Annotated in this window: 411 protein-coding genes, 3 tRNA genes and 2 pseudogenes; 169 read left to right on the top strand and 247 right to left on the bottom strand. The window is 59.3% G+C overall.

The annotated features are described in order from the left end of the window. The first annotated feature begins 381 nt into the window (after window positions 1-381). On the top strand, window positions 382-582 hold the full coding sequence (locus KVG88_RS07615) for a hypothetical protein (RefSeq protein WP_150704536.1): 201 nt from the start codon (window positions 382-384) through the stop codon (window positions 580-582). Window positions 583-960: 378 nt separating this feature from the next. Further along, window positions 961-2,436 carry an inorganic phosphate transporter gene (locus tag KVG88_RS07620; RefSeq protein WP_150704535.1) on the top strand — a complete coding sequence of 492 codons (1,476 nt, stop codon included), beginning with the start codon at window positions 961-963 and terminating at the stop codon, window positions 2,434-2,436. Window positions 2,437-2,664: 228 nt separating this feature from the next. On the opposite strand, the gene ccoM is transcribed toward KVG88_RS07620, so the two are convergent. From ccoM to KVG88_RS07630, 3 genes are all read right to left on the bottom strand, one after another. Next, complete coding sequence (gene ccoM / locus KVG88_RS31235; protein ID WP_056856105.1) at window positions 2,665-2,781, bottom strand: cytochrome c oxidase subunit CcoM; 117 nt, start codon at window positions 2,779-2,781, stop codon at window positions 2,665-2,667. A 143-nt stretch (window positions 2,782-2,924) separates the two neighbouring features. Next, window positions 2,925-3,086 carry a hypothetical protein gene (locus KVG88_RS07625; protein ID WP_008016476.1) on the bottom strand — a complete coding sequence of 54 codons (162 nt, stop codon included), beginning with the start codon at window positions 3,084-3,086 and terminating at the stop codon, window positions 2,925-2,927. A 99-nt stretch (window positions 3,087-3,185) separates the two neighbouring features. Further along, window positions 3,186-3,527, bottom strand: coding sequence for an aspartate-semialdehyde dehydrogenase (locus tag KVG88_RS07630; RefSeq protein ID WP_217871000.1), 342 nt, complete (start codon window positions 3,525-3,527; stop codon window positions 3,186-3,188). Window positions 3,528-3,758: 231 nt separating this feature from the next. On the opposite strand from KVG88_RS07630, the gene rapA reads away from it, so the two are divergent. Continuing rightward, a complete protein-coding gene (rapA, locus tag KVG88_RS07635) occupies window positions 3,759-6,605 on the top strand; it encodes an RNA polymerase-associated protein RapA (RefSeq protein ID WP_217871001.1) in 2,847 nt (948 codons plus the stop codon). Between the two features lie 151 nt (window positions 6,606-6,756). On the opposite strand, the gene KVG88_RS07640 is transcribed toward rapA, so the two are convergent. Beyond that, on the bottom strand, window positions 6,757-8,106 hold the full coding sequence (locus KVG88_RS07640) for a spinster family MFS transporter (RefSeq protein ID WP_150704532.1): 1,350 nt from the start codon (window positions 8,104-8,106) through the stop codon (window positions 6,757-6,759). 292 nt (window positions 8,107-8,398) lie between these two features. Here KVG88_RS07640 and KVG88_RS07645 point away from each other — a divergent pair, with 292 nt between their 5' ends. Continuing rightward, the gene (locus KVG88_RS07645; protein ID WP_217871002.1) at window positions 8,399-10,615 is read left to right on the top strand and encodes a putative bifunctional diguanylate cyclase/phosphodiesterase; all 2,217 of its coding nucleotides are present in this window, start codon (window positions 8,399-8,401) and stop codon (window positions 10,613-10,615) included. Here KVG88_RS07645 and KVG88_RS07650 read toward each other — a convergent pair. Further along, complete coding sequence (locus KVG88_RS07650; RefSeq protein WP_217871003.1) at window positions 10,572-11,468, bottom strand: NAD(P)-dependent oxidoreductase; 897 nt, start codon at window positions 11,466-11,468, stop codon at window positions 10,572-10,574. The two genes, KVG88_RS07645 and KVG88_RS07650, sit on opposite strands and share 44 nt — an antisense overlap. Window positions 11,469-11,666: 198 nt before the next feature. Here KVG88_RS07650 and KVG88_RS07655 point away from each other — a divergent pair, with 198 nt between their 5' ends. Then, window positions 11,667-13,868: a hypothetical protein gene (locus tag KVG88_RS07655; RefSeq protein WP_217871004.1), complete on the top strand. Its 2,202-nt coding sequence runs from the start codon at window positions 11,667-11,669 to the stop codon at window positions 13,866-13,868. 271 nt (window positions 13,869-14,139) lie between these two features. Here the strand turns inward: KVG88_RS07655 and KVG88_RS07660 are convergent, their stop codons facing one another. Next, a complete protein-coding gene (locus KVG88_RS07660) occupies window positions 14,140-14,445 on the bottom strand; it encodes a DUF2288 domain-containing protein (protein ID WP_150704528.1) in 306 nt (101 codons plus the stop codon). A gap of 350 nt (window positions 14,446-14,795) precedes the next feature. Here KVG88_RS07660 and KVG88_RS07665 point away from each other — a divergent pair, with 350 nt between their 5' ends. The 5 genes from KVG88_RS07665 to KVG88_RS07685 all read left to right on the top strand — a co-directional run bounded on the left by KVG88_RS07665 (window position 14,796) and on the right by KVG88_RS07685 (window position 19,799). Continuing rightward, window positions 14,796-15,923, top strand: coding sequence for a branched-chain amino acid ABC transporter substrate-binding protein (locus tag KVG88_RS07665; protein ID WP_150704527.1), 1,128 nt, complete (start codon window positions 14,796-14,798; stop codon window positions 15,921-15,923). A gap of 233 nt (window positions 15,924-16,156) precedes the next feature. After that, window positions 16,157-17,080 (top strand): high-affinity branched-chain amino acid ABC transporter permease LivH, encoded by a 924-nt coding sequence (gene livH / locus KVG88_RS07670; protein WP_150704526.1) that lies wholly within the window; start codon window positions 16,157-16,159, stop codon window positions 17,078-17,080. Then, entirely contained in the window at window positions 17,077-18,333 is a 1,257-nt protein-coding gene (locus KVG88_RS07675) for a high-affinity branched-chain amino acid ABC transporter permease LivM (RefSeq protein WP_150704525.1), read from the top strand. The genes livH and KVG88_RS07675 overlap by 4 nt, the downstream gene beginning before the upstream one ends. After that, window positions 18,330-19,097, top strand: coding sequence for a high-affinity branched-chain amino acid ABC transporter ATP-binding protein LivG (gene livG / locus KVG88_RS07680; protein WP_150704524.1), 768 nt, complete (start codon window positions 18,330-18,332; stop codon window positions 19,095-19,097). Before KVG88_RS07675 ends, livG begins: the two co-directional genes overlap by 4 nt. After that, a complete protein-coding gene (locus KVG88_RS07685) occupies window positions 19,098-19,799 on the top strand; it encodes an ABC transporter ATP-binding protein (RefSeq protein ID WP_075946837.1) in 702 nt (233 codons plus the stop codon). Between the two features lie 178 nt (window positions 19,800-19,977). Here the strand turns inward: KVG88_RS07685 and KVG88_RS07690 are convergent, their stop codons facing one another. Then, complete coding sequence (locus KVG88_RS07690; RefSeq protein WP_150704523.1) at window positions 19,978-20,886, bottom strand: LysR family transcriptional regulator; 909 nt, start codon at window positions 20,884-20,886, stop codon at window positions 19,978-19,980. Between the two features lie 106 nt (window positions 20,887-20,992). Here KVG88_RS07690 and KVG88_RS07695 point away from each other — a divergent pair, with 106 nt between their 5' ends. The 3 genes from KVG88_RS07695 (at window position 20,993) to KVG88_RS07705 (ending at window position 24,580) form a co-directional block, all read left to right on the top strand. Further along, complete coding sequence (locus KVG88_RS07695) at window positions 20,993-21,589, top strand: short chain dehydrogenase (RefSeq protein ID WP_217871005.1); 597 nt, start codon at window positions 20,993-20,995, stop codon at window positions 21,587-21,589. Between the two features lie 616 nt (window positions 21,590-22,205). Then, complete coding sequence (locus KVG88_RS07700; protein ID WP_150704521.1) at window positions 22,206-22,871, top strand: COG3650 family protein; 666 nt, start codon at window positions 22,206-22,208, stop codon at window positions 22,869-22,871. A gap of 95 nt (window positions 22,872-22,966) precedes the next feature. After that, on the top strand, window positions 22,967-24,580 hold the full coding sequence (locus tag KVG88_RS07705; RefSeq protein ID WP_217871006.1) for an NAD(P)/FAD-dependent oxidoreductase: 1,614 nt from the start codon (window positions 22,967-22,969) through the stop codon (window positions 24,578-24,580). A 97-nt stretch (window positions 24,581-24,677) separates the two neighbouring features. Here the strand turns inward: KVG88_RS07705 and KVG88_RS07710 are convergent, their stop codons facing one another. Beyond that, window positions 24,678-25,775, bottom strand: a complete 1,098-nt coding sequence (locus tag KVG88_RS07710) for a PLP-dependent cysteine synthase family protein (RefSeq protein WP_217871311.1) — start codon at window positions 25,773-25,775, stop codon at window positions 24,678-24,680. Window positions 25,776-26,022: 247 nt separating this feature from the next. Here KVG88_RS07710 and nhaA point away from each other — a divergent pair, with 247 nt between their 5' ends. Continuing rightward, window positions 26,023-27,210, top strand: coding sequence for a Na+/H+ antiporter NhaA (nhaA, locus tag KVG88_RS07715; RefSeq protein WP_217871007.1), 1,188 nt, complete (start codon window positions 26,023-26,025; stop codon window positions 27,208-27,210). 118 nt (window positions 27,211-27,328) lie between these two features. Here the strand turns inward: nhaA and KVG88_RS07720 are convergent, their stop codons facing one another. Continuing rightward, on the bottom strand, window positions 27,329-27,793 hold the full coding sequence (locus KVG88_RS07720; RefSeq protein ID WP_075946830.1) for an outer membrane lipoprotein: 465 nt from the start codon (window positions 27,791-27,793) through the stop codon (window positions 27,329-27,331). 168 nt (window positions 27,794-27,961) lie between these two features. Here KVG88_RS07720 and KVG88_RS07725 point away from each other — a divergent pair, with 168 nt between their 5' ends. Next, the gene (locus KVG88_RS07725; protein WP_217871008.1) at window positions 27,962-28,198 is read left to right on the top strand and encodes a hypothetical protein; all 237 of its coding nucleotides are present in this window, start codon (window positions 27,962-27,964) and stop codon (window positions 28,196-28,198) included. 5 nt (window positions 28,199-28,203) lie between these two features. Here KVG88_RS07725 and pdxH read toward each other — a convergent pair whose 3' ends face one another. From pdxH to dinG, 5 genes are all read right to left on the bottom strand, one after another. Further along, window positions 28,204-28,851, bottom strand: a complete 648-nt coding sequence (gene pdxH, locus KVG88_RS07730) for a pyridoxamine 5'-phosphate oxidase (protein WP_217871009.1) — start codon at window positions 28,849-28,851, stop codon at window positions 28,204-28,206. Window positions 28,852-28,875: 24 nt separating this feature from the next. After that, window positions 28,876-29,967 carry an OmpA family protein gene (locus tag KVG88_RS07735; protein ID WP_150704515.1) on the bottom strand — a complete coding sequence of 364 codons (1,092 nt, stop codon included), beginning with the start codon at window positions 29,965-29,967 and terminating at the stop codon, window positions 28,876-28,878. Window positions 29,968-30,082: 115 nt separating this feature from the next. Continuing rightward, window positions 30,083-31,228: a serine hydrolase domain-containing protein gene (locus KVG88_RS07740; RefSeq protein ID WP_150704548.1), complete on the bottom strand. Its 1,146-nt coding sequence runs from the start codon at window positions 31,226-31,228 to the stop codon at window positions 30,083-30,085. Window positions 31,229-31,423: 195 nt separating this feature from the next. Next, on the bottom strand, window positions 31,424-33,925 hold the full coding sequence (locus KVG88_RS07745) for a beta-galactosidase (protein WP_217871010.1): 2,502 nt from the start codon (window positions 33,923-33,925) through the stop codon (window positions 31,424-31,426). A 96-nt stretch (window positions 33,926-34,021) separates the two neighbouring features. Then, the gene (gene dinG / locus KVG88_RS07750; RefSeq protein ID WP_150704513.1) at window positions 34,022-36,166 is read right to left on the bottom strand and encodes an ATP-dependent DNA helicase DinG; all 2,145 of its coding nucleotides are present in this window, start codon (window positions 36,164-36,166) and stop codon (window positions 34,022-34,024) included. Between the two features lie 99 nt (window positions 36,167-36,265). On the opposite strand from dinG, the gene KVG88_RS07755 reads away from it, so the two are divergent. After that, the gene (locus KVG88_RS07755) at window positions 36,266-36,730 is read left to right on the top strand and encodes a CopD family protein (protein WP_217871011.1); all 465 of its coding nucleotides are present in this window, start codon (window positions 36,266-36,268) and stop codon (window positions 36,728-36,730) included. Between the two features lie 114 nt (window positions 36,731-36,844). On the opposite strand, the gene KVG88_RS07760 is transcribed toward KVG88_RS07755, so the two are convergent. From KVG88_RS07760 to KVG88_RS07775, 4 genes are all read right to left on the bottom strand, one after another. After that, window positions 36,845-37,603, bottom strand: a complete 759-nt coding sequence (locus KVG88_RS07760) for a collagen-like triple helix repeat-containing protein (protein WP_150704511.1) — start codon at window positions 37,601-37,603, stop codon at window positions 36,845-36,847. Continuing rightward, window positions 37,596-37,874: a DUF1145 domain-containing protein gene (locus tag KVG88_RS07765; RefSeq protein WP_150704510.1), complete on the bottom strand. Its 279-nt coding sequence runs from the start codon at window positions 37,872-37,874 to the stop codon at window positions 37,596-37,598. The genes KVG88_RS07760 and KVG88_RS07765 overlap by 8 nt, the downstream gene beginning before the upstream one ends. Before the next feature lie 147 nt (window positions 37,875-38,021). Next, a complete protein-coding gene (locus KVG88_RS07770) occupies window positions 38,022-38,735 on the bottom strand; it encodes a PA1041 family peptidoglycan-binding anchor lipoprotein (protein WP_217871012.1) in 714 nt (237 codons plus the stop codon). An 89-nt stretch (window positions 38,736-38,824) separates the two neighbouring features. Then, window positions 38,825-39,520: a PA1041 family peptidoglycan-binding anchor lipoprotein gene (locus tag KVG88_RS07775; RefSeq protein ID WP_217871013.1), complete on the bottom strand. Its 696-nt coding sequence runs from the start codon at window positions 39,518-39,520 to the stop codon at window positions 38,825-38,827. A gap of 190 nt (window positions 39,521-39,710) precedes the next feature. Here KVG88_RS07775 and KVG88_RS07780 point away from each other — a divergent pair, with 190 nt between their 5' ends. From KVG88_RS07780 to KVG88_RS07795, 4 genes are all read left to right on the top strand, one after another. Further along, window positions 39,711-40,208, top strand: coding sequence for a DUF6231 family protein (locus KVG88_RS07780; RefSeq protein ID WP_150704507.1), 498 nt, complete (start codon window positions 39,711-39,713; stop codon window positions 40,206-40,208). A gap of 4 nt (window positions 40,209-40,212) precedes the next feature. Next, on the top strand, window positions 40,213-40,689 hold the full coding sequence (locus KVG88_RS07785) for a YchJ family protein (protein ID WP_150704506.1): 477 nt from the start codon (window positions 40,213-40,215) through the stop codon (window positions 40,687-40,689). 164 nt (window positions 40,690-40,853) lie between these two features. Further along, window positions 40,854-41,339, top strand: a complete 486-nt coding sequence (locus tag KVG88_RS07790) for an LEA/WHy family protein (protein WP_217871014.1) — start codon at window positions 40,854-40,856, stop codon at window positions 41,337-41,339. A gap of 5 nt (window positions 41,340-41,344) precedes the next feature. Next, the gene (locus tag KVG88_RS07795) at window positions 41,345-41,545 is read left to right on the top strand and encodes an SEC-C metal-binding domain-containing protein (RefSeq protein WP_034146774.1); all 201 of its coding nucleotides are present in this window, start codon (window positions 41,345-41,347) and stop codon (window positions 41,543-41,545) included. Between the two features lie 101 nt (window positions 41,546-41,646). Here the strand turns inward: KVG88_RS07795 and KVG88_RS07800 are convergent, their stop codons facing one another. After that, window positions 41,647-42,204, bottom strand: a complete 558-nt coding sequence (locus KVG88_RS07800; protein ID WP_217871015.1) for a cysteine hydrolase family protein — start codon at window positions 42,202-42,204, stop codon at window positions 41,647-41,649. A gap of 174 nt (window positions 42,205-42,378) precedes the next feature. Between KVG88_RS07800 and KVG88_RS07805 the strand changes: the two genes are divergently transcribed. From KVG88_RS07805 to pdeM, 10 genes are all read left to right on the top strand, one after another. After that, on the top strand, window positions 42,379-44,829 hold the full coding sequence (locus KVG88_RS07805; RefSeq protein ID WP_217871016.1) for a penicillin acylase family protein: 2,451 nt from the start codon (window positions 42,379-42,381) through the stop codon (window positions 44,827-44,829). Between the two features lie 141 nt (window positions 44,830-44,970). Then, entirely contained in the window at window positions 44,971-46,005 is a 1,035-nt protein-coding gene (locus KVG88_RS07810; RefSeq protein ID WP_217871017.1) for a ligase-associated DNA damage response exonuclease, read from the top strand. Next, window positions 46,002-47,690 (top strand): ATP-dependent DNA ligase, encoded by a 1,689-nt coding sequence (locus KVG88_RS07815; RefSeq protein ID WP_217871018.1) that lies wholly within the window; start codon window positions 46,002-46,004, stop codon window positions 47,688-47,690. The genes KVG88_RS07810 and KVG88_RS07815 overlap by 4 nt, the downstream gene beginning before the upstream one ends. A gap of 205 nt (window positions 47,691-47,895) precedes the next feature. Next, window positions 47,896-48,678, top strand: coding sequence for a transporter substrate-binding domain-containing protein (locus KVG88_RS07820; RefSeq protein WP_217871019.1), 783 nt, complete (start codon window positions 47,896-47,898; stop codon window positions 48,676-48,678). 56 nt (window positions 48,679-48,734) lie between these two features. Continuing rightward, window positions 48,735-49,463, top strand: coding sequence for an ABC transporter permease (locus KVG88_RS07825; RefSeq protein ID WP_150704500.1), 729 nt, complete (start codon window positions 48,735-48,737; stop codon window positions 49,461-49,463). Further along, window positions 49,460-50,170, top strand: coding sequence for an ABC transporter permease (locus tag KVG88_RS07830; RefSeq protein ID WP_150704499.1), 711 nt, complete (start codon window positions 49,460-49,462; stop codon window positions 50,168-50,170). Before KVG88_RS07825 ends, KVG88_RS07830 begins: the two co-directional genes overlap by 4 nt. An 11-nt stretch (window positions 50,171-50,181) precedes the next feature. Continuing rightward, complete coding sequence (locus KVG88_RS07835) at window positions 50,182-51,300, top strand: succinylglutamate desuccinylase/aspartoacylase family protein (protein WP_150704498.1); 1,119 nt, start codon at window positions 50,182-50,184, stop codon at window positions 51,298-51,300. Window positions 51,301-51,313: 13 nt separating this feature from the next. Further along, a complete protein-coding gene (locus tag KVG88_RS07840) occupies window positions 51,314-52,078 on the top strand; it encodes an ABC transporter ATP-binding protein (protein WP_056856146.1) in 765 nt (254 codons plus the stop codon). 175 nt (window positions 52,079-52,253) lie between these two features. Next, window positions 52,254-54,740, top strand: a complete 2,487-nt coding sequence (locus tag KVG88_RS07845; protein WP_150704497.1) for a ligase-associated DNA damage response DEXH box helicase — start codon at window positions 52,254-52,256, stop codon at window positions 54,738-54,740. Continuing rightward, on the top strand, window positions 54,740-55,399 hold the full coding sequence (gene pdeM, locus KVG88_RS07850) for a ligase-associated DNA damage response endonuclease PdeM (protein ID WP_217871020.1): 660 nt from the start codon (window positions 54,740-54,742) through the stop codon (window positions 55,397-55,399). The genes KVG88_RS07845 and pdeM overlap by 1 nt, the downstream gene beginning before the upstream one ends. A 29-nt stretch (window positions 55,400-55,428) precedes the next feature. On the opposite strand, the gene KVG88_RS07855 is transcribed toward pdeM, so the two are convergent. After that, window positions 55,429-55,638, bottom strand: a complete 210-nt coding sequence (locus KVG88_RS07855) for a hypothetical protein (protein ID WP_217871021.1) — start codon at window positions 55,636-55,638, stop codon at window positions 55,429-55,431. A 107-nt stretch (window positions 55,639-55,745) separates the two neighbouring features. Beyond that, window positions 55,746-56,312, bottom strand: a complete 567-nt coding sequence (dcd, locus tag KVG88_RS07860; protein WP_007940589.1) for a dCTP deaminase — start codon at window positions 56,310-56,312, stop codon at window positions 55,746-55,748. 353 nt (window positions 56,313-56,665) lie between these two features. On the opposite strand from dcd, the gene KVG88_RS07865 reads away from it, so the two are divergent. After that, window positions 56,666-56,875 (top strand): cold-shock protein, encoded by a 210-nt coding sequence (locus tag KVG88_RS07865; RefSeq protein ID WP_002554837.1) that lies wholly within the window; start codon window positions 56,666-56,668, stop codon window positions 56,873-56,875. Between the two features lie 165 nt (window positions 56,876-57,040). Here the strand turns inward: KVG88_RS07865 and KVG88_RS07870 are convergent, their stop codons facing one another. Beyond that, window positions 57,041-58,048, bottom strand: coding sequence for a DUF481 domain-containing protein (locus KVG88_RS07870; RefSeq protein ID WP_150704494.1), 1,008 nt, complete (start codon window positions 58,046-58,048; stop codon window positions 57,041-57,043). Between the two features lie 176 nt (window positions 58,049-58,224). Here KVG88_RS07870 and KVG88_RS07875 point away from each other — a divergent pair, with 176 nt between their 5' ends. From KVG88_RS07875 to KVG88_RS07890, 4 genes are all read left to right on the top strand, one after another. Then, window positions 58,225-58,578, top strand: a complete 354-nt coding sequence (locus tag KVG88_RS07875) for an MGMT family protein (protein WP_150704493.1) — start codon at window positions 58,225-58,227, stop codon at window positions 58,576-58,578. Between the two features lie 44 nt (window positions 58,579-58,622). Next, a complete protein-coding gene (locus tag KVG88_RS07880) occupies window positions 58,623-60,182 on the top strand; it encodes an AmpG family muropeptide MFS transporter (protein ID WP_150704492.1) in 1,560 nt (519 codons plus the stop codon). A 142-nt stretch (window positions 60,183-60,324) separates the two neighbouring features. Then, window positions 60,325-62,040 carry a proline--tRNA ligase gene (locus KVG88_RS07885; protein WP_217871022.1) on the top strand — a complete coding sequence of 572 codons (1,716 nt, stop codon included), beginning with the start codon at window positions 60,325-60,327 and terminating at the stop codon, window positions 62,038-62,040. A 17-nt stretch (window positions 62,041-62,057) separates the two neighbouring features. Beyond that, complete coding sequence (locus KVG88_RS07890) at window positions 62,058-63,011, top strand: hypothetical protein (protein WP_150704490.1); 954 nt, start codon at window positions 62,058-62,060, stop codon at window positions 63,009-63,011. A 106-nt stretch (window positions 63,012-63,117) separates the two neighbouring features. Here KVG88_RS07890 and dinB read toward each other — a convergent pair whose 3' ends face one another. Beyond that, window positions 63,118-64,179, bottom strand: coding sequence for a DNA polymerase IV (gene dinB, locus KVG88_RS07895; protein WP_217871023.1), 1,062 nt, complete (start codon window positions 64,177-64,179; stop codon window positions 63,118-63,120). 301 nt (window positions 64,180-64,480) lie between these two features. On the opposite strand from dinB, the gene KVG88_RS07900 reads away from it, so the two are divergent. The 4 genes from KVG88_RS07900 to KVG88_RS07915 all read left to right on the top strand — a co-directional run bounded on the left by KVG88_RS07900 (window position 64,481) and on the right by KVG88_RS07915 (window position 69,086). Then, a tRNA-Met gene (locus KVG88_RS07900) sits at window positions 64,481-64,557 on the top strand. Between the two features lie 233 nt (window positions 64,558-64,790). After that, window positions 64,791-64,867, top strand: a tRNA-Met gene (locus tag KVG88_RS07905). A gap of 278 nt (window positions 64,868-65,145) precedes the next feature. Next, on the top strand, window positions 65,146-67,788 hold the full coding sequence (gene mprF / locus KVG88_RS07910) for a bifunctional lysylphosphatidylglycerol flippase/synthetase MprF (RefSeq protein WP_217871024.1): 2,643 nt from the start codon (window positions 65,146-65,148) through the stop codon (window positions 67,786-67,788). Further along, a complete protein-coding gene (locus tag KVG88_RS07915; protein ID WP_217871025.1) occupies window positions 67,788-69,086 on the top strand; it encodes a virulence factor family protein in 1,299 nt (432 codons plus the stop codon). Before mprF ends, KVG88_RS07915 begins: the two co-directional genes overlap by 1 nt. A 58-nt stretch (window positions 69,087-69,144) precedes the next feature. Here the strand turns inward: KVG88_RS07915 and KVG88_RS07920 are convergent, their stop codons facing one another. The 3 genes from KVG88_RS07920 to KVG88_RS07930 form a co-directional block, all read right to left on the bottom strand. Further along, window positions 69,145-69,432 (bottom strand): type II toxin-antitoxin system RelE family toxin, encoded by a 288-nt coding sequence (locus KVG88_RS07920; RefSeq protein WP_217871026.1) that lies wholly within the window; start codon window positions 69,430-69,432, stop codon window positions 69,145-69,147. 11 nt (window positions 69,433-69,443) lie between these two features. Beyond that, entirely contained in the window at window positions 69,444-69,734 is a 291-nt protein-coding gene (locus tag KVG88_RS07925) for a type II toxin-antitoxin system Phd/YefM family antitoxin (RefSeq protein ID WP_217871027.1), read from the bottom strand. Window positions 69,735-69,903: 169 nt separating this feature from the next. Then, window positions 69,904-71,805 (bottom strand): potassium transporter Kup, encoded by a 1,902-nt coding sequence (locus tag KVG88_RS07930; RefSeq protein ID WP_150704289.1) that lies wholly within the window; start codon window positions 71,803-71,805, stop codon window positions 69,904-69,906. Between the two features lie 292 nt (window positions 71,806-72,097). On the opposite strand from KVG88_RS07930, the gene rimO reads away from it, so the two are divergent. The 6 genes from rimO to tsaA all read left to right on the top strand — a co-directional run bounded on the left by rimO (window position 72,098) and on the right by tsaA (window position 77,328). Then, complete coding sequence (gene rimO / locus KVG88_RS07935; protein ID WP_008052161.1) at window positions 72,098-73,435, top strand: 30S ribosomal protein S12 methylthiotransferase RimO; 1,338 nt, start codon at window positions 72,098-72,100, stop codon at window positions 73,433-73,435. 216 nt (window positions 73,436-73,651) lie between these two features. Next, the gene (locus tag KVG88_RS07940; RefSeq protein ID WP_217871028.1) at window positions 73,652-74,125 is read left to right on the top strand and encodes an acetyltransferase; all 474 of its coding nucleotides are present in this window, start codon (window positions 73,652-73,654) and stop codon (window positions 74,123-74,125) included. Between the two features lie 189 nt (window positions 74,126-74,314). After that, the gene (locus KVG88_RS07945; RefSeq protein WP_150704287.1) at window positions 74,315-75,025 is read left to right on the top strand and encodes an rRNA pseudouridine synthase; all 711 of its coding nucleotides are present in this window, start codon (window positions 74,315-74,317) and stop codon (window positions 75,023-75,025) included. 75 nt (window positions 75,026-75,100) lie between these two features. Beyond that, the gene (locus tag KVG88_RS07950) at window positions 75,101-75,571 is read left to right on the top strand and encodes a YehS family protein (protein ID WP_150704286.1); all 471 of its coding nucleotides are present in this window, start codon (window positions 75,101-75,103) and stop codon (window positions 75,569-75,571) included. A gap of 156 nt (window positions 75,572-75,727) precedes the next feature. Beyond that, on the top strand, window positions 75,728-76,498 hold the full coding sequence (locus tag KVG88_RS07955; protein WP_217871029.1) for an SDR family oxidoreductase: 771 nt from the start codon (window positions 75,728-75,730) through the stop codon (window positions 76,496-76,498). Window positions 76,499-76,626: 128 nt separating this feature from the next. Beyond that, window positions 76,627-77,328, top strand: a complete 702-nt coding sequence (gene tsaA / locus KVG88_RS07960) for a tRNA (N6-threonylcarbamoyladenosine(37)-N6)-methyltransferase TrmO (RefSeq protein ID WP_150704284.1) — start codon at window positions 76,627-76,629, stop codon at window positions 77,326-77,328. Between the two features lie 60 nt (window positions 77,329-77,388). Here the strand turns inward: tsaA and fpr are convergent, their stop codons facing one another. Further along, a complete protein-coding gene (gene fpr / locus KVG88_RS07965) occupies window positions 77,389-78,168 on the bottom strand; it encodes a ferredoxin-NADP reductase (RefSeq protein ID WP_008054100.1) in 780 nt (259 codons plus the stop codon). Window positions 78,169-78,307: 139 nt separating this feature from the next. Here fpr and KVG88_RS07970 point away from each other — a divergent pair, with 139 nt between their 5' ends. After that, window positions 78,308-79,234 carry a LysR family transcriptional regulator gene (locus tag KVG88_RS07970; protein WP_075946790.1) on the top strand — a complete coding sequence of 309 codons (927 nt, stop codon included), beginning with the start codon at window positions 78,308-78,310 and terminating at the stop codon, window positions 79,232-79,234. Here KVG88_RS07970 and KVG88_RS07975 read toward each other — a convergent pair. The 3 genes from KVG88_RS07975 to KVG88_RS07985 all read right to left on the bottom strand — a co-directional run bounded on the left by KVG88_RS07975 (window position 79,231) and on the right by KVG88_RS07985 (window position 81,282). Beyond that, entirely contained in the window at window positions 79,231-79,593 is a 363-nt protein-coding gene (locus KVG88_RS07975) for a diacylglycerol kinase (RefSeq protein ID WP_008060649.1), read from the bottom strand. The two genes, KVG88_RS07970 and KVG88_RS07975, sit on opposite strands and share 4 nt — an antisense overlap. Window positions 79,594-79,668: 75 nt before the next feature. Beyond that, window positions 79,669-80,319: a response regulator transcription factor ErdR gene (erdR, locus tag KVG88_RS07980; protein WP_034149864.1), complete on the bottom strand. Its 651-nt coding sequence runs from the start codon at window positions 80,317-80,319 to the stop codon at window positions 79,669-79,671. Between the two features lie 219 nt (window positions 80,320-80,538). Continuing rightward, complete coding sequence (locus KVG88_RS07985; RefSeq protein WP_217871030.1) at window positions 80,539-81,282, bottom strand: tRNA-uridine aminocarboxypropyltransferase; 744 nt, start codon at window positions 81,280-81,282, stop codon at window positions 80,539-80,541. Between the two features lie 189 nt (window positions 81,283-81,471). On the opposite strand from KVG88_RS07985, the gene KVG88_RS07990 reads away from it, so the two are divergent. After that, window positions 81,472-81,894: a PA3611 family quorum-sensing-regulated virulence factor gene (locus KVG88_RS07990; protein WP_150704282.1), complete on the top strand. Its 423-nt coding sequence runs from the start codon at window positions 81,472-81,474 to the stop codon at window positions 81,892-81,894. A gap of 1 nt (window position 81,895) precedes the next feature. Here KVG88_RS07990 and KVG88_RS07995 read toward each other — a convergent pair whose 3' ends face one another. Then, on the bottom strand, window positions 81,896-82,090 hold the full coding sequence (locus KVG88_RS07995) for a hypothetical protein (RefSeq protein WP_217871031.1): 195 nt from the start codon (window positions 82,088-82,090) through the stop codon (window positions 81,896-81,898). Window positions 82,091-82,573: 483 nt separating this feature from the next. Between KVG88_RS07995 and KVG88_RS08000 the strand changes: the two genes are divergently transcribed. Continuing rightward, window positions 82,574-83,692 (top strand): LOG family protein, encoded by a 1,119-nt coding sequence (locus tag KVG88_RS08000; protein WP_217871032.1) that lies wholly within the window; start codon window positions 82,574-82,576, stop codon window positions 83,690-83,692. A 44-nt stretch (window positions 83,693-83,736) separates the two neighbouring features. Here the strand turns inward: KVG88_RS08000 and recX are convergent, their stop codons facing one another. The 5 genes from recX to KVG88_RS08025 all read right to left on the bottom strand — a co-directional run bounded on the left by recX (window position 83,737) and on the right by KVG88_RS08025 (window position 87,221). Continuing rightward, window positions 83,737-84,204 carry a recombination regulator RecX gene (recX, locus tag KVG88_RS08005; RefSeq protein ID WP_217871033.1) on the bottom strand — a complete coding sequence of 156 codons (468 nt, stop codon included), beginning with the start codon at window positions 84,202-84,204 and terminating at the stop codon, window positions 83,737-83,739. Window positions 84,205-84,212: 8 nt separating this feature from the next. Next, window positions 84,213-85,271: a recombinase RecA gene (gene recA / locus KVG88_RS08010; protein WP_060541059.1), complete on the bottom strand. Its 1,059-nt coding sequence runs from the start codon at window positions 85,269-85,271 to the stop codon at window positions 84,213-84,215. A gap of 83 nt (window positions 85,272-85,354) precedes the next feature. Continuing rightward, complete coding sequence (locus KVG88_RS08015; RefSeq protein ID WP_150704279.1) at window positions 85,355-85,855, bottom strand: CinA family protein; 501 nt, start codon at window positions 85,853-85,855, stop codon at window positions 85,355-85,357. A gap of 118 nt (window positions 85,856-85,973) precedes the next feature. Continuing rightward, window positions 85,974-86,315 (bottom strand): phage holin family protein, encoded by a 342-nt coding sequence (locus KVG88_RS08020; RefSeq protein WP_217871034.1) that lies wholly within the window; start codon window positions 86,313-86,315, stop codon window positions 85,974-85,976. A gap of 171 nt (window positions 86,316-86,486) precedes the next feature. Beyond that, a complete protein-coding gene (locus tag KVG88_RS08025; RefSeq protein WP_217871312.1) occupies window positions 86,487-87,221 on the bottom strand; it encodes a LexA family transcriptional regulator in 735 nt (244 codons plus the stop codon). Window positions 87,222-87,430: 209 nt separating this feature from the next. Here KVG88_RS08025 and mutS point away from each other — a divergent pair, with 209 nt between their 5' ends. Continuing rightward, complete coding sequence (gene mutS / locus KVG88_RS08030; protein ID WP_217871035.1) at window positions 87,431-90,010, top strand: DNA mismatch repair protein MutS; 2,580 nt, start codon at window positions 87,431-87,433, stop codon at window positions 90,008-90,010. Window positions 90,011-90,151: 141 nt separating this feature from the next. Continuing rightward, a complete protein-coding gene (fdxA, locus tag KVG88_RS08035) occupies window positions 90,152-90,475 on the top strand; it encodes a ferredoxin FdxA (protein ID WP_150704259.1) in 324 nt (107 codons plus the stop codon). Window positions 90,476-90,959: 484 nt separating this feature from the next. Here the strand turns inward: fdxA and rpoS are convergent, their stop codons facing one another. The 8 genes from rpoS to KVG88_RS08075 form a co-directional block, all read right to left on the bottom strand. Next, complete coding sequence (gene rpoS / locus KVG88_RS08040; protein ID WP_056856224.1) at window positions 90,960-91,967, bottom strand: RNA polymerase sigma factor RpoS; 1,008 nt, start codon at window positions 91,965-91,967, stop codon at window positions 90,960-90,962. A gap of 104 nt (window positions 91,968-92,071) precedes the next feature. Further along, window positions 92,072-92,929: a peptidoglycan DD-metalloendopeptidase family protein gene (locus KVG88_RS08045; RefSeq protein WP_217871036.1), complete on the bottom strand. Its 858-nt coding sequence runs from the start codon at window positions 92,927-92,929 to the stop codon at window positions 92,072-92,074. A 211-nt stretch (window positions 92,930-93,140) separates the two neighbouring features. Further along, a complete protein-coding gene (locus tag KVG88_RS08050; protein ID WP_177336601.1) occupies window positions 93,141-93,776 on the bottom strand; it encodes a protein-L-isoaspartate(D-aspartate) O-methyltransferase in 636 nt (211 codons plus the stop codon). A gap of 41 nt (window positions 93,777-93,817) precedes the next feature. Next, the gene (gene surE, locus KVG88_RS08055) at window positions 93,818-94,567 is read right to left on the bottom strand and encodes a 5'/3'-nucleotidase SurE (protein ID WP_217871037.1); all 750 of its coding nucleotides are present in this window, start codon (window positions 94,565-94,567) and stop codon (window positions 93,818-93,820) included. Beyond that, a complete protein-coding gene (gene truD / locus KVG88_RS08060) occupies window positions 94,555-95,613 on the bottom strand; it encodes a tRNA pseudouridine(13) synthase TruD (RefSeq protein ID WP_150704256.1) in 1,059 nt (352 codons plus the stop codon). The genes surE and truD overlap by 13 nt, the downstream gene beginning before the upstream one ends. Continuing rightward, window positions 95,610-96,083 carry a 2-C-methyl-D-erythritol 2,4-cyclodiphosphate synthase gene (gene ispF / locus KVG88_RS08065; protein ID WP_007924033.1) on the bottom strand — a complete coding sequence of 158 codons (474 nt, stop codon included), beginning with the start codon at window positions 96,081-96,083 and terminating at the stop codon, window positions 95,610-95,612. The genes truD and ispF overlap by 4 nt, the downstream gene beginning before the upstream one ends. Before the next feature lie 41 nt (window positions 96,084-96,124). Continuing rightward, window positions 96,125-96,973, bottom strand: a complete 849-nt coding sequence (gene fghA, locus KVG88_RS08070; protein WP_150704254.1) for an S-formylglutathione hydrolase — start codon at window positions 96,971-96,973, stop codon at window positions 96,125-96,127. A gap of 8 nt (window positions 96,974-96,981) precedes the next feature. Then, window positions 96,982-98,094: an S-(hydroxymethyl)glutathione dehydrogenase/class III alcohol dehydrogenase gene (locus KVG88_RS08075; RefSeq protein WP_150704253.1), complete on the bottom strand. Its 1,113-nt coding sequence runs from the start codon at window positions 98,092-98,094 to the stop codon at window positions 96,982-96,984. 107 nt (window positions 98,095-98,201) lie between these two features. Here KVG88_RS08075 and KVG88_RS08080 point away from each other — a divergent pair, with 107 nt between their 5' ends. Then, window positions 98,202-99,098 (top strand): LysR family transcriptional regulator, encoded by an 897-nt coding sequence (locus KVG88_RS08080; RefSeq protein ID WP_150704252.1) that lies wholly within the window; start codon window positions 98,202-98,204, stop codon window positions 99,096-99,098. Between the two features lie 94 nt (window positions 99,099-99,192). Here the strand turns inward: KVG88_RS08080 and ispD are convergent, their stop codons facing one another. The 23 genes from ispD to rpsB form a co-directional block, all read right to left on the bottom strand. Further along, on the bottom strand, window positions 99,193-99,900 hold the full coding sequence (gene ispD / locus KVG88_RS08085) for a 2-C-methyl-D-erythritol 4-phosphate cytidylyltransferase (RefSeq protein WP_217871038.1): 708 nt from the start codon (window positions 99,898-99,900) through the stop codon (window positions 99,193-99,195). Beyond that, the gene (gene ftsB, locus KVG88_RS08090; RefSeq protein WP_056856233.1) at window positions 99,897-100,175 is read right to left on the bottom strand and encodes a cell division protein FtsB; all 279 of its coding nucleotides are present in this window, start codon (window positions 100,173-100,175) and stop codon (window positions 99,897-99,899) included. The genes ispD and ftsB overlap by 4 nt, the downstream gene beginning before the upstream one ends. Before the next feature lie 171 nt (window positions 100,176-100,346). Further along, a complete protein-coding gene (eno, locus tag KVG88_RS08095) occupies window positions 100,347-101,636 on the bottom strand; it encodes a phosphopyruvate hydratase (protein WP_150704250.1) in 1,290 nt (429 codons plus the stop codon). Window positions 101,637-101,792: 156 nt separating this feature from the next. Continuing rightward, window positions 101,793-102,638, bottom strand: a complete 846-nt coding sequence (gene kdsA, locus KVG88_RS08100) for a 3-deoxy-8-phosphooctulonate synthase (protein ID WP_150704249.1) — start codon at window positions 102,636-102,638, stop codon at window positions 101,793-101,795. A 5-nt stretch (window positions 102,639-102,643) separates the two neighbouring features. Next, window positions 102,644-104,275, bottom strand: a complete 1,632-nt coding sequence (pyrG, locus tag KVG88_RS08105) for a CTP synthase (RefSeq protein ID WP_150704248.1) — start codon at window positions 104,273-104,275, stop codon at window positions 102,644-102,646. A 274-nt stretch (window positions 104,276-104,549) separates the two neighbouring features. Then, window positions 104,550-105,878 (bottom strand): tRNA lysidine(34) synthetase TilS, encoded by a 1,329-nt coding sequence (tilS, locus tag KVG88_RS08110; protein WP_217871039.1) that lies wholly within the window; start codon window positions 105,876-105,878, stop codon window positions 104,550-104,552. Between the two features lie 131 nt (window positions 105,879-106,009). Then, window positions 106,010-106,957: an acetyl-CoA carboxylase carboxyltransferase subunit alpha gene (locus KVG88_RS08115; protein WP_150704246.1), complete on the bottom strand. Its 948-nt coding sequence runs from the start codon at window positions 106,955-106,957 to the stop codon at window positions 106,010-106,012. Between the two features lie 139 nt (window positions 106,958-107,096). Next, the gene (gene dnaE / locus KVG88_RS08120; protein ID WP_150704245.1) at window positions 107,097-110,618 is read right to left on the bottom strand and encodes a DNA polymerase III subunit alpha; all 3,522 of its coding nucleotides are present in this window, start codon (window positions 110,616-110,618) and stop codon (window positions 107,097-107,099) included. 76 nt (window positions 110,619-110,694) lie between these two features. Then, entirely contained in the window at window positions 110,695-111,321 is a 627-nt protein-coding gene (gene rnhB, locus KVG88_RS08125) for a ribonuclease HII (protein WP_150704292.1), read from the bottom strand. Window positions 111,322-111,332: 11 nt separating this feature from the next. Beyond that, window positions 111,333-112,463, bottom strand: a complete 1,131-nt coding sequence (gene lpxB / locus KVG88_RS08130; RefSeq protein WP_217871040.1) for a lipid-A-disaccharide synthase — start codon at window positions 112,461-112,463, stop codon at window positions 111,333-111,335. A gap of 2 nt (window positions 112,464-112,465) precedes the next feature. Then, window positions 112,466-113,242 carry an acyl-ACP--UDP-N-acetylglucosamine O-acyltransferase gene (gene lpxA / locus KVG88_RS08135; protein WP_150704243.1) on the bottom strand — a complete coding sequence of 259 codons (777 nt, stop codon included), beginning with the start codon at window positions 113,240-113,242 and terminating at the stop codon, window positions 112,466-112,468. Further along, window positions 113,239-113,679: a 3-hydroxyacyl-ACP dehydratase FabZ gene (gene fabZ, locus KVG88_RS08140; RefSeq protein ID WP_007907157.1), complete on the bottom strand. Its 441-nt coding sequence runs from the start codon at window positions 113,677-113,679 to the stop codon at window positions 113,239-113,241. Before fabZ ends, lpxA begins: the two co-directional genes overlap by 4 nt. A gap of 108 nt (window positions 113,680-113,787) precedes the next feature. Next, a complete protein-coding gene (gene lpxD / locus KVG88_RS08145; RefSeq protein ID WP_217871041.1) occupies window positions 113,788-114,843 on the bottom strand; it encodes a UDP-3-O-(3-hydroxymyristoyl)glucosamine N-acyltransferase in 1,056 nt (351 codons plus the stop codon). A gap of 3 nt (window positions 114,844-114,846) precedes the next feature. Next, window positions 114,847-115,350: an OmpH/Skp family outer membrane protein gene (locus tag KVG88_RS08150; RefSeq protein WP_007990260.1), complete on the bottom strand. Its 504-nt coding sequence runs from the start codon at window positions 115,348-115,350 to the stop codon at window positions 114,847-114,849. Window positions 115,351-115,395: 45 nt separating this feature from the next. Continuing rightward, window positions 115,396-117,771, bottom strand: a complete 2,376-nt coding sequence (gene bamA / locus KVG88_RS08155) for an outer membrane protein assembly factor BamA (protein WP_150704241.1) — start codon at window positions 117,769-117,771, stop codon at window positions 115,396-115,398. Between the two features lie 74 nt (window positions 117,772-117,845). Then, entirely contained in the window at window positions 117,846-119,198 is a 1,353-nt protein-coding gene (gene rseP, locus KVG88_RS08160; protein ID WP_217871042.1) for a sigma E protease regulator RseP, read from the bottom strand. Window positions 119,199-119,250: 52 nt separating this feature from the next. Beyond that, a complete protein-coding gene (ispC, locus tag KVG88_RS08165) occupies window positions 119,251-120,441 on the bottom strand; it encodes a 1-deoxy-D-xylulose-5-phosphate reductoisomerase (RefSeq protein ID WP_150704239.1) in 1,191 nt (396 codons plus the stop codon). After that, on the bottom strand, window positions 120,438-121,244 hold the full coding sequence (locus tag KVG88_RS08170) for a phosphatidate cytidylyltransferase (protein ID WP_217871043.1): 807 nt from the start codon (window positions 121,242-121,244) through the stop codon (window positions 120,438-120,440). The genes ispC and KVG88_RS08170 overlap by 4 nt, the downstream gene beginning before the upstream one ends. After that, window positions 121,244-121,999, bottom strand: coding sequence for a polyprenyl diphosphate synthase (uppS, locus tag KVG88_RS08175; RefSeq protein ID WP_075946743.1), 756 nt, complete (start codon window positions 121,997-121,999; stop codon window positions 121,244-121,246). The genes KVG88_RS08170 and uppS overlap by 1 nt, the downstream gene beginning before the upstream one ends. Before the next feature lie 13 nt (window positions 122,000-122,012). Beyond that, window positions 122,013-122,570, bottom strand: a complete 558-nt coding sequence (frr, locus tag KVG88_RS08180; protein ID WP_007907979.1) for a ribosome recycling factor — start codon at window positions 122,568-122,570, stop codon at window positions 122,013-122,015. Further along, window positions 122,567-123,310 carry a UMP kinase gene (pyrH, locus tag KVG88_RS08185; protein ID WP_003198235.1) on the bottom strand — a complete coding sequence of 248 codons (744 nt, stop codon included), beginning with the start codon at window positions 123,308-123,310 and terminating at the stop codon, window positions 122,567-122,569. The genes frr and pyrH overlap by 4 nt, the downstream gene beginning before the upstream one ends. A gap of 212 nt (window positions 123,311-123,522) precedes the next feature. Continuing rightward, window positions 123,523-124,386 (bottom strand): translation elongation factor Ts, encoded by an 864-nt coding sequence (gene tsf / locus KVG88_RS08190; RefSeq protein ID WP_150704236.1) that lies wholly within the window; start codon window positions 124,384-124,386, stop codon window positions 123,523-123,525. A gap of 192 nt (window positions 124,387-124,578) precedes the next feature. After that, window positions 124,579-125,316, bottom strand: a complete 738-nt coding sequence (rpsB, locus tag KVG88_RS08195) for a 30S ribosomal protein S2 (protein WP_150704235.1) — start codon at window positions 125,314-125,316, stop codon at window positions 124,579-124,581. A 371-nt stretch (window positions 125,317-125,687) separates the two neighbouring features. Here rpsB and map point away from each other — a divergent pair, with 371 nt between their 5' ends. From map to KVG88_RS08225, 6 genes are all read left to right on the top strand, one after another. Further along, complete coding sequence (gene map / locus KVG88_RS08200; protein ID WP_150704234.1) at window positions 125,688-126,470, top strand: type I methionyl aminopeptidase; 783 nt, start codon at window positions 125,688-125,690, stop codon at window positions 126,468-126,470. Between the two features lie 40 nt (window positions 126,471-126,510). Further along, a complete protein-coding gene (locus tag KVG88_RS08205; RefSeq protein ID WP_217871044.1) occupies window positions 126,511-129,213 on the top strand; it encodes a [protein-PII] uridylyltransferase in 2,703 nt (900 codons plus the stop codon). Between the two features lie 137 nt (window positions 129,214-129,350). After that, window positions 129,351-130,553 carry a succinyldiaminopimelate transaminase gene (gene dapC, locus KVG88_RS08210; protein WP_217871045.1) on the top strand — a complete coding sequence of 401 codons (1,203 nt, stop codon included), beginning with the start codon at window positions 129,351-129,353 and terminating at the stop codon, window positions 130,551-130,553. A gap of 164 nt (window positions 130,554-130,717) precedes the next feature. Further along, a complete protein-coding gene (locus KVG88_RS08215; protein WP_217871046.1) occupies window positions 130,718-131,470 on the top strand; it encodes a zinc metalloprotease in 753 nt (250 codons plus the stop codon). A 101-nt stretch (window positions 131,471-131,571) separates the two neighbouring features. Beyond that, complete coding sequence (locus tag KVG88_RS08220; RefSeq protein ID WP_217871047.1) at window positions 131,572-132,312, top strand: M12 family metallopeptidase; 741 nt, start codon at window positions 131,572-131,574, stop codon at window positions 132,310-132,312. 35 nt (window positions 132,313-132,347) lie between these two features. Further along, window positions 132,348-133,148: a zinc metalloprotease gene (locus tag KVG88_RS08225; protein ID WP_217871048.1), complete on the top strand. Its 801-nt coding sequence runs from the start codon at window positions 132,348-132,350 to the stop codon at window positions 133,146-133,148. A 57-nt stretch (window positions 133,149-133,205) separates the two neighbouring features. Here the strand turns inward: KVG88_RS08225 and KVG88_RS08230 are convergent, their stop codons facing one another. After that, window positions 133,206-134,837, bottom strand: a complete 1,632-nt coding sequence (locus tag KVG88_RS08230) for a Na+/H+ antiporter (RefSeq protein ID WP_217871049.1) — start codon at window positions 134,835-134,837, stop codon at window positions 133,206-133,208. A 220-nt stretch (window positions 134,838-135,057) separates the two neighbouring features. Between KVG88_RS08230 and KVG88_RS08235 the strand changes: the two genes are divergently transcribed. The 4 genes from KVG88_RS08235 to KVG88_RS08250 all read left to right on the top strand — a co-directional run bounded on the left by KVG88_RS08235 (window position 135,058) and on the right by KVG88_RS08250 (window position 138,228). Further along, a complete protein-coding gene (locus tag KVG88_RS08235) occupies window positions 135,058-135,420 on the top strand; it encodes an ArsC family reductase (protein ID WP_046816507.1) in 363 nt (120 codons plus the stop codon). 32 nt (window positions 135,421-135,452) lie between these two features. Beyond that, complete coding sequence (dapD, locus tag KVG88_RS08240) at window positions 135,453-136,487, top strand: 2,3,4,5-tetrahydropyridine-2,6-dicarboxylate N-succinyltransferase (protein WP_217871050.1); 1,035 nt, start codon at window positions 135,453-135,455, stop codon at window positions 136,485-136,487. A 131-nt stretch (window positions 136,488-136,618) separates the two neighbouring features. After that, complete coding sequence (locus KVG88_RS08245; protein ID WP_150704226.1) at window positions 136,619-137,824, top strand: aminotransferase class V-fold PLP-dependent enzyme; 1,206 nt, start codon at window positions 136,619-136,621, stop codon at window positions 137,822-137,824. Further along, window positions 137,821-138,228, top strand: coding sequence for a SufE family protein (locus KVG88_RS08250; RefSeq protein ID WP_150704225.1), 408 nt, complete (start codon window positions 137,821-137,823; stop codon window positions 138,226-138,228). The genes KVG88_RS08245 and KVG88_RS08250 overlap by 4 nt, the downstream gene beginning before the upstream one ends. 81 nt (window positions 138,229-138,309) lie before the next feature. On the opposite strand, the gene tcdA is transcribed toward KVG88_RS08250, so the two are convergent. Next, window positions 138,310-139,122 carry a tRNA cyclic N6-threonylcarbamoyladenosine(37) synthase TcdA gene (gene tcdA, locus KVG88_RS08255; RefSeq protein WP_150704224.1) on the bottom strand — a complete coding sequence of 271 codons (813 nt, stop codon included), beginning with the start codon at window positions 139,120-139,122 and terminating at the stop codon, window positions 138,310-138,312. A 264-nt stretch (window positions 139,123-139,386) separates the two neighbouring features. Between tcdA and KVG88_RS08260 the strand changes: the two genes are divergently transcribed. From KVG88_RS08260 to KVG88_RS08275, 4 genes are all read left to right on the top strand, one after another. Continuing rightward, on the top strand, window positions 139,387-141,975 hold the full coding sequence (locus KVG88_RS08260; RefSeq protein ID WP_217871051.1) for a glycosyltransferase: 2,589 nt from the start codon (window positions 139,387-139,389) through the stop codon (window positions 141,973-141,975). A gap of 203 nt (window positions 141,976-142,178) precedes the next feature. Continuing rightward, the gene (gene dapE / locus KVG88_RS08265) at window positions 142,179-143,330 is read left to right on the top strand and encodes a succinyl-diaminopimelate desuccinylase (RefSeq protein WP_150704222.1); all 1,152 of its coding nucleotides are present in this window, start codon (window positions 142,179-142,181) and stop codon (window positions 143,328-143,330) included. Further along, window positions 143,330-144,139 carry a putative RNA methyltransferase gene (locus tag KVG88_RS08270; RefSeq protein WP_217871052.1) on the top strand — a complete coding sequence of 270 codons (810 nt, stop codon included), beginning with the start codon at window positions 143,330-143,332 and terminating at the stop codon, window positions 144,137-144,139. The genes dapE and KVG88_RS08270 overlap by 1 nt, the downstream gene beginning before the upstream one ends. A 75-nt stretch (window positions 144,140-144,214) precedes the next feature. After that, window positions 144,215-144,592, top strand: a complete 378-nt coding sequence (locus KVG88_RS08275; RefSeq protein WP_046041100.1) for a hypothetical protein — start codon at window positions 144,215-144,217, stop codon at window positions 144,590-144,592. 92 nt (window positions 144,593-144,684) lie between these two features. Here KVG88_RS08275 and KVG88_RS08280 read toward each other — a convergent pair whose 3' ends face one another. Next, window positions 144,685-144,894: a cold shock domain-containing protein gene (locus tag KVG88_RS08280; RefSeq protein WP_007954750.1), complete on the bottom strand. Its 210-nt coding sequence runs from the start codon at window positions 144,892-144,894 to the stop codon at window positions 144,685-144,687. A 235-nt stretch (window positions 144,895-145,129) separates the two neighbouring features. Here KVG88_RS08280 and plsB point away from each other — a divergent pair, with 235 nt between their 5' ends. The 3 genes from plsB to KVG88_RS08295 are packed head-to-tail and all read left to right on the top strand — an operon-like array spanning window position 145,130 to window position 148,803. After that, the gene (gene plsB, locus KVG88_RS08285; protein WP_217871053.1) at window positions 145,130-147,634 is read left to right on the top strand and encodes a glycerol-3-phosphate 1-O-acyltransferase PlsB; all 2,505 of its coding nucleotides are present in this window, start codon (window positions 145,130-145,132) and stop codon (window positions 147,632-147,634) included. A gap of 53 nt (window positions 147,635-147,687) precedes the next feature. Beyond that, window positions 147,688-148,086: a YbaY family lipoprotein gene (locus tag KVG88_RS08290; RefSeq protein WP_217871054.1), complete on the top strand. Its 399-nt coding sequence runs from the start codon at window positions 147,688-147,690 to the stop codon at window positions 148,084-148,086. A 27-nt stretch (window positions 148,087-148,113) separates the two neighbouring features. After that, window positions 148,114-148,803, top strand: coding sequence for a DUF4197 domain-containing protein (locus KVG88_RS08295; protein ID WP_150702056.1), 690 nt, complete (start codon window positions 148,114-148,116; stop codon window positions 148,801-148,803). Window positions 148,804-148,913: 110 nt separating this feature from the next. Here the strand turns inward: KVG88_RS08295 and KVG88_RS08300 are convergent, their stop codons facing one another. The 3 genes from KVG88_RS08300 to KVG88_RS08310 all read right to left on the bottom strand — a co-directional run bounded on the left by KVG88_RS08300 (window position 148,914) and on the right by KVG88_RS08310 (window position 155,120). After that, a complete protein-coding gene (locus tag KVG88_RS08300) occupies window positions 148,914-150,260 on the bottom strand; it encodes a Fic family protein (protein ID WP_217871313.1) in 1,347 nt (448 codons plus the stop codon). A gap of 687 nt (window positions 150,261-150,947) precedes the next feature. Beyond that, the gene (locus KVG88_RS08305) at window positions 150,948-154,013 is read right to left on the bottom strand and encodes an efflux RND transporter permease subunit (RefSeq protein ID WP_217871055.1); all 3,066 of its coding nucleotides are present in this window, start codon (window positions 154,011-154,013) and stop codon (window positions 150,948-150,950) included. Window positions 154,014-154,019: 6 nt separating this feature from the next. After that, window positions 154,020-155,120, bottom strand: coding sequence for an efflux RND transporter periplasmic adaptor subunit (locus KVG88_RS08310; protein ID WP_217871056.1), 1,101 nt, complete (start codon window positions 155,118-155,120; stop codon window positions 154,020-154,022). A gap of 93 nt (window positions 155,121-155,213) precedes the next feature. On the opposite strand from KVG88_RS08310, the gene KVG88_RS08315 reads away from it, so the two are divergent. Then, window positions 155,214-155,852 (top strand): TetR/AcrR family transcriptional regulator, encoded by a 639-nt coding sequence (locus tag KVG88_RS08315; protein ID WP_150702053.1) that lies wholly within the window; start codon window positions 155,214-155,216, stop codon window positions 155,850-155,852. Between the two features lie 137 nt (window positions 155,853-155,989). Here KVG88_RS08315 and KVG88_RS08320 read toward each other — a convergent pair whose 3' ends face one another. Then, a complete protein-coding gene (locus KVG88_RS08320; RefSeq protein ID WP_217871057.1) occupies window positions 155,990-156,772 on the bottom strand; it encodes a class I SAM-dependent methyltransferase in 783 nt (260 codons plus the stop codon). A gap of 93 nt (window positions 156,773-156,865) precedes the next feature. On the opposite strand from KVG88_RS08320, the gene KVG88_RS08325 reads away from it, so the two are divergent. After that, a complete protein-coding gene (locus tag KVG88_RS08325) occupies window positions 156,866-157,486 on the top strand; it encodes an energy transducer TonB (RefSeq protein WP_150702051.1) in 621 nt (206 codons plus the stop codon). Window positions 157,487-157,501: 15 nt separating this feature from the next. Here KVG88_RS08325 and KVG88_RS08330 read toward each other — a convergent pair whose 3' ends face one another. The 7 genes from KVG88_RS08330 to ppc all read right to left on the bottom strand — a co-directional run bounded on the left by KVG88_RS08330 (window position 157,502) and on the right by ppc (window position 164,747). Further along, entirely contained in the window at window positions 157,502-158,197 is a 696-nt protein-coding gene (locus KVG88_RS08330) for an extensin-like domain-containing protein (RefSeq protein ID WP_217871058.1), read from the bottom strand. A gap of 2 nt (window positions 158,198-158,199) precedes the next feature. After that, window positions 158,200-159,021 carry an isocitrate lyase/PEP mutase family protein gene (locus tag KVG88_RS08335; protein WP_217871059.1) on the bottom strand — a complete coding sequence of 274 codons (822 nt, stop codon included), beginning with the start codon at window positions 159,019-159,021 and terminating at the stop codon, window positions 158,200-158,202. 35 nt (window positions 159,022-159,056) lie between these two features. Next, window positions 159,057-159,917 carry a DUF72 domain-containing protein gene (locus KVG88_RS08340; protein ID WP_217871060.1) on the bottom strand — a complete coding sequence of 287 codons (861 nt, stop codon included), beginning with the start codon at window positions 159,915-159,917 and terminating at the stop codon, window positions 159,057-159,059. Further along, the gene (locus tag KVG88_RS08345; RefSeq protein ID WP_150702047.1) at window positions 159,917-160,222 is read right to left on the bottom strand and encodes a hypothetical protein; all 306 of its coding nucleotides are present in this window, start codon (window positions 160,220-160,222) and stop codon (window positions 159,917-159,919) included. Before KVG88_RS08345 ends, KVG88_RS08340 begins: the two co-directional genes overlap by 1 nt. A 188-nt stretch (window positions 160,223-160,410) precedes the next feature. Continuing rightward, window positions 160,411-161,085: a tRNA (adenosine(37)-N6)-threonylcarbamoyltransferase complex dimerization subunit type 1 TsaB gene (gene tsaB / locus KVG88_RS08350; protein ID WP_217871061.1), complete on the bottom strand. Its 675-nt coding sequence runs from the start codon at window positions 161,083-161,085 to the stop codon at window positions 160,411-160,413. A gap of 95 nt (window positions 161,086-161,180) precedes the next feature. Further along, complete coding sequence (gene adk / locus KVG88_RS08355; RefSeq protein WP_150702045.1) at window positions 161,181-161,828, bottom strand: adenylate kinase; 648 nt, start codon at window positions 161,826-161,828, stop codon at window positions 161,181-161,183. Between the two features lie 288 nt (window positions 161,829-162,116). Further along, the gene (ppc, locus tag KVG88_RS08360) at window positions 162,117-164,747 is read right to left on the bottom strand and encodes a phosphoenolpyruvate carboxylase (protein ID WP_217871062.1); all 2,631 of its coding nucleotides are present in this window, start codon (window positions 164,745-164,747) and stop codon (window positions 162,117-162,119) included. Window positions 164,748-164,949: 202 nt separating this feature from the next. On the opposite strand from ppc, the gene KVG88_RS08365 reads away from it, so the two are divergent. The 3 genes from KVG88_RS08365 to lptF (KVG88_RS08375) all read left to right on the top strand — a co-directional run bounded on the left by KVG88_RS08365 (window position 164,950) and on the right by lptF (KVG88_RS08375) (window position 166,924). Next, window positions 164,950-165,294, top strand: coding sequence for a hypothetical protein (locus KVG88_RS08365; protein ID WP_056856277.1), 345 nt, complete (start codon window positions 164,950-164,952; stop codon window positions 165,292-165,294). Window positions 165,295-165,667: 373 nt separating this feature from the next. Then, window positions 165,668-166,081 (top strand): DUF4398 domain-containing protein, encoded by a 414-nt coding sequence (locus KVG88_RS08370; protein ID WP_217871063.1) that lies wholly within the window; start codon window positions 165,668-165,670, stop codon window positions 166,079-166,081. 45 nt (window positions 166,082-166,126) lie between these two features. Continuing rightward, on the top strand, window positions 166,127-166,924 hold the full coding sequence (gene lptF, locus KVG88_RS08375; protein WP_150702042.1) for a lipotoxin F family OmpA-related lipoprotein LptF: 798 nt from the start codon (window positions 166,127-166,129) through the stop codon (window positions 166,922-166,924). A 139-nt stretch (window positions 166,925-167,063) separates the two neighbouring features. Here the strand turns inward: lptF (KVG88_RS08375) and KVG88_RS08380 are convergent, their stop codons facing one another. From KVG88_RS08380 to KVG88_RS08450, 15 genes are all read right to left on the bottom strand, one after another. Continuing rightward, window positions 167,064-167,393, bottom strand: a complete 330-nt coding sequence (locus KVG88_RS08380) for a PA3694 family proteiin (protein ID WP_150702041.1) — start codon at window positions 167,391-167,393, stop codon at window positions 167,064-167,066. After that, the gene (locus KVG88_RS08385; RefSeq protein WP_217871064.1) at window positions 167,390-168,304 is read right to left on the bottom strand and encodes an alpha/beta hydrolase; all 915 of its coding nucleotides are present in this window, start codon (window positions 168,302-168,304) and stop codon (window positions 167,390-167,392) included. Before KVG88_RS08385 ends, KVG88_RS08380 begins: the two co-directional genes overlap by 4 nt. Before the next feature lie 147 nt (window positions 168,305-168,451). Next, window positions 168,452-169,729, bottom strand: a complete 1,278-nt coding sequence (locus KVG88_RS08390) for a flavohemoglobin expression-modulating QEGLA motif protein (protein WP_075946708.1) — start codon at window positions 169,727-169,729, stop codon at window positions 168,452-168,454. Window positions 169,730-169,762: 33 nt separating this feature from the next. Next, a complete protein-coding gene (locus KVG88_RS08395) occupies window positions 169,763-170,317 on the bottom strand; it encodes a hypothetical protein (RefSeq protein WP_217871065.1) in 555 nt (184 codons plus the stop codon). Window positions 170,318-170,451: 134 nt separating this feature from the next. After that, on the bottom strand, window positions 170,452-171,168 hold the full coding sequence (locus KVG88_RS08400; RefSeq protein WP_191630468.1) for a TetR/AcrR family transcriptional regulator: 717 nt from the start codon (window positions 171,166-171,168) through the stop codon (window positions 170,452-170,454). Between the two features lie 102 nt (window positions 171,169-171,270). After that, window positions 171,271-172,773, bottom strand: coding sequence for a lysine--tRNA ligase (gene lysS / locus KVG88_RS08405; protein ID WP_033047908.1), 1,503 nt, complete (start codon window positions 172,771-172,773; stop codon window positions 171,271-171,273). Window positions 172,774-172,862: 89 nt separating this feature from the next. After that, window positions 172,863-173,958 (bottom strand): peptide chain release factor 2 gene (gene prfB / locus KVG88_RS08410; RefSeq protein ID WP_150702038.1). Its coding sequence is split into 2 segments (ribosomal slippage): window positions 172,863-173,885 and window positions 173,887-173,958, totalling 1,095 coding nucleotides; the frame shifts between segments, so codons are not numbered across the junction. Window positions 173,959-174,182: 224 nt separating this feature from the next. Continuing rightward, the gene (locus tag KVG88_RS08415) at window positions 174,183-175,184 is read right to left on the bottom strand and encodes a response regulator (protein WP_150702034.1); all 1,002 of its coding nucleotides are present in this window, start codon (window positions 175,182-175,184) and stop codon (window positions 174,183-174,185) included. A 48-nt stretch (window positions 175,185-175,232) separates the two neighbouring features. Then, window positions 175,233-176,243 (bottom strand): chemotaxis response regulator protein-glutamate methylesterase, encoded by a 1,011-nt coding sequence (locus KVG88_RS08420; RefSeq protein WP_150702033.1) that lies wholly within the window; start codon window positions 176,241-176,243, stop codon window positions 175,233-175,235. Then, a complete protein-coding gene (locus tag KVG88_RS08425; RefSeq protein ID WP_217871066.1) occupies window positions 176,240-178,525 on the bottom strand; it encodes a hybrid sensor histidine kinase/response regulator in 2,286 nt (761 codons plus the stop codon). The genes KVG88_RS08420 and KVG88_RS08425 overlap by 4 nt, the downstream gene beginning before the upstream one ends. Then, a complete protein-coding gene (locus KVG88_RS08430; protein WP_217871067.1) occupies window positions 178,522-179,205 on the bottom strand; it encodes a chemotaxis protein CheW in 684 nt (227 codons plus the stop codon). Before KVG88_RS08430 ends, KVG88_RS08425 begins: the two co-directional genes overlap by 4 nt. Continuing rightward, window positions 179,202-180,473 carry a CheR family methyltransferase gene (locus KVG88_RS08435; protein WP_217871068.1) on the bottom strand — a complete coding sequence of 424 codons (1,272 nt, stop codon included), beginning with the start codon at window positions 180,471-180,473 and terminating at the stop codon, window positions 179,202-179,204. The genes KVG88_RS08430 and KVG88_RS08435 overlap by 4 nt, the downstream gene beginning before the upstream one ends. After that, window positions 180,470-181,006 (bottom strand): chemotaxis protein CheW, encoded by a 537-nt coding sequence (locus tag KVG88_RS08440; protein WP_217871069.1) that lies wholly within the window; start codon window positions 181,004-181,006, stop codon window positions 180,470-180,472. The genes KVG88_RS08435 and KVG88_RS08440 overlap by 4 nt, the downstream gene beginning before the upstream one ends. Next, the gene (locus KVG88_RS08445) at window positions 181,006-182,628 is read right to left on the bottom strand and encodes a methyl-accepting chemotaxis protein (protein ID WP_217871070.1); all 1,623 of its coding nucleotides are present in this window, start codon (window positions 182,626-182,628) and stop codon (window positions 181,006-181,008) included. Before KVG88_RS08445 ends, KVG88_RS08440 begins: the two co-directional genes overlap by 1 nt. Before the next feature lie 300 nt (window positions 182,629-182,928). Next, entirely contained in the window at window positions 182,929-183,651 is a 723-nt protein-coding gene (locus KVG88_RS08450) for a tellurite resistance TerB family protein (RefSeq protein ID WP_217871071.1), read from the bottom strand. 176 nt (window positions 183,652-183,827) lie between these two features. Between KVG88_RS08450 and KVG88_RS08455 the strand changes: the two genes are divergently transcribed. From KVG88_RS08455 to KVG88_RS08495, 9 genes are all read left to right on the top strand, one after another. Continuing rightward, the gene (locus tag KVG88_RS08455) at window positions 183,828-184,742 is read left to right on the top strand and encodes a LysR family transcriptional regulator (protein WP_150702026.1); all 915 of its coding nucleotides are present in this window, start codon (window positions 183,828-183,830) and stop codon (window positions 184,740-184,742) included. 131 nt (window positions 184,743-184,873) lie between these two features. Beyond that, complete coding sequence (locus KVG88_RS08460; protein WP_217871314.1) at window positions 184,874-186,331, top strand: gamma-aminobutyraldehyde dehydrogenase; 1,458 nt, start codon at window positions 184,874-184,876, stop codon at window positions 186,329-186,331. Between the two features lie 83 nt (window positions 186,332-186,414). After that, window positions 186,415-187,566 carry a putative ABC transporter substrate-binding protein YdcS gene (gene ydcS / locus KVG88_RS08465; protein ID WP_217871072.1) on the top strand — a complete coding sequence of 384 codons (1,152 nt, stop codon included), beginning with the start codon at window positions 186,415-186,417 and terminating at the stop codon, window positions 187,564-187,566. A gap of 195 nt (window positions 187,567-187,761) precedes the next feature. Then, the gene (locus KVG88_RS08470; RefSeq protein WP_217871073.1) at window positions 187,762-188,799 is read left to right on the top strand and encodes an ABC transporter ATP-binding protein; all 1,038 of its coding nucleotides are present in this window, start codon (window positions 187,762-187,764) and stop codon (window positions 188,797-188,799) included. A 1-nt stretch (window position 188,800) separates the two neighbouring features. Then, on the top strand, window positions 188,801-189,748 hold the full coding sequence (locus tag KVG88_RS08475) for an ABC transporter permease (RefSeq protein WP_217871074.1): 948 nt from the start codon (window positions 188,801-188,803) through the stop codon (window positions 189,746-189,748). Then, entirely contained in the window at window positions 189,738-190,547 is an 810-nt protein-coding gene (locus KVG88_RS08480) for an ABC transporter permease (protein WP_150702022.1), read from the top strand. Before KVG88_RS08475 ends, KVG88_RS08480 begins: the two co-directional genes overlap by 11 nt. Window positions 190,548-190,703: 156 nt before the next feature. Continuing rightward, complete coding sequence (locus KVG88_RS08485; protein ID WP_217871075.1) at window positions 190,704-192,128, top strand: gamma-aminobutyraldehyde dehydrogenase; 1,425 nt, start codon at window positions 190,704-190,706, stop codon at window positions 192,126-192,128. A 229-nt stretch (window positions 192,129-192,357) separates the two neighbouring features. Continuing rightward, window positions 192,358-193,842, top strand: coding sequence for an APC family permease (locus KVG88_RS08490; RefSeq protein WP_217871076.1), 1,485 nt, complete (start codon window positions 192,358-192,360; stop codon window positions 193,840-193,842). Window positions 193,843-193,948: 106 nt separating this feature from the next. Next, a complete protein-coding gene (locus tag KVG88_RS08495; RefSeq protein WP_367616831.1) occupies window positions 193,949-194,266 on the top strand; it encodes a type II toxin-antitoxin system RelE/ParE family toxin in 318 nt (105 codons plus the stop codon). A gap of 48 nt (window positions 194,267-194,314) precedes the next feature. Here the strand turns inward: KVG88_RS08495 and KVG88_RS08500 are convergent, their stop codons facing one another. After that, window positions 194,315-194,500: a hypothetical protein gene (locus KVG88_RS08500; protein ID WP_150702018.1), complete on the bottom strand. Its 186-nt coding sequence runs from the start codon at window positions 194,498-194,500 to the stop codon at window positions 194,315-194,317. Window positions 194,501-194,915: 415 nt separating this feature from the next. Here KVG88_RS08500 and KVG88_RS08505 point away from each other — a divergent pair, with 415 nt between their 5' ends. The 7 genes from KVG88_RS08505 (at window position 194,916) to aauR (ending at window position 203,444) form a co-directional block, all read left to right on the top strand. Then, complete coding sequence (locus tag KVG88_RS08505) at window positions 194,916-196,541, top strand: glucan biosynthesis protein D (protein ID WP_150702017.1); 1,626 nt, start codon at window positions 194,916-194,918, stop codon at window positions 196,539-196,541. A gap of 277 nt (window positions 196,542-196,818) precedes the next feature. Further along, on the top strand, window positions 196,819-197,733 hold the full coding sequence (locus KVG88_RS08510) for a glutamate/aspartate ABC transporter substrate-binding protein (protein ID WP_150702016.1): 915 nt from the start codon (window positions 196,819-196,821) through the stop codon (window positions 197,731-197,733). 193 nt (window positions 197,734-197,926) lie between these two features. Next, a complete protein-coding gene (locus KVG88_RS08515; RefSeq protein WP_150702015.1) occupies window positions 197,927-198,673 on the top strand; it encodes an amino acid ABC transporter permease in 747 nt (248 codons plus the stop codon). Beyond that, complete coding sequence (locus KVG88_RS08520) at window positions 198,673-199,344, top strand: amino acid ABC transporter permease (RefSeq protein WP_150702014.1); 672 nt, start codon at window positions 198,673-198,675, stop codon at window positions 199,342-199,344. The genes KVG88_RS08515 and KVG88_RS08520 overlap by 1 nt, the downstream gene beginning before the upstream one ends. Continuing rightward, entirely contained in the window at window positions 199,341-200,075 is a 735-nt protein-coding gene (locus KVG88_RS08525) for an amino acid ABC transporter ATP-binding protein (RefSeq protein ID WP_007975082.1), read from the top strand. The genes KVG88_RS08520 and KVG88_RS08525 overlap by 4 nt, the downstream gene beginning before the upstream one ends. 148 nt (window positions 200,076-200,223) lie before the next feature. Further along, on the top strand, window positions 200,224-202,119 hold the full coding sequence (aauS, locus tag KVG88_RS08530; RefSeq protein ID WP_217871077.1) for a two-component sensor histidine kinase AauS: 1,896 nt from the start codon (window positions 200,224-200,226) through the stop codon (window positions 202,117-202,119). Beyond that, the gene (gene aauR, locus KVG88_RS08535; RefSeq protein WP_217871078.1) at window positions 202,116-203,444 is read left to right on the top strand and encodes a two-component response regulator AauR; all 1,329 of its coding nucleotides are present in this window, start codon (window positions 202,116-202,118) and stop codon (window positions 203,442-203,444) included. The genes aauS and aauR overlap by 4 nt, the downstream gene beginning before the upstream one ends. A gap of 33 nt (window positions 203,445-203,477) precedes the next feature. Here aauR and KVG88_RS08540 read toward each other — a convergent pair whose 3' ends face one another. The 5 genes from KVG88_RS08540 to metE form a co-directional block, all read right to left on the bottom strand. Further along, complete coding sequence (locus tag KVG88_RS08540; RefSeq protein ID WP_217871079.1) at window positions 203,478-204,386, bottom strand: hypothetical protein; 909 nt, start codon at window positions 204,384-204,386, stop codon at window positions 203,478-203,480. Next, window positions 204,383-205,078 (bottom strand): hypothetical protein, encoded by a 696-nt coding sequence (locus tag KVG88_RS08545; RefSeq protein ID WP_217871080.1) that lies wholly within the window; start codon window positions 205,076-205,078, stop codon window positions 204,383-204,385. Before KVG88_RS08545 ends, KVG88_RS08540 begins: the two co-directional genes overlap by 4 nt. A 98-nt stretch (window positions 205,079-205,176) precedes the next feature. Beyond that, window positions 205,177-205,842: a DsbA family oxidoreductase gene (locus KVG88_RS08550; RefSeq protein ID WP_217871081.1), complete on the bottom strand. Its 666-nt coding sequence runs from the start codon at window positions 205,840-205,842 to the stop codon at window positions 205,177-205,179. A gap of 160 nt (window positions 205,843-206,002) precedes the next feature. Beyond that, on the bottom strand, window positions 206,003-207,037 hold the full coding sequence (locus KVG88_RS08555; RefSeq protein ID WP_217871082.1) for an alpha/beta fold hydrolase: 1,035 nt from the start codon (window positions 207,035-207,037) through the stop codon (window positions 206,003-206,005). A gap of 203 nt (window positions 207,038-207,240) precedes the next feature. Next, window positions 207,241-209,565, bottom strand: a complete 2,325-nt coding sequence (gene metE, locus KVG88_RS08560) for a 5-methyltetrahydropteroyltriglutamate--homocysteine S-methyltransferase (protein ID WP_217871083.1) — start codon at window positions 209,563-209,565, stop codon at window positions 207,241-207,243. Window positions 209,566-209,675: 110 nt separating this feature from the next. Between metE and metR the strand changes: the two genes are divergently transcribed. Then, a complete protein-coding gene (gene metR / locus KVG88_RS08565; RefSeq protein WP_150702006.1) occupies window positions 209,676-210,593 on the top strand; it encodes a transcriptional regulator MetR in 918 nt (305 codons plus the stop codon). Window positions 210,594-210,708: 115 nt separating this feature from the next. Here the strand turns inward: metR and KVG88_RS08570 are convergent, their stop codons facing one another. From KVG88_RS08570 to KVG88_RS08590, 5 genes are all read right to left on the bottom strand, one after another. Further along, on the bottom strand, window positions 210,709-211,206 hold the full coding sequence (locus KVG88_RS08570; RefSeq protein ID WP_150702005.1) for a GNAT family N-acetyltransferase: 498 nt from the start codon (window positions 211,204-211,206) through the stop codon (window positions 210,709-210,711). A gap of 2 nt (window positions 211,207-211,208) precedes the next feature. Further along, window positions 211,209-211,847, bottom strand: a complete 639-nt coding sequence (locus KVG88_RS08575) for a LysE family translocator (protein ID WP_217871084.1) — start codon at window positions 211,845-211,847, stop codon at window positions 211,209-211,211. Window positions 211,848-211,869: 22 nt separating this feature from the next. After that, complete coding sequence (locus tag KVG88_RS08580; protein ID WP_150702003.1) at window positions 211,870-212,283, bottom strand: NUDIX hydrolase; 414 nt, start codon at window positions 212,281-212,283, stop codon at window positions 211,870-211,872. Between the two features lie 141 nt (window positions 212,284-212,424). Further along, window positions 212,425-213,750 carry an APC family permease gene (locus KVG88_RS08585; protein WP_217871085.1) on the bottom strand — a complete coding sequence of 442 codons (1,326 nt, stop codon included), beginning with the start codon at window positions 213,748-213,750 and terminating at the stop codon, window positions 212,425-212,427. 168 nt (window positions 213,751-213,918) lie between these two features. Next, on the bottom strand, window positions 213,919-214,740 hold the full coding sequence (locus KVG88_RS08590) for a carbon-nitrogen hydrolase family protein (RefSeq protein WP_217871086.1): 822 nt from the start codon (window positions 214,738-214,740) through the stop codon (window positions 213,919-213,921). 126 nt (window positions 214,741-214,866) lie between these two features. On the opposite strand from KVG88_RS08590, the gene KVG88_RS08595 reads away from it, so the two are divergent. Next, the gene (locus KVG88_RS08595) at window positions 214,867-215,667 is read left to right on the top strand and encodes a helix-turn-helix transcriptional regulator (protein ID WP_150702000.1); all 801 of its coding nucleotides are present in this window, start codon (window positions 214,867-214,869) and stop codon (window positions 215,665-215,667) included. A gap of 103 nt (window positions 215,668-215,770) precedes the next feature. Beyond that, a complete protein-coding gene (locus KVG88_RS08600) occupies window positions 215,771-217,390 on the top strand; it encodes an FMN-binding glutamate synthase family protein (RefSeq protein ID WP_150701999.1) in 1,620 nt (539 codons plus the stop codon). A 33-nt stretch (window positions 217,391-217,423) separates the two neighbouring features. On the opposite strand, the gene KVG88_RS08605 is transcribed toward KVG88_RS08600, so the two are convergent. From KVG88_RS08605 to KVG88_RS08615, 3 genes are read right to left on the bottom strand one after another with little or no spacing between them, the layout of a single operon-like run. Beyond that, window positions 217,424-218,941, bottom strand: coding sequence for a glycosyltransferase family 39 protein (locus tag KVG88_RS08605; protein ID WP_225933934.1), 1,518 nt, complete (start codon window positions 218,939-218,941; stop codon window positions 217,424-217,426). A 23-nt stretch (window positions 218,942-218,964) separates the two neighbouring features. Then, window positions 218,965-219,927 carry a glycosyltransferase family 2 protein gene (locus KVG88_RS08610; protein ID WP_150701997.1) on the bottom strand — a complete coding sequence of 321 codons (963 nt, stop codon included), beginning with the start codon at window positions 219,925-219,927 and terminating at the stop codon, window positions 218,965-218,967. Next, window positions 219,924-220,298: a GtrA family protein gene (locus KVG88_RS08615; protein WP_217871087.1), complete on the bottom strand. Its 375-nt coding sequence runs from the start codon at window positions 220,296-220,298 to the stop codon at window positions 219,924-219,926. The genes KVG88_RS08610 and KVG88_RS08615 overlap by 4 nt, the downstream gene beginning before the upstream one ends. 255 nt (window positions 220,299-220,553) lie before the next feature. Here KVG88_RS08615 and KVG88_RS08620 point away from each other — a divergent pair, with 255 nt between their 5' ends. Continuing rightward, window positions 220,554-221,714: an OpgC family protein gene (locus tag KVG88_RS08620; RefSeq protein WP_217871088.1), complete on the top strand. Its 1,161-nt coding sequence runs from the start codon at window positions 220,554-220,556 to the stop codon at window positions 221,712-221,714. A gap of 88 nt (window positions 221,715-221,802) precedes the next feature. Here KVG88_RS08620 and KVG88_RS08625 read toward each other — a convergent pair whose 3' ends face one another. Next, window positions 221,803-223,224 carry an amino acid permease gene (locus KVG88_RS08625; protein WP_217871089.1) on the bottom strand — a complete coding sequence of 474 codons (1,422 nt, stop codon included), beginning with the start codon at window positions 223,222-223,224 and terminating at the stop codon, window positions 221,803-221,805. 615 nt (window positions 223,225-223,839) lie between these two features. Here KVG88_RS08625 and KVG88_RS08630 point away from each other — a divergent pair. Both KVG88_RS08630 and KVG88_RS08635 read left to right on the top strand, forming a co-directional pair. Then, window positions 223,840-226,959, top strand: a complete 3,120-nt coding sequence (locus tag KVG88_RS08630; protein ID WP_217871090.1) for a transglycosylase domain-containing protein — start codon at window positions 223,840-223,842, stop codon at window positions 226,957-226,959. A 171-nt stretch (window positions 226,960-227,130) separates the two neighbouring features. Next, window positions 227,131-231,780, top strand: a complete 4,650-nt coding sequence (locus KVG88_RS08635) for a dermonecrotic toxin domain-containing protein (RefSeq protein ID WP_217871091.1) — start codon at window positions 227,131-227,133, stop codon at window positions 231,778-231,780. 49 nt (window positions 231,781-231,829) lie between these two features. Here the strand turns inward: KVG88_RS08635 and KVG88_RS08640 are convergent, their stop codons facing one another. The 11 genes from KVG88_RS08640 to KVG88_RS08690 all read right to left on the bottom strand — a co-directional run bounded on the left by KVG88_RS08640 (window position 231,830) and on the right by KVG88_RS08690 (window position 245,164). Continuing rightward, complete coding sequence (locus KVG88_RS08640) at window positions 231,830-232,324, bottom strand: CS1 type fimbrial major subunit (protein WP_217871092.1); 495 nt, start codon at window positions 232,322-232,324, stop codon at window positions 231,830-231,832. Window positions 232,325-232,387: 63 nt separating this feature from the next. Further along, window positions 232,388-233,131, bottom strand: coding sequence for a molecular chaperone (locus KVG88_RS08645; protein WP_217871093.1), 744 nt, complete (start codon window positions 233,129-233,131; stop codon window positions 232,388-232,390). Between the two features lie 60 nt (window positions 233,132-233,191). After that, the gene (locus KVG88_RS08650) at window positions 233,192-234,457 is read right to left on the bottom strand and encodes a hypothetical protein (protein ID WP_225933908.1); all 1,266 of its coding nucleotides are present in this window, start codon (window positions 234,455-234,457) and stop codon (window positions 233,192-233,194) included. 34 nt (window positions 234,458-234,491) lie between these two features. Then, complete coding sequence (locus KVG88_RS08655; protein WP_217871094.1) at window positions 234,492-237,014, bottom strand: CS1-pili formation C-terminal domain-containing protein; 2,523 nt, start codon at window positions 237,012-237,014, stop codon at window positions 234,492-234,494. Window positions 237,015-237,124: 110 nt separating this feature from the next. Next, window positions 237,125-237,607: a CS1 type fimbrial major subunit gene (locus tag KVG88_RS08660; RefSeq protein WP_217871095.1), complete on the bottom strand. Its 483-nt coding sequence runs from the start codon at window positions 237,605-237,607 to the stop codon at window positions 237,125-237,127. 463 nt (window positions 237,608-238,070) lie between these two features. Then, complete coding sequence (locus KVG88_RS08665; protein ID WP_217871096.1) at window positions 238,071-239,315, bottom strand: hypothetical protein; 1,245 nt, start codon at window positions 239,313-239,315, stop codon at window positions 238,071-238,073. A 63-nt stretch (window positions 239,316-239,378) separates the two neighbouring features. Beyond that, entirely contained in the window at window positions 239,379-239,867 is a 489-nt protein-coding gene (locus tag KVG88_RS08670) for a CS1 type fimbrial major subunit (protein WP_217871097.1), read from the bottom strand. A 76-nt stretch (window positions 239,868-239,943) separates the two neighbouring features. Further along, window positions 239,944-240,684: a molecular chaperone gene (locus KVG88_RS08675; protein WP_217871098.1), complete on the bottom strand. Its 741-nt coding sequence runs from the start codon at window positions 240,682-240,684 to the stop codon at window positions 239,944-239,946. A 53-nt stretch (window positions 240,685-240,737) separates the two neighbouring features. After that, on the bottom strand, window positions 240,738-241,970 hold the full coding sequence (locus tag KVG88_RS08680) for a hypothetical protein (protein ID WP_217871318.1): 1,233 nt from the start codon (window positions 241,968-241,970) through the stop codon (window positions 240,738-240,740). Between the two features lie 71 nt (window positions 241,971-242,041). Continuing rightward, window positions 242,042-244,564: a CS1-pili formation C-terminal domain-containing protein gene (locus KVG88_RS08685; protein ID WP_217871099.1), complete on the bottom strand. Its 2,523-nt coding sequence runs from the start codon at window positions 244,562-244,564 to the stop codon at window positions 242,042-242,044. Between the two features lie 120 nt (window positions 244,565-244,684). Beyond that, on the bottom strand, window positions 244,685-245,164 hold the full coding sequence (locus tag KVG88_RS08690; protein WP_217871100.1) for a CS1 type fimbrial major subunit: 480 nt from the start codon (window positions 245,162-245,164) through the stop codon (window positions 244,685-244,687). A gap of 418 nt (window positions 245,165-245,582) precedes the next feature. On the opposite strand from KVG88_RS08690, the gene KVG88_RS08695 reads away from it, so the two are divergent. Beyond that, window positions 245,583-246,161, top strand: coding sequence for a PadR family transcriptional regulator (locus tag KVG88_RS08695; RefSeq protein ID WP_217871101.1), 579 nt, complete (start codon window positions 245,583-245,585; stop codon window positions 246,159-246,161). Then, a complete protein-coding gene (locus KVG88_RS08700) occupies window positions 246,154-246,939 on the top strand; it encodes a siderophore-interacting protein (RefSeq protein WP_217871102.1) in 786 nt (261 codons plus the stop codon). The genes KVG88_RS08695 and KVG88_RS08700 overlap by 8 nt, the downstream gene beginning before the upstream one ends. A gap of 159 nt (window positions 246,940-247,098) precedes the next feature. Here the strand turns inward: KVG88_RS08700 and KVG88_RS08705 are convergent, their stop codons facing one another. Continuing rightward, the gene (locus KVG88_RS08705) at window positions 247,099-247,743 is read right to left on the bottom strand and encodes a Pr6Pr family membrane protein (RefSeq protein WP_217871103.1); all 645 of its coding nucleotides are present in this window, start codon (window positions 247,741-247,743) and stop codon (window positions 247,099-247,101) included. Further along, the gene (locus KVG88_RS08710; RefSeq protein WP_056855216.1) at window positions 247,744-247,974 is read right to left on the bottom strand and encodes a VF530 family protein; all 231 of its coding nucleotides are present in this window, start codon (window positions 247,972-247,974) and stop codon (window positions 247,744-247,746) included. A gap of 254 nt (window positions 247,975-248,228) precedes the next feature. Here KVG88_RS08710 and KVG88_RS08715 point away from each other — a divergent pair, with 254 nt between their 5' ends. Continuing rightward, complete coding sequence (locus tag KVG88_RS08715) at window positions 248,229-249,611, top strand: carbohydrate porin (protein ID WP_217871104.1); 1,383 nt, start codon at window positions 248,229-248,231, stop codon at window positions 249,609-249,611. Window positions 249,612-249,753: 142 nt separating this feature from the next. Next, on the top strand, window positions 249,754-252,162 hold the full coding sequence (locus KVG88_RS08720; protein WP_150701985.1) for a glucose/quinate/shikimate family membrane-bound PQQ-dependent dehydrogenase: 2,409 nt from the start codon (window positions 249,754-249,756) through the stop codon (window positions 252,160-252,162). A gap of 83 nt (window positions 252,163-252,245) precedes the next feature. On the opposite strand, the gene KVG88_RS08725 is transcribed toward KVG88_RS08720, so the two are convergent. Then, entirely contained in the window at window positions 252,246-253,127 is an 882-nt protein-coding gene (locus KVG88_RS08725; protein ID WP_217871105.1) for an RHS repeat-associated core domain-containing protein, read from the bottom strand. Between the two features lie 272 nt (window positions 253,128-253,399). On the opposite strand from KVG88_RS08725, the gene lon reads away from it, so the two are divergent. From lon to cmoB, 5 genes are all read left to right on the top strand, one after another. Continuing rightward, window positions 253,400-255,817, top strand: a complete 2,418-nt coding sequence (gene lon / locus KVG88_RS08730) for an endopeptidase La (protein WP_225933909.1) — start codon at window positions 253,400-253,402, stop codon at window positions 255,815-255,817. 198 nt (window positions 255,818-256,015) lie between these two features. Next, a complete protein-coding gene (locus KVG88_RS08735; protein ID WP_150701983.1) occupies window positions 256,016-256,408 on the top strand; it encodes a protease inhibitor I42 family protein in 393 nt (130 codons plus the stop codon). 2 nt (window positions 256,409-256,410) lie between these two features. Then, the gene (locus KVG88_RS08740) at window positions 256,411-257,055 is read left to right on the top strand and encodes a lysoplasmalogenase (protein ID WP_217871106.1); all 645 of its coding nucleotides are present in this window, start codon (window positions 256,411-256,413) and stop codon (window positions 257,053-257,055) included. A gap of 126 nt (window positions 257,056-257,181) precedes the next feature. Next, window positions 257,182-257,961, top strand: a complete 780-nt coding sequence (gene cmoA, locus KVG88_RS08745; RefSeq protein ID WP_217871320.1) for a carboxy-S-adenosyl-L-methionine synthase CmoA — start codon at window positions 257,182-257,184, stop codon at window positions 257,959-257,961. Next, window positions 257,958-258,914, top strand: coding sequence for a tRNA 5-methoxyuridine(34)/uridine 5-oxyacetic acid(34) synthase CmoB (cmoB, locus tag KVG88_RS08750; protein ID WP_217871107.1), 957 nt, complete (start codon window positions 257,958-257,960; stop codon window positions 258,912-258,914). The genes cmoA and cmoB overlap by 4 nt, the downstream gene beginning before the upstream one ends. Before the next feature lie 84 nt (window positions 258,915-258,998). On the opposite strand, the gene tadA is transcribed toward cmoB, so the two are convergent. Together tadA and KVG88_RS08760 are read right to left on the bottom strand one after the other, a co-directional pair. Then, window positions 258,999-259,493, bottom strand: coding sequence for a tRNA adenosine(34) deaminase TadA (tadA, locus tag KVG88_RS08755; RefSeq protein WP_150701980.1), 495 nt, complete (start codon window positions 259,491-259,493; stop codon window positions 258,999-259,001). Further along, window positions 259,493-260,899, bottom strand: coding sequence for a multicopper oxidase family protein (locus KVG88_RS08760; RefSeq protein WP_217871108.1), 1,407 nt, complete (start codon window positions 260,897-260,899; stop codon window positions 259,493-259,495). Before KVG88_RS08760 ends, tadA begins: the two co-directional genes overlap by 1 nt. A 227-nt stretch (window positions 260,900-261,126) precedes the next feature. Here KVG88_RS08760 and KVG88_RS08765 point away from each other — a divergent pair, with 227 nt between their 5' ends. After that, the gene (locus KVG88_RS08765; RefSeq protein WP_217871109.1) at window positions 261,127-265,821 is read left to right on the top strand and encodes a membrane-targeted effector domain-containing toxin; all 4,695 of its coding nucleotides are present in this window, start codon (window positions 261,127-261,129) and stop codon (window positions 265,819-265,821) included. Window positions 265,822-265,935: 114 nt separating this feature from the next. On the opposite strand, the gene guaA is transcribed toward KVG88_RS08765, so the two are convergent. From guaA to KVG88_RS08805, 8 genes are all read right to left on the bottom strand, one after another. Continuing rightward, window positions 265,936-267,513: a glutamine-hydrolyzing GMP synthase gene (gene guaA, locus KVG88_RS08770; RefSeq protein WP_150701977.1), complete on the bottom strand. Its 1,578-nt coding sequence runs from the start codon at window positions 267,511-267,513 to the stop codon at window positions 265,936-265,938. Window positions 267,514-267,612: 99 nt separating this feature from the next. Beyond that, the gene (guaB, locus tag KVG88_RS08775; protein WP_150701976.1) at window positions 267,613-269,082 is read right to left on the bottom strand and encodes an IMP dehydrogenase; all 1,470 of its coding nucleotides are present in this window, start codon (window positions 269,080-269,082) and stop codon (window positions 267,613-267,615) included. 218 nt (window positions 269,083-269,300) lie between these two features. Beyond that, window positions 269,301-269,849, bottom strand: coding sequence for a sugar ABC transporter ATPase (locus KVG88_RS08780; protein WP_150701975.1), 549 nt, complete (start codon window positions 269,847-269,849; stop codon window positions 269,301-269,303). A gap of 188 nt (window positions 269,850-270,037) precedes the next feature. Then, window positions 270,038-271,219 (bottom strand): formate-dependent phosphoribosylglycinamide formyltransferase, encoded by a 1,182-nt coding sequence (purT, locus tag KVG88_RS08785; protein ID WP_150701974.1) that lies wholly within the window; start codon window positions 271,217-271,219, stop codon window positions 270,038-270,040. A 77-nt stretch (window positions 271,220-271,296) separates the two neighbouring features. Next, complete coding sequence (locus KVG88_RS08790; protein ID WP_075946642.1) at window positions 271,297-271,764, bottom strand: preQ0 transporter; 468 nt, start codon at window positions 271,762-271,764, stop codon at window positions 271,297-271,299. Window positions 271,765-271,887: 123 nt separating this feature from the next. After that, complete coding sequence (locus KVG88_RS08795; protein ID WP_150701972.1) at window positions 271,888-272,103, bottom strand: DUF1289 domain-containing protein; 216 nt, start codon at window positions 272,101-272,103, stop codon at window positions 271,888-271,890. Continuing rightward, window positions 272,100-272,624, bottom strand: coding sequence for a gamma carbonic anhydrase family protein (locus tag KVG88_RS08800; protein WP_007944857.1), 525 nt, complete (start codon window positions 272,622-272,624; stop codon window positions 272,100-272,102). Before KVG88_RS08800 ends, KVG88_RS08795 begins: the two co-directional genes overlap by 4 nt. A 55-nt stretch (window positions 272,625-272,679) precedes the next feature. Further along, window positions 272,680-273,279: a CoA pyrophosphatase gene (locus KVG88_RS08805; RefSeq protein ID WP_217871110.1), complete on the bottom strand. Its 600-nt coding sequence runs from the start codon at window positions 273,277-273,279 to the stop codon at window positions 272,680-272,682. Window positions 273,280-273,426: 147 nt separating this feature from the next. Between KVG88_RS08805 and KVG88_RS08810 the strand changes: the two genes are divergently transcribed. From KVG88_RS08810 to nagE, 7 genes are all read left to right on the top strand, one after another. Beyond that, window positions 273,427-273,978, top strand: coding sequence for an NUDIX hydrolase (locus tag KVG88_RS08810; RefSeq protein WP_150701969.1), 552 nt, complete (start codon window positions 273,427-273,429; stop codon window positions 273,976-273,978). A gap of 108 nt (window positions 273,979-274,086) precedes the next feature. Continuing rightward, complete coding sequence (locus KVG88_RS08815; protein WP_150701968.1) at window positions 274,087-274,590, top strand: L,D-transpeptidase family protein; 504 nt, start codon at window positions 274,087-274,089, stop codon at window positions 274,588-274,590. 295 nt (window positions 274,591-274,885) lie between these two features. After that, window positions 274,886-275,617, top strand: coding sequence for a GntR family transcriptional regulator (locus tag KVG88_RS08820; RefSeq protein ID WP_217871111.1), 732 nt, complete (start codon window positions 274,886-274,888; stop codon window positions 275,615-275,617). 30 nt (window positions 275,618-275,647) lie between these two features. Continuing rightward, window positions 275,648-276,754: an N-acetylglucosamine-6-phosphate deacetylase gene (gene nagA / locus KVG88_RS08825; protein ID WP_217871112.1), complete on the top strand. Its 1,107-nt coding sequence runs from the start codon at window positions 275,648-275,650 to the stop codon at window positions 276,752-276,754. Continuing rightward, a complete protein-coding gene (locus KVG88_RS08830) occupies window positions 276,735-277,757 on the top strand; it encodes an SIS domain-containing protein (RefSeq protein ID WP_150701965.1) in 1,023 nt (340 codons plus the stop codon). Before nagA ends, KVG88_RS08830 begins: the two co-directional genes overlap by 20 nt. A 137-nt stretch (window positions 277,758-277,894) precedes the next feature. Further along, window positions 277,895-280,411: a phosphoenolpyruvate--protein phosphotransferase gene (ptsP, locus tag KVG88_RS08835; protein ID WP_217871113.1), complete on the top strand. Its 2,517-nt coding sequence runs from the start codon at window positions 277,895-277,897 to the stop codon at window positions 280,409-280,411. A gap of 40 nt (window positions 280,412-280,451) precedes the next feature. Continuing rightward, window positions 280,452-282,167 (top strand): N-acetylglucosamine-specific PTS transporter subunit IIBC, encoded by a 1,716-nt coding sequence (gene nagE / locus KVG88_RS08840; RefSeq protein WP_217871114.1) that lies wholly within the window; start codon window positions 280,452-280,454, stop codon window positions 282,165-282,167. A 93-nt stretch (window positions 282,168-282,260) separates the two neighbouring features. On the opposite strand, the gene KVG88_RS08845 is transcribed toward nagE, so the two are convergent. Together KVG88_RS08845 and purL are read right to left on the bottom strand one after the other, a co-directional pair. Then, on the bottom strand, window positions 282,261-282,572 hold the full coding sequence (locus tag KVG88_RS08845; RefSeq protein ID WP_217871115.1) for a YqfO family protein: 312 nt from the start codon (window positions 282,570-282,572) through the stop codon (window positions 282,261-282,263). 20 nt (window positions 282,573-282,592) lie between these two features. Beyond that, window positions 282,593-286,489, bottom strand: coding sequence for a phosphoribosylformylglycinamidine synthase (gene purL, locus KVG88_RS08850; RefSeq protein ID WP_217871116.1), 3,897 nt, complete (start codon window positions 286,487-286,489; stop codon window positions 282,593-282,595). A 285-nt stretch (window positions 286,490-286,774) separates the two neighbouring features. On the opposite strand from purL, the gene mltF reads away from it, so the two are divergent. Then, entirely contained in the window at window positions 286,775-288,235 is a 1,461-nt protein-coding gene (mltF, locus tag KVG88_RS08855; protein ID WP_217871117.1) for a membrane-bound lytic murein transglycosylase MltF, read from the top strand. Between the two features lie 83 nt (window positions 288,236-288,318). Here the strand turns inward: mltF and pdxJ are convergent, their stop codons facing one another. The 8 genes from pdxJ to lptF (KVG88_RS08895) form a co-directional block, all read right to left on the bottom strand. Continuing rightward, the gene (pdxJ, locus tag KVG88_RS08860) at window positions 288,319-289,065 is read right to left on the bottom strand and encodes a pyridoxine 5'-phosphate synthase (RefSeq protein ID WP_217871118.1); all 747 of its coding nucleotides are present in this window, start codon (window positions 289,063-289,065) and stop codon (window positions 288,319-288,321) included. Between the two features lie 52 nt (window positions 289,066-289,117). Next, window positions 289,118-289,807, bottom strand: coding sequence for a DNA repair protein RecO (recO, locus tag KVG88_RS08865; protein ID WP_150701958.1), 690 nt, complete (start codon window positions 289,805-289,807; stop codon window positions 289,118-289,120). Between the two features lie 121 nt (window positions 289,808-289,928). Beyond that, complete coding sequence (era, locus tag KVG88_RS08870) at window positions 289,929-290,831, bottom strand: GTPase Era (RefSeq protein ID WP_008056597.1); 903 nt, start codon at window positions 290,829-290,831, stop codon at window positions 289,929-289,931. Continuing rightward, entirely contained in the window at window positions 290,824-291,513 is a 690-nt protein-coding gene (gene rnc / locus KVG88_RS08875) for a ribonuclease III (protein WP_018927089.1), read from the bottom strand. The genes era and rnc overlap by 8 nt, the downstream gene beginning before the upstream one ends. A 185-nt stretch (window positions 291,514-291,698) precedes the next feature. Then, entirely contained in the window at window positions 291,699-292,553 is an 855-nt protein-coding gene (lepB, locus tag KVG88_RS08880) for a signal peptidase I (protein WP_150701957.1), read from the bottom strand. Window positions 292,554-292,558: 5 nt separating this feature from the next. Then, window positions 292,559-294,358 carry a translation elongation factor 4 gene (gene lepA, locus KVG88_RS08885; RefSeq protein WP_150701956.1) on the bottom strand — a complete coding sequence of 600 codons (1,800 nt, stop codon included), beginning with the start codon at window positions 294,356-294,358 and terminating at the stop codon, window positions 292,559-292,561. A gap of 170 nt (window positions 294,359-294,528) precedes the next feature. Next, window positions 294,529-295,590 (bottom strand): LPS export ABC transporter permease LptG, encoded by a 1,062-nt coding sequence (gene lptG, locus KVG88_RS08890; protein ID WP_150701955.1) that lies wholly within the window; start codon window positions 295,588-295,590, stop codon window positions 294,529-294,531. After that, window positions 295,583-296,701, bottom strand: a complete 1,119-nt coding sequence (gene lptF, locus KVG88_RS08895; RefSeq protein ID WP_150701954.1) for an LPS export ABC transporter permease LptF — start codon at window positions 296,699-296,701, stop codon at window positions 295,583-295,585. Before lptF (KVG88_RS08895) ends, lptG begins: the two co-directional genes overlap by 8 nt. A 310-nt stretch (window positions 296,702-297,011) precedes the next feature. On the opposite strand from lptF (KVG88_RS08895), the gene KVG88_RS08900 reads away from it, so the two are divergent. The 3 genes from KVG88_RS08900 to KVG88_RS08910 are packed head-to-tail and all read left to right on the top strand — an operon-like array spanning window position 297,012 to window position 299,391. Further along, window positions 297,012-298,502, top strand: a complete 1,491-nt coding sequence (locus tag KVG88_RS08900; protein WP_150701953.1) for a leucyl aminopeptidase — start codon at window positions 297,012-297,014, stop codon at window positions 298,500-298,502. A 59-nt stretch (window positions 298,503-298,561) separates the two neighbouring features. Beyond that, a complete protein-coding gene (locus KVG88_RS08905) occupies window positions 298,562-298,990 on the top strand; it encodes a DNA polymerase III subunit chi (protein WP_150701952.1) in 429 nt (142 codons plus the stop codon). Window positions 298,991-298,998: 8 nt separating this feature from the next. Continuing rightward, window positions 298,999-299,391 (top strand): DNA polymerase III subunit chi, encoded by a 393-nt coding sequence (locus KVG88_RS08910; protein ID WP_217871119.1) that lies wholly within the window; start codon window positions 298,999-299,001, stop codon window positions 299,389-299,391. 3 nt (window positions 299,392-299,394) lie between these two features. Here the strand turns inward: KVG88_RS08910 and KVG88_RS08915 are convergent, their stop codons facing one another. After that, window positions 299,395-300,159: a sulfite exporter TauE/SafE family protein gene (locus KVG88_RS08915; protein ID WP_217871120.1), complete on the bottom strand. Its 765-nt coding sequence runs from the start codon at window positions 300,157-300,159 to the stop codon at window positions 299,395-299,397. A 136-nt stretch (window positions 300,160-300,295) separates the two neighbouring features. Here KVG88_RS08915 and xseA point away from each other — a divergent pair, with 136 nt between their 5' ends. Further along, window positions 300,296-301,675 (top strand): exodeoxyribonuclease VII large subunit, encoded by a 1,380-nt coding sequence (gene xseA, locus KVG88_RS08920; RefSeq protein WP_150701949.1) that lies wholly within the window; start codon window positions 300,296-300,298, stop codon window positions 301,673-301,675. 3 nt (window positions 301,676-301,678) lie between these two features. Further along, window positions 301,679-302,500 (top strand): peptidoglycan DD-metalloendopeptidase family protein, encoded by an 822-nt coding sequence (locus KVG88_RS08925; RefSeq protein WP_217871121.1) that lies wholly within the window; start codon window positions 301,679-301,681, stop codon window positions 302,498-302,500. A gap of 172 nt (window positions 302,501-302,672) precedes the next feature. Here the strand turns inward: KVG88_RS08925 and KVG88_RS08930 are convergent, their stop codons facing one another. Next, window positions 302,673-302,867 carry a hypothetical protein gene (locus tag KVG88_RS08930; RefSeq protein WP_217871122.1) on the bottom strand — a complete coding sequence of 65 codons (195 nt, stop codon included), beginning with the start codon at window positions 302,865-302,867 and terminating at the stop codon, window positions 302,673-302,675. 165 nt (window positions 302,868-303,032) lie between these two features. On the opposite strand from KVG88_RS08930, the gene leuA reads away from it, so the two are divergent. Then, window positions 303,033-304,712, top strand: coding sequence for a 2-isopropylmalate synthase (gene leuA, locus KVG88_RS08935; RefSeq protein ID WP_217871123.1), 1,680 nt, complete (start codon window positions 303,033-303,035; stop codon window positions 304,710-304,712). 164 nt (window positions 304,713-304,876) lie between these two features. Here leuA and KVG88_RS08940 read toward each other — a convergent pair whose 3' ends face one another. From KVG88_RS08940 to trmJ, 21 genes are all read right to left on the bottom strand, one after another. Then, window positions 304,877-305,668, bottom strand: a complete 792-nt coding sequence (locus tag KVG88_RS08940; protein WP_217871124.1) for an amidohydrolase — start codon at window positions 305,666-305,668, stop codon at window positions 304,877-304,879. Then, the gene (locus KVG88_RS08945) at window positions 305,656-306,804 is read right to left on the bottom strand and encodes a pyridoxal phosphate-dependent aminotransferase (RefSeq protein WP_217871125.1); all 1,149 of its coding nucleotides are present in this window, start codon (window positions 306,802-306,804) and stop codon (window positions 305,656-305,658) included. Before KVG88_RS08945 ends, KVG88_RS08940 begins: the two co-directional genes overlap by 13 nt. Window positions 306,805-307,026: 222 nt before the next feature. Further along, complete coding sequence (gene der, locus KVG88_RS08950; protein ID WP_150701943.1) at window positions 307,027-308,496, bottom strand: ribosome biogenesis GTPase Der; 1,470 nt, start codon at window positions 308,494-308,496, stop codon at window positions 307,027-307,029. 139 nt (window positions 308,497-308,635) lie between these two features. Next, on the bottom strand, window positions 308,636-309,787 hold the full coding sequence (gene bamB / locus KVG88_RS08955; protein ID WP_150701942.1) for an outer membrane protein assembly factor BamB: 1,152 nt from the start codon (window positions 309,785-309,787) through the stop codon (window positions 308,636-308,638). Then, on the bottom strand, window positions 309,780-310,421 hold the full coding sequence (locus KVG88_RS08960; protein ID WP_217871126.1) for a tetratricopeptide repeat protein: 642 nt from the start codon (window positions 310,419-310,421) through the stop codon (window positions 309,780-309,782). The genes bamB and KVG88_RS08960 overlap by 8 nt, the downstream gene beginning before the upstream one ends. Before the next feature lie 42 nt (window positions 310,422-310,463). Continuing rightward, window positions 310,464-311,753: a histidine--tRNA ligase gene (hisS, locus tag KVG88_RS08965; protein WP_008057744.1), complete on the bottom strand. Its 1,290-nt coding sequence runs from the start codon at window positions 311,751-311,753 to the stop codon at window positions 310,464-310,466. Between the two features lie 22 nt (window positions 311,754-311,775). Then, window positions 311,776-312,885 carry a flavodoxin-dependent (E)-4-hydroxy-3-methylbut-2-enyl-diphosphate synthase gene (gene ispG, locus KVG88_RS08970; protein ID WP_003185136.1) on the bottom strand — a complete coding sequence of 370 codons (1,110 nt, stop codon included), beginning with the start codon at window positions 312,883-312,885 and terminating at the stop codon, window positions 311,776-311,778. A 3-nt stretch (window positions 312,886-312,888) separates the two neighbouring features. Beyond that, window positions 312,889-313,923 carry a RodZ domain-containing protein gene (locus tag KVG88_RS08975; RefSeq protein WP_217871127.1) on the bottom strand — a complete coding sequence of 345 codons (1,035 nt, stop codon included), beginning with the start codon at window positions 313,921-313,923 and terminating at the stop codon, window positions 312,889-312,891. Continuing rightward, window positions 313,923-314,681: a type IV pilus biogenesis/stability protein PilW gene (pilW, locus tag KVG88_RS08980; protein ID WP_150701939.1), complete on the bottom strand. Its 759-nt coding sequence runs from the start codon at window positions 314,679-314,681 to the stop codon at window positions 313,923-313,925. Before pilW ends, KVG88_RS08975 begins: the two co-directional genes overlap by 1 nt. Before the next feature lie 16 nt (window positions 314,682-314,697). Next, entirely contained in the window at window positions 314,698-315,840 is a 1,143-nt protein-coding gene (gene rlmN, locus KVG88_RS08985; RefSeq protein WP_150701938.1) for a dual-specificity RNA methyltransferase RlmN, read from the bottom strand. Between the two features lie 28 nt (window positions 315,841-315,868). After that, window positions 315,869-316,294: a nucleoside-diphosphate kinase gene (gene ndk, locus KVG88_RS08990; RefSeq protein ID WP_007916882.1), complete on the bottom strand. Its 426-nt coding sequence runs from the start codon at window positions 316,292-316,294 to the stop codon at window positions 315,869-315,871. Between the two features lie 88 nt (window positions 316,295-316,382). Continuing rightward, window positions 316,383-316,583 carry a Fe-S cluster assembly protein IscX gene (iscX, locus tag KVG88_RS08995; RefSeq protein WP_008084655.1) on the bottom strand — a complete coding sequence of 67 codons (201 nt, stop codon included), beginning with the start codon at window positions 316,581-316,583 and terminating at the stop codon, window positions 316,383-316,385. Between the two features lie 14 nt (window positions 316,584-316,597). Further along, window positions 316,598-316,939, bottom strand: a complete 342-nt coding sequence (fdx, locus tag KVG88_RS09000) for an ISC system 2Fe-2S type ferredoxin (protein ID WP_110660899.1) — start codon at window positions 316,937-316,939, stop codon at window positions 316,598-316,600. A gap of 2 nt (window positions 316,940-316,941) precedes the next feature. Beyond that, window positions 316,942-318,804, bottom strand: coding sequence for a Fe-S protein assembly chaperone HscA (gene hscA, locus KVG88_RS09005; protein WP_150701937.1), 1,863 nt, complete (start codon window positions 318,802-318,804; stop codon window positions 316,942-316,944). Between the two features lie 51 nt (window positions 318,805-318,855). Then, window positions 318,856-319,377 (bottom strand): co-chaperone HscB, encoded by a 522-nt coding sequence (hscB, locus tag KVG88_RS09010; protein WP_110660597.1) that lies wholly within the window; start codon window positions 319,375-319,377, stop codon window positions 318,856-318,858. 8 nt (window positions 319,378-319,385) lie between these two features. Next, the gene (gene iscA / locus KVG88_RS09015) at window positions 319,386-319,709 is read right to left on the bottom strand and encodes an iron-sulfur cluster assembly protein IscA (RefSeq protein WP_003227904.1); all 324 of its coding nucleotides are present in this window, start codon (window positions 319,707-319,709) and stop codon (window positions 319,386-319,388) included. 34 nt (window positions 319,710-319,743) lie between these two features. Continuing rightward, complete coding sequence (gene iscU / locus KVG88_RS09020; RefSeq protein WP_007974006.1) at window positions 319,744-320,130, bottom strand: Fe-S cluster assembly scaffold IscU; 387 nt, start codon at window positions 320,128-320,130, stop codon at window positions 319,744-319,746. A 101-nt stretch (window positions 320,131-320,231) separates the two neighbouring features. Further along, the gene (locus KVG88_RS09025) at window positions 320,232-321,446 is read right to left on the bottom strand and encodes an IscS subfamily cysteine desulfurase (RefSeq protein WP_034150842.1); all 1,215 of its coding nucleotides are present in this window, start codon (window positions 321,444-321,446) and stop codon (window positions 320,232-320,234) included. A 50-nt stretch (window positions 321,447-321,496) separates the two neighbouring features. Next, a complete protein-coding gene (gene iscR, locus KVG88_RS09030) occupies window positions 321,497-321,988 on the bottom strand; it encodes a Fe-S cluster assembly transcriptional regulator IscR (protein WP_003227911.1) in 492 nt (163 codons plus the stop codon). Between the two features lie 263 nt (window positions 321,989-322,251). Continuing rightward, window positions 322,252-323,025, bottom strand: coding sequence for a serine O-acetyltransferase (cysE, locus tag KVG88_RS09035; protein WP_217871128.1), 774 nt, complete (start codon window positions 323,023-323,025; stop codon window positions 322,252-322,254). Between the two features lie 2 nt (window positions 323,026-323,027). Then, window positions 323,028-323,798, bottom strand: coding sequence for a tRNA (cytosine(32)/uridine(32)-2'-O)-methyltransferase TrmJ (trmJ, locus tag KVG88_RS09040; protein ID WP_034150844.1), 771 nt, complete (start codon window positions 323,796-323,798; stop codon window positions 323,028-323,030). A 146-nt stretch (window positions 323,799-323,944) separates the two neighbouring features. Between trmJ and suhB the strand changes: the two genes are divergently transcribed. Then, on the top strand, window positions 323,945-324,763 hold the full coding sequence (gene suhB / locus KVG88_RS09045) for a type III secretion system regulator SuhB (RefSeq protein WP_016984379.1): 819 nt from the start codon (window positions 323,945-323,947) through the stop codon (window positions 324,761-324,763). Window positions 324,764-324,988: 225 nt separating this feature from the next. On the opposite strand, the gene KVG88_RS09050 is transcribed toward suhB, so the two are convergent. The 6 genes from KVG88_RS09050 to queA all read right to left on the bottom strand — a co-directional run bounded on the left by KVG88_RS09050 (window position 324,989) and on the right by queA (window position 331,094). Beyond that, window positions 324,989-325,540: a glycine zipper 2TM domain-containing protein gene (locus KVG88_RS09050; protein WP_034150846.1), complete on the bottom strand. Its 552-nt coding sequence runs from the start codon at window positions 325,538-325,540 to the stop codon at window positions 324,989-324,991. A 120-nt stretch (window positions 325,541-325,660) separates the two neighbouring features. Then, window positions 325,661-326,575, bottom strand: coding sequence for a protein translocase subunit SecF (gene secF, locus KVG88_RS09055; RefSeq protein WP_150701935.1), 915 nt, complete (start codon window positions 326,573-326,575; stop codon window positions 325,661-325,663). 9 nt (window positions 326,576-326,584) lie between these two features. Then, complete coding sequence (secD, locus tag KVG88_RS09060; protein WP_150701934.1) at window positions 326,585-328,453, bottom strand: protein translocase subunit SecD; 1,869 nt, start codon at window positions 328,451-328,453, stop codon at window positions 326,585-326,587. 64 nt (window positions 328,454-328,517) lie between these two features. After that, the gene (gene yajC, locus KVG88_RS09065; protein WP_016773317.1) at window positions 328,518-328,856 is read right to left on the bottom strand and encodes a preprotein translocase subunit YajC; all 339 of its coding nucleotides are present in this window, start codon (window positions 328,854-328,856) and stop codon (window positions 328,518-328,520) included. Between the two features lie 43 nt (window positions 328,857-328,899). Beyond that, a complete protein-coding gene (gene tgt / locus KVG88_RS09070) occupies window positions 328,900-330,015 on the bottom strand; it encodes a tRNA guanosine(34) transglycosylase Tgt (RefSeq protein ID WP_160387208.1) in 1,116 nt (371 codons plus the stop codon). Window positions 330,016-330,029: 14 nt separating this feature from the next. After that, window positions 330,030-331,094 carry a tRNA preQ1(34) S-adenosylmethionine ribosyltransferase-isomerase QueA gene (gene queA, locus KVG88_RS09075; RefSeq protein WP_056721282.1) on the bottom strand — a complete coding sequence of 355 codons (1,065 nt, stop codon included), beginning with the start codon at window positions 331,092-331,094 and terminating at the stop codon, window positions 330,030-330,032. A 105-nt stretch (window positions 331,095-331,199) separates the two neighbouring features. Here queA and KVG88_RS09080 point away from each other — a divergent pair. After that, window positions 331,200-331,284 (top strand) — tRNA-Leu (locus KVG88_RS09080). Between the two features lie 161 nt (window positions 331,285-331,445). Continuing rightward, entirely contained in the window at window positions 331,446-331,775 is a 330-nt protein-coding gene (locus KVG88_RS09085) for a hypothetical protein (RefSeq protein WP_217871129.1), read from the top strand. Window positions 331,776-332,072: 297 nt separating this feature from the next. Here the strand turns inward: KVG88_RS09085 and KVG88_RS09090 are convergent, their stop codons facing one another. Then, window positions 332,073-333,554 carry an ATP-dependent nuclease gene (locus KVG88_RS09090; RefSeq protein WP_217871130.1) on the bottom strand — a complete coding sequence of 494 codons (1,482 nt, stop codon included), beginning with the start codon at window positions 333,552-333,554 and terminating at the stop codon, window positions 332,073-332,075. Window positions 333,555-333,558: 4 nt separating this feature from the next. Continuing rightward, window positions 333,559-334,512, bottom strand: coding sequence for a reverse transcriptase domain-containing protein (locus KVG88_RS09095; RefSeq protein WP_217871131.1), 954 nt, complete (start codon window positions 334,510-334,512; stop codon window positions 333,559-333,561). Window positions 334,513-335,838: 1,326 nt separating this feature from the next. On the opposite strand from KVG88_RS09095, the gene KVG88_RS09100 reads away from it, so the two are divergent. Together KVG88_RS09100 and KVG88_RS09105 are read left to right on the top strand one after the other, a co-directional pair. After that, complete coding sequence (locus KVG88_RS09100; protein WP_217871132.1) at window positions 335,839-336,150, top strand: DUF3077 domain-containing protein; 312 nt, start codon at window positions 335,839-335,841, stop codon at window positions 336,148-336,150. A gap of 474 nt (window positions 336,151-336,624) precedes the next feature. Then, the gene (locus tag KVG88_RS09105; protein ID WP_225933910.1) at window positions 336,625-337,011 is read left to right on the top strand and encodes a DUF3916 domain-containing protein; all 387 of its coding nucleotides are present in this window, start codon (window positions 336,625-336,627) and stop codon (window positions 337,009-337,011) included. A 229-nt stretch (window positions 337,012-337,240) separates the two neighbouring features. On the opposite strand, the gene KVG88_RS09110 is transcribed toward KVG88_RS09105, so the two are convergent. Together KVG88_RS09110 and KVG88_RS09115 are read right to left on the bottom strand one after the other, a co-directional pair. Continuing rightward, a complete protein-coding gene (locus KVG88_RS09110; RefSeq protein WP_217871134.1) occupies window positions 337,241-337,609 on the bottom strand; it encodes a PH domain-containing protein in 369 nt (122 codons plus the stop codon). Window positions 337,610-337,791: 182 nt separating this feature from the next. After that, window positions 337,792-338,613 carry an outer membrane protein OmpK gene (locus KVG88_RS09115; protein ID WP_217871135.1) on the bottom strand — a complete coding sequence of 274 codons (822 nt, stop codon included), beginning with the start codon at window positions 338,611-338,613 and terminating at the stop codon, window positions 337,792-337,794. Between the two features lie 669 nt (window positions 338,614-339,282). Between KVG88_RS09115 and KVG88_RS09120 the strand changes: the two genes are divergently transcribed. From KVG88_RS09120 to KVG88_RS09145, 6 genes are all read left to right on the top strand, one after another. Continuing rightward, the gene (locus KVG88_RS09120; protein WP_217871136.1) at window positions 339,283-340,305 is read left to right on the top strand and encodes an ABC transporter substrate-binding protein; all 1,023 of its coding nucleotides are present in this window, start codon (window positions 339,283-339,285) and stop codon (window positions 340,303-340,305) included. A 75-nt stretch (window positions 340,306-340,380) separates the two neighbouring features. Beyond that, window positions 340,381-341,406, top strand: a complete 1,026-nt coding sequence (locus KVG88_RS09125; RefSeq protein WP_016774747.1) for an aromatic ring-hydroxylating dioxygenase subunit alpha — start codon at window positions 340,381-340,383, stop codon at window positions 341,404-341,406. Window positions 341,407-341,466: 60 nt separating this feature from the next. Next, complete coding sequence (locus KVG88_RS09130) at window positions 341,467-342,309, top strand: ABC transporter ATP-binding protein (protein WP_217871137.1); 843 nt, start codon at window positions 341,467-341,469, stop codon at window positions 342,307-342,309. Window positions 342,310-342,404: 95 nt separating this feature from the next. Beyond that, window positions 342,405-343,133 carry an ABC transporter permease subunit gene (locus KVG88_RS09135; RefSeq protein ID WP_172681856.1) on the top strand — a complete coding sequence of 243 codons (729 nt, stop codon included), beginning with the start codon at window positions 342,405-342,407 and terminating at the stop codon, window positions 343,131-343,133. 40 nt (window positions 343,134-343,173) lie between these two features. Then, on the top strand, window positions 343,174-344,604 hold the full coding sequence (locus KVG88_RS09140; RefSeq protein ID WP_217871138.1) for an amidohydrolase family protein: 1,431 nt from the start codon (window positions 343,174-343,176) through the stop codon (window positions 344,602-344,604). Continuing rightward, window positions 344,601-345,545 (top strand): PDR/VanB family oxidoreductase, encoded by a 945-nt coding sequence (locus KVG88_RS09145; RefSeq protein WP_217871139.1) that lies wholly within the window; start codon window positions 344,601-344,603, stop codon window positions 345,543-345,545. The genes KVG88_RS09140 and KVG88_RS09145 overlap by 4 nt, the downstream gene beginning before the upstream one ends. Window positions 345,546-345,627: 82 nt before the next feature. Here KVG88_RS09145 and KVG88_RS09150 read toward each other — a convergent pair whose 3' ends face one another. The 5 genes from KVG88_RS09150 to KVG88_RS09170 form a co-directional block, all read right to left on the bottom strand. Next, window positions 345,628-346,374 (bottom strand): hypothetical protein, encoded by a 747-nt coding sequence (locus KVG88_RS09150; RefSeq protein ID WP_217871140.1) that lies wholly within the window; start codon window positions 346,372-346,374, stop codon window positions 345,628-345,630. A 132-nt stretch (window positions 346,375-346,506) separates the two neighbouring features. Beyond that, on the bottom strand, window positions 346,507-346,992 hold the full coding sequence (locus KVG88_RS09155) for a hypothetical protein (RefSeq protein ID WP_217871141.1): 486 nt from the start codon (window positions 346,990-346,992) through the stop codon (window positions 346,507-346,509). Window positions 346,993-347,972: 980 nt separating this feature from the next. After that, the gene (locus KVG88_RS09160; RefSeq protein ID WP_217871142.1) at window positions 347,973-348,347 is read right to left on the bottom strand and encodes a hypothetical protein; all 375 of its coding nucleotides are present in this window, start codon (window positions 348,345-348,347) and stop codon (window positions 347,973-347,975) included. Further along, the gene (locus KVG88_RS09165) at window positions 348,344-349,321 is read right to left on the bottom strand and encodes a hypothetical protein (protein ID WP_217871143.1); all 978 of its coding nucleotides are present in this window, start codon (window positions 349,319-349,321) and stop codon (window positions 348,344-348,346) included. The genes KVG88_RS09160 and KVG88_RS09165 overlap by 4 nt, the downstream gene beginning before the upstream one ends. Before the next feature lie 7 nt (window positions 349,322-349,328). Continuing rightward, window positions 349,329-349,817 carry an Hcp family type VI secretion system effector gene (locus KVG88_RS09170; protein ID WP_217871144.1) on the bottom strand — a complete coding sequence of 163 codons (489 nt, stop codon included), beginning with the start codon at window positions 349,815-349,817 and terminating at the stop codon, window positions 349,329-349,331. A gap of 635 nt (window positions 349,818-350,452) precedes the next feature. Between KVG88_RS09170 and KVG88_RS09175 the strand changes: the two genes are divergently transcribed. From KVG88_RS09175 to KVG88_RS09190, 4 genes are read left to right on the top strand one after another with little or no spacing between them, the layout of a single operon-like run. Continuing rightward, entirely contained in the window at window positions 350,453-350,929 is a 477-nt protein-coding gene (locus tag KVG88_RS09175) for a formate dehydrogenase subunit gamma (protein ID WP_217871145.1), read from the top strand. After that, window positions 350,929-352,488: a formate dehydrogenase beta subunit gene (locus KVG88_RS09180; RefSeq protein WP_217871146.1), complete on the top strand. Its 1,560-nt coding sequence runs from the start codon at window positions 350,929-350,931 to the stop codon at window positions 352,486-352,488. Before KVG88_RS09175 ends, KVG88_RS09180 begins: the two co-directional genes overlap by 1 nt. Further along, window positions 352,485-355,361, top strand: a complete 2,877-nt coding sequence (gene fdhF, locus KVG88_RS09185; RefSeq protein WP_217871147.1) for a formate dehydrogenase subunit alpha — start codon at window positions 352,485-352,487, stop codon at window positions 355,359-355,361. The genes KVG88_RS09180 and fdhF overlap by 4 nt, the downstream gene beginning before the upstream one ends. Then, entirely contained in the window at window positions 355,358-355,579 is a 222-nt protein-coding gene (locus KVG88_RS09190; RefSeq protein WP_150701924.1) for a formate dehydrogenase subunit delta, read from the top strand. Before fdhF ends, KVG88_RS09190 begins: the two co-directional genes overlap by 4 nt. Before the next feature lie 156 nt (window positions 355,580-355,735). On the opposite strand, the pseudogene KVG88_RS09195 reads toward KVG88_RS09190, so the two are convergent. Together KVG88_RS09195 and KVG88_RS09200 are read right to left on the bottom strand one after the other, a co-directional pair. After that, a pseudogene (locus KVG88_RS09195) lies at window positions 355,736-355,867 on the bottom strand (PH domain-containing protein); the annotation flags it as partial. A gap of 37 nt (window positions 355,868-355,904) precedes the next feature. Then, window positions 355,905-356,246 carry a potassium channel family protein gene (locus KVG88_RS09200; RefSeq protein ID WP_217871148.1) on the bottom strand — a complete coding sequence of 114 codons (342 nt, stop codon included), beginning with the start codon at window positions 356,244-356,246 and terminating at the stop codon, window positions 355,905-355,907. 103 nt (window positions 356,247-356,349) lie between these two features. Here KVG88_RS09200 and KVG88_RS09205 point away from each other — a divergent pair, with 103 nt between their 5' ends. Then, window positions 356,350-356,574 (top strand): hypothetical protein, encoded by a 225-nt coding sequence (locus tag KVG88_RS09205; RefSeq protein WP_217871149.1) that lies wholly within the window; start codon window positions 356,350-356,352, stop codon window positions 356,572-356,574. 3 nt (window positions 356,575-356,577) lie between these two features. Here KVG88_RS09205 and KVG88_RS09210 read toward each other — a convergent pair whose 3' ends face one another. The 7 genes from KVG88_RS09210 to KVG88_RS09240 form a co-directional block, all read right to left on the bottom strand. Next, window positions 356,578-358,221 (bottom strand): fatty acid--CoA ligase, encoded by a 1,644-nt coding sequence (locus tag KVG88_RS09210; RefSeq protein WP_217871150.1) that lies wholly within the window; start codon window positions 358,219-358,221, stop codon window positions 356,578-356,580. Window positions 358,222-358,240: 19 nt separating this feature from the next. Further along, window positions 358,241-360,019: an acyl-CoA dehydrogenase C-terminal domain-containing protein gene (locus tag KVG88_RS09215; protein ID WP_217871151.1), complete on the bottom strand. Its 1,779-nt coding sequence runs from the start codon at window positions 360,017-360,019 to the stop codon at window positions 358,241-358,243. A 7-nt stretch (window positions 360,020-360,026) separates the two neighbouring features. Next, window positions 360,027-362,546 (bottom strand): efflux RND transporter permease subunit, encoded by a 2,520-nt coding sequence (locus tag KVG88_RS09220; protein WP_217871152.1) that lies wholly within the window; start codon window positions 362,544-362,546, stop codon window positions 360,027-360,029. A gap of 16 nt (window positions 362,547-362,562) precedes the next feature. Then, a complete protein-coding gene (locus KVG88_RS09225) occupies window positions 362,563-363,639 on the bottom strand; it encodes a WD40/YVTN/BNR-like repeat-containing protein (protein WP_217871153.1) in 1,077 nt (358 codons plus the stop codon). 175 nt (window positions 363,640-363,814) lie between these two features. After that, window positions 363,815-365,173: a DUF1329 domain-containing protein gene (locus tag KVG88_RS09230; protein ID WP_217871154.1), complete on the bottom strand. Its 1,359-nt coding sequence runs from the start codon at window positions 365,171-365,173 to the stop codon at window positions 363,815-363,817. A 41-nt stretch (window positions 365,174-365,214) separates the two neighbouring features. After that, window positions 365,215-367,218: a DUF1302 domain-containing protein gene (locus tag KVG88_RS09235; RefSeq protein WP_217871155.1), complete on the bottom strand. Its 2,004-nt coding sequence runs from the start codon at window positions 367,216-367,218 to the stop codon at window positions 365,215-365,217. A 123-nt stretch (window positions 367,219-367,341) separates the two neighbouring features. After that, window positions 367,342-367,908 (bottom strand): RBBP9/YdeN family alpha/beta hydrolase, encoded by a 567-nt coding sequence (locus tag KVG88_RS09240; protein WP_150701916.1) that lies wholly within the window; start codon window positions 367,906-367,908, stop codon window positions 367,342-367,344. Window positions 367,909-368,264: 356 nt separating this feature from the next. Here KVG88_RS09240 and KVG88_RS09245 point away from each other — a divergent pair, with 356 nt between their 5' ends. After that, entirely contained in the window at window positions 368,265-369,272 is a 1,008-nt protein-coding gene (locus tag KVG88_RS09245; protein WP_217871156.1) for an AraC family transcriptional regulator, read from the top strand. 571 nt (window positions 369,273-369,843) lie between these two features. Here KVG88_RS09245 and KVG88_RS09250 read toward each other — a convergent pair. The 9 genes from KVG88_RS09250 to KVG88_RS09290 all read right to left on the bottom strand — a co-directional run bounded on the left by KVG88_RS09250 (window position 369,844) and on the right by KVG88_RS09290 (window position 377,196). Then, window positions 369,844-370,854, bottom strand: coding sequence for a YeiH family protein (locus tag KVG88_RS09250; RefSeq protein WP_217871157.1), 1,011 nt, complete (start codon window positions 370,852-370,854; stop codon window positions 369,844-369,846). Continuing rightward, entirely contained in the window at window positions 370,851-371,177 is a 327-nt protein-coding gene (locus KVG88_RS09255) for a Rieske (2Fe-2S) protein (RefSeq protein WP_217871158.1), read from the bottom strand. Before KVG88_RS09255 ends, KVG88_RS09250 begins: the two co-directional genes overlap by 4 nt. Further along, window positions 371,174-371,836 carry a DsbA family oxidoreductase gene (locus tag KVG88_RS09260; RefSeq protein ID WP_217871159.1) on the bottom strand — a complete coding sequence of 221 codons (663 nt, stop codon included), beginning with the start codon at window positions 371,834-371,836 and terminating at the stop codon, window positions 371,174-371,176. The genes KVG88_RS09255 and KVG88_RS09260 overlap by 4 nt, the downstream gene beginning before the upstream one ends. Further along, window positions 371,833-373,161, bottom strand: a complete 1,329-nt coding sequence (locus tag KVG88_RS09265; RefSeq protein ID WP_217871160.1) for an MFS transporter — start codon at window positions 373,159-373,161, stop codon at window positions 371,833-371,835. Before KVG88_RS09265 ends, KVG88_RS09260 begins: the two co-directional genes overlap by 4 nt. Before the next feature lie 91 nt (window positions 373,162-373,252). Continuing rightward, window positions 373,253-374,305 carry a beta-keto acid cleavage family enzyme gene (locus tag KVG88_RS09270; protein WP_150701909.1) on the bottom strand — a complete coding sequence of 351 codons (1,053 nt, stop codon included), beginning with the start codon at window positions 374,303-374,305 and terminating at the stop codon, window positions 373,253-373,255. An 87-nt stretch (window positions 374,306-374,392) separates the two neighbouring features. Further along, the gene (locus KVG88_RS09275) at window positions 374,393-375,241 is read right to left on the bottom strand and encodes a TauD/TfdA dioxygenase family protein (protein ID WP_150701908.1); all 849 of its coding nucleotides are present in this window, start codon (window positions 375,239-375,241) and stop codon (window positions 374,393-374,395) included. A gap of 13 nt (window positions 375,242-375,254) precedes the next feature. Beyond that, entirely contained in the window at window positions 375,255-376,235 is a 981-nt protein-coding gene (locus KVG88_RS09280; RefSeq protein WP_150701907.1) for a quinone oxidoreductase family protein, read from the bottom strand. Between the two features lie 107 nt (window positions 376,236-376,342). Then, window positions 376,343-376,606, bottom strand: a complete 264-nt coding sequence (locus tag KVG88_RS09285) for a hypothetical protein (protein ID WP_217871161.1) — start codon at window positions 376,604-376,606, stop codon at window positions 376,343-376,345. A gap of 110 nt (window positions 376,607-376,716) precedes the next feature. Next, on the bottom strand, window positions 376,717-377,196 hold the full coding sequence (locus KVG88_RS09290) for a hypothetical protein (RefSeq protein ID WP_217871162.1): 480 nt from the start codon (window positions 377,194-377,196) through the stop codon (window positions 376,717-376,719). 226 nt (window positions 377,197-377,422) lie between these two features. Here KVG88_RS09290 and KVG88_RS09295 point away from each other — a divergent pair, with 226 nt between their 5' ends. Both KVG88_RS09295 and KVG88_RS09300 read left to right on the top strand, forming a co-directional pair. Beyond that, window positions 377,423-379,339, top strand: coding sequence for an alkaline phosphatase D family protein (locus KVG88_RS09295; RefSeq protein WP_217871163.1), 1,917 nt, complete (start codon window positions 377,423-377,425; stop codon window positions 379,337-379,339). Between the two features lie 4 nt (window positions 379,340-379,343). Then, window positions 379,344-379,826 carry a P-loop NTPase family protein gene (locus KVG88_RS09300; RefSeq protein ID WP_150702061.1) on the top strand — a complete coding sequence of 161 codons (483 nt, stop codon included), beginning with the start codon at window positions 379,344-379,346 and terminating at the stop codon, window positions 379,824-379,826. A gap of 97 nt (window positions 379,827-379,923) precedes the next feature. On the opposite strand, the gene KVG88_RS09305 is transcribed toward KVG88_RS09300, so the two are convergent. After that, window positions 379,924-381,099: an aspartate aminotransferase family protein gene (locus tag KVG88_RS09305; RefSeq protein ID WP_217871164.1), complete on the bottom strand. Its 1,176-nt coding sequence runs from the start codon at window positions 381,097-381,099 to the stop codon at window positions 379,924-379,926. A gap of 102 nt (window positions 381,100-381,201) precedes the next feature. Between KVG88_RS09305 and KVG88_RS09310 the strand changes: the two genes are divergently transcribed. Together KVG88_RS09310 and KVG88_RS09315 are read left to right on the top strand one after the other, a co-directional pair. After that, window positions 381,202-382,107: a LysR family transcriptional regulator gene (locus tag KVG88_RS09310; protein WP_150701902.1), complete on the top strand. Its 906-nt coding sequence runs from the start codon at window positions 381,202-381,204 to the stop codon at window positions 382,105-382,107. 74 nt (window positions 382,108-382,181) lie between these two features. Continuing rightward, window positions 382,182-383,195 carry a sensor domain-containing diguanylate cyclase gene (locus tag KVG88_RS09315; RefSeq protein WP_217871165.1) on the top strand — a complete coding sequence of 338 codons (1,014 nt, stop codon included), beginning with the start codon at window positions 382,182-382,184 and terminating at the stop codon, window positions 383,193-383,195. Between the two features lie 4 nt (window positions 383,196-383,199). Here KVG88_RS09315 and msrA read toward each other — a convergent pair whose 3' ends face one another. Together msrA and msrB are read right to left on the bottom strand one after the other, a co-directional pair. Continuing rightward, window positions 383,200-383,907 carry a peptide-methionine (S)-S-oxide reductase MsrA gene (gene msrA / locus KVG88_RS09320; RefSeq protein ID WP_217871166.1) on the bottom strand — a complete coding sequence of 236 codons (708 nt, stop codon included), beginning with the start codon at window positions 383,905-383,907 and terminating at the stop codon, window positions 383,200-383,202. 33 nt (window positions 383,908-383,940) lie between these two features. After that, window positions 383,941-384,459: a peptide-methionine (R)-S-oxide reductase MsrB gene (msrB, locus tag KVG88_RS09325; RefSeq protein WP_217871167.1), complete on the bottom strand. Its 519-nt coding sequence runs from the start codon at window positions 384,457-384,459 to the stop codon at window positions 383,941-383,943. 165 nt (window positions 384,460-384,624) lie between these two features. On the opposite strand from msrB, the gene KVG88_RS09330 reads away from it, so the two are divergent. From KVG88_RS09330 to KVG88_RS09345, 4 genes are all read left to right on the top strand, one after another. Further along, complete coding sequence (locus tag KVG88_RS09330) at window positions 384,625-385,344, top strand: response regulator transcription factor (RefSeq protein WP_217871168.1); 720 nt, start codon at window positions 384,625-384,627, stop codon at window positions 385,342-385,344. After that, entirely contained in the window at window positions 385,341-386,861 is a 1,521-nt protein-coding gene (locus KVG88_RS09335) for a sensor histidine kinase (RefSeq protein ID WP_217871169.1), read from the top strand. The genes KVG88_RS09330 and KVG88_RS09335 overlap by 4 nt, the downstream gene beginning before the upstream one ends. 284 nt (window positions 386,862-387,145) lie before the next feature. Continuing rightward, entirely contained in the window at window positions 387,146-387,850 is a 705-nt protein-coding gene (locus tag KVG88_RS09340) for a hypothetical protein (RefSeq protein ID WP_150701896.1), read from the top strand. A 224-nt stretch (window positions 387,851-388,074) separates the two neighbouring features. Then, a complete protein-coding gene (locus tag KVG88_RS09345) occupies window positions 388,075-389,505 on the top strand; it encodes an aminotransferase-like domain-containing protein (protein ID WP_217871170.1) in 1,431 nt (476 codons plus the stop codon). 89 nt (window positions 389,506-389,594) lie between these two features. Here KVG88_RS09345 and KVG88_RS09350 read toward each other — a convergent pair whose 3' ends face one another. From KVG88_RS09350 to KVG88_RS09395, 10 genes are all read right to left on the bottom strand, one after another. Beyond that, entirely contained in the window at window positions 389,595-390,395 is an 801-nt protein-coding gene (locus KVG88_RS09350; protein WP_217871171.1) for an N-acyl homoserine lactonase family protein, read from the bottom strand. A gap of 14 nt (window positions 390,396-390,409) precedes the next feature. Continuing rightward, complete coding sequence (locus KVG88_RS09355; protein WP_217871172.1) at window positions 390,410-391,369, bottom strand: diiron oxygenase; 960 nt, start codon at window positions 391,367-391,369, stop codon at window positions 390,410-390,412. 65 nt (window positions 391,370-391,434) lie between these two features. Continuing rightward, window positions 391,435-392,193, bottom strand: coding sequence for a TauD/TfdA family dioxygenase (locus KVG88_RS09360; protein WP_217871173.1), 759 nt, complete (start codon window positions 392,191-392,193; stop codon window positions 391,435-391,437). 22 nt (window positions 392,194-392,215) lie between these two features. Further along, on the bottom strand, window positions 392,216-393,088 hold the full coding sequence (locus tag KVG88_RS09365; protein WP_217871174.1) for a branched-chain amino acid aminotransferase: 873 nt from the start codon (window positions 393,086-393,088) through the stop codon (window positions 392,216-392,218). Window positions 393,089-393,111: 23 nt separating this feature from the next. After that, a complete protein-coding gene (locus tag KVG88_RS09370; protein WP_217871175.1) occupies window positions 393,112-394,452 on the bottom strand; it encodes a KamA family radical SAM protein in 1,341 nt (446 codons plus the stop codon). A 21-nt stretch (window positions 394,453-394,473) separates the two neighbouring features. Then, window positions 394,474-395,118, bottom strand: a complete 645-nt coding sequence (gene yfcF / locus KVG88_RS09375; protein ID WP_150701889.1) for a glutathione transferase — start codon at window positions 395,116-395,118, stop codon at window positions 394,474-394,476. 210 nt (window positions 395,119-395,328) lie between these two features. Next, window positions 395,329-395,814, bottom strand: coding sequence for a cupin domain-containing protein (locus tag KVG88_RS09380; protein WP_217871176.1), 486 nt, complete (start codon window positions 395,812-395,814; stop codon window positions 395,329-395,331). An 83-nt stretch (window positions 395,815-395,897) separates the two neighbouring features. Beyond that, a complete protein-coding gene (locus KVG88_RS09385) occupies window positions 395,898-396,392 on the bottom strand; it encodes a RidA family protein (protein ID WP_150701887.1) in 495 nt (164 codons plus the stop codon). Between the two features lie 61 nt (window positions 396,393-396,453). Next, a complete protein-coding gene (locus tag KVG88_RS09390) occupies window positions 396,454-397,734 on the bottom strand; it encodes an ATP-grasp domain-containing protein (protein WP_150701886.1) in 1,281 nt (426 codons plus the stop codon). Window positions 397,735-397,776: 42 nt separating this feature from the next. Then, window positions 397,777-398,877 carry an MFS transporter gene (locus KVG88_RS09395; protein ID WP_217871177.1) on the bottom strand — a complete coding sequence of 367 codons (1,101 nt, stop codon included), beginning with the start codon at window positions 398,875-398,877 and terminating at the stop codon, window positions 397,777-397,779. A gap of 151 nt (window positions 398,878-399,028) precedes the next feature. Between KVG88_RS09395 and KVG88_RS09400 the strand changes: the two genes are divergently transcribed. After that, window positions 399,029-400,447 carry an aminotransferase-like domain-containing protein gene (locus tag KVG88_RS09400; protein ID WP_150701884.1) on the top strand — a complete coding sequence of 473 codons (1,419 nt, stop codon included), beginning with the start codon at window positions 399,029-399,031 and terminating at the stop codon, window positions 400,445-400,447. Window positions 400,448-400,577: 130 nt separating this feature from the next. Here KVG88_RS09400 and cyoE read toward each other — a convergent pair whose 3' ends face one another. The 7 genes from cyoE to hmpA form a co-directional block, all read right to left on the bottom strand. Then, a complete protein-coding gene (gene cyoE, locus KVG88_RS09405) occupies window positions 400,578-401,465 on the bottom strand; it encodes a heme o synthase (RefSeq protein WP_150703705.1) in 888 nt (295 codons plus the stop codon). A 10-nt stretch (window positions 401,466-401,475) separates the two neighbouring features. Next, window positions 401,476-401,817: a cytochrome o ubiquinol oxidase subunit IV gene (gene cyoD, locus KVG88_RS09410; RefSeq protein ID WP_150703704.1), complete on the bottom strand. Its 342-nt coding sequence runs from the start codon at window positions 401,815-401,817 to the stop codon at window positions 401,476-401,478. Next, complete coding sequence (locus tag KVG88_RS09415) at window positions 401,818-402,441, bottom strand: cytochrome o ubiquinol oxidase subunit III (protein WP_008060550.1); 624 nt, start codon at window positions 402,439-402,441, stop codon at window positions 401,818-401,820. A gap of 3 nt (window positions 402,442-402,444) precedes the next feature. Beyond that, window positions 402,445-404,475 carry a cytochrome o ubiquinol oxidase subunit I gene (cyoB, locus tag KVG88_RS09420; RefSeq protein ID WP_150703703.1) on the bottom strand — a complete coding sequence of 677 codons (2,031 nt, stop codon included), beginning with the start codon at window positions 404,473-404,475 and terminating at the stop codon, window positions 402,445-402,447. A gap of 3 nt (window positions 404,476-404,478) precedes the next feature. After that, a complete protein-coding gene (cyoA, locus tag KVG88_RS09425) occupies window positions 404,479-405,414 on the bottom strand; it encodes a ubiquinol oxidase subunit II (RefSeq protein ID WP_150703702.1) in 936 nt (311 codons plus the stop codon). Between the two features lie 827 nt (window positions 405,415-406,241). After that, window positions 406,242-406,751 carry a disulfide bond formation protein B gene (locus KVG88_RS09430; protein ID WP_150703701.1) on the bottom strand — a complete coding sequence of 170 codons (510 nt, stop codon included), beginning with the start codon at window positions 406,749-406,751 and terminating at the stop codon, window positions 406,242-406,244. A gap of 202 nt (window positions 406,752-406,953) precedes the next feature. Continuing rightward, on the bottom strand, window positions 406,954-408,135 hold the full coding sequence (gene hmpA / locus KVG88_RS09435) for an NO-inducible flavohemoprotein (RefSeq protein ID WP_217871178.1): 1,182 nt from the start codon (window positions 408,133-408,135) through the stop codon (window positions 406,954-406,956). Window positions 408,136-408,291: 156 nt separating this feature from the next. On the opposite strand from hmpA, the gene norR reads away from it, so the two are divergent. The 5 genes from norR to KVG88_RS09460 all read left to right on the top strand — a co-directional run bounded on the left by norR (window position 408,292) and on the right by KVG88_RS09460 (window position 412,626). Next, window positions 408,292-409,842 (top strand): nitric oxide reductase transcriptional regulator NorR, encoded by a 1,551-nt coding sequence (gene norR, locus KVG88_RS09440; protein ID WP_217871179.1) that lies wholly within the window; start codon window positions 408,292-408,294, stop codon window positions 409,840-409,842. 190 nt (window positions 409,843-410,032) lie between these two features. After that, complete coding sequence (locus KVG88_RS09445; RefSeq protein ID WP_150703698.1) at window positions 410,033-410,935, top strand: chemotaxis protein CheV; 903 nt, start codon at window positions 410,033-410,035, stop codon at window positions 410,933-410,935. A 27-nt stretch (window positions 410,936-410,962) separates the two neighbouring features. After that, complete coding sequence (locus KVG88_RS09450; RefSeq protein ID WP_217871180.1) at window positions 410,963-411,421, top strand: GNAT family N-acetyltransferase; 459 nt, start codon at window positions 410,963-410,965, stop codon at window positions 411,419-411,421. Window positions 411,422-411,466: 45 nt separating this feature from the next. Next, window positions 411,467-411,793 (top strand): hypothetical protein, encoded by a 327-nt coding sequence (locus KVG88_RS09455; protein WP_217871181.1) that lies wholly within the window; start codon window positions 411,467-411,469, stop codon window positions 411,791-411,793. Window positions 411,794-411,876: 83 nt separating this feature from the next. Next, a complete protein-coding gene (locus KVG88_RS09460; RefSeq protein ID WP_217871182.1) occupies window positions 411,877-412,626 on the top strand; it encodes a YkgJ family cysteine cluster protein in 750 nt (249 codons plus the stop codon). Window positions 412,627-412,768: 142 nt separating this feature from the next. Here KVG88_RS09460 and KVG88_RS09465 read toward each other — a convergent pair whose 3' ends face one another. Further along, window positions 412,769-413,005: a hypothetical protein gene (locus KVG88_RS09465; protein ID WP_150703695.1), complete on the bottom strand. Its 237-nt coding sequence runs from the start codon at window positions 413,003-413,005 to the stop codon at window positions 412,769-412,771. Window positions 413,006-413,199: 194 nt separating this feature from the next. Here KVG88_RS09465 and KVG88_RS09470 point away from each other — a divergent pair, with 194 nt between their 5' ends. Further along, a complete protein-coding gene (locus tag KVG88_RS09470) occupies window positions 413,200-414,174 on the top strand; it encodes a 2-hydroxyacid dehydrogenase (RefSeq protein ID WP_217871183.1) in 975 nt (324 codons plus the stop codon). Window positions 414,175-414,222: 48 nt separating this feature from the next. On the opposite strand, the gene KVG88_RS09475 is transcribed toward KVG88_RS09470, so the two are convergent. Then, entirely contained in the window at window positions 414,223-415,125 is a 903-nt protein-coding gene (locus tag KVG88_RS09475; protein WP_150703693.1) for a DMT family transporter, read from the bottom strand. 138 nt (window positions 415,126-415,263) lie between these two features. Between KVG88_RS09475 and KVG88_RS09480 the strand changes: the two genes are divergently transcribed. Then, on the top strand, window positions 415,264-416,136 hold the full coding sequence (locus KVG88_RS09480) for an AraC family transcriptional regulator (RefSeq protein ID WP_217871184.1): 873 nt from the start codon (window positions 415,264-415,266) through the stop codon (window positions 416,134-416,136). Between the two features lie 95 nt (window positions 416,137-416,231). On the opposite strand, the gene KVG88_RS09485 is transcribed toward KVG88_RS09480, so the two are convergent. From KVG88_RS09485 to KVG88_RS09520, 8 genes are all read right to left on the bottom strand, one after another. Then, window positions 416,232-418,658, bottom strand: coding sequence for a TonB-dependent siderophore receptor (locus KVG88_RS09485; protein WP_217871185.1), 2,427 nt, complete (start codon window positions 418,656-418,658; stop codon window positions 416,232-416,234). Window positions 418,659-418,820: 162 nt separating this feature from the next. Further along, window positions 418,821-419,810 (bottom strand): FecR family protein, encoded by a 990-nt coding sequence (locus KVG88_RS09490; protein ID WP_217871186.1) that lies wholly within the window; start codon window positions 419,808-419,810, stop codon window positions 418,821-418,823. Further along, window positions 419,807-420,379 (bottom strand): RNA polymerase sigma factor, encoded by a 573-nt coding sequence (locus KVG88_RS09495; protein WP_150703689.1) that lies wholly within the window; start codon window positions 420,377-420,379, stop codon window positions 419,807-419,809. The genes KVG88_RS09490 and KVG88_RS09495 overlap by 4 nt, the downstream gene beginning before the upstream one ends. Before the next feature lie 4 nt (window positions 420,380-420,383). Continuing rightward, entirely contained in the window at window positions 420,384-420,710 is a 327-nt protein-coding gene (locus tag KVG88_RS09500) for a DUF3325 domain-containing protein (protein WP_217871187.1), read from the bottom strand. After that, window positions 420,711-422,288: a PepSY-associated TM helix domain-containing protein gene (locus KVG88_RS09505; protein WP_217871188.1), complete on the bottom strand. Its 1,578-nt coding sequence runs from the start codon at window positions 422,286-422,288 to the stop codon at window positions 420,711-420,713. After that, window positions 422,285-422,590 (bottom strand): DUF3649 domain-containing protein, encoded by a 306-nt coding sequence (locus KVG88_RS09510; protein ID WP_217871189.1) that lies wholly within the window; start codon window positions 422,588-422,590, stop codon window positions 422,285-422,287. Before KVG88_RS09510 ends, KVG88_RS09505 begins: the two co-directional genes overlap by 4 nt. Window positions 422,591-422,776: 186 nt before the next feature. Then, entirely contained in the window at window positions 422,777-423,187 is a 411-nt protein-coding gene (locus tag KVG88_RS09515; RefSeq protein WP_034147044.1) for an HPF/RaiA family ribosome-associated protein, read from the bottom strand. Window positions 423,188-423,401: 214 nt separating this feature from the next. Further along, complete coding sequence (locus tag KVG88_RS09520; protein ID WP_150703685.1) at window positions 423,402-424,349, bottom strand: LysR substrate-binding domain-containing protein; 948 nt, start codon at window positions 424,347-424,349, stop codon at window positions 423,402-423,404. A gap of 135 nt (window positions 424,350-424,484) precedes the next feature. On the opposite strand from KVG88_RS09520, the gene KVG88_RS09525 reads away from it, so the two are divergent. Together KVG88_RS09525 and KVG88_RS09530 are read left to right on the top strand one after the other, a co-directional pair. Beyond that, entirely contained in the window at window positions 424,485-425,861 is a 1,377-nt protein-coding gene (locus KVG88_RS09525; protein WP_217871190.1) for an L-serine ammonia-lyase, read from the top strand. A 244-nt stretch (window positions 425,862-426,105) separates the two neighbouring features. Continuing rightward, the gene (locus tag KVG88_RS09530; protein WP_150703683.1) at window positions 426,106-426,423 is read left to right on the top strand and encodes a DUF3509 domain-containing protein; all 318 of its coding nucleotides are present in this window, start codon (window positions 426,106-426,108) and stop codon (window positions 426,421-426,423) included. Here the strand turns inward: KVG88_RS09530 and KVG88_RS09535 are convergent. Next, a complete protein-coding gene (locus tag KVG88_RS09535) occupies window positions 426,420-426,920 on the bottom strand; it encodes a phosphate-starvation-inducible protein PsiE (RefSeq protein WP_150703682.1) in 501 nt (166 codons plus the stop codon). The two genes, KVG88_RS09530 and KVG88_RS09535, sit on opposite strands and share 4 nt — an antisense overlap. 276 nt (window positions 426,921-427,196) lie before the next feature. Here KVG88_RS09535 and KVG88_RS09540 point away from each other — a divergent pair. Beyond that, window positions 427,197-427,436 (top strand): annotated as a pseudogene (locus tag KVG88_RS09540) (YebG family protein); the annotation flags it as partial. Between the two features lie 244 nt (window positions 427,437-427,680). Here KVG88_RS09540 and KVG88_RS09545 read toward each other — a convergent pair. Then, window positions 427,681-428,700: a Glu/Leu/Phe/Val dehydrogenase family protein gene (locus KVG88_RS09545; protein ID WP_150703680.1), complete on the bottom strand. Its 1,020-nt coding sequence runs from the start codon at window positions 428,698-428,700 to the stop codon at window positions 427,681-427,683. A gap of 183 nt (window positions 428,701-428,883) precedes the next feature. On the opposite strand from KVG88_RS09545, the gene KVG88_RS09550 reads away from it, so the two are divergent. Then, complete coding sequence (locus KVG88_RS09550; protein WP_150703679.1) at window positions 428,884-429,687, top strand: SirB1 family protein; 804 nt, start codon at window positions 428,884-428,886, stop codon at window positions 429,685-429,687. 88 nt (window positions 429,688-429,775) lie between these two features. Here the strand turns inward: KVG88_RS09550 and maiA are convergent, their stop codons facing one another. The 3 genes from maiA to hmgA are packed head-to-tail and all read right to left on the bottom strand — an operon-like array spanning window position 429,776 to window position 433,036. Further along, window positions 429,776-430,411, bottom strand: a complete 636-nt coding sequence (maiA, locus tag KVG88_RS09555; RefSeq protein WP_217871191.1) for a maleylacetoacetate isomerase — start codon at window positions 430,409-430,411, stop codon at window positions 429,776-429,778. 12 nt (window positions 430,412-430,423) lie between these two features. After that, window positions 430,424-431,728: a fumarylacetoacetase gene (gene fahA / locus KVG88_RS09560; RefSeq protein ID WP_217871192.1), complete on the bottom strand. Its 1,305-nt coding sequence runs from the start codon at window positions 431,726-431,728 to the stop codon at window positions 430,424-430,426. 3 nt (window positions 431,729-431,731) lie between these two features. After that, window positions 431,732-433,036, bottom strand: a complete 1,305-nt coding sequence (hmgA, locus tag KVG88_RS09565) for a homogentisate 1,2-dioxygenase (protein WP_217871193.1) — start codon at window positions 433,034-433,036, stop codon at window positions 431,732-431,734. Window positions 433,037-433,200: 164 nt separating this feature from the next. On the opposite strand from hmgA, the gene KVG88_RS09570 reads away from it, so the two are divergent. Further along, a complete protein-coding gene (locus KVG88_RS09570; RefSeq protein ID WP_150703675.1) occupies window positions 433,201-434,001 on the top strand; it encodes an IclR family transcriptional regulator in 801 nt (266 codons plus the stop codon). 46 nt (window positions 434,002-434,047) lie between these two features. Here the strand turns inward: KVG88_RS09570 and KVG88_RS09575 are convergent, their stop codons facing one another. The 3 genes from KVG88_RS09575 to KVG88_RS09585 form a co-directional block, all read right to left on the bottom strand. Beyond that, a complete protein-coding gene (locus tag KVG88_RS09575; RefSeq protein ID WP_217871194.1) occupies window positions 434,048-436,597 on the bottom strand; it encodes a LuxR C-terminal-related transcriptional regulator in 2,550 nt (849 codons plus the stop codon). A 139-nt stretch (window positions 436,598-436,736) separates the two neighbouring features. Beyond that, the gene (locus KVG88_RS09580; protein ID WP_217871195.1) at window positions 436,737-438,107 is read right to left on the bottom strand and encodes a DUF1329 domain-containing protein; all 1,371 of its coding nucleotides are present in this window, start codon (window positions 438,105-438,107) and stop codon (window positions 436,737-436,739) included. 23 nt (window positions 438,108-438,130) lie between these two features. Beyond that, the gene (locus tag KVG88_RS09585) at window positions 438,131-439,924 is read right to left on the bottom strand and encodes a DUF1302 domain-containing protein (RefSeq protein WP_150703672.1); all 1,794 of its coding nucleotides are present in this window, start codon (window positions 439,922-439,924) and stop codon (window positions 438,131-438,133) included. Between the two features lie 869 nt (window positions 439,925-440,793). On the opposite strand from KVG88_RS09585, the gene KVG88_RS09590 reads away from it, so the two are divergent. Beyond that, window positions 440,794-441,270 carry an HNH endonuclease signature motif containing protein gene (locus KVG88_RS09590; RefSeq protein WP_217871196.1) on the top strand — a complete coding sequence of 159 codons (477 nt, stop codon included), beginning with the start codon at window positions 440,794-440,796 and terminating at the stop codon, window positions 441,268-441,270. Beyond that, the gene (locus KVG88_RS09595) at window positions 441,224-441,484 is read left to right on the top strand and encodes a bacteriocin immunity protein (protein ID WP_217871197.1); all 261 of its coding nucleotides are present in this window, start codon (window positions 441,224-441,226) and stop codon (window positions 441,482-441,484) included. The genes KVG88_RS09590 and KVG88_RS09595 overlap by 47 nt, the downstream gene beginning before the upstream one ends. Window positions 441,485-441,521: 37 nt before the next feature. Here KVG88_RS09595 and KVG88_RS09600 read toward each other — a convergent pair whose 3' ends face one another. From KVG88_RS09600 to KVG88_RS09615, 4 genes are all read right to left on the bottom strand, one after another. Next, window positions 441,522-442,433 (bottom strand): SDR family oxidoreductase, encoded by a 912-nt coding sequence (locus KVG88_RS09600; RefSeq protein ID WP_217871198.1) that lies wholly within the window; start codon window positions 442,431-442,433, stop codon window positions 441,522-441,524. 125 nt (window positions 442,434-442,558) lie between these two features. After that, window positions 442,559-443,461 carry an alpha/beta fold hydrolase gene (locus tag KVG88_RS09605; protein WP_217871199.1) on the bottom strand — a complete coding sequence of 301 codons (903 nt, stop codon included), beginning with the start codon at window positions 443,459-443,461 and terminating at the stop codon, window positions 442,559-442,561. Then, the gene (locus KVG88_RS09610) at window positions 443,461-444,243 is read right to left on the bottom strand and encodes a class II aldolase/adducin family protein (protein ID WP_217871200.1); all 783 of its coding nucleotides are present in this window, start codon (window positions 444,241-444,243) and stop codon (window positions 443,461-443,463) included. The genes KVG88_RS09605 and KVG88_RS09610 overlap by 1 nt, the downstream gene beginning before the upstream one ends. A 232-nt stretch (window positions 444,244-444,475) precedes the next feature. Continuing rightward, window positions 444,476-444,931, bottom strand: coding sequence for a flavodoxin (locus tag KVG88_RS09615; protein ID WP_217871201.1), 456 nt, complete (start codon window positions 444,929-444,931; stop codon window positions 444,476-444,478). A 101-nt stretch (window positions 444,932-445,032) separates the two neighbouring features. Between KVG88_RS09615 and KVG88_RS09620 the strand changes: the two genes are divergently transcribed. Beyond that, complete coding sequence (locus tag KVG88_RS09620) at window positions 445,033-445,509, top strand: PAS domain-containing protein (RefSeq protein ID WP_150703707.1); 477 nt, start codon at window positions 445,033-445,035, stop codon at window positions 445,507-445,509. Between the two features lie 54 nt (window positions 445,510-445,563). Then, entirely contained in the window at window positions 445,564-446,169 is a 606-nt protein-coding gene (locus KVG88_RS09625; protein ID WP_217871202.1) for a hypothetical protein, read from the top strand. A gap of 3 nt (window positions 446,170-446,172) precedes the next feature. Here KVG88_RS09625 and KVG88_RS09630 read toward each other — a convergent pair whose 3' ends face one another. Next, window positions 446,173-447,132, bottom strand: coding sequence for a MerR family transcriptional regulator (locus tag KVG88_RS09630; protein WP_150703665.1), 960 nt, complete (start codon window positions 447,130-447,132; stop codon window positions 446,173-446,175). Window positions 447,133-447,341: 209 nt separating this feature from the next. Here KVG88_RS09630 and KVG88_RS09635 point away from each other — a divergent pair, with 209 nt between their 5' ends. The 6 genes from KVG88_RS09635 to KVG88_RS09660 all read left to right on the top strand — a co-directional run bounded on the left by KVG88_RS09635 (window position 447,342) and on the right by KVG88_RS09660 (window position 451,608). After that, window positions 447,342-447,911 carry a putative antibiotic biosynthesis monooxygenase gene (locus KVG88_RS09635; protein ID WP_150703664.1) on the top strand — a complete coding sequence of 190 codons (570 nt, stop codon included), beginning with the start codon at window positions 447,342-447,344 and terminating at the stop codon, window positions 447,909-447,911. A 140-nt stretch (window positions 447,912-448,051) separates the two neighbouring features. After that, window positions 448,052-448,750: a dihydromonapterin reductase gene (folM, locus tag KVG88_RS09640; RefSeq protein WP_150703663.1), complete on the top strand. Its 699-nt coding sequence runs from the start codon at window positions 448,052-448,054 to the stop codon at window positions 448,748-448,750. Continuing rightward, window positions 448,743-449,489, top strand: coding sequence for a hypothetical protein (locus KVG88_RS09645; protein ID WP_217871203.1), 747 nt, complete (start codon window positions 448,743-448,745; stop codon window positions 449,487-449,489). The genes folM and KVG88_RS09645 overlap by 8 nt, the downstream gene beginning before the upstream one ends. 42 nt (window positions 449,490-449,531) lie before the next feature. Then, complete coding sequence (locus tag KVG88_RS09650) at window positions 449,532-449,828, top strand: DUF1244 domain-containing protein (protein WP_150703661.1); 297 nt, start codon at window positions 449,532-449,534, stop codon at window positions 449,826-449,828. Further along, a complete protein-coding gene (locus KVG88_RS09655; RefSeq protein ID WP_150703660.1) occupies window positions 449,821-450,159 on the top strand; it encodes a HopJ type III effector protein in 339 nt (112 codons plus the stop codon). The genes KVG88_RS09650 and KVG88_RS09655 overlap by 8 nt, the downstream gene beginning before the upstream one ends. Window positions 450,160-450,357: 198 nt before the next feature. Then, window positions 450,358-451,608: a 2-aminoadipate transaminase gene (locus KVG88_RS09660; RefSeq protein WP_217871204.1), complete on the top strand. Its 1,251-nt coding sequence runs from the start codon at window positions 450,358-450,360 to the stop codon at window positions 451,606-451,608. Between the two features lie 160 nt (window positions 451,609-451,768). Here the strand turns inward: KVG88_RS09660 and trxB are convergent, their stop codons facing one another. Further along, on the bottom strand, window positions 451,769-452,725 hold the full coding sequence (gene trxB, locus KVG88_RS09665) for a thioredoxin-disulfide reductase (RefSeq protein WP_217871205.1): 957 nt from the start codon (window positions 452,723-452,725) through the stop codon (window positions 451,769-451,771). A gap of 315 nt (window positions 452,726-453,040) precedes the next feature. On the opposite strand from trxB, the gene cysZ reads away from it, so the two are divergent. Next, entirely contained in the window at window positions 453,041-453,793 is a 753-nt protein-coding gene (gene cysZ, locus KVG88_RS09670) for a sulfate transporter CysZ (protein ID WP_217871206.1), read from the top strand. Window positions 453,794-453,857: 64 nt separating this feature from the next. Next, entirely contained in the window at window positions 453,858-455,033 is a 1,176-nt protein-coding gene (locus tag KVG88_RS09675; protein ID WP_217871207.1) for a glycosyltransferase family 4 protein, read from the top strand. 112 nt (window positions 455,034-455,145) lie between these two features. On the opposite strand, the gene KVG88_RS09680 is transcribed toward KVG88_RS09675, so the two are convergent. Next, window positions 455,146-456,249: an NADH:flavin oxidoreductase gene (locus tag KVG88_RS09680; protein WP_217871208.1), complete on the bottom strand. Its 1,104-nt coding sequence runs from the start codon at window positions 456,247-456,249 to the stop codon at window positions 455,146-455,148. Between the two features lie 195 nt (window positions 456,250-456,444). Further along, window positions 456,445-456,927, bottom strand: a complete 483-nt coding sequence (locus tag KVG88_RS09685; RefSeq protein ID WP_150703653.1) for a glutathione peroxidase — start codon at window positions 456,925-456,927, stop codon at window positions 456,445-456,447. Window positions 456,928-456,938: the final 11 nt, after the last annotated feature.

Here is a 456,938-nt window from a genome sequence, read left to right on the forward strand (position 1 = left end):
ACAAAACAATCACACATTACTAACCACTTTTAACTCTTTGGAGATAGAGTTCTGTGAATCGCTCGCTATAATGCAAATCAGTAGCCGGACGGTTTTCTATTGACCGACCCCGCTACCCGGTGGTGCGATGTTCCATCGTTACCGCCCCCGGCAAGCGCTCGACGCTGACTGCATTTGCATCGCCAATGCGCTCGCTGAAACAGGAAGCTGATGCTGCGTCAGCTGTTTATCTCTGGTGCGTGGCCGCCTGCAACATGGACGTATTGATTGCCCTGCCGTAAAACGATGCCTGCACAGGCCTGGTCTTTGCGACATGCAGGGTCAATACATTGAATGCAGCGCGTTTCACCAGAATTTATCTCAACTCAAACAGGTAGCACTGTGACGAAAGACGAACTGCGCGCGGAACTTGAGCGCCAGGAACAACGTTACAAGGAAGTTTACGGCGGGGAAGTCACCACCTACGCCGCCCAGCCCGAACCGGAACGCAAACCCTGGCGTAAACGCGCCACCGTTCAGGATCAGGTTTTCAAGCAAGAACTCGAAAAAATGGAAAAGGACCTCAAAGCCGAAGAGCCGTGATGGCCTCGGTTTGGGTCCTTTCGAGGGTCTGCGATTGCGCCCGTTAAAAGCGGGATGCATGGATGTCGCCTTTTGCGCCTGCTACAAGCGGGCAGCGACCACCTTGCTCATCTGACAGGGTAAAAGGCTCATATCTGACCCTCCTCTCAGAAATTTCACACAAGCGTTCCGCGCCTTCCGTCAGGTGAGCGAAACCCTTGCGCCATCGGCGTTTTCGAATAAATTCAACAACTTGCATACCCCCGAAAATCACCAGGGCGGTGGACCCCGACGCAAATTAATTCGTTGAAGAATGTTACCGACGAGCAGCTAGTGCATTGATTGGCACGCTTTTCTGGCATAATCCCGCCCCCCTTATGACCGGGTCAGAAAACCTTCATGATCGATTTATTCAGCGGACTGGATGCTTGGGTGCTAGTGAGCCTCCTGCTCGCCCTGACTTTTGTCCTCGCCTTCGAGTTCATCAATGGATTTCATGACACCGCTAACGCGGTAGCCACTGTTATCTACACCAAAGCGATGCCGCCCCACCTGGCAGTGTTCTTTTCCGGTGTGTTCAATTTCCTCGGCGTATTGCTGGGCGGCGTTGGCGTGGCGTATGCCATCGTTCACCTGCTGCCGGTGGAGCTGCTGATCAATGTGAACACCGGCCATGGTCTGGCGATGGTGTTCTCGTTGCTCGCCGCAGCCATCACCTGGAACCTGGGCACCTGGTACTTCGGTATCCCTGCTTCCAGTTCCCATACGTTGATCGGCTCGATCCTCGGCGTGGGCCTGGCGAACGCCTTGATTAACGAAATTCCGTTGGCCGATGGCGTGAACTGGCAGAAGGCGATCGACATCGCCATGTCGCTGGTGTTCTCGCCAATGGCTGGCTTCCTGATCGCTGCGCTGATCCTGATCGGTCTGAAATGGTGGCGTCCGCTGTCGAAGATGCACAAGACGCCGGAACAGCGTCGCAAGATCGACGACAAGAAGCACCCGCCATTCTGGAACCGCCTGGTACTGGTGATCTCGGCCATGGCCGTGAGCTTCGTGCACGGCTCCAACGATGGTCAGAAAGGTATCGGCCTGATCATGCTGGTACTGATCGGTATCGTGCCGGCGCAGTTCGTACTCGACCTGAACAGCACCACCTACCAGATCGAGCGTACCCGCGACGCCACCCTGCACCTGAGCCAGTTCTACCAGCGCAATGCCGAAACCCTGGGCGAGTTCCTGGCGTTGGGCAAAAGCGTGGAAGGTGACCTGCCGGAGAAATTCCGTTGCAACCCGCAACAGACCGAACCGACCATCACCGCGCTGCTGGGCACTCTCAAAGGCGTAGCCGACTACCACTCGCTGTCGGCGGAAAGCCGCATTGAAGTACGCCGCTACCTGCTTTGCCTGGATGACACGGCGAAGAAGGTCAGCAAGCTGCCAGGCCTCGCCCCTCGTGAGAAGGCTGACCTGGACAAGCTGCGCAAGGACCTGACCACCACCACCGAATACGCGCCGTTCTGGGTGATTCTGGCGGTTGCTCTGGCCCTGGGCCTGGGCACGATGGTGGGTTGGAAGCGTGTGGTACTGACCATCGGCGAGAAGATCGGCAAGCAGGGCATGACCTATTCCCAGGGCATGTCGGCGCAGATCACCACCGCCAGCCTGATCGGCATGGCCAACATCTTCAGCCTGCCGGTGTCCACCACCCACGTTCTGTCCTCGGGCGTGGCCGGCACCATGGTCGCCAACAAAAGCGGCCTGCAAGGCGGCACCGTCAAGACCATCCTGCTGGCCTGGGTGCTGACCCTGCCAGCCACGGTCGCCCTGTCGGCCGGGTTGTTCTGGCTGGCTTCGAAGGCACTCGGCAGCTGATCGGCAGCCGAACGAAAAAGGCGCGTTCCGCAAGGACCGCGCCTTTTTTATTACTGAATTTCCGCAACACCACAAATCACTGTAGGAGCTGCCGCAGGCTGCGATCTTTTGATCTTTTAAAAGGCAAGATCAAAAGATCGCAGCCTGCGGCAGCTAAATCATCAGGCAAAAAAAAGGGCAACCGAAGTTGCCCAAAATGCCTTGCGTGCTCATTGCATCCAGAAAGACCTACGGTTTTTTCCGCTTGTGCGAGTCCTTCCAGATAAAGAATCCGAAACCTGCAAAAAATACGAACATGAGGCTGACGGTCAGCACTCCGGCGATCACCACGTTGTCGAAAAACATGACGCGTCTCCTGCTCTTGCCCTGTTGCGATAGGGCTAAGTTACCCAAACGGGCAGGAGAAAATATTGACCGGGATCAATGTCGCCCGAGACTGAGCGCACAGGAGGGGAAAAACTGACCTGCATCAATCGATGCAGGGGGATTCAACGTTTTTTCGGCTTGTTCTTCGGCTTTTTCTTCGCCTTGCCCAAAGGCATGGCCTGCTCGAACGCCTGGCGCACTTCATTCAGGCGCTTGTCGTTGAGGTCATGGACACGCTTGGCGCGTTCGGCATTGAGGTCGATCAGTTTGTCGTCTTGGCTCATGGCGTTCAGTGCATCGCTTGAAATGAATTCAACTGCCGCATCGCTCGGCAGGTTTGCGCCAATAATGCGGTCTGGCGCCTGCGCTGACCAGCCACTCGCTCAAATCTCGATATCGACCCACAACCCCTGACGGGGCTGATCTTCCATCAAAGGCGCTACCGGCACGGTGTTGTCGGCATTGAGCTCGTGTCCAGGAACAGCCAGGTGCGCCTCGGGATCTTCGTCGGCTTCACGGCGACGCCGTTCCTGTTCTTGCTTGCGGCGCTGTTCTTCGCGCAGAAGCAAGGCGGCTTCTTCGGGGTCGCGCTTTTTCAGGTCGATGGTGCTGTCAGTGGAGCTTTCCTGCACGGGCACCACTGGAGCAATGTCCGGACGCGGGCGGACCGGGTCGTGCTGTGAAGTGATAGGCAGGGCACTCAGGGGGAGCATCGGTGGCAGCATATATTTTGGTCTCCTGTCAGCAGGCTGTCGGCCGCGCGGATGGCGACTTGAGCCATCGGTCGCAAACTGTGACTCAATCGACACTGCCATAACGGTCGCCAGCTACGATTTGTTCAGGCCCTGAAGATCAAAAGATCGCAGCCTACGGCAGCTCCAACACAGGTATTCCTTTGGTCTGGAGACCTGATTCCGTTAAGATAGCCCGCTTTTTCAAGGTGGGAGTCAGGCAGCATGGCGCAGCAGTATCAACCGGGGCAACGCTGGATCAGTGACAGCGAAGCCGAGCTGGGTTTAGGCACCGTTCTGGCACAGGACGGCCGCTTGTTGACCGTGCTCTATCCGGCCACTGGCGACACTCGCCAGTACGCGCTAAGGAATGCGCCCCTCACCCGTGTGCGGTTTTCGCCGGGCGACTCCATCACTCACTTCGAAGGCTGGAAACTGACCGTTCGCGAAGTCGACGACGTCGATGGCCTGCTGGTCTACCACGGCCTCAATGCGCAGAACGAAGTGGTCACCCTGCCGGAAACCCAACTGTCGAACTTCATCCAGTTCCGTCTCGCCAGCGACCGTCTGTTCGCCGGGCAGATCGACCCGCTGGCGTGGTTCGCCCTGCGTTATCACACCCTCGAACACACCAGCCGCCAGCTGCAGTCCTCGCTTTGGGGCCTGGGTGGCGTGCGTGCGCAACCGATCGCGCACCAGTTGCACATCGCCCGTGAAGTCGCTGACCGTATCGCACCACGGGTTCTGCTGGCCGACGAAGTAGGCCTGGGTAAAACCATCGAAGCCGGTCTGGTGATCCATCGCCAACTGCTTTCAGGCCGCGCCAATCGCGTGCTGATCCTGGTCCCGGAAAACCTTCAGCACCAGTGGCTGGTGGAAATGCGTCGCCGCTTCAACCTGCAGGTTGCGTTGTTCGACGAAGAACGCTTCATTGAAAGCGATGCCTCCAACCCGTTCGAAGACACCCAGCTCGCGCTGGTGGCCCTGGAATGGCTGGTAGATGACGAGAAAGCCCAGGACGCGCTGTTCGCCGCCGGCTGGGATTTGCTGGTGGTCGACGAAGCGCATCACCTGGTGTGGCACGAAGATCAGGCCAGCCCTGAATATACGCTGGTCGAGCAACTGGCAGAAACCATTCCCGGCGTGCTGTTGCTGACCGCGACCCCGGAACAACTCGGCCAGGACAGCCACTTCGCCCGTCTACGCCTGCTCGACCCGAACCGTTTCCATGACCTGGCCGCGTTCCGTGCCGAGAGCGAAAACTACCGCCCGGTGGCCGAAGCCGTTCAGGAGTTGCTGGAGAAGGGTCGCCTGTCGCCTGAAGCACACAAGACCATCCATGGTTTCCTCGGAAACGAAGGCGAGGCCCTGCTGACCGCGGTCAACGATGGCGACACCGAAGCCAGTGCCCGTCTGGTGCGTGAACTGTTGGACCGTCACGGCACCGGCCGCGTGCTGTTCCGTAATACCCGCGCCGCCGTGCAGGGTTTCCCGGAACGCAAACTGCACCCGTACCCGCTGCCGTGCCCGGACGAATACCTTGAACTGCCGCTGGGCGATCACGCCGAGTTGTATCCGGAAGTCAGCTTCCAGGCGCAGCCGGACGCCAATGAAGAAGACCGCTGGTGGAAATTCGACCCACGCGTTGAGTGGCTGATCGATCAGCTGAAGATGCTCAAGCGCACCAAAGTCCTGGTGATCTGCGCCCACGCCGAAACCGCCATGGACCTGGAAGACGCCTTGCGCGTGCGCTCCGGCATTCCGGCCACGGTGTTCCACGAAGGCATGAACATCCTCGAACGTGACCGCGCCGCCGCCTATTTCGCCGACGAAGAGTTTGGCGCGCAGGTGCTGATCTGCTCGGAAATCGGCAGTGAAGGTCGCAACTTCCAGTTCTCCCACCATTTGGTGCTGTTCGATCTGCCGTCCCACCCGGACTTGCTGGAACAGCGCATCGGTCGTCTGGACCGGATCGGCCAGAAGCACACCATCGAACTGCACGTGCCGTACCTGGAAACCAGCCCGCAAGAGCGCCTGTTCCAGTGGTATCACGAAGCACTGAACGCGTTCCTTAACACTTGCCCGACCGGCAACGCCTTGCAGCATCAGTTCGGCCCGCGCTTGCTGCCGTTGCTGGAAGAAGCTGACGATGGAGAGTGGCAAGCGCTGATCGACGAAGCCCGCACTGAGCGTGAGCGTCTGGAAGCAGAACTGCACACCGGCCGCGACCGTTTGCTGGAGCTCAACTCCGGTGGCGCTGGTGAAGGCGACGCGCTGGTTGAAGACATTCTTGAGCAAGACGATCAGTTCGCCCTGCCGATCTACATGGAAACCCTGTTCGACGCCTTCGGCATCGACAGCGAAGACCATTCGGAAAACGCACTGATCCTCAAGCCAAGCGAAAAAATGCTCGACGCCAGTTTCCCACTGGGCGACGACGAAGGCGTGACCATCACTTACGACCGTAACCAGGCGCTGTCCCGCGAAGACATGCAGTTCATCACCTGGGAACACCCGATGGTCCAGGGCGGCATGGACTTGGTGTTGTCTGGTTCCATGGGCAATACCGCCGTGGCGCTGATCAAGAACAAGGCGCTGAAACCCGGCACCGTGTTGCTGGAATTGCTCTACGTCAGCGAAGTGGTTGCCCCGCGTTCGCTGCAACTGGGCCGTTACTTGCCACCGGCGGCGCTGCGCTGCCTGCTTGATGCCAATGGCAATGACCTGTCGGCCCGGGTGTCGTTCGAGACCCTCAATGATCAACTCGAAAGCGTGCCGCGCGCCAGCGCCAACAAGTTCATCCAGGCCCAGCGCGATCAGCTGACGCCGCGGATCAATGCCGGCGAAGACAAGATCTTCCCGCGTCACGCCGAGCGTGTGGCTGAGGCGCAACGTCGCCTGGCCGCCGACACCGACGAAGAACTGGCACGCCTGACCGCTTTGCAAGCGGTCAACCCGACCGTGCGTGACAGCGAGCTGGTTGCCCTGCGCAAACAACGCGAACAAGGCCTGGCCATGCTCGACAAAGCTGCGCTGCGACTGGAAGCGATCCGGGTGTTGGTAGCGGGTTAAGCCCCTGCTCTACCCTGAAAATAAACAAGGCCCGCAGTGATGCGGGCCTTTTTATTCTTGAATCAAAATCAAAAGATCGCAGCCTTCGGCAGCTCCTACAGGGAGTACACGATCACCTGTAGGAGCTGCCGAAGGCTGCGATCTTTTGATCTTAAGCCGTCGCCACAGAACCCTCAGGCTCAACCACTGCCACCAACCCTTCCTTCATCCGCTTGGCATCACGCACGAAACAGCGCGAAGCCAGCACCAGAAACACCATGGTGAAAAACAGCGCCACCGGAATCAGGTACATCGCGTCGTGCAGCCCGACGGCCTTGAACGCTTCGGTCATCTGTTCGGCGCCCGCTGCAAGCATCGCCGTGTGGGCGAAGTGATCGGACAACGCACCGACCACCACCGGCCCCAATCCGCCACCCAGCAGATACAACCCGGCAAAGAACAGCGCCATGGCCGTGGCGCGCAAGCGTGGCTCGACCACGTCCTGAATCGCCGTGTACACGCAGGTGTAGAAGTTGTAGGCAAACAACCAGCCCACGCTGAATACCGCCACGAACACACCGATCTCGATCCGTCCCGAATGCAGCGCCCAAGCTGTGCAGACCGTGGAGATGATCAGACTGAACGCCGCAAACAGTAGACGTCCATTGGCAACCCGCTGATGAATCTTGTCGGCCACCCAGCCACCCAGCGTCAGGCCGAACAACCCGGTCACGCCGACGATCACCCCGGTCGCCACGGCCGCTTCCTGCAACGGCATCAGGAAGTAGCGCTGCAGCATCGGCACCAGGAACGAGTTGCAGGCGTAAGTAGCGAAGTTGAAGCACAGCCCGGCCATGACCAGCCAGAGGAAGGTCGGCACCGCCAGCACCCGACGAATCGGCCGGTCAACCTTCTCCTGCGAAACCTGCACGCTTTCAGCGGCGCCGCGCTTCGGCTCCTTGATGAAAAACATGAAGACCGCAAGGATCAGCCCCGGCACGGCGGCAATGAAAAACGGCGCGCGCCAGCTGTCGAAGGCCTTGACCATCGCGCCGATGGTGAAGAACGCCAGCAGCAGACCCAACGGCAGCCCCAGCATGAAAATGCCCATGGCCCGCGCCCGACGGTGAGCCGGGAACAAGTCGCCGATCAGCGAATTCGCGGCGGGCGCGTAACTGGCTTCGCCGATGCCGATGCCCATGCGCACAATCAGGAAACTCCAGAAACTGCCGACCATGCCGTTGACCGCGGTCAACCCGCTCCATGCCGCCAGGCCCCAGCCCATCAGCTTGGCACGCGAACCAGTGTCGGCCATCCGCCCCAGGGGCAGGCCGGCAATGGCGTAGACGATGGTGAATGCGGTGCCGATGATCCCCAGTTGAAAGTCGCTGAGGTGCCATTCCATGCGGATCGGTTCGATGATGATGGCCGGGATGGTGCGGTCGAAAAAGTTGAACAGGTTGGCCAGGAACAGCAGGAACAGAATGCGCCAGGCATTCGCCGCTTGGGTCGAGTTCTGCATGGGTCCGTCTCTTTTATTGTTATGGGGCTTCACTGCCAGTGCATCCGAGCCCGGAACCTGCAATCTAGTCAGGCGCCCCCGTGCTGTCTGTAATTATTCGTAAAGCTGATACCCGACCATCGGATCTGTCGCGGCTCATGCAACATTTTATTTCCAAATGATCTAGACCCCATTCCAAAAGGATTGCAGGACAATGTGCCACTATCGCTTGCGTTCCCCCGGTGCCTTCTATACTCCATGACATTCGCCGGCATTCATTGTGCCGGTCAGGAAGACAACGACGGGGCATGCTATGGAGTGGCTTGGTCTGCATTTCATTACCGAGCTGCCAGAGAGTGGGCAGGTCATACTCAACTGCATACATGACCCTTTTCTGGTGCTACTGGCTTATCTGGTTGCCTGCGCCGGCAGTTTTGCCACGCTGGACATGGCCGAGCGGGTGGCTCATGCCGAAAAGAAGGCTTCACAGCGACTCTGGCGCTGGGTCGGCGCCGGCTGCCTCGCGGGCGGCATCTGGGCCATGCACTTCATCGGCATGCTGGCGTTCCAGGCGCCGGTCACCATCCATTACCAGTTGCCCATCACCCTCATTTCCCTGCTGATCGCCCTGCTCGCTTCATGGCTGGCGATGCACACCCTGAGCCTTGCGCAACTGACCTTCTGGCAATGTTTCAGAGCCGCCATCGGCATTGGCCTGGGCATTGCCGCCATGCATTACGTGGGTATGTCCGCACTGCGTTCGCAGGCGCAGGCCTACTATCAACCGCTGTTGTTCGGCCTCTCGATCGTGATCGCCATCGGCGCCAGCCTGGCGGCGCTGCTGCTGTCGACTTACTTGCGTAGCGGCACTGGGATGTTTCATCAATTGCTCAAGTACGGCGCCAGCCTGGTGCTCGGGGCCGGCATCATCAGCATGCATTTCACCGGCATGGCCGCCTTCAATCTGGTGCTGCCCACTGGCAGCCTCCTGACCGCGCCCGGGGAAAACAACCACCTGCAACTGGGCCTGACCGTAGCCACCATGACGCTGCTGATTATCGGCAGCAGCATCAGCGCGGCGCTGGCGGACAAAAAACTGCAGCACAAGGAAAACGATCTGCAACGGGTCAATTCGCTGCTCAGTCAACTGGACCAGGCGCGCATGTCCCTGCAACAAGTGGCGCACTACGACCCCTTGACCAATCTGATCAACCGTCGCGGTTTCAATCAGCTCTTCGCCGAAAAACTCAGCCAGAAAACCAACGAGGGCGGCATGCTCGCGGTGCTGTTCCTCGACATCGACCACTTCAAGCGGATCAACGACAGCCTTGGCCACGATGCCGGTGACGAACTGCTCAAGGTGCTGGCCGGGCATATCCGCAGTTCGATTCGCAGCCACGAAGATGTCGTGGCGCGCTTCGGTGGCGATGAGTTCTGCATCCTCATCGACCTGCATGACCGCGAAGAAGCGCGGCACATGGCGCAGCGCATCATGCAAAAAATGAAAGAACCCATTGAGCTCGCCGGGCGGCGCATGGTGATGACCACCAGCATCGGCATCAGCGTGTTTCCCGAAGACGGCAAAACCTGTGAAGAGCTGCTGAAAAACGCCGACCTGGCGCTGTACCAGTCCAAGGGCAGCGGACGCAACGGCCTGAATTTTTTCAGTGCCAACCTCAAGGCCCGCGCCACACTGGAACTGCAACTGGAAGAAGAACTGCGCCACGCCCTGCGCGAAGACGCCGGCCTGATGCTCTACTACCAACCCATCTACGACCTGAAAACCGGCCAGGTCAGCAAGCTCGAAGCGCTGATTCGCTGGCAACACCCGACACACGGATTCCTCGCCCCGGACCGCTTCATTACCATTGCCGAAGCCAACGGCCTGATCACCGAACTGGACCACTGGGTACTGCGCAAGGCCTGCGAAGACCTTGGCGAACTGTCACGCCAAGGCTGCGAAGAGCTGAAGATTGCGGTGAATTGCTCGCCCCTGACGTTGGCCCGCGAAGAGCTGGCCACCGAGATCGAACAGGCGTTGCGCGACGCCGAGGTGGCGCCGCAACGGCTGGAACTGGAAGTGACCGAGAACGCACTGATGGGCAACATTGCCGATACGCTGGTGTTGCTGCAGCAGATTCGCGCTCTCGGCGTGTCACTGTCGATCGACGACTTCGGCACCGGTTATTCGTCGCTGGCCTACCTCAAGCGCCTGCCGCTCAACACGTTGAAGATCGACCGCTCGTTCATCCAGGACATCCCGAATTCGACCCAGGACATGGAGATTGTCCAGGCGATCATCGCCATGGCCCACACCCTGCACCTGGATGTGGTCACCGAGGGTGTCGAAACCTTCGAGCAGTACCAGTTTCTGGAAAGCCAGGGTTGCGACTACGTTCAGGGCTACCTGCTCAGCCGGCCGGTGCCGCTCGCCGAGTTGCACCCGGTGCTGAAAGAAATCAACCAGCGTAAAAACGCATACTCGGTCACGACGTTGAGTCTGGTTCACGGTACATCTGCACTAATGTAGACGGGTCTTTTTCCAGATACCCCTGAGCCCCATGCAACCGCATCAGTTGCGCGGCCAAGCCGCTGACCGGTGTTGCCGAGCCTTGCTCGCGGGAAAACTTCACCGCCGTGTCCAGATCCTTGAGCAACGTGCGCACGTGCCACTTCACCGGTTCAAAACGGCTGTCGGCCATTTGCGGCGCCAGGATCTGCAGCGGCTTTGAATCGGCAAAGCCACCGGCCAGCGCTTCGGCGATCAGGCTCGCATCCACGCCTGCGCGCTCTGCCAGGGCCACCACTTCGGCAATCACCAGCGCATTGCAGGCCACAATCATTTGGTTGCAGGCCTTGGTCACCTGCCCTGCTCCGACCGCGCCCATATGCGTGACCCGCTGGCCGAGGCTGAGCAACACCGGCTTGACCCGCTCAAGCGCCGCCGCTTCACCGCCAACCATGATCGCCAGACTGCCAGCCTCCGCGCCGACCACACCGCCAGACACCGGCGCATCGAGCCAGCCCATGCCGGTTTCGCTGACAAGCTCGGCGGCCATTTCGCGCGTTGCCGTCGGTTCCAGGCTGGAAAAGTCCACCAGCAGCTGGCTACTTTTCGCCCCTTCGATCACGCCAGCGGGGCCAAACACCACCTCGCGTACCACCGCCGTGTCTGCCAGACACAACATCACCACATCGGCGTACTGGCACAGTTCGGCCGGGCTCGCGACCTGCCGCGCACCGGCCTCGACCAGCGGCGCGCACTTGGCCGGATTGCGGTTCCACACCGTCAGCGGGTAACCCGCCGCGAGCAATCGCCGACACATCGGCAGCCCCATCAAGCCAATTCCGGCGAAACCCAGCGAAGGTAGCATTGACATCATTTTGCCTCCTTTTGATTAAAGATCGCCAAATCCTGGCCGATTTATCATGACTTAGGAAAGGATTCCCCCAAGAAACGTTCAGGCCACGGCACTGACACTTGGGACAAATACGCGCTGATAAAAGACGCGAGATCTTATTCCGTGACGGTTTGACGACAGCGTGTCGCCCGACCAACCAGCCCAGGTACATGGCGAACAATGACTTCTAAAAATAACCCGGCCACCGCGATTTCCGACCTGACGCAGAGCCCGGCGGCGAACAGCCCCGCACCGTCGAAGCCATTGACGCCATCGCGCCCGCTGGCGACCCAGCAATACCTGTACTTCACCGAAACCAACACCGACCGCATCCTCGATAACCTCGACGGCTTGCGCGACATGGTGTTCCCGCGCGCACCGCACCTGGAAGGTGACAGCGAGCAGCACAGCGACCAGGAATTCCCGTCGGTGTGCCTGATCGGCCTCGGCCGCTGCGGTTCGAACATTGCGCTGGATGTTGCGGAGCTGGTGTACAACGCCCGCAAGTTCTACCTCAACGAATTCAACAACGAAGATCGCCTGTCGCCGGACAAACGCTACGCCGAAAAAGGCTACAGCCCAGCCCAGTGGATTCGCAACAACCTGCGCCTGATGCCGAACAAGGCCACCAAACCGGTGTTCCTGGTCGAGCCGCTGGTGATGCTCGGCGACCTGGACAAAGACATCGCCGGGCGTATCCGCTTCTCGCGCAAGGGCGAAAAAAGCGGCTTCCTGCGCGACTACAGCAAAATGAAAATCATGGACTTGTCGGAAGTCCACGCCGGTGGCGCCGGTAACGCGCCGATCCTCGGCCAGTACCTGGCCAAGATCATCCTGAACAAGGACACCCAGCGTTTCTCCAGCCCTGACTGGAAGATGATTCACTCGTACCTGATCGACAGCTGTGGCATCAAGGCCAACCAGTCGCGCCTGTATTTCTCGATTTTCAGTGCCGGCGGCGGTACCGGTTCGGGCATGGCCTCGGAATTCGGCCTGGCCCAGCAACACTCGTACATGAACAAGACGTTCGACACCAAGCCCATGGATGAGCACGACGGCAAGAGCGGTCACTCGTTCGTCTTCGAGCCAATCTTCACCAGCGGCATCTGCGTGCTGCCGAACATTTCCGACCACCGCAGCGAAATGTCCGAAGCACTACACATCAACGCCGGTCGCCTGCTGTGCAAATACCTGTCGGAAGAATGGGACTTCTCCTACAACTTCGCCAATGAAGACAGCAGCGAAGCCAGCGTCATGGGCCGTATTCGCCCATGGAACGCGATGATGCTGATCTCCAACGACATCATGCGTTACGCCGAAGAAAACGATGACGGCAACATCCAGAACATTGATGTCAATGCCATGGAAAAGCACGCCAACCAATACATCTCGCAGCAGATCTTCAACATTCTGACGGCGCAGGCAGTAACGACTGACTACGACCAGAACTATTTCCGCCGCGCCGGCATCGACATCGGCGAAACCATTCGCCTGGACGCCAACGACCTGTTCATGAGCCTGGCCGGCCCGGTGGCGATTGCCTACGCCGAATCCGTGGTGCCGGAAACTCCGCCGCCGAGCAGCGACAAATTCAAGGTCTTCGAAAAAGAGCCGCAGCGTCTGAACATTGACGATTTGTTCTTCCGTTCGATCGACTTGCCGCACTTCAACAAGGTTACCCAGGCCATCGAAGGCATCAGCCTGCTGCCGATCGAGTCCAAGCGCTATCGCGCTTCGCTTGAGCAATACAAGAATTCGGGCTACGACGCAGCCGCGTTGCACGACCTGCACTTCTTCAAGAATTGCTCGTCGGTGGTGTCGATCGTTTCCTTGCCCAAGGACTACAAGCTGTCCTACATGGACCTGAACCGGTTGAAGACTCACCTCAACAGCCTGTTCCCCAACACCACGCTCAAGCGCTACGCGCTGGTGATCGGTGCCTCGGCCAACCTGTCGCTGACCACGTTGATCGCCAAGAGCCCGTGCCTGTCGGACGATTTCCTGACGCTGATCGTGGCGTTCATCAAGCGTTGCTTCGCGAAAAACCCGTACCGTTTCGACGAGACGCTGGATAACTCGATCCTCGACTTCATCATCAATGAACACTTTGACGAAGACCGGATCGACGACCTGCTCAACGAATTCGAGAACCCGGCGAAGATCCTTGATACCAACTGGTACGCGATCAAACCGATGTACGAGAAGAAGTACCGCGAACTGATCAATGACAAGGAAAAGTTCGTCTCGATCAACGACATCCGCCTGTCGCGCGATTGCGTGAAGAAATCGATCAAGTACCTGCGCGAGATCTATCGTCACCGCATCGGCAAGACCAAGGTTATTTCGCTGAATAACCATACGGGCAAGACGTTCTCGGTCTGAACTGAAAACGCGTCGTTCCAATCGCTAGCAGGCTAGCTCCCACAGGTAATCGCCGACCTGTGGGAGCTAGCCTGCTAGCGATGGCGCCCTCAAAAACACCGCAAAACAACATCCAGAAACAATTGAGCAGCCCTCAGGCTGCTCGCTCAACTGTTCCCGTTACGTTTACGTCACCGTGAGGCTGTGGCCTTTCTCTACGGCAACGTGCCATCACGCTACTCGGCTACACACTTTTACTCGATGCTGCCACGCACCAAGCCGGTGCGCACATTCAAGCCTTCGCTCTTTCCTGGATCATAATCCACGGCGAAACCACCACCGCCCATAGCTGCGGGTCACGTTCGAAAAGATCCAGCGCCCGCGTTTCAGACAGCTTCGCGACCTTGTCTTCGGCCAGCCAGGCAGCCACTTTCTCGCCCTCATCCGTCGCTACTGCCTCTGCCGCCGCGATCAAATCCAGGCTCGGGTCGACCCACAATAGGGCACCCTTGGCGAAGAACGGCTCCAGTTCCTTCCAGGTAATAGATGCGGTTTCACCAAGCAGCTTGGCATAGAGGGTGCTAGGTTCTTCAGTCATGGGTCCGGTCCGGAAAAGAAATCGACGCAATGATAACGTCGGTGGTCTGGCAGAAAAACCCAGTTGCACTTTGCGTCACTGATTGAAAAGAGCAGGAATGCCAAGGAATGCACGGAATCTGGCTATAAGCCCTTCAAAGCCCCGCCGCAATTCTGACTTTTTCTTTCAAAATAGCGACACCCCCAAGTTTTGCCCCCCGCCGCCAGCTTCCCAGGCTGACAATCGGCGCTCTACACTGTACCGGTACAGTTGCCGGGGGGCATTTCCGGGGGATGTCGTAGATATCTGACCCGGTTCTGCTGCCAACGGCGCCAGGACTATAAAAACTACAACAGTAAGAGTGGAGCACTATGACTAAGGCTACTAAGCAGATTTCCAAACTGTTTGCCGCTATGGTTCTGGCAGGGGTTGCCAGCCATTCGTTCGCAGCTGACACCATCAAGATCGGCATCGCCGGCCCTAAAACCGGCCCTGTAGCCCAATACGGCGACATGCAGTTCAGTGGCGCCAAAATGGCCATCGAACAGATCAACGCCAAAGGCGGCGTAGACGGCAAGAAACTCGAAGCCGTTGAATACGATGACGCCTGTGATCCAAAACAAGCCGTGGCTGTAGCGAACAAAGTCGTCAACGACGGCGTCAAGTTCGTAGTCGGTCACCTGTGCTCCAGCTCCACTCAACCGGCTTCGGACATCTACGAAGACGAAGGCGTGATCATGATCACCCCGGCTGCCACCAGCCCGGACATCACCGCCCGTGGTTACAAAATGGTGTTCCGCACCATCGGTCTGGACAGCGCCCAAGGCCCTGCCGCCGGTAACTACATCGCCGACTTCGTCAAACCGAAAATCGTTGCTGTCCTGCACGACAAACAGCAATACGGTGAAGGCATCGCCACCGCCGTTAAAACCACCCTCGAGAAGAAAGGCACCAAGGTTGCCGTGTTCGAAGGCATCAATGCCGGCGACAAAGACTTCTCCTCGATCATTGCCAAGCTCAAGCAAGCCAACGTCGACTTCGTCTACTACGGCGGCTACCACCCGGAGCTGGGTCTGATCCTGCGTCAATCCGCTGAAAAAGGCCTGAAAGCCAAGTTCATGGGTCCGGAAGGCGTGGGTAACGACTCCATTTCGCAGATCGCCAAAGACGCTTCCGAAGGCCTGCTGGTGACCCTGCCGAAATCCTTCGACCAGGATCCGGCCAACATCGCCCTGGCTGACGCGTTCAAAGCGAAGAAAGAAGATCCAAGCGGTCCGTTCGTGTTCCCGGCCTACTCGGCTGTGGAAGTGATCGCCGAAGGTATCAAGGCTGCCAAGTCCGAAGACTCCGCCAAAGTGGCAGAAGCCATCCACAAAGGCACCTTCAAGACCCCTACCGGCGACCTGAGCTTCGACGAGAAAGGCGACCTGAAAGACTTCAAATTCGTGGTTTACGAGTGGCACTTCGGCAAACCAAAAACTGAAGCCAAGCCTCAGTAAGGCGTTGCCTGACTGACTGCCAATAAAGCCCACGGCGTGCCGTGGGCTTTGTTTTACGAACGTATTTGGGCCGCGCTGGCGTGATCCGCCAGTCTCCCCACCTGAAAATCTCAAAACCGTCATCAGCGGTTCGCTGGCAAACCCCGAATTCGAAGTGGATGCAGATCCACGGGGCTCGGGCGGGAAAATGACTCCACCAGTGAAATGCGTATCAGGTTTTTAGGAGCGCTGTAATGCCTGACATCTATCACTTTTTCCAACAGCTGGTTAATGGCCTGACCATTGGCAGCACGTATGCCCTGATCGCCATCGGCTATACGATGGTTTACGGCATCATTGGAATGATCAACTTCGCCCACGGCGAGGTGTACATGATCGGTTCCTACGTGGCGTTCATCGCCATCGCCGGGCTGGCCATGATGGGACTCGACAGTGTTCCGCTGTTGATGACCGCCGCTTTCATCGCCACCATCGTGGTGACCAGTGCCTACGGTTACAGCATCGAACGGATCGCCTACCGCCCCTTGCGCGGCAGCAACCGTCTGATCCCGCTGATCTCCGCCATCGGTATGTCGATCTTCCTGCAGAACACCGTTCTGCTGGCGCAAGACTCCAAGGACAAATCCATCCCCAACCTGATTCCGGGCAACATTGCCTTTGGGCCAGGTGGCGCACATGAAGTGCTGATTTCCTACATGCAAATCGTGGTGTTCGTGGTGACCCTCGTCGCCATGCTCGGCCTGACCCTGTTCATCTCCCGCTCTCGCCTGGGCCGCGCCTGCCGCGCCTGTGCCGAAGACATCAAGATGGCCAACCTGCTGGGTATCAACACCAACAACATCATCGCTCTGACCTTCGTCATCGGTGCCGCGCTGGCGGCCATCGCCGCCGTGCTGCTGAGCATGCAATACGGTGTGATCAACCCGAACGCCGGTTTCCTCGTTGGCCTCAAGGCCTTCACCGCTGCGGTACTGGGCGGTATCGGCAGCATTCCGGGCGCCATGCTCGGCGGGCTCGTATTGGGTGTGGCGGAAGCCTTTGGTGCCGATATCTTCGGCGACCAGTACAAGGACGTCGTGGCGTTCGGCCTGCTGGTTCTGGTGCTGTTGTTCCGGCCAACCGGCCTGCTGGGCCGTCCGGAGGTTGAGAAGGTATGACTAGGAATCTTAAACAGGCGCTGTTCAGCGCCTTGCTGGTGTGGGCCGTGGCCTACCCGGTACTCGGTCTGAAGCTGACCATTGTCGGCATCAACCTCGAAGTTCACGGCACCAGCAACGCCACCCTGATCACCATCGCGGTGTGTTCGGTGTTGATGTTCCTGCGTGTGCTGTTCGACCAGCAGATCAGCTCGGCCTGGCGTTCTTCGCCAAACATGCCGCTGATTCCGGCCAAGGCCAGTAACTTCCTGACCCTGCCGACCACTCAGCGCTGGATCATCATTGCGCTGATCGCCGGCGCCTTGGTCTGGCCGTTCTTCGGCTCCCGCGGTGCGGTCGATATCGCCACGCTGGTGCTGATCTACGTGATGCTCGGCCTCGGCCTGAACATCGTGGTCGGCCTGGCAGGCCTGCTCGACCTCGGTTACGTCGGCTTCTACGCCGTCGGCGCCTACAGCTACGCGCTGCTGTCGCATTACTTCGGTCTGAGCTTCTGGATCTGCCTGCCCATCGCCGGCCTGATGGCGGCCACGTTCGGCTTCCTGCTGGGCTTCCCGGTACTGCGCCTGCGCGGTGACTACCTGGCGATCGTGACCCTGGGCTTCGGTGAAATCATCCGTCTGTTCCTGCGTAACCTGACCGACATCACCGGCGGTCCGAACGGCATCAGCAACATCGAGAAACCAACGTTCTTCGGCCTGACCTTCGAACGTAAAGCCGCGGAAGGCATGCAAACCTTCCACGAGTACTTCGGCCTGGAATACAACTCGATCAACAAGGTGATTTTCCTTTACCTGGTTGCGCTGTTCCTCGCACTGGCGGCGCTGTTCGTCATCAACCGTTTGCTGCGCATGCCTTTGGGCCGCGCCTGGGAAGCGTTGCGTGAAGACGAAATCGCCTGCCGCGCACTGGGCCTGAACCCGACCATCATCAAGCTGTCGGCCTTCACCCTCGGCGCGAGCTTCGCCGGTTTCGCCGGTAGCTTCTTCGCCGCGCGTCAGGGCCTGGTGACGCCGGAGTCCTTCACCTTCATCGAGTCGGCGATCATCCTCGCCATCGTGGTGCTGGGTGGCATGGGCTCGCAGCTGGGCGTGATCCTCGCTGCCGTGGTGATGATCCTGCTACCGGAAATGATGCGAGAGTTCAGTGAGTACCGCATGTTGATGTTCGGTGCCTTGATGGTACTGATGATGATCTGGCGCCCTCAGGGTCTGCTGCCCATGCAACGTCCTCACATGGAGCTGCGCAAATGAGCCGCGAGATCCTTAAAGTAGAAAACCTGAGCATGCGCTTCGGCGGCTTGCTGGCGGTCAACGGCGTGGCCTTGAGCGTCAAAGAGAAACAAGTGGTTGCGCTGATCGGCCCCAACGGCGCCGGCAAGACCACCGTGTTCAACTGCCTGACCGGCTTCTACAAGCCGAGCGGCGGCAGCATCCTGCTCGACGGCGAGCCGATCGAAGGCCTGCCCGGCCACAAGATCGCCCTCAAAGGCGTGGTGCGCACCTTCCAGAACGTACGGCTGTTCAAGGACATGACCGCGGTCGAGAACCTCTTGATCGCGCAACACCGTCACCTGAACACCAACTTCCTGTCCGGCCTGTTCAAGACCCCGGCGTTCCGCAAAAGCGAGCGCGAGGCCATGGACTTCGCCGAGTACTGGCTGGAAAAGGTCAACCTGAAAGAGTTCGCCAACCGTCCGGCCGGCACCCTGGCCTACGGTCAGCAGCGTCGTCTGGAAATCGCCCGCTGCATGATGACCCGTCCGCGGATCCTCATGCTCGACGAACCGGCCGCTGGCTTGAACCCCAAGGAAACCGAAGACCTCAAGGCGCTGATCAGCGTGCTGCGTGAAGAGCACAACGTCACCGTGCTGCTGATCGAACACGATATGAAACTGGTCATGAGCATTTCCGACCACATCGTCGTGATCAACCAGGGCACGCCCCTGGCCGATGGCACGCCGGAACAGATCCGCGACAATCCTGAAGTGATCAAAGCCTACCTGGGGGAAGCGTAAATGCTGCAGTTCGAAAACGTTTCCACCTTCTACGGCAAGATCCAGGCCCTGCACAGCGTCAACGTCGAAGTCCGCCAGGGCGAGATCGTGACCCTGATTGGCGCCAACGGTGCCGGCAAGTCCACGCTGCTGATGACGCTGTGCGGTTCGCCGCGCGCCCACAGCGGCAGCATCCGCTACATGGGTGAGGAACTGGTCGGCCAGGACTCTTCGCAGATCATGCGCAAGAGCATCGCCGTGGTGCCGGAAGGTCGTCGGGTGTTTTCCCGTCTGACCGTGGAAGAGAACCTGTCCATGGGCGGATTCTTCACCGCCAAGGGCGACTATCAGGAACAGATGGACAAGGTCCTCGGACTTTTCCCACGCCTGAAAGAACGCTTTAGTCAGCGTGGCGGCACCATGTCCGGCGGCGAACAGCAAATGCTCGCCATCGGCCGTGCGCTGATGAGCAAGCCCAAGTTGCTGCTGCTCGACGAGCCATCGCTGGGCCTGGCACCGATCATCATCCAGCAGATCTTCGACATCATCGAACAGCTGCGCAAGGACGGTGTAACGGTGTTCCTGGTTGAGCAGAACGCCAACCAGGCGCTGAAAATCGCCGACCGCGCCTACGTGCTCGAAAACGGTCGGGTAGTGATGCAAGGCACCGGTGAGTCCCTGCTGACCGACCCGAAAGTGCGCGAAGCGTACCTGGGTGGTTGAGCCATTGCGGTAAACAAAAAAACGGCCTTTGCGGGCCGTTTTTTTATGAAGGACATACTCCGTGTAGGAGCTGCCGAAGGCTGCGATCTTTTGATCTTGCTCCTGGCTCACCACCGTCCTGAAAGATCAAAGTCAAAAGATCGCAGCCTTCGGCAGCTCCTACAAGGTCCATAGGTGTTCAAAGCTTGTCCAGCACCTCCCCGCTACGCTTGAACCACCCAATCAAATAATCCGCCAGCACCTGCGTACGCTTGGGCAACCCGCCCTGATACGGGTGCACCAGGTACATCGGCATGCGACGCGTCTGATAATCGCGCAGGAGCCAGCGCAAACGCCCGTCAGCCAATTCCGCTTGCAGCAAGTAGGACGGCAGGCGCGCAATGCCAGCGCCCGCCAGTGCGGCTTTTTTGAGCAGGCTGTAATGGTTGCTGGCGAACGGACCCGACACACGCACCCGCAATAATTCGTGCTGCTGGTGATACAGCCATTCTTCACGGCCGCTGTAGTGGCTATTGAGCAAACAATGGTGCTCCGCCAGGGACTGCGGGGTCGACGGCTCGCCATGTCGCTCAAGGTATGCCGGACTGGCGCAGGTCAGTTCGTGCCAAGCCAACAGCGGTCGCGCAACCAGACGCTCGTCATTACCGACGTCGGAGCGAACCGCCAGATCAAAGCCATCGCGGGACAAGTCACGATAATTGTTACTGAGGTCGAGCTCGATCTGCACCTGCGGGTATTTGGCCGAGAACTCCAACAGCAGGCCGTCGAAGAAGGTTTCCCCCAGCGACACCGGAACGGTCATGCGCACCGGGCCGACCATGTCGTCCTTCAACCGCGCCAGCGCCTGACGCGCGCGCTCGACTTGAACCACCAGTGCCTGGGCCTGCGGCAGCAACGCCGCCCCCGCCGCCGTCAGGCTCAAACGGCGCGTGGTGCGCTGCAGCAGGACCACGGAAAACTGCGCTTCCAGCTGACTGATGCGTTTGGACAGTTGGCCCTTGCTGCAACCGAGTTGCTGCGCGGCCAAGGTGAAACTGCCCGCTTCGACCAGTACCGCGAACGCCGCCAGATCATCCATTTCGCTCATGGATTGTTTCCATTTGAAAACCAAAGGTTGCCCATTAGTGCGCTTATCCGCAGAAAAAACCACTCTAGACTGAACACTCATTCAAACCCCATGAGGATCCGTACCCATGAAAATTCTTTTGATCGGCGCAGGCGGCACCATTGGTTCGGCGGTCGACAAGGAGCTGTCCCAGCGCCACGAGATCATCCGCATCGGCCGCAACAGCGGTGATCTTCAGGTGGATATCAGTGACAGCGCTTCGATTCGCAAGCTGTTCGAGCAAACCGGCAAGTTCGATGCGCTGATCTGCGCCGCCGGCAATGTGACCTTCGCGCCGCTGGCAGAAATGAGCGAAGAGAGTTTTACCCTGGGCCTCAAAGACAAACTGATGGGTCAGGTCAACCTGCTGTTGATTGGCCGCGAATTCGCCAATGACGGTGCCTCGTTCACCTTCACCACCGGCGTGCTCAGCCACGACCCGATTTACAGCGGTGCCTCGGCCGCGCTGGTCAACGGCGCACTGGACAGCTTTGTCCGCGCCGCCGCCATCGAACTGCCGCGTGGCCTGCGCGTGAACTCGATCAGCCCGAACGTCCTCGTCGAAGCCATGGGTAAATACGCACCGTACTTCCGTGGCTTCAAACCGGTTCCTGCGGCGGATGTGGCGTTGGCCTACGCCAAAAGTGTCGAAGGTTTGCAAACAGGTCAGACCTTTCACATCTAAGAGCAAAAGATCGCAGGCTGCGCCAGCTCCTACAGAGGCATGCGTGTTTCTCGCAGGAGCTGCCGAAGGCTGCGATCTTTTGATCTTCAGCGTACTTGAAGCCGCCAAAAGATCGCAGCCTGCGCCAGCTCCTACAGAGGCATGCGTGTTTCTCGTAGGAGCTGCCGAAGGCTGCGATCTTTTGATCTTCAGCGTACTTGAAGCCGCCAAAAGATCGCAGCCTGCGCCAGCTCCTACAGAGGCATGCGTGTTTCTCGCAGGAGCTGCCGAAGGCTGCGATCTTTTGATCTTCAGCGTACTTGAAGCCGCCATAAGATCGCAGGCTGCGCCAGCTCCTACAGAGGCATGCGTGTTTCTCGCAGGAGCTGCCGAAGGCTGCGATCTTTTGATCTTCAGCGTACTTGAAGCCGCCATAAGATCGCAGGCTGCGCCAGCTCCTACAGAGGCATGCGTGTTTCTCGCAGGAGCTGCCGAAGGCTGCGATCTTTTGATCTTCAGCGTACTTGAAGCCGCCAAAAGATCGCAGCCTGCGGCAGCTCCTACAGAAGCCAGCTCAAAGGGTTGTGATGAACGGTCAGGCTGCGTAACGTGGCGGCACTTGTCAGGAGACCCCAAGATGCGTGTTGCCCGTTCCCTAGTCCTCGTTGCCCTGCTTCCGCTGTTCGCTGCCTGCCAGTTGCTGGATGGCCCGCGCGAGAATGCCTCCCACGTCGGCCAGACCCGCATGCAAGGCCAGTTGACGGCAGCGGATGGCAAGCTCTTGTTCCAGCCGTGCGGCGACCAGCGTCGTTATGTGGTCAACGACACGGGCGGCACCAGCGTGCTGCAACAGGCCGCGAGCCTGGCTGATAACCAGGGCAAGCTGTTCGCCGACGTGCGTGGGCGGATCGTTGCCGGCAACGGCGACGGCCAGCTCGATATGGAAACGCTGTACCGCGTCGAGCGCTCGGGCAATGCCTGCAACGATCCCGATTTCAAGTTGCTGATCCTGCGTGCAACCGGCCATGCGCCGGAGTGGAGCGTGCGCGTCAGCGGCAAAGGCATGGTCATCGACCGCGTCGGGCAGCCGCCGATGGCCGTGCCCTACGTCGAAGAACAACTGGGCGATGGCCGCTTCAACCTGAGCACCGAAGCCAACAATCAACACATTGAATTGTGGGTCGCACCGCAACGCTGCGTCGACAGCAGCACCGGTAGCATCCAGCACATGAGCGCCGAGCTGCGCATCGACGGCCAGGTGCAGCGCGGTTGCGGGTATTTCGGCGGTTCACGCGACGACTGATCGTTTAAGCCTCACGGAACAGGGCCTTTGGCGCTTATAATCGCCGGCTTCAAACGCCCTGGCGCAGTTGTGCGCCCCGCGAACCGGATCCCGCCATGTTACGAATCACTGAACTCAAGTTGCCGATCGACCATCCCGAAGAAGACCTGCGCCCTGCCATCGTGCAGCGCCTGGGTGTCGCCAGCGATGACTTGCTCGATTTCACCTTGTTCAAGCGCAGCTACGACGCGCGCAAAAAGTCCTCCGAACTGTGCTTCATCTACACCATCGACCTCAACGTTCGCGATGAGGCGGCGGTGCTGCACAAGTTCGCCGATGACCGTAACGTCAACGTGGCGCCGGATGTCAGCTACAAAGAAGTCGGCCAGGCACCGGCCGACCTGAGCGCTCGCCCGATCGTGGTCGGGTTCGGCCCATGCGGGATTTTTGCCGGCCTGCTGCTCGCGCAAATGGGCTTCAAGCCGATCATCCTCGAACGCGGCACCGAAGTACGCCAGCGCACCAAAGATACGTGGGGCCTGTGGCGTAAAAGCGTGCTCAACCCTGAATCCAACGTGCAGTTCGGCGAAGGCGGCGCGGGGACATTCTCCGACGGCAAGCTCTACAGCCAGATCAAGGACCCGAAATTCCTCGGCCGCAAAGTCCTGCATGAGTTCGTCAAGGCCGGTGCGCCGGAAGAAATTCTCTACGTCAGCAAACCGCACATCGGTACATTCCGCCTGACTGGCGTGGTGGAAAACATGCGTGAGCAGATTCGCGCCCTCGGCGGTGAAGTGCGCTTCCAGCAGCGCGTTACCGATGTGCTGATCGAAGACGGCCAATTGGTCGGCGTCGAGCTCCATGGCGGCGAGCAGATCCATTCGAAACACGTAATCCTGGCCCTCGGCCACAGCGCCCGCGATACCTTCCGCATGCTTCACGGCCGCGGTGTGTTCATGGAAGCCAAACCGTTCTCGGTGGGTTTCCGTATCGAGCACCCGCAGTCGCTGATCGACCGCGCGCGCCTGGGCAAATACGCCGGCCACCCGAAACTTGGTGCCGCCGACTACAAACTGGTGCACCACGCCAAGAACGGCCGTTCGGTCTACAGCTTCTGCATGTGCCCGGGCGGCACCGTGGTGGCGGCGACTTCCGAGCCGAACCGCGTGGTCACCAACGGCATGAGCCAGTACTCGCGTAACGAACGTAACGCCAACTCCGGGATCGTTGTCGGGATTACCCCGGAAGTCGATTACCCGGGCGGCCCGCTGGCCGGCATCGAGTTACAGGAACGCCTGGAATCCCATGCCTTTGTGCTGGGCGGCAGCAACTACGAAGCCCCGGCGCAACTGGTTGGCGACTTCATCGCCGGCAAGCCGTCCACCGCGCTGGGCACCGTTGAACCGTCCTACAAACCGGGCGTTGCCCTGGGCGATCTGGCCTTGGCTCTACCGGACTTCGCCATCGAAGCGATCCGCGAAGCACTGCCGGCATTCGAGAAGCAGATTCGTGGCTACTCGCTGCACGATGCCGTGTTGACCGGAATCGAGACCCGCACCTCATCGCCGCTGCGCATTACCCGCAACGAATCGATGCAGAGCCTGAACGTGAAGGGCTTGTTCCCGGCCGGTGAAGGCGCAGGTTATGCGGGCGGGATTCTGTCGGCGGGTGTTGACGGGATTCGGATTGCCGAGGCTGTGGCCCGCGACATCCTGGGCCTGGAAGCTTAAGGGTTAAAAACAAAAGATCGCAGCCTTCGGCAGCTCCTACAGGTTTTACACCATCCCCTGTAGGAGCTGCCGAAGGCTGCGATCTTTTCATTTTGTTTTAGATATTTGCGCGCAAAACCGAGTCTGGCAACGGCTCACCCCGCTCCACCGTCGCCCTCACCACCTCGATCAACCCACTCAACTCATACCCCTGCGCCTTGAGCCAGGCCCGATCGTAATAGGTCGTGGCATAGCGCTCGCCGCTGTCACACAGAATCGCCACCATCGACCCGGTCTCTCCCGCCGCCTTCATGTGCTGCGCCGCCATCAGCGCGCCGATCAGGTTGGTGCCGCTCGACCCGCCCACATGCCGCCCCAACCGCTCCGCCAGGTAATGCATCGCCGCCAGCGACAACGCGTCCGGGACTTTGACCATTGCGTCGATCACCTTGGGCAAAAACGACGCTTCGACCCGTGGTCGGCCAATGCCTTCAATGCGCGAACCATGGTCGAGACGCAGGCTGGCGTCGCCGGTCTGGTAGTAATCGAAAAACACCGAGCGCTCGGCATCGGCGCACAGCACGCGAGTGCTGTGTTGGCGATAACGCACGTAGCGGCCCAGCGTTGCGGTGGTGCCACCGGTGCCGGGGCTGGAAATCAGCCAGCTCGGTTCCGGATGTTGCTCGAAGCGCATTTGCTGAAAAATCGATTCGGCGATGTTGTTGTTCGCCCGCCAGTCGGTTGCGCGCTCGGCGTAGGTGAACTGATCGATGAAATGCCCGTCGTGTTCACGGGCCAGACGCTCGGATTCGGCATAGATCTGCGTCGGATCGTCTACCAGGTGGCTTTGGCCACCGTAGAAGGCGATCTGCGCGATCTTCTCTTTGGAAGTGGTCGCAGGCATTACCGCAATGAACGGCAAGCCCAGCATCCGCGCGAAGTAAGCCTCGGAAATCGCCGTCGAACCGCTGGACGCTTCGATCACCGGCGCACCGGGCTTGAGCCAGCCATTACACAGCGCGTACAGGAACAGCGACCGCGCCAGCCGGTGCTTGAGGCTGCCGGTGGGATGGCTGGATTCATCCTTGAAGTACAACTCGATGCCCGGAAAACCCGGGAGCGGCAACGGGATCAGGTGGGTGTCGGCGCTGCGCTGGAAGTCGGCTTCGATGATCCGGATCGCTTCGCGGGACCACTGTCGGTTGTCGCTCATGATGGTTTACTCGTTGAATCGGGCAGGAGTCGGCCTTTTAACAGGGCTCAACCAACAAGCTTAGGAAAAAACCTACATTGAGCACAGATACAGCTGAGCTCCAATACGTCTGACAACTGCTAGGCTCAGGTCCGTAGCCCCGAATCGCCCTGTAACGACATATAACAAAAAAGAATATAACTTTTGTTTTAACAACTAACAGGAATTGTTAGGGTGTAACACCTTTTGAATTCACAGATGGAGAGCGACCTTGCCTCTGCGTAGCACTTTCACGCGTTTCTTTCAGTTGGAAGCTGCCAGCGGTCTGTTACTGATCGCCGCTGCCGTTCTGGCTTTAATCATCAACAATTCGCCGCTGTCGTGGCTGTACAACGGCCTGCTGGAAACCCCGGTGGTCGCACAGGTCGGTGCACTGCAAATCGCCAAACCACTGCTGTTGTGGATCAACGACGGCCTGATGGCGATGTTCTTCCTGTTGATCGGCCTGGAGGTGAAGCGCGAAGTCCTCGACGGGCAGCTGTCCAAGCCATCACAGATCGTCCTGCCCGGCGCCGCAGCCATCGGCGGCATGGTCGTGCCAGCGCTGATCTATTGGTTCCTCAACCGTGACAACCCGGCGGCCCTGAGCGGCTGGGCGATCCCGACCGCCACCGACATCGCGTTTGCACTGGGTGTGCTGGCGCTGCTGGGCAAACGGGTTCCGGTGTCGCTGAAGCTGTTCCTGATGACCTTGGCGATCATCGACGACCTGGGCGCGATCATCATCATTGCGATCTTTTACTCGGGCGCGCTATCGACCCTGTCACTGGCGCTGGCAGCGGCGTGCATCGCGGCGCTGATCGGCATGAACCGGCTCGGGGTGGTCAAGCTCGGGCCGTACATGATCATTGGTTTGATCCTCTGGGTCTGCGTGCTCAAGAGCGGCGTGCATGCCACGTTGGCCGGCGTGACCCTGGCGTTCTGCATTCCGCTGCGCACCAAAAATGCCGAGACGTCGCCGCTGCTAACCCTTGAACACGCCCTGCATCCATGGGTGGCTTACGGCATTCTGCCGCTGTTCGCCTTCGCCAACGCGGGCCTGTCACTGAGCGGTGTCACCGCCGAAAGCTTCACCCACGACGTACCGATGGGCATCGCTATAGGCCTGTTGCTGGGCAAGACCGTCGGCGTGTTCGGCCTGACCTGGCTGGCAGTCAAAATCGGCATTGCCGCCCTTCCCCAAGGCGCCAACTGGGGCCAGATCCTCGGCGTCGCGATTCTCTGCGGCATCGGTTTCACCATGAGCCTTTTCGTCGGCTCACTGGCCTTCGAACCGGGTGTCAGCGACTACGCCGGGATGGACCGCATGGGGATCTTGACTGGCTCGATACTGGCCGCGTTGATCGGCTATGCAGTGACGGCGATGGCCAGTCGCAAGAGCACTACCCTGTCATCCTGAGAAACTTCAGCTCGCCGGGCATTTGAATGAGTGGATTGAAAAAACCATTTAACTGACCCTAAAAAGCAAAACCCCGACTAGCTACCTGATCGGGGTTTTCTTTTAAGCGTATTCGCGCTTAGTGCGAAACGCGGCTGGTGCCATCAACCGTGGCAATTCGCACGCGCTCGCCAACGCGGAACACTTCGTTTTCCTGAACCTGCTGCACGTAGGCGCGCATGCTGCCGTCGTCTTCGCGAACGGTGATTTCCACGCCCTGGGTACGGGTCAGGCCTTCCTCAGTGGCCGAGCCGATCAGGCCGCCAGCGACGGCGCCGATGACTGCCGCGACGATGCTGCCTTTACCGCCACCGATGGCGCTGCCGCCAACGCCGCCGACAGCTGCACCGGCGAGGCCGCCGATCGGGGTTTTGGTGCCTTCGATTTTCACTGGACGCAGCGCTTCGATGGTACCCATGCGAATCGTCTGCACGCGACGCGCTTCGTCACGGGAGTACGAGTCACCGGTCAGGCTCGATTGGCAACCAGTGAGCAACATCGCCATCGTGGAAAAGGAAGCAACCAGCAGGACAGACTTACGCATAGCATCAACTCCAAAGGACAGGTATTCATTAAACTCCGCAGCTTGACGCCTGTCACGGCATCGCCCGGATAAAAATGATTTCATTCAGTCCCCGTACAGGGCCCGTGCGCGAACTCACCACACAGTCGCGGCAATTTCGGCAATCTGCGCCGCTGGCCGAGGATTCTCATGGATTACTTTATCATTGTCGTCACTACCGTCGCTGCCCTGTACTTCCACGGGTGGCTGTACGTACGGATCAAACGCTGGATGGACCGCGATATGGCGTTAGCGCTGGCCGGGAATGACGAACGCAAAAAAGCGTTCATGCTCCAGCAACTGGCAACCGCTCAGGCGCAAAAGATCAAGCGTCGAGACCTGCCGCAATGGCTGGAGGCCGCTGCAGCAGGCTATCTCGAGCGGTAGACTGCTCAGGGTGCCAGACGTTCAAGAATCCAGCTGGCGCCCTGCAGACGATAGTTGAGGCGGTCATGAAGACGGCTCGAACGGCCCTGCCAGAACTCGATGCGTTCCGGCAGCAGACGGTAACCACCCCAGTGTTCAGGGCAGTGAGGCTGGGTGTCGCTGAAACGCTGCTCGGTATCCTTGAGCAAAGCCTCCAGCTCCCCACGGTCGGCGATCACCCGGCTTTGCGGTGATGCCCAGGCGCCGAGGCGGCTGCCCAACGGGCGAACCTGATAGTACGCATCGGACTCTTGCGGCGTGACCTTCACTACCCGTCCTTCAATCCGAACCTGACGTTCCAGGGTCGGCCAGAAAAACGTCATGGCCCCGAACGGGTTCGCGGCCAGTTGCTGGCCTTTGGCACTGTCGTAGTTGGTGAAGAAGGTGAAGCCCTTTTCGTCCAGGCCCTTGAGTAGCAGGATACGGCAATGCGGTCGACCGTCCGGGTCGACCGTGGCCAAGGTCATGGCGTTCGCTTCCACCGGTGCCTGTTCGGTTTTCACCGCGTCGGCGAACCACTGGTGGAACAGCGCAAACGGCTCGGCCGGGGCTTGCGCCTCGGTCAGGCCATCACGGGTGTAGTCGCGGCGCATATCAGCCAAGGCCTTGGTCATGGCGCATTCCTTTTGGTTAACGAATCACTTCTTTGTGGTGTCGGCGGCCGCGACTTTCTTGGTGTCGGTAGCGGCTTTGGCCGGTGCAGTCTTTTTCGCCGGCGTCGCGGTTTTAGCCGGGGTCTTCTTGGCGGCGGCTTTCTTGGCCGGCGCTTTTTTCGCGGCTGGAACGGCAGCTTTCTTGGCGGCTGGGGCCGGGGTCACTGGCTTGGCGACCGGTTTGATGTCTTGCGCAGCCACCAGGGTTACCGGCGCCGGAGCCGGCATGTTGTACTTGCTCAGCAAGGCAACCATGGTGTTTTGCGGGGTCACCAGCAGTTCTACTCGACGGTTCAAGGCACGGCCTTCAACGCTGTCGTTGGCTGCACGCGGCGCTTCACCCCCCATGCCGCGCAACATCAGACGATCACGCTGCAGACCGCTGAGACGGAAAATCGCGGCGACCGCTTGCGCACGTTCCTGGCTCAACTTGACGTTGGCAGGCGCTGCGCCCGAGGTATCGCTGTGGCCCAGAACCAACACGGCAGTCTTAGGATCGACTTCGAGGATTTTCGCGACACGGGTGAACGGGCCGAGGGTCACCGGCAGCAACATGGCCGGACGATCCGGGTTGAACGAGCCTTCGACCGGCGCGGTCACTACCAACACATTTTCACGTCGTTCGAGTTGCAGATTGCTGTCCTTGATCGCAGTACGCAAGCGCGGCTCGTAGTCGTCGAGCCAGGCTTGGGTGACTTTCGGATCAGGCATCGGCACGACTTTGGCGGTGCTCTGCTCTTTGCCGCCGAACGGCCACCACCATTTGCCGCCGGCATCGGCATCAGCCTTTGCGACTGCAGCGGGCTTGGCTTCAGGTTTCACTTCCGGTTTGGCAGCAGGCTTGTTCGCATCGTCATCGGAACCGAATGGCCAGTACCAATGGCTGGCGCTTTCGGTCTTGGCGACCGGGGCGCTCGCGGCGGGTTTCAGGGGTGCCGGTGCAGGTTCTTTCGAGGCGACTTTGTCGGAAGACCCGAACGGCCACCAACTGCCGCCATCCGCATCATTTTTAGGATTCTGTGCGCAACCAGTGATAGCGAAGCACAGTGCCAAAGCGAGGGTTGGTTTGGTTGACATTGGATATCCACAAAAATGAAGTAATAAAAAAATCAGGCCTGATTGGCCCGTATAAACAGACGCTTTGAAACTGAAAAGGCTTTCGGGTTCCAGCTCCGGGAACCCTTAGCGGGTTTTACAGACAAGTGGCCAGTACCCGCACAAGCTTTTGTGCGCGCGGATCCATCAAGACGTACGGCCCCAGTGTATTTGTCACAAAACCGAAAGCCACATCGTGCTCCGGGTCAGCAAAACCGATGGAGCCCCCGGCACCCGGATGTCCGAACGCTCGCGGGCCCAGGCCGAATGTCGCGTTGGGCACATCCGGTTGATCGAGCATGCAACCCAGGCCGAAACGGGTCCGGGTCAGCAGTGTCTTGTCTTCGCCGAGGCTGTGTTCACGGGTCAATTCGTCGAGCATTTCGCTTTCCAGCAGGCTGCCATCGAGCAAACCGGCGTAGAACCCGGCCAGACTGCGAGCATTGCCGTGGCCATTGGCCGCCGGCTGTTGCATGCGCCGCCATTCCGGTTTGTTGGTGCTGGTCAGCACCGACGGTGGATTGGTGAATGCGCGGGTGGTCATGGCCGTTGGCTCACGCATAGTCACTTGCAACAGGCGCTGGGCGGCGGCATCGCCAACGTTGCCCTTGCCGCGAGCGATGTGCGCCACGCGGTGAAACTCTTCATCGGCCAGACCGACGTGGAAATCCAGGCCCAACGGCTTGGCGACCCGCGCCACAATCGATTCACCCGGACCGCGCCCGTCAGCCCGGCGCAGCAATTCGCCAACCAGCCAACCGTAGGTGATGGCCGCATAACCGTGGCCGTCACCCGGTGTCCACCAAGGAGCCTCGGCGGCCAACGCGTCGACCATGGTTTGCCAATCGTAAAGGGCTTCGGGCGCCAGCAGCTCGCGCAGTGCCGGCAGGCCAGCCTGATGGCACAGCAGCTGACGCAGGGTCACGGCTTCTTTGCCCGCCGCGGCGAATTCCGGCCAGTAGCGGGCGACTGGTGTGTCCAGTTGCAGCTTGCCTTCGGCGACCAGTTGCAGCGCGGTCACGGCGGTAAACGTTTTGGTGCAGGAAAACAGGTTGGCGATGGTGTCGCTGTGCCAGGCCTCGGCGCCATCCTTATCGGCGGTGCCGGACCAGAGGTCGAGCACGGTTTCGCCACCGATCTTGATGCACAACGCCGCGCCACGTTCCTGGGGATCGTCGAACAGCGCCGCGAATGCCTCGCGCACTGCCTCGAACTTAAGCTCGTAATGACCCTGAATCTGCACCCGCAACTCCCCGGATAAACGCTCTACAAAGTGGCCCGCATTGTTCCAGCCCTTGAGGGTTTTGGGAACAGGGTCGGGCCGGGCGGTCAATTGAAGATCAAGATCAAAAGATTGCAGCCTGCGGCAGTTCCTAGCATGGCAATGCATTCATCCTGTAGGAGCTGCCGCAGGCTGCGATCTTGGCGGCCACAGCTTTTAGTGACCTTTACCGGAATGCCCACCCGCGCCCTTCCCCGGGCCTTTGCCGGCATTGGCTTCTCTGCCGCCTTCGGCGTCGTGGGTGGCCTTGTTCGCCTCGGCGGCGGCTTTCTCGGCTTCCTTGGCCAACTGATCGATGGCGGTCAGGTTGCTTTTGCGCACGCTGTCGACGAAGCCCTGGAATGGCAGATCGGTAATGCCCACCAGGCCAAAATGCCCGTTTTCACCGTCGAGCAAACGCCCGGTGACCGGTTGATCGAGGTACTGGAACCAGTGCACGCCGACCACCGACGGTTCGCTCAACGCCTGTTTGAGGAAGTTTGCATAGGCCGGGCCGCGGTCTTCTTCCTTATCCAGTTGCGTCACGCCGCCCCAGAACGGGCCGCGGTCCGTGGAGCCGAAGTTGAATTCGGTAATCAACACCGGTTTGTCCAAAGCACGCAGCTTGGCGAAGTCATAACCGTCCTGCGGTTGCAGGGTGTACATATTGAAGCTCAATACATCGCAATACTGGGCGCAGGACTGCACGGCTTCCGGTGTGCTGATGGCGAAACGGCCGCCGAGCAACAACTGGTTCGGCGCGTGCCATTTGAGCGAATCGGAAATGGTCTTGAAATAAGTGTCGGCGAACACTTTCTGGAAGTATTTGAAGTCGGCTTCGATTTCCGGGTGCTCGGCGCTCGGCAGCGGCGGAATGAACCCCGGGTCTTCCATCAATTCCCAAGCAGGCAGATCAATGCCCCAGGCTTTCGACAAGCCTGCCTGGTTGCGGTACTTGTCACGCAATTGCTTGAGGAACGCGCGCTTGGCCGGCACATCGGTGGTCATTTTCAAGGTGCCGTAGGCCAAGGCATAGCGGGCTTTCGGGTCATCGCCGGGACCGGCCCAGGCCAGCTCGTTGTCGGCGTAGTAACCGATCAGCCATGGATCGTCGCGGTGGTCCCGGGCGGCGATGGCCACGGCGCGTTCGGTGGCCATGGCGAAACGCGGGTCGAACGGGTCAGGCATGCCACCCCACCAGTCGCTACCGGTGCTGATGCTGGCGTAATCGCCGACGATCGACAGCGGCAAGGTGTATGGCACTCGGTCCGCGTTGGCCAATGTTGGCGCGCTCCAGTTACCCACAGTGTTGAAACCCCAGGCTTGCAAACGGTCGAGGGTGTGGTTGGTCCAGCGTTTTTCGTCGAACGCCACTTTGCAAGGTTCAGCAGGCGCAGGCTCGGCGGATTTGGCCGCCGTGGCGTCGCTGGCATCGGTTCTGGCCGCTTCGGCCACACCGGATTCAGCACTCGAAGGCGCTACCGGTTGTTCGGCGGCTTTTTCTGCCGTTGCCTCCACCGCGTCAGCCTTGGCGGCAGCGGCTACACCGGCCTTGGTTTCGCTGCCCAGTGCACAAGGGTCGCCGTACAGGCGCTGCAAGTTAGCCCCGTAAAAATCGTACCAGCGACCGAAGTTGAAGCCTCGTCCCTGATCGACACCGTTGCCGCCGCGGTTATCCCCTTCGCCAAAATGGCTGGCCAACGGTTCCTCAGCCTTGGGCAAGGATTCGAACATCCACTCGCGACCGGCGACGTACGTCGGGTTGACGTCTGCGGTGACGGTGTTGACGCCCAGCGAATAGAACGGATGCCCTTCAGGCGTCACCAGATACCAGCGACCGTCGCGTTTCTCGGTGCGGAAAAAGCCGCTGGCCTTGAACGCCGGGCCTTTGTTCCAGCCGCCGAACTTGTCCAGTGACGACTTTTCGCGCTCGGCCAGCCAGGTTTTCAGCTGTTGCTGTTCCTTGGCGGCGGCGCTTTTCAGCTGTTCATCGTTATTGACCTTCTCCGGCCATTTGGCCCGGGTCGATTGGCCATAAGCATCCACCAGCCCGCCATATACGGCCTTGGTTATGGACTCGCCATCCTGCACGCCAAAGCGTTCCAGCAAGATGCTTTGGGCGACTTTCGGTTGATCCATCGACACGCTCACCGATACCACTTGGCTGCGGTTGAGTTCACCGGTGCTGCTGGTCAGCAGGATGCGCTGACCGTCGATTGTCATTGGCATGGGTGGCCCGGCTTTCATGCCCTGGCCCAGCGGCGACGTTGGCTGCAACGGAACCAGCAGGGTTTGCGCCGGCCCGGCCGGCAGATCGACGCGGCTGACCAGGGTTTTGCCATCGTTGCTCTGGATGGTCACGTACAGGGTCACGGCCCAGTTCATGGCGCTCTGGATCCGCAGGCTCATCACGCCCGATTGCGACCAGTCCCAGGCCCCGGTCTGCGGGGTCAGGCGCAGGGTCGGCTTGGCCACCGGGTTGAACGTCACCCGGCGCAGCACCTCACCCTCGGCGGTTTGCTCGGCGTTGGATTGCGGCAGGCTGGCGTCCTGAGTCGCCACCTGGACCACGTCGGCGGGGCGTACAAAGTTGAACAGCGTCTGCTGTCCGGCAGGGGCGGCCAGCAAGGGCGTTGCGAACAACAGGGCAAAAACAGCAGGCAACGAACGGCGAATCATGAGAACGAAATTCTCCCTAACGACCTTCAATGGGCCAATGGAAAAGCGATGGCTGAAAGATAGACAACGCGGTGGGCAAAACTGCCCACCGGTGTTTCAGGAAATTTCACGTCGGAAAGGAGGCAACGCATTGAGGATCGCTTTGCCATAACGCTGGGTCACCAGACGCCGGTCGAGCAAAGTGATGGTGCCGCGGTCTTCTTCGGTACGCAGCAAGCGCCCGCAGGCCTGTACCAGTTTCAGCGAGGCATCCGGCACCGAGATCTCCATGAACGGATTGCCACCACGGGCTTCGATCCATTCGGCCAGTGCCGCTTCGACCGGATCATCCGGCACCGAGAACGGAATCTTGGCGATGACCACGTGCTCGCAATAGGCGCCGGGCAAGTCGACCCCTTCGGCAAAGCTTGCCAGGCCGAACAACACGCTGGAATCACCGCCATCGACCCGCGCCTTGTGCTTGTTCAGGGTTTCCTGTTTCGACAGGTTGCCTTGAATGAACACCTGCTTGCGCCAGTCCCGGTCGAGACCGTCGAACACGTCCTGCATTTGCTTGCGCGACGAGAACAGCACCAGCGTACCGCGCGAGCCTTCGACCAGGTCCGGCAGATCGCGGATGATCGCGGCGGTATGCGCTGCGGCATCCCGCGGATCGGCGTTGAGGTTCGGCACCCGCAGCACACCCGCATCAGCGTGATGGAACGGGCTCGGCACTACGGCGGTGACGGCTTTTTTCGGCAGACCGGCGCGCATGCGGAAACGGTCGAACGTGCCGAGGGCGGTCAGGGTCGCCGAGGTAACCAGGCAGCCATAAGCCACGTTCCAGAGGTTGCGCCGGAGCATTTCCGCCGCGAGGATCGGGCTGGCGTTGACCTCGATGTCGAACAGCGAACCGCTTTCGGCAAGCGTCAACCAACGGGCCATGGGCGGGTTGTCTTCCGGGTCTTCAGCGGTGAACGCGACCCACAACTCCCAGTTGCCCGAAGAACGCGACAAGAGGCTGCCGAACAGTGGATACCACTCTTCGGCCTGGTTGCTGGCGATGCCGATGTTGACCTCGCCATCCATGCCTTCCTTGAGCAATTCGGTCAGGCGCGTGAACAGGTCAGTCAGACGGGCAAAGCCTTTCTTCAATTCGGTGCCCATCTCGCGCATGTGCTCGGGAATCACCCCGCCGACGAACCGATGACGCGGGCGTTCGCGGCCTTCGACGTCTTCACCGGGTTTGAAATCGGCGGCTTGCTCGCAGGCGGTGAACATGAACTGCTGTTGGGTCTTGATCTCCCGCGCCAGCTCCGGCACCTGTTCGATCAACTTGCCCAAATCGCCAGGCAACGGGTGTTGCGCCAGCAATTTGGTGAGGTTCTTCGCGGTGGTTTCCAGCCAGTCGGCGGTGGAGCGCAGGCGTGTGTAATGAGCAAAGTGGCCGATGGCTTTGTCCGGCAGGTGGTGGCCTTCGTCGAACACATAGATGGTGTCACGGGGGTCCGGCAACACCGCGCCGCCGCCCAACGCCAGGTCGGCCAGCACCATGTCGTGGTTGGTGACGATCACGTCGACCTTGCCCATGCCTTCGCGAGCCTTGTAGAAGGCGCATTGGCCGAAGTTCGGGCAATGGCGATTGGTGCATTGGCTGTGATCGGTGGTCAGGCGCGCCCAGTCGGCGTCTTCGAGCGCGGTGGACCAACTGTCGCGGTCGCCGTCCCACTTATTACCGGCGAGCTTCTCGATCATGCTGGTGAACAGCTTCTGGCTGGCCTCATCGACCTCGATCTTGAAGCCTTCTTCTTCGAACAGCTGGGCTGTGGCGGTTTGCGCGTGGCCTTCTTGCAGCAACATGTCGAGCTTGGACAGGCACATGTAGCGCCCGCGGCCCTTGGCCAGGGCGAAGCTGAAGTTCAGCCCGCTGTTGCGCATCAGGTCGGGCAAATCCTTGTAGACGATTTGCTCTTGCAGGGCGACGGTCGCGGTGGCGATCACCAGGCGCTTGCCGGCAGCCTTCGCGGTCGGGATCGCGGCCAGGCTGTAGGCCACGGTCTTGCCGGTACCGGTGCCGGCTTCCACCGCGACAATCGCGGGGTCGCCACTGCGCCGACCTTCGTCGTCGGTGTCGATATCACCGAGGACTTTGGCAACTTCGGCGATCATCAGGCGTTGGCCGTAGCGCGGCTTGAGGCTCTTGGCTTCGAGAAAACGCGAATAGGCGCCCTGGATCGTTGTTTTGAGTTCGGTGCTGATCATTGATTGTCGGGCGCAAAAAACGCTGGATAAATTTTCAGTGGTTCGGTTCGGCGGCTATCATACCCCGCTAATGAATCCCGCGCAGAACGGAGTACCTGAATGACCGCTTTTAGCCTTGTTTATAGCCTGCATGTCCTCGCCGCGCTGGTGTGGGTTGGCGGCATGTTTTTCGCCTGGATGGTCTTGCGCCCCGCGGCGATTACGGCGCTGGAGGGCCCTGCCCGTTTGAAGCTGTGGGTAGAAGTGTTTCAAGGTTTTTTCCGCTGGGTCTGGGGCGCGGTGGTGCTGTTGCCCGTCAGCGGTGTGGTCATGCTGAATATGAATTTCAACGGTTTTGAACACGCGCCACGCTACGTGCAAGTGATGATGGGTTTGTTTGTGGTGATGACGGCGCTGTTCATCCGGATCCAGGCGTTGCTGCTGCCGGAGTTACGCACGGCCGTACAAGCGCAGGACTGGCCGACAGGGGCTACGGTGCTGGGGAGGATTCGTCGATTGGTGGGGATTAATTTGCTGGTGGGGTTGGTGGTCGTGACGATTGCTGCGGTGCGGCCAATGTTCTAGGCAATCACGTTGTAGGAGCTGCCGCAGGCTGCGATCTTTTGATGTTGCCTTTTCGGAGCAAGATCAAAAGATCGCAGCCTGCGGCAGCTCCTACAGTGCATCTTCAGGCGTTGCTTACAACCGCTGCACCGTCACCGAACCCGCGGCGCCAGCAGCTCCCGGTTGGCCATCAGCGCCCGGTTTGCCACTCTTGCCGCCATCGGCCTTGTAGACGAAACAGCCCTTCGCTTTACCGCCCGCCCCCGGTTTGCCACCAGGACCTGCCACGCCACCGGCACCGCCAGTGACCTGGACCTTGATCTGTTCTGCCGGGTAATCATGCGGCACCGCCAACTTCACCAGTGCTCCCGGTGCGCCTGGCTGACCATCACTGCCGTCGCTGCCATCGGCACCTCGGCCGGCCTGCCCCCAAGTGCAGCCCGGGGCCTGACCATTGGCCCCGTCAAGGCCGACAAACCCTGGCGCACCCGCACCGCCGCGCGCGTCGACGATCAATTGTGGAGCATTGAGTGTCTTGATCTGCAGATTCAGATTGCGCCCGGAGCGGGCCGCTTTCTGATAAGTGCCGGGGGCGCCACGCGCAGTAATCTGGCTGCCTTCGGCCAGCTCGGCGCGGCTGACTTTCAATTCCAGCGCCTGTTCACTCGGCACGATGGCGATCCGCGCATCACGCCCCAGGTGCAGTTCGCCAACGGTCACTTCGGTCACGTTCGACGGGATCAGCAACGTGCCGTAGTCCGCCACTTCCAGGCGTTCCAGCTGCAAGGTGCTGGTGGTGTTGGGCAAACGCATCAGCGAGTTGGTTTCGACGCTCACCACCTGGGCGCAGGCCAATGGGCTGATGAGTGCGGCGAGCAGACAGAGTTTACGCATGGGAAGCCTTAGATGCGGTGGGAGCGGGAATGGTTTGCAGGTGGAAAACGCCGAAAACGACAATCTTCAGGCGATCACGCCAAGGGTGGGCGCGGCCTTTGAGGCTGCGGTTGCAAAATAGCGCTTCAAGCAGATGGAGGATTGCCAGAACACCGCCGGACAGTTCGACCAGCAGGTGCAGCGGATGGACAAACGGGATGAGCTGATTGACCAGCACCACCAGCCAGAACAGCAGGGTCAACAGCTTCCCCAGCCCCCAGATCACCTTCATACGCCCCTCGATGAGAATTATTCTTTGCGCGCACAGTAACGGCTTCCACGCGGGATAAGCCAGAGGGTGAGCGAAAATTCTTCATGAAGATCGCCGAATGGCCGTCGAAACGCGGGTAATCCGCGCTCGACAGCTCTAATCCGCGGCTCAGCGATTGATGTGCAATTCCACGCGACGGTTTTTCGCGCGCCCTTCTTCGGTTTCGTTATCGGCCACTGGCTGGCTTTCACCCTTGCCCTCGCTGGTGAGTTTGTTCGGTGCTACACCCTGGGCCAACAGATACTCCGCAACGCTGCTGGCGCGACGCTCCGAAAGACGCTGGTTATAGCTGTCCGAACCGACGCTGTCGGTATGACCGATCACCTTGATGCTCACCACGTCGGCGTCCTCCAGTTTGCCCATGATCGCATCGAGTTCGCTTTTCGCGGTCGGGGTCAGGTCCGACTTATCGAAGCCAAAGAACACGTCGTTGCTCAAGGTGATGACTTCAGGCGCCACAGGTTCGGCCGGTTTCACGCTGGCCGGGTATTGCGGCAATGGGCAACCGTGATGTTCCACAGGGGTGTTGGCCGGGGTGTCGGGGCAGCGATCGCGGCGGTCAAACACGCCATCGTCGTCTTCGTCACCATCCTGGGCGTAACAGATCAAGCCACCGGTCAAAATACCGAGCGCCGCTCCACCGGCCGCCCAACCGCTACTTTCGATAGCGCCCAAGCCTCCGCCGACCAGTCCGCCAAGAAGGCTGCAGATCGGCCAGGTACGTTGATTGAGGGGGGCAGTGCCATCGCTGTGAGTAGCGCAACCGGTTAACAGGCTGCCCAGCAGCAGAACCGGTAAGACGGTCCGTGTGAGATTGCTCATTTTGAAAGCTCCTGTGTCACCGGCCGATGCCGGTTACACAGGAGTAAAGACCCGCATCCGCGACTGCACAAGCCGCGGATGCAAGGGACCTAGCGGTTGATCTTGATTTCTGTGCGACGGTTCATCGCGCGGCCGTCAGCGGTTTTGTTATCGGCAACCGGCTGGCTTTCACCGGCACCCTGAACCGACACGAAGCTGTTGCGTGGCACGCCTTCCTGGATGAGGTATTCAACCACCGAGTGGGCGCGTTTATCCGACAGTTTCTGGTTGTAGGCATCACTGCCGACACTGTCAGTATGACCGGTGACCGTCAGTTGAGCGTTTAGCGCCTCACCTTTCAGGCGAGTCGCAATCTTGTCGAGTACGGTCTTGTCGGCTGAGGTGAGTGTGGCTTTGTCGAACTGGAAGTGAACATCGCGGATGACGATGGTTTCTTCCTTGACCACAACGGCCTCTTCAACCACTGGAGCAGGTGCTGGAGGTGGGCAACCGTCGGCATCGACCTGCACGCCTTTAGGCGTGCCCGGGCATTTGTCGCGGCTATCCGGCACACCATCACCGTCTTCGTCACCATCACCGTGAACCCAGCAATAAGCTGCTGCCGTACCGCCGACAACCAGGGCGCCCCAGCCTGCCCACGACGAGCTCTCGGTCGCGCCGAGACCCGCACCTACGACACCACCGACGGCCGCACAGGTCGGCCAGTCGGTTTTCTGCAAACCTGCACAACCAGTCAACACACTGGTTAGCAGAACCAGGGGTAATGCTGTCCGAACTATGCTCATCTAGTTTTCTCCTTAAGGATCGGCTTAGAACCGATTCAGGGAGTAAAGACCCGACTTTAATTCTCCGCCAGCAATAGGCCATTGCAGTTTTGTCCCATGTTCACGGCAGATCGTCACTTTTCGAGTAAAGCCGCTCTAGGCTCGAACTTGCGGGCAGGCTAGTCTTGGCACATCTGATTGAGGAACTTCGATGATTGCAGCTATTTCTTCGCGCACGCCGCAACAGGCGCTGGCCGCTTTGCTGGATCGTTACGCTCCGGCGCGGCTGTTGCTGATTGGCGCCAGTGAGTTTCCGGCACTGGAAGCCTTCAAGCTCGCGCACCCAGACAGCTGCGTGGCGCACGCGGCGCCCGGGCCGTTGCCAACGGAGCTGGCGGCGCGCCGGTTTGATCTGGCGCTGGTGGTTGATTGCCTCGAACACTTGCCCAAGCGTGATGGTTTGAACCTGCTCGGTGGCATTCGCAACCTCAACGCCAGTCGCATCGCGGTGCTGGCCGACTTGCCGGCCAGCGGTTGGCAGGAAACCGATTTTTTCTCCCTGGCATTGCAAGCCAGTGAGCGCTTCCAGCGTGACGAGCAGGTGCTGACTCTGTTTACCTATGATCTGCTTGACTACAAACAAGTCCCCGACTGGCTCAATTCACGCTTCTGGGCCAATCCGGAAAACTTCGGGAAATATTGGTGGTAACGCAATGAGTACATCCATTTGTCCTTGCGGCAGCGGCACCCTGCTCGACGCCTGCTGCGGTCATTACCATGCCGGCCACCCGGCCCCGTGCGCCGAAGCCCTGATGCGCTCGCGCTACAGCGCCTATGTTCTGGGCCTGATCGATTATCTGGTGGCGACCACCCTGCCCGCCCAGCAAAACGGGCTCGATCGGCAGTCGATCAGTGACTGGAGTGCCCAAAGCACCTGGCTGGGCCTTGAGGTGGAAAGCTCGGAAGTGCTCGGCGGCCAGCCGGAACACGCGTTCGTGACCTTTACCGCACGCTGGCACGACGGCAGCGGCGAACACAGCCATCGCGAACGCTCGTCGTTCGTGCAGAACGCGGGCCGCTGGTATTTCATCGACCCCACCGTGCAACTCGACATCGGGCGCAACGACGCCTGCCCTTGCGCCAGCGGGCAGAAGTTCAAGAAGTGCTGTTCAGGCTATTTCGGCAGTTGAGGTGATCACCCGTAGCAGCTGCCGAAGGCTGCGTTCGAGTGCGAAGCGCTCGTCAAAGGTAGACCATTGTGTTTCAGGAAGAACGCGCAGGAAGGTTTCGCGACTGCTGCGCAGCCGGACGCAGCCTTCGGCAGCTGCTACAGGTTCAAGGGAGACAATCGACCATGATCACCCGGCGACTCGCACAATGTTTGCTCACGCTAACTTTTTGTCTGGCGTTCAGCGGTTGTGCGTCCTGGTTCAGCAGCGATGAACGGGATCCCGCAGTGCATCTGGTCAGGGTTGAGGTGGTGCGGGCGAAGCTGCTGGAACAACGTTTTATGCTGCACTTTCGCATCGACAACCCCAATGACAGCGACCTGACCGTGCGTGGCCTGGAATACCGCATTCATCTGGGGGACATCCTGCTAGCGGAAGGCGAGCACGAACACTGGATCACCGTGGGGCCCAATAGCAGCCGTTTTTACAAGGTTCCGATCCGCACCAACCTGTGGCCGAGGGTCAAAGACCTGGTCAAACAACTTAAAAGTCCCGAGCAAGCCATCCCGTATCGTCTCGAAGGTGAAATGGAAACCGGTTTATTCATCGCCCACTACGTGCACCTGGCGCGTAATGGCGTGATAATCCCCGCCGATCTAATTCCGGAGTAACCCCGATGACCCAGCAACCCCATGTCCATGGCCCTGACTGCAACCACGATCATGACCACCATGATCACGACCATGGCCATGTCCACGGCCCGAACTGCGGCCACGCCCACCAGGAACCGGTGCGCAATGCCTTGAAAGACGTTGGCCGCAACGACCCTTGCCCATGCGGCAATGGCAAGAAATTCAAGAAGTGCCACGGCGCTTGATGGGTTAACCCCATCCCCCTGTAGGAGCCGGCTTGCCGGCGATCAACGCAACGCGGTTTGCCAGACACACCGCTTCGCTGGCAAGCCAGCTCCCACAGGTTTCAATCAGTCGTGAGAATCTGCGCGGTATCGACCACCGTCGCATACTCTCCATGCAAATTTCCCAGCGACATGCCGTGCACTTCTTCTGCGGAACGGGCATGACTGAAAAAATCAGCCTTGTCGAAGGTAAAGCACGCGTCGTGCACCACCCAAGTGTCAAACCCCAGATTGCCTGCCGTGCGCGCCGTGGACTCCACCGAGTTGTGGGTCGCCACGCCGACGATGACCAACTGAGAGATCCCTGCCTCGCGCAACAGTACTTCGAGCCCCGTCGAACAAAAAGCATCAGGCACCTGTTTCTGAATCAGTTGCTCGCCGGGCAAGGGGCTGAAGCGTTCCTGAAACTCCACACCCGATTGCTGCGGCCAGAACACCGAGTCTTCGGAGCGGGACAAGTGTTGGACATGAATGATCGGCCGCGCGCTGCGGCGCCAATGCACCAATAATTCGAGCATGCGCTCCTCGGCCTGCGGATTGTTCCGACGCCCGAGCCTGGGGTGCAGGATGCCTTTTTGTTGGTCGATGATGATCAGTGCGGCGTTTTTCTCCAGATGCATACCGATTCTTTCCAACCATTGGATTTTAAGATCAAAAGATCGCAGCCTTCGGCAGCTCCTACAAGGCTGTGGTAGCAGACAAATCCTGAAATAACCTTGTAGCCCGCTTGCGCGCCCACCTCCCGCTCACTAACGTAGCGCCTTTACTGACGCTACCCCCGCAGGAGCTTTGCCATGGCCTCGCCAGCCCTTACACATTTTCTACCCCGGTTCGGCGTTGCCGCAGCAGTCGCGGGGGTTTTGAGCCTGACCGGGTGTCAGAGCTTCAATGCCCAGGACACCCTCGTACCGACCTCCGGCGTACAGCCGATCAAGGGGCTGGCGCAGAATGTTTCAGTGCGTCGCAACGCGATGGGCATGCCGTTGATCGAAAGCAGCACGTTCCACGACGCGCTGTTTACCCTCGGTTATGTGCACGCCAGCGACCGCATCACGCAAATGGTCACCCTGCGCTTGCTGGCTCAGGGCCGACTGGCGGAAATGCACGGTGCGGACTTGCTCGACGCCGACCGCTACATGCGCGCCGTCAATCTGAAGAAAAGCGCCGGTGAACTGTACAAAGCCTCTTCGCCGCGTCTTAAACGCTTCTTTGAAGTCTATGCCCGCGGGGTCAACGCCTACCTGTTCCGCTACCGCGACAAGCTGCCGGCCGACCTCGTTGCCAGCGGCTACAAGCCTGAATACTGGAAACCGGAAGATTCGGCGCTGATTTTCTGCCTGTTGAACTTCAGTCAGTCCGCCAACCTGCCGGAAGAAATTTCCACGCTGGTACTCGCGCAGACCGTCACCACCGACAAACTGCCGTGGCTGACGCCGTCCGCGCCCGATGAAAAACTGCCATTGGCGGAAAGCGACAAGCTGCAAGGCATCAAGCTCAGTGGGCAAGTACCGGGGCTGTCTGACATCAGCAAGGCCACCAGCCAACTCTCAGAGCTGAACCTGCTGGGCGCCACGTCCTCGAACAACTGGGCGATTGCCCCGCAACGCAGCCGCAGCGGCAAAAGCCTGCTGGCCAGCGACAGCCATGGCCCGATGGGCGTGCCGTCGCTCTATAGCTACGTGCAGATCCGCGCCCCGAAGTATCAGGCTTCGGGCGTGACCATCGCCGGGTTGCCCATGGTGCTCGGTGGTTTCAACGGCAAAGTGGCGTGGAGCACGACGACCGTCATGGGTGACAACCAGGACCTGTTCCTGGAAAAAATCCGCCGCCAGGGCAACGGGCTTGCCTACGAAACCAACGGCAAATGGCAGCCGGCGATCGTGCGCAACGAAACCTACTTCGTCAAAGGCCAGCGGCCGATTCGCGAAGCGGTGTACGAAACACGCCACGGTCCGCTGCTCAACAGCGCACAAGGCCTGGCGCAAGGCAACGGCTTCGGCCTGGCCTTGCAGACACCGAACTTCACTGACGACAAATCCCTGGACGCGTTTTTCGACCTGTCCCGCGCGCAGAGTGTCGAGAAAGCTTCCGACGCCAGCCGCGAGATCCGTGCCATCGCCTTGAACCTGGTGTTTGCCGATGCCAGCAACATTGGCTGGCAAGTCACCGGCCGTTACCCGAACCGCCGCGAAGGCGAAGGCCTGCTGCCCTCGCCGGGCTGGGAAGATCGCTACGATTGGGACGGTTACGCCGACCCGATGCTGCACCCTTACGACCAAGACCCGGCGCAAGGCTGGCTCGGCACCGCCAACCAACGGGTCATCCCCCATGGCTATGGCATGCAGTTGTCCAATTCCTGGTCGGCACCTGAACGTGGCGAGCGCCTGGCGGAGCTGGCCGGCGTGGGCAAACATGACACCCGCAGCCTGATCGCCATGCAGTACGACCAGACCACCACGTTCGCCGCCAAACTGAAGAAAATGTTCGAAGCGCCGGGCATGGCCCAGCCGCTCAAACAGGCCATCGAGACCCTGCCGGTGGCGGATCGCGGCAAGGCGCGCGAGGCGTTGACGCGGTTGATGGCGTTCGACGGCAAACTGGCCCCGACCTCCACCGACGCGGCAATCTACGAGCTGTTCCTGCAAGAGAGCATGAAGCAGATTTTCCTCGATGAACTGGGGCCGGAAAGCAGTCCGGCATGGAAAGCCTTCGTCGCCAACGGCAAATTGTCCTATGCCGCCCAGGCCGATCACTTGCTGGGCCGCGAAGACAGTCCGTTCTGGGATGACGCGCGCACCGCGCAGAAAGAAGACAAACCGGTGATTCTCGCTCGCAGTCTCGCCGCGGCGATCACCGCCGGTGACAGTCAGTTGGGTGGCGATCACAAAGCCTGGCAGTGGGGCAAATTGCACCGCTATGAATGGAAGAACGCCAGTGACCAGACCGTGCGTGGCCCGATGCCGGCGGGCGGCGACCACACCACGCTCAACACCGCGGCGTTTGCCTGGGGCCAGGACTTCAACACCACGCTGGCCCCGGCCATGCGCTTTATCGTCGACTTCGGCCAACCCGAACCGTTGATGGGCCAGAACGCCACCGGCCAATCCGGCAACCCCGCCAGCCCGAACTACCTGAACAGCGTCGATCCATGGCTCAAGGGTCAATACCAGAGCTTGCCGATGCAGCCGCAAAACTTTGACAAGGTGTACGGGACCAAGCGCTTGACCCTGACACCGGGCAAGTAAGATCAAAAGATCGCAGCCTGCGGCAGGGCGTAGGAGCTGCCGCAGGCTGCGATCTTTTGCATTTTGATTTCAGAAAATCGATAGAACTTCTCACCCCGCGCCAGCCTCATAGCTAACAAGTCCCCCCACCCCGGCCATGCCATGGATCTTGTCATCGCGCGTCCCGAAGGCTTGTACTGTCCCGCCGGCGATTTCTATATCGATCCGTGGCGGCCGGTCGAACGCGCGGTGATCACCCACGCCCATGGCGACCATGCGCGCACCGGCAACCAGCATTACCTGGCAGCGGCGCCCGGCGAAGGGATTCTGCGCACGCGTCTGGGGCAGGACATCAACCTGCAAACGCTGCCCTATGGCGAGCGCTTACTGCACCAAGGCGTTACGTTGAGTTTTCACCCCGCCGGCCATGTGCTCGGTTCGGCCCAAGTGCGTCTGGAATACGGCGGCGAAGTCTGGGTCGCTTCCGGTGATTACAAGATCGAACCCGACGGCACCTGCGCCCCGTTCGAACCAGTGCGTTGCGATACTTTTATCACTGAGTCGACGTTCGGCCTGCCGATCTACCGCTGGCAACCTCAAGCGCAAGTCTTCGCCGAAATCAATCAGTGGTGGCAAGCCAACGCGGCCGAAGACAAAACCAGCGTGTTGCTGTGCTACGCCTTCGGCAAAGCCCAGCGCATTCTCCACGGCATCGACGCCAGTCTCGGCCCGATCCTGACCCATGGCGCGGTTGAGCCGCTGAACCGGGTGTACCGGGAAGCTGGCGTTTATATACCGCCCACGATCTACGCCGGCGAGGTCGACAAAAACGATCCGTTGATGCGCAAAGCACTGGTCATCGCCCCGCCCTCAGCCGGTGGCAGCACCTGGATGCGCCGCTTTGGCGAGTACAGCGATGGTTTCGCCAGTGGCTGGATGCGCCTGCGCGGCACCCGTCGGCGGCGCGGAGTGGATCGCGGTTTCGTGCTCTCCGACCATGCGGACTGGCCCGGCCTGCTCTGGGCCATTGAACAGAGCGGCGCTGAACGGGTGATGGTCACCCACGGTTCAGTCGCCGTGCTGGTGCGCCACCTGCGCGAACAAGGCCTCGACGCCCAGGCCTTCGAGACCGAATACGGCGACGATGAAGAAGAGCCGCTGGCCGTCGAACCCGAACCCGTCGAGGCGCTGACATGAGGGCGTTTGCCGAGTTGTATGCCGAGCTCGATGCGACGACCTCCAGCAACGCCAAACTGGCGGCGATGCAACGCTACTTCGCCCAATCTGCACCGGAAGACGCCGCGTGGGCAGTGTATTTCCTGTCCGGTGGGCGGCCCCGGCAACTGGTGCCGGTGCGTCTGCTGCATGAACTGGCCGTGATCCATTCCGGCCTGGCGCCGTGGTTGTTCGAAGAAAGTTATCAATCCGTCGGCGATCTGGCGGAAACCATTTCGCTGATCCTGCCCGATGCGCCCCATGTTTCCACCGATGGGCTGGCCGCGTGGGTCGAAAACAACCTGCTGCCGTTACGCGGCGAATCCCCGGATGTGCTCGCCCAGCGCCTGCCTGAACTCTGGTCGCAACTGGACCGCACCAGCCTGATGCTCTGCATCAAATTGATTACCGGCAGCTTCCGCGTTGGCGTCTCCAAACTGCTGGTCACCCGCGCACTCGCCGCCATGGCCGATCTGGACAGCAAACGCGTGGCACAACGCCTGGTGGGCTACACCGACCTGTCCAATCGCCCGAGCGCCGCCAGCTACTTGAAGTTGATCGCCGCCGAATCGGCCGATGAACACGCCCAGCGTGGCGGTCAGCCCTATCCGTTTTTTCTCGCCCACGCACTGGCGCAACCGGTTGAACAATTTGAAGCGTTGCTTGGCCCGGCCAGCCGCTGGCAAGTGGAATGGAAGTGGGACGGCATCCGCGCCCAAGTAGTCAAGCGCGCCGGGCAGCTGTGGATCTGGTCGCGGGGTGAAGAGTTGGTGACCGAGCGTTTTCCAGAACTGGGCACACTGATTCACGGCCTGCCCGACGGCACGGTGATCGACGGTGAAATCGTAGTCTGGAAAAGTGCTCAACCCGACACCGAAGACGCCTTCAATCCACACTCGCCAACCGCACCCGCCGTGCAACCGTTCGCCCTGCTGCAACAGCGCATCGGCCGTAAAACCCTGAGCAAGAAAATCCTCAGCGATGTCCCCGTGGTCATCCTCGCGTACGACTTGCTGGAATGGGCTGGCGAGGACTGGCGCAATCACCCGCAGGCGCAGCGCCGTGCGCAACTGGAACAGGTCATTGCCCGTTGCAATCAGCCGGTGTTGCTGGCGTCGCCGCTGCTGACCGGCGATGACTGGTTCGACCTCGCCCGCCAGCGCGAAGCATCCCGCCGGCTCGGGGTCGAAGGCATGATGCTCAAGGCTCGCGACGCGCTCTACGGCGTGGGTCGGACCAAGGACATGGGCGTCTGGTGGAAATGGAAGGTCGACCCGTTCAGCGTCGACGCTGTGCTGATTTATGCGCAACGCGGCCATGGACGCCGGGCCAGTCTTTTCAGCGACTACACCTTTGCAGTCTGGGACGGTCCGGCCGACGCCAGCGAACGCACGCTGGTGCCCTTTGCCAAAGCCTATTCGGGCTTGACCGATGCAGAAATGCGCCAGGTCGACAGCATCGTGCGTAAAACCACCGTCGAAAAATTCGGCCCGGTGATCAGCGTTAAACCGAGCCTGGTGTTTGAGCTGGGCTTTGAAGGGATTGCCTTGTCCAAACGGCACAAAAGCGGGATTGCGGTGCGCTTTCCGCGAATGCTGCGCTGGCGGCAGGACAAGTCGGTGGAAGAGGCTGACCATCTGGGAACGCTGCAGGATTTGCTCGGCTGATCACCTTCCCCGAGAACCAAAAGGGTGCAGCCCTTCCACGGCGCCCGATTTCGTGCACTAATCCCATCCCGGCGATTTCCTGAATGCCTTTTAAACGCTTGTTCGGCACTCTGGTTCGGAAATTGCTACTTTCATTAGGTCTTACGCTTACCAGTAACAATAATTCTGCGCCACAAGCGCTCATATTGGTTTTAGGGAATAAATAATGAAAAAAGCATTGCTGACCCTTTCTGCACTGGCGTTGTGCATGGCCGCTGGCTCCGCCATGGCAAAGGAATACAAAGAATTGCGTTTTGGCGTTGACCCATCCTACGCACCGTTCGAGTCGAAAGCGGCCGACGGCAACCTGGTGGGCTTCGACATCGATCTGGGTAACGCAATCTGCGCCGAGCTGAAGGTCAAGTGCAAATGGGTCGAAAGCGATTTCGACGGGATGATTCCTGGCCTCAAGGCCAATAAATTCGACGGCGTGATCTCTTCGATGACCGTCACCCCGGCCCGCGAAAAAGTCATCGACTTCTCCAGCGAGCTGTTCTCCGGCCCAACCGCTTACGTGTCCAAGAAAGGCTCCGGCATCACCGCCGACGTCGCTTCGCTCAAAGGCAAAACCGTTGGCTACGAGCAAGGCACCATTCAGGAAGCCTACGCCAAAGCCGTTCTGGACAAGGCTGGCGTGAAAACCCAGGCCTATCAGAACCAGGACCAGGTTTACTCCGACCTGACTTCCGGCCGTCTCGACGCCGGTATCCAGGACATGCTGCAAGCTGAACTGGGCTTCCTGAAGTCGCCAAATGGCGCCGACTACGAAATCAGCAAGCCGGTTGACAGCGAACTGTTGCCAGCTAAAACAGCAGTCGGTATTAAGAAAGGTAACACCGAGCTGAAAGCACTTTTGGATAAAGGTATCAAAGCGTTACACGATGATGGCACCTACGCCACCATTCAGAAGAAACACTTTGGCGATCTGAACCTGTACAGCGGCAAATAATGCCCGGCGCCCATCTCGCGATGGGCGCTTTTTTCATCCGATCAGGTTGCTGATTTATGTTCGAAAACCTCCTACAAAATCTGGGGCTCTCAGCCTTCAGCCTCAAGGGCTTCGGTCCTTTGCTGATGGAAGGCACCTGGATGACCATCAAATTATCGGCGATGTCGCTGCTGGTGGCCGTGTTGCTCGGCCTGCTGGGCGCCAGTGCCAAACTGTCCAAAGTCAAACTGCTGCGCCTGGTTGCCCAGTGCTACACCACGCTGATTCGCGGGGTACCGGACCTGGTGCTGATGCTGCTGATCTTCTACAGCCTGCAAACCTGGCTGACGTCGCTCACCGACTACATGGAATGGGAATACATCGAGATCAACCCGTTCAGCGCCGGGGTACTGACCCTGGGCTTCATTTACGGCGCGTATTTCACCGAGACCTTCCGCGGCGCCATCCTTGCCGTGCCTCGTGGTCAGGTCGAAGCCGCCACCGCTTATGGCCTCAAGCGCGGCCAGCGTTTTCGTATCGTGGTGTTCCCGCAAATGATGCGCTATGCCCTGCCGGGTATCGGCAATAACTGGATGGTGATGCTCAAGGCGACGGCGCTGGTGTCGATCATCGGCCTCGCCGATCTGGTCAAGGCGGCCCAGGATGCCGGTAAAAGCAGCTATCAACTGTTTTACTTCCTGGTGCTCGCGGCCCTGATCTACCTGCTGATCACCAGTGCTTCCAACTTCATTCTGCGCTGGCTCGAACGCCGCTACGCCGCCGGTACCCGGGAGGCCGTACGATGATCGAACTCCTGCAGGAATACTGGAGACCCTTCCTCTACAGCGACGGCCAAAACATCACCGGTCTGGCGATGACCATGTGGTTGCTCAGCGCGTCGATCTTCATCGGTTTCATCGTCTCGATTCCGCTGTCGATCGCCCGGGTTTCGCCGCACCGCTACATTCGCTGGCCGGTGCAGTTCTACACCTACCTGTTCCGTGGCACGCCGTTGTATATCCAGTTGCTGATCTGCTACACCGGGATCTACAGCCTGGCCGCCGTGCGGGCGCAACCGGTGCTCGACAGTTTCTTCCGCGATGCGATGAACTGCACCATCCTCGCGTTCGCCCTGAACACCTGCGCCTACACCACGGAGATTTTCGCCGGGGCGATTCGCAGCATGGCCCATGGTGAAGTCGAAGCGGCCAAGGCCTACGGTCTGACAGGCTGGAAGCTGTATGCCTACGTGATCATGCCTTCGGCCCTGCGTCGCTCGTTGCCGTACTACAGCAACGAAGTGATCCTGATGCTGCACTCGACCACCGTGGCGTTCACCGCGACCATCCCGGACATTCTGAAAGTCGCCAGGGACGCCAACTCGGCGACCTTCCTGACCTTCCAGTCGTTCGGCATCGCCGCGCTGATCTACCTGACCGTCACCTTTGCGCTGGTCGGCCTGTTCCGTCTCGCCGAACGCCGATGGCTAGCCTTCCTTGGGCCGACCCACTAGGATTTTTCGCAATGCGCCACCAGATTCATGAACTGCTGGCCCCGCTGCCGGGGACAGCACGACAGATCCACAGTTTTCACTTCGGCCCTCAGCCGGCCAAAGGCAAAATCTACATCCAGTCGTCCCTGCACGCCGACGAAATGCCGGGCATGCTGGTCGCCTGGCACCTCAAGCAACGCCTGGCGGAGCTGGAAGCGGCCGGGCGCCTGCGCAGTGAAATCGTCCTGGTGCCAGTGGCCAACCCGGTTGGCCTGGAACAAGTGCTGATGGATGTGCCGCTGGGTCGCTACGAGCTCGAAAGCGGGCAGAACTTCAACCGCTGGTTCGTCGACTTGAGCGAAGAGGTCGGCAATGAAATCGAAGGCCAGCTCGGCGACGATCCTCAGCGCAACCTCGAACTGATCCGCAACAGCCTGCGCCAGGCACTGTCCCGGCAAACCGCTGGCACGCAACTGCAATCCCAACGCCTGACGTTGCAGCGGCTTGCCTGCGACGCCGACATGGTGCTGGACCTGCATTGCGATTTCGAAGCGGTCGCGCATCTGTACACCACGCCCGAAGCCTGGCCGCAGGTCGAGCCACTGGCGCGTTACATCGGTTCCGAAGCCAGCCTGCTGGCCACGGATTCCGGCGGCCAGTCGTTCGATGAATGCTTCACCCTGCTCTGGTGGCAGCTGAAAGAGCGCTTCGGCGAACAGTTCGACATTCCGCCGGGCAGTTTTTCGGTCACCGTCGAACTGCGCGGCCAGGGTGACGTCAATCACCCGCTGGCCAGCCTCGACAGCCAGGCGTTGATCGATTACCTGATTCACTTCGGTGCGATTGCCGGCGAACCGGCGCCTTTGCCTGACCTGCCCTACCCGGCCACGCCGCTGGCCGGCGTCGAACCGGTGGCGACGCCCGTTGGCGGCCTGCTGGTGTTCACCGCGCTGCCGGGGGAGTACCTGGAAGCCGGGCAACTGATCGCCGAAATCATTGACCCGATCACCGATCGCGTCACCCCTGTCCATTGCACTGCCGCCGGCTTGATGTACGCCCGCTCGCTGCGCCGCATGGCCACTGCCGGCATGGTGATCGCCCATGTCGCGGGCACCGAAGCCTATCGCAGCGGCTACCTACTTTCGCCTTGAGGATGCTTGTTCCATGTACAAACTGACCATCGAAGGCCTGCATAAAAGCTATGGCGATCACGAGGTGCTCAAAGGCGTTTCGCTCAAGGCCAACACCGGTGACGTGATCAGCCTGATCGGCGCCAGCGGCTCGGGCAAAAGTACCTTTCTGCGCTGCATCAACTTCCTCGAACAACCCAACGACGGCGCCATGAGCCTGGACGGCCAGGCGATCCGCATGGTCAAGGATCGCCACGGCATGCACGTCGCCGATCCCGACGAGCTGCAACGGATCCGCACTCGCCTGGCCATGGTGTTCCAGCACTTCAACCTGTGGAGCCACATGACCGTGCTGGAAAACATCACCATGGCCCCTCGCCGGGTGTTGGGTTGCAGCAAGCAGGAAGCCGAAGACCGTGCCCGTCGCTACCTCGACAAGGTCGGCCTGCCGGCGCGCGTGGCTGATCAATACCCGGCGTTCCTCTCGGGCGGCCAGCAACAACGCGTGGCGATTGCCCGGGCATTGGCGATGGAACCGGAGGTCATGCTGTTCGACGAACCGACCTCGGCACTCGACCCGGAACTGGTGGGTGAAGTGCTCAAGGTGATCCAGGGCCTGGCCGAAGAAGGCCGGACCATGATCATGGTCACCCACGAAATGAGCTTCGCCCGCAAAGTGTCGAGCCAGGTGCTGTTCCTGCACCAGGGCCTGGTAGAGGAAGAAGGCGCGCCGGAAGACGTGCTGGGCAACCCGAAGAGCGAGCGCTTGAAGCAGTTCCTCAGCGGTAACCTCAAGTAATCACCTCCCCCTTGCAGGAGCAAGCTTGCTCGCGATGTCGGTGTGTCAGGCGACGAGGATATCGGCCGAAAAACCGCTAACGCGAGCAAGCTTGCTCCTACAGATCATCGCAGTAAAACTTGTCCCATTGCCCCGCGGTCACTGAAAGAAGACTTTCAGAGCGCACACCGCCGACATGGGAACCTCCCCCGACTACGCAAAACGATGGTTCACCGTTCGCGGCTGGAAGCCGTTCGCCTTTCAGAAACAGGTGTGGGCTGCGGTCAAACAAGGGCAATCCGGATTGCTCCACGCCAGCACCGGCGCCGGTAAAACCTATGCTGTGTGGTTCGCTGCGCTCAATCGCTTTGCCCGTCCCGCCCCCACGGCTGAAACCCCACGCAAACGCAAACCGCCCGCCGAACCGCTGACGCTCCTGTGGATAACCCCCATGCGTGCGCTGGCTGCCGATACTGCCCGCGCCTTGCAAACTCCGCTGGCCGACTTGCAGATTGACTGGAGCGTCGGCCTGCGCACGGGCGACACCAGCAGCAGTGAACGGGCGCGCCAAAGTCGACGCCTGCCGACCACCCTCATCACCACACCGGAAAGCCTGACCCTGTTACTTGCGCGGGCCGACGCCCAGACCGCACTCGCGACCTTGCGGATGGTGGTGGTCGATGAGTGGCACGAGCTGCTGGGCAACAAGCGCGGCGTTCAGCTGCAACTGGCACTGGCGCGTTTACGCCGATGGCATCCGCAACTGATCGTGTGGGGCGTGTCCGCGACGCTGGGCAATCAATCCCACGCTCAAGAGGTATTGATCCCACAGGGTGGCGGTATCAGTGTTCAAGGGCAAATCAGCAAAACCCTACACGTCGACACGCTGTTGCCAGCGCACATCGAGCGTTTTCCCTGGGCCGGGCACATCGGCCTGAAAATGCTGCCGCAAGTCGTCGCCGAGATTGAGTCCTGCGCCAGCAGCCTGGTGTTCACCAACACCCGTGCCCAAGCGGAAATCTGGTATCAGGCCTTGCTCGACGCTCGCCCCGATTGGGCGGGCATTATCGCCCTGCACCACAGTTCGTTGTCCCGCGATACTCGCGACTGGGTCGAACAGGCGTTAAAGGACGGCTTGCTCAAAGCCGTGGTCTGCACGTCGAGCCTCGACCTTGGCGTGGACTTTCTGCCGGTGGAGCGGGTGCTGCAAATCGGTTCGGCGAAGGGCGTGGCGCGGTTGATGCAGCGTGCAGGCCGTTCGGGGCATGCCCCGGGTCGCGCGTCGCGGGTCACGTTGGTGCCCACCCACAGCCTGGAATTGATCGAAGCCGCCGCCGCACAGGATGCAGTCGCACAACGGCGGCTCGAACCTCGCCTATCCCCCGAGCGACCGCTTGATGTGCTGGTGCAGCACTTGGTCAGCATGGCGCTGGGGGGCGGTTTTTTGTCCGAGGATCTGTACGAAGAAGTCCGCGGGGCCTGGGCTTATCGTCACCTTAGCCTGGCCCAATGGGCGTGGGCACTGGCCTTCGTACGTCACGGCGGTCTCTCTCTGACGGCTTACCCCGATTACCGTCGGGCCGAACCCGATGACCAAGGCGTGTGGCGCGTACCCGATGCACGACTGGCCCGACGGCATCGCATGAGCATCGGCACCATCGTCAGCGATGCGTCCATCCAGTTGAAATTCTGGAGCAAGGGCGGCGGTGGCAAGCAATTGGGCAGTGTGGAAGAAGCGTTCATCGCCCGCCTCAAGCCCGGCGATGGCTTTCTATTTGCCGGTCGTTTGCTGGAGCTGGTGCGAGTGGAAAACATGACCGCGTACGTCAAGCGCAGCACAGCGAAGAAAGCAGCCATACCGCGCTGGAACGGCGGGCGCATGCCTTTGTCCAGCGAGTTGGCCCACGCGGTGATCATGCGTTTCAGCGCAGCCGCCCAAGGTGAGTTCAGCGGCCCGGAAATGCAGGCCTTGCGTCCATTGTTAAGCGTGCAACAACGCTGGTCCGGTTTGCCCACCGAACACAGCCTGCTGGCGGAAACACTGAAGTCTCGCGAGGGTTGGCATCTTTTTCTTTTCCCGTTCGCCGGACGCCAGGTGCATCAGGGATTGGCCAGCCTGCTGGCGTGGCGCGTCAGTCAACGCCAGCCGCTGACCTTCTCGATTTCGATCAATGACTACGGGCTGGAGTTACTGAGCGCTACCGAGGTTGACTGGTCTGTTCAGCTGAATCCTGCGTTGTTTGATTCCGCGCATTTACTGGCGGATGTGCTTGCCAGCCTGAATGCTGGCGAACTGGCGCTGCGCCGCTTTCGTGAGATTGCGCGGATTGCCGGACTGGTGTTCGCCGGCTACCCCGGCGCACCGAAAAGCACGCGCCAGGTCCAGGCGTCGAGTGGATTGTTTTTCGAGGTGTTCAAACAATATGACGCCGACAACCTGCTACTGGCCCAGGCAGGGGAAGAAGTCCTGAGGGAGGAACTGGATGTGAATCGTCTGGAGCAGACACTGGCCCGGATCCAGCGCTCGCGGATCGACCTGCACGCCGTCAAACGCCCTACGCCGTTGAGCTTCCCGTTGCTGGTGGAGCGCATGCGGGAAAGCATGAGTTCGGAAAAACTCGCTGACCGCATCCGTCGCATGGTCAGCGACCTGGAAAAAACCGCCGAAACCGGGAAGGCCTGATGAGCACGCCCTATCCGGTACAACTGGCAGGCGAAGAACTTTGGTTATTGCCGGAAAAAGCCATTTTCTGGCCGGCGCAGCAAGCGCTGTTGATCGCCGACGTGCATTTCGGAAAGGCGGCCGCCTATCGCAAACTGGGCCAACCGGTGCCACAAGGCACTACGTCGCAAAACACTGCAGTGCTCGATGCCATGCTGGGCGCCCTGCCCTGCCGGCAGTTGATTTTCCTCGGTGATTTTCTGCATGGTCGCGGCTCTCATGCGGTCGCGACGCTCAGTGCGCTGGCCGAATGGCGAGCCCGCCATCGCGACCTGGCCATGACCTTGATCCGTGGCAACCACGACCTGCGTGCCGGAGATCCGCCTGCTTCGCTGAATATTCATGTGGTGCCCGAACCGTTGTTGCTCGGGCCGTTCGCCTTGCAGCACGAGCCCGTCCCACATCCCGAACGCCATGTGCTCGCAGGTCATGTGCACCCGGTGTACTGGCTAAACGGTAAAGGTCGCCAGCGTCTTCGGTTGCCGTGCTTCAAGCTGGGCGAGGACGTGAGCCTTTTGCCGGCTTTCGGAGCGTTCACTGGCGGCTATCAAGTGCTACGGGATGACCACTGCCGGATCTTCGTCATCGGCGACAACGAAATTTGGCCAGTCAGCCTGTAGGAGCCAGCCGGCTCCTACAGGCTAACGTGTCAAGCCACGGGTGCGGGAGGTGGCTCATCCGGCAGCGTAGGCTCTCCGGGTTCGGTCGGTTGTTCATTGGGGGTATCGGGATCAGGCTGGCCGGGAATGCCCCCTGCCATGCTGATAGACGGATGTGCCAGCAAGGACCAGGCTAAAACGCCAACCTGATTGGGCTCAAGCCTTGCCAGTTCGGCACTTATTCGCGGGTCGATCTTCATAAAGCACTCCTGAGCGATGGCCCGGCCCGCCTTGCGCGGACCGGAGCAGTACACTCCATAGAGTGTATGCCCGCTCAGGAATTCCCACTGTCTGTCGGACGGCTGACTCAGGTCCGTGGCAAGGTCACGCCACGCTGGCCCTGGTATTTGCCACCGCGATCCTTGTAGGACACTTCACACTCTTCGTCAGACTCAAGGAACAACATCTGCGCCACGCCTTCGTTGGCGTAGATCTTCGCCGGCAGGTTGGTGGTGTTGGAGAATTCCAGGGTCACGTGGCCTTCCCACTCAGGTTCCAGCGGCGTGACGTTGACGATGATCCCGCAGCGCGCGTAGGTGCTTTTACCCAGGCAGATGGTCAATACATTGCGCGGAATGCGGAAGTATTCGACGGTGCTGGCCAGGGCGAAGGAGTTCGGCGGAATGATGCACACGTCGCTGTGGATATCGACGAAGCTGCCGGCATCGAAGTTTTTCGGGTCGACGATGGCCGAATTGATGTTGGTGAACACCTTGAAATGATTGGTGCAACGTACATCGTAGCCGTAGCTGGACACGCCGTAGGAGATCACACGGCTATCGTCGCTGCCACGCATCTGACGCTCTACGAACGGCTCGATCATGCCGTGCTCTTGCGCCATGCGGCGAATCCACTTGTCCGATTTGATGCTCATGGCGGTGTCCTGAATAGCGAGGTGGAAAAAATCTGTCCGGCATCTTACCGGGCGCGCCGCCGGGTTCAAAGTCCGCGCTGCAATTCTCGCCGAACAGGCTGGAATTCCCCCGCGCTGGCGACGAACCGTCACACCGTCGATCCTTAAAACAGAGAAACCTTCGCAAGAAGCATTGGCACGTTACGGAAAAAGGGTTAAGGTGGCGCCACTGTGCTGCTTGTGTCACTGAGAATCTCTACACGATATGTTGAATTTCGATCCAACCATCTACAAGAATTTTTCCTGCTCTTTGCACTCAGTCTCGGCCAGGGTTCTTCCTGAGTCGCAGTTATCTTTGTTCAAGGAGTTACACCATGTCTAATCGCCAAACCGGTACCGTTAAGTGGTTCAACGATGAAAAAGGCTTCGGCTTCATCACTCCACAATCCGGTGACGACCTGTTCGTTCACTTCAAAGCTATCCAATCCGACGGCTTCAAAAGCCTGAAAGAAGGCCAACAGGTTTCTTTCATCGCTACCCGCGGTCAGAAAGGCATGCAAGCTGAAGAAGTTCAAGTTATCTAACTTGTACTTGCTTTAGTAAAAGGCCCCGCCCTCAAAAGCGGGGCTTTTTTGTGCCCGTGTGTTTTTGCCCGCGCACAAAAAAAGATCGCAGCCTTCGGCAGCCCCTACAAGGTCATGTGTACACCTGTAGGAGCTGCCGAAGGCTGCGATCTTTTATTTTTCAGATTACCAGGTCACGCCAAAGCCTGCGGTATAGCGAGTCTTGTCCAGATCAGCATCATCCGTCCCCTCAATGATGTTGCGCTCCGCCTTGAGATTGAGCGAAGCCCAGTCTGTCACCTTGTAGCGCAGGCCGATTTCCGAATCCAGTGCGTACTCTGCCACGCCTGACAACGGCTTGCCCACCTCGCCATTGGTGAAGAACTCGACCTTCTTGCCTATCAGGTAGCGGTTGTAGTCCCACTTCATCGCCACGGAATAGAAGTTCTCTTTGCTGCCGTCGGTGAACTCGTAATCCGTGCGGTTGAGCAGCGAACCGAGGGAGAACGCCCCCAGCTCGTCATCCCAGAACTGGTAACCCGGACCAGTACCGACCGTGCGCTGACGGGACAGGTCTTCAACCTTGTCGCGCTTGTAGACCAGACGACCCTGCCAAAACCATTTATCGGTCAGGAAGCGGTCGAGAGAGTACTCGCCCCGCCAGTTGTCCGTGGTCACCACATCATCCTGGAATTCGCGGTTGTACTCGCCTTCCGCGGTGTGGCGCCAGCGACCATGGCGCGCGGTCGTCTTGAAATCGATGTCGTAATCGTCGGTGTCCTTGTCGGCGCGCTGATAATCCAGAGCGGCGTCAATGTTGCCCTTCCACACCAGATCCTCGACCACCGGCTTGGGCTTTAGCATCTGCTGGATGCTCGCCAACTCCACGGTCTTGGGTGCATCACCGTTGGCCAGGGTGACTTTGCCATCCTCAGCCGGTTGCAGCGACTTGGCCACCTCACCGGTGTAGGCATCCTGCTTGACCAACAGGTGTTGATCGCTCTCCAGGGTTTTCACCTTGCTCCATTCGATCGGAACGGCACCGGCGTACTCTGTCTGAACCAGCAGCTTGCCGCCATCGAACAGAATGATCTTGCCGCTCAACTTGTCACCGTTCTTCAACCAGACGGTGTCCGCGAGCAAGGGAGTGGAGGCACTGACGACGGCGAGGCACAACAGAGTTCTGGACAACATAAGCAAATACAGGCTCAGGTTCGCGAAAAAAAGTCGGCATTATCCGCAGGAATAAGGCCCTAGCAAGGACTGACCCGACTATTTCTATTGAGTTCATTTCTCAACTGGCGATCGAGGATTTACTCTACGGACGGTACTGCGAATTTATTCAGGAACTTGTTTCAGGATCACGGCACGTGAACGAACCCACAGCTGAACCCGAAAGCCCCGCACAAATCCGACGCACGGCGCTCTATCTGACCCTGGCCCAAGTGCCCGAAGGCAAAGTGGTGAGCTATGGTCAGTTGGCAGAGCTGGCCGGTTTGGGGCGGGCGGCGCGCTGGGTGGGACGAACCTTGAGCCAACTGCCCGGCGACAGCAAATTGCCTTGGCACCGCGTACTCGGCGCCGGCGGGCGAATCAGCCTTCCCGTTGGCAGCCCATCAGGGGACGAACAACGCGCGCGATTGCGCACGGAGGGCATCAGTATCCTGAATAATCGTGTTGATATTCAGCGTCATGGGTGGCGCCCGGTAGAGCACAGCGGTTAGAGTGCGCGCTTTGTTTCCGTATTTCTTGAGGCAGACTCCAGCCCATGCCCCGTAAAACCTGGCGCGCCGCGCTCGCTGCCTATGCCAGCCCTTCGACGCTTGTCCTGCTATTGCTGGGTTTCGCCGCCGGCTTGCCCTACATGCTGGTGTTCTCGACGCTTTCGGTCTGGCTGCGCGAAGCCGGTGTGGCGCGCGAGACCATCGGTTACGCCAGCCTGATCGGCCTGGCCTATGCCTTCAAATGGGTGTGGTCACCACTGCTCGACCAATGGCGCCTGCCATTGCTCGGCAAACTCGGCCGACGCCGTTCCTGGCTGGTGCTTTCCCAAGCATTGGTGATCCTCGGCTTGGTCGGCATGGGTTTCTGCGACCCGCAAAAACATTTGTCCTGGCTGATCGCTATCGCCGTGGTCGTCGCTTTCGCTTCGGCGACGCAAGATATCGCGGTAGACGCCTATCGCCTGGAAATCGCCGAAGACAATCGCCAGGCAGCTTTGGCCGCCAGCTATATGTCCGGCTATCGAATCGCTGCGCTGCTGGCCACGGCCGGCGCGCTGTTCTTCGCTGAAGGATTCGGCTCCACCGGCTTCAACTACAAACATTCGGCATGGGCCGGCACCTATCTGCTGTTCGGCGCCTTGATGGTTCCGGCGTTGCTGACCTCGCTGTTCATGCGCGAACCGCCAGTGCCACTGCGCACGCAATTGCAGGCCGGACGCTACAGTTTCGTGCATCAACTGGCCTCGGTGTTCGTGCTGATCGTATTGCTGGTGTCCGTGCCGGCCATGTTCACCCAGCTCTACAACACCGACTTCGCCAGCGTGCTGTTCGAAGGTGTCAGCCTGCTCGACCTGCTGCTCCAGGACCGCGCCTTCCTGCGCGCAATCCTCTACACCACGCTCACCGCCCTGTGCCTGTCAGCCATGGGCCGTCGCGGCCTGGCGCCGGTGCTGACCCCGATCAATGACTTCATTCTGCGGTATCGCTGGCAAGCGTTGCTGCTGCTCGGCCTGATCGCCACGTACCGGATGTCCGATACGGTGATGGGCGTGATGGCCAACGTGTTCTATATCGATCAGGGCTTCACAAAGGACCAGATTGCCAGCGTCAGCAAGATCTTCGGCCTGATCATGACCCTGGTGGGCGCCGGCATGGGTGGCCTGCTGATCGTGCGATTCGGCATCCTGCCGATCCTGTTCATCGGCGGCGTGGCTTCGGCGGCGACCAACATCCTGTTCCTGATGCTCGCGGACATGGGTCCCGACCTGAACATGCTGATCGTGACCATCTCGCTGGACAACTTCAGTTCCGGACTGGCGACCTCGGCATTCGTGGCTTACCTGTCGAGCCTGACCAACCTCAAGTTCTCTGCGACCCAATACGCCCTGCTCAGCTCGATCATGCTCTTGCTGCCTCGCCTGATCGGCGGTTACTCCGGGGTCATGGTGGAGAAATTCGGTTACCACAATTTCTTCCTGATCACCGCCCTGCTGGGTGTTCCGACGCTGGTGCTGATCGCGCTGCACTGGTTCCAGGAGAGCCGCCGCGAAGGTCCGACACCGACGCCGGAACCCGTGCCGACTCAAGTCGTGGAAGAATCGTAGGATGCATCTGTAAGAAACAAGGCCGAGGGCGCGGCGATTCCCGCCCTCCACCACACCGCCGACCGCACGCCTGTACGACAGCGGATCTCGCCCGTACAATGCTCCGTCATTTCTCGTCATCAGCAATCGATAACGGCCAACCATGCGCACCAGTCAATTTTTGCTCGCCACACAGAAAGAAACGCCTTCCGACGCGGTCGTGATCAGCCACCAGCTGATGCTGCGCGCCGGCATGATCCGCAAACTTGCCTCGGGCCTGTACACCTGGCTGCCGATGGGCTTGCGAGTCATGCGCAAGGTCGAAGCCGTCGTTCGTGAAGAAATGAACGCCGCCGGCTCGCTCGAAGTGTTGATGCCGAGCACTCAACCGGCTGAACTGTGGCAGGAATCCGGTCGCTGGGAAGAGTACGGCCCTGAGCTGCTGCGCTTCAAGGATCGCCACGGTCGCGATTTCTGCGCCGGCCCGACCCACGAAGAAGTCATCACTGATCTGATGCGCAACGAGTTGAGCAGCTACAAACAGCTGCCAATCAACCTCTACCAGATCCAGACCAAATTCCGTGATGAAATCCGCCCACGCTTCGGCCTGATGCGCGGTCGCGAATTCATCATGAAGGACGCCTATTCGTTCCACGCTGACCAGCCTTCGCTGCAGGTCACCTACGACCGCATGCACCAGGCGTACTGCAACGTGTTTACCCGTCTGGGCTTGAAGTTCCGCCCTGTAGAAGCCGACAACGGCTCCATCGGCGGCGCGGGCTCCCACGAGTTCCACGTACTGGCTGAATCCGGCGAAGACGACATCGTTTTCAGCAACGGTTCCGACTACGCGGCGAACATCGAGAAAGCCGAAGCCGTGCCACGCGAAACCTCGCGCCCTGCACCGAGCGAAGAACTGCGCCTGGTCGACACGCCGAACGCCAAGACCATTGCGCAACTGGTCGAAGGCTTCAACCTGCCGATCGAGAAAACCATCAAGACGCTGGTGGTTCACGCTGAAGAGCCAGGCAAATTGATTGCCTTGATCATCCGCGGCGATCACGAACTGAACGAAATCAAGGCCGCCAACCAGGCAGGCGTTGCCAGCCCGCTGGTCATGGCCTCTGAAAGCGAACTGCGCGACGCCATCGGCGCCGGTGCCGGTTCCCTCGGCCCGCTGAACCTGCCACTGCCGATCATCATCGATCGTTCCGTCGAGCTGATGAGCGACTTCGGCATCGGTGCCAACATCGACGACAAGCACTACTTTGGCGTGAACTGGGAGCGCGACTTGCCGGTTCCGACCGTTGCCGACCTGCGTAACGTGGTCAGCGGCGACCCAAGCCCGGATGGCAAGGGCACCCTGGAAATCAAGCGCGGCATCGAAGTCGGGCACATCTTCCAGCTGGGCAACAAGTACAGCAAGGCGATGAAGTGCGAAGTACTGGGCGAAAACGGCAAGCCGGTGACCTTGGAAATGGGCTGCTACGGCATTGGTGTTTCCCGCGTGGTGGCGGCTGCAATCGAACAGAACAACGACGACAAAGGCATCATCTGGAGCGACACCCTGGCGCCCTTCCAGATCGCCCTCGTGCCGTTGCGCTATGAAACCGACCTGGTTCGCGAAGCCACCGACAAGCTGTATGCAGAACTGACTGCTGCCGGCTTCGAAGTACTGCTGGACGACCGCGACAAGAAAACCAGCCCGGGCATCAAGTTCGCGGACATGGAGCTGATCGGCATTCCTCACCGGATCGTGGTCAGCGACCGCGGCCTCGCCGAAGGCAACCTGGAATACAAGAGCCGTACCGAGGCCGAGCCGCAAGCGCTGCCGGTCGCCGACGTGCTGCCATTCCTTCAGGCCCGTATCCGCCGCTGAAACCAGATAGAGACGTCATGTTCAAGCGAAACACCTTAGGCCTCGGTGGTGCCGCCCTGTGCGGCACCCTGCTGGTCAGCGGCTGTGCCAATCACATGTCACAACGCAGCGAGCACGAGGAACGTGTCGAGCGCAAATTGCTCGATCACAGCCTGCAGATCGATGTTGGTGAGCCCAAGGTGCTTGAGCTGCCGCAACGCCGGGTGAAAATCCACGAGCAAAAGACTTTCGAAATCACTGAGTTCGAAGTCACGCGCCATTACGATCGCTACACGCCGTACCAACCCTGGCGGGAGGTCTACGAGATCCCGCTGGGCGCGGTCGCCGTGGTCGGTGGCGTCGGTGCCAACGTGGTCAATGTTTTCGCCCTCGGCAACCTTCCTGATAGCGTGACCAAGGACTGGTTCAGTTACGGCTTTGCCGGGCTCAACCCGTTCATGAACGTGCAATCCAACGGTCGTGCGCAACAGAACCTGGCCGGCATCGATGAAGTCCAGCTCGACAAGCGCACGGAGTATTCGAGCCTGCCATGGAGCGAGCGTCCGGTGCAGGTCAAGGCCGGCAAGGAAACCTTCGAGCTGAGCACCGACAAAAACGGCGTATTGCGCCTGAACCTGTTGGACAGCCCGTTCGCCGAACATGACCTCAATCATCTGAGCAAGCTGCAGATCAATGTCGAGGACGCCAAGGACGACGTGCACACCGACTCGTCCCTCGCCCTCAGCAACACCTTGCGCGGCAAATTGCTCGAAGCCCACGGGCTGATTTACGACGACCTCGAAGACGACGAAGTGAGCCAGTGGGTGCACCGGGTCAAGCGCCTGTCGGAATTGGGTCTGGAAGAAGAAGCCAGCGAGCTGGAGCAAAGCCTGATCGAACTGACTCGCAACGATCCGGAATTGCAGACTGAGTTCCTCAAGTCCTTGACCAAGGATGCCGGGCGCTTGGTGGCGGATCCAGGGCCGAACTAAAGCTTAAAAGATCGCAGCCTTCGGCAGCGCCTACAAAGGAACGCATTCCCCTGTAGGAGCTGCCGAAGGCTCGGGCCGCGTTCGGACGATCTTTTGCTTTCAATCATCAACGTTCAAACAACTCCATCTGCTCAAACCCACCCCGCAAATCCTCCAGCCTGACTCCCACCCCCAACAACCGCACCGGTTTACCGCCGCGATTGAAAGCCTGGGTCAGCAACAACTGATAACTGCCCAAATCCCTCCCCGCCCCCGCCTGCTCCAGCGTGGTCTGCGTGAAGTCATGAAACTTCACTTTGACGAACGGCTTGCCAGGGCGATAGCTGCTGTCGATTCGTGCCATGCGGGTCTTGAGGGTTTCCAGCAACTCCGGGAGCTTGTCCAGGCAGCTGCGTAGATCCGGAAGGTCAACGTCGTAGGTGTTTTCCACACTGATGGACTGGCGACGGCTGTCGTTATGCACCTGGCGATCATCAATTCCACGCGCCAGGCTCCAGAGTCGCTCGCCAAAACTGCCGAATTCGCGCACCAACGACAACTTGTCCCATTCGCGCAAATGCGAGCAATCGACAATGCCGAGCTTGCCCAGCCGCTCGGCGGTGACTTTGCCGACCCCATGCAACTTGCTCACCGGCAAACCGCTGACAAATTCTTCGACCTGATCCGGCGTGATGACGAACAACCCGTTGGGTTTCTTCCAGTCACTGGCGATCTTGGCGAGAAACTTGTTCGGCGCCACACCCGCAGACACGGTTATGTGCAGCTGATTGGAAACACGACGGCGAATGTCCTGAGCGATTCGCGTGGCACTGCCGCCGAAATGAGCGCTGTCCGACACGTCGAGGTAAGCCTCATCCAGGGACAGCGGTTCGATGATGTCGGTGTAATCGCGAAAGATCGTATGAATTTCCTTCGAGGCTTCTCTATAGGCATCCATACGCGGCTTGACGATGGTCAGGTCGGGACACAGCTTCAAGGCATGCCCGGAAGACATGGCCGAGCGCACACCGTATGCCCGCGCCTCGTAGTTGCAGGTGGCGATCACCCCACGCCGATCCGCAGAGCCACCGACCGCCAAGGGTTTACCAGCCAGACACGGGTCATCACGCATCTCGATGGCGGCGTAGAAACAGTCACAATCGACGTGGATGATTTTTCGCTGGGTCATATCAACGCGGTGTTCATGGTGAAGAATTAGCGTCACGCGGTGTAGGACAGGCAGTATCTCACCGACAACTGTATATAGCACCAGTGGTGCTGAATGTTCTGGTACAGGTGTAGGAAAAACCGCTGATGAATTTAGTTTCTCAATCGAAATGGCTCACCCGATAGAGCGGAAAGCCTTGCCAGGCCTGCCTCTCAGCCCGATCACAGCCCTCACCCAATCGCTAAGCAGTTGAAGCAAAACGGATTTTATCGAAATGGACGGTTGACACCTCGGCGATACTCTATAGAATGCGCCACACAGACGCGGGATGGAGCAGTCTGGTAGCTCGTCGGGCTCATAACCCGAAGGTCGTCGGTTCAAATCCGGCTCCCGCAACCAAACATCAAAAAAGGCTACTCGAAAGAGTGGCCTTTTTTGTGCGTGCCTGTTTTTGTCAGGTCGGGCCTCAAGGTCGTGCTCAAGCCTGGACGGGCATTGAAATGAGAAATCGTTCCGATTCTGCAACTTAAGCTGTGCCTGCGACCGTTTGACGCTCTTTTACGTTTATTTGACCCTTCCCGGGATTAACGGTTGACACCCCGGCGATTCTCTATAGAATGCCGCCACACAGACGCGGGATGGAGCAGTCTGGTAGCTCGTCGGGCTCATAACCCGAAGGTCGTCGGTTCAAATCCGGCTCCCGCAACCAAACATCAAAAAAGGCTACTCGAAAGAGTGGCCTTTTTTGTATCTGTTGAAAAAGTCCTTTCGCAACAATGATCTGTCACTGTGTAGCAAGCCATTCGGGGTCCCCCATGCGCAGAGTTCAGACTATGCTCAATCGCAGGCTGAACCCTCTACGACTGATGACGCGCCGTCACCATCATCTGGTGCGAGGCGTTAATATTTGTGATTATTTTTTTCTACAGGGATTGGTAACTTGGCTGGATACCTCCATCCTGTCGCGCACAATCCAAGAGGTGATTGATGCGCGCCAACTCGTCTGATTCACAAGACACCGTCACAGCGACACAACCGATCAAGGCTGAGCGACTACGCCTGCTTGATCGTGTCAGCAAATACCGCCAGCCCATCGGTCTTGCGGTCACGCTTTTGTTGTTCGCGATCGCGCTGATTGCCTGTCGTCATCTGCTGAGCGAGCTTGACCTCGACGCCCTGCACGACTCGATCCTCGACGTGCCGAAACCGGCATTGCTCGGTGCATTGGGCGCCACCGTGGCCGGCTTCATCATATTGCTGGGCTACGAATGGTCGGCCAGTCGCTACGCCGGCGTGAACCTCGCACCGCGCACGCTGGCACTGGGCGGCTTCACCGCTTTCGCCATCGGCAATGCCATCGGGCTATCGATGCTGTCGGGCGGATCGGTCCGTTACCGTTTATATGCACGCCACGGCCTAGGGGCTTCTGAAGTCGCGCACATGACGCTGTTCGCCAGCCTCTCGCTCGGCTGCGCCCTGCCCCCGCTTGCGGCACTGGCGACGCTCAGCAACCTGCCCGCGGCCTCTGCGGCCCTGGGGCTCTCCGAAACCTTGCTCGGCCTAATCGCTGCCGCCGTGCTGCTGTTGTTCAGCGTGCTGGCCATCGGTATCTACCGCCGTCGCCTTCCGGAACAACCTTACGTCGATAACCTGCTGGTCCGGATCGGTCGTCGCACCTTGCGCCTGCCTGGGCGTCGCCTGACCTTCCTGCAACTGATCATCACCGCTCTGGACGTGGCCGCCGCCGCGACCGTGCTTTATCTGCTGCTGCCGGAAGCCCCACCTTTCGGCGCCTTCCTGCTTGTGTACCTGCTGGCGCTGGCCGCCGGCGTCCTCAGCCATGTACCGGGTGGCGTCGGGGTCTTTGAAGCAATCTTGCTGGCGGCGTTTTCCGACAAACTCGGCGCCGCGCCACTGGCCGCTGCCCTGCTTCTCTATCGCTTGATCTATGTGGTGCTGCCGATGCTGGTGGCGTGCCTGTTGCTGCTGATCAACGAAGGACAACGCCTGTTCCAGACCCGTCAGACGCTGCGTGCCGCTTCCGGTCTGGCCGCACCGATTCTTGCGGTGCTGGTGTTCCTGTCCGGCGTGGTGCTGTTGTTCTCCGGAGCAACACCGGAAATCGATACCCGCCTGGAACACATCGGCTTCCTGATTCCGCATCGACTGGTCGATGCCTCGCACTTCGGCGCCAGCCTGATCGGCGTACTGTGCCTGCTGCTCGCCCAAGGCCTGCGTCGCCGACTGTCGGCCGCGTGGATGCTGACCACCGTTCTGTTGCTGGTTGGCGCCCTGCTCTCCTTGCTTAAAGGCTTTGACTGGGAAGAAGCCAGCCTGATGGTGCTGACCGCGAGCCTGCTGGGGGTATTCCGGCGTTCGTTTTATCGTCCGAGCCGCTTGACCGAACTGCCGTTCTCGCCGCTGTATCTGGTGGCCAGCCTGTGCGTACTCGGTGCGTCGATGTGGCTGCTGCTGTTCGCCTATCAGGATGTTCCCTACAGCCATCAATTGTGGTGGCAGTTCACCCTCGACGCCGATGCGCCCCGCGGCTTGCGTTCGTTACTCGGTGCCGCGGTGTTGTTGGTGGTGGTATCGCTGACCTGGCTGCTGCGCACGGCCCGCCCGGTGATTCACCTGCCGACGCCCGATGAACTGGAGCGCGCGAGCAAGATCCTCATGGCTTCCGCACAACCGGACGGTGGCCTGGCCCTGACGGGTGACAAGGCGTTGCTGTTTCACCCTAACGACGAGGCGTTCCTGATGTACGCCCGCCGAGGCCGCAGCCTGGTGGCGCTGTATGACCCGATCGGCCCGGGCCAGCAACGTGCGGAAATGATCTGGCAATTCCGTGACCTGTGCGACATCCATCACGCCCGCCCTGTGTTCTATCAAGTGCGTGCGGAGAACCTGCCGTATTACATGGACATCGGCCTGACCGCGATCAAGCTCGGTGAAGAAGCCCGGGTCGATCTCAAGCGCTTTGATCTCGAAGCCAAGGGCAAAGAGATGAAGGACCTGCGCTACACCTGGAACCGCGGCACCCGCGACGGCTTGTCGCTGGAGATCCACGAGCCCGGCCAGGCGCCGATGGATGAGCTCAAGGTGATTTCCGATGCCTGGCTGACCGGCAAGAACGTGCGCGAGAAAGGCTTCTCGCTCGGCCGTTTCAGTGATGATTACCTCAAGCATTTCCGCATTGCGGTGATCCGTTTCGAAGGGCGCCCGGTGGCATTCGCCAACCTGCTCGAGACTTACGGCCATGACCTGGCCAGCCTCGACCTGATGCGTGCGCACCCGGACGCCCCCAAGCTGACCATGGAGTTCATGATGGTCGGCCTGATTCAACATTATAAAAATCATGGATACGCGCGTTTCAGCCTGGGCATGGTGCCGTTATCGGGGTTACAACCCCGTCGCGGCGCACCGTTGACCCAGCGCTTGGGCTCGATGGTTTTCCGCCGTGGTGAGCAGCTCTACAACTTCCAAGGCTTGCGCCGCTTCAAAGACAAGTTCCAGCCTGACTGGGAACCCCGTTATATGGCCGTGCCCGCCGGACTCGATCCGCTGGTTGCCCTGGCCGACACTGCTGCCCTGATCGCGGGCGGCTTGACTGGATTGGTGAAACGCTGATGATTCAACGCTCCCTGAAGTACATCCTGGCCGCACTGATTGTGCTGGCCGTGATTCTCGGCGGCGGTTTCTGGTACCTCAAACGCCCGGCACCAGAACCGACCCTCGAACAGCTCACACCGGCCGATGGCGCCGCCATGACCCGCGTCATCCCGGGCACAACACCCAAGGCCCAGGTGCTGGTGGCTGTCAACGACGACCAGAAACTCAATGACAAACAACTGAGCACCCTGAGCCGCAGCGCGTCGGCGCAAATCGTCCAGGTGATCCTGCCCAAGGATTGCCTGCTGCAAAGCCGCGCCCTGCAAGCCGGCCTGCGTGAATTGAAAGGCCCGGCCACGCTGGTCAGCGGCATCGGCCCGGGCGCCGTGCTGGCCTGGCGCTGGTTGGCGGAGCAGAAGAACGACAAGGCCCAGGCCGTGTCGGTGGACCTGGCGCTGGAAAAACCCGGTGGTTGCACGCACCTGTTGCCGAAAAGCGCCGCCCATGGCCACTGGCTGGTGGCGTGGAACGACAATCCGGATGACACCAGCGCCGGCTTCGTGCGCGACCAACCCAACGCCGAAACCAGCATCAGCGACTACGACATCAACCTGCCGCAAGTGCTGAACAACGAGCTGCGTAAAATCCTCGTCGGCGGCGACAAAGCTGCGGGCGGCTTGCAGATTCCAGTGGTTGAAGTGCCGGCCGGTCAGGCCAAGGATACCGTCACCCTGTTCCTCTCCGGTGACGGCGGTTGGCGTGACCTGGACCGAGATGTCGCCGGCGAAATGGCCAAGATCGGTTACCCGGTGGTCGGCATCGACACCCTGCGCTACTACTGGCAGCACAAGAGCCCGGAGCAAAGCGCGCTCGACCTGGCAGAGCTGATGCAGCACTACCGGCAGAAATGGGGCACCAAGCGCTTCATCCTGACCGGTTACTCATTCGGTGCCGACGTCCTGCCAGCGATCTACAACCGCCTGGCCGAATCGGAACAGAATCGCGTCGACGCAATCATCCTGCTGGCCTTCGCCCGCACCGGCAGCTTCGAAATCGAAGTCGAAGGCTGGCTCGGCAACGCCGGCAAGGAAGCCGCCACCGGCCCGGAAATGGCCAAGCTGCCTGCCGCCAAAGTGGTGTGCATCTACGGTGAAGAAGAAGTCGACGAAAGCGGCTGCACCGACAAGACCGCCGTGGGCGAAGTGATCAAACTGCCCGGCGGCCACCACTTCGATGAGAACTACCCGGCCTTGGCCCAGCGCTTGGTCGGTGTGATCGAGAAGCGCCAAGCGCAGGATACGCAAGCTCAGGAATAAGCCGAGCAAACCCCTGCAAAAAAGCCCCCGCAGCCTTTTGGATGCGGGGGCTTTTTAGTTAGAGGCGACGCTCCGCCGCAGCGTAGACATCTTCGTCCCGTCGAGCACCGACGGCAACGATCAACACTTGGATGGCTTTTCCATCGACTCGATAAACAATTCGCGTATCGCCGGTCCGAATCCGTCTGCAGCCTGCCAGACTCGCTCTCAAAGGCGTACCACTTTTGTCCGGCTCACCGCTGATAATTCGCTCCTCGATCACATCAAGAATACGATTCGCTGCCACAGCCCCCAACAGGTCCAGATCCTTCTGAGCCTCCGGATGATAGATCACGCCCCAAACCATCCACAGCTCCTTTAGTCTTTCCTGGCGTACCGTGCCCGCATATCGTCGTGGCTGATGGCCTTGGCCGGATCAAACCCGACGAGTCGCTCCCTTGCCGCGACTTCAATCCGAAGATCTTCGAGCTCGTCGAGCATTTCCTGATAGGCATCGACATTGATGATGACCGCTGCCGGCTGATTGTCTTTGAAAATCACCAGTCGCTCGGTAGCTCGGCTGGAGATCTCTTTGAGTCTCGCACTGAACCCCCTGACCATGGCAGTCACCGATATCGCTTGGTCAGCACGCTCTAATAACGCAGTCATACTCACCTCTCTAACGCTTAGCGCAAAATAGTACTCATATTGATACGTAGGGTATTGCGTCGAATTTGACATCCAGCAAGCTGTAAAACTCAGTATTACCAAGCGGCAAACAGCAAATACAAAAAAGCCCCCGCTGCCGCAACGGCAACGGGGGCTTTTTGTAGGTGGCTTACATCTCCACCTGCGTCCCCAGTTCAATTACCCGGTTCAGCGGCAGGTTGAAGAAGCGCAGGTTGCCGTTGGCGTTCTGCAACATGAAGGCGAACAGGGCCTCACGCCAGCGCGACATGCCTTCGAGTTTGGAGGCGATGACCGTTTCGCGGCTGAGGAAGTAAGTGGTTCGCATCGGACTGAAGTCCAACTCCTGGAGGTGGCACAGCTTCAGCGCTTTCGGGACGTCCGGCTCATCGGTGAAACCGAAGTGCAGGATGACTCGGAAGAAACCTTCGCCGTAGGCGTCCACTTCGAAGCGCCGTGAAGGAGGCACCCGCGGGATGTCTTCGTAGACCACCGTCAGCAATACCACTTGCTCGTGCAGCACCTGATTGTGCAGCAGGTTGTGCAACAGCGCATGGGGCACGGCATCCGGGCGCGCCGTCAGGAACACGGCGGTACCCTGGACACGGTGTGGCGGTTGTACGGCGATGCTGCTGATGAAGATCGGCAGCGGCAATCCACCCTCATCGATGCGATCAACCAACAACTGCTTGCCGCGCTTCCAGGTGGTCATCAGCACGAACAGTGCGAGACCGGCGATCACCGGGAATGCACCGCCCTGAACGATTTTCGGCACGTTGGCGGCGAAGTACAAACCGTCGACCAACAGGAAGCCCAGTAGCACGGGTACCACTAGGACCGGCGGCCATTTCCACAACAGCAGGATCACCGCCGACACCAGAATGCTGGTCATCAGCATGGTCCCGGTCACCGCCACGCCGTAGGCCGAAGCCAGGGCGCCAGAGGATTCAAAGCCCAGCACCAGCAAAACCACGCCGACCATCAACGCCCAGTTCACTGCACCGATATAGATCTGGCCTTGCTCGGCGCTTGAGGTGTGCTGGATGTGCATGCGCGGAATGTAACCGAGCTGGATCGCCTGACGGGTCAGGGAGAACGCACCGGAAATCACCGCTTGCGAAGCAATCACCGTCGCCAGGGTCGACAGACCCACCAGCGGGATCAACGCCCAGCTTGGCGCTAACAGGTAGAACGGGTTACGAGCCGCTTCCGGGTCACCGAGCAACAAAGCGCCCTGCCCGAAGTAGTTCAGCACCAACGCCGGCAGCACGAGGATGAACCATGCACGGGCAATCGGTTTACGGCCGAAGTGGCCCATGTCGGCATAAAGCGCTTCGGCACCGGTCAGCGCCAGCACCACGGCCCCGAGAATCGCCACGCCCATGCCTGGATGCACGATGAAGAAGCGCACCCCCCACACCGGGTTCATCGCTTGCAAGACTTCCGGGTGCTGAATGATGCCGTAGACACCGAGTGCACCCAGCACCAGGAACCAGGTCACCATGATCGGCCCGAACAGGATGCCGATCCGCGCCGTACCGTGACGCTGAATCAGGAAGAGCGCCACCAGCACGATCAACGACAGTGGTACGACCCAATGGTCGATGCCGTCGAACGCCAGCCCCAGGCCTTCAATCGCCGACAACACGGAAATCGCCGGGGTGATCATGCTGTCGCCATAGAACAGCGCCGCACCGATCAACCCGCAAACCACCAGAAAACCGCGCAGCTTGGCATGCCCTGCCGCCGCTCGCCGCGCCAGCGCGGTCAAGGCCATGATGCCGCCTTCGCCCTGGTTGTCGGCGCGCAGCACGAACATCATGTACTTGATCGAAACGACCCAGATCAGCGACCAGAAGATCAGCGCCAGAATGCCCAACACGCCATCGTGGTTGACCGGCACACCGTAACCGCCGGAGAACACTTCTTTGAGGGTGTACAACGGACTGGTGCCGATATCGCCATAAACCACCCCGACTGCCGCGACCAGCATGCCGATCGGCTTGGCCGCCGAATGACCGGCCCCCTCAGCCTGACTACTTGCCTGACCCATCCACCACTCCTACTTCCCAGACCTGGCTTCTTTGAAAGAAGCACTATGCTTTGTCACGCAGCATGCGCTGTTTTACTTCACGTTACAGACGTTTTGTTGACAGTAAAAAATCGGTAAAGCCCAACGGCGCGAAGCATAGCGCAGCACTCGTCGTATTTCCCTGCATAAAGCTGGTCAAGTGAACGTCTCATCGCTAGAATTGCGCACTTTTTGATCAGAGGCGCAGTTCAAGCGCCCGTCCGTCGGTTTTGCCCTGCCCGGCAAGCGGCGTCACAAAATACCGAGGTTAGACATGTCCACCACTCCTGCGCCGGCCAATCCAAAGGTTGGCTTCGTATCCCTGGGTTGCCCGAAAGCACTGGTCGACTCCGAGCGCATCCTTACCCAGCTGCGCATGGAAGGCTATGACGTCGTGTCCACCTATCAGGACGCCGATGTCGTGGTGGTCAACACCTGCGGCTTCATCGACTCGGCCAAGGCTGAATCCCTGGAAGTGATCGGCGAAGCCATCAAGGAAAATGGCAAGGTCATCGTGACCGGCTGCATGGGCGTCGAAGAGGGCAACATTCGCAACGTGCACCCGAGCGTGCTGGCTGTGACCGGTCCGCAACAGTACGAGCAAGTGGTCAACGCCGTGCACGAAGTCGTGCCACCGCGCCAGGACCACAACCCGCTGATCGACCTGGTGCCGCCGCAAGGGATCAAACTGACCCCGCGCCACTACGCGTACCTGAAGATTTCCGAAGGCTGCAACCACAGCTGCAGCTTCTGCATCATCCCGTCGATGCGCGGCAAACTGGTCAGCCGTCCGGTGGGTGATGTCCTCGACGAGGCCCAGCGCCTGGTCAAGTCCGGCGTCAAAGAGCTGCTGGTCATCTCCCAAGACACCAGCGCCTACGGTGTCGACGTGAAGTACCGCACCGGTTTCTGGAACGGCGCGCCGGTGAAAACCCGCATGACCGAACTCTGCGAAGCCTTGAGCACCCTGGGCGTCTGGGTTCGCTTGCACTACGTTTACCCGTACCCGCACGTTGACGAACTGATCCCGCTGATGGCCGCCGGCAAAATCCTGCCGTACCTGGACATCCCGTTCCAGCACGCCAGCCCGAAAGTGTTGAAGTCGATGAAACGCCCGGCGTTCGAAGACAAGACCCTGGCGCGTATCAAGAACTGGCGCGAAATCTGCCCGGACCTGATCATCCGTTCGACCTTCATCGTCGGCTTCCCGGGCGAAACCGAAGAAGACTTCCAGTACCTGCTGAACTGGCTGACCGAAGCCCAACTCGATCGCGTCGGCTGCTTCCAGTACTCGCCGGTAGAAGGTGCTCCGGCCAACGACCTGGACCTGGAAGTTGTCCCGGACGACGTCAAGCAGGATCGCTGGGAGCGCTTCATGGCGCACCAGCAGGCCATCAGCTCGGCACGCCTGCAAATGCGCATCGGCCGTGAAATCGAAGTACTGGTCGATGAAGTCGACGAGCAAGGCGCAGTTGGCCGTTGCTTCTTCGACGCCCCGGAAATCGACGGTAACGTCTTCATCGACAACGGCAGCAACCTGAAGCCGGGCGATAAAGTCTGGTGCAAGGTGACTGACGCCGACGAATACGACCTGTGGGCTGAACAGATCTGACCCGCAAGCTACTGTAGGAGCTGCCGAAGGCTGCGATCTTTTGATCCTGAAAAAAGATCGCCGCCTCGTTTCACTCGACAGCTCCTACAGGAATTGCGCTGAATACCAAAGCCCCGCTCTTTTTTACGAGATGCGGGGCTTTTTTACGGCTATCGTTTGGTGAAGAACGGAATCTCACCTTTCACAGCCGGTTGTCATAAAAAGGAGCAGGCGGGCATGCGCCAACACTCGGTCATCCACACGCCGAAACACAGCGATTACGAAGAACTGACCCAGGTCTGGGAAGCCTCGGTCCGCGCCACGCACGACTTTCTGCCGGAAAGCTACATCGACTTGCTGAAGAACCTGGTGCTGACCCGCTATCTCGATGCGGTGATGCTGATTTGCACCAAAGACGCGAACCAGCGCATCACCGGGTTCGCCGGGGTCGCGGCGGGCAAGATCGAAATGCTCTTCATCGACCCGGCACATCGCGGTCAGGGGCTGGGCAAGAAACTGCTGCGCTACGCCCTGGAAAACCTCAACGCCGATCAACTCGACGTCAATGAACAGAACCCGCAAGCCCTGGGGTTTTATTTCAAACAGGGTTTCGAAGTGATCGGCCGCTCGGAAGTCGATGGCATGGGCCAGCCGTATCCGTTGTTGCACATGCGGATGCGCCAGAACCAGACACTTTCACAGCACGGCTGACCTAACACTGAACCCTGTGGGAGATGGCTTGCCAGCGATGCAGACGCTGCGGTCAATCCTGATGCGCCAAGGTAATGCAATCGCTGGCAAGCCAGCTCCCACAGGAAATGCAAGCGCATTGAAATGGAACCGGGATTAACCGGCGCCCAGCAGGTACAATGCCCACCCCCTTTTTGTTACGGCCCTGACATGACTGACCCGATTCGTCTCTCCAAACGCCTCATCGAACTCGTCGGCTGTTCCCGTCGGGAGGCTGAGCTGTTCATCGAGGGCGGCTGGGTCACCGTCGACGGCGAAGTCATCGACGAGCCGCAGTTCAAGGTCGGCACGCAAAAAGTCGAGCTCGACCCTGAGGCCAAGGCCACTGCGCCAGAGCCGGTAACCATCCTGCTCAACGTGCCCGCCGGCATGGACGCAGAAACCGCCATGGCGACCATCAGCGCCGAAACCTTGAGCGAAGAACACCGCTACGGCAAACGGGCGCTCAAGGGCCACTTCCTGCGCCTGACCGCCAGCACCGACCTGCAGGCCAATGCCAGCGGTTTGCTGGTGTTCACCCAGGACTGGAAAATCCTGCGCAAACTGACCGCTGACTCGAACAAGATCGAGCAGGAGTACGTGGTCGAAGTCGAAGGCGAGATGGTGGCTCACGGCCTCAACCGTTTGAACCACGGCCTGACCTACAAGGGCAAGGAACTGCCGGCGGTCAAGGCCAGCTGGCAGAACGAGAACCGCCTGCGCTTCGCCATGAAAAATCCACAGCCGGGCATCATCGCCTTGTTCTGCCAGGCCGTTGGCCTGAAGGTCGTGGGCATCCGCCGCATCCGTATCGGCGGCGTGTCCATCGGCAAAGTGCCGTTGGGGCAATGGCGCTACCTGTCCGGCAAAGAGAAGTTCTAAGGCTTTTCACGCCGCCACACATTTCGGCGCCGCGCCTGGCCGCGACGCCCACAGTTGAATATCAGGACTGCCCACATGATTCATAACGACGTACTGCGCAGCGTGCGCTACATGCTCGACATCAGCGACAAGAAAGTCATCGAGATCATCAAGCTCGGCGGCATGGACGTGACCCTGCCCGACCTGCTGACCTATCTCGACAAGAAAGAGGAAGACGAAGAAGGCTTCGTGCGTTGCCCGGACGAAGTGATGGCGCATTTCCTCGATGGCCTGGTGATCTTCAAGCGCGGCAAGGACGACAGCCGTCCGCCACAGCCTATTGAAGTGCCAGTGACCAACAACATCATCCTGAAAAAACTGCGCGTGGCCTTCGAACTGAAGGAAGACGACATGCACGCGATCCTCAAGGCCGCCGAGTTCCCGGTGTCCAAGCCGGAGCTGAGCGCGCTGTTCCGCAAGTTCGGCCACACCAACTATCGCCCGTGCGGCGACCAGTTGCTGCGCAATTTCCTCAAGGGCCTGACCCTGCGCGTTCGCCCGCAATAAACTCAGGCATACCTTGACCTGTAGGAGCCGGCTTGCTGGCTCCTACAGTGTGGTTAAGTCCTGGCTGTATGCCCCTTCATTCCTCGCAAAAATAGTGGCTCCGCTTCCAGCGTCTGACGACTAGGGTGTAAAGACCCTCAGCTCTCAGGATTCGCCATGCACCCCTACTTTTCCCTGCAAGGCCGTAACGCTCTGGTGACCGGCGGCACCCGTGGTATCGGCAAAATGATTGCCAAGGCTTACGTCGAGGCCGGTGCGACCGTGTACGTCTGCGCCCGTGATGCCGAGGCCTGCCAGCAGACAGCTGATGAACTCGGCGCCCTTGGACGCTGCCACGCCGTGGCGGCCAACCTGGCCACCGAAGAAGGCGTGCAACAACTGGCCACGCGACTGGGTGAGCAGATTACCCATCTCGATATCCTGGTGAACAACGCCGGCACCACGTGGGGCGCACCGCTGGAGAGCTATCCGATCAAGGGCTGGGAAAAGGTCATGCAGCTTAACGTGACCTCGGTGTTCAACTGCATCCAGCAGTTCCTGCCACTGCTGCGCAAGGCCGGCTCCGAAGTGAATCCGGCGCGGATCATCAACATCGGCTCGGTGGCCGGGATTTCCTCCTTCGGCGAACAAGCCTACGCCTACGGCCCCAGCAAAGCGGCCCTGCACCAACTGTCGCGGATTCTGGCGCGGGAGCTGGTCGGCCAACACATCAACGTCAACGTAATCGCACCGGGACGCTTCCCGAGCAAGATGACCCAGCACATCGGTAACGATGAACAGGCATTGGCCCAGGACACGGCGTTGATTCCAATGAAACGTTGGGGACGCGAGGAGGAGATGGCGGCGCTGGCGATCAGCCTGGCAAGTACCGCTGGAGCGTACATGACGGGGAATATCATTCCGTTGGATGGTGGGTTCAGTCTTTGATTTAAAAGATCGCAGCCTTCGGCAGCTCCTACACGGGTTTCGCATTCCCCTGTTAGGAGTTGCCCAAGGCTGCGATCTTTTGATCTTTAAGGCATCATTCCCGTCCGCCCCCGCCTCGACTTCAAACCATGACCTACAGCGTTTCCCCCATCGGCTTCGTGCGCTCCTGCTTCAAGGAGAAGTTCGCCATCCCGCGCCAACCGCAACTGGCCCCGGCCGCGCGCGGCGTTCTGGAACTGGTGGCGCCTTTCGATCAGGGTGATGCCGTGCAGGGCCTGGAACAGGTCAGCCATGTCTGGTTGCTGTTTTTGTTCCATCAGGCTTTGGAAGAAAAGCCGCGCCTGAAGGTCCGCCCTCCACGTCTGGGCGGCAATAAATCCATGGGCGTGTTCGCCACCCGTGCAACCCATCGTCCCAACGGTATTGGCCAGTCAGTGGTGAAACTGGACAAGGTCGAAGCCGACCGCCTGTGGATATCCGGCATCGACTTGCTGGACGGCACGCCGATCCTCGACATCAAACCCTACGTGCCCTACGCCGATATCATCGACACGGCTTCCAACACCATCGCTAGCGCCGCGCCGCAGTTGGTTCCCGTGCAGTGGGCGGATGCAGCGCTACAGCAGGCTCACGGCCACGCTCAGCGCCTTGCCGAGCCTTTGGTCGAGCTGATCGAGCAATGCCTGGCACAAGATCCGCGCCCGGCTTACCAGACGCCTGCGCCGGAACGTGAATACGGTGCGCAGTTCTGGGATGTCGATGTGCGCTGGCATTACCCGACGCCGGAGTTGATTCGCGTATTAGAGGTTGTCCTCGTATCCGACGTGTAGGGGGAACAAAAAAGCCCGCGCTGCCTTAAGGCAACGCGGGCTTTTCAGTGTCGCGGCTTACTACTTCTCGACGAACGCACGCTCGATCAGGTAATCACCCGGCTCACGCATCCGTGGCGAGACTTTCAGGCCGAAGCTGTTCAATACTTCGCTGGTCTCGTCGAGCATGCTTGGGCTGCCGCACAGCATGGCGCGGTCGTCCTGCGGGTTGATCGGCGGCAGGCCGATGTCGCTGAACAGCTTGCCACTGCGCATCAGGTCGGTCAGGCGACCTTCATTCTCGAACGGCTCGCGGGTCACGGTCGGGTAGTAGATCAACTTGTCACGCAGCGCGTCACCGAAGAACTCGTTCTGCGGCAGGTGCTCAGTGATGAATTCGCGGTAAGCGACTTCGTTGACGTAACGTACGCCGTGGCACAGGATCACTTTTTCGAAACGCTCGTAGGTTTCCGGGTCTTGGATGACGCTCATGAACGGCGCCAGACCGGTACCGGTGCTGAGCAGGTACAAATGTTTTCCAGGCTTCAAGTCGTCCAGCACCAGCGTGCCCGTAGGCTTCTTGCTGATGATGATCTCGTCGCCTTCCTTCAGGTGCTGCAACTGGGAAGTCAGCGGACCATCGGGCACCTTGATGCTGAAGAACTCGAGATGCTCTTCCCAGTTCGGGCTGGCGATCGAGTAAGCGCGCATAAGCGGGCGGCCGTTGGGCTGTTGCAGGCCGATCATCACGAACTGACCGTTCTCGAAGCGCAGGCCCGGATCGCGGGTGCACTTGAAGCTGAACAGAGTGTCGTTCCAGTGATGAACACTGAGGACACGCTCGTGGTTCATGTTGCTCATGTACGTGGGACTCCTGGAGATTGGTCTGCGCTTGCTCTTGCATGAACAGAGCCGGGGTGCGCAATTGCATCGCATTCTAATAGCGACGACAATATCTGTTAACTGGATTATTAAGATAAGGGTTATCGGTTATATCGATATGCGATTTACTCTCCGTCAACTTCAAGTCTTCGTCGCCGTCGCCCAGCAGGAAAGCGTATCCCGTGCTGCCGGCCTGCTCAACCTTTCGCAATCGGCGGCGAGCACCTCGATCACCGAACTGGAGCGCCAGTGCAGCTGCCAGTTGTTTGACCGTGCCGGCAAACGACTGAGCCTCAACGCCTTGGGTAAACAGCTGTTGCCGCAAGCAGTGGCACTGCTGGACCAGGCCAAGGAAATCGAGGACCTGCTCAATGGCAAATCCGGTTTCGGCTCGCTGGCGGTGGGTGCGACCCTGACGATCGGCAATTACCTGGCCACCCTGCTTATCGGCAGCTTCATGCAGCGCCACCCGGAAAGCCAGGTGAAGCTGCACGTGCAGAACACGGCCAATATTGTGCAACAGGTGGCCCACTACGAAATTGACCTGGGTCTGATTGAAGGCGATTGCAGCCACCCGGACATCGAAGTCCAAAGCTGGGTCGAAGATGAGCTGGTGGTGTTCTGCGCACCGCAGCATCCATTGGCCAAGCGCGGCACCGCGACCATGGATGAGTTGAGCCACGAAGCCTGGATTTTGCGGGAACAAGGTTCGGGCACGCGCCTGACATTCGACCAGGCCATGCGTCATCACCGCAGCGCGCTGAACATTCGCCTGGAGCTCGAGCACACCGAAGCGATCAAGCGCGCGGTTGAATCGGGCCTGGGAATTGGCTGTATTTCGCGATTGGCACTACGGGACGCCTTCCGACGTGGCAGTCTGGTGGCGGTGGAAACACCGGATCTGGACCTCGCGCGGCAGTTCTACTTCATCTGGCACAAACAGAAGTACCAGACTTCGGCAATGCGCGAGTTCCTCGATCTGTGCCGCGCCTTCACCGCCGGGGTTCAGCGCAGCGACGAGATCGTGCTGCCAACGATCGCTTAAAGCAGGATCACCGCCCACACCAGCGCAATCATGGTCAATGCCACCAATTGTGCGGCACTGCCCATGTCCTTGGCGTTTTTCGACAGCGGGTGCAACTCAAGGGAAATGCGGTCGATGGCCGCTTCCACTGCCGAGTTGAGCAACTCCACGATCAGCGCCAGCAAGCAAACGGCAATCAACAAAGCCTGCTCGACACGACTGACGTTCAGGAAGAACGACAGCGGAATCAGGATCACATTAAGCAACACCAACTGCCGGAACGCGGCTTCCCCGGTGAAAGCTGCGCGCAGGCCGTCCAGCGAGTAGCCGGAGGCGTTGAGAATACGTTTCAGGCCGGTCTGGCCTTTGAAAGGTGACATAGAGTAGGCAACTGACCAAAAAGGAGTGGGAAAGCTAGATTAACCAAAGTCAAAAAAGCGTGAAGATGCCAACCCTTAGTGGCTCGAAATTGACTCAAGTTGTTGCAGGAGCAACGCCGCCTGAGTCCGGGTCCGCACATTCAGTTTACGGAAAATCGCCGTCACGTGCGCCTTGATGGTCGCCTCGGAAACACTCAGCTCATAGGCGATCTGTTTGTTCAGCAAACCTTCGCACACCATCGTCAACACGCGGAACTGCTGCGGCGTAAGGCTTGCAAGCCCTTCGCTGGCCGCCTTGGCCTCGTCGGAAACACTGACGGCTTCGAATGCCTGCGGTGGCCAGAACACATCACCGTCTAGCACCGCACGCACGGCTTTCTGGATCACGCTCAGGTCACTGGATTTTGGAATAAACCCGCTGGCGCCGAATTCACGGGACTTGACCATGATCGTAGCCTCTTCCTGAGCAGAAACCATGACCACCGGAATCTGCGGGTACTGTCCACGCAACAGCACCAGACCGGAAAAACCGTAGGCCCCCGGCATGTTCAGGTCCAGCAGCACCAGATCCCAGTCGGCTTTTTCGGTCAGGCGGGTTTCCAGTTCGGCAATGCTCGCCACTTCCACCAGACGCACATCCGGGCCAAGGCCCAGGGTCAACGCTTGGTGCAAGGCAGAACGGAAAAGTGGGTGGTCATCGGCAATCAGGATTTCGTATGTGGCCATTTTTCAAATGATCCTGTTCTTCTAACAACTCGAGGTACAGCCACGGAGCTGTACCTGGGGGCACGTTCAACGCCAATACGTGGCTGTTCACGTAGCTATTCAAAAAAGAATACGGCGTATCAAACTTCGGCCGCGCCCTGATCGGCGCCAAGCATGCCCAGCGAAACCGGGGTGGTCAAGCTACATGGCCACTACAGTCTTTTGCAGTATGGGCGACAATCAGCCCTTGCTTGGGGCGGCGTTTTGCACGAACGGCAACAATTCGGCGTGCGCCGGTGTTTCAACGTTCATATCAAGTTGCCGCTTGGCATCGAGGTAGTGCTGACTGAACACATCGAAATAAGCGTCCAGCGCCGATGCCGCCTGCTCGTCACCCGCCAGATCGAGGCACAGTGCCGCGACTTCGGCGGTGCACAAATGCTCGCTGCGCGTGGAGCGGCGCAATCGATATCGGGACAGTTTTTCGGGCAACAGGCTGAGAATCGGCAGCGAATCGAAGTAAGGGCTTTTGCGGAAAATCTTCCGGGCTTCGGTCCACGTGGCATCCAACAGGATAAACAGCGGCCGTTTACTGCTATCCACTGCCACGCTGTGGGTCACGCGCTCGGGTTCGACGTATTCCCCCGGAAACACCAGATAAGGCTGCCATTGCGGGTCAGACAACAACGCCAGCATCTTCGGGTCGACTTCGGTACGCGACCAGATGAATGCGTGGTTATCGCGGACTACGTCGGCGATCAGCCAACCGGTGTTGCTCGGTTTAAACACTTCCTTGCTGGTCATGATCAGGCACACCCCGGAACGGGTCTCGACCTGTGGCCGCCAGGCGCACAGGCAATGACTCTCGATCACGCGGCAGGCACGGCAACGGGTTGCGCGCCAGCCACGGGCCTGAATCGGCTTGATGCCTTCGTCTTCGCGCTGGTCGCGCAGGCGGGCTACGGCGTTGGGGGCATGGCTCATTGCAGGCATCGCCGGCAGGAAAGTGAAGTCGACACGAAAAGCACTCGGTAAGGCAAAAAGTGCCGGCAGTTTACCAGACAGACAGGGCCAAGCCTGTACCGTCCAGGCCTCCTCCCCTATAATTCGCCGCCACTGAACGCACAGTCACGTGACGGGTCAAACCACCCATCACTGCCCCAGGAGAGTTTCATGCTGCGCCTTATCGTTCCCACCGCTGCCATTCTGCTGGCTTCGACCTTCAACGCTCAGGCTGCATCCTTGAGCGAGCAGAATCTGAACAGAGAGCTGCGCAACGTCGCCGCACAAAGCAGCGTCGGTACGCCACGGGCGATCAACGAAGACATTCTCGATCAGGGCTACACCGTCGAAGGCAATGTCCTGATCAACCATCTGAGCGTGCAAAGCAGCCACGCCAACCAGATGCGTGCCGACCCTAAAGCCGTGTACTTCCAGTTGGGCGCCTCAGTGTGCAACAACCCGTCGTTCCGCAAATTGATGGCCAAAGGCGCGGTCATGCGTTACGACTTCACCGAAGTGAAGACCAACCGCTCAGTAGGTTCCGCCAGCTACCAGGAATCGGACTGCCCGAAAGCAACGCCGAAGAAGAAGTAAATCAGTGGGATTTGGCGCGCCGCTGTTCATCCTCGGCGCGCAATTCTGCCAGCAGTGCCTGCAAATAACGTGATTGCCGCTCCGCGCCCATAAGACGCCGGCAGCACTCCTCTTCGAGACTCAAATGATTGGTCTCGGCCGCTGACTTCAACAATCGATACAGCTGCGTATCGATCTCCAGAATGACTCTGGCCATGGTTCCCGCCTCCCTGCACCTCACTCGTGACGAGCGATAAAATCCTTTAACTGCTTGTACCGTGCGCCCTGCCGTTGACGCAAAGATGTCGTGTCGCACCTGTAATTTAGTAAATCAGAGTGCAGGACTCTTGGCTCGCGTTCAGACGAGCGGTGAAACCACCTTGCAAATCGTCAATAAGCGGTTGCCAGGAGAGACTTTGCGGCGCAATGATCAAGGCAGCGCAAATCACCGCGAGGGTCTAGATTCTACGTATCCACACTCACTTTTCAGGGCCGGAAAGGGGCCGCCCGTTACGCATTGTGTTGTGCGAACGTTTCTTTCATCCAAGGGAAAAACAGAGCCTGTATGGATGGCCCGATGTCTTGTCGGACCATGTGGATCGCCCAGGCATGGGCCGGGGCAGACAGCGACACATGAAGTGTCGTGGCGTCGACGAATGCGTTGTCGGCGCCAAGGGTTCTGTGCAGAAGGAGAAGTTGAATGCCTTACCAACCGAATGACCTCCTGAGCCGTCATTTTGAAGAAAGCGGCCACGACCTCATCAGCAAGGTCGAAGAGCAACTCAGCCTTGTTTCCCCCAACAGCCCGAACATCCCGATCTACCGCGACATGATCCTGACCGTGCTGCGCATGGCCCAGAATGACCACAACCGCTGGAATGCCAAGATCACCCTGCAAGCCCTGCGTGAACTGGAACAAGCCTTTCGGGTGCTGGAACAGTTCAAAGGCCGACGCAAAGTCACGGTGTTCGGTTCTGCCCGCACCCCCATCGAACATCCGCTGTATGGCATGGCCCGTGAACTCGGTGCCGCACTGGCCCGCTCGGACATGATGGTGATCACCGGCGCCGGGGGCGGCATCATGGCTGCCGCTCACGAAGGTGCCGGCCTGGAACATAGCCTGGGGTTCAACATCACCCTGCCCTTCGAGCAGCATGCCAACCCCACCGTCCAGGGCACGACCAACCTGCTGCCCTTCCACTTCTTCTTCACGCGCAAGCTGTTCTTCGTCAAGGAAGCCGACGCGCTCGTCCTCTGCCCGGGCGGTTTTGGCACGCTGGATGAAGCGCTGGAAGTACTGACACTGATCCAGACCGGCAAAAGCCCGTTGGTGCCCGTGGTACTTCTGGACGCACCTGGCGGCAAGTTCTGGCATGCCGCGCTGGAATTCATCCAGCAACAACTGGAGGAAAACCGCTACATCCTGCCTACCGACCTGAACCTGGTGAAACTGGTCTATACCGCCGAGGAGGCCGTGGATCATATCAACCAGTTCTACAGCAACTTCCACTCAAGCCGCTGGCTCAAGCATCAGTTCGTGATTCGTATGAACCACAAACTCAGTGACCACGCGCTCGAGCACATGCAAGAAGCCTTCGCCGACCTGTGCCTGAGCGATCACTTCCATCAGCATGCGTACAGTGGCGAGGAACACGACGAAGCGCAATTCAGCCACCTGGCTAGGCTGGCCTTCACCTTCAATGCCCGCGATCATGGTCGTTTGCGAGCGCTGGTGGACTACATCAACTTGCCGGAGAACTGGGCGCAGCCACAGTCTCAGGCAACACAGCGCACGCGAGCGCCATCCAGGGTTACGTAAGGCCAAAAAAAACGGCCCGCTATTTAAATAGCGGGCCGTTTCAGTCAATCGTCCATCCCTCGTCCGCTGAACAAGCGGCTGATCATCTCCATGGAGAATCCCCGATACGCCAGGAACCTGCCCTGTTTGGCACGTTCCCGGGCGTCGTTCGGTAAATGCCCAGAGAATTTGCGCCGCCAGGTGTCCGTGAGTTGCTCCTGCCAGTCGATGCCGCTCTCGCGCAAGGCCAGTTCGATGTCGCTGCGTTGCAGGCCACGTTGGCTCAACTCTTCACGAATGCGCAAAGGGCCATAACCGGTACGGGCACGGTAGGAAACAAAGCTTTCGAGGTAACGGGATTCGGACAACAAGCCCTCTTCCGTCAACCGGTCGAGCGCTGTTTCGATCATTTCAGGGAGGGCGCCGCGCTGACGCAGTTTACGCGTCAGCTCAACTCGACCGTGCTCGCGTCTTGCGAGCAGGTCCATTGCGGTTCGCCGCACCGCGACGGGTGTATCCAGTACGGCGGTCATCGATTCAATCAGATATCAGCGTCAGCCAGATCGTCTTCGGTCTCTTTGACCGCAGAGGCTTTGGCGTCCGCTACCGACGAAGGCGACAGCAACTTGTCACGCAGTTGCTTCTCGAGCTTTGCCGCGATTTCCGGATTGTCTGCCAGGAACTTGGCCGAGTTGGCCTTGCCCTGACCGATCTTGGTGCCTTCATAGGCATACCAGGCACCGGACTTCTCGACGAAACCGTGCAGCACGCCCAAGTCGATCATCTCACCGTTGAGGTAGATGCCCTTGCCGTAAAGAATCTGGAACTCGGCCTGACGGAACGGCGAGGCCACCTTGTTCTTCACAACCTTGACGCGGGTTTCGCTACCGACGACTTCATCACCTTCTTTCACCGCGCCAGTGCGACGGATGTCCAGACGAACCGAAGCGTAGAACTTCAGCGCGTTACCACCAGTGGTGGTTTCCGGGCTACCGAACATCACGCCGATTTTCATACGGATCTGGTTGATGAAGATCACCAGGCAGTTGGCGTTCTTGATGTTACCGGTGATTTTACGCAGCGCCTGGGACATCAGACGGGCTTGCAGGCCCACGTGCATGTCACCCATTTCGCCTTCGATTTCAGCCTTCGGTACCAGGGCGGCCACGGAGTCGACGATGATCACGTCAACCGCATTGGAACGCACCAGCATGTCGGTGATTTCCAAGGCCTGCTCCCCGGTGTCCGGCTGGGAAACCAGCAGGTCGTCGACGTTTACGCCCAGCTTGCCGGCGTATTCAGGGTCGAGGGCGTGTTCGGCGTCAACGAATGCGCAAGTCGCGCCGGCTTTTTGAGCCTGGGCGATCACGGACAAGGTCAGCGTGGTTTTACCGGAGGATTCAGGACCGTAGATTTCAACGATACGGCCTTTTGGCAGGCCGCCGATGCCGAGAGCAATGTCCAGACCCAGAGAGCCCGTAGAGATGGCCGGGATCGCCTGACGGTCCTGATCGCCCATACGCATTACGGCACCCTTGCCGAATTGACGTTCGATCTGACCCAGGGCCGCAGCCAAGGCTTTCTTCTTGTTGTCGTCCATTAAAGTCCTCACGTAATCAATAAGGCCTGACGGCCAACACCTGTATAAGTAGCCAGTATTATTCCACAGCGATCCCGGATCGCCTACCCCCGATTTGAGATTTCTTCCGCGGTGTAGCGCAGCAGCCCGTCTAGCGCGGCCTTAACCGTTTGTCGGCGGACCTCGTCGCGGTCACCGGCGAAGTGCTGCACCTCGCTGTACACCCGCTCACCGACGCCCCAGGCCAGCCAAACCGTGCCCACCGGCTTACTCGGTGAACCACCGTCCGGCCCGGCCACACCACTAACCGCCACGGAAAAAAACGCACGGCTTTTGTCCTGCGCGCCTTTGGCCATCGCCTCGACCACCTCGCGACTGACCGCCCCCACCGTGGTGAACAACTCCACCGGGACATTCAGTTGCAGGTTCTTCTGCAGGTTGGAGTAGGTGACATAACCGGCCTCGAACCACGCCGAGCTGCCGGGAATCCGGGTGATCGCCTCGGCAATCCCACCGCCGGTACAAGACTCGGCCGTGGATACGTGGGCGTTGAGAAGCTGCAATTGTCTGCCAAGGTCAGCGGCCAGCTGGGTGATTACTTTCACGGTCATCTCCTGATCGGGCGGTGTGAGGTAAACCGTACACGAGCAGACCGCACTTGCAAGCGACAGGACCGATCAAAATGTAAAGAAACAGAAGCTCTGGAAAAGGCCTATCAGGGAATCAATCTTCGACGTCACCGGACGGAAGATGTCCGATCCCCATACGCCTGGCCATCCAGCGCTCATACAACCCTAGAACCACGTCTGTACCGGCCATCGCCGCTAAACAACCACCCGCACAGGCCGCCCAGATGGAAACATTGGCGGCATGCAGCAGCATGATGACCGAGGCGCCGCAGATCATGCTGGAGCCAGACCGCAGGCCCAGGCGTCGGACAAGGGGCCAGCCACGAACGCCCTCTTTATCGGCACGCCACATTTCACCAGTAACGCCACCAAGCATTGGCAGACTGATGAGCAGCCACAGAGGCATGTCCAGCAATGCATATTGCTCAACGGTCATTTCATGCCTCCTTGAGTGAACGATCACTCCGCGTTCTTGATAGACAGGCAGTAGATTATGCATTAATGCATATTTGGTCAATGCATTACCGCATTGGAAATGATCTGATGTTTTCAGGCACGCGAAAAAAACCCGCTCCGGAAGCGGGTTTTTTATCTGAACGCAAGGGCGTTAGCGGGCGTACATACCCCACCAGAAGACATGGCCGAGGATAACAATCGGCTCCTCTTGGACTTCCTGAAAGGTGTAGTCCTCGTCCGGATGCTCGTCCCGGTTGAAGCTGCGCAAGCGAATCCCCGTCGGCAGGCGATACAGCTGCTTCACCCGCAATTGGCCGTTGTGGTTGATTGCATAAAGGTCGCCATCAATGATGTCGCCAATCCCGCATTTGCCGGCATTGACCCCGACCGTGGCACCGTCGCGCAGCACCGGCAACATGCTGTTGCCACGCACGGTCACGCATTTGGCCTGGTCGAACTGCACACCGTTATGGCGCAGGCTGCGCTTGCCGAAGCGCAGGCTAGAGCGCTCGCTCTCCTCGATAACGAACCTTCCTGATCCGGCTGCCAATTCAACTTCGCGAAGAAAGGGGACCGACACCTCGTCATCATCGACAGGGGTATCGTCGTCCCACAGACTTATATCCTTGAGTTCCGAATGCACTGGAGCGCGCCCGGCATTAACGGCGCAAGAGACGTCCGCGCGGCCACGCAACTGGTCGGTGCTCAAGGAGAAATACTCGGCGATCTTCGAAATATGTTTATCCGAAGGATCGACGATCTTCCCGCTGAGAATGCGCGAGAGCGTGGATTGAGGCACGCCGGTGCGACGGTGAAGCTCCGTGGGGGAGATCCCGTGCTGATCGAGCAATGCTCTTAATACGGTAGATACGTTGCGTTTTTGCATATCTCGCATAGTGCTTGCTCTTCGCGATGAAGACAATGCCGATTTGCATAATCGATACATAACACGTTTTTTGCATCGTAAAAGATGTCACCTGGCCGTGGTGCCTGCGTCGGGCAGACCGCCCATGGTAACCTTGCGCCCATCGCGGAAAAGCCCGGCCATTGCCCCGCTTTTGCCCCACCTCTTTCAACGAGCTTCCTGACAATCCGATGAATAAAGCCGTCTCCGACCTGTCCTCCCACACGCCGATGATGCAGCAATACTGGCGTTTGAAGAATCAGCACCCCGACCAGTTGATGTTCTACCGCATGGGTGACTTCTACGAGATCTTCTATGAAGACGCGAAGAAGGCCGCCAAGTTGCTGGACATCACCCTGACGGCCCGTGGGCAATCGGCCGGGCAAGCGATTCCGATGTGTGGGATTCCTTACCACGCCGCCGAAGGCTACCTGGCAAAACTGGTGAAGCTTGGCGAGTCGGTGGTGATTTGCGAACAGGTCGGCGACCCGGCCACCAGCAAAGGGCCGGTGGACCGCCAAGTGGTGCGGATCATCACGCCGGGAACGGTGAGTGACGAGGCGCTGCTGGATGAGCGCCGGGATAACCTGATCGCTGCCGTGCTGGGTGATGAACGTCTGTTCGGTCTATCGGTGCTGGACATCACCAGCGGTAATTTCAGCGTGCTGGAAATCAAGGGCTGGGAGAACCTGCTGGCCGAATTGGAGCGGGTCAATCCGGTAGAGCTGTTGATCCCGGACGATTGGCCAAAGGATCTGCCGGCGGAAAAACGCCGTGGGGTTCGTCGTCGTGCGCCGTGGGATTTCGAGCGCGACTCGGCGCTGAAAAGTCTTTGCCAGCAGTTTTCCACCCAGGACCTCAAAGGTTTCGGGTGCGAGAACCTGACTCTGGCCATTGGCGCCGCCGGTTGCCTGCTGGCCTATGCCAAAGAAACCCAGCGTACCGCCCTGCCGCACTTGCGCAGCCTGCGCCATGAACGCCTGGACGACACCGTGGTGCTCGATGGTGCGAGCCGTCGCAACCTGGAGCTGGACACCAACCTCGCTGGCGGTCGTGACAACACGCTGCAATCGGTGGTTGATCGTTGCCAGACCGCCATGGGCAGCCGCCTGCTGACTCGTTGGCTGAACCGTCCGCTGCGCGACCTGACCGTTCTGCTGGCACGCCAGACCTCGATCACCTGCCTGCTCGATGGCTACCGCTTCGAAAAGCTGCAACCACAGCTCAAGGAAATCGGCGACATCGAGCGAATTCTCGCCCGTATCGGCCTGCGTAATGCGCGCCCACGCGATCTCGCACGCCTGCGCGATGCCCTCGGTGCGCTGCCTGAACTGCAAGTGGCGATGACCGAGCTAGAAGCCCCGCACCTCCAGCAACTGGCGACGATCACCAGCACCTACCCGGAACTGGCCGCCCTGTTGGAAAAAGCCATTATCGATAACCCGCCTGCGGTGATCCGCGACGGCGGTGTGTTGAAGACCGGTTACGACAGCGAACTCGACGAACTGCAATCGCTCAGCGAAAACGCCGGGCAATTCCTGATCGACCTCGAAGCCCGTGAAAAAGCCCGTACCGGCCTGTCGCACCTCAAGGTCGGCTACAACCGCATCCACGGTTACTTCATCGAATTGCCAAGCAAGCAGGCTGAATCGGCACCGGCCGATTACATCCGGCGCCAGACCCTCAAGGGGGCCGAGCGCTTCATCACCCCGGAGCTCAAGGCGTTTGAAGACAAGGCCCTGTCGGCCAAGAGCCGTGCCTTGGCTCGCGAGAAAATGCTCTACGAAGCACTGCTCGAAGACCTGATCTCGCAATTGCCCCCCTTGCAGGACACCGCGGCTGCGCTGGCCGAACTGGACGTCTTGAGCAACCTGGCCGAGCGCGCACTGAACCTCGACCTGAACTGCCCGCGTTTCGTCAGCGAGCCGTGCATGCGCATCACCCAGGGTCGTCACCCTGTGGTCGAGCAAGTGTTGACCACGCCGTTCGTGGCCAACGACCTGAGCCTGGACGACAACACGCGCATGCTGGTGATCACCGGCCCGAACATGGGCGGTAAATCCACCTACATGCGCCAGACCGCGTTGATCGTATTGTTGGCGCACATCGGCAGCTTCGTACCCGCGGCCAGTTGCGAATTGTCGCTGGTCGACCGCATCTTCACCCGGATCGGCTCCAGCGATGACCTGGCCGGTGGCCGCTCGACCTTCATGGTCGAAATGAGCGAAACCGCCAACATCCTGCACAACGCCACCGAGCGCAGCCTGGTGCTGATGGACGAAGTCGGACGCGGCACCAGCACGTTCGACGGTTTATCCCTGGCTTGGGCCGCCGCCGAGCGCCTCGCGCATCTGCGGGCCTACACGCTGTTCGCCACTCACTACTTTGAGCTGACGGTGCTGCCGGAAGCCCAACCGCTGGTAGCCAACGTGCACCTCAACGCCACCGAGCACAACGAACGCATCGTGTTCCTCCACCATGTGTTGCCAGGGCCTGCGAGCCAGAGCTACGGCCTGGCCGTGGCGCAGTTGGCCGGCGTGCCCAGCGAAGTGATCGTGCGCGCCCGCGAGCATTTGAGCCGCCTGGAAGACACCGCCCTGCCCCATGAAGCGCCGAAACCTGTCAAAGGCAAACCGGCAGCGCCGCAGCAGAGCGACATGTTCGCCAGCCTGCCGCACCCGGTGCTGGATGAGCTGGCCAAACTCGATCTGGACGACATGACACCCCGTCATGCACTCGAAATGCTCTATACACTAAAGACACGGATCTAACGCATAGCCTTGCAAGCTGTTAGAATCTCGCGCGGTTTGGGATGCTGCAGGCTATAGCCTGGCCTGCAGACTATCGCTCCCGAACCATGCGACCCCCACGTGAAGGGGCGCAGCAAGCCGCGCCTGAGGAGAAAATTAGAAATGACCTTCGTCGTCACCGACAACTGCATCAAGTGCAAGTACACCGACTGCGTAGAAGTGTGTCCGGTGGACTGCTTTTACGAAGGCCCGAATTTCCTGGTGATTCACCCGGATGAGTGCATCGACTGCGCACTGTGCGAACCTGAATGCCCGGCTGTGGCCATTTTCTCTGAAGATGAAGTGCCTGCCGGTATGGAAAACTTCATTGCTTTGAACACGGAATTGGCTGAAATCTGGCCGAACATCACCGAACGCAAAGATCCGCTGCCGGATTCCGCTGATTGGGATGGCAAGCCAGGCAAGATCGAACACCTCGAACGCTGATTACCCCCGCGTTCCGAAAAAAGGCCCCACAAGGGCCTTTTTGCTTTTCTGCGGGCAAAAAAAAGGGGCGGTTTGACCCGCCCACATTTTTTCCCTATTCCCTGTGTTCCTTTTCATCGTCCTGATGAACCGCGTCCTGCGATGTCCATTCCCCTCATCCTTGAAGGGCGTGTCTGTCCGTCGACACAACCCCGATACTAGAGCGTTCCCCGCCAAGAGCAATCGCACTCCAGCGTCGGGATAGCTTGTCACACGTCGTTAATCAATTAAAAAACTGTTATTTTTCAATAGGATAAATTCCTACATGGGAAACCATGGCGGACTGCCACCGTGTAAAAATACTGAACACTTACGAAAGAGTAAGCAAAGACTTACAACGCGAGACTACAAACCTGCGCAGGAAGCCCCAGCGCCAAATCCTGGTGGCCCAGATAACAAAAAGCCCCGAAGACTCGGGGCTTTGAGTGGCCTGCTCAAGCGCCGCTTATTGAAACAGCGACTCGCTGGAAAGGCCGTTTTTCTCCAGGATCTCGCGCAGACGCTTCAGGCCTTCAACCTGAATCTGCCTGACCCGTTCCCGGGTCAGGCCGATTTCAAGGCCTACGTCTTCAAGCGTGCTGCTCTCGTGACCACGCAGACCGAAGCGGCGAACCACCACTTCACGCTGCTTGTCCGTGAGCTCGGAGAGCCATTGATCAATGCTCTGGGACAGGTCGTCATCCTGCAGCAGTTCGCACGGATCGGTTGGGCGGTCGTCGGTGAGGGTGTCCAGCAGGGTTTTATCCGAATCCGGACCCAGCGAGACGTCGACCGAAGAAACCCGCTCATTGAGGCCGAGCATGCGCTTGACCTCCGCTACCGGTTTTTCCAGCAGGTTGGCGATTTCTTCGGGTGAGGGTTCATGGTCGAGTTTTTGCGTCAGCTCCCGTGCAGCCCGCAGGTACACATTGAGCTCTTTGACCACATGGATCGGCAACCGGATGGTCCGGGTCTGATTCATGATCGCGCGCTCGATGGTCTGACGAATCCACCAGGTTGCGTAGGTCGAAAAGCGGAAGCCGCGTTCAGGGTCGAACTTCTCCACCGCCCGGATCAGACCGAGGTTGCCCTCTTCGATCAGGTCCAGAAGCGACAACCCACGATTGACGTAGCGCCGGGCGATTTTCACCACCAGTCGCAAGTTACTTTCAATCATGCGTTTGCGCCCGGCCGGATCGCCACTTTGCGAAAGACGCGCAAAATGAACTTCTTCTTCGGGGGACAGCAGGGGGGAAAAGCCGATTTCATTGAGGTACAGCTGCGTGGCATCAAGCGCACGCGTGTAGTCAATGTACTTGTGTTGTTTCAACGACGCGGAGTGTTTGGATTTGGCACGAACGGAAGGTGGAGCCGCCCCTTCATCATTCGACATCGAATCCGTACCGATGCCGGTCTCCATCAGGAGAACCTCATCGTCGATGTCAAACTCCGGCACTTCTTTACTGAGAGCCATTGTTATAGTCCTTTGGTGAGTTCGACCTCAAGCTCAAGCGGCGCCTTTATCCTTGGCAACGCTGGAGCCTGTCCCCTCTACGCGACGGAACAGGCTGGTAGCGATCAACGGCGTGGCAGGAATTGCAGCGGATCTACAGGTTTACCTTGGCGGCGAATCTCAAAATGCAGTTTCACCCGGTCTGTACCCGTGGACCCCATTTCGGCAATTGTCTGTCCGACTTTGACCTGCTGCCCCTCCCGAACCAACAGCCTGCGGTTATGTCCGTAGGCACTGACGTAGGTTTCGCTGTGTTTGATGATGACTAATTCGCCGTAGCCCCTTAAGCCACTCCCGGCGTATACCACCGTCCCATCAGACGCAGCTAAAACAGGCTGTCCCAAATCTCCGGCGATATCAATTCCTTTATTCAAACTACCGTTTGAAGAGAATTTTCCAATCAAAATGCCATTAGATGGCCATCCCCAGCCGGTCGGGGCTGGGCCGGCAAGCGGCAATGGAGCGGGTGCCGGCTTGTTGGCGACGGACGGTACAACCGTCGTTGTGGTCGTGGTGGAACCGTCCACCGGGCGCCGGATGACCGTGGTTTTACTCGAGGATGACGGCGACGAACTGGACGAACTGACCACCGCTGTCGGCGTTGAACCGGTACGGCCATCAAAGCGAATCGTCTGACCCGGGCGGATCGTGTATGGCGCCGGAATGTTGTTGCGCGCCGCCAGGGCCTTGTAGTCCCAGCCGTAGCGGAAGGCGATCGAGAACAGGGTGTCTTTCGGCCGAACCACGTATTGACCGGTTGTCACCGCCGGGCGCTGGGGCGCGGCAGTATTTCGATCGACAACCCGTACGTCGCTGGTTTTGGTGCTGGAACAACCCACCAGCAAGGTGCTCAAGACAAGGCCAGTCACCAGGCGCTGAAAGCTCGTTGTACCCATACGCTGCGCAATGACTGTGAGACTCACCCGCCGCTCCCTTTGTGGTGGCTGAAAATGTGATTTGCCGTGATCCGGCGTGCTGTGTCGCCAGTATAACGGCCCGTGCAGGCTTTACCCTTAATGAAGCGAAATGGCTTTGCGCACACGTTTGCTGTTCGACAAAACAATCCGTTTAACCATTCGACGCCGCTGTAAGACAGAGGCAATCGAAGAGAATTCAGCGCGTCGAAATAAATGCTCAGGCCAGTGGCCCGTTGAGCAAAGGAACGAAGCGCACGTTCCCCAGAACGCGCCTGGAAAAGCCCTGTTCTTCCCGAATGATCAGCAGCAATTGTTGAACTTCACCGGACCCGACCGGAATCACCAGGCGCCCCCCGGGTGCCAGTTGATCGAGCAAGGCCTGAGGGACATCGGTGGCCACCGCCGTCACGATGATGCCGTTGTACGGCGCCAACGCGGGCCAACCTTCCCAGCCATCGCCCCAGCGAAACACCACGTTGCGCAGGTTCAATTCGACCAGGCGTTCCTTGGCCCGGTCCTGCAGCACCTTGATGCGCTCGACCGAAAACACCCGCTCGACCAGTTGCGACAGCACTGCCGTCTGGTACCCGGAACCGGTGCCGATTTCCATCACCTTGTCCAACGGCCCGGCTTCCAGCAGCAACTCGCTCATGCGAGCCACCATGTAAGGCTGGGAGATGGTCTGGTTATGGCCGATCGGCAGCGCGGTGTCCTCGTAGGCCCGGTGCGCCAGTGCCTCGTCGACGAACAGGTGACGCGGTGTACGCCGGATGACTTCCAGCACCTTGGCGTTCGACACCCCCTCCTCATACAGTCGCTGGATAAGCCGCTCGCGGGTCCGTTGCGAGGTCATGCCAATGCCGCGGTGCAGCATGTCGTCTTGTCCACGAGTCATCAGCGCAGCCCCTCCAGCCAACCATCAAGACTTCTGAAGGCTTCATTGAAGGTGCGATCCAGTTGCAGCGGGGTGATCGAAACATAACCCTGCATCACCGCATGGAAATCGGTGCCCGGGCCACCGTCTTCGGCATCCCCGGCAGCCGCGATCCAGTAACCGGATTTGCCACGCGGGTCGACCACCTTCACAGGCGCAGCCGCACGGGCGCGATGCCCGAGACGGGTCAACTGAATGCCGCGAATGTGATCCAGCGGCAAGTTGGGAATGTTCACGTTGAGCACCGTGCGCGGTGGCAGGTCGAGATCGGCGTGGGCCTCGACCAGCTTGCGTGCAAAGTACGCCGCTGTAGGAAGGTTCTCGACCTGGCGTGAGGCCAGCGAGAAGGCGAACGCAGGAAGTTCCAGGAAACGCCCTTCCAAAGCTGCCGCTACCGTGCCGGAATACAGCACATCGTCACCCAGGTTCGCGCCCAGGTTGATCCCGGAAACCACCATGTCCGCTTCACGCTCCAGCAAGCCATTGAGGCCCAGGTGCACGCAATCGGTCGGTGTGCCGTTGACGCTAATGAAACCGTTGGCCAGCGTTTGCGCGTGCAACGGGCGGTCGAGCGTCAGCGAGCTGCTGGCGCCGCTTTTGTCCTGGTCCGGGGCGATAACCACGCATTCGGTGTAATCCGCCAGCGCAGCATAAAGCGCGGCGAGACCGGGTGCGGTTACCCCATCGTCGTTAGAAATCAGAATACGCATGGGCTGTCCGTCTGCCCCACCGGCACCAGATCAACGAGCTCGCGCACCAATACAGTGGCGAAGCATCCGGCCGGCAGGACGAATTCCAGTTGCAGAATGTCAGGCTCGGGATAATGCCACGTCAACCCACCAATGGGCAGCCGCAGGATGCGACGTTCGTGGCTCATACCGGCGTTAATCAACCAATCGCGAAGGTCTGCTTCGCGCGCGGCGATTGCCTGCTCCAGTTCATGGACAGCGCCCGTGGCCGGCGAGTCACCTTCGCCCCACTGTGGCCCTGTCGGGTGCAGGTCGAGAATCGCCAGCCGCGGGTCGCTGCACTCGGCCTCACCGGCCGGGAAAAAACTGCGGCTGTCGGTGAATGCCAGCAAGTCGCCCACCTGAGCACGCTGCCAGGTGCCGTCTGCAACACGCGCGGCCAATACCTGGTTGAACAGAAAACTGCGGGCCGTGGAGAGTAAACGTGAACGCACGTTGCGTTGTTCCGGCAAGGCCTTACGAGCCGCCCAGGCACGGGCATCCACCACGTTACCGCCGTCGTGGCCGAAACGCTGGGCACCGAAATAGTTGGGAATGCCCTGCTTGACGATCAGTTGCAGGCGTTCTTCGATGGCAACCTTGTCGCCGGCAAACTGGGTCAGACGCAAGGTGAAACCGTTGGCCGAGTGAGCACCGCGTTGCAGCTTGCGCTTGTGTCGGCTGGTCTTGAGGATTTTCAGCGTGTCGTTTTCAGCCGCCGACAGATCCGGATCGGCCTTGCCCGGCAGTTGCACGCTGAACCACTGACGCGTCAACGCCTGACGATCCTTGAGCCCGGCATAGCTGACGGTGCGCAAAGGAACGCCCGCCGCCTTGGCAATCCGCCGTGCGGCTTCTTCAGTATTGAGGCCGCGTTTTTCCACCCAGATCCACAGGTGCTCGCCGTCGCCACTCAAGGGAATATCAAGGACTTCATCGACCTGGAAATCTTCGGCGATGGCTTTCAGTACCGCAGTGCCGAGTGGTTCACCGTAGGCCCGCGGGCCGAGCAATTGCAGTTCGTTCATGCGCGCAGCAACAAGGCAACGGAATGCACGGCAATGCCTTCTTCGCGACCGACAAAGCCAAGCTTTTCGGTGGTGGTAGCTTTTACGTTCACTTGATCCAACTCAACTTGAAGATCCGCGGCAATCAGCGCACGCATCGTTTCGATATGCGGAGCCATTTTCGGCGCCTGGGCGACGATGGTGTTATCGACATTGCCGACCTTCCAGCCCTTGGCGTGGATCAGTGCGACGACATGACGCAACAGCGCACGGCTGTCGGCGCCCTTGAATTGCGGGTCGGTGTCCGGGAAATGCTTGCCGATGTCACCCAGCGCAGCAGCGCCGAGCAAGGCATCACTCAAGGCGTGCAGCAGGACGTCACCGTCGGAATGAGCGAGCAGCCCGAAGCTGTGTGCAATACGCACGCCGCCCAGAGTAATGAAATCGCCTTCAGCGAAACGGTGCACATCATAGCCGTGGCCAATACGCATAAAAAAACGCCCCGATTTTTGTCAGGGCGTGATTCTACCTGCTATTGAGTGCCTAGAGCATGCGCGTGATGCCGCAAGTGATCTTCGATGAAACTGGCGATGAAGAAATAGCTGTGGTCGTAGCCTGGTTGCAGGCGCAACGTTAGCGGATGACCGGCCAGCTTGGCCGCCTGTTGCAGGGCCTCAGGCTTGAGTTGGGTCGCGAGGAAATCGTCCCGATCACCTTGGTCGACCAACAGCGGCAGCTTCTCGTCGGCCTCGGCAATCAACGCACAGGCATCCCACTCGCGCCACTTCGAACGGTCCTCTCCCAGATAACGAGAGAAAGCCTTCTGCCCCCACGGGCAATCCATCGGATTGTTGATCGGCGAGAACGCCGACACCGACCGATAGCGCCCGGGATTGCGCAAGGCACAGACCAGCGCGCCGTGGCCACCCATGGAGTGACCGCTGATGCCGCGCTTGTCCGACGCCGGGAAATGGGCTTCGACCAATGTCGGCAATTCCTGCACGACATAGTCATGCATCCGATAGTGCCGCGACCAGGGTTCCTGCGTGGCATTCAGATAAAAGCCAGCACCGAGACCGAAGTCCCAGGCGCCATCCGGATCGCCCGGCACATCAGGACCGCGAGGGCTGGTGTCGGGCGCGACGATGATCAGCCCCAATTCAGCGGCCATGCGCATGGCGCCAGCCTTCTGCATGAAGTTTTCGTCGGTGCAGGTCAGGCCGGACAACCAGTACAACACCGGCAGCTTGCCGCCCTGCTCCGCCTGCGGCGGCAGGTACACGGCGAATACCATGTCGCAGCCAAGCACTTCGGAGCGATGACGATAGCGTTTGTGCCAGCCACCGAAGCTTTTCTGGCAGGAGATGTTTTCCAGGCTCATGGCAGACCTCAGAAATGGATGACGGAGCGGATGCTTTTTCCTTCATGCATCAGGTCAAACGCCTTGTTGATATCTTCCAGACCCATGGTGTGGGTGATGAAGGTATCCAGAGGGATTTCGCCGGTTTCAGCCATTTCCACGTAGCTTGGCAGCTCGGTACGGCCACGCACGCCACCGAACGCCGAACCGCGCCAGACGCGACCGGTCACCAACTGGAACGGACGGGTCGCGATTTCCTGGCCGGCACCGGCAACGCCGATGATCACCGACTCGCCCCAACCCTTGTGGCAGCACTCAAGTGCGGCACGCATCAGTTGCACATTGCCGATGCACTCGAACGAGAAATCGACGCCGCCGTCGGTCATGTCGACGATGACTTCCTGGATCGGACGATCGAAGTCTTTCGGGTTCACACAATCGGTTGCACCCAGCTGTTTGGCGATCTCGAATTTGGCCGGGTTGATGTCGATGGCAATGATCCGCGCAGCCTTGGCTTTCACGGCGCCGATGACGGCGGAAAGACCGATGCCGCCGAGACCGAAAATGGCCACGGTATCACCTGGTTTCACCTTGGCGGTGTTGAGCACTGCACCGATGCCGGTGGTGACGCCGCAACCCAGCAGGCAGACTTTTTCCAGTGGTGCTTCTTTGGCAATTTTCGCCACGGAAATTTCCGGCAGCACGGTGTATTCCGAGAACGTAGAAGTACCCATGTAGTGGAAAATCGGTTGACCCTTGTAGGAAAAACGCGAAGTACCGTCAGGCATCAGGCCTTTGCCCTGGGTCGCACGAATGGCCTGGCAGAGGTTGGTTTTGCCCGACAGGCAGAATTTGCACTGACGGCATTCCGGGGTGTACAGGGGAATTACATGATCGCCGACGGCGACGGAAGTTACGCCCTCGCCGATCGCTTCAACGATCGCCCCACCTTCGTGCCCGAGGATCGACGGAAAGATGCCTTCCGGATCAGCGCCCGACAAGGTGTAGGCATCGGTATGGCATACACCGGAAGCCACCACGCGCAGCAATACTTCGCCGGCCTTCGGCATGGCGACATCGACTTCAACGATCTCCAGAGGTTTCTTGGCCTCGAAGGCAACGGCGGCGCGCGACTTGATCATGGTGATGCTCCAGTGAATAAAAACGAGACAAGGAGTGTAATACATGGCTTTACGATGAATAATCTGGGCAAATGCAAAATATTATTGCTGCACAGGGATAATCATCGATGTCTGAAAATCGCTGGGAAGGGATCGACGAGTTTGTGGCCGTTGCCGAATGCAGCCAGTTCACCGCTGCGGCGGAACGCCTGGGCGTTTCTTCCTCGCACGTCAGTCGACAAATCGTACGCCTGGAAGAGCGCTTGCAGACTCGACTGCTCTACCGTAGTACCCGTCGCGTCACATTGACGGAGGCCGGGCAAACTTTTCTGCAACATTGCCAGCGCTTGCAGGACGGGCGCGAAGAAGCGCTGCGCGCGGTCGGCGACCTGACCAGTGAGCCCAAAGGCATGTTGCGCATGACCTGCGCCGTGGCGTATGGCGAACGTTTTATCGTGCCGCTGGTGACCCGCTTCATGGGCTTGTATCCGCAACTGCGGATCGACATCGAGTTGAGCAACCGCCAACTCGACCTCGTGCATGAAGGCCTTGACCTGGCCATTCGACTTGGCCGCTTGCAGGACTCGAGACTGGTCGCCACCCGCCTCGCACCACGGCGTATGTTTCTCTGCGCATCACCGTCCTACCTTGAACGGTACGGTCGCCCCCACAGCTTGTCGGAATTGAGTCGTCACAACTGCCTCATCGGCAGCTCGGATCTGTGGCAATTGGAGCAGAACGGGCGGGAGTTTTCGCAACGGGTGCAGGGAAACTGGCGGTGTAACAGTGGGCAAGCGGTGCTGGACGCGGCGTTACAAGGCGTGGGGTTATGTCAGTTGCCGGACTATTACGTGCTGGAGCATTTGAACAGTGGCGCGCTGATTTCGCTGCTGGAGGCGCATCAACCTCCGAACACGGCGGTTTGGGCGCTGTATCCGCAGCAACGGCATTTGTCGCCGAAGGTCCGCAAGTTGGTGGATTTCTTGAAGGAGGGGTTGGCGGAAAGACCGGAGTACAGGATTTAAAATCAAAAGATCGCAGCCTGCGGCAGCTCCTACAGGGGGCGCACAACCACTGGATGTATCGGCCCCTGTAGGAGCTGCCGAAGGCTGCGATCCTTTAGCGACGATTAGCCCAACGCTGACGAAGCCACTCGAGATCTTCGGGGCGCGTAACCTTGATGTTATCGGACCGTCCTTCGATCAGGCGCGGCGCCATGCCAGACCACTCCATGGCCGACGCTTCGTCAGTGATCACCGCATCAGCCACCAGACTGTCTGCCAAAGCTCGATGCAACGCACCGAGGCGAAACATCTGCGGCGTATAAGCCTGCCAGATCACACTGCGATCCACGGTTTCGACCACACGCCCGTGTTTGTCGACCCGCTTGAGCGTGTCCCGCGCCGGCACCGCCAGCAACCCGCCAACCGGGTCATCAGCCAGTTCAGCCAGCAACTTGTCGAGATCGTCACGACTGAGATTCGGCCGTGCGGCATCGTGAACCAGCACCCAATCTTCATCATCAGCACCCTGCGCATGCAGGTGCAGCAAGGCATTGAGCACCGACCCGGATCGCTCCGAGCCGCCCTCGACCCGGGCAATGCGCGCATCGCCGGCACACGCCAGATTCGGCCAATAAGGATCATCGACAGCAAGACTGACCACCAGGCCTTTGAGGCCAGGATGATCAAGGAAACAGCCGAGGCTGTGTTCGAGAATAGTGCGTCCGCCCAATTGCAAATACTGTTTGGGACGGTCTGCGGCCATACGGGCACCGACGCCCGCGGCAGGAATCACGGCCCAGAAGGCCGGTAACGAGTGGTTCATTGCGCCAACTGGTAAAGGGTTTCACCGTCCTTGACCATGCCCAACTCATGGCGAGCCCGCTCTTCAACGGTCTCCATGCCTTTTTTCAACTCACTGACTTCAGCGTCCATCACCCGATTACGCTCAAGCAACACCTGGTTCTCAGCTTGCTGATCCGCGATCTGCTGCTTCAGCTCGGCCACTTGCGCCAGACTGCCATTACCCACCCACAGGCGGTACTGCAGGCCAGCCAGCAACAGGAGCAAGACGAGGAACAACCAATTGGGACTGCGCATCGAATATCAGGTATCCAGTGAAAAAAGACAGCCACACCAAAACATGAAGCTACTGATAGCACGAAGCCTGGAAGAACCAGGCTTGTGCTTATAAGGCATCAGATTAGTGGCAAAAACGTCGCTGTAGCGATTTTTCCGACACAATCCGGTGTCTTTTTTACCACGTACTGCTTAACCGCGGAATTCGCTGCGGCCGTTGTACTTGGCTTTGCCGTTCAACTGCTCTTCGATACGCAGCAGTTGGTTGTACTTGGAGACGCGGTCGGAACGGCACAGGGAACCGGTCTTGATCTGGCCAGCCGAGGTGCCCACAGCCAGGTCGGCAATGGTCGAATCTTCGGTTTCACCGGAGCGGTGCGAGATTACGGCAGTGTAACCAGCAGCCTTGGCCATCTGGATGGCTTCCAGGGTTTCGGTCAGGGTGCCGATCTGGTTGAACTTGATCAAAATCGAGTTGGCGATCTTTTTATCGATGCCTTCTTTCAGGATCTTGGTGTTGGTCACGAACAGGTCGTCGCCTACCAGTTGGGTCTTCTCGCCGATCTTGTCGGTGAGGATTTTCCAGCCAGCCCAGTCGGACTCGTCCAGGCCATCTTCGATGGAGATGATCGGGTAACGCTCGGTCAGGCCTTTGAGGTAATCAGCGAAACCTTCAGCGGTGAACACCTGGCCTTCGCCGGACAGGTTGTACTTGCCGTCTTCGTAGAATTCGCTGGCCGCGCAGTCCAGAGCCAGGGTCACGTCGGTGCCGAGTTTGTAGCCAGCGTTGGCCACGGCTTCGGAGATCACTTTCAGTGCGTCTTCGTTGGACGCCAGGTTCGGTGCGAAACCACCTTCGTCACCGACGGCGGTGCTCAGGCCACGGGCCTTCAGCACAGCTTTGAGGTGATGGAAAATCTCGGTGCCCATGCGCAGACCTTCCGAGAAAGACTTGGCGCCAACCGGCTGAACCATGAATTCCTGGATGTCGACGTTGTTATCGGCGTGCTCGCCACCGTTGATGATGTTCATCATCGGAACCGGCATCGAGTAAACACCCGGGGTGCCGTTCAGGTTGGCGATGTGAGCGTACAGCGGAAGGTCCTGGTCCTGAGCTGCTGCCTTGGCCGCAGCCAGGGAAACGGCGAGGATCGCGTTGGCGCCCAGGGAACCTTTGTTTTCAGTACCGTCGAGCTTGATCATCGCCAGATCCAGCGCTTTCTGGTCGCTTGGATCAGAGCCTTTCAACAGGTCGCGGATCGGACCGTTGATGTTGGCTACAGCCTTGAGTACACCCTTGCCCAGGTAACGGCTCTTGTCGCCATCACGCAGCTCGAGCGCTTCACGCGAGCCAGTGGAAGCACCGGACGGCGCGCAGGCGCTGCCGATGATGCCGTTATCGAGAAGCACATCCGCTTCCACGGTGGGATTGCCACGGGAGTCGAGAACTTCACGACCTTTGATGTCGACGATTTTAGCCATTGTTGTAAACACTCCAAAGTTGACGAAAACGACGCAGCTGTAGGAAATCTTCAATCGTCGGCAAGTGAGGTGCAGCGGGCAGTCTTGCAGACGATAAGGCTCAGGCCCGAGGGCCTGAGCGATAAATCGTGCGGTACTTTACCGGAGAAATGAGGATTACGCGGTTTCTACCGTCGGAAAACTCTTCACCAGTTCGTCCAGAGCTTTGAGCTGGGCCAGGAATGGCTCCAGTTTGTCCAGACGCAAGGCGCAAGGGCCGTCGCATTTGGCGTTGTCCGGGTCCGGGTGGGCTTCCAGGAACAAGCCGGCCAGAGACTGGCTCATGCCGGCTTTTGCCAGGTCGAGAACCTGGGCGCGGCGACCACCGGCGGAGTCGGAGCGACCGCCTGGCATTTGCAGCGCGTGGGTCACGTCGAAGAACACCGGGTACTCGAACTGCTTCATGATGCCGAAGCCGAGCATGTCCACAACCAGGTTGTTGTAGCCGAAACTCGAACCGCGTTCGCAGAGGATCAACTGGTCGTTACCCGCTTCCACGCACTTGTTCAGGATGTGTTTCATTTCCTGAGGCGCGAGGAACTGGGCTTTCTTGATGTTGATCACGGCACCGGTCTTGGCCATCGCGACCACGAGGTCGGTCTGGCGCGACAGGAAGGCGGGCAACTGGATGATGTCGCAGACTTCAGCGACGACCGCGGCCTGCTCAGGCTCATGGACGTCGGTGATGATCGGCACGCCGAAGGCTTGCTTGATGTCCTGGAAAATCCGCATGCCCTCTTCCAGGCCGGGGCCACGGTAAGAGGTCACGGAGGAACGGTTGGCCTTGTCGAAGCTGGCCTTGAACACGTAAGGGATACCCAGTTTCTGGGTTACCTTCACGTACTCTTCGCAGACCTGCATCGCCATGTCGCGGCTTTCCAGCACGTTCATGCCACCGAACAGCACCATTGGCTTGTCGTTGGCAATCTCGATATCGCCTACGCGGATGATCTTCTGCGCCATCAGGTTTATGCCTTCTTCTGGTGTTGAGCCAAAGCTGCCTTGACGAAACCGCTGAACAACGGGTGACCGTCGCGAGGCGTCGAGGTGAACTCCGGGTGGAACTGGCAAGCGACGAACCATGGATGATCCGGTGCTTCAACCACTTCAACCAGCGCGCCATCACCGGAACGACCAGAGATTTTCAGACCGGCTTCCATGATTTGCGGCAGCAGGTTGTTGTTCACTTCGTAGCGGTGACGGTGACGCTCGACGATCACGTCCTTGCCGTAGCAATCGTGAACCAGGGAACCCGGCTCCAACAGGCAATCCTGTGCGCCGAGGCGCATGGTGCCGCCCAGGTCGGAGGTTTCGGTACGGGTTTCGACGGCGCCGGTGGCATCTTCCCACTCGGTGATCAGACCCACGACCGGGTGACCGCTTGCACGATCGAACTCGGTGGAGTTAGCGTCTTTCCAGCCCATGACGTTACGAGCGAACTCGATCACGGCCACTTGCATGCCCAGGCAGATGCCCAGGTATGGAACCTTGTTTTCGCGAGCGTATTGGACGGCGGTGATCTTGCCTTCCACGCCACGCAGACCGAAGCCGCCCGGCACCAGAATCGCATCGACGCCTTCGAGCAGCGCAGTGCCCTGGTTCTCGATGTCTTCGGAATCGATGTAGCGCAGGTTGACCTTGGTGCGGTTGCTGATGCCGGCGTGACTCATCGCTTCGATCAGCGACTTGTAGGCGTCCAGCAGCTCCATGTACTTGCCGACCATGGCGATGGTGACTTCGTGCTCAGGGTTGAGCTTGGCGTCGACCACGGCTTCCCACTCGGACAGATCGGCACCGCCGCATTGCAGGCCGAAACGCTCGACAACGAAATCGTCCAGGCCCTGGGAGTGCAGGATGCCCGGGATCTTGTAGATGGTGTCGGCGTCTTCCAGCGCGATCACCGCACGCTCTTCAACGTTGGTGAACTGCGCGATCTTGCGACGCGAAGACACATCGATCGGGTGATCGGAGCGGCAGACCAGCACGTCTGGCTGCAGGCCGATGGAACGCAGTTCCTTGACCGAGTGCTGGGTTGGCTTGGTTTTGGTTTCGCCGGCAGTGGCGATGTACGGCACCAGTGTCAGGTGCATCAGCATCGCGCGCTTGGCGCCAACTTCGAAACGCAACTGGCGGATGGCTTCGAGGAACGGTTGGGATTCGATGTCACCCACGGTGCCACCGATCTCGACCATGGCCACGTCGGCATCGCCTGCACCCTTGATGATGCGGCGCTTGATTTCGTCGGTGATGTGCGGAATCACCTGGATGGTTGCGCCCAGGTAATCACCACGGCGCTCTTTGCGCAGCACGTGCTCGTAGACACGGCCGGTGGTGAAGTTGTTGTTCTGGGTCATGGTCGTGCGGATGAACCGCTCGTAGTGACCCAGATCCAGGTCGGTCTCGGCGCCGTCGTGGGTGACGAACACTTCACCGTGCTGGAACGGGCTCATGGTGCCCGGGTCGACGTTGATGTACGGGTCCAGCTTCAGCATGGTGACCTTAAGTCCCCGCGCCTCCAGGATGGCCGCCAATGATGCCGATGCAATGCCTTTCCCCAATGAAGAAACAACACCGCCCGTGACGAATATGTAGCGCGTCATGAAAAACCCTAGAAGTCTGCGTTAAAGCGGTCCGAGCCGCCGGGGAAAGCGAAGGAAGGCCGAAGCCCCCGATCACCTGCATTAATCACAGTGCACCTTTCAAAAAAACCGCCGCGTTGGGACAGACCGGAAGATGAAACACCGGTACGTTGCTCGCTACACATTTTTTGGAATCGCCCAGCAAAGACTGCTTGGTAATCGGCAACTCCTGCAATTCAGGCGAATCCACAGAAGTTGTATCAAGAAGGGAGCGTAGTCTACCGGAAAGCCCCTTTCAGCTCAAACCTTGATCTTCGTTCAGTGGCTGCCAATGCAGATTCCAGTCACCCGCTACTCCGCCATCCAGGCCCTGAAGGTTCGGTACTGCCAGTAATTGCTCGCCTTTGAACAGCAGCGGCAATCTGCCGCGCACGAATTGCGGCACACCACGCTCGTTAAGCAAACGCTTCAAGTCGCGATGACCACGGCCCGGCAAATCCATGATTTCGCCTCCTTCACGATAGCGGATCTGAAGGGGGCCATCGGGGATTTGCCCGGATAGTGTGAGAACGCCATTATCAGGCAATGCCAGAGGCAGCGCGGGGTCCGGCCACTTGCCTGCGACGGCCAAGGGTTTCAACCAGCCACCAGACAACCACCAGATTCGCCCACCCGCCCGATGCAATTCGCCATCCGCCAATCGCCAGATCGGTCGCGCATCGCCAGTGGCATCGCGCAAATCGTGCCAACCCGACCAGTGGTCACTGTCGGGTAACCTTGTCCGCGGTTCAAGCCAGTGACTCAGTGCATTGCGTTGACGGGCAGCAGAGAGCTTTGCAAGCGCCGCCAGCTCCAGAGACGGTAAACCCAGCCACTCGAAATCACTGGGCGTGCGCGCCTGGTTCAAGTCGATTTTCGCAAGGTCGTCGAGCAAGGTCTGCGCCTCACTCAAATGCGCGGCGCTGCGAGCCATGGTCGCCATCGCCTGCGGCCAGCGTTCGGACAGCACTGGGAACACCTGATGTCGCAGGTAGTTGCGCGAAAACTGCCGGTCCTGGTTGGACGGATCTTCAATCCAGCTCAAATGGTGCTCGCTGGCATAGGCCTCCAGCTCAGCCCTCGTGATATCGAGCAAAGGCCTGATTAAATACCCGCTCCCCAGTGGACGCTGGCGCGGCATGCCCGACAAGCCTTTCACCCCGGCCCCACGCAACAGACGGAACAGCAACGTTTCCGCCTGATCGTCACGGTGCTGCGCGGTCAGCAGCACTTGATTGGTATGAGTCGCCTCGATGAACGCGCCGTAACGCGCGTCCCGCGCCGCGCGCTCAAGGCTGGCGCCGGGTTGCACCTGAACACGAACAACCTGCAGTGGCACACCGAGTGCGTCACAGACCGACCGACAATGTTCCGGCCACGCATCAGCCGCAGCCTGAAGACCATGATGGACATGAATGGCGCTCAGCGCCGGCAGGGATTGGGTTTTTGCGAGGTGAGCAAGAAGGTGCAGCAGGACGGTGGAGTCGAGGCCACCGGAGAAAGCTAGGTGCCAATGGGCAGCATTGCGCCAAGGCTCAAGCGTTAGCAAAAGCCGGGAAGGCAGATCACTCTTCGAAGAATCCATAGAGATTGATCGCTTCTCATAGATCCCTGCAGGAGCTGCCGAAGGCGGCGATCTTTTGACTTTGATTCTAAAAAAACAAGATCAAAAGATCGCCGTCTTCGGCAGCGCCTACAAGGGTGCCGCGAGGTCAGTTAGAGACCGTAGCTCATCAGACGCTCGTAACGACGGTCCAGCAGCGCCTTGTTGTCGAACTTCTTGAGCATCGCCAGTTGCGAGCTCAGTTCGGCACGGATCGAGGCAGCCGCAGCAGCCGGATCACGGTGGGCGCCACCCAATGGCTCGCCGATCACTTTGTCGACGATGCCCAGGCCCTTGAGACGTTCGGCAGTGATGCCCATCGCTTCAGCGGCATCCGGTGCTTTCTCGGCGGTTTTCCACAGGATCGACGCGCAACCTTCCGGCGAGATCACCGCGTAGGTCGAGTACTGCAGCATGTTCAGCTGGTCACAAACGCCGATGGCCAGTGCACCGCCGGAACCACCTTCACCGATCACGGTGGCGATGATTGGGGTTTTCAGGCGGGCCATGACACGCAGGTTCCAGGCGATCGCTTCGCTCTGGTTGCGCTCTTCGGCGTCGATGCCAGGGTAAGCGCCCGGGGTGTCGATGAAGGTCAGGATCGGCATCTTGAAACGCTCAGCCATTTCCATCAGGCGGCACGCTTTGCGATAGCCTTCCGGACGTGGCATACCGAAGTTGCGGCGAACCTTCTCGCGCACTTCACGGCCCTTCTGGTGACCGATGATCATCACCGGCTGATCGTCCAGACGGGCAATGCCGCCGACGATGGCCGCGTCATCGGAGAAGTGGCGGTCACCGTGCAATTCGTCGAACTCGGTGAAGATGTGTTCGATGTAATCCAGGGTGTACGGGCGTTTCGGGTGACGCGCCAGACGTGCGATCTGCCAGCTGGTCAGCTTGCCGAAGATGTCTTCGGTCAGCGTTTTGCTCTTGTCCTGCAGGCGGGAGATCTCATCGCCGATATTCAGCGAATTGTCATTACCGACCAAGCGCAACTCTTCGATCTTGGCTTGCAGGTCGGCGATCGGCTGTTCGAAATCTAGAAAATTCGGGTTCATAGGCGTCCGTCTTGGGTCGAGTCCCAAGTGATCTTGGGCCGGCCGGTTGTCTATTCGCGCCCTACCTTAAGGGAGAGGCGCGCTGAGGTCGAGATTAAAAATTCAGGTTGCGGGCAGGCATTCTGATACTACCTGCCGGTCAACGGTATTGGAGGAAGACGTTGTCTCGCCCGAACTGGTCACGCAAGGCTTGAATCAACGCATCCGCCGGATCGATTCGCCAGCCTTCGCCAAACTGCAGCAAGGCCTTCGCATCAGGGCTGGTGTAGTCCATGGTGATCGGACAGGCACCGCGGTGACGCTTCAACAACTCACCCAGCCAGCGTAGCTGATCGCCCTTGAGATCCTTGGCGTGCAGCTTCAAACGCAGGCTCTCGGCCAGGTTGGTGCGCGCATCTTCCATGCTCATCACCCGCTTGACCCGCAATTTCAGGCCTCCGGAGAAGTCATCGTTGCTGACCTCGCCTTCGACCACCACCATCGCGTCGGTCTGCAACAGCGACTGCGCAGCGTGGAATGCTTCGGAAAACAGCGAGGCCTCGATCCGTCCAGAGCGGTCGTCAAGGGTGATGAACCCCATCTTGTCGCCCTTTTTGTTCTTCATCACCCGCAAGGCGATGATCATACCGGCAACAGTCTGGGTATCGCGGGCCGGTTTCAGATCGATGATGCGCTGGCGGGCGAAACGACGAATTTCACCTTCGTATTCATCAATCGGGTGACCGGTCAGGTACAGGCCAAGGGTGTCTTTCTCCCCTTTCAGGCGTTCCTTGAGGGTCAGCTCCTTGGCTTTGCGGTGATTGGCGTAGACGTCGGCATCTTCTTCGACAAACAGACCGCCAAACAGGTCGGAGTGACCGCTGTCCTGGGTACGCGCCGTCTGCTCGGCGGCCTTGATCGCTTCTTCCATGGCGGTCAGCAGCACCGCGCGATTGCGGTCGATGTTGGCCTGATAGGCTTTTTGCTCATCGTGGAAATACGGGCCAAGACGATCCAGCGCCCCGCTGCGAATCAAGCCGTCGAGGGTCCGCTTGTTGATGCGTTTAAGGTCGACCCGGGCGCAGAAGTCGAACAGGTCCTTGAACGGACCGTTCTGACGCGCTTCGGTAATCGCCTCCACCGGGCCTTCACCCACACCCTTGATCGCACCGAGACCGTAGATGATCCGGCCTTCGTCGTTTACGGTGAATTTGAATTCGGACGTGTTCACATCCGGCGCATCGAGGCGCAACTTCATGGTCCGCACTTCTTCGATCAAGGTCACGACCTTGTCGGTGTTGTGCATATCCGCAGAAAGTACCGCCGCCATGAACGGCGCCGGGTAATGCGCTTTCAGCCACGCGGTCTGGTACGACACCAGGCCGTACGCCGCGGAGTGGGATTTGTTGAAGCCGTAACCGGCGAACTTCTCTACCAGGTCGAAAATGTTACCGGCGAGGTCGGCGTCGATGTTGTTGGTGGCGCAACCTTCAATGAAACCGCCACGCTGCTTGGCCATTTCCTCGGGCTTTTTCTTACCCATGGCTCGACGCAGCATGTCCGCGCCGCCGAGGGTGTAGCCCGCCATCACCTGGGCAATCTGCATCACCTGTTCCTGGTACAGGATGATGCCGTAAGTCGGGGCCAATACCGGCTTGAGGCCTTCGTACTGGTAGTCCGAGTGCGGATACGCCAGTTCGGCGCGACCGTGCTTACGGTTGATGAAGTCGTCCACCATGCCCGATTGCAGCGGGCCGGGACGGAACAGGGCCACCAGTGCGATCAAGTCTTCCAGGCAGTCGGGCTTGAGCTTTTTGATCAGCTCCTTCATGCCGCGCGACTCAAGCTGGAACACCGCCGTGGTTTCGGCTTTTTGCAGCAGTGTGTAAGTCGGTTTGTCGTCCAGCGGGATAAACGCGATATCCAGCGGTGGCTCGTTGACCTTGGCGCGGTCGCGGTTGATGGTTTTCAGCGCCCAGTCGATGATCGTCAGGGTCCGCAGACCGAGGAAGTCGAACTTCACCAGACCGGCGGCTTCAACGTCGTCCTTGTCGAACTGGGTTACCAGGCCATCACCGGCCTCGTCGCAATAGATCGGCGAGAAGTCAGTCAGCTTGGTCGGGGCGATAACCACACCACCTGCGTGCTTGCCGACGTTACGCACAACGCCCTCGAGCTTGCGGGCCATCTCCCAGATTTCCGCAGCCTCTTCATCGACCTTGATGAAGTCACGCAGGATCTCTTCCTGTTCGTAGGCTTTTTCCAGAGTCATGCCGACTTCGAACGGAATCATCTTCGACAGACGATCCGCCAGGCCATAAGACTTGCCCTGCACCCGCGCGACGTCGCGGACCACAGCCTTGGCGGCCATGGAACCGAAGGTGATGATCTGGCTTACCGCATTGCGGCCGTATTTCTCGGCCACGTAGTCGATCACCCGGTCACGACCGTCCATGCAGAAGTCGACGTCGAAGTCGGGCATCGATACCCGTTCCGGGTTAAGGAAACGTTCGAACAGCAGGTCGTATTCCAGTGGATCGAGATCGGTAATCTTCTGGACGTAAGCCACCAGCGATCCAGCACCCGACCCACGGCCAGGACCTACCGGCACGCCGTTGTTCTTGGCCCACTGGATAAAGTCCATAACGATGAGGAAGTAACCGGGAAACCCCATCTGAATGATGATATCCAGCTCGAAATTCAGCCGGTCGACGTAGACCTGACGCTTGGCCTCGTAGTCTTCGGTGGTGTCCTTGGGCAGCAGAACGCTAAGGCGCTCTTCCAGGCCGTCGAACGACACCTTGCGGAAGTACTCATCGATGGTCATGCCATCGGGGATCGGGAAGTTGGGCAGGAAGTGCGTGCCGAGCTTCACATCGATGTTGCAGCGCTTGGCAATCTCAACGGTGTTTTCCAGCGCCTCGGGAATGTCGCTGAACAGCTCGGCCATTTCCTCGGCGCTTTTGAGGTACTGCTGATCGCTGTAATTCTTCGAACGCCGCGGATCGTCAAGGGCGCGGCCCTCACCAATGCATACGCGGGTTTCGTGGGCGGCAAAGTCTTCCTGCTTGATGAACCGCACATCGTTGGTCGCCACCAGCGGCGCGCCGATTTTCTCGGCCAGGGCCACGGCACCGTGCAGTTGCTCTTCATCATTGGGACGATTGGTGCGCTGGATTTCCAGATAGAAACGGTCAGGGAATACCGCCATCCACTCACGCGCCAGGGTTTCGGCTTCGTCCGGATTACCACTGAGCATGGCCTGGCCGATCTCACCTTCCTTCGCCGCCGACAGCATGATCAGGCCTTCATTGGCCTCGGCTACCCACTCACGCTCAATGATGATCGAGCCATTGCGCTGGCCATCAATGAAGCCGCGGGAGATCAACTCGGTAAGGTTGCGATAGCCGACGGCGTTCATCACCAGCAGGCTGATCCGGCTCAACGCGTTGTCCGGATCCTTGTTAGACAGCCACAGGTCGGCGCCGCAGATCGGCTTGATACCGGCGCCCATGGCGTTTTTATAGAACTTGACCAGGGAACACATGTTGTTCTGGTCGGTGACCGCGACGGCAGGCATGTTCATGCCGACCAGGGTCTTGACCAGCGGTTTGATCCGCACCAGACCGTCGACCAGGGAGTATTCAGTGTGCAGGCGTAGATGAACGAATGAAGCCGGCATAGTGATCCTGCGTTAAGTCATGAAAACAACAAGGCCCGGATTGTACCGGGCCTTGGTAGAAAAAATCAGCTTGAGATTAACTCTCGATCAGGCTTTCCCGAGCTTCGTAAGCGAGGCGCACCGGAGCAAACGAACGCCGGTGAATCGGGGTCGGGCCGAGACGGGCGAGCGCTTCCAGATGAACGGGAGTCGGGTAGCCTTTATGGCCACCGATACCGTAACCCGGATAGATCAGTTCGAACGCAGCCATCTCACGATCGCGGCTGACTTTGGCCAGGATCGACGCCGCAGCGATGGCCGGAACCTTGCCGTCGCCCTGCACCACCGCTTCGGCGCGCATCGGCAGTTTCGGGCAGCGGTTGCCGTCGATCATTGCCAGCTTCGGCTGAATATGCAGACCGGCAATCGCTCGCTGCATGGCCAGCATCGTAGCGTGCAGTATGTTCAGTTCGTCGATTTCTTCGACTTCGGCGCGAGCGATGCACCAGCTCAGGGCTTTTTCGCAAATCTCGTCGTAGAGCTTTTCGCGACGGGCTTCCGTGAGTTTTTTCGAGTCGTTCAAGCCCAGGATCGGCCGATTCGGATCGAGAATCACCGCAGCCGTGACCACCGCGCCACAGAGCGGACCGCGGCCCACTTCATCGACACCGGCAACCAACTCTTCAACTTCGGCGACCAAGGTGAAATCCAGCCCCATCTGCATGCTTGTCTTACTCATTGTACTTGGCCGATCAGGTTAAGCACGGCATCCGCCGCCTGGTTGGAAGCATCCAGACGCAAGGTCCGGTGAATTTCATCGAAGCCACGGGTCTGCTCTTCGCCACCGTCGATCAGCGGCGACAAGGTCTGGGCCAGCGCCTCTACCGTCGCATCGTCCTGCAGCAACTCGGGCACCAGCAGACGCTGGGCCAACAGGTTCGGCAGGGAGACGTAGGGGCTTTTCACCATGCGCTTGAGAATCCAGAACGTCAGCGGCGCCAGGCGATAAGCCACCACCATCGGCCGCTTGTACAGCAAAGCTTCAAGCGTCGCCGTGCCAGATGCGATCAGCACGGCATCGCAGGCCGCGAGGGCCAGATGCGATTTGCCATCGAGCAAGGTCAGCGGCAGATCGCGCCCGGCGAGCATTTCTTCCAGCTGCGCGCGACGCTGCGGGTTGGCGCAAGGCACGACGAATCGCACGCCCGGACGCAGCGCCCTTAAGCGTTGGGCGGTATCGAGAAACAACGCACCGAGACGCCCCACTTCGCCGCCACGACTGCCCGGCATCAGCGCAACCAATGGCCCGTCAGGCAATCCAAGCTCGGCCCGAGCAGCAGCGCGGTCGGCTTCGAGCGGAATGGCATCCGCCAAGGTGTGCCCGACAAACCGCACCGGAACGCCCTTCTCTTCATAGAATTTGGCTTCGAACGGAAACAGCGTAAGCATCAGATCGCAGCCTTCGCGAATCTTCAGCACCCGCTTCTGCCGCCAGGCCCATACCGATGGGCTCACGTAATGCACGGTCTTGATCCCGGCCTGACGCAGCTTTAGTTCGATATTGAGGTTGAAGTCCGGGGCATCGATACCGATGAACACGTCCGGCTTCGCAGCGATCAGGTCGGCAACCAGCTTCTTGCGACGGGCCAACAACTCACGTAACCGGCCGAGCACTTCCACCAGGCCCATGACCGAAAGGCGTTCCATCGGGAAATACGGGTTCAGGCCTTCGGCCTGCATCAGCGGACCACCGACACCAATGAACTCGACCGCCGGGTGACGAGCCTTGAGCGCACGCATGAGACCCGCGCCAAGAATGTCGCCGGAAGCCTCACCCGCTACCAGCGCAATTCGCAGATTGGCCATGGTTAGCGAGTGATGCCGCGGGTCGAAGACTGGATGGAATCACGGAACAGCGCGACTTCCGGGAACTGCACCGAAGGCTCGGCCAGCTCGGTGAGCGCCTGCTCAACGGTCAAGCCTTGACGGTAAACCACCTTGTAGGCACGACGCAGCGCGTGGATCGCATCCTCGCTGAAACCGCGACGGCGCATGCCTTCGAAGTTCATGCTGCGAGCCTCGGCCGGATTGCCGAACACCGTTACATACGCAGGGACGTCCTTGCCAATGGCCGTGCCCATGCCGGAAAAGCTGTGGGCGCCGATATGGCAATACTGGTGAACAAGGGTGAAGCCGGACAGGATCGCCCAGTCTTCCACATGCACATGGCCAGCCAGCGCTGTGTTGTTGACCAGAATGCAATGGTTGCCGATAACACTGTCATGGCCGATGTGGGCATAAGCCATGATCAGGTTGTGATCGCCCAGGGTCGTTTCCGAACGATCCTGAATGGTCCCACGGTGAATCGTCACGCCTTCACGGATGACGTTGTGATCGCCGATCACCAGGCGGGTTTCTTCGCCTTTGTATTTCAGATCAGGCGTGTCCTCGCCTACCGAGGAAAACTGGTAGATGCGGTTGTGCTTACCAATGCGGGTCGGGCCTTTGAGAATCACGTGCGGCCCGATCACTGTCCCCTCGCCGATTTCCACACCTGCACCGATGATCGACCACGGGCCGACCTCGACGCCGTCGGCCAGTACAGCCGTCGGATCGATGATTGCACGAGGGTCAATCAAACTCATAGTTTGCGTTCCGCGCAGATGATTTCAGCAGAGCAGACTGGCTTGCCATCGACCGAAGCCTGGCATTCGAACTTCCAGATCTGACGCTTGCAGCTCAGGAACTTGGCTTCGAGGATCAACTGGTCACCCGGCAGCACAGGCTGGCGGAAACGCAGTTTGTCGGAACCGACGAAGTAGTAAAGCGTGCCATCGGCCGGCTTCACGTCGAGCATTTTGAAACCAAGGATCCCGGCAGCCTGAGCCATCGCTTCGATGATCAGTACGCCCGGCATGATTGGATGCGCAGGGAAGTGACCATTGAAGAAAGGTTCGTTGATGCTGACATTCTTGTAGGCGCGAATGCGCTTGCCTTCCACATCCAGATCCACGACCCGGTCCACCAGCAGGAACGGGTAACGGTGAGGCAGGTATTCGCGAATCTCGTTGATGTCCATCATTTCGGGGGGAAGCCTATGTAAAGATTGGGAGCGCGCGACTGACGCACACTCCTCTAGCAAATCAAGGACGCAGTCTAGCGGCTGTGCACGCTTGATATGGAAATGGTATCAGCCATCTGATGAAGCATTACCGCCAGGGGTCACTTCCCCTGTTTGCTTTTCCAGCTGTCGCAAACGCCGCGCGATGTCATCGAGCTGACGCAAACGTGCCGCGCTTTTGCGCCACTCGGCCGCTGGCTGCATCGCCGTACCGGATGAATAGGCGCCCGGCTCGGTGATCGAGTGGGTCACCATGGTCATCCCGGTGATGAACACGTTGTCGCAAATATCGATATGCCCCACCAGCCCTACGCCACCGGCCAGCATGCAGTGCTTGCCGATTTTGGTGCTGCCGGAGATCCCCACGCACGCGGCCATGGCGGTGTGATCACCGACCTGGACGTTGTGGGCAATCTGAATCTGGTTGTCGAGCTTCACACCGTTACCAATGATGGTATCGGCCAGCGCGCCGCGGTCGATGGCGGTATTCACGCCGATTTCCACGTCGTCGCCGATCAGAACGCCACCAATCTGGGCGATTTTCTGCCAGATGCCTTTCTCATTGGCAAAGCCGAAGCCTTCGCCACCAAGTACCGCACCGGACTGAATGACCACACGCTTGCCGACACGCACGTCGTGATACAAGGTCACGCGCGGCGCGAGCCAGCCGCCTTCGTCGATCACACTGCGGGCACCGATGAAACAGTGCGCGCCAACGGTCGTTCCGGCAGCAATATGCGCCCCGCTTTCGATGACTGCAAAAGCACCGATACTTGCCGTTGGGTCAACCACCGCATCCGCCGCGATCACCGCCGTTGGATGAACACCGGCGACCGCTTTCGGCTTTGGATCGAACAAGTGGGAAATACGCGCGTAGGCCGCATACGGGTCAGGCACCACAAGTGCATTACCGGAAAAACCTTCGGCATCGGCGGCTTTCAGCAACAGCGCTGCCGCCTGACTGCCTGCCAGGTATTTACGATACTGGGGGTTTGCGAGAAAGCTCAACTGAGCTGGGCCAGCCTCCTGCAAGGTGGCTAGCCCAGTGATTTCTTTCTCCGGGTCGCCACGCAGTGTGGCGCCGAGGAACTCGGCCAATTGGCCGAGCTTTATAGTCGCGGTCATGGATTACTTCAGCTGATTCATGCGCTCGATAACCTGGCGCGTGATGTCGTACTGAGGTTTGACATCAATCACTGCACCACGCTCGAAGACCAGGTCAAAAGCACCTTTCTTGATGACTTCTTCCACAGCGCTATCCAGTTTCGGCTTGAGCTGCTTCAGCATTTCACGGTCGGCAACAGCCTTGGCTTCGTTCAGTTCCTTGGACTGGAACTGGAAGTCACGAGCCTTTTGCTTGAATTCAAGCTCCAGACGCTCACGCTCGCCTTGCTGCATTTTGTCGCCACCGGCCATCAGGCGATCCTGAATACCCTTGGCGCTGCTTTCCAGAGTCTTGAGCTTGGTCAGTTGAGGACCGAACTTCTTCTCGGCATCCACAGCGTATTTCTTGGCTGCATCGGATTCCAGCAGGGCCATCTGATAGTTCAGGACGGCGATTTTCATGTCGGCAAATGCCGGACCTGCTACCAGTACGGAAGCCAGGAGAACCAATTGAGTCAACTTACGCACGATGCACTCCTACAAAATCCATTGTCGTTATCTTGGGTCAAACGCTTAGAACGTCTGACCGAGGGAGAATTGGAACACTTGAGTTTCAGCGTCATCCGGTTTCTTGACTGGCATGGCCAACGCGAAACTCAAAGGACCCAGTGCGGTGACCCAGGTCACACCTACACCCACAGAACTGGCCATGTTGCTCAGGCTGATGTCGTTGCACTTGGTGTTGGACTTCGTGCCATCAACGTTGGTGGTATCCGAGCAAGACGAGTCGAACACGTTACCCACATCCCAGAATACCGAAGTGCGCAGGGAACGTTGATCCTTGACGAACGGCAGCGGGAACAGAACTTCCACACCACCCTGGATCAGGACGTTACCACCGAACGGCAGCGGATCCTGGTCCGGATCGACCGCAGTGCCAGGGTTCTTGCCGGTACTTGGCGTACTGCGAGGACCCAAAGTGCTGTCCTTGAAGCCACGAACCGAGTTGAAACCACCAGCATAGTAGTTTTCATAGAAAGGCAAACCATCGGTCGAACCGTAACCATCGCCATAACCCAACTCGGTATGCAAGCGCATGGTGTAGTTGTCACTCAACGGCTGGAACAACTGGCCACGGTAGTCGAGCTTGAAGAACGACAGGTCGCTGCCCGGCGTCGTGGTTTCCAGCACGAGGCTCTGGGAATGACCACGCGTTGCGAGTACGCCTTTGTTCAGGGTGGACTCGGACCAACCGGCCGAAGCCTTGAAGTTCAGGTACTTGTCGCCTTCCTTGTCAACGAAGTCGAAGATCTCGTCAACGGTGTACACACCGGTCTTGATCTCGTCCTGCTGAGCCGTCAGACCGAAGGTCAGACGCGAAGTCTCGCTGATCGGGTAACCAACACTCACGCCAGCACCCAGGCTGTCTACGGAGTAGCTCGCTACGTCGACGTCGAGGTCATCGTAGTCGGTGGTGCGGTAGAACGCGTTGTAACCCAGGCTCACACCGTCAGCAGTCCAGTAGGGGTCGACATAACCGAAGTTATAGCGGCTCTGGTATTCACTGCGGGTCAGGCCGATGCTGACCTTGTTACCGGTACCGAGGAAGTTGTTCTGGGTGATCGAACCACCGAGGATCAGACCCGCGCTTTGGGCGAAACCGACGCTGGCGGTAATCGAACCGGACGCTTGCTCTTCCACGCTGTAGTTAACGTCAACCTGGTCATCGACACCCGGAACGGCCGGCGTTTCGACGTTGACTTCTTTAAAGAAGCCCAGACGCTCCAGACGGGTCTTGGACTGGTCGATCAGGTAAGTCGAAGCCCAGCCACCTTCCATCTGACGCATTTCACGACGCAGCACTTCGTCTTCGGACTTGGTGTTGCCGCGGAAGTTGATACGGTTCACGTAGGCACGTTTACCCGGATCGACCGCGAAGGTGATGTCTACGGTGTGATCGTCATCGTGAGGCTGTGGCACGCCGTTGACGTTGGCGAAGGTATAGCCTTCGTTACCCAGACGACGGGTGATCAGCTCGGAAGTGGTGGTCATCAGCTTGCGCGAGAACACCTGGCCTTTCTGCACCAGCAGCAGGGACTTGACCTGGTCTTCAGGGACTTTCAGGTCGCCGCTCAGCTTCACATCACGAACGGTGTATTTCTCGCCTTCGTTGATGTTGACGGTGATGTAGACGTGCTTCTTGTCCGGGGTAATGGACACCTGGGTCGAAGCGATATCCATGTTGATATAGCCACGGTCCAGGTAGTAGGAACGCAGGCGCTCCAGGTCACCGGACAGTTTTTCACGAGCGTACTTGTCATCGTTCTTGAAGAACGACAGCCAGTTGGTGGTCTTGAGTTCGAACAGGTCGATCAGGTCGTCATCCGGGAAAACCGTGTTACCCACCACGTTGATGTGCTGGATAGCGGCAACGGTGCCTTCGTTGATGTTGACCTTCAAGCCGACGCGGTTGCGCGGCTGCGGCACCACTTCGGTGTCGACGGTAGCGGAGTAGCGACCCTGGGCGACGTACTGGCGCTGCAGTTCGTTACGCACGCCTTCGAGGGTGGCACGCTGGAAGATTTCGCCTTCGGCCAGACCGGACTGTTTAAGGCCCTTCATCAGGTCTTCGGTAGAGATCGCCTTGTTACCTTCGATCTCGATACTGGCAACCGACGGACGCTCGACTACCGTGATGACAAGGACGTTGCCATCGCGGCCCAGCTGGATATCTTGAAAGAACCCGGTTTTGAACAGCGCACGAGTGGATTCCACCAGGCGACGATCATCCGCCTGTTCACCGACGTTCAACGGCAAAGCACCAAAGACGCTACCCGCGGAGACCCGCTGGAGGCCATTGACGCGAATATCAGAGATAGTGAAGGACTCGGCGTGAACTTCGGCGATCATCAATACGGTGAGAACCGCAGTTAGCAGCAGACGTTTCATGAAGTCCTTTCTTATTCCAACTGGCAATAAACAAACTGCCGCAAAATGCGGCAGATTCGCAATTCAGCGAAGTGTTACAGACGACCCAGATCATTGACCAGAGCGAGCAACATCACTCCGACCACCAAACTGATACCGATCTGTATCCCCCAACCTTGCACCCGATCCGACAAGGGACGACCACGCGCCCACTCGATCAGATAAAACAACAAATGCCCCCCATCCAGCACAGGAATGGGCAGCAAATTCAGAACTCCCAGGCTAATACTCAGATAAGCAAGGAAATTCAGGAAATCAGCAACACCCGACTGGGCCGAAGCGCCCGCCACTTTAGCAATGGTTATCGGTCCACTCAAGTTTTTTACCGAGAGCTCGCCGAACAACATTTTCTTCAGTGAATCGAGGGTCAGCACGCTCATGGTCCAGGTGCGTCGAGCCCCCTCTCCAATCGCGGCCAAAGGCCCGTAGCTGACCTCGCGAATCATCTCCGGTGGCCAGTCGACAGCTTTCACCCCTGCCCCCAGGTAACCGCTCGGTGCCTTGCTCTCGCCACGGGCAGCCAATGTGACCGGGACGTCGATTTGAGCACCATCGCGCTCAACCCGCAGCATGATTTTGGTATCAGGACGCATACGCACGGTATCGACCACTTGCTGCCAGTCATCGAGCGCTTTGCCATCCAGTGCCAGCAGACGGTCGCCCAGCTTCAGCCCGGCAGCCTGCGCCGGACCTTTCGGGTCAAGCTCAGCCAGGATCGGCGGCAGTGCCGGACGCCAAGGGCGAATACCCAGCGAACGGATCGGATCAGGCTCATCAGCACCCTTGAGCCACTTGTCCAGCGCCAGTTCACGGGGCGAATCCATGGAAGAGCCCTGATCGCGCACCAGCACCTGCAATGAACCACTCTCGCCGAGGCGACGAACCAATTGCAAATTGACCGCTGCCCAACCCGAGGTCGGCTCGCCGTCAATGGAAATGATTTCCTGACCCGCGCTCAAGCCGGCCTTGGCGGCGATGCTGCCGGACTCCACGGCACCGATGACCGGGCGTACCTGCTCGCTGCCGAGCATGGCCAACACCCAGAAAAACACCAACGCCAACAGAAAGTTGGCAATCGGCCCGGCCGCCACAATGGCGATGCGCTGGCGAACCGATTTGCGATTGAAGGATTGATCGACCTGGTCAGCCGGCACTTCGCCTTCACGCTCATCGAGCATTTTCACGTAACCGCCCAACGGGATCGCAGCCACCACGAACTCGGTGCCTTGCTTGTCGTGCCAGCGCAGCAGCGGCATGCCGAAGCCTACGGAGAAACGCAGCACTTTGACCCCACAGCGACGCGCGACCCAAAAGTGGCCGAACTCGTGGAAGGTAACCAGCACACCCAGAGCCACCAGGGTGCCGACAATCATATAGAGCGCGCTCATCTACTTTCTCCGCATTCCTGTCCGGTGCTGCATGGCCATCGCATTGCAGCACTTACCGCCCGTGACGACTCAACCATTGTTCGGCCAGCTGACGTGCTTTTGCATCCGCCGTGAACACTGCATCGAGATCATCGACTGCTACCACAGGCTCAAGATTCAATGTTTCCTCGATGATACTCGCGATTTCCGGGTAACGAACCCGTCCGTCGAGAAACGCTGCCACAGCCACTTCATTCGCAGCATTGAGCATGGCCGGAGCACTGTTGCCCGCCTCGGCCGCCTGACGCGCCAGACGCAGGCAAGGGAACCGCTGTTCGTCGGGCGCCTGGAAATCCAGACGCGCGATGGCAAACAGGTCCAGCGGTGGCACGCCCGAATCAATCCGCTCCGGCCAGGCCAAGGCGTTGGCGATGGGCGTACGCATATCCGGATTTCCCAATTGGGCCAGAACCGAGCCATCAATGTAGTCAACCAGCGAATGAATCACGCTTTGCGGGTGAATCACCACCTCGACCTGCGATGGCTTGGCGTCGAACAGCCAACAGGCTTCGATCAGCTCAAGACCCTTGTTCATCATGCTGGCCGAATCGACCGAAATCTTGCGTCCCATCGACCAGTTAGGGTGAGCGCATGCCTGATCAGGTGAAACATGCGCCAACTCCGCCAGGGGCGTCTGTCGGAACGGTCCTCCAGAGGCCGTCAGCAAAATCCGACGTACCCCGACCGAGCTGAGGCCGCGGGCAAAGTCCTGCGGCATGCACTGGAAAATTGCGTTGTGCTCACTGTCGATCGGCAGCAATACCGAGCCACTTTTGCGTACTGCCTGCATGAACAACGCACCGGACATGACCAGCGCTTCTTTGTTGGCGAGGAGGATTTTCTTGCCCGCCTCGACCGCCGCCAGCGTCGGCCGCAAACCCGCAGCTCCGACAATGGCCGCCATGACCGCATCCACTTCAGGGTCGGCAGCGACCTGACACAAGCCCTCCTCACCCACCAGCACGCGGGTCGACAGGCCTGCGGCACGCAAATCATCCTGCAAGGTGCGCGCAGCGCCGGCTTCTGGCACAACGGCAAAGCGCGGGGTGTGACGCACGCACAATGCCAGCAACTCACTCAATCGAGTGAACCCGCTCAATGCGAAAGCTTGATAGCGCTCAGGATGACGAGCGATGACATCAAGGGTGCTCAGACCGATCGAGCCGGTCGCCCCCAAAACGGTAATCTGCTGGGGACGACTCATGGTGCCGCCATCCACAACAGAACGGCGAACACAGGGATGGCTGCGGTCAGGCTATCGATGCGGTCCAGCACGCCACCATGCCCCGGCAGCAGGTTACTGCTGTCCTTGATCCCGGATTGGCGCTTGAACATACTTTCGGTCAGATCACCCACGACCGAAATAAACACGATCAGAGCAGCACCGATCAGGCCTTTAAACAGCTCGGCAACGGTCCAGTCACGAACAAAACCGACAATGACGGTGATGACCAGGCTCAGGACCAAGCCGCCGTACACGCCTTCCCAGCTCTTGCCGGGGCTGACCTGCGGCGCCAGCTTGCGCTTGCCGAAAGCCCGACCGGAGAAGTACGCGCCGATATCGGCACCCCAGACCAGCACCATCACGGCCATGATCAGCCAGTTACCCAACGGGTATTGCTTGATCTGCACCAGACCTTGCCAGGCCGGCAGCAGAATCAACAGGCCGATCACCAATTTGGTCGCCGCAGTGGACCAATGCTCGCTCGAACGCGGATAGGTCAGCACCAGATACGTCGCCACAGCCCACCACAGCACTGAAGCGCCCAACACCCACGGGGCGAGGCCGGGCAGGATGTACATGATAAACAGCATCAACGCGACCACGGCGGCGTAGGTCACACGCACAGACTGAGCGGTGAAGCCCGCCAGACGCGCCCACTCCCAGGCACCAAGGGTCACGACCAGCCCGATGAACAGCGCAAAACCGGAGCCTTCCAGCAGGAAAAACCCACCCAAGGCAATCGGCAGCAGGATCAGCGCGGTGATGATTCGTTGTTTAAGCATTAAACCCGGGCTCCAGCCTCGACCTGCTCGCTCGTTTTACCGAAGCGACGCTGGCGGGATGCGAAATCGGCCAGCGCATTGCGCATGGCATCGTGTTTGAAGTCCGGCCAGAACAGGTCGGAGAAGTACAACTCGGCGTAAGCCAGCTGCCACAGCAGGAAATTGCTGATGCGATGCTCGCCACCGGTACGGATGCACAAGTCCGGCAACGGCAGATCCCCTGTTGCCAGGCAGGTTTGCAGCAAATCCGGGGTGATGTCTTCCGGGCGAAGATGCCCGGCCTGAACTTCCCGCGCCAGGCGCTGAGCGGCCTGCGCGATATCCCACTGGCCACCGTAGTTGGCAGCGATCTGCAGGACGAAACGATTGGCGCCGGCAGTCATGTTCTCGGCTTCACGCATGGCTGCCTGAAGCTCCGGATGGAACCGCGAACGATCACCGATGATACGCAAGCTGATGTTGTTGTCGTTGAGGCGCTTGGCCTCACGACGCAATGCCTTGAAGAACAGATCCATCAGGGCACTGACTTCATCGGCCGGGCGCTGCCAGTTCTCACTGGAGAAGGCAAACAGGGTCAATACCTCGACCCCGGATTCCGCACACACCTCGATGACCGCACGAACGGCATCAACACCCGCTTTATGCCCGGCGACACCCGGCATAAAGCGTTTTTTCGCCCAGCGATTATTACCATCCATGATGATCGCGACATGGCGCGGCACCGCGGAGGGCGCAATCTGCTTGGTCTTTTCCATGAAAACTCGACCCTTATACGGCCATCAGGTCTTTTTCTTTCTGCGCCAAATTCGCATCGATTTCAGCGACGTATTTTTTGGTCAGGTCGTCAATCTCGCCAGTGGCGCGACGTTCTTCGTCTTCGCTGATTTCCTTTTCCTTGACCAGATCCTTGAGCTGGCTGTTTGCATCGCGACGGATGTTGCGCACGGCAACACGAGCGTCTTCTGCAACATCACGAGCCTGCTTGGTGAAGCCCTTGCGGGTTTCTTCAGTCAGGGCCGGCATGGAGATCAGCAGCAACTCACCCAGGTTGGTCGGGTTGAGGTTCAGACCGGCGCTACCGATGGCCTTGTCGACGGCACCCAGCATGTTGCGCTCGAAAGCTACGACTTGCAGGGTACGAGCATCTTTAACAGTGATGTTGGCGACTTGCTTGATCGGGGTGTCGGAACCGTAGTACGGAACCATCACGCCTTCCAGAATGCTTGGGTGCGCCTGGCCAGTACGGATACGGCCGAAGTTGTGCGCCAGCGATTCCACGGATTTCTTCATGCGCTCTTGAGCGTCTTTCTTGATTTCGTTGATCATTGTTGAACTTCCTCGATCAGGGTTCCTTCGGCGCCGCCATGCACGATGTTCAGCAGGGCGCCGGGTTTGTTCATGTTAAATACGCGCAGCGGCATCTTGTGATCGCGGCACAGGCAAATGGCCGTCAGATCCATCACACCCAGCTTGCGATCCAGCACTTCATCGTAGGTCAGATGATCGAACTTCTCGGCGTGCGGGTCTTTGAATGGATCAGCGGTGTAGACACCGTCAACCTTGGTTGCCTTGAGTACGACATCAGCATCGATTTCGATTGCGCGCAGACAGGCGGCCGAATCCGTGGTGAAGAACGGGTTGCCAGTACCGGCCGCGAAAATCACGACCTCCTTGGAGTTCAGGTGACGCATGGCTTTGCGGCGATCGTAGTGATCGGTCACACCCACCATGGAAATGGCCGACATCACGATGGCGGAGATATTGGCACGTTCCAGCGCGTCGCGCATGGCCAGAGCGTTCATCACAGTGGCCAGCATGCCCATGTGGTCGCCCGTGACCCGATCCATGCCGGCCGCGCTCAGCGCCGCACCGCGGAACAGGTTGCCGCCGCCGATCACCAGACCGACCTGGACACCGATGCCGACAAGTTGGCCGACTTCCAGCGCCATGCGATCCAGGACTTTCGGATCGATCCCGAACTCTTCCGAGCCCATCAGGGCCTCGCCGCTAAGTTTGAGTAGAATGCGTTTATAGCGAGCCTGATAACCACTGCCCTGCTGAGCCATTGCGAATCTCTCCTGCGGCGTATTTTAAAAAATTCTTTGCGAGCTGTTTTTCAGCTGGCGTTCACTCTAGCTTGGCGCTGCTTCAGCGCCATCGGAACATGGCTTTGTAAGCCAGTTCCAAATGGAAACCAATTAAAAATTGGTAACCCATCTGAAAAGAGGCTGCGCGCGTGAGCGGGCAGCCTCTTCAGGGCGACAGTTAAAAAACCGTCTTATTGCTTGGCAGCAGCCAGTTGGGCAGCAACTTCTTCAGCGAAGTTGTCCACTGGCTTCTCGATGCCTTCGCCTACTTTGAAGTAGGTGAAGGAAACGATTTCAGCGCCGGCTTTCTTGGCCAGAGCACCAACGGTGACTTCTGGGTTCATCACGAAAGCTTGCTCTACCAGGCTGGCTTCAGCCAGGAACTTGGTGATACGGCCAGCGATCATCTTCTCGACGATTTCAGCTGGCTTGCCTTTCATCTTGTCTTCGTTCAAAGACAGGAATACGGCTTTCTCACGCTCGATGGCTTCTGGCGAAACCTGCGATGGCACCAGGAACTCAGGGTTGCTTGCCGCCACGTGCATGGCGATCTCTTTGGCCAGCTGTACATCGCCGCCCTTGAGAACAACAGCAACACCGATCTTGTTACCGTGCAGGTAGGTACCTACCACGTCGCCTTCAACGCGAACCAGGCGACGGATGTTGACGTTTTCGCCAACTTTGGCCACCAGGGCTTCACGAGCCGATTCCTGAGCGGCGATCAGCGGAGCTGCGTCGGTCAGTTTTTCGGCGAACGCTTTTTCTACGCTGGAAGCAACGAAGTTTTTGAAGTCGTCTTGCAGGGCCAGGAAGTCGGTCTGCGAGTTAACTTCCAGCAGCACGGCTGCCTTGTCGTCAGCCTTGATGGCGATGGCGCCTTCAGCGGCAACGTTGCCGGCTTTCTTGGCAGCCTTGATTGCGCCCGAAGCACGCATGTCATCAATGGCTTTTTCGATGTCGCCGCCAGCCTTGGTCAAGGCCTTTTTGCAGTCCATCATGCCTTCGCCAGTACGCTCGCGCAGTTCTTTGACCAACGCTGCAGTAATCTCTGCCATTTCAAAATTCCTCTTGGATAGGTTATCAACCATTCCACCCGATCGAACGGGCGTTCAATTCTTCCCGAACCACCCTTGCAAGCTGCTGCACGTTACAAATGCTGTAGCTGCGCTGCCGACAAATGGTTTTCGAGGTGGCAAAAAGGGGGCCAAGCCCCCTTTTTGCTTACTGAGTCAACGCCAGGGCGTCAATTACTCAGCTGCAGCTGCCGGAGCTTCTTCAACGAAAACTTCGGTGCCGCCAGCAGTGTTGTTGCGACCACGGATAACAGCGTCAGCCATCGAACCCATGTACAGCTGGATAGCGCGGATTGCGTCATCGTTGCCTGGGATGATGTAGTCAACGCCTTCCGGGCTGCTGTTGGTATCGACTACGCCGATAACCGGGATGCCCAGCTTGTTGGCTTCGGTGATCGCGATGCGCTCGTGATCAACGTCGATAACGAACAGAGCGTCTGGCAGACCGCCCATGTCCTTGATACCACCCAGGGAACGATCCAGCTTTTCCAGGTCACGGGAGCGCATCAGCGCTTCTTTCTTGGTCAGCTTGGCGAAAGTACCGTCTTCGGCTTGAACTTCAAGGTCACGCAGACGCTTGATGGAAGCACGGATGGTTTTGAAGTTGGTCAGCATGCCGCCCAACCAGCGGTGATCGACGTACGGCGAACCGCAACGTGCTGCTTCTTCAGCAACGATCTTGCCAGCGGAACGCTTGGTGCCGACGAACAGAATCTTGTTTTTACCCTGGGCCAGACGCTCTACGAAAGTCAGAGCTTCGTTGAACATTGGCAGGGTTTTTTCAAGGTTGATGATGTGGATCTTGTTACGCGCGCCGAAAATGTATTTACCCATTTTCGGGTTCCAGTAACGGGTCTGGTGACCGAAGTGCACACCGGCCTTCAGCATATCGCGCATGTTGACTTGGGACATGATAGTTCCTTAATAAGTCGGGTTTGGCCTCCACGTATCCCAATGACCAACCAGCAGCATCAGCTGAAGGCACCCAGGTCATCGTGTCGACACGTGTGTGGATTTAGGCTTTTCGGGGCATCCCCGGAAAGCGGCGCATTTTATATCATAGGGCAGGGAAAAACGGAACCCGGATTCTGAAATCCTGGCGACCAAGGGACTGCCGCCCTTGGAATCCGCCCAGAATGCACCATTCTATAGAGAGAAGCGATGCACAGAGGCGCGGATTTGCGCTGATCGTCTGATAGAATCGCGTTTTTCAGGGCTGCGAAGATCGATTGCGCAACGCCCTTTTCGTTAAGAAAGCGCCATCGCGCGTAGAGAGAGCCTGTATGACCGTCACCCTCAAAACCCCCGAGGACATCGCAAAAATGCGCGTCGCCGGCAAACTGGCCGCCGATGTGCTGGAAATGATTGCCGAACATGTCAAACCGGGCGTGACCACCGAAGAACTCGACCGTATCTGCCATGACTACATCGTCAACGAGCAGAAGGCCATCCCTGCCCCGCTCAACTACAAGGGCTTCCCGAAATCCATCTGCACCTCGATCAACCACGTGGTCTGCCACGGGATTCCGAACGAGAAGCCACTGAAGGATGGCGACACCCTGAACATCGACGTGACCGTCATCAAGGACGGTTACCACGGTGATACCAGCCGCATGTTCCACGTCGGCAGCGTGCCGGTCTGGGCCGAGCGCCTGTCGCAAATCACCCAGGAGTGCATGTACAAGGCCATCGAACTGGTCAAACCCGGCTGCCGCCTGGGCGACATTGGTGAAGTGATCCAGAAGCATGCCGAAAAGAACGGTTTTTCGGTGGTTCGTGAATTCTGTGGCCACGGTATCGGCAAAGTCTTCCACGAAGAACCACAGATCCTGCACTACGGCCGCGCCGGCACCGGCATGGAACTGAAGGCCGGCATGACCTTCACCATCGAGCCGATGATCAACCAGGGCCGCGCCGACACCAAAGTGCTGGGTGACGGCTGGACCGCGATCACCAAGGACCGCAAGCTGTCGGCACAGTGGGAACACACCCTTCTGGTCACCGACACCGGTTACGAGATCTTCACCCTGCGCAGCGATGACACCATCCCCCGCGTCTCGGCCTGATCCCTTACCGAACCCAGCCTATAGAAAGGAAAGCCAATCGATGCCGCAGGTGGATCCCGAACTCTTCGACCGCGGCCAGTTCCAGGCTGAACTGGCCCTGAAGGCAAGCCCCATCGCTGCTTTCAAGAAGGCCATCCGCCAGGCCCGCGAAGTGCTCGATGCACGCTTTCGCAGCGGCCGGGATATCCGTCGGTTGATCGAGGATCGCGCCTGGTTCGTCGATAACATCCTGCAAAAGGCCTGGGAACAGTTCAACTGGAGTGAAGACGCCGACATCGCGCTGGTCGCGGTCGGCGGCTACGGTCGCGGTGAACTGCACCCGTATTCCGACATCGACCTGTTGATTCTGCTCGACAGCGCCGACCACGAAGTTTTCCGTGATTCCATCGAGCGTTTTCTGACGCTGTTGTGGGACATCGGCCTGGAAGTCGGCCAGAGCGTGCGCTCGGTCGACGAATGCGCCGTCGAGGCCCGTGCCGACCTCACAGTGGTGACCAACCTCATGGAAAGCCGGACCATTACCGGCCCCGAGCACCTGCGCCAGCGCATGCTGGATGTCACCAGCACCGCGCACATGTGGCCGAGCAAGGAGTTCTTCCTGGCCAAGCGTGCCGAGCAGAAGGCCCGCCACCACAAGTACAACGACACGGAATACAACCTGGAACCCAACGTCAAAGGCTCGCCTGGCGGATTGAGGGATATCCAGACGATTCTGTGGTTCGCGCGTCGCGAGTACGGCACCTTGAACCTGCGGGCTCTGGCCGGTGAAGGTTTCCTGGTCGAAAGCGAAAACGCCCTGCTCGCCTCTTCCCAGGAATTCCTGTGGAAAGTGCGCTACGCCCTGCACATGCTTGCCGGTCGCTCCGAAGACCGCCTGCTGTTCGACCACCAGCGGGCCATTGCCGGGCTACTGGGGTTTGAAGGTGACGACGCCAAGCAAGCCGTCGAAAACTTCATGCAGCAGTATTTCCGCGTCGTCATGAGCATTGCCCAACTCAGCGACCTGATCATCCAGCACTTCGAGGAAGTCATCCTCGCGCCGGAGGACGAAGCGCCGCCACAGCCGATCAACTCGCGATTCCAACTGCACGATGGCTACATCGAGGCGCGCAACGACAACGTGTTCCGGCGTACGCCGTTCGCCATGCTCGAAATCTTCGTGTTGATGGCCCAGCAGCCGGAAATCAAAGGCGTGCGCGCCGACACCATCCGCTTGCTGCGCGAGAATCGTCACCTGATCGACGACGATTTCCGCAATGACATCCGCAACACCAGCCTCTTCATCGAGCTGTTCAAATGCAAGATCGGCATCCATCGCAACCTGCGCCGGATGAACCGTTACGGCATCCTCGGGCGTTATCTGCCGGAGTTCGGCTTCATTGTCGGGCAGATGCAACACGACCTGTTTCACATCTATACGGTCGATGCCCATACGCTGAACCTGATCAAGCACCTGCGTAAGTTGCAGTACACCCAGGTATCGGAAAAATTCCCGCTGGCCAGCAAGCTCATGGGCAAGCTGCCCAAGCCTGAACTGATCTATCTGGCCGGCCTGTATCACGACATTGGCAAGGGCCGACATGGCGATCACTCGGAAATCGGCGCGGTGGACGCCGAGGCTTTCTGCCAGCGCCATCAATTGCCGCTTTGGGACAGCCGCCTGATCGTCTGGCTGGTACAAAACCATCTGGTGATGTCGACCACCGCCCAGCGCAAGGATTTGTCCGATCCGCAGGTGATCCACGACTTCGCTCAGGCCGTGGGCGATGAAACCCGCCTCGACTACCTCTACGTGCTGACTGTCGCCGACATCAACGCCACCAACCCGACGCTGTGGAACTCGTGGCGTGCCAGCCTGCTGCGCCAGCTCTACACCGAGACCAAGCGCGCACTGCGTCGTGGCCTGGAGAACCCGGTGGACCGCGAAGAGCAGATCCGCCAGACCCAGAGCGCTGCACTGGACATTCTGGTGCGTGGCGGGACCGATCCGGATGACGTCGAGCAGTTGTGGGCACAACTGGGCGATGATTATTTCCTGCGTCACACCGCCGGCGATGTTGCCTGGCACAGCGATGCGATCCTCCAGCAACCGGCAGACGGCGGGCCACTGGTGCTGATCAAGGAAACCACGCAACGGGAATTCGAGGGCGGTACGCAGATCTTCATCTATGCACCCGACCAGCATGACTTCTTCGCCGTGACCGTGGCCGCGATGGACCAGCTCAACCTGAACATTCACGACGCCCGCGTCATCACGTCCAGCAGCCAGTTCACCCTCGATACCTACATCGTGCTCGACACGGACGGAGACTCGATCGGTGACAACCCGGCGCGGGTCAAACAGATCCGCGACGGCCTGACCGAAGCCCTGCGCAACCCGGACGACTACCCGACCATCATTCAGCGTCGCGTACCGCGCCAGCTCAAACACTTCGCTTTTGCACCGCAGGTGACGATCCACAACGATGCCCAGCGTCCCGTGACCGTGCTGGAACTGACTGCACCTGACCGCCCAGGCTTGCTGGCGCGGATCGGCACGATTTTCCTGGAGTTCGACCTGTCGCTGCAAAACGCCAAGATCGCCACCCTCGGCGAGCGCGTGGAAGACGTGTTCTTCATTACCGATGCCAACAATCAGCCATTGTCCGACCCGCTGCTGTGCAGCCGGTTACAGGATGCAATCGTCGAGCAGTTGAGCGTCAACCAGGAACCCGATATCAAGCTGTCGCGCATCAGCATTTGAATTAATACCCCCTGTGTAGGAGCCGGTTTGCTGGCGATGGCATCACCCCGGTGTGTCAGGTTGCATCGCAGTGATGCGATCGACCAGCAAGCCGGCTCCTACAGAGTGCAGGTCCTCACATTGAACGAGACACATCGATGAACAACGCTCTGTCCCAGCTCCAGCCCTACCCGTTCGAAAAGCTCCGCGCCCTGCTCGGCAGCGTTACACCCAACCCGGACAAACGCCCGATCGCCCTGTCGATCGGTGAACCGAAGCACCGCTCGCCAAGCTTCGTCGCCGAAGCCCTGGCCAGCAATCTGGAAAAAATGGCGGTGTACCCGACCACCCTCGGCATTCCGGAGCTGCGTCAAGCCATCGCCGCCTGGTGCGAGCGGCGTTTCGGCGTGCCGACCGGCTGGATCGACCCGGCGCGCAACGTGCTGCCGGTCAACGGCACCCGCGAAGCGTTGTTCGCTTTCACCCAGACCGTGGTCAATCGTGGCGATGACGCTCTGGTCGTCAGCCCGAACCCGTTCTACCAGATCTACGAAGGCGCAGCCTTCCTCGCCGGGGCCAAGCCGCATTACCTGCCATGCCTCGACGAAAATGGCTTCAATCCGGACTTCGACGCGGTCTCACCGGACATCTGGAAGCGCTGCCAGATCCTGTTCCTGTGCTCGCCCGGCAACCCGACCGGTGCGTTGATCCCGGTCGACACGCTGAAGAAGCTGATCGCCCTGGCTGACGAATACGACTTCGTGATCGCCGCCGACGAGTGCTACAGCGAACTTTACTTTGACGAACAAACCCCGCCAGCCGGCCTGCTCAGCGCCTGCGTGGAACTGGGTCGCAAAGACTTCAAGCGTTGCGTGGTGTTCCACAGCCTGTCCAAGCGTTCAAACCTGCCGGGCTTGCGTTCGGGCTTTGTGGCCGGCGATGCCGACATCCTCAAGGGCTTCCTGCTGTATCGCACGTACCACGGCTGCGCGATGCCGGTACAAACGCAATTGGCCAGCGTTGCCGCGTGGAACGACGAAGTACACGTGCGCGCCAACCGTGCGCTGTATCGCGAAAAGTATGACGCCGTACTGGAAATCCTCAGCCCGGTGATGGACGTCCAGCGGCCGGATGGCGGCTTTTATCTGTGGCCAAATGTGGCCGGTGATGATGCGGCTTTCTGCCGTGATCTGTTCGAACAAGAACATGTCACCGTGGTGCCAGGCTCTTACCTGTCGCGGGATGTCGATGGCGTTAACCCGGGGGCCGGGCGTGTGCGGATGGCGCTGGTTGCGCCGCTGGCGGAGTGTGTAGAGGCTGCCGAGCGCATTCGCGAGTTTATAAAGAACAGAAGCAACTAATCGCCATAGTTACTTGCACCGCGCAATGCGGTGCAAGTTATTCGACAAACCCAACCGACAAAAACCATTAACTTCAGCAATAAATCGAAACCCCTCACAACTGGACAATTACCCACAACTTTCAATACTTTGACGACTCATTAACAACACAAAAAATACAAAAAATGACCAGTCAATACTATTGCAAAACCATCGCAACAACCGACCCTGTCGACTCTTACTATGCCGCCAAAAACGAACGCGCCGACAATATCCCTGAAGCCAACAGCACAAGAACAAAACGCGGCATTGGCGAGCACACTAAATACTGGGCCCCAGGAAAGACCTTGAAAGTCCTTGTGTGCACTTACGACGAACATTCTTTTCAAGCAGTAAAAAATGCTGCGAATAAATGGTTGCCGTACGTAAACCTGAAATTTGATTTCTTCGAAATGGAGGAAGAGGATATTTATCAATCAGAAGAATTTCTCGGTGACATTCGAGTTGACTTCAATCCGTTATACGACGGAAGTGGCAGCTCAAAATTAGGCACCGACTCACTTACGGGAAGCCCACATCAGGCATCGATGGTACTGGGGACCGACTTTTCTTCTGATAGATTTGAATTTAGAGGTGTTCATGAGTTTGGACACGCTCTGGGATTGCAACATGAACACCAACATCCTGACGCTGGCATCCCATTCGACCGAGAAAAAACATACACCTACTTTGGCCATTTAGGTTTCACCAGGACGGATGTCGAAACCAATGTCTTTGCATTCGAGCGAGTACCTGGCCGAACCTATGAGCCGTACGACAGCCAATCCGTGATGCATTACTCCATTCCTGACTCAATCACCATGGGCGACTGGAGTCATGCAGGAAACACGCAAATCAGCGCTGGCGATATTGCGTTCATGCGAAAAATCTATCCATAAGCTATCGATTGACTGCTGTCTCTTCGACGCAGAGACAGCAGATAACCTTAAAAGTATAAAGCCTGGACGATAACAACAATATTTCGACAAGGAGACAGTCGATGCCCCACCAACACCCCTGCAAAACGATTATTCCTATTGACGAACAGACGTCTTACGAGGCCGCCTTCGACGAAAATCCGGACAACAGACAGACTGTTCATTCTGGCGGCCGAAACAAGCGCGGTGTCGCCACTCATTCAAAATTCTGGGCAAGCCACCGAACATTAAAAGTCGCTTTTATTGATCCACCGTCCCAAGCGCACCGTGAGGCTGCAATCAACGCTATCAAATTGTGGCAGCCCTCCATCAACCTCAAGCTGGCATTTGTCAGCGGTACCGCAGGCGACATTCGAATCACCATGGTTGCCCCGCTCAATTATTCAGCCGTGGGTACGGATGCCACATTACGTGCGCCCCATGAAAACACCATGAATATCGGCACCGACCTGAAACACCCTGGATTTGAATCGGCTGTGCTGCATGAATTTGGCCATGCTTTAGGGCTGGAACATGAGCACCAGCACCCGAAAGCCGACATCCCGTGGGACAAACCGTTTGTCTACCACTACTACCTCACAAGATTTAACTGGTCAAAAGAGGAAGTTGATCACAACTTATTCAACACACTGGAAACGCTCAATACACGCACAACGCCCTACGACAAAACATCGATCATGCACTACCCCATCGCGAATGAATTGACTATTGGTGACTGGAGCGTGGAGAAGAACCACAGCATCAGCCAGAATGATCGCCGACTGATGCGAAAAATCTATCCAAAATCTTTACCATCCGCGTGATACGCATCAATGTATAAAAAGACATGGACGTCCCTATGAAAAATGGAATTTGCACGATAGCCAGAAGCACCGACCCATTTGCCTCATACGAAGCTGCAATCAATGAACGAAGTGACAATGTTAAAAAAAGCACTTCCGCACGCACCAAGCGAAGTGTCGCAGTGCATACAACTTTCTGGGAGCCAGGTCGCACTCTGAAAATAGCGATGTACGACGAAGACCAGAAAACCATCGACAGAGTCAAAAGCATCGCGGGCCAGTGGTTAGAACATGCCAATCTAAGGTTTGAATTCGTTTCAGGAGCAATGGGAGACATCCGTATAAAGATCGCGCCAAGCGAAAGTCGTGTCTCCATCTCTCAACTCGGCACGGATGCACTGGCGCACCCTCCTGAAGAACCCACTATGACAATAGGTTTATCTTTAGAGGATATTGATTTTGAGTTTCATGTACTACATGAGTTTGGTCATGTACTCGGCCTCGACCATGAACATCAGCATCCGGACGCAGACATTCCTTGGGATCTGGACAAGGTCTATGCATGGTACAAAGAGTTTTATAACGTTGAGCGAGAGAGAGTTGACTCAGACGTATTGCCACTACCTCGCTATCCAGATTTCAGCTATGGAGAATATGACCCGTTATCAATCATGCATTACAACATCGATAGCAGAGTCACCTTAAACAACTGGAGCCATCCGGGAAATTATATACTGAGCGAGGGAGACAAAGCAGCAGCGCGCAAGCACTACCCTTACAACACAACATACCTACCCGACATACTGCTTGACTTATTTAACACTCTTAAATCGCCATTCACTGGCCGCTCCCGTTAACCATGCTAAAAAATCCGTCACTCAAAGCCGAGGGAAACGCTTGAAGTACCGCCCTCCTTATTTCACCGCCCCAAGCTTGGCCTCACTCAAATCCAGCTCTCCCAACACCTCACGCAATACGTCATCACCAATCTGGTGATGACGACTGAGGCTATACAACTCCAGGCGCTGCGCCCGCAGCGCCTTCAAACGCAAACGCCTTTCCAGCAAGTCCATCTGAAACGCCAAGGCCTGCGCCTCGGCGGAGTCGTTGAAAACCTCGAGCTGATGTCGGTACTCAGACATGATTCGGGCCTTGAGCTCAGCGGCCAGTGCGGACTGGGCGGCGTCCTGGGGGTTGACCTCTTCTGTCTCCAGCGCATGAATCGCCGCCTCGGCGGTCTTGCGCCAGGCATCGCGCACTTCATTGCGTCGCTTGTCATCCGGACTGGCTTCGATGCCACGCAGCAAAAGTGGCAGCGCGATGCACGCCGCAATCAACGAAAGCAAAATCACCCCGGCCGCGATGAAGATCAGCAAATCACGCTCGGGAAATGCTTCTGACCCCATAAGCATCGGCACCGACATCACACCCGCCAGCGTCACCGCCCCGCGAACGCCGCCGACGGTCAGCAACCAACAGGATCGCGCAGTCGGTACGCGGGTCACTTCACCTTTGCCGCGTAAGCGCCGCAGCAACACCGACAATCGCCAAATGCTCTGCACCCAGACAAACCGCAAGACCAGCAACACCAGGAAAATCGCCACGACATCGAGGCAGCGATAGAGCAAAGTCGGCCACAAAGACGCTTCGTGGCTGACCACCGCTTTGATGATGTCCGGCAATTGCAAGCCCAGCAGCAGGAAGATCAAGCCGTTGAAGGCGAATTCCAGCAACGACCAGACGCTGCGATTGAGCAGGCGGGTGTTGGTCTGGCGCGGCAACAGATCGAGCCAACTCTGCATCATCCCCGCCGCCACCGCCGAGAGAATCCCGGAGGCTCCCACCCGCTCGGCCAGCACGTAAGCGGCGAACGGCAACAGCAACATGAACACCACATGCGTCGCGGGGTCGTCCCAGCCGCGCGCGATCATCCATGCACGCAGCCGCCCGACGAGCCAGCTCAATGCAACACCGATCGCCAAGCCACCGACCGCCACCAGCACGAAGGTGACACTGGCGTTGGCCAGCGAAAACACGCCGGTCACCGCCGCGACCAGGGCGAACTTGAACGTCACCAGACCCGAGGCATCGTTCATCAACGCCTCGCCCTGCAGGATGTGCATCAACGGTGTCGGCAGCCGATTGCGGGCAATCGCCGAAACCGCCACCGCATCCGTTGGCGACAGCACGGCTCCCAAGGCAAACGCCACCGGCAGCGGCACACCGGGTATTAGCCAGTGAATGAAATAACCCGCGCCGACCACGGTAAACAGTACCAACCCCACGGCCAGCGTCAGGATGGGCCCACGTAAATGCCAGAACTCACGCTTGGGCATGCGCCAGCCGTCGGAGAACAACAGCGGCGGCAAGAACAGAAACAGGAACAATTCGGGATCGAGGGCCACGTGCAGCCCCAGGGTCGGCCAGGCCAGCAAGGCCCCGGCGGCGATCTGGACCAGTGGCAACGGCAGCGGAACCACCCGTCCGATCAGGCGTGAGACGCCGACCAGCATTAACAGGATCAGGACGGTGTAGGCGGTTTGCATAAAGCCAAAATCTCAGACAATCGACAGCGTTGAACTGCCATATTAGCTGCTTAGGATGCATTCGACCGTTGTACCAATGTCGCAGCCCCGCTTGTGGGAGCCCGCCTGCTGGCCCCCACAGGTTTTGCACTGGGAAATCGACCTCAAGCGCCGCGAAACCGTCTGGTCATGGCATAATCCGACACCTTTTTTCTTCAGCACCTGTAAAGGGGGCAATTCCTTGACCGTTTCAAGCAAAACGTTGCACCTTTTCGGCATCAAAGCCTGCGACACCATGAAAAAGGCGCGCACCTGGCTCGATGAACACGCTGTCAGCTATGACTTCCATGATTACAAAGCGGTCGGAATCGACCGTGAACACCTGACCCAATGGTGCAACGAGCACGGCTGGGAAGTGGTGCTGAACCGTGCAGGCACGACCTTTCGCAAGCTCGACGACGAACGCAAAGCCGATCTCGACCAGCCGAAAGCCATCGAACTGATGCTCGCACAACCTTCGATGATCAAGCGCCCGGTGCTCGATCTCGGTGACCGAACCCTGATTGGCTTCAAGCCAGATATCTACGCGGCCGCACTCAAGTAAGCAGCCCGTTTCAATTTGTTAGAGGTATCAACATGTCCACTACCCTGTTCAGCCTGGCCTTTGGTGTCGGCACTCAAAACCGTCAAGGCGCATGGCTGGAAGTGTTTTACGCGCAGCCACTGCTCAAACCGTCGGCCGAACTGGTCGCTGCCGTTGCACCAATCCTCGGTTACAGCGAAGGCAACCAGGCCATCACTTTCACCACCGCCCAGGCTGCACAACTGGCTGAAGCCGTGAAAGGCATCGACGCCGAGCAAGGCAAGCTGCTGACTCGCCTGGCCGAAAGCCACAAGCCGTTGGTCGCGACCCTGTTGGCCGAAGACGCTCAACTGTCGTCCACCCCTGAGGCGTACCTCAAGCTGCATCTGTTGTCCCACCGTCTGGTCAAGCCGCACGGCGTGAGCCTGGCCGGCATCTTCCCGCTGCTGCCAAACGTGGCGTGGACCAGCCAAGGTGCTGCTGACCTGAGCGAACTGGCGGAAATGCAACTGGAAGCGCGCCTGCGTGGCGAGCTGCTGGAAGTGTTCTCTGTGGACAAGTTCCCGAAAATGACCGACTACGTGGTGCCGGCCGGCGTGCGTATCGCTGACGCTGCACGTCTGCGCCTGGGCGCTTATGTAGGCGAAGGCACCACCGTGATGCACGAAGGCTTCATCAACTTCAACGCCGGCACCGAAGGCCCAGGCATGATCGAAGGCCGCGTTTCCGCTGGCGTATTCGTCGGCAAGGGTTCGGACCTGGGCGGCGGTTGCTCGACCATGGGCACCCTGTCGGGCGGCGGCAACATCGTGATCAAGGTGGGTGAAGGCTGCCTGATCGGCGCCAACGCCGGTATCGGTATCCCGCTGGGCGACCGCAACACCGTGGAATCGGGTCTGTACGTGACCGCCGGTACCAAAGTGGCGCTGCTGGACGAGAACAACAACCTGGTCAAAGTGGTCAAGGCCCGTGAATTGGCTGGCCAGACTGACCTGCTGTTCCGTCGCAATTCGGAAACCGGTGCTGTGGAATGCAAAACCCACAAATCGGCGATCGAACTGAACGAAGCGCTGCACGCTCACAACTAAGTGCCGCAGGCACCTGTGGGAGCGAGCCTGCTCGCGATGCTTTTTGGCGGCCTTACGGACGCTATCGCGAGCAGGCTCGCTCCCACAAGGTGTCGTGTACACCCCGCCCATGTTCACCAGGGCTCGATAGCATGATGATTCCCTCTCCCTGGCGCGCCGATTTTCCGGCCATCGCCGCCCTGCAACGGCAAGACCAGACCTATCTGGACAACGCCGCCACTACGCAAAAACCTCAAGCCCTGCTGGATGCCCTGACGCATTACTACGCCAACGGCACAGCCAACGTGCATCGGGCGCAACATTTGCCTGGCGCGCATGCCACCCAGGCGTTCGAGGACAGTCGACGTAAAGCCGCACAATGGCTCAATGCGGGCGACTGCGGGCAGATCATCTTCACCCACGGCGCGACTTCCGCGCTGAACCTCCTGGCCTATGGCCTGGAACACCTTTTCAATCCGGGCGATGAAATTGTCATCAGCGCTCTGGAGCATCACGCCAACCTGCTGCCGTGGCAGCAATTGGCGCACCGTCGCGACCTGAAACTGGTGATCCTGCCGCTGGATACCGACGGCGTGATCGACCTTGAAGCAGCCGCAGGCATGATTGGCACGCGCACACGTCTGCTGGCCGTCAGCCAATTGTCCAACGTGATTGGCGCCTGGCAGCCGTTACCCGAACTGCTGGCGATGGCCAAGGCGCACAACGCCCTGACCGTGATCGACGGCGCCCAAGGTGTGGTCCATGGCCGCCATGACGTGCAGGCACTGGGTTGCGACTTCTATGTATTTTCCAGCCACAAGCTCTACGGTCCCGATGGCCTCGGCGTATTGTTCGGCCGCAATGCAGCGCTGCAACAACTGCGGCCGTGGCAGTTCGGCGGTGAAATGGTGCTGGATGCCAATTACCACGACGCACGGTTTCGCCCGGCGCCTCTGGGTTTCGAGGCCGGGACGCCGCCCATCGCCAGTGTGATTGGTCTTGGCGCGACCCTGGACTATCTGGCCGGGCTCGATCAGGACGCGGTGTGCGCCCATGAGGCCGCCTTGCATGCCTACCTGCTCAAAGGTCTTGAGGCCCGCAACGGCATCCGTTTGCTGGGCAAGCCGCAACTGGCGCTGGCCAGTTTTACCGTCGAGGGTGTGCATAACTCGGACCTGGCGCATTTGCTGACCGAACAAGGGATCGCCGTGCGTGCCGGTCATCACTGCGCCATGCCGCTGCTCAAACGCTATGAATTGGCCGGGGCGATTCGGGTGTCGTTGGCGCTGTACAACGATTCCGAAGACCTTGAGCGGTTTTTTGAGGCGCTGGATCAAGCGCTGGAGTTGTTGCGATGAACTTGCCTGCCGATGCCGTCACCGCGCTCGAAACCTTCGAAGCTGCCGCTGGCTGGGAACAACGCGCGCGCTTGCTGATGCAATGGGGCGAACGCCTGCCCGCATTGAGCGATGCGCAAATGAGCGAGGCCAACCGCGTGCATGGCTGCGAAAGTCAGGTGTGGCTGGTGGGCGAATTGCGCGATGGCCATTGGCAATTCAGTGCCAACAGCGATGCACGGTTGATTCGTGGATTGGTGGCGTTGTTGCTGGCACGGGTTAACGGATTGTCGGCTGTTGAGCTACAGCAGGTGGATTTAGCGGACTGGTTCAATCAGTTGGGATTGGGCCGGCAGTTGTCGCAATCGCGCAGTAATGGCCTCAATGCAGTGCTCCAGCGGATGCGGAGCCTAAGCGACGCGTAGGAGCTGCCGAAGGCAGCGATCTTTTGATCTTTAGCGTTCAACACTGGCACCGAATCAAAAGATCGCAGCCTTCGGCAGTTCCTACGGTTTAACCCGTTCTGCCGGCCGCCGCACACCCGCCACAATCTTATCCACAGCCTTGGTCGCCGCGACCATGCCGAACGTCGCCGTCACCATCATCACCGCGCCAAACCCACCGGCGCAGTCGAGCTTCACGCCATCACCGACAAAACTTTTCTGCAGGCAAATGCTGCCGTCCGGTTTTGGGTAGCGCAGTTGCTCGGTGGAAAACACGCAAGGCACGCTGTAATGACGGGTCACCGTGCGTGAAAAACCGTAGTCGCGACGCAACGTGGAGCGCACTTTCGAGGCCAAGGGATCGTTGAACGTGCGGTTCAGGTCGCAGACCTGGATCAGTGTCGGGTCGATCTGCCCGCCCGCGCCGCCCGTGGTGATGATCTGGATCTTGCGGCGCTTGCACCAGGCGATCAGCGCGGCTTTCGCATTCACGCTGTCGATGCAGTCGATCACGCAGTCGATGTTCGGCGTGATGTATTCGGCCATAGTGTCGCGGGTGACGAAGTCCGGCACTGCATGCACGTTGCAGTCCGGATTGATGCCGCGCAGGCGCTCGGCCATCACTTCGACCTTGGGTTTGCCGACGGTGCTGTCCAGTGCGTGCAACTGGCGGTTGGCGTTGCTGACACAAACGTCGTCGAGGTCGAACAACGAAATCTCGCCTACACCGCACCGGGCCATGGCTTCCGCCGCCCAGGAACCCACGCCACCGACGCCAACGATCGCCACGTGGGCAGCCTTCAAGCGCTCAAGGCCTTCGATGCCATACAAACGGGCGATGCCTGCAAACCGCGGATCTTCTGTACTCATGACCATTACCCTAAAAACCGGCGCGCATTATAGGGCCGTCGGCGGCCAAGAGCATCATTGCGCTATGAACGGGCATCTTCCACGAAAACGACATCGAACGAAGATTTGCCTGACGCGCTCTAACGAAAGAACTTAAACCGACTTGGGTTGCCCAACGTCCGGCATTTCCCTGTGCGCTGTACGTTCAGAGAACCGCCAGTGTAGGATGCGCGCCCCTTGGCGATCGCCAATGTTCTTACTGTTCCACAGCCTTTGGAACCCGAAATAACTATGTCATCGCGTAAATTTGGACTCAACCTGGTGGTGGTGCTCGCCATCGCTGCCTTGTTTACCGGCTTCTGGGCGCTGATCAATCGCCCGGTCACGGCTCCCAACTGGCCTGAGCAGATCTCCGGATTCTCGTATTCGCCGTTCCAGCAGGGCCAGTTCCCACAAAAAGAACAGTACCCGACCGACGATCAGATGCGTCGCGACCTTGAGATCATGAGCAAGTTGACGGACAACATCCGTACTTACTCGGTCGACGGCACATTGGAGAACATCCCCAAGCTGGCGGAAGAGTTCGGCCTGCGGGTAACGCTGGGGATCTGGATCAGCCCTGACCAGGAACGGAACGAGCGGGAAATCACCCGCGCCATCGAAATCGCCAACTCCTCGCGCAGTGTGGTTCGCGTGGTGGTCGGTAACGAGGCGATCTTCCGTAAGGAAATCACTGCCCAGGAACTGAGCGTCTTGCTGGACCGCGTTCGTGCCGCCGTGAAAGTGCCGGTGACCACCTCCGAACAATGGCACGTCTGGGAAGAACACCCGGAACTGGCCAAGCACGTCGACCTGATCGCCGCGCACGTTCTGCCCTACTGGGAATTCATTCCGGTGGACAAGGCCGGTCAGTTCGTCCTCGACCGTGCCCGAGACCTGAAAAAGATGTTCCCGAAAAAACCGCTGCTGCTGTCCGAGGTGGGCTGGCCAAGCAACGGTCGCATGCGCGGTGGTGCCGATGCATCGCCGGCCGATCAGGCGATTTACTTGCGCACTCTGGTCAACAAGCTCAACCGCCAAGGCTTCAACTACTTCGTGATCGAAGCGTTTGACCAGCCATGGAAAGCCAGCGACGAAGGTTCGGTGGGCGCCTATTGGGGCGTGTTCAACGCCGCGCGTCAGCAGAAATTCAACTTCGAAGGCCCGGTCGTGGCGATTCCGCAATGGCGCGTGCTGGCCATCGGTTCGGTGGTATTGGCGCTGCTGTCGCTGACCCTGCTGATGATCGACGGCTCGGCCCTGCGTCAGCGCGGCCGCACCTTCCTGACCTTCATCGCGTTCCTGTGCGGTTCGGTGCTGGTGTGGATCGGCTACGACTACAGCCAGCAATACAGCACCTGGTTCAGTCTGACGGTCGGATTCTTGCTCGCCCTCGGTGCGCTCGGGGTGTTCATCGTGTTGCTCACCGAAGCCCATGAACTGGCCGAAGCCGTGTGGGTGCACAAACGCCGTCGTGAATTCTTGCCGGTGGTGGGCGATTCCACGTACCGCCCGAAAGTCTCGATCCACGTGCCCTGCTACAACGAGCCGCCGGAGATGGTCAAACAGACCCTCAACGCCCTGGCCAACCTCGACTATCCGGACTTCGAAGTCCTGATCATCGACAACAACACCAAAGACCCGGCGGTCTGGGAACCGGTGCGCGACTACTGCAAAACCCTTGGCCCGCGCTTCAAGTTTTTCCATGTCGCGCCATTGGCAGGCTTCAAGGGCGGCGCGCTGAACTACCTTATTCCGCACACCGCCAAGGACGCCGAAGTGATTGCCGTGATCGACTCCGATTACTGTGTTCACCCGAACTGGCTCAAACACATGGTGCCGCACTTCGCCGACCCGAAAATCGCCGTGGTGCAATCGCCGCAGGATTATCGCGACCAGAACGAAAGCACTTTCAAGAAGCTCTGCTACGCAGAGTACAAAGGCTTCTTCCACATCGGCATGGTCACCCGCAACGACCGTGACGCGATCATCCAGCACGGCACCATGACCATGACCCGTCGCTCGGTGCTTGAAGAACTGGGCTGGGCCGACTGGTGCATTTGTGAAGACGCCGAACTGGGTCTGCGCGTGTTCGAAAAAGGTTTGTCGGCTGCGTATTACCACGACAGCTATGGCAAGGGTCTGATGCCCGATACCTTCATCGACTTCAAGAAGCAGCGTTTCCGCTGGGCCTACGGTGCGATTCAGATCATCAAGCGTCACACCGCCAGCCTGCTGCGTGGCAAGGACACCGAACTGACTCGTGGCCAGCGTTATCACTTCCTCGCGGGCTGGTTGCCGTGGGTGGCCGATGGCATGAACATCTTCTTCACCGTCGGCGCGCTACTGTGGTCGGCAGCGATGATCATCGTGCCGCAACGGGTCGATCCGCCACTGCTGATTTTTGCGATCCCGCCGTTGGCGCTGTTCGTGTTCAAGGTCGGCAAGATCATCTTCCTCTACCGTCGCGCCGTCGGCGTGAACCTGAAGGATGCGTTCTGCGCGGCGCTGGCCGGGTTGGCGTTGTCGCACACCATCGCCAAAGCGGTGCTGTACGGTTTCTTCACCAGCAGCATTCCGTTCTTCCGCACGCCGAAGAATGCCGATAACCACGGCTTCTGGGTGGCAATTTCGGAAGCCCGGGAAGAGATGTTCATCATGCTGTTGCTGTGGGGCGCGGCGCTGGGGATCTTCCTGGTGCAGGGCCTGCCGAGCAACGACATGCGTTTCTGGGTGACCATGCTGCTGGTGCAATCGCTGCCGTACGTCGCAGCGCTGATCATGGCGTTCCTGTCGTCGCTGCCAAAACCTGCGGCCAAACCTGAGCCTGCAACAGCATAATCGGTAACGGTTAACGTCAAACGGCGGCCTTCGGGCCGCCGTTTTGCTTTAGAATGACCGCCTTTTTCAATGCCAACAAACTCGGTAGGAGCTGCCGCAGGCTGCGATCTTTTGATCTTGCTGTAGATTTCATGAAACAAAATCAAAAGATCGCAGCCTGCGGCAGCTCCTACAGGTTTACCGTGCGCACCCGGAGTTATTACATGACGGCCCACGCCGACCTTTCGCCGACCCTTCAACTCGCCATCGACCTGATCCGCCGTCCGTCCGTGACGCCGGTCGACGCCGATTGCCAGAAGCAGATGATGCAACGCCTGGGCGATGCCGGTTTTGCACTGGAGCCAATGCGCATCGAGGATGTGGATAACTTCTGGGCCACCCACGGCAAACACGACGGCCCGGTGCTGTGCTTCGCCGGTCACACCGACGTGGTGCCGACCGGTCCGGTAACCGCTTGGCAGATCGACCCGTTCAACGCGGTGATCGACGAACACGGCATGCTCTGTGGCCGTGGCGCAGCGGACATGAAAGGCAGCCTCGCCTCGATGACCGTGGCCGCCGAGCGCTTTGTCGCCGACTACCCGGATCACAAGGGCAAAATCGCGTTCCTGATCACCAGCGACGAAGAAGGCCCGGCACACCACGGCACCAAGGCTGTGGTTGAGCGTCTGGCCGCGCGCAACGAGCGACTGGACTGGTGCATCGTCGGCGAACCATCGAGCACCACGCTGGTGGGCGACGTGGTCAAGAACGGCCGTCGCGGCTCCCTCGGCGCCAAACTGACCGTGCGCGGCGTGCAAGGTCACGTGGCCTACCCGCACCTGGCGAAGAACCCGATCCACCTCGCCGCCCCGGCCCTGGCCGAACTGGCCGCCGAGCACTGGGACCACGGCAACGATTTCTTCCCGCCGACCAGCTTCCAGATCTCCAACGTCAACTCCGGCACCGGTGCAACTAACGTCATCCCGGGCGATCTGGTGGCGGTGTTCAACTTCCGCTTCTCCACCGAATCCACCGTTGAAGGCCTGCAAAAGCGCGTTGCCGACATCCTCGACAAGCATGGCCTGGACTGGCACGTCGACTGGGCATTGTCCGGCCTGCCGTTCCTCACCGAGCCGGGCGCACTGCTCGACGCGGTGTCGTCGAGCATCAAGGACATCACCGGTCGCGAAACCAAAGCGTCCACCAGCGGTGGCACCTCCGATGGCCGCTTCATCGCGACCATGGGCACGCAAGTGGTTGAGCTGGGGCCGGTCAACGCGACCATCCACCAGGTCAACGAGCGTGTACTGGCAGCCGACCTCGACGTGCTGACCGAAATTTACTACCAGACCATGATCAAGTTGCTCGCCTGATGCTTGCCTGCCCGATCTGCAGCGAACCGCTGAGCGCGGTGGACAACGGCGTGGGCTGCCCCGCCGGGCACCGTTTCGACCGTGCGCGCCAGGGTTACCTGAACCTGTTGCCGGTGCAGCACAAGAACAGCCGCGACCCTGGGGATAACCAGGCAATGGTCGAAGCCCGCCGTGACTTCTTGAATGCCGGCCACTATGCGCCGGTGGCAAAGCGCCTGGCGGAATTGGCCGCGCGTTATGCGCCGCAACGCTGGCTCGACATCGGTTGTGGCGAGGGTTACTACACCGCGCAGATCGCAGATGCCTTGCCGGAAGCCGATGGCTACGCCCTGGACATTTCCCGGGAAGCGGTCAAACGCGCCTGCAAACGCAATCCGCAACTGACCTGGTTGATCGCCAGCATGGCCCGCGTGCCGCTGGCTTCCGGCAGTTGCCAGTTCCTGGCGAGCGTTTTCAGCCCGCTGGACTGGGACGAGGCCAAGCGCCTGCTCAGCGTCGGCGGCGGCTTGATGAAAGTCGGTCCGACCAGTGGCCACTTGATGGAACTGCGCGAGCGGCTGTATGACGAAGTTCGCGAGTACATTGACGACAAGCATCTGGACCTGGTTCCGGAAGGCATGACGCTGGCGCACAGCGAGACGCTGACGTTCAAACTGACACTGGACAAACCGCAAGACCGCGCCAACCTGCTGGCCATGACGCCCCACGGCTGGCGTGCCAGTGCCGAGCGTCGTGCAGCGGTGATCGAGCAGGCCGAGCCGTTCGAGACCACCGTGTCGATGCGCTACGATTATTTCGTTCTTCAATAACTTTTGGTTCCGGGCGAATGCCCGGTGCCGGCTAAATCCGCGAATGGATTTTTCAGACACGCAGTGAGGACATCCATGCGCCAACCCGATATCGAGATTTACCTGAAGGACGCCGACGTCGACCACAAAGCCATTTCCGCATGGCTTGGTGCGGCATTGGGTCCGTGCACCGACTGGGTCCAGAAAGGCCAGACCTACAAGTGCAAGGCGGGCAACGTTCCGGTGACCTGGTTACCGAAAGCCGTAGGAAAGTGGAACAGCCTGTACCTGGAAAGCGACCAGACCCCGTGGGACGACGACATCGCCTGCGCCCGCGCCGCGTTTGCCGCGCTGAACGTTGAAGTGCGTTGTGCGCCGGGTACCTGGGTCGAGGAAGAAGGCGAAGAGACGGCGGATCGCTGGATTCGTATCAGCGCCGATGGTGAAGAAGAAATCACCTGGAAAACCGCATAAAAGCAAAAAGATCGCAGCCTGCGGCGGCTCCTACAAGGTTATGTGTACACCTGTAGGAGCTGCCGCAGGCTGCGATCTTTTGATCTTGAAGGTTACAGACCTACAACATCCTCAGCCTGCAACCCCTTCTGCCCTTCCACCACCGCGTACTCAACCTGCTGACCCTCGGTCAGCGAACGGTGGCCCTCACCGCGTATCGCGCGGTAATGCACAAACACATCCACCCCGTCTTCGCGCTGAATGAAGCCGTAGCCCTTGGCGTCGTTGAACCACTTCACATTGCCGGTTTCACGTGTTGCCATTTGTTCATACTCCCTTTTTATTATTGATCGGGCTTTTCGCAGGAAAGCCTCGGGAACGTCAGCCTGCACATACCGGCCCCATGAGGGCGACGGCCACAGAGCGCCGAGTATATGTCAGGCGTTAAAACTCTCAACAGAGTTTACTTGCGGGCTTTTTTGCCGATTTTCGGCGAATCCGGCACACTATCGGCGCCCCAAGCAATTGCTTGGTTTTACTCACTCACGCAGAAGCCGTATGACCCGCTCCCCGTTCCGCCGTCTTGTGTTTGGCACCTTGCGCCGACTGTTGTACCTCTGGGTTCGCTCCGAGACGATCAACCAGTCGTCGTTCACCCTCAACCTCGACCGCAGTCGTCCGGTGTTCTACGTCCTGCAAAACCCCTCGCTGACCGACCTCGCCGTGGTCGACACCGAGTGCAGCAAGGCCGGCCTGCCGCGCCCGGTACTGCCGGTGTCCGTGGGTAATCTGCTGGAACCCGCTGCGTTCTTCTACCTGACTCCCGACCCGGACTGGCTCGGCCGCCAGGACAAACGCGGCGCTCCGCCGACACTGACCCGCCTGGTCAGCGCCTTGAGCCAGAACGCCGCCGAAGATGCGCAGATCATTCCGGTCAGCGTGTTCTGGGGCCAGTCGCCGGACAGCGAAAATAGCCCGTGGAAACTCCTCTTCGCTGATAGCTGGGCCGTCACCGGCCGTCTGCGTCGCTTGCTGAGCATCATCGTCCTGGGACGCAAGACCCGCGTGCAGTTCTCCGCGCCGATCCACCTGCGCGAGCTGATCGAACACAACAAGGGCCACGAGCGCACCGTGCGCATGGCCCAGCGCATCCTGCGGGTGCACTTTCGCAACCTGAAGGCCGCGGTGATCGGCCCGGACATTTCCCACCGCCGCAACCTGGTCAAAGGCCTGCTCAACCAGCCACAGGTCAAACAAGCGATCCTCGACGAAGCCGAGCGCGAGAACATCTCGCCGGAAAAAGCCAAGGCCCAGGCCCTGCGCTATGGCAACGAGATCGCTTCGGACTACACCTACACTGCGATCCGTTTTATGGAAGTGGTGCTGAGCTGGTTCTGGAACAAGATCTACGACGGCATCAAGGTCAACCACATCGAAGGCGTGCAGAAGGTCGCTCAGGGTCACGAAGTGATCTACGTGCCATGCCATCGCAGCCACATCGATTACCTGCTGCTGTCCTATCTGCTGTTCCGTAACGGCCTGACCCCACCGCACATCGCCGCTGGCATAAACCTGAACATGCCGGTGATCGGCGGCCTGCTGCGTCGTGGCGGTGCCTTCTTCATGCGCCGCACGTTCAAGGGCAACCCGCTGTACACCTCGGTGTTCAACGAATACCTGCACACCCTGTTTACCAAAGGTTTTCCGGTGGAGTACTTCGTCGAAGGTGGCCGTTCGCGCACCGGGCGCATGCTGCAACCGAAGACCGGGATGCTGGCGATCACCCTGCGTAGCTTCCTGCGTTCGTCGCGCATGCCGATCGTGTTCGTGCCGGTTTACATCGGTTACGAGCGCGTGCTGGAAGGCCGGACCTACCTCGGCGAATTGCGCGGTGCGGCGAAGAAGAAAGAGTCGATCTTCGATATTTTCAAAGTCATCGGCGCGCTCAAGCAGCGTTTCGGTCAGGTGGCGGTAAACTTCGGCGAGCCGATCAAACTGGCGGAATTCCTCGACAGTGAGCAGCCGGACTGGCGCGAACAGGAACTCGGCCCGCAGTTCAAACCGGCCTGGCTCAACGAAACCACTAACCGTCTCGGCGAAAAGGTCGCGCAGCATCTGAACGAAGCAGCGGCAATCAACCCGGTCAACCTCGTCGCGCTGGCGCTGCTGTCTACCAGCCGTCTGGCTCTGGATGATCGCGCCATGGCACGCGTGCTCGACCTGTATCTGGCGCTACTGCGCAAAGTCCCGTATTCGCCGCACACCACCTTGCCGGAAGGCGATGGCCGCACGTTGATCGAACACGTGAAGGACATGGATCTGCTGTCCGAGCAGAGCGATGCCCTGGGCAAGATTCTGTATCTGGACGAACAGAACGCCGTCCTGATGACCTACTACCGCAACAACGTTTTGCACATCTTCGCCCTGCCGGCGCTGCTGGCGAGTTTCTTCCAGAGCGCCTCGCGCATGAGCCGCGAACAAATCCTGCGCTACACCCGCGCGCTGTATCCGTACCTGCAAGCCGAGTTGTTCGTTCGCTGGTCGCTGGATGAACTGGATGCGGTGATCGATCAATGGCTGGAAGCCTTCGTCGAACAAGGCCTGTTGCGTTTCGAAAACGACGTGTACCTGCGCCCGGCACCGAGCTCGCGGCATTTCGTGCTGTTGACGCTGCTGTCGAAAAGCATCGCCCAGACCTTGCAGCGCTTCTACATGACCGTATCCCTATTGCTCAACAGCGGCCAGAACAGCATCAGCGCCGAAGAGCTGGAAGACCTGTGCACGGTCATGGCCCAGCGCCTGTCGATCCTGCACGGCCTCAACGCCCCGGAATTCTTCGACAAGAGCCTGTTCCGTCACTTCATCCAGACCCTGCTCGACCTCGACGTGCTCAAGCGCGATGAAGCGGGCAAGCTCAGCTATCACGAACTGCTCGGCGAACTGGCCGAAGGTGCAGCCAAACGGGTTTTGCCGGCGGATATTCGCCTGTCGATCCGTCAGGTGGCGGTGCATCGCAGTGAAGACGCCGCCGATCAACCCGAACCACCGACCCAGACCGTCTAAATTGATCAGGGCACCCGTCGTTTAGGGGTGCCCCTCGATACGGAGATCTTCCGATGAAAAAACTGTCCCTCATTGCCGCTGCGGTGCTGCTCACAGCCTGCCAGCATCCGACACCAGCACCCAAGGCTTCCCTCGACGGCGAAGTCTTTTACCTGCAACGCATCGCGCTGCCACCGAACGCGGTGCTTAGCGTCAGCCTGCAAGACATCTCGCTGGCCGATGCCCCGGCGAAGGTCATCGACGAACAGCGAGGCACCGTCAAAGGTCAGGTACCCTTGGCGTTTCATCTGAGCTACGACCCGTTAAAGGTCGAGCCCAACCACCGTTACTCGGTCAGTGCCCGCATTGAAGTCGACGGTCAGTTGATGTTCATCACCACCGAAAATCATGCCGTGCGACTGGACGGTTCCGATCCACAGCCAGTGAAGGTCCGTGTCGACCCGGCCCGCTGAGTGTCTTTTTCGATAAAGGAAGTTGCCATGTTCCGCCCTACCCTACGCGTCGCCGGCCTGTGTGCAGGTTTGATGATTTCCGCCAGCGCCCTAGCGCTGTCCCTCAGCGACCTGTCACAAAAAGACGCCACCGGCGGGCTCAAGGACGCTTTGACCCAAGGCGCACAACTGGCCGTGAAACAACTTGGCACCCCGGGTGGTTTCAGCAACAACCCGGATGTGAAAATCGAACTGCCGGGCAAGTTGGGCAAAGTCGCCAGCAAAATGAAACAGTTCGGCATGGGTGACCAGGTCGATCAACTGGAAACCAGCATGAACAAAGCCGCGGAAACCGCCGTGACCCAGGCCCAGCCGATCCTCGTGGATGCGGTGAAGAAAATGTCCGTAGAAGATGCCAAGGGCATCCTCAGCGGCGGCAACGATTCGGCGACCCAGTACTTGAACAAAACCAGCCGTGAACAGATCCGCGCCAAGTTCCTGCCGATCGTCAAACAAGCCACCGATCAGGTCGGGTTGGCCAAGCAATACAACACGTTTGCCGGTCAGGCAGCGACCATGGGCGTGGTCGATGCGAAGAACGCCAACGTCGAAAACTACGTGACTGAACAGGCGTTGAATGGCTTGTTCGAAATGATCGGTAAACAGGAAGAAACCATCCGCCAGAACCCGGCGGCTGCGGCGACCAGTTTGGCGAAGAAGGTGTTTGGCACGCTCTGATCACAACACAAAACCTGTAGGAATGAGCCCGCTCGCGATTGCGGTGTGTCAGTCAACGTTCAAGTCGACTGTCATGACCTCATCGCCAGCAGGCTGGCTCCCACAATGGTTCAAGACACGGAAACCGACCGCAAAAAATACACCCACTCCCGCCCCATCTTGCGCATCTCAAACAACTTCAGCGCCACCAACCCATTCAACGTGGCCGACGCCGTGTTGTACGAACACCCCAGATTCTCCTTCACATTGTTCACCGTAAACTCCTTGGCCATTCCGCTTTTGGCCACTTGAAACAACGCCCGTTGTTTCTCGCTCAACTGGTCGAGAAAACCACTCTCACGCAACCAGAGATCAAATTGTTCGGCATCGATGAGGCTTTTGCGATAAGCCTCGGTGAACCGATCGACCGCCCTCAATACGATCGAACACTGGAAATCGATGAAGTACGTCAAGTCCAGATCATCCGCCTCGGTATCCAGATAAGAGCGGCCGTACTTCACTGGAGCTTTGCGCAGCAGGATGCTGATGGCGATATAGCGGAACGCCGAAAAATCATTCTTGAACATGAACCAATAGAACAGTGCCCGTGCGACCCGGCCGTTGCCATCGCGGAAAGGGTGTTCGTAGCCCAGGGCAAAATGCAGCGCGAAGCCTTTGATCAAAGGATGCAGGTAATCCGAATGATGGGGGCTGGCATGTAATTGATTGATCCACTCCACCAACACCTGCAGACGTGACACAAGACCAACAGCAGGCGGCGGCGTATGAACAGTGTTGCCCTCGCCGTCCTGCACCACTACATCATCATTGCGCCTGAAGGCTCCCGGCGAATACCGCGCATCATCGATACCCTCGACACCCACACGATGCATCTGCGCGATCAACTCAACGCTCAGAGGCTCATATCGTTGTTCCCAGGCGAAGTTCATCATCTTGAAATTGCCGATCACCATCCGCTCATCCACTGTGCGCGGCAGGCGATGAAGCTTGAGCATGTCCTTGGCAACACGTGTCGTGGTGGCTGCGCCCTCAAGTTGGCTGCTGCTGATGGCTTCGTCTTCGATCAGGTCATCGAGCAAGTAACTGAAATGCGCCCGCTCGCCGATCTGGCCGGTCATGTACTCAAGTACAGCGGTTGTCGTTTGCCGGTCTACCGCAGAAATAGCTTTCTGCGCTTGCGGCGTCAGCACAAATTGCAACCACCGAGGCGGTTCTCCCAAGGGTAAAAGCTTAAGGTACTGCGCAGTGCGGGCTTTCTTGACCAAGGCCCAACACAGGTTCGAATCCAGCCCAGGCGCCCAGCGATAACGCAACGCATCGAATGGCAGATACCGCCCCTGATCATCCAGAGGTTTAAGCAGAGCGAGATAGTCCGACAGGCGTTCCTTGTTCGGTGACTGCCCGAGCCGATCAAATACCGGGTCGGATCTTCCCCGCAATGTGGGTGGGTTTTTCATCGGGGTTGTCTCGAATGCCTGAGAACCGAATTGACAATGGCAGTTAAAGGCTAGAGATCGTCCTTCTGACGGACAACCTGAAAGTGTTGTGGGAATGGTCTGAATGTTTGATTGGGCAATAAACATTGTTGGCTGTCAGGCCGTCATCGCCAGCAGGCTGGCTCCCACAATTGGTATCGGTAAATCTGCTGAAAATTGATTGGCTGTCAGGCCGCCATCGCCAGCAGGCTGGCTCCCACAATTGGTATCGGTAAATCTGCTGAAAATTGATTGGCTGTCAGGCTCCCACAGAAAAGCAAAGCGGCGTACACCCCTGCTCTTCCCCACTCCACAGGCCGAGCGTTAGCTCGCCTGCCGCTCTTGATCCACCCGCCCCATCGGCAGGCTGAGTGGAGGCATTTATCCGGGGGGGAGGCGCGCAGCGCCGTGCGGCGAAGCCGCACACATCGAGAGGAGGTTGAAGCGAAGCCAACCGGAGGCGATGCCCCCGGATGAATGCCGGAGCGAAGGAACACCGAGCCTTAGCGAGGGGCCGTACGTAAGGGGCGAGCGTTTTTTTGGTTACTTTTTTTAGGCGCTTGTAAAAAAAGTGACTCGCCGTAAGGGCGAAACCCTAAGCCGCCGTTACCGCAGCAACGGATATGTACTCAACCACCCCACAGCATGGTCGGCCCAGAGGCCGCCAAGTCAAACGCTCTCTTTCTTAACCCGAAACCAGGCAGCATAAAGAGCCGGCAAAAACAGCAACGTCAACGCCGTCGCCACAATCAACCCCCCCATGATCGCCACCGCCATCGGCCCGAAAAACACACTGCGCGACAGCGGAATCATCGCCAGCACCGCCGCCAGCGCCGTCAACACAATGGGCCGGAACCGCCGCACCGTCGCCTCGATGATCGCCTGCCAAGGCTTGAGCCCCGCCGCGATATCCTGCTCGATCTGGTCCACCAGAATCACCGAGTTACGCATGATCATCCCTGACAACGCGATGGTCCCGAGCATGGCCACGAAGCCAAACGGCTGACGGAACACCATCAAGAACAGCGTCACCCCGATCAGCCCCAACGGCGCCGTCAGAAACACCATCGCCGTGCGCGAAAAGCTGCGCAATTGCAGCATCAGCAAGGTCAACACCACAACGATGAACAACGGCACCCCGGCCTTCACCGAATTCTGCCCACGGGCGGAATCCTCGACCGTACCGCCGACATCCAGCAAATAACCGTCCGGCAATTCAGCGCGGATCGGATCAAGCGTCGGCATGATCTGCTGCACCAGCGTCGCCGGTTGCTCCTTGCCATAAATGTCGGCACGAACGGTCACGTTCGGCAAGCGGTTACGGTGCCAGATCACGCCCTCTTCAAAGCCGTACTCCAGCGTCGCAATCTGCGAAAGCGCCACGCTGCGACCGTTGTCGGTCGGCACCGCCAGGCTAGGCAGCAACGACAGCTCGGTACGCTCATGCAACGTGCCGCGCAGCAGGATCTCGATCAACTCGTTGTCTTCGCGGTACTGGCTGACACTGGAACCGGTCAGTGAGCTCTGCAAAAACTTCGACAGATTTGCGGTACTCACGCCAAGTGCCCGAGCGCGGTCCTGATCGATGTTCAGGTACACGACTTTGCTCGGCTCTTCCCAATCCAGATGCACATTGACCACATGCGGGTTCTCACGAACCTTGGTCGCGACTTTACGCGCCAGCGCCCGAACTTCTTCGATGTGTTCGCCCGTCACCCGGAACTGCACCGGGTAACCCACTGGCGGGCCGTTTTCCAGACGCGTGACCCGCGAGCGCAAGACCGGGAATTGCTCGTTCAGCGTGGCAATCAACCAGGTGCGCAGGCTCTCGCGCTCCTCGATGGTTTTCGCCAACACCACAAATTGGGCGAAGCTCGCGGCAGGCAGCTGCTGATCCAGCGGCAGGTAAAAGCGCGGCGAACCGGTGCCGACATAAGCCACGTAATTGTCGATGCCGGCTTTGTCCTTGAGCAGCGCTTCGAGGCGTTTGACCTCATCGGCGGTGTTGCTCAGGGACGCGCCTTCAGCCAGTTTCAGGTCGACCATCAACTCCAGTCGGCCGGATGCCGGGAAGAACTGTTGCGGCACAAAACGGAACAGCACGATGGAAGCAATGAACAGCACCACGGTGGCGGTGATCACTGTTTTACGCCAGCGCACGCACCATTCCACCAGGCGTCGAACACGCTGATAAAACGGAGTCGCGTAAGGGTCGGGTTGGCCGGCACCGTGTTTGGCGGCATGAATTTTCGCCAGGTCCGGCAGGAGTTTTTCCCCCAGATACGGCACGAACAACACCGCTGCCACCCACGACGCCAACAGCGCGATGGTGACCACTTCGAAGATCGAACGGGTGTACTCGCCAGTGCCCGATTGCGCCGTGGCAATCGGCAGGAAACCGGCCGCGGTGATCAGCGTACCGGTGAGCATCGGGAACGCGGTGCTGGTCCAGGCGTAGCTGGCGGCTTTGATCCGATCGAAGCCCTGCTCCATTTTGATCGCCATCATTTCTACGGCGATGATCGCGTCGTCCACCAACAGGCCCAAGGCCAGTACCAATGCGCCGAGGGAAATCTTGTGCAGGCCGATGCCCAGGTAATACATGCAGGCGAAGGTCATCGCCAACACCAGCGGAATCGCCAGCGCGACCACCATGCCGGTGCGCACACCGAGGGAGAAAAAACTCACCAGCAATACAATCGCCAGCGCTTCCACCAGCACCTGGACGAACTCGCCGACACCGGTTTTCACCGCGGCGGGCTGATCGGACACCTTGCGCAGTTGCATGCCGGCCGGGAGGTTTTTCTGGATGCGGTCGAACTCGACTTCCAGCGCCTTGCCCAGCACCAGAATGTCGCCACCGTCCTTCATCGCCACCGCAAGACCAATGGCGTTTTCAGCCATGAAGCGCATGCGCGGTGCCGGTGGATCGTTAAATCCACGGCGCACATCGGCCACATCGGAGATGCGGAAGGTCCGGTCACCGACCCGTATCGGGAAGTTTTTTATCTCATCGACAGTCTGAAAATTCCCCGAGACCCGTAGCTGCAATCGCTCGCTGCTGGTTTCGAAGAAGCCAGCGGTGGACACCGCGTTCTGTTCTTCAAGCGCCTGCTGCACCGCCGCCAACGGCAAGCCGAGGGTGGCGAGTTTGACGTTGGAGAGTTCGATCCAGATTTTTTCGTCCTGCAGCCCGAGCAGTTCGACCTTGCCGACATCCTTGACCCGTTGCAGCTGGATCTGGATGCGGTCCGCGTAATCCTTGAGCACGGCGTAGTCGAAACCATCGCCGGTCAATGCGTAGATGTTGCCGAAGGTGGTGCCGAATTCATCGTTGAAAAACGGCCCCTGAATGCCCGGTGGCAAGGTATGGCGAATGTCGCTGACCTTCTTGCGCACTTGATACCAAAGCTCCGGGATATCCACCGAGTGCATGGAGTCACGGGCAATGAACGTGACCTGGGATTCGCCCGGTCGGGAGAACGAGACGATGCGTTCGTACTCGCCGGTTTCCATCAGTTTCTTTTCAATGCGCTCGGTGACCTGGCGCGAGACTTCCTGCGCGGTCGCCCCCGGCCAATTGGTTCGAATCACCATGGCCTTGAAGGTAAAGGGCGGGTCTTCGCTCTGGCCAAGCTTGGTGTAGGACAGTGCGCCGACGATTGCCAGCAAAAGCATCAGGAACAGTACGATCTGGCGATTGCGCAGCGCCCAGGCGGAAAGATTGAAACCCATCGGGGATTACTCCTTGTCCGCCAGATTGACCACGCGGTTGGAACGATCCACCGGGCGCACTTGTTGCCCGTCGAGCAGCACATGGACGCCGGCGGCCACTACCCAGTCGCTGGCGTTGAGGCCTTCGAGCACCGGGACAGTTTTCTCGCCGAAGGCTCCGACCCGCACCGGGGTCCTCTTCAAGGTGTTGTTGGCGCTGACGACCCAAACATAAGTCACGCCGTTTTCTGCCGTCAGTGCAGAAAGCGGCACTGACAACGGCACCGCTTCGGCGGTCTGCACGAACACCCGGGCGCTCTGGCCAAGTTCGGCCGCGACCTTGCCACCGGTGAATGCGATGCGAGCGGCGAAGGTGCGGGACTTTGGATCGGCCGCAGGCGACAGTTCACGAATACGCCCGGCGAGACGCTGATCCGGTTGCGTCCACAGTTCCACCGCCACTGGCTGACCCACCTTGAAACGGCCAAAGCTCTGTTCCGGCAGGCTGATCAAGACTTCTCGCTCGCCATCGGTGGCCAGGGTAAACACCGTTTGCCCTGCTGCGACGACTTGCCCGACTTCCACCGCACGCTTGGCCACGACGCCGTCCTGCGGCGCACGCAGTACCGCGTAGCTGGCCTGATTGGACGACACGTTGAGTTCGGCTTTGATTTGTTTGAGACGCGCTTCACCGGAGCGGTAAAGGTTTTCGTGATTGTCGTACTGCGAGCGGCTGACCAGCTGACGATCCATCAGGGTTTTGTAGCGATCACGCTCGGCACGCACCATGTTCAGGTTGGCTTCGGCGGCAGCGACCTGGGCGCGGGTGGCCTCCAGTTGCAGGCGCACGTCCTGGGGATCGAGTTCGGCCAGCGGTTGATCGGCCTTGACCCGCTGCCCTTCATCGACCAGTCGTCGGCTGACTTTGCCGCCGATGCGAAACGCCAGATCCGGCTCATAGCGGGCACGGACTTCACCGGGATAGCTTTCCATGGCCTGCGCCGAGGGCTCTGGCTGGATCACCATGGCCGGTCGCACGCTGACTTGCGGCGCCTCTTCGTGACCACACGCAGTCAATAAAAACGCCAGGGTGACTGGCAATGCGAGGGGCAAGGCATAGCGGAACATGGTGAAGGACCTTTCGCTAATGGTGCTTGGAATAATTATACTGGCGAGTATGTTATTAATACCAAACTCACCAGTCCAGTAATAAAAGCGAATATGCCGAACAATCCTTCAGCACCCAATGGCCCTGGCAGACCCAAGGATTTGGTCAAGCGCCAGGCCATTCTCGATGCGGCGAAAACGCTGTTTCTGAGTAAGGGTTATGCCAACACCAGCATGGATGCCGTCGCAGCCGAGGCCGGGGTGTCAAAGCTGACGGTCTACAGCCATTTCAACGACAAGGAGACGCTGTTCTCCGCCGCCGTCATGGCCAAGTGCGAAGAACAACTGCCGACGCTGTTTTTTGAACTGCCGGAAGGTGTGGCGGTGGAACCCGTGCTGTTGAACATCGCGCGCGGGTTTCATCATCTGATCAACAGTGACGAATCGTTGAACCTGCACCGTTTGATCATGGCGCTGGGCAGCCAGGACCCGAAACTCTCACTGATCTTCTTCGAAGCCGGGCCTCAGCGCATGCTGGACGGTATGGAACGCTTGCTGAGCAAGGTCAATGAAAGCGGCGTGCTGAGCATCGACAAACCCCGCAATGCGGCAGAACACTTCTTCTGCCTGCTCAAGGGCGCGGCGAATTTCCGGCTGCTGTTTGGCTGTGGCGAACCGCTGGATGACGAGGCCGCCGAGAGTCATGTGCGGGAAGTGGTGGAGTTGTTTATGCGGGCTTATCGGCCTGAGTGAGCCTGATGGGCTTGTTGTGTCTGAACAGGCGCTATCGCTGGCAAGCCAGCTCCCACAGGGTCCGGGGTGATCTCATTTCTTGAGCCCAACACAAAACCTGTGGGAGCGGGCTTGCCCGCGATGGCGGCGACTCGGTCTTACGGCTTGAGCGCCTTTTTCGGATAAATATCATACCGACTGGACTTGCCATCCAGCGCATGACTCGGCTTCGGCCCTTCGATGCAAGGCGCCTTGCGCGGGCGCTTGACCACCACCCGGTGGCTGGCCAGGGCCAATGCCGCTTCAAGCAAGGCCGGCGCATCCGGGTCATCGCCCACCAGTGGACGGAACAGGCGCATTTCCTTCTTCACCAGCGCCGTTTTCTCACGGTGCGGGAACATCGGGTCGAGATAGATCACCTGCGGCGGCTCCCCCTCCCAATTGCGCATCACCTCGATCGAATTGCCGTTGAGCAAGCGCATGCGCGCCACGATGGGGGCCACGTCGAAATCTTCCGCGCCGCGGGCCAGGCCATCCTCCAGCAGCGCACCAATCAACGGCTGACGCTCGATCAGGCTCATCTCGCAACCCAGGCTCGCCAGCACGAACGCATCCTTGCCCAGCCCCGCCGTGGCATCCAGCACTCGCGGGCGCACGCCCTGGGCGACGCCAACGGCCTTGGCGATCATCTGCCCGCTGCCACCGCCATACAGCCGGCGATGCGCCGCGCCGCCTTCAACGAAGTCCACCCGCACCGGACCCGGTGCATCCGGCCCCAGCTGTTGCAGCTGCAAGCCCATGTCGCCCACCTGCAAGGCGAACTCACCATCAGCCACTTGCAAAGGCAAGCCCAAACGCTCAGCCCAATGTTCGGCTTGTGGTTCGAAGGCTACGCCGAGCGCCTCGACATGGATGCGGCAGGCCGCGGGTTGATCACTCATCAGAAAACACGCTCAAAAAATTAATGATCGGCAAAAACGGCCGATAACAAAACTATCGAGCATTTTGCCAGAGCTGAGCGTCGACCGAGAGAAATGTCAGACATTCAACCCACAATCACAGGTTTTATCTCGCCCTACGGCGACTACAACCTGCGAAACACCCAGGCACTGAGCGGCGTCAGCCACATCTGGCAGGATTTTTTTGCCCGAGCGCTGGCCGAACAGTCGGGTGAAGTGCTGCCTGAATCGCTGAACTTCCCACCGGTCGATATCGAAAGCCCAGTAGAACCCACCGTGGGCAGCGACCTGCTGGCGCACATCGTTTCCCAGCGTGAATGCGACGTGAAGGACAACGAAATCCGCCCGCCGGAGCCTCTGTTCCTGCCGATTGCCGAATTCGAGATGGACCTGGCCGACAAGCCGTTCCCACCGTTCCCGCCGGAAGAAATCGTTGCTCAGCAACAACAGCAAAATTTCGAAAGCGGCTGGGTGCGTCCGATCGTGTTGACCGCGGGCCAACCGCTGCCAGAAGCCGGCCCTGCACCGCAACCGCGTCCGCTGCACCTGCCGATCGCCGAGTTCGAACTCGACCTGCTGGACAAGCCCTTCCCGCCGTTCTCGCCGGAAGAATTGGTGGCACAACAGAAACAACTCGATTTCGATAACGGCTGGGCACGCCCAATCATCCTGCAGAACCTGCGCCTCGCCGCTTAACCCTCAACGACCTCTTCAGCGACAAAGCCACCACGACCCGACATCCACGTGAAAGTGATTGCGGTGGGCGGCGTTGTAATCCGGGCTCAACACCACACTGAACAAGCCGCAGGCGCCATCGCGGACCCGCCTCAGAAACTGCGCGTCCTGATTAGCCTTGGGCCAATCCTTGAGCACGCTGATGGTTCGACCGTCAGCCAGCCGAAAACCGGCGATGTCCAGCGCATTGGCCGAAGCGTGCTGACTGAGTCGGCCATTCTCGCGACCATAGACATTGCGACAGGCAAAGCTGCCGAGGTGGTCGACCCGCGCCACTGCTTGCCCGTAGACCAGCTGCGCCGCCGGTTGCAGGGCGTGATGTTCGAACAGCGCGAACGATACTGCGAGCCGGCAACTGGCGAGGAAGCTGCTGCTCAGGGCCACATCACCGCCCTGCACGCGCAGAGCATCACTCAGCGGGCATTTGGCGTCGGGGCTGTCGGCCTGCGGCGTCACGCGCAGGCCGGAACTGTTCAAGGCCTGTTCGCACAGTTGCGGGTCATCGCGCAGGCGCATCAGTTTGTAGCGGGTCAGCAGGTTCGGTGTGGCCTTCACGTCCAGCGGTGCCCATGGATTCCATTGTGGCGGCACTGCCAGCCAACCGCGCCAAACCGCCACCCCCGTCGCTGCGATGATCAACACCACCAACAGCAGCCACCCGCGGAACCGCATCGTCAGCCTTTGAACAATTGATTGGCCTGGGCGTACGGCATCGAGCGCGACGTGAAGCCGAAGGTTCCGGACGTCTTGATCTCTTCGGCAGCGCGATAGAACTCGCCCAACGCCGCCAATGCAAGCGCCGAACCGACACTGATGCGCTTGACGCCCATTTCGCTGAGCTCTTGCACGGAGAGTTTCAAACCGCCGGACATCAACACATTGACCGGTTTCGGCGCCACCGCTCGCACCACCGCCAATACGTCTTCAGCACTGCGCAAGCCTGGCGCATACAACACGTCCGCCCCGGCTTCGGCGAAGGCTTGCAAGCGGCGAATCGTATCGTCCAGGTCCGGATTGCCATGCAGGAAGTTCTCGGCCCGGGCCGTCAGCATGAAAGGGAAAGGCAAGCTGCGGGCGGCCGCGACAGCCGCTTCGATGCGCGCCACGGCATGCTCGAAACAATAGATCGGAGCACCCTCACGGCCCGTGGCATCTTCTATCGAACCGCCAACGGCACCCGCCTCCGCCGCGCGCAATATGCTTTTTGCGCACTCGGCCGGGTCGTCGGCAAAACCGTTTTCCAGGTCCACTGCCACCGGCAGATCGGTCGCGGCAACAATCGCCCGCACGTTTGCCAACGTGTCGTCCAGGGTCAGCCCGCCGTCGGGACGCGCCTGGGAAAAGGCATAGCCGGCACTCGTGGTCGCCAGCGCCTCAAAGCCCAGACCGGCAAGCATTTTTGCCGAACCGGCATCCCATGGATTGGGAATCACAAACGCCCCGTCACGTTCGTGCAAGGCTTTAAACGCTTGGGCTCGAAGGGTTTGCGCATCCATTGGCAGGCTCCTGAAAAAGGCGAACGAATCCGCCTTCAGAGTAAGCCAAGTTGCTCGGCGGCGGGTTCTCTGTATAGCTCAGGCAGCGCCGGCAAGCCAGGCAAACGTTGCATCAGGCGACTGTGAAAACGTTGCGCCAGTTTCGCCGCCAGCAGGTTGTCGGCGGTGTGCAGGAAGATATACGGCGTGCGGCCCTCTTCGATCCACAGGGCAATTTTTTCCACCCATGGCAGCAGAAACGGATCGTTAGCCTCAAGTTCGGGATGACCAATGAAGCGCACCTGCGGGAATTGCGTAAAGGCTGCCGGACGAGGTGGAACACGAGGCTTCTTCGATTGCGCGTGTAGCACAGAAGGGTCGGTCGAGGTGCAGCTGAACAGGGCGCGCGGGTCGAGGCAAATGCGCTCGACACCACGGTCCAGCAACAGGCGATTGAGTATTCGCTCGCTGTCACCCTTGGCGAAAAAATCGTCATGCCGCACTTCCACCGCCAATGGCCGCTCAAGTGCATCGATGAACGCGGCCAGTTCGGGCAAGCGTTGTGGCGTGAAGCTTTTTGATAATTGCAGCCACAGCGGTGAGACCCGTTGGCCCAACGGGCTGAGTAAACGGGTGAAGGTTTCGGCGGCGGTCAGTTGATCACGCAAGTCACCGCCGTGGCTGATGTCGCCGGGAAACTTGGCGGTGAAGCGAAAGTGTTCGGGCATGGTGTCGGCCCAGCGCTGCACGGTGCTGGCAGCCGGGCTCGCGTAGAAGGTCGTATTGCCTTCCACGGCGTTGAATACTTGGGAATAGAGATTGAGAAAATCAGCGGGTTTGGCGTCTGGCGGATACAGATAATCGCGCCAGGCGTTTTCACTCCAGGATGGGCAGCCGAGGTAGTAAGGCAGCAACATCAGATGTACAGGTCGAGACCCAGCACTTCCGCATCCCAATCAACGAAACCGGCAGTGCTGAGGTAGCTGGCCAGGGCCATTGCCACGCTTTTGCTCATCGCGCGGTGATAGAGCATGTCTTGCTGACGGGCAGGGAGATTGCTCAGGCGTTGCGCAGCGGCTTTGGCGGCACGCGAGGCCAGTTGCTCTTCAGACGGAAACTCCGGCTCACCTTCGATATCGACGGACTCGTCTTCCACCACATGGCCTTTGCGAGGCTTGCGCTTGATGGGGTAGGACTGAGAGGAAACGCCGTCTATACGCATAAGTGCATGCTCGGTATCAGTGATGGCAGTTTAGTGGCGCATAGCCCACTTCGCAAACCGCCGAGTGATAACTAGAACACATAAAAGGGAAAAGGTTTAAAAGCTCCGGTTAGAAGACGACGATTGGTGGTGCCTGTAGAAGATCGCAGCCTTCGGCAGCTCCTACGAGGGAATGCGATCTTGAAGGTTTAACGCGCCTTGGGCGTCGCCACTTTGTCACGCAAATAAACCGGCTGCGCCTCATCCGCCACAATCGCCTCCCCCCGCGCCCAGGCAAACCGCGCCAGGGTCAGCAGGTCTTCGGCATGCGGCAGCATGCCCGCGTCCTGACTGCTCAGGCTGACGGCAATGCGCTCGGCATAGCCCCAACCGGTACCGGCGCCGAACCATTCGCCGCTGGCATCAGTTGGCAATGCGGCCGATTCCGGTGGCAAAACCGCTTCCGCGCCGACCAATCGCATCTCCCCTGCCGTCTCGCGGTAGCAACCCCAATACACCTCGTCCATGCGCGCATCGATGGCCGCCGCGACCTGGCTGGCACCGTGCTCACGCAAAGCACGCTGCGCCAACACGGCAAGGTTCGACACTGGCAATACCGGGCGATCCAACGCAAACGCCAGGCCCTGGACGACGCCAATGGCAATCCGCACACCGGTAAATGCACCCGGCCCGCGACCAAACGCAATGGCATCGACCGCTTGCAGGGTGGTGCCGGCGTCGGCGAGCAATTGCTGAATCATCGGCAGCAGCTTCTGCGCGTGCAGGCGCGGGATCACCTCGTAATGGCTCGTGACCTTGCCGTCATGCAGCAAGGCAACGGAGCAAGCTTCAGTCGCGGTGTCCAGGGCCAGCAAGGTGCTCATCGATGTATCCGTAGCAAGAGGTCAGAAAAAAGTGCGTCAGTATAAACAACTACGGCCCGCAAGCGGGCCGTAGATGATGCAGCGGGTCAGACTTTTCAGCTCAGGGCTGCAAGCACCTTGGCGGTGATTGCTTCTACCGAGCCGACGCCTTCGATATGGCTGTACTTCGGCTTGCCATTGGCGGCCGACAGTTTCTGATAGAAATCCACCAGCGGTTTGGTCTGCGAGTGGTAGACCGACAGGCGATGACGCACGGTTTCTTCGGTGTCGTCCTTGCGCTGCACCAGCTCTTCGCCGGTGATGTCGTCTTTGCCGGCGATTTTCGGCGGGTTGTAGACAACGTGGTACACGCGGCCGCTGGCCTCGTGAACGCGGCGACCGGCGATACGCTGGACGATCTCTTCGTCTTCGACCGCGATCTCGACGACTGCATCCAGCTCGACGCCGGCAGTCACCAGGGCTTCAGCCTGAGGAATGGTGCGCGGGAAACCGTCGAACAGGAAACCGTTGGCGCAATCAGCCTGAGCGATGCGGTCTTTGACCAGCGCGATGATCAGGTCATCGGAGACCAGGCCGCCGGCATCCATGATGCTCTTGGCCTTGATGCCCAGTTCGGTGCCGGCCTTGACCGCAGCACGCAGCATGTCACCGGTGGAGATTTGCGGAATGCCGAATTTTTCGGTGATGAACTTAGCCTGAGTACCTTTACCGGCCCCGGGAGCTCCCAGCAGAATGACGCGCATCGATGTGCTCCTCAATTTTTTATATAGATAACGTCAGATTCGCCTCGTGGGGCCAATCTCAAAAATAGGGTCGTGACCGCCCAAACGGCCAAAGGCTGATCAAGATACACAGCAGGCTGCGCCCACACAAGCCGCCAAAAGTCGGAGAAACCAGCGTCGGCTGTGACCTTTGGACGCGGTTCCCCTAGTCGCAACCCCATCATTAACTGTCGCTTGGCAGCACTTTTACCCGCGCCGTCCAGCGGCATCCGGCCCTTGTTCCGGATGCCTCGTGCAGCGACAAAAACCTTAGCCGGTGTTACGCAAACCGGCGGCAATCCCCGCCACAGACACCAGCAGCGCCTGTTCCACCGGGCTGCCCTGCGCCACCTCCTGTTGCCGTGAACGCGCCAGCAACTCGGCCTGCAATAGATGAAGCGGGTCGAGGTAGGTGTTGCGCAAACGGATGAATTCCAGGGTGGCTGGGCTATGTGCCAGCAGTTGCGACTGACCGGTCAGCCCGAGCACGATCGAGCACGCCTGCGACAATAGGTCGCGTAAGTGCGCGCCCAACGGCAACAGGTCCGCCTCGACCAGCCGCTCATCATAAGAACGTGCGATATCGGTGTCGGCCTTGGCCAGGACCATTTCCAGCATGTCGATACGGGTGCGGAAGAACGGCCACTGCTCGCGCATTTGCCCCAGCAGTTCGCCTTCGCCGCGTTCCAGTGCCTTGCTCAACGCCGCTTCCCAACCCAGCCAGGCCGGCAGCATCAGGCGCGTCTGGGTCCAGCCGAAGATCCACGGGATGGCCCGCAGGCTTTCGATCCCCCCCGCGCGACGCTTGGCCGGGCGGCTGCCCAGCGGCAGGCGCCCGAGCTCCTGTTCCGGGGTCGACTGGCGAAAGTACTCGACGAATTGAGGGTTTTCCCGCACCACGGCGCGATAAGCGCTGACACCGTCAGCGGCCAATTCGTCCATCAAGTGACGCCATTCCGGCGTGGGCGGAGGTGGCGGCAGCAAGGTCGCTTCCAGCACCGCCGCCAGGTACAGATTGAGGTTTTGTTCCGCGATGTCCGGCAGGCCGAATTTGAAACGAATCATTTCCCCCTGCTCGGTGGTGCGGAAACGCCCCGCCACCGAACCCGGTGGCTGCGACAGAATCGCCGCATGCGCCGGACCGCCGCCGCGGCCCACGGTGCCGCCGCGGCCGTGGAACAACAGCAGTTCCACTTGTTGTTCTCGGCATATTTCGACCAGACGTTCCTGCGCGCGGTACTGCGCCCACGCCGCTGCAGTGGTCCCGGCGTCCTTGGCCGAGTCGGAGTAGCCGATCATTACTTCCTGCGGGCCTTGCAGGCGTGCGCGATAACCCGGCAGCAACAACAGTTTTTCGATCACCGGCCCGGCGTTGTCCAGGTCAGCCAGGGTTTCGAACAGCGGCACCACGCGCATCGGCCGTACCACGCCGGATTCTTTCAGCAGCAGTTGCACTGCCAGCACATCGGAAGCGGCACCGGCCATGGAGATCACGTACGACCCGAGGGACGCCCCCGGCGCGGCGGCGATTTCCCGACACGTCGCCAGCACTTCGGCAGTGTCGGCGGACGGTTTGTAGTGGGCCGGCAGCAATGGCCGACGGTTGTTGAGTTCACGCGTCAGGAACGTGATGCGTGCTTCTTCATCCCAGTCTTCATAGCGACCCAGACCCAGGTAATCGGTGATTTCGGTCATGGCCGCGCTGTGTCGCGACGAGTCCTGACGCACGTCCAGCCGCACCAGGAACAGGCCGAAGGTCACCGCCCGGCGCAGGCAGTCGAGCAGCGGGCCGTCGGCGATCACACCCATACCGCACTCATGCAGCGAGTGGTAGCACAGCTCCAGCGGATCGAGCAGTTCGCGGTTGTTTTGCAGCACATCGGCGGGAGCAACCGTGGGCGTGGTCAACGCCGTGTGCGCCCAATTGCGCGTGGCCCGCAGGCGCTCACGCAGTTGCTTGAGTACCGTGCGATAGGGTTCGGCACTGTCACCGGCCTTGGTTTTCAGCGCGTCACTGGCCTGCTGCATGGACAGGTCTGCGGCGAGACGATCGACATCGCGCAGGTACAAGTCGGCCGCCATCCAGCGCGCCAGCAACAGTACTTCGCGGGTCACGCTCGCCGTCACGTTAGGGTTACCGTCGCGGTCGCCGCCCATCCACGAGGCAAAGCGAATCGGCGCGGCCTCAAGCGGTAAACGCAGGCCGGTAGCCGCGTGCAGGGCCTGATCGGCCTTGCGCAGATAATTGGGAATGGCCTGCCACAGCGAATGCTCAATCACCGCGAAACCCCACTTGGCTTCGTCAACCGGGGTCGGTCGCGTGCGGCGGATTTCTTCGGTGTGCCAGGCTTCGGCGATCAGGCGCTGCAACGTCGACTTGATCTGCTCGCGCTCGGCGCTGGTCAGGTCGCGGTGATCCTGGGCTGCCAGTTGTGCGGCGATGGCGTCGTACTTCTGAATCAGCGTGCGCCGCGCGACTTCAGTCGGATGCGCGGTCAGCACCAGTTCGATTTCCAGTCGCCCCAGTTGCCTGGCCAGCGACTCGGCGCCATGCCCTTCAGCACGCAGGCGTGCAAGCAGTTCCGGCAGTACCCGAGATTCGAACGGTGCCTCCTGGGTCTCTTCGCGACGGTGGATCAACTGGTACTGCTCGGCGATGTTGGCCAGGTTGAGAAACTGGTTGAACGCCCGCGCCACCGGCAGCAGCTCGTCTTCGCTCAACTGGTTGAGGCTCGCACTGAGCTCGGCATCCATGGAGCCGCGACGGTCAGCCTTGGCGCCTTTGCGGATCTGCTCGATCTTGTCGAGGAAGCCGTCCCCGTACTGTTCACGAATGGTATTGCCCAACAGCTCACCCAACAGGTGAACGTCCTCGCGCAAGCGTGCATCAATATCGGTCATCAGCAGTTCTCCAGCAAAGAATCCGGGCGGCCAAGAACTTCAAGAGTGCCGCTCCAGACGTCGTCTTACAAGCCAGACGACGAAGTGCCTTTAAACCTTGTGCGTTGAAGCTAGTCTGAAGAGTAAGCCGCACAACGGCTGTCGCCGGCCAACGCCGGACACTCCCCCGGCCTGCCACGAGCAGGCGCGCAATGAGGTAATTATGAAAATCCGTGAACTCGCCCAGCATTGGGAAGAAAACGCCAAGGGTCGCCTGACAAAGACTGGCTACACGATTCACCTGGACGTCGAAGCCGCCGCACGTTTGGCGGCCATTACCGAGATGTACCCCAAACGGCATCCCGAAGAGTTGCTTGGCGAGCTGATCGGCGCCGCCCTGGAAGAGCTCGAAAAAAGCTTCCCGTATGTGAAAGGCTCGACGGTGGTCGCCACGGACGAAGAAGGTGACCCGCTGTACGAAGACATCGGCCCGACCCCGCGTTTTCTTGCATTGTCGCGCCGTCATCTGCACGATTTGTCGGCGGGTAACGACAAACAAAAACATTGAATACTCGCCGAACCTGTGGGAGCGGGCTTGCCCGCGATGGCGATTTTACATTCAACATTTGCGTTGGCAGAGACGACGCTTTCGCGGGCAAGTCCGCTCCCACAGTGGCCTGTATTTCACCTCTAAAGTGCGTGCGTTTGGGCCTGCAAAAGGTCCGGCATGCCGCTCTTCCTTTCTTAAATCTTCGAGCTAAAGCCCTGTCGACTCGATCACGTTTTTTTTCGATAGCTGGCTAATTTCTCTGAACTTTCAAAAAACGCCTCGGGTCAACCCAAGTAACCACGCCTGGGACGGCCGTTTCAAAACGACCCGAAAATGACGGTTGCGGCTCCTTGCCCAGGATGGATGTTCACGTTGTTCAGGAAGTAGTCCAATGGAGTTGAAGACCATGAAAACCAGAACTGGCAAATCCTCGTTTACCCCGTTACATGGCCTGAAAATGGCGGCCCTCGCCATCGGCAGCAGCCTCGTGCTGGCCGGTTGTGCCGGCAACCCGCCCACCGAACAATTCGCCGTCACCGAGTCGGCGGTCAACGACGCGGTCAGTGCTGGCGGCACCGAATTCTCCGCCGTGGAAATGAAGTCGGCGCAGGACAAGCTCAAGCAAGCCGAAATCGCCATGCACGACAAAAAATACGACCAGGCCCGCATGCTCGCCGAACAGGCTGAGTGGGATGCTCGCGTAGCCGAGCGCAAAGCTCAGGCAATGAAGGCCGAACAGTCTGTGAAGGACTCTCAGAAAGGGGTTCAGGAACTGCGTCAGGAAAGCCAGCGCACCGTTCAGTAACGGCGCGGCATGACGTATTTCTCAATCGACTAAAAGGACGAAACCATGAATTCCAAACATTTGATGATCCCTGCCCTGCTGGCCGCAAGCGTTGCCCTGGCTGCCTGCTCCACGCCACCGAACGCCAACCTTGAACAGGCCCGCTCCAACTATTCCGGCCTGCAAGCCAACCCACAGGCGAGCAAAGTCGCGGCGCTGGAAACCAAGGAAGCGAGCGACTACCTGGACAAGGCTGACAAGGCGTATCTGGACAAGGAAGATCAGGCCAAAGTTGATCAACTGGCCTACCTGACCAACCAGCGCGTTGAAGTCGCCAAGCAGACGATCGCACTGCGCACCGCCGAAGCCAACCTGAAAAACGCCTCGGCGCAACGAGCGCAGGCCCGCCTCGACGCGCGTGATCAACAGATCAAACAGTTGCAGGACAGCCTCAACGCCAAGCAAACCGATCGCGGCACGCTGGTCACTTTCGGTGACGTGCTGTTCGCCACCGACAAGGCCGAGCTGAAATCCAACGGTCTGATGAACATCAACAAACTGGCGCAGTACCTTCAGGAAAACCCGGACCGCAAAGTGATTGTCGAAGGCTACACCGACAGCACGGGTACGGCCTCGCACAACTTGTCGCTGTCGGAACGTCGCGCCAGCTCTGTGCGCATGGCACTGGTGAAGATGGGCGTCGACCCGACTCGCATCGTCGCTCAGGGTTATGGCAAGGAATACCCGGTGGCGGATAACACCAGCACTTCGGGTCGGGCACAGAATCGTCGGGTGGAAGTGACCATTTCCAATGACAACCAACCCGTGATGCCGCGTTCGGCGGTTAGCTCCTACACCCAGTAAGTCGTCATCACACAAAAACCTGTGGGAGCCAGCCTACTGGCGATTGCGGTGGACCAGTCAACATCACTGTTGAATGTTCAATTACTATCGCCAGCAGGCTGGCTCCCACATTGGTTCTGGGCTGCCTTCAGGAATTGATTTACTGCTCCAGCTTCTGCGGCGTTTCCTCGCCCATGCACCGCACGGCTTTTTTGCGGTCGTTGACCAGCACGCCGGTCAGGCCTTTTTGTTCGGTGTCGAACAACACCAGCACGCCATCGATGCACTGCGCCACCTGCGCGGCCGGCTCCAGGGAGACTTTGTAGTCTTCGCCCGGCACGGTCTTGAGCATGGTGAATTCGTTGAGCAGCAACGCATCCTCGGGCTTGGCGAAATGCAGGTAGCCGTACCACCACAGGGCGCCGACGGTGCCGAGGATGCTGCAGATACCGGTGATGATCAGCGGGATGGCGTTACGTTCTTCACTCATTGCGGGCTCTCTGAGGGTTCGGTTTCTGAATTCGGGGGTGCCGGGTAATTGGGAATTTCGCCCAAGCGGCGCAGGCCGTTGAAATGCTGCGGATCCTCCAGATAGCGCAGCATCACGGTACGCCAGACCGGGTCGGCAAACGTCTGCACGTGACCACCTCGGGTCAGTTGCAGGACCCGCGGCGGCGGCGCAGCTTGATACAGACGGATGCCGTTGGAAAGAGGCACGATCGGATCATCGATGCTGTGGAAGATCAGCTTCGGCACACCATTGAGCTGCGCCATGGAGTTGATCGCGCTGTCACCGTCCGGCACCAGCCAGGACAGCGGCACCTGGAACGTCCAGAACATCCATGAGTTGCTCAACGCATACTGACCGACGCTGCGGTAGCTGGCGGGCAAGCCATCCATGACAAATGCCTTGAGCTGCTTCTGTCGCTCGGGGTGTTGCACAAGGTAGTGCACGGCCATCGAACCGCCGAGACTCTGGCCAAGGAGGATCAGCGGCTTGCCCTTGACCTCGGGCGCCTGGTCGAGCCATTTGAACGCGGCATCGATGTCCTGATAGATCGCCGGCAGGCTCGGTTTACCCTCTGACAAACCGTAGCCGCGATAGTCCATCAGCAGCACTTGATAACCCTGCTCAGGCAACCAATAGCTGCCGCCGAGATGCATCGGCAAATTGCCGCCGTTGCCGTGCAGGTGCAGCACCGTGCCCTTGACTTCGACACCCTGTTTCGCCGGCAACCACCAGGCGTTCAGCTTGAGGCCATCGGCGGTAATCAGGGTGACTTCACGGTATTCGAGCTTGGCTTTTTCCGGGGTGAACAACTGGCCGGGTTCGGGGTAGAACAGCAAGGAGCTGCAACCGCTCAGGGCCAGTAGAAGGCAGAGGGTGCCGAGGATTCTCATCCGGTGAAACCTCGCAAAATCGTGGTTGAAATACACACTCCTGTAGGAGCGAGCCTGCTCGCGATGGCGGTGAATCAGACAACATTCATGTTGAATGTGAAACCGCTATCGCGAGCAGGCTCGCTCCCACAGGGGACATCACTGGTCTTACAAAATGTTCGAGTAATCCGCCTCAATCCGGTCCAGGCTCAGGTGGTTGAGGAAGTTCGAGAAGCACATCCACGCCGACAACGCGTTCATGTCGCGGAACTGTTCCGGCAGGTACTTGGGTGGCACCACCAGCCCTTCATCCACCAACTGGCGCAACGTGCGCATGTCTTCCAGCGTGGTCTTGCCGCAGAACAGCAGCGGGATCTGTTCCAGCTTGCCTTTGCGCACAGCCAGCTGAATGTAGTTGTAAATCATGATGAAGCCCTTGAGGTAGGACAAGTCTTTGGTAAATGGCAGACCTGTCGGCACCGAACCGCGGAAAACGCGACTGGCGTTGCTGTAACTCTCGGGCATCTCGAAGCCTTGCTCGCGGAAAAACTCGAACACCTGCAGGAAGTCGGCGCCCTCCTCCACCATGTGGATGGCGCGGGTGCGGTTGGTCAGTTTGCGCAGGCGGCTCGGGTAGGAAGCAAAGGTGATGATTTCCATGAGGATGGCCAAACCTTCCTGGGTCACCGTCGACGAGGGCGGGCCTTTGGCCAGGAAGGTGCAGATCGGCTGGTTCAAACCATTGAGCGTGGTGCCGACGTGCACCAGCCCTTCGTGGACTTCCAGCGCACGCACGTCGCGTTCGTTGAACATCGCATCGGTGCGGATCTTGATGTAGTCGGCGCCGGCTGCCGCATCGGCGACGATCCCGTCGGACTCGAACACCCGAATGGTTTCCTCGGCTTCGCCAAACACTTTGTTCAAGCGGGTTTGCAGCAGATGGACGGCGTCCTTGGCGGTCAGGGTCTTCGGCTCATCCTTGAGGTCGCCACGACCGTCGATGTTGTTCAGGTACTCGGACAACATCATGCCCAGGTCGGACAGGGTCGGGTCGCCGGCGTGGAACGCATCGGACGCGGCGCCGTACAGTTCTTGCGAAATCAGACCGAAATCTTCGGTGCCACGCGCTTCGAGCATGCGCACCACCATGCGGTATTCCTTGCACATGCGCCGCATGATTTGCCCGACCGGGTTGAACTGGCCGAGCTGGCGGGTGATGTCGCGTTCGATGTTCTGGAATTCCAGCTTCACTTTGCTGGAATCGAACGCCAGCGGCCGGTTGAGGTAGTAATCGCGGTCCACCGCCGGCATTTCCTTGCCCTTGGCCTTGAGGAAACCCTTGCGAATGTTTTCGTCCCATTTGACCGCGTCAAGGACGCGGATCGGCGTCTGCGCCAGCACAATGCGATCGGACAAAATGCGTATCGACTGCTGGTAATCGTCCACCCGAAACTCCTGTAGAACCGTTATGTGCTGAATTTATTTGGCTTTGGCCTGGCGCTGGTAACGCACCACTTCGACGAACACATCGGAGTTGGCCGGATCGTCGAGATACGCGGACACCTGGTCCATGCTGTTTTCGATCAACACACCATCGCCATCGTCAGTCTGGAAATTCTGGCCGCTCAAGGCTTTTTGCGTGAGCGCCTGCCTGATCTGCTCAAGATCGAGGTTGTAGACCACCAATTCATGCTTGTCGGTGATTTCGAAGCCGGCAATGGTGAAGTTCCCACCGAATTGCGCCGGTACTTTCGCCGACAAATACCAGCGATTGCCGTGGCGTGTCACCGTGAAGGGATAGGCTTCGCGCTCTTTGGGCTTGGCGCGGAAATAGCTGACGGCCTGATAGCGATTGTCACCGACGCGCGTCAGCTCCAGATTGACCGGTTCACCCCAGGCGTTGGTGCTGGTCCATTTACCGAGCAACCCTTTGGGCGCGGGCTCGCGGGTGGGCAATGGTTCCTTGAAAGTCACCAGGCAGCCACTGAGCAACAGGAACGACAAGGCGATCACAACGACACGCCAGGCTTTCATTCAACACTCCCTTTGAACACATATGCTTATGTAGGAGCTGCCGCAGGCTGCGATCTTTTGATCTTGCGTTGCAGCGGTATCAAGAAGATCAAGATCAAAAGATCGCAGCCTTCGGCAGCTCCTACGGGAATTGCTTATACCGACGCCAGCACCAAATGCATATAACGCGTCAGTATGCCGAGCATTTCCTCTTCGGCGAGCGGCTCGGCGTCGTTGAGCAGGCCCTGATATTCCATCCGTCCGATTATAGACGTCAACACTTTGGCATCCTGTTTCGGCTCGTGAGAACCCAATACCTGGAAAAGCTGGCAAGAACCCTGCAACAGGATCTGTTGATGCGAGCGTACTAATTCGGCCAGGCGCGGGTTCAGCAGCGCTTCCTGGCGGAACGCCTGCTCGGCCATCAAATGCTCACGACGGGTAACCAGTTGCCGGTGCACATAATCGGTCATCAGCCGGGCAATGTCGTCCGCCAGTGTCGAACGCGCCTGGGGGCTGCCGTCGCCACGGGCAATCATTTCCCGCAGCAGACCCTCATTGTTGACCCACAGCTTGGCCATGTAGGCCGCACTGCGCTCGACGTATTGGGCGAAGGTATCGGTGAGCAGGTCATCGATATCCTTGAAATAGTAGGTGGTGGCCGACAACGGCACTTGCGCCTCGGCAGCCACTGCACGGTGCCTGACGGCGCGCACGCCATCACGCACGACAATGCGCATGGCGGCATCGAGAATGTCCTGTCGACGCTGTTCGCTGCCCTGTCGGCTGGCCTTGCGACCCTGGTACTGAACACTTTCAGCGACCGCAGTGGCGATACCCGCTGCACCTTCTTGAGCCATTGCACGGTTCACGACAGGAACTCCTCTCTCACTTCTAAAGTAACCATTTGATACGTTTGTACCAGACAGGCAATAAAAAGCCGCCCATTTCAGGCGGCTTTTTAGTTGAAACGTTTACGCTTGCGGCCGCATGTGCGGGAACAGGATCACGTCGCGGATCGACGGTGAGTTGGTCAGCAACATCACCAGACGGTCGATGCCAATGCCTTCACCGGCCGTTGGCGGCATGCCGTACTCCAGCGCGCGTACGAAGTCGGCGTCGTAGTGCATGGCTTCGTCGTCGCCGGCGTCCTTGTCGGCCACCTGCGCCATGAAGCGCTCGGCCTGGTCTTCCGCGTCGTTCAACTCGGAATACGCGTTGGCGATTTCACGGCCACCGATGAACAGCTCGAAACGGTCGGTGACGTTCGGGTTGTCATCGTTGCGACGGGCCAACGGCGACACTTCGAACGGGTACTGGGTGATGAAGTGCGGCTGCTCCAGCTTGTGCTCGACCAGTTCTTCGAAAATCATCACCTGCAGTTTGCCCAGACCTTCGAAGCCCAGCACCTTGGCGCCGGCTTTCTTGGCGATGGCGCGGGCCTTGTCGATGTCGTTCAGGTCGTCGGCGGTCAGCTCAGGGTTGTACTTGAGGATCGAGTCGAACACCGACAGACGCACGAACGGCTCGCCGAAGTGGAACACCTTGTCGCCGTACGGCACGTCGGTGCTGCCCAGAACCAACTGCGCCAGCTCGCGGAACAGTTCTTCAGTCAGGTCCATGTTGTCTTCGTAGTCGGCGTACGCCTGGTAGAACTCCAACATGGTGAATTCAGGGTTGTGACGAGTCGAAACGCCTTCGTTACGGAAGTTGCGGTTGATCTCGAACACTTTTTCGAAACCACCAACCACCAGGCGCTTGAGGTACAGCTCCGGCGCGATACGCAGGAACATTTCCATGTCCAGCGCGTTGTGGTGGGTTTCGAACGGCTTGGCTGCGGCGCCGCCCGGGATGGTTTGCAGCATCGGCGTTTCCACTTCCAGGAAGTCACGCTTCATCAGGAAGCTGCGGATGTGGGCGATGACTTGCGAACGCACGCGGAACGTCTGGCGCACGTCTTCGTTGACGATCAGGTCAACGTAACGCTGGCGATAGCGCTGCTCGGTGTCGGTCAGGCCGTGGTGCTTGTCCGGCAGCGGGCGCAGGGATTTGGTCAACAGGCGCACGTTGGTCATTTCGACGTACAGGTCGCCCTTGCCGGAACGGGCCAGGGTGCCTTCGGCGGCAATGATGTCGCCCATGTCCCAGGTTTTCACCGCGGCCAGGGTTTCTTCCGACAGGGTCTTGCGGTTGACGTAGACCTGGATGCGACCGGTCATGTCCTGGATCACCATGAACGAACCACGGTTGAGCATGATGCGACCGGCAACCTTGACCGGGATTGCAGCCTCTGCCAGCTCTTCCTTGGTCTTGTCCGCGTACTGCTTCTGCAGGGCATCGCAGTAGTTTTCGCGGCGGAAGTCATTCGGGAAGGCATTGCCCTTGGCGCGCTCGGCAGCAAGCTTTTCCTTGCGCAGGGCGATCAGGGAGTTTTCTTCCTGTTGCAGGGCTTGCGGGTCGAGTTCTAGGTCGCTCATGTCTTTAAATATTCCATCGGGTTCGTTGTCCCCGGCCTGCGGCCGCGGATCGCCGGCAAGCCGGCTCCTACAGGGGATCGCGGTGTGTCTTACAGCCCGGATTTCAGGCTGGCTTCCAGGTATTCGTCGATATCGCCGTCGAGTACCTTGTCGCAGTCGCTGCGTTCGATATTGGTCCGCAGGTCCTTGATGCGCGAGGCATCGAGTACGTAGGAACGGATCTGGTGACCCCAGCCGATATCCGACTTGGTGTCTTCCAGCGCCTGGGACGCCGCGTTGCGCTTCTGCATTTCCTGCTCGTACAACTTGGCCCGCAGCATTTTCATGGCGGTGTCCTTGTTGGCGTGCTGGGAACGTTCGTTCTGGCAGCTGACCACGGTGTTGGTCGGTACGTGGGTGATACGTACGGCCGAGTCGGTGGTGTTTACGTGCTGACCACCGGCACCGGAGGAACGATAGGTGTCGATCCGCAAGTCTGCCGGGTTAATTTCGATTTCCACCTTGTCATCGATCTCTGGCGAGACGAACACCGCCGAGAAAGAAGTGTGGCGACGGTTGCCGGAGTCGAACGGGCTCTTGCGCACCAGACGGTGCACGCCGATCTCGGTACGCAACCAGCCAAAGGCGTATTCACCCTTGATGTGCACGGTCGCGCCTTTGATACCGGCGACTTCACCGGCCGACAATTCCATGATGGTCGCGTCGAAACCGCGTTTGTCGGCCCAGCGCAGGTACATGCGCAACAGGATGTTGGCCCAGTCCTGAGCTTCGGTGCCGCCGGAACCGGCCTGGATGTCCAGGTACGCGTTGTTCGGGTCCATTTCATGGCTGAACATGCGGCGGAATTCCAGCTTGGCCAGATTTTCCTCGAGACGGGCCAGCTCAGCGACGACATCGCTCACTGCGCCTTCGTCGTTTTCTTCAACGGCCATGTCCAGCAGGTCGCGGCAATCGGCCAGACCGGCGTTCAATTCGTCCAGGGTATCGACGATTTGCGCCAGCGCAGAGCGCTCGCGGCCCAGCTCCTGGGCGTATTCAGGTTTGTTCCAGACACTCGGATCTTCAAGCTCGCGATTGACTTCAGTCAGACGCTCATGCTTTTGATCGTAGTCAAAGATACCCCCGAATGGTTTCGGAGCGCTCGGACAGGTCCTTGATGGTGTTAAGGATCGGGTTGATTTCCATGGCGGGCAGCACTCGTTGGCGAACTTTTGAAAGCCGGCGAGTATAACGTAATCAAGCTGTCACGGCAGCCCGCCTGGCGGCTTTAGCGGCGAATGGTTTTGGGAATCACGGCGAGCACATGTAGGCGCTGTCGAAGGCTGCGATCTTTTGATGTTGCTTTTAATGGCGAAGATCAAAAGATCGCAGCCTTCGGCAGCTCCTACTGAGCGTGAGGTGTCACCCGATCAACCGATCCCCACCTGATTACGCCCATTGTGCTTCGCCAGGTACAACCCTTTGTCCGCCGCCGAGATCAACTCGCGGCAGTTGCTGCCGGCTTTCGGGGTGATGGTCGACAGGCCGATACTGATCGTCAGGCTTGAGCCTTCGGTCGGTGAGTTGTGCGGAATCTTCAAGGCCTCCACGGTCATGCGCAGCTTTTCCGCTACCAGTCGCGCGCCACCTTGAGAGGTGTTGGGCAGGACGAGGGCGAATTCTTCACCGCCGTAGCGCGCTGGCAGGTCCGACGGGCGGGCGCTGGCATCGCGGATCGCCGCAGCGACCTTGCGCAGGGCTTCATCACCTTCCAGGTGACCGAAGCTGTCGTTGTAGGACTTGAAGTAATCCACGTCGATCATCAGCAACGACAACTGGCTTTGCTCACGCAGCGAGCGCCGCCACTCCAGCTCCATGTACTCATCGAAGTGCCGGCGGTTCGACAGCCCGGTCAGGCCGTCGGAGTTCATCAGCCGTTGCAGCACCAGGTTGGTGTCAAGCAACTGCTGCTGGCTGACCCGCAACGCGCGGTAGGCCGCGTCCCGCTGCAACAAGGTCATGTAGGAACGCGAGTGATAGCGGATGCGCGCAACCAGTTCGATGTTGTCCGGCAGCTTGACCAGGTAATCGTTGGCCCCGGCTGCGAACGCTGCGCTCTTGATCAGCGGGTCTTCCTTGGTCGACAGGACGATGATCGGAATGTCCTTGGTCGCCGGATGATTGCGGTACTCACGCACCAGGCTCAGGCCATCAAGGCCCGGCATGACCAGATCCTGGAGGATCACCGTCGGCTTGATGCGCACCGCATGGGCGATGGCCTGGTGCGGGTCGGCACAGAAGTGGAAGTCGATGTTATCTTCGTTCGACAACCCGCGCCGTACCGCCTCGCCGATCATTGCCTGATCGTCCACCAACAACACCATGGCGGCATTTTCGTCAGTCTTGAAGTCGTCGAGCTGTAAATCATTCATGTGCGTTCACCTGAATACTGCTTGGGCCATGATTGCGGCTAAAGGTAGTCATTTTGGAAAAATCTCCAGCAATCGTGGCGCGATCTTTTCCAGCGGGCGGATTTCTACCGCCGCATCGATGGCAGCAGCCGCTTTCGGCATGCCGTACACCGCGCTGCTGTTTTGGTCCTGTGCGATGGTCAGGTAACCCTGCTGGCGCATGAGTTTAAGCCCCTGCGCACCATCACGCCCCATGCCGGTGAGCAAAACGCCGACCGCGTCACCGTTCCAGTAACTGGCCACACTCTCGAAAAACACATCGATCGAGGGCCTGTAGATTTCGTTGACCGGTTCAGCGGTGTAGGCCAGCGTGCCGTTTTTCAACAAGCGAATGTGATGATTGGTGCCGGCCAGCAGGACGGTGCCGCTTTGCGGCGGCTCGCCTTCCTGAGCCAAGCGAACATTGAGGCCGCTGGCGCTGCCGAGCCATTCGGCCATGCCGGCGGCAAACACCTGATCAACGTGCTGCACCAGCACGATGGCCGGGGAAAAGTTTCGAGGCAGCCCTTTGAGCAGGACTTCCAGCGCCGCCGGCCCGCCTGCGGATGAGCCGATGGCGATCAGGCTCTGGCGCGAACCGGAACTGCGTGCCGGACTCGGAGCAAGTCGTTCGCGATTGCCCTTGTCACCGATCAGCCAGCCGATGTTCATGATTTTGCGCAACAGCGGCGCCGCCGCTTCCTGGGCGTTGCCGGCCCCGATAGCAGGGGTATCGACCACGTCCAGGGCCCCATGGCCCATGGCTTCGAACACCCGATGCACATTTTGCTGACGATCGACCGTGACAATGACTATGGCGCACGGCGTTTCGGCCATGATCCGACGAGTCGCCTCCACGCCGTCCATCACCGGCATGATCAAATCCATCAGGATCAGGTCCGGGGTCTGTTCGGCACACAGCCGCACGGCTTCCTTGCCGTTGCCGGCCACCCAAATCACCTGGTGCGCCGGCTCGAAGGCGAGCGCCCGGCGCAAAGCCTCCACGGCCATGGGCATGTCGTTGACGATTGCGATTTTCATGCCCGCGCTCCTCCAATGAGCTCAACCACTGCATCAAGCAGGGCGTCATCATGAAAACTGGCTTTGGCTAGATAATAGTCGGCCCCAGCGTCCAGTCCACGACGACGGTCCTCTTCACGATCCTTGTAGGAGACCACCATCACCGGCAACGATTGCAGGCGATTATCGCGACGCAACAACGACACCAGTTCGATACCGTCCATGCGCGGCATATCGATGTCGGTGATCAGCAGGTCGAAATCTTCCGACCGCAACGCGTTCCAGCCGTCCATGCCGTCCACGGCCACTGCGACGTCATAGCCACGATTGAGCAGTAGTTTGCGTTGCAGTTCGCGCACGGTGAGCGAGTCATCGACCACCAAAATGCGCTTGCGAGCCGCTTCGGCCGCCTGATTGCTGTGGCGGGCAATACGCTCCAGGCGCCCGGTGTTGAGCAGTTTGTCCACCGACCGCAGCATGTCTTCGACGTCGACAATCAACACCACCGAGCCGTCATCGAGCAAGGCCCCGGCGGAAATGTCCTGAACCTTGCCCAAGCGCTCATCCAGCGGCAACACCACCAGTGTGCGCTCGCCGATAAAGCGTTCGACCGCGACCCCATAAATCGTATCGCGCTCGCGGATCACCACGACTTTCAAGGTTTGCTGATTACCCTGGCTCGCCGGGCGTTGCAGCAACTGACTGGCAGCGACCAGGCCCACGTGCCGGCCTTCATGCCAGAAGTGCTGGCGGCCTTCGACCTGAACGATGTCCGTCGTTTCCAGATCACGCATGCGTTCGATGTGCGCCAGCGGAAAGGCATAGGCTTCCTCACCGACTTCCACCACCAGACTGCGCACCACCGACAGGGTCAGCGGCACTTCCAGATGGAAACGACTGCCCTCGCCCGCCGTCTGTTCCAACACCACCGCACCGCGCAACTGGCGGACCATGTGCTGCACCGCATCCAGCCCGACACCTCGGCCGGAAACTTCGGTGACGGTGTCGCGCAGACTGAAACCCGGCAGGAACAGAAACGTCAGCAGTTCTTCTTCACTCAATTGCGCGGCGGTTTCGGCCGGGGACAACTGGCGTTCGATGATGCTGCGCCGGACCTTCTCCAGGTCGACACCGTTGCCGTCATCGCTGAGCTCCAGCACCAGCAATCCGGCCTGATGGGAAGCGCGCAGGCGGATCAGGCCTTCTTCCGGTTTGCCGGCCAACAGCCGTTGCTCCGGCGTTTCGATCCCATGGTCCACGGCATTGCGCAGCAGGTGCGTCAGGGGTGCTTCGAGTTTTTCCAGCACGTCGCGGTCGACCTGGGTTTTCTCGCCTTCGATCTCCAGCCGCACCTGCTTGCCGAGGCTGCGCCCCAGATCGCGGACCATGCGCACCTGACCGGTCAGCACATCGGCGAATGGCCGCATGCGACAGGCCAGCGCCGTGTCGTACAACACCTGTGCACGCTGGCTGGCCTGCCAGGCGAATTCATCCAGTTCGGCGTTCTTTTCCGCCAGCAACTGCTGGGATTCAGCCAGCAGGCGGCGGGCATCTTCGAGGGCTTCCTGGGCTTCCAGGCTCAGGGCGTGTTCCTTGAGATGAACATTGAGGTTTTCCAGCGCTCGCAGGCTGTTGTTCTGCATGCGCTTGAGGCGCTGCATGGTGGCCAGGTGCGGTTTAAGCCGCAGGGTTTCCACCAGGGATTTACTCGACAGATCGAGCAGGCTGTTCAGGCGCTCCGCGGTCACCCGCAGCACACGCTCACCGTTTTCAGTGGTGCGTTTGGTCTTTTTCGGCGAGGCCGGTGGCGCTTCGATGACCGGTTCCGCGACTTCGACTTTTGCCACGGGCGCTTCGAGCTGAAGCTCCGCCATGACCGAAGCGGCCGGCGCCATGGCCGGTACGACGGCCGCCGCAGGATCGAGTAAATGCGCCATCAACCCGACATAAGCTTCGATGTCCGCAGGCCCCGGCGCGTTGCCGGGAGTTGCGATGCGCATCAGCAGGTCCGTGCCTTGCAGCAACGCATCGATATGTTCCGGGCGCAGGTACAGCCGCCCTTCCTGGGCGCTGACCAGGCAATCCTCCATGACGTGGGCAACACTGACCCCGGCATCGACGCCGACTATTCGCGCGGCGCCCTTGAGCGAGTGCGCGGCGCGCATGCACGATTCAAGTTGATCGGCTTGGGTCGGGTCACGTTCCAGCGCCAACAAGCCTGCGCTCAATACCTGGGTCTGGGCTTCGGCTTCCAGGCTGAACAGCTCCAGCAAAGAGGCGTCGCGCATTTGCTCGGGGGTCATGTGAGGCTCCGGGTCACGGCGGACAATAGCTGTTCTTCATCCAGCCAACGCAGGCTGCGACCTTTGAATTGCAACACGCCTCGGGTGTATTTGGCATTGGCCTGATGGCCGGATTTCGAGGCGGCTTCGAGCAGGCGCTCGTCGATGGCGTGAATCCCGTCCACCTCGTCCACCGGCACCACCACCGGCCCACCATGGGCGGCGATGATCAGCATGCGCGGCATGACTCGCGCGCCCGTCGCCACACTGCTGACGCCGTCGAGCCCCAGCAACTCGACCAACGACAGGCACGCCACCAGCGCACCGCGCACGTTCGCCACGCCGAGCAAGGCCCGGGAGCGCTGGTGCGGCAAGGAGTGAATGGCTTGCATCGGCGCCACTTCCACCAGGCTGCGCGTCGCCAGCCCCAGCCATTCTTCGCCGAGACGGAACATCAACAGCGAGCGGGTTTTGACTTCGTTTTCCAGCGTGCCGACCACGTGATCACGGTCTTCCTGCTGCAATGCATAGCGATCGAGCAAGCGTGTCGCCGCAGCCGAATACACCGCGCAGTTGCGGCAATGAATGTGTTCGATCAACAACGGGCAGGACTTGTCGCCATGGATACCGATACGGTTCCAGCAATCATCGATGGCCTGGGCATCTTCATGGGTGACGCTAAAGGTGTCGGCGGCGATCATCGTTTACGCTCACTGTCAGCGGCGCGCTCGCTGCGGGCGGCGCGTTCCTGCAATCGTCTGGCTCCCGCCGTATCGCCCTGGGATTGCAGCAAGGCGGCCAGGTGCATCAATGCGTCGGGATGTTGCGGTTCGAGGTACAACGCCTTGCGGTAATAGCCCTGGGCTTCGAGGACACTGCCGGCGACATCGCTGAGCAGTCCCAACCAGTAAAACACCTGGGCCACCGGTTCGTGACTGCGTAGATAACGCTCGCACGCGGCGCGGGCTTCCGCGCTTTTACCTTCGTTGGCCAGCGCGGCGATGTTCGCCAGCAGCGTGGCCGCATCGGCAGTGCCCGGCCGCGGCGCCAGCGCAGTCGGCGTCGCACTGGCGAACGGGCGCCGGCTGACCGGTGGCGGTACGACCTTGCGCACCGGCGCCGGTATCGGCAATGGCGTGGGAAGGAATACTGGCAGCGGCTCCGGTTCCCCTGAAGGCTGACGGCTAAAGGCAAACGACTGCGGGATGCCGATCGAACGCATGCCCTGGCGCCCCAGCAGACTGCCCTCGGCAGGGCCGATAAACAGCACGCCGTCGACATGGGTCAGGCGCTTGAGCACTTCGAAAACCTGCTTCTGCGTGGCCAGATCGAAGTAGATCAGCAGATTGCGGCAGAACACAAAATCATAGGGCGACTCGTGGGCCAGCAACGCCGGATCGAGCAGGTTGCCGACCTGCAAACGGACTTGATCGAGCACTCGCGGGCTGAGGCGGTAACCGTCGCTATCGGCGGTGAAATGCCGGTCACGAAACGCAATGTCCTCACCGCGAAACGAATTTTTGCCGTACAGCGCGCGTCGGGCTTTTTCCACCGACAGCGGGCTGACATCCATGCCTTCGACCTTGAACTGGTGCGGCTTGAAGCCGGCATCCAACAGCGCCATGGCAATCGAATACGGTTCTTCGCCCGTGGAGCACGGCAGGCTAAGTATCCGCAGGGCACGCATGTTGTTGAGCTCGGCCAGCCGTTTGCTCGCCAGTTTCGCCAGGGTGGCGAAAGACTCCGGGTAACGGAAAAACCAGGTCTCGGGGACGATCACCGACTCAATCAGCGCCTGTTGCTCGTCGCTGGAACCCTGCAAAGTGCGCCAATACTCGTCAGCCGTCTGCGCCGCCAACGCTGCGCTGCGTTGACGCACCGCACGTTCGATGATCGCCGGGCCTACGGAGGTGACGTCGAGGCCGATGCGTTCCTTGAGGAAATCGAAAAATCGCTGATCGCTGCTCATGGCCGGTCCTCAAGCAGCGTCAAGTCCAGGGGTGGCGTCGGAAACAACAGCGCACGCACCGGCTCATCCAGCAGGTCGGCAACGCGGACCCATTGCAGCAGACCTTGCGCGTCTTCACGTACAGGCCCCAGATACGGCGCCTGGCGATTGTCCAGGCCATAAGGCTGAAACTCCGCAGGGTTGCAGCGCAAGGTGTCGGTGGCCTGCTCGAGAATCAACCCGAGCATTTTTGCCGGCGCACACTCATCCGGGCGGTAATGCACCAGCACCAGCCTTGTACTGGTGCGCGCCTGCGCCGCCGTGCCGAAAGTCAGCGCACTGAGGTCGATCACCGGCACCACCGCGCCACGATAGGCAAACACCCCGGCGACCCAGTGCGGCGCGTGGGCAATGGGTTTCAATGGCAGACGCGGCAGCACTTCCACCACTTCGATGGCCTGCAAGGCATAGCGCTCGCTGCCGATGCGAAACACCAGAAACAGCGCGTGCAACGCCTGCTTCACGGCAGTGCGTTTGGCCGTGAGTTCGCTCATCAGACTTTGAATCGCGAAACGCCGCTGCGCAGCCCGACGGCCACCTGGCTCAGTTCGTCGATGGCGAAACTGGCCTGGCGCAGGGATTCGACGGTCTGGCTGCTGGCATCGCCCAACTGCACCAGCGCATGGTTGATCTGTTCGGCGCCGGTGGCCTGGGCCTGCATGCCCTCGTTGACCATCAACACCCGCGGCGCCAGCGCCTGCACCTGATGGATGATCTGCGACAGTTGCTCGCCCACCTGCTGCACTTCGGACATGCCGCGACGTACTTCTTCGGAGAACTTGTCCATGCCCATCACACCGGCCGACACGGCCGATTGAATCTCGCGCACCATTTGTTCGATGTCATAGGTGGCCACGGCGGTCTGATCCGCCAGGCGTCGTACTTCGGTGGCAACCACGGCAAAACCGCGCCCGTATTCGCCGGCCTTTTCAGCTTCAATCGCGGCGTTGAGCGACAACAGGTTGGTCTGGTCGGCGACTTTGACGATGGTCACGACGACCTGGTTGATGTTGCCGGCCTTCTCGTTGAGGATTGCCAGTTTGGCGTTGACCAGGTCGGCCGCGCCCATCACCGAGTGCATGGTTTCTTCCATCCGCGCCAGGCCCTGTTGCCCGGAGCCGGCGGCCACCGAGGCCTGATCGGCAGCGGTGGAGACTTCGGTCATGGTGCGCACCAGATCGCGGGAAGTCGCCGCAATTTCACGAGACGTCGCGCCGATTTCAGTGGTGGTAGCCGCCGTTTCAGTGGCGGTGGCCTGTTGTTGCTTGGAGGTGGCGGCGATTTCGGTGACCGAGGTGGTGACCTGCACCGACGAGCGCTGGGCCTGGGATACCAAGGACGTGAGCTCGGTCATCATGTCGTTGAAGCCGGTTTCGACTGCGCCGAATTCGTCCTTGCGCTCCAGATTCAAACGGCTGCTGAGGTCGCCGGTGCGCATGATTTCGAGGATCCGCACGATGCGGTTCATCGGCGCCATGATGGCGCGCATCAGCAGCAGGCCACAGAGGGCGGCGGCCAGCACTGCCACCAGCAGGGAAATGCCCATGATGACTTTGGCTGTGACCACTGCATCGTCAATGGCCGCGATGTCCGCGTCCGCCACCGATTTGTTGTGACGCAGGATCTCATTGACCTTCATTCGGCCCGCTGTCCAGGCCGGGGTCAGTTCACCGTTGAACAGGCTGATGGCTTCAGCGTTCTGATTGCGTTTATGCAACTCGATCACTGCGGCCAGAATTCGGTGGTAGTCCTCGTGGATTTTTTCGAATGCGGCGTACTCGACCTTGTCTTCTTCGTCCGCAATCGTCCCACGGTAGAGGTCCATCTGTTCTTTCAGCCGCGCGGCGTAAGCCCTGAAATTTTCGGCGTCCTCGGCTTTGAAGCCCTGCCCGTCCTCCAGACCGAGCATGGCCTGAATGCGCAGATAGCTGTCAGACCACGCGCCACGAATCATCGAGCTGTAATACAACCCTGGCAGAGCATCCTCACGCACGCTGGCTTCGCTGCTTTCGATCTTCAACAGCCGGGAATACGAGACGACCACCATCAACAACATGATGGCGATAATTACCGCAAAGCTCGCCAAAATGCGTTGGCGCAACGTCCAGTTCTTCACAGTCAGTCCTCGGGGTATCTCGAAATGCGGGGAGTATAGCCGAGGGCGGTGTTTCATTTATAAGACGGTTGCGCGCCACTTCGCATCCCGCCGGAAAAAGCCGGGATGGGCTCTGGGTTGGGACTTTCCGTTAATTGAGGGGATGGGTGTTAGGGGCGATTCGGTAGAAAGGGACCGTGGAATGGTCATTGAGCAATTGAGTACTGCTTGAAAGATAAAAAGATCGCAGCCTGCGGCAGCTCCTACGAGTGGAAAACGATCCAATGTAGGAGCTGCCGCAGGCTGCGATCTTTTCTGAATTTACAGCGCTGCCTGGCGAACCTGCTTTTCAAGCTCCGCCTTCAAACCCGGCTCAAGCTTGAGCTGACGTGCCAGTTCATCGAGGTAGGACTTCTCCATGAAGCTCTCCTCATCCACCAGCATCACACTGGCGATGTACATCTCGGCAGCCATTTCCGGTGTGCTGGCGGCGCGGGCGACGTCGCTGGGGTCCAGCGGTTTGTTGAGTTCAGCGTGCAGCCAGTGCTGCAGCTCCTGATCGTTGTCGAGCTTGGTGAACTCGCCTTCGATCAACTCGCGCTCACGCTGGTCGATGTGCCCGTCAGCCTTGGCCGCCGCCACCAGCGCCTTGAGAATCGCCTGGCTGTGTTGCTCGACTTGCGCTGCCGGCAATCGATCAAGGGTCTGCGGTTCGGTTTTCGGCGCAGAGCCTTGCTGGGCCTGCCAGTTGCCGTAGGCCTTGTAGGCAATCACGCCCAAAGCAGCCAGGCCGCCGTAGACCGCGACCTTGCCGCCGACCTTGCGCGCCTTCTTGTTGCCCAGCAGCAGGCCCATCGCCCCGGCAGCCAAAGCACCGCCACCCGCGCCGGAAAGCAGGCTGCCAAGACCGCCCGAGCCACCGTTACCGCCGAGCAACCCGCCCAGAGCGCCACCGGACGCCTTGTTCTGCGTCCCGCCTGCCTTGTTTTGCAACATGTCCTGGCCGGATTTAAGGAGTTGGTCGAGCAATCCACGGGTGTTCATTTTTCGTCTCCACTAAAAGGTTTAACCGAACCTTGAGGCCACCAGCCTAGATCGAAAGTGCCGCAACCCGGCGAGCGAGAGTGCTTCCAGATGTTGCTCCAAGGCAGCATGCCTTTCGTAAAAATGGATATACACTCGGAGCCATCTATAAAAAACGCCCACCGGGTACGCCCCTCATGATGACCCTGCGTCAAATCCGTCATTTCATCGCCGTGGCTGAAACCGGCTCGATCTCTGCCGCTGCGCAAACCGCGTTCATTTCCCAATCGACCCTGACCCTGGCGATCCAGCAACTGGAAGAAGAGATCGGCGTCAGCCTGTTCAATCGCCACGCCAAGGGCATGACCCTGACGCATCAGGGTCATCAGTTCCTGCGTCAGGCGCACTTGATTCTGGCCACAGTGGATAACGCCAAGCGCAGCCTGCAACAGAGCACCGATCAGGTGGCTGGGCAGTTGATTGTCGGAGTGACCAGCCTGGTCGCCGGTTATTACCTGGCGGATTTGCTCACCCGTTTCCAGCGCGCCTACCCCAACGTGGAAATTCGCGTGATGGAAGACGAGCGCCCGTACATCGAGCATTTGCTGGTCAGCGGCGAGATCGATGTCGGCGTTCTTATTCTCTCCAACCTCGAAGACCGCCACGCCTTGCAGACCGAAGTGCTGACCCACTCGCCCCATCGGCTATGGCTGCCGGCCCAGCATCCGCTGCTGGAACACGACAGCATCAACCTCGCCGACGTAACCCGCGAGCCGTTGATTCAACTGAATGTCGATGAAATGGACCGCAATGCCCAGCGCATGTGGGCGGCTGCGTCGTTGCAACCGCGCATCACATTGCGCACGGCGTCGACCGAAGCGGTGCGAAGCCTGGTGGCGGCAGGCTTAGGTGTTTCGATTCAACCGGACATGACCTATCGCCCGTGGTCGCTGGAGGGCGACATCATTGAAGCACGACCGATTGCCGACCTGAGCCAGACCCTCGACGTCGGCCTGGCCTGGCGTCGTGGCACCGCACGCCCGGCGCTGGTCGACCCGTTTTTGACCGTTGCGCGGGAACAACCCCATGGCGGTCGCAAGCCATCTATTTAATCGAACGCCACCTTCAGTATTTAGTATTTGTCGACCTCGGGGCCGAGCACTAGTCTTGCTGCATCTATATAAGACGGCCAGCCCCAGTCACAGGGAGCAACATGGCCACACAAGAAAAGAGAACCCGAAAAATGGCTGGCGCGCAGACCCCGTTGTTCACCGCATTGTTGATCGATGGTGAATTAGTCGCCGGGCAAGGCTGTGCCGAACCGATCATCAATCCGGCCACCGGCGAGGTCCTGACACAAATCGCCGAAGCCAGCACCGAGCAAGTCGAAGCCGCCATCCTCGCCGCCCACCGCGCCTTTGCCGGTTGGTCACGGACCACGCCTCAGCAGCGCTCGAACCTGCTGTTGGACATCGCCAACGCCATCGAAAAAAATGCCGACCTGCTCGCCCGCCTCGAAGCCCTGAACTGTGGCAAGCCGCTGCACCTGGCCCGCCAGGACGACCTGAGCGCCACGGTCGACGTGTTCCGTTTCTTCGCCGGTGCCGTGCGTTGCCAGACCGGCCAGCTCAGTGGCGAATACCTGCCGGGCTACACCAGCATGGTCCGTCGCGATCCGATTGGCGTGGTCGCGTCGATCGCGCCGTGGAACCACCCGATCATGATGGCCGCGTGGAAAATCGCCCCGGCCCTGGCGGCCGGCAATACGCTGGTGTTCAAGCCTTCGGAACACACGCCGCTGTCGATCCTGGCTCTGGCCCCGGCGCTGGCCGAAATCCTGCCACGCGGCGTCATCAACATTGTTTGCGGTGGTGGTGAAGGCGTCGGCAGCCATTTGGTCAGTCATCCTAAAGTGCGGATGGTGTCGCTGACCGGCGATATCGTCACCGGGCAGAAAATCCTTCAGGCTGCCGCCAAAACCCTCAAGCGCACCCACCTCGAACTCGGCGGCAAAGCCCCGGTGATCGTCTGCAACGATGCCGACATTCAAGCGGTCGTCGAAGGCGTGCGCACTTACGGTTACTACAACGCCGGGCAGGATTGCACCGCCGCGTGCCGGGTTTATGCACAGGCCGGAATTCACGACCGTCTGGTGGCCGAACTCGGCGCTGCCGTCAGCAGCCTGCGTTTCGCCGGCAAGCGTGATGCCGACAACGAAATCGGCCCACTGATCAGCACTCGCCAGCGTGACCGCGTGGCCAGTTTCGTCGAACGCGCATTGGGCCAACCGCACATCGAACGCGTGACCGGCGCGGCAGTGCATTCCGGTGCCGGGTTCTTTTACCAGCCGACGTTACTGGCCGGTTGCAAGCAGAGCGATGAAATCGTCCAGCGCGAAGTGTTCGGGCCGGTGGTCACCGTGACCCGCTTCGACGAACTGGAACAAGCGGTGGATTGGGCCAACGATTCGGAATACGGCCTGGCCTCGTCGGTCTGGACCCAGAATCTCGACAAGGCGATGCAGGTCGCCGCGCGATTGCAGTATGGCTGCACCTGGATCAACAGCCATTTCATGCTGGTCAGCGAAATGCCCCACGGCGGCTTGAAGCGCTCGGGTTACGGCAAAGACCTGTCCAGCGATTCGCTCCAGGACTACAGCGTGGTGCGGCACATCATGGCGCGCCACGGGCAACATCTCTGACTACGCTAATAACAAGCCGCTAACGGCATGCTTCACCACGTTCACAACTGCCCCGACCATAATTTAAAGAAGAGGGAATCCCCATGTTCGTGCACAAGACCGCACTGCTCAGTGCAATCACCACCGCGCTGCTGGCCAGTGCCAGTGTCCAGGCCGCCGAGCCGCTGAAGGCTGTCGGGGCGGGCGAAGGCCAATTGGATATCGTGGCGTGGCCGGGCTACATCGAACGTGGCGAAAGCGACAAGGCCTACGACTGGGTGACCGGTTTCGAGAAAGAAACCGGCTGCAAGGTCAATGTGAAAACCGCCGCGACCTCCGACGAGATGGTCAGCCTGATGGCCAAGGGTGGTTACGACCTGGTGACGGCGTCGGGTGATGCATCCCTGCGTTTGATCGGCGGCAAGCGTGTGCAGCCAATCAACACGGCGCTGATTCCGAACTGGAAAAACCTCGATCCGCGCCTGAAAGATGCGCCGTGGTACGTGGTCAACAACCAGACCTACGGCACCCCGTACCAGTGGGGACCGAACGTGCTGATGTACAACACCAACGTATTCAAGACTGCGCCTACTAGCTGGGGTGTGTTGTTCAACGCGGAAAACCTGCCGGACGGCAAACCGAACAAGGGCCGCGTGCAGGCCTATGACGGCCCTATCTATATCGCTGATGCGGCGCTGTACCTCAAATCGGCCAAACCGGAACTTGGCATCCAGAACCCTTACGAACTGACCGAAGCCCAGTACAAAGCTGTGCTTGATCTGCTGCGCGCCCAACAGCCTTTGATCCATCGCTACTGGCACGACACCACCGTGCAGATGAGTGACTTCAAGAACGAAGGCGTGGTCGCGTCCGGCGCCTGGCCGTATCAGGTCAACGGTCTGGTGAACGAGAAACAGCCGATCGCTTCGACTATCCCGAAAGAAGGCGCCACTGGCTGGGCCGATACCACCATGTTGCACGCCGAGGCCAAGCACCCGAACTGTGCCTACAAATGGATGGACTGGTCGCTGCAACCGAAAGTCCAGGGTGACGTAGCCGCGTGGTTCGGATCGTTGCCAGCCGTGCCGGCGGCGTGCAAGGAGAGCGAACTGCTCGGCGCCGAAGGCTGCAAGACCAACGGCTTCGACCAGTTCGACAAGATCGCTTTCTGGAAAACCCCGCAGGCTGAAGGCGGCAAGTTCGTGCCGTACAGCCGCTGGACCCAGGATTACATCGCGATCATGGGTGGCAGGTAAGCCCTCTCAGATAAAAAGATCGCAGCCTTCGGCAGCTCCTACGCCGATTGCGAGCACCGAAGATGCGGCGTCTTCTGCAAATCCTGTAGGAGCTGCCGCAGGCTGCGATCTTTTAACAGACGATTCAGTTTCAGATTTTTCAGAAGTCCAGGCAGGGCCGCTGCGACGGCCCTCGCCTTTTTGGAGCACCGCATCATGACGCTTGCAGTCCAGTTCACTAACGTTTCCCGTCTATTCGGCGAAGTGAAAGCCGTAGACCGGGTTTCCATCGACATCCAGGACGGCGAGTTTTTCTCCATGCTGGGGCCTTCCGGCTCGGGCAAAACCACCTGTTTGCGCCTGATCGCCGGTTTCGAACAGCCGAGTGCAGGCTCCATCCGTATTCATGGCGAAGAGGCCGCAGGCCTGCCGCCGTACCAGCGTGACGTGAACACCGTGTTCCAGGATTACGCGCTGTTCCCGCACATGAACGTTCGCGACAACATCGCCTACGGCTTGAAAGTCAAAGGTGTCGCCAAGGCCGAACGCCTCAAGCGCGCCGCAGAAGCGCTCGACATGGTCGCCCTCGGCGGCTACGGCGAGCGCAAGCCGGTGCAACTCTCCGGTGGTCAGCGCCAGCGGGTGGCCCTGGCCCGCGCGCTGGTCAACCGTCCTCGCGTACTGCTGCTCGACGAACCACTCGGCGCGCTGGATTTGAAACTGCGTGAGCAAATGCAGAGTGAATTGAAGAAGCTGCAACGCCAGCTCGGCATCACCTTCATCTTCGTCACCCATGACCAGACCGAAGCGTTGTCGATGTCCGACCGCGTGGCCGTGTTCAACAAGGGGCGCATCGAACAGGTCGACACCCCGCGCAACCTGTACATGAAACCGGCGACCACCTTCGTCGCTGAGTTCGTCGGTACATCCAACGTGATTCGCGGTGACCTGGCCAAGCAGTTGAGCGGCAACCCGCAGCCGTTTTCGATTCGCCCGGAACACGTACGCTTCGCCGAAGGTCCGCTGGCCAGCCACGAGATCGAAGTCAGCGGTCTGCTGCACGACATCCAGTATCAGGGCAGCGCCACCCGCTACGAACTAAAGCTGGAAAACGGCCAGACCCTGAACATCAGCCAGGCCAACAATCAGTGGATCGACAGCAGCGCGCAACACCAGACCGGACAGCGCCTGAGCGCACGCTGGGCACGCGAAGCGATGGTCCAGTTGCACGACACCGTTGCCGGTGGGGTGTGACATGAACACCTTGGCCATTTCTCAAACCTCATCGGGCGGTTCGCCGTTGCGCAGGTTTTCCAACCTGTTGTATCGCCGGCCGAACCTGTACCTGTCGATGCTGCTGGTGCCGCCGCTGCTGTGGTTCGGCGCGATTTATCTGGGCTCACTGCTGATGTTGTTGTGGCAAGGTTTCTACACCTTCGACGACTTCACCATGACGGTCACCCCGGACCTGACCCTGGCCAACTTCGCCGCACTGTTCCAGCCATCTAACTTCGACATCATCCTGCGCACCCTGAGCATGGCCATTGTCGTGTCGATCGCCAGCGCCATCGTCGCGTTCCCGATTGCCTACTACATGGCGCGCTACACCACCGGCAAGACCAAGGCGTTTTTCTACATCGCGGTGATGATGCCGATGTGGGCCAGTTACATCGTCAAGGCCTACGCCTGGACGCTGCTGCTGGCCAAGGGCGGCGTGGCGCAGTGGTTCGTTCAGCACTTGGGGCTGGAGCCGGTTTTGCAGTTTGTGCTGGGCATTCCGGGGGTCGGTGGTAGTACCTTGTCGACCTCGCACCTGGGGCGTTTCATGGTGTTCGTCTACATCTGGCTGCCGTTCATGATCCTGCCGATCCAGGCCTCGCTGGAGCGCTTGCCGCCGTCGCTGCTGCAAGCTTCCGCCGACCTCGGTGCCAAGCCGCGCCAGACCTTCATGCAAGTGATTCTGCCGCTGTCGATTCCGGGGATTGCCGCCGGGTCGATCTTCACTTTCTCGCTTACCTTGGGCGACTTCATCGTGCCGCAACTCGTCGGCCCACCGGGTTACTTCGTCGGCAGCATGGTGTACGCCCAGCAAGGCGCCATCGGCAACATGCCAATGGCCGCCGCGTTCACGCTGGTGCCGATCGTGCTGATCGCCATCTACCTGTCCATCGTCAAACGACTGGGGGCCTTCGATGCACTCTGAAAAGGCTTCACTGGGTCTGAAAATCGCAGCCTGGGGCGGGTTGGTGTTCCTGCATTTCCCGATCCTGATCATCTTCCTGTACGCCTTCAACACCGAAGACGCGGCGTTCAGCTTTCCGCCCAAGGGTTTCACCTTGAAGTGGATCGGCGTGGCGTTCTCGCGGCCGGACGTATTGGAAGCGATCAAGCTGTCGTTGCAGATCGCCTCGATTGCCACGCTGATCGCCATGGTGCTCGGCACGCTGGCGTCGGCGGCGTTGTATCGCCGGGACTTCTTCGGCAAGCAAGGCATCTCGCTGATGTTGATCCTGCCCATCGCGCTGCCGGGGATCATCACCGGGATCGCGTTGCTGGCGACCTTCAAGACATTGGGCATCGAACCGGGGATGTTCACCATCATCGTCGGCCACGCGACCTTCTGTGTGGTGATCGTCTACAACAACGTCATCGCCCGCTTGCGCCGCACCTCGCACAGCTTGATCGAGGCTTCGATGGACCTCGGCGCCGACGGCTGGCAGACGTTCCGCTACATCATCCTGCCGAATCTCGGTTCGGCGTTGCTGGCTGGCGGCATGTTGGCGTTCGCGCTGTCGTTCGATGAAATCATCGTCACCACCTTCACCGCCGGCCATGAACGCACCTTGCCGCTGTGGCTGCTCAACCAGCTCAGCCGCCCACGGGATGTACCGGTGACCAACGTCGTGGCGATGCTGGTGATGATGGTGACCATGCTGCCGATTCTGGGTGCCTATTACCTGACGCGGGGTGGTGAGAGCGTGGCGGGTAGCGGCGGGAAATAACTGACACCTCATTACCCCTGTAGGAGCTGCCGAAGGCTGCGATCTTTTGATTTTGTTTTTTTGAAGTTAAAGATCAAAAGATCGCAGCCTTCGGCAGCTCCTACAGGGACCGGTTTCCACAGAGAAAAAAACAACAGTTCCAAGGGGACACATGCCATGCAAACCCAACTCTTGATCAACGGCCAACTGCTCGACGGCGAAGGCCCCGCCCAACCCGTATTCAACCCGGCGCTGGGCCGCGTGCTGGTGGAAATCAACGAAGCCAGCGAAGCCCAGGTCGATGCTGCCGTACGCGCCGCCGATGCCGCGTTCGACGGCTGGTCGCAAACCCCGCCTAAAGATCGCTCGCTGTTGCTGCTCAAGCTCGCCGACGCCATCGAGGCTCACGGCGAAGAGCTGGCCAAACTCGAATCGGACAACTGCGGAAAACCCTACAGCGCCGCGCTGAACGACGAGATCCCGGCGATTGCCGACGTGTTCCGTTTCTTCGCCGGCGCCAGCCGTTGCATGAGCGGTTCGGCCGGTGGTGAATACCTGCCGGGCCACACCTCGATGATCCGCCGCGACCCGGTGGGCGTGATCGCTTCCATCGCACCGTGGAACTACCCGCTGATGATGGTCGCCTGGAAAATCGCCCCGGCCCTCGCCGCCGGCAACACGGTCGTGCTCAAACCGTCAGAACAAACCCCGTTGACGGCCCTGCGCCTGGCGCAGTTGGCGTCGGAGATTTTCCCGGCTGGCGTACTCAATTTGGTGTTCGGTCGTGGCCCTACGGTCGGCAGCCCATTGGTCACTCACCCGAAAGTGCGCATGGTGTCGCTGACCGGTTCGATCGCCACCGGTTCGAACATCATTTCCAGCACCGCCGACACCGTCAAACGCATGCACATGGAACTCGGCGGCAAGGCCCCGGTGATCATCTTCGACGACGCCGATATCGATGCCGCCGTCGAAGGCATCCGCACTTTCGGTTTCTACAACGCCGGGCAAGACTGCACCGCTGCCTGCCGCATCTACGCCCAGGAAGGTATCTACGACAAGTTCGTCGAGAAGCTCGGCGCGGCGGTCAGCAGCATCAAGTACGGCTTGCAGGATGATCCGGCCACCGAGCTCGGCCCGCTGATCACCGCGCAACACCGCGACCGCGTGGCCGGTTTCGTCGAGCGCGCCGTGGCGCAGCCGCACATTCGCCTGATCACGGGCGGTAAGGCGGTTGAAGGCAATGGTTTCTTCTTCGAACCCACGGTGCTGGCCGACGCACAACAGGACGACGAAATCGTCCGCCGCGAGGTGTTCGGGCCAGTGGTCTCGGTGACCAAGTTCACCGATGAAGCGCAGGTGCTGGGCTGGGCCAACGATTCGGACTACGGGCTCGCCTCTTCGGTGTGGACCGCCGACGTCGGCCGCGCCCATCGACTTTCGGCGCGCTTGCAATACGGCTGCACCTGGGTGAACACGCACTTCATGCTCGTTAGCGAAATGCCTCACGGTGGTCAGAAATTGTCCGGGTATGGCAAGGACATGTCCATGTATGGGCTGGAGGATTACACCGTTGTGCGGCATGTGATGTTCAAGCATTAACCGCAAAAAAGATCGCAGCCTGCGGCAGCTCCTACAAAGAGCGCCGTACTTCCTGTAGGAGCTGCCGCAGGCTGCGATCTTTTCAGCAGACACACGGATGATGTCGGCGATACACACCAAGGATTCACCGCAACTCAAATAACAATAACCACCGATCCTGGCGGCGCTGCCAAAGCCCCGCCACGGTTTCGGACATCCGAAATCTGCCGATTTTCCGGAGCAAACACACATGAGTGCATCACCCGATCTCTCTGCAGCCGTTGCCGACAGCGACGCCGAGCAACTACGCAAACTGGGTTACACCTCCAACTTCAATCGCAGCATGAGCCTGTGGGAAAACTTCGCGCTGGGCTTCACTTATCTGTCTCCGGTCGTAGGGGTTTATACCCTCTTCGGCCTGTGCCTCGCCGCTGGCGGCCCACCGATGTTCTGGGCTTATTTGCTGGTCGGTTGCGGTCAGTTGCTGGTGTGCCTGATCTTCGGTGAAGTGGTCTCGCAGTTCCCGATTTCTGGCGGCGTGTACCCATGGGCTCGCCGTTTGGTGGGCAAACGCTGGGCGTGGATGGTCGGCTGGATCTACTCCATCGCCCTGTGCGTGACCATCGCCGCCGTTGCGGTTGGCGCCGGTCCGTACCTGGCCGCCATGCTCGGTTTTGAACCGAGCAACAACACCAACATCGTCATCGCCCTGGTGCTGACGCTGTTCGCCACCCTGGTTAACCTCAGCGGCACCAAAGTGCTGGCGCGCATCGCCATGTTCGGCTTCCTTTGCGAACTGGTCGGTGCCGTAATCGTTGGCGTTTACCTGCTGGTTTTCGAGCGTCATCAACCGATCAGCGTGTTGTTCAACACCTTCGACATCAGCGTCAACGGCTCGTACCTGCCGGCCTTCCTCACCGCATCGCTGGCAGGGATGTTCCTGTACTACGGTTTCGAGGCCTGCGGTGACGTAGCCGAAGAAACCCCGAACCCGAGCAAGCAAATTCCGATTGCCATGCGCATGACCATCTACATCGGCGGCATCGCGGCGATGTTCGCTTGTCTCGCGCTGATCCTCGCCGTGCCGGACATGCAAGCGGTGATCAATGGCACCGACAAGGACCCGGTCGGCACCATTCTCAACAATGCCTTCGGCCCGGTCGGCTCGAAAATGGTGATGGGCGTGGTGATGATTTCCTTCATCTCCTGCGTCATCAGCCTGCAAGCGGCGGCGAGTCGGCTGCTGTATTCCTACGCTCGCGACGAAATGGTCATCGGCAGCCGACTGCTGAAAAAGATTTCTCCTACAACTCAAGTCCCGGTTGCTGCCCTATTCGTCTCCGGCGTCCTGCCGGCGCTGATCATCATCCTCGGCTTCTTCCTGCAAGACGCCGTGGCCACCATCGTCAGCTTCGCCGCCATCGGCATCTACCTGGCCTTCCAGATGATCGTCCTCGCCGCACTCTACGCACGTCTCAAAGGCTGGAAACCGAGCGGCAAATTCACCCTTGGCGCCTGGGGCTGGCCCGTCAACCTCGGCGCGCTGGTCTACGGCGTCGGCGCCATCATCAACATGGCCTGGCCGCGTACACCGGATGCCGCGTGGTACATCAACTATGCCATGGTGCTGAGCACGGCCATCGTGATTGGCCTGGGGCTGCTTTATATGTGGATTGCCAAACCGTATGACCACGGTACGGCGCCTGCGGGGGATGCCTGGAAGGTTGGTCGGTAGGGTCTTGGAGCCCCACCCTTAGTCAGCGAAATGTAGCAGCTGGCGCAGCCTGCGTTCCGCTGCGCAGCAGTCGTGACATCAGACCACGCGGTGTTTCAGTTAAATCTTGCACCCAGGTTTTACGACTGCTGCGCCGCCGAACGCAGTACTGACTGAAAAAGCGGGAAGCGACCTCGACAATATTTATGAGCACTACCGAGAGACCGCGGGCGCAGACGCCGCCATGAAGATCATCTCGACGATTTTGCAATCCTTCAAACAACTGGAAGTGTTTCCTGGCTCAGGCAGACCTTCCGTCATGCCGGATGTACGAGAGCGGGTTCTTGATCGTTATCCCTTCATTGTTCCTTACCGATTTTCACAAGGAAAAATTCAAGTTTTACGAGTGCTCCATCAGCGAATGGAGCGCTCGCAAGATTGGTAGAAAGCACTCAGCCGAGACTACGCTGCCGCGACTGAATACCCGCCTGCTTCAAAACCGCGAAACACTCCTCATCGCATCCACCAGATACCTCATCGCGATCCGGTCGCTCTCGGATAACTCGCGATAGCGTTCCACCAACTTCATTTCCTCACTGTTAAGACGACGTCTTCGCCGGCCGCTGGCCAGGCATGGAAAAAGTCCCAACATTTCGGTGATGCCTTGTACTTTCGACATGGACGATGTCCTTCTCTACGTCAAAGAAAACTTCAGATACCGCATCGCCCTGATCCTTTTTCAGCAGCGCCTCGTGCCAACTGAATCGCACCGGCCCGAAGGGCATAAACCGGTCATGTACACAGAATAGAAATATTCCGGGCGCTGAAAAGCGGTTTTTAGAGTAATTAGTCGAAAAAAGCAGAAATGCCCTTTAAATCAGAAGGTGCTGTCGGAATTGTTTCCCGACATGTCTTGTTTCATTGCCGAACTAGCGTGGTGCCATCAATCAATTTTGCTCCGCAATCGAACGGTTTAAGCTATCGGGCATCTGTTTAAAAGTCCGTTGCGTTTGGCCGAAGGCATGTCCGAACCGATATTTCTGATCCAGCACGTGCCAGGAACGGCGCGGGATTGTTCACGACAGGTTGTATTTATGCATCGCAGGAACTTGCTCAAAGCCTCCATGGCCATCGCGGCCTACACCGGTTTGTCCGCCACCGGCCTGCTTGCCGCCCGTGCCTGGGCTGCACCTGGCACCGCCGACGGTGAGGCCAAGGCCTTCGATTTCGAGGCGCTGAAAGTGCAGGCCAAGCAGTTGGCCAACAAGCCCTATCAGGACACGAAACAGGTGCTGCCACCGACGTTGGCAACCATGACTCCGCAAAACTTCAATGCGATCCGCTATGACGGTGAGCATTCGTTGTGGAAAGACAACAAGGGTCAGCTCGACGTGCAGTTCTTCCATGTCGGCATGGGCTTCAAGCAGCCGGTGCGCATGTACAGCGTCGATCCTAAAACCCGCATGGCGCGTGAAGTGCATTTCCGTCCGTCGCTGTTCAACTACGAAAACACCACGGTCGATACCAAGCAACTGACGGGCGACCTGGGTTTCTCCGGCTTCAAACTGTTCAAGGCGCCGGAACTGGACAAGCACGACGTGGTGTCCTTCCTCGGCGCCAGCTACTTCCGTGCGGTGGACGCAACCGGTCAGTACGGCCTGTCGGCCCGGGGTCTGGCGATCGACACCTACGCCAAGAAGCGTGAAGAATTCCCTGACTTCACCAAATTCTGGTTCGAGACGCCAAACAAGGACAGCACCCGCTTCGTGGTCTACGCCCTGCTCGACTCGCCAAGCGCCACCGGCGCCTACCGTTTCGACATCGACTGCCAGGCCGAGCGCGTGGTGATGGAAGTCGACGCCCACGTGAATGCACGCACCGCCATCGATCAACTGGGCATCGCGCCGATGACCAGCATGTTCAGCTGCGGCACCCATGAGCGCCGGATGTGCGACACCATCCACCCGCAAATCCACGACTCCGATCGCCTGGCGATGTGGCGCGGCAACGGCGAGTGGATCTGCCGCCCGCTGAACAACCCGGCCACCCTGCAATTCAATGCGTTCGCCGATACCGACCCGAAAGGTTTCGGCCTGGTGCAGACCGATCACGAATTCGCCAGCTATCAGGACACCGTCGACTGGTACAGCCGCCGCCCGAGCCTGTGGGTCGAACCGACCACGTCGTGGGGCGAAGGCTCGATCGATCTGCTGGAAATCCCTACCACCGGCGAAACCATGGACAACATCGTCGCCTTCTGGACGCCGAAGAAACCGGTGGCTGCCGGCGACTCGCTCAACTACGGCTACAAACTCTACTGGAGCGCGTTGCCTCCGGTGGGTACACCGCTGGCGCGAGTCCACGCGACACGTTCTGGCATGGGCGGTTTCACTGAAGGCTGGGCACCGGGTGAACACTATCCACCGGTCTGGGCACGGCGCTTTGCCGTGGACTTCACCGGCGGTGGCCTGGACCGCTTGCCGGAAGGCACGGGCATCGAGCCGGTAGTCACGTGCTCGAACGGCGAGGTGAAGGATTTCAGCGTGCTCAAGCTCGATGACATCAAGGGCTACCGCATCCTGTTCGACTGGTACCCGACCAATGACAGCGTCGCCCCCGTGGAGCTGCGCCTGTTCATCCGCACCAACGACCGCACGCTGAGTGAAACCTGGTTGTACCAGTACTTCCCGCCAGCGCCGGACAAGCGCAAATATCCGTGATCAATAGGTAGCACCCTGCCACCATTCGGTTTTCCGAACGCGACCTATGGGTCGGTTCGGATAACCGGATTTTCCAACCTCAATATTCACGCCATAAAAATTTAATTTCCTTATAAATCAACACTTTGACCAATCGGCACTGGTCTGGCACGAGTCATGCTCTACACTTCTTCGACGGATGTCCTTTGCGCGCACTCTCAGTAGCGCTCTGGCATTTGCAGCACAAAAAGGGCCGAACAACTGGCTCCATAAAAAAAACAATGTCGAGGAAAATTTGATGCGCATCGTTCCCCATATCCTGGGCGCAGCCATTGCTGCCGCTCTGATCAGCACGCCAGTTTTCGCCGCCGAACTCACCGGCACCCTGAAGAAGATCAAAGAGTCCGGTGTCATCACCCTGGGCCATCGCGACGCTTCCATTCCGTTTTCCTACATTGCAGATGCTTCCGGCAAACCGATCGGCTACTCCCACGACATCCAGCTGAAAGTCGTTGAAGCCATCAAAAAAGACCTCGACATGCCGAACCTCCAGGTCAAGTACAACCTGGTGACTTCGCAGACCCGTATCCCGCTGGTACAGAACGGCACCGTCGACCTGGAATGCGGTTCCACCACCAACAACGTCGAGCGTCAGCAACAGGTTGACTTCTCCGTTGGTATCTTCGAGGTCGGCACCCGCCTGCTGGCCAAGAAAGATTCGACTTATAAAGATTTCGGCGACCTCAAAGGCAAGAACGTTGTGACCACCGCCGGCACTACCTCCGAGCGCATCCTCAAGGCAATGAACGCCGACAAGCAGATGGGCATGAACGTGATTTCCGCCAAGGACCACGGCGAGTCCTTCCAGATGCTGGAAAGCGGCCGCGCTGTAGCTTTCATGATGGACGACGTATTGCTGGCCGGTGAAATGGCCAAGGCGAAGAAGCCCGCTGACTGGGCCGTCACGGGTACTCCACAGTCGTTCGAAATCTATGGCTGCATGGTTCGCAAAGGTGACGAGCCATTCAAAAAGGCTGTGGATGACGCCATCAAGGCAACCTACGCTTCGGGCGAAATCAACAAGATTTACGACAAATGGTTCCTCCAGCCTGTCCCACCTAAAGGCGTGAACCTGATGTTCCCGATGAGCGACAAGGTCAAGGAATTGATCGCCACCCCGACTGATAAAGCGGCTGACGACAAGAAATCCTGATTTCTGACTAACCTTATCTCCTGAAGGGACCTTGCCCCTTCAGGAGGTTGTCACTCCCTGCTGGCATTTATTGGAAACACTCGCACCGGTCGCTGTCGAGCCGATGCTGTGTGCCTGATCGTCAAGATCGGGTGGGAACGGAGCTTCCCCCAAGCGGGCACTTGTACATCGATTGATCTGAGGGGAGACCCTAATGAATTACAACTGGGACTGGGGCGTGTTCTTCAAGTCCACCGGCGTGGGCAGCGAGACCTATCTCGACTGGTACATCGCAGGTCTGGGCTGGACCATCGGTATCGCCATTGCGGCCTGGATCATCGCCCTGACACTGGGCTCGATCCTGGGCGTCATGCGTACGGTGCCGAACCGCATCGTATCGGGCATCGCCACCTGCTACGTCGAACTCTTCCGTAACGTGCCGCTGCTGGTGCAACTGTTCATCTGGTACTTCCTGGTACCCGACCTGCTGCCGGCCGACCTGCAAGAGTGGTACAAGCAGGACCTTAACCCGACCACCTCGGCCTTCCTCAGCGTGGTTGTGTGCCTCGGCCTGTTCACCACCGCCCGCGTTTGCGAGCAGGTGCGCACCGGTATCCAGGCCCTGCCAAAAGGCCAGGAATCCGCGGCCCGCGCCATGGGCTTCAAGCTGCCGCAAATCTACTGGAACGTGCTGCTGCCCCAGGCCTACCGGATCATTATTCCGCCGCTTACCTCGGAATTCTTGAACGTCTTCAAGAACACCTCCGTGGCCTCGCTGATCGGTTTGATGGAGTTGCTCGCGCAGACCAAACAGACCGCCGAGTTCTCCGCCAACCTGTTCGAAGCCTTCACCCTGGCCACATTGATCTACTTCACCCTGAACATGAGCCTGATGTTGCTGATGCGTATGGTCGAGAAGAAAGTCTCCGTACCGGGCCTGATTTCCGTAGGGGGTAAATGATGGAATTCGACTTCTCGGGCATCATCCCGTCCCTGCCGGGGCTGTGGAACGGCATGGTCATGACCCTCAAGCTGATGGCTATGGGCGTGATCGGCGGCATCATCCTCGGTACCATCCTGGCGCTGTGCCGTCTGTCCCACAACAAACTGCTGTCGAACCTGGCCGGCGCCTACGTTAACTACTTCCGTTCGATCCCGTTGCTGCTGGTGATCACCTGGTTCTACCTGGCGGTGCCGTTCGTGCTGCGCTGGATCACCGGTGAAGACACGCCAATCGGCGCGTTCGCCTCCTGCATCGTGGCCTTCATGATGTTCGAAGCGGCGTACTTCTGCGAAATCGTCCGTGCCGGTGTGCAGTCGATTCCAAAGGGTCAGATGGGCGCTGCCCAGGCGCTGGGCATGACTTACGGCCAGATGATGCGCCTGATCATCCTGCCGCAAGCGTTCCGCAAGATGACGCCGCTGTTGCTGCAACAGAGCATCATCCTGTTTCAGGACACCTCGCTGGTCTACGCCGTCGGCCTGGTGGACTTCCTCAATGCTTCGCGCGCCAGTGGCGACATCATTGGCCGCTCCAATGAGTTCCTGATTTTCGCGGGTCTCGTGTACTTCATCATCAGCTTCGCCGCCTCGCTGCTGGTCAAGCGTCTGCAAAAAAGGTTCGCCGTATGATCTCTATCAAAAGCATCAACAAGTGGTATGGGGACTTCCAGGTACTGACTGATTGCAGCACCGAGGTCAAAAAAGGTGAAGTGATCGTGGTGTGCGGGCCATCCGGTTCCGGCAAGTCGACTTTGATCAAATGCGTCAACGCCCTGGAGCCGTTCCAGAAAGGCGACATCGTGGTCGACGGCACCTCCATCGCCGACCCGAAGACCAACCTGCCGAAACTGCGTTCGCGCGTGGGCATGGTGTTCCAGCATTTCGAGCTGTTTCCGCACCTGACCATCACCGAAAACCTGACCATCGCGCAGATCAAGGTGTTGGGCCGCAGCAAGGAAGAAGCGACCAAGAAAGGCCTGCAACTGCTCGAACGTGTTGGTCTTTCGGCCCACGCCCACAAGCATCCGGGCCAATTGTCCGGTGGTCAGCAGCAGCGTGTGGCGATCGCCCGTGCGCTGGCGATGGACCCGATCGTCATGCTGTTCGACGAACCGACCTCCGCGCTCGACCCGGAAATGGTCAACGAAGTACTGGACGTGATGGTGCAACTGGCCCACGAAGGCATGACCATGATGTGCGTGACCCACGAAATGGGCTTCGCCCGCAAAGTGGCTGACCGCGTGATCTTCATGGACGCTGGCAAGATTATCGAAGACTGCAAGAAGGAAGAGTTCTTCGGCGACATCAGCCACCGCGCCGAACGTACTCAGCACTTCCTCAACAAGATCCTCCAACACTAAAGCTGCACGGTCTCCCCTGCAGGAGCCGCCGCAGGCTGCGATCTTTTGACTTGGCTTGTAAAAAACAAGATCAGAAGATCGCAGCCTGCGGCAGCTCCTACTGGGAGTCCTCTGGGCTTGTTGTTGTGGTTGACCCAAGGCATCTGTGATGAAATGCGACCCCGAACTCTACCGCGCCACGTCGCCATCACTCGCCGTGAAACCCCGTCTGATTCGCCACCTGTTCCTGCCGCCGCTGATCATCGCCCTGATGATCGGCCTGGGTTACATCGGCTTTTGGATCAGTGAACACTATGGCATCCGCAGCCTCAGCGAAAACGGCCAGCGTCAGCTGGAACTGCACGCCCGCGCCGTCGAAAGCGAAATCAGCAAATACACCTACCTGCCCAGCCTGCTGGAACTCGAAACCAGTGTTTCGAAGCTGCTGGCCGACCCGAGCCCGGAACACCGGCAAACGGTCAACGATTACCTTGAAGGCCTGAACCGGCGTAGCCGCAGTCGGGCCATTTACGTGATGGACACCACCGGCCGCGTCATGGCCACCAGCAACTGGCGCGATGTCGACAGTTATCTCGGTGAAGACCTGTCCTTCCGTGCCTATTTCCAGAACGCCATACGCGGTCAGCCGGGACGCTTCTACGGTATTGGCAGCACCAACGGCGAACCCGGCTATTACCTGGCCCATGGCCTGGAAGAACACGGCAAGATCATCGGCGTCGCGGTGGTCAAGGTGCGCCTCGAAGCCATGGAAGAACGCTGGCAGCGAGCGCGTCTCGAAGCCTTCGTCAGTGACGAGAACGGCATCATCATTCTCTCCAGCGATCCGGCGCGGCGCTTGAAATCCGTGGTGCCGCTGAGGGATGAAACGAAAGAGAAACTCGCTCGCAGCCTGCAGTACTACTGGTTCCCGCTCAACGAACTGCAACCGCTGGCCCGGGAAACCCTGTCCGAAGGTGTGGAAAAACTCACCTTCCCGGCCAACAGCGAGCTGGTGTCCGACGATGAAAACATCAGCTACCTGTCGCAGACCCGTCCACTGAGCGATACACCGTGGAATTTCACCCTGCTGACGCCGCTGCAGGATTTGCGCCGCGAAGCGATCAATCAGGGGATTCTGGTGGCGGTGGCGTTTGCCCTTGTCGCCTTCCTGCTGATTGCCTGGAACGAGCGGCGCAAGGTGATCGCCACGCGCTTGGCAGCCCGGGAAGCCTTGCAGGAAGCCAACAATCAACTGGAGCGTCGGATTACCGAACGCACCGTCGACCTGCGCGCCAGCAACGAACGGCTCAAGGGCCAGATCCGCGAACGACGCCATGCCGAAGAGACGTTGCGCCGCGCCCAGGATGAACTGGTGCAGGCCGGAAAACTCGCGGCCATCGGCCAGATGTCCACCAGCATTGCCCACGAACTGAACCAGCCACTGGCGGCGCTGCGCACCTTGTCCGGCAATACCGTGCGTTTTCTGGAGCGCGGTCAATTGGACGTCGCCAGCACCAACCTCAAGACCATCAACGAATTGATCGACCGCATGGGTCGCATCACCGCCAGCCTGCGCTCCTTCGCCCGGCGCGGTGACGACAAGGGTCAGGCGTGCCTCGGCAAAGGCGTGAATGCAGCGTTGCAGTTGCTCGACGGGCGCATGAAAAACACACAGCTGCACTGCCATTTTGAAGAGGTGCAGGTGCGGATCGACCAGACCCGCCTCGAGCAGATTCTGGTCAACCTGATCGGCAATGCCCTCGACGCCATGCAGGCTCAGCCGCTACCTGAACTCTGGCTCGAAGGTGAAGCAGTCGATGGCAAATACCGCCTGCGAGTTCGCGACAACGGCCATGGCATCGACGCCGAAGCGCGCAAGCATTTGTTCGAACCGTTCTTCACCACCAAACCCGGCGAACAGGGTCTAGGCCTTGGCCTGACCTTGTCCGCGAGCCTGGCTGCCGCCACCGGCGGGCACCTGGGTGTCGAACACCCGGCCAGCGGTGGTACCGCATTCGTCCTCAGTTTACCGTTGGTAAGCCCCACTCCCGCCGAGCCAATATGAACAACGACCTTAGTGTTTTGATCGTCGAAGACGACCCCCACGTACTGCTCGGTTGCCAACAGGCGCTGACCCTCGAAGACATTCCCTGCATTGGCGTGGGCAGCGCCGAAGAAGCTCTGGCGCAGGTCGGCGACAACTTTGCCGGCATCGTCATCAGCGACATTCGCCTGCCGGGCATCGATGGCCTGGAACTGCTGGGCAGGCTCAAAGAGCGTGATCGCAGTTTGCCGGTCGTGCTGATTACCGGGCACGGCGACATTTCCATGGCCGTCGGCGCGATGCAGAAAGGCGCCTACGACTTCATGGAGAAACCGTTTTCTCCGGAGCGGCTGGTGGACGTGGCCCGCCGTGCGCTGGAACAGCGCAGCCTGGCGCGGGAAGTGTCGTCGTTGCGTCGGCAACTGGCCGAACGCGACTCCCTTGAAGGGCGGATCATCGGCCGCTCCCCCGCCATGCAGAATTTGCGTGAGTTGATCGCCAACGTCGCCGACACCTCGGCCAATGTGCTGATCGAAGGCGAAACCGGCACCGGCAAGGAACTGGTTGCGCGTTGCCTGCATGACTTCAGTCGACGCCACACCAAACAGTTTGTCGCACTGAACTGCGGCGGCCTGCCGGAGAACCTGTTCGAGAGCGAAATTTTCGGCCACGAAGCCAACGCCTTCACCGGCGCCGGCAAACGCCGAATCGGCAAGATCGAACACGCCGACGGCGGCACGCTGTTCCTCGACGAAGTGGAAAGCATGCCCCTGCCCTTGCAGATCAAATTGCTGCGGGTACTGCAGGAGCGCACCCTCGAACGCCTCGGCTCGAACCAGAGCGTGGCGGTGGATTGCCGGGTGATTGCGGCGACCAAATCCGACCTCGTCGAGTCGAGCAAGGCGGGTGAGTTTCGCAGCGACCTGTATTACCGGCTCAACGTGGTGACCCTGGAACTGCCGCCGCTGCGCGAGCGTCGCGAAGACATTCTGCAACTGTTCGAATACTTCTTGCAGCAGTCGTCCCTGCGCTTCGACCGGATCGCGCCAGAGTTGGATAACCAGACGGTTTCCAGTTTGATGAGCCACGACTGGCCGGGCAACGTGCGCGAACTGCGCAACGTCGCCGAACGCTTTGCCCTCGGCTTACCGGCCTTCAAGAAGCCCGGCGCCAGCGGCAGCACCCAAGGCCTGGCGTTCGCGGAAGCGGTGGAAGCGTTCGAACGCAATCTGCTGAGCGATGCCTTGCAACGCAGCGGCGGCAACCTCACACAGGCCAGCCAGGAACTGGGCATGGCCAAGACCACCCTGTTCGACAAAGTGAAGAAGTACGGGTTGAGCCACTGAGAAGTGCAAATTCTGTAGGTGCCGGCTTGGTGTTTAGCGTCCGTAGACTTTCTCAAGCTGCGCCTGGGTCAGCGCATCCTCAAACGGCACCGGAACTGATTTCACCGCGCCGTAGAGGTTACGGTAACGCCAGTAATTTCCGTTGTTCGCCAGTTGATAGCCACGCTCGACCACGCGTTGACCGTCGAGCACGTAACGCAAGGTTTCCTGGGCTGCCGGTGGCGGAGCCGGTTGCATCAAGTCCGTGGCCAGTACGCGCATGGCTTCATCGATGCATTCGTCGAGCACCGCGGTGACTTTCGCCAGCTCAAGGCTGCCGTCATCGATGCACTGGTTGCCGCAACGACGGATCGGCTGGCTGGTGACTTCGATGCGCATGCGGTACAGCGGCGAACCGGCGATGTCCTGGACCTGAACCTGATTGACCAGGACAAAACTGCCACGGTCCGGGGTCAGCATGAGTTTCGGCTCGATCAACAAACGCGCCGTGACCTGCCCTTCGCCCTGCTTGAGCCCGGCCACTTGCGAGGCCTGCTGATAGCGCTGCTGCAATCGTTCCTGCAAAGGCACGCCGGCGAGCAATTCCGCCAGGGGCCGTGAATCCTTGAGGGCGGACTTTTCCGCATCGCGCTGCAAAGTACCGCTGCCCATCTGGGTGTTGACCAGGCTGGCCACCAACACCCCCGCCAACCCGGCACCGGTGCCCGAGTTCAGCAACAGCGCCTGGCTCGACGATGCGGCCTTCAGCGCATCCTTGCTATCGATCACGGTGCTGGCGCCGACAAAGGCTGGCGGCACCTGCACATCGACCTTTAGCCCGTGCGCCTGGACGTAAGGCAACGCGCCCTGGTCCTTGAAACCGGCCTCGGGCGCCGGTTTCTGCGCACAGCCGCCCAGCATCAGCAGGGCCAGCACGCTGGCCGCTACGATCGAGCGCTTCATTTGGCGAACGGGCTGATCATTTGCTGACGGCTGTTATCCATCGCCTGGTAGAACGCGTTGGACAGGTTGGTGTAGGTCGGCTCGTCCCACTCGCCCTGTGCGGCTTGTACCGCGACAAATGGCTGGAACCACAGCAGTTTGTTGTCCGACAGATCAACCACCATGCCCTGCCCGCCTACCTGCGCCAACGGCACGCTGGTCGGTACGATGCTGTAGTAGCTGCGGGTAGCCCCGGTGGCGGTGACATACACCAGTAGCAGACGGTCGACGCCATATTTGGCCTTGATCGGGGTCAGGTCCTTGACGGTATAGCCTTCGCGGAATTTGGTTTCCTTGTAGGCCGCCAGGTCGACTTTCTCGTCGATGCGCTTGGCTTTGTAACCCTTGGCCTGCAGCTTGGCGACGATCGCATCGGGCAAGGTATCCAGATCACGAACCTGCCAGGTTTTGACGTTGTCACTGAGTTTGCTGTTAACGCCGGAGTTGATGGCGTAATCGAGGAGGCCCTGATTTCCGGTCAACGCCAGCACCGGAGGCGGCAAGACGCTGATCGCCACGCCGATGGTCGGCTCCTTGGCATCCCAAAATTGTTGGTCGAGCGGTACCGGCGGCTGGACGTTGGCACAACCAGTGAGGGTCAGGCAGGCAAGCAGAGTCAGTGCAGCGAACGTGCGTAGAGCGTGGAATGTCATGGATCAAATCCCTATGATTGAAAACGTTGCTGCGTGTATCGGCAGCAACGGCCAAAACCATAGTGGCACATTGACACTTATTTGACGACTGTAATCTGTCAGCTGACGGTGCCGCCCTTCGCCTCACTGATGATTTGCCGGATTGCGCCGACAAAAGTCTCCACCGGTTGACCGCCCGTGACAGCGTATTGGCCGTTGAACACCACGGTTGGCACCGAACTGACGCCACGCGACAGCCATGCCTGTTCTTCTTCACGGACCTCTTTGGCAAACTCGTCCGACCCCAGAATGGCTTCGGCTCGCGAGCGGTCGAGGCCTGTGCTTTCAGCGATGTTCGCCAGCTGCACAGGGTCTGAAGGACTGCCACCGTCGGTGAAATACGCCTTGAACAACGCTTCCTTGAGTGGCTGTTGCCGCCCTTCAAGACCGGCCCAGTGCAACAGGCGATGGGCATCGAAGGTGTTGTAGATGCGGCTGTTGCCGTCGGTGCGAAAGGCAAAACCGACGTCGGCACCGCGTGCGCGGATCATCTCGCGATTTTTTTGCGATTGCTCGGGTGTCGAGCCGTACTTCTCGGTGATGTGTTCGGTGATGTTCTGCCCTTCGGGCGCCATCTTCGGGTTCAGCTCGAATGGCTGGAAACGGATCTCGGCGCTGACTTCATCGCGCAAAATGTGCAAGGCCTGGGTCAGGCCATACAAACCGACGACGCACCAGGGGCAGGAGACGTCGCTGACGAAATCGATTTTCAAAGGGGCACTCATTACACACCTCGCTGGCTGAAACGCGTCGCAAAGTTTGCACAATACACCTGCATAACCCCTTTTTGTGCAGGAGCTGCCGAAGGCTGCGATCTTTTGATTTTGCTTTTAAAAAAGATCAAAAGATCGCAGCCTTCGGCAGCTCCCACAGTTGATCGCGGTGTTAGAGAAGGTTGTGTTCAGCCACCGGTTCGATCTGCGCCCAATGCGAAGTGTCCTCGCGGTGTTCGCGCAAGTACGGCAACACCGCCGCCAGCAACGGCGCCTTGAAAGCCTCCTGGAATCGGTGGGCCAACCCCGGAATCAGCTTCAATTGGCTACCGCGCAAATGCGCCGCCAGATGCACGCCATGCATTACCGGCAACAACGGATCGGCCGTGCCATGCACCACCAGCGCCGGGACGCGCAATTGATTGAGCAACGCCACCCGGCTCGGCTCCGCCAGGATCGCCATGATCTGCCGCTTCACGCCTTCGGGATTGAACGCCCGGTCATACGACAGCGCGGCCTGATGCAACAACGCCTGACGATCATCCATCACCGCGGGACTGCCCAGCGCTGCCAGCAAATCGGCCTGCTGCTCCAGGGCCACTTCACGGTTCGGGGCACCGCGACGCGACAGCAACTGCACCAACGCCGCACTCGGCGCGGGCAGGCCTTCGGCCCCGGAGGTGGTCATGATCAGGGTCAGGCTCTCGACCCGTTGCGGCGCCATGGCCGCCATATGCTGGGCGATCATCCCGCCCATGCTCGCGCCGAGCACGTGGAAATGTTCGATGTGCAACGCGTCCATCAGGCCCAGGCCATCGTCGGCCATGTCGGTCAGCGAGTATGGCGCCGACACCGGCAAACCGAGTTTGTAGCGCAGCACTTCAAAGGTCAGGTTGGCTTCCAGTGGCGCTTGGCGCCAGGTCGACAAGCCGACATCGCGGTTGTCATAGCGAATCACCCGAAACCCTTGCTGACACAGCGCGACCACCACTTCATCGGGCCAGTGAATCAACTGCCCGCCCAGGCCCATTACCAGCAGCAACGCCGGGTCCGACGCACGGCCGATGCTCTGGTACGCCAGGCTCACCTGATCCAGATCGACCCGTTCGGTCGGCACATTGACGTCACAGCGAGACACCGCAAAAGACGGAAGGCTAAACAACAACGCGGCCAGAAAGGCCGCCGTCGATAAAAATCTTGCACGCATGAAAAACACCGAAACGCAGAACCCCAGTAGAGCGCGAGTCTGATGAAGTTTGTTCAAGCGCGCTGCCACAGTTCCGTGACAGTTTGATGAAGAGTGCCGAGCGGTCGTTTCCTCAGAACCGCGTTATCGTTGTTCGGCTCGCTCCCACAGGGTCAGGCGGACGCCGTCCCACTGTAGGAGCGAGCCTGCTCGCGATAACGTCCTTAAGCCAACTGACTACGCAACTGCCGCGCCGCCGCCACCATATTCACCAGCGCTGCCTCGGTCTCCGGCCACGCCCGAGTCTTCAACCCGCAATCTGGGTTGACCCACAAGCGCTCAGCCGGGATGCGCTGCACAGCCTTGGCCATCAACTTGACCATCTCGGCGGTGTCCGGCACCCGTGGCGAATGGATGTCATAGACACCCGGACCGATGTCGTTCGGGTAGTCGAACGCTTTAAAGGCTTCCAGCAACTCCATGTCCGAACGCGAGGTTTCGATGGTGATCACGTCGGCATCCATCGCCGCGATGGCTTCGATTACGTCGTTGAATTCGCTGTAGCACATGTGGGTGTGGATCTGGGTTTCGTCGCGCACACCGCTGGCACTCAAGCGGAACGCTTCCACCGCCCAGTCCAGATATTCCTGCCATTGTGCCCGACGCAGCGGCAGGCCTTCACGGAACGCGGCTTCGTCGATCTGCACGATCTTGATGCCGGCCGCTTCCAGGTCCAGCACTTCGTCACGCAGGGCCAGAGCCAACTGTTGCGCCTGGATTTTGCGCGACACGTCTTCACGCGGGAACGACCACATCAGCATCGTAACGGGACCGGTGAGCATGCCTTTCATGACCTTGTCGGTCTGGCTTTGCGCATAGCTGATCCAGTCGACGGTCATGGCTTTGGGACGGCTAAGGTCGCCATAGATGATCGCCGGTTTCACACAGCGCGAACCGTAGCTTTGAACCCAGCCAAAACGGGTGAACAGATAGCCGTCCAGTTGTTCGGCGAAGTATTCGACCATGTCGTTGCGTTCAGCTTCACCGTGCACCAGCACATCGAGGCCCAGGCGTTCCTGTACCTGCACGGCGTGGCGAATTTCGTGGTGCATGGCATCGGTGTAATCGTTGGCCGACAGCTTGCCTTGTTTGTATGCCTGACGCGCCAGACGAATCGAGCCGGTCTGCGGGAACGAGCCGATGGTGGTGGTCGGGAAGGCCGGCAGCTTCAGACGTGCGCGCTGCTGCTCGATGCGTTTGGCAAACGGCGAATGCCGTTGGCTGTCCGCAGCACCGATGGAATCGATGCGGGCCTGCACGTGGGCTTTATGAATGCGCGGCGACTCGGCGCGGCTCGCAGCAATCGCACGGCTTTGTGCCAGGGCAGTTTGCACTTTCGGCGCTTGCGGGTCGTTCAGCGCATCGCGCAGTACGGCGATTTCGCCACACTTTTGCACCGCGAACGCCAGCCAGCTTTTCAGTTCCGGGTCGAGTGTGTCTTCGCGCTCCAGGTCCACCGGGCTGTGCAGCAACGAGCAGGAACTGCTGACCCACAGGTTGTCGCCAAAGCGCTCCTGGGCAAATTGCAGTTGCGCCAGCACCGGCTCCAGTTCGCAGCGCCAGACGTTGCGACCGTTGACCAGGCCCACCGAAAGAATCTTGTAGATCGGCAGGCGATCGAGTACGTGCAGCAGTTGATCCGGCGCACGCACCGCGTCGATGTGCAGGCCTTGCACCGGCAGGCCAACGGCCAGACCGAGGTTGTCTTGCAGACCGCTGAAGTAGGTCGCGAGCAGTTTTTTCAACGGCGAATACTGAAGGATGTGGTAAGCGCGCTCGAACGCGTTCTTCCACTCTTGCGGCAGGTCGAGGGTCAGGATCGGTTCGTCGATCTGCACCCACTCCACGCCTTGTGCAGCGAGGCGACCGAGGATTTCACCGTAGATGGGCAGCAGGCGTTCCAGCAGATCAAGCTTGTCGAAGTCGTTGCCATTGCCCTTTGATTTGCCCTTGCCCAGCCACAGGTAAGTTAAAGGGCCGATGATCACCGGCTTGACGGTATGACCCAAGGCCTTGGCTTCGTCGACTTCGTCGAACAACTGTTCCCAGCTCAGTTTGAACTGCTGGTCGGCCGTGAACTCCGGGACCAGGTAGTGGTAGTTGGTGTCGAACCACTTGGTCAGCTCTTGCGCATATTGCGCCTGGCCGTGTTCATCGCCGCAGCAGCTCGCGGTGGCGCCACGGGCCATGGCGAACAGCGTGTCGAGGGTCGGCAGGCCACGGGCATCCTTGGTGTTGTCGAAACGCTCGGGGATCACCCCGAAGGTCAGCGAGTGGGTCAGCACCTGGTCGTACCAGGCGAAGTCGCCGACCGGCAGCAGATCGATGCCGGCATCCTGTTGCAGTTTCCAGTGAGTGGCGCGCAATTGGCGGCCAACGCTGTTCAACGCGCTCTGATCGATGTCGCCCTTCCAATAGGACTCAAGGGCTTTTTTCAGTTCGCGGTCGGCGCCGATGCGCGGGAAACCAAGGGTGTGGGCCACGGCCATGTCGAATGTGCTCCTGTGTAAAAGATGGCGCTATTGTCGACAGCCAGGCAAACATGAGACAAACTCAACCTTTTCGTGTTGATCACAAGTTTTCCTCATGGAGCCCTCCGGTGCTTGAAATCCGTCACCTCAAGACCCTCCACGCCTTGCGCGAAGCCGATAGCCTGGTGGACGCGGCCGACCGCCTGCACCTGACCCAATCGGCGTTGTCCCACCAGTTTAAGGAACTGGAAGAGCGCATGGGCATGCCGCTGTTCGTGCGCAAGACCAAACCGGTGCGTTTCACCAGCGCCGGTTTGCGCCTTTTGCAACTGGCCGATGCCACCCTGCCGTTGCTGCGCGCTGCCGAACGTGACATCAGCCGATTGGCCGGTGGCACGGCCGGGCGTTTGCACATGGCCATCGAGTGCCACAGTTGCTTCCAGTGGCTGATGCCGACCATCGACCAGTTCCGCGATGCCTGGCCGGAAGTGGAACTGGACCTGGCGTCGGGTTTCTCATTCGCTCCGCTGCCGGCCCTGGCCCGAGGTGATCTGGACCTGGTAGTGACCTCCGACCCGGTGGACCTGGTCGGCATCACGTATGTGCCGTTGTTCACCTACGAAGCGATGCTCGCCGTGGCCAACCAGCACAAACTGGCGAGCAAGGCCTACATCGTTCCGGAAGACCTGCTCACGGAAACCTTGATCACCTACCCGGTGGAACGGGATCGCCTGGACATCTTCACTCGCTTCCTTGAACCGGCCGATGTCGAACCGGCCCAGGTCCGCACCTCGGAGCTGACGGTGATGATGATGCAACTGGTGGCCAGCGGACGCGGTGTGTGCGGCATGCCGCATTGGGCGCTGCATGAATACAGCTCGCGGGGTTATGTGAAGGCCAAGCGCCTGGGTGAGAAAGGCTTGTTTGCGACGCTGTACGCAGGGATTCGCGCCGACATGCTGGATGCGCCGTACATGCGCGATTTTCTGCTGACCGCGAAGGACACGTCGTTTTCGACGCTGGATGGGGTGAGCGCGGTTCGCTAGCACCATGTGGGGACTGGCTCACAACCTTTAAAAGATCGCAGCCTTCGGCAGCTCCTACATGGGCACGCATTTTTCCTGTAGGAGCTGCCGAAGGCTGCGATCTTTTGATCGTGCTTCAGATCTCACGGCACATATGGATCTTGTCGAAGTATTCCTCGCCCACTCGTACTGCCATCGGTTCCAGTCCGAACTGGATAAACCCGCAACGCCGGTACAGATTGAACGCAGCATCATTGCCGGCGGTGACGGTCAACTTGATCAACCGCAACCCTTGATGCGCCTGCGCCTCGGCCAAAACCGCCTGCACCAGTTGATAGCCGAGCCCGCACTGACGGGCCTGCGGTGAAACGTACATGCCAAACAGTGTTGCCTTGTGCCGGGCCTTTTCCCGAGGTTCGAACGCCAGCCCGACAATGCCCCCCAACTTGCCCTCGTCGAACGCGCCGAACACCGCATCGAGCTTGCTGGTCAGGCGCGACTCCCACCACGCCAGCGGCATGGCCGCGCGTTCGCGGACGCTCGACGTGAAAGCCTGCGGATGCAGGTCGTAGGCTTCAAGCATCAACGCGCGATAGTCCAGCGCGTGGCTGGCATCCAGTCGCTCGATCCACATGTTCAGGCCATCCGTTTTTGCTCAAGCATCAGCCGCAGGGCCAGCGCCGACAGCACGAACCCCATGAAGTAACGCTGCATCGCCAGCCAGGTCGGGTTATTGACGAACCATGAGGCAATGCCCGCCGCGAACATCGCAATCATCAGGTTGACGCAGAAGCTGACACTGATCTGGGTCAGGCCTAGCACGATGCTTTGGGTGAACACCGAACCGTGCTCCGGGGTGACGAACTGCGGAAACACCGAGAGGTAGAACACCGCGATTTTCGGATTCAGAGCACTGGTCAGAAAACCCATGGTGATCAGTTTGCGTGCCGAGTCGGGCGGTAACTGCTGCGCTTCGAACGGCGAACGCGCACCGGGCTTGACCGCCTGCCAGGCCAGCCACAACAGGTACAGCGCACCGGCCCACTTCAACACTTCATAAGCCAGCGGCACCGCGAGGAAGACGGCCGTCAAACCGGCCGCTGCGGCAAACAAATGCACGAAGAAACCCGCCACCACGCCGAGCAACGACGTCACCCCCGCCTTGCGCCCCTGGCAGATCGAACGGGAGATCAGGTAGATCATGTTCGGTCCCGGCGTCAATACCATCAGCAACGCGGCAGCGGCGAAAATCAGCAGGTCCTGAAGCGGGATCATGGCGGTTCCTTGGCGTGATTGATCAGGCGATCGCGGTCAGCGATGCTCGATAAAACGGCAGGATCAGGTCCCGTGTCAATGGCGCCAGCGTGACACCACCGTCGGTCGCCGGGTCGATCCAGAGCACCTCTTCGATCTCTGCCGCAGGCGTCACGTCGACATCGATGTGCAGCTGGAAAATCTCAGCGTGTACGACAAAGCCCGGCTCGTTGGCGGCCGGTGCCGAGAAGTGCCCCAGGTAAACGGCCTGCACCGGATCGATGTCCAGACCCAGCTCTTCTTCCAGCTCCCGGGCCAAAGCATGGACAGGCAACTCATGAGGCTCGATCTTGCCGCCCGGTTGCATGAACGCTTCGGTGCCGCGCTTGCGCACCAGCAGGGTTCGACCGTCGGGACCGATCAGCAGGGCGGCGGCGATGTGGATTTGTGTCGACATGACAAAAAGACCTTTGACTCAAAAACGGCAAGGATCACATGTCTTCCACGAATTGTGTAGGAGCTGCCGAAGGCTGCGATCTTTTGACTTTGTTTTTTCAAGATCAAAAGATCGCAGCCTTCGGCAGCTCCTACGCAGGCGTCATGCAGCCTCTTGGAAATCCATTTCCGGTGGCTGACGACGGAAACCACCCGTCAACACCGCCAGGTACACCACGCCAATCGCCAGCCAGCTCAGGCCCAGGTAAATGGCCAGGTGATCGAGGCTGACCATCAGCCACAGGTCCGCCGCCAGCCCGATGAACGGGAACAGCAGGAACAGTACGAATTCGCGCAAGCCTTTCTTCTCGCCGCCAATCCAGTAATGAAAGATCACTGATAGGTTCACCAGGCTAAACGCCAGGAACGCGCCGAAGTTGATGAACGAGGTTGAGGTCGTGACGTCGAGTTTCAGCGCCAGCAACGCCACCACTGCGCACAACAGGATGCTGTTGATCGGTGTGCCGAAGCGTTCGTGCAAGGTGCCGAAGAACGACTTCGGCAGCACGCCGTCGCGGCCCATTGCGTAGAGCAAGCGCGAGCCACTGGCCTGGGCCGACAGACCCGACGCGAACTGACCGACGATCAGGCCAATGAGGAAGATCGAGACAAACAGGTCGCCACCGATGTTGCGGGCAATTTCATAGGCCGCCGAATCCACGCTGTCGAACTGGAACGACGGGTGGGCGATCTGCACGAAGTACGAAACGCCGACGAAAATCAGACCGCCGATCAGGGTGATCAACATGATTGCCCGTGGAATGGTGCGGCGTGGGTCGCGGGTTTCTTCGGTCAGGGTGCTGACCGCGTCAAAGCCGAGGAATGAATAACAGGCGATGGCCGCGCCGCTCATGATCAACGGCATCTGCATGTCGCCATTGAAGAACGGTTTGATCGACCACAGCGGCGTGCTCGCATCGCCGCCGACGTAGTGCACGCACAGCGCGACGAAGGCGATCAGCACCAGGAACTGCACCAGCATCAGCAAGGCGTTGATGCCGTTGGCCAGTTTCAGGCCGACGATGTTGATGGCGCTGGTGATGCCGATGAACGCCAGCACCCAGATCCACTGCGGCACGGCCGGAAAAGCGGAGTTGAGGTACGCGGCGCCGATCAGCCAGATCGCCATCGGCAAAAACAGGTAATCGAGCAACACCGCCCAACCGGCGATGAACCCGAGTTTGGGGCTGATGGCCTTGCGCACATAACTGTAGGCGGAGCCCGCGACCGGGAACGCCGAGGCCATGCGCCCGTAGCTCATGGCGGTGAAAAACATCGCCACCAGCGCCGCCAGATACGCGGCCGGGACCATACCAGCGGTGGATTGAGCGAGGATGCCAAAGGTGCCGAGCACAATGATCGGCGTCATGTAGGCGATGCCAAACAGCACCACCGACCCTAATGACAGGGTGCGTTGCAAACGAGCCATGAGCGACTACTCCGGAATTATTAGATTTATGGCAGAGCCGAGTTCGGCGCAAATTTCGGGTGTTGCGTTGTTGTTCTTGGATGTCGCCAAAAGATCGCAGCCTGCGGCAGCTCCTACAGGGGACCGCGATCCATGTAGGAACTGCCGCAGGCTGCGATCTTTTGATGCTCAGCGCGCAGGTATCATCAGTTCACGCAATCCATCCGCATGCTCAACCCTCTCCCCCGGCAACTTCAGTCGCTGGTCATCGAGGTATCGATAGTCCTGACGCGCCGCCGTCAATTGATTCAGGTCCAGCTCAACCGCGAACCGCCCTTGCTCGCGACCGGCCTCGAACAACAACGAGCCCAGCGGATCGACCAGCGCACTGCCACCGGCAAACAACAACCCGCCATCGCCCTCTTCCACCCGGTTGACCATCAGCGCAAACGCCTGGTTTTCCTGGGCACGTGCCATGATCGCGGTGCGGTGAGTCGGGCCGTACGGGTCCATGTTGCCGTTGGTTACCAGCAGCAACTCGGCGCCCAGTTGCGCCAGGGCGCGGGCGGTTTCGGGGAATTCGATGTCGTAGCAGATCAGCAGGCCGACGCGCACACCATTCCACAGGCACGTGGCGTAGCGGTCGCCGGCCTCGAACACACCGCGATCCGACGCCCACAGGTGCGTCTTGCGGTACTTCAGCGCGATGCCTTCGGGGGTGATCAGCAGCGTGGTGTTGTAGAAACGGCCGTTGTCGCTCTCGGCAGTGCCGACGACCACGGCGATGTTGCGCTCACGGGCGGCAGCAATGATTGCGCTGACGGTCGGGCCATCCAGCGGCTCGGCGACCTCGGCCACGGACTCGGCCGACGGGAAGCCCATCAAGTGGCTTTCCGGAAACATGATCAGTTGCGTGTCGGCGGCGCAGGCGTTGATCGCCTCCAGCGCACGTTCGAGGTTGTAAACCGTGTCGTTGTCACGGCCCGCCAATTGCGCGAGTTCGACCTTCATGGGTATTCCTTGTTCTAAGGCCGGGCGGGGAGAAAGATTGCCCGGTCGCTGTCTGTGCGCCAGTATGCGCAGCAAGCAAGCGGCCGGGAAATCACGCCGCTGGGGTAACACGATAGGGGTAGATGCATGACACTCTCGTTAGACGACATCGCCTGGCACCGTTCGGTGGGGCAATTGATCGACGCCCTGGACAAGCCCAATTTCTGGACGCAACTGGTGCGTTTGCTGGACCAGTACGTGCCCTGCGACAGCTGGGTGGCGCTGCTGTTCAGCGCCGACCAGCACCCGCAAGTATTCGCCGAATGCCCAGGCGAAGACGGCGGCCCCGACCCGTTGTTCCAGGATTACCTGCGCGGCCTGTACCTGCTCGATCCGTTCTACATCGCCTGCCGCGAGCAATCACGTACCGGTTTGTATCGCCTGTCGGAAGTGGCGCCGGAGCATTTCGAACTCACCGAGTACTATCAACGATACTTTCGTGTGAATGTCGTGGCCGACGAAATACAGTTTAATTGCCAGCTCGAAGGCGACCGCACGCTGTGCCTGTCACTGGGCAGCAAGCAGCGGTTCAGCGCGCAGCAGATAGCCTTGTTGTCGTTGATCCAGCCGTGGGTGCTCGGGTTGTTGCGCCAGCGTCTACCCTATGAGATCAACGAAGTGGTGGCCCTCGCCCCGGCACCGGTGCAAGGCGACTGGCGGGTGCAACTGGAAGCGTCGGTGCAGCAACTCAAGGGTGCGCAATTGACCGCCCGGGAACTGGACGTGGGACGCTTGATGCTCAGCGGCTGCTCCAGCAAGGAAATCGCCCGCAAACTGGAAATCTCCATCGAAACCGTGAAAGTCCATAAGAAACACATGTACAGCAAGCTGGGGATCAAATCCCAGTCCGAGCTGTTTTCGATTTTTCTCCAGGCACAAAATGCCTGAAAAGATCGCAGCCTTCGGCAGCTCCTACATTGATCGCATTACCCTGTAGGCGCTGCCGAAGGCTGCAATCTTTAACACTCGAGTCCGAACCCAAGGAAACCGTATGAGCCTGTCCCTCCTGAGCCGCTACGCCTTCTTTGCCGTCTGTGTGATCTTCACCCTCGCCAGCCTGCCCTTCCTCGAACACGACTGGCTCTGGCCGTTCACCGCCCTTACCGGCGTGCTCAGCCTGATCGGCATTGGCGACTTGCTGCAAAGCCCCCACGCGGTGCGCCGCAACTACCCGATCCTCGGCAACATTCGTTATCTGGTGGAAGGCATTCGCCCGGAGATCCGTCAGTACCTGCTTGAATCCGACAGCGACGCCCTGCCCTTCTCCCGGGCCCAGCGTTCGCTGGTCTACTCCCGGGCCAAGAATGAAAGCGCCGACAAACCGTTCGGCACGCTGATCGACGTCTATCAATCGGGCTTCGAGTTCATAGGCCACTCCATGCGCCCGGCACCGTTGAGCGACCCTAGCGGTTTTCGCGTGACCGTCGGCGGCCCGCAGTGCACCCAGCCGTATTCGGCCTCGGTGTTCAATATCTCGGCCATGAGTTTTGGCTCGCTCAGCGCCAACGCCATTCGCGCGTTGAACCAGGGCGCCAAACTCGGCAACTTCGCCCATGACACCGGCGAAGGCAGCATCAGCCCCTATCACCGTGAACACGGCGGCGACCTGACCTGGGAACTGGGCAGCGGCTACTTCGGTTGCCGCACCAGCGATGGCCGATTCGACCCGGAACGCTTCGCCGCACAGGCGCAAACGCCGCAAGTGCGGATGATCGAAATCAAGATGAGCCAAGGCGCCAAACCCGGCCACGGCGGCATCCTGCCCAAACATAAAGTCACCCAGGAAATCGCCGAAACCCGCGGCATCCTGATGGGCGAAGACTGCATCTCACCGTCACGCCACAGCGCGTTTTCCACGCCAATCGAGATGATGCATTTCATCCAGCAATTGCGTGAGTTGTCCGGCGGCAAACCGGTGGGCTTCAAGTTCTGCCTGGGGCATCCGTGGGAATTCATGGGCATCGCCAAGGCCATGCTGGAAACCGGCATTCTCCCTGACTTTATCGTCGTCGACGGCAAGGAAGGCGGGACCGGCGCCGCGCCCGTGGAGTTCACCGACCACATCGGCGTGCCGATGCGCGAAGGCCTGTTGTTTGTGCACAACACCCTGGTCGGTTTGAATCTGCGAGACAAGATCAAACTCGGCGCCAGCGGCAAAATCGTCAGCGCGTTCGACATTGCCAGCGTGCTGGCCATCGGCGCCGATTGGGCCAACTCGGCGCGGGGCTTCATGTTCGCCATCGGCTGCATCCAGTCGCAAAGCTGCCACACCAACAAATGCCCAACCGGCGTCGCCACCCAGGACACCTTGCGCCAACGCGCATTGGTGGTGCCGGACAAGGCCCATCGCGTCTTCAACTTCCACCGCAATACCCTCAAGGGCCTGGCCGAAATGCTCGCCGCCGCTGGCCTCGAACATCCTTCACAGTTATCCGCCAAGCACTTGGTGCGGCGCATGTCGGCGACCGAGATCAAGTTGTTTTCGCAGCTACACGTATTCCTCAAACCGGGGGAATTGCTGACCGGCGAAGTGAATGGCGAGTTCTATTCGCGGATGTGGCAGATGGCACGGGCGGACAGCTTCGAACCCAATGAGGTAGCGGCGGCCTGACACCGATGTTGCAGCGCTGAAAGTCCTTGGGCTTCAGCGCCCACCCTCGAGAATAAACAGCCGTGCCTGGACTTCATTCCCCTCGATCGTGAGCGTCTGCTTCCAGCCCTTAGGGAATGTCACGATATCCTCGGGTCTGGGCTTGCCCGTTACCCACCAGATTCTTCTGCCGACCGGTTTCAGCGCCGATACATCATTGAAAAAAATCCAGTCCAGACGCTGGGGTATGAGGCGCCAGCCACCATAGTCGTAAGGGCCCCTCGTCCGCCCGTCTGGCGAGCGGGAGATGTAAAGTCGTGGCTGGATGCCTGTGGTGTTGTAGTAACTGAAAGGCAAATACCAGTACAGACCGTCGACCACAATCTCGTCGCCCGCCCGGGCTTGACGATTGATGCCCTCTGCCACCGAATCCAGCCTGGCCAGCTTACGAATGTCAGTACCATTCAAACCGTCATCCTGCGCATACACCTTCAGCAGGCCATGCACCTGGGCAGCGATAAACAGACTCAAACAGAGGTAGGCGATCAATGCTCGCTGCTGTGCCAGGCCATCCAGCGCCAGCGCTACAATCAGAGGCAAGCCAATGGCGGCAAATACCAGGTAGCGGGTCACAAACACCGGGACGATCAGGGACACCAGAAACACAGTGATGACCGGCACAAAGAAATAAGCCAGCAACAGCAGGACCGTGCGACGATCAGCGCGCCCTTTCAACCACGCCAGTACGCAACAGGCGAGCACCAACGCCGAAACCAGCAACGCCCACCCAAGGCCGCGGTCAGTCGCCGAGACCATCATGACGCTGCGCGAAACAAGCCCCGGCAGCATCTCCCAGGTGGTCGGGGCCACCCACTCAAGCCCATTCATGCGCCTGAGCTGATCAATGAGATGGGGCAACCAGGGCAGGTACAGAGCCACAATCGCGACATTGGCCAGGAACCATTTTCGAAAAGACAGCGTCGTGGACTCGCCGCTTCCCAGCCCGGACCAGTACAGCCAATGCACCAACACACTGAGCGCCGCGAAGTAATGGGTGTAAAACGCGGCCGCCATCAGCAGCACATACAAGACCGCGTAGCGCCTCGCTTGTGGCTGACGACTCCAACAGACCAGGGCGACCGTAGCCCCCATCAACCAGAACCCGAGCAAGGCGTACATACGCACTTCCTGGCTATAGCGAACCGACAGCGGCAAGAACGCCAGCATCAGCCCGGCAAAACAGGTCGCCCTGCGCGTTGCCACGAGGCTCAGCAGCTTGAGACAAAGCACCAGCGTTCCGACATCCGCCACGGCACTCAAGCCGCGTACCGACAATGCGGTGTTGCCCGACAGCAGCATCCAGTAGTGAAGTATCAAGTAGTACAGCGGTGGGTGAACGTCACGGGCCGTTGTCGCCCAAATGAGCCGTGGCGACCGTTCACCAAGCAGAATGCTGAAGGCTTCGTCATACCAGATGACCGGTGTTGAAATAGCGTGAAACCTGATGATTAGCGCCAGGATGACCAGCAGGATCAACTCTGCTCGGTAGAGTTGTTGCTGGCTCACTCGCATCTCGGCCACTCGAGTCATCGCGTTCAAAGGTTCTTCGTCGCGAAGGTTTTTTCTGGCGTCGCTCGAGTGCTTTTGACGATGTCCTTGATGACATATCGAGGCCGATGCTTGGCCTCGATATAAATCCGCCCGACGTATTCACCGAGGATGCCAATGCCGATCAACTGCACGCCACCCAGAAACAGAATGGCGGTCATCAGCGATGGATAGCCGGGCACGCTGTTGCCGAAGAAAATCTTGTCCATCACCATGTACACCGCGTACAGCACGGCGAAGATCGACACGGCGCCACCGACGTAAGTCCACAGCCGCAACGGCACGGTGCTGAACGACGTCACCCCTTCCAGCGCCAGGTTCCACAGTTTCCAGCCGTTGAACTTGCTATTGCCCGCGACACGCCGTGCCCGTTCGTATTCCACGACCACGGTGTTGAAGCCGGCCCACGACAACACGCCTTTCATGAACAGCTGGTGCTCGGGCAAGGTGCGGATCACATCGACCACTTTGCGGTCCATCAGCCGGAAATCGCCGACGTTTTCTTCGATCCGGGTGTACGAGATACGATTCAAGAGGTGGTAGAACAGCGATGCACTGTGACGCTTCAGATAGCCGTCGGCGCCCCGATCGCGGCGTTTTGCCAACACGACATCCGCGCCTTTTTGCCAACGTTCCACGAGCAGCGGGATGACGCTGACGGGATCCTGCAGGTCGACATCCATCGGGATCACCGCATCGCCGGTTGCATGCTCAAGGCCGGCAAATAATGCCGGCTCCTTGCCGAAGTTGCGGGAAAAGTTGATCAGCATGACCAACTCGTCCGCCTCCGCCAGCGCGGCTGCCTGTTCGGCCGTGCGGTCGGAACTGCCGTCGTTGATAAATACAATCTCCACGTCGGCATCGAGCTTCAACTCACGTCGAACAGCCTGGTAGAAAATGTCGATTGCCTGTTCTTCATTGAACACCGGAACAATAAGCGAGATCTTCATGCCTCACGCTCGCGAAACACCACGTACTTGGAAAACAAAAAACCCAGTACCAGGCTCAACGCCGAAAACAACGCCACGGTCAGCAGACCGTGCAGCCGCCACAAATCACCGGCATGGCCGACCCCGTAACTCAACGCGCCCATCGCCACCATGAACAGCAGGTAACCACTGACCGACAGTTTGCTGTCAAAGGTATAGAGCGCATTCATGTAGAAGGAAAACGAGGCCGCTACGCAGAACGCCGCCAGGTTACTGACAGCCTGACTGAAACCGGCCGCCACGCTGAGCAGGAAGAAGATTTGCCAGTGAATAAGGGTGTTGGCGACCCCGATCACCGTGTAGCTGGACAAGCCTTTCCATAACTGTCTCATGCTAACGATCCTTTACTGGACGACCTGATGTTCCCCGTTAATATTTGAGCCTGTCTACTGTCAGAAATCGCAGGTTGGCACGCCTTTCAGACCAGCGGTTATCATCTCGAAGCCACTCAGGAGACATTCCGAAATACCCCGACTTTGCAATTTAAGGTGAATCAGTCCACCCTGCGCGCCGCCGATGAGCGGCCTGTAATCTTTGTCGCTTGTGGATACTCCTTTGTTCAACATTCCGAATACGAGCCTGCCGTCATGACGTTAGCGCGCGATCACCGGATCGACTTTTTTCGCGGTCTGGCATTGATCTTCATTTTCTGGGATCACGTGCCCCACAACCCTTTGGGTCAAATCACAATGCGTAATTTCGGCTTCAGCGATGCTGCCGAAGTCTTTGTGTTCCTGGCCGGTTATGCGGCCGTGCTGGCCTACGGCAAAATACTCGCGCGCGAGGGTTTTCTGATCGCCTGCGTGAAAATCCTGCGCCGCGCGTGGGTCCTGTACGTGGTGCATATCTTCTTGTTGGCGATGCTGATGGGCATCGTGTTTTTCGCCAACAGCCACGTGGAAACCCGCGACCTGGTCGAAGAGATGGGCATGCACCACTTCATCAGCGACCCGCAGCAAGCCTTGATCGATGAACTGCTGTTGCGCTTCAAACCCAACCTGATGGACCCGTTGCCGCTGTACATCGTGTTGCTGGCGGGTTTGCCGCTGGTGCTGCCGATACTGGTGCGCAAGACGTGGGTGGTGGTCGCGATGTCTGTGGCGCTGTACCTGATGGTGCCGTTGGCCGGCTGGAACCTGGCAGCCATCAAGGACGGCGTGTGGTACTTCAATCCAGTTGCCTGGCAGTTGCTGTTCATCCTTGGCGGGGCCGCGGCGATCCACTCTCAGCGCCCGCACCTGCCCGACACTCGGCCGCTGCTGCGCCAGCCGTTGTTCATGACCGCTGCGGTGTACGTGGTGGCCGCCGGGGTGCTCACCGTCCTGTGGCGATGGCCGCACATCCACGACGCCCTGATGCCTTCCAGCGTGAGCAACCTGCTGTACCCGATCAGCAAGACCAACCTGTCACCCCAACGCTTGTTGCACTTTTTGGCGCTGGCCTACGTCACCGCAAAACTGCTGCCCGACACCGGCTGGACGCAGAATTGGCTGGCGCAGCAAAGCTGTCGCATGGGGCGTTTTTCCCTGGAGATTTTCTGTCTGGGCGTGTTGCTGGCGCCGCTGGCGGACATGATCAACGCCCTGACTGACGACGCGTTCGCCATGCAAATCTTCACGGCACTGGTGGGCGCCGGGTTGATGGCGCTGCTCGGTGCGTGGCTGGAGTTCAACAAGCGTTTGAACCAGACAAGTAAAAGATCGCAGCCTTCGGCAGCTCCTACAGAATCTGATCGTATTTCGCTGTAGGAGCTGCCGCAGGCTGCGATCCGTTGATCTTTAAAATGCAAAAGCCCCGGCCAATCGACCGGGGCTTTTTCGTTTCAGGCGTTACGGTTTATTGAACCGAACGCACCGCACCTTGCGACGCATTGGTCGGTTGCAGCTTGAACACGTAGAACAACACCGTCAGCAGCACCAGGAACGCAGGCCCCACATACAGCGCCACGCGGGTGTCCGGGAAGTACGCCATCAGGCCGACCACCAGCACCAGGAACGCCAGCGCCAGGTACGAACTGACCGGGTACAGCCACATGCGGTATTTCAGGCCGGCACGTTCGCTGGCGCTCAGGCCTTGGCGGAATTTCAGCTGGGCCAGCAAGATCATCACCCAGGTCCAGATCGCGCCGAAGGTGGCAATCGCCGTCACCCAGACGAAGACTTTCTCCGGCACCAAATAGTTGAGCAACACACCCAACAACAACGCACCGATCGACAGCAGCAATGCACGACGCGGCACGCCATTGTTTGAGGTCTTGGCAAAACCAGCCGGGGCCTGGCCGTTCTGCGCCAGGCTGTAGAGCATGCGCCCGGTGCTAAAAATGCCACCGTTACACGACGACAATGCCGCGGTGATTACGACGAAGTTGATGATGCCGGCAGCGGTCTTGATGCCCAGTCGCTCGAAGGTCATCACGAATGGACTGCCCTGGGTGCCGATTTCGTTCCACGGGTAGATCGACAGGATCACGAACAGCGCGCCGACGTAGAACAGCAGAATCCGCCAGAACACCGAGCCGATCGCATCAGGAATGGTTTTCTGCGGATTCTTCGCTTCACCGGCAGTCAGGCCGATCATCTCAACGCCGAGGTAGGCGAACATGACCATTTGCAGGGACATCAACACGCCTTGCACGCCGTTGGGCATGAAGCCGCCGTGGGCCCACAGATTGGAAATGCCCAATGCCACACCATCGTTGCCGAAACCGAAAGCAATGATGCCGACGCCGCCGAGCACCATCGCAATGATGGTGACGATCTTGATCAGGGCGAACCAGAACTCGAATTCACCGAAGGCCTTGACCGCAATCAGGTTGATCGAGCCCATGCTGATCAACGCCGCCAACGCCCAGATCCAGCGCGGCACATCGGGAAACCAGACGCCCATGTACACGGCCACAGCGGTGATTTCGGCAACGCAGGTCACCAGCCACAGGAACCAGTAGTTCCAGCCGGTGAGGAAGCCTGCCAACGGGCCGAGATAGTCTTGGGCGTAACGGCTGAACGAACCGGCAACCGGGTTGTGCACGGCCATCTCACCGAGCGCGCGCATGATCACCAGAATCGCAAGGCCACCGATGATGTAAGACAGCATGATCGCCGGGCCGGCCATTTCAATGGCCTTGGCCGAACCGAGAAACAGACCGACACCGATACAGGCACCGAGCGCCATCAGGCGAATATGTCTTTCGCCGAGTTCGCGTTTGAGCGGACCGCCCTGAGCGGTGTCGCCGTGGGGCAGAGGATTGCCTACGGACATGGGGGTACAACCTCGTCTTGTTATTGGATATGACCACCGAGTGGCGAAGCATTGACCGATAAGCCATGGCTTGCCGTAACCGGGCCTGCCTCGTGGGCAGGACCGTCTTGCAGGATGGAAACCTGTGAGATCAGCGGGTGTGCAGTATAAAAAGCTGCCGCAAGCGTTTTTCACTCTATAAACCACAAAAAACAGGCGTAACTCTCGATAAAAAAGGGATCTACGGAGAAGGATTGCCTGAACTTTGTAGGAATTATCGCTTTTGCAGCTGGCGGCGAGTATTGCACGGTATTGGTGCAGCGTCATGCGTTCAGGCGGGTGGGGGTATGTCTTCGATGGCTCTGGGACAGGGTTATCGGGCCGCTTTACGGGAAAACCCCTGAACCTCTGTAGCAGCTGTCGAGCGAAGCGAGGCTGCGGGCTTTATTGGGCACATCCTCGGGATCAGGTTGGCTGTTGGGGCGCCATCGCCAGCAGGCTGGCTCCCACAGAAAAGCAAAGCGGCGTACACCCCTGCTCTTCACCACTCCCCCCCTCACAATTTTTTCACCAACGCCAACCACCGTCTAAGCTTCAGACAAGTCCGATCAATCTGCGTGAATGGATCAGTCGACTATGGGCGCTTTATGGCAAACCGATTCGAGTAAAACCGTGGTCCAGACTGAACCTGTGGATGAAGCGCCATTACCTGAAAAACCCCCTCGCAGCCGCACCAAACACGGCTGGAAGGCGTTTTGGCTGTTGCTGCTGATCATTGCCATCGTGGTAGGGCTCGCGGCTGCCAAGGAAATGCGCACCTCAAGATTCCAGTCCCGCGAGGTCAGCAAATTCGCCAAGACCCTCAGCTACGAGCTCAAACCCGGCCCTAGCGATTCAATACACTACCCGGGGGCCGGCCCGTTCGACCTGCGCCTGGGCTACAGCTCGCTGGGCGAATTCCTGCCACGGTTGCTCAAGCGCGACTACGTGATCACCGCCCAGACACGCTTTTCCCCGGCGTTGATGAACTACACGGACAAAGGCCTTTTCGTACCCTATTCGGAAAAGATTCAAGCCGGTTTGTCGATCACTGACTGCAAGGCGGCACCGCTGTATCAATACAATTATCCGCAACAGCTCTACTCCAGCTTCGACTCGATTCCGCCGGTGGTGGTTAACAGCCTGCTGTTCATCGAAAACCGTTTCCTGCTCGACCCGCGCCAGCCCTTGGCCAACCCTGCGGTGGATTGGCCGAGGTTCGGCATGGCGGCCTACACCCAGGTCGCCAAAATGCTGCACCTGCCCGGCCAATCGGCGGGCGGCAGTACCCTGGCGACGCAACTGGAAAAATACCGGCACTCGCCCGATGGCCTGACCGCGTCGGGCGGGGAAAAAATCCGCCAGATGATTTCCGCCAGCGTGCGCGCCTATCAAGATGGCCCGCAAACCCTCAAGTCGCGGCAGAACGTGGTGCGTGATTACCTCAACAGCGTGCCGCTGTCGGCCGTACCGGGCCACGGTGAAGTACATGGCATGGCTGAAGGGTTGCGCGTTTGGTACGGCGCCGATTTCAACCAGGCCAACGAACGCCTGGCCAGCGACGCGACGGATCCAAAAAGCCTGGCGGACAAAGGCCTGGCCCTGCGCGAAATGCTGTCGTTGATGATCGCCCAGCGCCGCCCGTCTCATTACCTGACCAAAGGTCGGGATGAACTGGCCGAACTCACCGACAGCCATATTCGCCTGCTGGCACAGAACAACGTGATCGACGCGCCATTCGCCGCGGCGGCACTGGCCGGCAAGGTCACGTACCGCGACTGGGCGACCCAGCCGACCATGCAGCCGATCGAAACCAACAAGGGCATCAGCGTCGCGCGCAGTCGTTTGGCGGGCTTGCTCAATCGTCCACTGTACGACCTCGACCGCCTCGACCTCTCGGCCACCAGCACCCTGCAAGGTGAACTGCAAACCCAGGCCACCGCCTACCTGAAAAAACTCGCCGACCCGGCCTATGCCGCCGAAATCGGCCTGATGGGCGAACGCTTGCTGACCCCCACCAGCACCACCCAGGTGCGATACAGCTTTACCTTGTTCGAGCTGACCCCGGACGGTTCGCGGGTGCGGGTACAAACCGACAGCACCGACCAGCCGTTCGACATCAACGAAGGCAGCAAACTGGAACTGGGCTCCACTGCAAAAATGCGGGTGATGACCACTTACCTGCAAATCATCGCCGAGCTGCACGATAAGTATGCCGACATGGGCGTACCGGAACTGAAGAAAGTCGAAGTGCCGGAGCAGGACCGTCTCAGTCGCTGGGTCGTCGATTACCTGATCCAGAACAAGGATCACAGCCTGCAACCGCTCCTCAGCGCCGCGCTGGACCGCAAATATTCCGCCAGCCCCGGCGAGGCGTTTTTTACCGGTGGCGGTTTGCACACGTTCCATAACTTCCGCAAGGAAGACAACGGTCGCCTGCCGACCCTGCGCGACGCCCTGCGTGAATCGATCAACCTGCCGTTCATTCGCCTGATGCGCGATCTGGTGCGCTACACCACCTATTCCGGCCCCAACAACAGTGCCGAACTGCTCAAAGACGACCGTGACCCACGTCGCCAGGAATACCTGGCCTCGTTCGCCGACCGCGAAGGCACGTCGTTCCTGCTCAAGTTCTGGAAAAAATACCGCAACAAAGACACCCAGGCGCGGCTCGAAACGTTCCTCGACAGCATGCGCCCGACACCGATTCGCATGGCTGCCGTGCACCGTTACCTGTTACCGCAGGCCAGCCAGCAAAGCTTCAACACCTTCGTGCGCTCGCACCTTACCGGCGCCAAGCTCACTGAAAAACTCACCGACGAGCGTCTTGAGCGGCTCTATCAGGCCTACGGCCCAGGCAGCTATGACCTGCCCGATCAGGGCTTTATCGCCAAGGTGCACCCGCTGGACCTGTGGATGATGGGCTACTTGCTCAATCATCCCGACGCGACCTTCAAAGACATCGTCAAGGCCAGCCAGTTTGAACGTCAGGAAGTCTACAGCTGGCTGTTCAAGAGTCGGCACAAGGGCGCCCGCGACAACCGCATCCGCACCATGCTGGAGATCGAGGCATTCCTCGACATTCACCAGCGCTGGCAGAAAGTCGGCTACCCGTTCGATCACCTGGTGCCGTCACTGGCCACCGCCATCGGCAGCTCCGGCGACCGGCCTGCGGCGTTGGCCGAGCTGATAGGGACAATCCTCAACGACGGTGTGCGCATGCCCACGCTGCGCATCGACAGCCTGCATTTCGCAGCTAATACCCCTTATGAAACCCGACTGGTCAACGACCCGGATGTCGGCAAACGGGTAATGCCATCGGAAGTCGCAACCGCCATGCGCGAGGCACTTTCGCAAGTGGTTGATGCCGGTACCGCCAAACGCGTGGCCGGCAGTTTCAAGCTGCCCGACGGCACACCGCTGGCCATGGGCGGCAAGACCGGCACCGGTGATAACCGGATCGAAGCGATCGGTTCAGGCGGGCGGATTTTGAGTTCGAAATCGCTCAACCGTACGGCCACGTTCGTGTTCTACATCGGCGACTCCCACTTTGGCACCCTGACCGCGTTTGTGCCGGGGCGCTCGGCGGAGAACTTCACGTTCACCTCAGCGCTGCCCGTACAGGTGCTCAAAGGCATGGCGCCGATTCTGACTCAATATCTGCAGCCCGGCACTCACACGATGTGTCAGCCAACGGTGGCAACGGCGGTGCGCTAGCCACTGCCCGCAATCCATGTGGGCGTGGCGGTAACTATGTATTTTTCACTCTTTGATTTCGGGAGATTCGGCCCGTTTCCGCTGCATGTTCAACCCGGTTTTTGAGCTTTTTTCGGAGCATTTACCTACCTAGTCTGATCGCTCCACTGTTGATCAACGGACGATCAGACAATGCTTAACCCGTATAAAATTCCCGACCAGCTCGCTAATGACCTGGCCGATAAAAGCGTTCATTTTGACTTGATCAAAAAGGCTATTCCCACCTGGCTGGAAGACACCTCCATCGCTCGCGTCAATGAGCTGAAAGCCGACAGGATCATCGCCCCGGATCCGCTGCGCAAAGCCACACAGGCGCTGCAACAACGCCTGAAGAATGACATCCAGCTCAACTGGACGACGCAGAACACTGTAGATCGCGCCCTGACCGAGCTACAGGATGTTTACGCGTTTGCCCGGCCCATCCTGCAACAGGCGCTGAAGCAGCGCTTCGGCGTCGACGACGATGTCGAACAAACCTGGCTGCGGTTGTATGCACCAGTGAAAACCGCTTGGTGGGTGCATGACTTTTCAGGCGGCACCACCAGCCGCACGGTGTCGCTGCTGGACGCTGCCCTGCATAATTTTTCGAACAACGAGACATTTCACCCGGACTCCGAATTCATCAGCCGCCCCGACGAGCGCGGGCATTTCGTCGTCAAACGCCTCAAGCACAAACTGAGCATCGACCAGTTCAAATCGCTGTGCCGCGAGCTGAACATCGGTGCCCGATACCAAGAGCATCTGAAGGAATTCCTGCTGTCGACCAACCCGGTGGCGAGCAACTACCTGCGCTACATCGTCATTCGCAACCAGCAGAGTGCGCTCAAAGTGGCGGCACTCATGGCGCTGATGAAAAGCGATATCGATCAGCAGGCCTATGACGTCGTGCAAGGCATGCTCGACGATCCTTCAAAAGTGCAATGGAACGGTAAGGCCGTCGGTTATTACACACTGTCGATGATGGACACCCGTCTGGTCGGCATTGTGCTGATCATTCCCGAGTCCGCGTCCGGTCCTGTCCCGATCATGGCGTACGTGCCCCACGACCCGGAGCACCCGCTCAAACAGTACCCGTCGTCGCTCGAATTCATGGCCGAACTGACACGCCAGTTACGCGACGTCCCTGCCAGCAAAAGTTATCAACAGTACTTCAGCCAGTTCGTGCCCCATGAGCAACGCGGGCATTTCTTCGCCGGGCTCAACAACCGCCTCAGCCAAATCAAATGGCAGCCGGTGCCACCCGGCTCCAGCTTGCCCACATGGCGCGAAACACCCGTGGCCAACCCCAACCTGGGGTTCAGCGTCTCGCGCATCAACGCCAACCGAGAGGCCGCATCCGCGACTGATCTTTGGAGTTACGACTACCAACAGAAGCTCAACAAGATTCTCAACGATGCGCGAGAAATCGCGATTTCCACCGAATACGCCGATCGCATGGCCCGTTGGGCCTGGTGGGATAACCTGGAAAAAATGCTCTCGGACATGTTCAACGCCGCCCTGTTTGTGGCAATACCGTTTGTCCCTGGCCTGGGCGAATTGATGCTCGCTTACACCGCGTATCAATTGACCGAAGAAGTGGTCGAGGGCGTCGTCGATCTGGCCGAGGGTCAGGTGACCGAAGCCGCCGAACAAACCCTGAATGTGCTGGAAAGTGTGGTCCAGCTCGGCGCGTTCGCGGCAGCAGGTGCAGTCGGTAACGTTGCGCGAGCCAAACTCTCGCCGTTCTTCGAAAGCCTCAAACCGGTACAAACGGCCTCGGGGCGCACGCGGTTGTGGAATCCTGAACTTGCTCCCTACGAACAATCCGGCGGGGCATTGCCTTCGAGCGCCCAGCCCGATGGATCAGGTGTTTACCAGCACCAGGGCCAACAATTGATACGGCTCGACAACAAACTCTTTGAAGTGCAAAAAGACCCGGCCACCGGGCAACACCGCATCCTGCATCCGCAACGCTCCGACGCCTACGCCCCGACCCTGCGACACAACAGCCATGGCGCCTGGGTCAGTGAAACGGAGAACCCACGTGAGTGGGAAGGCACCACACTGATGCGACGCCTGGGCCATACAACCGATGCCTTCAGCGACACGCAACTGGAGCGGATCCGTCAGATCAGCGGCACTGAAGAGGCCGAACTGCGCAGGATGCACATTGAGCACGCCCCGCCGCCGCCCTTGCTGACCGACACCCTGCAACGCCTGGGGGCACCGGTGAATTCGCCTCCTGCGTTACCCCCTGAAATGGCTGCATTGTTCAGCGGTTATCCCGAACTGCCTGAACCCGTCGCGGAAAAAATCTTCGCCGGTGCCACACCGTCGGAACTCCAGCAGATGACCCTGCACAAACGCCTGCCCTTGCGCCTCAGATGCCAGGCCCGGGAACTCCAGTTCGAGACCCAAGCGGTGCGCGCCGCCCATGGCCTGTACGACAACGCGTTGGTCAGTGGTAATACCGAACGCCTGGTGCTGGGCACCTTGCGCATGCAAACCGATACCTTCGGTAATCTGCGTATCGACATCCGCCAGGGCGCGCTCGACGGCGAACTGCGATGCAGCGCAGGCCCCGAAGATGCAGCACAAGTAAGGGTCATGGTGCGCAACGAATCCGGAAAATACGAAGTGCGTGACACCGAGGACCAACTGATCCATGCGGCCGATGATTTTCTTCCTGCCCTGCTCCAGGCCATGGGCCAGGATGGGCGCAGAGCGATTGGATATCGAGCAGGGGATGTCGAATTCTTCAAGCACTGGATCATCGCCAAGACCGAGACACCGAGCGAGCGCCGGGCGGTTCTGGCCACGCCTCCCATTCGCGCCGTGGCCGAGCATGAGACACTCTTGCTGGTGCGAGGCGCCGCCACCAGTAGAGCCGGCGAAACCCTGCACGAACGCATTCAGGACCTGTACTCGGACTTCAGCGACCATGAGGTCGACACATTTGCCAACGCCCTGATCGCTAGAGGCGATGCACTGCGAGCCATTGAGCAATGCGAAGATGAACTCGATGAACTGCGCGTCATTCTCAACCGCTGGGAATTCCAGCAACCGCAAACGTGGGGGCCTGGCAGCAGCGAGTTTCGTGACGGCGGCGGACAGCATATCGCCGAGCACCTAATCGAATGTTTCGAGCGCAAAAAAACCGGACTCGGCAGTCGTCTCGACCTGGACAACTATGCGCTCGACCTGTCCAGAGAAATGCTGCCACTGGACCTGGAGACCTGGTGGTCAAGGCGGCCTCCCGAGCTGAGAAAGTTCCTCGACAAAGTCAACGTGCTGAAGCTCGACAGAACTTATTTTTCCAGCGAGCTCAATGGATTGCTGAAAGACTTCCCAAATCTTCATGAACTCAGCGCTCAAAACTGCGACCTTAAGCGGCTACCCGACAGCATCGGGGCCATGCACCGCCTGGAACGCCTGCAGTTAAGTGATAACCAGATTGTGTTCGATGCCAACGCAGTCCTGCGACTCAAGCAACTGACCTTCCTGGAAATACTCAGGCTCGAAGGCAACCCTCTGGCAATGGCACCGGACATTGGTCGCATGCCCAGGCTCAAAGTTGTGGCCTTGAAAAACACCGGCCTGACCTCGTGGCCCGATGGGGTTCTGGCCAAAACCCGCCCAAGGGGGTTTTTCCTGGACCTGCGGGACAATCCACTCAGCGTTATTCCCGAGGTGGTACCCGGCAGGCCCGAAGCCTGGGTCATCGCCCGCACCCGACTCAACGTCGGTGATTTGTCGGAGATGAATCAACTGCGATACCAGGAGATTCGTCGCTCAGTGGAATTGCCTCCCGAGCCACTGGTGACTGCTCACCCGACGGACTACGGCACCACTGCCGATAACTGGGCGGACGTACCCGGGTTCGGGATAGAAAGTGGCGCCTCTTTCCAGGAACTGTCCGAGGACCCCCGGTCCCATGCGTTTATCGAGGCCGTGCTGAAACAGGAACGCTCGTCGGACTATGCCGCCGGAGGCCTGATTCGCCATCAATTGGTACAACGCATGGCACGCATGCTCGATGCCGTGTACATCGACACTCAACTGCGCGAGCAGCTCTACACCATGGCCATCGCCCCCGTCGATTGTGCCGATGCCGGCGCGCAGTTGTTCAACACCATGGGCATTCGCGTGCTCGCGTCCGAGGCCTATTCGTACTCCACCGATCCGGCGCAGCTTCAACGCAAACTGGTGACCCTTGCCAAAGGTGCCGCACGGTTGGAGCACGTCAACGAAATCGCCCGGGCTGACGTTGCCAGTCGTGGCGGCACCCCTGATGACGTCGAAATCTACCTGGCGTACCAGACAAGTCTCGCCTCGCGGTTGAACTTGCCGTGGCAATCCGAAGGCATGCTGTATCGACCGGTTGCTGGCGTAACCGACACCATGATCGATCAGGCGTACGACACGGTGCTGGCCCTGGGCGAAGGTGATGGCCTGATCAACAAGATGCTTGAACAGGATTTCTGGGAGCGTTACTTGGGTGAAAAATGGCCAGTTGAAATACAGACGAACAAACGTCTCTACCAGAGCAAATACGAGAAACTGGAGGAGCTGCGCACAACCCAGCTTCAGTGGCTCGAGTCGACGTCGGACGTTGAGAAAGCCGTACTGCGCAACCGACTCAGGGAGCTCATCAACGATCTGCCCATCCCAGAGACCGTGGTCTTTGCCGATGAGCCGATCAGCGATTCTGACTTCGATCGCTTCCTCGTCGATCTGGGCGACGAGGAGAAACAGCTGGCGAGACAACTGACCCGAGAGGCTCTGCGTAAAGCCGGCCAATAAAAGTCTTAAAGCAAGCCAAAGGCAGCCTGACTTGTCAGGCTGCCGCACATCAAGGCGCAGCGGCGATGAATATCAGTTGCACATTGCCGTAATAAACCCCCGGCTTGTATCCACCGGCAGGCACTTTCGGCACGATTTCCAAGGGAAAGCGACCACCGGCGATTGCTTGCGCAGCAGTCAACACTTCCCGCGGTTGTGGGTCATGGCTCAATTCCTTGCCATTGAAGCTGACACGCAAATAGATGTTCTGATCGTCACGTCCGTTGGACAGGTAAGGCTCTGCTTCCAACCGTGCTTCAATCGCGCTGGTGTCATGTTTGACGTCGAAATTCTTGCGCAGTCCCTCCAATGTTTTCGTATGGATGTTCCACGCTAACGTCTGTTCAAGGTGTAACCAGTTCGACTCGGCCGGAATGATGTAAAACCCCAGCGTCGGGATATCCACCGACACCTCGAACGTGCGCTCTTCCCGGGCCGCAAAAGCCTCGGTACTTATCAGCGCCATCACGCTCATCCACGCCGCGATGGTCGATTGCTTGATCATGTCAGGTACCTGTTGCGACTAAAAATACCGCGAGCCAGCCAAGGTGACTCGCCCCTCCCGGTATTACTGGCTGGCGATGCGCAGCGTTTTTTTCGATGCGCCTTCCACCAGGTTGAAGCGATACTCGCGGCCGGGCTTTTTCTCGAACTCAAAGGTTTTACCGGCCAGAACGTGGTGTTTAGTGGTCGGCTCACACTCGGTTTCGTTTTTCAGCGAGCAGTTGCGAAACTCATCGATCAACACCACGGTATTGCCATCGTTGCGCAATCGGTAAACGCCGGGACTGTCATCGATCACGCTGTCGAAGCGACTGTTTGTCGGCCGGACAAAAAACACCGTGCCAAACCCGGTCATCACGTTGACTCCCGCCGACAGGTTCTTTTTGTAGGCATCGCGCTCTTCACTCGACACGGCGAACTCGTCTTCTTTCTCCGGCACTACCGGTACGAAGCGCACGCGAAAATAACGCTCGGTGTCACGTTCGCCCATGTGCAACAAGCGCGTGCCCTGCATGCCTTTGGCCGGCACGATCAATCGCGCGGGGCTTGCCATCAAGCCATCCCGACCGCTGCCGTCCGCCTGGGTCTTGACCGGAACTTCACGATGGCTGCCATCGGCGTCGTAGACGATTTCCAGGATGCTGACCTTGACGAACGCCGTGCTGTCACCGCTGTTGAATACGCGCTTGAGGTACGTGCTCTTTTCGCTGTCGAGGTAGTCGTATACCGTTCCGACGTTGATTTGCGGTCCGGCCTGAATGCCTAAAGCAAAACCGCTCAACGCCATCATTATCAAAAGACGCTTCATACCCTTGAACCTCATCATATTGAACACGATGCAGCCGTCATCTTTCGATGCCTTGGCCCATCAAACCTCTGAATCCCAGATAACGGTGACACTGCCGGAGTACGGACTGGCCACGCTGGTCTGCAGCATGTAGTCCACTTCTTCCTTCGCTACTTCAAAATGCAAAACGCCGGGTGCTCGATCCACATAGAAACCGGGCTGAAAAATTTCTGCACCCATTGGTCCAACCCTGAGTCGCTGACGCTTGACCGGCTCGCCAGCCAGGTTCGTCAGGCCGTTGGGCAGGCTGACGCTCACGTCCATAATGACTTGGCGTCTACCTTCAGCGTCCTTGAGCAAGCAAGTGACGGCATTCCATGACGGACATTCCATGTACATCTTGAAGCGCGACGATGCCGAAATATTGAAGGTCTGGTCGCGGAACAGGCGCACGGGTTTACGTCCCGTTTGCAGCCAGGCCTGCCAGCCACCGGCCGGAACCAGATTGATTTTTTCGCCGCCAGGGGGAATGTCAACCTTGAGGGTGTGCTGAACATCCAACACAAAATTCAGGGTCAGGTCGGGGTCGCTCGGCAACATCACATCGCCCATGTCGAAGTCACCACCGGGACCAATGCGATAACTCACGTCCCCCGTATAAAGTCCGGACGACATCGTCAGCGGATTGGGGGTTTTAAGTTCATAGGAGAAGTCCAGGTAGTCATACGTCATGGCCGGTATCGGAAAACTGGCCGTCTTGACGCAAGTCCCTTGTACCGGAGTCTTCCAGAAGAACCGGTAGTAGTTGTCCGAATACATTCCCACACCACTGTAGGTGCAGGGAGGTGCCGCGTTCACCCAGCCTCCCCCCGGACCGCCCCACAAGACGCGGTGCCCTTCAATGGGCGTCGCGGCACCTGTCAGATTGACTGCGGTATCACTGAGGATGTATCGGGAACCGAAACCGGCAATACGCACCTCGACGGTTTCCGTTTCGCCCGTTTCCCTGTTCGTCACCATTAACGGACGCCAACGGGCCGGAATGCTGAACATCGCACTGTTGCGCGGCGACGCATTGGGTTGCATGGGGCTCGCCGACTCGAAACGCATGGGCAGGCGGATGCTGAAGGTCTCATTGTCCCGGCATTCACTGGGATAGTCGGCACAATAGCCACTGACCGGCGTTTTATTAACGAACAGATTTCGTTGCGGGTTGGCAGAGTCCGGGGTGAACAGCGCCCGGATCTCCTGATTCACCGCCTGCGCCGAAGGCGCCGCGACGACGGCCAGCATCCCCAGCCAGCGACTGCGCCGCAGCAGGCGGAAACATGTAGACGTTGGTTTCATGATCACACTCTCTTGAACATCGGAATCGGGCCGCTCAACCTGCCGTGCGCCGGTTGGAAGTGGCATCCGCCAACGTGTCCGGCGAACAACGCAGATCACCGATCATCAGCACGTTGTTTTCACTGCGATGCTTGTCGACATCAAGGCGGAACTGGCACAGCAACTGGTCCGCGTAACGCACTTCCAGGGTGGGCGAGCCGGCATTCATTTCCATGGAGAAGAAGCCGTCGACTTCGCTGACCCCACGACTGGCGTGGTTAATGACGTGATGGCCCTTGAGCGGCTGGCCTTGCGGATCGAGCAAGCGGCCCAGCACGGTCAGGGTTTTCATGACCCGGATCTTGCGGTACTCGACGCCCCCCTTGTTCAGGTGATAGCGCGTGCGTGCCGGCTCAATGCTCGCCGCCGGGACGTCGTTGCCTTCGAAGTCGAAGCTCACCGAGCTGTTTTTGTAAGCGGTGAGCGGTATGAAATTGCGTCCGGGACGCAAGGCAGCGCTGCCGCCGCTGAGGTCGTCGGCACGCAGGGCGATGTCGTCGATGTCGGACTCGACATCGACAATCATCCCGGCGCCGCGGCCTTGATGCTGACTGGTCAACGCCATACGCTGCGCTCCAACGACAAGCGTGCTGTCGAGGTTCAGACCACCGGTGAAATTGTTGTTAAAGGACGAACGCTGGATAAACCCGTCACCGTTGATGGCATCGGTGCGAAAGTTCGCCAGGCTCGACAATCCGACACCGTAGGTATCGGTCAGCGCGGTCACCGATACGCTCTGCAACACATGGTCTTGGAGGTCCTTGCGCCAACCCAGGGAGGCATTGTTGTCACGGCTGCCATCACGGGCGGTGCGGCTGCCGATGCTCCCGGAAATTTGCTGCCCCGGACCACCGAGCGCCATGTTGATGCTCAGATCGACCCCGCGATTACGCGCATCACCACTGCTGTAGCTGCCGGGGCGATCAAACAACGAGAGCCGCCAGTTGGCATCGCTGCCAAACAGAACGGTGCGTTGCGTCCAGCCCAGGTCCACGCCGACACCTTCGACATTGCCCTCGCTGTGGGACACCCGCGCATTGAGCGAGCTTTTGCGGCTGATCCGGTGGTTCAGCGCCAACGACGAATTACTGGTCTGGCCCGTGAACACATTGCGCTGACGCACTCTAGTGCCGTCGGGCAATGTGTCGTAGGTGTTGGTGGTGTCGAGCCAACTGCGGTTGTGGCTGATCACCAAACTGCCGGCGCCATAGTTGTACAAGCCTTGAAGGTCGACGCCGGTACCATGGTCTTCGGTCTGGTAAAGGTTGGCGTAGAGGCTGACGCTGTTGGCCAGGCTCCAGTCGATGGAGCTGCCGTATTGCAGCTTGTCACTGACCTGACGTGCCGACAGCCCGAGGATTACCCGCGGGTGCAGCAGGTAATTGAATGAGGCGCCCACGGTCGCATCGCCGCTGTCCTGATCCTCCCAATTGCTCAGCAGTTTGCTTTCCTGACCGGCAAACAGGTTATAGCGCCAGCGTTCATCGTGATTGCGCCAATTGTTCGGCTTGTAAATCAGCTCTTGGGTGGTAGAAGTGATTTGACCGTCTTCGATCAACCGCACTTCCACTTCGTAAATTCCACCGGGCAGCGGACGGGTGTCGAGGGTTTGCAAACCCGCAGGGACCGACTGGGTATTGATCAGCAAGCCGTCGCGGTAAATTTCCACGGAACCCTGTCGGTTGGCTGTGACATAAACCGGATAGACGCTGGGTTTGGGGCTGTCGATCGCCAGACTGTCGGAACTGCCGAACATCACGCCCACCGCTGTATCGGGGCTGGTGCCGAACGAACGGGGCTCGCGCATCAGGCCCTCAGAGTTGGGGGTGAAGTAGCCCAGGCGTAAAAAACGGCCTTCGAGTTCGCGCTGGCTATAGAGCTCATGCACTGCGTGGTAGGTCTTGTTATCCGGGCCGCCGAGACGGGACAGTTGCACGTTGAAGGTCTGGCTCCAGTTACCCAGGCTGCCACTGGCCTCCAGGCCGAAACGACCGCCAAGGTCCTGATCCTGGCCGCCATTGAGATTGAGTTGGTTACGTACCATCAGGCCGTTGCTGCCGCCTTCGGGCTGATCGTAGAAACGCTTGGCTTCGCTGTCGCGCTCGGCATTTTCAGTGACGACCGACAGCAATGAATTTTCGAGGTTGTAGTGAACTGCCAGCATCTGTTCCAGGCATTGGCCGGTGCAGGTGCCGAGCGGCACGCCGGGCTTGAGAATATCGCCCCAGGTATCGCGCTCACTCGCGCTAAAACGGCTTTCGCTGGTATCCGTGAAATCGAGCAGCGTCACCCGATCATCACGGGACAACACAATCATCGCCTCACCGAGCGGTTGTTGATCGAGTTCAATCCGGACCGCCAACGGAACATCGAAGAAATGCTCCTCAAACTCTGCCGGCAGGCCCTTTGCCTGAGCCAGCAGACTACGCGGCGTGTTATCAACAGATGTTGGCGCCGCAAATGCACTGCTACATAACAGCAGCGCAAGCGCCGCCGCGATGGGCGTCATCGGGAACATGAACAAATACTCTGATTACAGGAAAGTCAAAGCACGGCCGACAAATCGAAAGATTTGCCGACCGATAAGTTACTTGAAAAAAGTATCTTTTTTATCGTGATGGGTATTACTTAAGCAGCAGGTACAGCATCGATGCTCAACAACACAACGCCGGTGTAATCACCTGCATCGAACTTGGTGCCGGTGGCGCTGATTTTGAACGGCGCGCGATAACGGGTATTGGATTCATCTTTACCCACGACTTCCTGGGACGTTGTGGTGAGCGTCTTGCCGTTGAGTTCGACTTTCAAGTCGATGGTCTTGTTTCCGGAGATCAGCTTGGCTGCCGACTCCAGACGCGCATGTACCGTGCCGGCGGTGTGCAGGACGTCAAAGTGACCGTCGACGGTTCTCATGGCACCGGTGGAGGGGTTGTAGCTCATGTCCTGATCCTTGTTGACCAGGTCCGAATCAACCGGTACCGCATAGAAATCAGCGGTAGGAACATGGGCAACCAGGTTGATGGAATGCTTGGCCTCGGTGGCGGCAAACGCCATGGAAGAACCCAGAGCCAAAACAACCAGAGGAGCAGCGAACGCGATTTTCTTGAACATCTTTCAGTACCTGTTTTTTAAAAGGGTAAGTGCTGAAAGTTCATGATGAGTAAAAACCGTCACGAGCAGTCATTTGCTCAACTGAACTTTCAACGCCGAAAGATGATCGACCAATTGATCTGGAAAGTAAGCAGGCAAATTCCTGCAAGTGCGTAGCTAAAGTGCCACAACACCGGAAAGAAAAAACCTGAAATAACTACAAAGCAGATGTCTGGATGTAAGAGAGAGACTACAAAACTGTGCAAATCGAAACTAACCGCACTATCAAACTACAAAAAATCCGTAAGACTTATACTACACGCCCCCGAAAATAAAGGACAGCACGAGCCAATTAGAGAGTTAACACTAATTTAAACTTTTTGGTACTTCTGGATACCGCGATTTTTCGATGTGCTGTTTTCTTGAGGGAACCACCTGCCTGCAGGCAATGTGTCAGGTGGGTCGCAGGGAAAGGGGTGAGGGATCAGATGACCTCCGAATCCCAGATCACTGTGATATCGCCTGAATAGGTCTTGCCATTGCCGTCTTGCAACATCTGTTCGACGTGCTCCCGGGCCACTTCAAAGTGCAGGACTCCCGGCTTTCGGTCGACGTATAAACCAGGTTGAAACAATTCAGTGCCACTGCCATCAAGTCGCAGGGGTCGACGATCAACGGGCTGACCCGTTCCATCGGTCAAGCCGTATGGCAGCGTCACGCTGGTATTCAAGGGCACAAGATCGGCAGCGCCCGCGTCGCGCAAGGCACAGGTGTTACCAGCGACGAACTGACACTCGAGCTGCATCTTGAACCGCGATGACGCCGAGATATTGAATGTCTGATCCCGGAACAGCCGCACCGGCTTGCGCCCCTGATTCAACCAGGCTTGCCAACCGCCCTGAGGCACCAGCTCAATGCGATTACCCCCCGGCGGGATGTCGACTTTTAGCGCATGCATGACATCCAGGGTGAAATTCAAAGTGAGCTCGGAGTCACCGGGAATTACTACATCACCAAAGTCAAAATCCGCTTGCGGTCCCATCGTGTAGGTAAGGACACCGGTGTATTGCCCGGAGGACATATCTAACGGGTTAGGTGTCTTGAGTGCATAGGCAAATTCGAAGGTGCTGTACCAGAAACGTGTTATGTCCGTACCTGGTTGGCGACTACATACCCCTGCACCTTCCGGTACAATCCAAAAAAATATAGCCATGGTGCTGTTGCCGGTTAGAAAGTTAGAACTCTGGCACGGACTGGGTGCAGACTGCCATCGTCCCTGCCAGGAGCCTCCGGGTACTGCCCATGCGCTGGTATTGGGACGTACATCCCAGCGATGCCCAATACCGGCAATCCGTACCTGCACTGTCTTAACCTCGCCAGTACGCGTATGGGTGACTTGCACGTCCCGCCATTCCGATGGAACTTTCCACATCGCGCCCTGGCGCTCATCTGCATGAAACGCGTTGATGGGTGCAATAGCGTTGGCACTAAAACCTGGGGTACGAATACTGAAAATCCCTAACTGCTTACAACGCTCAGGCATATGCCCCTGACAAACTCCCGATACCGGAGTGGTGTTGCGAAACTCATTTCTCATCGGATTCGTCGGGTCTGGAATAAACACGGCACTGATGTCCTGAGTGAGTGCCTCCACGGGCTCGATGTATAAAGCCAGAAATAAAGCTGAAAAAATCAACTTCCCTATGTTTCGTCTAAATTGCTCACTCATCTTAAATTAACCTGAACTGTTATTGAGACGGCAACAAAATCCATATATTGCCTCCGATCGAAATCAAGGAGCGCTCGCTTCAAAGATCATATGCACGCTGCCGTAGTACTCACCGGGCTTGTAACCGTCGTCCGGCTTGACTGCCGCGATCACCAGTTCCACGCGCTTACCGGTTTTGCCATCCATTTCCGAAATGACGGGTGCATCAAGTACCGAGAGTTTTACCCGGTTGAACTGAACGTCCAAGGCAATGTTGTCTACGTGTCTGCCATTGCTCAAATAAGGCACTTCACTTAATCGCGCAGTGATCTCGCCATTGCTGTTTTTGACATCGAATTGTTTACGCAGCGAACTTAGTTCCTGCGCATTCAAGTCCCAAGTCAGTTTCTGCTCCCTTCCAATCCAGTCCGGATCAACCGGCAACACATAGAATTCCGCGGTCGGGATGGTGATTGAGACTTCAAAGGTTTCTCGCTCGACGAGGGCATATGCACAAACGCTGCCCAACGTCAGCGCCACCATCGAAACAAGGGTCATTATTTTCTTAAACATGCGTCATCACCTGTTTGCACTGCACGCAATTAAAAAGGCTGTAAGCCGCAACGCAACTTCCGCCCAAAGCTCAGCGTTATCCCTTTACGTCCAGTTTCGTGGCTTTTGTCCCTTCGACCATGGTGAAACGGTATTCACGGCCTGCCTGCTTATCGAACTTGAATGTTCGACCGGCCAGAATGTGGTGCTTGGTAACCGGATGACATTCCTGTTCGTTCCTGGTTGAACAATTCTTGAACTCATCGATCACCACCACGGTATTGCCGTTATTACGGATGCGGTACTGGCTGACGTCGTTCTCGATCACACTGTCGTAACGAGTCTCTTTGGGGCGTACGAAAAATACAGTGCCGTACCCGGCCAGCACGTTTACCCCTGCCGACAGGCTTTTCTTGTAGTCTTCACGCTCTTCGGCAGACACGGCAAACTCATCTTCCTTCTCCGGCACCACAGGCACGTAGCGCACGCGGAAGTAACGTTCTTTTTCACGCTCCCCCATGTACAACAACCGCGAACCCTGCATGCCGTTGGCCGGCACGATCAAACGCGCGGGGCTGGCCATCAAGCCATTGCGCGAAGTGCCGTCTGCCTGGTTCTCCAGGGGAATTTCCCGGGCCTTGCCATCGGCGTCGTAGATGATTTCGAGAATGTTGATCTTGACGAAAGCGGTGCTGTCACCGCCGTTGAATACACGCTTCAAATAAGTACTTTTATCGCCATCCAGATAGTCGTAAACAACGCCGACATTGATTTGCGGCCCGGCCAGAGCAGCATGGGAGAACAGAGAAAAACCAAACAGTGCCAACAGACGTTTCATGACGCATCACCTCAATAAATAAAACAGTCGAACCGGGCCAATCGCCACGCGGTTCAAACCTCCGAATCCCAAATCACCGTGACATCACCCGAGTAAGTCTTGGTTACGCCGTCGCTCAGCATCGACTCGACGTGTTCGCGGGCAATTTCAAAGTGAAGGGTTCCCGGCTTGCGATCGAGATAGAAACCGGGTTGAAAAAGCTCGGTGCCACTACCATCCAGGTGCAAGGGGCGACGCTGGACAGCCTGGCCCGCGGCATCGGTCAGCCCATACGGCAGGCTCACACTGGTGTTGAGCGGTACCAGATGCGCGGACTCAGTGTCACGAAACCCGCAGGTATTACCCGCCAGGTATTGGCATTCGAGCTGCATCTTGAATCGTGATGAGGCCGAAACATTAAAGGTCTGGTCCCGGTACAACCGAGTCGGCTTTCGCCCTTGATTGAGCCAGGCCTGCCAACCGCCTTGAGGCTCCAGTTCGATTCGATTACCACCGGGTGGAATTTCAATTTTTAGTGTGTGCTGAACGTCCAAGGTGAAGTTAAGCGTCAGGCTGTTGTCATTGGGCAGCATGTTGTCGCCCATATCAAAATCGCCATGGGGTCCAACCTGATAGGTCACACTTCCGGTATAGATTCCTTGACTCATCTTCAGCGGTTCGGGAGTTTCGAGTTCGTAACCCATGTCAAAGCGCAAGTACTCGAAACCGGGAATGGCATACGCTGCCGTTTTTGCACAGGTGCCGACAACCGAAGTCAGCCAGAACGTATTGTACTCCCGCTCATTGTACGTACTTGTACCACTCGCCCTACACGGAGATGGCGCTTGATACCAAGGCTGCCCCGACCATAAAATACTGTGGGTACTATCTTCGCGCCCAACTAAATTACTGGGCGTATCACTGAGTCTGTATCGAGTGCCAAAACCAGCAACACGCACTTTCATTTCTGCAGTTTCGTTAGACGAACCACCTCCAGAAACCTTGGTAACCGTGAATGTTTTCCAGTCAGCTGGAACTTTGAACATTGCCCCTTGCCGTGGATCTGTGTGCCGCGCTGGAATCGGATAACTCGAACTAAACGTCAGCGGCGTAGTTAAACTGAAGAGTTTGTCCCAATCACATGTAAGAGGATAATCTGCACAATACCCGGAAGATGGTGTCGTATTGATAAATTTATTGACCAACGGATTAGCCGGATCAGGACTGAACCTGGCCTGAATATCCATCGATGCAGCGCCCGCGAACAAAGGCGCCGTACTGATAGTCCAGAACAAAAAATAACCCATCGCTTTTTTTATGGCATACACCGCATTCATATTGATAGACACAAAACTTCCTCTAGAGCCTTGAGGGCCACTTAACCCGCCGTCTCGGGATTGCCAGCGGCATCCGCCAACGTATCCGGCGTACAACGCAAACTCCCAATCATCAGCACATCGTTTTCGCGACGTGAGTTGTCCGGATCGAGACGGAACTGGCAGAGCAACTGATTGCCGGAGCGAACTTCCAGGGTTGGCGAGCCGGCATTCATTTCCATCGAGAAGAAACCGTCGGCTTCACTGATGCCTCGACTGGCGTGGTTAATGATGTGATGCCCCTTGAGCGGCTTGCCCTGAGGGTCGACCAAGCGTCCGAGCACGGTGACGGTTTTGCTGACGGTCACTTTGCGGTAATCCACGCCGCCCTTGTTCAGGTGATAGTTGGAGCGGGCCGGCTGAATGCTCGCGGCCGGCACGTGGTTGCCCTCGAAGTCGAAGCTGACCGAGCCGCTTTTATAGGCGGTGATCGGCACGAAATTGCGCCCCAGTCGCAGCACCGCGCTGCCGCCGCTCAAATCGTCGGCCCGCAGGGCAATGCCATCGATGTCTGATTCGACATCGATGATCATCCCGGCACCATCGCGGTGGTGCTGACTGGTCATGACCATTTTTCGTGCGCCGACAGCGACGGTGCTGTCCAGATTGAGCGCGCCGCTCAAGTTGTTGTTGAATGAAGAACGCTGAATGAAACCGTCGCCATTGACCAGGTCGGACTGCGCCGTCGCCATGGCTGACAGTCCCAGCCCGTAGGTATCTGTGGTAGCCGTGGCCGAAACGCTTTGCAGCACATGCTCCTGAAGCACCTTGCGATAAGTCAGCGAGGCATTGTTATCGCGACCACCCTGCCTGTCTGTGCGCGAACCGAGGCTGCCGGACAGTTGTTCTCCCGGCCCGCCGAGTGCGATGTTGAGGCTCAAATCGACGCCACGATTGCGGTGCTCGCCGGAACTGAAACTGCCCGGCCGATCAAACAGGGACAGGCGCCAGTTGGCGTCGCTGCCAAACAACTCGGTGCGCTGGGTCCACCCCAGATCGATGCCGGTGCCTTGGGTATTGCCCTGGCTATGTGAAACCCGGGCGCTCATTGAGTTTTTTTGGGTGAATCGATGGTTGAGTGACAGCGAGGACTGACTGGTCTGGCCAACAAACACATTGCGCTGACGCACATGCGTGCCGTCGGGGAGCGTGTCGTAAAGGCGCGTGGTGTCGAGCCAGCTGCGGTTATGACTGGCTACCACGCTGCCCTTTCCATAGGAGTACACACCTTGCACATCAAGGCCGGTACCGTAGTTTTCGGTCTGATAGACGTTGGCAAACACACTGGCCTTATCGAGGACAGTCCAGTCGACCGAAGAGCCATATTGCAAGGTATCGCGCACCTGTCGAGCACTCATGCCAAGGATCACTCGAGGGTGCAACAGGTAGTTGAACGCGGCGCCGGCCGTCATATCGCCGTTGTCCTGCTCTTCCCAATTGCTCAGCAGTTTTGACTCACGCCCGGCAAACACGTTGTAGCGCCAGCGTTCGTCGTGATGGCGCCAGTTGCTCGGTTTGTAGATCAGCTCTTGGGTGCTGGAGGTGATTTTGCCGTCTTCAATCAGGCGCACTTCCACTTCATAGATACCGCCAGGCAGAGGTCGGGTATCAAGCGTCTGCAAGCCGGCGGGCACAGCTTGTGAGTTGATCAGCAAACCGTTGCGGTAGATCTCCACCGATCCCTGGCGATTGGCCGTGACGTAAATGGGGTAAATTGCTGGTTTAGGATTGTTGATGACCAGACTGTCGGAGCTGCCATACATGACGCCCAATGCTGTATCGGGGCCGGCGCCGAATGATCGAGGTTGGCGGATCAGGCCTTCGGAAGCGGCAGTGAAGTAACCGAGGCGCAAAAAGCTGCCCTGCAGTTCACGCTGGGTGTAAAGACCGTGAACGGCGTGGTAAAGCGTGTCGTCTACACCACCCGTGCGGGATAATTGTACGTTGGCCATCTGGGTCCAGTTGCCCAGGCTACTGCTGGCTTCCAAGCCGTATCGCCCGCCAAGATCCTGATCTTGCCCGCCATTGAGGTTCACTTGATTACGCACGATAAGACCACTGCTACCGCCGTCGGGCAGTTCGTGATAACGCTGAACCTGGTCGTCGTGTTCGGCTTTCTCCGTGAGGATCGAGACCAGGGAATTTTCGAGGCTGTAATGCACGGCCAGCAATTGTTCCGGGCATTGTTCCTGACAGCTGCCCAGTAAAATGCCCTGCTTCAGATAACTCGACCAGAGGTCTCTCTGATCGGGTTTTATGCGGCTGTCGCCGACGTCAGTAAAGTCCAAAAGGGTGACGCGATCATCGCGGCTTAACACCACCATCGCCTCACCGATAAACTGTTGATCAAGTTCCACGCGCACGGCCAACGGCACATCAAAGAAATGCTCTTCGAATTCGGCCGGCAACCCCTTGGCCTGGGCCAGCAAATTTCGAGGGGTATGATCGTTGTCCGCTGGCGCTGCAAAGGCGCTTGCGCACAAAACACAGGCGAGCGCTGCCGCGATGGGGGTCATCGGGAACATGAAAGAATTACTCTGAATATAAAAAGATAAAAACTCGATCGACGAGAAAAAAACGGCTCATCGATCGACAACAGCAAAAAACAAGTGCCGTTTTTAGTTCAAAACAATTCAGCGAGTGACTTACGGCATCGCATCAAAAACAACTACCGGCGTTGCAGTATATTGTCCGTGATTTCCGGCAGTCGGTTTGGCGGCGGCTATCACCAGTTCGGCCTGCGTACCAGGCAAAGCTACGGCTGCACTCACAACTTCCTTGGAAGTTTCGGTCAGGGTTACGCCGTTGAACGTATAGGTCAGGGCAATCGAATCAGAGCCATTGAACAGAGGCTGTGGGCCACCCTCCACATAGGCGCCCACTGCACCGCCAGTGTGTTTCACATCGTACACTGCGCGCAGCGAACTCAACGTGCCATCCACCAGGTGATACGCCATTTTTTCGTCTTTACCGAAGTTCGGATCCCTCGGTTGAGCGTGGAAAATGTTACTTGGAATAGTCGCACTGATATTGATGGAGCTGCGAGACTCTTCGCCGGCAGACACGAAAGATGAACTGATTGCCAACAGGGCTACAGGCACAGCAATGGCGATTTTCTTGAACATATTTTTAGACCTTTTCTCTAAGAAAATTACAGGCAATTAAAAATCCGGCAGAGCCCACAAACCTTCTATCCACACAGATATAAAATTTGCGACTTATTATTTGACCCGACTTTTAACGGCGCTGATGTTCTAGCAATAAACAAGAAAAGTATGTAGGAAGTTTCTTAGGAGCCTGTAGTTAATGCAAACCGAACTGTAACGATTAATTGATAAACACAAAGATCCTACAAGATGTTTTCGGAAATCCTAAAAACCAAAACTACAAAGAGTAATTTATTTAAAAGTTAAAGCCGCATTCATGCCGACGATAGGGCTCGGGATTTTTGGGTACCTGAACTCGGACCGTTGGTCGCCCTCGCTTGCACGACACGCAAGATATATCTTAAGTTGTATCTAAACACGACGAGAGAAAGAGACAATGAGAGACCATCATTCCCCCCACCGCGAACACGGCGACGGTCGCGACGGCTTCGAAAAACGCCCCGGCCGTGAACGGGGTGGCCGCGGACCGCGGGTATTCGCCCCAGGCGATCTGAAACTGTTGCTGCTGGCGTTGATCGCTGAACAGCCCTGCCACGGCTACGACTTGATTCGCCAGATCGAAGGCATGTTCGACGGCGCGTACAGCCCCAGCCCCGGGGTTATCTATCCCACCCTGACGTTCCTCGAAGAGAGCGAGATGATTCTGGGCGATGCCGAAGGCGGCAAAAAACGCTACAGCGTGACCGACGCCGGGCGCCACTCCCTCGCTGAACAAGCCGTCGCGCTGGAAGGTGTGCGAGTGCGCATCGACGTCAGCAAGCGCTCGCTGCGCGGCCATGATCGCCCGGCAGAAATTCACGAAGCGGTGCATAACTTGCGTCATGCCCTGCAACTGCACCATGGCCGTTGGAGCCCGGAAGAAATCCAGCGCGTGGCCACCCTGCTCAACAACACTGCCAAAGCCATTGTCGACGGCCCAGCCGTTGCGGCTGCCCAGGAGAAAGCGAATGACTGAAGTGAACACCCAAACCATTCACCGCGTCATGCACGAGATCAAACGCCGTCGCCTTGAGGTCCTGCGCGTCGTCGACCTGACCCCGCGCATGCGTCGGATCACCCTCGGTGGGCCGGAGCTGGCGGGCTTCGTCAGCCTCGGTACGGACGACCACGTCAAACTGCTGTTCCCGCAAAATGCCGAGCAAGCGGCTGCACTGGATAACCTGGTACTGGGCGCAGGCAAGGACGACGGCCCGAAGCCGGCCATGCGTGACTACACCCCGCGTCGCTATGACCTGGAAACCCTGGAACTGGACATCGATTTTGTCCTGCACGGCGATGGCCCAGCCTCGACGTGGGCCGAGCAGGCCAAACCCGGGCAGTTCCTGCACATCGGCGGGCCGCGGGGTTCGATGATCGTGCCGGACATCTTCGACAGCTATCTGCTGATCGGCGACGAAACCGCCCTGCCCGCCATCGCCCGACGCCTCGAAGGCCTGGCTGCCAATCGCCGTGCACTGGTGATTGTGGAAGTGGAAAACGGCAAGGAACAGCAAGTGCTGCACAGCGCGGCCGAGGTCAATGTGATCTGGGTTTTGCGTGAAGGTGGCAAGGATCATTTGCTGAACACCGTGCGCCAGATCAAGGTGCCGGACGGCAGCCTGTACGCGTGGGTGGCGACCGAGAGCAAGGTGTCACGGCAAATCCGCCGGGTGTTGCTCGATGAGCATGGGCTGGACGATCAATTCGTCAAAGCCGCGGGCTATTGGAAGCTGGGAGACACAGAAGAGGAATAACCTGCAGCCTTCGTAGCAGCTGGCGCAGCCTGCGTTCGGCGGCGCAGCCGTCGTAAACCCTGCTTGCAAGATCGACCTGACACACCTCAGTGCCTGATTTCACGACGGCTGCGCCGCCAAACGCTGGCTGCGCCAGCTGCTACAAAACTCAAACTGTGTTCACTGGCACCTCGCGCGCCAACGATCTAACCCGATCACCACTAATCCAATCACCACAAACCCCACCAACACACCCGCCGCATTGATGAACACTTGCGCATACCCCAGCATGTTCACGTTCAGGAACCAATAGGGATAAGCGCTCAGCAAGTGCCCACGCAGAAGTGCATAGGCGAAGTAGATACACGGATAAATCAGCCACAGCGACAAATGCTTGAAGCGCAGCGTGCCCTTGGGGACGCAGAACCACCAGTACACCAGAAACAGCAGCGGCATCACATCGTGCAACAGTTCATCGGCAACCACCTGCCAGCCTTCCGGATGAAACATCCGTCGCAACAACAAGCTGTAAGCCAGGCTGACCAACACAATGCTCACCGTAATACCGCTAGTCACCCACGGCTGCAAAAACCAGCGCCGCGCAGCCGACTCGCGGTGGGTCGCAGCGCAGGTCAACACCACGACGACCAGCATATTGGTCAGCACGGTGAAGTAGCTGAAGAAACTCATCAGCCCGCCCAACAGGCTGCCGCCGCTACTCCAGCGAAAGTAAAGAACCAGGTACATCTGGATGCTCAAGGCGGTCCAGCCAAGCACCGCTGCCAGGCAGATCAGACGCCGCCGCAAACCAACATCCGTTGCCATTCAGAGCGGTCGCTTGGTGCGCATCAACTTCACATACAAGCGCTCGACCTTCTCCCGCGCCCATGGCGTTTTACGCAGGAACGTCAGGCTGGACTTGATGCTCGGATCACTCTTGAAGCAGCGGATATCAATGCGCTCGGCCAGCCCCGACCATTCGTAGTGCTCGACCAGAGCATTGAGGATTTGCTCCAGGGTGACGCCGTGCAGCGGGTCGTTGTTCTGTTCGGTCATGCCGGGCCTTTCGCGATGTTGGAATGAGGAAGCCGCGCACCTTACGTTAAATGTAGGTGAAACGGAAAAGATCGCAGGCTGCGACATTTCGTGGACTGTTACCAAATACGAAAAGATGCTTGTCAGTAAAAGCCCTTTCTCTATTTGTAACAGAACATTATCCTTGCGCCCGTTCTAGCTGAAACGCTTCTGCTCAGCCGCATCACCTCTGCTGTTTCCGTTCATCCCCAGAAAAAGATCAAGAATTTCCTTCTATGCCTGATTTCCCATTCTTGCAAGACAGCGCTGTCTCCCTGCCGATCGCCAGCCGAAAAGCCCTGAAAGTCCTTGCTGGTTTCACCGCGCTGGGCCTTGCCACTTGCACCCAGGCCGCCCCGGCTTTCGATAGCGATTCACCGTGGATGCTCGGCGACTGGAACGGCACTCGTACAGAACTCGCGGAAAAAGGCTACGACTTCAAAGTCGATTACACCGGTGAAATGGGCAGCAACCTGCATGGCGGTTACGACCACGATCGCACCGCGCGCTACAGCGATCAGTTTGCGCTGGGCAGCCATCTGGACTTGCAGAAGATCCTCGGCTGGAATGACGCCGAATTTCAGCTGACCATCACTGAACGCAGCGGCAACAACATCAGCAACGACCGCATCAACGATCCTCGCGTCGGCGGCTTCACCTCGGCCCAGGAAGTCTGGGGCCGTGGCCAGACATGGCGCCTGACGCAGATGTGGTATCAGCAGAAATTCTTCGACCAAAAGCTCGACATCAAGGTCGGCCGTTTCGGCGAAGGCGAAGACTTCAACAGCTTCCCCTGCGACTTCCAGAACCTGGCGTTCTGCGGTTCTCAGGTCGGCAACTGGGTCGGCGGTATCTGGTACAACTGGCCGGTCAGCCAGTGGGCAATGCGGGTTAAATATCACCTGACGCCGGAGCTGTACGCGCAGGTCGGCGTGTACGAGCAAAACCCGTCGAACCTTGATCGCGACAACGGCTTCAAACTCAGCGGCAGCGGCACCCAGGGTGCAATACTGCCGGTGGAGCTGGTGTGGTCGCCCAAGCTCAACGGCCTGCCCGGCGAATACCGCGCCGGTTACTACTACAGCAACGCCAACGCCACCGATGCGTACAAAGACAGCAACGGCCAGCCCGCCGCCCTGAGTGGCGAGGCCTACCGCAGCGCATCGAGCAAACACGGCGTGTGGCTCGGCATTCAGCAGCAAATCACCAGCATCGCCAGCGACCATTCCCGCGGGCTGAGCGTGTTCGCCAACGGCACGATGCACGACAAGAAAACCAACGCCATCGACAACTACGTGCAGGCTGGCGTCGTCTACAAAGGCCTGTTCGACGCCCGCGCCAAGGACGACATCGGCTTTGCCATGGCTCGCGTGCACGTCAACCCGGCCTATCGCAAGAATGCCGAAGCGAGCAATCAGGCTCACGCCGTGTTCGACTACGACGATCCGTCCTACCTGCCACCGCAGGACACCGAATACAGCGCCGAACTCTATTACGGCGTGCACGTCGCGAATTGGCTGACCGTGCGCCCGAACCTGCAATACATCCGCCACCCCGGTGGCGTGAACGAGGTCGATGACGCACTGATCGGCGGGATCAAGATCCAGTCCTCTTTCTAACGCACAAATCTCGTAGGAGCCGGCTTGCTGGCTACTACAAGGATTTTCACCGAACTGTTTTTATCTGAACCCTGCCCGCACACGATCGTCATCTACAGTGAACATGCGCGGGACTACTTGAAACGTCACGGAGAACCACACTATGAGCACTGATGGTGCTTTGAGTCGAAGCCGTCTGCTGCCGAGCCTGCTCGGCATTCTGCTTCTGCTAATGGGCCTGGCCATGCTGGCCGGGGGGATCAAGCTGAGCATGCTCGGCGGCTCGCTGTATTACCTGCTGGCCGGCATCGGCCTTGCGCTGACCGGCATCCTGCTGTTGATGGCACGCCGCGCTGCTCTGGGCCTGTACGCCTTGGTGCTGTTCGCCAGCACCGTGTGGGCATTGTGGGAAGTCGGCCTCGACTGGTGGCAACTGGTGCCGCGTCTGGCGATGTTGTTTGCACTGGGCATCGTCATGTTGCTGCCGTGGTTCCGCCGTCCGTTGCTGCGCGATGGCGCAGCCCCGATGGGCACTGGCGCGCTCGGCGTGGCCGTGGTGCTCGCGGGTGTTACGGCGCTGGCCAGCCAGTTCACCAACCCGGGTGAAATCAAGGGCCAACTGGATCGCGACAGCGTCGATGGCATGACCAACACCGCACCGGCCATGCCGGACGGTGACTGGAACTCCTACGGACGCAGCGCCCACGGCGACCGTTACTCGCCACTGACGCAGATCACCCCGCAGAATGCGCACAAGCTGGTTGAGGCTTGGAGCTATCGCACCGGCGACCTGCCTGGGCCGAATGATCCGGGCGAAACCACTGCCGAAAACACCCCGCTGAAAGTCAACGGCATGCTCTACGTGTGCACGCCGCACAGCCAGGTGATTGCACTGGACCCGGACACCGGCAAGGAAATCTGGCGTTTCGATCCGAAGCTCTCCACGCAGAACGCGGCGAACTTCAAGGGTTGGGCGCACATGACCTGCCGTGGCGTGACCTATCACGATGACGCGGTGTACGCCACCGAACAGAGCCCGACCGGCAGCGCCAGCGCTCCGGTGGCCAGTGTCTGCCCGCGCCGGATTTTCCTGCCGACCGCCGACACCCGTCTGATCGCGCTGAACGCCGACACCGGCAAGATGTGTGAAGACTTCGGCGATAAAGGCCAGGTCGACCTGCGCGCCAACATCGGTGGCTTCACCGCCGGCGGTTACTACTCCACCTCGCCTCCAGCGGTCACCAAGGACCTGGTGGTGATTGGCGGTCACGTCACCGACAACGTTTCCACCGACGAGCCAAGCGGCGTGATCCGCGCGTTCGACGTGCACACCGGCAAGCTGGTGTGGAACTGGGACAGCGGCAACCCGGACGACACCACGCCGATTGCCGAAGGCAAGGTCTACACCCGCAACTCGCCGAACATGTGGTCCATGTTCGCCGTCGATGAAAAACTCGGCATGCTTTACCTGCCGATGGGCAACCAGACCCCGGACCAGTTCGGCGGCGCACGCACGCCTGAATCGGAACTGCACGCCGCCGGCCTGACTGCCCTCGACATCGGTACCGGTAAAGTGCGCTGGCACTTCCAGTTCACTCACCATGACCTGTGGGACATGGACGTCGGTGGCCAGCCAACCCTGATGGACCTGAAAACCGCCGACGGCGTCAAGCAAGCAGTATTGGCATCGACCAAGCAAGGCAGCATCTACGTGCTGGACCGCAGCACCGGCCAGGCCATCGTGCCGATCAATGAAGTGCCAGTGCCGCAAGGCGCGGTGGAAGGCGACCACACTTCGCCGACCCAACCGAAATCCGACCTCAACCTGATGCCGCCGCCGCTGCAAGAGCGCGACATGTGGGGCGTTACCCCGTTCGACCAACTGATCTGCCGGATCGACTTCAAATCCATGCGCTACGACGGCCCGTTCACGCCGCCATCGCTGCAGGGTTCGATCGTTTATCCGGGCAACTTCGGTGTGTTCGACTGGGGCGGTATCTCGGTTGACCCGGTGCGTCAGATCGCTTTCGTGAACCCGAGCTACATGGCGTTCAAATCGAAAATGATCCCGGCCGCTGAAATCGCCGCCCAAGGCCCGCGCAAAAGCGAAACCGAAGGCGTGCAGCCGAACAAAGGCGCGCCTTACGGCGTCGTCCTCGAAGCACTGCTGTCGCCGATGGGCCTGCCGTGCCAGGCACCGGCATGGGGCTATGTGGCAGCGGTCGATCTGACCACCCACCAGGTCCTGTGGAAACACAAGAACGGCACCGTGCGCGACAGCTCGCCGGTTCCGATCCCGCTGAGCATGGGCGTGCCTAGCCTGGGCGGCACCTTCACTACCGCCAGTGGCGTCGGTTTCCTCAGTGGCACCCTCGACCAGTACCTGCGCGCCTATGACGTGAAAAACGGCAAGCAGCTGTGGGAAGGCCGCCTGCCGGCCGGCGCGCAAACCACGCCGATGACCTACACCGGCAAGGACGGCAAGCAATACGTGCTGGTCGTTGCCGGCGGCCACGGCTCGCTGGGCACCAAGCAGGGTGACTATGTGATTGCGTACAAACTGTCCGAGTAAGTCGTAACGGCAGTAAAACAAAGGCGACGCCCTCACAGGCGTCGCCTTTTTTGGCTTAAATGTATATGCATTTCGTAGAGCGACTACACGCTCCGTATGTTCCCTGCTTCCGGATCAACTGACGGAGCCTGCCCCCGAAGTTGGCGAACTCTAAGTTTGAATGAGTTGGACAACTTCCCGCCCTTAACGGAAGTAATCAGTTTGTGGGCTACTTTTAGAGACTTACCGGTGCCGATAAGGCCAGCACCGACATTCGAAACTGTCGTTCCTACCGAGTAACCACTGGCTTGTAGCCCCCACCCCGCTGCCGTTGTTACATAGCCGGCACGAGATGCCAGGACCCCGACCCCATACAGTCCTCCCTGTGCAGGTCGAACGAACACTGCATAAGTTTTCCAACCGACCCTCAAGACATTTTGGGCAATTTTCAGCGCACTTAAAATCGACTGAAAAAATTGCCCTGACGGGTCATTGAAATTAATAGGATCACCCTTGCAATAAGCAAAGGCATTAACGCCTCCCCGGCCAAATGGGCTGAGCTGGTCAGGACTGTTAAAGCACATAAGCATCGGGTTGAAGGCACGGCGACCATTGCCAAGCAGATAGTGTCCCATGGCGTTCAGTCGCTCACCATTGAAGGCCAACAGACCGTTCATGCCTACTACAGGATGTCGATACCCATAGGGCATATACCCAAACGGCACATGCTGTGCGTCGTGCACTTCGTTTAACACTGAACGGTTAACATCTGTCACGAGTAAGGTAGTCGACCTGCGACTTGCCTCCAAACGCATCTGAGCATGCAAATAATTCGCGCTGCGAAATATGCTGAAACCTAGAGATCCCTGCACGACAGTGCTGAGCTGATCTTGGCTATAAAAATCCCGCAACGGCGCTTCGCCAAGCAACGTGGTCTCTACAAGCCGATCGAGCGCGTCATAGCACAATGAGGTTTTGATCGACATGACACCACTTTATCGAAATGAGGTGTTCATCATCGACCCAAATATCGATGTGGACAACTAGCAGAACTGATAGGTGTGCCGACGGCCTACGCCTCATTCGATGAGTTCATGCAGTGCCTCCGTCTCGGAGATCATTCTTACCGCTTCCACAATCCAGCTAACCTGAATCCCTGCTGAACATACCTTCGAATTGCCCATTAACCCCAAAGCATCATTGAAACCACCGCCAACCTGCCCCATCTAAGACCCATACCCATTGCGCAGGTGCCCCTATGAGCGACCAGCAGGAATTCCCCGAAGACGCGAGCGAATACGCCGATCCGGACAACGCCCCACACCACTCCACCGGTAAAGGCCTGGCCTTGCCTGGCCAGAACTTGCCGGACAAGGTCTACATCATCCCGATCCATAACCGACCATTTTTCCCGGCGCAAGTGCTGCCGGTGATCGTCAATGAGGAGCCGTGGGCCGAGACCCTCGACCTGGTCGCCAAGTCCGATCACCACTCCCTGGCCCTGTTCTACATGGACACGCCCCAGGAAGACCCGCGCCATTTCGACACGTCCGCGTTGCCGCTATACGGCACGCTGGTCAAGGTGCATCACGCCAGCCGCGAAAACGGCAAACTGCAATTCGTCGCCCAAGGCCTGACCCGCGTCCGCCTTAAAACCTGGCTCAAGCACCATCGCCCGCCGTACCTGGTGGAAGTCGAATACCCGCACCAGCCCACCGAGCCGACCGACGAGGTCAAGGCCTACGGCATGGCGCTGATCAATGCGATCAAGGAACTGTTACCGCTCAATCCGCTGTACAGCGAAGAATTGAAGAACTACCTCAACCGCTTCAGCCCCAACGATCCATCGCCGCTGACCGACTTCGCCGCCGCCCTCACCTCGGCTACCGGCAGCGAGTTGCAGGAAGTGCTCGACTGCGTGCCGATGCTCAAGCGCATGGAAAAAGTCCTGCCGATGCTGCGCAAGGAAGTTGAAGTCGCGCGCCTGCAAAAAGAAATCTCCGCCGAAGTGAACCGCAAGATCGGCGAGCACCAGCGCGAGTTTTTCCTCAAGGAACAACTCAAGGTCATCCAGCAAGAGCTGGGGCTGACCAAGGACGACCGCAGTGCCGACCTCGAACAGTTTGAGCAACGGCTGGTGGGCAAAGTCCTGCCAACGCAGGTGCAGAAACGCCTCGAAGAAGAAATGAACAAGCTGTCGATCCTCGAAACCGGCTCGCCAGAATATGCCGTCACCCGCAACTACATCGACTGGGCGACCTCGGTGCCGTGGGGCGTGTACGGCGAGGACAAACTCGACCTCAAGCACGCGCGCAAGATCTTGGACAAACACCACGCCGGTCTGGACGACATCAAGGACCGCATTCTCGAATTCCTCGCCGTCGGTGCCTATAAAGGCGAGATCAGCGGTTCTATCGTGCTGCTGGTCGGGCCGCCGGGCGTGGGTAAAACCAGTGTCGGCAAATCCATCGCTGAATCCCTGGGCCGGCCGTTCTACCGCTTCAGCCTCGGCGGCATGCGCGACGAAGCCGAAATCAAGGGCCATCGCCGCACTTACATCGGCGCGCAACCGGGCAAACTGGTGCAGGCGTTGAAAGACGTCGAAGTGATGAACCCGGTGATCATGCTCGACGAAATCGACAAAATGGGCCAAAGCTACCAGGGCGACCCGGCCTCGGCGCTGCTGGAAACCCTCGATCCGGAGCAGAACGTCGAGTTCCTCGACCACTACCTCGACTTGCGGATGGACCTGTCGAAAGTCCTGTTCGTCTGCACCGCCAACACCCTGGATTCGATTCCCGGCCCGCTGCTGGACCGGATGGAAGTGATTCGCCTGTCGGGTTACATCACCGAAGAAAAAGTCGCCATCGCCAAGCGTCACCTGTGGCCGAAGCAACTTGAGAAGGCCGGCGTATCGAAAGGCAGCCTGACCATCAGCGACAACGCGCTCAAAGCATTGATCGACGGTTATGCCCGCGAAGCCGGCGTGCGTCAGCTGGAGAAAAACCTCGGCAAACTGGTGCGCAAAGCGGTGATGAAGCTGCTCGAAGAACCGAAGGCCACGATCAAACTCGGCCCGAAAGACCTCGAAACCTCACTCGGAAAACCGGTGTTCCGCAACGAGCAAGTGCTGTCGGGGACCGGCGTGATCACCGGGCTGGCCTGGACCAGCATGGGCGGCGCGACCCTGCCGATCGAAGCGACGCGAATTCACACCCTCAACCGCGGCTTCAAGCTCACCGGGCAATTGGGGGATGTGATGAAAGAGTCGGCCGAGATCGCCTACAGCTACGTCAGCTCCAACCTGAAGTCGTTTGGCGGTGACCCGAAATTCTTCGACGAAGCCTTCGTGCACCTGCACGTTCCGGAAGGCGCCACCCCGAAAGACGGCCCAAGCGCCGGCGTGACCATGGCCAGTGCCCTGCTCTCGCTGGCGCGCAACCAGCCGCCGAAGAAAGGCGTGGCCATGACCGGCGAACTGACGTTGACCGGGCATGTGCTGCCCATTGGCGGTGTGCGTGAAAAGGTCATTGCGGCGCGGCGGCAGAAGATTTTCGAGCTGATTTTGCCAGAGGCCAACCGGGGGAGTTTTGAAGAACTGCCGGAGTATCTGAAGGAAGGGATCACGGTGCATTTCGCCAAGCGCTTTGCGGATGTGGCGAAGGTGCTTTTCTGATGTTCCTGTAGCGCCTCCACTACCGCTATCGCGAGCAGGCTCGCTCCCACAGTGTTTTGTGAACACCGCCGACCACTGTGGGAGCTAGCCTGCTAGCGATGGCGTCCTCCCAGTCACCGCCTCCTTCGGCGGCTGTCACAATTTGTCTCATCTCGGTTATGCTCGCCGTTCGTCGTGAACGCCGGAGCCGCTGACCCCATGTCCCCCACTCGCCTGTTTGTCCCCCTCGCCCTCGCCTTGCTGGCCGCGTGCGCCACGCAACCGAAACACAACGTGACTGTGGAGAAACAAAGCGAATGCCCGGTGAAACTCACCAGTGGGCAAAACCTGATTCTGACCCTGCCAAGCAACCCGACCACGGGTTATCGCTGGTCAATCCAGGATTCGGCCGGTGGCGTGTTGCACGCGTTGGGTCCTGAGGTTTATCGCAACCCGGAAGATGCCGGCATCGTCGGTTCCGCCGGCGTATCGACCTGGCGCTTCCAGGCCTTCGCCGCTGGCAACGGACGTTTGCGCCTGACTTCGCAGCAGCCGTGGGCGCCGGAAGTGCTGCCGGTGGATTCGTTCGACTGCGCCATCTCGGTCAACTGATCGTGGGCTGGCTGATTCTGGCGCTGATGGGCGCAGTGACCTTCCTCTACGGCCTGAGCGTGCATGCCGCGCTGCTCTGCCTGCTGGTCAAACCGCTTCCCGTATTGGCCTTGCTCGGCTGGCTGCACGATGCACCGCCCAGCGAGTATCGACGCTGGATCAGCCTCGGCTTGATTTTCTCCCTGCTCGGCGATGTGTTGCTGGCATGGCCGGGGGATTTGTTTGTGTTTGGCCTGGGCGCATTTCTGGTCGCGCATCTGGCTTATCTCAAGGCCTATCTGAGCGATTGTCGACGCCTGGCCATGCTGCCGCTGGTGCTAGCCCTCAGTGTCGGCGTCATCCTGCTAGGGATTCTGATTTCCAACGGACTCGGCCCATTGCTGGTGCCCGTGATTGTCTATGGCACAGCGATCAGCGCCATGCTCTGGCGTGCACTGGCCCGGCTCGGGACCGATGTGCCCAAGCGTTCGGCGCTATTGGCGGCGGGTGGTGCGGTGGCGTTTGTGTTCTCGGATAGCGTGATTGGCATCAGTCGGTTTGTGATGCCGTTTGAGGCGGCGCCTTATGTGATCATCCTCAGTTATTGGCTGGGGCAGTGGGGTATCACCGCCTCGGCGTTTGCTCAGAATCCGCATTACGCCGATTAAAAGATCGCAGCCTTCGGCAGCTCCTACGGGGAATCGCATTCCAATGTAGGAGCTGCCGAAGGCTGCGATCTTTTGATTTGGCGGTTTATCAGACAACCCGCGCATCCCCGCGCCAACTTGGCTAAAATGCCGGCCTTTTCCACCTACACCGCTGGAACCGCCGTGAGCAAAGAATCCGATCGCCTTTTCGCCCAGCCTTTGGCCCAGGTGCCTGACTTCGCCTTCAATGAGGACGTGGTGCGGGTGTTCCCGGACATGATCAAGCGCTCGGTGCCGGGTTATCCGACCATCGTCGAAAACCTCGGCGTGCTTGCTTCGCAGTTCGCCCAGCCCAACAGCGTGCTGTACGACCTCGGCTCGTCGCTGGGCGCCGTGACCCAGGCCCTGCGCCGTCATGTACGCACCGACGGTTGCCAGGTGATCGCTGTGGATAACTCCGCGGCGATGGTCGAGCGCTGCCGCGAGTACCTCAACGGTCAGGATTCGATGTTCCAGGAGTTGCTGCCGGTTGAAGTGATCGAAGGCGACATCCTCGCCCTCGAATTCAAACCAGCCTCGGTGGTGGCGCTGAACTTCACCCTGCAATTCATCGCCCCTGACCAGCGCACGGCGTTGCTGTCGCGCATCCGTCAGTCGCTGTTGCCCGGCGGAGCGCTGATCCTCTCGGAAAAACTGCGTTTCGAAGACGCGCAGGAACACACGTTGCTCACCGACCTGCACGTCGCCTTCAAACGCGCCAACGGCTACAGCGAACTGGAAATCGCCCAGAAGCGCAGCGCCATCGAAAACGTCATGAAGCCCGACAGCCTCGAAGAACACCGCGAGCGCCTGTTGGCGGCCGGGTTCTCGAAAGTCGTGCTGTGGTTCCAGTGTCTTAACTTTGCCTCGTTGATTGCCTTGCCATGATTGATCTGTCCCCCCTCGCCCGCCGTCTGGCCGGCACGCCGCTGGCCGATTGGGCCAACACCCTGCAGCGTCAACTCGACAAGAAAATGGAAAAGGGCCACGGCGACCTTGAGCGCTGGCAAAGCGCGCTGGACGCCCTGCCGAAGATCCAGCCGAGCGAAATCGATTTGCTTAACGGCCTGACGCTGGACACCGATTGCGACGATGAAACCCGCGCGCAAATGCGCACCGCGCTGATGGGGCTGTCGCCATGGCGCAAAGGGCCGTTCAATCTGTTCGGCGTGCACGTCGACACCGAATGGCGCTCGGACTGGAAATGGTCGCGGGTATCACCGCATCTGAACCTCAAGGGCAAACGCATCCTTGATGTCGGCTGCGGCAACGGCTACTACATGTGGCGCATGCTCGGCGCCGGTGCCGACAGCGTGATCGGCGTCGACCCGAACTGGCTGTTCTTCTGCCAGTTCCAGGCCGTGCAACGCTACCTGTCCGAACCGAATGCCTGGCACCTGCCCTTCCCGTTCGAAGACCTGCCGCCGAATCTCGAAGGGTTCGACACGGTGTTTTCCATGGGCGTGTTCTACCACCGCCGCTCACCGATCGAGCACTTGCTGGCGCTGAAGGATTGCCTGGTCAAGGGCGGTGAGCTGGTACTGGAAACGTTGGTGGTCGAAGGCGACAAGCATCAGGTGCTGATGCCGGAAGACCGTTACGCGCAGATGCGCAACGTGTGGTTCCTGCCATCGGTCCCGGCGCTGGAGTTGTGGCTACGACGTGCCGGGTTCACCGATGTGAAGTGTGTGGACGTGAGCACCACCACGGTCGAGGAACAGCGCGGGACGGAGTGGATGAAGTATCAGTCGCTGAGTGATTTCCTCGATCCGCAAGATCACAGCAAGACCATTGAAGGGCTGCCGGCGCCGATGCGGGCGGTGATCGTCGCTCGCAAGTAAAAAATCAAAATCAAAAGATCGCAGCCTTCGGCAGCTCCTACATTGATCCCTGTAGGAGCTGCCGAAGGCTGCGATCTTTTGATCTTAGTCCCGACTAGCCCGCCGGGCCTTGAAGAACTTGCTAAGCACCGCCCCGCACTCTTCCGCCAACACCCCGCCCTCATACAGCACCCGGTGATTCAAAAAGCCTTGGGTAAAAAACTGCCCCTGGCTCTGTACGATCCCCGCCTTCGGCTCCAGCGCACCGTACACCACCCGCGCGATCCGCGAATGCACGATCAGGCCGGCGCACATGCTGCACGGCTCCAGGGTCACATACAGGGTGCTACCGGGCAGGCGATAGTTATTGACAGCTTGGGCGGCGGCGCGAATCGCGACCATTTCGGCATGGGCGCTCGGGTCGCTGCCACTGATCGGGCAATTGAAGCCACGGCCGATGATTTCGCCATCCTGCACCAGCACTGCGCCCACCGGCACTTCGCCGAGGGCCGCGCCTTGGGCGGCCAAGGCCAGCGCCTCACGCATGAAGTCTTGATCACGGCTGCGGTCGATGATCGCCGCGGGACGAATCTGGCGCATCACGCCACCTCGATGGCGGCCATCAGGCCGGTTTCCATGTGGTCGATCACATGGCAATGGAACATCCAGACACCCGGGTTATCCGCCACCAGCGCAACCTGCGCGCGCTCGTTCTTGCCCAGCAAGTAGGTGTCGGTGAAGTACGGAATCACCTTGTGCCGGTTCGAGGCGATAACCTTGAAACTCATGCCGTGCAAGTGAATCGGGTGCTGATACTGAGTCATGTTCTTCAGTTCGAAAATGTAGCTCTTGCCCTTCTCAAGCTTGGCAATCGGCCGATCAGCGCAGGTCTTGTCGGTGATGTCCCAGGCCTTGCCGTTGATCTGCCAGAGGCTCGGCGGCTTGCCGTTGATCTGCCAGAGGCTCGGCGGCTTGCCGTTGTCGACGTTGACCGACACAGAGCCTACCCATTCGAAATTGAAGTTGAGTTTCTCGGCATTGGCCAGGTCGGGTTCGGCCACCGGGTTGGCGGGCATTGCCGGTGGCCATTCGGTCGGTGCGTCAGAGTTAGCCACTGAACGGAACGTCCCCAGACGCACCGGGCCGTTGCGCAACGACAACTCTTCACCCGCCGCCGGGGCCTTGATCGCCAGGCAAATGCGCATGCCGGGGCCAAGCCAGTACTCCTTGCCCAGTGGCCGCGGTTCAATCGGATTGCCATCCAGCGCGTAAATCTGCGCTTCGACGCCGGGAATGTTCAAGCGATAGGTCAGGGTGTTATCGAGGTTGAGCAGGCGCACACGGGTGATCTGCCCGGCTGGCAAATCGATGACCGCTTGCGGCACACCGTTGATGGTCGCCAGGCGCCCCGCCGTACCGCCACGGGCGGCTTCACGGGGGATGCTGAACTCGACGAAATTACCCACGTCGTCGACGTGCCAGCTCTTGAGGCTCAAAGTCTTTTCGTACTTGAAACCGGTCGGCTCGCGCTCCTCGACAATCAACGGCCCGACCAGCCCGCGACCGAGCTCTTCGCTGCTGTTCACATGCGGGTGATACCAGTAACTGCCGGCATCCGGCACACGGAACTTGTAGTCGAAATATTCCCCCGGCAACACCGGAAGCTGCGACACGTAAGGCACGCCGTCCATTTCCAGCGGCAGGCGAATGCCGTGCCAGTGAATGGTGGTCGCGACTGGCAGGTGGTTGATGAAACGCACCCGCAGCCACTCACCCTGCCGCACCCGCAACTCGGTGCCCGGCGCCGATGGGCCGAACGCCCAGGCCTCGGTCTTGTGGCCCGCCACCAGTTTCACGTCCAGCGGCGCCGCGATCAGCTCATAGTCGTGGCCCGCGTCGTCGTCGGCCATCTTGCCCAGCCAGTAACGCGACGCGCCCCCTGCACCGACGCCAACGACTACAAGACCGGCCAGGCCACCGAGGATTTGGCGACGGGTAAAGGACATGAACTCAACTACCTCACGTATCAGCGACAGGCCCGGGGCCTGCAAAAGGCGAATACGATACACCTGCAACTGCGAAACAGTAAGGGCAGCGCGGCGGATGGACGCAGGTTGCAGGCACTGCGACTTGCGTCCATCCGCCAGAAAACCGCTTGATGGCATAACTATGTACCGCACGCCCCCGGAATCGGCGGCTCATGCTCACGTTCCATTTCTCAAGGATCGACAACATGAACCCGACCGACACACGCCCCATGCCCAACGCCGCCGACAAGGCCGCGCTCAAGGCCATCGTCACCCGCGTGATCCAGACCTGCCCCAGCCTGCAAGACACGGCTCGCGAGGTCGCCGGCGATTTACTGAAAAAGCATGGCCTCACCAACCTTGATCCGGACAAGGTGTATTTTCAGCGCTTCTACGCCGCTCAAAGCAGCGCCAAAGCCTTCACCGGATGGGAGCATGTCAACGCTACGCCGACGTCAACCATGACCCTCACGCAATTGGTAATCCATCGCTTCCGGGCCACTGACCAGGACAACGCCGACCTGCTCGACGTGTACGCCGGTTTCTATAGCGCCGGCCCGAAAGCCACGCTTTTTAACGAAACCAATGAAGTGAAATTGCATGGCAACGAGGTGCTGAAAGATTTTTGGAGCACCAATTTCAGCGCCTTGTACGGCAAGCGCCTGACTACGTTCTGGAGTGAATCCGGCACCGACTTCCGCACCCTGGCCAAGAGCAATTTCCTTATCCAGGCGGTACGAGCGCGAGACAAACGCCAGTTGAGTGACGAAGACTTTCTGTTCGTCACTCAAGCAGTCATGGGACCTGTCACCTGGCCTGTCAGCCTGGAGTTTCTGCAAACCCATCAGCCTTGCTCTGACAAGGTACGAACCCTGGATTTCGATGGCCACATTGCCAACAACGTTCTTCGCTTTGTCGCGCCCAAGGGCCGACAGATCGTTTATCTACCCGGTGAGACTAACGCCTTCCAGACACTGAAATCGCCCATAGACATGCACTACTGGCTATTGCAGCAGATGAACAAGGAGGATAAGCGCCATGGATTCATGGCTCATTTCTCCCTCTCCGACCGCCAGGACGTTGCCGAGAACATCACCGACCTGATGAATCGCTTGGTCAGTACCTGGGGCAAGTACGATCATTCCCTGATCAATCAGCACAACGAGGCGATCAAGGGTGACGCCTTTTCCTGGTTGAGCGACTCGACCCAAACCGCCATGTTCTCCGAAGCCGACCTTTCGCTGACGTCCAATGGCGATCTGCGCAAAAAGCTCTGGATCGGTTATCTCAGTGCGGGTGTCAAAGTGTTTGGTCCCATGGCCGTCGTTGGTTGGCCGATCGCATTGCCCGTAGTGGGCGCCAGTATTGCCAGCATGGGATTGAACATCGATCAGGCGGTCAATGGGAATACCGCCGAAGAGCGCAAGGCTGGAGTTACCGGGGCGATACTCAGCGGCATTGATCTGCTGTTCAATCTTTTGGTGTTGAAGGGTCCCGGTTCACTGGAAGACGTTGGCCCTGAAATCGATGCTGCCGAAGCCAAGGAAATGTCTGATTTAAAAGAATCGACATTACCGGCCGAAGTGTCGGTTCCGACGCCAGGTGAGACCACCGTTGAATCACCGCCCGAGCCGACAGCGAAGGTACCAGACCGTTTCAAAATCAATGTCTCCCTCGACGAAGACACGCTGGTTCGTGAGTCGGGCAAGTTTGAAGGCACCTATCGACTCGCCTCCAATCCTTCGAGCGCCATCAAGCTCAACGACGATGCCTACTTCGTGCGTTATGAAACCCATGTCAACGGCCGCAGTACCTGGGCCATTGTCGACCCGGCCAACCCCGACGCCTTTTCGGGCTCGATTCCCGTGCGCCTGGGCCCGGAAGGCAAATGGGAGCTCATTCCCCGACTGGGGCTAAGAGGCGGCATGGACGTAGCGCCTGTTGCGACAGCAGGCACATCCAGTGAATCGGTTGTCGATGAATGGGCGCAAACGCCAGGCATTCATGCCCCCAGCATCGAAGACCCCGAAATGCGAGCCTGGTCACTCGGTGGCCCGGACGTACGCAGCCTGTTCAGAAGGGTGTGGACCCTCGGCTCGATCGACGTGCGCAGTGTGCTCGGGATCGACGAGGATTCAGTCGGCGCTCGCAGTGTTTTCATGTCCCCTGTCGACGAACTCACAGAGTCCTTGAGCGAATTCGACCTGGCGCAGGAAGAGCCTCGCCGAGATCTGGTCAGCGACGCAAAAGCATACTACGACCTCAACCCAGCGAGTCTTGAGAACTCGGTCTCTACCGCACGAACGTTTGAAACAACATCCGAACTGCTCGATACCGTTTTTGCAGACAGAAAAGGACTTGTTGTCGGCGAGCCCCGAGGCAGTGTCGGCAGCAAACAGTTCCTGATCAAAAACATGCGAACCTTGGCTGAACGCGGTGTGAAGACCCTGTATTTGCAGGAATTGTTGGCCGACGTAAACCAACTCGACCTGGACACCTTCGCCCGCACCCGAGTAATGCCCGAAGAGCTGGAAACCTACCTGAAAAAACTCGATATCAGGGCCGGCAACGATCCTGATGGCCGATTCAATCTGCTGAACCTGGTGAAGACTGCCAACGCCCAGAAGATCCGTGTTCAGGCCATCGACATGTCGACGACCTACAACATCAATAAAGAGGCAAGTCAATGGGACGGAAACTACCAAATGGCGAGAAGCTTCTTTGCCAGCCAGGTTATCCAATTCAATGAGGAAACAAAGGAGCTCGCCAATTGGGTGGCGCTGGTCAATGAAGAAAACATGACCACGTTCAGAGGCTTCCAAGGCGTTAGCGAGCAGACCGGCGCTGCGAGTTTGCGTATCGATGACGTCGCACCGGGGCAGGCACAAGCCATCGGTTCCGATCCAGGGTTGCCGGTGGAGTACTCAGACTACCCGGACGCCCCGGTTCACGAGCCTTGGATCGAAGGCAATCCATTCGAAGAGCAGGACTTTATCCGCGGCGACTGGCGCATGCAGGGAGAAACTCAATGGGCATACAGAAGCCCGCAGGCATTGGAGACGCTGTTGTCGGAACCTCGAATGTTCACCTTTCAGCGGTATGGGAACAACATTCTGGTGAACTACCGCAACGCCAACAATGAAATAGTAGACGGCATGATCAGGATAACGCCCGAGGGGAGGCTCAATCTGGATACCCCGCTGCAGCCAGCCTACGACACGATGACGGTGAACAACCTCGATGAGCTGAAGGAGGCACTCATTGCTAAGGGAATGAAACCCATGGGTTGGCCCGTCGAAGTGGCTGAAGAACTGGATTCAACCTTGTCGCCGTCGCAACACCTCGAAGCTCCCACCCACTGGCAAGCCAATGAATTGCTAGAGGGTCTAACGCCGGAGAGCGGGCCTGGGATAAACCAAGGCATCTATTTGCTCGACTCCAACCCGGCTACCGCAATCATGCTTGATGACACGGCTTACTACGTCCGCTTTGAGGCAGATGCCAACGCCAACGGTGGCGGAAACTGGGCAATCATCGATCCTGAACACCCGAATGCGTCGACTGGAACATGCCCCGTGCGGCTCAATGCTCAGGATGAATGGGAACTTGCACCTCGAGGGGGTCTGAAGGGCGGGGGCAACACACAGCCGGGAACCTCAGCACTGCCGGTGCAAACCCCGCCACCGCACGATGCACTGCGCTGCCCTTCCACACAATACGATGCTTCCGGGAGATGGAGCCTGAGAAAGCTCGCACTGGGATTAAGTGAAACCCACATCAAAATTGTTCGTCAGCCCAATGGAAGCCTGCGCGGGATAACCACCTACGATGAACATGTCGCCGTCCACAGAGCCAAGTTGTCACAGGACGCCCGCGAGTTTTTTGCTCGTAATGATCTCAACGATTTGTTACCCGCTCGCCCAACACAACCGGCCGTTACTCCGGCGACCACCGCAGCAGATCTGATTCCGAAGGTTTTTGAGGCGTCTCCAGGCCTGGTCGTTGGCGAAAGTCAGGATCGCATTGGCAGCATGCGGTTTCTGATCGAGAACATGCCGAGACTGTCCCGCGCAGGTGTAAAAACGATCTACTTTCATCGCCTGCTCAGCGATTTCAGCCAACTGGATCTCAATGAGTTCTTCACATCCGGGAAAATGTCCGACGACCTGGAAACAGCCCTGCGACAGCTGCAAAGCGACCCTTCCGGACGATACACGCCACTCAAAGTAGTCGAGAGCGCCCAATCCAACAGGATTCGAGTGCAGGCCACGGATTGCCTGGCGAGCTACCGCTACCCCGCTTCGCCACTGCCCGACATGCATGAGCAAGCGATAAAAACCTACCTGACGCACAGCCTCATTCAAGCCGATAAATCCCTCAACGGCTCCGGCAAATGGGTGGTGCTGACCGACCAGGAAAATACCAATACCTTTCGCGGCATGGCCGGTATCAGCGAACTGCAGGGCGGTATCGGTTTACGCATCGAAGAAATATCACCTGACGGCGACTTGCTGATCGAGACGGATCGGGGGATCGAAGTGGGCCGCGGTTTTACCACGCAGCCCGAATCCTTCATTGGCAACGTCGACACGCTCTACGCCGACCTGAACTTGCAGATGCCACTGCCGCCGCTACAACGCACATCCGAGGAGCTTTCTCGGCTGCTGTTCAGGCAGGGCATGTTCACCTTTGAAAACGCCGAAGGCAGCTGGACGCTGATTCATCGCGGCAGAAATGGCCAGATTGCGCGAACGTTGGTCGAACAAACGGCTGAGGGCAAGTATCTGATCAACCGCCCGACCTGGACCGAGGTGCATCAGGTGCCATACGACAGCATCGTCGAACTGTCCTGGGCGCTGGGCCGTATGGGCATGCGCTTCGAAGGTCGCTTGCCGCAATAATTCCCGGCTTCATCCGGGTCGCCCCCTCTAAACGCAAAAAGCCCCCGATCTCGCGATCGGGGGCTTTTTCTTGCCACTATCGTTGCGGGCTTGAATGCTCAGGCCCGATCACGATCATTCCCACTCAATGGTCGCTGGCGGCTTGCTCGACACGTCGTAGGTGACGCGGGAGATGCCTTCGATTTCATTGATGATGCGGCCGGAAACGGTTTCCAGCAGTTCGTAAGGCAGGTGTGCCCAACGCGCGGTCATGAAGTCGATGGTTTCTACGGCACGCAGGGCCACGACCCAAGCGTAACGACGGCCATCGCCGACCACGCCAACCGATTTCACCGGCTGGAACACCACGAATGCCTGGCTGACCTTGTGGTACCAGTCGGCTTTGCGCAGTTCTTCGATGAAGATGTGGTCGGCACGACGCAGCAGGTCGGCGTATTCCTTCTTCACTTCACCGAGGATGCGCACGCCCAGGCCCGGGCCCGGGAACGGGTGACGGTAGACCATGTCGTACGGCAGGCCCAGTTCCAGGCCCAGACGGCGGACTTCGTCCTTGAACAGTTCGCGCAGTGGCTCGACCAGTTTCAGGTTCATTTCTTCCGGCAGGCCGCCCACGTTGTGGTGCGACTTGATCACGTGGGCCTTGCCGCTTTTCGCGCCAGCCGACTCGATCACGTCCGGGTAGATGGTGCCCTGGGCCAGGTACTTGATGTTTTCCAGTTTGTTGGACTGGGCATCGAATACGTCGATGAAGGTACGGCCGATGATCTTGCGCTTCTTCTCCGGATCGGCTTCGCCGGCCAGGTTGTTCAGGAACTGATCTTCAGCGTTGGCGCGGATCACCTTGACGCCCATGTTCTCGGCGAACATGGCCATCACTTGCTCGCCTTCGTGCAGGCGCAGCAGGCCGTTGTCGACGAATACGCAGGTCAGCTGGTCGCCGATGGCTTTGTGCAGCAGTGCGGCAACCACCGAGGAGTCAACGCCGCCGGACAGGCCGAGCAAGACGTTGTCGGTGCCGACCTGGGCACGAACCTGGGCGATGGCGTCTTCGGCGATTTTCGAAGGGGTCCACAGGGCTTCACACTCGCAGATGTCGAGGATGAAGCGCGACAGGATGCGACCGCCCTGCTTGGTGTGGGTCACTTCCGGGTGGAACTGCACGCCGTAGTAGCGACGCTCATCGCTGAACATGCCGGCAATCGGGCAGCTCGGAGTGCTGGCCAGGATGTGGAAATCTTCCGGCATCCTGGTGACTTTGTCGCCGTGGCTCATCCACACGTCGAGGCCGAACAGGCCGTCGGCGTCGATGTGGTCTTCGATGCCGTCCAGCAGGCGGCTCTTGCCGACCACGTCCACGCGGGCATAACCGAACTCACGCAGCTCGGAACCTTCAACCTTGCCGCCCAGTTGCTCGGCCATGGTCTGCATGCCGTAGCAGATACCGAAGACCGGTACGCCCAGGTCGAAGACGGCTTGCGGGCAGCGAGGGCTGTTGGCTTCGTGAACAGATTCCGGGCCGCCGGCGAGGATGACGCCTTTAGGCGCGAATTCGCGAATCGCATCTTCGTCCATGTCGAACGGGTGCAGTTCGCAGTACACACCGATTTCACGCACGCGGCGGGCGATCAGCTGGGTGTACTGGGAACCGAAGTCGAGGATCAGGATGCGGTGGGCGTGAATGTCGAGGGCCATGATTCAGTCTCGTCTAAAAAATTCGGAAACAGTCGTGATTCAGAAACAACTCGGGGCTGAATAAAACAGCCCCGGTTGCTTAACGTATTGCTTGAAGGCTCAACCTACGCGGTAGTTTGGCGCTTCTTTGGTGATCTGCACGTCGTGAACGTGGGATTCGGCCATGCCAGCGCCGGTGATCCGCACGAACTCAGGCTTGGTGCGCATTTCTTCGATGTCGGCGCTGCCGGTGTAGCCCATCGAGGAACGCAGGCCGCCCATCAGTTGGTGAATGATCGCGCTCAGGGTGCCCTTGTAAGGAACACGCCCTTCGATGCCTTCCGGAACCAGCTTCTCGGCGCCTGCCGAAGAGTCCTGGAAGTAACGGTCGGAGGAACCTTGAGCCTGGGACATGGCGCCCAGCGAACCCATGCCGCGATAAGCCTTGTACGAACGGCCCTGGAACAGTTCGATCTCACCCGGCGCTTCTTCAGTACCGGCGAACATCGAGCCCATCATCACGCAGGAAGCACCGGCTACGATGGCCTTGGACAGGTCACCGGAGAAACGGATGCCGCCGTCGGCGATCAACGGAACGCCAGTGCCTTCAAGGGCAGCGGCAACGTTGGCGATGGCACTGATTTGCGGGACGCCGACACCGGCGACGATACGGGTGGTGCAGATCGAGCCAGGGCCGATACCGACCTTGACTGCGTCAGCGCCGGCTTCGGCCAGGGCCTTGGCGGCAGCGCCGGTGGCGATGTTGCCGCCGATGACCTGCACGTCAGGGAAGTTCTGCTTGACCCAGCGAACGCGGTCGATCACACCTTTGGAGTGACCGTGGGCAGTGTCGACCACCACCACGTCTACGCCGGCGTTGACCAGGGCGGCAACGCGGTCACCGGTGTCTTTACCGGTACCAACGGCAGCGCCAACGCGCAGACGACCTTGATCGTCCTTGCTGGCCAGCGGGTAAGCCTTGGCTTTTTCGATGTCGTTGACGGTCATCATGCCTTTGAGGGCGAATTTGTCATCGACGATCAGCACGCGCTCGATGCGGTGCTTGTGCAGCAGTTCACGCACATCGTTCTTGTCGGCGCCTTCCTTGACCGTGACCAGACGCTCTTTAGGCGTCATCACTTCACGGACAGTGGCTTCCAGACGGTTCTCGAAACGCACGTCACGGGAGGTGACAATGCCGACCAGGTCGCCATTGTGCAGCACCGGAACGCCGGAGATGTTGTGCATGCGGGTCAGTTCGAACAGGTCACGCACCGTGGCGTCAGCTTCGATGGTGATCGGGTCTTTGACGACACCGGCTTCGAACTTCTTGACCTTGCGGACTTCGGCAGCTTGCTGCTCGATGGTCATGTTCTTGTGGATAATGCCGATACCACCTTCCTGAGCCATGGCAATTGCCAGACGGGCTTCAGTAACGGTGTCCATGGCGGCAGAAACCAATGGAATATTCAGTTCGATGCCACGGGTAAGGCGGGTCTTGAGACTGACTTCGTTAGGAAGCACCTCGGAATAACCAGGCACTAAGAGAATGTCGTCGAATGTCAGAGCTTCTTGGCTGATACGCAGCATCGCGGGGGCTCCCGAGCGGGAAAATGGAAGCGCGCCATTATAGTCAGACACCCCCTCGGGTTCAATGTAAAACTCTGTCTATTATCGATGTTACAGATATACGGAGAATCGGGCTTTTCGTAGGAGCTGCCGAAGGCTGCGATCTTTTGACTTTGATTTTCGGAAAACAAGATCAAAAGATCGCAGCCTTCGGCAGCTCCTACGGGAAAATTCCGCGTTTAGAGTTCGACTTTGACCCAACTCACCGGTTGATCCAGCCAATCGGCAAACTCGTCGAGGAAGCTCTGCTTGAACCCGGCTTCCGCCCAGTTATTGAAGATGAAGCCCAAGTTGGAGAAACCGCATTCCTGCAAAAACAGAAAGCCGTTGATGTCGTCTTCATGCCCGCATTCCGGGCAGGTGAAGTTGTCAGTGCGCCCCGGCATCCAGTCTTCCAGGCTTTCGAACAGCGCTTCGCCAATTTCCTTGCGGCACTCGGCGCAGCCGGCTTCTTCAAGGAAACCCTTGGCCGGCGTATAGATGCAGCGCTTGGTGACGATCTCCAGGCCATTGACCGGCTCGCCGAACGGCAAGGCTTGCGGATGCAGCACCACCGCGCGCGCACCGTCGCCGATGGCATATGCCATGCGATTGCCGGTACGGCCGCAGGTGGTCAGTTCTTCCTGGACGATGTTCTTGCGCACCAGCCAACGCACAATCGCCCGGGCCCGGGGCTCATGCACCGGCAGTGTGGAGATTTTCGGGACGATGATGCTTTGCGAATTCATGGGGTACAGGCCTGGAGCATTAAAAGAAGGGGCCTTTGGCATCCACAGATTATAGGAGGACCGGTATCCCTGTGGGAGCGGGCTCGCCCGCGATAGCAGTGGCTCAGTCGACATCAATGTTTGATGTGCTGACGTCATCGCGGGCAAGCCCGCTCCCACAGGGTATCGCGGGCCCGCCCAAGCGGTTTTTACAGCTCTACGACAACCGCTTGCGAAGCACGGGTCGCCTTGGCGCGGGCGGCTTCGATCGATTCGTCGCGTGCCAGGGCCACGCCCATGCGGCGCTGGCCGTTGACTTCAGGCTTGCCGAACAGACGCAGCGCGGTATCCGGCTCGCTCAACGCGGCGCCCAGATTTGCGAAAGCGGTCTGGGTCGACTGCCCTTCCACCAGGATCACCGCCGAGGCCGATGGCCCGAACTGACGGATCAATGGGATCGGCAGGCCCAGAATCGCGCGGGCGTGCAGGGCGAACTGCGACAGGTCCTGGGAAATCAGCGTGACCAGACCGGTGTCATGCGGGCGCGGCGAGACTTCGCTGAACCACACTTGATCGCCCTTGATGAACAACTCGACGCCAAACAGACCACGGCCACCCAAGGCTTCGGTCACGGCTTTGGCAACGCGCTCGGATTCGGCCAGAGCAATCGGGCTCATGGCTTGTGGCTGCCAGGATTCCTGATAGTCGCCCTTCTCCTGACGATGGCCGACCGGTGCGCAGAAAGTGGTGCCGCCAACGTGGCGCACGGTCAGCAGGGTGATTTCGTAATCGAAATCGATGAAGCCCTCGATGATCACCCGGCCTTTACCGGCACGGCCGCCTTCCTGGGCGTAATCCCAGGCAGTTTTCACGTCATCGGCGCTGCGCAGCAGGCTCTGGCCCTTGCCAGACGAGCTCATCACCGGCTTGACCACACATGGGAAACCGAGGTCTTCGACAGCCTTGCTGTAATCCTCGAAGGTGTCGGCGAAGTGGTACGGCGAGGTCGGCAGGTCGAGCTCTTCGGCGGCCAGGCGACGGATGCCTTCGCGGTTCATGGTCAGCTGCGCGGCGCGAGCGGTCGGGATCACGGTGAAGCCTTCAGCTTCCAGCTCGACCAGGGTCGCGGTGGCGATGGCTTCGATTTCCGGCACGATGAAGTGCGGCTTCTCGGCTTCGATCACGGCACGCAGGGCGGCGCCATCGAGCATGTTGATCACGTGGCTGCGGTGTGCGACCTGCATGGCCGGCGCGTTGGCGTAGCGGTCCACGGCAATCACTTCAACGCCCAGGCGTTGCAGCTCGATCACCACTTCCTTGCCCAATTCGCCACAGCCACACATCAATACGCGGGTCGCGGTCGGCGACAATGGAGTTCCGATACGGGTCATCTGAAGGTCCTCAAGGAGCGGATCATCGAGGGAAGCACGCTTCCCATGGGGAGAAAGCGCGGCATTTTACATGAACTTCAGCTGACGACAGCCTGTTTGCGCAGGCGCCAGGCCATGATCAGCCATACGGCGGTCACGCCGGCGAACTTCGAGCCCAGGGCGGTGAGGATCACACCCGGCGTCAGCGCGTCGATCATGCCGAAAAAGATGAAGGTATCGAGAGGAATGCTCAGCGCCGAACTTATCCACAGGCGGTCGTGCAACGGGCGCTTGGTAATGCTGAACACCAACCAGTCGATGCACTCGGACACCGCGAACGCCGTGGCGCTGGCCAGGGCGATGGACGGATCGGACGTGACATAAGACAGCACCAGCGCGACCAGCATCGCCGCAATCGCGCCGTGGCCGAACCGGGTTTGCACCATGTCGCGCAGGATAAATACCAACCCGCCCCAGGCCGACCAGATGATGTCCAGGTGCGGAGCAGTGGAAAACGCGAAGTTGATCAGCACGACGCTGCTGATGTAGGCGATCAGGAAGAACATGGAAGCACCTGTTGATTTGGCGCACAGGGTACGTCAGCTGACCACAAAGTCAAAAGATCGCAGCCTCCGGCAGCTCCTACAAGGATCGGTGTAGGAGCTGCCGCAGGCTGCGATCTTTTGATCTCATCGGCCAGGCGTCTTGCCGATCATCCACACCAACCCACTGGATTTCGCCCGCTCATGACACAACCCCAACACCTTGCGGCGCTCCTCGTTGTCCATTCGGCTCCATCGGGTGATTTCTTCCACCGTACGCTGGCAACCAGTGCAAATGTCATCGTCATCCAGCGCACAGATGTTCACGCAGGGTGATGCCACTGGGCGTTCGGTAGCGGTCATTCTTCTTGCTCGACCAGATCGCGGGCATAACGCTGGGAGTTATGCACATAGTGAGCGGCGCTGGCTTCCAGCATCTTCTTCTGCTGCTCGGTCAGTTCGCGCACAACCTTGCCGGGCGAGCCCATGACCAGCGAGCCGTCGGGAATTTCCTTGCCTTCGCCGATCAGCGAATTGGCGCCGATGATGCAGTTCTTGCCGATCTTCGCGCCGTTGAGGATCACCGCATTGATCCCGATCAGGCTGTAGTCGCCCACGGTGCAGCCATGCAGCATCGCGTTGTGGCCGATGGTCACGCCGGTGCCGATGGTCAGCGGATAGCCCATGTCGGTGTGCATCACGGTGCCGTCCTGGACGTTGCTGTTCTTGCCGATCAGGATCAATTCGTTGTCGCCGCGCAGCACAGCGTTGAACCAGACGTTGGCGCCCTCTTCCAGTTTGACCTTGCCCACCAGCACGGCATTGGGTGCGACCCAGCTCTGTGGGTGGGTTTCGACGCGGGCGTCGCCCAGACGGTATTTCATCGTGATTTTCCTCAGGGCTCAGGCAGCCGCGTGTTCAGGCCATTCGAACGATGGCTCAGGTATTGATAAAGCTTTTGGGTGGCTGGTGCAGGCTGATTTTCGCGTCATAAAGCAGATTGATCAACTCGACGACCATGATCGCCGTCAGGCCCCAGATCTTGTACTCGCCGTAACGGTAGCTCGGCACGTACCAGCTGCGGCCCTGATAATCGATGCGGTGGGTGTGCTCACGCGGGTCTTTGCGGAAGAACTCCAGCGGTACGCTGAATACGGCGGCAATTTCGGCATCGTTGGCCCGGTACTCGACAAAATCCGGGATCACGCCGACATAAGGCGTGACCTTGATGCCGTGCAGGGAAATCAACGGGCTCAACGGGCCGATCACCTCGACCAGCCCCGGCGGCAGACCGATCTCTTCTTCGGCTTCGCGCAGGGCGGTGAAAATCAGGTCCGGGTCTTCGGGGTCGCGGCGCCCGCCGGGGAAAGCCACTTCGCCGCCATGGGTCGAGAGCCCGCTGGCACGCAGGGTCAGCACCAGCTCCGGTTGGTCGCTGCGGGTGATAGGCACCAGTACGGCGGCCTCGGGGAAACGTCGGTCAGTCTCCAGCGTGCGCGGTGTGTGATTCGTTACCCGATGCAGTAGCTCGTCCAGCATGAGTGTTCTCGATCTGTGCCTTACGCTGCATCATGCACCAATCGTTGCGGTCGCCCAAGCCCCCGCACAGTGGCGTGTCGCGAAACGACAACTTGCCGACAGACACCACCGCACGCCAAGATAGGCGCAGCATTCAGGAACCCAAGCATGAAATTTTGCAGCCAGTGCGGTAACCCGGTGACCCAGCGCATACCCGAAGGCGATTCGCGCCTGCGATTTGTCTGCGACAGTTGTCACGCCATTCACTACCAGAACCCCAATATCGTCGCTGGCTGCGTCGCCACCTGGGGCACCCAGGTCCTGCTGTGTCGCCGCGCGATAGAGCCACGGCTGGGTTATTGGACCCTGCCCGCCGGTTTCATGGAGAACGGTGAAACCATCGAGCAGGCGGCTATTCGCGAAACCGCCGAAGAAGCCTGCGCCCGGGTGCGCAACCTGAGCATCTACACGCTGATCGATGTTCCCCACATCAGTCAGGTGCATGTGTTCTTCCGTGCCGAACTGGCGGACCTGGACTTTGCCGCCGGTCCCGAGAGCCTCGAAGTGCAACTATTCGACGAAGCGGACATTCCATGGGACGAGCTGGCTTTCCGCACAGTGGGCCGTACCTTAGAATGCTTCTTCGCTGACCGGCGGGCCGAAACCTACCCCGTACGGTCCGAATCGATCCCGCCGCTTGCTCAGCCTGCCATTAGTTGATGCCATATTGGTATCATTCATTGCCGCTGGAAAATCGTAGCCCGCGGCAGCTCCTTCAAAAACATCTATAAATAAATAGTCGCGACACCTCTCTGGGGAATCGTTTCAATGCGCTGGTTGCTTGCCCTGTTCTGCTTGTCATTCGTCTCGGTGTCCCAGGCTACTGCCGTGGAAACCTTGAACGGCAAGGTCATCGAGAAAGTTCTGGTTCTCAAGTCTTCGCATCAATTGCAATTGATCAATGACGGCAAGCCGATCAAGACCTATCGCATTTCCCTGGGCAAACGCCCCAAGGGACCGAAACTGATGGAAGGCGACAAACGCACGCCGGAAGGTTTCTATTGGCTCGACTGGCGCAAGACCAGCGAGAAATTCAACCTGTCGATGCACATTTCCTACCCGAACATCAGCGATTCCGCCCGTTCGCGGCGTGAAGGCGTCGATCCCGGCGGCATGATCATGATCCACGGCACCCCGGACACCGAAGACAACCCTGAGCAACTGTTCCATACCCTGGACTGGACCGACGGCTGCATCGCCATGCGCAACATGGACATGCGCGAAGTCTGGAACCTGGTGCCGGATGGCACGATGATCGAGATTCGCCCGTAATTCCCCACGACCATTGGTCGCTCTCGAAAAATAAATTCAAAAGATCGCAGCCTTCGGCAGCTCCTACAGGGTGAATACCATTTCGCTCTGTAGGCGCTTCCGCAGGCTGCGATCTTCGTCGTTCTAAATCCCACCACTAATACCACTTCAGACCAACCTACCTACAGCCGCTCCGAATTGGCGCGTTATCGCTCATCTACGGTAAAGCACTGCCGTTGACATGGTATTCAAGTGGTATTAGTTTTCGCTGCATTCACGGGCGACAACACTCCAATATCCGCACCGGACACCTCACATGAACGATCTCCAGGCCTTGCGCCCCGACGACACCCAACCCACGCCGCTGTACCTGCAACTGGCGCGCAATCTGGAAGCGGCGATTCACGCGGGCCAGTGGAAAGCCGAACAGGCGATGCCGTCGGAACGCAATCTCAGCGAGATGCTCGGCATTTCCCGCGTGACCGCTCGCAAGGCGCTGGAAGTGTTGTTCGAGCAAGGCCTGATCCGCCGCAACCAAGGTTCCGGCACCTTCATCACACCGCGCCTGGAACAACCGCTGTCGCGTCTTTCCGGTTTCAGCGAAATGCTCCGCCTCAAGGGCTTTGTGCCCGGTTCGCAATGGCTGGAGCGGGAAATCACCCTGCCCACCCACGAAGAACTGATCCGCCTGAGCCTGTCGCCCAACGACAAAGTCGCGCGCCTCAAACGCCTGCGCAAAGCCGACGACACCGTAATGGCCATCGAGATGAGCACCCTGCCCGCCTCGATCATTCCCAAGCCGCAGGCAGTAGGCGACTCCCTTTACGAATACCTCGACGGCATCGGTAAACCGATCGTCCGCGCGTTGCAGCACATTCAGGCGATCAACGCTTCGGACGAGTTCGCCGCACTGGTCGGCATCGCCCCTGGCACCGCCATGCTGCTGATGACCCGGGTCGGCTACCTCGAAGACAACACCCCCATCGAAGTCACCGACACTTATTGCCGCAACGACTACTACGACTTTGTTGCAGAGCTGCGTCGCTAACCCCTGGCCGCCGAACATCGAGAACAGATCATGTCCGAAGACAACATCCTCACCGCCCACGGCTGGGTTCGCGGCCGACTGGTTCACGAACACGGCAAAGTCGTGTCGATCGAAGGCGTGCCCTGCGATCCGGCCGACAACGACCTGCCTTACCTGCTGCCGGGTTTCATCGACCTGCACGTTCACGGCGGTGGCGGCAAAGACATCATGGAAGGCGCCCCCGCGTTCGAAACCATCACCAAAACCCATGTGCGTTTCGGCACCACGTCGCTACTGGCCACCACCATGACCGCGCCGAGCGAGGAAATCTCGCGGGTGCTCAAAGCCGTCGGCGAGTTCTGCGGACAGCGCCCGCATGGCAGCGCCCGGGTCCTCGGTGTGCATCTGGAAGGGCCGTACATCAATCCCGGCAAACTCGGCGCACAACCGAATTTCGCCCACACCGCGCTGATGGCCGAAGTCGAAGAATACCTGGCGCTGGCGCCGATTCGGGTCATCACCATCGCCCCGGAAATTGCCGGCCACGATGCCCTGATCCGCGCTCTCAGTTCCCGTGGTGTGCGCATGCAGATCGGCCACACGCTGGGCAGTTACGAAGAAGGCGTCGCTGCGCTGGAAGCCGGCGCGACCAGCTTCACGCATCTCTATAACGCCATGAGCCCGTTGCATCACCGCGAGCCGGGCATCGTCGGCGCAGCTCTGGCCCACGCCAAGTTCGCCGAACTGATTCCGGACTTGCTGCACGTGCACCCCGGCGCGATCCGCGTGGCCCTGCGTTCAATCCCGTGCCTGTATTGCGTGACCGACTCGACCGCCGCCGCCGGCATGCCCGACGGTGAATACAAGCTCGGCAGCCACACCGTGACCAAATGCCTGGGCGGCGTGCGCCTGCCCGACGGCACGCTGGCCGGCAGCACGCTGACCATGGATCAGGCCCTGCGCAACCTGGTGAAAATCGGTTTGCCGATCGCCGAGGCCTCGCAGCGCCTGTCGCAATTCCCCGCCGACTACCTCGGCATCACCGAACGCGGGCGCCTGCAACCGGGCGCCTGGGCCGACTGCGTGCGGCTGGATCGCTCACTGAAACTGACCGCCGTCATGGTCGAAGGAGAAGACATTGACTTCAAAAATGCTTGAAGAGGCGCTGTCCTCGTTCGAGGCCGTGCAAGCCCAATTGCAGCAGCTCGACCCGCAGATGATCGAGATCGCCGGACGCCTGCGCCGTCAGCCGCCGCAAGTGGTGATGACCGTCGCGCGCGGCAGCTCCGACCACGCGGCCAGTTACTTCGCCTACCTGACCATGCAGTTGCTGGGTTTTCCAGTGGCCTCGTTGCCGATGTCGGTGGTGACCATGCAACAGGCACCGTTGAAGGTCAGCGGTCAGGTGGCGTTCGCCTTTTCGCAATCAGGCCAGAGCCCGGATTTGGTGAACAGCCTGCGCTTGTTGCGCAAGCGTGGCGCGTTGAGCGTGTCGATGGTCAACGCGGCCGACTCGCCACTGGAAGCGGCCTGCGAATTCAGTCTGCCATTGTTGGCCGGCACTGAAAGCAGCGTCGCCGCCACCAAGAGTTTTATCGCGACCCTCAGCGCCAGCGCCCGGTTGATCGGCCACTGGAAAGAAGACAGCGAGCTGCTCGACGCCGGCCGCGCCTTGCCCGAAGGCCTGCGCGAGGCAGCGCAACAGGATTGGAGCGCGGCCATCGAGGCCTTGCGCGATTGCCAGCGCTTGATGGTGATCGGCCGTGGCGCCGGTTTCGCCATCGCTCAGGAAGCGGCGCTCAAGTTCAAGGAAACTTCGGCAATCCAGGCCGAAGCCTTTAGCAGCGCGGAGGTCCGTCACGGGCCGATGGCGTTGATCGGTGACAACTATCCGCTGCTGGTTTTCGCCCCGCGCGGTGCCGAACAGGCCGGTTTGCTGAGCCTGGCGGCGGACATGCGCCAACGCGGCGCGCGGGTTTTGCTGGCCGCCCCGGACGATGTCGCCGAACGTGACCTGACCCTGAGCCGCGCCGAACACCCGGCCCTCGATCCGATCCTCGCGATCCAGAGCTTCTACGTGATGGCCGCCGCCCTGGCCGTCGCACGCGGCATGGACCCGGACCAGCCACGGCACCTGAGCAAAGTCACACGCACGCACTGATTCAAACACGCCCGTAGGAGCTGTCGAGTGAAACGAGGCTGCGATCTTTTTAAAGACAAGATCAAAAGATCGCAGCCTTCGGCAGCGCCTACAGGGAGTGGGTTGATCCGAACCGTATTTTTTGATGAGACCGAGCCATGCATAACAACAATAAAGAGCTGACCTTAAGCGCCCCGCTCAGCGGCCCGGTGCTCACGCTCGCCAAAGTCCCGGATGCGGTGTTCGCCAGTGGCGCCATGGGTGACGGAATCGCCATCGATCCGCTGAACGACACCCTTCACGCGCCGTGCGCCGGAGTCATCGTGCATGTCGCCCGCACCGGCCACGCCGTGACCCTGCGTGCCGACAACGGCGCCGAATTGCTGCTGCACCTGGGCCTCGATACGGTCGAGCTGCAAGGCAACGGTTTTTCCATGCTGGTTCAGGAAGGTGCGCGCGTTGCCAACGGCCAGCCGCTGCTGCGCTACGACCAGGACAAGGTCGCGCAACAATGCAAAAGCCTGGTCAGCCTGCTGATCCTCACCAACAGCCAGGATTTTCAGGCACGGCCCATTACCCTCAAATCGGTGAAGGTTGGCGAGCCCTTGCTGCACATCATTCGCCGCAACGGCGCTGGTGCTCACACTGAAGTGGAGCTTGTCGGCGAAGAGCGGATCGGCCACGTACGCATCGCCCATCGCGGCGGCCTGCATGCGCGGCCAGCGGCACTGATCCGGCAAACCGCGCAAGGTTTCAAGAGCAAGTCGCAGCTGCATTTCGCCGGTAAATCGGCGACCTGCGACAGCCTGATCGGCCTCATGGGACTGGCAATCGGCGAGCAGGACGAAGTGCAAGTCAGCTGTCAGGGCCCGGATGCCGAAGCCGCGCTGCAAGCCCTGTTGATCGCCTTGTCCACGCCGTTGGCCGAGGAGCATCACGCCGCCGCGCCAGCACCGCTGGCTCAGCGTAATCGTGTGGCCGAAGCCGGAGTGCTGCATGGTGTTTGCGCCGCACCAGGGCTGGTCGGCGGGCCGCTGTTTCGCTTGAACGCGATCAACTTGTCAGCGGATGCCGGGCACAACGACCCGGCACAGCAAAGACAGGTGCTCGACCACGCCCTGACGCAAGTGCGCAGCGAAATTGCCGTCACGTTGACCCAGGCCGGAAAACACAAGAACACCGATGAAGAAGCCATCTTCGCCGCGCACCTCGCGCTGCTTGAAGACCCGGCACTGCTGGACGCCGCCAACCATTCGATTGACCTGGGCATGGCCGCAACCCACGCCTGGAGCCAATCGATCGACGCGCAGTGCGAGGTGCTCCAGCAACTCGGCAGTTCATTGCTGGCCGAGCGCGCCAACGATCTGCGCGATCTCAAACAGCGCGTACTGCGTGCCCTGCTCGGTGAAGCCTGGCATTACGACATTCCGCCCGGCGCGATCATCGCCGCCCATGAGTTGACCCCATCCGATTTGCTGCAACTGAGCCAGCAAGGCGTGGCAGGTTTGTGCATGGCCGAGGGTGGCGCGACCTCCCATGTGGCGATTCTCGCCCGTGGCAAAGGCCTGCCATGCGTGGTCGCATTGGGCGCGTCACTGCTCGATCAGGAACAGGGTCAGACGGTGGTGCTGGACGCCGATGGCGGTCGCCTTGAGCTGCTACCGAATGCCGAACGTCTGGCCGACGTGCGTCACGCAGAACGCGCCCGACAACAACGCCGCACCGAGCAACAGGCCCAGGCCCACACCCCGGCGCTCACCGTTGATGGCGTGCGCATCGAAGTCGCGGCCAATGTCGCCTCCAGCAGCGAAGCTGCGGATGCACTGGCCCACGGTGCCGACGGCGTCGGCCTGTTGCGTACCGAGTTCCTCTTCGTCGACCGCCACACCGCGCCGGACGAACAGGAACAGTGCCACGCCTATCAGGCGGTGCTCGATGCCATGGGTGACAAATCCGTGATCATCCGCACCATCGACGTCGGCGGCGACAAGCAACTCGACTACCTGCCGCTGCCCGCCGAGGCCAATCCAGTGCTTGGGCTGCGTGGTATTCGCCTGGCTCAAGTGCGCCCGGAACTGCTCGACCAACAATTGCGCGCATTGCTGCAAGTCAGCCCGTTGTCACGGTGCCGGATCCTGTTGCCGATGGTCACCGAAGTCGATGAGCTGCTGCACATCCGCCAGCGCCTCGATGCCCTGTGCGACGAACTGGGCCTGACGCAACGCCCGGAGCTGGGCGTCATGATCGAAGTCCCGGCCGCCGCACTGCTGGCCGAGCAGCTGGCCGAACACGCGGACTTTCTGTCCATCGGCACCAACGATTTATCGCAATACACCCTGGCGATGGACCGCGACCACGCCGGCCTCGCCTCGCGGGTCGATGCGATGCACCCGGCCTTGCTGCGACTGATCGCGCAGACCTGCGCCGGTGCGGCGCAGCACCAGCGTTGGGTCGGTGTGTGCGGTGCGCTGGCGTCTGATCCGCTGGCGACGCCGGTGCTGATCGGGCTAGGCGTGAGCGAACTGTCGGTGAGCCCGGTACAGGTCGGCGAGATCAAGGACCGAGTGCGTCATCTCGACGCCAGCGAGTGCCGGCGCATCAGCCACGACCTGCTCAAGTTGAGCAGCGCCGGCGCGGTGCGTCACGCCTGTCATCAGCACTGGCCTCTGAGCTAGCTCTTTACACAAGAACAACAAAAATCCAGGGAGAACCGCCATGTACCAATACTTCATCGAAGGCCTGCAACGCCTCGGCCGCGCACTGATGCTGCCGATTGCGATCCTGCCGATCGCCGGCCTGTTGCTGCGCCTGGGCGACACCGACTTGCTGAACATCGCGATCATCCACGACGCCGGCCAGGTGATTTTCGCCAACCTGGCAATGATCTTCGCCATCGGTATCGCAGTCGGGTTCGCCAAGGACAACAACGGCACGGCGGGCCTTGCCGGTGTCATCGGTTACCTGGTGATGATCTCCACACTCAAGGTGCTGGATGCGAGCATCAACATGGGCATGCTCGCCGGAATCGTCAGCGGCCTGATGGCCGGCGCGCTGTACAACCGCTTCAAGGACATCAAGTTGCCGGAGTACCTGGCGTTCTTCGGTGGCCGGCGTTTTGTGCCGATTGTCACCGGGTTCGCCGCCGTCGGCCTGGGCGTGGTCTTCGGCTACATCTGGCCGCCGATCCAGCACGGCATCAACAGCTTCGGCACGTTGATGATGGAAAGCGGCAGCTTCGGTGCGTTCATCTTCGGCGTGTTCAACCGCTTGCTGATCGTCACCGGCCTGCACCACATCCTCAACAACATGGCGTGGTTCGTGTTCGGCAATTTCACCGATCCGGTAACGGGCGCCATCGTCACTGGCGACCTGTCTCGCTACTTTGCTGGCGATCCCAAGGGTGGCCAGTTCATGACCGGCATGTTCCCGATGATGATCTTCGGTCTGCCGGCCGCGTGCCTGGCGATGTACCGCAATGCCTTGCCGGAACGGCGCAAAGTCATGGGCGGGATTTTCCTGTCGATGGCCCTGACCTCGTTCCTCACCGGCGTCACCGAACCGATCGAATTCGCCTTCATGTTCCTCGCGCCGTTGCTGTACCTGCTGCATGCGCTGCTGACCGGCCTGTCCATGGCCGTCACCAACCTGCTGAACATCCACCTCGGCTTTACCTTCTCCGGTGGTTTCATCGACATGATTCTCGGCTGGGGCAAATCCACCAATGGCTGGCTGGTGGTCCCGGTGGGCCTGGCCTACGCGGTGGTTTACTACGGAGTGTTCGATTTCTGCATTCGTCGCTTCAACCTCAAGACACCGGGCCGCGAAGATACCGCGACGGTCGAGAAAGTCGCGGTCACGGAAATCGAACGGGCGGCGGCTTACATCAAGGCACTGGGCGGCGCCGAAAACCTGATCACCGTTGGGGCCTGCACGACGCGGCTGCGCCTGGACATGGTGGACCGCAACAAAGCATCGGATGCGGATTTGAAAGCACTCGGCGCCATGGCCGTGGTGCGTCCGGGGAAGGGCGGAAGTTTGCAAGTGGTAGTCGGGCCGATGGCCGACAGCATCGCCGATGAAATTCGCCTGGCGATGCCGGCGCTGGGCCGGGCCATTGTGTCCACGCCTGCGGCATTGGCCGATGAACCGAAAGCTGCCGCGGTGGCAACACCTGAAGCCCAGCAATGGCTGAACGCATTGGGCGGTGGCGACAACGTGCTGCAACTCGATTGCGTGGCCATGACCCGCATTCGCCTGCAACTGGCCGATGGCAAGGCGTTGTCGGAGTGCGATTTGAAAACCCTGGGGTGTCAGGGTGTGAGCCAGCTGGAAGGTGGCATCTGGCATCTGTTGGTCGGTGACAAGGCGCCGAGTTTGAGTGATGCGCTGGAAGCGTTGGTCAATCGCAGTGAGGTGAGTGCGAAGGTTTAATCCACAACGAGCAGCTCCTACAGGAGAATTCAAAGCCACAAAAAACCCGCTGAAATCACTCTCAGCGGGTTTCTCATTTCAGCAGCCAGAGAATCAGAAATCCTCCAGCCGCCACACCTCATAAGCCGGCGTCTCGTAGGGATGGCTTTGCTTCAAAGCCGCCACCACCGAGCGAATCAACTCATCGGCGACCACAAGCTCAACCTTCCACTCCTCCACCTGCTCGACCTGCCCCGCTTGGCCAATGAACGGCTGACTGCCGTCCAGTGGCCGAAACTGGCCTTGGCCCAGTACCTGCCAGGCGCAGTGGTCATAGTCACCGATTCGACCGCCACCGGCGGCGAATACGGCACTTTTGACCGCGTCGACATGGCTGTCGGGAACGAAGAAGCTGAGCTTGTACACGGCGCTTAGTTAACCCGTTCTTAGTTCACCCACACGCGAGCGTTGCGGAACATGCGCATCAGCGGTGCATCTTCGTTCCACTCATCGGAGCGCCACGAGTTCTGCACGGCACGGAACACACGCTCCGGGTGCGGCATCATGATCGTTACGCGACCGTCGCGGCTGGTCAAACCGGTGATCCCGCGCGGCGAGCCGTTCGGGTTGGCCGGGTAGCTTTCGGTGACCTTGCCATGGTTGTCGACGAAACGCATCGCCACGCAACCGGACAGATCGGCTTCCAGCAGTGCCTCTTCGCTGGAGAACTCGGCATGACCTTCGCCGTGGGCAATGGCGATCGGCATACGCGAACCGGCCATGCCTTGCAGGAAGATCGAGTTCGACTCCTGGATCTGCACCATCGCAACACGGGCTTCGAACTGCTCGGAACGGTTACGCACGAAGTGCGGCCAGAACTCGCTGCCCGGGATCAGCTCGTGCAGGTTGGACATCATCTGGCAACCGTTGCACACGCCGAGGGTGAAGCTGTCGTTACGCTCGAAGAAACCCTGGAACGCATCGCGGGCACGGCTGTTGAACAACGCCGATTTCGCCCAGCCTTCACCGGCACCCAATACGTCGCCGTAAGAGAAGCCGCCGCAAGCGACCATGCCCTTGAACTCGTTCAGGTCGACACGGCCGGCCAGAATGTCGCTCATGTGCACGTCGATCGCGTTGAAACCGGCGCGGTCGAACGCAGCCGCCATTTCCACCTGACCGTTGACGCCCTGCTCACGCAGTACGGCAACCTGTGGGCGAATGCCTTTCTTGATGTAAGGCGCGGCGATGTCCTGGTTGACGTCGTAGCTCAGCTTGACGCTCAGGCCCGGATTGTCTTCTTCCAGCAGTACGTCGAATTCCTGATCAGCGCAGTCGGCGTTGTCACGCAGGCGCTGGATCTGGTAGCTGGTCTCGGCCCACTGGCGTTGCAGCAGACGACGCTGGCCTTCGAACACGGTGTCACCGTTGAAGGTGATGTTGATCTCGCCGTTGTTGATCGGCTGGCCGATGACCGACACGCAGTCACCCAGGCCGGCAGCGCTGAACTGCGCGAGGATATCCGGGGTAGCGTCCTGGCGAACCTGGATCACGGCGCCCAGTTCTTCGTTGAACAGGATGGCCGCGATGTCGGCGGAGGTTTCTGCCAGACCGTCGAGGTTCAGGCTCAGACCGCAGTGACCGGCGAAAGCCATCTCGACAACGCTGGTCAGCAGACCACCGTCGGAACGGTCGTGGTAAGCCAGCAGGTGACCGTCGGCGTTGAGGCCCTGGATCACGGCAAAGAAGGCTTTCAGGTCTTCAGCGTCATCGACGTCCGGAGCGTGCTTGCCGAGCTTGCCGTGAACCTGCGCGAGGATCGAGGCGCCCATGCGGTTCTGGCCACGGCCGAGGTCGATCAGGATCAGGTCGGTGGTGCCCTTGTCCATGCGCAGTTGCGGGGTCAGGGTCTGACGGATGTCAGTCACTGGCGCGAAACCGGTCACGATCAGGGACATTGGCGAAGTCACGGACTTGTCCACGCCTTCGTCGTTCCAACGGGTGGCCATGGACATCGAGTCCTTGCCCACCGGAATGGTGATACCCAGCTCAGGGCACAGTTCCATGCCGACCGCTTTCACGGTGTCGTACAGGCGTGCGTCTTCACCCGGGTGACCAGCCGCCGACATCCAGTTCGCCGACAGTTTGATGTCAGAAATCTTGCCGATGCGCGAAGCCGCGATGTTGGTCAGGGTTTCGCCGATGGCCATGCGGCCCGACGCCGGAGCGTCCAGCAGTGCCAGCGGAGTGCGCTCGCCCATGGCCATGGCTTCACCGGTGTAGACGTCGAAGCTGGTCGCGGTGACGGCAACGTCGGCCACCGGAACCTGCCACGGGCCGACCATTTGGTCACGGGCCACGAGGCCGGTGATGGTACGGTCTCCGATGGTGATCAGGAAGCTCTTGCTCGCCACGGCCGGGTGATGCAGAACGCGCTCGACGCATTCGGCAATGTTCAGGGTCGACGGATCGAAATCGTCACCCAGTTCGCTTTCACGAACCACCGAACGGTGCATGCGTGGCGCCTTGCCCAGCAACACTTCCAGTGGCATGTCCACCGGGCTGTTGCCGAAGTGGCTGTCGGTGACGGTCAGCTGCGGTTCGGCAGTGGCTTCGCCGACAACGGCAAACGGGCAACGCTCACGTTCGCAGATCGCCTTGAAGCGCTCGAAGTCCGCCGGGCCGACCGCCAGAACGTAACGTTCCTGGGATTCATTGGACCAGATTTCGTGCGGGGCCATGCCCGGCTCGTCGTTTGGAATGTTGCGCAGTTCGAAACGGCCACCGCGGTCGCCGTCGTTGACCAGTTCCGGGAAGGCGTTGGACAGACCACCGGCACCCACGTCGTGGATGAAGCTGATCGGGTTCTTGTCGCCCAGCTGCCAGCAACGGTCGATGACTTCCTGGCAACGACGTTCCATCTCAGGGTTTTCGCGCTGTACCGAAGCGAAGTCCAGGTCTGCCGAGCTGGTGCCGGTGGCCATGGACGAAGCCGCGCCGCCGCCCAGGCCGATCAGCATTGCCGGGCCGCCGAGCACGATCAGCTTGGAGCCGACCAGAATCTCGCCTTTCTTGACGTGTTCTTCACGGATGTTGCCCATGCCGCCAGCCAGCATGATCGGCTTGTGGTAACCGCGAACTTCGTCACCGTGCGGGGTGGTGATCGATTGTTCGAAGGTACGGAAATAGCCGGTCAGGGCCGGACGACCGAATTCGTTGTTGAACGCAGCGCCGCCCAGCGGGCCTTCGATCATGATGTCCAGCGCGGTAACGATGCGCTCAGGCTTGCCGTACGGCACTTCCCAAGGCTGTTCGAAGCCCGGGATCTGCAGGTTGGATACGGTGAAACCGGTCAGGCCAGCCTTGGGCTTGGCGCCACGGCCGGTCGCGCCTTCGTCGCGGATCTCGCCGCCGGAACCGGTGGATGCACCCGGGAACGGGGCAATCGCGGTCGGGTGGTTGTGGGTCTCGACTTTCATCAGGATGTGCACCGGTTCCTGCACCGCGCCGTACTGGCGGGTCTCAGGGTCCGGGAAGAAACGGCCGGCCACGGAGCCGACGATGACCGAAGCGTTGTCCTTATAAGCCGACAGAACGCCTTCGCTGTGCATCACGTAGGTGTTCTTGATCATGCCGAACAGGCTTTTTTCCTGGCTCTCGCCGTCAATGTCCCAACTGGCGTTGAAGATCTTGTGACGGCAGTGCTCGGAGTTCGCCTGGGCGAACATCATCAGTTCGATGTCGTGCGGGTTGCGCTTCAAGCCGACGAAGGCGTTGACCAGGTAGTCGATCTCGTCTTCGGCCAGGGCCAGGCCCAGCTCGGTGTTGGCGGTTTCCAGCGCGGCGCGGCCGCCACCCAACACGTCGATCGCGGTCAGCGGTTTTGGCTCGGCGTGGCTGAACAGGCCGGCAGCCTGTTCGAGGTTGCCCAGTACGATCTGGGTCATGCGGTCGTGCAGCGCATCGGAGATCAATTGCGCTTCAGCGTCGCTGAACTGGCCGGCCACGTAGAACGCAATACCGCGCTCCAGGCGCTGGATCTTGGTCAAGCCGCAATTGCGAGCGATATCGCTGGCCTTGCTCGACCACGGCGAAATGGTGCCGAAACGTGGCAATACCAGAAACAGACGACCGGTCGGCTCCTGGACCGGAACGCTTGGACCGTACTTCAGAAGGCGCGCAAGCACCTGCTGTTCGTCGCTGGTCAGGACGCCGGTAACTTCGGCGAAGTGAGCGAATTCAGCATACAGGCCACTGACAGCCGGAACCTTCTGGCTCAGTTGCTCAAGGAGCTTGCTGTGGCGAAAGGCAGAAAGGGCAGGAGCGCCGCGCAGGATCAACATCTTCGGGACAGCCTCGGGAAGGGGTGTGCTTTGAGGCCGTGCATTCTAGCCTAAACAGCCCGCGACATCACCCGAAACGCTACGCACGGTTGCACTCGGGTGCCAATCTGTGTTTCTGCCTCGAAAGTCAGGTTAATCGGGGCGGTGACGACAGCTTATTTTTACTGTAACAAAATGCAGGAAAGCCCGATTCCTGCGGGGTTTCGTTCGGTTTTGTGATCTCTAGCAGACTGGCCCTTCGCTGTCGAGATATGGCGCCCGTGGTCCTTTGCGTATACTGCGCAAATGTTTTTCCCAACGGCTTTGCGTCCGCGGTACGCCAAATGGCTGATCGCAACCGGACTCTTCCTGATGCTCGGTGGCTGTGTTGATAAACCCAACACCCTCGAGCGCGTAAAGGAGGATGGCGTGCTGCGGGTGATTACCCGAAACAGCCCCGCCACCTACTTTCAGGATCGCAACGGTGAAACCGGCTTCGAATACGAGCTGGTGAAACGCTTCGCCGACGATCTGGGCGTGGAACTGAAGATCGAGACCGCCGACAACCTCGACGACATTTTCAACCAAGTAGGTAAGCCCAATGGCCCGGTGCTGGCGGCTGCCGGCCTGGTCAGCAGCGAAGAGCGCAAAAAGCAGGTGCGCTTCTCCCACTCTTATCTGGAAGTCACCCCGCAGATCATCTACCGCAACGGCCAGTCGCGCCCTACCGACGCGAAGGACCTGGTAGGCAAGAAGATCATGGTGCTCCAGGGCAGCACCCACGCCGAGCAACTGGCGGAACTGAAAAAGAAATTCCCCGGCATCGAATACGAAGAGTCCGACCAGGTTGAAGTGGTCGATCTGTTGCGCATGGTCGACGAAGGCCAGATCGACCTGACGCTGGTCGACTCCAACGAAGTCGCGATGAACCAGGTGTATTTCACCAACATCCGGGTGGCCTTCGACCTGGGAGACGCCAGCAATCAGAGCTGGGCCGTCGGCGCTGGCGACGACAACAGCCTGCTCAACGAGATCAACGACTACCTCGACAAGGTCAAGAAAAACGGCACCCTGCAACGCCTCAAGGACCGTTACTACGGGCACGTCGACGTCCTCGGCTACATGGGCGCCACTACCTTCGCCCAGCACTTGCAGCAACGCCTGCCCAAGTACGAAAAGCACTTCAAGGCCTACGCCAAGATCGAGAAAGTCGATTGGCGCCTGTTGGCGGCGGTCGGTTATCAGGAATCCCTGTGGCAACCGGCGGTCACGTCCAAGACCGGTGTACGCGGCCTGATGATGCTGACCCAGAACACCGCGCAAGCCATGGGTGTATCCAACCGCCTCGATCCCAAGCAGAGCATCATGGGCGGCGCCAAGTACCTGGCGTACATGAAGGAACAACTGGACGATTCGATCCAGGAACCGGATCGCACCTGGTTTGCCCTCGCGGCCTACAACGTCGGCAGCGGTCACCTTGATGACGCGCGTAAACTGGCAGCCAAGGAAGGGCTGAACCCGGACAAATGGCTGGACGTTAAGAAGATCCTGCCGCGCCTGTCCGAGAAGAAGTGGTACAGCAAAACCCGTTACGGCTACGCCCGTGGCGGCGAGCCGGTGCATTTCGTGGCGAACATCCGTCGCTACTACGACATCCTGACCTGGGTCACACAGCCGCAGCTTGAAGGCGACCAGGTCGCCGAGGGCAACTTGCATGTACCGGGAATCGACAAGTCCAAGCCGGCACAGGAACCTGCCCCCCTTTAAAGCAAAAGATCGCAGCCTTCGGCAGCTCCTACAGGGTCATGTGTACTCCTGTAGGAGCTGCCGAAGGCTGCGATCTTTTGGTCTTAACCTTTAAAAGCAGCGGCCAGAATCAGTGCCTTCATCTCCGACACCGCCGACTTGAAGCCAACGAACAACGCATGGGCCACCAGCGCGTGGCCGATGTTCAGTTCGTTGATGCCCTTGATCGCCGCCACCGCCTCGACGTTGTGATAGTGCAGACCGTGGCCGGCATTGACGATCAGGCCCTGGGCCAGGCCGAACGCCACGCCATCCGCCACGCGCTTGAGCTCTTCAGCGACTTCGGTCGGGGTTTCTGCATCGGCATAGCGACCGGTGTGCAACTCGATGGCCGGCGCGCCGACACGGCGGGAAGCCTCGATCTGGCGCTCATCGGCGTCGATGAACAGCGACACTTCAGAGCCGAGTTTCGACAGGCGTTCCACGGCGGCTTTAATCCGCGCTTCCTGCCCCGCCACGTCAAGACCGCCTTCGGTGGTCAGTTCCTGACGGGTTTCCGGCACCAGGCAAATGTGCGCCGGGCGAATGCGCTCGGCGAACTGCATCATTTCTTCGGTGACGCCCATCTCGAAGTTCATGCGGGTTTGCAGCACGTCCTTGAGCAGCAGCACGTCGCGCTCCTGAATGTGCCGACGGTCTTCGCGCAGGTGCACGGTGATGCCATCGGCGCCCGCCTCTTCCGCATCCAGTGCAGCCTTGACCGGGTCCGGGTAACGGGTGCCCCGGGCCTGACGCAAAGTGGCAACGTGGTCGATGTTCACGCCAAGAAGAATGCGGGTGCTGGTGGTCACGGAAAGCGCTCCAGAAGAAGAGAAAGTTCGGTGCACAGCATACACGGGGAATTTACGGCTTTCGAAACAACTCGCGGGAAACCAGCGGTCGACCGCCCAGATGCACCGCCAGCGCCTGGCGCATCAGGCGTTTGGCTGCCGACAGCGCACCGGGTGCGCTCCAGTCCGCGTCAGCCATGGCCAGCAACTCGGTGCCATTGAACAGACCCGGTTGCAGCAGGTAGACCCGCTCCAGCCCCGCATCCACTTGCAAACGGTAGAGCCCGTCCGGAGCAATGGGCTCATCGTGGATATCCGCAGTCAGTGAGAATCCATAGCCAAGATCATCGAGCAAGCGCCACTCGAAAGAACGCAGCAGCGGCTCCAGCGGACGACCTTCGGCCAGGGCGAGCAAAGTGGCGGCGTAATGATCGAACACCGAGGGGAGCGGATCTTCGGCAGGCAACAGGCGAATCAGCAGTTCATTGAGGTAAAGACCACTGAACAGCGCCTCACCATTGAGCCAGGTGGAGACGCCGGCACTCTCCATGCGCCCGACATTCTTCAGCTCGCCCTTACCCCGAAACTCGACTTCCAGCGGCACGAACGGCCGCGCCAGTGTCCCGGCCTTGCCCCGCGCACTGCGCAACACCGCCCGCAGCCGCCCTTGCGGCGTGAGGAAGTCCACCAACGCGCTGTTTTCGCGGTAGGCGCGGGAGTGCAGGACGTAGGCGGGTTGAGGGATAGGCGCAGTGGTCGACATGGAGACGGATTTACCTGTCAGGGATTACAAAAAGATCGCAGCCTTCGGCAGCTCCTACAGGTATGCACAATCTCATGTAGGAGCTGCCGAAGGCTGCGATCTTTTGATCTTTGAATCCTTGTTACAAGTCGCCATAGCCCAACGAACGCAGTGCACGCTCGTCATCGGACCAGCCGCCCTTAACCTTGACCCACAGGTTGAGCATGATCTTGGAGTCGAACAGCAGCTCCATGTCCTTGCGCGCCTCGGTGCCGATGCGCTTGATGCGCTCGCCCTTGTCGCCAATGATGATTTTCTTCTGGCCGTCACGCTCGACGAGGATCAAGGCATGGATGTGCAGGGTCTTGCCCTGCTGCTTGAACTCTTCGATTTCGACGGTGATCTGGTACGGCAGCTCGGCGCCCATCTGGCGCATGATTTTCTCGCGCACCAGTTCAGCGGCAAGGAAGCGGCTGCTGCGGTCGGTGATCTGGTCTTCGGGGAAGAAGTGATCGTTTTCCGGCAGGTGATCGGCGATCACGCGCTCCAGCGCATCGAGGTTGTGCCCGTGCTGAGCGGAAATCGGGATGATCTGCGCGTTCGGCAGCTGTTCCTGCAACCAGGACAGGTGCGGCATCAGCTCGGCTTTGTCTTCAATGCGGTCGGTCTTGTTCAGCGCCACGATCAAAGGGCCGGTCACGTACTGGACGCGCTCGAGAACCATTTGGTCTTCGTCGGTCCACTTGGTGCGGTCGACCACGAAGATCACCACGTCGACGTCTTTCAACGCCGCCGAAGCGGTTTTGTTCATGTAGCGGTTCAGCGCCTTTTCGCCACCCTTGTGCATGCCCGGGGTGTCGACGTAGATCGCTTGCACATCACCCTCGGTCTTGATGCCGAGCATGTTGTGGCGGGTGGTCTGCGGTTTGCGCGAGGTGATCGCCAGCTTCTGACCCAGGATGTGGTTCAGCAGCGTGGACTTGCCCACGTTGGGACGGCCGACGATGGCAACATAGCCACAGCGAGTTGCGTTTGTATCAGTCATTGCCATTCTCCACACCCAGGGCAATCAGTGCTGCGGCGGCCGCTACCTGTTCGGCAATACGACGACTCACACCCTGACCTCGGCTTTTTTCATTCAGTAAGATGATTTCGCATTCGACGAAGAACGTCCGGCAATGCGGCTCACCCTGGATATCCACCACTTCGTACCGCGGCAGCTCGCAACCACGGGACTGCAGGAATTCCTGCAGGCGGGTTTTCGGATCTTTGTTGGTGTCGACCAATGTCAGGCCTTCGAACTCTCCAGCCAGCCAGGCCAGCACGCGTTCACGCGCCACTTCCATGCCGGCATCCAGATAGATCGCACCAATCAGCGCTTCCAGGGCATCGGCCAGGATCGATTCGCGACGGAAACCGCCACTTTTCAGTTCGCCCGAACCCAGGCGCAAGTACTCGCCCAGATCGAAACCACGGGCCAGTACGGCCAGGGTCTCACCTTTCACCAAACGTGCACGCAAACGCGACAACTGGCCTTCGCGGGCTAGCGGGAAGCGATCGAACAGCGCCTCGCCAGCAACGAAGTTGAGGATGGCATCACCGAGGAATTCCAGGCGTTCGTTGTTGCGCCCGGCAAAACTGCGGTGAGTCAGGGCCAGGACCATCAGTTCCTGGTCCTTGAAGGTGTAACCGAGCTGACGCTCGAGACGGCTTAAGGAGACGCTCACGGTTTACCCACGCTGAGTTCGTGGTTGGATTCCACCGCCATCGCCGGGATTCGGCGCAGGCCTGGGACAATTAACGCTGTGTTCAAAAATAACGTCCTGAATATCATTGGCTTCATGCGTCTGGTGCCGATTTGTGCCGGTTCCAGAAATGCATTCGGCGCTGTGTTCAACAGCGCCGTGTTTGATTACTTGATCAGGCCAACCCGCGAGAAATTCGGCAGGTGACTGAGTTTGGGTTCCGGCCAGCTCATCCAGACTGCAAAGGCCTTGCCGACGATATTCTTGTCGGGAACCATGCCCAGCAGATCCTTGGGAATACTCGGATCATCCCAGTAGCGACTGTCGTTCGAATTGTCGCGGTTGTCGCCCATCATGAAGTAGTGCCCGGCCGGCACGGTCCACGAATGGTCCGGCGTGGCGCGGTAGCGGCTCATTTCCTTGCGGATCAGGTGCTCGGCGACGCCGAGTTTTTCCTTGTAGAGCTCGGCACTGCCCAGCGTGCCCGGCTCGGAGCCGACCAGTTGCTCGGCAATCGACTCACCGTTGACGAACAGACGCTTGTCGGCGGTGTAACGCACCACATCACCCGGCAGGCCCACCACACGCTTGATGTAGTTGACGTTCGGATCGCTCGGGTAACGGAACACCATCACATCACCGCGCTGCGGCTCACCGACTTCGATGATTTTCTTGTCGATCACCGGCAGGCGGATCCCGTAAGAAAACTTGCTCACCAGAATGAAGTCGCCAACGTCCAGGGTCGGTTTCATCGAGCCGGAAGGAATCTGGAACGGTTCCACCAGGAACGAACGCAGTACCAGCACGATGAACAACACCGGGAAGAACGACTTGCCGTATTCAACCAGCAGCGGCTCTTTGTTCAGTTTCTCGACCACCACCCTATCCGGCTGGCTGACGCTGCCCTGATAGGAAGCGATGGCGGCACGACGACGCGGCGCCAGGATCAACAGATCAAGCAACGCCAACAGGCCGCAGACGAACACGGCGATGACCAGCAACAGCGGGAAATTTAGTGACATAGGACCTAACTATCCAACCTGAGCACGGCAAGGAAGGCTTCTTGTGGAATTTCCACGTTACCGACCTGCTTCATGCGTTTTTTACCGGCCTTTTGCTTTTCCAGCAGTTTCTTCTTACGGCTGACGTCACCACCGTAGCATTTGGCCAATACGTTCTTTCTGAGCGCCTTGACGGTTGTACGCGCCACAATCTGCCCGCCAATGGCGGCCTGGATTGCCACGTCGAACATCTGCCGCGGAATCAGTTCTTTCATCTTCTCGGTCAACTGGCGACCTTTGTAGTGCGCGTTGTCACGGTGCACGATCAACGCCAGGGCGTCGACCTTGTCGCCGTTGATCAGCACGTCCAGTTTCACCAGACTAGCCGATTGGTAACGATCGAAATGGTAATCCAGCGAAGCATAGCCGCGGCTGGTGGATTTCAGGCGGTCGAAGAAGTCCAGCACCACTTCGTTCATCGGCAGGTCGTAGGTCACCTGGACCTGAGTGCCGAGGAACAGCATGTCGACCTGCACACCGCGTTTTTCGATGCACAGGGTAATGACGTTGCCCAGGTGCTCTTGCGGCACAAGGATGTTGGCCCGCACGATCGGCTCACGCATGTCTTCGATCGACGACAGATCCGGCAGCTTCGACGGGTTATCGACGTAGATCGTTTCACCGGTCTTGAGCAGCAGCTCGAAGATTACGGTCGGCGCGGTGGTGATCAGGTCCAGGTCGTACTCGCGCTCCAGGCGCTCCTGGATGATCTCCATGTGCAGCATGCCGAGGAAGCCGCAACGGAAGCCGAAGCCCAGTGCATCGGAGCTTTCCGGGGTGTACTGCAGCGACGAGTCGTTCAGGGTGAGCTTTTGCAGGGCTTCACGGAAGTCTTCGAAGTCGTCGGAGCTGACCGGGAACAGACCGGCATAGACCTGCGGCTGAATACGCTTGAAACCTGGCAGCACGTCGACGTCGGGCGTCGAGCTCAAGGTCAGGGTGTCGCCCACTGGCGCACCGTGAATGTCCTTGATACCGGCAATGATGAAGCCTACTTCACCGGCCTTCAGGTCAACGGTAGCGGTGTGTTTCGGGTTGAATACGCCGACGCTGTCCACCAGGTGGATCTTGCCGGTGGACTTGACCAGAATCTTGTCGCCCTTCTTCACCCGGCCGTGACGTACACGCACCAGGGAAACAACGCCCAGGTAGTTGTCGAACCAGGAGTCGATGATCAACGCTTGCAGCGGATCTTCGATGTTGCCGGTCGGCGCAGGAATGGTGGCGACCAGGCGCTCAAGCACTTCATCGACGCCCAGACCGGTCTTGGCAGAGCAAGTGACCGCGTCGGTGGCATCGATGCCGATGATTTTTTCGATTTCTTCTTTGACGCGGTCCGGATCGGCCTGTGGCAGGTCGATTTTGTTCAGGACCGGCATCACTTCCAGGCCCTGTTCGATGGCCGTGTAGCAGTTGGCAACCGACTGGGCTTCAACACCTTGACCGGCATCGACCACCAGAAGCGCGCCTTCACAGGCCGCCAGCGAGCGGCTGACTTCGTAGGTAAAGTCAACGTGGCCTGGGGTGTCAATGAAGTTCAGCTGGTAGTTGATACCATCTTTGGCTTTGTAATACAGAGTAACGCTGTGCGCCTTGATGGTGATCCCGCGCTCACGCTCAAGATCCATGGAATCCAGTACCTGGGCTTCCATTTCACGCTCGGCCAGGCCGCCGCACATCTGGATGAAGCGATCGGCCAGCGTCGACTTGCCATGGTCAATGTGGGCGATGATGGAGAAATTGCGGATATGACTCAAATCACTCACGGATCAACACTCAAAAAGGCTGCAGGCATAGCCCGCCGAAAAATAGCCGGGAATTGTACCTGATCCCCAGTGCTAGCGTCACGTTTGCAGGCCAAACGGCCAGTACAAAAACGCCCCGGTCTTGCGACAGGGGCGTTTTTATCACCAGCGAGGTCAGGAAGCAGCGGCCATCAGCCGGCGCGACGCAGCAACCAGAACCCGGCCAGGGCACAGACGCTGGCCGGCACCAGTACCGCAAACAGCGGCGAGAAACCGAACACCAGGCTCGAAGGCCCGAGCAAATCCTGGGCGATACGGAAGGTGAACCCCACCAGCACACCGGTAAACACGCGCTGGCCGAGCGTGACCGAGCGCAAAGGACCGAAGATGAAGGAGATCGCCATCAGCACCAACGCGGCGGTGACCAGCGGCTGCAACACCTTGACCCAAAATGCCAGCCAGTAGCGGCCATTGCTCAAACCTTGGTCAGCCAGGTAATGGATGTACCCCCAAAGCCCAGTGATCGACAGCGAGTCTGGCGACATCACGACGGTACTCAGCAATTGAGGGCTCAGCGCCACATCCCAACGCTCGACCGGCACAGACACCACTTCGGTGCTCTTGTCGTGGAATACAGTGGTGTTGACTTCAGTCAACTGCCAGTGATCCTTGTCGAACTCCGCACGTTTGGCAAAACTCGCCGACAACATGTGGCGCTCTTTGTCGAAACGATAACGGGTGACGCCATACAGAATGCCATTGGGCTGCACGGAGTTGACGTGAATGAACTCGTCACCCTGACGGTGCCACAGGCCATGCTTGGCGCTTTGCGCATCGCCGCTGCCCTGAGCCAGCGAACGGTTGGCCTGGGCGGTGCTTTCGGTGGCCGGCGCGACGTACTCGCCGATCAACAGCCCCACCACCATCAACACCAGCATCGGCTTCATGACCGCCCAGACGATCCGCCCGATCGATACGCCAGCTGCGCGCATGATGGTCAGTTCACTGTTGCTGGCCAGACTGCCGAGGCCGATCAGGCAGCCGATCAGTGCAGCCATCGGCAACATGTCGTACAGACGCCGCGGCGCGGTCAGCAACACATAGCTGAGGACATCGACCAAGGTGTAGGTATCGCTGGCATCGCCCATTTCGTCGATAAACGCAAACAGGGTTGCCAAGCCAAGGATGATGCCCAATACCGCCAGGATCGCCATGAACACGCTGCTACCAATGTAGCGATCGAGCTTAACCACGAGCCACCTCCAGCGCGCTGCGGCGACTCGCCATCTTCAAGCGCAAAGGCTCCCAGTAAAGCAGGCCCAGGCCAATGGCCAGGAATATTCCATGTACCCACCACAAGCCCAGCGCAGGCGGGATCTTGCCCTTTTCGAGGGCGCCGCGAGCGGCAATCAGGATGGTCAGGTATGCCATATACAGAAGAATCGCCGGCAGCAGCTTGAGGAAACGGCCCTGACGCGGATTGACCCGCGACAGCGGCACCGCCATCAAGGTCACGATAAACACCAGCAACGGCAGGGACAGACGCCATTGCAGTTCGGTACGGGAACGGATGTCGTCACTGCCCAGCAAGGACGCCGTGGTCATCGCATCGCGGTCGGTCACCTCGTCACTGACGTCAGGCTTGGGCAGCAGCACACCGTATTCGTCGTACTTGATCGCCCGATAATCAGCCTGCCCCGGGTTACCGTCGTAACGGTAGCCATTGTCGAGAATCAGGTAACGGTTACCGTCGGGGCGGATTTCCTGGCGGCCTTTTTCAGCGACCAGCACGGAAATCCCGCGATCCTTTTTCTCGGAATTGATGTTTTTCTGCGAAATGAACACGCCGCCCAGGTTGATGCGGTCATCCGACAACTGCTCGGTGTAGGTCACCCGGGTGCCGTCGCGCAGCGCCTGGAAACGACCCGGCTCGAGGGTATCGAACTCGGTCAGGGCGTCCTGCTTGTTCAGCAGCAGCTGAAACTGATTGGCACCCTGTGGCGCCAGGCTCAGGCTCAACCAGGCCACAACCAAAGCCACCAGCGTGGCTGGAAACAGGGTCATGCGAAACAGGCGCTGCTGGCTCATGCCGGTGGCCGACAGCACGGTCATTTCACTTTCGAGGTAAAGGCGACCGTATGAAAGCAGAATCCCGAGGAACAAACCCAGCGGCAGGATCAGCTGAAGGAAGCCCGGCAGGCGAAAGCCCATGATCAGGAACAGCGACCCCGGGTCCAGTTGGCCCGAAGCGGCCTGCGCGAGGTACTTGATGAAGCGTCCACTCATGATGATGACCAGCAGCACGGCGCTGACGGCGCTCAAGGTCAACAGGACTTCGCGGGATAGATAACGGAAGACGATCAAACCAGACACTCCAGGGTTGTCAGGCTAAGGCGGCCAAACAAGCAAACATATCAGACAGCCCGCAATGCAGAGCCGCCGAAAAAAGATGGCGCATTATCCTGTGATTGAGTGCGCCTGTCACTGCGCACCGCTTACGCAGGCTGTCAAAGCGCTGAAGATCATACAACCGAGGGTTGTCAGGCGCCGGTAGCGAGGTTCAAACTGCGGCCTTCGTCGCCGGTCGCGTCCGGCGCCTTTCTATCTATAAGCGAGCGACGCACACACGTCGTCGAGCGCTTGCGTGTTGACCATCAAATTCAGGGAACCGGACATGGAACTGGTTGTAAAAAGCGTTAACCCGGAAACGTTGAAGACCGCCACGCTGGTGGTTGCCGTCAGCGAAGGCCGCAAGCTCGGCACCGTTGCCAAACAGCTCGACGAACTCAGCGGTGGCGCCATCAGCGCCGTTCTGAAGCGCGGCGACCTGGCCGGCAAAGTCGGCCAGAGCCTGTTGCTGCACAGCCTGCCGAACCTGAAAGCCGAACGCGTGCTGCTGGTGGGCGTGGGCAAGGATGAAGAACTGGGCGACCGTCCGTTCCGCAAAACCATCGCAGGCGTGCTTAACACCCTCAAAGGCCTGGGCGGCAGCGACGCCGTGCTGGCCCTGGACGAAATCGTGGTCAAGGGTCGCGACAGCTACGGCAAGACCCGTCTGCTGGCCGAAACCCTGGTGGACGGCGAGTATCAGTTCGACCAGTTCAAAAGCCAGAAAGCCGAACCCCGCGCCCTGAAGAAAATCACCCTGCTGACCATCAAGGCCGCCCAGGCTGAAGTGCAACGCGCCGTGACCCACGCCACCGCGATTGCCAATGGCATGGCCTTCACCCGTAACCTGGGCAACCTGCCGCCGAACATCTGCCACCCGACCTTCCTCGGTGAGCAGGCCAAAAACCTGGGCAAAGAGTTCAAGGACCTGAAAGTCGAAGTCCTCGACGAGAAGAAAATCAAGGCGCTGGGCATGGGTTCGTTCTATGCCGTCGGCCAGGGCAGCGCCCAGCCGCCACGCCTGATCGTGATGCAATACAACGGCGGCAAGAAATCCGAGAAGCCGTACGCACTGGTCGGCAAAGGCATCACCTTCGACACTGGCGGCATCAGCCTGAAACCGGGCGCCGGCATGGATGAAATGAAGTACGACATGGGCGGCGCCGCCAGCGTGTTTGGCACCCTGCGTGCCGTGCTCGAACTGAAGCTGCCGATCAACCTGGTATGCATCCTGGCCTGCGCCGAGAACATGCCGAGCGGTAACGCTTCGCGTCCGGGCGACATCGTCACCACCATGAGCGGCCAGACCGTGGAAATCCTCAACACCGACGCCGAAGGCCGCCTGGTGCTGTGCGACGCCCTGACCTACTCCGAGCGCTTCAAGCCGCAAGCCGTGATCGACATCGCCACCCTGACCGGCGCTTGCGTGGTTGCCTTGGGTTCCCACACTTCGGGCCTGCTGGGCAACAACGACGAACTGATCGGCCAACTGCTCAGCGCCGGCAAGGCTGCCGACGACCGCGCCTGGCAACTGCCGCTGTTCGATGAGTACCAAGAGCAGCTGGACAGCCCGTTCGCCGACATCGCCAACATCGGCGGCCCGAAAGCCGGCACTATCACCGCTGCCTGCTTCCTGTCGCGCTTCACCAAGAACCTGAACTGGGCGCACCTGGACATCGCCGGCACCGCCTGGACCAGCGGCGGCAAGGACAAGGGCGCCACTGGCCGTCCGGTTCCATTGCTGACCCAGTACCTGCTGGACCGCGCCAAAGCCTGAAACCAATGAACCTGGGCGGCGTTGCTTTCGGGTGACGCCGCCCCGGCTCAGGAACCGCAATGACCAAAGTCGACTTTTATATCCTGCCCAGCGCCGATCCGTCGGCACGTCTGGACTTCGCCTGCAAGCTCACCGAAAAAGCCTGGCGCATGGGCCACCGCGTCTACCTGCATTGCAGCGACGCCGCCCAGCGCGATGATCTCGATGCACGCCTCTGGACCTTCAAGGGTGAAAGCTTCGTGCCCCACGGTCCCGCCGACAGCGAGCCGGACGGCTTGATCGTTCTGGGCCTGGGTGACGATTGCGGTCAGCATCAGGATTTGCTGGTCAACCTCGACCTGAAAGTCCCGGCCTTTGCCAACAAGTTCGCCAGAGTGGCGGAAGTGGTGGTGGAGGATCCGACGATCAGAGCGGCCGCGCGGGAGAGTTTCCGTTTCTACCGCGAACAGGGCTATCCTCTGCAAGATCACCGTTTACAGCGACTCTGAGCATTCCGATGGACACTCCAAAACCGCTGCAACAGTCCGCGCACCTGCTGGACGACCTTGAGTCGATCCGCCAATTGCTCGGCGATGACAACCTGCAACCACCCCTGCTGACCGACACGGTCGAAGACGGTGACCAGGAACAGATTCCAATGTTGTTCGACACCGTCAGCGAACCCGCGCCGAGCGTCGCACCGACACCTGCGGCCAAGCCTCCCGCCGAACCGGCATCGAGTGCCGACAAGAACGCTGACGCGCTGCTGTACCTCGACAGCGAACTGCGTGCCGCCGCGCAATTGATCATGCAAGACGTGATCGACGACTTCGCGCCGCACATCGAAACCGAAATCAAACGGCGCTTGAGCGCACGGCTTGAGCGGTTGTTGAGTCAGTACAACGATTGACCTTCAGGTGCTGAGGTAGCGGCCGATCAAGGCGATCCCGCTGGCCAGCACCAACCAGGTCACCAACCGCACGAAGGCTTCGCGGGACAAGCGCATGGTCAGGCGCCGGCCTATCCACAGCCCCAGCGCCATGGCCGGCAGCAAGCACAGCGCCAACACCAGCAACGGCAGTTCGGCGTACACGCCGGCCACAGCGAACAGACTCAAGCGCACCACCGTGCTGCAACTGATCAGCGCGCTTTGCGTCGCCCGTGCCTCGTCCTTGGGCAGCCGGCTGTTCAAGTAGATCGCGTACAAAAAGCCGCCGCTGCCAAACAGCGCACCGAACATCCCGCCTATCGTGCCCATCGGCAGCGCCCACGCAGCGGATAACTGCGCCGGACGGACTTTTATCCACAGGCTGTAGATCGCATAGGCGCTGATAAACAGCCCCATCATCAGCAGCAACAGATCGGACTTCAGGTTCAGCAAGAAAATCACGCCCAACGTACAGCCCACCGCCATGCACGGCAGCAACCGCAGCAACTCCGGTTTCGCCACATCACGGCGCGAGGGCAACAAGTTGCCGAACGCCGCGACAAAATCCAGCAGCACCAGCAGCGGGACGATTTTCGACAACGGCATGAACAGAATCAGAATCGGCCCGGCAACCAACGCCGTGCCGAAACCGGCGATGCCGAACACGATGTAGGCCAGGGCGATGCCCGCACCGATTGCCAACCACCCGACCGCGCCAAAACTCCATTGACCCAACAATTCAACCAACATTTCATCCAATCCCTGTAGGAGCTGCCGAAGGCTGCGATCTTTTGATCTTTGAAAGCAAGATCAAAAGATCGCAGCCTTCGGCAGCTCCTACAAGGGATCGTGCATTCAGTTGGAAAATGCCTTTAAACTGCGCCCCATGATTAAAGATCCCTTTGCAAGACTCGGTCTGGACCGCGAAGTCCTGACTGTCAGCCAGCTCAACGGCCGCGCGCGGGTGTTGCTTGAAGACGTGTTCAGCAACATCTGGGTCGAGGGCGAAATCTCCAACCTCGCGCGCCCGGCGTCCGGCCACGTGTACTTCACCCTCAAGGACAGCGGCGCCCAAGTGCGTTGCGCGCTGTTCCGGCAAAACGCTGCTCGGGTGCGTCAAGCACTGAAGGACGGCCTGGCGGTCAAGGTGCGTGGCAAAGTCTCGTTGTTCGAGGGCCGTGGCGATTACCAGCTGATTCTTGACACCGTAGAGCCCGCCGGCGACGGTGCGTTGCGCCTGGCTTTCGATGCCTTGAAAGAAAAGCTCAGCGCCGAAGGCCTGTTCAGTGCCGAGCGCAAAGTGCCGCTGCCGGCGCATCCGCAACGCATCGGCATCATCAGTTCGCCGACTGGCGCGGTGATCCGCGACATCATCAGCGTGTTCCGCCGCCGCGCACCGCAAATACAACTGACGCTGATTCCCACCGCCGTACAGGGCCGCGAAGCGACCGCACAGATTGTCCGCGCACTGAAACTGGCGGATGCACGCGGCTTCGATGCATTGATCCTGGCCCGTGGCGGCGGCTCGCTGGAAGACCTCTGGTGCTTCAACGAAGAAGCCGTGGCCCGCGCCGTCGACGCTTGCGTTACACCCATCGTCAGCGCCGTCGGCCATGAAACCGATGTCTCGATCAGTGACTTCGTCGCCGACGTCCGCGCCCCCACGCCGTCGGCCGCCGCCGAGCTGCTGGCACCGGATTCCAGCGATCTGGTGCGCCGGGTCGAAAGCCTGCATCGCCGACTGGTGATGCGCATGCGCGATCGGCTGATGCGTGATCGATTGCGCCTGGAAGGCATCTCGCGTCGCTTGCGTCATCCCGGCGAACGTCTGCGCCAGCAAGCGCAACGATTGGATGATCTGGACATGCGCATGCGCCGCGCCTTCGAACGCAGCCTCAATACCCGTCGCGAGCGGCTGATCCGTCTGGAGACACGTCTGGCCGGGCAACATCCTGGTCGACAATTGGCAATGTTGCGCCAACGCCTCGACAGCCTCGCCGAACGCCTGCCCCGCGCCATTCGCGAGGGCTTGAAGAGCCGTCGCTTGCAGTTGCAAAGCCAGATGCAGACGCTGCATGTGGTCAGCCCCTTGGCGACCCTCGGTCGTGGCTACAGCATATTGCTCGACGAGCGCGGCAACGCGATCCGCAACGCCAGCCAGACTCACACCGGCCAGCGCCTGAAGGCCAAGTTGGGTGAAGGCGAACTGCAAGTGCGGGTCGAAGACAATCACCTGACGCCCGTCACCCTTTCTTTACTGGATTGATCCATGCCGCGTTTTCTAGCTCCGCTGCTGTTGCTGTGCCTGACCTTCAACGCCCACGCCGACAGTTACATCACCCGTCTATTGAACAAACCGGTGCCGGGTGGCGTAGCCGTCGTGGACCTGGGTGTGTCGGCACAAGCACCGAAAGCCAGCTATCAAGGCAAACCAGTGTTGGTGGTCAAGGAACAGAACAACTGGCTGGCGATTGTCGGTGTGCCGTTGACCGTGAAACCCGGTACTCAGTCCATCAACAGTGGCGGTCGCAACCTGAGTTTCACGGTCGGCAACAAGAAATACCCGGAACAACGCATCACCCTGAAGAACACCCAGCAGGTCAATCCGAACCCGGACAATCTCAAGCGCATCGAGCGTGAACTGGCCGAACAGATTGCCGCCTATCGCACCTTCAGCCCGAACACACCAAGCAACCTGTTGCTGGACAAGCCGGTCAACGGCCCCCTGTCGAGCAAGTTCGGTGTGCGCCGTTTCTTCAATGGCGAAGAGCGTAACCCCCACTCCGGGCTCGATTTCGCCGTTGGCGCTGGCACACCGATCAAGACCCCGGCCGCGGGTAAAGTGATCCTGATCGGCAATTATTTCTTCAATGGCAACACGGTGTTTGTCGACCACGGTCAGGGCTTTATCAGCATGTTCTGCCACATGTCGAAAATCGACGTGAAGGTTGGTCAGCAACTGGCCCGCGGCGGCGTGGTGGGCAAGGTTGGCGCCACTGGCCGGGCAACCGGGCCGCACATGCACTGGAACATCAGCCTGAATGATGCGCGGGTGGACCCGGCGATTTTTATTGGGGCGTTTCAACCTTAAGCAAGATCAAAAGATCGCAGCCTTCGGCAGCTCCTACAACGCATCACCCCGTAGGAGCTGCCGCAGGCTGCGATCTTTTAGGACCTTACTCAACCTCCAAATCCTCAATCCCATGCACCTCCCGATCCGCCAGGCAGTGCTGGATCCGCTCCTGAGTCTCCTGCGAAAACCTTCAGCCGTGATCAACTCCCGCGCACACAACCCCAGCAAGTATCGATTGCGCATCGTTCAAACCTTGCGCAAACAACTCGAAGATCGTGAGCATCACGAGCAATAAAATCTCGATAAACAAGCGCTCACGAGTATTCCTCTCAATTTTTTTCGACTGCTTGCCATCCTCAACCCCCGAGGTTAGGGTTGAAGGCATGAAAACCTCTCACACCCTCATTCAGCTCCGCCAGCACCGCAGTTTGTGCCTCGTCAGCGCACGACTGCCGGGCTGAATCGCGGCGCCTCGTCCCAAGCGTTACCCAAGAACTTTTGATCCACCGGCAGGCCGCCTTTTTTCGGCCCACACAATAAGGATTTCCCGATGAGCATGCTCAAAGACCCGTCTTCGAAATACCGCGCGTTCCCGACCATCGACATCCCGGACCGTACCTGGCCGTCGAAAACCATCACTGCCGCGCCGATCTGGTGCAGCTCCGACTTGCGTGATGGCAACCAGTCGTTGATCGAACCGATGGACGCCGTCAAGAAACTGCGCTTCTGGAAAACCCTGGTGCAGGTCGGCGTGAAAGAAATTGAAGCGTCGTTCCCGGCCGCTTCGCAAACCGACTTCGACTTCGTCCGCACCCTGATCGAAGGCAACCACATCCCGGACGACACCACCATCCAGGTGTTGACCCAGGGCCGTGAAGACCTGATCGAACGCACCTTCGAATCCCTGCGCGGCGCGAAGAAAGCCATCGTTCACCTGTACAACGCGACCTCCCCTTCCTTCCGCCGCATTGTCTTCAACCAGGACAAGGACGGGATCAAGGAAATCGCGGTAAGCGCGGCCAAGCTGTTCGTCAAATACGCGGCCATGCAGCCGGACACCGAATGGACCTTCGAGTACTCGCCGGAAACCTTCAGCGCCACCGAGCTTGAGTTCGCCAAGGAAGTCTGCGACGCGGTGATCGAGGTGTGGAACCCGACGCCTGAGCACAAGATGATCCTCAACCTGCCGGCCACCGTCGAATGCGCGACCCCGAACATCTACGCCGACCAGATCGAATGGTTCGGCCGTCACATCAACCGTCGTGACAGCGTGATCATCAGCCTGCACACCCACAACGACCGTGGCACTGGCGTTGCGGCCACCGAGCTGGGCCTGATGGCTGGCGCCGACCGTGTCGAAGGCTGCCTGTTCGGCAACGGCGAGCGTACCGGTAACGTCGACCTCGTGACCGTGGCCCTGAACATGTACACCCAGGGCCTCGACCCTCAGTTGGACTTCTCCGACATCGACGGCGTGCGTAAAGTCGTCGAAGAGTGCAACCAGATCCAGGTGCATCCGCGTCACCCGTACGTCGGCGACCTGGTGCATACCGCGTTCTCCGGCTCGCACCAGGATGCTATCCGCAAGGGCTTCGCCCAGCAGAAATCCGATGCACTGTGGGAAGTGCCTTACCTGCCAATCGACCCGGCCGATATCGGCCGCAGCTACGAGGCGGTCATCCGCGTCAACAGCCAGTCGGGCAAGGGCGGTATCGCGTACCTTCTGGAGCAGGAATACGGCATCAGCCTGCCGCGTCGCATGCAGATCGAGTTCAGCCAGGTCGTACAGCGTGAAACCGATCGTCTGGGCCTGGAAATGACCGCCAAGCAGATCCACTCGCTGTTGATCAGCGAGTACCTGCAAGCCAACACCCCGTACGCGCTGGTCAGCCATCGCCTGCAGGAAGAAAACGGCAACAGCGCCGTTGAAGTGGAAGTGGCCAGCAAAGGTCAGGGCGAAACCAATCTGCACTGGCGCGGCAAAGGCAACGGTGCTTTGGAAGCACTGGTGGCCGGTCTGCCGATCCCTGTGGAAATCATGGACTACAACGAGCACGCCATCGGCGCGGGCACCAATGCCAAGGCTGCGGCCTACATTGAACTGCGTGTGAACGGCGAGCGTGCGGTGCACGGCGTGGGTATCGATGAAAACATCACCACCGCCAGCTTCAAGGCACTGTTCAGTGCGCTGAACCGGTCGCTGAGCCAGCCGGAAGCGAAAGCGGCATAAGCCACCGCAGAAATGCAAAAGGCCCCGGGGTGTGAACCTCGGGGCCTTTTTTGTTGGTGCGGTTTTAAGATCAAAAGATCGCAGCCTTCGGCAGCTCCTACGTTGGAACGCGCCCCCCTGTAGGAGCTGCCGAAGGCTGCGATCTTTTGGAGTACACCGGAATATCAGGTGAACTCAAAGGTATCGGCATCCAGATTCGCAGGAAACCGCGCGCGATAAGCCGCCAGCTCCGCCGCATCCAGTGTCACCTTAAACACCCCATCCGCCTCCCCCGCACTGAGCAACGTTTCACCCTGGAAATCCAGCACCTGACTGTCACCGGTGTACGCAAAGCCTTTACCGTCGGTGCCGATTCGATTCACCGCCGCCACATAACACAGGTTTTCAATTGCCCGCGCCGGCAACAAACGGTTCCAGTGCTGGCGACGCGCACCCGGCCAGTTGGCGGTGTACAGCAGCAGGTCAGTGTCCTGAGCGTCGCGACTCCACACCGGGAAGCGCAAGTCGTAGCAAATCAGCGGTCGCACGCGCCAGCCCTTGAGTTCGAACTGCACCTGACGTTCGCCGGGGGTGTAGTGATTGTGCTCGCCGGCCATGCGGAACAGGTGACGCTTGTCATAGTGCAAGACTTCGCCATCCGGCCGCGCCCACAACAGACGATTGCGATGGCTGCCATCGGCCGCCTGAACGATCACGCTGCCGGTGATCACCGCATCCAGCTTCGCCGCCTGAACACGCAGCCATTTACTGGTGGGGCCGTTTTCCGCCTCGGCGAGCGTCTCGGACTCCATCGAAAAACCGGTGGTGAACATCTCCGGCAGAATGATCAAGTCAGCGCCACGAGACTGTTCCAGCAACGGTTCGAAATGCTCCAGGTTGGCCTGACGATCATGCCAGGCCAAGGAAGTCTGGATCAGCGCAACGGTCAGGTTCGGCAGTGCACTCAGATCACGCATAGTTTTTCCGCTGCTTCACGCAGGGTCTCCTCGCGTTTGGCAAAACACAGTCGCACCAGGCGCTGGCCTTCAGGCGGCGTCTGGTAGAACACCGAGATCGGGATACTGGCCACGCCATGTTCGCGAGTCATCCACAAGGCCATCTCGACATCATTGAGGTCCGGGCGGATCTGCGAGTAATCGACCAGCTGGAAATAAGTACCGGTCACGCGTTTGAAGCTGAAGCGCGACGGCGCCAGCAGATCGCAGAACAGATCGCGCTTGGCCTGATAGAAACCCGGCAACTCTTCCACATGTTCAGGGTGCAAGGCCATGAAATCGGCCAGCGCAAATTGCAGCGGCGTGACACCGCAGAAGCTCACGTATTGGTGAACCTTGCGCAGTTCCGCCGTCAGGGCCGGTGGCGCGACCACGTAGCCGGTTTTCCAACCGGTGACGTGATAAGTCTTGCCGAACGAGCTGACCACGAAGGCACGCTGATACAACTCTTCATGGTTCAGCACGCTGACGTGCGGTACGCCGTCGAACACCAGGTGTTCGTAGACTTCGTCGCTGACCAGATAGATATCGCGATCACGGATCAAATCCGCCAACTGATCCAGCTCGGCACGGCTGATCAGTGCGCCACTCGGATTGTGCGGCGTGTTCAGCACAATCATTCGTGTACGCGGCGTGATGGCCTCAGCGAGTTTCTGGAAGTCGATCGAGAAGTCATTCAGGCCGAGCTGCACATGCACGCAACGGCCACCGGCCAGCTCCACCGACGGCTCGTAACTGTCGTAGCACGGATCGAAAACGATCACTTCGTCACCGCTGTGGATAACCGCCTGAATCGCGCAGAAGATCGCTTGGGTGGCGCCTGGAGTGATGGTCACTTCGTTGTCGGCATCGACAGTGACGCCGTAGCTGCGCGCAATTTTCGCCGCCACTTGCTGACGCAATGCCGGCAGGCCGGTCATCGGTGAATACTGGTTATGCCCGTTGGCCACATGACGCCCGACTGCATCGCACAGCGCCTGCGGGGCATCGAAATCGGGGAAACCCTGGGACAGGTTGATCGCCCCGGTTTGTGCCGCGAGTTGAGACATCTGAGTGAAGATAGTGATGCCGACATTCGGCAGCTTACTGGTGATCATCGGTGATTCCCTGCTCTACACCCGGCTCTAACGGCGGCGCGGGGAGTCCGAGGATAGCCCAAACGGCGCCCATAAAAAAAGGGCGCTCCAGTGAGCGCCCTCCTTATGACCGAGCCCTGTAGGAGCTGCCGCAGGCTGCGATCCTTTGATTTTGATCTTAAACAAGATCAAAACATCGCAGCCTGCGGCAGCTCCTACAAAAGCGGGGACAGCCTTCAGAAATCAGCGCTTGTCGCGGCGCTTCTTGTCGGCCTTCTTGTGGTGCGACATCAAGCGACGCTTCTTGTTGACCTGACGGTCGGTGAGCGAGTTCTTGTTGCCTTCGTACGGGTTCTCGCCGCCCTTGAACTCGATGCGGATCGGCGTACCGACCAGCTTCAGCACACGGCGGTAAGTGTTCTCCAGATAGCGCACATACGACTTCGGCACTTTCTCGATCTGGTTACCGTGGATCACGATGATCGGCGGGTTCGCACCACCCAAGTGGGCATAGCGCAGCTTGATCCGGCGATTGTTGACCATCGGTGGCGCGTGCTCGCCAACAGCGTCTTCCAGGATCTGGGTCAGACGGTTGGTCGGCCAGCGGGTGACCGCGGACTTGAACGAGTTCTGTACGGAAGCGTAGAGGTTGCCCACGCCAGTGCCGTGCAGCGCCGAGATGAAGTGGATGTCGGCGTAGTCAACGAAGAACAGGCGACGTTGCAACTCGACCTTCACGAAGTCGCGCTCGCTCGGGGTCATGCCGTCCCACTTGTTGATCGCGATGACCAGCGCACGGCCCGACTCAATGGCGAAGCCCAGCAGGTTGAGGTCGTGATCGACCACGCCTTCGCGGGCGTCCATCACGAAGATCACCACGTTGGCGTCTTTGATCGCCTGCAGGGTTTTGACCACGGAGAACTTTTCGACTTCTTCGTGGATCTTGCCGCGCTTGCGCACACCGGCGGTGTCGATCAGCGTGTACTTCTCGTCGTTACGCTCGAACGGGATGTAGATACTGTCGCGGGTGGTGCCGGGCTGGTCATAAACGATAACCCGGTCTTCACCGAGCATGCGGTTGACCAGGGTCGACTTGCCAACGTTCGGACGGCCGATGATGGCGATCTTGATGCCGTCTTTTTCGCTCGGGCCAGGAATGCGCTTGGCTTCCTCGCCTTCGGCAACGATCTCTTCCTCGCCGTCTTCCGGCTCTTCTTCGTCTTTCGGGAAGTCGCCCAAGGCGATTTCCAGCATCTGGGTGATGCCACGGCCGTGAGCACCGGCGATAGGAATCGCGTGGCCCATGCCCAACGGAGCGAATTCGGCGCGGGCCATTTCAGGGTCGATGTTGTCGACCTTGTTGGCCACCACGTAGGAACGCTTGTTACGTTTGCGCAAATGCTCGGCGATCATCTGGTCGGCCGCGGTGAAACCGGCCTTGGCATCTACCAGGAACAGAACAACATCCGCTTCTTCAATGGCCAGCAGCGACTGCTCGGCCATTTTTTCGTCCATACCGTGCTCGTCACCGGAGATACCGCCGGTGTCGACCAGAATGTAGGAACGCCCTTGCCACTTGGCCTCACCGTATTGGCGATCACGGGTCAGACCGGACAAGTCGCCGACGATGGCGTCGCGAGTCCTGGTCAGGCGGTTGAACAAGGTGGACTTGCCGACGTTCGGTCGGCCCACCAGGGCGATTACGGGAACCATGCGGCTCTCCACTTCGTTATTTCAGAAAATACAAAAGCCGCTGCAGGCAGCGGCTGGTGCTCGGGGCAGCGCCTGTAAGCGCTGCGAGCCCCGCAGAACGGGGCCGCTTGGGGAACTAACCCCAAGCATAGTCAAACCTTTACTTGATGGTCAGGGCTTCCAGTTTGCCGCTGTTGCCATACACATAAATCGTGTCACCCACCACCAGCGGACGGGCACGCAGGCCGTCGCTGTCGATGCGCTCGCGGCCGACGAAACGACCGTCCACCTGACTCAGCAGGTGCAGGTAACCTTCCAGGTCACCGACTGCAACGTAGCTGGAGAACACTTCCGGAGCCGACAGTTGACGGCGGGCCAGCGAGTCGTTTGTCCACAAGGCTGTGGTGGAACGCTCGTCGACGCCTTCAACGGTGCCCGAAGACAGGCTCACATAAACGGTACCGAAACCCTGGGCGACGCCGGCATAGCTGGAAGCATCACGCTGCCAGAGCTGACGACCGCTTTCCAGGTCCAGTGCCGCAACGCGACCCTGGTAGCTGGCGACATACAAAGTACCGCCGGACAGCAGCAAGCCGCCGTCGATGTCGACAACACGCTCCAGCTCCGAACGACCTTGCGGGATCGCTACACGCTGCTCCCAAACCGGCACGCCGTTGGAAATATCCAGAGCGACCACTTTACCGGTCGACAGGCCAGCCACCGCGAGGCGGTTGGTGACGATCGGCGCACTGGTGCCGCGCAGGGTCAGCACCGCAGGGGTGCTGTCATACAACCAGCGCTGGTTGCCGGTCGCGGCATCCAGACCGATCAGACGATCGTCCTGGGTCTGAACCACAACCACATCACCGTTGTTGGCTGGCGGTGCGAGGACTTCGCTGGACACGCGAGCGCGCCATTTCTCTTCGCCGTTGATGGCGTCCAGGGCAACGATTTCACCCTTGATCGTACCGATCGTCAGCAGACCGTAACCCACGCCAACGGCGCCGGAAACAGGCAGTTCGAGATCTTTCTTCCACTTGACGTCGCCGTTGCTGCGATCCAGCGCCATCACCACACCGGTCACGTCGGCGGCATAGATGGTATCGCCATCGACCGCAGGCACCAGCATGTTGTAGGTTTCGCCCTGACCGTCACCGATCGAACGACTCCACTGTTTTTGCAGAACCACTTCTTCTTTGAAGTCGGTCAACTCGGCCGGTGGCAATTCTTTCTTGCTGTTGCTGCTGCAACCCGCGGCCAGAATGGCCAGAGCCAGCAATGCTGCATGTTTCCAACGGATCACGTCACGCATCCCCTTTGGCCAGGTCGTCCAGCTTGATTTGTAGGCCACCGACCGCCGCTTCATCCGACAGTGCCGCCTTGGCTTTTTGATACGCCGCGTGTGCTTCATCGGTACGACCCAACTGCACCAGCAGGTCGCCCTTGAGTTCTTCACGAGTGGCCAGGAACGCCTTGTCGGCGTCGCCTTCAAGCAGTTTCAGGGCTTCATCGGCCTTGTTCTGCGCGGCCAGTACCTGCGCCAGACGCTGACGAGCGATTTCGCCCAGCGCCGGGTTGGCTGGCTTGGCAACAATGGCTTTCAGTTCGCTGGAGGCGTCATCGAGCTTGCCGCTGTCGACGGCGACTTTCGCCACGAACAGGCTGCCGTACTGCGCGTACGCGCTGCCGCCGAACTCGCTGTTGAGCTTGCCGGCCAGGTCCGAAACACGGGCCGCGTCAGGCTTGCCATCAGGGGGCAGCGTGGTTTCCAGCAACTGCTGATAGAGCACCGAGGCGCCTTGCGACTGGTTGCTCTGATACTTCTGGAACGCCTGCCAGCCGAACACGATGACCAGCGCCAACAGGCCACCAGTGACCAGGGGCTTGCCGTTGCGTGACCACCAATCCTTCAAATCCGCCAAATTTTCGTCTTCGGTACTCGACACCCCAATACTCCTTAATCGCTAATTCGGCTGCTTAAGACAGCTTCAACCCTGCACGACGCAGGTGGCCAGGTGAGCGGCAAGCGCATCCCAGGCAATGCTTTGTTGTTCGCCCTGGCCACGCAGGGGTTTGAAACCTACCACTTGCTGGGCCATCTCGTCGTCACCGAGGATCAGTGCATACAGCGCACCGCTCTTGTCGGCTTTCTTGAACTGGCTTTTGAAGCTGCCGGCGCCGGCATTCACTTGCAGACGCAGGTTGGGTAATTGATCACGAACACGCTCGGCCAGGGCCAGACCGGCCAGCTCGGCTTCTTCACCGAAGGCGCAGAGGTAGACGTCGACCTGACGGGAGATCTCTTCAGGGATCTGCTCCAGGGTTTCCAGCAACAGCACCAGACGCTCGATGCCCATGGCGAAACCAACGCCGGCAGTCGGCTTGCCGCCCATCTGCTCGACCAGGCCGTCGTAACGACCACCGGCACACACGGTGCCTTGGGCGCCCAGTTTGTCGGTGACCCATTCGAAAACGGTCTTGCTGTAGTAATCCAGCCCGCGAACCAGCTTCGGGTTGATCACGTACGGAATGCCGGCGGCGTCCAGGCGAGCCTTGAGGCCCTCGAAGTGCACGCGGGATTCTTCGTCGAGGTAGTCGGCCATTTTCGGCGCATCGACCAGGATCGCCTGAGTATCGGCGTTCTTGGTGTCGAGGACGCGCAAAGGGTTGGTCTTCAGGCGGCGCTGGCTGTCTTCGTCCAGTTTGTCCAGGTGACCGGACAGGAACTCGACCAGGGCTTCGCGATAACGACCACGGGATTCGCTGGTGCCCAGGCTGTTGAGTTCGAGCTTGACCGCATCACGGATGCCCAGTTCGCCCCACAGACGCCAGGTCAACACGATCAGCTCGGCATCGATGTCCGGACCGTCGAGGTTGAACACTTCGACACCGATTTGGTGAAACTGGCGATAACGGCCTTTCTGCGGACGTTCGTGGCGGAACATCGGGCCGATGTACCAGAGCTTCTGCACCTGGCCACCGCCGGTGATGCCGTGCTCGAGCACTGCGCGCACGCAGGCGGCCGTGCCTTCAGGACGCAGGGTCAGGGAATCGCCGTTGCGGTCGTCGAAGGTGTACATCTCTTTTTCGACGATGTCGGTCACTTCACCGATGGAGCGTTTGAACAGCTCGGTGAACTCAACGATCGGCATGCGGATCTGCTTGTAACCGTAGTTATCCAGCAGACGCGAAACGGTGCCTTCGAAATGACGCCACAGGGGAGTCTGTTCGGGCAGGATGTCGTTCATGCCACGAATGGCTTGCAGAGACTTGCTCACAAAAATTCCTTAATTCGTTCGATCAGCCGCGCGCAATTACCGCAGCGTCAGCTTCGACCTTCTCGGCCGCTTTCTGGCGGATCAAGCGTTCAAGCTCATCCACCAGATTGTCATTCGTCAGTTTCTGCGACGGCTTGCCATCGATGTAAATCAGGTTGGGCGTGCCGCCGGTCAAGCCGATATGGGCTTCCTTGGCTTCACCCGGGCCGTTGACCACACAACCGATCACTGCGACATCCAGCGGCACCAGCAGATCTTCGAGGCGCCCTTCCAGCTCGTTCATGGTCTTGACCACATCGAAGTTCTGCCGCGAGCAGCTCGGGCAGGCGATGAAGTTGATGCCACGGGAACGCAGGTGCAGGGATTTGAGAATGTCGTAGCCGACTTTCACTTCCTCGACCGGATCGGCCGCCAACGAGATGCGGATAGTATCGCCAATCCCTTCGGCGAGCAGCATACCGAGGCCCACGGCAGATTTCACTGTGCCGGAACGCAATCCACCGGCTTCGGTGATGCCCAGGTGCAGCGGCTGAACGATTTCTTTCGCCAGCAGGCGATAGGCTTCGACGGCCATGAACACGTCGGAGGCTTTCACGCTGACCTTGAAGTCCTGGAAGTTCAGGCGCTCAAGGTGCTCGACGTGGCGCAGGGCCGATTCGACCAGCGCGGCCGGAGTCGGCTCGCCGTATTTCTTTTGCAGGTCTTTTTCCAGGGAACCGGCGTTCACGCCGATACGGATCGGGATCCCGCGATCACGGGCGGCATCGACCACCGCGCGCACGCGGTCTTCGCGACCGATGTTGCCCGGGTTGATCCGCAGGCAGTCCACACCGAGTTCGGCGACGCGCAATGCGATGCGGTAATCGAAGTGGATGTCAGCAACCAACGGCACTTTGACCAGTTGCTTGATCTTGCCGAATGCTTCGGCAGCGTCCATGTCCGGTACGGAAACCCGCACGATATCGACGCCGGCCGCTTCCAGACGATTGATTTGTGCGACGGTCGCCGCGACATCGTTGGTGTCGCTGTTGGTCATGCTCTGCACAGCGATAGGCGCATCGCCGCCAACAGGAACGTTACCGACCCAGATCTTGCGCGATTCGCGTCGTTTGATTGGAGATTCGCCGTGCATGACTTATTGACCCAACTTCAGGCGAGCAGTCTCGCCACTGGTGAACGGAGCAACATCAACCGCCTGACCGTTGTAATTGACCTGTGCGCCACGGGCATAACCCAGACGGACAGCGAACGGCGGTTTGCCGCTGACGGAAACATTGTCGCCTTTACGTTTAAGACCGCTGAACAGCACTTTGCCGCTACCGTCGGTCACTTGTGTCCAGCAATCAGCCGTGAACTGAATTTGTACCTGGCCTTGACCGGCCGCCGGTGCAGCAGCCACCGGGGCTGGTGAAGGAGCACTCGGCGCAACAGGGGCAGTGACAACCGGGGCTGGAACGGCCGGCACAGCTGGAGCTGGCGTCGCGGGAGTTGCCGCGGCTGTGCTGTGAGTTGGCGCAGCCGCTACTGGTGCGGTCGGCGCAACAGGCGCGGCAGCAGGCGCAGTGGCCTGGGTTTCAGCAGGTGCTTCAGCCGAAGTCTCGGCTTGTGGCAACGCCAGTTCGGTCTCGCCTTCAGCTTGGCCTTGCGCGACAGCCTGGTCTTCCGGCTCGTCCAGCGGATGAATCTGGGTCGTACCGTCGGCACCTTCGACTTCAACGTGTTCCGGGGTCAGGCCGACCAGGTCCTTGGTGCGCAGCGAGGTTTGATCCTGCCACCAGACAAAACCGCCGCCAATGACCGCCACCAGCAACAACAGGCTGACGATACGCAAGATGGTGTGGGAAACCCGCACCGGCTCTTCGATACGACCCAGGCTATGCACACTGCTGCCTTGGGAGTCGGTGCCGGTGGATTGATCGAATTGCTGAACCAGAACGGCCTGGTCCATGCCGAGCAATTTGGCATAGGCGCGAATATAGCCACGGGCGAAGGTATGCCCAGGCAGCTTGTCGAAAGCACCGGCTTCCAGATTGCTCAGGGAAGTGGTGGTGAGGTTGAGCTTGAGGGCCACCTCGGCTAGCGACCAGCCATTGCTTTCGCGGGCCTGGCGCAAGGTCTCACCGGGGTTTACGCGATTCGCTGCTACAACTTCAGGATGCGCCGCTTTCATCATTGCTCCGACAGGTATTGCTGATATTCCGGTGTACCGGGATAGAGTCGTTTTAATTGCAGGCCAAAACTGGCCGCCTTGTCGCGATCTTCAAACACTTTGGCCAGCCGAACGCCGAGCAATAGACTACGTGCATTTTGCTCGGTGAGCAGGCTAAAACGATCGTAATAGTCACGCGCGGGCACATAATGCCTGTCTTCGTAAGACAACTCAGCCATTTCCAGCAATGCGCGTGGTTGTTGGCGGTTCAGGCGCAGGGCTTTTTCCAGTTGCTGCTGGGCCAACTCACGTTGACCGAGCATTGAAGCGGTCATGCCAAGGTTCTCGAACACGCGCGAACGCTCAGGATACAGGGTATCGGCGGCGGCCTGTTCGAAGCGCTCGTAGGCTTCCTTGTAACGTTTTTGCTCGAACAGAAAGCTGCCGTAATTGTTGAGGATTCGCGCGTCGGCGGGACGTGAAGACAGCGCCTTGCGAAAATGCTCGTCGGCCAGTTCCGGCTCCATCTCGGCCTGAAACACCAACCCCAGCGCCGCGTTGGCATCAGGGTCGGAGCTGTCGAGCTCCAGCGCTTTCTTCAAGGGGACTTTGGCGCGTTCGGTCATGCCTTGTTGCAGATAACCGATACCGAGTTGCACATAGGCCTCCCGCGCTTCATCACGGCCCTTGCTGGTCTTCATCGGGTTGTAATCGCCCGAAAGCACGCAGCCAGCACACAGGCTGGCCAACAGCAAAAGCAGCGCAAAGCGCAGGGACATAGAGATCCTCTCTTGTTTATTTCGCGGCGTTTTGCGCTACATCGTTTTCGGCGTTGAGTTCACGCACGGCGATATAACGTTCGCTGCGACGGGTGCGATCCAGCACCTGCCCTACCAGTTGACCACACGCCGCGTCGATGTCTTCACCACGGGTGGTGCGAACAGTGACGTTGAAACCGGCATGGTGAAGCTGATCCTGGAACCGGCGAATGGCGTTGTTGCTCGGCCGCTCGTAACCGGAATGCGGGAACGGGTTGAACGGGATCAGGTTGATCTTGCACGGAATGTTCTTGAGCAACTCGATCATTTCCACGGCGTGCTCGACCTTGTCGTTCACGTCTTTGAGCAAGGTGTACTCGATAGTCAGCACGCGCTTTTCGCCCAGGGACGACATGTAGCGCTGGCACGACTCGAGCAGCATCTTAAGCGGATATTTCTTGTTGATCGGCACCAATTGGTTACGCAATGCGTCATTCGGTGCGTGCAGCGACAACGCCAGGGAGACGTCGATGTGCTTGGACAGCTCGTCGATCATCGGTACCACGCCGGAGGTCGACAGGGTCACACGGCGCTTGGAAATGCCGTAGCCCAGGTCGTCCATCATCAAATGCATGGCCGCGATGACGTTGTCGAAGTTCAGCAGCGGCTCACCCATGCCCATCATCACCACGTTGGTGATGGCACGGTCGACGGTTGCCGGGACGCTGCCAAAGGATTTGTTGGCAATCCACACCTGGCCGATGACTTCGGCGGCGGTGAGGTTGCTATTGAAGCCTTGCTTGCCGGTGGAGCAGAAACTGCAATCCAGGGCACAGCCTGCCTGGGACGAAACGCACAAGGTGCCGCGTTTGCCCTGGGGAATGTAAACGGTCTCGACGCAGCTGCCGGACGCCACGCGCACCACCCACTTACGGGTGCCGTCGCTGGAGATGTCCTCGCTGACCACTTCCGGACCACGGACCTCAGCAACAGCCTTGAGCTTCTCGCGCAAGGCCTTGCTGACGTTCGTCATGGCGTCAAAATCATCGACGCCAAAGTGGTGAATCCATTTCATTACCTGACCGGCACGGAAACGCTTCTCCCCGATTGAGTCGAAGAATTTTTCCATTTCCTGTTGAGTCAGACCCAGCAGGTTAGTTTTTACAGTCGATGTAGTCATGGATTCACCTTCACTCTTAAGCCAATGCTTAGCGAGTGGTTACTTCAGTAGCTGCGAAGAAGTACGAGATTTCGCGAGCAGCAGCGGCTTCGGAGTCCGAACCGTGTACAGCGTTGGCGTCGATGGAATCAGCGAAGTCAGCGCGGATGGTGCCGGCAGCAGCTTCTTTAGGGTTGGTAGCGCCCATCAGCTCACGGTTCAGAGCGATAGCGTTTTCGCCTTCCAGAACCTGAACGACAACCGGACCGGAGATCATGAAAGCAACCAGGTCGCCGAAGAAACCACGAGCGCTGTGCTCAGCGTAGAAGCCTTCAGCTTCAGCTTTGGACAGTTGCTTCAGTTTCGAAGCTACAACGCGCAGGCCGGCTTTTTCGAAACGAGTGGTGATCTCGCCGATAACGTTTTTTGCAACTGCGTCAGGCTTGATGATGGAGAAAGTACGTTGAACAGCCATGGTGTAACTCCAGAAACGGTAATTTGCGAAAAATTAAACCCGCGAATTATACGCGGGTTCTTGGGTATTGCCTAACCTGCAAGGACGATCAGTCCAATTCTTCGGCCCAGAGCGTCTGAACCGCTTCCAAGACCTTCTCGCCAACTCGACCAGAGGTATTGTCGAAATCCGGCAGCTCTTTGATCCATTGTTGCAGATCGACAAAATTGACAGAAAACGGGTCTACGCCCGGCTTGGCCTCGGCCAATTCTTCTGCAATACGTTGAACATCATTCCAACCGTAGCTCATGACAGTCTTACCAGTCAGTGCGGCGCTTCGGCCGCATGGTTAAGCGAATATTTCGGAATCTCGACGGTCAGGTCTTCGGTACCGACTTTGGCCTGACAAGCCAGACGCGACTGAGCTTCCAGCCCCCAAGCCTTATCAAGATAGTCTTCCTCCAGCTCATCAGCTTCTTCCAGCGAGTCGAAACCTTCGCGAATCAGACAGTGACAAGTGGTGCAGGCGCAGACGCCACCGCAAGCGCTTTCCATCTCGATGTGGTGTTCGTGGGCCAGTTCGAGGATCGAGGTACCGGTTTCGGCCTCAACAACCATGCCTTCAGGGCAGAACTTCTCGTGTGGCAGAAAAATGACCTGCGGCATCGTTATTCCTCAATCTCGTTCAGGTTGCGGCCCGCCAGAGCGGCTTTCACGGTCGAATCCATACGACGGGCAGCAAAAGCATCAGTCACTTGCGACAGACGCTTGGTCTGCTGCTCGATGGCGAAACCATCGGTGCCTTTCATCAGTTCGGTCAGTTCCTGTACCTGCATGTCGATGACCATGCGCTCTTCTGCGTCGAGCAGGCGCTCGCCATCGACTTCAAGCGCAGCCTGCACGGCTTCAACCAGACGCTGGGCGTCCACCTGCTGCTCGCGCAATACGCGGGCAACCTTGTCGTCGTTGGCGTGCTGGAACGAGTCCTTGAGCATCTTGGCGATTTCGCCGTCTGTCAGACCGTAGGACGGCTTGACCTGGATGCTGGCCTCGACGCCCGAACCCAGTTCACGGGCAGAAACACTGAGCAGACCGTCGGCATCGACCTGGAAGGTCACGCGAATTTTCGCCGCACCGGCAACCATAGCTGGAATGCCGCGCAATTCGAAGCGTGCCAGGGAGCGACAGTCGCTGATCAGCTCGCGCTCGCCCTGTAACACGTGGATCGCCATGGCCGACTGGCCGTCTTTATAAGTGGTGAAGTCCTGGGCGCGAGCGACGGGGATGGTGGTGTTGCGTGGAATCACCTTCTCCATCAGGCCGCCCATGGTTTCCAGCCCCAGGGACAATGGAATCACGTCCAGCAGCAGCAGTTCATCGCCGTCGCGCTTGTTGCCCGCCAGGGTATCGGCCTGGATCGCAGCACCAATGGCCACCACTTGATCCGGGTCGATTTCAGTCAGCGGCTGACGACCGAAGGCTTCCGCCACGGCTTCGCGAACGCGAGGTACGCGGGTCGAACCACCCACCATGACCACCGCATGCACGTCTTCCAGTTCGACACCGGAATCGCGAACAGCGCGACGGCAGGCTTTAAGACTGCGCGCGACCATCGGCTCGATCAACGCATCGAAGGCTTCGCGGGTCAGCTCGGCTTTCCAGTCGCCATGGACCACTTCGACCGACGGGGCATTGGTCAACGCTTCTTTGGCCGCGCAGGCGGTTTGCAGCAGTTGACGCTGCGCACCCGGATCGAGATCGGCGGACAAGCCCGCGCTCTCAATGATCCAGCCAGCGATGGCGTGGTCGAAGTCATCGCCGCCTAGGGCACTGTCGCCCCCGGTAGCCAGGACTTCGAAGACACCGCCGGTCAGGCGCAGAATCGAAATATCGAAGGTGCCGCCGCCCAGGTCGTAAATCGCGACCAGGCCTTCGGCATGCTGATCCAGACCATACGCCACCGCGGCTGCGGTCGGCTCGTTGAGCAAACGCAGCACGTTCAGACCAGCCAGTTTGGCCGCGTCCTTGGTGGCTTGACGCTGAGCGTCGTCGAAATAGGCTGGAACCGTGATCACCGCGCCGACCAGTTCACCGCCCAAGGTCGCTTCAGCGCGCTGACGCAGAACCTTGAGGATATCGGCAGAGACTTCGACCGGGCTTTTTGGGCCCTGAATCGTCTCGATGAACGGCATGTGCGACTCGCCACCGACAAAGCGGTACGGCAGCTGGTCGCCCAATTGCTTGACGTCGGACAGACCACGACCCATCAAGCGCTTGACCGACAGCACAGTGTTCAAGGGATCGGTAGCGGCAGCCAGTTTGGCGGATTCGCCAACCTCGACGCGATCAGCGTGATAGCGCACGGCCGACGGCAGGATGACCCGCCCTTCTGCGTCGGCAAGCGGCTCGGAAAGACCACTGCGCAATGCAGCGACCAGCGAATTGGTAGTGCCCAAGTCGATTCCCACAGCCAGGCGACGCTGGTGCGGTTGAGGACTTTGGCCGGGTTCGGCGATCTGCAGTAGGGCCATCGTTATCAGGACTTATCTGTATATCAGGCGTGCGACCGGAGCGGCACTGGGTTAATCGTCGAGGCGCTCTTCTAACTGGCGCACTTCGTAGGTGAGCTTGTCGAGGAACTGCATGCGCCGCATCAGGCGTTCGGCCTTTTCGCGTTGCGCGGCATCGTTCCAGCAAGCTGCGAAGCTTTGGTTCAGTTCATCCTGGGCAGCCTTCAGGCGACGCTTGAAGACGGCAACGCCCTTGAGGTCGGCGCTGTCCTGCAGGTCTTCGAGCTCTTCGCGCAACTCCATCTGTTGCAGAAGAAACTCCGGATCATGCACCGTGACCTCCAGCGGCAGCTCGCCACCATTCAAGGCGAGCAGGTAACGCGCGCGCTTGGGTGGGTTCTTGAGCGTCTGGTAGGCCTCGTTGAGGCTCGCGGATTGCTCTAGCGCCAGCCGCTGCTCACGCTCGGAAGCGTCGGCAAAGCGGTCCGGATGAACACTGCGCGCCAACTCACGGTAGCGCGTAGCCAGCTGGTCGAGGTCCAGATCGAAACTCGGTTGCAGCTCAAATAAAGCGAAATGACAAGGAGTACCCACGACAAGCCTCAGATGTTGAAGCTTTCGCCGCAGCCACATTCACCGCGTACGTTGGGGTTGTTGAACTTGAAGCCTTCGTTCAACCCTTCCTTGACGAAATCGAGCTCGGTGCCGTCCAGGTAGGCCAGGCTTTTCGGGTCGATAATCACTTTTTCGCCGTGACTTTCGAACACCTGATCCTCTGCAACCACCTCGTCGACAAACTCCAGCACATAGGCAAGGCCGGAACAGCCTGTGGTGCGAACACCCAGACGAATCCCTTCACCTTTGCCGCGCCCGTCGAGGGAGCGCCGCACGTGTCGAGCAGCCGCTTCTGTCATGCTGATAGCCATCGGTGACTCCTTACTCGTCGCCAAAACTCGAAAATCAGATCAAGCCTTTCTTCTGCTTGTAATCGCGAACAGCGGCCTTGATGGCGTCTTCAGCGAGTACCGAGCAGTGAATTTTCACTGGCGGCAGGGCCAGTTCTTCAGCCAGCTGAGTGTTCTTGATGGTTTCCGCTTCGTCCAGAGTCTTGCCCTTCATCCACTCGGTGGCGAGGGAGCTGGAGGCGATAGCCGAACCGCAGCCGTAGGTCTTGAACTTGGCATCTTCGATGATACCGGCGTCGTTGACCTTGATCTGCAGGCGCATCACGTCGCCGCACGCCGGAGCGCCGACCATGCCGGTGCCGACATCAGGATCTTCCGCGTCCATCTTGCCGACGTTGCGCGGGTTTTCGTAGTGGTCGATGACCTTTTCGCTGTAAGCCATGATTCTCAATCCTCACTCATCAGGGCCGCTATTGAGACCCTGTAGTTGCGCTGCGTTTACCGCCGCGCTGCTACAGGACCTGTATCCGGCGGCTTCTATAGTTAGTGTGCCGCCCACTCGATCTTCGAGATATCGACGCCGTCTTTGTACATGTCCCACAGCGGCGACAGAGCGCGCAGCTTGGTAACGGCCTCGCAGACTTTCTGCGCGGCGTAATCGATTTCTTCTTCGGTGGTGAAGCGGCCGAAGGTGAAGCGGATCGAGCTGTGTGCCAGTTCGTCATTGCGGCCCAGGGCGCGCAGTACGTACGAAGGCTCCAGGGACGCCGAGGTGCAAGCCGAACCGGACGAAACCGCCAGATCCTTGAGCGCCATGATCAGCGACTCGCCTTCAACGTAGTTGAAGCTCAGGTTCAGGTTGTGCGGAACGCGGGCGGTCAGGCTGCCGTTGACGTACAGCTCTTCCAGGTGCTCGACCTGTTTGTAGAAACGGTCGCTCAAAGCCTTGATGCGCACGTTCTCGGCAGCCATGTCTTCCTTGGCTACACGGAACGCTTCGCCCATGCCGACGATCTGGTGAGTAGCCAGGGTGCCGGAACGCATGCCGCGCTCGTGACCGCCGCCGTGCATGGTCGCTTCGATACGTACGCGCGGCTTGCGGCTTACGTACAGGGCGCCGATGCCTTTAGGACCGTAGGTCTTGTGGGCAGAGAACGACATCATGTCGACTTTCAGCTTCTGCAGGTCGATCTCGACCTTGCCGGTGGACTGAGCGGCGTCGACGTGGAACAGGATGCCTTTGGAACGCAGCAGTTCGCCGATCGCAGCGATGTCGTTGACGGTGCCGATTTCGTTGTTCACGTGCATGACCGAAACCAGGATGGTGTCGTCGCGCAGTTCGGCTTCGATCATCTCTGGAGTTACCAAGCCGTCGGTGCGAGGCTCGATGTAGGTCACTTCAAACCCTTCACGCTCCAGTTGGCGCATGGTGTCGAGGACAGCCTTGTGCTCAATCTTGGTGGTGATCAGGTGCTTGCCTTTGGTGGCATAGAAATGTGCCGCACCCTTGATTGCCAGGTTGTCGGATTCAGTGGCACCGGAGGTCCAGACGATTTCACGCGGATCGGCGTTGACCAGATCGGCCACCTGACGACGGGCGTTTTCGACGGACTCTTCAGCTTTCCAGCCGAACACGTGGGAACGGGACGCCGGGTTACCGAAGTTTCCGTCGACCAGCAGGCACTCACTCATCTTTTGCGCGACACGCGGATCAACCGGGGTAGTCGCAGAGTAATCAAGGTAAATCGGCAATTTCATGGACTATCTCCTAAATCAGGCTGGCTGGCGCGCCGCTTGCTCTGTGGCTGTCATTCGACGGCGGACGCTTCAATCTTGTCCAGGCGTGGCGCCTTGCTGTTGCAACGGCGTTGATCCTGACGCTGGGCTACTTCTTGCACCTCACGGCGAGTCACAAGGTCAGCCAAGCTGATACCGCTCAGAAATTCGTGGATCTGCAGGCTCAGGTCGCACCACAAGTGGTGAGTCAGGCAAGTGTCACCGGAATGGCAATCGCCCTGGCCCTGGCATTTGGTTGCATCGACCGATTCGTTTACCGCATCGATCACCTGGGCGACCTGGATACCCTGCATGTCGCGAGACAGCTGGTAGCCGCCGCCTGGACCGCGAACGCTGGACACCAGGTTGCTGCGGCGCAGCTTGGCGAAAAGCTGTTCGAGGTAGGACAGGGAGATGCCTTGGCGCTCGGAGATATCGGCCAGGGACACGGGCCCGTGCTGCGCGTGCAACGCCAGATCGAGCATGGCGGTCACGGCGTATCGGCCTTTTGTAGTCAGTCGCATGGACAATTACCACGGAGTTCGGAATGGGGCGAGTATGCAATTCCCGAGTATTTAAGTCAACTATAAGACCTAGTACTTTAGTCAGGTTTACCCGCAAAAGAGCGGGCGCATCATAGCAGGGTCTGTGGCGTAATGGCACACCGGTCGGCGCTCTGCCATTGTCTAAATGCGACCTGCGTAGGAGCCGCCGAAGGCTGCGATCTTTTGATCTTGCCCTCTAAGATCAAAAGATCGCAGCCTTCGGCAACTCCTACACAAAGGCATCAGCCAGCCTGCTGGCCCTTGTCCTTCACACAGGCAAAGTCTTCTTCGCGCAGTTCAGGCAGATCTTTCGCACAGTAATTACTGCCCAGATCCTTCAACGCCCCGCACATCCCCTCCAGACGCCCATCGACTGCCTGCAAGTGATCGAGCAACTGGTTAATGGCGCGGGCCACCGGATCCGGCATGTCTTCGGTCACGCCGTAGGCATCAAAACCGATCTTCTCGGCCATGGCCTTGCGCTTGGCATCCTGCTCTTCATCGGACTTGACGATGATGCGCCCCGGAATACCCACCACAGTGGCACCCGGCGGGACTTCTTTGGTCACAACGGCATTGGAACCGACCTTGGCCCCGGCACCGACCGTGAACGGACCGAGTACCTTGGCGCCCGCGCCGACCACCACGCCATCACCCAGCGTCGGGTGACGCTTGCCTTTATTCCAGCTGGTGCCGCCCAGGGTCACGCCCTGATAAATGGTCACGTCGTCGCCGATTTCGGCGGTCTCACCGATGACGATGCCCATGCCATGGTCAATGAAGAAGCGTCGACCGACCTTTGCGCCCGGGTGAATCTCGATCCCGGTCAACCAGCGACCGAAGTTCGATACCAGCCGTGCCAGCCATTTCAGGTCGGCGCGCCAGAGCATTGCCGACAAACGGTGAATCCAGATGGCGTGCATGCCTGGGTAGCAAGTCAGGACTTCAAAAGCGTTACGCGCCGCCGGGTCTCGATGGAATACGCTTTGGATATCTTCACGCAAACGCTCAAACATCATTAATCCTTCCGCTTTAGAAGCTCACCACGGGCCGCTTTTTGGGTTTCCGTGAGGATGCCACGCAATATATTCATTTCCGCCCGGCTGACCGAGCTGCGTCCGTACAACCGGCGCAGGCGCGCCATCAAGTGCCGTGGCTTTTCCGGATCGAGGAATTCGATGGCCACCAGGGTTTGCTCCAGGTGCTCATAGAATCGTTCCAGCTCATCCATGGTCGCCAGCTCAGCGCTTTTGACCGAAGCCACTTCTTCCTTCTCGACCTTGCTCGGCTGGCCTTGAGCCGCGAGCCAGGACATGCGCACTTCATAACTCAACACCTGCACCGCTGCCCCAAGGTTCAGCGAGCTGAACTCAGGGTCTGATGGTATGTGCACGTGATAATGACATCGCTGCAGCTCTTCGTTGGTCAGGCCGGAATCTTCACGACCGAATACCAGGGCGATCTCCGCGCCCTGCCCGGCTTCCTCGACCACCTTCGTTCCGCATTCGCGGGGATCGAGCAATGGCCAGGGAATGCGCCGGTCGCGGGCGCTGGTGCCGAGCACCAGGTTGCAGCCGACCAAGGCATCTTCCAAGGTGGCGACGACTTGCGCGTTTTCAAGGATGTCACCGGCACCGGAAGCACGGGCATCGGCTTCGTGATGCGGGAACACACGGGGCTCGACCAGCACCAGCCGCGACAGCCCCATGTTCTTCATGGCACGCGCAGCCCCGCCGATATTGCCCGGATGGCTGGTATTGACCAGGACGACACGAATGTTTTGCAGCAAGGGAGGCGCTCTCGAACACAATAATCGGGAGCCGAATCTTACAGCTGAACCTACCGTTAAGCCATGAAAGCGAACGTCGTCCTTCTCCTGTAGAAACTTTCTGATAGAATGCCCGGCTTTCTTTAACAACCTTAGGTGACACATCCATGCAGCCCATGCTGAATATCGCGCTGCGCGCCGCCCGCAGCGCCAGTGAATTGATCTTCCGCTCCATCGAGCGCCTGGATACCATCAAGGTCGACGAAAAAGACGCCAAGGATTACGTATCCGAGGTGGATCGCGCCGCTGAACAGAAAATCATCGACGCCCTGCGCAAGGCTTACCCGAATCACTCGATCCGCGGTGAAGAGACCGGCCTGCACGCCGGCACCGGCATCGAAGGCGAAGAGTACCTGTGGATCATCGATCCGCTGGACGGCACCACCAACTTCCTGCGCGGCATTCCTCACTTCGCTGTCAGCATTGCCTGCAAATACCGCGGTCGTCTTGAGCACGCTGTTGTTCTGGACCCGGTTCGCCAGGAAGAATTCACCGCCAGCCGTGGTCGCGGCGCTCAACTGAACGGTCGTCGCCTGCGCGTCAGCGGTCGCACCAGCCTCGACGGCGCCCTGCTGGGTACCGGCTTCCCGTTCCGTGACGACCAGATGGACAACCTCGACAACTACCTGGGCATGTTCCGCGCCCTGGTTGGCCAGACTGCCGGCATCCGTCGCGCTGGCTCGGCGAGCCTGGACCTGGCCTACGTGGCTGCCGGTCGTTTCGACGCTTTCTGGGAGTCGGGCCTGTCCGAGTGGGACATGGCTGCAGGCGCCCTGTTGATCCAGGAAGCTGGCGGCTTGGTGAGCGACTTCACCGGCGGTCACGATTTCCTTGAAAAAGGCCACATCGTTGCCGGCAACACCAAATGCTTCAAGGCAGTACTGACGGCGATCCAGCCGCACCTGCCGGCCTCGCTGAAGCGCTAAGCTTCCAGCGACACAAAAAAGCACCCTTCGGGGTGCTTTTTTTATACCCGAAATCCCCCCCTGTAAGAGCTGCCGAAGGCTGCGATCTTTTGATTTTGTTTTCAAAAAGATCAAGATCAAAAGATCGCAGCCTTCGGCAGCTCCTACGGGGAAATCAGTCATCGCTGATAAAGTTGCGGGCACAAAAAAGCACCCCGAAGGGTGCTTCTTTTTACGCTGAGCTACTTATTGAGCCGGTTCGTTCTGAGACAGGATCAACTTGCCTTCCTTATCCACCGGAATCTGGTTGCCTGGATCACGATCCATGCGCACCTTGCCTTCCTTGCCGTCCAGCGAATAGCGCACGTCGTAACCGACGACCTTGTCACTGATGTCGTTCACCGTATTACAACGGGTTTGGGTCGTGGTGTAGGTGTCACGCTCTTGCATGCCCTCCTGAACCTTGTTACCGGCATAACCACCGCCGACCGCGCCTGCCACCGTGGCAATCTTCTTGCCGGTGCCGCCGCCGATCTGGTTACCCAACAGACCACCAGCCAGTGCACCTACCACGGTACCGGCGATCTGGTGTTGATCTTTCACCGGCGCTTGCCGGGTGACCGTGACGTCCTTGCACACTTCACGTGGAGTCTTGATTTGTGTCTTGACCGGCTCAACGGCGAGTACTTGCGCGTACTCAGGGCCGTTATCTTTAACCAGGCTGTAGGTGGCCACAGCACCCCCGGCAGTCACACCGACAGCACCCAATACCGCACCAACCAGCATCGACTTGTTCACATGAACCTCCTGACCATCACCCGCGGAACATGTCCGCGCTTCTCCCAGCCTTGGAGCATAAAAAAAGGCGCGAGTTCAACTCGCGCCTTTTTCGGCTGACTACTGGAAACGCGATGGCCGTTATGGACGGTCGTCGACTTCCTTCTCGGTATTCGCCGGAGGAATCAGGTCTTCAGTGCTCAGGTTCAGCCAGATCAGCACCACGTTCGCGATGTAGATCGACGAGTAAGTACCCGCCAGAACACCGATGAACAGGGCGATGGAGAAGCCGAACAGGTTGTCGCCACCGAAGAACAACAGTGCCGCGATCGCCAGCAACGTGGAGATCGACGTCGCCATGGTCCGCAGCAAGGTTTGCGTGGTCGAGATGTTGATGTTCTCGATCAGGTTGGCCTTGCGCAGCACGCGGAAGTTCTCACGAACCCGGTCGAATACCACGATGGTGTCGTTGAGCGAGTAACCAATGATCGCCAGTACCGCCGCCAGCACCGTCAGGTCGAAGGTGATCTGGAAGAACGACAGGATACCGATGGTCACGATCACGTCGTGGATCAGGGAAACGATCGCACCGACCGCAAACTTCCACTGAAAGCGGAAAGCCAGGTAGATCAGGATGCCGCCCAGCGCCATCAGCATGCCGAGGCCGCCCTGGTCGCGCAGCTCTTCACCCACCTGCGGGCCGACGAACTCGACGCGCTTGACCGTTGCCGGGTTCTCGCCGCCGACCTTCTGCAAGGCCTCGGCGACCTGGTGACCCAGTTGCGGGTCTTCGCCAGGCATACGCACCAGCAGATCGGTAGTCGCACCGAAGTTCTGCACGATGGCTTCGTGATAACCCGATTTAACCAGCTGCTCACGCACTTGGGTAACGTCGGCCGGACGCTCGTAGGTCAGCTCGATGAGCGTACCGCCGGTGAAGTCCAGGCCCCAGTTCATGCCCTTGGTGGCGACGCTGAACAAGGCCAGCACCGTGAGGAACAATGTGACGCCGAACGCGAAGTTGCGAACGCCCATGAAGTTGATTGTACGTAACATGGCAGCCCCTTAAATCCACAACTTCTTGAAGTCACGACCGCCGAAGATCAGGTTGACCATCGCGCGGGTCACCATGATGGCCGTGAACATCGAGGTAAAGATCCCGAGGGACATGGTCACTGCGAAGCCCTTGACCGGGCCGGTGCCCATGGCAAAGAGGATGCCGCCGACCAGCAAGGTGGTCAGGTTGGCGTCGAGAATCGCGGTGAATGCCCGGCCGAAGCCTTCGTTGATTGCCCGCTGGATGGTCATGCCCGCAGCGATCTCTTCACGTATCCGCGAGAAGATCAGTACGTTGGCGTCGACCGCCATACCCATGGTCAATACGATACCGGCGATACCCGGCAGGGTCAGCGTTGCACCCAGCAGCGACATCAGGGCCAGCAGCATCACCATGTTCACCGCCAGTGCGACGGTGGCGATAATGCCGAAGAAGCGGTAGATGGCGATGATGAACAGCGAGACGAACAGCATGCCCCACAGCGATGCATCGATACCTTTGGTGATGTTGTCCGCACCCAGGCTCGGGCCGATGGTGCGCTCTTCAGCGAAGTACATCGGTGCAGCCAGACCACCGGCACGCAGCAGCAGCGCCAGTTCGGACGACTCGCCCTGGCCGTTCAGGCCGGTGATGCGGAACTGAGCACCCAGCGGCGACTGAATGGTCGCCAGGCTGATGATCTTCTTCTCTTCCTTGAAGGTCTGAACCGCTACGTCTTTCTCAACGCCGTTGACCATCTGCTTGGTGTAGGTGGTCACCGGACGCTGCTCGATGAAGATCACCGCCATGCTGCGACCAACGTTCGAGCGGGTTGCGCGGCTCATCAGCTCGCCACCGTGGCCATCCAGACGGATGTTCACTTCTGGCGTACCGTGCTCACCGAAACCAGCCTTGGCGTCAGTCACCTGGTCACCGGTGATGATCAGGCCACGCTCGATCAACGCAGGAGGACGCTTGCCTTCGCGGAATTCGAACTCTTCGGAAGTGGCTTTCGAAGCGCCAGGCTCAGCGGCCAGGCGGAACTCAAGGTTGGCCGTCTTGCCGAGGATACGCTTGGCTTCGGCGGTGTCTTGTACGCCCGGCAGCTCAACCACGATGCGGTTGGCGCCCTGACGCTGGACGATTGGTTCGGCAACACCCAGCTCGTTGACGCGGTTACGTACCGTGGTCAAGTTCTGCTTGATGGAGTATTCACGGATTTCCGCCAGCTTGGCTGGGGTCATCGCCAGACGCAGCACCGGTTGGCCATTCAGGTCAGCCGGAACAATATCGAAATCGTTGAAGTTCTTGCGAATGACCGAACGGGCCTGTTCGCGGGCAGCTTCATCAGTGAAGCCCAGCTGAATGGCGCCATTGAGCTGCGGCAGGCTGCGATAACGCAGTTTCTCTTTACGCAGCAGGCTCTTGACGTCGCCTTCGTAGACTTTCAGGCGTGCGTCGAGGGCTTTGTCCATGTCCACTTCCAGCAGGAAGTGCACACCACCGGACAAGTCCAGACCCAGCTTCATCGGGTGCGCAGCGAGGTTGCGCAGCCATTGCGGGGTGGTTTGCGCCAGGTTCAGCGCGACGACGTAGTCATCACCCAATGCCTTACGCACAACGTCCTTGGCTGGCAGCTGGTCTTCAGCCTTGGTCAGGCGAATCAGCCCGCCCTTGCCGCCGGCAGCCAAAGTGGCAGCCTTGACGTTGATCCCGGATTCCTTGAGCGCAGCGCTCACGCGATCCAGATCAGCCTGATTGACTTGCAGCGCAGTGCTTGCACCGCTGACCTGGATGGCCGGGTCATCAGGATAAAGATTGGGAGCGGAATAAATCAGACCAATCGCCAGCACCGCCAGGATCAGAATGTATTTCCACAGAGGATATTTGTTCAGCATCACGCCGCCCGTTTATGACGCGGGGCGCCTTGCGCGCCCCGTCGATTGAAGATGAAGTTGAAACTTAGATCGCTTTCAGCGTGCCTTTTGGCAGCGTGGCGGCGATGGCGCCTTTCTGGAATTTCATTTCGACGGTGTCGGAAACTTCCAGAACAACGAAATCGTCAGCCACTTTGGTGATCTTGCCAGCGATGCCGCCGGTGGTCACAACTTCGTCGCCTTTCTGCAGGCTGCTCAGCAGGTTTTTCTGCTCTTTGGCGCGTTTGGCCTGTGGACGCCAGATCATCAGGTAGAAGATGACCAGGAAACCGACCAGGAAAATCCACTCAAAACCGCCGCCCATTGGGCTGGCAGCAGCAGGTGCAGCGGCGTCAGCCATGGCGTTAGAGATAAAAAAGCTCATTTAGCACTCCAGTTGCAAATGTTGAATCTTGGGGTCAGAAAACTCAGTCCAAAGGCGGAACAGGTAACCCGCGTTTGGCGTAGAAGGCATCGACAAAGGCGGCCAATGTACCCTGTTGAATAGCCTCGCGCAAACCAGCCATAAGCACTTGATAATGACGCAAGTTATGGATGGTATTGAGCATGCTTCCCAGCATTTCGCCGCACTTGTCCAGGTGATGCAGATAAGCGCGGGAGAAGTTCTGGCAGGTATAGCAATCGCAGGTCGGATCGAGCGGCGAATCATCATGGCGATGGAACGCGTTTCGGATCTTCAGCACGCCGGTATCAATGAACAGATGCCCATTGCGGGCATTACGGGTTGGCATCACGCAATCGAACATGTCCACACCGCGGCGCACACCCTCAACCAAGTCTTCCGGTTTGCCAACGCCCATAAGGTAACGAGGTTTGTCAGCCGGCATCATGCCCGGCAGATAATCCAGCACCTTGATCATTTCGTGCTTGGGCTCGCCCACCGACAGGCCGCCGATGGCCAGGCCGTCGAAGCCGATCTGGTCGAGGCCTTCCAGGGAGCGCATGCGCAGGTCCTGGTGCATGCCGCCCTGAACGATGCCGAACAGCGCCGCCGTGTTCTCGCCATGGGCTTCTTTCGAACGCTTGGCCCAACGCAGGGACAATTCCATGGAAATACGGGCGACGTCTTCGTCAGCCGGGTACGGCGTGCATTCGTCGAAAATCATCACGATGTCGGAGCCCAGGTCACGCTGGACCTGCATCGACTCTTCCGGGCCCATGAAGACCTTGGCGCCGTCGACCGGGGAAGCGAAGGTCACGCCCTCCTCCTTGATCTTGCGCATGGCGCCCAGGCTGAACACCTGAAAGCCGCCGGAGTCGGTCAGAATCGGGCCTTTCCACTGCATGAAATCGTGCAGGTCGCCGTGCTTCTTGATCACTTCCGTGCCCGGACGCAGCCACAGGTGGAAGGTGTTGCCCAGAATGATTTCAGCGCCAGTCGCCTCGATATCCCGTGGCAGCATGCCCTTGACCGTGCCGTAAGTGCCCACCGGCATGAAAGCCGGGGTCTCGACGGTACCGCGCGGGAAGGTCAAACGACCGCGACGAGCCTTGCCATCAGTGGCCAGCAGCTCGAAAGACATACGACAGGTGCGACTCATACAGTTTCCTCGGGGCCCGATTCTTTAGGGGCAGTCGGCGCAGGATTACGCGTGATGAACATCGCATCACCGTAGCTGAAAAAGCGGTATCCGTTGTCGACCGCGGCCTTATAGGCAGCCATGGTTTCGGGATAACCGGCGAACGCCGAAACCAGCATCAACAGCGTGGATTCGGGCAAATGGAAGTTGGTGACCAGGGCATCGACCACATGGAACGGCCGGCCAGGGTAAATGAAAATGTCTGTATCGCCGCTGAACGGCTTGAGCACGCCATCGCGCGCAGCACTTTCCAGCGAGCGCACACTGGTGGTGCCCACCGCCACCACGCGACCACCGCGCGCGCGGCACGCGGCCACGGCATCCACAACGTCCTGGCCGACTTCCAGCCATTCACTGTGCATGTGGTGGTCTTCGAGCTTCTCCACGCGCACCGGCTGGAACGTGCCGGCGCCGACGTGCAGGGTCACGAAGGCAGTCTCGACGCCCTTGGCGGCAATCGCCTCCATCAGCACCTGATCGAAATGCAGCCCCGCCGTCGGCGCCGCCACCGCGCCCAAACGCTCGGCGTAGACGGTCTGGTAACGCTCGCGGTCGGCGCCTTCATCCGGGCGGTCTATATAAGGAGGCAACGGCATGTGCCCGACACGGTCGAGCAGCGGCAACACTTCTTCAGCAAAGCCCAGTTCGAACAACGCATCGTGCCGCGCCAGCATCTCGGCCTCGCCACCGCCGTCGATGAGGATCTTCGACCCCGGCTTGGGCGACTTGCTGGACCGCACATGAGCCAGCACGCGATGACTGTCGAGCACCCGCTCCACGAGGATTTCCAGCTTGCCGCCGGAAGCCTTCTGGCCAAACAGCCGCGCCGGAATCACCCGGGTATTGTTGAACACCATCAAGTCGCCGGGGCGCAAATGCTCCAGCAAATCAGTGAATTGACGGTGTGCCAGGGCGCCGCTGACCCCATCAAGGGTCAACAGGCGACTATTGCGCCGCTCGGCCAGCGGATGGCGGGCGATCAGCGAATCAGGGAGCTCGAAAGTAAAGTCAGCAACGCGCATGATGGGGTTCGTCTAGCAGGGCCGGGAAGTCTAGCGGAATTATCAAAATTTCTCCATGTACCTGATTGACCAGCGGTTATCTCATCTCTATACTCCGCGGCCATTGCCCTGATGGCGGAATTGGTAGACGCGGCGGATTCAAAATCCGTTTTCGAAAGGAGTGGGAGTTCGAGTCTCCCTCGGGGCACCAAAATTAAGAAAGGTCTTGCTTAGCAAGGCCTTTTTTTTCGCCTGCGATAAAGCACCTGACACCTCACCGTCCTGTGTAGGAGCTGCCGAAGGCTGCGATCTTTTGATCCTGCCCCTCTTCCACCCTCCTCGCCGGAAGAACATTTAACAAGGATTCCCCCCATGGAATTACACCTGGAAACCGTCGCCCTCTTCTCCCTCAAACTGGCTTACGAATCGGAAGATTCAAGCCCGATTTTGCGTGATGATTTGGTCATGGGTGATTACCAGCGGGATGTGTTTGAGTTGCTGGTGCGGCGGGGGGATGTTGAGGGGATTCAGGTGAAGGTGGGTGAGTGTGTGGGGTTGGCGCTGGAGGCGGTTGGGGGTGTGGATAAGCCGTTGGGGCGGGAGTTGGGGAGGTTGGCGGGGGAGTTTGCCGGGATTCGGGCGATGGGGGAGTTTGATGCGCCGCTCGTTGCGCTTAAGGATTATCTGAAAGACATTCAATGAAAGAATGTTAGGCGGCCTCCCTTCGCTAAGAATACGGTTAATCTAGCGTCAAGGATCCGCTTCTCCATCATCTTCACCCGCTCATTCACTTCGCGAAGGCTGCGGCTCAAGTCCTTGAATCATCCGGATCTATCCTGCACAAGCATAGTAAATTTGCTTTAAACACTCTATTTGCTAGAGACAAATCCTTAGCCTGTCGCTGCCCTTACGGGCAGAAGCGACAGAAATAGCGACGGATTGATAGCACCAGCCATATAACAATCCAAAGTCTAAATATCTAATTTATTTTCCAGGGACTCATGCTCGCTCAGCAACGTTATTATCCCCACTAGGTGAGCTCACATCAACAGAACCATCAACAGCAACAGCAACAGCTACAGCCACGCTAGCAACCTCTCCAATTGAGACCACAATGGGGCCGCTTACAACTCTCTCTGTTTTTTTTGAAGTCAGGAAGCTCTCTAAAACCCCCACCAACCCTTTGTACTCCCCCTCAAATTTATCGTACAAATAGTTATGGAGCTGCGGAATGGATATAACTTTATGGCGCTTCGTCATCTCTGTGAACAGTGACTTCACGCCATGGGACTTAACGTGCTCCGGCAAGCGGTAAGGAAAGTCGATCCTCGAATACTCATCAGACAGCGCAGATTCAATGTTATTAATTGGAGTCACATATATCGACGGCAACCTTTTCACCCGGCCATTTTCTTTTTTATCACCATCAAGTATGGTAATTACATTTTCCGGCACAGATAAGAAGTTCTCTTCAACATTCCTTTGCATGAGGTCGATTACATTATCGGCTCCTCCTGCAGGTATTACTTTATAACTAAAAAACAAATCATCCTTATTTATTTTTTCCATGAGAAATTCGATCTGCTCTCTCAACTCTTCGTCTTCTGTAAGGATATATTTATCCCAACCCTTGAAACCGAAAAGCATACTCTTTATGTAGTTATAGGATGCAGGGCGTATTTGTGTTGCCCCTCCAGTTTCTTCCATGTAGTAAAGTTCATCATCCCGAAGTGTCCTCATCATCGCCAACGAGTGCGTAGTGAAGAGGATATTCACCTCGTATCGTTCACAAAAACCTCTTAACCTTTCTATGAGACGAGATTGAGCCGCCGCATCTAGCGAAATATCAATCTCGTCTATCACAATCAGTTTGCACCTGCCCTTAATTTTCCTATAAAGGCTAATAAGGAAATACTCTCCAGAGCTAAAATAGTCTTCTCTAATATATCTGCTATCTTCAAGAGGCAGGCAATAATAGGACTCACTACTTACTTTAATTTCAACTAGCTCGTCAAATTTATTCGTCCCATAAATTGCTCGCATAAACTCAATCAATTCAGTCGGCTGAGTATATTTAGATAGTACAATTGACTTTCGAATATCATCATCAGCATTGCTAATGCTTTGGAAGAAATTGAACCGCTGACCATAAGGCATTGGCAGCTCTACATCAATTAGGGCTTTAATATGATCGGGTATAGGAGTATGGCAATTGAGCGCTCGAATACCATCATCATATACAAATTTAAATTCAACATCATCTGCCAGGTACGTTACCTTGCTAGACTCACGAAAAATATTATCAGATGAAGTTTTAGCGAAGGTATCTGCCGAGCAGAGATTTCTAATTGCCTTAATTAACGTTGTCTTACCTGCTCCATTCTTACCCACAACACAGGTAAGTTTATTGTCCTTAACATCAATCAGAAAGCTAGCAGTGCTTATGTGCTGCACGTTATTAATCTGGAGTGAGATTTTCATGTGGTTATTTTTTTGTTGGGTGATGAATTAGCGTATCGACTACTGTTGCACCATATTTCTTTCGCAACTTATTCAGATAGTCCTTATCAACAGTATTAACATAGTTCATGTAACCAGTTATCTTCTCGACTCCTTCCCGGTAGCCCCCCCCAACCTTATCTAGAAATTTTTCACGATCATTTATATAAAAATGAAGCATAACTTCCAGGTCTTTCTTGAATTTAATATCCACTGTGACTTTTTGATTAGGCAAAATCACCATACCTAGCAACTTAATTTTATTGCCCGTGTGAGTAAACTTGCTTTTCCCGTGATTGATCGACAGTTTTCCTTGGAAACAATCATTCAGAAATGCAGTAATGCTTTCCTTCACGCCCAGCAACTCATCCTTATCTTTACCAGAAACTATTATATCATCTGAATACCTGGTATAGATTAAGCCACGCTGCCTGCAGTATGACTTCAATTTTTCATCAAACGCGTACAGGCAGGAATTACTAATCACCGGAGAAGACGGAAAACCAACAGGCAAGGATCCATCTACAGTAACCAGTTCAATAATTCTATCAATGTAGTCCTCACCATCCAATATAGGCGCTCGACTTATACCCTCATTGATTACCGCCCTAACCATCTCAACGTCGATACTCTTAAAAAAATTCGACAAATCCGTTTGAAAAAAATAGGAACTAGCTGCGTGCTTAGAAACGGCATCATAAGTATTTACCCCCTTTCTATAGGAGTAAACAACCTCATCATCTACTTTCAAATATTCAAGCAAGAATAAAATCAAGAACGAATGATAAACTTTTAATCTCTTATTTGGGCGAATTACTTCTCGTTTTTTAAATTTCACACGCTCATAGCATAACGAGACATCACATTGAGCAAAGTCTACAAACTCATACTTACCATGATACATAGCATCAAATAGAGTTTTAAGCGGTTTTTTAATCATAAATATATAATCCCCGGCTAACAAAACTCTACACTAATTTTGGCGAACAGAGAACGACTGTGGCCGGTTAGAGCTATCAATAATCTAGCTGGATACGGAAATAGGAGCGGGCTAGGAAGTAGGTGTGAAGGAAGGCTATGCTGTCTTAGCTGAGGAGTGACGAGTTGGAGGCTGGAGCTGGAGCTGGAGCTGGAGCTGGAGCTGGAGCTGGAGCTGGAGCTGGAGCTGGAGCTGGAGCTGGAGCTGGAGGCTGAGGAAGGTGAGCTGCTAGATGGAGTACAAGCCTTACTATTCGTGTGGCTCCCCCTCGATTTGAGAAGGGAACCACACAACAGTAAATAACTAAAGGCATGTAGAGGCCAGCTGAATGACTGGAGATACTCCTAGTCGCTGACATGCCCAAATGATATTAGATTTCACCGAGAAAGCAAGGGGTAAACGCCCTCAGCAGAGATCCACCTCTCCTCAAGCCTGGTAGGTATCTCAGGTTAGGAGGATAAGGTATCCACCCGAGCTAGCCAGGCGGCCTCAGAGACGACTCGATACCATCAGAGACAGCCGCTCGTCGGATTTTTTGTTGAGAAATGTGCAGCTCGGTTGCCATTCTCTACTACCGGTTTGAATTAGAAGGGACGGGGCACAGCACCTTCCGTTATGTATCCCATTGTGTATCCCTTGCCATTAAATATCGCTGGAACCCAAGATTTTATTGGAAAGAGAGAGTCTCCCTCGGGCACTAACATTTGAAAAGGGTCCTCCTTAGCAGGACCTTTTTTTGCGCCCGCAAGAAAGTTAGCTACTCACCTTTGCCCCCGATTAAGGTGACGCAACAAGAACCCCCTGTGGAACTGCTGCAGGAATGCCAATGGACTCAGAATTTCCGGTCGGAAAGTTTCTCTGCCGCCGAAGCTAGTCAATTTCCGTGGAAAAGTGCTTGCATTGGCTCTGTCGAAGGTTGCAGCAAAGCAGCCCGCACGATAACCTCCCACCGTCGCTGCCAATTCAGCGACCGGGTGTGGTAACCCGAGTTATTCAAGGCGCAACAGCGCCCCAATCACGTCATCAGGCGCTTTTTTTATGCCTGCGGCGTGAGTTATGGCGGCTGTGCGTGGGACGCCCTCGGGCGTGCCGGTTTCCTTGATTCCCGGTTTACCACCCTGCGCACAGCTGTCACCCATTCGTGTGGTAACGAACGTGGCAGCTCCTCATATCAAGGAGTTGGATAATGCGCAGTATCAATCCGTTTGAAATTCGGCTTTCCCCTCTACGCAACCCCCAATCGCGTAACGCCCTCCCCCATTGCCTCTCCATCCTCGGAGGTGGCCAATGACTGAACAACCTGAACTCAAAACCATTGGCCTGACACCCGCGATCTACTGTGCGGATCAACCGCTGTTTCATGTCACTCGCGGGGTTCCTCTTGGTGATGCGTTGTCCATGGCTTCCGATTTTCTGTTCCTGGCTAAAACGCTCACTGAAGATGCTGCTTATGCCAGGGACACTGATCGTCACGCCTGGGCTGCGCATTATTTGACTTCGATGAGTAAGGCGTTGGTGGATGATGCGGTGAAGGTGCTGACTCGGGATCGGGTTTATGTGCCGGTGTCCAAGCGGGCGGGGGCTAAGGCTGAGGGTTAGTGGTTGAGGCCTATGGGGGGGTTTGTGAGGGTGGTGGCTGATTCGGCATTTGTGTTGGCTGAGTGGGCGCTATCGCTGGCAAGCCAGCTCCCACAGGGTATTGCGTGTGATAACTGGCATACAGGATTAGCCCCGAGGTTTTCTGGGCTATTTAGTATTCGGCTCTGGTTATGGCTTTGCGCTTACAACGCAAAGAATCAACGCATCAGCACGCAAGGTTCAATGCCTGCGGATCTGCGTACTTCAGAGATTCTGAAATTTCATGTAACTGAGTCAAATTGACCGGAAAGCGAGCGGCCGACAATCTCCCCCCCTGCAGCCAACAACGAAAGTCTTTTTGGGCATCACAAGGACGTATCAATGCGGCAAATCGCCCTCAGCAACAGGTCACTCAGAGGCATTAATCGTCGCCTTCGCGCTCTGGAATACTGGGCCTCCGGTTTTCGCGACCAATTTTACCCGCGATCTGTGCACATGGAGCGCTACACACATTGGAAGATTCCGGTGCACGAGGCCCTCGTCCAAGGCCCTCAGGCCAGGATCGAAGTTCAAGCCTTCTGCATTCAGCAACTCCTCGAAGCGGCTAGCCGTCTCTCCAGCGCCGCTGACCACTCACAGGGTTATTACCGGGTCGCTTGCCTGCTGGTGTGGCCATGGGTTCATCAGAGCGAGATCACCCTCTTCTATGACCGGGACTACTATCTGGGTTTTCTCGGTGACACCAACTCGCTCAAGCCAGAGCGGATCAGTCATGCCTTGGCGTTGCGCACACCAGCGCAGTTCATCGAGCACGGGCATGACGTCACTCAACCTGACGATGAGGTCGCAGTGCAGTGGTGGTGCATTGGGGAACCGGCCTGACGGCTTTGGCGAGCAGGCTCGCTTAAGGAAGCGCTATCGCGAGCTCCCACAGGGGTTGTGGTGAGTGGCAGGCATCGGTTGGCCCTGGTGTGTGAGCGGGTTTGCGGTGCATCTCAGCATTGAGGGCGGTTGGGCTGGCGCTATCGCCAGCAGGGCTAGCTCCCACAGGGGGATGCGCATCAGCAGAGTGCGCGTCAGCCCTGGGTTTCGGGGTTTCGATTAGAGCGGGTCAGAGCAGGTGTTGGGAGATCAGTTTTGAGATTTCTACCATGGACGTCCTGCCGGTGAATTCGAATTTAACCTTGCCCAGGGACGAGAAGTAGATCTCCAGTTCCGAATCCAGGTCGAAGGTGCCGGAGGTTTCTACCGAGTAGGCGACGATGTTTTTGTAGGGCAGCGAAGTGAAGTCTTTTTTGCTGCCGGTGAGGCCCTGAACGTTGACGGCGATGATGCGTTTGTTGGTGAACACGACGCCGTCGCGCATGGATTTGTAAGCGTCGATCACTTGCTCGCCGTCCAGCAGCAGCGCACTGACGCGTTCTGCGTATTCTTCGTTTTGCTTGAGTTTGAAGAAGCCTTTGTTGTTGAAATCAATCATCTGCTTTTCCCTGTTTTCTGGCGGTGAGATCCAGGCTGATCGTGACGTACCTGGGCATCGGGGTGAATCAAGACTGGGAAATCTCCCACAAGCGCTACAGAAAACGGCGACGAAAATTGTGACAGGGTAAAACCGGGGCACCACGCGCCCCGATCAAACGCCCTATCCGTCACGCTCTCCCGTCAAAAATGCACCTTCAGCAAAAGGCTCAGCGCGTTCTGGTCTGTTTCAAATCCTGAAGTGTCTTCAATCCCGTATTTATTCGACCAGTAATCCCACTCGATCCCCGCATAAAACTGCTTCTGCCGTTGCCCCAGCGCCTTGCCCACGTCGTATTTGATCTGCGGGTTGAAGTGCAAGCTCTTGGCCACGTAGTTGGAGGTGCCTTTGTTGCCGACGTCGTTGACATACCACTCCAGGTAGCCGTCGAAGAGGATGTCGGAGCGGCCCAGCGGGAGGGTCATGGACCAGGTGGGGTTGATTTGCCATTGGCCGGAGGCCTTGCCGGTGATGCCGTCGGGTTTGCGGTAGTAGGTGTTCAGGGAGAAGCGATCGAAGCCTGGCAGGGTAAGGTCGACAGCGGGGCCGAGCAGATATTTGCGGTTGCGGTCTTTGCCGCGTTCGTAGGTGGCGGCGATGAGCACGTCCTTGACGATGCCGTAGCTCAGGGACCGGTCGCTGATTTTGCCCAGAGACAGGCGCGGGGAGAATTCACCGTAGTAGGAATAGCCGTCGTCACCCGAGAGACCGTTGGACCATTTGTTGTCGACGAACATGAAGACGTCACCCCAGGTCCAGCCGCTGGCGTGTTCGAAGGTCACCGTTTGCTGGGTGTCGTCGCCGGTGCCGTCGACTTTGAAGTGCTGGCCGTAGAGGTAGCTCAGGCTGTTGTCGCTCCACAACAACGGGCCGGCTTCGACGCTGGCGCTGGCCAGGGCGAACAGCGGCAGCAGGCTGCGACGCAGCAGTGAAGGTGCAAGTAATGGAATACGCGATGCTTTCATGGGCTGCCCTTGTCAGGTGATGGGTGGATATCACCGGCAAGGCGTGCCCGAGCTGCGGGTTAGCCACTGTTCTGGCCCTCAACGTGTGAGGGGCGCACCTTGCCGGGTACGCGGCGTAATGCCGCCAGAGCAATGCCCTGCACCCCGGGCCCTGTTGGGAGCCCTTCAGTGCTGACCGCTTCTACTCGATTCGGAACTTAGCACGGGTTGTGCCAACTGATCGAATACAATCTGCAGGCCATACTTAGCACAATCAACCATTGAAATTGAACACTCTATCGCCCATTGGATTGTGCACCATATTGAGGCCTGGGCGCCCTGGTTCGCACCGTCACGAATCGTCCTCACCCACTGCTTACCGAGCCCCTGAGACGCAGAATCCCATGACTGCGCGACAGCAACGACTTGGCACACTTCTGGCTTTGACTCCTCCCGAGTAGAAGCGGTCAGTGCCAGCCATGGCACCGGGCATTGCTCTTGCGCCCTCCCCTAAGGGCGTACGTCCGATTGGATGCTTGAACGCGGCGCCAGCGCCCCGGGCAAGAGAGAAGTGTTAGCCGCGTGTCTGTGCCTTGGCGCCCTCTCTCTTCCCACGTTCTCTCCAGTCGGTCCCTCGCTGGCGTGCCGATTGGCGCGCGGCGGTTTTCGAATCGTTGTGGAGAACACATCATGAAAATTCGCTTTGCCTTGGGTCAACCGCTTCGCTCGCTGCTGGCCATGGCCCTCGTGCCCGCTGCCCTGATAGCGTCTCCGCTGGCCTTGGCCAATGACAAGGTGGTGCTGCTCACTTCCTGGTATGCCCAGGCCGAACAGGGTGGTTTCTATCAGGCCCTGGCCGATGGTTTGTACGAGAAAGAAGGCCTGGACGTGACCATTCGCATGGGTGGGCCGCAGGTTAATGGCATGCAGTTGCTGGTCAACAAACAGGCCGACTTCATCGTCAACTACGACTTGCAGATCCTCAAGAGCGTGGAGCAAGGCCTGCCCGTGGTAGCCGTGGCCGCGCCGTTTCAGGGCGACCCCCAAGGCTTGTTGACCCATGCCGATGTCAGTGGCCTGGACGCCTTGCAGAACAAGCAAGTGCTGGTGTCCACCTCCGGCCAGCAAACCTGGTGGCCGTGGCTCAAGGGCAAGTACCAACTCAAGGACAGCCAGGCCCGGCCCTACACCTTCAACCTGCAACCCTTCCTCGCGGACGCCAACACCACGCAGCAGGCCTATGCCAGTTCCGAGTTGTTCCAGGCGCTGAAGACCGGGGAGAAAGCCAACTTTTTCCTGTTTGCCGACGCCGGCTACCCGCCTTACGGCTCGACCCTGGCCACCCGCCAGGACGTGATTGATCAGCACCCTGACCGGGTCCAGCGTTTTGTTCGCGCCTCAATGGAGGGTTGGAAGCGCTACCTGGACAACCCGAGCGCCAACCATTTGATCAAGGCCGACAACCCGAACATGAGCGATGAACTGCTCGCCTGGGGCTTGTCGACTCTCAAGCAATACCGCCTGGTCACCGGCGGTGATGCCGCCACCCAGGGCATCGGCGTGATGAGCGATGCGCGCTGGCAGGCCACCCGCAATTTCATGGTCGAGGCCGGCCTGCTCGGTGCCGATGCGCCTTGGCAGAAGGCCTATACCACGCGCTTCGTCCAGGACCTGAAGGTGCTGCCGACCGCTGAACAGGCCGCCAGCCGCTAAGCCCGATTGCACCAACGTTGCACCCAAAGCCCGGGCCCAAGAGCCGGCTGAATGAATACCGTGAGGACACTTTTTATGTTGGTCACCAAACAACCCGTATTGCGCCGTTTCTGGTACGCCCTGCTGCCCATGACCGCGCTGGATGCCGGCCCTCAACCCTTCACCCTGCTGGGTGAAGCCCTGGTGCTGTGGAAGCGCCCCGACGGCACCCCGGTGGCCATGCGCGACCGCTGCTGCCACCGCACCGCCAAGCTGTCCAAGGGCTTTGTCAGCGAGGACGGCAACATTGCCTGCGGCTATCACGGCTGGGAATACGACTGCACCGGCACCTGCGTGAAGATCCCGCAGAACCCCGCGGGCATGATCCCGCCGGGCGCCTCGGTCCAGGCCTTTCACTGCCAGGAAAAATACGGCTACGCCTGGGTCGCCCTCGACGATCCGCTGCAACCGATCCCCGAGTTTCCCGAAGACGGCGCCCCGGGTTACCGGCGCATCTTCCAGTTTTATGAAGAGTGGAAAACCAGCCCGCTGCGGGTCATGGAAAACTCCTTCGACAACTCGCACTTTTCCTTCGTCCACAAGGCCAACTTCGGCCTGTTCGACCAGCCGGCGCCGGCCGGCTACGAGTTCCGCGAAACCGACTACGGCTTCGAGGCCGAAACCCGAGTGCCGATCCGCAACCCCGAGGAAAGCTATCGGATCACCGGCACCCGCGAGCCGATCACCCAGCGCCACCTGATCAATCGTTATTACCTGCCCTTCTCCCGGCGCTTTGGCTGCATGTACCCGGACAGCGGCATCCACCACATCATTTACAACTGCGCGACGCCCATGGAAGACGGGCGCCTGATGCTGGTCCAGTGGCTGTATCGCAACGACAGCGAGGAGCAATGCTCGACCCAGGAGCTGATCGACTGGGACGCGGCGATCACCGCCGAAGACCGAGACATTCTGGAAGCCACCGACTACGACGCCTGTGTCGACACTCGCCGCCGGGTGGAACTGCACATGCCGTCGGACAAGCCTGGCCTGGTGATTCGCCGGCAACTGCTGGGCCTGCTCGAAGCCCATGGCGAAAGCGAAGTGTTCCTCAGCCACTGAGTTCAGCGCCCCGGTACGCCGGGGCTTATCCGGTCGCTCATGACCCCAGGGGAGAGCGCTATGTTGATGCAAACCATAACTCCAGCCGACGCCCGGCCACAGGCGTTGCCCGGCACCGACAGCGTGGGTGTGCAAACGCCGCTGTTCGCCAACCAGGTGGAAAAAACCTACAGCAATGGCACCCAGGCCTTGAGCCGGGTGAAGCTGGCGATTCAGCGCGGCGAATTCGTCTCATTGCTCGGCCCTTCAGGCTGCGGCAAGAGCACCTTGCTGAAGATGTTCGCCGGCCTCGAACAACCCTCAGCCGGCCATGTGCGCTGGTGGGGCAAGGACAGCCCGGCCAGCCCAACGCAAGGGCAAAGCCTGGCCATGGTGTTCCAGGAGGCGACCCTGATGCCCTGGGCCCGGGTCAGCGACAACGTGCGCCTGCCCCTGGACCTGGCCGGCGTGCCCAAGGCCCAGAGCCAGCCCAAGGTCGACGCGGCCCTGGCCCTGGTCGGCCTGGACCGCTTCAGCCAGGTGTACCCACGAGAACTCTCCGGCGGCATGCAAATGCGCGCTTCCATCGCCCGGGCCCTGGCCACCGAGCCCAATCTGCTGCTGATGGATGAACCCTTCGGCGCCCTCGACGAGTTCACCCGCAACAAGCTCGACAGTGACCTGCGCCAGCTGTGGGCCAGCCGCGACCTGACCGTGGTGTTCGTCACCCACAGCATTTTCGAGGCGGTGTACCTGTCGTCGCGGGTGGTGGTGATGGGCGCGCGCCCGGGCCGGGTGATCGCCGACATCGAGATCGACGGCCCCCTGGAGCGAGACGAGGCCTACCGCACCTCCCCGGCCTTTATCGAGCAGTGCGCACGCCTGTCCCGGCTGTTGGCCCAGGCCAATGGCGACATTTGCTGACTCACTATGAGAGCCCAATCATGAGCCCATCCTTTACTCCCTGGTTGCGACACCCCACGGTGTTGCGCATCGTCTCGCCGCTGCTGCTCGGCGCCGTGTTGCTGAGCCTGTGGCAACTGGCCTGCGTGGCCTGGAAAGTGCCGGTGTACCTGGTGCCCTCTCCGGCCGACATCGGCCGCACCCTGGTCAGCGATGGCCCGATGTTGCTCGGTGCGTTGTGGATGACCTTGAAGATCACCTTCTTCTCGTTCGCCCTGGCGGTGCTGATCGGCACGTTGGCGGCCTTTGTCTTTGTGCAGAGCCGGGTGCTTGAAGCCAGCTTGTTTCCCTACGCGATCCTGTTGCAGGTCACGCCGGTGGTGGCGGTGGCGCCGCTGATCATCATCTGGTGCAGCAACACCACGCTGGCGTTGGTGATTTGCGCGACCCTGGTGGCGATTTTCCCGATCATCGCCAACACCGTACTCGGCCTGCGCAGCGTCAATCCCGGCTTGCTCAATCTGTTCCGCCTGAACCGTGCCAGCCGCTGGCAGGTACTACTGCGCCTGCGCATTCCCAGCGCCCTGCCGTGTTTTTTTGCCGGGCTGCGCATTGCCAGCGGGCTGGCGTTGATCGGCGCGGTGGTGGCGGAGTTCGTCGCGGGCACCGGGGGCACCGGCGCCGGGCTGGCGTACCAGATTCTCCAGGCCGGTTTCCAACTGAATATTCCAAGGCTGTTCGCCGCCCTGCTGCTGATCGCCCTGACCGGTGTCGCGCTGTTCAGCCTGATGGCCCTGCTGGCCCGGTTGAGCTTGCGCAACTGGCACGAAAGCGAACTCGGCTAACCCTTTGAGCCCGCCGCAGTCGCGGCGTATGGAGCCTCACATGACGTTTCAAAACAGCTGGCTGGTGCGCAATGCCAGCGCCATTCTCACCGGGTTGTCCGGCGCGGCGGCGCGCCATGCCGGGCCTGATATTCGCATCGTCGACGGGCGCATCGCCGCCATCGGCGCCCTGCAACTCCTGCCCGGGGAGCGCGTGCTGGATGCCACCGATTGCGTGGTCTACCCGGCGTGGGTCAATACCCACCATCACTTGTTTCAGTCGCTGCTCAAAGGCATTCCCGCAGGTATCGACCAGAGCCTGGGGGCCTGGCTGGGGGCCGTGCCCTATCGCTATCGCGGCCTGTTTGACGAGCAGAGCTTTCGCCTGGCCGCACGCATTGGCCTGGTTGAATTGGCGCGCTCCGGCTGCGCCACCGTCGCCGACCACCATTACCTGTACTTGCCGGGCATGGCCTTTGACAGTGCCGAGGTGCTGTTCGAGGAAGCCGAACGCCTGGGGCTGCGTTTTGTCCTGTGCCGGGGCGGCGCCACACAAGCACGACAAGCCGAAGGCAAGGCGGTGGCCGGGCCGGAAACACTGGAGCAGTACCTGAACGACGTTGAGCGCTTGGTGCGGCGTTACCACGACCCGGCCGCCGATGCCTGGCGACGGATTGTGATGGCGCCCACCAGCCCTCCCTACTCCATGCCGGCGGAACATCTGCGCGAAACCGCGCGGGTCGCCCGGAGATTGGGCATTCGCCTGCACAGCCATCTGAGCGAAACCGTCGAATATCAAAACGAGGTTCAGCAACGCCACGGCATGTCGCCGGTGGCGTTCTGTGCCGAGCAGGAGTGGCTGGGGCCGGACGTGTGGTTCGCCCATCTGGTGAAACTCGATGCCGAGGAAATCCAGATGCTCGGTGCCAGCGGCACGGGCATCGCCCATTGCCCGCAAAGCAATGGCCGCCTGGGCAGTGGCATCGCCGATGTGGTGGCCATGGAAGCCGCCGGGATGCAGGTGTCGATCGGCGTGGACGGCGCCGCCTCCAACGAGGCCTGCGACATGATCAGCGAAACCCACGCCGCCTGGCTGATGCAGCGGGCCAAAGCCGGCGAACGGAGCCGGCCGCGGTATGCCGGCGGCGACGAGGAAGGCGGTGCCCACGCGGCCACGGTAGAAGACGTGGTGCGCTGGGGTACCGCTGGCGGGGCCAAGGTATTGGGCTTGGACGCCGTGGGCAGCCTGCAGGTGGGCATGGCGGCCGACTTGGCGATTTACCGCCTGGACCAGCCGCGCTACTTCGGCCTGCACGACCCGGCAATCGGCCCGGTGGTAGGCGGCGGACGCCCGACCTTGCGCGCCATGCTCGTGGGCGGGCGGTTGACCGTCGACAACGACCAGTTGCCCGACCTCGACCTGGCCGAACTCGGCGCCCAGGCCCGGGATGCGGTGCGCCGCTTGCAGCAGGCCGCAGGAGTCCGCGCATGAGTTGGTCTGCCCTGCACGTGCGCAGCCTGCGCCTGGAAGCCGACGATGTGCTGGGGATCGAACTGGCCCCCGTCGACGCCGCGCCCCTGCCCTTCACCTGGGCCCCAGGCGCCCATGTCGACCTGCGCCTGGGCAACGGCGCGGTGCGCCAGTATTCGGTACTGAGCCTGCCGGAAGATGGCCACCTGTACCTGGGGATCAAGCGCGAGCCGGCCTCCCGGGGTGGCTCGCGCTGGCTGCACGAGCAACTGCGCCTGGGCGCGCAGATTGAAGTCAGTGCGCCACGCAATTTGTTCGCCCTGCAACCGGGCAGCGGGCCGGTGACGCTGGTGGCGGCGGGCATCGGTATTACGCCGTTGCTGCCGATGTATCGCCAATGCCTTGCCGAAGGACGTCCCGTGCGCTTGCTTTATTTCACCCGGGAGACACGCCAGGCGCCTTTCATCCAGCGCCTGGGCGCCGACGTCCAGTGGTACGGCGGCTTGCGCGCCGGGAAAATCGCCGAGCTGTTGGCCAGGCAATTTCCCGCGTGGCAGACCGAAGCGGGTTTGTACTGCTGCGGCCCGACCGGTTTCATGGATGCCGTCGAACAGGTGGCGCTCAAGTCGAACTGGCCGGCCACAGCCCTGTATCGCGAGCACTTCCAGGCCCAGCAGCCCGCGAACCCTGAGGCGCACAGCTTTTCACTGGAGCTGCGACGCAGTGGTTGTGAGGTTCAGGTGCAAACCGGTGAAAACCTGATCCAGGCTGCTTCGCGGGCCGGGGTCAATCTGGAATTTTCCTGTGGCATGGGCATGTGCGGCGCATGCGTGTGCCGGGTCCTTGAAGGCGAACCGGAGCACCGCGACGAATGCCTGAGTGACGCCCAGCGCCAAAGCGGTGAATGGATCGCGCCCTGCGTTTCCGGTAGTCGCGGCACACGCCTGGTGCTGGATGCCTGAGCGGTGGGGCATGAGGCCCGTTAAAGCGGGCCTGGTTGGGGGTCAGCGTGAGCATTGCAGCGGAGGGGGTAAATCCTGCGGGTTACTTCAGCGCTTTTACGACTCGAACGTCGATGGGAAAGCCATCCGCTCCGGCCAGTTTCTTCCACCCCACGTACTGAAAAACCCCTTTCGGATTGATGTAGTCGCCTCGTTCCACGGTTTCACCGCCCAGCACGGCGACGTACTTGTAGACGCCGCAGCTGCCGTCCGAACGACGCACGGTGTACACCACGTAGGGTTTGACGTATTGCGCGGCGCGGAAATGGCGGCCGCAGCCAAAATCGACTGTGATCATCAAGGTCTTCAGATTCGCCTCGCCATCCAGTTCGGCGTGCTGGTCGAGGTCGCCGATTTCGCCGACGTCGGTGAAGCCCAGGGAGCGAGCACGTTTGTATTCCGGGGAGTTCAGGTGCTCGGTCTGGGCCTGGCGGAAATGTTGATCCATCGCCTCGTCGTTTTCAGCACTGCCCTTGGCCACTGTGTCTTTGGCTTGGGAAACGACGTTTTCACAACGGGCGTAATCGGGGGAGCCGAGGCTTGGCTGGGCCAGGTTCTTGCGGTGTACCGTAATGGTTCGCAGAAAGCCCTGGATGTTGGGCAAGACATCCATGGCCATCTTGCGCCCGTTCTGTACATCGGTCACATCCCGCTGTAATTGCTGGCAATCGGAGAGGTAAGTTTTCCAGGCGTATTCCGGGGGTTCTTCCCAGTCGGCGAGTGCCGGGTTCATCACGACGGCGAAAGTGATTGCGCAGAATAAGCGCGAGGCTGGAGTGGCAGTGAGCATGTGTAGTCCATTACAGAGTTGAAGACAGTGGCGCGACGCTACTATTTTGCCATTTTGCTGTCCACTGGCAGCCTAAGGTAGGCCCCATTCCTGCGAACAAGGGTTGGGGTTCGGTGCAGAACATTATCAACTCTAATCAAACAGCCTATAGCGCAGTTCTTTGCCAAAGAAAATAGATACAAAATACAAAATAAACCCAGCCCACAGACTGACTTTCATTACGTCCCTAAATAGCTGTTTGCAAGAAGAACGATAGTGATTGACTACAGCACCAGATAACGTACCAACTGAGAGCAGAATCAACGACAGCGCTGGCGCAGCAACGCCAAAACCTTTGAATTCCAATAACTTTGAGTGAAAGCGATTTCCATAAGGCAGCACGAGATACTCACACCACATCGCATAACTGGCGATTGCTAAAAACATAAAGGAAATGAAACCGAGCACGATCGTTAATCGATTTTTATGCACCCGCGATACAGTTTTTTCTTTTGATTGATGCCTGGATTTTCTACATCCATAACAGACACCAATCTTAATCCCTCTTGTTCCTGTTTCATTTAGTGCGCCACAGCATCTGCATTTTCTTGCTATTGACTTAAATTTTCCACGAGCCATCCGTCCAAGCCCTTCGTTATGTATGACTCGTCATTAAATCCATTGCTGCAGTGCAGATCCGAGCAAGGTCAACCAAGGAAATTTGCCTCAAAACACGCTTTAGGACCAAACGACATAAAGCGAATAAAGGAAAATCGCAAAAAAAAATATGCCACCAGTGATCCACGGCGCTAACAACTTTTTCTTGAGATGAAGCGGTAATTTCTCGCAAAACTCAGGAATCAAAAACATTAAAGCAATTGAACAATTTCTAATAACTGTGCCTTGCAATCCTAAGCCTGACAAACCTTTTCGATTAATCGCAACAAATTTACTTTTTCCGAGATGCTTTTCAATTCGTTCAGTAAGCAGGTACGAAGATGCAAATATCCAGCGAAAGAAATAGACCTATCATTGCCACGAGCCCAACATACGCCAGAGTAAGCTCACTCATCACCTCCCCCCTTTTAAAAATTCACCAACAGCCAATCCAGCAGTATCAACAATAAAATCAAACGACCAAAATCCAAAAAATGAACATTGCGAACAATAAGAGCACACCAATAATCCACGGCACCAACAACTTCCACTTCAGATGCACCGGCAAATTTAGTAGCTCACCTTTTTCTATTAGGCCGCGTCTCTCACAGAGATCAGGAAACAAAAACATCAATGCTGTCGAACCGCTCCTGACCGTTTTACCTAGCAATCCCAAACCAGACAAAGCCTTACGATTACTTGCTACAAACTTGCTCCTATTCAGATACCCTTCTATTAATTCTGTAAATAAATAAGAGAACACATATATCCAGCAAGAGACCAGAAGAGAGGAAAAAATTATGAATATCCCGACACCTACCAACGGAATATCACTCAATGAAACAATGACTCACAAATTATTTTATTCGACGACCTGCATACGACACGACAGAGATTAATAATCATTAGAGGATTTTATCCTAAGTCATTTCTAGCCAGTAGTCTATTTGCACCCACCCAACCTACTTAACACACTTCACAAAGACCCCAAACACAATAAAAGCAATACTTAATAGCCAGAACCCCCCCCACGAGATCACTAGCATCCTTTTTAAAGCTTTCGGAAATCGTTCGACTTCAGCAGCATTGACGATACCTCGCCTCACGGAAATCCCCGGCATAATCAAAACCATAGTGAGAACCCCACTACGCATAAACTTCCCAAAAACCCCCATATTAGAAAATGCGGCTTTATTAACGCTCACAAAATGACTATTACACAAAAACGCTTCCGCTTTTTCGGTATGAACTTGCACAACATAAATCAACCACACCATCAAAAGCAAAAGTGGACTCAGTATTATTAAAAATATCAAACCGATGTGAACGTCATTCATTGCTCTATTTTTCCATAGAGATATTCACCAATATACTCACCTGCCATTTCGCCTATCTTCCCTCCTTCGATCCCACCCCATACACCGCCAACTACGCCGCACGCGAGTGCGCCAGGCCCGCTACTTGCAATACCCAACACTAATACGCACGCAAAAGTGGTTGCATGCCCCCCAAGGTTTCCTCCAACGGCTCCACCAACAAGGCTTACCGCCAAAGAAGAACCCTCAACATACTTCGCCCTCGTACACTCATCCTCCCGCCCCAACGCACATGCCTGTTTGATCTTCAGACCCGCAGAGGTAACCTCCAACGCAGTACCGATGTAGACTCCCCGCTTGATCAACTTCGCCGCCCTGGCCACGCCACTGACCTTCTGCGCATAGCCGGCAATCTCGCCAGTACTCATGTACCTTTTGGTCGAAATCCCCAACATTCGTTTGATCGAACCTTGGGAACGCAATCCCGAGCCGTAAGAGGCAACATTGTCCAGCTGCTTCTCCAACTTGATGAATAACCTGGCGCGTTCGCTGTAGAACCTGTCTCTGGCTGTAATAGATCCGCTGCGCAGATAGTTCTCATGGGCCTGTTCGATTTCCTCTAGCGTTGCCTTGATCGCGGCCATGTATTTGCTCCACCCATCACTGACAGCCCCGGCGCCGATAGCGCCATAGTCGAGTACTTCCTGCAGCAGTTCGAAGTTGTCGAGAAAGAAGTCGTCGGCGTCGACCTGATTAGTCAGCAGGGCGATGTGAATATCCCTGGCTTTGCTCATCAAGTACGCCTCTTGATGGGTACTGGATGAGGTAGTCACATCACCGATGATCACTAATTCACCCGCCAACACAGCAGTGTTGGCGATATGGCTGTTGAGTGCATCAAACTTGGTTCTTGCAACCCCGGTCAGTCGCAGTTCGGCCTTGAGGGATTCGAAAGACTGGGTTCGTGAGTTGATAAACGCTAGAGGCTCTGACATCTACGCCTCACGAATATCTTTTATTGCTAATGCGATCCCAGCCACCCGCGATGTTGCCGCCGCCTGCACCATCGCTTCGTTTTTGCTGGATGTACACGGTTTTAATGCGGCCGTAATTCAGTTGCACGATTTCAACGGGAATGCCGACTGCGGCATTTTGCGTGTAATCGGCGATGATGACTTCCTCTAGCACAATCTCGTAGTACTTGAGCTTGTCGGTACCCGCCCGGCTAAGCACCAAGGTGACCTCTTTCAGGTGCTCACCGGCGCAACTGGCTTCCATCAGTTTGCAGCTGGATTTGTCCAGCGTTTTGGTAAACGTGAAATGGCTCAGGGTTGTCCGGCCGGCGGTAGCGCCACCGGCAGAGCTGGCGGTGGCTGAGGTGCTTTGATAAGTGCTAAAACTGTAGCCACTCACTTCGATCCAGTTACGGTATTTTTCATCCAGCGCTTCGCCCGGAATACCTTCAATTTTGATAAAAGCGTCGAACGCCATAAAACCGCTCCTTGGCAGTGGTTGGTTTTTTTAAGGGAGCAGGAAATCTACGCCGTTCGGGATCAGCGTTGACTCATTCAGACATCGCCAAAAAACAGGATCAGATGTTTCCGATTCTGGTTTGGCAGTCGGATGTAGGACGCTTCCGCGCACCAACCATTGGAGTGGGTTTGGGGTGCAGTTTCAGTAGGGGTGGTGGCTGGTCTGGCGCATTCGCGAGCAGGCTCGCTCCCACAGGGAATACGTCAGCGGATCTGCTCCGTAGAATTGCTCACGGTTCTGATGCTTCTTCTCACCTGTAATGCTTGCTATACATCCCCCATCGACAAGCCCCTCCGGGCTTGAGGCCAGTGAGTGAACGCCCCCGCCTCACTCATCTAGACTTAACGGATAGTCGTAGGCAGAACCGAGCACGTCGCTTTGGTGCAGTTCGATCAATAGCGGCGTGGCAAGCTGCCCTTTATGCCCAGTAGAGGTGCGGCGAAGACCGTGCCGGGCACAACAAGATGCCCGCCAAGGGTGCCCTGGCCACCGGCCTGAAATCCACGATACCGTGACGTGGTGTGAATGCCGCAGCCGACACTTTCGGACGACCGACGACCTTCTGGTTTGTCCGTGACCGTGAGGATTGCTGAATGCCTGATGAGTTGTTGCACCTGCCTGTGGTCAACAGTCTGCTGGAGCGCCATAAGGGCACCCCGGGTGCGCTGTTGCCCATTCTTCATGATCTTCAGGAGCGCATCGGTTACGTCCCCGATGCCGCCGTCCCCGAGATTGCCCATGCCCTCAACCTGAGCCAGGCCGAGGTTCGTGGGGTGATCAGTTTTTACCATGACTTCCGTACCGCACCGCCCGCGCGACATATCCTGCGGCTGTGCCGGGCTGAGTCGTGCAAGAGCCGTGGTGCCGAGGATCTCGCTGCGCAGTTGCGCGAGCGGCTGCAACTGGATGATCACGGTAGCAGTGCCGATGGCAGCATCAGTTTGCGTCCGGTGTATTGCCTGGGTGCCTGCGCCTGTTCGCCAGCGCTGGAGTTGGACGGCCGGGTGCATGCGCGGCTCAGTGCCGAGCGTCTGGATGCCTTGCTTGATGCTTGCCGGGAGGACGCTTGATGCCGACTCTTTATCTGCCTTGTGATTCGCTAGCCCGTGCCGTGGGGGCCGATGAGGTGGCGACAGCCCTAATCACTCAGGCCCACGAACGCAATTTTCCGCTGGAGTTGCAGCGCACCAGTTCGCGCGGGCTGTATTGGCTGGAACCGTTGCTGGAAGTGGACAGCCCACAAGGTCGTATCGGCTTCGGCCCGCTGACGGCTGCTGATGTGCCATCGGTGCTCGAAGCGCTGAAAGGCGATCCATCCGCTCATCCACTGGCCTTGGGCCTGGTGGAGGAGTTGACGTATCTGAAGACGCAACAACGCCTGCTGTTCGCTCGCGCCGGTATCACCCGGCCGCTGTCGCTGGACGATTATCAAGCCCATGGCGGTTTCGAAGGGTTAACGAGGGCAGTTGCCATCGGCGGCGAGCAAACTGCGACTGCGGTGTTCGACTCAGGCCTGCGTGGCCGGGGCGGTGCGGCCTTCCCTGCCGGGATCAAATGGCGCACGGTGCGCGCGACCGAAGCGGCGCAAAAGTACATTGTGTGCAATGCCGACGAAGGCGACTCCGGCACCTTCGCCGACCGCATGTTGATGGAAGGCGACCCTTTCCTGCTGATCGAAGGCATGGCCATCGCGGGAATAACCGTCGGCGCCACCTTCGGCTACATCTATGTGCGTTCGGAATATCCCGATGCCGTGGCCACACTACGCGCCGCGCTAAACATCGCCCAAACCGCCGGTTACCTCGGCGCCAATGTCGGCGGCAGCGGCCTGGCCTTTGATATGGAAGTACGTGTCGGTGCCGGTGCTTACATCTGCGGTGAAGAAACCGCGCTCCTGGACTCCCTCGAAGGCAAGCGCGGGATCGTCCGCGCCAAGCCGCCGATTCCTGCCTTGAAGGGTTTGTTCGGCCAACCAACCCTGGTGCACAACGTGCTGACGTTGGCCTCGGTGCCGCTGATTCTGGCCAAGGGTGCGCAGTTCTATCGCGATTACGGCATGGGCCGTTCCCTGGGCACCATGCCTTTCCAATTGGCGGGCAACATTCGTCACGGCGGTCTGGTGGAACGGGCCTTTGGCCTGACCCTGCGGGAACTGGTGGAAGACTACGGCGGAGGCACCGCCAGTGGCCGGCTGCTGAAAGCCGCTCAGGTGGGTGGCCCGCTCGGCGCCTGGGTGCCGCCGTCGCAATTCGACACGCCACTGGATTACGAGGCATTCGCCGGTATCGGCGCAATGCTGGGTCACGGTGGCGTGGTGGTGGCGGACGATACGCTGGACATGGCCCACATGGCGCGCTTCGCCTTGCAGTTCTGCGCCGAGGAATCCTGTGGCAAGTGCACACCGTGCCGCATCGGTTCGACTCGCGGCGTCGAGGTGATCGACCGAATGCTGGCCGCGCCGGACCAGAGTGGTCGCGATGAACAGGCGCTCATCCTCAAGGACCTGTGCGACACGATGCAATACGGTTCGCTGTGCGCGCTGGGCGGCATGGCCCCCTTCCCGGTGGTCAGCGCCCTCAAGTACTTCCCTGCCGACTTCGGTCTGCAAGCCTCGGAGGCCGAGCAATGATTACTCTCTTCGACCCGAAAACAGACATTGACCTGGGTACGCCGGCCCGCGACAGCGACGTGCAAGTCACCCTGAGCATCGATGGCCGCAGCATCAGCGTGCCCGAAGGCACTTCGGTGATGCGCGCTGCTGCGTTGCTGGGCACCACCATTCCCAAACTCTGTGCCACCGACAGCCTGGAAGCCTTCGGCTCCTGCCGCATGTGCCTGGTGGAGATCGACGGCATGCGCGGTTATCCGGCTTCCTGCACCACGCCGGTCAGCGAAGGCATGACCGTCCACACCCAGACGCCGAAGCTCGCGACCCTGCGGCGCAACGTCATGGAGTTGTACATTTCCGATCACCCGCTGGATTGCCTGACCTGCTCGGCCAACGGCAACTGCGAGCTGCAAACCGTGGCCGGTCAGGTCGGCCTGCGGGAGGTGCGTTACGGCTATGAAGGCGACAACCATTTGGCCGACGTGAAGGACACGTCCAACCCCTATTTCGATTACGACCCGAGCAAGTGCATCGTCTGCAACCGCTGCGTGCGCGCCTGCGAAGAAACCCAGGGCACTTTTGCCCTGACGATTACCGGGCGCGGGTTTGAATCCCGTGTTTCGGCTGCTGGTGGGGATAACTTCCTCGATTCGGAATGCGTGTCCTGCGGCGCCTGTGTGCAAGCCTGCCCTACCGCGACGCTGATGGAAAAAAGCGTGGTCGAACTGGGCCAGCCCGAGCGCAGCGTGATCACCACCTGTGCCTATTGCGGCGTGGGCTGCTCGTTCCGTGCCGAGATGAAAGGCGACCAACTTGTACGCATGGTTCCGGACAAGAACGGTCAGGCCAACCACGGCCACTCTTGCGTCAAAGGACGCTTTGCCTGGGGCTATGCGACCCACCCGGATCGCATCACCAAGCCGATGATCCGCAAGCACATCAACGACCCGTGGCAGGAAGTCAGCTGGGATGAAGCGGTGACTTATGCCGCCAGCGAGTTCCGTCGCCTGCAACAGAAATACGGTCGCGATTCGATTGGCGGGATCACCTCCAGCCGCTGCACCAACGAAGAAACCTATCTGGTGCAAAAACTGGTGCGTGCGGCGTTCGGCAACAACAACGTCGACACCTGTGCGCGGGTTTGTCATTCGCCGACCGGTTATGGCTTGAAGCAAACGTTGGGGGAATCTGCCGGCACCCAGAGTTTCGACTCGGTGATGAAGGCCGACGTGATCCTGGTGATGGGCGCCAACCCCAGCGACGCTCACCCGGTGTTCGCCTCGCAGCTCAAACGCCGTTTGCGTGAAGGGGCGCGGCTGATTGTTATCGATCCACGACGCATTGATCTGGTGGACACGGTGCATGCCCGCGCTGAACTGCATTTGGCTCTGCGCCCTGGCACCAACGTCGCCATGCTCAATGCGTTGGCCCACGTCATCGTGACTGAAGGTTTGCTCAAACAAGACTTCATCAACGCCCGTTGTGAGCCTGGTGATTTCGCCCAGTGGAGCGATTTTGTCAGCCGTGCGGAGAACTCGCCGGAAGTGCTCGGCCCCATCTGCGGCGTACCCGCTGCCGATATCCGTGCCGCTGCGCGTTTGTACGCCACTGGCGGCAACGCGGCGATCTACTACGGTTTGGGCGTCACCGAACACAGCCAAGGCAGTACTTCGGTGATGGGCATCGCCAACCTCGCCATGGCCACCGGCAACATCGGCCGCGAGGGCGTGGGCGTGAACCCGTTGCGGGGGCAAAACAACGTGCAGGGCTCCTGTGACATGGGCTCTTTCCCTCACGAGTTGCCCGGCTACCGGCACGTCTCCAACGAGGTGGTACGAGCGCAGTTTGAACAGGCCTGGAACGTCACCCTGCAACCCGACCCGGGATTGCGTATCCCCAATATGTTCGAGGCAGCCTTGGGTGGCAGCTTCAAGGGCTTGTATTGCCAGGGCGAAGACATCGCCCAGAGCGATCCGAATACCCAGCACGTCACCGCGGCGCTGTCGGCCATGGAATGCATCGTAGTGCAGGACATTTTCCTCAACGAAACCGCCAAGTTCGCCCACGTGTTCCTGCCGGGCAGTTCGTTCTTGGAAAAGGACGGTACTTTCACCAACGCCGAACGGCGGATCTCGCGGGTGCGCAAGGTCATGGACCCGCTAGGCGGCAAGGCTGACTGGGAAGGCACCGTGGCCCTGGCCAATGCCTTGGGTTACCCGATGAGCTATCAGCATCCATCGCAAATCATGGATGAAATCGCCAGCCTGACGCCGACTTTCACCAACGTCAGCTACGCCGAACTGGATCGCCACGGCAGCCTGCAATGGCCGTGCAACGCGGCGGCACCCGACGGCACGCCGACCATGCACATCGAGGAATTCGTGCGCGGCAAGGGACGCTTCATGCTCACCGGCTACGTGCCGACCGAGGAGAAGGTCAACGCTCGCTATCCGCTGCTGCTCACCACCGGACGCATCCTTAGTCAGTACAACGTCGGCGCGCAAACCCGGCGTACCGACAACGTTGCCTGGCATGACGAAGATCGCCTGGAAATCCATCCGACCGACGCCGAGAGCCGTGGCATCAACGAAGGCGACTGGGTCGGCATCGGCAGCCGCGCCGGGCAGACCGTGTTGCGGGCGCGGATCACCGAACGGGTCGCGCCGGGCGTGGTGTACACCACGTTCCACTTCCCGGAATCGGGGGCCAACGTGATCACCACCGACAACTCCGACTGGGCCACCAACTGTCCGGAGTACAAGGTCACCGCCGTGGAAGTCAGCCGCGTTTATCACCCTTCGGAGTGGCAGAAGCGCTTCCAGGAGTTCAGCGATGAGCAGCATCGGTTGCTGAAAGAACGTCGGCACCCCGAGAAAGCCGAGGTGCGTAAATGAGTACCGATAACCTGATCAAGATGGCCAACCAGATTGGCCAATACTTTGCGACGCAACCGGACCAGGAACAGGCAGTGCTAGGCGTGCGTAATCATCTGCAAATGTTCTGGGCGCCAAGCATGCGCAAGGAATTGTTGGCGTGGCAGACGGAGCATAAAGGGGCGGACTTGCATCCGTTGGTGCAGGCGGCGGTGAGTGGGGCGGGTTGGGAGGCCTAAACCTGGCCGTTCCCGACTGAACAGCTAAACAACTGTGGGAGCGAGCCTGCTCGCGATAGCGGTGTATCAGTCAGCTCACATGCTGAATGTTGCGCAGCCATCGCGGGCAAGCCCGCTCCCACAGGGCCTGCGTCGTTCACGAGTGTTGTGACCGGCTCATAGCAGGTGCTGGGAGATCAATTTGGAGACCTCGACCATCGAGGTCTTGCCGGTGAACTCGAACTTTACTTTCCCCAGCGACGAAAAATAGATTTCCAGTTCGGAATCCAGATCAAACGTCCCCGAGGTTCCACCCTAAACACGACTTCAGGGCATTCGGCCTCCCTTACTTGTCGCCACCTGTTACCCGCACCGCACTCTCGATGGCCCGCACGCTGATTGCCGCAAAGATCGCTGTCAGCAGCACGCCGTTGAACCCCAGCAGTATCGCCAGCAGCCGCGACAGCGCCTGCTTCGGCACGAGTTCGCCATAGCCGATGGTCAGGCCGGTCACGAAGCCGAAGTAGATCCCGTCGAACGGCTGCCAACCTTCCAGGTAGCTGATGATCAGGCCAAACGTGACGATGACGACCAGCATGGTGGAAAGGATCGGCCAGACGATTCGAAGGTAATAACCAACGGCTTTATAAAACTCTCGACGGATGTGCGACGTAGGAGCGAGCTTCATGTCATGGGCTTCCTGAGGTTTGCCTGGGCGGCAGGCGTTTTGGCACCCCAACAGCTTGGCACAGGATTGGAAATCTGATGGCCGGACCAACGGAGCATGGCCAATGCGCCACAGGGTTTACGCTGAAATGACCCGACACCGGAGAACTCCCATGCTCAAGCACTTGCTCGCGCCGCTCCTGTTCGCCGTGGTCGTGGCCATCAGCGGGTCGTCCTGCCACGACACTCGCCAGGATGAACAGGCGAGTCCGCCCGTCAATGGTGGCAGTGGCAGGATCATCCCTCCCCAGCAACGCATGCCCTCGACCATGCCTCGGCCGAGGATGTAGCGGTCAGTTGGCTTCGCTTTCGCGGATCAGTTTTTTGTTGATCTTGCCGACGCTGGTCTTGGGGATTTCGGCGACGAATTTGAACTGTTTGGGGATCGCCCATTTGTTGATGCGCCCGCCATCGACGAAGGCTTGCAGGTGGGTTTCCAGGATTTTGCGATCGAGGAATTGACCCGGCTCGCTGACGACCATCGCCATCGGGCGTTCGCCCCATTGTTCGTCGACGATGCCCACCACCGCGACCGACATCACCGCCGGGTGCTGGCTGATCAGGCTTTCCAGTTCCAGGGAGCTGATCCACTCGCCGCCGGTCTTGATCACGTCCTTGATGCGGTCCTTGATTTCCACGCCGCCCAATTCATCTATCGACGCCATGTCGCCGGTGTGCAGCCAGCCGTTATGCCAGAGTTCGGCGCCCTTCTCCTTGTCTTTCAAATAACCTTGGGTCAGCCACGGTGCGCGCACCACGATTTCGCCGAGAGATTCGCCGTCGTGAGCAACGTCGTTGCCTTCGGCGTCGATGATCTTCAGGTCGACCATGGGCACCGTCGTGCCGGTCTTGATGCGGATCGGCAGTTGGGCTTCGGCGGATAGCTTGAGGTCTTCGTCGCGCAGGTAGGTCAGGCACAGCAACGGGCAGGTTTCCGACATGCCGTAACCGGCGTGTACCACCATGCCTTTGTTGCTGGCTTCATGGGCGATACCGAGGGTCAGCGCGCTGCCGCCGAGGAGCACTTTCCAGCCGTCGAAACGTGCCTGCTTGCCTTCCTCACAGTTGAGGATCATTTGCAGGATGGTCGGCACACAGTGCGAGAACGTGACCTTCTCTTCGCGATAGAGGCGCACCAGGCTGTTGGGTTCGTAGCGGCCGGGGTAAACCTGCTTGATGCCCATCAGGGTCGCGACGTACGGCACGCCCCACGCATGCACGTGGAACATCGGTGTGATGGGCATGTACACGTCGTCGGAGCGCAGCAGTGGCTGGCCCTGATAAACGCCCAACGTGCCGACGGCATTCAGGGTGTGCAGGACCAATTGCCGATGGGTGAAGTACACGCCCTTCGGGTCGCCGGTGGTGCCTGTGGTGTAGAACAGGGTGGCGACCGAGTTCTCGTCGAAATCAGGGAAGGCGTATTGCTCGGATGCCTCGGACAGCAAATGCTCGTACTCGCCGAGCACCGGCAGTGAAGTGCTGGCCGGCGTTTCGTCGGTGAGCTGAAGGTAACCTTTGACAGTGGTCAGCCGCCCGTGAATCTGCTCCACCAGCGGCAGGAAATCATCATGCACCAGCACCAGATCATCTTCAGCGTGGTTCATGGTGTAGAGCACTTGTTCCGGCGACAGGCGAATGTTCACCGTGTGCAGTACCGCGCCGATCATCGGCACGGCGAAGAAGCATTCCAGATAACGGTGGCTGTCCCAGTCGAGCAGCGCCACGGTGTCGCCGGCCTTCACGCCGGCCGCCGTCAGCGCGTTGGCCAGACGGCGAATGCGCTTGTTCAGCGTCTGGTAGCTGTAGCGCAGTTTGTCGGCGTAGACGATTTCCCGACCCGGCTCGTAGCGCACGCCGGACAGCAGCAATTGCTTGATCAGCAGTGGGTAGGCGTAGGCGCCATCGGCGGGCGGAATTATTTTTGTCGCCATCATGTTGGGGTTCCTTGTCCTTTCAGAACTGATCGGCTTGCAACGCGAACAGGCATTCACTGCCAGCTTTGGCCGATGCGCTCAACGAATGAATTCGCGGCAGCAAACGGGCGTAGTAGAAGCGTGCGGTGGCCAGTTTGCTGACGTAGAAGTCGTCCGTTGAATGAGTGCTCATGGCGGCTTTGGCCATGCGCGCCCACATGTAGGCGTAGGCGGTGTAGCCGAATACGTGCAGGTACTCGACCGAGGCCGCGCCGATTTCATTCGGGTTACTTTGCGCGCGGTCGAGCAGCCACGCGGTCAGTTCGTCGAGGGTGTCGACGGCGGCGTTCAGCGGCTTGGTGAACTCACCGAGATCGGCGCAGGCATTGGCGGTGAAGTTGCGGATTTCCGAAGCGAATAAACGGTAGAGCGCCCCGCCGCTGCCGACGATCTTGCGCCCGGCCAGGTCCAGGGACTGGATGCCGTTGGTGCCTTCGTAGATCTGCGTGATGCGCACGTCGCGCACCAGTTGCTCCTGGCCCCACTCGCGGATGTAGCCGTGGCCGCCGAACACCATCTGGCCGTGCAAGGTGGTTTCCAGGCCCATGTCGGTAAGGAACGCCTTGGCCACCGGCGTCAGCAGCGACACCAATTCCTGAGCGCGGTTACGGGTGACTTCATCTTCGCTGAACTTGGCGCTGTCCAGTTGCAGCGCGACGTAACTGGAGAAGGCACGACCGCCCTCGTTCAGGGCTTTCATGGTCAGCAGCATGCGTCGCACATCGGGGTGGACAATGATCGGGTCGGCGGTTTTTTCCTTGAACTGCGCACCGGTCGGCGCACGGCTTTGCAGGCGATCACGCGCGTAGGCCACAGCGTTCTGGTAGGAGCGCTCGCCCTGCGCCAGACCTTGAATACCCACGCCCAGACGCTCGTAATTCATCATGGTGAACATCGCCGCCAGGCCTTTGTTCGGCGCGTCGACGATCCAGCCCGTGGCGCCATCGAAGTTCATCACGCAAGTGGCGGATGCCTTGATGCCCATCTTGTGTTCGATGGAACCGCAGGACAGCGCATTGCGTTCGCCCAGTGAACCGTCGTCGTTGACCAGCACTTTCGGCACCAAAAACAGCGAGATGCCTTTCGGGCCTGCTGGTGCATCCGGCAGTCTCGCCAGCACCAGATGGATGATGTTCTCGGTCAGGTCGTGCTCGCCACCGGTGATGAAGATCTTGCTGCCGCTGACTTTGTAGCTGCCGTCGGCCTGGGGCTCGGCGCGGGTGCGGATCAGGCCGAGGTCGGTGCCGGCATGGGCTTCGGTCAGGCACATCGAACCGGTCCAGGTGCCGGCGTACATGTTCGGCAGGTACTTGGTTTTCAGTGCTTCGCTGGCGTGGGCGTTGATCGACAGGCAGGCGCCCGCCGTCAGCATCGGGTACAGGCCGAACGACAGGCTGGCCGAGTTGACCATTTCTTCGACCTGCGCCGAAATGACCTTGGGCATGCCCATGCCGCCAAACTGTGGATCACCGCCGACACCGACCCAACCGCCCTCGGCGAACGCTTGATAGGCCTCGGCAAAACCGTCCGCTGCGCCGACCACGCCGTTGTTCCAGGTGCAGCCTTGTTCGTCGCTGGCGCGGTTCAGCGGCGCGATCACTTCACCGCTGATCTTGCCGGCCTCTTCGAGAATGGCGGCGGCGGTTTCTTCGTCGATCACTTCGGCCAGGCCCGGCAGTTTGGCCCACAACCGGGACACCTGGAAAACCTCGTTGAGTACGAAGCGCATGTCGCGCAAAGGAGCTTTGTAGTCAGACATTGTTGGCTTACTCGGAAGTGGTCAGGGCATGCGGCACGCCCGGACGTTCAGTGGATTCGGTGGTTTCGGCCTGCATGACGGGCGCGGTTTGCGGCACCCGTTCACGCAGCAGGAAGTACGACAGGGCCGGGATCAGAATCAGCGCGCCGAGCATGTTCCACAGGAACATGAAGGTCAGCAGGATGCCCATGTCGGCCTGGAACTTGATCGGCGACCAGACCCAGCACACCACGCCCGCCGCGAGGGTGATGCCCACCAACCCGACCACCCGGCCGGTGAACGACACGGCATTGCGGTAAGCCTGGGACAGCGGCAAGCCCTGACGCTGGAAGTGCAATTGCACGCTGAGCAGGTACAAGGCGTAGTCGACGCCGATGCCCACGCCGAGGGCGATCACCGGCAACGTCGCGACTTTGACGCCGATGCCCATGGCGACCATCAGCGCTTCGCAGAGAATCGAAGTCAGCACCAGCGGCAACAGCGCCACCAGCGTGGCGCGCCAGCTGCGGAAGGTGATCAGGCAAAACAGCGTCACCGCCGCATAGACGTACAGCAGCATGGTGCGATTGGCTTCGCGCACGACGATGTTGGTCGCCGCCTCGATGCCCGCCGTGCCGGCCGCCAACAGGAACTGGCGATCCTCGGTGCTGTTTTCCTTGGCGAACTTGTCGGCAATCGCCACCACCGCGTCCAGCGTTTCGGCCTTGTGGTCCTTGAGGAAGGTGATCACCGGCATCAGCGAGCAGTTGTTGTTGAACAGCTCCGGCGAGTTGACCGAGGCTTGCTGCGCGGCGTAATTGAGTACGTCCTGGTTGCGCTGGATGCTGTTGAGCTTGGGGTTGCCTTCGTAGGTACCGGCCGTGATCTGCCGCACGGCGTTGACCAGCGAGGTGGTCGCCTGCACGCCCGGATACTGTTGCAGTTCCCAGGCCAGACGATCGGCGAGCACCAGCGTTTTATAGTTGAGGCAGCCTTCCGGCGCGGTCTTGATCATCACCGCGAACAGGTCGCTCGACAGCGCGTAATGCTGGGTGATGTAGGCGTTGTCGCGGTTGTAGCGCGAGTCGGCGCGCAGTTCCGGCGCACCGCTTTCCAGGTCGCCGATTTTCAGGTTGAGGCTGACCATGAAACCGCCGACGCCCATCAGCACCGCGACCAATACCGCGCCGGTCGCCCACTTGGCAGTGGTGAAGCGGTCGAGCAGATCCCACAAGCGTCCGAAGCCTTTATGCTTTTCGGCACGGGTGTCGATTTTCAGTGCGCGCTCGGCAGCCTTGGCGCCAACACCGACGTACGACAATGCCACCGGCATCAACAACAGCGAGGTGAAGATCAGCACCGCGACGCCGATGCTGGCGGTGATCGCCAAGTCCTGGATCACCGGAATGTCGATCAGCATCAACACCGCAAAACCCACGGCATCGGCCAGCAACGCGGTGACGCCAGCAATGAACAAACGGCGGAAGGTGTAGCGCGCGGCGATTAGTTTGTGGGTGCCGCGGGCGATGTCCTGCATGATGCCGTTCATCTTCTGCGCGGCGTGGGACACGCCGATGGCGAAGATCAAAAACGGCACCAGCACCGAGTACGGATCGATGGCGTAACCCAGCCAGGCGACGATGCCCAGTTGCCAGACCACCGCGATCAGCGAGCAGCCGACCACCAGCAATGTGCTGCGTACGCAGCGGGTGTAGGCGTAGATGATTGCCAGCGAAGTGATCACCGCCAGGCCGAAAAACATCATCACTTGAATCAGGCCGTCGATCAGGTCGCCCATCAGTTTGGCGAAGCCGATCACCCGCACCTTGTACTGGCCCTTGCCCTCTTCCCAGGTCTTGCGCGCGGCGCTGTCACCGGCGAATTCGATCTTGTCGCGCAACTGCTCTTCGAGCATCTGCGAGAAAGCGTGGTAGTTGATGGGTTGGCCACCGGCGGCGGCTTTGTCCAGCAGTGGCACGATCAGCATGGTCGATTTGAAGTCGCTGGCCACCAGGCTGCCGACCAATCCGGCACGGGAGATGTTCTGGCGCAGTTGCTCTATTTGCTCAGGTTGCCCCGAATAGGTGTCGGGCATCACCGGGCCACCCTGGAAGCCTTCCTCGGTGACTTCGGTCCAGCGTACGGCCGGGCTCCACAGCGATTTCATCCATGCGCGGTCGACGCCTTCGGTGAGGAACAGTTGATCGTTGACCTGTTTGAGCACGTCGAGGTAAGCCGGGTCGAAAATATCGCCTTGGGTGTTCTCGACCACCACGCGCACTGAGTTGCCCAAGCCCCGCAGCGACTGGCGGTTTTCCAGGAAGTTCTGGATGTAGGGCTGGCTCTGCGGGATCATTTTTTCGAAGCTGGGGCGCAGCTCAAGGCGCGTCACGGCCATGAAGCCCAGCACCACGGTCGCCAGCGCCATCAGCAGCATGAACAGCGGGCGGTAGATGAACACCAGTCGTTCGAGGAGGTTGCCGGAGTGCTGGTCGAAATCGCGCAGCTCGCGGATCACCGGCATGGCGTCTTGTTTGATATTGCCCATGTCTGGGTTCTCGCTCTTAGGGTTCGAGGGCTAGCGTCTGGGCGCCACGGCTGCCCGCGACCACCAACGCGCCAGCGGCGGACAGGGTGGCAGCGGAAACCGGTGTCCGTGCGGGCTTCTGCACCAGATGCAATTGCGCGCCAGTGCCCTGGCTGACCAGCATCTGCCCACCCTGAGTGAACAAGCGGTAATTGCCGGCGGCATCGATCAGGCCTGCGGTGACGCTGACGTGCAGGCCGGTCTCCAGCGCAGTCCAGTGCTGTCCGCCATCGATGCTGCGCAACACGTTGCCGCGCAGGCCGTAGACCAGCACTTCGCCGGGCTTGCCGAGCACGCCGAAAAAGCTGCCCTGATAAGGCGTCGGCACGGCGGTGAAGCGTTGGCTGTTGTCATCCCATTTGAGCAACAGGCCTTGCTCGCCAGCGATGTATAAGGCGTCGCCCGTGAAGGCGATGGCCTTGAGGTGGAAACCCTGGGGGTTGTCGGTGCGGTCCTGGTAAGGCGTCCAGTTTCGGCCACCGTCTTCGGTGCGCAGGATCAGGTTGAACACGCCGACCACATAGCCCACTTTGTCGTTGGCGAACCAGACGTCGAGCAACGGTTTGTCCGCGCCCTGTTCGGCGAGTCGTTGGCCTTCCATGGCCAACTGGGGCCATTGCTCATTGCCCGGCTGGGCGTTGGCCAGCTCGGTGTAATGCTTGGCCAGCAACGCGCCGATCTGGCGGCCGTCGAGTTGCTTTTGCCAGGTCGCGCCGGCGTCGCTGCTGTGCAGCACGACGCCGTCATTGCCCACCGCCCAGCCCTGGGTGGCGGTCGGAAAATTTACTGCCGTGAGGTCGGCACTGGCCGGCACGGCGGCCTGCTGCCAATGCTTGCCCGAATCATCGGAGAACAGAATATGGCCGCGCTGGCCGACGGCGATCACGCGCTCACCGGCGCGGGCCATGCCGGATAACGGGCTGTTGATGGCCAAGGCACTGGCTTTGGCGGGCAAGTCCAGCACATCGACATAATCGGTCGCGTGGCTAACGCCCTGCATGATGCCGAGCACAACGCCGAGCGCCAGCTGCAAACAATTTTTATACGAACACATACCGCGTCCTCTTCGGAAAACCGCGCCGGGACACACGTCCGTGTGCCTGACGTTCATGCCGTCTGTGGGAGCGAGCCTGCTCGCGATGGTCGTCAACGATGACGCGGGGCGTCTGGTTCCCCGCGGTGTTCTTGAGTCCATCGCGAGCAGGCTCGCTCCCACAGTGGATCGTGGCTTAGCGAATACCGGCGCCGGCCAGGGACTCCGACGACCACTGCGCCTTGGAGAGCGGATCGATGTACTTGATGCCGCCATACGGGCCGACGACGCCGTTGATGCTGTACGAGCCACCGACCAGGTCGTAGATCATGAAGGGCGTGGAGTCCGGCACTTGCTTGTCGTAGCTCTGGCTGAGGAAGGCGAAGGAGCCGCGATAGAGCTGACCACGTGCGTCGTATTGATCCGAGGCCAGAGCGGTCCAGCTGTCTTCGTCGAGGTAGAAGCGGCGCTTGGCGTAGATGTGGCGAGCGCCGGCCTTGAGGGTGCCTTCGACGACCCAGACGCGGTGTTTTTCCCAACGTACGAAGTCCGGTGCCAGGTGATTGGCGCTGGTCAGCGATTTAGGGTCCTGGGCGTAGGTCAGCTTGTAGGTGTTGTAGGGCACGATCATTTCCTGCTTGCCCACCAGCTTCCAGTCGTAGCGGTCCAGCGCACCGTTGAACACGAACACGTCATCGTAGGTGCCCGCACCGGCAGTGCCCGGGTTCGGCGTGTCGTAGGCCAGGTTCGGAGCCAGTTTCACCCGGCGCTGGCCCGGCAGGTACTGCCAGGCGCGACGTGGCTGTTGCAGCGGGTTGGCCGCGTCCTTGAGCATGATCGCTTCACCGGCCCGGCGTGCAGGACCGGTGTAGGACAGCTTCATCTGGTAGTACACGTCGGCGCTGCTGATCGGCTGCGTCAGGTTTTCGTAGATCGGGTACGAAATGAACGCCTGCCCGGTGATCGCCAGGCTTGGCACACCGGCCGAGTCAACGTTCCACGAGTCGTACTTGGAACTGATGCTCACACCTTGATAACGCAGCAGGAAGTTCCACATCGCTTCGTTGCCCGACTGCGGGATCGGGAACGGAATGCCTGGCAGCACGTTGTCGATGGCCAGGCCACCTTCCAGGGACTTGGCACCGCTGGCGTTCTTCACGCCGTTATCCAGGATGGCCTGGGGCAGCGAGACGGTGCGGTGCGTCGGGAATACGTCAACACGGAACGTCGGGAAACGCTTGGCCAGTTCCACCGTGGTGGCGCTGAGCAGGTTCTTGTACTGGTCGACGTTTTTGCCGTCGATCACCAGCAGCGGTTTTTCATTGGCAAACGGGTCCGGGCGCATGCTGTCACCGGACTTGAAACTGGCTGGCGGGGTGGTCAAGCCACCGTTGTAGGCCGGAATGGAACCATCAGCGTTCCCGGCTTTTTCGGCGCCTACCTGGGTCAGGCTGCTACCCAGTTTGGCGGCGTCCTGCGTTGAAACAGCGGCCTGTGCCTGCGCGGCAAGGACCAAGGCCAGCGAAGCGGCCAACACGGTTTGTACAAATTTCATGTTGTTATTCTCCTGCTTGCATTGAGCAAATCAGTGGTGAATCAAAAAGTGGTTTTCATCGTCAGGTACACGGCGCCACGGTCCTCAGTCGTTGCACCACCACCGGAGAAGGCCGAGTAGCCACCGGCATAGCAGGCGTAGTTTTCGTTGCCGCTGAAGGCGTTCGGCGTGGAGCCGTCGCCACCGGTCGGGCCGGTGCTGGTGCCGCTGACGTTGCACTTGTCGGTCTTGCCGAAGGAGTCCACGTACTTCAGGTCGACAAAGTATTTGTTGTACACAACGGCACCGAGGCCGATGGCATAGTTACCGGTGTCTTTGGCACCGCCACCGGAGACCGGTGACACACCATCGAGACCGACATTGACGGACATCGGCGCGTTGAGGTCGATACCGGGGAACACCTGGTACCAGGTTGGTGTGAAGTTGACCGCGATGCCCCAGTTGTCCCGGGTCGGCGCGTCGATGCCGCGATAGCTGTCCTTGCCTTTGTAGAGCGCCTCGTTCTTGCTATCGAGCTTGAGCAGGTTGCTGTAGTACAGCTCGCCCAGCAGGGTCGCGGCGTCGAACAGCGGCGTATCGGCAATGGTCATCAAGCCATTGACCGTCCAGTGCAAGGTGTCGCCGGTGGCGGCCATGCTGTCGCCCTTTTCCGGGGTGTCGTAAATCACACCGGTGGCGGCGGTACGTGCTGGCAGCAGACCAAGGCCCTGGCCCAAACCACGTGGACTGGAACTGCTGACAATCGCCGGGATACTGGCCAGCGGCATGTTGTGACGGATGTTCAGGTCCGACCCGACGCTGACACCGCCGACGTCCTTGGACAGACTCAGGCCGAAGACTTGAATGTTGTCGGCGTAGGCCAGTTGATAGGTCGCGGTGCTCAGGGAGTTGAGCGTGTTGACCACCGGCGCAATCGGCCCCACTGGCGCGGAGCCGTTGGGGTTGGCCGAGGTCAGGCCACGGGCATCGAGCCAGGCTTGCGGCAGGATTTCCGACGTCTCGCGGTAGTAAACGCCGAGGGTGCCGTCCAGCCACGCGGGCGACCACTTGGCCATGATGCCCCAATCGCCGCGCTTGTCCGGCGTCAGGTCATGACCACGACGCACGTTGGTCAAGCCGTTGCACGGCGCCAGACCACAGCCCAGCGGGCTGCCCGGCACCACGGCGTTGGTGTTGCCGAGCAGGAACGACTGCGCACCGAAACCGACCAGGTCGGAACCACCGTAATAGGTGCCCGCTTCCGGCAGACGCGCTTCGTCCCAATCGAGGAAGTACTGCGCGCCGACGGTCAATTCCGGGTTGACGGTGAACGACATCGACAATTGGTTACGCGGGACGAACAATTCCTTGGCTTCGGTACCCGGCGACGCGGCGAGTTTGGCCAGGTCGAGGCCGGACTGGCCGTAGCTGACCGAGTGCACCGGGTTGAGAATGGTCTCGCCCCAGAACACGTTGTGCTGGCCGGCCTTGACGCTGAGGATCGATTCTTCGCCAATCTCGGTGCTGTAGAACACGAAGGCGTCGAGGATTTCGCCGGACGGGCCGGTGTAGTAGCGCTGGGCGTAGTTGCTCAGGTGCGGACTGCCGGTGCCGACGTTGTCATTAGTGACGCCCGCCAGACGCGGGTCGTTGGCGATCAGGCCCGAGGTCGAACCGTTGCCGTTGACGAACGGGTTGGAGTTGGAGCCGGCATTCTCGTAAGCCTTGTCGTACCAGCTGGCGGCGCTGACGCGAAAGCCCATGTGGTTCTGGTAGACCACGTCCATCTCGGTCAGCAGGTCGACGCGGTTGGTGATGTTGGTACCGGCCTTGCGAAAGTTGTAATCGCCATCGTTGTTGTTCGGCGTGGCCAACATGCGTTTGTCGGCGCTTTCGGTGCGTACGCCATAGTTGTACTTGACGGTGTTATCCAGGCGAACGGTCCAGTCCGGGTTACCCGTCTCGATCTCCGCCGCATGGGCCATCGGCACCGTTGCCGCGAGAATGGCCGAGGCCAGCAAGGTGTAGCGTGAAGCGGTGAACCCGTGACTCTTGTTGTTGTGCATTGCGTTGTCTCCGCCTTTTTGTATTTGTTTTAAGCGCAGCCGCCCTCTCGCAGACCTCTTCGGGTCAACGTTTCAGGAGTGAGGGCAAATACCGGTTGGCGTAATGCCAGTCCGGTTCCTGTATTAGCGGTCCAGCTGCAGGATCAGCGCCTCGGCTTGCGCCCAGTGGCCAAATCCTGCGGCCGGATTGAGATGGCCGACATCGCCCAGATCGAGCAATTCGGCGCCCCAGTTTTCAGCCATGCGAGACACGGCTGAAAGACTGGCCAGGTGATCGTTGGTGCTACCGGCCACGATGCTGCGAAAGGGCAGCGGACCTTGTGGCAGCGGGTTCCAGCCCTGACTGCGCAGGGTTTCGGACGATGGATAGTTTGACGGCCAGACCGCATCGAGATCCGGTGGCGCGGCCAGCAAAGCGCCCTTGATCGGACGGCTGAACTGCGCCGCCCAGTGCGCGACCATCAACACGCCTGCGCTGTGGGCCACCAGAATCACCGGCCCGTCGATCTGCTCAAGTTCGTGCTGGATCGCCCGAACGCGAGCGGCGCAGTCGAGCTTGTCGGTTTCCAGTGGCGGGACACTGCGCACCTTGGCGAGCCTGGTTTCAAGCAGCGTTTGCCAATGCTCGGCAACGTGCTCGCGCAGGCCCGGTACGATCAAAACAGTGGCGGCAGTTTGCAATTTGTCCACGGTTAACACCTTCGCTTTCTCGATAACTCGACTGGCTGTTTTCGCCAGGGGCTTTTTGTAGGGTCGACATTAAAGAGCGGCCAGCGGGGGTGCTTTACATTGGACGTCAGGCACTTTTCTTTTGATGACAAATTGTCCGACAGTTGATCGCTTCGACCGCTGGTCGAAAAACCCCGCGAGTTGGCGCAGGATCACTGTAATCAACGCATGGAGCCCGTATTGCGCCCGCCACCACGCCGATTCGGCACAGGCCGGCGGGAATTCCATCGACGACAAGACAACTGTTCAACAGTCGATGCGCTGGATATAGTCGCCTCGCTCATGCCATTCGCCATCGGCCCAGGGAAGACCCACGCATGTCCAAGCTTGTTCGCGCCGCTGTACTGACCAACTACCTGGAGGTCACCCAGTATCTGGGCTTCAACCCGCGCGATGCATTGGCCGCCGTCGGCCTGAGCAGGGCTCAATTGCTGGCCCCCGAACACCGCATCCCCATCGATTCTGCCGTGCGTTTGCTGGAGGATTCAGCCGCCGCCAGCGGTTGCCAGACCTTCGGCCTGAGCATGGCCGAGTCGCGCCAGCTCTCGGATTTTGGCGTGGTCAGCCTGTTGCTCAGCCATCAACGCACGCTGCGCGATGCTTTGCAGGTGGTGGTGCATTACCGGCATTTGATGAATGACTCGCTGGCGATCTTCATCGAAGAGGCCGGCAAGATGGTGATCATTCGCGAAGAGGTGGTGACTGAAACGCCGATGCCCAGCCGCCAGGCCACCGAGCTGGCCATCGGCGTGATGTTTCGCCTGTGCTCGGCACTGCTCGGATCACACTGGCATCCCTACAGCGTCAACTTCATGCACCAGGCCCCGGACAACCTGCACCTGCACCGCCGGTTGTTCGGTTGCACCCTGGAGTTCGGCAGCGAGTTCAATGGCATCGTCTGCTCCGACGCCAGCCTCGACATGACAAACCCCAACGCCGACCCGGCCATGGCCCGCTACGCGCAAAGTTACCTCGACTCGCTGCAGAGTAATCAAGGCACCTCCATGCTGTTCGAAGTGCGCAAGGCCATCTACCTGCTGCTGCCCATGGGCCGCGCCACCATCGAACAAGTCGCCCAGAGCCAGGGCATGAACGTGCGCACGCTGCAGCGCCGCCTGAAGGACGACGGTTGTGCGTTCAATGACGTGATCAACGACGTACGCCGCGATCTGGTTCTGCGTTATCTGGACAACCCGAATTATCCGCTGAGCCGGATCGCCGACATGCTGGGCTATTCGATGGCGAGTTCGTTTACCCGATGGTTTATCAGCCAGTTCGGCATGCCGCCGGCGACATGGCGGGCGCAGAAACAAAAACCGTCCTGACAGCAAAAAACGCAATCCCCTGTAGGAGCGAGCCTGCTCGCGATGGCGGAGTGTCAGTCGACATCAATGTCGAATGTCAGACCGCTATCGCCGGCAGGCCAGCTCCCACAGGTTTTGTGTCTGACAGCACCCGCCTGTAGCAGCTGTCGAGCCCCGGCGAGGCTGCGATCGGCTGCGCAGCAGTCGTCTTCCCGATGCACCGCGAATCCCGATTTTGCGAGGACTGCGTCCTCGAACGCAGGCTTCGCCAGCTGCTACAAAGGGTGGTTGCGTAGCTCAAAAAAAACGGCGACCGCTGGCACAGTCGCCGCAAAGAGCGAAATTGAAATGCCTCCCCTGTAGGAGTGAGCAGGCTCACGATGACGGAGTGTCAGTCGACATCAATGTCGAATGTCAGACCGCTATCGCCGGCAGGCCAGCTCCCACAGGTATTGTGTCTGGCAGTACCCGCCTGTAGCAGCTGTCGAGCCCCGGCGAGGCTGCGATCGGCTGCGCAGCAGTCGTCTGCCCGATGCAGTTTGCGAGGACTGCGTCCTCGAACGCAGGCTTCGCCAGCTGCTACAAGGGTTGGTTACATGCCCCAGCGCAGTAACAGCAGCACCAGCACGACAAGGAACACCGTCTCCCCCACCATTAGCAAAATCGGCTTGATCCCCACCGCGGCCAGCTCGCGCAAGCGGGTTTTCATGCCCAGCGCACTAATGGAAATCACCAGGCACCAGCGCGACAGTTCGTTCACCGAACCCTGCACCGCCGGGGCCACCCAACCGGTGCTGTTGATGCACGCCAGGATCAGGAACCCGACGGCGAACCACGGCAACAATGGCGGACGTTTACCGGTCGGATCGGCGCCTTGCATGCGGGTGATCATCGCGGCGGTGACGATCACTGGCAGCAGCATGGCGACGCGCATCAGCTTCACGACGGTGGCCGTGTCGCCGGTTTCGGTGGACATGCTGTAACCCGCGCCAACGACCTGGGCCACGTCGTGAATGGTCGCGCCGAGGAATACCCCCGCCACCTGCGGCGACAACTCCAACCAGTTGGCAATCATCGGATAGACAATCATGGCCATCGTCGACAGCGCCGAAACGCCAATCACCGTGAACAACGTCGCCCGCTCTTTCTGCGGATGATTCGGCAGCGCCGCCGCCAGTGCCAACGCCGCCGACGCGCCGCAGATCGCCGTCGCCCCACCCGTCAGCATGCCGAACAATCGCTGAAAACCCAGCGCCTTGGCCGCAATCACCGACACGCCGATGGTCACCACCACCAGAATCACCACCAGTGCAATCGGCTTCCAGCCCAGCGCGGCCATCTGTTCCAGGGTGATGCGCATCCCCAGCAGTGCCACGCCGATGCGCAGCACCGTGCGCGCCGTAAATTCGACCCCGGCCTTGCACGGGCCGTCATCGGCAAGAAAATTCAGGGCCATGCCCAACAGCAAGGCGAACAGCATGACCGGTGCACCGTAGTGCTCGGACAAAAACGACGCGGCGGCCGCCACGATCAGGCTGACGATAAACCCCGGTGCCAGTTCGCGCGTGCGGCTGTGGATACGGGTGAGAGCGATGGCGCTCATGGCGCGGACTCCTCGCAAGTGATAACGATAAACGCCTGGTCGTCGGTGATCTCGACCGGGTAGCTGTTGACTTTGACGAGCGTGGAATTGAGCAAAAAACCACTGCGCAAATCGAAGCGCAAACCATGGGCGAGACACTGAATTACCCGCCCCTCAAGACGTCCGCCGCACAGCGAAGCGCCTTGATGCGGACAGCTGTCGTCAATGGCAAACAGCTGCCCGTCGACGTTGAACAACGCCAGGCTTTTGTCTTCGAATTCGAACAATGCGCGACCACCGGCCTGCGGGTATTTGCCGGCAGGTACGGGAATGCGCCGGGTCATGCCGGCTGCCGCTCGCGCTCGCTTTCCTTGAGGGCTTCGTTCATGGCCCCGAGCAGCGCCTGGGCCGGTTGTGCGCCGATCACGGTCATGCGCCGATCGAACTGAAAGCTCGGCACGCCACTGGTGGCGCCCGGCGAGGCGTCAAAGGGCGTGGCATCGCCTTTCAGGCAATCGAGCACCGCGTCTGTATCGACACCGCAGGAGCGGGCAATGGTGAGTAAGGTCTCCCGGTTACCGAGGTTTTCGCGCCGTTGGAAGTAGGCAGCGAACATGCGCTCCAACAACATTTCACGCTGCGCCGGATTGCCCAGTTCGTTGACGCGAGCGAACAAACGATGGGCGTCTGCAGTGTTGGGCATCGTCTCGATGCGGCTCAGGTCAATGTTCAATCCCACCGCCCGGGCGGCCTCCTGGACTTGGGCCTGGCGCATGGTCATGGCATCGGCATTGCCCAGGCGCTTGCGGTAGAAATCGGCGAACGGCTCACCCTCCAACGGCAACTGCGGCAGCAGCTGCACGCCGTGCCACGCCGTGGTGATCTGCACATCGGGATGGCGACTGCGAAACTGCACCTGCGCATGCTCCAGTTGGCGTTTGCCGATCAGGCACCACGGGCAGATAAAATCGAAAAACACATCAATACGTAAACGACGACTCACAACTTCACCTCGATCCCGGCTTCGCTGACAGGCTCAGAAACGCTCTGACCCTGAAGACGGGCAATATCTTTGTGGTAATGACACTTGGCATAAAAGAACACCGCTGCCGCCGCGAGGCTGACCAGTGGCACCAGTTGAAACGCGGCATGCAGGCCGATCAGGTCGGACACCCGGCCCGTGATGAACGGCCCCGGCGCCAGGCCCAGCATGTTGTTGGCCAGGGTCAGCGTGGCGAACGCCGTGCCGTGGACCGAGTAATGGGTCAGGTTGGCGACCATCGCACCGCACGGGCCGGTGGTGCCGGTGGCGATCAACATGCCCAGGCAGATCAGCGCCAGTTGCAACGGCCCGGCCTGCAAGGCAAACGCCGCTGACAGCAACAGACAACTGCCCAGGCAAAAGCCGATGGCCAGGCTGACCTTGCGCTCAGGCGAGTGGCGACACAGGCGATCGCTGAGCATGCCGCACAGGATCATCCCCGCGCCGCTGCACAACACGATGATCGCCGACATACCCCCGGCCTTGTCGGTGGGCATGTCGTAGTAGCGATTGAGGTAGCTGGGAATCCACACCATCACCGTGCCGCCGACGAACAGCTGCAAGCCGCTGGCGACGTAGGTCGCCACCACCGAACGGCTGGACCACAACGTGCGCAGAGGACGCTTGACCGCGGCCGCCGTGTTGTTCGCGATCTGCGCCGCACGCTGCGGGGCGATGCGCTCTTCCTTGACGATAAGGGGATAAAGCACCGCCAGGCACAGGCCAAACAGCGACATGCCGGCAAACGACCAGCGCCAGCCCAGCTTGGCCGCAATCGCACCACCCAGCGCCATGCCCAACACCGAACCGAACATCCCGCCAGCCATGAAGGCACTGGCCAAGGTGGCGCGCATGTGTTTCGGGAACACCGAAATCACCACCGCGATGCCGACGCTGCCGTAGGCCGCCTCGCCGACGCCGACCATGAAGCGCGCGATGAACATCTGCTGGTAATCCTGAGCCAATGCGCAACCCAGGGTCGCCAGGCTCCAGAGCATCGCCATCAGCGCCAGGCTCTTGACCCGGCCGAAGCGGTCGGCCATCAGCGACAGGGGAAACGTCAGCAGCCCGACCATCAGCGCGACGATGCCACTGAGCAGGCCAAGCTGTCCGTCGCTCAACGACCACTCACTCTTGAGCAGCGGGAACACCGCGTTCAGTACCTGACGCGACATGTAATCGGAAATCAACAGGCCGAACGTCAGGGCGAAGACGATCCAGGCATATTTACGCGCAACAACAACTCCACCGGAGTCATCGTCGTCGGCGATTGGGTGAAAGGCCATGCAGCCTCCTCAAAGCTTCGTTTTATTGTTGTTATCAAGCGTGTAGCAAAGCGGCGAGCGAGCGGTCACGGCCGCTCGTTCGCCGTATCGGTCAGCCGCGTTGCGGCACACCTTTTTGCCCAGCCTTGCGGTTGGGCGCCATGCCGTTGGCCAACAGGGTTTCTTCGATGCTGTCGTACTGCACACCGATGCGGTAGATCTCACGGGCTTCTTTGCCCGTGGCGATTTCGCGACCCAGTTCATGGGCGATGCGCACGGTTTGCTGGATTTGCGCCACCGAGCCGAAACGATCGCCCTTGTGGTCAATGATAGTGTCTTCATTGCCAACACGCGGGTGCATGCCCATGGCCATCGACATGGTGTTGAACGGCATGACGTTTTTCAGCAGCGATTCGGAGGTCAGGGTGCAACCGTCCGGCGCGCGGTGGATAAAGTTAAAGAAGTTGAACGGGTTCGGGCCGTCGAAGCCGCCGCCGATGCCGATCCAGGTCAGGTTCAACGGGCCTTTGTAAACGCCACGGCGCACCAGGCGCTCGAGGGTTTCCAGGGCGTGCATGCCGGTCAACTGGAAGTGCGGCTGGATGCCGTTGTCCATCAGGCGCTTGAGGTGCTCGGCCACCCAGGCCGGGCCCGCCGGCACGGTCATTTCGCTGTAGGCGGCGTGGATCATCGGGTTGTCCAGCGACGTACCTTTGAGGTACTCCGGATACAGCAGCTCCATGATGTTCATTTGCGTGGTGTTGATCGCCACGGTGACCTGATCCGGTTTCGGCGTCAGCTCGGCCAGCATGTGACGGGTGTCGTCGGACAGCCACTTGGCCGCTTCACCGTCGCTTTCCGGGGCGAAGGAAATCGAACCGCCAACCTGGATGATCATGTCCGGCACGGCTTCACGCACACCGGCGATCAGCTCGTTGAATTTCGACAGGCGCTTGGAGCCCTTGCCGTCCAGTTCACGCACGTGCAGGTGCAGTACGGTGGCGCCGGCTTCATAGCAGTCGACGGCTTTCTGGACCTGCTCGTCCATCGTCAGCGGGATGTCTTCCGGGAAGTCTTCGGGCATCCACTCCGGGCCATACGGGGCCACGGTAATGACTACCTTTTCCATGTTTTCCGGGTGCAGGGAATCGTCGAAGAATTGCATGGGTTACTCCAGTTCTTATGATTGTCCCGCCCACCCGGGGTCGCGCCGGGCAGGCGTGTTTACGAGAGCGAATGCAGAGGCGGTGAATCAGTAAGTCTTGTCGCCGATGATCCCGGCACGATCCATCTTGCGATGGCACGGCGGGTAATCCATGACGGCGTAGTGCTGGGTACTGCGGTTGTCCCAGATGGCGATGCTGTTGGGCTTCCAGCGCCAGCGCACTTGATACTCAGGGATGTACGCCTGGCTGATCAGGTAGCGCAGCAGCTCACTCGCGCCGGGGTTGGCGTCCTGGCCGAAACGCACCCGCGCCGGGGTGTGATAGTTACTGAAGTGTGTGGCGAAGGCGTTGACGAACAGCACTTTCTCGCCGGTCTCGGGATGCGTGCGCACCACCGGATGCTCGGCATCCGGAAACCTGTCCCTGAGTGCCAGGCGTTTTTCGATGGGCATGGCCGCACCGAAGCTCGCTTCGATGCTGTGACGGGCGCGCAGGTCGGCGATCTTTACCTTCACGTCTTCGGGCAAACGCGCGTAAGCCTCGACCATGTTGGCCCACATGGTGTCGCCGCCCACCGGCGGGCACTCGACGCAACGCAGCACACAACCCATCGGCGGGGCTTCGCGCCAGGTGGCGTCGCTGTGCCAGGAGTTTTCGTAGCGGTCCGCCGGCTGGTCCGGACGCTTGTAGATTTGCACCAGGCCCGGATGCTCCGGATCGCTGCCGGCCACCGGGTGATCCTCCAGCTCGCCGAAGCGCCGGGCGAAGGCGACGTGCTCGGCGCGGGTGATGTCCTGATCGCGCAGGAACACCACGCGGTGCTTGAGCAACTGGGCTCGGATCTCGGCAAACAGACCGTCGTCATGTACCGCATCGGCCAGGTTGACGCCGATCAGTTCGGCGCCAATGGTGCAGGTTAATTGTTCGACTTTCATGGCTGGCAGCTCCTTAAATGACGAAGATCGACGAGCCAGTGGTCTTGCGCGATTCAAGATCACGGTGAGCCTGCACAGCGTCCTGCAACGCGTAGTGCTGGTTGATCTCGATCTTGATCCGGCCGCTGCCGACATGGTCGAACAACTCACCGGCCAGCTCGGCCTTTTCGGCCGGGTCGCTGATGTAGTTGGCCAGGGCCGGACGGGTCAGGTACAGCGAGCCTTTCATCGCCAGCATCACCGGGTCGAACGCCGGGATCGGCCCGGACGCGGTCCCCACGCAAACCATCAGGCCACGGGGTTTCAACGAATCCAGCGAGCCCATGAAAGTGTTCTTGCCAACGCTGTCGAACACCACGTTGACGCCCACGCCGTCGGTCAATTCACGAACGCGCGCGGCGACGTCTTCATGGCTGTAGTTGATCGTGTGGTCGCAACCGTGAGCGCGGGCGATTTCAGCCTTTTGCTCGGTGGACACGGTGCCGATCACGTTCAGCCCGAGCAGCTTGGCCCACTGTGAAACGATCAGGCCGACACCGCCAGCGGCGGCATGCAACAGGATGCTGTCGCCAGCCTTGAAGTCGTAGATGCGGCGCATCAGGTACGAAGACGTCAAGCCGCGCATGGTCATGGCGGCTGCTGTTTCGAAACTGATGGTTTCGGGGAGTTTGATCAGCGGCGCTGCCGGGATCAGTCGCTCGGTGCTGTAGGCGCCGAGGGTGTTGAGAAAACCGGTGTACGTGACGCGGTCCCCCACCTGGACATTGGTCACCCCTTCGCCAATGGCCTGGACCACGCCGGAAGCCTCGACGCCCATGCCGTTGGGCATCGGGATCGGGTAAGTGCCATTGCGAAAGTAGGTGTCGGCATAGTTCAGGCCGACCGCCACATGCCGCAGACGGACCTGGCCCGGACCAGGGTCGCCGACTTCAACATCCTCGTAACGCAGGACTTCAGGACCACCGGTTTCGTAAAAGCGTACGGCTTTAGCCATTTTTCTTATTCTCCAATCTGCAATATGGGCGTGTTGCATCGAATTGCGCTGATTGGACTGTAGGACGAGGCCTGTTGAGACGCTTCTCATCAGACGACAATGGCTTTTCATTTGGTGACAGGCGGGGCGGCTCCTTCTTTTGTGTCAGTGCTCGGCGCTTTGGTTTTTTCGCCAGCAGCCGGTGCTGCGGGGTTGGTGAAGCCTGCCTTGGCGTTTTCGGCCTTGGTCTTGTGGATATCGCAACCCTGCAACTCGCTCGTCTGGGTGCAGCCGGACTTCTCCAGTTGCTTGCGGTACTTGTCGTTGATGGCATGGGCCGGGGACTGGGCCAGCAGCAAAATGGCCAGTGCTGGGAGGATGAATTTGCTCATTTCACGCTACTGATGGTCGGGAGGGTCATATGCAAATTCTAGTGGATTGATCAAATACGAAGGACGGGGTGGTTGCGAAGGCAACCACCCATGAGTTTACTCAAATGTTTTTAAGGTGTTCCATCGTACTTATTAGCCCGCCACTCAAAACTTACGGTTTTTCTTTCCGCGTGTTCACCCGCTTTTTTATCCGACTCGGTCACGGCCGGATCGGGAGGTAGGCTAGCCACATATGTATTGCGTAGCGTTTTAAGCTTGTCGGCATCCGATTTTGCATCTTGGATGAGAAGATCGGCTGCTTCTATGAGGTAACCCTTACTATCGTCAGAACTATTGCTCGCAAAGCTCTTATTTGCGCCAGCCAACACCAAATTATCTGCCATTCGGGCAAGAACTGGCTTTGTCTCCCCCAGAAGCCTTAGTTTATCCACGTTCGACGTAGCAGGATCTTTAAACACTACAATCAACCCCAAACAACTTTGTTTAGCCGATTGAAATTCTTCAATCATCTTCGATGCCAGCTTAAAGGCGACATCGTCATTGCTGGCAGAGACTCTTGTTGGGGAAGACCCATTAACCGCAAACGTCATTAACCACCTCCGCTTCTGAATAAACTCAATTCAACCTGCACCACCATTAAAAAATCGGCTGACTCGAACCTATAACGCCCCACAAAACCCATCTATCAAAAACCGCTTTTCGATCCCTTATCTCCTGGCACGGGCACTCCTTGTGCAATAGCCCGTAATGCTCAACAGGCAACCCAAACCATCTGCGGTATCATCCGCCACCTGTGCGCCAAGAGCCTTGCCCCGGATGCCCGTACCATTGCAATTGCCTGAACATCAAACCCCATTGCCACCCGTCCTCGCCGGCCCGCTGTTACGGCGGCTGGAGCCCTCGCGACTGGTGATGTGGCTGGTGGGGTCCCGTGCGCTGGAGCTGACGTTGCGGTTGCAGGGCGTCGCCGATATCCGTCTCGACGACGGGCAATGCACGGTGATTGCGGTGGGTACTCACGCCTTTGTGCATTTGATCGATGTGCCGTTGGACACCGCCCTGCCTTGCGACGAACGTATCGAATACGACCTGCTGGTCGACGGGAAAGGCGTCGCCAATTGGGCGCCTCATTTGCTGTACAGCGAGGCCGATTGCCCGAACTTCGTCCTGCGTTCTCGCGTCGACCAGTTGCTGCACGGCTCCTGCCGCAAGCCGCATCACCCGGCGACCGACGGTTTGCTGTGCGTCGATAACCTGTTGGCGCAAGAACACCAAGCTGGGGATCGCCCGGCGTTGTTGATGATGAGCGGCGATCAGGTGTACGCCGATGACGTTGCCGGGCCGATGCTGCGGGCGATTCACGAGTTGATCGAGCGGCTGGGGCTGTTCGGCGAGCACCTCGAAGGGGCCGTGGTCAGCGACAGCGCCGCGCTGTATGGCCACGCTGCCTGCTACTACCACCGCGCCGATTTGCTGCCAGCGCTCAAAAGCAACGAAACCCTGCGTGATCGCTTCTTCGGCGGGGCGCGCAAGCCGATTTTCACCAGCAGCAGTGCCGACAATCACCTGGTGACATTTGCTGAAGTCATGGCGATGTACCTGCTGGTATGGTCGCCAACGCCTTGGACACTGATCGCGCCAAAGCCGCCAAAACTGATCAAGGAACGCCGTGAGCGTTATGCGCTGGAACAGACGCGCATTGACGGCTTCAAGGCTGGCCTGAGCAACGTCGCGCGAGCGCTGGCGCATGTACCGACGTTGATGATCTTCGACGACCACGACATTACCGACGATTGGAATCTTTCCGCGCAATGGGAAGAAACGGCCTACGGCCATCCGTTCTCTAAACGCATCATCGGCAACGCTTTGATCGCCTACATGCTGTGCCAGGGCTGGGGTAACAACCCGGACGCATTTGGCGACGTCGTGGAAAAGGCCCGCGCCTTCAGCGCCACCGGGCACGACCGTTATCTGGACAGCGACGTCCAGGACGGTTTGATCGATGAGCTTTTGCGGTTTCAGCACTGGCATTACGTGCTGCCCACCACGCCCGCCATGGTGGTGCTCGACACCCGCACGCGGCGCTGGCGCAGCGAGATGAATCTCAAGCAGCCTTCCGGCCTGCTCGACTGGGAAGCCCTCAGCGAACTGCAACAGGAGCTGCTGGATCATCCGAGCGCGATCATCGTTTCACCGGCGCCGGTGTTCGGCGTGAAACTGATCGAAACAGTGCAACGGGTGTTCAGTTGGTTCGGCTATCCACTGCTGGTGGACGCAGAAAACTGGATGGCCCATCGCGGCGCGGCGCAGGTGATCCTGAACATTTTCCGCCATTCGCGCACACCGGGTAACTACGTGGTGCTGTCCGGCGATGTGCATTACTCCTTCGTCTACGAAGTGCTGATCCGCCATCGCAAGGCTGGGCCGCGCATCTGGCAGATCACCAGCAGCGGGATCAAGAACGAATTCCCGCCAGCGCTGCTGGAATGGTTCGACCGCCTTAACCGCTGGCTGTACTCGCCGCGTTCACCGTTGAACTGGCTGACCAAACGTCGGCGCATGCGCATCGTGCCGCACGTTCCGGAGCATGCTGAAGCGGGTGAGCGGCTGTGGAATTCGGCGGGGATCGGCCAAGTGTTCTTCAATGAGAAAGGACAGCCACAGGATATTTTTCAGCTCAACTCGAACGGCTCGCCGAAGACGCGGATGGTCGCCCCTGAAGATGATGACTGAAGGACTGGACCTCACCCGAACCCTGATCATCGGCAATTCCGGCTCCGGTAAAAGCTGGCTCGCGCAGCGGCTGGCTGAGCATCTCCACGCACCCTGGACCGACCTCGACCGCATTCACTGGCTCTGCGACGAACACAGCATCCCCCGCCCCCGCGCCGAAGCCTTGGGCATGGCGCGGATCGCGGCCGATGAACCCTGCTGGGTGATCGAAGGGGTGTATGGCTGGATCGTCAGCGAAGTTATCCACAGGGCGACGGCGTTGATCTGGTTGTGTGTTGAAGATGAAGTGTGCGTCGACAACATTCGCCAGCGGGAAACCAAGGACGACGAGCGATTGATTGCATTGCTGGAATGGGCCGGCAGCTATCGAACGCGTGATGGGTCGAGTGGGTTTGCGGCGCATCGGCGGATCTATGAAGGCTTTGGCGATTCTAAGATCCTGCTGAAGGATCGGGTTGAAATGAATGCATTGATCAGGCAATTGTAGGAGCTGCCGCAGGCTGCGATCTTTTGATCTTGAGCGTGGCTGGAATCGTTAAGATCAAAAGATCGCAGCCTGCGGCAGCTCCTACATGGAGACCTTTTCAAGCCACATTAAGCGCCCGCTCCAGCCCTCTGACGATCATCCCCACCTCCCGCTCATCAATGGTCAGTGGCGGCAATAGCCGAATGATCTGCCCCCGCGTGACATTGATCAGTAAGCCATGATCCCTGGCGGCGATCAGGCTCAGGTCGCGAATGGGCTGTTTAAGTTCGATGCCGATCATCAGGCCCTGCCCGCGGATCGCCAGCACATTGGGATTGTCGGCCAACTCCAAGCGCAATCTGTCCAGCAGCCGTTCGCCCTGAAGCCGGGCGTTTTCCAGCAGGCCTTGCTCTTCAACGATATCCAGCACGGTGCAACCGACCCGGCAGGCCAGCGGATTGCCGCCAAATGTGCTGCCGTGGCTACCCGGCGTAAACAGTTCGGCAGCTTTGCCACGGGCCAGGCAGGCGCCGATGGGCACGCCGTTGCCCAGGCCTTTGGCCAGGGTCATGACGTCCGGGACGATGCCTTCGTGCTGGAAAGCGAACCACTGGCCGGTGCGGCCGATGCCGGTCTGGATCTCGTCGAGCATCAGCAGCCACGCGTGCCGGTCGCACCGCTCGCGCAGCGCCTTGAGATAACCGGGCGGCGCCAGTTGCACACCGCTCTCACCCTGGATGGGCTCCATCAGGATCGCCACGATGCGCGAGCCGTGCGATTGCCGAATGTTGTCCAAAGCCTTGAGATCACCAAACGGCACCTTGATGAAGTCGCCCGGCAATTTGTTGAAGCCCAGCCGCACGGCCGGGCCATCGCTGGCGGACAACGTGCCGAGGGTGCGGCCGTGGAAAGCGTTCTCCATGACCACCACCAGCGGTTGCTCGATGCCTTTGTGCCAACCGTACAGCCGGGCGATTTTCAGTGCCGTTTCGTTGGCCTCGGCTCCGGAGTTATTGAAGAACGCCCGGTCCATGCCCGACAACCGAGTGAGTTTGTGCGCCAACTGCTGTTGCCAGTCGATGCTGTAGAGGTTCGAGGTGTGCAGCAACAACCCGGCCTGCTCCGTAATGGCGGCAACGATTTTCGGGTGGGAGTGGCCAACATTGGTTACCGCCACGCCAGCGACCGCGTCGAGGTATTCACGACCGGCCTGATCCCACAGGCGAGTGCCCAGGCCTTTGTTGAAACTCAATGCCAGAGGTTGGTAAGTGCTCATCAGGCAGGCGGCGGTCATGACATCAAGCTCCATCAATGGTCGGTGTTTTTGCAGTATGGTTAGCCACCCGAGCTGGATAAACGCTGCAACACTTCAATCATTTTAAAGTTGAGCTTGATAATGGATTTATTCCAGGCAATGAGCGTTTACGTGAAAGTGGTGGAGACCGGCAGCATGACCGCCGCCGCTTTCCAGTGCGAAATGTCCACGACCATGGTCGGCAATCACCTCAAGGCCCTGGAGCAGCGGCTGGGCGTACGCCTGTTACATCGCACCACGCGGCGCCAGCGCCTGACAGAGTTCGGCAGTGCGTATTACCAGCGTTGCCTGGAGGTGCTGGGGCTGGTGGCGGACTCCGAGCGCCTGGCCGAGTTGGCCCTGGATGAAGCAAGCGGCAGCCTGCGCATCACCGCCCCGCTGACCTTCGGCACCGAGCGCCTGGCGCCGGCACTCAGTGAATTCAGCCTGCAAAACCCGCGAGTAAAATTCGACGTGGTGCTGACCAACCGTCGCCCGGACCTGATGGAAAATGGTCTGGATGTCGCCTTTCGCCTCGGCGCGCTGGAACCCTCCAACCTGATCGCTCGTCCGCTGATCGACTACACCCTGACCATGTGCGCTTCACCGCAGTACCTGGCCCGTCGCGGCACGCCACAAACCCCTGATGACCTGCGGCACCATGACTGCCTGTCGTTTGCCTACCCGGCCGGGGACGACTGGCAATCGGTGCAAAAGGAATGGCGCCTGGCCGGGCCTGACGGTGAAGTCAGCGTGGGGGTCAGCGGGCCGTTGCTAATCAACAGCTCGGCCGGGCTGCATCAGGCGGCATTGACCGGCATGGGCATCGTGATGATGCCCGACGCGCTGGTCGAACAGGATCTGCGGGACGGAAAACTGTTGGCGTTGATGCCCGATTACTGCCCGCCCAGCCGACCAATGCACCTGGTTTACGCCCAGGACCGCTATCGACTGCCCAAACTGCGTCGTTTCGTCGACTTTGCCGTGCAGATGTGGGGCAAGCACTAGCAGGCCGAATGCGCCATGCACTAATCTGCGGGCTCAGCGGATTTTTTGATAGCGCCACGCCAGGGAGAGCACAGATGGGTGAGGCATCGAGTATCGAGCCATTGAAGTTCAACGTGTCGGACATGAATGACGATACGCTGCACACCATCCTGGAACTGGTCAGCGATGGCATCTGGGACTGGAACGCCAACACCGGTTTCGTCTACCGCACGGCGCGCTGGTACGAGATGCTGGGCTACACGCCTCACTCCCTGGACAACAATGTGCTGACCTGGGAAAACGTCATCCACCCCGATGACTACCCGCGCGTCATGGCCCTGTTTGACGACTACTTGAGCCAGCGCGCCAGCGGCTATCAGGCCGAATACCGCTGCCGCATGCACAATGGCGATTACCTGTGGATCGAAGACCGCGGCCACATCCTGGCGCGCAATGCCGACGGCTCGGTCGCCCGGATGATCGGTGCGCACCGCAGCATTGAAGACAAGCGACGCCTGTTCGAAGAACTGGAACGGCGCAATCATTCCCTCGAAGCACTGGTTGATGAACGCACTCGCGAACTGTCACGGGTCAATCAACAGTTGCAGCTGCAACTCGAAGAAAACCGCAAACTGGCGCAAACCGACACACTGACCTCTATCGCCAATCGCTATCGCCTGGAACAGGTGCTGCCTCAGTCCTGCGAGCGCGCCCAGCGTTTTCGCGAGCCGCTGTCGTTGATCGCCATGGACATCGACGACTTCAAGACCATCAACGATCACTACGGCCATGCCTTGGGCGATGCCGCGTTGGTGCAGGTGGTCGAGAACGTCAAACGCTTCGTGCGCGAAGGTGACCTGCTGGCTCGCTGGGGCGGCGACGAATTCATCATGACGCTGCCCAACACCTCATTGGCCGAAGCCCGAACCCTGGCCGAGAAAATCCGCCATGGCCTCTCGGAATTGCTGCCGGTGGGGGATTTTCAGGTGACCATGAGTTTCGGCGTGGTCCAGCGCTTCGACGAAGAACAACAAACCGGCCTGATGGCCCGGGCCGATCAGGCGTTGTACCGCTCGAAAATCGCCGGCAAGAATGTAATATCGGGATAAGTCCTTAGATCCCGTCCTTCACCAGCACCGGTTGTTCCTGATAACGGTCCGGGTACAGCTGTTTGAGCTGCGCCACTTTCGGCAAGTCGTTGATCACGATGTAGGGATAGGTCGGATGCTCGGTCAAAAAGTCCTGATGCTCTTCCTCCGCCGCATAAAACCCGTTGTAGCTTTCCAGCTTGGTCACGATCGGCTTGCTGAACGATTTGGCTGCATCGAGCTGGGCTATGTAGGCCTGGGCGACTTTTTGCTGCTCAGGACTTTTGGTGAAAATCGCCGAGCGGTATTGGGTGCCGGTGTCCGGACCCTGGCGGTTGAGTTCGGTCGGGTTGTGTGCCACTGAAAAGTAGATTTGCAGCAAGGTGCCGTAACTGACCTGGTTCGGATCGAACGTCACTTCGACAGCCTCCGCGTGCCCGGTATTGCCGTTGCTGACACGCTCGTATTGCGCCGTGTTGGCCGCGCCACCGGCGTAACCGGACACCGCGTCTTTCACGCCTTTTACGTGCTGAAACACCCCTTGCACGCCCCAGAAACAACCGCCGGCGAACACTGCCGTTTCGCTGTGGGCCTGTGTGGTTTCATCAAGGGTCGGCGGTGGAATGATCACCGCCTCTTCGGCGCCCCCAAAAGAGAACGCAGAGCATTGGCCAATCACGCCGACGGTGGCGATTGCCAACAGCGTACGGCGCCAGGTGAACAGGGTTTTCATGTGGGCACTCCTGAGTAATCCAAGGGGCAAAAATCAGACAGTCCGCGGTTCGAACTTCATCGCCAGACCGTTCATGCAATAACGCAGGCCAGTGGGTTTCGGGCCGTCATCGAAGACATGCCCCAAATGCCCGCCGCAACGTCGGCAGTGCACTTCTTCGCGGACCATGCCGAAGGTGCGGTCCTGTCGGGTGGCCACAGCCTTGTCCAGCGGCTCCCAGAAACTCGGCCAACCGGTGCGGCTGTCGAACTTGGTGGCCGAGGAAAAAAGCGGCAACTGGCAGCCGGCGCAGGCGAACGTGCCGTCACGGTGCTCGTTGTTCAGCGGGCTGCTGTACGCGCGTTCGGTGCCCTCTTCGCGGAGGATTTCGTATTGCTCGTCGCTCAGGATCGTGTGCCATTCGCTGTCGCTGTGGGTCACTTCGAATACCTGCGCTGCCTCGGCTTCGCTGATCACTGCCGTGCCTGAAGAAAACTTCGGCAACAGCCCAATCGCCAGGGCTGCAACCCCCAGCCCGCCACCTGCTACAAGAAATTGCCGTCGTGAAAACATAGGTGCCTCCCAAAAAACCAGGGTGTTTCATGGAGCACAGCCTAGGCTTGGGGTGATCGCCAAATCCTCACGGGAAGTTAAACAATTCGTGATAACTCAGGCCCCGAAAAACCCGCACAATGCCTGGGCAATTCAATGGGCCCAATGCGCCGAAGGATGAGCAGGATGGAACAGACCAAACGCGTTCTCGTGGTCGAGGACGATATGCACATCGCCGACCTGATTTGCCTGCATCTGCGTGATGAGCAATTCGAGGTGGTGCACAGCGCCGACGGCGACGAAGGCATGCGCCTGCTGCAGCAAGGCAACTGGGATGCGCTGGTCCTCGACCTGATGCTGCCCGGTGTCGATGGCCTGGAAATCTGCCGGCGCGCCCGGGCCATGGCGCGCTACACGCCAATCATCATCACCAGCGCGCGCTCCAGCGAAATGCACCGGATTCTCGGCCTGGAACTCGGTGCCGACGATTACCTGGCCAAGCCGTTCTCCATGATGGAACTGGTGGCGCGGGTCAAAGCCCTGCTGCGCCGGGTCGACGCCATGGCGCGCAACCTGAAGATGGACGCCGGCAGCCTGCTCATCGACGGTCTGGCCATCGACCCGATCACCCGCGAAGTGTCCCTCGACGGACGGCGCCTGGACCTCACGCCCCGGGAGTTCGACTTGCTTTACTTTTTCGCCCGCCAGCCCGGCAAGGTGTTTTCGCGCATGGACTTGCTCAATGCCGTGTGGGGCTATAGCCACGAAGGCTACGAGCACACGGTCAACACCCATATCAACCGTCTGCGCGCCAAGATCGAGGCCGATCCCGCGCAACCGGTGCGCATCCTCACGGTCTGGGGCCGTGGCTACAAATTCGCCACCGGGGAGGAATCACAGCCATGAGGCTGACGCTCACGCAGCGCCTGTCGCTGGTGTTCGCTGTATTGTTGCTGGTGTGCTGCGGCACGTCGGCATGGATGCAGGTGCGCTCCAACCAGATGCATGAACAGGAAGTGGTGCAAGGCTTGTCGCGGGACCTGGCGCAACACATTGCCAGTGACACGGTACTGATGGACAACCAGGGCCTGATGCCCAATGCCGTGCGTGACCTGTTCAGCAAGCTGATGCAGGTTAACCCGAGCGTTGAGGTGTACCTGCTCGACACCGAGGGCAAGATTGTCGGCAGCGCCGCGCCCGAAGGCCGGATTCGTCGCGAACGCCTCGACCTGGCGCCAATCCAGCGCCTGCTGCGGGGCGATGCGCTGCCGATAATTGGCGACGATCCGCGCAGCGTCGATGCACGCAAAGTGTTCAGCGCCGCGCCGCTGAAGGTCGATGGCAAACCGGCCGGTTATCTTTACGTGGTGCTGCTCGGTGAAGACCATGATCGACTGGCCGAACGCGGTGCAACCAGCGCCGCGCTCAATACTGCGTTGCTGTCCATAGGCTTGGTCGCGTTGTTGTGCCTGATTGCCGGTCTGACCGCGTTTGCCTTGATCACCCGACCGTTGCGGCGTTTGACCGACACCGTCAGCCACTTCGACATTGACGGCGTCCCGGTCACTCCCGCCCTGCCCGTCCCCGTGGAAAAAACCGCTAGCCACGATGAAATCGCCATCCTCGACGCCACGTTCCGGCAGATGCAGGCGCGCCTCGGTGAGCAGTGGCGCTCGTTGACCCGTCAGGATCAGGAGCGCCGCGAACTGGTGGCGAACATCTCCCACGACTTGCGCACGCCGTTGGCCTCACTGCACGGCTATCTGGAAACCCTGTCCCTCAAGGACGCCACACTGTCCCCCGCCGACCGCCGCCGCTATCTGGGCATCGCTCTGGATCAGAGCCGCAAGGTCGGTGGGTTGGCGCAATCGCTGCTGGAACTGGTACGGCTGGAGCATGGTTTTGTACAGCCGGTGCTGGAGCGATTTTCGCTGACCGATCTGGCTCAGGACATCTTCCAGAAATTCGAACTCACCGCCGAAGCGCGTCAGGTCGAATTGAAAGCCACGTTCGCGCCGAACGTATCGGCGGCCTGTGCCGATCTGGGTTTGATCGAGCGGGTGCTGACCAACCTGTTCGACAACGCCCTGCGCCATACGCCGCAGGGGGGTGAAGTGGAACTGGGGTTGCGCCCGCAAGGGTCGTTTATCGAAGTGACCGTCAGCGATACAGGGTCGGGTATTGCCCCGGAACTGCGCGAAGGGTTGTTCCTGCGGCCGTTCAATATCGGCGGCGCACGGCGTGATGGCGGATTGGGACTGCGGATCGTGCATCGCATCCTGCAATTGCATGGCCGCGAGATTCAGTTGATTGATGTGCCGGGGCGCGGGGCGACGTTTCGGTTTTCGTTGCCGATCGATGAGGAAACGGCAACAGCGTTGGCGGTGCGGTCGATGAACCTGAATACCCCGCGGCAAACCTGAAGAGTTGTGGCGGATGGAAGGCCGTCATCGCGGGCAAGCCCGCTCCCACAGGGTTAGTGGGTGTACGCAAGATCTGCGGACAACCTAAATCACTGTGGGAGCTAGCTTGCCAGCGATGACGTCGGCCAATACACCCCGTCTTTTCGATTAGTCGCGACCCGGTGAAATCGTCCGTTGGCCTGTTGGGTCGTGACAACGTCGCCCCGGTCCAATAGATTAGGCGACCTGAAAAAGCTCCCGTGCTTTCTCGCCCCAATTCAAGCTAAAAAAGTAGTGAAATTTCAATGTCCGATTCCAATACCGCTGAATCCGTAGTCACCTTGTCGTCCAAAGCGGAATACGAAAACTCCATCAATCTTTCACAACACGTGCCTCAGGCAAAAACCATCAGCGAGATGGTGCTGGACGCTTTCCAGTCCACTCGCGAAAGCGACCAGATCCGCGAACTGCGTGCCGCCATCCGCCAGGCCCACGACAGCTTCGACGATGACAAAGCCTACGAACTGATGGGCGAACTCAAGCAACTCAAGGACGCCGAGGCCGCCGACATTGCCGCCCTCGAAGACCTGAGCAGCAAGTTCCCGATCAGCCGCATCCTGTCCAGCTTCAAGGACGACCCGGCGTTCCAGGAAATCGTCTACGGCCTGGCCCTGAAAGTGCTGAACCAGACTCACCAGGCCATCAGCAACCCAAGCGGCGGCAAGAGCAAAGCCGCCAAGGCCAAAAAAGAAGTCGAAGTGTTCACCATCAGCAAGGACGGCATCAGCGTGACCTTGCCGTTGCGCACCCCGCGCTCGCGCCTGAGCGTCGACCGTGAAGCCCTGGAATTCCTCGGTTTTACCTTTGTTGGCGAAGGCGACGAAGCGGAACTGGAAAGCGAGACCTTCCTGGACAATGCCGGCAGCGAACAAGCCGTCAACCGCAAGAACATCATCACCGCGCTGCAACAGCAGACGGCGTTCGATGGCTACAGCATCGCTGCGCAGTAACGCCCCAGCGCCACAAGCGCCGCAGCCTCCAGAGCCCCGCCCCCGTGCGGGGCTTTTTATTGCCCGCGATTCGAGCAAAAGCATGATTAGTCTTCCAGTATCGACAGCAGAACCACGCTTGTTTTCACCCACCTGCACCACGGGTCCGCCGGTCCTGAAACGGTCGTGGAGCGTCAATTCACTTGCCAGCCAGGGACCTCAGTGGTGCGACTGCCGAGGTCATCATGAACACGCTCCCTCTGTACCGTCAGTTGGCCAATCATTACCTGGATGCCATCCGCAGCGGCACCCTGAAAACCGGCGAGCGCATGCCCTCGATACGGCTGATGATGGAGAAACACGCCGTCAGCCTGTCGACCGCCGTGCAGGTGTGCCGGGAGCTTGAAGACTATGGCGTGCTGGAGGCCCGGCCGCGTTCGGGCAATTACATTCGCCAGCCCGACACCCCGACCAAACCCGCCCCGCCTCCCCTGCCCACGCCGCTGGACATGGGTGTCTACGTCGGCATTCATGAGCAAGTGTCGGCGGTGCTCAAGGCCAGCCAGCGGGCGACGATCAAGGTCAACTTCGCCAGTGCCTATTGCGCACCGTCGCTCTACCCGCTGAAAGTCTTGCAGGACACCATGATCAAGACCTTGCGCCAGGATCAGCATTTGCTCGATACCACGGGTGCGACCAGCGGCAATATTGCGCTGCGCAACGTCCTTGCCCGCCGCATGCTGACCGCCAAAACCCACCTGACTGCAGAACGCATTGTGATCACCAACGGAGCCACCGAAGCGATCAATCTGGCGTTGCGTGCCGTGACCCGCCCCGGCGACACCGTGGCCGTGGAGTCGCCGACCTTCTACGGCCTGCTGCAAATTCTCGAAAGCCTGAACCTGCGGGTGCTGGAAGTCCCGGCCTCGGCCCACGCGGGCATCCACCTGCCGGCACTCGAACACCTGCTGCAAGGCCCCGAGCGGATCAAGGCGCTGATCGTCATGCCCAATCTGCACAATCCGCTGGGCAGCATCATGCCCGACAGCCACAAGGCCCGGCTGGTGAAGCTGTGCGCCGAGCACGACACGGTGCTGATCGAAGACGACACCTACGGTGATCTGGTGGACACCGAGCAACCGCTGTCGACCCTCAAGCACTGGGATCGCACCGACAACGTGATCTATTGCGCCTCGCTGAACAAAACCCTGGCCCCGGGCCTGCGCCTGGGCTGGATCAGCGCCGGCAAATGGCACGACCGCGTGGAGATGCTCAAACACACCCAGACCCGTGGCTGCGAAAAACTCTCGCAACTGGCGGTCAGTGCGTTCATGGGCACGCCGTCATATGAACGCTATCTGCGGCGCTTGAGAAAAACCCTGACCCAACAGCGTCAAAAGATGAGCGCCGCCATTACCCATTACTTCCCCGAGGGCACCCTCGTCACCCAACCCCGGGGCGGCACGCTGCTGTGGGTGGAATTGCCGGTGCAGTATTCATCCATGGCGCTTTTTCATGACGCATTGAACGTCGGCATCCAGATTTCACCTGGGGATATCTTTTCCAACGCCAAGCGTTTTGAGCACTTTGTGCGGATTGGTTGTGGGGCGCCGTATTCAGCGAGGATTGATGAGGCCTTGGAAACGTTGGGCCATCTCCTCAAAAACCAGGGCTGACCCGAACCCTGTAGAAGCTGCCGCAGACTGCGATCTTTTGATCTTGAAAAAGGATCGCAGCCTGCGGCAGCTCCTACAGGGGGTTGGTGTTAAATCGGAGGTTGATGCAGGCAAATTATATGCGGATCATCATTCCAGTGCGGGAAACGCTCGGCAATCAGCGGGTCGTGGCCGGGGATGACGTGGTCTTCGCTGTCGGCCAGACGGTCGATTTCGCTGAACGCTTCCAGGCTTTGCGCCAGGTCGTCGATGATTGGAAACGGGCTGCGCTCGCGGATGTTGACCCACAGATGCGCCGCATCCGAGGCCAATACAATCCAGCCACGCTCGGTGTTGACACGCACCACCTGACTGCCCGGCGTATGGCCGCCCACCGCGTGCAACGTCACGCCGGGCATCACCTCAACCGTGCCGTTGTGCAAACGCATCCGCCCTTCGAACAGCGGCGGCAGCGCCGACATCACGTCTTCGACCTCGTAGGTTTTGTTCACCGTGCGGTGGCTCATTTTCGGCCCGGTGCAGAAGCGCAATTCAGCCTCCTGCAAATGCACCGTGGCTTTCGGAAACAGCCCCAGATTGCCGGCATGATCCCAATGCAGATGCGTGAGGATCAAGTGCTCGACCTGCGCCGGATCGATGTCCAGTTGCCGCAAGGATTCTTCCGGCAGACGATACATCTGGCGATTGCGCCGGTCCGCCGTGGCCGGTTGAAAACAGGTGTCGACCACGATCACCTGCTGCTCGTTGCGAATGACCCAGAAGTAGTAATCCAGCGGCATCGGCGCGTTCGGATCACCGCAGCAGGCGTCGTAGAGAAAGTTCTCACGGGCGGTACGTTGCGCGTTGGCGCCGACCCGGATGGCGAACACTTCGTAAGCGGGAATGGACATGCACACCTCCGGATTCAGGCCGCCGCCGTGGTTTTGAGGGTTGGGCGAAAATCGAAGTCGATCTGCTCGCTGATGCCCAGGTCGTGCGCCAGTTTATGCAGGCCACTGTAGTCACGCATGATCGTCGCGTTCTTGTTGCTTTCGCGGGTGTCGGCAATGATCAACGCCGCGTCCTCAACGCCCAGTTGCGTCAGGATCGCCTCCCACATCGAGTAGTCCTGAGCGATAAAAGCACTCAGCGCCACCGACAAATGACTGGCGAAAAACGCCCGCTGCTCAGGCTGCATGTTGGCGTACATGACCTTGGCCACCTCGGCCAGCACCTTGCTGTGCGCATACTCGTCACGGTTGTGCAGCTCGGCCACGCGACGGTTTTGCGGTTGGATGGTCTGGTCATCCGCCAGCAAATCAAGATAAGCGTTCACACTGATCTCGGCCACGACTGCGAAGGTGATCGCCGCCAGATCCCGCTGCCACTGCTCCGGCAGTTCTTCACGCAGGGACTTCAGCCGCAGGTAGGTGACCGAGGGTGGCAAGTCCAGATCCTGATCCAGTGCACGGTCCAGTTTGGTCCGCTCGATGGCTCGCAGGTGCATCAGCGTGTGGTAATGCTCGTCGATCAACGTCTGCTGCATCGCCTCGCGAAAATGCCAGTCGTCCTTGCCCAGGTATTGGTTGGCGATGACGCTCAGCGCTGGGTTCACCACGTGTTCCTCGGCGGTCACGGTGCGCAGGTTGTAGCCGATCCAGCCCCAGGTCACCACGCTGCTTTTGAGTTCGTCGCTCAAGGCCTGGAATGCCGGGTGATGGAAAAACGGCACCATGCACTCCGGGTAATCCGGGCGTGCCGGGTCGAACACTTCGTTGACCTGGGCCTTGTCGGGCGCGCAGACCGTGGCACGCTTGGTCCAGGCCTGATTGAGCCGCACGATCAGTTGATGATCGACCTGGGCAATCTCGATTGCTGTTTGCATGACGCGATACCTGTAAAGCGCGTACCCGCCAGGGGTACGCCGAAAAAAGAAGGGCGACGGAAAAATCAGGCCAGCCAATAGCGGGTCAGGTTGCGCGCCGGGTCAGTGTATCGGCTGCGGGCGTGGATCATCCGCCAATTGTCCCAAATCAGCAGGCAGCCGTCGGGAATCAGCACCGGGGTGTTGTGCTCGACAAAGTAGGCTTCACCGAGCACGGCAATCCGCGCCAGTGGCGAGGCGTTGTTGGCCACCTGCGACTGCTGCAACGCCTCCTTCGAAGGATTCACGTCGCCGTAGTGAAACTGGTTGTAGCTGAAGCGAAAAATATCGCCGTCTTCGGTGGGCGTCAGGATGTATTCCTTGACGCGGGTCTGCGCCGGCTCGCCAGGCTTGGCGGTGGCGACAAATTCCACAGGCGTGTCGTCGAGCCATTCGCGCAGTTCCGGTTCCGATCGCTCAAGCGACTTCAGGAACTCATAACCGTCCACCAGCCCCGTGTGCCCACCACCACACGTGGCCTGCTGATGGCAATGCAACGCCAGGTAACGCGGCGGTGGGCCGTACACCGGCGCTTCGGTGTGTGGGCCGATGCCGTTCATGCTTTGGGAATACGGCAAGTCTTCGTAGCCCGGCTTGCGAGTGATGGCAAACGCCGTCTGACCATTGAACTGCGGAATGACCGGGCCGAACTCGTGCAGCGTTCCGACAACATCGTGGGCAAATTCCCCCGGGGTGAGCACCGTCCAGCCCTGCGCCGACAATTGTTCATGACGATGGCCCAGTGAAACGTAGGGTGTAGACGCAACAATCCCTTGATCTGACATGGTGTGGTTCCTGGCTGTTGTTTCAGGCGTTGACGGTTGAGGTGTAAGCGGCGATCAAATCGCGGCAGGCATTGCCCGGTTGGTAGTGCTGCTCGTCGATGCTCTGCACCGGGGTGATTTCAGCGGCGGTGCCGGTGAGAAAACACTCATCGAAGTCGCCCAGCTCAGCCGGCAGAATCGTCCGTTCGAGCACTTGGTAATCCAGCGCTTTCGCCAGCTCGATGACGGTCTGCCGGGTGATGCCGTCGAGGAAACAATCCGCTACCGGCGTGTGCAACGTCCGGCCTTTGACAAAGAACACATTGGCGCTGGTGGCCTCGGCAACGTGGCCGCGCCAGTCGAGCATCAAGGCGTCGTGGTAGCCGTTGTTCTCGGCGTCGTGTTTGCTCAGGGTCGCGATCTGGTAGTGCCCCGAAGCCTTGGCTTCGAAAGGGCTGCTGCTGGGTGGCGGGCGCCGCCACGTTGCGGTTTTCAAGCGAATGCCGGCCATGCGTGCGGTTGGGTCGAAGTAGCTCGGCCATTGCCAGCAAGCGATTGCCACATGCACGCGATTGAATCGCGCCGAGGTCGAAATCATCTCGCTGCCGCGCCACGCAACCGGGCGCAAATAACCGTCGGCAACGTTATTGCGCTGCAACAGTTCGTGGCTCGCCGCTTCCAGCTCGGCGGGTTCAAACGGGATGGCAAAGTCCATCAGTTGCGCCGAGCGATACAACCGCTCGGTGTGCTCGCGCAGCTTGAAGATTTTGCCGTTGTACACACGCTCCCCTTCGTACACCGTGCTCGCGTAATGCAAGCCGTGGGTCAACACATGCAGGCGCGCCTGGGACCACTCGACGAACTCGCCATCGAGCCAGATCAATCCTTCGCGCTGATCAAACGGGATACCGCTCATGTCCCTATCTCCTGTAAATCGTCCTACGCCGTTTGCAGCAGGACCGGTATCAATTCGGGGGTTACTTCGGGTGCGCTCTGAAAGAAAAACGCTCGCTCGCCAAATGCCGGGCGCAAGTCATCGAACCAGGTCACGTGCGGGTCGAAGCGCGCATAAAACGTGCGCAGCACCCATTGCGGATCGCGTGCCTGAAGAAACTGCAGCACGAAGACTTTTTCCCCGGCGACCGTCTCGATGCCGTTGATCAACACCTTGCCGTAGAAGGTGCTCATGGACGGCCCGCGCACCGTGCGCGCCAACCCGGACACCGTGCGGTACGCCGCCTGGAAGATCTCGAACGCCCTGGCCAGCGGCATCGCGAAGTAATGACTGGGGCCGGTGTCACGCTCGACGAACATGTAATAAGGCACCGCGCCTAACCGCACGCCTTCGGTCCAGAGCTCAGCCCAATCGGCCGGGTTTTCGTTGATGTGGCGGATCACCGGCGCCTGCATGCGCAGCGTTGCACCGGTGGCGCGAATACGTTCGACGGCGTGTCGGGCGATGTCCTGGCGCAGCTCCACCGGGTGGTTGTAATGCCCCATGATCGACAGGTTTTTCCCCGCCGCGACAATGCGTTGGAACAGTTCCAGCAGCTCGGGCGCATCCTTGTCGCTGACAAAGCGTTGCGGCCAATACGCCACGGATTTGGTGCCGATGCGGATGCTCTTCAGGTGCGGTAAATCCAGCAGCGGCTCGATGTACCCCGCCAGCGAGCGGGTGTTCATGATCATCGGATCGCCCCCGGTGATCAGCACATCCGTGACCTCGGTGTGCACCCGCAAATAGCTCACCAGCTCCTGGGATTCACGGGCATTGAACTTGAGTTCTTCCTCGCCGATGAACTGCGCCCAGCGGAAACAGAACGTGCAGTACGCGTGACACGTCTGACCGGCACCGGGGAAAAACAACACCGTCTCACGGTACTTGTGCTGAATGCCCGCGAGGACTTTTCCGTCGAGCGTTGCGTTGTTGTGCGTCAGCTGCCCGGCCGGGTGCGGGTTCATGCGCAACCAGATCGCCTCGATACGCCGCTTGATGGCGCTGGCGTCATCCAACTCGATCAGGTGCTTGAGCGATGTGTATTCGTCCGCCAGCAACATGTCCTTGTGGGGAAAAGTCATGCGGAAAATCGGATCGTCCGGGATGTTGTTCCAGTCGATCAGCGTGCCCAGTACATATTCGTTGGTGCGAAACGGCATGACCCGGGCCACGACGGTCATGGCTTCCTGCAATGCCGGGGTCAACTTGTCCCAATAAGGTGTGTCGCGAATGGTCCGTGCGTTATAGGGTTTGTATCTTTCCTGCTCCGACAGTCCTTGCATGGCAGCGCTCCTGATGGTCGTCTACGCGATGGCCGGCGCTTTGCGCTCTATGTCCATCCATGCCCGAACGCTGTCGCGGTCCCACTGCCGCTGGACATACGCCGCCAGCCGCGCAGGCACCGCGTCACCGTTGGCGACCAGGCGGTTGAGCATGATTGCCAGGTCGGTGTCGGCGATGCTCCAGTCGCCGAACAGGTGCTCGGCGCCCTCTTCCAGCAAACGGTCAGCGACAAAGAACAGACGCTCGGCAGCAGCCCGGGCTTCATCGGAAAGCGGCGTGTCTTTCTTGCCGAAATACACCAGGTCAAACGGACGCTCTTTGCGCACCACCAGCAGATCGCTGCGCAACCAGGCCTGCAATTGACGGGCACGGGCTCGCTGCTTGATGTCTTGCGGGTAAACTCTTTTCGAGCCCGGAGCGAGCTCTTCCAGATACTCGGCAATGGCTGAAGATTCCGACAATGCAAAGCCTTCGTGAACTAACGCAGGGATTTTGCAGGTCAGCGAAAGATCGCGATAATTTTCCAGATAGTTTTCACGCGACTTCAAATCGAGCGTAACCAACTCAAAGGAAAGTTGTTTTTCCTTTAACGCGACAAAAGCCGACATCGCAAAGGCACTGACATAATCCGCCCCCAAATACAGCTTTAACTTTGTACTTTCCATAGAACGCTCCCTTGCACTAACCAGATTAATCCGTTGCATTTGAAGCGATCGTAGTAAGTTTAATAAGCGCTGAACAGATACAGAAATTATCTGTTTCTATCGATACAGAAATCTGAGCGTTGCCATCGTCACAGCGCATTTTTCAGGTGTGCAAAAAGCAAAAAAGGGAGTCAGCGTAAGCGGACTCCCTGGTGTGCAGCAGACAGGAAATTACAGCGGGCGGGGGATCAGCCCAACGTTGTCGGCGTGATTGGATAGCAGGGCCATTTGTGGCATGTTGCTGAGGTTGAGCATCGCCAGCGGCTCGCAGGTGCTAGTGTTGACGAAGCCGTGCCGGGTCCAGGCAGGCACCAGCAATACATCACCGGGGCCGACGTTGACCGCGTCTGCATCACCGAGTGACAACGCGCCGCTACCGGACTGAATGATGAACAGATGCCACCAGGCATGGGCATGACCAGCGAGTGTGGAACCGGGCACCAGCCATTGCATGGACACCGCCATGCCGGGCGTCAGCTGGCAACCTTCGAGGGAGTTATCGTGGGCCAGCGCAACGATATCGACGTCACTGGCCTCAAGGGTCTGGCGCATATCGCCAAGTTGGGCAGCTGTCCACACGCGGGGTTTTATCGGCTGCCGATCCAGACTCTGGCGAAAGTCCTTATATGAAAAAAACGCACCCTGAACGTTATTCATTTGCTGTTTCCAACTTATTCTGCCGAATGGAGTTAGCCGACCTTAGGCTAACTCTTCAACAGTGTAAAGCCGGGCAACTTCACTTATAACGCCGAAGGTCGCAGCGCCACGATCATATCAACTTCAATCGGCGCATTTTTTGGCAACTGATAAACACCGACGGTGGTGCGTGTATGTTTACCGGCATCACCGAGTACGTGGCTGAAAACATCCGATGCACCGTTGGCAACTTCACTGAGGTCGACAAAATCTTCGGTGCACCTCACATACACCGTGACCCGAATCAACGACTTGATCTTGTCCAGCGAACCAATGGCATCGACGATCAAGGCCAAACCGCGCATCGCACTGATGCTGGCGGCCGCTTGCGCATCCGCCATGTTGAGGTCCCGCCCGACCCGTCCCGGGTAGTGGATTTTGCCGTTCATGCGCGGCACCAGGCCACTGATGTACAGTTCATCGTGATGACGAATCAGCGGCGCGTAGTGCCCGCCTGCGGTGTTCTCGCCGTAGATGTCGTAGTCGAATTCCCGTGCCAGAGCGATGAAGCGCTCATCACAGGTCATGTGTGCAATCATTGAATTAGCCCTCTTGACCAATACTGCAAAAAACATCGATCGCTGCTGCTTGATCCGCCACTCAACCCACCGCCCTTGCCGGTGTTGCCAGGCTGGTGATCCCGACCCTTGATTCAATGGCTTCGGCCAGACGCGCCAGATCCAGGCTGAGGCGCTCGTACTGCACGTTGAACAACACGATGTGGCCAATGAACGAGAAGTTGTCTTTCACCAGCGCACTGACCGAATCACCAATGCGCTTGGTCAGCACCGCTTCCACCAGTTCGATGTTCAGCGAGCGGGCTAGCGCCTGAATGTCCGGTACATCGCGCAGGATGCCCCCCGTGTTCGCCCGCAACAGGCGTATGCCGCAGTAGCCGCGCGGCACGGGATCAACGTTGGCGACGTGGCCTTCCACCGCCCAGCGAACCCAGCGTTCCCACGGGTCGAAATCGATGAATGCCTTACGCGCCAAATCCCAGATGTGCATGCCACCGGGGCGCATGTTGGTTTCCACGGCGGAGGTGCGGTGATTGGCCCGGTGGAAAACTTCGTTGTGCCAGGCCCCGTTGTCCTGCGATACCAACCCCGCCATGTGTCGGCCGGCAGCCATCAGCCGCGCCTGTGCGTCCGCTGCCAACGGCGCGGGCACCACTTGCTGGATCTCGGCACGGTAGGCGCCATCGGTGGTGGTTTTTTCGGTGATCCAGGTACTACCGGCAACATAGTCCCAGCTGTATTCCCGAGCGTTCTGGATCAGCTCTTCGAGCACAATGCCGCCCTCGCGATAGGGCTTCAGGGCCAGCCACGCTTCGTCGCACTCGGACGGGTGACGGATCACCCGGCAGCCCCGGCTGGCACCTTCGCAGGCCGGCTTGATGAACGCCTTGCCACCCAGTTCGATCACCCGCTGGCGCAGGTCCGGCAGGCTCTCGATGCGGGTGGATACGATCGGCCGATAATCCTCGGGGGCCGTCGTGGCTGTCGCTTCGAGTTGGCGGAAAATCTGTTTGTCCAGGCCCGCCCGCGCCTCTGCCGGGGTAATGCCGGGCAAGCCAAAATGGCTGGCCAGCGCCGCGCCCAACAACACACCGCGATCAGAAAACGGCAGCACACCGATCAATTTCCAGCGATCGGCATTCAGGCAACCGACCACCAGTTCGAGCGAGGCTGCAACGTCTTTCTCGGCCAGCGAGGTACTGCAAACGTGATCAGCCACCTGATCGTCCTGGGGCTGGATCTGCTCGACCAGCAGGATCAAACGGGCGTTGTACAGCGACTTGCACAAATCGCGCAGTTTCTGGATATCGTGGACCCGACTGCCGTTGTACCCCACCACTACTACGCACGAAGTCGTATTCATAAAGCTCCCGACTTGCAAAGTGAAAACCGAAACGGCGATGACTCAGTCATGCAGCGACGCGATTGATTTACGGTTGAGCCAGTACCAGACCAGAATCCCGCCGGCACCGATGACGGCCAGTACCAGCGCGTTGTAGGGCGGCGGCATGACCCGCATGATCAACACGGTCAACCCGGCGCCGACGCCCAGGGAGACTTCCTTGACGAACATGTTGTTCTGCTTGACCGAGAAGTAATCGAGGTGACTGAACGCGCACTCGGCGATGGACAGCAGCGCGACCCAGACCAGCGCGCCGACCAGGGTTTCGACGTGGAACGCAGCCGGTGAAGACAGCACTGCAAAGCCGCTGACGATGATCGCGATCACGGTCAGGACCTTGAAGCGCCCGGTGCTCTCGATCAGTTTCATGACCGGCACCTGGGCGAACACCACCACAGCGCTGTTGAGGATCAGCATCAGGCCATACCAGGCCGGCAGCTCGCCGGTCTTGAGCAGGATCGCTTGCGGCAGGATCGAGAACACACCAAACAGCTTGATGCCCATGATCACACCGGCGATCACCCACGGCAGTTTGTTACGCCAGCCGCTGCCTTCCTGGCTGACCGGACGGGCCACGGCGGCTTCGGTGGTGAAGGTCGCGCCCATGGCGATGGGCAGGCACAACAGGACAAAACTGGCGGCGCCGAGGAAAAACATAGTTGGCGTCAGCAGCGGCGACAGCAGGATCAGGCCGGCCAGCAGGCTGCCCATGTTCATCGCAACGCGGTTATAGGCCGCGCCTTCCTTGGTCTGCGCCGCTTCGCTTTTGATCAGGTAACCGGCAATCGCAATGCCGTAGGCGAACAGCGCCGCGGCAAACATGATGACGCCCTGGTTGTGGGTGATTGCCAGCAGCACCAGGCCCATGGCTGCGCACAGCAGCGTGACACTCAACGAGCGGCGACCGAGGACCAGCAACGTCAACGGCAGCAGCAACAACAAGGCCCGATACCCCAGGGCCAGAATGCTGTTGGTGGCGGTATCGAGCCATACGTTGGCCTTGCCCAACACCGCGAACAGCGCCACGGCCGTGATGATTCGAATGGTGAACAACCGCAGGTTGATCACCGGTTTCGCCACGACGGCGGTTGTTTCTAAACTCATGCAGCACCTCATACACCTGGTGACTGATCGACCGGCAAAAAGGTCGACAATCTGAAAACACTCCAAAGCGATAGTAAAAAGAGATGCTTGTCTTGGTCAGAGCAAGTTCGTATAGAATCAAACGAACTTTACTGCCGGAGAGACCAGTAAAATGCAGGCTCAGCGCGCAGTGATCGCCGCTATCGAGTTCCAGCCGGGTGTGCCGCTGGTGCAGCAGATCGTTGATCAATTAACGGTGGCAATCAGTCAGGGCGGCCTGCCCCACGGCTCCAGGCTGCCGCCGATTCGCGAACTCTCCGACTTGATGCACGTGGGCAAATCCACGGTGGTCGACGCTCTGGACCGTTTGCGCGCCAAGGGCCTGGTGGTTTCACGCCAGGGTTCCGGGCACTACGTACACCGCTCCAGCAGCACCCTGCCCGCCAACGCCGGGCCCGACCTGCTGCCACAAGACACCCTCAGCGTGGTCCGCCGCGCGGTACTGCTGGACAGCGGCGCGCTGCGTCCGGGGGCCGGTTTTCTGCCGTCCTCGTGGTTGCCTGCCGAAGAATTGCTCAAAGCCGTGCGCGGTACGCTGCGCGCGACCACCCTGCGCATGGGCGAATACGGCAACGCCAGCGGTTACCTGCCATTGCGCCAGGCCTTGCGCGTCAAGATGGCGAGCTTGGGCATCGAGGCGCCGGTGGAGCAGATCATCACCACCGCCAACACCGTGCAAGCCATCGACATGCTGATGCGCCTGCTGGTCAAACCCGGCGACACGGTGCTGCTCGACGACCCTTGCTACTTCACGATGCACACCAATCTGGCGTGGCACGGCGTCAAAGTCATCACCATCCGCCGCGAGTGCGACGGCATGGACCTGGACGCATTGGAACAATTGCTGATTGCCCATCGTCCCGTGCTCTACATGACCAACAATGCCCTGCACAACCCGACCGGGCATTCGTTCACTTCGGCGCAGGTTTACCGCTTGGTGGAGTTGAGCCATCGCTACAACTTCCACATCCTCGAAGACGATTTGTACTGCGACATGCAGCAACGCCGAACGCCACGCCTGGCTGCGAGCGGGCTGGACAATGTCTCTTACGTCTCCGGGTTCTCCAAGACCCTGACCGCCAACAGCCGCGTCAGCTTCGCGGTGCTTTCACCGCAACTGGCAGCGCGGATGGTGACGCTGAAAATGGCCTGCGGCGGCATGACCTCGGAAATGGCCGAGCAGATCATCTGCACCATGCTCAGCGACGGCAGCTACACCAAACACATGCGCCGCACGGTGGACCGCCTCTACGAGTCGAACAGCCGGGTGGCGGCATGGCTGGGCGAAGCCGGGTGTTCGGTGTCGTCCCTGCCGGGGGAAGGGTTATACATCTGGACTCGACTGCCGGAGGAATATAGCGCCGAATGCCTGGCCAGGAAGGGGCTGGAAATAGACCTGGTCCTGGCACCGGGCACCATGCTCAGCAAGGCGGCGGATGCCAATCAGTTTCTGCGATTCAACGTGGCGCACAGCGACCACGTGCAGGTCCGGGAGCGGTTTTTCCGGTTGCTGGACAAGCCGCACAAATAACAAAAGACCCTCAATCTCTGTGGGAGCGAGCTTGCTCGCGATGGCGGCAATTCGGTCCACCAGAAAACCCCCAACGAAAAAGCCCCGCTCTTCTCTCGAAGGCGGGGCTTTTCGTTACAGCGTCTGGATCTTAAGGCGCGTACGTCAGCAACAGCTCGGCCGGCACTTTGAAGTCCAGGGACATCATCACGCTCAACGCGGTAATGGTGAAGATCGAGAACACGAACAGCTTGCGTGCCCAGACCGTGTCATCCACTGCCTTGTAGCCGGTCCAGGCCATGTACAACCAGTACATGCCCATGGCCGCGGCAACGGCGAGGTAGCTCATGCCGGCGTAGCCGCTGAAGGTCAGCATCAAGGTCGCCACGAGGAACGCCAGGATGTAGAGCAGAATGTGCTTCTTGGCCACTTGAATCCCGCGCTTCACTGGCAACACCGGAATCGATGCGGCCAGGTAATCGTTGAAGCGGAAGATCGCGATGGCGTAGGAATGCGGCATCTGCCACAGGCTGAACATCACCAGCAGGGTCAGTGCGGCCATGTCGAAGGTGTTGCTGACTGCGACATAACCAATCACTGGCGGCATGGCGCCCGACAGACTGCCCACCAGCGTGCCGTGAACCGACTTGCGCTTGAGGTACAGGCTGTAGAAGCCAACGTAGATCACGAAGCCGATCACCGCGAACAAAGCGGCCAACGGGTTGGCCACCTTGTACAACAACGCAACGCCGAGAACACCCAGGACGGTCGCATAGATCAGGGCCAGTTTCAGGGAGATGAGGCCCTGTACCAGCACCCGGTTCTTGGTGCGTTCCATCTTGATGTCGATGTCGCGGTCGATGCAGTTGTTGAACACGCAACCGGAGGCGACAACCAGGGACGTGCCAATCATGGCGGCCAGAAACACGGCCAGATCGACATGCCCTTTCGAGGCCAGGAAGAACCCGCCTGCCACAGAAAGCACGTTACCGAAAATGATCCCCGGTTTGGTGATTTGGATAAAGTGCTTGAGCGACATCGGGTCTACCTCACTTCGCCATCATGTACGTGTGGATGCTGAACATGATCCACAGCGACAGGCCAACCAGCAGGACGATTACGATCGCGGCGAATACAAACGCGATCACGTTGTTGCGCTGCGCGGCGGAACGGTCCAGGTGCAGGAAGTACACCAGGTGCACCAGCACCTGGACGATCGCGAACGCGAGGACGATCAACAGGGTGATCGACTTCGGCAGCGTCGGGTACATCACCAGACCGAATGGAATGACGGTCAGGATCACCGACAGGATGAAACCGATGGCGTACGACTTGTAGCTGCCGTGACCGGCGTCATCGTGGCCGTGGTGGGAATGAGCTGGGTTAGCCATTTACATAGTCCCCATCAGGTAAACAACGGTGAATACGCAGATCCAGACAACGTCCAGGAAGTGCCAGAACAGGCTCAGGCAGCTCAGACGGGTCTTGTTGGTCGACGTCAGGCCATGCTTGTTGACCTGATACATCATGATCGCCATCCAGATCAGACCGCTGGTCACGTGCAGACCGTGGGTGCCGACCAGGGTGAAGAACCCGGACAGGAAGCCGCTGCGGCTAGGGCCGTAGCCTTCGGAGATCAGCAGGTGGAACTCGTTGACCTCCATGCCGATGAAGCCCAGACCGAACAGGAAGGTCATGGCCAACCAGCCCAGGACCTGTTTCTTGTTGCCACGGTAGAACGCCAGCATGGCGAAGCCGTAGGTGATCGAACTGAACAACAGCAGAGCGGTTTCGCCCAGCACGTAGGGCAGTTCGAAGATGTCGTGGCCCGACGGGCCACCGGCTACGTTATTTACCAGTACCGCGTACACCGCGAAGATCGACGCAAACAGAATGCAGTCGGTCATCAGGTAGAGCCAGAAACCGTATACGGTCATCTCGCCCGAGTCGTGGTGGTGGTCATCGTGCCCATGGTCACCATGGGCGTGTCCAACATTGGTCACTAAGTTCGACATGGTTTAAGCCTGTTCCAACGAGGTTTCAACACGGGTGGCTGTGGCCGGGATTTTCCCTGCCGCGACCAGACGCTTGTGCTGCTCGGCTTCGATGCGCTCGATCGTTTCAACCGGGACCATATAGCCCTGGTCGTCACGTGCAGCGTGGATCGCGAAGTAGACGACAGTGCCTACCAGGCTCGCGATTGCCAGCCACCAGATGTGCCAGATCATCGCGAAACCGAACACGGTCAGCAGAGCACCCATGACCACACCGGTAGCGGTGTTGTTTGGCATGTGGATCGGCTCGTACTTGGCCGGAGCCTGGTACGCGGTGCCGTTTTCCTTGGCTTCGGTGAACGGATCGACGCAGTCGGCTTTCGGCAGCACGGCGAAGTTGTAAAACGGCGGTGGCGACGAGGTCGACCATTCCAGAGTGTGGGCATTCCACGGGTCACCGTGTTCGCACATGTTTTCTGGCTTGTTGCGGTCACGCACACTGACGTACAGCTGGATCAGTTGGCAGGCGATACCGACAGCGATCATCACCGCACCGAACATGGCGACGTACAGGTACGGCACCCACTCAGGGTTGGTGGTGGCGTTCAGACGACGGGTCATGCCCATGAAGCCCAGTGCATAGAGCGGCATGAACGCGACGAAGAAGCCCGAGATCCAGAACCAGAACGCTGCTTTACCCCAGCCTTCGTGCAGCTTGAAGCCGAACGCTTTCGGGAAGTAGAACGCGAAACCAGCGATGTAACCGAATACCGCACCGCCGATGATCACGTTGTGGAAGTGCGCGATCACGAACAGGCTGTTGTGCAGAACGAAGTCAGCACCCGGGATGGCCAGCAGTACGCCGGTCATGCCGCCGATGGCGAAGGTCACCATGAAGCCCAGAGTCCACAGCACCTGGCTGGTGAAACGCAGACGGCCCTGGTAGATGGTGAACAGCCAGTTGAATAGCTTCACACCCGTCGGGATGGAAATCAGCATTGTCGCCAGACCGAAGAAGGCGTTGACGCTGGCACCCGAACCCATAGTGAAGAAGTGGTGCAGCCAAACCATGAAGCCCAGTACCGAGATCGCGCCCGAAGCGTAGATCATCGACTTGTGGCCAAACAGTTTCTTGCCGGTGAAGGCCGAGATGACTTCCGAGAAAATGCCGAAGGCCGGCAGGATCAGGATGTAAACCTCAGGGTGGCCCCATGCCCAGAACAGGTTGACGTACATCATTGGATTGCCACCAAGTTCATTGGTGAAAATATGGAAATCCATGTAACGGTCAAGCGTCAGCAGTGCCAGGGTAGCGGTCAGGATCGGGAACGAAGCCACGATCAGGACGTTGGCCCAGGTGCAGGTCCAGGTGAAGATCGGCATGTCCATCAGTTTCATGCCAGGGGTACGCATTTTCAGCACGGTAGCGAGGAAGTTAACCCCCGTTAGCGTTGTCCCCAGACCCGATAGCTGTAGCGCCCAGATGTAGTAATCCATCCCCACGCCAGGGCTGTATTGCAGACCCGACAGCGGCGGATAGGCAACCCAACCGGTCTTGGCGAATTCGCCGACGCCCAGGGACAGGTTGATCAGCACAACGCCGGACACCAGCAGCCAGAAGCTCAGGGAGTTCAGGAACGGGAAGGCAACGTCACGCGCGCCGATCTGCAGCGGCACTGCAAGGTTCATCAGGCCGGTGAAGAATGGCATCGCCATGAAGATGATCATGATCACACCGTGAGCGGTGAAGATCTGGTCATAGTGTTCAGGTGGCAAGTAGCCAGGCGAACCCTCGGTAGCCATGGCCAACTGGGTACGCATCATGATGGCGTCGGCAAAACCGCGCAGCAGCATGACCATGGCGACGATGATGTACATCACGCCGATTTTCTTGTGGTCGACCGACGTCAGCCACTCGGTCCACAGGTAGGTCCACTTCTTGAAGTAAGTGATACCGGCGAACAGTGCCAGACCGCCGAGCGCGATCATGGCGATGGTCACCATTACGATCGGCTCGTGGAACGGGACCGCTTCCCAACTTAATTTACCAAACATCGTTTACTCCTCTGCCCCGGCAGCTGAATGCGAGTTCATGTCCGTAGCGGCCACTTCTTTCTCTTTCTTCTCGTGCTTCACCTTCGGACCCGGTTTCATGCCTTCGTACTTGTCGACGATGATCTGGAACAGGTTCGGCGTTACCGAGGAGTAGAGCTCGACTGGGTTGTTCTGGCTCTGCTTGGAAAGGGCTGCGTATTCAGCTTGTTCAAGCTGTTTAGGTGCCTTTTTGACTTCACTTACCCAGGCGTCGAAATCTTCCTGGGAAGTTGCGATAGCCTTGAATTTCATACCGGTGAAACCGGCACCGCTGTAGTTGGCCGAGATGCCTTCCATTTCAGCGTTGCGGTCAGCGATCAGGTGCAGCTTGGTCTGCATGCCCGCCATCGCGTAGATCTGGCCGCCCAGACCCGGGATGAAGAATGAGTTCATCACAGCGTCAGAGGTGATCTTGAAGTTGATTGGCGTGTGCGCCGGGAACACGATCTTGTTGACCGTGGCAATGCCTTGTTCCGGGTAGATGAACAGCCACTTCCAGTCCAGCGCGACCACTTCGATGGTCACTGGCTTCACGTCGGATACGATCGGACGATACGGGTCCAGCTCGTGGGTCGACTTGTAGGTGATGTAACCCAGGGCAATGATGATCAACACCGGAACAGTCCACACCGCGATTTCGATCTTGGTGGAGTGGTTCCACTTAGGCGTGTAGGTCGCCTTGGTGTTGGACGCGCGGTATTTCCAGGCGAACAGGAAGGTCATGACGATGACCGGAACCACGACCAACAGCATCAGCAGCGTTGCGGTGATGATCAGGTTTTTCTGTTCCAGGCCAACCTGGCCCGTGGGATTGAGCAAGGTCATGTTGCAGCCTCCCAGCAACAACGTGCCGAGCAGCGGCAATAAGCCTAGTAGTCTGGGGTACCTGTTTTTACTCATCTCACGACCTCTAAAGCAGCTTGCGCAATGCAGTTGGGTTTTGATCGCCAACACTTCACCCTGCCAAGGGTTGGCATTTTCTTTGGATTGAATAAGGGCTGCCCGTCGAGCGTCAGACGCGTTTCGACAAATCCTGGGCCAGCGGTGAGTTCTTATTCGAATTCGTGGTCAAAGGCCTTGTTACAGACCAATTCCATTTGGTGCGGATAGTTGGAGGCACCGACACCTGGGAGTCGCATGAAGCCGCCCGGCCTCTCGACACCCTGATTCTGCTCAAACACCTTTAAGGGTGAGCAGCGCCGGGAATTCAGTGCGGGCGATTGTAGTTATGTAGCGTTTTTTAAACCATGTCTCATCCCGAAATAATTTATATCCCGAGCCGCAACAATGCTTCGCCGAACTCGTAAAAGTGGCGCATGTTATCGAAATTAATTCTCAACAAAAACACCAAAAATAGTAGGTCTACCACCGGCAGTTCAGACAGTTTCCGCTGCTCGGCGACACCGCCCTACCCGGCGCAAGCCCCCATGTCACAAGGGCTCTGGCAAATCGCCAGACCCTGTTAAAACTGCCTGCTCCAGCCTGATAACTACGGAACCCGACAGGCCGCGAAACAGACCAATTTCATTGCATGAGTCCATGCCAATCCGCTGCCTTGGACGCCGCTGCGACACTGAAGATGTGACAACATGTCGCACACGTGTCGCACCTATGTTTCCACCTGCTACGGTGTTTTCAGCCAGCCTCTGATCTGCAAAAAAATGCCCTGGCCCTCTCAGTGAGGACCGGGGCATTTTTTGTCCGACAATACGATGCGACGCAGGGTCTCAGCGCAGTGCTTTACGGTTGCGCATCGTCAGAAGCGGCACCAGCACCACGACCAGCACGAAGGCGACCAGCGCCCATTGCGCCAGCGACAAACCGAGAATCGGCGGGTACGGCGTGGAGCAGAAACCGTCGACCTGGAAGCCCAGCGGGAAGATCTTCGCCAGCGGCAAGCCGTCGACAATCGGTTGCAGTACATCGATGCCGCAACTGACGGCGGGATAGAACTGCGTGTAGACGTGATGCCCCGCCACACCGACGCCTGCCAGTGCGCAAATCACCACCAGGGTTTCAAAAATCGTGATGCTGCGACGGTTGCGCATGGCCGCGCCAATAAAGGCGAAGATCGCGATCAACAGCAAGGCATAACGTTGCAGGATGCACAGCGGGCACGGGGCCTCGCCCAGTACGATTTGCATGTACAGCGCGCCACCGATCAGCGCCAGGCAGATGATGCCCAGCAAAACCAGATAACGCCGTTCACGGCCCAACCGCAGTGTTTCCTCGCTCATCGCGTTTCCCTTCAAGATATCGATTGCCCGCCAGTCTACACGCCTGCGGCGTGCTGGGGGATGTCGGGGAATAGACGATAAGCGGGTTAAGAAGGGATTAACTTTTGAACAGAAAAATCAAAAGATCGCAGCCTCCCGCAGCTCCTGCATTCAGATGATGAACATCCTGTAGGAGCTGCCGAAGGCTGCGATCTTTAAAGGGTTACTCCAACGCCGAAGCCGGACCGAAGAACTCGTAACGGCTTTGCTTCTCCGGCACACCCAGCGCCTTGAGGTGGCGTTTGATCGCCGCCATGAAGCCCTTCGGCCCGAGGAAGTAAGCGTCCAGGTCGCGCTCTTGCGGCAACCATTCGCCCAACTGCTCCTGGCTCAGCAGCCCGACCTTGTGCGCCGCGGGGCTCACGCCGTCATCTTCGGCATAGCAGTAAAACGGTTTGAGTTGCGGATGACGCTCGGCCAAGCCATCGATCCAGTCGCGGAAGGCATGGACTTTGCCATTGCGCGCGCAGTGGATGAAGTGCACCGGGCGTTTGGTCTCCAGCGCGGCCTCCAGCATCGCCAGGGTCGGGGTGATGCCGACGCCGCCACTGATCAGCACCAGTGGTTTGTCGCTGGCGGTCAGGGTGAATTCGCCCGATGGCGGGAACAACTGGATGGTCGAGCCTACGTGCAATTGATCGTGCAGGAAGTTGGACGCGCGACCACCGGCCTCGCGCTTGACGCTGATGCGGTACTGGCCTTTGTTGGCCAGGGCCGACAGCGAATAGTTACGGCGGATTTCTTCGCCATCGAGGATCAGTTTCATGCCGATGTACTGGCCCGGTTCGGCAGCCAGAATCAGGCCTTTATCCACCGGTTCGAAGTAGAACGAAGTGATTTCCGCGCTTTCTTCGACCTTGGCCGCAACGATGAACTCCCGCGCTCCGCGCCAGCCGCCCGGTGCCTGTTCTTTCTGGTCGTAGATGCTGGTTTCGGCACCGATCAGGATGTCCGCCAGTTGGCCGTAAGCCGCACCCCAGGCCGCTATCACTTCCGGGGTGGCGATTTCTTCGCCGAGCACTTCGGCAATGGCGCGCAGCAGGCAGTTGCCTACAATCGGGTAGTGTTCCGGAAGAATCTGCAGGGCGACGTGCTTGTTGATGATCTTCGCCACCAGATCGCCCAACTGGTCGAGCTGGTCGATATGGCGCGCGTACATCAGCACACCGTTGGCCAGCGCACGCGGTTGGTCACCGGTGGCCTGGTGGGCCTGGTTGAACAACGGGCGGACTTCCGGATACTCGGAGAGCATCATGCGGTAGAAGTGAGTGATGAGGGCTTCGCCACCGCTTTCCAGCAACGGCACTGTAGATTTGACGATGGCACGGTCTTGGACGCTAAGCATAAAGTGACTCCTGGGCAGCAAAGTTTTGGTGACTAATGTCCTATGCACTTCAGTTTCCGTGCCAACTATTAAATCCATATAAATCAACAAGTTAATAACATGATAGTCATAACGACACCTTCTGTTTTATAGTCACACCGACTACATGGAGTCACTATGACTGCAAAATCCCTGCTTACCGCCCTGCTACCACTGGTCTCAGACCTGTCCCGCGAACTCCCCGAGGGCGAGCGCTATCGACGTCTGCTCGAAGCGATGCGCGCCCTGCTGCCCTGCGATGCTGCCGCGCTGCTGCGTCTTGACGGCGAATGGCTGGTGCCACTGGCCGTCGACGGCTTGAGTACCGACACCCTCGGTCGACGCTTCAAGGTCAGCGAACATCCGCGCTTCGAAGCGTTGCTGAGCAGCAATGGCCCGACCCGATTCGCCGCCGACAGCGACATGCCCGACCCGTACGACGGGCTGGTCGATGGCCTTGATGAGCATCTTGAAGTCCACGACTGCATGGGTTGCCCGCTGCTCATCGACGAGCGCCCATGGGGTTTGCTGACCCTCGACGCGCTCGATCCGGGGCAGTTCGAGCCCATCGAACTCGACGCCCTTGAAGCCTTCGCCAGCCTCGCCGCCGCGACGGTCAATGCCGTCGAGCGCATTGAGCGCCTGAACAATCGCGTCGAGGATGAACACCAGCGCGCTGAGGTCTACCGTCAGGCCAGCGGTCAGCAGAACCGCGAAATGATCGGCCAGAGCAAGGCCCTCAAACGTTTGGTGGAAGAAATCAGCCTGGTGGGCGGCAGCGACCTGACCGTGCTGATCACCGGGGAAACCGGGGTCGGCAAGGAGTTGGTGGCGCAGGCCATTCACGCCGCCTCGCCGCGCGCCGACAAGCCGATCATCAGCCTCAATTGTGCCGCGCTGCCCGATACGCTGGTGGAAAGTGAATTGTTCGGCCACGTGCGCGGCGCCTTCACCGGGGCAATGAACGATCGACGCGGCAAGTTCGAGTTGGCCAATGGCGGCACACTGTTTCTCGATGAAGTAGGTGAGCTGTCGTTGACGGTGCAGGCCAAACTCCTGCGTGTGTTGCAAAGCGGCCAGTTGCAGCGCTTGGGGTCGGACAAGGAGCATCAGGTCGACGTACGGCTGATCGCCGCGACCAACCGCGACCTGGCCGAAGAAGTGCGCAGCGGCCGCTATCGTGCCGACTTCTATCATCGCCTCAGTGTTTATCCTTTATTAGTCCCGGCTCTGCGTGATCGTGGCCGTGACGTGCTGCTGCTCAGCGGTTACTTCCTGGAGCAGAACCGCTCGCGCATGGGCCTCAACAGCCTGCGCCTGGGCAGCGATGCCCAGGCTGCGTTGCTCGCCTATGACTGGCCGGGCAACGTGCGGGAACTGGAACACCTGATCGGTCGCAGCGCGTTGAAGGCGTTGGGCAACTGCAAGGAACGGCCGAAGATTCTCAGCCTGAGCGCCGCCGACCTGGACCTGCCTAACGGCAGCGTTGAAATCAGCGCCGAGCAACCGGCAGCGGCGGCCATGGCGTTGGTGACCGGCGACCTGCGCGAGGCCACCGAAAACTATCAGCGCCAGTTGATCGGCGCGTGCCTGGAGCGGCACCACAACAACTGGGCGAGTGCGGCGCGGGAGTTAGGACTGGATCGGGCGAATTTGGGGCGGATGGCCAAACGGCTGGGCATGAAATAAGTAAAGATCGCAGCCTGCGGCAGCTCCCACAGGGAAATGCGATCCAAGTAGGAGCTGCCGCAGGCTGCGATCTTTTGATCTACCCGATGCCCATGAAGCTAAAGCCTGCCCCTAACAAGTCGATAACCCGGCATCGATGGCTGTTGGCGATCCCGTGATCGCCCGTCACCTTTTTCCACAGAAGGTACTTATGTCCACCACCAAAGCCCGCGCAGATTCACTTTCGCTTCTGCTGTTTACCTTGCGCAGCGGCAAGTTGATGGCGATCAACCTGCTCAAAGTCAGTGAAATCATCCCCTGCCCGCCGCTGACAAAAATGCCGGAGTCGCACCCGCACGTAAAAGGCATCGCCACCCTGCGCGGGGCCTCGCTGTCGGTGATCGACCTCAGCCGCGCCATTGGCGAGCGTCCACTGGAAGACCCGAACGGTGGCTGCCTGATCGTCACCGATGTCAGCCGTTCCAAGCAGGGTCTGCACGTGCAGGCAGTGAGCAAGATCGTCCACTGCCTGACCACCGACATCCGCCCCCCGCCCTTTGGCTCCGGCGGCGTGCGTTCGTACATCACCGGCGTGACCTCGGTCGACGGCACGCTGGTGCAGGTGCTGGACATCGAAAAAGTCATCCACGGTATCGCCCCGGTGCAGATCGAAATGGCGCCGACCGAGCTGAGCATGGAAGACGCTGAAGTGCTGGGCAGCGCGCGGATCCTGGTGGTCGATGACAGCCAGGTGGCCCTGCAGCAATCGGTGCACACCCTGCGCAACCTTGGCCTGCAATGCCACACCGCGCGCAGCGCCAAGGAAGCCATCGATTGCCTGCTGGACCTGCAAGGCACCGCCCAGCAGATCAACCTGATTGTCTCCGACATCGAAATGTCCGAGATGGACGGCTACGCCTTCACCCGCACCCTGCGCGAAACGCCGGACTTCGCGCACCTGTATGTCTTGCTGCACACCTCACTCGACAGCGCGATGAACAGCGAAAAGGCGCGACTGGCCGGGGCGAATGCGGTGCTGACCAAGTTCTCCTCGCCGGAACTGACCAAATGCCTGATCGACGCGGCCAAGGCTGTGGCCGAACAAGGTCATTGAGTGTTGGCCGAGGACTATTGCTGGCTGATGCGGCGCGACCTCACCGAGGTTGTGCCAGCGTTCGACTGGCCGAACGGCATTCAATTGATTGACTATCGCCCCGAGCTCGCCGAAGCGGTCCATCGCTTGATGGAGTTGGGCTACCGCGAGGGTGGTGGTCGGGTGCCGGCGCTGAAACTCTGGCAGCAACGGTTTGAAACCGATCCCGAATACGATCCCGCCCTGTGCTTCGTTGCCCTGGATGCCGAAGGCGTGGTTGGCGTATGCCAGTGCTGGACCAGTGCTTACATCAAGAACCTGGTGGTGCATCCACGGGCGCAACGCCAGGGCCTGGGGCGCGCGTTGATGATGCATGCCTTCATCGTGTTTCAGCAGCGCCGGGAAGGTTTTGTCGATTTGAAGGTGCTGGAAGACAACCGGCGAGCGCGGCGCTTGTATGAAAGTATCGGGATGTGTGAGGTGCGCCGGGAACCGGTGCCGGTCTGACATACTCACAACTTGGCCCTTACTCGCCCAAGGATCCCCCGAACCATGAAAGCCGCCCCCCTGATCGCCCTCTGCCTCACCACCCTCGCCTCCCAGGCCCACGCCTCCAGCCCTGACGCCTGGGCCGCCTACGACAAAACTGTGCTTGCCAGTTGCACCAAGGCCAGTGGCCTGAAAGACGCCAAACCCGTCGGCAAGGCTGCGCAATTCGATGACCGCGTTGGCTATACCGCGCTCCTGCTGCAAGGCCAATACCCGCAAAAACAAATGAAGGGCGCGCAGGGTACCGAGTTGTGCCTCTACAACAAAAAGAGCAAAACTGCCTACGTCACCGAATGGGACTCCATCCGCCCCACCGCCGAGGCGCAGTGAGTGGCGCATAACTTGCTTCGATAGCAGCCTTTGCGGCGGCATTCTGTCGCCAATTCATGCCCTCGGATGCGATTGACCGCTCAATGAATACGACGTTTTCCTGCGTGGGTTGCGGCAAATGCTGCAACGACCATCATGTGTCCCTGACCTTGCCTGAAGCCCGCATGTGGGCTGCCGATGGCGGCCAAGTCATCGTATTGGTCGAGGCCTTCCTGAACAACGGCCTTGGCCTGCCAGCGCAACAGCGTGAACATGCTGAACGCCGTTCGGCGGTGGTTCGCAGCGCCGACGCCGAGGCTTATGTCGCCATCACCTTCGCCGCTTACAACGTCGGCCCCTGCCGGAATCTTGACGAAGACAATCTCTGCCGCATCTATGAGCGTCGGCCGCTGGTGTGCCGCATTTATCCGATGGAAATCAATCCGCACATTGCGCTAAACACTGCTGTTAAGGAGTGCCCGCCCGAGTCTTGGGAAAAAGGCCCGGACCTGATTGTCGGCGGCGAACTCGTCGACCGCGAGTTGTCGGAACTGATCATGCGTTCGCGTCAGGCCGATCGCGATGACATCCAGATGAAGGACGCCATTTGCGCGTTGCTGGGGTTTCGGACGACTGCGCTGAAGGGCGACGGATTTACCGCTTATCTACCGGACATGAATGAATTCGCCACAATCATCGACGAGCTGACCGGGCAGACACTGCCAGAGTGGAGCAGCGAGTGGCAGTTCCATGTGTCGGGAGAGGATATTGCCGGGCAGCTGGTTGCAGCCGGAGCGCTCGTGACGACAGAAGCGCCGACGAACTATGGGTTTATTTCGTTGCGGGCGGCTTGAATCGGAATCGGCGGTGTTTGTGCAGGCCCCATCGCTAGCAGGGCTAGCTCCCACAGGGTTAGTGGTGAACACCTCATAACCACTGTGGCAGCTAGCCCTGCTGGCGATGGCGATAGTATTGCCACCGCGACAATCGAGAAACTTAACGCTTACCCATCGACCGCCGAGTCCCCGGAGGCGCCATGCCTGGGGTCTTGGTGTGGCCGTTCTTGGCGCCGTTCTTGTACCACGGCTGGTTGGAGCCCTTGGCGGACGCCAGTTCACCCGGTTTGAACGGGAACTTGAACGCCGGGATTTCGGCTTTGGTTTCGCTGTCGGCGCTGGCGTCGACGTTGTCGCTCAAGACATCGTCGACCGGCGGTTGTTTCGGGGAAGTCATGAAAGCTCCGGGTGATGCGCAAAGTGTCGGGCCCGGTCAGCGAGCCGCGAAAGACGCCAGTATAACGGAAGGGCAGCTACAAGCTTCAAGCTGCAAGCCACAAGTTAAAAACAGCCGCGGCGCCTTTTGGGCTTGCGGCTGAACGCCTGAAACTTGTAGCTTGCTAAGCATTCCCGCCCGACGAGCCTGCCTCCATGAAAAAAACCGTCCTCGCCTTCAGCCGCGTTACGCCTGAGATGGTCGAACGCCTGCAACAAGACTTCGACGTCATCGTGCCGAACCCGAAAAACGGCGACATCAATGCCCAGTTCAACGAAGCCTTGCCCAACGCCCACGGCTTGATCGGTGTCGGCCGCAAGCTCGGTCGTGCACAACTGGAGAACGCCGCCAAACTGGAAGTGGTGTCCAGCGTTTCGGTGGGCTACGACAACTACGACGTCGCGTACTTCAATGAACGCGGGATCATGCTCACCAACACCCCGGACGTGCTCACCGAAAGCACCGCGGACCTGGCCTTCGCCCTTTTGATGAGCAGCGCTCGCCGCGTTGCCGAACTGGATGCCTGGACCAAGGCCGGCCAGTGGCAAGCCACCGTCGGCGCCCAGCTGTTCGGTTGCGATGTGCATGGCAAAACCCTGGGCATCGTCGGCATGGGCAACATCGGCGCCGCCATTGCCCGTCGCGGTCGCCTGGGTTTCAACATGCCGATCCTCTACAGCGGCAACAGCCGCAAGACCGCGCTGGAACAGGAACTCGGTGCACAGTTCCGCAGCCTCGATGAGCTGCTGGCCGAGGCCGACTTCGTCTGCCTGGTGGTGCCGCTCAGTGAGAAAACCAAACACCTGATCAGCCATCGCGAACTGGCGCTGATGAAGCCGAGCGCCATTTTGGTGAACATCGCGCGCGGCCCGGTGGTAGACGAGCCGGCGCTGATCGAAGCGCTGCAAAACAACCGCATTCGTGGCGCCGGACTGGATGTCTACGAAAAGGAACCGCTGGCCGAGTCGCCACTGTTCCAGCTGAAAAACGCCGTGACCTTGCCGCACATCGGCTCGGCCACGAACGAAACTCGCGAAGCGATGGCCAACCGTGCACTGGCCAACCTGCGCAGTGCCCTGTTGGGTGAACGGCCACAGGATCTGGTCAACCCGCAGGTCTGGAAGGGCTAAAGCAAAACGGGCAGGCGCACACGCCTGCCCGTTTGTTCGCAGATTGCCTCAAGCCAACTTGCCACTCCCCCGCACCAGCAGTGCCTTGGGTTTACGGAACACCAGCACGTTCCCCAGCATCACCATCACCAGCCCCATCAGTGCCGGGGCAGTCCATTGGTAACCTTCGGCAAATGCCGACACGTTCAGCGCCACCACCGGGAACAGCACGGTGCAATAGGCTGCACGTTCCGGTCCCATGCGACCGACCAGCGTCAGGTACGCGGTGAATCCGATCACCGAACCCGGGATCACCAGGTACAGCAACGAACCGATGTAGCGGGCATTCCACTCCATATCAAACGGAATGCCTTTGACCAGGCACCACACCGACAACATCGCCGCGCCGTAAGCCATGCCCCAGGCGTTGGTGGTCAACGGCTTGAGCCCGGCTTTCTGTTGCAGACTCGACAGCATGTTGCCCGCCGAGAAACACAAGGTGCCAAGCAGCGCCAGGCCCAAGCCGAGCAACGTTTCCGGGCTGGCGGTGTGGCCGGCGAGTTCCGGCCAGAACAACAGGCCCAGCCCGAGCAAGCCCAACGCACCACCCATCAGCACATTGCGGGCGATTTTCTGGCCGAAGAATACCCGGGCGTTGAGGGCGTTCCACAGTGTCGCGGTGGAAAACACCACGGCCACCAGACCGCTGGGAATCCACTGGCTCGCCGTCAGGAAACACATGAAGTTGATGCAGAACAGGCACAGGCCCTGCGCGAGGCAGATCAGGTGCCCGCGGCGGTTCATCACTTGAAGCTTGCGGCTGAGCAGCAACATGACGAACAGCACCAACGCTGCAAGGCCGAAGCGATAGACGATCGACACGGGAATCGCCACCACACCCAGTTGCCATTTCAGGGCAATCCAGGTGGTGCCCCAGATCAGCACGGTCATCAGGTACAAAGACAGGTTCATGGCATTGGCTCCTCGATAGGAGTCCAGTGTCCCGCGCAGCAACGTGGCGCACTTGCATAAACTTGCGCTTTTGTCAGGCAACGGGCTGGCAGGCGAACCGCTACGGAGTAGGATGCAAGGCGTTAGAGAGAACCGACCATGGCACCGGATACCCTACAAGTCTTTCAAGCCCTCAACCGCTCGCCCAATGCTCGCCTCGAGCACAGCGCCGAGCTCGGTGACGGCTTGTCCGCAGCCTTGTGGAGCAACCACCACGACGCCCAGGAATACGAAGCGCCGAGCCACCACACGTTGTCCTGCTACATCGCTGGCGGCACCGGCACTTTTCGCCGCGACCAGCCCGGCAACAAGGGTGGCCCCGACAAGCTGTGCATCCTGCCCGCCGACCATCAGTCCGGTTGGGTGATCAACGGCGACATCCGCCTGGCCCACCTGTATTTCAGCCCCGAACAATTTGCCTTGGGTTGCGTAACTCTGCTCGACCGTGAACCTCGGGAATTGCAGTTGCGCGAACAGACGTTCCTCGATGACCCGCAGCAGGCCGTGCGCTTTCGCCAGTTGATCACCCTCAACTGGGAAGAACCGGGCGAGCGTTTGCTCACCAGCAGCCTGGCCCACGAGATACTCGGCCATGCCCTGCTCAGCCAGGTCAGCGTGCGCCCGAACTTGCGCCTCAAGGGTGGTTTGGCCGCCCGGCAGCGGCGGCTGTTGGTGGAATATATCGATAGTCATCTGGACCAGGCCATCAGCCTGGGGCAACTCGCCGCGTTGTGCGCGTTGTCGGAATACCACTTCGCGCGCATGTTCCGGGAGAGCTTCGGATTGCCGCCGCATCAATACGTACTGGCCCGACGCCTGAACTGCGCGCGGGAGCTGTTGCGCTCGACGCTAAAGCCGTTGGGGGAGATTGCATTGGCGTGCGGGTTTGCCAGTGCCAGTCACTTTACCAACCGGTTTCGGCAGGCGTTGGGCGGAACGCCAGGCGAATACCGGCAGGCGTTTTTGCGGTAAAACAAGATCAAAAGATCGCAGCCTTCGGCAGCTCCTACAGGAGAACGCAACCTCATGTAGGAGCTGCCGAAGGCTGCGATCTTTTAGATATCGCCTCAAAATTCCAACGCGCTCGACAACGTCACCTGCCGCGAATCCCCCATCGACACGAAGAAACGGCTCGCCGCCGAAGTGTAGTACGTGCGGTCGAACAGGTTTTTCACGTTGAGCTGAAACTTGACCTTCTGCCCATCGAGTTGGGTGTCGTAGGTGGCGAACGCATCGGCCACGGTGTAGCTCGGCAGCTCGAAATCGTTCACTGCGTTGCCCGCCCGCTCACCCACGTATCGCGCACCCGCGCCAACCCGCAGCTGGTCGCCACCGATGACACGGCCAAAGTCATAAACCGCCGACAGTGAGCCACTGTTCCTGGCCACGTTTTGCAGTTTCTTGCCTTTGTAATCCGGGTCTTCGGTGACTTCAGCATCGGTGTAGGCGTAGCTGCCGATCATGCTCCAGCGGTCGCTGAGTTGCCCGCTCAAATCCAGTTCCAGGCCACGGGAACGTACTTCGCCCGCTGCGCTGTAGAGCGTCACCGGACCTTCGGAGTTGGCCACCAGCACATTGCGTTTCTGGATGTCGAACAGCGCGATGTTGCCCGTGACGCGCCCCGGCATATCAAGTCGCGCGCCGACCTCCCAGGACTTGGCCTCTTCCGGTGCAATGCTGCCATCGAGCACGGTGCTGCTACCGCTCAGTGGTGCGATGGTCGAGTTGGGTTTGAACGATTCGGTGTAGCTGCCATAGAACGACAGCTCGTCGGTGTAGCGATACACCAGACCGGCGCGCGGCACCCATTTCTGCCCGTTGCTGTCCGTGTTGGCCTTGAACGGCACACCTTTGCCGGCGTACTGGTCGTATTCCTGGAAGCGTCCGCCCGCCACCAGAATCCATTGATCGGTGAGGTGAATCGAGTCCTGCAAAAACGCCGAGTTGCTGCGCAGCTTATCGGTCTGCGCGCTGTCGGCCGGGCTGACGGTGGTGCCTTCGACTTCACGGCCATAGACCGGGTTGAGGTAGCTGAAGGTGGTCAGGCTTTTCTGGCGGATCAGGTCGGCACGGTAGATCTTGCGGTACTCGTCATCAATGCCTAACACCAGGTCATGCCGCATGCCCGCCACATCGATTTTGCCTTCAAGGCTCGCCGTGGTGAAACGGTCGGTGCTGAGCGCATCCTGCGTGCCATCCATGCTGCGGGTCAGCGTGCCCTTCTGGGTGTCGATGGCGGTTACGCGGACTTGGCTGGCGTCGTAGGTTTCACGGTTCCAGCTGTAGCCGAAGTGCGCTTTCCAGTTGTCGTTGAGTTCGTGATCGGCCTCGAAGTGATACAGGTCCGAACGCCCTTCCATGTCATTGAAAGGCTCATCCAGACGGCGATCGCGGGGGATGTCCAACGGGTGGTTGTCACGCGGGTCGATCACGGTGCCACGGTCGAACGGCGTGAGGAATTCACGGTGCTCGTAGGCGAACAGCAGCTTGGTGCTCTCGCCGAACCAGGCCAGCGACGGCGCGACCAAAGTCTCGCGATGCACGCCGTAGTTGCGCCAGTAATCTTCGTCTTCATGATCCAGCACCATGCGATAGGCCAGCCCGGTTGTGCCCAGGGCACCGGTGCTGTCGAAGGTGCCGCCACTGCCATTCTTGCCTTCGCCGTAGGTCGAGCCGCGCACGGTCAACGCGTTGTATTGCTCAAGCTCGGGCTTCTTGCTGACCATGTTGACCACGCCGCCCGGGTCCTGGATCCCGTACAGCAGCGAGGCCGGGCCTTTGAGCACTTCGACTCGATCCACCGTGGCGTTCATGCCACGGCCCTGCACGATCGGCATGCCGTCGCGCATGATCGAACCGTTGCGGTTGTCGCCAAAGCCGCGGGTCATCACCGAATCCTGGGTACTGCCCAGCGTGTTGCCCTGGGTGATGCCGCTGACGTTGGCCAGCGCATCATCCAGATTACGCGGCGCCTGATCGCGAATGACCTGGGCGGCGACCACGTTCACGGTCTGCGGGATTTCCTGAAGCGACGCCGAGCTGCGCATCACCGAAGTGGTGGCCGGCGGCTGGTAGCTGGTGGACTGATCCATCACCGACGTGATGGTGGTGGCGCCTAGATTCAGCGCACCTTCGGTAGGCAACGGCTCCAGGGCCATGGTGTGACCGTCGGTGCGGCGGAAGGTGAAACCTGAGCCGCTGAGCAATTGCTGCAAAGCCTGTTCGGCGCTCATCTGACCACTGACCGCCGGGGCATTGAGGCTGTAAGGCGCTTCATCGGTATAGACCACGCTGATGCCCGTCACCCGGCTGAAATCGCTCAAGGCCTGGGGCAGCGGTTTGGCGGTCAGCGAAAAGCTGAACTGCGTCTGTTGCTGCGCACCACTTTGCGCGGCCACCGCCACGCTCAGCGGCAGCAACGCCAACGCCGAGAAACCCAGCGCCGTAACACCCAACCATTGTTTGACCGAACCCGATTTTGCCCTGGACTTCATGACTCATGACCTGTGTAGAACCGCAACGGATGCGAATGACTCGCAGTTTCAGTCACTACACGGATGGCATTCGGTTTTACCTCAGCAGAAAGTTGAAAATATTTTATGAAGATCAAAAGATCGCAGCCTTCGGCAGCTCCAAAGGGAAATCGCGACTTTTCCTCAGCGCAAAATAATCAGATGCCCCAACACCTGATGCTGCTCAAACCCCAAAACGCCCTGCAACGAACTCAACACGGCCTGCGGATGCTTGCTCGGAAAACTGCCACTGACCCGTCGCTGGGCCAGTTCATCGTTGAGCAACACGATCCGGCCCGGGTAATAGCGGCGCAAATCCTCCACCACATCGGCCAGCGTCGCCTTGTAGTAATTCAGCCACCCCTGGCGCCATGCCAGTTGCGCTTCGCTGTCAACCAAGTGCAGAGGTTGTGCCGTGCCTTCGCCATAGGCGACTTGCTGGCCGGCGGCCAGAATTTGCTGTTCGGCGTTTTTGTCCGCCGTTACCCCGACTCGGCCGGACAACACCGTGACCTGCGCGCCATGGGGCTGCAGGCGTACTTCGAACTGCGTGCCCAATACCCGCGCCTGCCCCTTCTCGGCGTCAACCACAAACGGCTCGCCGGTGTGGGTCACGCTGAAAAAACCGGCACCGCGACGCACTTGCACATGCCGCTCACCGCCGCTGAAATCCACGGCGATGGCACTGTCGGCATCCAGGGTGACTTGCGATTGGTCGGCCAGAATGACCGTGCGGATTTCTCCCGGGGCCGAGACATAGTCAGCGCCCAGATCATCGATCCAGCGCGACGGTTGCCAACCACTGCCGAGGCTGATCATCAGCAACAGGCACGCGGCCATGGCCAGCGCCCCCGACAAACGCCGCACGCTGGCGCGCCGCGAACGGTTCATCGCATTGAGATAACCCTGCAACGCCAGGGCCTCTTCATCGGCCAGCGTGCGCGCGGGCACTTGGGTCATTTCCCACACCACTTGCGCCTGCGCATACGCTTCGGCGTGGGCCGGGTCGGCTTTCAACCACTGGCTGAACATGGCTTGGTCACCGCTGCTCGGCTGGTCATGCAACAGGCTCAGCCAGGCCAGCGCTTGCTGTTCCTGAGCGGGCGTCGGCAGGATGCGTTCGATGGTCTTCACGGTGCTTTCCCTGGCGTGCGCGGTTCGGGTTCCCTCAGGCTTGCCTTGCAGGCCTCGAGCGCGCGCATCATATGTTTTTCCACGGCGCTTTGGGACAGGCCCATGGCTTTGGCGATCTCGGCGTATTTGCGGCCATGAATGCGATTGAGCAAAAAGATCTGCCGCGTGCGTTCAGGCAATGCGCGCAACGCCGCTTCGACATGACGCAAATCGTTGCCTGCCTCCAGCGCGGCTTGCGGCTCGCCACCCACGCTGTCCGACGGTTCCGCCATCAAGCCTTCGCTGGCCCGAACCCGCGTGCCCTCACTGCGCAAATGGTCGATGGCAATGTTGCCGGCGCAGCGCAGCAGGTAGGTGCTGAGTTCCTCGACCTGCACCAGCGGCCGTCGCCAGAACCGCAGGAACAAATCCTGTACCAGGTCCGCCGCCGTCGCCCGGCAACCGACGCGACGGTTCACCAACGCCTCCATTTGCGAGCGTTGCGAAAGGAACACTTGCAGAAAATGCGCACGATCGCCGTGCGGTTTATCGCGCTCGGTATCACCGGGTTCGGCTGGACCGTTGATCATCAATTCAGTACTGCGCAAACGCGGCAATCGGGCTGGCCAACAGGCTCATCCAGGCCAGCGCCACGGCCAAGCGCGGGCGATACGGCATCAGCAACACCAGCAGCAAAGCACTGAGCATCAACACCGCAAACCATTCCACCAGGCCCAGCGCCCAGTCCGTCACCGCCAGCGCCGACCACAGCGACACGCTCAACAACAACCAGCCCGCCACTCTGAACAGCTGTCGCGAGCGGGATGAAAGTTTGCGTCGAAGCAGGTCCGCATGATGGCGATCCATCGACAAACACAACGCGGTGAAACCGCCATAGCAGAGCAACAAGGCCAGCAGCATTCAGTTCGCCTCCTGCTCAAGCGTGATCGGCCGGGAGCGCTGGCGGACGGCATCGGTCTCGGCGCCACGCTGCATTTTCCAGGCAGCCCACGCGAGGAACAGCCCACTGACCAGGGACGTCAGGTCGAAACCGGCCATGGCCCAGTCTCCGGTGATCAGCGTGACACCCAGGTGCCAGGGTGTGGTCAGTGCGTTGAGCAACGGCACCGCGCCCAACAACAACGCGGCCAGCGTCAGTTGCTCCACCCACGCGGTGCGACCACGGCGAACCAGCGCATGCACAAGGCTCAACCCCCAGGCGATGAAGAAACTGTTGACCTCCCAACCCGCCCGCTCGGTCATCTCCAGCGGCAACAATCGGTTGGCCCAGAAGAACACTGCCACTGCGATGACCAAGCCTGACATGCTGGCAATGTTCAGCACTTCCACCAGCCGCAGCTCGAAGGGCATCACGCCGCTCTTGGCATGTTTGAGTTGACGCTTGCCGAGCCAGATGACCAGCCCGGTGCCGATCATCGCCGTGCCCGCCAGCCCGCAAACAAAGTACAACCAGCGCAATACCGGACCGGCGAAATGGCCCATGTGCAACCCGTAGAAACTGCCGGCGATGGCCATTGGCAAGGGCTGCGCCGGGGTTGCGGCGAGCAGTTGCCCGGTCACGCCGTTAAAGGTCACGGCACTGCCAAAGTCATGCACCACACGGTCCGAACCATCGCGCGCCAACACCACTGAAGCATTCGCATCACCCGGATTATTCACCGTCACCCGTCCGACCTGCCCGCCCGACCACTGCTCGCGAGCCTTTTCCAGCATCGGCGCCAAGGGTGGCAATGGCGTCGGTTTACCCGCGGATTCCATGATGTTGGTGGCCGGAAAAACCTCGCTGAAAAACGCTTTTGCATCACCGTTATAGGAGGCCAGGATGCTCGCCGGCATCACCATGCTCATGAAAATCACCAGGCTGCTGTAGGTGATCATCAGGTGAAATGGCAGTACCAGCACACCCACCGCGTTATGCCCGTCGAGCCACGAGCGCTGACCCTTGCGTGGGCGGAAGGTGAAGAAGTCTTTGAAGATTTTCTTGTGGGTGATGATTCCGCTGATCAGCGCAACGAACATCACCATGGCCGCGATGGTCGAGAGCCAGCGGCCCCACGGATAGGGCATTTGCAGCTGAAAGTGGAAACGATAGAAGAACTCGCCGCCCTGGGTGTCCCGGGCCTGCACTTCACGGCCGGTTTGCGGATCGAGCAGTTTTGCCGTGAGTTGACCGCGTTCACCGGGTTTGGCCGGCGACTGTTGCCAACGCACCGACAGTGCGGGCTCGCGGGCGTTGGGCAATTCGATGATCCAGCGTGAAGCGCCGGCGGCGTGTTGCTGCAGGTAATCCTGAGCCAACGCCAGACTGGCTTCGGAGGACACCGAACGTGCAGGGATTTCCGGCTGCATCCAGTGACTGGTTTCGTCCTTGAAATAGGCCAGCGTGCCGGTCAGGAAAATCGCAAACAGCAACCAGCCGAAGGTCAAACCGGCCCAGGTGTGCAACCACGCCATCGCCTGGCGAAAACCCTCTTTCATGAGCGCTCCATCCAGTAAGCCAACCCGGCCAACGCAGCCAGAATTAGGCTTGAGAGGATCAGACCGAGCCACGCCCGACTGGCTGAGCGACAGGCAAAGCACCAGATCACCGCCAGCAGATAGACCAGGAACGAACTGGTCATCCCGGTCACGACCGCCTCGGCGCGTGCCATGGGCACCCACAGCGTCAGGCAGACGCTGGCCAATGCCGTGACCACATAACCGCCGAACACAGCGGCAAGCACTCGCGAAGTGACCGCCAGTCGATAGGAAACGGGGAGTGTCTTGCTTTTGGCTTTCATGTTGCGACCTTGGGAACACGTGAGGCGGCGTGAATGTCACGAAGCCCGGCAAGGCGCAATACTAATGATAAAGATTCTTATACGCAAAAGAAGTCAAGCAATGGCCACTTGATAGGTGAGCCCTGAAAACAAAACGGGCCTGCAATGCAGGCCCGTATCAGTGGCAGGTAAAAATTGAATCAGGCTTCAGCCATTTTGCGCAGCCTGTTCGTTTTCAAGAAACTCTTCTTCCAGCAGCACGTCGGCGTGAGCCCTGCGCTCGAACGGCACCACGGCAGCGCGTGGTTTGCCTCGCAATTTGCCGAACAGATGTTCCAGCGCGTGTTCGAGTTTCTCAGCGGCCCCGTCGATCGCCAGTTCCAGGCTGGCGGCTTTATGGGTGACAGAAATCGGTTGGTGGCCTTTTGGCCTCGCTTCCAACTGGCAGCGCAAATCGTGCGGTCCGGGCTTGTCGCCGTTCTCGTCCCGCAGGTGGACCTCGACGCGTGTCAGGTCCTCTTCGTATCGTTCGAGCGTGCTCTCAATGGTAGTACGTACCCACTCCTCCAGTCGGATGCTGCTTTGAATATGGTTATCGCTATTGACTTGGATTTGCATAGTTCATCCCTTATTTCAGCTAGCTCGCGAGAGGCCGGTCAGCTAAGCCCTTGGGCGTCATCACCGTGACCTCTTACTTACACAATCGGTCTGTACGATGAACAATTCAACCCCTAAAAAAAGATAAATTTCTAATCGCAAAAAAAGCCGGACAACCGGCAAAAGCGCTGTTAAGGTCGGGAGTTGAGTCGCCCTGCCCTCACGTAATAATTGCTCACATTTGCCGCTCCCCCAGCGGATGCAAGCCACGAAAAATCCCCGCCTCTTCCACCAGCCAGTCATGTACCGCACGCACGCCCGGATGACTCAGCGCACCCGGCGCATAGAGCACCATGTAGCGTTTGTGATTGGGCACCGTCAGCCCAAACGGCACGATCAACGCCCCGCGCTCCAACTCATCGTTGAGCAACGTTCGCCGGGCAATCGCTACCCCCATACCGGCGATGGCCGCTTCGATGGTCAGGTGATTGCGATTGAACGTGTGCCCTCGCCGTACATCCGCGCCTTCGAAGCCGATGGCGTTGAGATAGAACTCCCATTCCGCGTACTCGTAGCTACCACGCCAGGCCGTGATGTCGTGTAGTAACGGAAAATGCATCAGGTCCGCCGGACCATGCAGCGGAGGCCGACCACGCAACAGGCTCGGCGCGCACACCGGAAAAATCTGCTCATCGAGCAAGGCTGTGGATAACAAGCCGGGATAACTGCCGTCGTTCAGGTCGATGGCCAGGTCGAAATCGCCCTCGTGAAGCGGCACGCTGCTGTCCTCGGCCACCAGGCGCAGTTGAATGTCTGGAAAGCGCTGCTGCAACCGAGGCAAGCGCGGGGTCAGCCACTTGCTGAGGAAAGACGGAATCGAACGCACCCGCAGGGTTCCGCTGATCATGCCGGCATCCAGGCGGCGCAATTCGGCATCAATGCTGCCGTAGGCCTCGTTGACCGTAATGGCCAGTCGCTGGCCTTCGGCACTCAACTCCACGCCGCGAGCACGTCGATGAAACAGACGAAACCCCAAGCGTTCTTCCAACTGACGAATCTGCTGGCTCACCGCCCCCGGCGTGATGTGCAGTTCTTCGGCGCAGCGGGTGAACGACAAGTGCCGGGCGGCACAGGAAAACACCTGCAGCCACACGTAGGTCTGGGCGTGCAATTGACGGCTCATCGTTTAGTCCTGCTAAAGGCTGTCTTAGGAAGTTTCGTTGGTCACGTAGGACCGTGGCAGGCAGTATCGCTGAAAGTGCGCTTGTCCTACAAAAATGGCAGCGATTCATCTTCCATTGCAGGAATAGGCTTTAGCATGGCTATCAGTGTTTTTGATCTCTTCAAAGTCGGGATCGGCCCATCCAGCTCCCATACCGTTGGTCCGATGCGCGCGGCGGCGACCTTTGTCCAAGCGTTGATCGATCAGTCTTTGCTGCGCGATGTGCGACGGGTAGAGATCCGCCTCTATGGCTCCCTGTCAGCCACCGGCGTTGGTCACGCCACCGACCGCGCCTGCGTCATGGGCCTGATGGGCGAATGGCCGGACAGCATCGACCCCACCACCATCGACAGCCGCATCCACACCCTGCGCGAAACCGCTGAGCTTTCCCTGGCGGGCCAGGTCACGATTGCATTCGACTGGAAACGCGACCTCCTGCTGCTCGACGAGAGCCTGCCTTACCACCCCAACGCCATGTCCCTGACAGCCTTCGGCGAAACCGGCGAGCTGTTCGAGCAGACGTATTATTCGGTTGGCGGTGGTTTCATCATCGAAGCGGCAGAAGCCGAATCCGGCGTTGCACCGGCCAGCGACGTGGTGTTGCCGTACGATTTTTCCAGCGCTGTGGAATTGCTCCAGCTCTGCAACCAACACGGTCTGCGGATTTCCGAATTGATGATGGCCAACGAACGGGCCTGGCGCAGTGACGCCGAGATCCGTCAGGGCCTGCTGCACATCTGGTCGGTGATGCGCGAGTGCGTCGAGCAAGGCTTGCAACACGAAGGCATCCTGCCCGGTGGTCTGAATGTGCCGCGTCGTGCGGCAAAACTGCACCGCAGCCTGTTGGAAATCGGCAAGCCGAACGTTATCACCTCGACCCTCTCGGCGATGGAATGGGTCAACCTGTTCGCCCTCGCCGTGAACGAAGAAAACGCCGCCGGCGGGCGCATGGTAACCGCGCCGACCAACGGCGCCGCGGGGATCATTCCAGCAGTTTTGCACTACTACATGAAATTCAATCCGGACGCGTCTGACGATGACGTTGTCGCGTTCTTCCTGGGCGCCGCAGCCGTCGGCATTCTGTGCAAGAAAAACGCCTCGATCTCCGGCGCTGAAGTCGGCTGTCAGGGTGAAGTCGGTTCGGCTTGTGCCATGGCCGCCGCCGGTTTGGCAGAGGTGCTGGGCGCGACCCCGGAGCAGTTGGAAAATGCCGCGGAAATCGGCCTGGAACACAACCTCGGCCTAACCTGCGACCCGGTGGGCGGGCTGGTGCAAGTGCCATGCATCGAGCGCAATGCAATCGCCGCGGTGAAAGCGATCAACGCTACACAGATGGCCCTGCGCGGCGATGGCAAACACTTCATCTCGCTGGATCGGGTGATCCGCACCATGCGCGACACAGGCGCCGACATGCACGACAAGTACAAGGAAACTTCCCGCGGCGGTCTGGCGGTGAACTGGGTGGAGTGCTGATCGTTTTGGAGGCACGTTGGGGTTTACTGCCCTGAAACGGGCAGGTAAACAGAAGGCGGGCCGTGGTGCCCGCCTTCTTTTTGCCCGTGATCATTGTCCGACAATTTAGTCGGCATGCACCTTGCTACACCCCTGTTGGAACAATGATGGCGATATGGCCGTGAAATGCCGGTGGTCCGGCGTTGCGAACCAACCCGATCACGGCCGGTCAACAACTGCACGTTCAATCAGGCGGTGACGCATCATGGACAACCCTTTTCAGCTCATTACCGATGCCTTTGCAGCGGATTATCAGATCAACCTGAGCATTCAGGGTCTGGACGGCAGCATCATGCTGACTCTCTCCAACAGCGGTCGGGTCGTTGCCAAACGCATGATCAGCACCGAACAGCGCAATGACCCCGAACGCCTTAAACGGCTGGTGCAGAGCATTCAGTTCGGCATAGCCATCGAACAGGGCCACAGCGCCGTGGCCATCCTTGAATCCATGACCGATGGCGGCGCGCGCACCTTGCCGCCGCCACCCGCCAAAGGACGACATCGCCCTGCCATGGGGCTTTAAAGCTCGCCCTTCTCCACTTCCGGATGTTCACTGGAACCCGCACCGGTCTTACGGTGCGGGTTTTCTATCTTCACCGATGGGAACTGCGACGAAGCATAACGCACCACCAGAATCGCAAACGCCAGCAGCAGAATCCCGCCGCACAGGTAGATGATTCCCAGGTCGGGCGGATTGTGGTGCGACACGTTGGAAATCAGCAGACGGGTCAGCGCGGTGATCGCCACGTAGATCAGGAAGCGCACAGGCATGTGGTTGGTCTTGAAGTAAATCCCGACCATCGCCCCCAGTTCCAGGTAGATGAACAGCAGCAGGATGTCATCGATCTTGATATGCCCCTGTTCGAGCATCCCGAGAAATTCCATCACCGCCGCCCACGCGGTCACCGCACCGATGGCGAACAGCGCCAGGTAGTGAAAGGTTTCGACGAACAGGTTGCCCAGGGACTCGGCCAGTTCATGCACGTTTTGCCGCAGCTTTTCGGCCCAGTTGATTTTCACGATGATGCTTCCTTAGGTCGGCTCGACCGGATAATGCGGGTTGGACGTGACGGTTTTCTGCATGCAGAAAAAAGGCCACTCCATGATGGCGATCAGCCCTCAATCACGCGCCGTGGCGTTTGGTCGCACCTCTGGCGACCAGGACCTGACAAACCCTGAATCCGGACTACATTAAAAAGCCACTACCCAAAGCAAAGGGATTCGCTTATCCTTTTCGCTGTATATAGATACAGTAGTCGAAACCGACAACCAATGTGAAGGCATGTGAGGTGGTGAATGGCCGTCGAAGTGGTATACCGCAGCAGCCGAGATCTGGAGCGCTTGTTCATGGATAAAGCCGAAGCTGACCGTCATGACAAAATGCTCGAACTGGCCGAGTTGCTGGCTGAAGTGTTGCAAAAAGCCGTTCCGTCCCTGACCGAGCAGCAAGTGGAAGAAGCCGGGATCTACATGGCGAAGAATCGCGATGTGTTCGCCAAGGCATTCAAGAGCCAGCCGGACGCCCTGTCCGAATTGCTGACCGCGCCGGCTGAAGTCGCGCAAACAGTGGAAGCGGTTGAAGCCGAAGAACCCGCGGCACCGGCCAAACCGGCCAAGGCACCGAAAGCTGCAAAGTGACAACCGAATTGAATAGGCCCTGAGTCGAATGGCTCAGGGCCTTTTTCATTTTCAGAATCAAAAGATCGCTGCCTTCGGTAGCTCCTACTTGGGATTGCATACATCCTGTAGGAGCTGCCGAAGGCTGCGATCTATTCACCTTCTATCGATACAACACTTTCTCAGCCAATTCGTCCGCCACACGCGCCGGCGAACGTTTTTCCGCCTGAGCATGGGCAAAGACTTCGGTCAGCCGTGAACTGATCTTCGACAAATGCGCGGTGATGGTCGGCAGCTCTTCACCCCGGTGCTTGAGCGAAACGTAGATCAGGCCACCGGCATTGATCACGTAATCCGGCGCATAGAGGATGCCGCGTCGCTCCAGTTGATCGGCGACGTCCAGGTGAGTCAGTTGGTTGTTCGCCGAGCCGGCCACCGCCGAGCAGCGCAATTGCGTCACGCTGTGACTGTTGAGCACCCCGCCCAGGCCGCACGGCGCGAGAATGTCGCAAGGCGTACTCAGCAATGCATCGTTGGCAATGGGATGCGCACCCAGTTGCTCCATGGCCAACTGCACTTTGCCATGATCGATGTCACTGACCAATAGTTCGGCACCGGCGGCATGCAGTTGTTCGGCGAGGGCAAATCCGACATTGCCCAGGCCCTGGATGGCCACGCGCAAGCCTTCGAGGTTATCGCTTCCCAGACGAGCCATGGCGGTGGCGCGTATGCCGGTGAAAACGCCCATCGCCGCATGCGGCGCAGGGTCGCCTGCCGAGGTGGTGCTGGTGACGTGCTGGGTTTGTTGCGCGATGCAATCCATGTCCGCCACCGATGTGCCGCTGTCGATCGCGGTGATGTAGCGCCCGTCGAGCTGATCGATACAGCGCCCGAACGCTTCGAACAGCGCTCCACGGTTGGCAACATGCGCAGGCCGGACAATCACTGCCACGCCACCGCCCTGGGCCAGGCCGGCCAGTGCAGCCTTGTAACTCATGCCTTGAGCAAGGCGTATGGCATCCTCGACCGCGGATTCGTCGCTGGGGTAGGCAAGGTAACGACAACCGCCCAGGGCAGGCCCCAGTCGGCTGTTATGAATGGCAATGACCGCCTTCAACCCGGTGACCGGGTCGACGCTCAGATGCAGCGATTCAAGGCGAGTGCTTTGCATGAGAGCGAACATCGTAAGGCTCCCGAATCACTTCTTGTAGTCGCCAGTATAGGCTTGCGCTCAAAAATTGCAGAAGCGCACCGGAATAAGCGAGGCCGCCGTACAGTCTTTCGGAAATAACCTGTTGCCAGCTATGTAAGGCACTGGACGAATGCGGGAGACGGGGCTAAAACGAGGCATTGCCCGGAGATTTCAATGACGCCGCGCCAATCGTTTTTCGCTTGCCTGCAACGTTCACCGCCTGCCCTGTTCGAGGCGGCGTTGTGGATCTGCGCCGAACATGACAGCGAGGTTAATCCCGAGGCCGTGCTGGCAAATGTGCGAGAACTGCAACAACGGGTCAGTGGCAACTTGCCGATGCTGCCGGTGAGCGAACTGGCGCAGCCGTTGCTGCGGCGCATGAATGACCTGGGTTTTGCTCAGGACGATGCCACGCCCTTACGCCCGCACGCGGCGTTGATCGATAAAGTGCTGGAGCGCCGACGCGGGCAACCGCTGGCCTTGGGGTTGATTGCACTGGAACTGGCCAGGGGCCTGGAAATCCCGCTGGTCGGGGTGAATTTCCCCGGGCATTTCCTGCTGCGTGTACCCGGTGCCGATCACTTGCTCGATCCCTGCGGCGGCCGCCGACTTTATCCCAACGATTGCCGGGAACTGCTGCAACGCCAATACGGCCCGAACATGAAGCTCAGTGCCGATCACCTGGTAACGGCCGACCCCGTGCACATGCTGCAACGCCTGTCGCGCAACCTGCGCCAGTTGCACCTTTCCCACGACGATTTTATCGGTGCCCTGATCGATGCCGAACGCGTGCTGGAACTGGGTAACGCCAGTGCCGCTGACTACCTGGCCCGCGCCAGTCTTTATCAACGGCTGGACTGCCCCAACGCCGAGCGTTTCGATCTGGAGCATGCGTTGCTGCTCAGTGATGACCCGATCCAGCGGATCAGGCTTACGGAGCGTTTGGGGCATTTACCGCCCAATTCGGTCGTCCATTAAAAGCAAAAGATCGCAGCCTTCGACAGCTCCCACATTGAATTAGTGTAGGAGCTGCCGAAGGCTGCGATCTTTTGATCTTGTTTCTGATTTAAGGAGTGTCCGGCTGATTCGCCGGATGCGCCTTGATGAACGCCGGATGCGCTGCCGCCAACGCTGCTACTCGGCGAATCCGCGGATAAGCCTCAAGCGAAATGTTGAAACGCTCAGCGGCATACAACTGTGGAATCAGATACACATCTGCCAGCCCCGGCTGCGGACCAAAGCAGTAATCCGTATCACCGATCAACTGTTCCACCGTCGCCAACCCTTGGCCGATCCAGTGCCCGATCCACTCGACCACCTGTGGCTCATCGTGGCCCAACTGCCGTAGCTGGTTGAGCACGCTGACGTTGTGCAGCGGATGCACATCGCAGCCGATCACCGCGGCTACGCCACGCTCATGGGCACGCGCGGCGAGGTCTTTGGACAGCAACGGCACCTGTGGATAACGTTCATCCAGGTACTCGATGATTGCCGGGGACTGAATCAGCAATTCGCCCTCATCGGTGCGCAAGGCCGGCACGCGACCTTGCGGGTTGATGGCCAGATACGGCGGCTGGCGATGCTCGCCACCGGTTGGCGCGATCAGATTGACCGGTAGTGCCTGGTAGTCCAGGCCCTTCAATGCCAGGGCGATGCGCACGCGGTAAGACGAAGTCGAACGGTAGTAGGTATAGAGTTCCATGCCCCGTTCCTCTTAGCGCGCCGCCAACACTTTGCCACGGCATTCGCCGAAGCCGATAGAAGCAAAACCTTCGCGGCTGCAACGGCCACGCAGGATGATTTCGTCGCCGTCTTCGAGGAACTTGCGCACCTCGCCCGAGGCCAGTTCGATCGGTTTTTTGCCGCCCTCGGTGATTTCCAGCAAGCTGCCGAATTGACCGCTCTCCGGTCCCGACAAAGTGCCTGAACCGAACAAATCACCGGCCTGCAACTGGCAACCGTTGACGCTGTGATGCGCGACCATTTGCGCCACGGTCCAGTACATGTGTTTCGAATTGCTCAGGGTCAGTCGATGGGCCGGCAGGTTTTGCTCGCGCATGGCTTCGGTGAGCAACAGCACTTCCAGTTCGATGTCGAAACCGCCAGCGGCCTGATCGCGCGTGTCGAACAGGTACGGCAGCGGCTGCGGATCACCTTCGGGGCGCGCAGGCTGGGCGCGACGGAAAGGTGCCAGGGCTTCGGCGGTCACGACCCATGGCGAAATACTGGTGATGAAACTCTTCGACAGGAACGGTCCCAACGGCTGGTATTCCCAAGCCTGGATGTCCCGCGCCGACCAGTCATTGAGCAGGCAGAAGCCGGCGATGTGATTGGCCGCGTCACCAATGGCGATCGAGTCGCCCATTTCGTTGCCCTGGCCGATCCAGATGCCCAGCTCCAGTTCGTAGTCCAGACGGGCGCAGGGGCCGAAGGTTGGCTCGGTCTGGCCGGCCGGCAGGGTTTGGCCTTTCGGGCGGCGGACATCGGTACCGGATGGGCGAATGGTCGAAGCGCGGCCGTGATAACCAATCGGCACGTACTTGTAGTTCGGCAGCAATGGGTTGTCGGGACGAAACAGCTTGCCGACGTTTTGCGCGTGCTCGATGCCGACGTAGAAGTCGGTGTAGTCGTTGATTTTCGCCGGCAGGTGCATCTCGCAATCCGCCGCCAGTGGCAGCAGTTTTGCGCCTTGGGCTTCGATCTTGCCGTGCAGCGTGCTGCCTTCGCTCAGCAGCTCCAGCAAGCGCTCACGCAGGGCCACGCGCGCAGCGCTGCCCAGTTCGAAGAACGCGTTCAGTTGACCGCCACGGGTGGCTTCGACCGCCGTTTTCGCGGCGCCGTCGAACAAGCCCGCATCCAGCGCAGCCTCCAGATCGAAAATATGTTCACCGATGGCCACGCCGCTGCGAGGCGCTGAGCCGCTGACGCTGAACACGCCCAGCGGCAGGTTCTGCAGAGGGAAATCAGCATGACCGTTGGCGGAAGCAACCCAGCTGCGAGTAATGGAAGTCTGCGTCATGGGTTATCTCCGGGTTGGGTCGAAAGTGGCGGGCAACGTAGCCCAGCAAGCGTCGTAAGTGGATTGCAGCTGCGGGCAATCGAGGGCGAAATGGCTCGGGCGCAGCACTTGGCTGGTCTCGAACATGAAGGCCATGGTGTTATCGATTTTCACTGGTTTGAGATCGGCATTGATCGCTTTGGTGCAGGTTTCACCATCCGGTCCGTGGGCGCTCATGCAGCTGTGCAACGACGCGCCACCGGGCACAAAGCCCTCGGCCTTGGCGTCGTATTCGCCCTGGATCAGCCCCATGAACTCATTCATCAGGTTGCGGTGGAACCACGGTGGACGGAAGGTGTTTTCGGCGACCATCCAGCGGGGCGGGAAGATCACGAAATCGAGGTTGGCCAGGCCATGGACACTGGTCGGCGAGGTCAACACGGTGAAGATCGACGGGTCCGGGTGATCGAAGCTGACCGTGCCGATGGTGTTGAAACGGCGCAGGTCATATTTGTACGGCACGTTGTTGCCATGCCAGGCCACGACGTTCAGCGGCGAATGATTGAGTTCGCACGCCCACAACTGACCGAGGAACTTCTGCACCAGCGTGGTCGGTTGTTGCAGGTTTTCGTAGGCGGCCACCGGGGTCAGAAAATCTCGCGGGTTGGCCAGGCCATTACTGCCGATTGGCCCCAAGTCCGGCAGACGCAATGGCGCACCGTGGTTTTCGGCGATGTAGCCGCGGGCCTGCGGATCGAGCAGCTCGACGCGGAATTTCAAACCCCGTGGCAGCACGGCAATTTCCAACGGCGCCACTTCCAGCACGCCGAGTTCAGTGGCAATACGCAGACGCCCCAGCTGCGGCACCAATAGCATTTCACCGTCGGCATTGAACAACACGCGCTCCATGGAGCGGTTGGCGCGGTAGCTGTAGATGCTGATCCCGGCCGGTTTTTCCGCAGCGGCGTTCGCCGCCATGCTCACCAGCCCGTCAATGAAATCGGTCGGTTCAGCGGGGATGTCCAGCGGATTCCAGCGCAGGCGATTGGGCGTCACTTCACCCAACGGTCCACCGGCGAGTTGCCGATCAAGTTTGACGAATGCCGGGTGATTGGCCGATGGCTGAATGCGGTACATCCAGGTACGCCGCGCTTCGCTGCGGGCCATGGTGAATGCGGTGCCGGAGAACAGCTCGGTATAGAGACCGTAAGGAGCTTTTTGCGGGGCGTTCTGGCCGACCGGTAATGCACCGGGTAGCGCTTCGCTGCTGAATTCGTTACCGAAGCCTGACTGATAAGCCAACGCCGGGGCGGTTGAATCGGGGTTCATGGAACCTCCTGAACGGGAGTCGACGGTGCTCATTTGCTCTGTTGAAGCGCTCGTGGCACGTCGGGGTTATTTTTATCGTAATTCAATTACGCATAACGTAATTTGATTGGTATTGACCGTCAAGCTATAAAGACGCCCATTCATCCCCGGATCCCAGCGCCACCATGGAAAAGCCCACCAGCGACAGTAACGGTAAACAGAAAGTCCGCTCCGCCGAGGTGGGGACCGACATCCTCAAGGCGCTGGCCGAACTGTCCCCCTCGACCTCACTCTCGCGCCTGGCCGAACACGTGCAAATGCCCGCAAGCAAGGTGCACCGCTATTTGCAGGCGCTGATCGCCAGTGGTTTTGCCGAACAGAATGCCGCCACCAACCACTACGGCCTGGGCCGTGAGGCCTTGCGCGTTGGCCTGGCGGCACTCAACAGTATGGACGTGCTGAATGTCGCCGCCCTGCCATTGGCCGAGTTGCGCGATGACTTGAACGAAACCTGCTTTTTGGCGGTGTGGGGTAATCAAGGTGCGACCGTGGTGCGCATCGAACCCGCGGTGCGGGCAGTCACGGTGGTGACGCAGTTGGGTTCAGTGTTGCCACTGCTTAGCTCTTCGACTGGCCTGGTTTTTGGCGCCTACCTGCCCAAGCGCGAAACCGTGGAACTGCGTGACCGCGAGTTACAGGAGCAGGCCAATCACGCGCTGGCAGACGATCGGGCTTATGCCTTGATGTGCGAGCAGATCCGCGCGCGCGGTCTGCATCATGTGCATGGCTTGTTGATGCCCGGCGTGGATGCCTTGTCGGCACCGGTATTGAACGCGATGGGCAATGTCGTGGCCGTGTTGACCGTGGTCGGCCCGACGTCGTTGTTTCATGCCGACGAAAATGGCCCGGCGGCGCAGCGCTTGTTATCCGCAAGCCGTGCCGTCAGTTGGCGAATGGGTTATGAGCCCGAGATACCCACTGCTTGAAAAACAGTTGTGCCTGCACCCGCACCCGTAGGGGTGATTAGATTCATTACTCCCGGGAAATGAGTCCCAGCTTTTTCGCAATGGCTACTGCTTGAGTGCGACGTTCTACGCCTAGCTTGCTATGAATTCGCCGTGCATGGGTTTTCACAGTATGCAGTGAGATAAACAACTGCTCGGCAATTTGCTGATTGGAGTTGCCTTGGGCAATCAGGCCCAGCACTTCGAGTTCACGACCGCTGAGGGGACTGGCGTCGATAGTCGTCGCAGACTCATCATCCACGCCGTAACGGCTGAGCAATGTCGGCTGACGCAACCGCAGTTCGTGCAAAGCCTGTTGCTGCTGTGCACGCCCCACCAGCTCCAGACCCGCCCGCAATGCCGACTTCGCCAACTCGGTCTCACCGATGAGGTCCGCCACTTCGCAGATAGCCAACTGCAACTCTGTTTCCAGCGCCAGCATCGCGTGTTGCTGAGCGTGATCGAGCAAGGTGTTGAGCCGCTCCAGTGGCTGTTGCGCCTCCTGCAAGCGGGTTTGGGCAAGCACCAGTAAGTACTCGACACGGACAATCAGCATCACGGTAGCCGGAGGTGCCTGACGTGAATGCGGCCCGCGGTAGTGGCGCAGCACGCGGGTCAACGCTTCGCAGGCCAATTGCGGCCGCCCCTGCTGCAACCAGAAATGACTGCTGATTTGCAGCAACACACCCCGATAAACCGTATCGGGAATCTGCCGCTGTTGCATCAATCGCTCGGCCTCGCGCAGACGATCGAAGGCGTGGGCGTAATCGCGCTGATTGGCGGCCAGTTGCGCCTGACCGAGAAACCCATACAACGCTCGCTTGTCCTGACTGTGCAGACAGTCCTGCAAACCGGACTGGAAGAATTCGCCAGCCTCTTCGTCCTGCCCCTGACAAAGCGCCAGCCGCCCACGCTGCAAGGCAATTCTTCCCAGTAACGACGTCGGGCGATCAGCCTGGCGGCTCAACATGTCGTGGATATCGGCCAACAGGCTCTCGGCGCGTCGGGGTGCACCGCGCTGCTCCAACAATTGTGCATGATCGAGTTCAAGCAGGCCTTCAAACAGCAGCGAACCTTGCGCACGCGCCAGGCACAACGCTTCACGATTGAAGGCCTGTGCCGCATCGAGTTCGGCGGTGAGCAGGGCTTGTTGGGTCAACCCCGACAGGCACAACAGCCGAGCAGACCAGGCCTCTGGGGCCAACGCTGCCAACGCGTCGAGAAAGTGCTCACGCGCCGCATCCATGCGGCCCAGCAAATGCAGAAGCCAGCCTTGTTGCGCCTGCCAGCGTGCCAGCAATTGCCGTTGTAGCGTGGCGGTCGGCTGCGGAGCAAAGCGCACCAGTTGCCCAATGCATTCGGCAGCCTGGTCGAAGCGCCCGGCGAACAGCAATGCCGCGGTGATCAGCCCCACCAACTGCGGCGAACCGAGAGTCAACCCTTCGCCTTGTCGCTCATGTAGATTCAACAACAAACGCACATTTTCCCGACGGAACAAATGCTCCAGGCTGAAGTGCTGCAACAAACTGACCGCGACCTCGAACTCTTCGGCCAGCAGCGCTTGTTCGAACGCACCCTGCCAGTCCTCCTCGGCGCAAAACCACTGGCACGCCCGCCGGTGCCAGGCACGCCCCGCTGAACTTCGCTCATCGCCCATGGCCCGGGCCAGAGGTACAAAAACCCGCAGCCATTCAGTGGAGTCCTCCCACGGCTCGATGAAACAGCCCATGTCCTGCAGGGCATGCAACCACTGCGCACCTTCGCCGGCACCGAACAAATGTTCACAGAGACTGGCGTTGAATCGCGGCAAATGCGCCAGTACCTGCCACGCTTCAATCAGCTCGGGCGCCAGCGTGCTGAACAACTCGTGGTGCAAATAGTCGAGCAGCGTCGCCGAGCGCTCCTGTTTGTTCTGCTCGGCTGCCCACTGGCAACCGCCCAGCAAAGCGATGCGCACACCGGCACACCAGCCATCGCTGCGCTGGATAATTCGGCGAGCTGTGTTCGTCGCCTGTACCGGCTCGACATGACTGAGAAAATGCCGGACTTCGCCTTCGGTAAACGCCAGCGCGCGTGCCTCGCATTCATACAGCTCATCATCGAGTAACAGCCGTGGCCAGTTGCAGGGTGGACGTCGGCGCGAGGCCAGCCACCAATTCAACATGGGGCTTCTGACAGCCAGTAAACGATCAAGGAAACGATCGAGCTCGGGATTGGCAACACGGCAATAATCGTCGACAAACAGCCAGGTCGGCGTCGGTAACCGGGTCAGATGCACCAGCAGCTCAGACTCATCCGTCGAATCCAGCCCCAGCGCTTGCGCCAGGCGCTGCACAAAAGCGCCGACGCTCAAGGACTCACCCGCCATCGGCAACCAGCACACCCGACAGTCCATCGGCGCCCGCAACAGGCATTCGGTGAGCAGCGCACTTTTGCCGCTGCCGGCTGGTGCACAGAGCAATTTCACCCGCGCCGTCGAGGCCAGCAACGGCTCGACCAAACGCTCGCGCGCCAAGTGATGGGAAGACAAGCGAGGCAGAAATCCAGGACGGTCCAGACACAACGTCATGGCAGTCATAGTGGTGCGCCTTTTATAGTTGTGGCGCCACCCTAGCCCCCTCTCGAGCGCTTGTTGAAGAAGTATTCAGCACACTGATTTGCAGCCATAAAAAAGGTGACTGCGAGGTCACCTTTTTGCGTAGGAGGCTGTAGGACGATTACCTAACACCCGTACTCCTGAGGGCTGCCGGCGTGTAGTCCCCGGCTTTTGCCGCGATGTTGAATTCGAAGCTGCGCTTCTCCTCGTTCTTCATTCCGAGGGCAATGTAACGACCGGCAATCAGGTCATACAGTGCTTCGACGGTATAGGCCGGCACCTGATGATCGTAGTAGAACTGCGCATGCCCTTCGGCCACCCGCCACAGTTGACCACGGCCGTCGTAGTGATCAGCCAGCGCCACCTGCCAGGTGTCTTCGTCGATGTACATATGGCGCTTGGCGTAGACGTGCCGTTCGTTAGGCTTGACCGTGGCCACCACTTCCCAGACCCGGTGCAACTCGTAGCGGGTGAGGTCTTGATTGATGTGCCCGGCCTTGATCACGTCGGTGTATTTCAGATCAGGTGAATCGAGCTTGTAGCTGTTGTACGGGATGTACATTTCCTTCTTGCCGACCAGTTTCCAGTCGTAGCGATCCGGCGCGCCGGAAAACATGTCGAAGTTGTCGGTGGTGCGCAAGCCGTCGGACGACGTACCCACGCCGTCATACGCCACTTGCGGTGCGCGCCGTACACGACGCTGGCCGGCATTGTAGATCCAGGCCTTGCGCGGTTCCTGGACCTGGTCGAGCGTCTCGTGAACCAGCAGCACGTTACCCGCCAGCCGCGCCGGTGCCGTGACTTCCTGTTTGAAATAGTTGAGTACGTTCTCATCGCTGCCCGGTTTCAAGTCACCCAGCAGCGACGGCACGGCCACTTCGTCCTTGAATCGAATGACCGTGAAGTCGCCGTTGGATTGCGGCGTCGCCTGGGTAATGGTGCGACGCAAATTACCGCCGTGGTAACGGGTGATGTGGTTCCAGATCACCTCGACACCGTTCTTCGGAATCGGAAACGCGTAGTAGCGATTGCCGGTGAAGTTGGCCAGGCCGTTGCCGTCGTTGGTCGGTGTGACGTTCAACGCGCTGCGCTTGGCCGCCTCATTGACTTCCGGCGGCAGGGCCGCCGTGCGGTGGCTCGGATAGACCGGGATCCTGTAGGTTTCCGGGTAGCGCTTGAACATCGCTACCTGCCCGTCAGACAGCTTGTCCTTGTACTTGTCGACCGTTGCCGCGGTAATGATGAACAGCGGCTTTTCATTGGCAAACGGATCGGCAAGGAACCCCTTGCTGTCCACCGCCCCGGCATTCTTCGGGATGCCGCCGGTCCACGGTGGAATCGAGCCGTCGGCATTGCCGGCCTTCTCGCCGCCCAGCGGGGTGAGCGTGGTGCCGAGCTTGTTGGCTTCTTCGGCCGACACCGCTGCCATCACGTTGACGGCCAGCAGACTCAGGGCCAGCGCGGAACCGATTTGCAGAATCATCTTGCGCATTGAATTCATCCTTTTCAGCCAGATCAGAAGTTCACGCCAAAGCTCAACGCCACGAAGTCGCGGTCTTCGAGCACGTTGTAGTCACCGCCGAAGAAATCGGTGTAACTGAGGCTTGCGGTGTAGGTGTTGCGGTAGTCCGCATCAACGCCGAGGCTGACGGCCTTGGCACCTTCGTTGAACAACCCGTTGGGGCCATAGCCTGCGACGTCGTGGGACCACGACAGGTTGGGTTTGAAGTTGATCCCGGCGATGACGTTGTTGTAATCGAGGATCGCCCTGGCTCGATAGCCCCATGAGGTCGAGGTCACGAAACCGTCAGTGTCGCCACCGAAACCGTACTGCCCGTAAACCGAATCGCGGCCATAACGCAGCTTGCTGCGTGACTCCAGGCCACCGACCCTCACCACCGCCGCCTCGCCCACCAGCGTCAGGCGATCGGCACCGGCGATTTGATCGATGAAGTGCGTCAGGGTGCTCTGGATCTGCGTCACTTCCTTGCGGCGATAGCCTTTGTTGTCGGCGCCGGGCGAGGTGGTGATGGGCGATGCCGTGCCACCGGCGATGGGATTGAGCATCGCCAGGGTCAGGTCGTTGGTGTTGACCTGCACCGGCAGATTCGGCCGATAGCTGATCTCGCCGGACCATGCCGTGCCGGTGGACAACGTGGTGGCGAAACTCGCGCCGTATAAGCGAATGTCTTCCGGGTACTCAAGGTAATACTGACCGCGACCAAGCATCACACTCTGCGCCAGCCCCGCTCCACTGCCGGGAGCAATGCCGTTGGCCGTGGCAACGATTCGCGGAATGCTCGCCAGTGTCGCAAGGCCCGCCGTGGTCGTACCGACGTTCGGTGTGCGACTGTGGTAGTTCATGGCGTACAGTCCGTACTCGGTATCATCGCCGAGCCAGCGTAACGCCGTGCCCCACTGCCCGGAATCGCGGGCGTCACGGTCGCCGCCACGGGGAACGACCACGCCTTCGCTGGTCACCTCGAAGCCTTGGCCAAACGCTGCGGCAACCGGTTGCAACGGCGCAATCGCCGGACTGGCAACCGTGTAGCCCTTGTTGCAACCGTCCGCCACCACGTCGACCCCGAAGAAGGTGCCGCAGTTGTCGACGACGGTCTGGTCCCACTCCAGTTGGTAGAAGCCTTCCACCGTCAACTTGTCCGTCAGGCCCTGGGAGGCAAAAAGCATATTGACCGGTATCAGCCCTTCCTTGATCTCGGCGCCCGGGCGTCGAAACGCGGAAACGTCGACCGGGTTGATGCTGTTGATCGAGTTGCCGATGAAGGTACTTTCACCCCAACTGACCACCTGCTTGCCGGCGCGCACGGTGCCCGGTAAATCAGCGATGGAGTAGTTGTGATAAACGAAGGCATCGAGGATCTGCCCACCGGATGACTTGGAACCCTCTTTGCGATTGTGATCGCTGATCGGCTTGAACGGCCGGTCTTCGTCCTTGAGCTCAAAGTCGTACCAGTACTTGCCGCGAACGAACACGCCGGTATCGCCATACTTCAATTCAAGGTCGTGAATGCCCTTGAAGATCTTCGAGAAGGTTTCGCCCTTCTTGAAATTCAGCCGCCCGTCATCACCGGTCGACGCCTGCCCGCTACCGCCATTGACCGTGCCCACCAGGGCATCGTCTGCATCGCGCATGCCCCAACTCGCGCCGACCGACAGCGAAGAGTCGAACGTGCCTTCGATTTCCCCGATGTTGAATGAAACAGCCTGCGCCTGGACACAACAGCCCATGGCAACCGCAGCAGCCAGTGCCTGCGGTGTGAAGATGGCGCGCATTGTTGTTTTTGTCATGCGTCTTCCCCGGTGAGTGACAGAAGGCCTCACCCTACTGCCCGTCACCCGGGGAGATAAGCGCACCAAGGAGGTATTCGTGATGTACCTCTAAAGGATGACTGGCGCTGTGGCACGCGGGATTGCGCCAGATATGGATGAGTCCGATTGCGGGGTATCAGCAGAACGCATGGACCGATAAACACACCCCCTTGTAGCAGCTGCCGAAGGCTGCGTTCGGCTGCGAAGCAGTCGCTTTGCCAGATTCTCCAGAAGTATCGAAGCCGAATGATTTGACGACTGCTACGCAGCCGAACGCAGCCTGCGGCAGCTGCTACAGTTAGAAAGCGCAGCAGGTGTCCGACTGTTGCGCGCCCCGTAACAGTGCATGTCGGGAATCGGTATTTTTCGTTTGCCGGCAAAGCCTTACTCTTGCCGGGCTTTCCGGAAAACACGCGCAAAGCACGAAGCAACGCCAAGTGATCCCGCCCTTGCCGCTTGCGACAGATTTCAGAGGAGTCGAACGTTTCGATTCATCGCCCCGAGTACACCGACGTTGATTTGTAGCTCCTGGATCCAACGTCTTGTTTGGCCGCTGCGATTGCAGCGGCCTTTTTTTGGGCGATATTTTTTGCGTCGGTCTGCTTCACCTGATGTTTAAAAAAGGTCCTACAGGACACTTCCTGCAATGCATAAGAATTACCTTTTTTACGCAGAGGTCAATCTCGACTTTATTCCCATCCAAGCGAAACACCTCTCATACTTTCACGCAAAAGACCACACAATCCTCAGATCCACCGCCACTATTCTCGCGGTAACTTTTGATAGCACGAAAACACAATAGAAAAACTCAACTTTTAAATAGCGTGCAAATTCACAAGGATATGAATATGCAAAAATCACTTGGACCACCACCTCCCAACTCATCAAGGCCGGGTTATCTGGAACTAGATGGATACATCGACATAAGAGGCATTTGGTTGGGACCAGCCTCGCAAGGTAATGGTGCGGTGATTCCCAATCAAATTGCGGATAAACTCAGAGGACGAGACTTTCCAAATAGATCATTTAGAGAGGCACTCTGGACAGCTGCTGCTAACGCCCCTGAATTATCCAAACAATTTAGCGCCAACAACATCGAGGAAATGAAACACGGAAGGGCCCCTTTTTCACGTAAAAACGATAGAGTGGGTGGTCAAGTAAAGTTAGAGATGCATCATGTGAATCACAGTTCTAAAGGCGGTGAGGTCTACGATATCGACAACATTCGAGTTGTCACTCCAAAACGACACTCCGAGCTACACAAAGGAGGAAAACAATATGAGCAACTCCAATATCTCCAACTATGTCGAAAGCGAATTCCTTGAATTCCTTACTACAATCTGTGAATCGAAGTTTGCGACTGAAAAAGAACAAATAGATGCAGTACTTTTATTTGAAGAGCTGACGGAGCATCCAGACGGATCTGACTTAATCTATTACGCCGACTCAGATGAAGACTCAACACCCGAAGCCATCATTAAAAAAGTTTCCGCTTGGCGGGTTTCCAACGGAAAACCAGGTTTCAAAGAAGAAAAATAAAATAATGGAGAAGGTATCCATACCTGCTCCATTAATATTAAATCGCATACTTCTGCAAATTCCCCATCATCTCTTTCAACGCTTCAATATTGTCCTTCGGATGCGCCGCCCCTTCGAAATCGCAGATTTGCTGCCAATGCGCGGCTACGTCTTCAGGGGAGAAACCAACTCGTGGGTCGAATCCGGCGCCGAGGCTGCGTTCCCAGCGCACTTTGCCCATCCAGCCGCCGCCGACTTCAAACAGGCCGGAGGTTTCCTGGCAGTTTTCGCTGGCCAGGTACACCACCAGCGGGCTGACCAGTTCCGGTTTGAGTTGTTCGAACACTTGCGGCGGGATCAGGCCTTCGGTCATGCGGGTGCCGCCGGTGGGGGCGATGGCGTTGACCAGGATGTTGTTCTTGCGACCTTCGATGGCCAGGGTGCGGGTCAGGCCATAGAGGCCGAGTTTGGCCATGCCGTAGTTGGACTGGCCGAAGTTGCCGTAGATGCCCGAGGTGGACGCGGTGAAGATCACCCGGCCGTAGTTTTGTTCGCGCATGTGTGGCCACGCGGCGCGGGTCACCTTGTAGGCGCCTTCGACGTGGACGCGGTAAACCAGGTCCCAATCGGCGTCGTCCATTTTGTGGAAGGTCTTGTCGCGCAGGATTCCGGCGTTGTTGACCACTACGTCGACGCGGCCGAAGGCATCGAGGGCGTGCTGGACCAGTTTGTCGCCGTCAGTGACCGAGTCGTGGTTGGCCACGGCAGTGCCACCGGCCTCACGAATTTCCGCCACCACGCGATCAGCAGCCGAGGCATTCGCGCCTTCGCCCTGGGCCGAACCGCCGAGGTCATTGACCAGCACTTTCGCGCCCTGTTTGGCGAACAGCAATGCGTGCGCCCGTCCCAGGCCGCCACCCGCACCGGTGATGATCACGACTTTATCTTCGAAGCGCACAGACTCATTCATGTGGGGAAACTCCAACAGGCCAGGGACATTGCCTTGGAGTGTCAGGCACGGCGCTGCGGCTCACAATGAACACGGGGGAGGCTGAATGGTGTGCGATAAGGCTGGGGGATGATGAGCCCCAGCCTTCAGGAACAAGCGACTTTGAGCGGCGGTGAAACCAACCGGTCGCGAAACGCCAGGTAATGCTTGAGCACCTGGCACGGCGCCTCGATCTGGGGGTAGTGACCGATGTCGGTCAACAGCACGGTGTCTGGCTCGGGGATCAACTCGCGGTAACGCGCAACCATGTGTGCGCCCGAGATCGGATCGACTTCGCCATCGATCACTCGCATGGGCACATCGCCAAGCTGCATCGCTGCGACCCATCGATCGCGCTGAACACGCCGTTCCGGGATGTAGGTGATCAATTTGTGCATGATCCGCGGGCCGCGGTTACTTTCGATCAGGCTCCAGAAATCATCCATTTGGCTTTCGCTGGGGCTGGTTTTGGGACCGAAGATCTGACGGAAGCTTTTCACCAGTCCATCACGACTGAACGCGCGGCCGATCATCCAGCCCAACGGGCTGAGCAGCAGTTTTTGCATCATGACCGGACGGTGGGTTTCCGGAAACAGGCCGCCATTGAGGAACACGCAACTGGCGAGGTTGATGCGCGCCTCGTAATGCCGGGCCAACAGTTCCTGGGCCACGCTGTCGCCGTAGTCGTGAGCAAGGACGTGCACCGATTGCTCGACATTCAGGTGTTCGAGCAACGCCTGTTGCAGGTCGGCCTGCTCCAGCAAACTGTATTCATGGTTGACCGGTTTGGCAGAGTCGCCGAAACCCAGCATGTCGCAGGCAATCACCCGATAGCGCTGAGCAAGTGGTTGCCAGAGATAGTGCCAGTCCCAACTGGCACTCGGGAAACCATGGATGAGCAGCAGCGGCTCACCCTGCCCCGCCGTCCAGTAATGGATGGTCTGGCCACGGAACTTGAAAGTCTGGCTGCGCTTGCGCCAGACACTCAGGGGGATCTCGGCGAGTGGCATTAGAGTTTATAACCCGGGTCTTGTTTATCGAGTTTGCGCAGCAGCGCCGGCCAGGCCAGCGCTCCGCCCATGCCTTGGGAGCTTTTGGTAACGCCGGCAATCATCGCCTTGGCACCGGCGAGAATCTGCGGCTCGATGGCGATCAACTCGGCGCCACCGTTCTGCGCCATGACTTGAATGTCGCAGGCGCGCTGAAAGGTAAACATCATCAGGAAGGTATCGGCGATGGTGCTGCCGCAGGTCAACAGACCATGGTTGTGCAGCATCAAAAAGTTGTTCTCGCCGAGGTCGGCTTGCAGTCGCGCCTTTTCTTCGTGATTGAGCGCGACGCCTTCATAGGCGTGGTACGCCAGGCTCGACAGGACAAACAACGACTGTTGGCTGATGGGCAAAACTCCTTGTTTCTGCGCCGACACCGCAACCCCCGAAGCCGTGTGGGTATGCAGCACGCAAACCACATCGTGGCGAACTTCGTGCACGGCGCTGTGAATGGTGTAACCGGCCGGATTGATCTCGTAAGGACTGTCCATCAGTTTGTTACCGGCCTGGTCGACCTTGACCAGACTGGACGCCGTGATCTCATGAAACATCAAGCCGAACGGGTTGATCAGGAAGTCTTCGGTGCCAGGCACTTTGGCGGAGATGTGGGTGAAGATCAGATCATCCCAGCCGTGCTGGGCCACGAGGCGGTAACAGGCGGCGAGGTCAACACGGGTCTGCCATTCAGCGGCACTGACCAAGTCTTTGACACTCTGTGAGGATTGGACGGGGGCTACGCTCACGGCAAGGAACCTCGGTTTTTTATTATGGAGTGTTTCCAATGACTACCGAGTCTAGTCAGCCTCCGGGGTTCCTGTAGTTGCATTGGCAGCCAGCTTGATGGCCGAACGAGTCACTGCCCCAAAGAGTTTGGATCCGCGTCAAAGTACCGCCGCCAAGCCAGGCGAGACGCGCCTTTCAGCCCGCCTCGACAGAACCGTGACAACGGTTGAATCCCACGTAGAAGTCCGACGGTCAGTCGCGCAATGCGCTGGTCAGTTCAGCCAGCCAGGGCTCGGCATCGGCTTCCGGCGTCACACTTTCACTGGCGTCCAGACGCAACATCGGCAGGACTTCACGAACACCCAGCTCACCGAACAATTCGCGCATCAACTCACCACCGCCGCAAAAAGTATCGCCATAACTGGCGTCACCCAGCCCGATGACCGCGCCCGGCAAGCCACGCCATGCGGCGGGCAACTGATCGCGAATCGCGAAGTACAGCGGTTGCAGATTGTCCGGCAATTCGCCCATGCCGGTGGTCGAAGTCACGGCCAGAAAAGCGTCCGGGCCGAAGGCTTGAATGTCAGCAAGGCTTGCACGCGGGTTGTGCAAGGTCTCGAAACCGGCGGTTTTCAAAATGGACGCGGCGTGACGGGCAACTTCTTCAGCCGTGCCGTAGACCGAGCCGGAAATGATGGCGACTTTCATCAATCTGATCCTGAACCTGAGTGAAAGACCGGGATATTAACAGCACGGTCAGCATTGTTCTTTTAGAATGCCGCAGACAACCAACAAGGAAGGGTTTCACGATGATCAACGCAAAACTGCTGCAACTGGCGATCAATGCCTCCAACGACGGCATCGTGATTGCCGAAAAGGAAGGCGATCAAGACAAGATCCTGATTTACGTCAACCCCGCGTTCGAACGGCTGACCGGTTACACCAGCGAAGAAATCCTCTACCAGGATTGCCGCTTTCTTCAATCCGGTGACCGCGACCAGCAAGCTCTCCCGGCGATCCGCGATGCCTTGAACAGCGAAGGCGCCTGCCGGGAAATCATCCGGAACTACCGCAAGGACGGCACCCCGTTCTGGAACGAGCTGTCCATTTCCACAGTGAAAAACCCGAACGATGGGCAGGTTTATTTCATTGGTGTGCAGAAAGACGTGACTGTGCAGGTCAAGGCGCAGCAGCGGGTCGTGCAGCTTGAAGCGCAATTGGCTGAACTCCAGGCAGAGCTTGCTGCAATCAAGGCGACGAACGGCGAAAACAAATCTGCGAATTAATTGTCATTAACTACAATCACCAATGACTTTGTAACTATATCTTTCGAGTCTGCTATGCAACGCGACGCGCTCCTGACCCAGGATGAGCTGGATTTTATCCAGACCATGCAACACAACCCGCAACTCAATGTGCGGGATGCGACGTCGAGTCTGCTCGTCAACGGTGGTTCGCAGATCCGTGACTTGCTCACACGCCTTGCTGCGCATGAGCAAGTCACCATTCAAGCCAATTTCGAAAACCAACAGATGACCTTTCCCCTGCATCTGGTGGAAGACGAGTTTCACGCGCTGCATCTGCGGCTCGGTGTTCCCAGCATCTATGAAGACGGGCCATTGGTTCGGCCGTGGCGGCTGGTGCTCGACGAACCGGTAGCGCTGGAAAACGCCAAGGGCCAGCCCGGCACGATGTGGGTGCACGAAGTGTCGTTCAAGGGTGTGTTGCTGGAAGTTCGCAACAAAACCAAAGCGCCGAAGCATTTCGCCCTGTGGTTCAGCCCGTCAGGCTATGAGCGAATCGCTTTGCGTGGCACGCTTGAGAAAGAAACCGAACAAGGCTTCTATGCGTATCAGTTGAGCCAGGACGACAAGGATGAAACCGAGCGTCTGCGCCAATATATCCTGCAGCAGCATCGACTGACTCACCCTACCCTGCATCTCTGACGATCAGGTATCCAGACTGCCCGCCAGGAATTGATCCAGGCGCTGGCGCATCACCGTTCCCTCGTTACCCAGACAACCAATCGACGATCCGGCCAGGCTTTCCTGCGCCAGGTCCGACGCATCGCCCGCCAACATCACCGGACAATCCAGGCTCATCGCCAGGCGATTCAAACGTCGCGGCAGCTCGGGCGTCGGCACATGGTTGGAAAACAGCACCAGCGCCTGAGGCTTGATCCGCTCGCAAACCAGGGTCAATTCATCAAACGGTTGGCCAATCGTCAGCACCCGCACTCCGGTTTGCCCGGTGCCGAGAAAGAGCGCAGCAATCAGCAGCTCAAGCTCCCGACATTGCCCGGCAAGGGCACAGACAATGACTCGCCGTGGCTGTTTGTCGCGAACCAGCAGCAAACGCTGCAACACCCGCGCTCGCAGAAAACCATCCAGGAAAAGCCATTCGCTGGTCCGCCCGAACGTGTCCTGGCGTTGCAGCAACTGTTTCCAGAGCGGAAGTAGGATGTCCTGAAACACGACCGGCTGCGCGTAAGTGGAAAAGATCTGTCCGTAAACCTGATCCAGTCGAGCCTCGTCAAACGCGACGACCGCGGTCTCGACCTGCTGCTGCCATTGCGCATAGTCGGCTTGCACAAGGTCGTTGGGGATGATGTGCGCCAGCGCCTGAAGCGGAGCAGCCTTGGCCAGTATCTTGCCGATTTTGCTGACGGCGACGCCGCGTTCGATCCAGTCGAGAATGCTGCGCACACGCTCAACATCGGTCATCGAGTAGAGGCGATGCCCACTATCGGTGCGTATCGGCACAACGAGCCCGTACCGACGCTCCCATGCACGCAAGGTGACCGGGTTGACGCCAGTCAGACGCGACACCTCGCGAATGGGGAAAAGCTCTTCCTGCTCAAGTGCATCGGACTGGCTGGAATCCGTAGCGATGTCAGTGAGTACGGGCATCGGGTTCAACATCCTTGTAACGTTCGAGTCCCATTCTAACCCCCGCTCCCCGTAAATTTTCCGTAAAAATTCAATAACGGAATGTCACAGACGCGCAGGGCAGAATCAGGAATAATCCTTGCTTGTCCCGAGACGCAGCCCATCACCCCGGCGCTGCGCCTGGCGAAACTCCTATCCGGAGTGTCGCAATCGTTATACGGAGATACAAAATGTCTACCTCCCCCGTTACGCTAATGGTTGCGCGTCGCGTCGCCGATGGGCGCTATCAGGACCTGATGACCTGGTTGCGCGAAGGCGAACAACTGGCCACCGACTTCCCCGGCTATCTCGGCTCCGGCGTGCTCGCTCCGCCTCCCGACGATGACGAATTCCAGATCATTTTCCGTTTCGCCGACGAACAGACTCTGCATGTCTGGGAACACTCGGCCTCGCGCACCGCGTGGCTGGCACGTGGCAGCGACTTGTTTGCCCACCCCACCGAACATCGGGTCAGCGGCATCGAGGGCTGGTTCGGCGCGGCAGGTCAGCGTCCACCGCGCTGGAAACAGGCTGTGGCGATCTGGCTGGCGTTCTTTCCGGTTTCGCTGCTGTTCAACTTTGCCCTGGGCCCGGTGATGAGCGAAATGGGCCTTTTCAGCCGCGTGTTCGTCAGCACCCTGTGCCTGACGCCACTGATGGTGTACTTCTTTATTCCCTTGTCGACGCACGTGCTGGCAGGCTGGCTGAACAGAAAGACGCAACCCCGTTCATTGACGGTCAAATCGGTCAGCAATCACTAATGCCCCATGGGGCACGTTGGTTCAAACGCTTGATATCCGGATCGCTACGGATGGGAGAAGGTAGCCGCTAGCGCGAGCACTTCAGTTATGCTGCATGCATTTAGCCCATGCATAGACCTACTGAAGTTGATCGTACATCTATGAATAGTCCAATACTCGTTACCGGTACCAGCAAGCGTGTCGGCCTCCAGCTTGCCACTACACTGGCGGAGGCTGGCAACACCGTTATCTGCGTTAGCCGCTCCGGCAATCTTGAGACACCGCACCCGAATATGGTGCCATTCCAGGCAGATCTTGAACTCCAGAGCGATCGCGAAGCACTGATCGCCTATATCAAGGCCAACTTCGACAGCTTGCGTGCCGTGATCCACAACGCTTCGTTGTGGCTCGACGACGGCCTCGAAAACCTGAACACCATGTTCAAACTTCATGTCGAAGCGCCCTATCATTTGAATCTCGAACTGGGAGCTCATCTGCAGCGGCTGGACAGGTCCGACATTATTCATATCTGCGACGAAACATCATCTCGGGGCAGCAAAAGCCATATTGGATACGCGGCTACCAAATCGGCACTGCAAAACATGGTGTTGTCTTTCGCAGAAAAATACGCGCCCACGATCAGGGTGAACGCCATCCTTCCCGGCTTGCTCATCCTCAAGGAAAACAGCACGCCGGAGTATTCCCAACGGACACTGAAGAAAGCCCTTCTAGAATTTGAGCCCGGCGCACAACCGTTGATCGACGCCGTCATGTTTTTGCTCAACACCGACTACAGCACTGGAACCAGCGTCGTCATTAATGGCGGACGCCACATCAAGAAAGGAATCGTGAATGATTGACTCCAAAAAGCTGATTTACCTGCCCGGCTGGATAAAGCTGACCATTGTTTCTGCGTTGACCCTGTGCCTGTTCGCAGCGGTCTACGTGTCACTGTCCTTTGTCGGCGTTCCCGATCACAGCGACTGGATACTGTTGTCCTTGTCACTGGCACAGTTGGCCGCCACCGCGCTGGTTATCAGCCTGATCCTGATATTTGGAGAGCGTGAAGCCAACCTGCATTATCTGATCAGCAAAACAGAAATGCTGCTGCTCAATAACATGCCGAAAACCCTGCGCAAGATCGAGGATTCGCACGGGCAAAAACTTAATGTAGCGGTGTCTGCGATCAACAACATTTTTGGTGCCAACTATCATCTGGAAAACAAAAACACCAAAACCAAAATGTGGATAGGTTTCAATGTCGACCGAATTATCGTCGCCTACTTCCTGAAAACTGCCGAATCCATAGAAACCATGCAGAGCATTTTCCAGTACACCTTCGGCGGGGCGGAATCGGTGGGCTACAAAGTCAATTTCGAGCATGCCACCATCAAAAGCTCCGGGGAGCAGGTGATATCCATCTGGTGCACCTGGCCCGGCATGCAAGATGGCATTAACATTTCCACTGATCTGCTCAATAGCCCCGACAAAAAGCTATTTATCATCCAGGACATCGCCATGATGACGCAGTCGTTCATACGGACTGCCGAGCGCAATTCGGTGAATATCTATACCGATGCCGATCCCGCTCCTTTGTAGCCATGACTCTCAACGACTTGCCAGAAACCGACAGAGCCTCCCATGAATGACCAACAACGCCTCGAACTCGAAGCCGCGGCCTTTCGCCGGCTAGTGGCCCACCTGGACAGCCGCAAGGATGTGCAGAATATCGACCTGATGAACCTCTCGGGTTTCTGCCGCAACTGCCTGTCCAAGTGGTACAAGGCCGCTGCCGACGAACGTCAGATCGAGGTCAGCCTCGATGACGCCCGCGAAGTGGTTTACGGCATGCCGTACGCCGAGTGGAAAGCCCAATTTCAGCAAGAAGCCAACGCCGAACAACAAGCCGCGTTCGCCAAAGGAAAACCCAATGAGTGATTTGAACACCCTGCGCGCCAGCCTCAAGACCGGTGAGCACGTTTTCGCCGACACCCTGGCGTTCATCGCCGGTGCTTACGACTACCAGCCTCAAGCCTTCAACAACGGCGGTGTGGACAACGCGGCCGGGCAGAACGAAGGTTCGTGCAAGACCCTGGGCCTGGCATTGCTGGAAGGCCTGAGCGATGAAGAAGCACTGCTGGCGTTCGGCGAGCATTACCGCTCGGTGCTGGCGACGCCGGAAGGCAGCGACCACGGCAATATCCGTGCGTTGATTGCCCATGGTCTGGCCGGCGTGAAATTCACCCAGCAACCCCTGACCCGCCGCTGATTGCAAAAGATCGCAGCCTTCGGCAGCCCCTACATTGATCGCATACCCCTGTAGGAGCTGCCGAAGGCTGCGATCCTTTGATCCATTGCCCTCACATCCAGACTTTTAAGATTGACCCGGCAACTTTATTTCGTTTGCCGAGTACCGCTGCTGACGGCTTAGATAAAAAGAAGTCCTCCTTCTTCCGAGCCGGCCCCCATGCGCAGCGAAACCATCAGCCAGTCGATCAACATCGTTCACCCTGTCACCCTCAGCCACGGCAAAAATGCCGAGGTGTGGGACACCGACGGCAAACGCTACATCGACTTTGTCGGTGGTATTGGCGTGCTGAACCTCGGCCATTGCCATCCCGCCATCGTCGACGCCATTCGCGAACAAGCCACGCGCCTGACCCACTACGCGTTCAATGCCGCGCCTCATGGACCCTACATCGACTTGATGGACCGCCTGAGCGCGTTTATCCCGGTCGATTACCCGGTTAGCGGCATGCTGACCAACAGTGGCGCCGAAGCGGCTGAGAACGCGCTGAAGATCGTCCGTGGCGCAACCGGTCGTAGCGCGGTGATTGCCTTCGACGGCGCCTTCCACGGTCGCACCCTGGCAACGCTGAACCTCAACGGCAAGGTCGCGCCTTACAAACAAAAAGTCGGTGTGTTGCCGGGGCCTGTGTATCACTTGCCCTTCCCCAGCGCGGACAACGGAGTGACCTGTGCTGAAGCCCTGAAAGCCATGGAGCGCCTGTTCAGCGTTGAAATCGACGTCGAGGATGTCGCCTGCTTCATCGTCGAGCCGGTGCAAGGTGAAGCCGGCTTTCTGGCCATGGACGTCGAGTTTGCCCAAGCGCTGCGCAAATTCTGCGACGACAAAGGCATTGTGTTGATCGCCGATGAAATCCAGTCCGGTTTCGGCCGCACCGGCCAGCGCTTTGCGTTCTCGCGACTGGGCATCGAACCAGACCTGATCCTGCTTGGCAAAAGCATCGCTGGCGGCGTGCCGCTGGGTGCAGTGGTCGGGCGCAAATCACTGCTCGACAATTTGCCCAAGGGTGGACTGGGTGGCACCTATTCCGGCAATCCCATTGCCTGCGCCGCCGCGTTGGCGACGCTGGATGAAATGACGGATGCCAACCTGCAGTCCTGGGGCGCGCAGCAGGAGGAGGCGATTGTCAGTCGCTACGAAACCTGGCGCGCAAGCAAGCTGTCGCCGTATCTGGGACGCCTGACCGGTGTCGGCGCGATGCGCGGCATCGAGCTGGCACATGCCGACGGCACGCCCGCTGCCGCACAATTGACGCAACTGCTGGCCTTGGCGCGGGATGCAGGTTTGCTGCTGATGCCCAGTGGCAAGTCGCGCCACATCATTCGGCTGTTGGCGCCGCTGACCACTGAAGCTGCGGTGCTGGAAGAAGGGCTGGATATCCTTGAAGCCTGCCTGGCAAAACTGATCTGACCTGTAGGAGCTGCCGAAGGCTGCGATCTTTTGATCTGGCTCTTGAAGATCAAGATCAAAAGATCGCAGCCTTCGGCAGCTCCTACGCCATGGGAATCATGTTTTTCATAGGAACAAAAAACCGGCCGAAGCCGGTTTTTTCATTTCGATGACTGCAGATTCAAGCGTTCTGCAGACCGTCGAGGTAACGCTCGGCGTCCAGTGCCGCCATGCAACCGGCGCCGGCAGAGGTGATGGCCTGACGGTAAACGTGGTCAGCCACGTCACCGGCAGCAAAGATACCTTCCAGGTTGGTCGCAGTGGCGTTGCCGTCACGGCCGCCGTGCACCACCAGGTAGCCGTCTTTCAGGGTCAATTGACCTTCGAACAACGAAGTGTTCGGGGTGTGGCCGATGGCGATGAACACGCCGTCGACTTTCACTTCGTCGAAGCTGCCGTCGTTGTTTTTCAGGCGAGCACCGGTCACGCCCATGTTGTCGCCCAGGACTTCGTCCAGGGTCGCGTTCAGCTTCAGGATAATTTTGCCTTCGGCCACGCGAGCACTGAGCTTGTCGATCAGGATCTTCTCGGCGCGGAACGTTTCGCGACGGTGGATCAAGGTTACAGTGCTGGCGATGTTGGCCAGGTACAGGGCTTCTTCAACAGCGGTGTTGCCGCCGCCGACCACAGCCACTGGCTTGTTGCGGTAGAAGAAACCGTCGCAGGTCGCGCAGGCCGAAACGCCTTTGCCCATGAAGGTTTCTTCGGACGGCAGGCCCAGGTAACGAGCGCTGGCACCGGTGGCGATGATCAGGGCGTCGCAGGTGTAGGTCGCGCTGTCGCCGGTCAGGGTGTACGGCTTGGCAGCAAAGTCGACGGCATTGATGTGATCGAACACGATCTCGGTTTCAAAGCGCTCGGCGTGCTCGCGCATCCGCTCCATCAGCGCCGGGCCGGTCAGGCCGTGGACGTCGCCCGGCCAGTTGTCGACTTCGGTGGTGGTGGTCAGTTGACCGCCGGCCTGCATGCCGGTGATCAGCAGTGGCTTGAGGTTGGCACGGGCGGCGTATACCGCTGCGCTGTAACCGGCAGGGCCGGAACCGAGAATAATCACTCGCGAATGACGGACTTCAGACATGACCTGCTCCTGTTGACCGGCCCGGAACACCTGGCACGGAACGCCGGATCACCGGCGGGAATAAAAAAGGACCATTGAAAGCACTTGGGGAAGGCTTGAACTCGACAGTCCTGTAAAAAGATTGGGTGCAGCGTATCGAGGGGGCGAAGATTAAGGAAATACGGTTTAACAATCCAGCTCATAGGTGGTCTCTATCCCGTCAGCGTGCTTTTCAGGACGCCTTTGTTACAGTGAATGTCGATACTGCTGCCGCGCTTTCACCCGTCAGGCAAAGCCGGTAAGGTCGGCGCGTTTACCCTTTGCTCGGAGCACGTTATGCCCGCCCCCGTTCTGTCCGGCCCGCAATACCTGCGCGAAGGCCTCAAGCTGGTCCTGAGCCCGGGCCTGCGTTTGTTTGTGTTGTTGCCGCTGGCGATCAACCTGGTGCTGTTCGTCGGATTGATCTATCTGGCCGGCCATCAGTTCAGCCTGTGGGTCGATACGCTGATGCCGTCCCTGCCCGAGTGGCTGAGTTTCCTCAGTTACATCCTCTGGCCGCTGTTCGTGGTGCTGGTGGTGTTGATGGTGTTCTTCACCTTCACCATGCTCGCCAACATCATCGCTGCGCCGTTCAACGGTTTTCTCGCGGAGAAAGTCGAAGTGGTGGTGCGTGGCACCGACGACTTCCCGGCCTTCAGCTGGGGCGAGCTGATCGCGATGATCCCGCGCACCCTCGCCCGCGAAATGCGCAAGCTCGGCTACTTCCTGCCGCGGGCCATCGGGCTGTTCATCCTCTCGTTCATCCCGGTGGTGAACATCATCGCCGCACCGCTGTGGCTGCTGTTCGGCGTGTGGATGATGGCGATCCAGTACATCGACTACCCGGCGGACAACCACAAGCTGGGCTGGAACGAGATGCTCGCCTGGCTGCGAGAAAAGCGCTGGCAGAGCATGGGGTTTGGCGGCAGCGTTTACCTGGTGTTGCTGATCCCGGTGGTCAATATTCTGATGATGCCGGCCGCTGTAGCCGGGGCGACGCTGTTCTGGGTACGTGAACGCGGTGCCGAGAGTCTGGTAGTGCAACGCTGAGCCATTCATAAATCCATCATCTGAACGTCACAACGTCGACACGGCCCCAGCTGAAACTGGGGTCATGACGACAGCTCTGCATATCACCCTGATCACCGAAACCTTCCCACCGGAAATCAACGGCGTGGCCAATACCCTGGGCCGCTTGTGCGACGGCTTGCGCGCACGCGGGCATCAGGTGGAGTTGGTCCGACCGCGTCAGGGTTGCGACCAATCAATGGGCAGCGACGATGAATTGCTGTTGTGTAGAGGCTGGCCGCTGCCCGGCTACCCAGGCTTGCAATGGGGTCAGTCGTCGATGCACAAGCTGCTGCGGCGCTGGAAGCGTCATCGCCCGGATGTGTTGTACATCGCCACTGAGGGGCCGCTCGGTTTGTCGGCATTGCGCGCGGCACGCCGTTTGGGGATTTCAGTGGTCAGCGGTTTTCACACCAATTTCCAGCAGTACTCCAGCCAGTACGGCCTCGGCTTGCTCACGCGTTTGCTGACCCATTACCTGCGCTGGTTTCACAACCGCTCGAACCTGACGCTGGTGCCGAGTGTCAGCCAGCGAATGGAACTGGAACGCCGGCATTTCGAGCGTCTGGCGTTGCTGTCTCGCGGTGTCGACAGCCAGCTGTTCCACCCGACCAAACGCTTGAACGCGCTGCGCGAGCAATGGGGACTGGGTGAGAACGACATTGCTGTGATTCATGTAGGACGTTTGGCCCCGGAGAAAAACCTGGGCTTGCTCAAGCGCTGTTTCGATACCCTCAAGGCGACTTATCCACAACGCAACTTGAAGCTGATCGTGGTGGGCGATGGCCCGCAACGCCTGCTGATGGAAAGCGAAATGCCCGAAGCAATCTTCTGCGGTGCCCAACGCGGCGAAGCCCTGGCCAGTCACTATGCGTCGGGGGATGTGTTTCTGTTTCCCAGCCTGACTGAAACCTTCGGCAATGTGGTGCTGGAGGCATTGGCCTCGGGGTTGGGTGTGGTGGCTTACGATCAGGCTGCGGCGGCGCAGCACATCCGCCATGGCTACAACGGCGTGTCGGCGATGCCGGGGGACGAAGAGGCGTTCTGCGATGCGGCGGCGTGGTTGCTGGAAGAGCGCGAAACCTTGCGCTGCGTGCGGCTCAATGCGCGCCAGCATGCCAGTCGGCAGGGTTGGCCGGCGATCATTGAACAATTTGAAGGGCAGTTGCGGGGTGCTTGTGTTGGGGAGCAGGTGGTGCCGAATGCGCCGACTGTGCCCTGATGTTTTGCTGACTTGAAGTCCCTCATCGCCAGCAGGCTGGCTCCCACATGGGATCTGCGGTGTACACAGAACCTGTGGGAGCCAGCCTGCTGGCGATGGGGCTTGATCAGGCTTAAACCAGCGTCATCAACGCCTCACGGCTGAACGGCAGGATGTCCTCCTCACGACCGTCACGCACTTTCTGCGCCCAGTCCGGGTCCACCAGCAACGCACGACCCACCGCCACCAGATCGAACTCGTCATTGTTCAAACGCTCCAGCAGTTTTTCCAGGCTGGCCGGTTGTGCGACCTTGTCGGTGTTGACCATGAACTGCAGGAACTCGCCATCCAGGCCAACGCTGCCCACGGTGATGGTCGGCTTGCCGGTGAGTTTGCGGGTCCAGCCTGCCAGGTTCAGCTCGGAACCGTCGAACTCCGGTTCCCAGAAACGGCGCGTCGAGCAATGGAAAATATCCACGCCTGCGTCGGACAATGGCTGGAGGAATTCACCCAACGCTTGCGGGGTTTGCACCAGACGTGCGGTGTAATCCTGCTGCTTCCACTGCGAGAAACGGAAGATGATCGGGAAGCCTTCGCCGACCGCCGCACGCGCCGCCTGAATCAGTTCGATGGCAAAACGCGAACGGTTGGCCAGGCTGCCACCGTATTCGTCAGTGCGCTGGTTGCTGCCTTCCCAGAAGAACTGGTCTACCAGATAGCCGTGAGCGCCGTGGATTTCCACGCCGTCCATGCCGATGCTCTGGGCATCCTTGGCGGCCTGGGCGAACGCGGCAATCACGTCCTGAATGTCTTGGTGGGTCATGCCGTGAACCACGACTTGCCCGTCCTTGATTTTCTCCGACGGCCCGTAACCCGGCACGCTGGCGTCCGGCTCGGTGCCGATGCGACGCACACTGCCGACATGCCACAACTGCGGAACGATCTTGCCGCCTTCGGCATGGACCGCGTCGACCACTTTCTTCCAGCCGGCCAGCGCGGCCTCACCGTAGAAATGCGGTACGTTCGGGTAACCGTTGGAAGCCTGGTGACCGACGGTGGTGCCCTCGGTGATGATCAAGCCAACGCCCGCAGCGGCACGACGACGGTAATACTCGATGACTTTGGAGTTAGGCACGCCACCCGGTGAAAACGAGCGGGTCATTGGCGCCATGACAACGCGGGTCGGCAGTTCGAGGGTGCCGAGGTGGAACGGTTTGAACAGGGCTTTGACGGGCATGGGACGCTCCACGGAAGAATGACTTTATGACGGCGATAATATGGAGAGTCCGAGGCCTTGAACAGCATTATTGATTTTGGTGATTAAGAGTCAAAAGACACAAAGCAAAAGATCGCAGCCTTCGGCACCTCCTACGGGTACACATTCGCCGTAGGAGCTGCCGAAGGCTGCGATCCCCTGATCTTGATCTCTGGCTTAACTCAGCGCTTTTTCAATCGCGTGAACGATGGTCGGATCATCCGGTGCCGTACGCGGCGAGAAACGCGCCAGTACGCGACCATCCTTGCCCAGCAGGAATTTTTCGAAGTTCCAGGTGATGTCCCCCGGAAACTCCGCGCCCTCGCCTGCCAGCAATTTGTACAACTGATGACGCTCGTGACCGTTGACTTCCAGCTTGCTGGACAACGGAAAGGTCACGCCGTAGTTGAGGCTGCAAAAATCCTGGATCTCTTGCTCGGTGCCCGGCTCCTGCCCGGCAAACTGGTTGCACGGCAAACCTAGCACGCTGAAACCCTTGGCCTTGTATTGCTGGTAGAGGTTTTCCAGCGCGGCATATTGCGGGGTAAGGCCACATTTGGAGGCAACGTTGACCACCAGCACGACTTGCCCCTTGAACGGTGCCAGAGGTAGCGCCTGACCATCCAGGGCTGTCAAATTAAGGTCGTGAAAAGCACTCATGAGGTACTCCA

Origin of the sequence: Pseudomonas azerbaijanoccidentalis (assembly GCF_019145495.1) — a bacterium.
In the GTDB taxonomy this organism is placed as follows: Bacteria; Pseudomonadota; Gammaproteobacteria; order Pseudomonadales; family Pseudomonadaceae; genus Aquipseudomonas; species Aquipseudomonas azerbaijanoccidentalis.

What these genes read in the sequence shown, in the direction of transcription:
- KVG88_RS09655 (WP_150703660.1), top strand. Translation starts at nt 449,821, where the DNA reads ATGAGTGATTTGAACACCCTGCGCGCCAGCCTCAAGACCGGTGAGCAC.
- KVG88_RS09505 (WP_217871188.1), bottom strand. Translation starts at nt 422,288, where the DNA reads ATGAAAGAGGGTTTTCGCCAGGCGATGGCGTGGTTGCACACCTGGGCC.
- fabZ (WP_007907157.1), bottom strand. Translation starts at nt 113,679, where the DNA reads ATGATGGACATCAACGAGATTCGCGAATACCTGCCTCACCGTTACCCG.
- KVG88_RS09130 (WP_217871137.1), top strand. Translation starts at nt 341,467, where the DNA reads ATGTTGATGCAAACCATAACTCCAGCCGACGCCCGGCCACAGGCGTTG.
- KVG88_RS08725 (WP_217871105.1), bottom strand. Translation starts at nt 253,127, where the DNA reads ATGTCGATCAAAACCTCATTGTGCTATGACGCGCTCGATCGGCTTGTA.
- KVG88_RS08305 (WP_217871055.1), bottom strand. Translation starts at nt 154,013, where the DNA reads ATGGGTTTCAATCTTTCCGCCTGGGCGCTGCGCAATCGCCAGATCGTA.
- cyoE (WP_150703705.1), bottom strand. Translation starts at nt 401,465, where the DNA reads ATGTCGCTCAAGCACTTTATCCAAATCACCAAACCGGGGATCATTTTC.
- KVG88_RS08430 (WP_217871067.1), bottom strand. Translation starts at nt 179,205, where the DNA reads ATGATCGCCGCCGACACCTTTAGCGTCACCCATGAAGATGCCCAGGCC.
- KVG88_RS08580 (WP_150702003.1), bottom strand. Translation starts at nt 212,283, where the DNA reads ATGTCGACACAAATCCACATCGCCGCCGCCCTGCTGATCGGTCCCGAC.
- KVG88_RS09645 (WP_217871203.1), top strand. Translation starts at nt 448,743, where the DNA reads ATGATTGACTCCAAAAAGCTGATTTACCTGCCCGGCTGGATAAAGCTG.
- KVG88_RS08945 (WP_217871125.1), bottom strand. Translation starts at nt 306,804, where the DNA reads ATGATCACCAGTAAGCTGCCGAATGTCGGCATCACTATCTTCACTCAG.
- fahA (WP_217871192.1), bottom strand. Translation starts at nt 431,728, where the DNA reads ATGACGCAGACTTCCATTACTCGCAGCTGGGTTGCTTCCGCCAACGGT.
- KVG88_RS07640 (WP_150704532.1), bottom strand. Translation starts at nt 8,106, where the DNA reads ATGCAGAACTCGACCCAAGCGGCGAATGCCTGGCGCATTCTGTTCCTG.
- KVG88_RS09105 (WP_225933910.1), top strand. Translation starts at nt 336,625, where the DNA reads ATGGAGCGCTACACACATTGGAAGATTCCGGTGCACGAGGCCCTCGTC.
- KVG88_RS07940 (WP_217871028.1), top strand. Translation starts at nt 73,652, where the DNA reads ATGCGCCAACACTCGGTCATCCACACGCCGAAACACAGCGATTACGAA.
- KVG88_RS09455 (WP_217871181.1), top strand. Translation starts at nt 411,467, where the DNA reads ATGAAAGCCGCCCCCCTGATCGCCCTCTGCCTCACCACCCTCGCCTCC.
- tcdA (WP_150704224.1), bottom strand. Translation starts at nt 139,122, where the DNA reads ATGGTCATGAGTACAGAAGATCCGCGGTTTGCAGGCATCGCCCGTTTG.
- KVG88_RS07770 (WP_217871012.1), bottom strand. Translation starts at nt 38,735, where the DNA reads ATGAGCAATCTCACACGGACCGTCTTACCGGTTCTGCTGCTGGGCAGC.
- KVG88_RS07700 (WP_150704521.1), top strand. Translation starts at nt 22,206, where the DNA reads ATGCGTGTTGCCCGTTCCCTAGTCCTCGTTGCCCTGCTTCCGCTGTTC.
- KVG88_RS09365 (WP_217871174.1), bottom strand. Translation starts at nt 393,088, where the DNA reads ATGAGCGGTATCCCGTTTGATCAGCGCGAAGGATTGATCTGGCTCGAT.
- KVG88_RS07820 (WP_217871019.1), top strand. Translation starts at nt 47,896, where the DNA reads ATGAAAAAAGCATTGCTGACCCTTTCTGCACTGGCGTTGTGCATGGCC.
- KVG88_RS08215 (WP_217871046.1), top strand. Translation starts at nt 130,718, where the DNA reads ATGACCAGTCAATACTATTGCAAAACCATCGCAACAACCGACCCTGTC.
- fdhF (WP_217871147.1), top strand. Translation starts at nt 352,485, where the DNA reads ATGATTACTCTCTTCGACCCGAAAACAGACATTGACCTGGGTACGCCG.
- KVG88_RS07880 (WP_150704492.1), top strand. Translation starts at nt 58,623, where the DNA reads ATGCCCCGTAAAACCTGGCGCGCCGCGCTCGCTGCCTATGCCAGCCCT.
- iscR (WP_003227911.1), bottom strand. Translation starts at nt 321,988, where the DNA reads ATGCGACTGACTACAAAAGGCCGATACGCCGTGACCGCCATGCTCGAT.
- KVG88_RS09280 (WP_150701907.1), bottom strand. Translation starts at nt 376,235, where the DNA reads ATGGCTAAAGCCGTACGCTTTTACGAAACCGGTGGTCCTGAAGTCCTG.
- tadA (WP_150701980.1), bottom strand. Translation starts at nt 259,493, where the DNA reads ATGCGCCAGATTCGTCCCGCGGCGATCATCGACCGCAGCCGTGATCAA.
- KVG88_RS08515 (WP_150702015.1), top strand. Translation starts at nt 197,927, where the DNA reads ATGAATTACAACTGGGACTGGGGCGTGTTCTTCAAGTCCACCGGCGTG.
- erdR (WP_034149864.1), bottom strand. Translation starts at nt 80,319, where the DNA reads ATGGCCACATACGAAATCCTGATTGCCGATGACCACCCACTTTTCCGT.
- KVG88_RS08290 (WP_217871054.1), top strand. Translation starts at nt 147,688, where the DNA reads ATGAAAAAACTGTCCCTCATTGCCGCTGCGGTGCTGCTCACAGCCTGC.
- KVG88_RS09615 (WP_217871201.1), bottom strand. Translation starts at nt 444,931, where the DNA reads ATGAAAGTCGCCATCATTTCCGGCTCGGTCTACGGCACGGCTGAAGAA.
- KVG88_RS09250 (WP_217871157.1), bottom strand. Translation starts at nt 370,854, where the DNA reads ATGAGCGCCATCGCTCTCACCCGTATCCACAGCCGCACGCGCGAACTG.
- KVG88_RS07775 (WP_217871013.1), bottom strand. Translation starts at nt 39,520, where the DNA reads ATGAGCATAGTTCGGACAGCATTACCCCTGGTTCTGCTAACCAGTGTG.
- KVG88_RS07685 (WP_075946837.1), top strand. Translation starts at nt 19,098, where the DNA reads ATGCTGCAGTTCGAAAACGTTTCCACCTTCTACGGCAAGATCCAGGCC.
- KVG88_RS07805 (WP_217871016.1), top strand. Translation starts at nt 42,379, where the DNA reads ATGGCCTCGCCAGCCCTTACACATTTTCTACCCCGGTTCGGCGTTGCC.
- KVG88_RS07995 (WP_217871031.1), bottom strand. Translation starts at nt 82,090, where the DNA reads ATGGCCAGAGTCATTCTGGAGATCGATACGCAGCTGTATCGATTGTTG.
- KVG88_RS08975 (WP_217871127.1), bottom strand. Translation starts at nt 313,923, where the DNA reads ATGAAAGCGGCGCATCCTGAAGTTGTAGCAGCGAATCGCGTAAACCCC.
- KVG88_RS07720 (WP_075946830.1), bottom strand. Translation starts at nt 27,793, where the DNA reads ATGCGTAAGTCTGTCCTGCTGGTTGCTTCCTTTTCCACGATGGCGATG.
- KVG88_RS07855 (WP_217871021.1), bottom strand. Translation starts at nt 55,638, where the DNA reads ATGAAGATCGACCCGCGAATAAGTGCCGAACTGGCAAGGCTTGAGCCC.
- KVG88_RS08480 (WP_150702022.1), top strand. Translation starts at nt 189,738, where the DNA reads ATGCACTCTGAAAAGGCTTCACTGGGTCTGAAAATCGCAGCCTGGGGC.
- KVG88_RS09125 (WP_016774747.1), top strand. Translation starts at nt 340,381, where the DNA reads ATGTTGGTCACCAAACAACCCGTATTGCGCCGTTTCTGGTACGCCCTG.
- pilW (WP_150701939.1), bottom strand. Translation starts at nt 314,681, where the DNA reads ATGTCCCTGCGCTTTGCGCTGCTTTTGCTGTTGGCCAGCCTGTGTGCT.
- secF (WP_150701935.1), bottom strand. Translation starts at nt 326,575, where the DNA reads ATGTTACGTACAATCAACTTCATGGGCGTTCGCAACTTCGCGTTCGGC.
- KVG88_RS08075 (WP_150704253.1), bottom strand. Translation starts at nt 98,094, where the DNA reads ATGATCAAGTCGCGCGCCGCCGTTGCCTTCGAGGCCAAGAAACCTCTG.
- KVG88_RS08485 (WP_217871075.1), top strand. Translation starts at nt 190,704, where the DNA reads ATGCAAACCCAACTCTTGATCAACGGCCAACTGCTCGACGGCGAAGGC.
- folM (WP_150703663.1), top strand. Translation starts at nt 448,052, where the DNA reads ATGAATAGTCCAATACTCGTTACCGGTACCAGCAAGCGTGTCGGCCTC.
- KVG88_RS07790 (WP_217871014.1), top strand. Translation starts at nt 40,854, where the DNA reads ATGATCACCCGGCGACTCGCACAATGTTTGCTCACGCTAACTTTTTGT.
- KVG88_RS08540 (WP_217871079.1), bottom strand. Translation starts at nt 204,386, where the DNA reads ATGAAGCGCTCGATCGTAGCGGCCAGCGTGCTGGCCCTGCTGATGCTG.
- KVG88_RS08625 (WP_217871089.1), bottom strand. Translation starts at nt 223,224, where the DNA reads ATGTCCGTAGGCAATCCTCTGCCCCACGGCGACACCGCTCAGGGCGGT.
- yfcF (WP_150701889.1), bottom strand. Translation starts at nt 395,118, where the DNA reads ATGGAAAGTACAAAGTTAAAGCTGTATTTGGGGGCGGATTATGTCAGT.
- KVG88_RS08315 (WP_150702053.1), top strand. Translation starts at nt 155,214, where the DNA reads ATGCCGAACAATCCTTCAGCACCCAATGGCCCTGGCAGACCCAAGGAT.
- ispF (WP_007924033.1), bottom strand. Translation starts at nt 96,083, where the DNA reads ATGCGTATTGGCCACGGCTATGATGTGCACCGTTTCGCTGAAGGCGAT.
- plsB (WP_217871053.1), top strand. Translation starts at nt 145,130, where the DNA reads ATGACCCGCTCCCCGTTCCGCCGTCTTGTGTTTGGCACCTTGCGCCGA.
- KVG88_RS09395 (WP_217871177.1), bottom strand. Translation starts at nt 398,877, where the DNA reads ATGAGTTTAGAAACAACCGCCGTCGTGGCGAAACCGGTGATCAACCTG.
- KVG88_RS07975 (WP_008060649.1), bottom strand. Translation starts at nt 79,593, where the DNA reads ATGTCACCTTTCAAAGGCCAGACCGGCCTGAAACGTATTCTCAACGCC.
- ydcS (WP_217871072.1), top strand. Translation starts at nt 186,415, where the DNA reads ATGTTCGTGCACAAGACCGCACTGCTCAGTGCAATCACCACCGCGCTG.
- KVG88_RS08435 (WP_217871068.1), bottom strand. Translation starts at nt 180,473, where the DNA reads ATGAGCAGCGATCAGCGATTTTTCGATTTCCTCAAGGAACGCATCGGC.
- rapA (WP_217871001.1), top strand. Translation starts at nt 3,759, where the DNA reads ATGGCGCAGCAGTATCAACCGGGGCAACGCTGGATCAGTGACAGCGAA.
- aauR (WP_217871078.1), top strand. Translation starts at nt 202,116, where the DNA reads ATGAACAACGACCTTAGTGTTTTGATCGTCGAAGACGACCCCCACGTA.
- KVG88_RS07645 (WP_217871002.1), top strand. Translation starts at nt 8,399, where the DNA reads ATGGAGTGGCTTGGTCTGCATTTCATTACCGAGCTGCCAGAGAGTGGG.
- KVG88_RS09335 (WP_217871169.1), top strand. Translation starts at nt 385,341, where the DNA reads ATGAGGCTGACGCTCACGCAGCGCCTGTCGCTGGTGTTCGCTGTATTG.
- norR (WP_217871179.1), top strand. Translation starts at nt 408,292, where the DNA reads ATGACTGCAAAATCCCTGCTTACCGCCCTGCTACCACTGGTCTCAGAC.
- KVG88_RS08205 (WP_217871044.1), top strand. Translation starts at nt 126,511, where the DNA reads ATGCCGCAGGTGGATCCCGAACTCTTCGACCGCGGCCAGTTCCAGGCT.
- KVG88_RS08690 (WP_217871100.1), bottom strand. Translation starts at nt 245,164, where the DNA reads ATGTTCAAGAAAATCGCCATTGCTGTGCCTGTAGCCCTGTTGGCAATC.
- KVG88_RS07925 (WP_217871027.1), bottom strand. Translation starts at nt 69,734, where the DNA reads ATGACTGCGTTATTAGAGCGTGCTGACCAAGCGATATCGGTGACTGCC.
- rimO (WP_008052161.1), top strand. Translation starts at nt 72,098, where the DNA reads ATGTCCACCACTCCTGCGCCGGCCAATCCAAAGGTTGGCTTCGTATCC.
- cysE (WP_217871128.1), bottom strand. Translation starts at nt 323,025, where the DNA reads ATGTTTGAGCGTTTGCGTGAAGATATCCAAAGCGTATTCCATCGAGAC.
- KVG88_RS09180 (WP_217871146.1), top strand. Translation starts at nt 350,929, where the DNA reads ATGCCGACTCTTTATCTGCCTTGTGATTCGCTAGCCCGTGCCGTGGGG.
- KVG88_RS08275 (WP_046041100.1), top strand. Translation starts at nt 144,215, where the DNA reads ATGCGCCAACCCGATATCGAGATTTACCTGAAGGACGCCGACGTCGAC.
- der (WP_150701943.1), bottom strand. Translation starts at nt 308,496, where the DNA reads ATGGTTCCCGTAATCGCCCTGGTGGGCCGACCGAACGTCGGCAAGTCC.
- KVG88_RS08555 (WP_217871082.1), bottom strand. Translation starts at nt 207,037, where the DNA reads ATGCGTGCAAGATTTTTATCGACGGCGGCCTTTCTGGCCGCGTTGTTG.
- KVG88_RS08300 (WP_217871313.1), bottom strand. Translation starts at nt 150,260, where the DNA reads ATGAAAAACCCACCCACATTGCGGGGAAGATCCGACCCGGTATTTGAT.
- KVG88_RS08915 (WP_217871120.1), bottom strand. Translation starts at nt 300,159, where the DNA reads ATGTTGGTTGAATTGTTGGGTCAATGGAGTTTTGGCGCGGTCGGGTGG.
- KVG88_RS09115 (WP_217871135.1), bottom strand. Translation starts at nt 338,613, where the DNA reads ATGAAAGCATCGCGTATTCCATTACTTGCACCTTCACTGCTGCGTCGC.
- cmoA (WP_217871320.1), top strand. Translation starts at nt 257,182, where the DNA reads ATGCCGGCCTTTTCCACCTACACCGCTGGAACCGCCGTGAGCAAAGAA.
- lepB (WP_150701957.1), bottom strand. Translation starts at nt 292,553, where the DNA reads ATGTCACTAAATTTCCCGCTGTTGCTGGTCATCGCCGTGTTCGTCTGC.
- KVG88_RS07835 (WP_150704498.1), top strand. Translation starts at nt 50,182, where the DNA reads ATGCGCCACCAGATTCATGAACTGCTGGCCCCGCTGCCGGGGACAGCA.
- KVG88_RS09590 (WP_217871196.1), top strand. Translation starts at nt 440,794, where the DNA reads ATGCAAAAATCACTTGGACCACCACCTCCCAACTCATCAAGGCCGGGT.
- KVG88_RS09620 (WP_150703707.1), top strand. Translation starts at nt 445,033, where the DNA reads ATGATCAACGCAAAACTGCTGCAACTGGCGATCAATGCCTCCAACGAC.
- rpoS (WP_056856224.1), bottom strand. Translation starts at nt 91,967, where the DNA reads ATGGCTCTCAGTAAAGAAGTGCCGGAGTTTGACATCGACGATGAGGTT.
- KVG88_RS08940 (WP_217871124.1), bottom strand. Translation starts at nt 305,668, where the DNA reads ATGCGTGATCTGAGTGCACTGCCGAACCTGACCGTTGCGCTGATCCAG.
- truD (WP_150704256.1), bottom strand. Translation starts at nt 95,613, where the DNA reads ATGAACGAACTGCAATTGCTCGGCCCGCGGGCCTACGGTGAACCACTC.
- KVG88_RS09345 (WP_217871170.1), top strand. Translation starts at nt 388,075, where the DNA reads ATGAACACGCTCCCTCTGTACCGTCAGTTGGCCAATCATTACCTGGAT.
- KVG88_RS08295 (WP_150702056.1), top strand. Translation starts at nt 148,114, where the DNA reads ATGTTCCGCCCTACCCTACGCGTCGCCGGCCTGTGTGCAGGTTTGATG.
- KVG88_RS08325 (WP_150702051.1), top strand. Translation starts at nt 156,866, where the DNA reads ATGTCAGACATTCAACCCACAATCACAGGTTTTATCTCGCCCTACGGC.
- KVG88_RS08320 (WP_217871057.1), bottom strand. Translation starts at nt 156,772, where the DNA reads ATGAGTGATCAACCCGCGGCCTGCCGCATCCATGTCGAGGCGCTCGGC.
- KVG88_RS09650 (WP_150703661.1), top strand. Translation starts at nt 449,532, where the DNA reads ATGAATGACCAACAACGCCTCGAACTCGAAGCCGCGGCCTTTCGCCGG.
- KVG88_RS09460 (WP_217871182.1), top strand. Translation starts at nt 411,877, where the DNA reads ATGAATACGACGTTTTCCTGCGTGGGTTGCGGCAAATGCTGCAACGAC.
- KVG88_RS09170 (WP_217871144.1), bottom strand. Translation starts at nt 349,817, where the DNA reads ATGGCGTTCGACGCTTTTATCAAAATTGAAGGTATTCCGGGCGAAGCG.
- KVG88_RS09480 (WP_217871184.1), top strand. Translation starts at nt 415,264, where the DNA reads ATGGCACCGGATACCCTACAAGTCTTTCAAGCCCTCAACCGCTCGCCC.
- dinB (WP_217871023.1), bottom strand. Translation starts at nt 64,179, where the DNA reads ATGACCCAGCGAAAAATCATCCACGTCGATTGTGACTGTTTCTACGCC.
- KVG88_RS08380 (WP_150702041.1), bottom strand. Translation starts at nt 167,393, where the DNA reads ATGAGTGAAGAACGTAACGCCATCCCGCTGATCATCACCGGTATCTGC.
- KVG88_RS09150 (WP_217871140.1), bottom strand. Translation starts at nt 346,374, where the DNA reads ATGCTCACTGCCACTCCAGCCTCGCGCTTATTCTGCGCAATCACTTTC.
- KVG88_RS07890 (WP_150704490.1), top strand. Translation starts at nt 62,058, where the DNA reads ATGTTCAAGCGAAACACCTTAGGCCTCGGTGGTGCCGCCCTGTGCGGC.
- fdxA (WP_150704259.1), top strand. Translation starts at nt 90,152, where the DNA reads ATGACCTTCGTCGTCACCGACAACTGCATCAAGTGCAAGTACACCGAC.
- KVG88_RS08595 (WP_150702000.1), top strand. Translation starts at nt 214,867, where the DNA reads ATGACACTCTCGTTAGACGACATCGCCTGGCACCGTTCGGTGGGGCAA.
- KVG88_RS08685 (WP_217871099.1), bottom strand. Translation starts at nt 244,564, where the DNA reads ATGTTCCCGATGACCCCCATCGCGGCAGCGCTCGCCTGTGTTTTGTGC.
- KVG88_RS09340 (WP_150701896.1), top strand. Translation starts at nt 387,146, where the DNA reads ATGTCCGATTCCAATACCGCTGAATCCGTAGTCACCTTGTCGTCCAAA.
- KVG88_RS08490 (WP_217871076.1), top strand. Translation starts at nt 192,358, where the DNA reads ATGAGTGCATCACCCGATCTCTCTGCAGCCGTTGCCGACAGCGACGCC.
- recX (WP_217871033.1), bottom strand. Translation starts at nt 84,204, where the DNA reads ATGACCGCCGTACTGGATACACCCGTCGCGGTGCGGCGAACCGCAATG.
- KVG88_RS08050 (WP_177336601.1), bottom strand. Translation starts at nt 93,776, where the DNA reads ATGACCTCGCAACGGACCCGCGAGCGGCTTATCCAGCGACTGTATGAG.
- KVG88_RS08115 (WP_150704246.1), bottom strand. Translation starts at nt 106,957, where the DNA reads ATGAACCCGAATTTTCTAGATTTCGAACAGCCGATCGCCGACCTGCAA.
- KVG88_RS09600 (WP_217871198.1), bottom strand. Translation starts at nt 442,433, where the DNA reads ATGAATGAGTCTGTGCGCTTCGAAGATAAAGTCGTGATCATCACCGGT.
- metE (WP_217871083.1), bottom strand. Translation starts at nt 209,565, where the DNA reads ATGGCCGTGGCCCACACCCTTGGTTTCCCGCGCATCGGCGCCGACCGC.
- KVG88_RS09205 (WP_217871149.1), top strand. Translation starts at nt 356,350, where the DNA reads ATGCGCCACAGGGTTTACGCTGAAATGACCCGACACCGGAGAACTCCC.
- surE (WP_217871037.1), bottom strand. Translation starts at nt 94,567, where the DNA reads ATGCGTATTCTGATTTCTAACGACGATGGGGTAACCGCACCCGGTCTC.
- KVG88_RS09230 (WP_217871154.1), bottom strand. Translation starts at nt 365,173, where the DNA reads ATGAAATTTGTACAAACCGTGTTGGCCGCTTCGCTGGCCTTGGTCCTT.
- ppc (WP_217871062.1), bottom strand. Translation starts at nt 164,747, where the DNA reads ATGACCGATATTGATGCACGCTTGCGCGAGGACGTTCACCTGTTGGGT.
- KVG88_RS08905 (WP_150701952.1), top strand. Translation starts at nt 298,562, where the DNA reads ATGACCAAAGTCGACTTTTATATCCTGCCCAGCGCCGATCCGTCGGCA.
- KVG88_RS08420 (WP_150702033.1), bottom strand. Translation starts at nt 176,243, where the DNA reads ATGAAAATCGCAATCGTCAACGACATGCCCATGGCCGTGGAGGCTTTG.
- KVG88_RS09315 (WP_217871165.1), top strand. Translation starts at nt 382,182, where the DNA reads ATGGGTGAGGCATCGAGTATCGAGCCATTGAAGTTCAACGTGTCGGAC.
- KVG88_RS07675 (WP_150704525.1), top strand. Translation starts at nt 17,077, where the DNA reads ATGACTAGGAATCTTAAACAGGCGCTGTTCAGCGCCTTGCTGGTGTGG.
- KVG88_RS09515 (WP_034147044.1), bottom strand. Translation starts at nt 423,187, where the DNA reads ATGCAAATCCAAGTCAATAGCGATAACCATATTCAAAGCAGCATCCGA.
- KVG88_RS09450 (WP_217871180.1), top strand. Translation starts at nt 410,963, where the DNA reads ATGCGGCGCGACCTCACCGAGGTTGTGCCAGCGTTCGACTGGCCGAAC.
- KVG88_RS07930 (WP_150704289.1), bottom strand. Translation starts at nt 71,805, where the DNA reads ATGGGTCAGGCAAGTAGTCAGGCTGAGGGGGCCGGTCATTCGGCGGCC.
- KVG88_RS08800 (WP_007944857.1), bottom strand. Translation starts at nt 272,624, where the DNA reads ATGAAATACCGTCTGGGCGACGCCCGCGTCGAAACCCACCCACAGAGC.
- KVG88_RS08440 (WP_217871069.1), bottom strand. Translation starts at nt 181,006, where the DNA reads ATGAGCGAACTCACGGCCAAACGCACTGCCGTGAAGCAGGCGTTGCAC.
- xseA (WP_150701949.1), top strand. Translation starts at nt 300,296, where the DNA reads ATGATTAAAGATCCCTTTGCAAGACTCGGTCTGGACCGCGAAGTCCTG.
- KVG88_RS08815 (WP_150701968.1), top strand. Translation starts at nt 274,087, where the DNA reads ATGCGCTGGTTGCTTGCCCTGTTCTGCTTGTCATTCGTCTCGGTGTCC.
- KVG88_RS08000 (WP_217871032.1), top strand. Translation starts at nt 82,574, where the DNA reads ATGCCTTACCAACCGAATGACCTCCTGAGCCGTCATTTTGAAGAAAGC.
- KVG88_RS07650 (WP_217871003.1), bottom strand. Translation starts at nt 11,468, where the DNA reads ATGATGTCAATGCTACCTTCGCTGGGTTTCGCCGGAATTGGCTTGATG.
- mltF (WP_217871117.1), top strand. Translation starts at nt 286,775, where the DNA reads ATGTTTTTCCCAACGGCTTTGCGTCCGCGGTACGCCAAATGGCTGATC.
- KVG88_RS08345 (WP_150702047.1), bottom strand. Translation starts at nt 160,222, where the DNA reads ATGCGTATAGACGGCGTTTCCTCTCAGTCCTACCCCATCAAGCGCAAG.
- KVG88_RS07705 (WP_217871006.1), top strand. Translation starts at nt 22,967, where the DNA reads ATGTTACGAATCACTGAACTCAAGTTGCCGATCGACCATCCCGAAGAA.
- KVG88_RS09350 (WP_217871171.1), bottom strand. Translation starts at nt 390,395, where the DNA reads ATGTCCATTCCCGCTTACGAAGTGTTCGCCATCCGGGTCGGCGCCAAC.
- bamB (WP_150701942.1), bottom strand. Translation starts at nt 309,787, where the DNA reads ATGCGTGACGTGATCCGTTGGAAACATGCAGCATTGCTGGCTCTGGCC.
- KVG88_RS08020 (WP_217871034.1), bottom strand. Translation starts at nt 86,315, where the DNA reads ATGACCGTTGAGCAATATGCATTGCTGGACATGCCTCTGTGGCTGCTC.
- queA (WP_056721282.1), bottom strand. Translation starts at nt 331,094, where the DNA reads ATGCGCGTTGCTGACTTTACTTTCGAGCTCCCTGATTCGCTGATCGCC.
- KVG88_RS08080 (WP_150704252.1), top strand. Translation starts at nt 98,202, where the DNA reads ATGTCTGAAAATCGCTGGGAAGGGATCGACGAGTTTGTGGCCGTTGCC.
- KVG88_RS09025 (WP_034150842.1), bottom strand. Translation starts at nt 321,446, where the DNA reads ATGAAATTGCCGATTTACCTTGATTACTCTGCGACTACCCCGGTTGAT.
- hmgA (WP_217871193.1), bottom strand. Translation starts at nt 433,036, where the DNA reads ATGAACCCCGATTCAACCGCCCCGGCGTTGGCTTATCAGTCAGGCTTC.
- KVG88_RS07620 (WP_150704535.1), top strand. Translation starts at nt 961, where the DNA reads ATGATCGATTTATTCAGCGGACTGGATGCTTGGGTGCTAGTGAGCCTC.
- KVG88_RS09270 (WP_150701909.1), bottom strand. Translation starts at nt 374,305, where the DNA reads ATGCAATTCTTCGACGATTCCCTGCACCCGGAAAACATGGAAAAGGTA.
- KVG88_RS09370 (WP_217871175.1), bottom strand. Translation starts at nt 394,452, where the DNA reads ATGCAAGGACTGTCGGAGCAGGAAAGATACAAACCCTATAACGCACGG.
- cyoD (WP_150703704.1), bottom strand. Translation starts at nt 401,817, where the DNA reads ATGGCTAACCCAGCTCATTCCCACCACGGCCACGATGACGCCGGTCAC.
- bamA (WP_150704241.1), bottom strand. Translation starts at nt 117,771, where the DNA reads ATGAAACGTCTGCTGCTAACTGCGGTTCTCACCGTATTGATGATCGCC.
- KVG88_RS09525 (WP_217871190.1), top strand. Translation starts at nt 424,485, where the DNA reads ATGGCTATCAGTGTTTTTGATCTCTTCAAAGTCGGGATCGGCCCATCC.
- rnhB (WP_150704292.1), bottom strand. Translation starts at nt 111,321, where the DNA reads ATGCAGATGGGGCTGGATTTCACCTTGGTCGCCGAAGTTGAAGAGTTG.
- KVG88_RS09255 (WP_217871158.1), bottom strand. Translation starts at nt 371,177, where the DNA reads ATGACCCGGCGCATTCCCGTACCTGCCGGCAAATACCCGCAGGCCGGT.
- ispG (WP_003185136.1), bottom strand. Translation starts at nt 312,885, where the DNA reads ATGCACGGCGAATCTCCAATCAAACGACGCGAATCGCGCAAGATCTGG.
- KVG88_RS09485 (WP_217871185.1), bottom strand. Translation starts at nt 418,658, where the DNA reads ATGAAGTCCAGGGCAAAATCGGGTTCGGTCAAACAATGGTTGGGTGTT.
- KVG88_RS08470 (WP_217871073.1), top strand. Translation starts at nt 187,762, where the DNA reads ATGACGCTTGCAGTCCAGTTCACTAACGTTTCCCGTCTATTCGGCGAA.
- KVG88_RS07795 (WP_034146774.1), top strand. Translation starts at nt 41,345, where the DNA reads ATGACCCAGCAACCCCATGTCCATGGCCCTGACTGCAACCACGATCAT.
- KVG88_RS08280 (WP_007954750.1), bottom strand. Translation starts at nt 144,894, where the DNA reads ATGGCAACACGTGAAACCGGCAATGTGAAGTGGTTCAACGACGCCAAG.
- cysZ (WP_217871206.1), top strand. Translation starts at nt 453,041, where the DNA reads ATGCCCGCCCCCGTTCTGTCCGGCCCGCAATACCTGCGCGAAGGCCTC.
- KVG88_RS08385 (WP_217871064.1), bottom strand. Translation starts at nt 168,304, where the DNA reads ATGAGAATCCTCGGCACCCTCTGCCTTCTACTGGCCCTGAGCGGTTGC.
- maiA (WP_217871191.1), bottom strand. Translation starts at nt 430,411, where the DNA reads ATGGAACTCTATACCTACTACCGTTCGACTTCGTCTTACCGCGTGCGC.
- KVG88_RS09245 (WP_217871156.1), top strand. Translation starts at nt 368,265, where the DNA reads ATGTCCAAGCTTGTTCGCGCCGCTGTACTGACCAACTACCTGGAGGTC.
- KVG88_RS07885 (WP_217871022.1), top strand. Translation starts at nt 60,325, where the DNA reads ATGCGCACCAGTCAATTTTTGCTCGCCACACAGAAAGAAACGCCTTCC.
- KVG88_RS08630 (WP_217871090.1), top strand. Translation starts at nt 223,840, where the DNA reads ATGGGCGCTTTATGGCAAACCGATTCGAGTAAAACCGTGGTCCAGACT.
- KVG88_RS08525 (WP_007975082.1), top strand. Translation starts at nt 199,341, where the DNA reads ATGATCTCTATCAAAAGCATCAACAAGTGGTATGGGGACTTCCAGGTA.
- KVG88_RS08220 (WP_217871047.1), top strand. Translation starts at nt 131,572, where the DNA reads ATGCCCCACCAACACCCCTGCAAAACGATTATTCCTATTGACGAACAG.
- pyrH (WP_003198235.1), bottom strand. Translation starts at nt 123,310, where the DNA reads ATGGCTCAGCAGGGCAGTGGTTATCAGGCTCGCTATAAACGCATTCTA.
- KVG88_RS09500 (WP_217871187.1), bottom strand. Translation starts at nt 420,710, where the DNA reads ATGCTGCTGGCCTTGTTGCTCTGCTATGGCGGTTTCACCGCGTTGTGT.
- KVG88_RS08670 (WP_217871097.1), bottom strand. Translation starts at nt 239,867, where the DNA reads ATGTTTAAGAAAATAATGACCCTTGTTTCGATGGTGGCGCTGACGTTG.
- mutS (WP_217871035.1), top strand. Translation starts at nt 87,431, where the DNA reads ATGAATAAAGCCGTCTCCGACCTGTCCTCCCACACGCCGATGATGCAG.
- KVG88_RS09355 (WP_217871172.1), bottom strand. Translation starts at nt 391,369, where the DNA reads ATGCAAACAGCAATCGAGATTGCCCAGGTCGATCATCAACTGATCGTG.
- KVG88_RS09400 (WP_150701884.1), top strand. Translation starts at nt 399,029, where the DNA reads ATGCAGGCTCAGCGCGCAGTGATCGCCGCTATCGAGTTCCAGCCGGGT.
- KVG88_RS09330 (WP_217871168.1), top strand. Translation starts at nt 384,625, where the DNA reads ATGGAACAGACCAAACGCGTTCTCGTGGTCGAGGACGATATGCACATC.
- KVG88_RS08330 (WP_217871058.1), bottom strand. Translation starts at nt 158,197, where the DNA reads ATGCGGTTCCGCGGGTGGCTGCTGTTGGTGGTGTTGATCATCGCAGCG.
- KVG88_RS08550 (WP_217871081.1), bottom strand. Translation starts at nt 205,842, where the DNA reads ATGAGTGCCCCTTTGAAAATCGATTTCGTCAGCGACGTCTCCTGCCCC.
- iscA (WP_003227904.1), bottom strand. Translation starts at nt 319,709, where the DNA reads ATGGCTATCAGCATGACAGAAGCGGCTGCTCGACACGTGCGGCGCTCC.
- lpxB (WP_217871040.1), bottom strand. Translation starts at nt 112,463, where the DNA reads ATGGCCAATCTGCGAATTGCGCTGGTAGCGGGTGAGGCTTCCGGCGAC.
- KVG88_RS07660 (WP_150704528.1), bottom strand. Translation starts at nt 14,445, where the DNA reads ATGACTGAAGAACCTAGCACCCTCTATGCCAAGCTGCTTGGTGAAACC.
- pdeM (WP_217871020.1), top strand. Translation starts at nt 54,740, where the DNA reads ATGAGCACGCCCTATCCGGTACAACTGGCAGGCGAAGAACTTTGGTTA.
- KVG88_RS08230 (WP_217871049.1), bottom strand. Translation starts at nt 134,837, where the DNA reads ATGCAAACCGCCTACACCGTCCTGATCCTGTTAATGCTGGTCGGCGTC.
- mprF (WP_217871024.1), top strand. Translation starts at nt 65,146, where the DNA reads ATGCGCGCCAACTCGTCTGATTCACAAGACACCGTCACAGCGACACAA.
- KVG88_RS07800 (WP_217871015.1), bottom strand. Translation starts at nt 42,204, where the DNA reads ATGCATCTGGAGAAAAACGCCGCACTGATCATCATCGACCAACAAAAA.
- KVG88_RS07760 (WP_150704511.1), bottom strand. Translation starts at nt 37,603, where the DNA reads ATGCGTAAACTCTGTCTGCTCGCCGCACTCATCAGCCCATTGGCCTGC.
- KVG88_RS09285 (WP_217871161.1), bottom strand. Translation starts at nt 376,606, where the DNA reads ATGAGCAAATTCATCCTCCCAGCACTGGCCATTTTGCTGCTGGCCCAG.
- KVG88_RS08520 (WP_150702014.1), top strand. Translation starts at nt 198,673, where the DNA reads ATGGAATTCGACTTCTCGGGCATCATCCCGTCCCTGCCGGGGCTGTGG.
- era (WP_008056597.1), bottom strand. Translation starts at nt 290,831, where the DNA reads ATGACTGATACAAACGCAACTCGCTGTGGCTATGTTGCCATCGTCGGC.
- KVG88_RS09685 (WP_150703653.1), bottom strand. Translation starts at nt 456,927, where the DNA reads ATGAGTGCTTTTCACGACCTTAATTTGACAGCCCTGGATGGTCAGGCG.
- KVG88_RS09145 (WP_217871139.1), top strand. Translation starts at nt 344,601, where the DNA reads ATGAGTTGGTCTGCCCTGCACGTGCGCAGCCTGCGCCTGGAAGCCGAC.
- frr (WP_007907979.1), bottom strand. Translation starts at nt 122,570, where the DNA reads ATGATCAACGAAATCAAGAAAGACGCTCAAGAGCGCATGAAGAAATCC.
- KVG88_RS08710 (WP_056855216.1), bottom strand. Translation starts at nt 247,974, where the DNA reads ATGACCGAACAGAACAACGACCCGCTGCACGGCGTCACCCTGGAGCAA.
- KVG88_RS08570 (WP_150702005.1), bottom strand. Translation starts at nt 211,206, where the DNA reads ATGTGGATCGAGCGACTGGATGCCAGCCACGCGCTGGACTATCGCGCG.
- pdxH (WP_217871009.1), bottom strand. Translation starts at nt 28,851, where the DNA reads ATGACCAAGGCCTTGGCTGATATGCGCCGCGACTACACCCGTGATGGC.
- msrB (WP_217871167.1), bottom strand. Translation starts at nt 384,459, where the DNA reads ATGTTTTCACGACGGCAATTTCTTGTAGCAGGTGGCGGGCTGGGGGTT.
- KVG88_RS08620 (WP_217871088.1), top strand. Translation starts at nt 220,554, where the DNA reads ATGACGTTAGCGCGCGATCACCGGATCGACTTTTTTCGCGGTCTGGCA.
- eno (WP_150704250.1), bottom strand. Translation starts at nt 101,636, where the DNA reads ATGGCTAAAATCGTCGACATCAAAGGTCGTGAAGTTCTCGACTCCCGT.
- KVG88_RS08615 (WP_217871087.1), bottom strand. Translation starts at nt 220,298, where the DNA reads ATGAGACAGTTATGGAAAGGCTTGTCCAGCTACACGGTGATCGGGGTC.
- msrA (WP_217871166.1), bottom strand. Translation starts at nt 383,907, where the DNA reads ATGAAAACCCTGTTCACCTGGCGCCGTACGCTGTTGGCAATCGCCACC.
- KVG88_RS08765 (WP_217871109.1), top strand. Translation starts at nt 261,127, where the DNA reads ATGAACCCGACCGACACACGCCCCATGCCCAACGCCGCCGACAAGGCC.
- cyoA (WP_150703702.1), bottom strand. Translation starts at nt 405,414, where the DNA reads ATGAGTAAAAACAGGTACCCCAGACTACTAGGCTTATTGCCGCTGCTC.
- rlmN (WP_150701938.1), bottom strand. Translation starts at nt 315,840, where the DNA reads ATGACTACATCGACTGTAAAAACTAACCTGCTGGGTCTGACTCAACAG.
- purT (WP_150701974.1), bottom strand. Translation starts at nt 271,219, where the DNA reads ATGACCCGTATCGGAACTCCATTGTCGCCGACCGCGACCCGCGTATTG.
- ccoM (WP_056856105.1), bottom strand. Translation starts at nt 2,781, where the DNA reads ATGTTTTTCGACAACGTGGTGATCGCCGGAGTGCTGACCGTCAGCCTC.
- KVG88_RS08705 (WP_217871103.1), bottom strand. Translation starts at nt 247,743, where the DNA reads ATGGCAACGGATGTTGGTTTGCGGCGGCGTCTGATCTGCCTGGCAGCG.
- KVG88_RS08645 (WP_217871093.1), bottom strand. Translation starts at nt 233,131, where the DNA reads ATGAAGCGTCTTTTGATAATGATGGCGTTGAGCGGTTTTGCTTTAGGC.
- KVG88_RS08790 (WP_075946642.1), bottom strand. Translation starts at nt 271,764, where the DNA reads ATGTTCTTCCTGATCGCCTACATCAGCAGCGTCGTGCTGATCAACTTC.
- KVG88_RS09155 (WP_217871141.1), bottom strand. Translation starts at nt 346,992, where the DNA reads ATGGCTCGTGGAAAATTTAAGTCAATAGCAAGAAAATGCAGATGCTGT.
- KVG88_RS09120 (WP_217871136.1), top strand. Translation starts at nt 339,283, where the DNA reads ATGAAAATTCGCTTTGCCTTGGGTCAACCGCTTCGCTCGCTGCTGGCC.
- leuA (WP_217871123.1), top strand. Translation starts at nt 303,033, where the DNA reads ATGAGCATGCTCAAAGACCCGTCTTCGAAATACCGCGCGTTCCCGACC.
- KVG88_RS08340 (WP_217871060.1), bottom strand. Translation starts at nt 159,917, where the DNA reads ATGTTGCTGCCTTACTACCTCGGCTGCCCATCCTGGAGTGAAAACGCC.
- KVG88_RS09570 (WP_150703675.1), top strand. Translation starts at nt 433,201, where the DNA reads ATGGAAAAGCCCACCAGCGACAGTAACGGTAAACAGAAAGTCCGCTCC.
- KVG88_RS08025 (WP_217871312.1), bottom strand. Translation starts at nt 87,221, where the DNA reads ATGCAAAAACGCAACGTATCTACCGTATTAAGAGCATTGCTCGATCAG.
- KVG88_RS07970 (WP_075946790.1), top strand. Translation starts at nt 78,308, where the DNA reads ATGCGATTTACTCTCCGTCAACTTCAAGTCTTCGTCGCCGTCGCCCAG.
- KVG88_RS09305 (WP_217871164.1), bottom strand. Translation starts at nt 381,099, where the DNA reads ATGACCGCCGCCTGCCTGATGAGCACTTACCAACCTCTGGCATTGAGT.
- dapD (WP_217871050.1), top strand. Translation starts at nt 135,453, where the DNA reads ATGTCCACTACCCTGTTCAGCCTGGCCTTTGGTGTCGGCACTCAAAAC.
- KVG88_RS08225 (WP_217871048.1), top strand. Translation starts at nt 132,348, where the DNA reads ATGAAAAATGGAATTTGCACGATAGCCAGAAGCACCGACCCATTTGCC.
- KVG88_RS08930 (WP_217871122.1), bottom strand. Translation starts at nt 302,867, where the DNA reads ATGCCTTCAACCCTAACCTCGGGGGTTGAGGATGGCAAGCAGTCGAAA.
- KVG88_RS08250 (WP_150704225.1), top strand. Translation starts at nt 137,821, where the DNA reads ATGAACTTGCCTGCCGATGCCGTCACCGCGCTCGAAACCTTCGAAGCT.
- KVG88_RS07865 (WP_002554837.1), top strand. Translation starts at nt 56,666, where the DNA reads ATGTCTAATCGCCAAACCGGTACCGTTAAGTGGTTCAACGATGAAAAA.
- livH (WP_150704526.1), top strand. Translation starts at nt 16,157, where the DNA reads ATGCCTGACATCTATCACTTTTTCCAACAGCTGGTTAATGGCCTGACC.
- KVG88_RS08450 (WP_217871071.1), bottom strand. Translation starts at nt 183,651, where the DNA reads ATGAACACCCGTGGATTGCTCGACCAACTCCTTAAATCCGGCCAGGAC.
- iscU (WP_007974006.1), bottom strand. Translation starts at nt 320,130, where the DNA reads ATGGCTTACAGCGAAAAGGTCATCGACCACTACGAAAACCCGCGCAAC.
- dnaE (WP_150704245.1), bottom strand. Translation starts at nt 110,618, where the DNA reads ATGCCGGCTTCATTCGTTCATCTACGCCTGCACACTGAATACTCCCTG.
- KVG88_RS08335 (WP_217871059.1), bottom strand. Translation starts at nt 159,021, where the DNA reads ATGGATGCGCAAACCCTTCGAGCCCAAGCGTTTAAAGCCTTGCACGAA.
- KVG88_RS09310 (WP_150701902.1), top strand. Translation starts at nt 381,202, where the DNA reads ATGGATTTATTCCAGGCAATGAGCGTTTACGTGAAAGTGGTGGAGACC.
- KVG88_RS08700 (WP_217871102.1), top strand. Translation starts at nt 246,154, where the DNA reads ATGACTGAAGTGAACACCCAAACCATTCACCGCGTCATGCACGAGATC.
- KVG88_RS08820 (WP_217871111.1), top strand. Translation starts at nt 274,886, where the DNA reads ATGAACGATCTCCAGGCCTTGCGCCCCGACGACACCCAACCCACGCCG.
- KVG88_RS08805 (WP_217871110.1), bottom strand. Translation starts at nt 273,279, where the DNA reads ATGCTGGACGAGCTACTGCATCGGGTAACGAATCACACACCGCGCACG.
- KVG88_RS09190 (WP_150701924.1), top strand. Translation starts at nt 355,358, where the DNA reads ATGAGTACCGATAACCTGATCAAGATGGCCAACCAGATTGGCCAATAC.
- KVG88_RS07655 (WP_217871004.1), top strand. Translation starts at nt 11,667, where the DNA reads ATGACTTCTAAAAATAACCCGGCCACCGCGATTTCCGACCTGACGCAG.
- KVG88_RS07870 (WP_150704494.1), bottom strand. Translation starts at nt 58,048, where the DNA reads ATGTTGTCCAGAACTCTGTTGTGCCTCGCCGTCGTCAGTGCCTCCACT.
- tsaB (WP_217871061.1), bottom strand. Translation starts at nt 161,085, where the DNA reads ATGAGCACCTTGCTGGCCCTGGACACCGCGACTGAAGCTTGCTCCGTT.
- KVG88_RS07840 (WP_056856146.1), top strand. Translation starts at nt 51,314, where the DNA reads ATGTACAAACTGACCATCGAAGGCCTGCATAAAAGCTATGGCGATCAC.
- KVG88_RS09470 (WP_217871183.1), top strand. Translation starts at nt 413,200, where the DNA reads ATGAAAAAAACCGTCCTCGCCTTCAGCCGCGTTACGCCTGAGATGGTC.
- guaB (WP_150701976.1), bottom strand. Translation starts at nt 269,082, where the DNA reads ATGCTGCGTATCAGCCAAGAAGCTCTGACATTCGACGACATTCTCTTA.
- lpxD (WP_217871041.1), bottom strand. Translation starts at nt 114,843, where the DNA reads ATGACCGCGACTATAAAGCTCGGCCAATTGGCCGAGTTCCTCGGCGCC.
- cyoB (WP_150703703.1), bottom strand. Translation starts at nt 404,475, where the DNA reads ATGTTTGGTAAATTAAGTTGGGAAGCGGTCCCGTTCCACGAGCCGATC.
- KVG88_RS08780 (WP_150701975.1), bottom strand. Translation starts at nt 269,849, where the DNA reads ATGAATTCGCAAAGCATCATCGTCCCGAAAATCTCCACACTGCCGGTG.
- trxB (WP_217871205.1), bottom strand. Translation starts at nt 452,725, where the DNA reads ATGTCTGAAGTCCGTCATTCGCGAGTGATTATTCTCGGTTCCGGCCCT.
- KVG88_RS08680 (WP_217871318.1), bottom strand. Translation starts at nt 241,970, where the DNA reads ATGGGTTATTTTTTGTTCTGGACTATCAGTACGGCGCCTTTGTTCGCG.
- KVG88_RS09625 (WP_217871202.1), top strand. Translation starts at nt 445,564, where the DNA reads ATGCAACGCGACGCGCTCCTGACCCAGGATGAGCTGGATTTTATCCAG.
- KVG88_RS09360 (WP_217871173.1), bottom strand. Translation starts at nt 392,193, where the DNA reads ATGTCAGATCAAGGGATTGTTGCGTCTACACCCTACGTTTCACTGGGC.
- KVG88_RS09430 (WP_150703701.1), bottom strand. Translation starts at nt 406,751, where the DNA reads ATGAGCGAGGAAACACTGCGGTTGGGCCGTGAACGGCGTTATCTGGTT.
- adk (WP_150702045.1), bottom strand. Translation starts at nt 161,828, where the DNA reads ATGCGCGTCATTCTGCTGGGAGCTCCCGGGGCCGGTAAAGGTACTCAG.
- pyrG (WP_150704248.1), bottom strand. Translation starts at nt 104,275, where the DNA reads ATGACGCGCTACATATTCGTCACGGGCGGTGTTGTTTCTTCATTGGGG.
- KVG88_RS08655 (WP_217871094.1), bottom strand. Translation starts at nt 237,014, where the DNA reads ATGTTCCCGATGACGCCCATCGCGGCGGCGCTTGCGCTGCTGTTATGT.
- KVG88_RS07990 (WP_150704282.1), top strand. Translation starts at nt 81,472, where the DNA reads ATGCTGCGCCTTATCGTTCCCACCGCTGCCATTCTGCTGGCTTCGACC.
- KVG88_RS08370 (WP_217871063.1), top strand. Translation starts at nt 165,668, where the DNA reads ATGGAGTTGAAGACCATGAAAACCAGAACTGGCAAATCCTCGTTTACC.
- tilS (WP_217871039.1), bottom strand. Translation starts at nt 105,878, where the DNA reads ATGGATTCTTCGAAGAGTGATCTGCCTTCCCGGCTTTTGCTAACGCTT.
- KVG88_RS08545 (WP_217871080.1), bottom strand. Translation starts at nt 205,078, where the DNA reads ATGACATTCCACGCTCTACGCACGTTCGCTGCACTGACTCTGCTTGCC.
- KVG88_RS07735 (WP_150704515.1), bottom strand. Translation starts at nt 29,967, where the DNA reads ATGTCAACCAAACCAACCCTCGCTTTGGCACTGTGCTTCGCTATCACT.
- KVG88_RS09635 (WP_150703664.1), top strand. Translation starts at nt 447,342, where the DNA reads ATGTCTACCTCCCCCGTTACGCTAATGGTTGCGCGTCGCGTCGCCGAT.
- KVG88_RS08675 (WP_217871098.1), bottom strand. Translation starts at nt 240,684, where the DNA reads ATGAAACGTCTGTTGGCACTGTTTGGTTTTTCTCTGTTCTCCCATGCT.
- KVG88_RS07745 (WP_217871010.1), bottom strand. Translation starts at nt 33,925, where the DNA reads ATGATTCGCCGTTCGTTGCCTGCTGTTTTTGCCCTGTTGTTCGCAACG.
- KVG88_RS07695 (WP_217871005.1), top strand. Translation starts at nt 20,993, where the DNA reads ATGAAAATTCTTTTGATCGGCGCAGGCGGCACCATTGGTTCGGCGGTC.
- KVG88_RS08910 (WP_217871119.1), top strand. Translation starts at nt 298,999, where the DNA reads ATGGACACTCCAAAACCGCTGCAACAGTCCGCGCACCTGCTGGACGAC.
- KVG88_RS09605 (WP_217871199.1), bottom strand. Translation starts at nt 443,461, where the DNA reads ATGCCACTCGCCGAGATCCCCCTGAGTGTCTGGCGCAAGCGCAGCCAG.
- KVG88_RS08735 (WP_150701983.1), top strand. Translation starts at nt 256,016, where the DNA reads ATGTCCCCCACTCGCCTGTTTGTCCCCCTCGCCCTCGCCTTGCTGGCC.
- tsf (WP_150704236.1), bottom strand. Translation starts at nt 124,386, where the DNA reads ATGGCAGAGATTACTGCAGCGTTGGTCAAAGAACTGCGCGAGCGTACT.
- lysS (WP_033047908.1), bottom strand. Translation starts at nt 172,773, where the DNA reads ATGAGCGACCTAGAACTCGACCCGCAAGCCCTGCAACAGGAAGAAAAC.
- KVG88_RS07785 (WP_150704506.1), top strand. Translation starts at nt 40,213, where the DNA reads ATGAGTACATCCATTTGTCCTTGCGGCAGCGGCACCCTGCTCGACGCC.
- KVG88_RS08605 (WP_225933934.1), bottom strand. Translation starts at nt 218,941, where the DNA reads ATGCGAGTGAGCCAGCAACAACTCTACCGAGCAGAGTTGATCCTGCTG.
- KVG88_RS09595 (WP_217871197.1), top strand. Translation starts at nt 441,224, where the DNA reads ATGAGCAACTCCAATATCTCCAACTATGTCGAAAGCGAATTCCTTGAA.
- KVG88_RS07765 (WP_150704510.1), bottom strand. Translation starts at nt 37,874, where the DNA reads ATGAAGGTGATCTGGGGGCTGGGGAAGCTGTTGACCCTGCTGTTCTGG.
- KVG88_RS07915 (WP_217871025.1), top strand. Translation starts at nt 67,788, where the DNA reads ATGATTCAACGCTCCCTGAAGTACATCCTGGCCGCACTGATTGTGCTG.
- KVG88_RS09380 (WP_217871176.1), bottom strand. Translation starts at nt 395,814, where the DNA reads ATGAATAACGTTCAGGGTGCGTTTTTTTCATATAAGGACTTTCGCCAG.
- KVG88_RS08395 (WP_217871065.1), bottom strand. Translation starts at nt 170,317, where the DNA reads ATGAAAGCCTGGCGTGTCGTTGTGATCGCCTTGTCGTTCCTGTTGCTC.
- hscA (WP_150701937.1), bottom strand. Translation starts at nt 318,804, where the DNA reads ATGGCCCTACTGCAGATCGCCGAACCCGGCCAAAGTCCTCAACCGCAC.
- KVG88_RS08585 (WP_217871085.1), bottom strand. Translation starts at nt 213,750, where the DNA reads ATGGCTCGTTTGCAACGCACCCTGTCATTAGGGTCGGTGGTGCTGTTT.
- KVG88_RS09680 (WP_217871208.1), bottom strand. Translation starts at nt 456,249, where the DNA reads ATGCCCGTCAAAGCCCTGTTCAAACCGTTCCACCTCGGCACCCTCGAA.
- KVG88_RS09585 (WP_150703672.1), bottom strand. Translation starts at nt 439,924, where the DNA reads ATGACAAAAACAACAATGCGCGCCATCTTCACACCGCAGGCACTGGCT.
- KVG88_RS07845 (WP_150704497.1), top strand. Translation starts at nt 52,254, where the DNA reads ATGGGAACCTCCCCCGACTACGCAAAACGATGGTTCACCGTTCGCGGC.
- fghA (WP_150704254.1), bottom strand. Translation starts at nt 96,973, where the DNA reads ATGAGCCTGGAAAACATCTCCTGCCAGAAAAGCTTCGGTGGCTGGCAC.
- KVG88_RS08310 (WP_217871056.1), bottom strand. Translation starts at nt 155,120, where the DNA reads ATGTTCCGCTATGCCTTGCCCCTCGCATTGCCAGTCACCCTGGCGTTT.
- KVG88_RS09210 (WP_217871150.1), bottom strand. Translation starts at nt 358,221, where the DNA reads ATGATGGCGACAAAAATAATTCCGCCCGCCGATGGCGCCTACGCCTAC.
- KVG88_RS07665 (WP_150704527.1), top strand. Translation starts at nt 14,796, where the DNA reads ATGACTAAGGCTACTAAGCAGATTTCCAAACTGTTTGCCGCTATGGTT.
- KVG88_RS08810 (WP_150701969.1), top strand. Translation starts at nt 273,427, where the DNA reads ATGAAATTTTGCAGCCAGTGCGGTAACCCGGTGACCCAGCGCATACCC.
- KVG88_RS09165 (WP_217871143.1), bottom strand. Translation starts at nt 349,321, where the DNA reads ATGTCAGAGCCTCTAGCGTTTATCAACTCACGAACCCAGTCTTTCGAA.
- KVG88_RS08170 (WP_217871043.1), bottom strand. Translation starts at nt 121,244, where the DNA reads ATGCTTAAACAACGAATCATCACCGCGCTGATCCTGCTGCCGATTGCC.
- KVG88_RS08640 (WP_217871092.1), bottom strand. Translation starts at nt 232,324, where the DNA reads ATGATCAAGCAATCGACCATCGCGGCGTGGATGAGCGTGATGGCGCTG.
- fdx (WP_110660899.1), bottom strand. Translation starts at nt 316,939, where the DNA reads ATGCCGCAGGTCATTTTTCTGCCACACGAGAAGTTCTGCCCTGAAGGC.
- KVG88_RS09475 (WP_150703693.1), bottom strand. Translation starts at nt 415,125, where the DNA reads ATGAACCTGTCTTTGTACCTGATGACCGTGCTGATCTGGGGCACCACC.
- KVG88_RS09545 (WP_150703680.1), bottom strand. Translation starts at nt 428,700, where the DNA reads ATGTTCGCTCTCATGCAAAGCACTCGCCTTGAATCGCTGCATCTGAGC.
- KVG88_RS07825 (WP_150704500.1), top strand. Translation starts at nt 48,735, where the DNA reads ATGTTCGAAAACCTCCTACAAAATCTGGGGCTCTCAGCCTTCAGCCTC.
- KVG88_RS09295 (WP_217871163.1), top strand. Translation starts at nt 377,423, where the DNA reads ATGCCCGTACCATTGCAATTGCCTGAACATCAAACCCCATTGCCACCC.
- KVG88_RS07920 (WP_217871026.1), bottom strand. Translation starts at nt 69,432, where the DNA reads ATGGTTTGGGGCGTGATCTATCATCCGGAGGCTCAGAAGGATCTGGAC.
- rseP (WP_217871042.1), bottom strand. Translation starts at nt 119,198, where the DNA reads ATGAGCGCGCTCTATATGATTGTCGGCACCCTGGTGGCTCTGGGTGTG.
- KVG88_RS08505 (WP_150702017.1), top strand. Translation starts at nt 194,916, where the DNA reads ATGCATCGCAGGAACTTGCTCAAAGCCTCCATGGCCATCGCGGCCTAC.
- KVG88_RS08900 (WP_150701953.1), top strand. Translation starts at nt 297,012, where the DNA reads ATGGAACTGGTTGTAAAAAGCGTTAACCCGGAAACGTTGAAGACCGCC.
- dinG (WP_150704513.1), bottom strand. Translation starts at nt 36,166, where the DNA reads ATGATCAGCACCGAACTCAAAACAACGATCCAGGGCGCCTATTCGCGT.
- KVG88_RS08760 (WP_217871108.1), bottom strand. Translation starts at nt 260,899, where the DNA reads ATGTCCTTTACCCGTCGCCAAATCCTCGGTGGCCTGGCCGGTCTTGTA.
- KVG88_RS08460 (WP_217871314.1), top strand. Translation starts at nt 184,874, where the DNA reads ATGGCTGGCGCGCAGACCCCGTTGTTCACCGCATTGTTGATCGATGGT.
- KVG88_RS09175 (WP_217871145.1), top strand. Translation starts at nt 350,453, where the DNA reads ATGCCTGATGAGTTGTTGCACCTGCCTGTGGTCAACAGTCTGCTGGAG.
- lpxA (WP_150704243.1), bottom strand. Translation starts at nt 113,242, where the DNA reads ATGAGTTTGATTGACCCTCGTGCAATCATCGATCCGACGGCTGTACTG.
- KVG88_RS09550 (WP_150703679.1), top strand. Translation starts at nt 428,884, where the DNA reads ATGACGCCGCGCCAATCGTTTTTCGCTTGCCTGCAACGTTCACCGCCT.
- KVG88_RS09200 (WP_217871148.1), bottom strand. Translation starts at nt 356,246, where the DNA reads ATGAAGCTCGCTCCTACGTCGCACATCCGTCGAGAGTTTTATAAAGCC.
- dcd (WP_007940589.1), bottom strand. Translation starts at nt 56,312, where the DNA reads ATGAGCATCAAATCGGACAAGTGGATTCGCCGCATGGCGCAAGAGCAC.
- ndk (WP_007916882.1), bottom strand. Translation starts at nt 316,294, where the DNA reads ATGGCTGTTCAACGTACTTTCTCCATCATCAAGCCTGACGCAGTTGCA.
- ptsP (WP_217871113.1), top strand. Translation starts at nt 277,895, where the DNA reads ATGCATAACAACAATAAAGAGCTGACCTTAAGCGCCCCGCTCAGCGGC.
- KVG88_RS08650 (WP_225933908.1), bottom strand. Translation starts at nt 234,457, where the DNA reads ATGAAACCAACGTCTACATGTTTCCGCCTGCTGCGGCGCAGTCGCTGG.
- rpsB (WP_150704235.1), bottom strand. Translation starts at nt 125,316, where the DNA reads ATGTCCCAAGTCAACATGCGCGATATGCTGAAGGCCGGTGTGCACTTC.
- iscX (WP_008084655.1), bottom strand. Translation starts at nt 316,583, where the DNA reads ATGAGCTACGGTTGGAATGATGTTCAACGTATTGCAGAAGAATTGGCC.
- KVG88_RS09660 (WP_217871204.1), top strand. Translation starts at nt 450,358, where the DNA reads ATGCGCAGCGAAACCATCAGCCAGTCGATCAACATCGTTCACCCTGTC.
- KVG88_RS09630 (WP_150703665.1), bottom strand. Translation starts at nt 447,132, where the DNA reads ATGCCCGTACTCACTGACATCGCTACGGATTCCAGCCAGTCCGATGCA.
- KVG88_RS08455 (WP_150702026.1), top strand. Translation starts at nt 183,828, where the DNA reads ATGATGACCCTGCGTCAAATCCGTCATTTCATCGCCGTGGCTGAAACC.
- KVG88_RS09160 (WP_217871142.1), bottom strand. Translation starts at nt 348,347, where the DNA reads ATGAATGACGTTCACATCGGTTTGATATTTTTAATAATACTGAGTCCA.
- KVG88_RS07830 (WP_150704499.1), top strand. Translation starts at nt 49,460, where the DNA reads ATGATCGAACTCCTGCAGGAATACTGGAGACCCTTCCTCTACAGCGAC.
- KVG88_RS08590 (WP_217871086.1), bottom strand. Translation starts at nt 214,740, where the DNA reads ATGAAGGTCGAACTCGCGCAATTGGCGGGCCGTGACAACGACACGGTT.
- KVG88_RS08600 (WP_150701999.1), top strand. Translation starts at nt 215,771, where the DNA reads ATGAGCCTGTCCCTCCTGAGCCGCTACGCCTTCTTTGCCGTCTGTGTG.
- nagA (WP_217871112.1), top strand. Translation starts at nt 275,648, where the DNA reads ATGTCCGAAGACAACATCCTCACCGCCCACGGCTGGGTTCGCGGCCGA.
- KVG88_RS08610 (WP_150701997.1), bottom strand. Translation starts at nt 219,927, where the DNA reads ATGAAGATCTCGCTTATTGTTCCGGTGTTCAATGAAGAACAGGCAATC.
- KVG88_RS07755 (WP_217871011.1), top strand. Translation starts at nt 36,266, where the DNA reads ATGACCGCTTTTAGCCTTGTTTATAGCCTGCATGTCCTCGCCGCGCTG.
- suhB (WP_016984379.1), top strand. Translation starts at nt 323,945, where the DNA reads ATGCAGCCCATGCTGAATATCGCGCTGCGCGCCGCCCGCAGCGCCAGT.
- KVG88_RS09675 (WP_217871207.1), top strand. Translation starts at nt 453,858, where the DNA reads ATGACGACAGCTCTGCATATCACCCTGATCACCGAAACCTTCCCACCG.
- lptF (WP_150702042.1), top strand. Translation starts at nt 166,127, where the DNA reads ATGAATTCCAAACATTTGATGATCCCTGCCCTGCTGGCCGCAAGCGTT.
- KVG88_RS07690 (WP_150704523.1), bottom strand. Translation starts at nt 20,886, where the DNA reads ATGAGCGAAATGGATGATCTGGCGGCGTTCGCGGTACTGGTCGAAGCG.
- KVG88_RS09090 (WP_217871130.1), bottom strand. Translation starts at nt 333,554, where the DNA reads ATGAAAATCTCACTCCAGATTAATAACGTGCAGCACATAAGCACTGCT.
- ftsB (WP_056856233.1), bottom strand. Translation starts at nt 100,175, where the DNA reads ATGCGCAGTCCCAATTGGTTGTTCCTCGTCTTGCTCCTGTTGCTGGCT.
- guaA (WP_150701977.1), bottom strand. Translation starts at nt 267,513, where the DNA reads ATGGCCCTCGACATTCACGCCCACCGCATCCTGATCCTCGACTTCGGT.
- KVG88_RS09265 (WP_217871160.1), bottom strand. Translation starts at nt 373,161, where the DNA reads ATGGCCTTTCACCCAATCGCCGACGACGATGACTCCGGTGGAGTTGTT.
- KVG88_RS08715 (WP_217871104.1), top strand. Translation starts at nt 248,229, where the DNA reads ATGCCTGATTTCCCATTCTTGCAAGACAGCGCTGTCTCCCTGCCGATC.
- dapC (WP_217871045.1), top strand. Translation starts at nt 129,351, where the DNA reads ATGAACAACGCTCTGTCCCAGCTCCAGCCCTACCCGTTCGAAAAGCTC.
- KVG88_RS08575 (WP_217871084.1), bottom strand. Translation starts at nt 211,847, where the DNA reads ATGATCCCGCTTCAGGACCTGCTGATTTTCGCCGCTGCCGCGTTGCTG.
- tgt (WP_160387208.1), bottom strand. Translation starts at nt 330,015, where the DNA reads ATGTCTTTCGAGCTGCTGGCCACTGATGGCAAGGCTCGTCGCGGTCGT.
- ispC (WP_150704239.1), bottom strand. Translation starts at nt 120,441, where the DNA reads ATGAGTCGTCCCCAGCAGATTACCGTTTTGGGGGCGACCGGCTCGATC.
- KVG88_RS09290 (WP_217871162.1), bottom strand. Translation starts at nt 377,196, where the DNA reads ATGACGTTTGCGGTTAATGGGTCTTCCCCAACAAGAGTCTCTGCCAGC.
- KVG88_RS07985 (WP_217871030.1), bottom strand. Translation starts at nt 81,282, where the DNA reads ATGAGCCATGCCCCCAACGCCGTAGCCCGCCTGCGCGACCAGCGCGAA.
- KVG88_RS08245 (WP_150704226.1), top strand. Translation starts at nt 136,619, where the DNA reads ATGATGATTCCCTCTCCCTGGCGCGCCGATTTTCCGGCCATCGCCGCC.
- KVG88_RS08635 (WP_217871091.1), top strand. Translation starts at nt 227,131, where the DNA reads ATGCTTAACCCGTATAAAATTCCCGACCAGCTCGCTAATGACCTGGCC.
- KVG88_RS09580 (WP_217871195.1), bottom strand. Translation starts at nt 438,107, where the DNA reads ATGCGCAAGATGATTCTGCAAATCGGTTCCGCGCTGGCCCTGAGTCTG.
- KVG88_RS09510 (WP_217871189.1), bottom strand. Translation starts at nt 422,590, where the DNA reads ATGAAAGCCAAAAGCAAGACACTCCCCGTTTCCTATCGACTGGCGGTC.
- KVG88_RS09385 (WP_150701887.1), bottom strand. Translation starts at nt 396,392, where the DNA reads ATGATTGCACACATGACCTGTGATGAGCGCTTCATCGCTCTGGCACGG.
- ispD (WP_217871038.1), bottom strand. Translation starts at nt 99,900, where the DNA reads ATGAACCACTCGTTACCGGCCTTCTGGGCCGTGATTCCTGCCGCGGGC.
- secD (WP_150701934.1), bottom strand. Translation starts at nt 328,453, where the DNA reads ATGCTGAACAAATATCCTCTGTGGAAATACATTCTGATCCTGGCGGTG.
- KVG88_RS07810 (WP_217871017.1), top strand. Translation starts at nt 44,971, where the DNA reads ATGGATCTTGTCATCGCGCGTCCCGAAGGCTTGTACTGTCCCGCCGGC.
- KVG88_RS09085 (WP_217871129.1), top strand. Translation starts at nt 331,446, where the DNA reads ATGGAATTACACCTGGAAACCGTCGCCCTCTTCTCCCTCAAACTGGCT.
- uppS (WP_075946743.1), bottom strand. Translation starts at nt 121,999, where the DNA reads ATGGAAAAGACCAAGCAGATTGCGCCCTCCGCGGTGCCGCGCCATGTC.
- yajC (WP_016773317.1), bottom strand. Translation starts at nt 328,856, where the DNA reads ATGAGCTTTTTTATCTCTAACGCCATGGCTGACGCCGCTGCACCTGCT.
- KVG88_RS07815 (WP_217871018.1), top strand. Translation starts at nt 46,002, where the DNA reads ATGAGGGCGTTTGCCGAGTTGTATGCCGAGCTCGATGCGACGACCTCC.
- KVG88_RS09495 (WP_150703689.1), bottom strand. Translation starts at nt 420,379, where the DNA reads ATGATCAACGGTCCAGCCGAACCCGGTGATACCGAGCGCGATAAACCG.
- hmpA (WP_217871178.1), bottom strand. Translation starts at nt 408,135, where the DNA reads ATGCTTAGCGTCCAAGACCGTGCCATCGTCAAATCTACAGTGCCGTTG.
- KVG88_RS08500 (WP_150702018.1), bottom strand. Translation starts at nt 194,500, where the DNA reads ATGTCGAAAGTACAAGGCATCACCGAAATGTTGGGACTTTTTCCATGC.
- KVG88_RS09575 (WP_217871194.1), bottom strand. Translation starts at nt 436,597, where the DNA reads ATGACTGCCATGACGTTGTGTCTGGACCGTCCTGGATTTCTGCCTCGC.
- KVG88_RS08475 (WP_217871074.1), top strand. Translation starts at nt 188,801, where the DNA reads ATGAACACCTTGGCCATTTCTCAAACCTCATCGGGCGGTTCGCCGTTG.
- dapE (WP_150704222.1), top strand. Translation starts at nt 142,179, where the DNA reads ATGACGGCCCACGCCGACCTTTCGCCGACCCTTCAACTCGCCATCGAC.
- KVG88_RS08925 (WP_217871121.1), top strand. Translation starts at nt 301,679, where the DNA reads ATGCCGCGTTTTCTAGCTCCGCTGCTGTTGCTGTGCCTGACCTTCAAC.
- KVG88_RS07725 (WP_217871008.1), top strand. Translation starts at nt 27,962, where the DNA reads ATGGATTACTTTATCATTGTCGTCACTACCGTCGCTGCCCTGTACTTC.
- KVG88_RS07950 (WP_150704286.1), top strand. Translation starts at nt 75,101, where the DNA reads ATGATTCATAACGACGTACTGCGCAGCGTGCGCTACATGCTCGACATC.
- KVG88_RS07945 (WP_150704287.1), top strand. Translation starts at nt 74,315, where the DNA reads ATGACTGACCCGATTCGTCTCTCCAAACGCCTCATCGAACTCGTCGGC.
- lon (WP_225933909.1), top strand. Translation starts at nt 253,400, where the DNA reads ATGAGCGACCAGCAGGAATTCCCCGAAGACGCGAGCGAATACGCCGAT.
- KVG88_RS08425 (WP_217871066.1), bottom strand. Translation starts at nt 178,525, where the DNA reads ATGACCCCCGAGCAAATGCGCGACGCCTCTTTGCTGGAGCTGTTCAGC.
- KVG88_RS09225 (WP_217871153.1), bottom strand. Translation starts at nt 363,639, where the DNA reads ATGTGTTCGTATAAAAATTGTTTGCAGCTGGCGCTCGGCGTTGTGCTC.
- KVG88_RS08695 (WP_217871101.1), top strand. Translation starts at nt 245,583, where the DNA reads ATGAGAGACCATCATTCCCCCCACCGCGAACACGGCGACGGTCGCGAC.
- KVG88_RS09390 (WP_150701886.1), bottom strand. Translation starts at nt 397,734, where the DNA reads ATGAATACGACTTCGTGCGTAGTAGTGGTGGGGTACAACGGCAGTCGG.
- KVG88_RS09095 (WP_217871131.1), bottom strand. Translation starts at nt 334,512, where the DNA reads ATGATTAAAAAACCGCTTAAAACTCTATTTGATGCTATGTATCATGGT.
- KVG88_RS07955 (WP_217871029.1), top strand. Translation starts at nt 75,728, where the DNA reads ATGCACCCCTACTTTTCCCTGCAAGGCCGTAACGCTCTGGTGACCGGC.
- KVG88_RS08665 (WP_217871096.1), bottom strand. Translation starts at nt 239,315, where the DNA reads ATGAGTGAGCAATTTAGACGAAACATAGGGAAGTTGATTTTTTCAGCT.
- KVG88_RS08720 (WP_150701985.1), top strand. Translation starts at nt 249,754, where the DNA reads ATGAGCACTGATGGTGCTTTGAGTCGAAGCCGTCTGCTGCCGAGCCTG.
- map (WP_150704234.1), top strand. Translation starts at nt 125,688, where the DNA reads ATGACCGTCACCCTCAAAACCCCCGAGGACATCGCAAAAATGCGCGTC.
- purL (WP_217871116.1), bottom strand. Translation starts at nt 286,489, where the DNA reads ATGTTGATCCTGCGCGGCGCTCCTGCCCTTTCTGCCTTTCGCCACAGC.
- KVG88_RS08260 (WP_217871051.1), top strand. Translation starts at nt 139,387, where the DNA reads ATGTCATCGCGTAAATTTGGACTCAACCTGGTGGTGGTGCTCGCCATC.
- KVG88_RS08660 (WP_217871095.1), bottom strand. Translation starts at nt 237,607, where the DNA reads ATGTTCAAGAAAATCGCGTTCGCTGCTCCTCTGGTTGTTTTGGCTCTG.
- KVG88_RS09465 (WP_150703695.1), bottom strand. Translation starts at nt 413,005, where the DNA reads ATGACTTCCCCGAAACAACCGCCGGTCGACGATGTCTTGAGCGACAAC.
- KVG88_RS08510 (WP_150702016.1), top strand. Translation starts at nt 196,819, where the DNA reads ATGCGCATCGTTCCCCATATCCTGGGCGCAGCCATTGCTGCCGCTCTG.
- kdsA (WP_150704249.1), bottom strand. Translation starts at nt 102,638, where the DNA reads ATGGCGCAGAAGATCATCCGCGTAGGCGATATCGAGATTGCCAACGAC.
- aauS (WP_217871077.1), top strand. Translation starts at nt 200,224, where the DNA reads ATGAAATGCGACCCCGAACTCTACCGCGCCACGTCGCCATCACTCGCC.
- KVG88_RS07780 (WP_150704507.1), top strand. Translation starts at nt 39,711, where the DNA reads ATGATTGCAGCTATTTCTTCGCGCACGCCGCAACAGGCGCTGGCCGCT.
- KVG88_RS09140 (WP_217871138.1), top strand. Translation starts at nt 343,174, where the DNA reads ATGACGTTTCAAAACAGCTGGCTGGTGCGCAATGCCAGCGCCATTCTC.
- KVG88_RS09275 (WP_150701908.1), bottom strand. Translation starts at nt 375,241, where the DNA reads ATGAAAGTCGAACAATTAACCTGCACCATTGGCGCCGAACTGATCGGC.
- KVG88_RS09110 (WP_217871134.1), bottom strand. Translation starts at nt 337,609, where the DNA reads ATGATTGATTTCAACAACAAAGGCTTCTTCAAACTCAAGCAAAACGAA.
- KVG88_RS08270 (WP_217871052.1), top strand. Translation starts at nt 143,330, where the DNA reads ATGCTTGCCTGCCCGATCTGCAGCGAACCGCTGAGCGCGGTGGACAAC.
- recO (WP_150701958.1), bottom strand. Translation starts at nt 289,807, where the DNA reads ATGTCGACCACTGCGCCTATCCCTCAACCCGCCTACGTCCTGCACTCC.
- cmoB (WP_217871107.1), top strand. Translation starts at nt 257,958, where the DNA reads ATGATTGATCTGTCCCCCCTCGCCCGCCGTCTGGCCGGCACGCCGCTG.
- KVG88_RS08795 (WP_150701972.1), bottom strand. Translation starts at nt 272,103, where the DNA reads ATGACCGCTACCGAACGCCCAGTGGCATCACCCTGCGTGAACATCTGT.
- KVG88_RS09520 (WP_150703685.1), bottom strand. Translation starts at nt 424,349, where the DNA reads ATGAGCCGTCAATTGCACGCCCAGACCTACGTGTGGCTGCAGGTGTTT.
- KVG88_RS09530 (WP_150703683.1), top strand. Translation starts at nt 426,106, where the DNA reads ATGGACAACCCTTTTCAGCTCATTACCGATGCCTTTGCAGCGGATTAT.
- nagE (WP_217871114.1), top strand. Translation starts at nt 280,452, where the DNA reads ATGTACCAATACTTCATCGAAGGCCTGCAACGCCTCGGCCGCGCACTG.
- tsaA (WP_150704284.1), top strand. Translation starts at nt 76,627, where the DNA reads ATGACCTACAGCGTTTCCCCCATCGGCTTCGTGCGCTCCTGCTTCAAG.
- KVG88_RS09100 (WP_217871132.1), top strand. Translation starts at nt 335,839, where the DNA reads ATGACTGAACAACCTGAACTCAAAACCATTGGCCTGACACCCGCGATC.
- KVG88_RS08365 (WP_056856277.1), top strand. Translation starts at nt 164,950, where the DNA reads ATGAAAATCCGTGAACTCGCCCAGCATTGGGAAGAAAACGCCAAGGGT.
- KVG88_RS07630 (WP_217871000.1), bottom strand. Translation starts at nt 3,527, where the DNA reads ATGCTGCCACCGATGCTCCCCCTGAGTGCCCTGCCTATCACTTCACAG.
- KVG88_RS09220 (WP_217871152.1), bottom strand. Translation starts at nt 362,546, where the DNA reads ATGGGCAATATCAAACAAGACGCCATGCCGGTGATCCGCGAGCTGCGC.
- KVG88_RS07625 (WP_008016476.1), bottom strand. Translation starts at nt 3,086, where the DNA reads ATGAGCCAAGACGACAAACTGATCGACCTCAATGCCGAACGCGCCAAG.
- KVG88_RS08415 (WP_150702034.1), bottom strand. Translation starts at nt 175,184, where the DNA reads ATGAATGATTTACAGCTCGACGACTTCAAGACTGACGAAAATGCCGCC.
- fpr (WP_008054100.1), bottom strand. Translation starts at nt 78,168, where the DNA reads ATGAGCAACATGAACCACGAGCGTGTCCTCAGTGTTCATCACTGGAAC.
- KVG88_RS09235 (WP_217871155.1), bottom strand. Translation starts at nt 367,218, where the DNA reads ATGCACAACAACAAGAGTCACGGGTTCACCGCTTCACGCTACACCTTG.
- recA (WP_060541059.1), bottom strand. Translation starts at nt 85,271, where the DNA reads ATGGACGACAACAAGAAGAAAGCCTTGGCTGCGGCCCTGGGTCAGATC.
- livG (WP_150704524.1), top strand. Translation starts at nt 18,330, where the DNA reads ATGAGCCGCGAGATCCTTAAAGTAGAAAACCTGAGCATGCGCTTCGGC.
- KVG88_RS09415 (WP_008060550.1), bottom strand. Translation starts at nt 402,441, where the DNA reads ATGTCGAACTTAGTGACCAATGTTGGACACGCCCATGGTGACCATGGG.
- KVG88_RS09445 (WP_150703698.1), top strand. Translation starts at nt 410,033, where the DNA reads ATGTCCACCACCAAAGCCCGCGCAGATTCACTTTCGCTTCTGCTGTTT.
- KVG88_RS09215 (WP_217871151.1), bottom strand. Translation starts at nt 360,019, where the DNA reads ATGTCTGACTACAAAGCTCCTTTGCGCGACATGCGCTTCGTACTCAAC.